This is a genomic window from Neobacillus sp. B4I6 (genome assembly GCF_050434045.1).
Taxonomy (GTDB): Bacteria; Bacillota; Bacilli; order Bacillales; family Cytobacillaceae; genus Neobacillus.
The window spans coordinates 4522672-4984044 of record NZ_JBNPWB010000002.1 but is presented as its reverse complement, the minus strand read 5'-3'; the positions used below and the strand labels follow the sequence as shown (position 1 = coordinate 4984044).

Here is a 461373-nt window from a genome sequence, read left to right as displayed (position 1 = left end):
AACTTAAAGGGACAAAATTGATTGAGGAAAAAGAAGTGGCGCTAGAAGATGGCAAGAGGGTTGTCCTCACCTATGATGGCAAAAAATCGTTCACGCTTGTCCAGGAAAAGGTAACAGCAAAAACAGCGTCTGCGAATCCAACCTATATTGAAGGTGATATTGTCGACTTAGGTATGACGATCGGAGCAGTTTCGGAACACTCCCTCTCTTGGTCGCATAATGGTGTGGATTACATGATTGCATCGAAAAACCTAACGAAGGAAGAAATGATTGAAGTTGCAGCATCTGTCCAAGGTGAAGCAGTAAAATAAATATTGATACTAGCAGGCTCTTTACAGGGCCTGTTTTTATTTGTAAATGAAAGTAAACAGCAGTATGATAATTTTTGTGATAAAATGGAATGATATTTAATTAAAGCTATTAGGAAGTGGAAACATGGAAGAGCAAGGTTTTTTTTATAGAGATACATGGGCGGAAATAGATTTAGATTGTATTCTTGCCAATGTAGCCTCCGTCAAAAATCATTTGCCTCAAGACGTGAATATGATCGCAGTTGTCAAAGCAAATGCATATGGCCACGGGGATATTCAAGTGGCAGAAACAGCCCTTGAAGCAGGTGCAGCCTATTTAGCAGTTGCTTTTATGGATGAAGCGATAGCCTTAAGAAAGAAAGGAATTACTGCTCCTATTCTTGTCTTGGGTGCTGCACGTCCTGAAGATGTTCAAGTGGCAGCGAAATTTAATATTACCCTTACCGTTTTCCAGAAGGAATGGCTGCAAGATGCCATAAAACATCTTAAGACAGAAGATCGAATTTCTTTTCATATCAAAGTAGATACAGGGATGGGGAGGATTGGTGTTCGCAGCTTACTAGAGTTAACTGCAATCGAACAAATCATCTCCGAAAATGACCAATTTATATTGGAAGGGATTTATACACACTTTGCTACGGCTGATGAACTGGATGAAACCTATTTTCGTCAGCAATTAGCGTTATTTGACAGTATGGCCAATGGGCTAAAAGAACAACCGAAGTATATCCACTCAAGCAATAGTGCTGCTGCACTAAGATATCCTAGCGCTTATTTTAATGCCGTTCGGATTGGCATTGCAATGTATGGCCTGACACCTTCACTTGAAATGGAAAGTGAAATTCCTTTTCCGCTCCGGGAAGCATTTTCACTCAGGTCACGACTTGTCCATGTAAAGAAGTTGCAAAAGGGCGAAAAAGTGAGCTATGGGGCAACGTATGAAACCGGTGAAGAAGAGTGGATTGGGACCATTCCGATTGGTTATGCAGACGGCTGGATTCGCAAACTGCAAGGCCAAGAGGTGCTTGTTAAGGGAACGAGGTTGCCGATTGTCGGTCGAATCTGTATGGATCAATGTATGATTCGTCTCCCATATCATGTTCCAATTGGGACCACCGTAACATTAATCGGCGGGGACGAGGATCAGTTTATTTCCGTTAATGAAATCGCCCAAAAGCTTGACACAATTAATTATGAAGTTCCATGTATCATTGCAAATCGAGTTCCGCGCCTTTATAAAAAGGGTGGGAAAATTGTCGATTTAAAAAATTACCTTCTTGAAGATTAATGGGCTAAATGAAGATTTCCAGTCATATTTATGATATTGCGGTAATTTGTGCATAAAAGAGTGTTTTATTGGCTTATAATACAGTAGTATTATAAATAGTCTATGCAATAAGTTCGATAAGTGTTATTATTGTATATGGTACAGATAGATAAGTGAAACTCACTGTATGAAACAGACTTTGGGTCGACTCATGTAGTGTGTTGAATTTATGCGTCAGAAGGAATTCTGGTTAGATAAAAATGGTGTGTAGTGATGGTGGAGGTGTATGTTTGTGGCTGAGTCAGGCGCAACTACGGAAATCTTAGTGAAGTTACCGCAACATCTTTTAACGGAATTAGATGGTTTTGTTAAACAAGAAAATGTAAACCGCAGCGAGTTTATCTACCAAGCAACAAAAATGTATTTACGCGAACGAAAAAAGAGACAAATTCGCGAGTCGATGAGACGTGGATACATGGAAATGGCAAAGATAAATCTTAGAATTGCATCAGAAGCATTTTTAGCAGAATATGAGGCAGAACACACAGTTGAACGTCTTGTAAGCGGAGGATAATCCTTTGATAGTCAAACGTGGTGACGTTTATTTCGCGGACCTATCCCCAGTTGTTGGTTCTGAACAAGGCGGCGTCCGACCTGTACTTGTCATCCAAAACGACATCGGGAATCGGTTTAGTCCCACAGTGATTGTTGCAGCGATTACAGCTCAAATTCAAAAAGCCAAGCTTCCTACTCATGTAGAAATTGATGCGAAGCGCTACGGATTTGAACGAGACTCGGTCATTCTGTTAGAGCAAATTCGTACAATTGATAAGCAGCGGTTAACCGATAAAATCACCCATCTCGATGACGAAATGATGGAAAAAGTGGATGAAGCCTTGCAGGTTAGCCTGGGTCTCATCGAATTTTAATTTAAAGCACGCTCTTTTTAGGAAGAGCGTTTTTTCATACATATCCTGACCTCATTTTCTACTTCTGCTTAGGCGAGCTCATATGCTCGCCTATTTTTTTTGAATAAATTGCAGAAGGCACTTTAATGAAACGGTCTAATGATTCTGATACAATAGAATGAAAAGGAATGGAGGATTGTTTTGTGAATGATACAATCGTAAAAGATGATCAATTGTTAAAGAAAATTGCAGCTGAACTGACAATATCTCATAAACAAGTACAAAGTGTTATTTCATTATTAGATGAAGGCAATACAGTTCCTTTTATTGCTCGATATCGGAAAGAAATGACAGGAGCGCTTGATGAAGTACAGATTCGCAATATTTTAGAACGCTGGCAGTATATCCAAAACCTTGAGCATAGAAAAGAAGAGGTTATTCGAATCATTGCTGAACAAGGGAAACTAACAGATGAACTTAACCAGGCGATTACCAAAGCCGAAAAGCTTCAAGAGGTTGAAGACTTATACAGGCCATATAAACAAAAAAGACGGACAAAAGCGACGATTGCAAAAGAAAAAGGCTTGGAACCTTTAGCAGAGTGGCTGCTGACTTTTACAAAAGAAAGTGTGGAAGAAAAAGCAAAACAATTTTTATCAGAAGAAAAAGAAGTCCTTACGGTTGAGGATGCGATTGCAGGCGCGAAAGACATTATTGCGGAATGGGTTTCTGATGATGCTGAAAGCCGTAAATGGATTCGTAAAGAAACGTTTAAATCCGGTGCAGTTGTATCGGTGGTCAAAGAAGCGGAAAAAGACGAGAAAAACGTTTACGAAATGTACTATGAATATGAAGAACCTGTAAATAAAATTGTTCCGCATCGAATTCTCGCTTTAAATCGCGGTGAAAAAGAGGACATTTTAAGAGTTTCGATTAAAATGAATGCCGATTTAATCCTGTCATATTTGTCGAGAAAATGGATCCGTGTCCAGCACTCACCATCAGCACCCATTGTGTTAGAAGCGATGGAAGATAGCTACAAAAGATTAATTCAGCCTTCCATTGAGCGGGAAATCCGCAATGAATTAACGGATAAGGGTGAAGAGCAAGCCATACATATATTCTCTGAAAACCTTCGTAACTTACTTTTACAGCCACCGTTGAAAGGCAAAGTCGTCATCGGTGTCGACCCTGCCTACAGGACAGGCTGTAAATTAGCAGTCGTAGATGAAACAGGTAAGGTGCTGAAGATAGATGTGATCTATCCCCACCCACCGGTTAACAAAGCCAAGGAAGCGCGCGAAAAGTTTATTCACATCCTCCGCGAGTATAAAGTTGAAATGGCGGCCATCGGAAATGGCACAGCCTCAAGGGAAACAGAACAGTTTGTCGCAGATATCTTAAAAGAAATGGATGAAGAGATTTTCTATTTAATTGTCAATGAAGCAGGGGCCAGTGTCTATTCTGCTTCGGAATTAGCCAGAGAAGAGTTTCCGAATCTGCAGGTAGAAGAAAGAAGTGCAGCCTCTATTGCACGCCGGTTGCAGGATCCATTAGCGGAATTGGTCAAAATTGACCCAAAATCGGTTGGTGTCGGTCAATACCAGCATGATGTTTCCCAGAAACGTCTGTCAGAATCGTTGCATTTTGTGGTTGAAACAGCCGTTAACAGGGTCGGTGTAAATGTGAATACTGCTTCTCCATCACTTTTACAGTATGTAGCGGGGCTTAACAAGACTGCTGCAAATAATATTGTCAAAAAGCGTGAAGAGGAAGGGAAATTTACGAGCAGGGTTCAATTAAAGAAAGTACCTCGTCTTGGTGCAAAAACCTATGAGCAGGCGATAGGGTTCTTGCGCGTATTAGATGGCAAGCAGCCGCTTGACCGAACAGGGATTCATCCGGAAAATTACGACGAAGTGAAGAAATTATTAGCGAGTCTAGGATTTACAACTGATGACCTTGGTTCGGATGAGTTAATAACTGCTCTTAATGGGATTGATTTAAAAGCTGTTTCAGAAGAACTTGCTATCGGGGAATTAACCCTAAAGGATATTATTGATGCGTTGGTAAGGCCGGAACGCGATCCGCGCGATGATTTACCACGCCCTCTTTTGAAAAAAGATGTCCTTAAGTTAGAGGATTTACAAGCAGGTATGGAGCTGCAAGGTACGGTTCGGAATGTTGTGGACTTCGGTGCATTTGTTGATATCGGCGTTAAGCAGGACGGGCTTGTGCATATTTCCAAACTAAGCAATAGATTTGTAAAGCATCCATTAGACATTGTGTCAGTAGGGGATGTAGTCACTGTATGGGTGGATTCCGTTGATATGAAAAAAGGCCGGGTTGCATTAACAATGCTGGCGCCTTCGAACTAGTTGGAAGTAACGGGTTCCTGTAATAATATTATCACCATTAAAGAAGACCATTTCGCAAAGCGAGTTGGTCTTCTTTTTTATTTTTGTCCCAATCAATTAACTCTTAGAAATAATTATTAGATGTGAAGGGAAAGGGTCTCATAAATGTTCGTGAGGACAGAAATAGGAAGGGAATGGTGTAAGTTGTCCTCATGAGGTGTTCATGAGGACAAAAAAAGGAAGAGAAGTGCATAAATTGTCCTCATGAACTTAAGAGAAGTGTTTTTTTCTGTAAAAGAACCAGCACTGGTTTAGCATCTTGATCTGATAGCGATCCTTCTCATAGAAAGCTCTTTTCATTTGGTTTTGCAACCAAGTTGGCATAATAAAACCTCCCGAAAAGTACATCATTATTAAAGGTATATACAATATATGCTATAATAGGTTGTCATGTTCGCAAAGAAAGTGAGGGTCCCAAAATGGAACAACAAGAACTTCAATCATTAGTTGAAAAGATATCTGTTGAATCATTTGGGAAGCAGTTTCGACACATAGCGTCTTTCAATCCAAGACTAAGGTCAACAGGCGGCAGATACCTTCTTGGCACACATAATATTGAAATAAATAAAAAATATTACGAGCAGCTAGGTGTAAAAGAATTAGTGGGGATCATTAAGCATGAGCTATGCCATTATCATCTTCACCTTGAAGGGAAGGGGTATCAGCATAGAGACCAAGAGTTTAAGCGATTATTAAAAAAAGTAGGAGCACCGCGATTTTGTGCACAATTACCCGATAGACCAGTAAAACGAACATCCAAAAGAATCCTTCTATATCAATGCTCGAAATGTCAGCTATCATACAGGCGAAAAAGAAGCATTGATACAAGCAGATATGTTTGTGGAAAATGTAGGGGAAAGTTGACGAAAATAAAAGAAATAATTTTAGAATGACGTAAGAATTTGGAAAAAATCTTTATCTAAAAACTATATTGACTTTCTATTATAACGTCATTATAATGTAAAGAGTCGATAAGGTGATTGCCTAATTGATTTAAGGTTTTTAATAGTATTATTCCGCAGTAGCTCAGTGGTAGAGCTATCGGCTGTTAACCGATCGGTCGTAGGTTCGAGTCCTACCTGCGGAGCCATATGGGGAAGTACTCAAGAGGCTGAAGAGGCGCCCCTGCTAAGGGTGTAGGTCGGGTGACCGGCGCGAGGGTTCAAATCCCTCCTTCTCCGCCATATAATTTTTAGGCCCCTTGGTCAAGCGGTTAAGACACCTCCCTTTCACGGAGGTAACACGGGTTCGAGTCCCGTAGGGGTCATCTGGGACGGGGAGTGACATTGATTCATTTCCTGTTTCTTAATCTTTATAAACATCAATATTGGGCTATAGCCAAGCGGTAAGGCATCGCACTTTGACTGCGACATGCGTTGGTTCAAATCCAGCTAGCCCAGCCATTTTTTTATAAATCAATATTAAATGCGGGTGTGGCGGAATTGGCAGACGCACCAGACTTAGGATCTGGCGCCGCAAGGCGTGGGGGTTCGACTCCCTTCACCCGCACCAAATGTTTTACTTGAATTAATTTGGTTAGTATGTTATGATTGTTTTTGTCGCTAATTATCGTGCGGTCGTGGCGGAATGGCAGACGCGCTAGGTTGAGGGCCTAGTGGGGGCAACCCCGTGGAGGTTCAAGTCCTCTCGGCCGCACCAAATAAATTGTTGACAAACGATACTGAGTCTGGTATACTTTAAAAGTTGACTTCAATACATGCGCCCTTAGCTCAGCTGGATAGAGTGTTTGACTACGAATCAAAAGGTCGGGAGTTCGAATCTCTCAGGGCGCATTTTTACGGGAAGTAGCTCAGCTTGGTAGAGCACTTGGTTTGGGACCAAGGGGTCGCAGGTTCGAATCCTGTCTTCCCGACCAGTTGAATATATTTTATGCGGGTGTAGTTTAGTGGTAAAACCTCAGCCTTCCAAGCTGATGATGAGAGTTCGATTCTCTTCACCCGCTCCAAATTACCTTTAATAATTGTTCTTTGAAAACTAAACAAACAAAATCGTGCAAACAAACAAAATTTTAGTTTCAATTAAGAAACTAAGCCAACGTAACAAAATGAGCTAATCAACTTTCTTGGAGAGTTTGATCCTGGCTCAGGACGAACGCTGGCGGCGTGCCTAATACATGCAAGTCGAGCGAACCAATAGGAGCTTGCTCCTGTTGGTTAGCGGCGGACGGGTGAGTAACACGTGGGCAACCTGCCTGTAAGACTGGGATAACACCGGGAAACCGGTGCTAATACCGGATAATCCTTTTCCTCTCATGAGGAAAAGCTGAAAGTCGGTTTCGGCTGACACTTACAGATGGGCCCGCGGCGCATTAGCTAGTTGGTGAGGTAACGGCTCACCAAGGCGACGATGCGTAGCCGACCTGAGAGGGTGATCGGCCACACTGGGACTGAGACACGGCCCAGACTCCTACGGGAGGCAGCAGTAGGGAATCTTCCACAATGGACGAAAGTCTGATGGAGCAACGCCGCGTGAGCGATGAAGGCCTTCGGGTCGTAAAGCTCTGTTGTTAGGGAAGAACAAGTACCGGAGTAACTGCCGGTACCTTGACGGTACCTAACCAGAAAGCCACGGCTAACTACGTGCCAGCAGCCGCGGTAATACGTAGGTGGCAAGCGTTGTCCGGAATTATTGGGCGTAAAGCGCGCGCAGGCGGTCCTTTAAGTCTGATGTGAAAGCCCACGGCTCAACCGTGGAGGGTCATTGGAAACTGGGGGACTTGAGTGCAGAAGAGGAAAGCGGAATTCCACGTGTAGCGGTGAAATGCGTAGAGATGTGGAGGAACACCAGTGGCGAAGGCGGCTTTCTGGTCTGTAACTGACGCTGAGGCGCGAAAGCGTGGGGAGCAAACAGGATTAGATACCCTGGTAGTCCACGCCGTAAACGATGAGTGCTAAGTGTTAGGGGGTTTCCGCCCCTTAGTGCTGCAGCTAACGCATTAAGCACTCCGCCTGGGGAGTACGGCCGCAAGGCTGAAACTCAAAGGAATTGACGGGGGCCCGCACAAGCGGTGGAGCATGTGGTTTAATTCGAAGCAACGCGAAGAACCTTACCAGGTCTTGACATCCTCTGACACTCCTAGAGATAGGAATTTCCCCTTCGGGGGACAGAGTGACAGGTGGTGCATGGTTGTCGTCAGCTCGTGTCGTGAGATGTTGGGTTAAGTCCCGCAACGAGCGCAACCCTTGATCTTAGTTGCCAGCATTCAGTTGGGCACTCTAAGGTGACTGCCGGTGACAAACCGGAGGAAGGTGGGGATGACGTCAAATCATCATGCCCCTTATGACCTGGGCTACACACGTGCTACAATGGATGGTACAAAGGGCTGCAAGACCGCGAGGTTTAGCCAATCCCATAAAACCATTCTCAGTTCGGATTGCAGGCTGCAACTCGCCTGCATGAAGCCGGAATCGCTAGTAATCGCGGATCAGCATGCCGCGGTGAATACGTTCCCGGGCCTTGTACACACCGCCCGTCACACCACGAGAGTTTGTAACACCCGAAGTCGGTGGGGTAACCGCAAGGAGCCAGCCGCCTAAGGTGGGACAGATGATTGGGGTGAAGTCGTAACAAGGTAGCCGTATCGGAAGGTGCGGCTGGATCACCTCCTTTCTAAGGATAAAGCTGGACCTGTGAGCCAGACAAAACAGTTTGTGACACGATCTTTGTTTGTTTAGTTTTGAGAGTACAATTCTCTCGAAGCTTTTTTTAATCGTTCTTTGAAAACTAGATAATCGTAATGAAGAAGTCAATGTAAGAACCGAGTCAATGCCAATTTCTTATTTAATAAGAAGAAACAAACCTTTTAGGTTAAGTTAGAAAGGGCGCACGGTGAATGCCTTGGCACTAGGAGCCGATGAAGGACGGGACTAACACCGATATGCTTCGGGGAGCTGTAAGTAAGCTTTGATCCGGAGATTTCCGAATGGGGGAACCCACTGTTCGTAATGGAACAGTATCTTTACCTGAATACATAGGGTATGGAAGGCATACCCGGGGAACTGAAACATCTAAGTACCCGGAGGAAGAGAAAGCAAACGCGATTCCCTGAGTAGCGGCGAGCGAAACGGGACATAGCCCAAACCAAGAGGCTTGCCTCTTGGGGTTGTAGGACACTCAACATGGAGTTACAAAGGAACGGGGTAGATGAAGCGATCTGGAAAGATCCGTCATAGAAGGTAAAAACCCTGTAGTCGAAACTTCGTTCCCTCCTGAGTGGATCCTGAGTACGGCCGGACACGAGAAATCCGGTCGGAAGCAGGGAGGACCATCTCCCAAGGCTAAATACTCCCTAGTGACCGATAGTGAACCAGTACCGTGAGGGAAAGGTGAAAAGCACCCCGGAAGGGGAGTGAAATAGTTCCTGAAACCGTGTGCCTACAAGTAGTTAGAGCCCGTTAATGGGTGATAGCGTGCCTTTTGTAGAATGAACCGGCGAGTTACGATCCCATGCAAGGTTAAGTTGAAGAGACGGAGCCGCAGCGAAAGCGAGTCTGAATAGGGCGTATGAGTATGTGGTCGTAGACCCGAAACCAGGTGATCTACCCATGTCCAGGGTGAAGTCCAGGTAACACTGGATGGAGGCCCGAACCCACGCACGTTGAAAAGTGCGGGGATGAGGTGTGGGTAGCGGAGAAATTCCAATCGAACTTGGAGATAGCTGGTTCTCTCCGAAATAGCTTTAGGGCTAGCCTCACGTAGTAAGAGTCTTGGAGGTAGAGCACTGTTTGGACTAGGGGCCCTCATCGGGTTACCGAATTCAGACAAACTCCGAATGCCAAAGACTTATCCGTGGGAGTCAGACTGCGAGTGATAAGATCCGTAGTCAAAAGGGAAACAGCCCAGACCACCAGCTAAGGTCCCAAAGTATACGTTAAGTGGAAAAGGATGTGGAGTTGTTTAGACAACCAGGATGTTGGCTTAGAAGCAGCCACCATTTAAAGAGTGCGTAATAGCTCACTGGTCGAATGACTCTGCGCCGAAAATGTACCGGGGCTAAACGTATCACCGAAGCTGTGGATTGACATCTCTGATGTCAGTGGTAGGAGAGCGTTCTAAGGGCGTTGAAGCTAGACCGTAAGGACTGGTGGAGCGCTTAGAAGTGAGAATGCCGGTATGAGTAGCGAAAGATGAGTGAGAATCTCATCCACCGAATGCCTAAGGTTTCCTGAGGAAGGCTCGTCCGCTCAGGGTTAGTCGGGACCTAAGCCGAGGCCGAAAGGCGTAGGCGATGGACAACAGGTTGATATTCCTGTACCACCTCTTTATCGTTTGAGCAATGGGGGGACGCAGGAGGATAGGGTAAGCGCGCTGTTGGATATGCGCGTCTAAGCAGTTAGGCTGAGAAGTAGGCAAATCCGCTTCTCGCGAAGGCTGAGCTGTGATAGCGAGGGAAATTTAGTACCGAAGTTCCTGATTCCACACTGCCAAGAAAAGCCTCTAGCGAGATAAAAGGTGCCCGTACCGCAAACCGACACAGGTAGGCGAGGAGAGAATCCTAAGGTGAGCGAGAGAACTCTCGTTAAGGAACTCGGCAAAATGACCCCGTAACTTCGGGAGAAGGGGTGCTTTTTGAGGTGAATAGCCTCGAAGAGCCGCAGTGAATAGGCCCAGGCGACTGTTTAGCAAAAACACAGGTCTCTGCGAAGCCGCAAGGCGAAGTATAGGGGCTGACGCCTGCCCGGTGCTGGAAGGTTAAGAGGAGGGGTTAGCGCAAGCGAAGCTCTGAATCGAAGCCCCAGTAAACGGCGGCCGTAACTATAACGGTCCTAAGGTAGCGAAATTCCTTGTCGGGTAAGTTCCGACCCGCACGAAAGGCGTAACGATCTGGGCACTGTCTCAACGAGAGACTCGGTGAAATTATAGTACCTGTGAAGATGCAGGTTACCCGCGACAGGACGGAAAGACCCCGTGGAGCTTTACTGTAGCCTGATATTGAATTTTGGTACAGCTTGTACAGGATAGGTAGGAGCCTGAGAAGCCGGAGCGCTAGCTTCGGTGGAGGCGTCGGTGGGATACTACCCTGGCTGTATTGAAATTCTAACCCGCACCCCTGATCGGGGTGGGAGACAGTGTCAGGTGGGCAGTTTGACTGGGGCGGTCGCCTCCTAAAGAGTAACGGAGGCGCCCAAAGGTTCCCTCAGAATGGTTGGAAATCATTCGCAGAGTGTAAAGGCACAAGGGAGCTTGACTGCGAGACCTACAAGTCGAGCAGGGACGAAAGTCGGGCTTAGTGATCCGGTGGTTCCGCATGGAAGGGCCATCGCTCAACGGATAAAAGCTACCCCGGGGATAACAGGCTTATCTCCCCCAAGAGTCCACATCGACGGGGAGGTTTGGCACCTCGATGTCGGCTCATCGCATCCTGGGGCTGTAGTCGGTCCCAAGGGTTGGGCTGTTCGCCCATTAAAGCGGTACGCGAGCTGGGTTCAGAACGTCGTGAGACAGTTCGGTCCCTATCCGTCGTGGGCGCAGGAAATTTGAGAGGAGCTGTCCTTAGTACGAGAGGACCGGGATGGACGCACCGCTGGTGTACCAGTTGTTCTGCCAAGGGCATCGCTGGGTAGCTATGTGCGGACGGGATAAGTGCTGAAAGCATCTAAGCATGAAGCCCCCCTCAAGATGAGATTTCCCATAGCGCAAGCTAGTAAGAACCCTGAAAGATGATCAGGTTGATAGGTCAGAGGTGGAAGCGTGGTAACATGTGGAGCTGACTGATACTAATCGTTCGAGGACTTAACCAATTTTTAAGGCACACTCAGTTTTACAAACTTCTTCTGCATTATCTAGTTTTGAGGGAATGATACCTCAACAAAATAGTCTGGCAGCAATGGCGAGAAGGTCACACCCGTTCCCATACCGAACACGGAAGTTAAGCTTCTCAGCGCCGATGGTAGTTGGGACACGCGTCCCTGTGAGAGTAGGACGTTGCCAGGCTATAATTACTTTAAAAACCATACATAATTACTGTTTCTGGTGATATAATATTATGGTGTAGTAATTTAAAACATATTTTTATTTCTATTGTCGCGGGGTGGAGCAGTCTGGTAGCTCGTCGGGCTCATAACCCGAAGGTCGCAGGTTCAAATCCTGTCCCCGCAATTTGGTCCGGTAGTTCAGTTGGTTAGAATGCCTGCCTGTCACGCAGGAGGTCGCGGGTTCGAGTCCCGTCCGGACCGCCATTTATATTGCAAAAATTAGTACGAAACAAGGTTTCGTCTTTTTTTATGCCGTTTAATAAGGGCAAGCTTTTTTGCTCAATTGTTAAAAATCATGTAAACTACATATGTAATAGGCATCCTTAGGAGAGATCCTAAGGTTTTTTTGCACATAATTAAGGTAAAATGAAGATGTGACGCTAAGTTAAAATAAAAAGGTGATTGAATGAATCAATTCGAACTAATAACAACGGATTCTGAGGAGACTTCCCAATTTGCAGCAAAGTTAGCTGGGTTATTACAACCTGGAGATGTCATTGCTCTTGAAGGTGATTTAGGTGCTGGAAAGACTACATTCACTAAGGGCTTGGCTAAAGGGTTGGAGATTAAAAGAACAGTTAACAGTCCGACATTTACTATTATTAAAGAATATAAGGGAAAACTCCCGTTATATCACATGGATGTATACCGGGTTGCGGATGCCTTCGAAGACCTCGGTTTTGATGAGTATTTTGAAGGTGATGGAGTGACGGTAGTGGAATGGGCTCATTTAATTGAAGAGCAGCTCCCACAGGAAAGACTGACTATTTTCTTATATCGTGAAGAAGGGGATACTAGAAGAATGGTTTTAGTACCTCAGGGGAAACGATATGAGCAATTATGTAAGGAGACTTTTTCATGACCATATTAGCGATTGATACTTCTAACTATGCCTTAGGAGTGGCGCTTTTAGAAGATAATCAAGTACTTGGTGAATATATAACCAATTTAAAAAAGAACCACTCTGTTCGAATTATGCCTGCTATTCAGACACTAATGAAGGATTGCGAAAAGGTTCCGGCGGATTTAACTAAGATTGTCGTCGCCAAAGGACCGGGCTCGTATACAGGAGTTAGAATAGGTGTAACCATTGCTAAAACACTAGCTTGGACTTTGAATATCCCGCTTGTAGGTATTTCCAGCTTGGAAATTTTAGCATCTGGGGTCGGCCGCTACTTCGATGGTTATGTGTCACCTCTATTTGATGCAAGAAGGGGACAGGTCTATACTGGCTTGTATCAATATCAAAATGACGAACTACAAACGATTGAAGAGGATCGTTTGGTCATGTTAGTAAACCGTGCAGAGGATCTAAAAAATTCAGGAAAAGCGATACTATTTGTCGGAAATGATTTACCACTCCATCAAACAGCAATTGAAGCAGCATTAGGATCACAGGCTGTTTTCGCAGCTAGTACGGAACAAAATCCACGTCCATCTGAACTTGCCCTTCTTGGTAAGGATAAACCAGGGGAGGACATTCATTCTTTTGTTCCAAATTATATCCGTTTAGCTGAAGCTGAAGCGAAATGGTTAGAAGCGAAAGGAAAAATTTTAAATGGATAGGAATAGAGAGTTATGGTAGATTCTTTTGTTTTTCGCAATATGAGGGAAGAGGACATTGACCAAATTTTAGAAGTAGAACATGCATCATTTACAACCCCCTGGAGTCGTGAAGCATTTTATAATGAATTGCATAATAATCGATTTGCAGTTTATATCGTCCTAGAGGAAAGTAACAAAATCCTCGGGTACTGTGGGGCTTGGATCGTGATCGATGAGGCGCATGTAACGAATGTGGCCATTCTGCCTGAATATAGGGGCAGGAAACTTGGTGAGGCAATCATGCAAAAAATGATGACAGTAGCTAGAGAGATGGGAGCAAAGAGTATGACCCTTGAAGTGCGTGTTACCAATCATGTAGCACAATCTCTTTATCGAAAGCTTGGTTTTCAAAATGGCGGGATCCGCAAAAATTATTATTCAGATAATCAGGAAGATGGTTTAGTGATGTGGGTAAATTTATGAAAAAAGACCAATGGATTTTGGGTATTGAAACAAGCTGTGATGAGACGGCTGTCGCCATTATTAAAAATGGAAGAGAAATTGCAGCAAATGTAGTCGCATCGCAAATTGAAAGTCATAAACGCTTCGGTGGTGTGGTTCCAGAAATAGCCTCCCGCCACCATGTAGAGCAAATGACTATTGTCATTGAGGAAGCATTGAAGCAGGCAAATGTTACTTTTGCTGAGATTGATGCCATTGCTGTCACAGAAGGACCAGGATTAGTCGGTGCTCTTTTAATTGGGGTAAATGCCGCGAAAGCATTGGCATTTGCTCAAAACAAACCACTAGTTCCAGTCCACCATATTGCTGGACATATTTATGCGAACAGGCTTGTCACTGAGTTAAAATTCCCGCTCCTTGCTCTGGTCGTTTCAGGCGGGCATACAGAGCTTGTTTATATGAAGGAACATGGACATTTTGAAGTCATCGGCGAAACAAGGGATGACGCTGCTGGTGAAGCCTACGACAAGGTTGCGCGAACGTTAAACATGCCGTACCCTGGCGGTCCACATATTGACCGTTTGGCGCAGGCTGGAAATCCGACAATTAATTTACCTCGGGCATGGTTAGAAGAAGGTTCCTATGATTTTAGCTTTAGCGGTTTAAAATCTGCTGTTATTAATACGGTTCATAATGCCGAGCAACGCGGTGAGATAATTGCCCCTGAAGACCTTGCTGCAAGCTTTCAAGCCAGCGTGATTGAAGTGTTAGTAAAGAAAACAGAAAAGGCCGTCGCTGAATATGGGGTAGGACAAGTATTGGTGGCTGGAGGAGTTGCCGCCAATAAAGGCCTTAGAAATGCTTTGGAAAAGACCTTTTCAGAGAAACCTGGAATTGAATTAGTGATTCCGCCATTATCCCTATGTACTGATAATGCAGCGATGATTGCTGCTGCTGGAAGCGTGATGTTCGAAAAAGGAATTAGAGCAGACCTTTCCCTAAATGCCAACCCGGGACTGGATATCGAAATATACAATTAATAACTCTTCTGGATAAGAAGAGTTTTTTTGTTGATAAGATTTTATAAAAATGCAGATCAAAAACTGGTGAATGTGGATAAGTGGGGTGTTTTCTGTGTATAATGTGGATAAGTCAGGTCTTTGTTGTGGATAATGTGGAAAAGTAAAAATAACATTGAAACTGTCCTGTTTGTAATGTGAATAAGAATGTGGAAAAGTGTATAACTTAATGAATTATTGCCTTCATATCAAAATTTGTCGATAAATGTCATAATAAACAAAAAACCAGGCCAATGCCTGGTTTTTGCATAATTATTCAGCCAGCTCTGCCCATTCTTCCATTAAGTGCTCGAGTTCAGACTTTGCCTTTTCATTTTTTATGTTGATTTCCAACACTTTTTCATGATTTTGAAAAATGTCTGGTTCGCATAATTGCTGCTCGAATTCTTGAATTTGCTCTTCTAGCTCTTCAATTCTTTGTTCCATTTCTTCTAATTTCCTTTTGCGCTGACGCTCTTGTTTTTTACTTTCCTTATCCTGTTGATAAGAGTTTTTCTCAAAAGCATCTGTTTGTGCTGCTTTTTTAGCAGTTGCGGCTAGCGCTAGTGCTGCAAGTTCTTCCTGTTCTAGTTTCTTCTCTAAATAATAATCATAATCCCCGAGGAATTCTGTACTTCCATGACGACTAAGTTCTAAGACCTTTGTGGCAATCCGGTTAATAAAATACCTGTCGTGTGAGACAAACAATATCGTGCCCGGGTAATCGATTAATGCATTCTCTAGAACTTCCTTACTATCTAAGTCAAGGTGGTTGGTAGGCTCGTCCAAAATTAAGACATTTGCTTTCTCCAACATCAGTTTAGCTAAAGCTAGACGGGCTTTTTCACCCCCGCTTAAGGTGGAAACTATTTTTAAGACATCATCACCAGAAAATAAGAAATTACCGAGCACCGTACGTATTTCTTTTTCATTTTTTAGTGGATAGTCATCCCAGAGTTCATTTAAGACCCGCTTATTGGAGGTCAATTCAGCTTGCTCCTGGTCGTAATAACCAATCTGAAGGTTTGTCCCATAGAGTATGGTTCCCTCCAGAGCAGGCAACTTTTTGATAATTGTCTTTAAAAGTGTTGATTTGCCGATACCATTCGGTCCAACCAATGCGGTACTTTCACCTTTATAGGCCCGAAATGAAATGGACTCTGAAACCTTATCACCTTCGTACCCAACAGCGAGTGAATCCACTGTTAAAACGTCATTGCCGCTTTGTTTTTCAATTTCAAACGAGAAGGAAGCAGACTTTTCATCGCCTAATGGACGATCCATCATCTCCATCTTTTCTAGCTTTTTACGACGGCTTTGGGCACGTTTAGTCGTCGAAGCGCGCGCTAAATTCCGGTTGATAAAGTCTTGGAGATCAGCGACCTCTTGCTGTTGTTTTTCGAAAAGCTTTAAATCACGCTCATAATTTGCGGCCTTTTGATCAAGGTAAGAACTATAGTTGCCTGTAAACCTTTGGATTTGCTTACGGGATACTTCATAAACTTGAGTAACAACTTTATCTAAAAAATAGCGGTCATGGGAAACGATCAAAATCGCCCCATGATAACTTTGTAAATATTGCTCCAGCCAGGAAAGCGTATCAATATCAAGGTGGTTTGTGGGCTCATCCAATATTAAGATATCAGGCTTGGTTAACAAAAGTTTACCAAGGGCAAGACGGGTTTTCTGCCCGCCGCTTAAACTAGATATCATCAAGGATTTGTCATGGAAATTTAACCCATGAAGGACAGAGCGCATCTCTGCCTCATATTGATACCCTCCCTGTTCTTTAAATTTCACCTGAAGATGATCGTACTCTTTTAGGATTCTTTCGTACCTTCCACCGTCTTCAAAAACAAGAGGATCAGCCATTTGTTCTTCAAGAGTGCGGAGTTGTTTTTCCATTAATCGCAGCGGTTCAAAAACCGTCAGCATTTCATCCCATATGGATAATGATGATTCTAACCCCGTATTTTGAGCTAAATAGCCAATTGTCACTTCTTTCGGCTTGATAATTTCTCCGCCATCATGCGACAAGTGTCCGGCAATAATCTTCAATAATGTCGATTTTCCCGCCCCATTGCGTCCAACAAGAGCAACACGGTCCCGAGTTTGTAATTCGAGCTTAATATTCGATAAAATAAGGTCAGCACCATAATATTTTTGTAATTGATTAACCTGTAGCAAAATCATTCTCATTCACCTCTATTACATAGGATTAGTGTACCTTATTCCCGGTATGTCGGCAATAAACTGCTCGCCATATTAGCGGAGTAAGGGTCCTAAATCGTCAAGAAATGTAATATTTAGTTCAAAGTTTCACACACATATAAGGTAAAATAGTGTATGATTTGATGGGAGGATTTTTTATATGGCAGAATTTACGCATTTTAATGAAGAAGGCAGAGCAAAAATGGTCGACGTCAGTGATAAGCCGGAAACGGCACGTACGGCGCTTGCTCATTCCAGCATTACCGTTAGTAAAGAAATTTATGATAAAATAACTAATAATGAGATGAAGAAGGGCGATGTCTTAGCAGTGGCCCAGGTAGCAGCTGTCATGGCAGCAAAGAAGACATGGGATTTGATTCCAATGTGCCATCCGATTCCATTATCAGGTGTTAATATTTCTTTCTCTTGGGAACAGGATAAGGATGAGAACTATCAATTATATATTGCTGCAGCCGTTAAAACGAAGGGGAGCACAGGCGTAGAAATGGAAGCGTTAACAGCGGCATCCGCATGTGCCTTAACAGTTTATGATATGTGTAAAGCCGTTGATAAAGGTATGGTAATTGGACCGACGTATCTTGTCGAAAAAACGGGCGGTAAAAACGGTGATTTTAAAAGAGATGAAAGAGTTAAATAAATTTTTAACTAAACCATTCATGGGGTGTGGGAGATTATGAGTAATGAAACAACGAAAATACCACAGGCGACAGCAAAACGGCTGCCCCTCTATTATCGATTTCTAAAAAACCTGCATAGTTCCGGCAAGCAAAGGGTCTCTTCAGCGGAATTGAGTGAAGCAGTAAAGGTAGACTCAGCAACGATTCGCCGCGACTTTTCCTATTTCGGTGCGTTAGGGAAAAAGGGCTATGGGTATAATGTTAATTACTTAATATCCTTCTTTCGTAAGACCTTAGATCAGGATGAATTAACTAAGGTTGCCTTAATAGGAGTCGGAAATCTTGGCACTGCCTTTTTAAACTATAACTTTTTAAAAAATAATAACACAAAAATAGAATGCGCCTTCGATGTGGATCCCGACAAAATGGGAACCATGATTCGCGAGGTACCCGTTCATCCTATGGATGATTTAGAGAAGGTTTTATCAGAAACTAATATTTCAGTGGCGATATTAACGGTTCCGGCTCCTGCCGCACAAATGATAACCGATCGACTGGTCAAAGCGAATGTAAAAGGAATCTTAAATTTCACTCCAGCAAGGTTAAATGTTCCACCATTAATAAGGGTCCATCATATTGACTTGGCAGTGGAGCTTCAATCGCTAGTCTACTTTTTAAAGCATTATCCAACGGTGGAAATAGATGAAGAATAATTAGTTAAAAAGGCTTTCCACAAAATTTGTGGAAGGCCTTTTGTATGATTAAATCCCTGCTTTTTTTAATTACATAATCTATAAAAATACTTTCTTATGCACTAAGATGTAGGTAGATGAAATGCAAGCGGTTACTAACCGGGAAGTGGGGGAAATTCAATGTCAATTTTACGAGATGAAGCATTAAAAATGCACAAGGAACACCAAGGCAAGGTTGGGATTTATTCTAAGGTGGCAGTACATAATGCAAAAGATTTAAGCCTAGCGTATTCACCAGGTGTGGCAGAGCCATGTTTGGACATTTATGCAGACGAAAATAAAGTTTATGATTATACCTCGAAGGGCAATCTTGTCGCAGTTGTATCCAATGGGACAGCAGTCCTGGGGCTTGGAAATATTGGACCAAAAGCTGCGATGCCTGTGATGGAAGGAAAGGCCGTGTTATTCAAATCGTTCGCAGATGTTGACGCCTTTCCCATCTGCTTGGCCACCACTGACACAGACCAGATCGTAGAAACCGTCAAGCTGCTAGAACCAACATTTGGCGGAGTGAACTTGGAGGATATTGCTGCGCCGCAATGCTTTGAAATTGAAGACCGCCTCCGCAAAGCCTGCGAGATTCCTGTTTTTCATGATGACCAGCATGGAACTGCGATTGTAACAGCCGCTGGTCTAATCAACGCGTTAAAATTAGCGGATAAAAAAATTGAAGATATACGTGTTGCAGTAAACGGAGCAGGTTCAGCTGGAGTAGCGATTGTTAAGCTCCTGCTGCATATGGGCGTGAAGGATGTTATTTTATGTGATACAAAAGGAATTATTTATGAAGGCCGTCCGTTCGGAATGAATCGATTCAAAGATGAAATGGCGCAAATGACAAATCGCGAGCAAAAACAAGGAACGTTAGCGGATGCGCTTATTGACGCCGATGTGTTTGTGGGGGTATCAGCAGCCGGGGCCGTTACAAAGGAAATGGTTAGCACTATGCACCGTGACCCGATTATCTTTGCCATGGCCAACCCGGTACCGGAAATTATGCCCGATGCGGCCAAAGAAGCAGGGGCTCTTGTAGTGGGTACAGGACGTTCTGATTTTCCGAACCAGGTTAATAATGTGCTTGCTTTCCCAGGCATTTTCCGCGGCGCCTTAGATGTCCGTGCCAAGGAAATCAACGAGGAAATGAAGCTTGCTGCGGTCTATGCAATTGCTGGTTTAATTTCAGAGGTTGAGCTCCATGCCGATTATGTCATTCCAGATCCATTTGACCCTCGGGTCGCAGCACAGGTAGCAACCGCGGTTGCGTATACTGCAATGGAAACAGGGGTAGCCCAAAGAATTATCAATGTTGAGGAAATTAAGCAGCGCCTATCAGCATTAGAAGAAGCAAAACAACCAGTGCATGTTTAGGTCGAGTAAAATTTAGCTTTTAAGGGAGGACTATCTCAATCTAGTTGAGGTAGTCTTTCAAATTTTGGGAATTAGGGCATAATTCCGATATACCTTTTAAATTTTTAGTACAATAATGAATGATAGTTTTTTTCTTTTTTAAATCAGCCTATATGACCCCGTCCTTAGGTAAGTAATAAAACATTTCCTAGAAGGACATCTAGGGTTTTGCAATCGGAGGGGATGAAGTTGGCGATTGTGCTGACGATGTTTGTGCTTGGGATTTTATTAGGATTTGTCGGGGCGGGCGGCTCTGGCTTTATTATTGCCATCTTAACAGTTATTTTTGGAGTACCAATACATATGGCGTTAGGGACATCACTAGCAGCGATGGTGTTTACTAGCATGTCAGGTGCCTACAGTCATTTTCGTCAAGGAAATATCTCAATTAAAACCGGTTTAATCGTCGGCGGATTTGGGGCAGCTGCCTCCTATTTAGGTTCAAAGCTAGCCAGTTTGATTCCGATCCATTCTTTGCATTGGTTGACAGCGGGGATGTTATTTTTGTCGGCTGTGATCTTGGTTGTCCGCTTATTTATTGTCCAAAAAATAAAGGTAAACAACAAAAAAGTGAACCCTGGCAACCTGCTTCTCATTAAGAAAGCGGCAGTTGTCGGGTTGGTTACCGGATTGTTGTCTGGTACATTTGGGATAGGTGCTGCGCCGTTCATTCAAATCGGATTGCTGGTCATCATGGGACTTTCGCTTAAACAATCAGTGGGTACAACAATGCTCGTTATTTTGCCGATCGCTTTAGCAGGAGGAATCGGCTACTATTTCGAAGGATACCTGAATTTAACCCTGTTAGTTGAAGTGGTAGGAGGAACGATGATTGGCTCCTATGTCGGGGCTAAGTTTACAGCCCTTGCTCCGCAGCCCGTATTAAAAAGTGCGATGGTCCTGACCCCTATTATCGCAGGAGCCATTTTGCTCATAAGTTAAGGCATCTTCGCAAGGATGGTTAACTGAGACGATGAACTCTCAGACCAGCCTAAGTTAAAGAAAGCTTCTAAGACTGCAAAGTATTTTCTTAAGAATGCTTTGCAGCTTTTTGTGTTTACTAGCCTGAATGGTTAGTATGTCATCAGGTGGAAATCAGAATGGTGCCTGTCGCCTTCTCAAAGATGGAGGGAAATATGAGAAAGGGAAGATGGAGTTTACAGACGGTAATTATTGTCTTTGTGTGTATGGTGGTTACTTTTTCACTATTGATAACGGATTTACTTATCAGTTCGAGAATTGCTAAGGAGACGGAAAAAGGTCAGGCTGAGAAGGCGAGAAATGTGGCTCGAATGGTTGCTCATAGTCCGCTTGTGATTGATGCGATGAGCGGAGAACGGGATGTAAAGGAAATCCAAACGTTTGCGAATGAAATGAGAAAAGTGACAAACGTTTACTTTATTGTTGTGATGGATATGAACGGGATCCGTAAATCCCATCCTGATAGCAAAGAAGTTGGTAAACCATTCAAGGGTGGAGATGAAGGGCCGGTACTAAAAGGGAAAGAGCATGAATCTATTTCAAAAGGAGCTCTTGGACCTTCTTTACGTTCTTTTACGCCGATTAAGGATGCAAATGGAAAACAGATCGGGGCAGTAGCCGTTGGGATTTCTCTTGATAATGTGGAAACGGCCGTCAATAAGAGCAGAATAGGGATCTATATTGGGACGATGATTGGTATCTTAATCGGTGTTCTCGGGGCTGTTATTTTAGCTAGATATATAAAAAAGATCTTACTTGGGCTTGAGCCGTTTGCGATTGCTAAATTATTAGAGGAACGAAGTGCGATGCTTCAATCGGTGCGTGAGGGAATTGTGGCAGTGGATCAACACTCAAACATAACACTTGTCAATCGAGCAGCCTTAAAGCTGTTTGATAAAGCAGGCCTGCAAGATAACCCAATGGGGACAAATATAGAAGAATATATGTCATCTACTCGCTTAAGTGATTTATTAAAAACAGGTAAACCTGAATTGGATGAAGAACAGAATATAAATGGGATGACCATTTTAACCAACCGAGTCCCCGTTATCGTTGAGAATAAGGTAGTTGGCGCGATTGCTACTTTTCGCGACAAAACAGAAATACAGGTACTCGCTGAAGAACTGACAGGAGTAAGAACTTACGCCGATGCACTTCGGGCCCAGGCACACGAGTTTATGAATAAACTTCATGTGATTTTGGGGATGGTCCATACAGGTTATTATGAAAAAGTTGTCGAATACATCAATGAAACGGTTGATCATCGTAATAACGAAATTGGCTTGGTTACCAAAAAGATAAAGGATCCTGTTTTAGCTGGCTTTTTAATTGGAAAGTTGAGTTATGCAAGGGAATCAGGGACTGAGTTATCTGTTTCCTGTGAACAACCGCTGCCACAGCCCGCTGTTTCTGATGTGACACACGAATTGATTACAATTGTTGGTAATTTAATTGATAATGCCATTGTGGCTGTGACCGGTTGTCCAGTCAAAAAAATAACAGTAGAATTTGATTATGGTGATGATATTTTAACTATCGAAGTAAAAGATACAGGAACAGGGATGAATGAAGAAATACAAAACCAAATTTTCAACAAAGGATTTTCCACAAACGGTGAAAATAGAGGTCTAGGGCTGTACCTTGTGTCGCAGGCGGTTAAAAAGTTGGAAGGGGATTTAATTCTTTCATCAAAGCCTGGAAAAGGGACCGTCTTTGCCGTGTATATACCATATAATGGGGAGGGGGACCAGAATGATCCGGGTAATGATTGTTGAAGATGATCCAATGGTGGCTGAATTTAATAAACGCTATCTTGAGCAAGTTACTGGTTTTACATTGATGGCAATGGCCGCATCCGTGGATGAGGCCATTAAGAAAATTGAAAAACTAGAAATTGATCTTATCTTATTGGATATATTTATGCCAGGGAAACTAGGATTAGAGCTGTTAACCTACCTCCGTGAACATGAAAAAGAAACCGATGTGATTGTTATTTCAGCAGCATCAGATATGGAGCGGATTAAAAAGGCTTTAAGATACGGAGCCGTTGATTATTTAATTAAGCCTTTTGAATTTGAACGCTTTAGTAGAGCGTTAGTTGCATATAAAGAACAAACAAAGTTTATTCAAACTCAACAAGTGATTAACCAAGACGTATTGGACAACCAAATACTGCACCGAGAGGAAAAGCCTGTTATCGAAGAATTACCAAAGGGATTAACAAAAGATACCCTGAAACAAATTTGGGAAGCGATTCAGGAGCTAAAAAATGCCCCGTTTTCAACAGAGGACGTCGTGAAGGTCGTCGGAATTTCTCGGGTTTCCGTCCGTAAGTATTTAAATTTTTTAAAGGAAATTGGAATCCTAGATGTTAAGGTAATCTACGGTACAGTGGGAAGACCCGTTTACCAGCATGAATTTAATCGATTGAAAGAACATCTTATCAAAAACTTTTTGTAAGCAGCCTAGAACTGCTTACTTTTTTTATTTACAAAAACCTTATTAAATTTACATAAACTATGAAAGCGGTTTAATTCAGAATATGATAGAAACATCAATAGATTGGGGGATGAACACTTATGGAACCAGCAAAAAAGTTGCAACCGCTTACGGTTGTTCCAGGGGAAAAAGAAGAAAAGAAAGGGCTTTTAGGTAAATTTGGCAGTGTAAAGGTAGGCGTAATTCCACTCCCACTTTATATCGTTATCGCAGCTGTTGTCTACTTTTCAGCCGTCTATAAATTGCTTCCAGCTGATATGATTGGCGGCTTTGCCATTATTATTGTCATGGGTATTTTACTTGGGGAACTTGGCATGAAGATTCCGCTTTTAAAGGATATCGGCGGCCCTGCCATTTTAGCACTCTTGATTCCGTCTATTTTAGTCTTTTTTAATGTAATTAATACAACTGGAATGAATGCGGTTACCCAGTTGATGAAAACATCCAATTTCCTTTACCTTTATATTTCTATTTTAGTAGTAGGAAGTATTCTTGGGATGAATCGTAGAGTCTTAATTCAAGGCTTCACACGCATGTTTATACCGCTTATTGTCGGGACAATTGCCTCTATTGCAGCAGGCGTTCTAGTAGGTTTGCTTTTTGGATATGACATGAAACACACATTGTTCTTTATTGTTGTTCCAATTATCGGTGGTGGGATCGGAGAAGGAATTTTGCCTCTTTCATTAGGCTACGCAGAGGTTCTCGGAAAATCTTCAGAAACATTTGTAGGGCAATTAATTCCAGCAGCAGTGATTGGAAATATTGTCGCGATCATTTGTGCAGGTATTTTATCACGTTTAGGTGAGAAAAAGAAGCATCTTACTGGTAATGGAGTATTAGTGAAGACAAAAGGCGGCGATGGAATCACAGAAGCCGCAACAATTGATAAGCCGGTTGATTTTCCACTTATGGGTGCAGGACTGTTAATTGCGTGTAGTTTCTTTATCTTAGGTGGATTGGGGAATAAATTCCTAGGCATTCCTGGACCAGTGTTAATGATTATTGCAGCGGCCGTTGTGAAAAGTATAAAAGTAATGCCCGCTAAAATGGAACAAGGTGCTTATCACTTATATAAATTTGTATCATCAAGTTTAACATGGCCATTAATGGTTGGCTTAGGTATGCTATATATTCCGCTTAAGGATGTTGTCAAAATCGTAACCCCAGGATATGTGGTTGTTTGTACCGCTGTCGTAGTGGCAATGGTTACTACAGGTTACTTTGTAGGTAAGTTGATGAAGATGTACCCAGTCGACTCAGCGATTGTTACAGGCTGTCATAGTGGTTTAGGAGGAACGGGTGATGTTGCAATTCTTTCTGCTTCTAATCGGATGTCATTGATGCCATTTGCCCAAGTTTCGACAAGAATTGGGGGCGCTTCAACCGTTATTTTGGCTATTCTTTTGCTGAAATTATTAAGCTAATATTCCTAAATGGGGCTGTGCCTGTTTGTCACGGCCCGACTTTTTTGATTGTATAGATTGGATTCTTGTCACCATGATTAACTATTATTTGTAGATAGAACCAAAAGGAGAAGGTTGGAATGAATGAAAGCAAGATAAAAGAGCAGGCAGTGCTGCTCCATAAAAAGCTGGCAGGTAAGATTAGCATCGTCAGTAAAGTAGAAATGAACAATGCTGATGATTTAAGTTTAGCCTATACGCCAGGTGTAGCCGAGCCATGTAAGATCATTGCAAAAAATAGTGAGGCTTCCTTCGAGCATACAGGGCGGGGTAATTTAGTAGCCGTTGTAACAGATGGAACAGCTGTCTTAGGGTTAGGAGACATTGGTCCTGAGGCTGCTATGCCAGTTATGGAGGGGAAGGCCGTTTTATTTAAACAATTTGCAGGAATCGATGCGTATCCGCTTTGCCTGGGTACAAAAGATGTCGATGAGATTGTCAATATTATTAAAGCATTAGAGCCAACATTCGGCGGTATCAATTTGGAGGATATTTCCGCCCCAAGATGCTTTGAAATTGAAGAACGCTTAAAAAAGGAACTAAACATTCCCGTCTTTCATGATGACCAGCATGGGACAGCGATTGTTGTATTAGCTGCCCTTTTAAATGCGCTGAGAATTGTGAAGAAAAGTATCTATAAGGTTAAGGTTGTTCTAAATGGTGCTGGTTCTGCGGGGATAGCGATTGCCAAGCTTTTATTAAAAGCGGGCTTTAAGAATATTACGTTAGTAAGCCTGGAGGGAATTCTTTGTCCAGGTGAAGAGTGGATGAACGACCGTCAAGCAGAAATAGCAGACAGAACAAACCTAGGCAGGGTACATGGAACCCTTCAAGACGCGATTAAAAACACCGACATTTTTATTGGCGTCTCAGGTCCAAAGGCTTTAACGGGAGATATGGTCAGGACCATGAATAAAGATTCAATTGTTTTTGCTATGGCAAATCCAGTGCCTGAAATTTATCCGGAAGAAGCGCTTGCGGCAGGTGCAGCAGTAGTCGGAACAGGCCGTTCTGATTATCCTAATCAAGTAAACAATGTGCTCGCCTTTCCAGGAATCTTTCGTGGTGCTCTCGATGTAAGGGCAACCGACATCAATGAGGAAATGAAACTTGCAGCAGCTTACGCCATTTCAAGTCTTGTATCGGATAAAGAGCTTCGTGCGGAGTATATCATTCCTAACGCCTTGGATTCTCGTGTGGGGGATCGAGTGGCAGCAGCTGTTTCGGCTGCGGCGATCGAATCGGGAGTAGCGCGAAAAAGCTCCAACTTAAAAAAACTAGTAGAAATCATCTAAGCAAAGCTTATCGAACGGTGGAAAAAGAAGAAAATAGGTTCAAGAAGGTCTTTCACGATATAACGTGAGGGGCCTTTTTTTGTAAAATAATAATTAGGACATCCTAATATTTACATTTGCACTTTACAAACGTAACAGTGTTATGTTACATTGTTTTTAGAAAGGGGTTTTTATGATGAGTGAGGAGTTAATCTCAAAGAAAGACCTGTTAGAATTAGCCGGAATATCCTATGGACAGCTATATAGATGGAAACGAAAGGATCTCATTCCGGAAGAATGGTTTGTGCGTAAATCAACGTTTACGGGTCAAGAAACTTTTTTTCCAAAGGAAAAGGTCTTAGAAAGAATTGAAAAAATACAAACGATGAAAGAAAACTTATCCTTGGATGAACTAGCTGACATGTTTTCACCCAATGTAACGAATTTAAATTATACCAAAGATGAATTAGTGAAACGTAACATTGTTTCGACGACGGTTGTCGATTTTTACCTAGAACAAGAAAAGGGCGTTCTTCAATTTAATTTTACACGTATGCTCGAAGTGTTTGTTTTAGAAAAACTGCTTCAGTCGGGTGAAATTAACCTGGAAGAAGGGAAGATGGTCTTGCAGGTGTTAAAGGATCATGCAGGGGTAATCAAGCAGAAGAGTTGTGAATTGGTGATTACCAGAAAACTTGGCATGTCATCATGTCTGTTACTAATTAATGCAGAAGAATTTCATTTTGAACGCGGAACAAAAGTGGTTGCCGCTTTGTCGCTGATGACGTGCATGGAAGAAATTAAAGCGAAATTATTATAAAGGAGAATGATGATGGATACGAAAAGCAGGGGAGACTTGGTTATTAATGGCTTCGGTGCATCCAATGGGGGACAGTTCCGCGTTGTCACATTAAATGGCCGAGGGACGGTTAACAATGATTTAGAATGCCTGGAACTGGATTGTAATGGTTCCGGGATTCTCAATGGAAACGTCATTTCTGAAAAAGCAAAAGTAAACGGACATGCGAAGGTCAGAGGGAGTATCGGCAGTAAGAACCTAACGATTGATGGATCAGCAAGGATCGACAAAAACCTATCTGCTGAAAAATTAAAGGTCTTTGGTAAAGCAACCGTTGGCGGCAGGGTTAAATGTGAGGAAATAAAAATTCAAGGAACATTTACGGTTGGTGAGGATTGTGAGGCGGAAATTTTTAAAGCAGAATCGCAGTTTACGATTGGCGGACTTCTAAATGCAGACCAGGTTGACATAAAGATGTTTGGAGAGTGTAAAGCAAAAGAAATCGGCGGGCAAACGATTACGGTAAAGGCGAATGGATCCTTAGTCGGTAATTTGCTTAAGGCCTTTTTTAAACCACAGCTTGAAACGGAATTAATTGAAGGGGACAAAATTCAACTTGAAAATACGATTGCCAAAATCGTCCGTGGGAACCAGGTGTGGATTGGTCCAAATTGTCAAATTGGTCTAGTGGAATACACTGAGGAATTTTCGATGGATAAAAAGGCAATTGTTACTGAGAACAGAAAGGTTTAAGGGGGATAAGAAAATGACAAGAAGCGAAAATCTGATTATCAATGGCTCGGGCAGCTATCCTGGCGGCCGTTACGATAAAATCAGTATTCGAGGGGAAGGAACGATTGTCAATGCTGTGGAAAGTTCGACTTTCCATGTCTATGGTACGAGTGAAGCCGTCGAAAATGTTAAAACAGGCTCGGTAAAAGTATTTGGTGAAGCAGAGATCAAAGGGAATATGGATGCAGAGGAAACACTGATCATGGGAACGATGATGGTCGGTGGCAATGCTCTTTTAAAAAAGATAAAAATTTTCGGATTGCTGGAAGTCGGCGAGAGACTGACAGGGGATGAAGCAAACATTAAAGGGAGTATCTCAGTGAATGGCGATGTGGAGTATGAGACGTTCGACTCTAGCGGCGGCTTTGAGATCAAAGGATTACTGAGCGCAGACACCATTAAGGTCGGTTTTGCGTTTTGGGCAAAGCACAGCTGAGGAAATCGGCGGCGGAAAAATAACCGTCAAAAAAAGAAGTAACTCATTCCTCCCCTTTGGAAAAGAGGCAGGGTCCCTAAGTGCGAAAGTCATTGAAGGGGATGATATCTACCTTGAAAATACCAAGGCTGATATTGTTCGGGGCAACAAGGTGAAAATTGGACCTGGCTGCCAAATAGGAGTGGTGGAGTATCGAAATGATTTCTCGCATGATCCGAGGGCGGCAATAAAAACGACGATTAAGATATAAAGGAGAAATGTGATGGTGACAAATGAAAGCAAATTAGGATTGGTTGTTGCGGGGTTATTGCTGGGGATTTTAATGGCCTCAATGGATAATACGATTGTTGTAACCGCAATGGGTACGATTGTCGGTGATCTCGGTGGTCTGGAGAGCTTTGTCTGGGTCGTATCTGCCTACATGGTAGCTGAGATGGCAGGGATGCCGATTTTCGGTAAGTTGTCGGATATGTACGGTCGAAAAAGATTCTTTATTTTCGGATTGATTTTGTTTATGGTGGGTTCCGCTTTGTGTGGTACTGCTGAAACGATCACCCAGTTAAGCATTTATCGTGCGATTCAGGGGATTGGCGGTGGGGCGCTTGTCCCAATCGCCTTTACGATAATGTTTGACCTGTTTCCCCCTGAAAAGCGCGGGAAAATGGGGGGCTTGTTCGGAGCCGTTTTTGGATTGTCGAGTATTTTTGGTCCATTGCTTGGTGCGTATATAACGGACTATATTAGCTGGCATTGGATTTTCTACATCAATATGCCACTAGGGATCTTATCACTCGTTTTTATTACTATCGCATATAAGGAATCTCCAATTCACAAAAAGCAGATAATTGATTGGTCGGGGGCCGTGACATTGGTCGGAGCCGTCGTTTGTCTAATGTTTGCGCTTGAACTTGGTGGGCAAAAATATGACTGGAATTCAACCGTGATCATCAGCCTGTTTGCAGGATTTGCGATTCTATTTTTGATCTTTTTATTTGTGGAGACAAAAGCAAAGGATCCGATTATTTCCTTTTCCATGTTTAGAAACCGCTTGTTTGCAGGCAGTACACTCGTTGGCTTATTTTACGGTGCTGCATTTATGGCAGCTACGGTTTACATTCCGATTTTTGTGCAAGGGGTTTATGGCGGGACTGCTACCAATTCAGGGTTAATATTATTGCCAATGATGCTCGGCTCGGTGGTTACCGCACAAGCGGGCGGTTTTTTGACAACGAAGATGAGCTATCGAAATATTATGTTTATCTCCGGAGTTATTTTGATTGGCGGCTTATTGTTATTGAGTACGATTACACCAGAAACAAGCAGAGCGGTGTTGACGCTTTACATGATTATAATTGGTTTAGGTGTCGGCTTCTCTTTTTCTGTGTTAAGCATGGCAGCGATTCATCCGTTTGGAATTGAGCAAAGGGGCTCAGCAACATCCACTAGTAACTTTATTCGTTCCTTAGGAATGACGATCGGGATTACCGTTTTTGGTACGATCCAACGAAGTGATCTCAAAGAAGGGTTGGAAAATGCTTTTGCTGGAATGGGACCGATTCCTAAGGGACAGAGTTTCGGAGATTCGCGGGCCTTATTATCGGAGGAAGCAAGAAAATTAATTCCACCACAAATTCTCGATAAAATAACAGATGCACTCTCAAATTCCATCGTCCACACATTTACATGGGCACTCGTACCCGCAGGTCTAGCCTTCCTATTCATTTTTATCCTAGGAAAAGAGCGTATGGTAATTCACAAAATAGAAGCTTCAAAATGAAAAGGTGTCAGGCGCCATGTGAATTTTTCACATGGTGCCTGACACCTTGTTTTATTTCTTTTTCATTTTATCTTTGTATTTAATGTGAAAGATAATCATTTTTAGGCCTGAGCCATAGTCAAAGGTTGCTAATAGGACGAGAAGGTAACTGAAAAACCCCCAGCCATTTTTTTGAACATTATCAATGGCAAAGTAAGTAAACAACCCGCCAAGCAAAAAGTAAATTAATCCGGAAAACAAAGGTGAACGTTTCATAGAAATCCTCCGATAAAGTTTTGAACCGCCTCGGCTTCTCGCTGGAGCCTCTCAATGTCGTCTTTGTACACCGATTGAACCAAGACCACCAAGGTGTTCATTGTGACATGGGCAAATATTGGGACGAAAATGGATTTTGTTTTTACATAAAGAAAGGCGAACGTAAAGCCCATGGCCGAGTATAACAGAATGTGCTGAAACTCCATATGGGCCGCGGCAAAAATGACTGAACTGATAAGAGCAGAGATAAAAAAGTTAAATCGTTGATGAAGAGCTCCGAAAATAATTTTTCGAAAAACGATTTCTTCTAGGATTGGCCCAATGATGCTCGTGACTATAATCGCTAAGGGAAAAGCCTCAATTATCGTTAGAATATCCTTTGTGTTTTCAGAACCCATATTGATGCCAAATAGGTTCTCGATGATTGCGGCGGCGTACTGGGCTGCTAAAGCAAGGAAGATTCCTGAAATGGCCCATACCACCGAATGACCGAAAGAACCGCCATTTTTGCTGAAGCCTCGGTTGTTCATTTCTTTCCTTAATATAAAAATAATGAGTAATAAGGCAATCGTAAAACTAGCTAGAAGCCAGGAAGGAACAGCAAGACTTTGATTGATCCCAAAGTATTTAAAGCCAAACAAAAATAGGGGTATCCCGATTAGGCTAGAAAACTGCATCGCGATGTAAACAATAATGATTATCCAATATTCCCGTTTCAAATAATCTAGTCTCCTTTAGATTCCATTTTATATTTTTGACGAATAGTCAATTTATAATCATTCATTTTACAGGGAGTCAAATCGCTCGGGCCTTTATATACTATTCTTCATTCTACTCTTAAAACTGGCTTTGTTTCAATTTAGAAAGACTTTTTAAAAAAATGGGTATAGAAAATGACGTTTTTCGCATACTTTATAAGGTTGTCAATCGGATAATTTTTTTTTAGAAAAAATTTATGCTTCACACTTGCAAAAGAATTAGAGATTCATTATTATAATAATTGTGTTAGCACTCATTCATAGAGAGTGCTAATAAGTCAGAATTACATATATTTTTGAGGAGGTTGTTTGATTTGTTAAGACCATTAGGTGATCGTATTATCATTGAGCTTGTTGAATCAGAAGAAAAAACTGCAAGCGGGATCGTATTACCGGATTCAGCGAAAGAAAAGCCTCAAGAAGGAAAAGTTGTTGCCGTTGGTACTGGCCGCGTACTTGAAAGCGGAGAGCGTGTAGCACTTGAAGTTTCTGTAGGTGATCGTATTATCTTCTCAAAATACGGCGGTACAGAAGTGAAATACCAAGGAACAGAATATTTAATCTTACGCGAATCTGATATTCTTGCTGTTGTTGGCGCATAAGATTCTTACTTAAAAATACAAAGAACTGAAAAATATGAGGAGGTTTTTAAACAATGGCTAAAGAGATTATGTTTAGTGAAGATGCACGCCGCGCAATGCTTCGTGGTGTTGATGCTCTAGCAAATGCAGTAAAAGTTACTCTTGGACCTAAAGGACGCAACGTGGTTCTTGAGAAAAAATTCGGTTCACCACTAATCACGAATGATGGTGTAACTATCGCCAAAGAAATCGAATTAGAAGATGCATTCGAAAACATGGGTGCAAAACTTGTTGCTGAAGTAGCAAGCAAAACTAACGATGTTGCTGGTGACGGTACAACTACTGCAACAGTTCTAGCACAAGCGATGATTCGCGAAGGCTTAAAGAACGTAACTGCTGGTGCTAACCCAATGGGTATCCGTAAAGGGATCGAAAAAGCAGTTATTGCAGCTGTTGAAGAATTAAAAGCAATTTCTAAACCAATCGAAAACAAAGCTTCGATCGCACAAGTTGCTTCCATCTCTGCTGCTGACGAAGAAGTTGGTCAATTAATTGCAGAAGCAATGGAGCGCGTTGGCAACGACGGCGTAATCACTATTGAAGAATCTAAAGGCTTCACAACTGAATTGGATGTAGTAGAAGGTATGCAATTTGACCGTGGTTATACTTCTGCATACATGGTAACCAATACAGATAAAATGGAAGCTGTTTTAGAAAATCCATATATCTTAATTACTGACAAGAAAATTGCTAGCATTCAAGAAATTCTTCCTGTTCTTGAGCAAGTAGTTCAACAAGGCAAGCCACTATTATTAGTTGCTGAAGATGTTGAAGGTGAAGCACTTTCTACTCTAGTAGTTAACAAGCTACGCGGAACATTCAATGCAGTTGCTGTTAAAGCTCCAGGCTTTGGTGACCGTCGTAAAGCAATGCTAGAAGATATCGCTGCTCTAACTGGTGGGGAAGTAATCACTGAGGAGCTTGGCCGTGAACTTAAGACAACTACAATCAGCTCTCTAGGACGTGCTGCTAAAGTTGTTGTGACAAAAGAAAATACAACAATCGTTGAAGGTGCAGGAGATTCTGCTGAAATCGCAGCTCGTGTAAACCAAATCCGTGTTCAATTAGAAGAAACTACTTCTGAATTTGACCGTGAAAAATTACAAGAGCGCTTAGCTAAATTAGCTGGCGGTGTAGCAGTAATCAAAGTTGGTGCTGCGACTGAAACTGAATTAAAAGAGCGTAAGCTTCGAATCGAAGACGCTTTGAACTCAACTCGTGCTGCAGTTGAAGAAGGTATCGTATCCGGCGGTGGTGTAGCCCTTCTTAACGTATACAGCAAAGTTGCTGAAATCCAAGCTGAAGGCGATGTAGCAACTGGTATCAACATCGTATTACGTGCGATGGAAGAGCCTGTACGCACAATTGCTCACAATGCTGGTCTTGAAGGATCTGTTATCGTTGACCGCTTAAAGCGTGAAGAAATCGGTACTGGTTTTAACGCTGCGAACGGCGAATGGGTAAACATGATTCAAGCTGGTATCGTTGACCCAACTAAAGTTACTCGTTCTGCATTACAAAATGCAGCATCTGTAGCGGCTATGTTCTTAACAACTGAGGCTGTAGTTGCTGACAAACCAGAACCAGCTGGTGCAGGTATGGGTATGCCTGACATGGGCGGCATGGGTGGAATGGGCGGCATGATGTAATCAACGCCCAAACCCCTTGATACATGAGGGTTTTATGTAAGAGGGGAGCGGAATGCTAACATCTTGCTAACATTTCTCTCCTAAAATTAGAGGTTTCTCATGAGTTGCGCAAACTTGTGGGAAGCCTCTTTTTTCATTTCTTTCGTTACGTGCAAATAGACGTTTTTTGTTGTCTCGTCGTCACAGTGACCTAAACGGTCCATAATCTCTTCTAAGCCTACCTTTGCTTCTGCTAACAATGATGTATGTGTATGGCGCAAAGAGTGGGGAGTGAGATCTGGATTTAAGCCGGCCAGCTTCAGCAGCCGCGCCATTCTATTTTCCACGGTCTTGATGAAAATAGGGTAGCCTGGTTGTTTCTCTTTCTTGGCGAAAATGAATCCTTCATTAAGATAGGTTTCTCCATAGTACTCCTGCACTTTCTTTTGCACTAGCATATGCTTGTTAAGAGCAGCAATGACATCTTCATCTACCACGATGGCTCGTTTAGATTTCCTCGTCTTAGGCGGCACTAATTGATACTCCAGCGTGTTATTTGTCGGGTTGTAATACGTTTTCGTGATACTGATGGTTTGCTCATCAAAGTCGATATCTTTCCACTTTAGAGCCACCAGTTCACCTGCACGCATCCCTGTGTAGGAAAGGGTAAGAAAGATTAGATAATCTAAATCTAAACCTTTAGCAGCAGCTGTTTGCAACAGTAAAGCTAGCTCTTCCTTTTCCATATATTTCGGAATCTCTTGTTCCTCTAATTCCTCAACGGTTTTTCTGTCTTTCTTCAGGTAAGCAAATTCCGTTGGATCATTTTTAATCAATCTCATCTCAATGGCTTTTTTGAAAATCATCCTACCAGTGCGATGTACACCGTCCAACGTATTGTCAGCGTACCCTTTCTCTTTTAAGTCATTTAAAGCATCTTGATATTTCTTGGCTGTGATGTCTTTTAGCTTTAAAAGGGAGAAGTACGGTAGTAGCTTGTTGATTTCGTGCTGCCTGATACGAATAGTACCTGGCTTTACGCTGTTCTTCTCACTGTACATAAGAAGCCATTCGCTGGCAAAATCTTTAAATACGACATTCATTTCTTGTACATACGTGCCTTGATTAATTTCGTATATAAGTTCGGCAGCGGCTGCTTCAGCTTCTTGCTTAGTACGAAATCCTCCCTTCGTCTTTTGTTTTCTTCTGCCAGTAGAGGGATCTCTGCCAATGTCGATTATGAAGCTCCAAGTAGATCCGCAAGTGCAACGCTTCTTGTTGCAGGTGCAGCCTCTTCGGTAAAAATGTCCTTTCATGTTCCTAGACCTCTTTTCTTGGTGAAATATCTTTGCAATGGTTATCTATTATTTCCACTGCTTGCTGAGCGAATACGTTTGGTCTATTTACTAGCTTCTTCTACATTTAAACTGCGCGGCTCGACCCTTTTTTCTGCTTTTGGTCTGCGATCCACATTTCCAAGTCCGATTTCTCTACACGTTTTGAAGTGCCGATTTCAAAGTTGGGGATACCACCATACGCTACATCCAGTTTAAATAGTTCATAGACCGTTTTTCTTGAGATGCCAAGGAATTGTGCAATGTGTGTTGCCGTTAGTGTATCGGGTAAAGAATCCCAAGTTGTAAATTGTTTTGTTGTATTCAAAGTAAACCCCTCCAAGTAGTTGTTTGTATATATTTCGGTACTTTGTCTATACTAGTAATGTTTTTCTGTACTTTGTCCGGATTGGTATACGCAGTTTCGCCCGCATATATCGTGACAAGCACCAATGGCCGTAACCAATCGAAACTCCACCGAACCGTTACTTACAAGGAGCCGTTCCCACTCCTTCTCCAGCAATCCAGTCCAAACAGCAGAAAGACCTTGATTAATGATTGCTAGTGCTGATTTTCTTTGTCGCATTGGCTCAGCTCACCTGACCTCTTATTTAGCGTGACTTAAGGGCATTTCCCACGGTTATTCTGTTCGTAGTTCTTCCATGTCGAACACTACTAAACGACAGCTTTTTGGCAGAGGGTGGCATCTCTGACCCTTTGGGCTTTCTCTTTTATTGTGACTTTAATACAACCTTTTCAAAAAAAGTATGCAACAATTTATTGTTATGAATTTACTTTAGAGGAAGTTTTAATCTAGAATGGTTGAATGGTTGAAGGGCCTTAATATGGAACTTGTAAATAAATCCATAAAATGGTTATGATGAAATAACATAAAGTGCAGTGGCTTATATAAACTACCAAGTAAAAAACCCTTCAAACTGGTTGGTATGAAGGGTTTCTTTATTGTTTGAGGTAATTAGCTATGATTGCTCTGAAAGATAAATCAGATTCGTTCAGAGTTGTTAAAAAAATAATACAAACTTCTATTCAGAAATATGCATAAATATTAGATGTTATTTTGGGACCCTTATTAAAGTAACGGGCAGGTTAGTTCTATTAGTAAACGGATTAATAACCTAATTTGTGGGATAATATGAAAAAATTGTTTCATAAAGGTGGCTTTATATGGACAACTATACAAATGATAATACTGCCAGACGCTATAAAGCTCATGTTAGCATTCTTGGAACTACTCAACTTCATTTACGGAATCCTTACATAATTGCTTGGTGGTCAGCGGCATTCCCAGGATTCGGACATTTGCTTTTATCAAAATATATTAGAGGATATGCATTATTTATTTGGGAAGTTATTGTAAACATAAATGCACATGTCAATCTTGCAATGATTTATTCATTTCAAGGAAATATAGACATGGCTAAAGGAGTATTAAACACAAGGTGGCTTCTTATGTATATCCCTGTTTACCTTTTTGGTATTTGGGATAGTTATCGAACAACGGTAGATTTGAATAAGGTTTATCTTCTAGCAGAACGCGAGGAACACCGTTTTAATTCATTTTCTTTAGGTGCATTAGAAATTAACTATCTAGATAAAAGAAACCCTGTTCTTTCCATCGTGTGGTCACTGTTAACCCCAGGTCTAGGACAACTATATATACATAGGATTTTGACAGCTATATTTGTTATCTTTTGGTTAGTCATCTTTTTTTATTTTTCGCATATCCAAGAGGCAGTTGTACTCTTGTTTTTAGGCAAAGTCCAAGAAGCTACCGCTGTAATAAAACCAGAATGGCTCTTATTTATCCCTTCACACTATGGATTTGCAATTTATGACTCTTATATAAATACAGTTGAAAATAATAAACTTTTTGAAAAGGAACTAAGGAATCATCTTAAAGAAAATTACCAAGCAACAGGTTTTCAGATACTAAAAGGACAAAAAGTGAAGTGATGACTATGCAGCTATTTTCAACATTTGAAAGTACCAGCTATTTAGAAATGGCAATTTCAACATTAGAGAAAAAAGGGATTATAAAAGAAAATATATTTGCTGTTCCCTTAGACAATCGAACAGAAGAACGTAAGATTTTGGATTCTCTTCATCGCTCAGACGGGACATCATTTGTTGATATAGGGATGGCACTTGCAACCGCCTTTTCTGTTATTGGAGCAAGTATTGGTTTTAAATTATCTTGGGGTCCAATATATTGGGGTCTAATAAGTGCATTTATCGGATTTGTTCTTGGTTTTGCAATTAGACTTTTTATTGAATTGGTACTAAAGAAGAAAAAAAGAATTTTACGAGGTAAACATTCTGAGGTTATCCTCATTATTGATTGTGAAGAATCACAAGCTGAGTTAATCGAAAATATTCTTTGGAATCATTTTGCTTTAGGAGTAGCAAAAGTCAAGCAGATATAAGGGGACAAATAAATCTTATAAAAAGGGACTTTTCAGAATACCCTCCTTTATAGATTGGTGAGTTGAGAAAGAGAGTGGCTACAAGTCGATCTTTTTGGGGGAAAATTCTAATTCTTTTCACAACTTGCTCGTTTTTTGTCGATAAATAGGTTCATAATTAAAGGCAAGAGGAGGTGAGCGAATGAGCCGTTTGGTTTTAATGGAAGTAGCTATGAAAGAGGAATTGCCCGAACTTTACGACATTTATTTTGGTGGAAGAGTCCTTCTTCATTATGAGGAAGAGGAGGTTCCTTTCATTGTTGTAAGAACCACAAATGGAATGGGGCAAGAAGCAGCAATTGAATTATTACGTGGTTGTGAGCAATTTAAAGCATATCACAAACATTTATTTGGAATTGAAGTTAAATCCTTTGTTACAGACGATAAACAATTTAAAAAGGTAAAGAACTGGTGGAATTATTTTCACCCTAATGGAATTTACAGATAATATTTTAAAAATACAGAAAAAAAGGTTTATTATAAATTACATACTTAGAAAAACCATTTAGGTGATACATAATGAAATGTAATGTGGTCGAATTTTGTCTGTTATACGAGTACGACTTGTAAAACCAAAATAAAGCAAAAGACAAGTAAGACCGTCAAACAAGGCGGTCTTTTTTGTATAATATATGTTGAATTAACGGGCAAAATAGTTTTGTGTATAAATATAAGAAAAAGGGAGGGATAAATTTATGTATGAGGCAAAAGGTTTTCAAAGTACAGACTTCGCAGAACTTATTCGGGTAGTTAATGATTTTCTTGGCTCATTAGAGGAAGGAAAGATGATAGATGTTAAATACAATACTGTTCCTCTTGCTGTAAGCATACACACAGAATATGGAGTGAATCCTGATACAAAATATACGGCAATGATTATCATAAAGAAATAGTGAGCTCATGCATTTTTCTGTATCTTGACATTTCTTACAAAAAATGTTATGATTAAAAAGAATTATTTTTGTTCGGTGTAAAGGATAGTCTAAGTTTAACTTTTCGTCTTGATGATCACTGAGTGCAAGGATAGTAACACATTGTGTGCAAAGCACACAGCAGGAGGAACTACAAATGGAACAAGGTAAAGTAAAATGGTTTAATGCAGAAAAAGGATTCGGATTTATCGAGCGTGAAGGCGGAGAAGACGTATTCGTTCATTTCTCAGCGATCCAAGGCGAAGGTTTCAAATCTTTAGACGAAGGTCAAACAGTTACTTTTGACGTTGAGCAAGGTCAACGTGGAGCTCAAGCAGCTAACGTTCGTAAAGCTGCTTAATTTTACAAAACAGGGAAGGCAGGCTCTTTTATGGGGGTCTGCTTTCTTTTTTCTGTGAAACAAAGAACCCCCACTTGTAAAGGATTAGGGGACATGAAAACAGTAAATAAAATGGAGAACCAAGTGTAGCATATAATTAAGGATTATCCTAATTTAATGAGAGTGGCTTATAAAATGACTCTTATTTTTATGAGATACTTGAAGGATATATTCTGCTTCAACTCTAATGGACTATCAAGGCGTATTGTATATTTTTGTTAAAATAAAGATTGTGATGAATTGCACTTATAGTAACGGGTAGCGATTGCTGAACAAAGGCAGTCGCTTTTTGTGTTATTTGCGCAGGAAGGTCCCTTTATTGGTAATCCGACACGATTCCTATTGTTTTTGCTTTTTCTGATTTATAAAGAAAAAGTAGTTGACACTGAAAAAAATTTATGATATTATTAAAAATTTGATAAAAAGTAATATATATGTTAAGGTTAAAAAGGTTACAATATATGGAGGTGGATTATTTGTTTCAAATTGGCGATAACATTGTTTATCCAATGCACGGAGCAGGTATAATTAAAGCCATAGAAGAAAAGGAAATCTCAGGGAAAAAACAACAGTATTATGTCATAAAAATGTTAATCAGTAATATGCAAGTCATGATTCCTACGGTTAAAATATTGAGTTCAAGTATACGCCCAGTTACTGACATAATTGCATTAAAACGCATCATACACATTTTTCTTCATGAAGAATCAGATAGATTACTGCCGTGGAAACAAAGGTATAAAGTGAACATGGACAAAATAAAAACGGGTAAAATACAAGAATGTACTGAAGTTGTACGTGATTTAATGCGTATGAAGAAAGAAAAAGCACTTAATACAAGCGAAAAAAAAATGTTAGATAACGCACATGAATTTTTGATCAGTGAACTGGGATTAATTAAAGGGATTACTGAAAATCAAATAAAAAGTTTCTGTTAAGGTTAATTTAAGATAATGTATTACCTCTCCCGAAAATATCCTGAACTTTTTGGGAATATGTTTATTATTAAAAGTAAATCTTTTTAAAGACATTCAACTTCTCCAACTCACCTTTAGAGCATTAACCTCTTTTGTTATTTCTTCAATCTAATCCATTTTTATTATTTAAATTTCATTTACGAACGTTTGAAGTTTCATCAAATGACTCAATAAAATAGTCACTTGATTTTTGCAATCCTGATTCACACTGGCACGGACAAGGAGCCGTAAGGATGAAAGAGAGGTAGGGCTTTCATTGTTTTAGGTATACAATATATTATTTAAGTCATTATTTCTAGAAGAAAAAACAATTAATCTCACCTCTATCTTTAAGAAATTTTACATCTACTGAGACAGTGAATAGTAATTGTTTATCTTCTTTACGTAAAAGAGAAAAACGAATAGGTAACACCATATGGTCAACTACCAAAATGGTTTCCAGACCAGGAAACCATTTTTTATTTTATTTACATATGGTGATGGTTTTAAATCCTTTGATGAAGGGCAACGCGTACAATTTGATATTCTAAAAGGACAACGTGGCTCTCAAGCAGAAAAAAGAAATTAGGCATAGAAGAGTATTATTTAACTATATAGTGCTTATGCAGAAGGTTCGAAACTACAATTGTGAATTAATGTACTTAAAGTAAACCAGCTAATAGTTTGTCAACATTTTTCAATAAAAACTTAAAATATTTCATGATATACTGAAAATGTGCATGCCAAATAACCTTCCTTAACTCAACTTTTGGAAGGTTTTGTATTGTTTAGTTTTATTTATTATTTAAGCTATATCTTGGAAAGTTGAGTTGCTTTTTAATATTGCATAGATCCATTGTAAAAGCTTATTTGCACAGGCTATTACAGCTACTTTATAAGGCTTTCCTTCTTCACGTTTCTTATCATAGAACTCTCGTAACCTCTTGTTACGTGGGATTATATCTTTGGTTGTTTTCTTTTTTCGACAATCACGAATGGCACATTTAACGGCTAAATATAAGGCACGCCTAAGCCTGCTAGACCCTCTTTTTGTAATTCTGTTCACTGTTCCTTTGAACCTTCCCGATTCAAAGATACTAGGGTCAATTCCGGCAAATGCCACAAGTTTTTTAGGGTGATTAAACCGATCAATCTCGCCAATTTCAGAAATTATCGTTGCCGCGATTTTTTCTCCGATACCAGGGATAGATTGGATAATCTTATATTCTATAAGTTCTTTTGCTAAAGCATCTATCTCAACTTCAAACACAGATAGGTGCTTTTTGTATTCTAAGAGCATATTGATATACATTTTAAGGGTTAAAATATGGCTTTGATATAAGGTTTTCTGAAAAGGATTCCGTGATGCTGCAGCTTTCAGTTCCTTTGCCTTAGTATTCGCCCACCCACGAGAACGACTACTACAGTATTCCTTTATTCTAGCTGCTATTGTTTCTTCGCTAGTTTCTAAGACATCGTCAGATGTAGGAAATTCTAATAAAGTTTGTAAAGAAACAACTGAATATAAGTCCCCAAAAACACCTCTATACTCAGGAAAAACCTGATCAAGAACTGCTTGAAACTGTAGCTTAGCTTGTACAAATATTCCTGTTAAGTTTTCGTATTGCCTTGTAAGATTACGAAGGTTTAAGAGTTGAATTCCACGTTTTTTATATGGCTCTAAATCCTCTTTATAGTACAATTCACAGAGATGATAAGCATCTATTTTATCTGTTTTTACTTTCCTTAAACTCGAGCTCTTTGCACGATAGGAGATAAGAGGATTGATTATTATTAATAAATAATCTCTGTCCTCAAAATACTGAACAATGGGAGAATGATAATGCCCTGTAGCTTCCAGAACAATTGGAGGTTTAACTCCTGTTAAGTTCTCAATTTCTCTAAGAAATTGATGTAAAGTATCTAATCCCTCAAGATTATGTGAAACTTTAAAACTACTTTTGAAAGGTTTTTTCTTATCCAAGAAAGCTTGAACCTGACTTTCACCTTTTGCTATATCCAGACCAACGACTGGATTCATTTTAAAACTCCTCCTCTAATAATTAAACTCACCGGTACCCCTAATTCCTTCTTGCAGTATCATAGCTTCGCTTGTTATACGAGATCAAAGTCCCAACCAGCCTCAAACATGTTTCTACAAGTAGGGGGCGAACTGTTTACTTTACGGGATCTAATTCCCACGGGTGCTTACGTTCTACCCCGGCTACCGTTATAATAAAACCAAATAAAAATTGGTCAACCAGAAATATCTGGCTGACCTTATAATACGAATGGGTGCTTTAGTGCAAAATGCATCAATCATAAATAAGGAGATTATATACAATATTTTATACATTAATTAAGCCCACCAACATCTCATGTGTTGCCACATACACTCTGCGCATGTGGATTGTGTAACTGCGGTTAAAAAGCGACGCAAACAGAATTTGCGCCGCTTCTGTTATAAGAGACATCAAGTTAATTGCAAATCATTGATTGCTCACAACATGCTAACATTTTGCTAACGAAGTTCAATAAAACGAAGTAAATTAGGGTTAAAGATATTACACTTGATGCCTGCAGAATGCTGATTCGACGGGTCTTTCTTCTACCGTCGTTAAATATGTTACAGCATAAAAACATATGGGCGGCATGATGTAATCTCCCACCAGAAATCCCGAAATAACAACGTTTAGAGGCTTCTTCCCAAAGTTTGGGAGAAGCCTCTTTTACTTGAGCCTATTGGAAAGAGGGCCTTATAAGCCCTTTAGATATTCATCATAAATAAAGACGATTTTTTCCTCCTTAATTAAGGCCTTCCGAGCACCTCAATGTTTGTCGCTTTCCGCATGAATCAAATTTTTGATCAGTTTGATCAATGTTGTCTTGTTCTTAATTAAAAATCAAATCCCGTACCATTTTAAGGGATGATACGGGATGCTTTTAGGGTTTCAACACACATATTTTAGTAATCAGCATTATTAAGGATAAATCGAATGGTCCATTGGCCCTTTTGATTCAATATCCCATGAGTTTTAAATGTCATATGCGGATTTTCAGGTCTGTATTGATGTAGTTGTGCTTCTATCGTTCCTTTATATAAGTTGTTACCTACTTTTTTAAACGTATCGGAATTTTCACGAACTAACGTGTGTTCAACCCAAATATGAGGACTTGCCATAAGGCTTTTGGCATACGGATCTACTTGAATATTCGAATTGGAATGTATTGTATAATTCAGCCTAATGGTATGACCATGGTTTACGATGGAATAGCCATTGAGTGTTAGCTTGATTCCGTTATCTTCAGCTGAGCCTAAGCCCTGATTTAGGGATTCGGCACTGGTCAAAGCAGGGGAGGCAAAGCCAATGAGCAAGCAAAGGAAGAAGGCGATAGCCCTGAATCGCACGGTATATTTCGTTAGGTTCCTCATTTTACCACCATCCTTATTTTTCGTTTATAGGTTGCTCCACTTTGAAACAATCTGAGTCCGAAAGAAGTGATCGGACTCGAACTGCTTCAAGAAAACACATCATTTCTTTTTGGACAGCCATTCTGCTAGTGCTTCAGCTTCTGCACCTTTAGCGAGGCCCGCCGGCATGCGGTCGCCGCCGTTTAAGATTTGGTTCAATATTTGTTCTTTGGTCATCGATTTACCGATGTGTTGAAGATTTGGAGCAGTTGCGCCCTGAAGATTATCTCCGTGACAAGAAATACAACTTTTTTTGTAAACCTTTTCCGGGTCGATAACAACGTCGGCTTGCCCTTGTAATTTAGCATTTTTATTAGGGGCAGCGATCTTTTCCTTACCACCGAGTCCATAAACCACTACCCTCGTTCCACCAGTAATCACCCCAATATATTGTTTGCCGTCAACCATATAAATGGAAGGGGCCATTTTAATTTGTTTTCCTCCACTTTTCATGCCCCATAATACTTTTCCTTTTTTAATATCGAGAGCATTCACCGTTCCGTCCAATTCCCCGTAGAAAGCAAGGCCGGAAGCAGTACTTGTTAATCCTCCATACATCGGGTCGTCAGTTTTGATTTGATAAACCTTTTTACCTGTATTCACGTCAATAGCTGTAATGTTACCAGTAGGATCAATATCTTCTGGTAAAGGAAGTATCTTCGTACCAGGGAAGGTATTGTTATCTTTTGCAATCTCTTTTCGATCTTTTGCTGCTAACATTAAATTCGGGTTATTAATACCTGGAATCAGCACATAGTTGGTATCGGGATCATACGTCTCTGGGGCATAGCTTTCTCCACCTGGCGTACCTGGCCATTGAAGTTTCACTTTACTCTGATCGCTTGGTGGTGTTGAATGTTGAATTTTGACAAATGGTACACCATCATAAATGGTTTTTCCGGTTTTGGCATCCCATGCATACCATTTCCCATTCTTTCCGCCTTCCACCACAATCTTCTGTTTTTTCCCGCTGACCTTGGTATTGAGAACCATCGGTGTCGCGGCAGCGTCATAATCCCATACATCGTGATCAACCTCGGAGGAGGCCCACTTAAATTTCCCCGTTTTACTGTCCAAAGCAACGATGGAATCCGTATATGGATTTTTCCCTTTTCGATCTGCATCGTAAAAGTCAGGGGCTGGATTCCCTACTGCAAAATACATTATATCGGTATCTGGGTCGAACGACATTGGTGTCCATACGGAGCCTCCGCCCGTGTATTTCCCCTTCGCCCAGCCTGTTCCTCTTTCAGGAACGGTCCAAAATGGTTCTTTCCAGAGCGGTTCGAGACTATCAGCCTTAAATGCCCAAACGAAGCCTCGAGTGCCATTATCACCGCCGCTGCTTCCAACGTAAATGTTGCCGTCATAATACATGGGAGCCGAAGATTCATAGTATCGGTTTTCTAATTTAATGGAGGGAACATGATCCCAGAAGTTGACCATTTTTTCCAGTTTTCCGGTTTTCGCATCAAGTTTGGCCAGCCGATTGTCAATCATCAAGACATATACCTTTCCATTGGCCACCGCGACACCTCTGCTTGCCACGTTGGACTGCCATGGCAAACTTTCAAGATGGTCAAGTACTTCCTTAGGAGGTGTCCATGCCCAAATTTTCTTTCCGCTTGCGGCATCGATTGCAAACACATGGTTTTTTGCACTCGTCACATACATGACCCCGTTTTGAACGACAGGGAAATCCTCTTGTAAATTAGGAATATCCTGATTCCATTCCAGGATATCCTGCTGCCAGACAATCCCTAATTTTTTTACATTATCTTTTGTAATCTCTTTATAGGGCACATGTCGGGTATGTTGGAGGTCATAACCCCAATTTGGGAATCCTGTCTCCTTTACCTGATTTGCCTGGTTGGATTTCTTGGTTTCTTCCTTGTTATTTGCATTGTTCTGCTTATTATTCGTTTGACAGCCAACAAGGACCATACAGGCCAAAAAAAACGAACCTGTTGCCTTTAAGTAACGCCTCACGAAAATTCCTCCTCACATTATGAAATCTTAATATGTATTGAATCACTGATCATGAAATGTACCAGTTTGTTCCCTCCTTTAGAGGATCTAATTTTGATAAGAACAATGATATGGTGCCCTACAAAATCCCTAAATTATACAAAGGGTGAAAAATCTACTTCTTTATTTTGTTGGAATGGGGTTTTCTTGTTTCACGGCGATGGCAACCCGCCTCACCATGAAGGTCAGTTCTCTGATGTTAAACAAACGGGTGCTAGAGTTTAAGAAGGTATGCTGTTCCAACTCGGATTTTTCTTACTGTTTTACGGGGGACAATTAGGGGCACTTTGGGGACAAATTTGAGCTAACTGTTTCCAATAACAAAAATTCAATCATAATAAGACTTATTGAAATCCTTGTTATAACAATACTTTCTTAATTAAACTGTTATAATCATAAAGTATATCCATCATTGACAGGGGTGAGGTCACTGGTTTTAATTGGCTTAAAGCCCATTTCAATTGAGAAGGGCTTTATTATCACTTTTGAAATTGTCCTCCGATGTTTTATATTGCATTTAAAACAATTATGTCGAACTTTTTATAAACGTTGATTTAATGCCTTTTTTTAAACACTATTTCATGAATGGGCGGCATGATGTAATTTAACCACTATCTTTTGAGAAATGGTTAAAGTTATTTTTCCTCCATTCTGTGAAGCAGTCATGTAAATAATTTATATCAATATCCACTTCCTATAAAAAATTAGGGAGTGTTTTTTTTTGTTGTATAGGAAATTATAAAATAATTCATTGTTGATAACATTGAAATAGTTCTCTGAATCCAGCTTCAGCGCCCAGTGAACTTCGCTCTCCGTGTTCCTTTATCTCAGTTGGAGCGCTCCAGTCCATACGTCGCTATACGGGCCTTGCGCCTTTTGTTTTGTCGAGCGGATTTCGACATTCTTTTCTCCATTTCCCGGGGAAAAATCCTTTTGTTAAAAGGGTTTTTCCCGCAACTAATCAAACGTTTGGTTAGTTTTTTGGAGTAGTGTAAATTCAACAATCTCTTTAACAGATTTGGGAGTAAAAGGTTGAAGGGGAGCGCTATTCAGCCTATTTAATTAAACGTTTGATTAGTTTGCAATTGGTCGAAGGGTGTATATTTAAAGGGAAATAAAGTGAATGGAAGGCTTCGCTGCCCAGTTATCGACAAAGATTTTATACAATTACAGAGAAAAACGTTGATTTACCAGGGCTGATACCAGTTTTAATCAAACGTTTGGTTAGTTCCATATTTTGAGGGAACTGGTGCCTTATTGGATTCTTTAGCCATCCGACAGATAAACATTGAAAAGGTTAGTAAGACTACGTATTCTTTATTCTTAATCAAAAATGGCTTATTTGAGATAGACATTGATGAGAATGGAATTATTAAAATTGTTCTAATGAATCCAACCCGTTTTTTTATAATTTATATTTACTATGAAATGCGTATAATGAGATTATGGAAGGGTGTACATAAATTTAAATAAATAAGAAGTGAGAGAATTGTTATCATTCTATTCATGTAATTTCTGTATAAGCAATTAATCTATTAAAGGTGAAATGATTATGATAGCTATGAAGTCTTGGACAATATGGATGAAAATTGGAGTAATTTTATTCGGAGTATTCTTACTATCGTGGTTGGGTCCTGACGAAATTGGGCTTACTGATTTGCTTATTTCATTAAGAAAAGATGAAGAAACAGGAAATACGTTAATGCTTGCCGTTTTTTTGTTAGTGTCTTTAAATACAGTTTTAGCTTTGTTTCATTATATTGGTGCACTGCTGTTGGGAGACGAAATCGGTGATCGTTTAAACCGTCCATGGTTAAAAATTATCATTCCTCTTATTGTTATTCCTCTCGACTATATCGTGATAAATGTTTTTTATTCTTTAACATACTCATTTAGCTCATATGCGTTGTTATTGTTGTTAGCAATCTTATTAATGCAAGCCTTTGGAAAGGATAGGCTAAAGCCAATTATTAAAACAATTATTTGTTCTCAATTAATCTTTGGGATTGAATGGCTGAATGAGATTCCTTCTTTATCTAAATATGGATTTGGCCAAGGATCGATTTCAAAGGAAATAAAAGATATAGCAGTTCAAATTGGCTTTGAGCAATCTTTAACATTGTACAGTTCGACTTTGTGTTTAATTTTTGTTATTAATGCTGTCATTTTAGCTGTGTATTTTTCATTAGCTGAACAAAAGTGGAGGATAAAACAAGAGCTTCATTATGCGCAGTTAGAAGCAATGCAGTCAAGATCAGGACGAGAAGCACTATATCTAGTCCATGATTTAAAAACACCTCTCACAGCAATTGAGGGGCTAAATTCTTTAATAAGTTTGAAAGTGGACGATTCTAAAATTAAAGAATATTGTCAAAAGATTTCATCATCGATTCATTCCGTTAGCGACATGATTTCTGAGATTTTATATGATGATAAAAAACATTGGTGCCGTATAAAAGATTTAGTTGGATACGTCAAAGCAAGCAGACTGAGCGGGACAAATCTTGATCTGAAAGTAGACTTTCAAACAGATCCTGAAATTAAAATTTTAATTAATAAAATCCGAATGACAAGGGCATTAGTGAATTTAATTGACAATGCTTACGATGCAGTGAATGGAATAGAGGATGGAAAGATTTTGCTTAAGATAAAAACCAATGAAAATGAACTTTGGTTGGGCGTATCAGATAATGGGAAAGGGATTACACCTAAAGAGCAGGAGAATATATGGAAAGCTGGGTTTAGTACAAAATCGCATCCAGGGATGGGGTTAGCTTTCGTACGACAAGTTGCTAAAGGACATGGTGCTTCTTTAGAAATTGACAGCAAGCTTAGACACGGGACAATAATTTGGATTAAACTAGCTGAGAGGAGTGTGTCAAGATGAACATTTTAGTCATTGATGACGACTCATCAATTCAATATATGTTAAGGGAAATTTGTGAATTTGCCGGCTGGAATGTAGATACGGCTAACAACGGAAAAGAAGGGTTAAATGTGTTTGCAGAAAAAGGAGCAGATGTTGTTTTAGTTGATTATCATATGCCGGAAATGGACGGAATAAAAACAGTAGGTGAGCTTCGTAACCGTAATGCGGATGTTCCGATTCTTGTATTAACAGTCGATGAACGGCAGGAAATTGCTGATCGCTTTCTTAAAGCAGGCGCAACAGATTTTGCATTAAAGCCTGTAAAAGCGCCTGATATGATTTCAAGAATTCAACTGCATGCACGCCTTGCAAAATTAACTCAATCAGCTTCGCAGCAAATATCCATTGAAGAAAAGGATGTATTTGTAACAAAGGGAATTAGTAAGAGAACACTTTGTCACATTAGTGATTTTTTACATTCTAATCGTGAACCTTTTTCTGTTGATACAATTTCTAAAGAAGTTGGTTTAGCTTATCCGACCGTGTATCGCTATATTATGCATTTACTTGATGAAGGAAAAGTAGAAATTATTGTGAGTTATCAAAAAATAGGAAGACCGAAAAATTTATATCAATGGATTGTTGACTAAAAAGCTGCCTTAATACTAGACTAACCTAATAAAATGAGACACGATAAAACACCTTCGAAATGGTACACTGAAATTAAGTACTAAAATCGGAGGTGTTTTTGCATGGGCAAAAACGTATATTCTAGTGAAACAAAATGGGCAGTGGTGAGGGATAAGATGTCAGGGGAGTTAACTAATCAAGAGATTATGGAGAAGTACGGAATTAAAAATGTTTCTCAGATAAAGACATGGATGAAATGGTACCGAGAGAATGAGATACATCGTTTTGATCAGCCGATTGGCAAACAATATTCGTACGGGCTTGGACCAGATAATGTGAGTGAAGAGGAAAAGAAAGATCGGCAATTTACTCACTTGAAACAGGAGAATGAAATCTTAAAAAAGTATTTGGAGATGGTAAAGGAGTTGAAAAACAAGTAGTCCTGCAGATAGTTGAAAAGTTCCGTAAGAAGTACACGGTTACGGCGATTTTATCTGCCCTATCCTTGCCGCGAGCTACCTACTATCGGTGGGCAAAAGCGGGAAAGGACGTATTAACTAAAGAGGAAGAAATCATCATTACTATATGCCAGGAAACAAAATATCGATACGGGCACCGTAAAATAAAGGCTATGTTATATCGTGACTATAAGATTAAATTGAATCGTAATACTGTTCAACGTATTATGCAAAAACATTATTTGCAATGTCGTGTAAAGCCGAAACGAAAGTAGAAATCGCAGGGAGAATCCGTTGTTATTGCACCCAATATTTTAGAACGAGATTTCACAGCCAGTGCTCCAAATCAAAAGTGGGTCACCGATATTACTTACCTACAATATGGTCCATCTACGTTGTATTTGTCGACTATTGTGGACTTGTATAACAATCAAATTGTGGCATATAAGATATATGATCATCAACAGACTCCACTTGTGTTGGATACACTTAAAGCAGCATTAAGTGCACGTAGAAACCCATCCGGAGTCATCCTTCATTCTGATCAAGGAAGTGTATATACATCATATGCCTTTCAAAAGTTTGTGAAAGAGAGTAACCTGATTAGTAGTATGTCAAGACGTGGAAATTGTTGGGATAATGCAGTTATTGAGTCGTTTCACTCCAACTTGAAATCAGAGGAGTTCCAATATATTAAGTTCAACTCAATAAGCTTAAAGGACGTACGAAATCATGTAAATGATTACGTTAAACATTATAATGAAGAACGCATTCAAGAAAAATTAGGCTACCGAACCCCCATTGAATTTGGGAGTATGGCAGCCTAATAAGGGTGTTTTATCTCTGTCTCAAATGACTAGGACAGTCTATACTAGGCAGTTTTTTATTATAATGGGGGTCTGTGTAGCAGTCAAACTAAATCACGTAATAAGCATTAGCGGACATTGATTTTAAGTGTTATTACAAATAATAGTGGACATGAAAGGGGTTTCTTCATCAAAGTGATGTCCTTAGTACTTAGAGGATATTACTGATTAAAACTCCTTATTATTTAACTTATAAGTTTGTTCTAAATTCTTTAAAAGACAGACTTTTAGAGTAAAAAGCTGCATTTTTTACTGTTTTCTTGTCCGCTAATACTAGTTTCGTAATATGTCTCCGTTGCTAAACAGACCCCTAATGCAGCAAGACTTTTTTTCTTTTTTTTCTGTATTTTTATATTTTCTGATAATATAAAATTTTTTTACAACACTAAAAATAATTTATAATCTAACTCTTTCATTGAATGTCATTTTTAGCAATAAGAATTATTCATTTCGAGAGATTGATTACACAAAGGGGTGACATTGTTAGTGCTAAACGCATTTTAGAAGTGAATGGACGAAGAAAGAAATTTTTTACCGATGATGGAGAAATTCCATCTGTTGATTCGGTTTGGTTCAAAATACACGTGAAAATATAGTGTAAACACCGAACATTATAAATGGTTTTTATTGTTAAAGTTCACCATAAAGAACTTTAACTATATTTAGGGGGACTTTATTATGCAAGCAATTTTAAAAAATGATGTTCAGCAGCCAAACCAGTCCAGGAAAAAGCATCCTCCAGGACTGTATATGCTGTTCGCGACTGAGGCATGGGAGCGCTTCAGCTATTACGGAATGAGAGCAATTCTTGTTCTTTACTTAACAGCAACTGTTGTAAACGGCGGGCTTGGAGTCGACAAAGCTACGGCTATGGGCATTTACGGATTCTTTACTGGTGCCGTTTATATTACGCCAATGATTGGAGGATACTTATCTGACCGTTTCATAGGCAGAAGATTGGCGATCACGATTGGTGGTATTTTAATGGCGCTTGGGAACTTTTCACTATTCTCAAGTCAGAGTATGACAGCGCTTTACATTGGTCTTGGTTTATTGATTATCGGTAATGGTTTCTTCAAGCCAAACATCTCGACAATTGTTGGGGATCTTTATGAAGACAACGATCCGCGTCGTGATGGAGCTTTTACCATCTTCTATATGGGTATTAACGTTGGGGCTTTCTTCGCACCATTAGTAGTTGGACTTATGAGCTATAAATATGGGTTCTTGACAGCAGCAATTGGTATGATTGTCGGTCAGTTAGTTTTCAACTTATTAGGCAAACGCTATTTAGGTGATATCGGTAAAGAACCTACTGGTAAACCGGAAGTTACAGCTGGTCAAAAATCAGCTGTATCGTTAACGAAAAGAGAACAAAAACGTACAGCTGCAATCGTTATTTTGGCAGTCTTCGTTATTGCGTTCTGGGCTGCTTTCGAGCAGGCAGGAAGTTCATTGACATTGTATGCCAATGACCAAATTGATCGGAATGTATTTGGTTTTGAGGTTCCAACTGCCTGGTTCCAATCATTGAACCCATTATTCATAGTGATTTTAGCGCCAATTATGTCTGCTTTATGGTACAAGCTTGGCAGCTCAAAACGCGGTGACTTAAAAACTCCAACGAAGATGGCTCTTGGTTTAGTTACTGTTGGTTTAGGTTTCTTAGTACTGCTTCCTGCTGTTATGTATACAGGAAACGATACAGCGCTGAAAGCAAACATCCTGTTCATAATTGTAACGTATTTCCTTCATACATTAGCCGAATTAATGATTTCACCAGTTGGTTTATCAATGGTAAGTAAAATTGCTCCAATTAAGCTTGCCTCTCTTCTAATGGGAGTATGGCTGGCAAGTTCCGCGGTAGCTAATATGGTTGCCGGCCAATTAGCTGCATATACGCAGTCTTTAGGTTACCTGGAAATCTTCAGTGTAATTGGTTTTGTAACAATTGTTTTAGGTATTGTATTATTGCTTCTTTCAAAGCCAGTAGCAAAGCTGATGGAGTAATGTGAAAAGGAGCTGACCCAAAAGGCACATAATGTGCCTTTTGGGTCGAGCTTTTTTATTTTTGTATAGGAAATTATAAAGTAATTCATTGTTGATAACGTTGAAATAGGTCTCTGAATCCAGCTCCAGCGCCCAGCGGCTAGTGTACATCGCTCTCCGCCCTACGATAAGTCATCATCTCGAATCGCTATTGCTCTCTGTGTTTCCTTTATCTCAGTTGGAGCGCTCCAGTCCATACGCCTTTTGTTTTGTCGAGCGGATTTCGACATTCTTTTCTCCATTTCCCGGGGAAAAAGCCTTTTGTTAAAAGGGTTTTTCCCGCAACTAATCAAACGTTTGGTTAGTAAGGAATGATCAGGAAACGTGTCGAAGCATGAGAGTTTCCTTAAGGAAATCCAAATATCGACTTGTTTTTTATTTTTTATATAGGAAAAATAGAACTGCGTCGACAAAGATTTTTTATTAAAAGGCTGAAACTCTTTACTTATATGGCTTCGTGGTTAACTAATCAAACGTTTGGTTAGTTTTTTAAAGTAGTGTAAATTCAACAATCTTTTTTCTAGATTTGGGAGTTAAAGGTTGAGAGAGAAGGCTATTCAGCCTAGTTAATTAAACGTTTGATTAGTTTGCAGTTGGTCGAAGGGTGTAAATTTAAAGGGAAATAAGGTGAATGGAAGGCTTAGCTGCCCCAGTTATCGACAATTATTTTATACAATTACAGAGGAAAACATTGATATATTATATGTAGAATATGAGCCTACACAAACTATTAGTGCTCTATATCACAATAGGGAATTGTATTTAACCCCTGCTTACATTAAAGAGAGTTTAGGGGTTATTATCTATTTTTATAGATTAGCTATTATTAGTGCTGCTAAATTATAGTGAATTACCGTTTCTTTTTTTTTGTATTTTTGTAATTTTATCTAAAGTAAGCAAAAATAGTGTTGATATATCAATGTTTTAAATGAATATAAAATAATGAAATTCAGGCTGATTTTATGTAACTGCAAGTAATTAGCCTCACGTAATTTATATCCCGTAATCAGGAGGTTTAACATGTCAAAAAAATTCACTGTCCATTTGGATGATGGTACAGCATATGGACTTATCCTTAAGAAAGTATCTGGCATTGTAAAATAGTTCTAAATAATACATTAAGAAGGTACACTCTGTACCTTCTTTTTTTATGCATTTATCTTAGTAATGTTAAAGCTTTTAATTTTATCCACTCCATTATTTTTGTAATACATATAATAATGAAAACTTTCATTTTCAAGTTGAGAAAAAGCCAATTAGCAGTGGTCCATCATCGCCAAAGTTATTATTCTTGACCTGCATGAAATGACATTGCACCGGTTCTATTTCAAAAATTCCACCAGTTCCGTTGTAAATTCCCCTGAAGCCTCAATGTTGGACAGGTGGGCTCCTTCTAGTTCGACGTAGCGTGCGCCCTGAATCTGTTCAGCAAGGTATTGTCCGTCAGATGGAGGCGTTGCTAAATCCCCGCTGCCGACAATTACCAATGTTGGTACGTTAATTTGTTTGACTGAATCCCGTTGATCCATATCACGGACTGCTGCACAGGCTTCAACATACCCCTCAGGTGAAGTCGACAAAAGAACTTTTCTCACCTGATCCAGCTCTTCAGACCCTTTCTCCAGATATGACTCCCTGAACCAACGAGCCAAAACGCCCTCCGCAATTACTTCCATTCCTCCATTACGAGTAGCTGAAATTCTTGCATCCCAAATTTCACGAGGCCCGATGAAAGCTGCCGTATTGCAAAGCGCAAGTTTTCCAAGACGTTCAGGAACATTAAGTGCCAACCACATACCTGTCATGCCGCCCATCGAAACCCCAGCAAAGTGGGCACGTTCGACCCCTAAACCATCCAACAGGCCGATAACATCCTGTCCAAGTTGCTCAATTGTATAGGGACCTGTTGGCACACTCGATGCACCATGTCCACGAGTGTCATATCGTAACACGCGAAAATGCTGTGTTAGAGTTTCAATCTGGGGATTCCACATCGAAAGATCGGTCCCGAGTGAATTGGAAAGAACCAAAACCGGAAGATCTTCCCCGCCATCGAAACGGTAATGTAAGCGAACACCATTAACTTCTATAAAATTCATGCCAAACACCTCCAAATAATGTCTACTTTTTTATTGATAGATAGTCGCTACCTTCAAACCAAGCCGGAATACCTGCTGTCAGTAACGCTACAAGAGATACATCAGCAATTTCCGCTTCGGTTGCTCCATATTTTTTTGCACCCTGAACATGGAGTTCGATCCCTCTTGGATACATTTCTGCGACATTAATCCCAACAAGAACAAGTTCCTTTAGTTTACGAGAGACAACATTGTCTTTTAGAACTGTTCTTCTTAAATCTGTATATCTTTCTAAAACAGACGGGTTAAATTGATTTAAAACTTTAACCCAGTTAGGCAGCTCCCCACCCACTTCTTTTTCATAATAACTGTTATAGTCTGCCAAGGAGGCGAAAAAGGACTCTTCATCTCCAGGAGGTGCAGCATTGAATTCTTCTTTTCCAACATAAGAGACCGCGTATTCAATCGCTTTAACACCCGTAAACCAGGCAGGTATGCCTCTAGAGATTATACATGTGGCCAAAACATCGGCAACCTCCTCGATGGAGGCACCTGAATCGATAGCACCCTTTGTATGATAGATCATACTCCGTTCATATCTGCGGGCGGCGTTAATCCCGACCAGGATTAATTCTTTCTCCTTTTTAGAAAGAGCTCCGTCTACTAAAATTTCTCCCCTTAATTTTGTGTAATATTCAAGGGCCTTAGGTGCAAAATGATGCATCTTAGCTACCCAATCCGGAACCTGACCGTAAACACGCTCGAAAAATTCTAATCCATTAAAAGTTGTTGTCATGTTAACATCTCCTTAATTTTTTTTATTTTTAGCATGAATGGTTATTCGACTAACACCAATTTCGCGGATTTTAGAGATAATTCCGCAAGTTTTGGAATTAATTTCGTGGAATTCACAATTGAATGCCGCAAAGTTCACAATGGCTCCTACACAGGACCTTTCGAAGGCTTTAAAAAATGCCCTTTATTCCTCGACCGACCGGAATAATGTTGCAATCCCTTGCCCACCAGCAATACATAGGGTGCCTAGTCCCCACTTTGCTTTCCTCTTCCTCATGGCATGGATAAGTGACACACTAATTCGCGCACCGCTGTTTCCAATCGGATGTCCAAGAGCGATGGCTCCTCCGTTGACGTTGATTTTTTCCATTGGTAAGTCTAGCTCTTTAATCACCGCTAATGCCTGTGCTGAAAAGGCCTCATTTAATTCTACTAAATCTAGATCGTCTAGGCTGATATTTGCCATTTCTAGAGCTCTTTTTGTTGCCTCAACAGGACCAATACCCATCCTGTCCGGCTGTACACCAGATACTCCAAGTGCAACGACTTCCACCAAAGGCTGAAGTTGATATTTCTTTACTATTTCACCAGAAACCACCAACAGCATCGAGGCTCCATCATTTAACCCCGAAGAATTTCCTGCTGTAACCGTTCCACCCTTTTTAAATGCAGGTTGAAGAGCTGCCAGCTTTTCTAAACTCGTTTTTCTTGGGTGTTCGTCAACAGAGAAGACAACAGGCTCTCCTCTCTTTTGTAAAATAGAAACAGGTACAATTTCATCCTCGAAACTTCCATTTTCAATTGCATTAAAAGCTTTTATCTGGCTTCCATAGGCAAATGAATCTTGCTCCTCACGTGAAATGGAATAGTCTTCTGCTAGGTTCTCAGCCGTCATCCCCATCACGAGACGTCCGTATTTTTCCTCCGGCTGTGAGCCAGGCTGGCTTTCCTTATTCGGATCCAAGATTTCGCCGTTACCTGATAGTAAGCCGTACCGTCCATTTCGGATATAATAAGGGGCACAACTCATACTTTCTACCCCACCGGCAATATAAGTATGCCCAACTCCAGACCGAATGGCCATAAAAGCGTTATGAATCGCCTGCATCCCGGAGCCGCACTGACGATGTACTGTATACCCTGGCAAGGATTCCGGTAACTCGGCCTTAAGCAAAGCCATTCGGGCGATATTAGACTGATCCTGACTTTGTTTTGCTTGACCAATAATCACTTCGTCAATCACTTCATTAGGAAGAAGATTCTTGAGCTTAAGATCTTCAAATAATGGAAGCAAAAGATCATCAGGCTGCACATCCTTCAATGCACCACCGATTTTTCCAACTGCTGTCCTCTGTGCACTCACAACAAATACTCGATTATCCATGATTCTATCCCCCTATCAATGTCATAGCAGATTCACAAATTTCAAAGGTTGCCTCTGTCTTATCCTTGACTTCATCCAAGCTGACACCCGGCATCAACTCTTTCAAAACTAATCGCCCACCTTCAATGGTAAATACAGCCAACTCAGTGATGATCACATCGACCTTCCGGAGTGATGTAATTGGGTAGGTACATTTTCCAACAATTTTCGGGTCCCCGTTTTTAGCGGTATGATTGGTCGTGACAATGACTTTTCCTGCTCCGCTTAAAAGGTCCATCGCTCCGCCGACACCCATAATGTTTTTTCCAGGAATCGCCCAGTTTGCAATCAAACCTTGCTCATCGACCTGTAGAGCCCCAAGGATGGCGACATTCACATGCCCTCCACGAATCATTGCGAACGACTCCCCACTATTGAAGTACGAGGCACCAATCTCCTCGGAAATCGGGAGTTTCCCCGCATTAACCAAGCTTGGATCAAAGTCTTCGTCACTCGTTAATTCCTTTACCCCGAGCATTCCATTTTCGGTATGGAAAAAGACAGAACTTGAATCTACATATTTAGCAACAAGAGTTGGAATCCCGATCCCGAGGTTCACAATCGAGTTCGGCTGTAATTCGGCTGCAGCACGTTTGGCAATAAGCTCTTGACTCTCCCTGCTCATTTGGAAACCACTCCTTCTTTTCTTAAAATCATTTTGCTTTCGACGATGGCATCGACGAATAGGTGGGGCGTCACTATCTCTTCAGGAGACAATTCTCCAGCTTCGACAATCTCATCTACTTCCGCAATCACGTAATCAGCAGCTGTAACCATTAATGGATTAAAATTTCGTGCTGTTTTGTAATAGACTAGATTCCCAAGCGTATCTGCTTTCGCTGCTTTTACTAATGCAATATTGGCTTTTAGTGGTAGCTCGAGAACATAAAGCTCGCCATTCATCTCCCGTACTTCCTTACCTTTTGCGAGTTCAGTCCCCGCGCTTGTCTTCGTATAATAACCACCAATCCCTGCACCACCTGCACGAATCGATTCAGACATCGTACCTTGTGGCATTAACTGAATCTCCAATTTCCCTTGATTATAGCAATCTCCTACTTCTCGATTGCTAGTAAAATAAGAACCTATCGCTTTTTTAATTTTCCCTTGTCGCAATAAAATCCCAAGACCTTTTCCTGGTTCCCCAAGATTATTGCTAATCACCGTTAACCCATCTACATCATGTCGAGTTAGTTCGTCAATCAAGGTTAAGGGTGCCCCTACAAGGCCGAACCCTCCGACCATAACGGTATCGTTAGATTTAATTTTTTTAATGATTTCTTCTGCTTGCTTGACCTTTATCATCCTAATCACCCCTCAAATTGTTACCAAACAAAAAGCCCAGCCTTTCCAAAAGAAAACGCACGAGCGTTCTTCTTTTGGAAAGGCTGGGCCATCTCATTTTATGAAAACGGGTTGAGCGTTTTCATCATGAAGATTTCAACTTTCCACCATCTAAATCAGCTTTTCCGACTAGATTTTCCATGTTTCTTCTATTATATCATACTATTTCTTTCAATTTTCATGTTCTTTTAGCCCAAGAATCCCCAAAGTAGAACCGCCGCGGAATAAATAATCCCAATCCAGAACATCATGACAACGGTATAGCCCATCACATCTTTTAACTTCAGACCTGATAATGCTAATGCTGGTAAAATCCAGAAAGGCTGTACTAAATCGTTCCATGCATTCCCAAGCATAACCGCCATTGATGTCTGGCTAATCGATGCACCTAATTCTTTCGCGGCGTCAATCATAAATGGCCCTTGAACCACCCAGTGTCCGCCAGCCGATGGTGCAAAGAAGTTAATAAAGAAAGAGCTGATTAATCCCCAGAATGGCAGTGTTTCTGCCGTTGAGAACTGAACAAACCAATGAGCAATTGTATCGACCAATCCAGATCCAGCCATGATTGCCATAATACCAGCATAGAATGGATATTGAAGGATAATGCCGGAGATCGTTTTAATCCCTTCATTCAAACTAGAAACATATTTAGCAGGAGTACCTAAAAGAATAATTCCAAGGAAGAGAATAATGAAGTTGATCATATTCAGATCTAACTTTCCTCCCTTATTAAAGAAGGCAATAACGTAAATAACACCAATCACACCAATAGCAAGAGAAAGTAAACGGCTATTATTTAGTTTGTTTGCAAATGTTCGTTCCTCAAATGCACTTGCCGCCGCCGCTGCTGCTACTTGTTCCTGCGCTTCAACAGCTGGATTAATTTCGATGATATTTTCTTTATTTTTCGGATGAAGCCATGCATTTAAAAGTGGAAGCGTAATGATAACGACTAGACTAGTTAGCAACATTGGTAAGGAAAAAATTGTTTTTGCTAAGGTGACTACTCCCATTGCACCTTCCAGCGGATGACCTGCAGTCGAAATCAAAACAGGAATACTGGCTGAAAACCCTAGACCATACATGGTAAATCCGCTGTAACCAGCCGCGATAATAAGTGGATAATGAACCCCTTTAACCTTTAACGCTAATTTTTTGGCAATGATTCCGCCGATTACTAAACCAAATCCCCAGTTTAAGTAACTGCCGACTCCCCCAACAAGCGTCGCTACAATAATCGCCATTTTAGGAGTGTGAACGTGCGAGACTATTTTGTTTAAAAACCGGTTAATAATCGGGGCTGTTGCTAGTACATAACCCATTGCCAGGATAACGGCCATCTGGGTTGTAAACGTTAACAAATTCCAAAAACCAGAACCCCAGCTAGTTGTTGCGGCAATGAACCCCTGCCCTTGAACTACCATCGCCAGTATCATTGTCAAGATGGTTAAACCAATCGCAAATACAAACGGGTCAGGTAAATACTTTCTCATCAGATTCGTAAAAAAACCTGTAATTTTCTCCACGGTTATGCCCCCCTTAATATTATGTTACTATTTTTTATCCCCTAAGTTAACGCTTACATTACTGGTACTAATTTTAAGCAATTAAATCCTTTTGGAAGCACCTCCACACAATTAAGAATTTTTTAAAACAAAAAAACCTAGCCACCAAAAGGAATCAGAAAACAGAAAGGTTCTCTCATTGTCTCTTGGGAAAGCTAGGTATCCTTAATTCAAGTTGGAATTGGTAGATTCCGTCATTAAGAAGATGCTTTTCTTAATTAATTATTATAAAAAATATAATCCACTTCGCGAATAATGTCAAACTATTTTTTATTTTCTAATTGATTAATTTTTTCAAAATACCTTTTATATGCTGCTTTTAAGGCAACAATGACTGAATTTGTTGATGGAGCAAAATAATGATCTTCAATCCTGTGAATAAGATCTTCAATGCCATTAGATAATTGATACCCGACAATCAGCCGTTTGATAAAATCCTTGGCTAAATCGGTTATAAAAGTAAACTCAACATTCACAATCGAATGGTTACTAGGATCAATCTCCAGAACAATCCCTGCATGTTTATAAACTTCAAACATAGCGCTCCCAGTCGGCGCCTTAGCATATGCAGTAACAAGTACAGTATTCATGTCATGTTGTTTATTCATGTCAGACCACCTAACTTCTAATATTATTTACTAACTTTTTTATCATAGATTCTTGGACCACCTAGGTAGAGATTTTTTACGACTATTCTCCTATATAATCCTTCACATATTATGATAAGAATATCTCATATAACAATTATATTTACAACCTTGTCATTAACATCATAGAAATTGGTTTAACCCAGAAAAATTATATTAGTTGATAAAAATGATCTATGTAACTATGTTATTTGATATGCTGGAAAGGAAGAAAATTACAATGTAAAAATATAAAAAGGTGGTTATAAGTATGTAAAATATTGGCGATATCAATTCCAATTAATTAAGGTTTTAATTGGTGTATAGCCTATTTCAATTGAGAAGGGCTTTATACATTATTACATCTAAATTTGTCCTCTGGTGTCCTCCTATTTGTCCTCCGATGTTTGATATCACATTTAAAAATAAGTACATTTTCCGACCAAAAGTGAAGTAGTCATGTAAATAATTTATATAATAGCAAAAACCACTTCCTATAATAAATAGGGAGTGGTTTTTGTTGTCAAAATTCACTTACTAGGACTTTTTAGATGACACGCTTTGATGTCAATAATCCAGTAAATTGTGCTCACTTAACCATGAGTGGACACAATCAATAAATTTTTTTGTGGCAGGAGACATATTGGGTTTTGTAGCCATACCTATAAAACGAAAAGATTCATTTTCTAAATTAAGAATACGAACGTTATTGGGGATATGAGATAAAGTCATTTCAGGTCGTATGCTGATACCTAAATTATTTTGTACCATAGCAATGATCGTTTGGTCATCTGATACCTCGAATTTCACATTTGGTTTTATATTGTTTTCTCTAAAAATTTGTTTTATCTCATTGTCCCAACCTTCTTTGGGCATAATCAAAGGTTCTTCTTGTATTTGTTTAAAGGAAATTTTATCTTGGGTATGAAGAGGGTGCTGATCTGATAGAATACAAAGCATCTTATCTTTTTTTAGTGGTAGAAATTCAAGTGATTTTGGTGTAGGTAAAGTAAGAAAACCACAGTCAATTACTCCGTTTGAAATCCATTGTTCTAAGGTAGAATAATCACCTTCAAATAATTTCACGACGATTCCTGAATGATCATCTTCAAATTGTTTTATAATATGGGGCAGCCATTGTGTAGCGACACTCGTAAATGTACCTATTCTCACTACACCCATTTCTAAACCGTTTATTGCTGCCGCCTCTTGCTTCATTCGATCATTTAAGATCAAGATTTCACGAATATATGCTAGCATACGTTCTCCATTACTTGTTAAAGAAATGCCTGATCGTCCTCGGGTGAGTAAAGAAAAGCCAAATTCAGTTTCAAGACTAGTAATGGCATGGCTGATACCGGATTGTGTTAAGTTTAACATTTCTCCCGCTTTTGTCAGACCCCCCGATTCAACTATAGCGTAAAAGACCTCAAATCGACTAATAGTCATCTTCTTCTCCTTTATGTATTAGTTTTTCTCATATACAACATTATAAACGTTCATTTTACTCATGCAAAGACTTTAAAGTATACTGAAAATAACTCAACTCACCCCAATGCAAATGGGATGTTACAGTGTTATACGTGGTGTGTCGAAAATCTAAGTCAGTTAAATTATAAGAAAGCGATACGAAAGAATAAGAAAAGACGTAAATGTTTTTTTAGAATAATTGAAAGCGCTTCAAATTTAAAAAGTTATCCACTATGTAACTTCTGTTTTCTAAATTGAAAGACTGAGTAAGAAAATAAATTAATCTAACAAAGAGTAATAGATTAGTCCATCCATTGTAATTAACAAGACGCTAAAGTTTGTCCAAAACCTAAATGGGAGGAAGTTGGCAATGAACTTTGAAGTTAAATTATCAGTGCACGAAATTTTACAGAATAAACATTTTGCTCATGCAAAAGTTATAGCGGGGAAAGTTGGACTTTTTCGGCTCGTCCGATGGGTTCATGTTCTGGAATTAACCTCTATCTCAAATCTCTTAAATGGAAATGAACTTATTCTTTCTACAGGGGTCGGATGGAATGGGGATAAAGATGCTTTGAGTTCATTAGTTCAACAGTCCATTGATTCCAATGCAGCCGGACTTTGCATTGAATTAGGACCGTATATATCTAAGATACCACAAGAAGTAATAGAATTAGCTGATATCCATGATTTTCCATTAATTGTTTTCTTCAAAGAAGTACGGTTTATTGATATTACACAAGAGATACATAGTCTCTTGATTAAAAAGCATTATCAAATCCTTTCTGATCTAGAAGAATATTCAAATAGGTTAAATCAAGTGCTTCTTTCCTCTAATCCTCAACAAAACATCTTGCAACTTTTACATGATCATTTAAAAATGACAGTATTTTATATTTCAAACCAAGGAAAAGTTCAAGTTATCTCTAAAAAAACACCAGATGAACAAGATAAAATGTTTCAACTTTTAAAAGATAATAAGATACCTTCACATATGAACGCTGCTCACCAATCTGTACAAGCCTTGAATCAGACTTTTGCAGATCTATTCATCATATCGGAATCGGAGGCCATTACGGAATTTGAATCTCTAGTTTTAGACCGTAGTGCCATAGCTTTAGCTCAAAGCCTTTTACGCGAATTATACATCGAAGAACAAAGGAAAGCTAAAGAAGTGGAATGGGTTAGTTGTTGGCTTGAAGGAGAGTATAGTAATGAACAAATTCATAGATACCTCTCCGAGCTTGAACCTAATCTCGAACCAAATGGATGTACTGTTTTGCTCTGTAAAGCCGACAATCTAGAAAAAATAATTTCAGAATTCACTTACTTAAAAGTATACTTTCGCTCTATTTTTGAACAACGAGGTATCTTCCTGTTATCTCATATACAAAAAAGTCAGATAATTTTTATACTTCTCAATAGTTCAAAAACCGATGATTTCAAGCGGAGGGTGCAAGAAGGAATAGATTGTTTGAAAAAATCCGAGTTTATAAAAAAACAGAAATTTTCCCAACTTGAATTTAGTGCCGGAAAATTTGTCAATAATTTAAGTCATGTAAAAAATAGCTATCATACAGCAAAAGAAACATTAAATATCCGAGAAAAAATGCCGAATGAACTAATTAGTTATTTTTATGAGGATTTATATATTTTTCGTCTTGTGTTAGCAGCTAACGAACAAGGAGTTCTTTATGAATTCATCTCCGATTATTTAGGATCTGTATTGTTGCATGATCAACAGAACAATGGAGAGTTATTAAAAACATTAAAAATATATTTGCAATGTAAGGGTGCCAAAAAAGAAACAGCTGAACAACTTCATATTGTTCGACAAACACTTTATCATCGACTTGACAAATTGTATGAATTAATTGGAAGGGACTTCATGGATCCATATAAGCGTCAAGCAATTGAAGTGGCGATTTCAGCATATGAATATACCTCTGCGTCTAAGACACCATATGAATATGCTTCTATACCTAAATCATCATAATCTACTGGAAACCCTCAATCTGGGTTTCTTTTTTCATATATGACAACTTGTAAATAGTTTCGTACCGCATCAATCATAATGTAGAAAAAAATTACGGAATATTTTACACATTGTCTAATGATAGGGGTTTTTATAATAAATATAATGAACTCAAAGGATTGTTATTCTTTCAAAAATAGGAGGTTTTACAATGGAGTTAGCACAAACTGTCCAAACATTAAAGAACTATATCGGTGGACAATGGGTAGAATCTACAAGTAAACAAATTGAAGAGGTACCGAACCCGGCAACAGGAGAAGTAATAGCTCGTGTACCGATTTCCACTCGGGAAGATTTAGATAACGCTGTTGCGATTGCTAAAGAAGCATTCAAAACATGGAGAAAGGTTGCAGTGCCCAGACGTGCTCGTATTCTATTCCGCTATCAACAACTATTAGTTGAAAACTGGAAGGAATTAGCAACGATCGTTACCCTAGAAAACGGAAAAAGTTATGAAGAAGCTTACGGTGAAGTCTTACGCGGGATTGAATGTGTTGAATTTGCTGCCGGTGTACCCACTTTAATGATGGGACAGCAGCTTCCGGATATTGCAACTGGTGTTGAATCGGGTATGTATCGTTACCCTATCGGAGTAATCGGGGGAATCACGCCGTTTAACTTTCCTATGATGGTTCCATGCTGGATGTTCCCACTCGCAATTGCATGTGGAAATACTTTTGTATTAAAACCATCTGAAAGAACACCGTTGTTGGCTAATCGTTTAGCTGAACTGTTTAAAGAAGCGGGTCTTCCAGATGGCGTATTAAATATTGTGCATGGTGCACATGACGTTGTTAATGGCATTCTTGATAATGACGATGTGAAGGCTGTATCCTTCGTTGGTTCTCAACCTGTGGCTGAGTATATATACAAAACAGCAGCTGCTAATGGCAAACGTGTACAAGCTCTTGCAGGAGCAAAAAATCACTCAATTGTAATGCCGGATGCTGATTTAGACAATGCGGTGAACAATATTATTGGTGCGGCATTTGGATCTGCGGGTGAACGCTGTATGGCAGCTTCCGTTGTCGTTGCAGTTGGAGAAGTTGCAGATGAATTAATAAGCCGACTTAAAAAAGCATCTGATGAAATTAAAATAGGAAACGGTATGGATGAAGGTGTATTCCTTGGACCAGTCATTCGTGAGTCACATAAAAAACGCACCATTAGTTATATTGAAATCGGTGAAAACGAGGGCGCTTCCCTCATTCGAGATGGAAGAAATGATGCAGAGAATGAGCAAGGATACTTTGTTGGACCGACAATCTTTGACCATGTGCGTCCTGAAATGAAAATATGGCAAGATGAAATTTTTGCCCCTGTGTTATCGATTGTTCGAGTGGAAGACTTAGAGGAAGCAATTGAACTTACAAATAAATCTGAGTTTGCAAATGGTGCATGCCTTTATACTGACAGTGCAAAAGCCATTCGTGAATTCCGTGATGAAATTGATGCGGGTATGCTTGGTGTTAATCTTGGAGTTCCTGCTCCTATGGCATTTTTCCCATTCTCCGGCTATAAGAAATCCTTCTATGGTGATCTTCATGCAAATGGAAAAGATGGAGTAGAATTCTATACTCGCAAGAAAATGCTTACGGCTCGTTATTAGAAAAGTGATGTAAAACCAAAAAAGGATAGAATGGGGTCGATAATTGTGCAAGCGACAGAAAAAACACAAAGTTTGCAAAAAACAGATGAAAAGTACCTATGGCACGCGATGAGAGGAGCAGATCCTAATCCATCCAATTTAATTATCACCAAAGCAGAAGGTGCATGGGTGACGGATATCGATGGTAATCGTTATTTAGACGGTATGTCCGGTCTTTGGTGCGTGAATGTTGGGTATGGCCGTAAAGAGCTTGCGAAAGCGGCTTATGAACAGCTTGAGGAAATGCCATATTTTCCTTTAACACAAAGTCATGTTCCTGCCATTAAATTAGCAGAAAAATTGAATGAATGGCTTGGTGACAATTACGTTATTTTCTTTTCGAATAGTGGATCGGAAGCGAACGAAACAGCGTTTAAAATTGCTCGTCAGTATCATCAACAAAAAGGGGATCATGGACGCTATAAGTTTATTTCACGCTATCGTGCTTACCACGGTAATTCAATGGGGGCTCTTGCAGCAACAGGTCAAGCACAACGGAAGTACAAATATGAACCATTAGGGCAAGGATTTCTACATGTAGCACCGCCTGACACGTACCGAAATCCAGATGATGTTCACACACTTGCAAGCGCTGATAAAATTGATCGTGTCATGACATGGGAGTTAAGTCAAACAATAGCTGGTGTGATTATGGAACCGATTATTACTGGAGGCGGAATTCTAATGCCTCCTGATGGATATATGGCAAAAGTAAAAGAAATTTGTGAAAAGCACGGTGCGTTGCTTATTTGTGATGAAGTGATATGCGGATTTGGCCGGACAGGGAAACCGTTCGGATTTATGAACTATGACGTCAAGCCAGATATCATTACAATGGCAAAAGGTATTACAAGTGCATATCTTCCGTTGTCTGCAACGGCAGTCAGAAGAGAGATTTACGAGGCTTATACAGGCAGTGAAGATTATGATCGCTTCCGCCATGTGAATACGTTTGGAGGAAATCCTGCTGCTTGCGCCCTAGCTTTGAAGAACCTAGAAATTATGGAAAATGAAAACCTCATTGAACGATCGAGAGAATTAGGTGAACGACTGTTACGTGAACTAGAGGAAATAAAGGAGCATCCAAACGTAGGGGATGTTCGCGGAAAAGGTCTTCTTTTAGGTATTGAATTAGTGGAAGATAAGCAAACAAAAGAGCCAGCTAGGATTGAAAAGATGAATAAAGTCATCAGTGTTTGTAAACAAAAAGGACTAATTATTGGTAAAAATGGGGACACCGTTGCGGGATATAATAATATTTTGCAACTTTCTCCTCCATTAAGCATTACAGAAGATGACTTTACTTTTATTGTTAGGACGTTAAAAGAAAGCATTTTTCAATTGTAGTTAATTACGTGAAACATATGCATCAAAACGATGGGGGCTGCCCCATCGTTTTTCATTTCTTAACATAATATTAATGTAAAATTAATAGATATCAATATTTAACACTGTGTCTAGTGTTCACTTTTTGAATATACATTATATTTAGATAAATGAAGTAACCACTTATCTACTGCATTTCGATTCGAAAGAAGAAACACCGATACATATCGTGATCGGATGGAATATAGGTGTTTTTTAGAGTCAGTCTTTTCATGCAGTATGAGCAGTTACAAATAGTGATATTTTTCTAACCTAACAACTAGATCGGAAAGTGCTTACAAAAGGGACAGGTGAAATTGAAATTTCATAATAGAATTGGAGGGGTGGTAAGGTTCTAGTTTTTAGATTTATTACAAATGATATTTTTTAAAGTAAAAATTAAATCACATATCTTTATTAAGACACAATGTTATAATCCTTTTTTAATATCGAATAATTTCTGAATATTACGTTCTTGGTTTTGAATATGAATACCCGTTAAAAGTTTATCATTGAACAGGGGGATTTCGATGAGTGAGATTATTAATTGGTTAAATGGTTATGTTTGGAGTTCAGTATTAGTTTATTTGATCCTAGGATTAGGGCTGATTTATACAATTCTCACACGTTTTGTACAAGTAAGGTTTTTTAAAGAGATGATAAAGCTAGTTTTTGAGGGCGGAGATTCAAAGGCTGGAGTAAAATCTTTTCAATCATTAGCTATGTCATTGGGAAGTAGAATTGGTGTCGGTAATGTAGCAGGGGTAGCTACAGCGATTTCATTAGGAGGACCAGGTGCAGTTTTCTGGATGTGGCTTGCAGCATTTTTCGGGAGTGCTATTTCGTTCGTCGAAATAACTCTTACTCAAGTATATAAAAGAAAAATTGATGGTGAGTACAGAGGGGGTACTCCTTATTATATTGAAAAAGGATTAAACCTAAGGTGGTTTGCCATTGTATCGGCAGTCATTACATTGGTTGTCATGAGTATTCTATGGCCAGGAGTACAAGCCAATACAGTTGCATTAGCGGTGCAAGACGCTTTTGGAATATCACCAACAATAACCGGAATCATCGTGGTGATTCTACTAGGAGCTATTATTTTTGGCGGTGTTAAGAGAATTGCAAAATTTGCTGAGATCATCGTTCCATTTATGGCACTTGGTTACGTCATCGTTTGCTTGATTACTCTTACTTTAAATTATGAAAACATCCCAAGTGTTATGTCCTTAATTTTTACTAGTGCTTTTAATTTAAATGCGACTTTTGGCGGATTAATGGGTTCAGCGATTGCTTGGGGAGTTCAAAGAGGAATTTATGCAACTGGAGCTGGTTTAGGTAGTGAAACGTTTGAATCTGGTGCCGCAGAGGTATCGCATCCAGCAAAACAAGGTTTAGTTCAATCACTTTCTGTTTACATTGATACCTTTTTGATCTGTACTTCAACGGCATTTATGATTCTAATTACAGGAATGTATGATGTGAAACCACAAGGGATGGAGCCTATTACGAATAAGCTTGGAGACGTAGCACCATCTCTTTATACACAGCTCGCGGTTGATTCTGTTTTTCCTAAATTTGGTGCACCTTTTCTTGCCCTTGCTCTGTTATTCTTCTGTTTTACAACACTTGTGTCTTATTATTATAAGGCAGAGACAAACCTTGCCTTTCTTAGACATAATTTAAGAATAAAATCAACTTGGACCAATCATGTATTGAAAGTTTTCTTACTGGCCACTGTCATATATGGTAGTGTTAAAACAGCTGATACAATGTGGGCGATCGGGGATTTAGGTACGGGGGCCATGGCTTGGGTAAACCTTACAGTTATTTTTCTCCTTACAAAGCCGGCATTAAAAGTATTAAAGGACTATGAGACTCAGAAAAAGGCAGGGAAAAATCCTGTATTTGATCCTGTAAAGCTAGGGATTAAAGGAGCAGACTTTTGGGAAAATGAATATCAGGAAATCAAACAAGATATACCAAAAGAAAGTAAGACTATATCAATGTAGAAGTAGTTCATAGAAAATGACATATTAAAATGAAGTTAATTTTGAACAGACGTTTCTTTGAAGCGAATCTGTTCTTTTTTTTGTGCATTATACTTCAAGATTCCAAATGAGAGGACAGTGTGACTATAAAAGACCGATTTCGTTCAAGCAGTGTCTAATAAATTAATAGATATATTTTACACACTGTCCAATGAAGAACATCAAGACCTGATGTATCTTTAAATCAGTTGATATTTACACAATTCTAAATTTTACAATTTGTATAATCCGATGAAGAGGTGATCGTAATGATTTTGGAAAAAGCAGATATTGAATCCGTATTAATTAGCAATAATACTACTCAAAAAATGTATATAAATGGTGAGTGGGTATTAAGTGAATCCAATCAAACAAGAGAAATTATTAATCCTGCCAATGGAGAGGTAATTGGAACCGTAACTGAGGGATCAGTAGAGGATGCTAAAAAGGCAATTGAAGCTGCACGAAAGGCATTTTATGTTAATGGGTGGATGAATAGCAAAGCCAGACAACGTGCGGAACTTCTTCTTCAAGTATCTAATAAATTAGAAGAAAGAAAAGAAGAATTTGCTTATTTGGATACATTGAACAATGGAAAAACATTAAGAGAATCTTTGGGTGACGTTGAAGATGCTGTAAACCAATTACGTTATTATGCAGGTTTAGCAACAAAACCACATGGTCAGACCTATGATGTTCCGGATGACATCCAGGCAATGGTTGTCCGTGAACCAATCGGTGTTGTGGGGTTGATTGTTCCCTGGAACTATCCGTTAGTAATGGCCAACCAAAAAATTGCTGCTGCCCTTGCTGCAGGTTGTACCGTGGTTGTGAAACCAGCACAACAAACACCACTTTCTGTCATTCGTTTGTTTGAAATCATTGATGAAGTAGGCTTTCCGCCTGGTGTTGTTAACCTAGTGTTGGGGGCTGGAAGTAAGGTTGGGGCAGAATTAGTATCGAATCCTGATGTCGATAAAATCTCCTTTACCGGTGGTACGGATACAGGAATTAAGTTAATGAAATCAGCAGCGGATACAGTGAAAAAGATTAGCTTAGAACTAGGCGGTAAATCTCCTAATATCGTCTTTGCGGATGCAGAATTCGAAACAGCCGTTGATTATGCCTTATATGCCATTTTTGCTAATCAAGGGCAAGTGTGTTCCGCAGGATCACGTTTATTGCTAGAGGAAAGTCTATATGAAAAGTTTGTGCCTGAATTAGTGAAACGTGCCAAGATGATCAAAGTTGGTCCAGGTTGGGAAGAGGGTATTGAAATGGGACCACTAGTTTCAGAGGATCATATGAATACTGTGCTTGACTATATTGAGATTGGTAAAAATGAAGGTGCTACCTTGGTATGCGGTGGCAATCGCTTGGTCGAGGGAGATTTAGGAAAGGGTTATTTTGTTGAGCCGACTATCTTTGGAGGTACAACCCCTAATATGAGAATTGTTCAGGAAGAGATTTTTGGCCCGGTTTTAGTGATCCAAACCTTTAAAACAGAAGAGGAAGCCATTGAGTTAGCGAATGGTACAGTTTTTGGTTTGGCTGGTGCTGTGTTCACGAATGACGGTGCGAAAGCACAACGTGTGATTCGCCAATTACGTGCAGGGATTACATGGATCAATACGTATCATCCAACGTTTAATGAAGCGCCTTGGGGCGGGTACAAGCAAAGTGGAATCGGCAGAGATTTGGGAACGTATGGTTTTGAAGAGTATTTAGAAACGAAGCAAATCAACATCAATCTTAAAGTGGAACCATCCGGTTTTTTTAAAGGCAATTAATAGTGAGAATCCATATTTTCTTAGAGGGGATTACAAATGAGAAGTTTTGATGTAATTGTCATTGGAGCTGGTGTGATCGGATCTAGCGTAGCATATCATTTGGTAAAAAAGGGACTTGAGGTTGCATTAATTGAAAAAGGCGGTGTTGCATCCGGTACTTCCAGCAGATGTGACGCAGTTGCCTTAATTTGTGATAAAAAGCCTGGGATTGATACGGAAATAGGCTATGCAAGTATTCAGCTTTTTAAACAATTGGCGAAGGAATTTTCAGTGGATTTTGATTTTTCTTCAAGAGGAAGTTTATATGTTTGTGAAACAGAAAAAGAGCTTGAAATTGCCAGGGATTATGTCTCTCAACAAGCTAAAGATGGTTATGATATGCGCATGGTTGATAGGAATGAATTGCAGGAAATTGAACCCTATTTAGCCGATGATTTAGCCGGAGGGATATGGACAGAAGTAGATTCCTCCATGAACCCGTATAAATTATGTTATGCGTTTGTTGAAGAAGGAAAAAAGCTAGGTTTGAAAGTTTATGACTATCATGCTGTTCAGAATGTTGCCTTGGATGACCAAGGAAGAGTTGAAAGCGTAGTAACGGATCGAGGCACCTTTAAAACAAAAAGGATCGTTAATTGTGCCGGTGTATGGTCACCTAAAATAGCAGAAATGGTTGGAGTTCACATACCGATTAAACCAAGAAAAGGCATGGTCTTAATCTCTGAGAAAACACCACTTAAAGTGGCTAGTCAAAAGGTTCATGAATTCGGATATATGTTATCTAAATTTGAAGATATTCATTTTAAAAGAAATGTTAGTGAATTAGTTGAAAGACATAATGTAGCTTTTACGATTGAGCCTACGGATGCAAATAACTATTTAGTAGGAGGTCATCGGGCCTTCAGAGGGTTTGACATTCGTTCAGAAATCGAAGTGATGCGTGCAATAGCAGAGAGAGCGATCCGCTTTTTACCTATTTTAAAGGAACTTAACTGCATAAGAGCCTATGCAGGAGTAAGGCCTTGGGTGGAAGACCACCTTCCGATTGTATCGGAAGTTGAAGAAGTGCCAGGGTTCTATATGGCCAGTGGACATGAAGGAGATGGAATTAGTATGTCTCCTATCACTGGAAGAATGGTAGCCCAACTTATTACAGGTGAGCCGACAGATTTTAATATTGATAAACTGAATTATTCTAGATACAAGAAAAAACAAGCTGTTAATATCTAAACTAATGCATGTAAATAAAAATTAAAATAATAGTTTATTAATAGGAGGAATGTATGATGAGTATTGCGCCAAAAGGAATTTTTGTACCATTAATAACTCCATTCAATGATGATGAAACCATTGATTTTCAGTCTTATAAGAAAGTAATCGACTTTCAAATTGGAAATGGAGTCCATGGTCTTCTGGTTGGAGGCACAACAGGAGAATACCATGTTATGTCAATAGAGGAACGTAAAAGTTTAATCAAGGCTGGCTGTGAATATGCCGCAGGAAGAGTACCTGTTATGGCAGGTGTTGGATGCTCTACTGCTAAGGAGACAATCGAACTTGCCAATTATGCGGCAGAATGTGGCGCTAAATGGGGACTGGTTCTGCCTCCTTATTATCATAAAACAAGTGAAGAAGGAATTTATGAATTTTTCAAGGAAGTAGCTGCAAAATCAAATGTAGGAATCGTCATTTACAATTATCCGGGAGCAACCAGCGTGTGCCTTTCTCCTGAAATGATTTATGAGTTGAGCCAGGAGGAAAACATTGTAAGTGTCAAGGAATCCGCAGATTTTGGTCATCTATGTCAGGTTTTAACTTTAACAAGGGATGTCGATAACTTTACTGTATTTACCGGTGAAGAACACTTTATCCTTCCTACTTTCTCCATTGGAGGACAGGGTGCTTTTGGAATCCTCGTCAATTTGCTTCCTAAGGAACTTGTCGAGCTTTACGAACTGGCCGTTGAGAAGAAAGATTTACAAGCTGCACGTGATTTGAATGCGAAATTATCAGGTATTTATGGCCTAATGGAGGCGGAAGGCAACCCATATCCAGGCCCGGTTAAAGCAGGCATGGACTTGATCGGAATGAAAGGCGGCAAAGTAAGAAAGCCTTTAACACAGCCGACTGATGAAATAAAAACAAAGATTCAAGAAGAACTAGTTAAGCTAGGATATGAAATTGAATCGTTAGATAAATCTTTGGTGTAGGTCCAAAGAAAAGAGATAACAAGGTTTAGAGAATACAAATGTATTCTCTAAACCTATATGGAGGGGTCATCATTGAACACAAAAGCATTAATCGATGAACGGGAATATGGTTATTTAGGTAAAGAAAAAGAGAGCAGTATTATCACTATGAAAAAAGGCCAGTATGTAGCAGGATATTCTGTTGGAATCCTTTATTTAGATGAATGCTGGTACCCTGTTTTACCCGGAAATGTTGCAAATCTATCTACATATGACTTTCCGGTAAGGCTAAAAGTTGTGCCAAATTGCAATCAGGAAAGAATCCATGTCGGTGATCCCACGTTACTGGATGATATTATCAAAGCGGCAAAAGAATTTGAGGCAGAAGGAGCACGTGCTATCTGCGCAGCATGCGGGTTCTTTGGCAATTTTCAAGATAAAGTGGCGGCGGCAGTTGATATTCCGGTTTATCTTTCAAGTGTCGTTCAAGTACCTTGGATCAAAACAGGCTTAAAACCTAGTCATAAAATTGGAATGTTGACAGCGGATGCGCATGGAATTACCCCAAACTTATTTAAAAGCTGCGGGATAAGTGATCCAAGTAGTGTAGTAGTAAGAGATTTAGGCAGATTGCCTGAATTCTCAGCCATCATCGAGAGCAGAGGATCTTTCGATAACGAAAAGGTGAGAAAAGAAGTAGTAGAGGCAGCTGTCAATATGGTAAACGAAAATCCCGATATTGGTGCGATTCTACTAGAATGCAGTGATTTACCTCCGTATGCAGCTGATATTCAAAGAGCCGTTAAACTTCCGGTATTTGATTTCATTACCATGATCAAATGGGCGCATTTTGCTACTAGTCAAAAACCATATTATGGTTTTATCTAAAAAAATTAGAAAACAGTTAATCGTAGCATGTAACACTCAAGCAACGCAGTATATAAATAATAAGCTCTGATGTGCTACTTTGTACGTATGAGACATCAAACGTTCTCTTCTGCGTAAAAATAGTTGGCTGCACATCTATTTTACACAGGATGAATGTTGATGTCTCTTTATTTATGTAACCGTTACCTTATATCGAATAAAGAAGATATCTATAGCTAAAGGAATGATAGTTCCTTGCACAATACCCGGACGAAATTAAATGGAGGAGAAATTCCATGAGTGAAAATCAAACCGTAATTTGCAGGTGTGAAGAAGTAACGTTGAAAGAAATTAAAGAAACGGTTGAGCGTTTTCAATGTTCCTCACGTGAGGTAAAGTTGAGGACTCGCGCAGGGATGGGCCCTTGCGGCGGACGTACTTGCCGATGTATGATCGATCGATTAGTAGAACAGCTGGGTGGACCTTCCATTTCTAACGAAGTATCACTTAGCTATCGTCCTCCTGTCCGGCCCGTTACATTTGGGGTATTAGGAGGAGAGTCAAAATGAGTTCAATGAGAGTGGACCATCATTCGGTTCTAGGAAACCTTGAAAAACAAAGGGATGTTACGATTTACTTTGACGGACAGCAATATGCTGCTTATGAAGGTGATACCATTGCATCCGCCCTGCTTGCATCCGGAGTACGCACTCTAAGGCATCATGAGGACAAAGGGACTCCACGCGGGATTTATTGTAACATTGGTCATTGCTTTGAGTGCCGGGTAACAGTAAACGGCAAAAATACAGTTCGTGCCTGTTTAACTCCAGTAGAAAACAATATGCGGATTGAATCAGGCATCTCACTCTCTACAACGTCTTTAAAAGGAGGTCAATTATGATTGATCTTGTCATTGTAGGTGCGGGCCCAGCCGGGTTAGGTGCAGCCATATCTGCTGCCGAAAATGGATTGAAAGTGTGTATATTGGATGAGTTCGTTAGGCCGGGAGGCCGTTTATTGGGGCAACTGCACGAGGAACCCGATGGCAAGTGGGTCAACGGTATTGCCGAGGCACAAAAACTCCATGAACGTGCCATTCAGCTTGGGGTGCATATCCAATGCGGATTATCTGTATATGATTTAATGGAATTGGACAATGGATGGTGTGTATTTACTACTGAAAAAGCAATCGAGACTAAATGTCTTTTGCTTGCAACAGGAGCTTCGGAAACGCCTATTCCTATTCCGGGCTGGACGCTTCCAGGCGTCATGTCGATTGGTGCAGCCCAGGTGATGGGAAATGTGCATCGCGTGAAGCCGGGAGAGAAAGGGATCATTATCGGTGTTAACGTACTCTCGGTAGCAATAGCGAGGGAATTGCAATTATGCGGCGTTCACATTGAGAGTTTATTGCTTCCTCAGCCGAGTCTTTTATCAGGCGATGCCGCCAATCCGGAAAAAATGATGGAATCGCTGTTGCGCCTATCCCACTTGGCCCCTTCGCCTTTAATACGATTCGGCGGAAAATGGGTAAGCCCAAAACTTGGCACTCGACTGTATCCGAAAAATGGATTTAAAATGTGGGATATTCCGATTCAACTGCGTAAAACAGCTCTTGAAATACTTGGGGAGAATCAAGTGGAAGGTGTGCGCGTTGCTGATATTACTGCAACCGGGGAGGTTGTGCCTGGAACAGAAAAAGTAGTATCCGCAGATTTTGTCTGTATTGCAGGCGGACTCCAACCAATGTCCGAACTTGCGGCTGTTGCCGGGTGTGCTTTCTGCTATGTTCCTGAACTGGGAGGACATGTTCCGCTGCACAATGAATCAATGCAGACGAATCTCGAAGGTTTATATGTGGCAGGCAATATCACAGGAGTTGAAAGCGCCAAAGTTGCCAGGGCTCAAGGAGCCGTAGCCGGACTTGCGGTTGCACGTGAACTTAAAGCTCTTGTGGATCGTGCTGATGAAAAAATCGAAGCAGCGATTGCGGAAGTTAAGGAAACACGCCGCAAAGCACTTATCCAATTCCAGCCGGGCATTGAAGCGGCGCGAAGAAAACTATATAGTGATTTTTATGAAAATAGTGAAAAAGTAATCTCTATTTAATTGGAAGACAGAAGTAGGAGCGAGGTAAAAGATGAGAATATTGGTAGTGGGAGCGAACGGTACTATTGGAACAGCTGTTGTTAATGAATTGAAGGGTGATGCAGAAGTTATCAAAGCAAGTCGAAGTAATTCCGATATTAAAGTAGATATTACATCAACTGACAGCATTAAGCGAATGTTTAAGGAAATTGGTGAAATTGACGCTCTTGTAAGTACAACAGGGGCTGCCCATTTCGGGCCATTTGAGGAACTTACCCCAGAACTAAATAGCATTGCCGTAAATAGTAAACTTCTTGGTCAAATAAACTTGGTTCTTCTTGGACTGCCTTACATTCGCGATAACGGAAGTATCACATTAACGACTGGAATTTTAATGGACGATCCAATTGTCGGGGGAGCCTCTTCTGCAATGGCGAATGGTGGTGTTCGTGCCTTTGTTAAATCGGCTGCAATTGAATTGCCAAGAGGCATTCGGATTAATAGTGTGAGTCCAAATGTACTTGAAGAGTCAATGGATCATTACGGGCCTTTTTTTCAAGGTTTTGAATCAGTACCAGCCAAAAGGGTAGCGCTTGCCTTTAGAAAAAGCATTCTGGGTGCTCAGACAGGCCAAAGCTATTATGTTTACTAAGAGTTAATAGTTTCATAGAAAGAGCCTTTTATAATTGCCAAAATCAAAACTTGAAGAAACATCTAAGGAACTAGGAAAGGACTTTTCTATTTTTGAAGTAGATGTTTCTTCTAAAGCCAGTGTCAAAAAACAATAACAAAGATTTTAAGAAGACAGAGGGTCAATTGATTGTTTTCAGGACCAGAAGTATATACCCAGTTCGCAATGGGAACCCTGGTTTCTCAAAAATTCGGCCAATATTATATGACTGCTTCTTTATTCTTGTTCAGTTTTACAACTTTAATTACGTATTTCTACAAAATGGATACAAATATCGCGTTTGTTAAAGAAACACTCAATATTAAGAATTCAAGTAATTTTGTAAATCATTTATTTCGTTTTGGACTTCTCGGGATGGTTATTTTTGGAGCAGTTAACTCAGCTGCATTAATTTGGGGAATTACTGATTTAGGTGTTGGACTTCTTGGATGGGTGAACGTTATCACTGTCATCTTCCTATCAAAAACAGCCGTAAAAGCGCTTAAAGACTATGATGAGCAGAGGAATCAAGGACTCAATCCTGTTTTCCGACCAAGTAAAGTCGGTATTAAAAACGCAGATTTCTGGGAAGAACTAGAAGCCAAAGAAATAACCATAAAAACGGAGAGAACAAAGAGAACAGAGAGAGTGGAATCTCTGTAAACTGCACCCTTTCAAGTAAACAGCGGAAATAATAAAAATGTATCTAAGCGGATTTAGCCCTGTATTCCACGGGCTAAATTCAAACAGCGGATCTTTCCTGATCTTAAGGAAGTATCCGTTTTTTATTGCGAAGGGGGAATTTTGTGAAATCTTCATTTAATATGCCATACATAGCGCTGGCAATAGGAGTAACGGCTGTTTCGACTTCTGCCGTTTTAGTTAAATTAACGACAGCGCCTTCAGCTGTGGTTGCATTTTATCGATTATTTTTTTCTTCGCTGCTTATTTTGCCGTTTTTCTTATTTAGGAACTTACCTGAATTAAAGACCTTTTCAAAAAAGGAATGGCTTTTTTCGGGTATTGCTGGCGTGTTTTTAGCGGTCCATTTTATTTTATGGTTTGAATCTCTTAATTTTACTTCTGTTGCAAGTTCGGTTGTGCTTGTTACTCTGCAGCCTCTATTTTCGTTTGTCGGCACGTATTTTTTCTTTAAAGAGAAAATATCGTTTACTGCTATTATAAGTGCAGTGATTGCTATAATTGGAAGCGTCATTATTAGTTGGGGAGATTTTTATGTCAGCGGTAAGGCTTTATTTGGAGATTTCCTGGCATTGGCAGCTTGTGCGATGGTGACTGCCTACTTGCTGTTTGGTCAAGAGGTGAGAAAAACGCATTCTGTAATCGCTTATACATTTATTGTATACAGCTTTAGTGCGATTACATTGTTTATTTACTGCATTTCTTTGCAATATCCATTAATGAACTTTCCTGCTCAAGACTGGGTATATTTTTTGCTGTTAGCCATCGTTCCTACTATATTTGGTCATTCTTTGTTTAATTGGTCATTAAAATGGATTAGCACGAATATCATTTCGGTTTCGATATTATTTGAACCCGTCGGGGCTATTATATTAGCTTATTTTTTACTCGGAGAAACCGTCATCATTTCTCATGTAATCGGCGGCATTATCATTGTTTTTGGGATAATCATGTTTGCATTTGAAAAACAATTAAAAAGGGTAGTAAAAACGAAAATGGATAGCATTTCATCATAAAAAGTAAGCATCCATACTGTCGTATCAGATTTAGTATGTATTTTACAGTGTGTCTAATGAAGTGTAAGTAACCAATGATTATACTTGAAATACAATACTAACAGTAATCAAATTAATGTTAGTTTAATAGGTTAGAGAAATATTTTTTTCTGGAAAACTACTTACATAGGAGGAAAATTAAAATGATTATTGGATTACCAAAAGAGGTAAAAAATAATGAAAATCGTGTAGCTCTTACACCAGCTGGATTAATATCTTTTGTAAATGCTGGTCATAAGGTATTAGTTGAGAAAGATGCTGGGGTTGGAAGTGGTTTTACCAACGAAGATTACGCCAATGCCGGTGCAGAGATTATTGAAAATGCTGCAGATGTATGGTCCCAAGCTGAAATGATTATGAAAGTGAAAGAACCTCTTCCAAGCGAGTATAGCTACTTCCGTGAAGGGTTAATTTTATTCACTTACTTACACTTGGCTGCTGAACCGGCTTTAGCTCAAGCTCTTAAGGACAAAGGAGTTATCGCTATCGCTTATGAAACAGTTGCAGTAAATCGTACTCTTCCTCTCCTTACTCCGATGAGTGAGGTAGCAGGCCGTATGTCCGCACAAATTGGTTCTCAATTCTTACAAAAATCTAATGGCGGTAAAGGTATCCTTCTTGCGGGTGTTCCTGGTGTAAGTCGCGGTAAAGTGACCATCATTGGTGGTGGTGTTGTAGGCACAAATGCAGCCAAAATGGCTATTGGTTTAGGGGCGGACGTGACCATCATTGACTTAAGTGCAGATCGATTACGTCAATTAGATGATATCTTTGGCAACCAAATTAAAACATTAATGTCCAATCCATTCAACATAGCAGAAGCTGTAGCAGAAGCTGATCTCTTAATTGGAGCCGTATTAATTCCTGGTGCAAAAGCTCCTAAGCTGGTAACGGAAGAAATGGTAAAAGCAATGAAACCTGGTTCTGTTATCGTAGATGTAGCGATTGACCAAGGTGGTATTGTAGAGACAGTTGACCATATTACAACACATGACAACCCAACCTATGAAAAACACGGTGTTGTTCATTACGCAGTGGCAAACATGCCTGGGGCAGTCCCAAGAACATCCACCATTGCTTTAACCAATGTCACGGTTCCTTACGCATTACAGATTGCCAACAAAGGTGTATTCCAAGCAATTTTAGACAACGAATCCTTAAAACTTGGATTAAACGTAGCAAATGGTGAAATCACATACGAAGCTGTCGCGAAAGATCTTTCCTATAATTTTGTCTCACCGGAAAAGGTTTTTGAAAAGGAACTAACGATTGTGTAAGAAAGGTCACATATATCATCATTTTCTAAAGTTAAGACTACTTCCTAAAAACTAGGAGGTAGTCTTTTTATTAGGAGGCTCTGGATATGTCTATAATTAGCGTTTCTAGTACGTTCCAGCTGCTTGAAACCACCCTTCACCCTTCACGTAACTATTAAATAATTCCAATTCATCTTCCACATCTTGTGAAATATCCGGATGATTAAAAAGGGAATTGCCGTAACCACTAAAATAAGCCAATGGTAGCAGAGAAATTTTTATATTTAGATATCATATTGACTTTTAAATTCAAAAATCTCATCAACAGCTTGGTGATATCCACCCGATTTTTGAAAGGATTCCCTTATATTTGAAACAGCCTTATGAAAAGATGGGGTGTTTAACACATGATCTGCGGCTTCACGTAGTTGATTTGCAGTCAAACCATCCATTTGTAATTTAATACCGGCACCGATATTGGCAACTTGTCCGGCAATGATCGGTTGATCCGCGCTTTGTGGGATGACAATGAGCGGAACCCCGTAATAGAGACCTTCATGGGTACTATTCATTCCACCATGTGTAATAAATAATTTAGTGTATTTTAACACTTCTGTTTGTGGAACATATTCTTTTACAATGAAGTTTTGGGGAATCTCTCCTAAATCGATTAGTGGGGTTTGTTTCCCGATCGACATGACAACCGTATGATTGCTATTTCCAAATGCTTCAAAACAAAGCTTATAAAAATCAATGGCTTGGTTAAAGACAGTACCCAGTGAAATATAAATTGGTCTTTTTCCCTTGATTGCTGTAAGGTCAAAGTTTTCTTGAATTAATCGTGTAGAGATGGATGGACCTATAAATTTGTAAGTTTGGTCGAATGCTTCTCCAAAAGGTTGAAACTCCCTAGTTGTGTAAACGATTGTAAGTGGGGCAGGATTACAAAAGACTTCGTAAGGAGAATGGATCTCGACATCATATTTCTCCTTCACCATTGCCGTCAGGCTTTGATACTCATCGTTTATTTCTTTACCCACTTCTGGAGGAATGTTTTTAGAAAGCTGTTCCAACATTTGATCGAATGATTCCTTTGTCTGCGCAAAGGAAGTACAAGAATTGATTGCCGGAAGCTTAAGGATTTGGGCAAGTAAACGTCCACAACCAAACATGGAATCATGGATGATGTAATCAAAATGTTCTCCTTCAATCTGTTCAAGCACGCTAGGTATGACAATATCTGCCGTAAGTAAAAGACCGTTAATTCTTTCAAGTAAATAATTTCTTCCACCCGAGATAAAGGCTGTTATAAATTTTTGACCGTCCAATGTTCGTACAATTGCTCCCGTTTTCTCAATTCGCTCTCGAAAAGCTTCTATCGTAAAGTACACTACCTCTTCGCCGCGCGAAATAAGCTCATGCACAACTCCAATAGTTGGATTGATATGTCCTTCTGATCCGGCATTAATAAATAAAACACGTGCCATTTCTACCACTCCTTAGGTAATTTTAAATTGTGTAAGAGTAAGGGTCACTGTCCCATACACTTGCCTACTCAAATAATGGAATTAAATTTATCATAGTACAATACTTAAAAATCTCAAACTTCTAATCACCCCTAGAACCATTCCTTCTTCATACAGATAGGTAAGGGTTTGAAGTTATTGCTCCCTTTTCCCCTGAAGATGTTCGCCAAGCTTATTCGGAATTGAGACTTTTTAAAAGGTTTTAAAGGAAAGTAAAGGGAAAATGTTGAATTATTATAGTTAAAGCCTATCTTGGAGGGACGGAGCAATGTTCCAGACCTTCACATTAGAGGAGCAGGAGAAACTATGAAAAAAATACATAAAAAAATATGGATCCCAGTAGTACTCGCGGGGGTATTAATTGGGGGTTATTTATATCTTGATAAGGAAAATGTCACTGTTAGGGTAGGAACAGCACCTAGTGGCGAAAAAGTGGTCCAAGTAAATGAACAAAATAATAAGGTTGATCGTGAATTTCCGTTTAGCATGAGTGAAAACTCTGTTCAGCAAGCCATACATAATATGTCACATCAAAAGGTATTAGCGAAAAAAAAATGGGGTGCGTTGCCATTAACGCCTGAACGGGTTAAAAGATTATTACAAGTGGTGGAAGCAAATAAGAAAAAATATGGAAATGCTGATTTATATTTAAGTATATTAAGATCTTGGGATAAAGGCAATTTTGATCATGTGGTTATTAACCACAATGCCATTTGGTCGCTGCAGGGTGGCACGGTTGGAAAGGCTAATGGCATAGCCTCACCTGAAGAGGAAATGGAATTTATACAGGAGAATTTCGATGTTGAGTAGAAAGACGCGTTCAATTGGAGCGCTTTTAATTTGGTGTTTTCGTGGTAGCATCAAAAAAGGGCTGATCTGTTTTTTTTTTTGTTTCGTATCGCTGGGCGATATATCTTGCAAATGAACCAATAAACCTTCATATTTAATAGAAAAGGAGGTCCGATATGCGACGTGATATACAATCGAATGAACGAGCTTTCTCATCCAAGGAAGTGGCAGAAGAAGTTGGGATTGCAACACCAACTGTTCGAAAGTATGGCCAAATCTTAGAACGGAATGGATATGAGTTTTTAAAAGATGGCGATCGGCGTATCTTTGTTCAATCTGATATCGGAGCGCTTATAGCGCTACGCGATACGGATAAGCCCCTAGACGATACAGCTAAAGACCTTGCGTATCAACAAAAGGAAAGATTAGTAGATTTCAATGAAACGGAAATAGCGGTACCCGATACATATGAAAATTTACCCCAAGACCCTAATCAATTAAAAGAGATTTTAAAGGTTTTGGTCAATGAACTTGCCGCCACGCGTGAAATGAATGTCCAACTGACAAACGATATGTCGCAGCTTAAACTAACGGTTTCCCGACTCCAGCAAGATCACCATGTTATAAGTTCCAGTATTGCTAATTCAGCGCAAAAAACTCATGCGAAAATTGAAAAATTAACGGAACAACAAAATAACCATTACGAAACTTTGCTGCAGCAAGAAATACAAAAAAGTGAATTTTTACAAAAAGAAATACAAAATATGCGGGACGAACTGGAAAAAGAATGGCGTTCACAAAATGATTTTAATAAGCGTTTAGAAGAAGCGATACAAAAACCTAAAGAAAAATGGGAGAGGCTTTTCTCCATATTCCGAAAATAAGGTGCCTGTATAGGCTTTTTTTTTGCTTACTTGTATCGTATCGCCCGGCGATATAACGAAATATGAGTTTTTAATAGAGGCTGTTGGTGTATCGTTCTTCAATCCGACATTAATGCGCTTATATCGGTACGCGATACGGACATTCCTCCAAATTTCAACAAATTCCCGGGAAATATCTACAAATTCTGAGTATATAGCGACAAAATGCCACTATTTCTTCTATTAAAAAACCACTTCCTAATAAAATTTAGGTAGTGGTTTTGCTGTTAAAATAAATGCCAAGCCTTAAGCCTTGAACGAACACGGCTAAATATGTAAATTACTTTCAATTACATCATTAAATTGTTCTACTTCTATTCGAATACTGATGGTTGGTTCCCACGAATCAATAAGGTTAATAGCGATTTGATTTGATTGCAGTGCTTTTTCATTATCGCCTTTCTGAGAAAACATTTGTGCCATCCCATAATGATAATAAATTAGCTCAATCTGATTCGCCTTATTTTTGTGATAGAGAATATTATCAAACGCTGCTTCTGCCTTTTCAAATTCGTCGCAATTTACATAAGCTAAACCTAAATTAAAATATGCTTCAATCGTTTTTTCACCGCCATACATTGTGCTGATTTGATTAGCAGCTTCGTATAAATTGATTGCCTCTTTATAATTTTTTCGCAACAAGCTTAGGTCCCCGCGAACTAATAAAACTCTATGTTGGATAATAGGGGTCGCGGATATATGTATGACTTCTCTTAAAATTGCTTCTGCCTTTTCAGGATCGCTTGATTTTAAGAACAGTCTGGATTTTAAGGCAAGTCCCCAAACCTTCAAATCAAAAACATCCGCGTTATTAGAATCTAAATGCTCTAGTATCTGAAGCCCGGCTTCAATTTGTTGAAGGGCTTCATCCAATTCATTGACTTCTATTAATGCCCAGCCTACTGTATCAATTCGAAGAAAAGCTTCATGCGTTTTTTTATCCAATTGGTTGGCGTAATCAGCGGCTTTCAGTCCGTACTCGATTCGGAGCGGCAAGTTAATCCGGCTTAAAAAGTGACTTATGCGTGTTACCAGATCAATTAGCAGCTCCTTATCTGGAACTTGGCTTGCCCACTTTATAACTTTAAGTATGTTCGGCCATTCTTTCTTGATTTTATCCAAATCCCGACCAAGCAGGTAACTCCAATAAACAGAATTTAGCTGCTCCCGTTTTAAATGGGTTTCTAAGTACTGAATATAATATCGGCTCCATCGACTGCGTGCTTCCTTTTCAAAGTCTTGATTCTCTAACAAGTGCTGCTCGCCATAAGCCACTACAGTTTGATGCCCAAGAAAATATAATTTCCCTTCTATCCGCTCTGGTTGGATCAGGGCAAAGGTCCGCATCTTTTCAACAGCATAATGATAATTTCGAACATCTAATCCAGCGGCTGCAGCCCAGCTCTCTTCATCAGGAGGTTTGCTGAAAAAACATAGCACCTGCCATAGACGCCGGGTACCTTCATCACAGCGTTTCCATGTGCGCCCAAAGAGGAAATCAAACATTTCCAACAATGTGTAGCCGGCTTTCCCTAATTCCTGAATAAGTTGTTGAGCAGGAATGTCATCGTCTGAAATATAGGCTATGCTGAGTGCAATAGCTTTAGGGTTACCAGCAGTCGCTAAAAACAACTGGTGCTGGATTTCAGGAGATATATTCAATAACTGTTCTATCTTTTCTCGCTTATCTGGAGAGTTACAAGTTTGTAATTGACGGCGTACTTCATAAGTAAAAAAATCAAAAGCTTCAGTTTTTTCAAGACCCTTCAGCTGAATGGTAACCATTTCCCGAAAGGCTTCCCGATATTTTTGATACAAATTCTCACGAGAGGTTAGGATTACTTTAACACCTTGTGGGAGATTGGTAATGAAATCGTGAATATCACTTTCGGCAGTATCAATACTGTCTACAATCAGCAATACCGGTTCTTGCCGAGAATAATTCGCCAATGCATTACGGACAACAAAACGTTTTTCATTAATTGATTTATCTATTTGTTCTACGCGTCCTAGTTGATAGGCAATTGTATTTAGGAAATCACTAAAGGTTAACCCTTTCCAATCAGCGCTTACCCAGATTATGGATCTAAATGTTGGCCAATTTTCGCCGACATTAACAGAATCACCATGGAGATTTCCCCCAACACAGGCATATGCTACTTCAAGCGCGATGGTCGTTTTTCCCATGCCAGCCCAACCAGTAATTGTACATACTGGTGAAGGAGAGAGCACCCACTGACGAATAGCTTCTAAGTCAAAGCTCCTACCGATGAATCCTCCTGACCAGCGAGTTGGCAAGTTATGCGTCATTGGCTGTTCTTTAGGTGTAATAGTATTGCTTATTTGCGTATCAGGAAACAATCGATTAATTACATTTTCAATGTCTTCATCAAGCGGTGCACCGAATGCCCCGTTATTTAATAAGATTTTAGCTTTTTTTAGACATGAAACGACCCAGATAGGTAATGCAGGTTTAATTACAGGTATGGAAGTAGTCTCAAGTAGTTTTGTAAACCACTGTATATTCATGTCACTCTTTTCAATGATGACCCAGATAATTCCAAAGAGTTTTCCGTCGTCAATTCGGCCGGGAATATATTTTAGGCCCATTTGCCCTATCCAGCTTTTAATGGTATTAGAAGAGACCCCCAGCTGGTAAGCGACTTTTTCTAAATAGGATTGTCCTGATGAATTAATTTCATTTTTACCCCTTCTGATTTTGAAGTCAGGATGGAGTTTTAAAGACTTAACACCAGACGATAACAGTTCCGCAAAATCTTTCTGGTCCTCGAGTTCAGCCATAATGCCTTGCACACCTCCTTTAATGTTATTTTACCAATCCATCTCTTTTTGTATATGAAAAATTAGAAAGTACAGCGCCGCTGTACTTTTATACAGTGTAAAAAGCTACTAGATCATTGGGTTAGCAAGTAAAATCAAAATATAACAGAGGGAAATAAAATGTATGCACTTACATAAAAGAAAGGAATTTTAAAATGAAAAACACATTACCTACACACATGAAAGCTGCAATTATGCACAGTACAAGAGAAATTACAATTGAATCATTGCCTGTCCCGCAAATTAGTCACGATGAAGTTTTAATTAAAGTAATGGCCGTTGGAATTTGTGGGTCGGACTTACATTATTATACTCACGGAAGAATTGGTAAATACATCGTTGAGAAGCCGATCATCCTTGGCCATGAATGCTCGGGTGAGATTGCTGCTATTGGAACGGCTGTTGATAGATTTAAAGTCGGTGATCGCGTTGCGGTTGAACCAGGTGTAACCTGCGGGTACTGCGAAGCGTGTAAAGAGGGTCGTTATAACCTTTGTCCAGATGTAGAATTTTTGGCAACGCCACCAGTTGACGGTGCATTTGTACAATATATAAAAATGCGGCAAGACTTTGTCTTCGCAATTCCGGATACTCTTTCCTTTGAAGATGCTGCCCTAATCGAACCCTTTTCTGTTGGTATTCATGCAGCGATGAGAACGAAACTTCAACCTGGATCAACCATTGCAATTATGGGAATGGGCCCGGTGGGGTTAATGGCTGTTGGTGCAGCCAAAGCATTTGGGGCAGGCACAATAATAGTGACCGATTTGGAGCCGTTACGGCTCGAGGCAGCAAAAAAAATGGGGGCAACTCATGTTATCAATATTCGGGAACAGGATCCACTGGAGGAAATCAAAAACATTACAAATGGCAGAGGGGTTGACGTTGCTTGGGAAACAGCCGGGAATCCAGCAGCGCTGCAATCCGCACTAGCTACCGTTCGTCGAGGTGGGAAACTTGCCATTGTAGGATTGCCTTCCCAGAATGAAATCCCGCTAAATGTACCATTTATCGCGGACAATGAGATTGATATTTATGGCATCTTTCGTTATGCAAACACGTATCCAAAAGGGATCAACTTCCTTGCTTCTGGCATAGTTGACACCAAGCATCTTGTGACGGACCGATATTCGTTAGCTGACACACGTGAAGCGATGGAACGAGCCCTTAATTTTAAAAATGAATGTTTAAAAATTATAGTCTATCCGAATGACTAAAACTGAACGAATGGAGAGGTATAATCTATGATAGAAACAGGACAATTAGCAGGATTGAAGGCCAAAGGCAAAAACAGTTCCCACTCTAGTAATACTAGTACTGGTTTATCCTGGTTAGAACGATTTGGATACGGACTTGGTGATATGTCGTATAATATTGTTTTCCAATTTGTTAACGCGTATCTCCTTTTCTATTATACGGATGTCGGTGGGATTCACCCTGCGGTTATTGCAACTCTATTCCTTGTCGTACGAATTTTAGATGCTATTTTTGACCCAATCATGGGGATGATTTTAGATAAGACCAACACACGGTGGGGGAAAGCAAGACCATATTTATTATGGGTCTCCCTTCCGTTCGCGTTATTCACTTTCATGTGTTTTACTAACCCTCACTTTGGCCCGACTGGAAACATTATCTATGCGTATGTTACCTATATTTTGCTAGGAATGTCCTTTAGTATGCAAACGATTCCAGTTAACAGCTTAACAGCGCGGATAACTAATGACGTGCAAGAACGAACCGTATTAACAACTACTCGGATGATATTGGTTTATATAGGGATCCTACTATCCATTTCATTTGCAACACCACTTGCAACAGCATTTGGAGGGGAGAATCAAGAACTTGGATTTCAGATGACTGCTCTAGTCTATGCGATGGTAAGTATCGTTTTGAACCTCTTTAGCTTTTTTACAGTACGGGAGCGAATTGTCCCCAAAAAGAGCGAGAAACATGGAATTAAAATGACGTTATCTGTTTTATTTAAGAACAAGCCTTTGTTAATTCTAGCCTCATCATTTTTGGCGTTTGCTATTGGATTTAATATTAAACTTAGTACCATGGTGTACTACTTTACGTACAATATCCATCAAAAGGAATTAGTGTTTTGGGGAACCGTTTTATTTTTTGGGGCAGCGTTAATCAGTAACTTATTTATCCCCGTATTTTCAAAAAAATGGGGTAGAAAGAACGTGATGATTATCTCAGCTGCTATATCTCTTATTTCGTACATCGGGCTGCACTTTACTCCATATTCTTCTGTTACGTTAATTTTATTTTGGTTATTTGCTTCGGGCTTTTTTACCACTCCTTTAAATACGCTAGCTTGGGGTATGATTGCCGATTGTGTAGATTATGCTGAATGGAAAACTGGGGTTCGGGCTGATGGTGTGGTTATTTCCAGCATGAGTTTTACTAATAAATTAGGAGTTGCCCTCGCAGGGTCGTTCTCTGCCATTTATTTAGGGATAGCAGGCTATGTACCTAATGGAGAACAGACAGTAACATCACTAAATGCTATTAAAAATATGAATGCATTGATTCCAGGACTTTTTATTTTACTTGCTGTATTAATCATATGCTTCTATCCGTTAACAGAGAAAAAATATAAAAATATGATGTCAGATTTGGAGCAAAGATCAAAACAACCAGTTTAATTATTCTTTATATAAAAATTTAAATTTAGTAAATGAGTGTGATAGATGTGCAAAATAATATAACTAGAATTCTTTCAGTTGTCTGTATTGGAGAATTATTAATTGATTTCTTTTGTACGGATATTGACATGGATTTAATAAAGGGACGTCAATTTTTAAAAAGTGCTGGTGGTGCACCGGCCAATGTCGCAGCTGCCATTGCAAAATTAGGCGGGGACGCAGCGTTTAGCGGAAAAGTAGGGAAGGATCCATTTGGGGATTTCTTGAAACAAACATTAGACGCTGCAAACGTAGATACCTCTATGCTTGTCATGGATGAGAAAGTACCAACCACTTTAGCCTTTGTTTCATTAAAGAAAAGTGGAGAGCGGGACTTTGTATTCCATAGGGGAGCCGATGCTTTTTTGACCTTAGACGATATTGATCAAGATAAAATAAAGAATGCAAAGATTCTCCATTTTGGTTCGGCGACAGCTATGTTATCTGAGCCATTTTGCAGCACCTACCTAAATCTTATTTCCAATGCTAAAGATGAGGGACAATTTATTTCGTTTGACCCTAACTATCGAGGCGATTTATGGAAGGGAAGAGTCGATGAGTTTGTCAAAATTGCCAAAAAAGCAATTGCTTTAAGTGATTTTGTTAAGGTAAGTGATGAGGAATTGGAGATTATCACAGAGACTAAAGATCATGAAGAAGGTGTTAGTCTCCTTCATGAAATGGGAGCGGAAATAATAGCAGTTACGCTTGGTAAAAGAGGAACATTGCTGTCTAATGGAAAGAAAAATGAGATTGTTAACAGCATTCAGGTTACATCCATTGATTCTACAGGTGCAGGTGACGCTTTTGTCGGAGCAGCCTTATACAGATTTGCTGACTCTGAACAAATCAAAACTATTAGTAATGATTTTGATAAGCTCCATGACATCGTGTCTTTTGCAAATAAGGTTGGAGCGCTTGTTTGTACAAAAATAGGAGCTATTGAAGCATTGCCAAGTGGTTATGAGATAGAAATTGCTAAAGTTTGAATGCAAATTTATAAAAATGACAAATATTTTACTCTTTGAAAGAGGCTTCTCGTAATGGTAATTATGAGAAGCCTCTTTTTTCATTTCTTCGTATCAACATACCTACTTACCACATCGTCTTGTCAAGTAAAGTTTGTGTATTTGGAACTGTGCAAGGAACCCATTCTAACTCGGAAAAACAGGTAAATAGTGCTACGATTTTTAACATTTCCTTATAAATAGTGAAAAAACCAACCCTTTGTCTTACTAAGAAAGAATCATATTCCCCTTATCCTCCGGCTGAAAATTCCCAGTTTCAATGTAAATTGGAAGGAAAGTACTAGACGAAATCCCACTCATTTCCAGAGGCGTTTGAATGTTCCAAGATCCTATGTTAAATAAATAGATAGGAATTTACTTCCAACGTAGTGTTATTGTCTGGAATTCGTGATTAATTAATTCCACGGCAAACTATAGGCAGAGGAGATGGAGAACAAGTGGCTGGACAAATTCGTATGACCCCAGCGGAGTTAAAAGCTAAAGCGACTCGCTATGGGCAAAGTTCACAACAAATTGAGCAAATTTTAAGGGACTTAACTAATTTACAAAATGAACTTCGTGGTGAATGGGAAGGCCGTGCCTTCCAAAGATTTGACGATCAGTTTAACCAGTTGAAGCCAAAAGTACAAAATTTTGCTCAATTAATGCAGGAAATTAATACACAATTGAACAAGACGGCAGATGCAGTTGCTCAACAAGATGAGCAATTATCGCAGAATTTTGGGCTTAATTAATTCATTTGCCTGACAAATGAAAGATGAGCATTAGATAAGTGGAATGTCATTCGGGGCTATGTTCCCAAAAAACCAAAAGCCACGCGACAATTGTTGTGTGGCTTTTATTCTTTGTTTGCAGCTAGCAGGCAACTTCAAAAAGTCTCCCAACATATTAAAGTGTTTTTATATATAAATAGAAATCATGTCTTTATTACATACTAAAAATTTCAGGGGTTGAGTGGATGAAAAGGGTTGAGCGGGGTGTCTTGTTATTTCTAGTTCTGATCCTTGCGCTATCTTCAGGCATCTCTTATCTGGCATTGAATCAAGTTTCAAATAGCAAAGCCAACACAGATGAGCAGAAAATGACCGTAGCATTGGTTAATGAAGATCAAGGTGCAAGTTTTAATAATAAGAACTATGAATTCGGTGCTGAATTTATCAAGAATATTGAGAAAGATGATACACATGACTGGTATGTTGTCAGCCGTGGTGTGGCTGAAAGCGGCCTTGCGCGGAATGTCTACAACATGATGATTGTCATTCCGAATGATTTTACAGAAAAGGCATTATCAATTGATTCGAAATCACCAGAACAGGTGGTATTGAACTACAAAATTAATGCTTCAGATAACAGCAATATAAAAGCAAAAGCCGAGAAAACGGCGAGCGCTATCTTAGGAGACTTTAATCGCCAAATTATTGATGTCTATTTTGCTAGTGTCATTGGCAATTTACATGATGCTCAGGACAATATCGGAACATTGGTAAACAAGGAGCAAGTATATACGAACTACTATAATCAATCGATCCATCGTCCCATATCCGGTTACACCGCTCAGTTTGGAGCTGTTGAGAGTAACACAAAGATATCGAGAGAGAGCTTTACCGGCTTACAGGACCTATTAAAGGGGTTTGAAACTAGCCTGGTTGAGGATGTAACCGCAAGCCATACCTACCAATCCAGCTTAGTGGATTTTACAAAACTGAAAGCGGCAAATGGTCTATTAACAAAGGGTTTCTCTGGCCAGCTTAACATGTTAGATCGTGAAATGAATCATGGCGATGTCATGCAGCAATTAGATTATTTAACGTCAGCTAATAAGGCTATCAATGACCAGTTCCACCAGAATGGTAATCAGTCGGCGACTATTTTAACCGAATCAGCCGCCCTTCAAGCGTACCTGAAGGACACGAAGGATAAAATGGAACAAATGAATGCAGAGCTGTCGGGCAAATTGGCATCAGATATGGAGCAATTAATTGGCGATAAGCTTAAGAACGAAATAAAACATAATTCAGGTAAAGAGCAAAATGTTTCCTTAAGTCATATGTTTGCTGCTCCAGATAAAAATGCACGGGATACATTACAAAAGCAAATTGATCTGCTGCCAACACTTGATAGTAATGATTTAGATGGCCTAGGCTTAAGTGATCAAACCATCACACAGCTAAAAAATGTCATAGCTGTCACCAATAAATACAATCAAGAGTTTGGTTATACCCCTAATCGTGATGCAAATGGGATTCCTTTGTCTGAAAAAGTAGAACAAGTCAAAAGTGATTTGATGACAAAGGGGGTAACTCTGACAGATACCGTAAACCTGCAGAAAAATAAAAAGAATGGGCAGGAATTTACTCTATCGATTCCAAAAGAATTTGAGATTGAGAGAGTTTTATTATCATTACCAAATAGTCAAGAAATGGATTATACTGAGTCATTTCTTCCGTACCAAAAAATTAAACTGCCTTCAACAGATGAAGGACAATTCACTGTGAAAGTTGATGTGAGTCTTAAAAACATGGATGCAATCCTTGATGTTTTCCAGCCGATTACATGGAGTTGGGAACTTGATCAGAAGGATATTACCGATGTAGATCATCCAGAACTGCCAGGAACGGAAGAGGGAACTTCAGCTGAAATTAAAAAGAAAACAGAGCAATCCGTATCGTCCTATGAAAGTAATCAGCCCATAACAGTTGAAGAAATGGGCAAAAGTCCGAATGATACGACGAACGAAAAGACGGTAGAAAATCAAGAGTTGATTCAACCAAGTGACAATGACAACAAAAGCATTATTGAGAGATTGGAAATTTTAAATAACCATATTACCCGCCAAGTGATGTCACCTCTTACTGGGGATTCAACAAGTGTTCTGATCAATGCTTCCAGCGATACCGTCAGTGATTTCCATAAGTTATTGACTCTGTATAATTTATACTTTGGCATTGGCATAGAACAATTTAATCGTCAGGACCTAGTAAATGATTTGAATCAAACCAATCTGACGGATATGGCAGATGGGGATTCACTATATTATTTATTTAATAAGCAAGACATTGTCGATGTGTTAGCATCTTATATTGCTGAACAAATAACAGAGGAAATACGGGAACAGACAGAAGATGTAAAAGGCAAAATAGAAGAATATATGCTGCTGGTTGACAACGCCAATCAAAATGCGGCACAAATGTCGGAAAGGATAAAGGAAACAACGGCACAAGCAGAAACTTTAAATACGAACCTTTCTGAGACATTAAAAGATTTGGGAGCATGGCGCGAAGCAAGTCTTAATTTACAAACTGAACAAGCAAAAGTATTGCTGAATGGGGACGAAGAACAACAGGCAGTTCTATCGATAGGAAATGAATTTAACTCGCTGCTTGCTGCAAGTCAATCCCTAGCGGACCAGTCGAAATCTAATTTAACTTCCTCTGATTCGGTTTATCAAACCTTCGATGCAATTGATCGTCAAGCGAAGGAAATTCAAGCCAGTGGAACGACTTTAGTACAACAAGCAGGGAACCTTTCGAGTAATTTAACAACTAAATTGGCAGAGGACCAAAACTTTGCTGACAATTTCGCCGGGGTGCTGGCCAATAGCCGCATAGGTGAGCGGCCAAATGAAGATTTGTTAAGCTTTCTTTCAAATCCGGTCCAAACCAAGAATGCTGGGGTTATCGCTGCAGGTGATACCTTTACACCTTACTTTGTTGTCTTGATCTGTTTTATTGTCGCCTTATTTACGGCCTATGTTCTCTCTAATCATGAGCGAAAACGTCTGCAAGAAGACACATTTGCGGGAGAACAAACAATTGTTGGCAAGAATATACCGCTCACAATTATGACTGTGAGTATTGGTCTGGTTGAGGGGATCGTGATCGGACTGCTGTCAGCCTATTTACTGCAAATGAGTGAAGGGAAATTCCTGCAATGGATCGGTTTAATTACGTTGATTATGGTCACATTGCTGATGGTGTCAGCTTATTTATTACGGCAGTTGAAAATGGCAGGTATGTTTATCCTTTTGGTGATTTTGAGCCTCTATTTATTCCTAACCGAGGCACTTGGACGTCACTTTGATCAATTTTCTACCGCTGCTACATTAAGAGACTACTCACCTTTGCAATACATTGAGACGTTATTAATGAAGTTTGGAAGTGGAGCAGCTGATACAAAGTGGCTTATTTTTGGCTTAGCAGCCCTGACGGTTGTCAGCCTTGCCGGCCATTTGTTTGTCTTTAATCGTTCGGCTAAAAGCGAGGAGGGTAATCATGAAGGAATTAATGAAGCTCTGTAGTGTTATCACTGTTTTTACAGGATTCCTTTTTATGTTTTCACTCCAGCCTTTGGCGGATGAAACCCTTGATCATAGCGGGAAAATTCGATTGCAAACGGACCGGATTGGCCAAGATGCAGTTGAAAGAGAGAACTTAGAAACTCAAGACTATCAAGAAACGGAATTGGAAAAATTGGCGCCGAACCTGTTTAAGGAACAAACGCAGGCTGCCCTCAAAACGAAACAAATAGAAATGGAACAATCCACGTCAGATTTACAACAAGGGCTTTTTGTTTCGCCGAGTAAGCCCGATATTACCCTGAAACAAACCGAAAAGGTACTGTTTTCGAGTAATTATACAGTTCAATATACTGCAGCTCCCTCCGAGAACGAGCCTGAGGATCAACAAGGTGGTATTTTAAATACAAAAACAATCATGACGTTCTTAGGGATGGTCGTGATTGGCTGCGGCGGGATCTTTACTATGATGAGAAAAACGCTTGGGTAAAGGAGGGGCCACCATGCCTAGTCAAACACATGTTAACGTGACCGTTGATTTTAGCAGATGGGGCAAAGGGCAGTATGACGTAAGAATTCCTGCGCACCAACCGATTAATCAACTGCTGGTAAATTTGGCAGAAACCTTAAATCTTGATCTTACAATGGCACCTCTGTTTGCAGTAAAGCTTTCCAATAAAAATCTCTTATTAGCAGATGACGATCGGCTTATCGATTACCCGGTAACCAATGGAGACCTTTTACTAGTTTTATAAGTATATAGAAACAGGCACTAATCTTTCTGAAAATGGCGCCTGTTTCGCAGGAAGGAGTCAGAACTCATGAATGAAATAAGCATCCAATGGGAGTCAATCACATACAAGTTTCTCATTCTTAACAATAGCTGGCAGCTGAACTTGCCGAAATCACAAACACGAGTAAAAGATGTTCGCCAATTGGCTTTAATCAATAACGACTCAGACTTATTCGTACCCGCAATGGTTGAAGCAGGAGACGATATGTTTACCTTCTCTTTTGAAGTCGACCCAAGGGCTAACACATGGGAAGATGTACAAAAGCTAAACCGGAAAGATAAACTACGCCTGTTGTACAATCTAGCTCGATTCAAAAAAATCTTAACCACGCGCATGACCTTCTTCTTACATCCCAACAATCTGATTTTTGATGATAATCTTTTACCATCTATCGTGTTTCGCGGTATCCGGGAGTTGATTCCCCCACATGAGCTGAATGAAGGAAAATTATTACTCCAATATAAATGTTTAATCGTCGCCTTATTTTCAAAAAAGTATACCTTTGACGAGCTCTATTCTGGTTCATTGAAAAATGCTAAGGATACTCCATTTGAACGTCAAGTGGAGGAACTAGATGATTTTGATGCTTTAATCAAGTTTTTGGAAGAACAGTACATAAAGGAAAAAATAGAGCTGGAAAAAACCATGGTACATGTACCTTCAAAGCGATTTCGCCTGTTTAAACAATTAACTTTTACTATGATTGCTCTTGCCGTTATATTGGCCGTGCCGCTCGTCTATCTGAGTTTTGTAAAAACACCTTTTCAGGAAGATCTCCTCAAAGCAGATCGTCATTTTTTATCCTTAGATTATGGGAACGTCATTAATGATTTAGAACACCAAACACCAGAAAAATTACCAGATACTAGTAAGTATGTTCTTGCTTATTCTTTCATTAAAACTGAGAAGCTTTCGGAAGATCAGAAAGAGGTCATCTTGAAAAATATTAGTATAAAAAGTGATCCTGATTATTTGTTGTATTGGATTTACAATGGCCGGGGCGATTTTGCTAGAACAATCGACCTTGCCAAGTATATTGATGATCCTCAATTAATCATGTATGGACTAATCAAACAGATCGAACAGGCAAAAAATGACCCTGATTTAACTGGGACAGAGCGTGAAAAGAAGGTTCAAAAATATCAAGAACAATATAATACATATGCTGAAAAATATGGTCTGGACTCCATCCTAAACCAGCAGAACTGAGGGAGAGAAAGATGGCACAACGATTATTACTGCTGAGCTATAAAGATCATTTGCACAAATGCCATTTAACGATAAATGAACCAAAAACAATAACAGTTGGAAATGATCGTTCCAACACGATTACCTTTCTCGATTTAAATCCAGGATTGTCTATTATGTGGGATGGAGCTGAATGCTTAATCGGTAATCAGCAGCTGCAGGTTAACGAATGCCTTACATTAAACACTCATGACGAGGCGATCCAGGTTTATATCAAGGAAGAAGCGGAGCGGTGTGTATACGATACAACAGAAAACTATAGTATTACTTTTGGTGCTAATGATTACGATGATGTAAAAATCGAGAACGCTGCCCTCGATTTTGTACTGATTCGCGAGCATTTGGGCGATCCTTTTAAACTTGAAATCTTCGAAGGTCAAATTTACCACAATTATGTTCGGACAACAGGTGTGGTGCTGCTAGAACCAGGAGACCAGCTTTTTTTTGACGGGATGATGATGAAGATTGGTCAGGAGGACCTTGAAATTCTAGGAGTCGACTCCATCATAACAACGAAATTAGTTCGTTTATTTGACGTTCACCATGATTTCGGCAGTCATTACCCTGATTATCATCGTTCACCAAGGATTATATACCGTGAGCCAGAGGAAAAACGAAAAATTGCTAAACCCTCTAATAAACCTGGAAAACCGAGTGAACAGCTGGCACGGGTGATTGTTCCGCCGCTTGTGATGATTGCAGCGATGATCATGGTCTCATTGTTTCTGTCGAATGGGTTTTATATCATCATTATGCTTGCTATGACAGTAACGACGGTCATTTTTTCAATCACATCCTATCTAAAAAGTCTGAAGCAATACCGCTTAAGTTTTAAAGAGCGGGATATAAGCTACCGCGAGTACTTGAAACAGAAAACACAGCAATTATACCAAGCTAGTGAAGAACAGCGGTATGCCCTCTATTATCACTTTCCAGATGTGGAGCAATTGCGTGTGATGGCGATGAAGGTTGATCCCCGAATTTATGAAAAAACCAGCTTGCATCATGACTTCCTTATGTATCGTGTTGGATTAGGGAGGGTTGATTCGAGCTTTGAGGTCGAATTCAATATCGAGGAGTTTACCCTTGATAAGGATGAACTGGTGGATGCAGCCCGCAATCTTAGGGCTCAGTACCTCACATTAGAAGATGTACCGGCAGCGACATCATTAATGAATGGACCTGTGGGGTACATTGGACAGCGTCCGCTTGTGCTGGAACAGTTACAAATGCTGGTGATGCAGGCTGCTTTATTTCACAGTTACCATGATGTTCAGTTTGTCACGATCTTTCCTGAAGCGGAAAAAGGTAAATGGGAATGGATGCGCTGGCTCCCGCATGCTAGTTTACGAGAACTAAACGTAAGGGGATTTGTTTATCACGAACGTTCTCGTGATCAGGTCCTTAACTCCCTTTATCAGATATTAAAAGAACGCAAGCTTGCTATCAATGAGAAAAGTAATAAAAGTGAAAAAATTCATTTCACTCCTCATTTTGTTGTGTTAATAACCGATGAAAAAATGATATTGGATCATTCCGTGATGGAATACTTTAATGAAGACCCGAGTGAATTAGGTGTTTCTCTTGTATTCGTACAGGATGTCATGCAGTCTCTTCCGGAACAAGTGAAAACGGTTATTGATATTCGTGATGCCACAACCGGAATGATGATCCTTGAGAAAGGTGAATTAGTCAATCGACGATTTACACCCGATCGTTTTTCGGAAGGCTTTCATAAAGAAGATTTTTCACGGGCATTGGCATCGCTTAATCACCTGCAAAATTTAAAAAATTCGATTCCAGAAAGCGTGACCTTTCTCGAAATGTATGGTGTAGAGAAAGTGGAGGAGCTCGGTATTGATGGGCGATGGACACAAAATGAAACCTATAAAAGCCTGGCTGTTCCTCTGGGAATGCGTGGGAAAGAAGATCTTGTCCATTTGAACCTCCATGAAAAAGCACATGGACCACATGGTTTAGTGGCTGGGACGACTGGCTCTGGAAAATCAGAAATTATTCAGTCATATATTCTCTCACTTGCGGTAAACTTTCATCCGCATGAAGCTTCTTTTCTGCTCATTGATTATAAAGGCGGAGGGATGGCAAATTTATTTAAAAATCTCCCGCATTTATTAGGAACGATTACAAATTTGGACGGTACGCAATCGATGCGGGCTCTTGCATCGATTAAAGCAGAATTACAAAGGCGCCAGCGGTTATTTAGCGAACATGATGTCAACCACATCAATCAATATCAAAAACTGTATAAATCAGGTGAGGCTAGAGAGCCGATGCCTCATTTATTTTTAATATCAGATGAATTCGCCGAGCTCAAATCTGAGCAGCCCGAATTTATGAAGGAACTTGTTTCGACAGCCCGTATTGGACGTTCCCTTGGGATTCATTTGATTCTGGCTACACAAAAACCGAGTGGTGTGGTGGATGACCAAATATGGTCCAACTCTAAATTCAAGCTGGCACTCAAAGTTCAAAACGCCAGCGATTCGACAGAGATCTTGAAAACGCCGGATGCGGCGAATATCACACTTCCTGGTCGTGCCTATTTACAGGTCGGCAACAATGAAATTTATGAACTATTTCAAAGTGCCTGGAGCGGGGCTGATTATATTCCTGATAAAAACGAACAAGACTTACTGGACACAACGATTTACGCCATTAATGAACTTGGCCAATATGACATCCTCTCGCATGATTTAAGTGGACTATCAAATAAGAAAGACATTAAAAAAGTTCCAACAGAACTGGATGCGGTTGTTGATTATATTCAAGCCTATGCAACGGAAAAAAGGATTGCTGAACTTCAAAGACCATGGCTGCCGCCATTAGAGGAGCGGATTTTCCTTCCAGATTTAAAGGAAGTGAACTACACAAAAGCTTGGGATCAAAAGAAGAGATCGTTAGAAGTGACATTCGGTTTTCTAGATCTGCCTGAAAGGCAAGCACAAAAACCACTGACCTTGGACCTTTCTAAAGATGGCCATCTTGCTGTGTTTGCGAGTCCTGGGTATGGGAAGTCTACCTTTTTACAAAGTGTGGCCATGGATATCGCTCGACAGCACAGTCCCGAGAGAGTCCATTTCTATTTGATCGACCTCGGGACAAATGGTTTGCTGCCATTGCGGGAATTACCGCATACAGCCGATACGATTATGGTAGATGAGGAAATCAAACTAGGAAAGCTTTTCCGCCGCCTGCACAATGAGTTAAAAGAGCGAAAACAAAAATTAAGCAGGTATGGTGTGGCAAATATTCAAATGTATGAACAGGCGAGTGGGGAAGAAGTCCCCGTCATTGTATTAGTCATCGATACATTTGATTCCATCGTCGATGCTGCCTATCGGGACGATTTTGAGAGAATAGCGGCACAGATTGCACGGGAAGGTGTCAGTACAGGAATCCATATGGTGATCAGTGCGGGGCGGCAAAGTGCCATGCGGGCACCAGTTCTGGCAAATATTAAGCATCAAATTTCGTTGTTTATGATTGATAGTATGGAGCCGCGGAATATTGTCGGAAGAACAGAGTTAACGATTGAAGAAGTTCCAGGACGCGGTTTACTTAAATTAGAGCAGCCAACCTTGTTTCAAACGGCTCTTCCTGTCAAAGGAGAAGATACGCTAGCGATTATTAAACAGATTCAAGAAGAGAGTCAAGCAATGCGGAACGCTTGGAAGGGCAAGCTGCCATTGCCGATCCCAATGGTTCCGGAAATCCTTGACTTCACAGCTTTTATTGAGAAACCGGAAACCAAAGCCATTTTAACCAAAGGCGGCATACCGTTTGCGGTAGATTTTGAAAATGTCGAACCTGTCGAATTAAGTGTCGTTAAAGATCATACCACCTTACTTTTAAGTGATCGAATCGATGCAGTGGAACAAGCCTATCTAACTCTAATCGCAAGTATCTCTGTTAATCATCACATCGATGTGGGGCTAATCGACAATGCTGCGTCAAGATTTAGAATGTATAAGGAAAATGTCAATCTTTATGCAGACCATGCCGGTTCAATGGAGGAGTTTATCGAGCGGCTTCAGCAATTATTTGAAACAAGGGAAGATGCCTTCCGTCAAGTTCAAATGGCCACCAATGGCCGTGCAACTAGGAATGATTTTCTGAAGGAGATCCGCCCAATGGTTGTCTTCATAACCGATGTGTCATTCGTGATCGAATCGATGTCCTTTACAGAACAATCGATTCTAGTAAAACTAATGGACACGGGAGCTCGCGCAGGCATTCATTTTGTTGTCGGAGCTGTCCATGGCGCATTAGAAAGGCAATACGATGATATCGCGACCATGGTGAAGAAACAAAAGACCGGCATCTTGATTGGCAGAATTACGGAGCAGAACATTCTTGAGGTCCTAACTAGACCATATAAAGAGCCAAATTTACTTCCATATGAAGCCTATTACATTAAACAGGGCAAAGCAGAAAAGATCAAAATTGCTGCTCCTAGTGTAAAAAGAGAGGAAGTGACTGTCCATGTTTGATTGGTTTAAAAGCGATTCGGAGAGAAAAAGAGATGATTATTACGAGCTGTATGAAAAACTCAAGAGTGCCATTTCGGAACACGATCATAAGGTATCAGAAGCAAATGCAGCCTACAGTTCATATCTAGATGCTATTCCGAATCTATCAAATTCAAAAATACCTTCAAATGATTTTGAAACGAGCAGGGAAGAACTAACGGAAAAGTTAAAGCAGTGTTTTCAGGCAGATCAGGAAAAGCGGAGTTCACTGGCTGCCGCGAAAAATAAGGCATATGAACGATATGTCCATTATAAAAATTTGGCCATTAAAGAGGCGGAAGTGGAAAGAGTAAGAAGAGAAAAGGAATTGAACGAGCTACAGGAGAGATTGGAGCGATTGATCAGTGGGGAGCGTTAGAATTGACGGGGATAAAGTAAATGAAGCGAAGGCCGCAGCGAAGGCATTAGAGCAATCGATTGAACAAACCTATGAATCTTGTGAACAACTAATTTCTTACCTTCATTCAGCGGAATGGAGCGGGAAATCTAGAGATTCCTTTTTAAGTTATCTGGAAATCATTCAGAAATATCATCATGATCTGAAGTCCGCTGTCGCAAAACAAACAAAAGCCTTAAATAACCTGGATGGTTACGTAGATGATTTCCTTCAAGACGGCTCAGTGAGGGAAGTGAAGAATTTATGATCGAACAATCAACAGATATGTTTTCAGCGGCTGAATTATACCTATTAGCGGCAGCTTTTGGCGGAACTGTTCTTTTTGGCTTACCTGAGAAAGAAGTTTACCAATTACAAGGCGAAGAGGTTTTCAAAGAGGCACATGACCGATTGATTGAGAAGAAAATCATCACACCGGAGGGAAAGATAACAAAATCTGGGGCCCTGATCATCCAAACCATTGAATTTTATCATCAAAGTAAGAAATACGTTCGTATCAATAATCTTCTCTTTGCCTTCCATGAACGTGAAAGTGATGAGGTCTTTGTTCTGGCGGAGTTGGAAAGACAGGGGTCTTATCAGTTACGTATCACCTCTAAAGTATCACTTCTAAAAATGTTAAGTGAACATTTTCCGGTGATTGTAAGAGAACCGGTTGAAACGGAAAAAGCGTTCTTAAAAAAAGAATTATCTAATCAAGAAAGACGCGAGACCGAGAGTTTTGAGCCGGAAGAGATGTTTATGAATCTAGAATTCTTCCATCTTAAGGAGGAACATAAAGATCAATATAATTGGCACTATTATCAGCAGTGGCTGATTTTTACGAAAAATGAAAAGTTAATCATGGTCGATACTGTAAATAAAAAATATTACCATGCTAGTCAATATTGGTTTTTGAAGGTCCTATTTGACGAAATGGATTTCCCTTATAAGGAGGCGAAGTCATATGCTTAAAGCTGATGGGGGCGGTTCCAGAATGCTGATTAATATAAATTCTGATGAGATGACAACCATTTTCACCCTTTTACAGGGGATTATTACGGAGCTAGAGACCAATGCCACTCCGAGTATTGAAAAATTGGCGAACATCGATTATTACATAGAAGGAAAAGCAAAAAAAGCAATGGATGTATATGCAGAAGCGAATCAGAAGGTAATGGATTTATACGATAATTACTCCCGTGCCGCTGCGTTGGTGATTGATATCCTAAATACGATGATGCAGGCAGACGAAGCAATCGCGGAACAAATCATCGCAAAACTGGGGGTATGATGTGATGGATGTAAAATATATCCCATCAGACTGGGAAAAGATGAAAGACGGCATTGGCGATTTAATCGGTCTGGGCCGCTGGGGCAAAGGGATGATTGATACTCTGAAAGATCTAAGTGATAATTTAGAGGATGCTGAGTCTGATATCGCGAATTATGATAGTGATGGGGTTATATCCTTTCATCACACCAGTCAAAAAAGCAGGTACCAAGGATTATTTGAAGACTTCGAGATTTTACACAACTTTACTGGAAAGGTCGGAGAAATTGTTGACCGCACAATTGATCAGCCATTCTATGAAGATATGGATGCGTTTGTTGAGGCAATGCGTGATTTAACGATTTCCAACTATACGACAACGAATCGAGTCGGAGCGACAGAGACTCAATATGTCTATGCAGGTTACGGTCCTGCTCAATCTTTTGAAGTTCCTAAAACGGAAGTAAGCTTGGATGACTTGTTTAGTGGTGATAATTACTATGCAAGTCAAATGAAGCTTGAATACGATGCTTGGAAAGAACTTAATCCAGACCGGGATTTCACGCAAGAAGAATATCAACAAGCCGTTTTAAATACACGTGCCTTTGAGTATGAATCCATTCGGAACCAGCAAGAAAACAAAGAATTTTGGGTGCAAATTGGAGCGTTAGTTGTCATTGTAGGGACGACACTCATCTGTCCTCCAGCAGGTATGGCCTTAGGGGCAGCCTATGGTGCAATGGAATTGAGTTCAGCTGTTTCCGGCAAGGACTGGGTGTCAGACCGGGAGCTAGGGACTTCGGAAAGGTGGTTCCGCGGACTTTTGGCCCCATTGGATATTGTACCCGGTGTCAGCGGGTTAACGAAATTCTCAAGCACGGTCCGTCTCGCTCATCTAGGGGAGAATATCGGAACGATCGGATTACGGACAGGAGTTAAAGGGAGTATCCATCAAGGAATGACTCATATCGACAACATGGTAAAAACCGCTGGTCAGCAATCGGTCACACGTTTGAAGAGTGCCTCATCGGCAATAATAGATACAACAAGTGTGATGAAAAACAAGTTGGTAAAAGATACTGTGGAAGCAGGAAGATTGGTAGACTCTGCTATTACACAGGCGAAAAACATTACCCCCTCGCGGAGAATGGGCTTGGCTATTGATAATGCTGGCGATGTTGGTAAGGTGCGCATACCTGTTGAGAATACCCATGCGGTGGAGAATAAGCTGAAAGAAGTGCTTAGTCGGATTAATGGGGTTAATCTTGGGAGTGGTAATTCGACGGGTACGGTTGATGTTGTTAAGGGATCTAGATTACAAGAGAAATTTTCGGTTTTAATGAGCCTAGAGGATGCCAAACGATATGATCAATACTGGAGTAAAATGGAAATTGGAATGAATAGCGAGGCTAGGGTTGCTACTGGTAAATTAAGCTCAGATAGTTTTGTTAATAAGATACTTCCTAATAAACTAAAAGAACATAATATAAGTTTTGATGAATTTACAGAATTAAAATTAAAACCTGACTACCTGCTAAATGATAATGAAAGGAAGATTATGCAAGATATTCGTGATTCTGTCTCGCGTCCGGGTAAAAATACAACCTTAATTAAGAACTTACCTGAAAAAGATATTCAGAAATATCTGGATGGAGATTATACCTCTATCAAAGGATTTGTTGCAAAGGCTGTTGATAGTTCACATATTCATGAATATTCTCATGTACGAGAGTCAATGAGATTAGATTATTCCTATTATGATGATTATGCAGAAGTGGTGGTTAAACCGTATCCTGAGGATGGGTATAGATATGGCTATATTGAATTTAAAGCAAAGAACCCAGATATGCTCTCCCCAGAAAATTTAGAGATCCCATATGGTCATACGATGAATAAACCATATAGTGGATGGGAATATAATGAGTGGCCATGGACAGGAAATGGCTTTACATCGTCCAGAAATGATGAAGTTATTCCTGAGTGGACATTAAATAAGTTTATTGATTTAAGAGAAGGAGCGAAATTACACAAAGTAGTGGATGGCAAAGATGAAGTTATTGCCATCTTTGACGGAAAAATGTTTAAACTGCTTCAGTAAAAAAAGAGGTGAATGTAATGGTAAAGTCAGGAATATATGGTAAGTACAGAGGAACTGAGTATGAAATAACTGTGGATATGGACAATAATATTAAGATTATAACTGAAGAAAAAGGAAAAATTGATAGTACATTTGAAGATCTTTATAATAGCGGTGTATATACAAAGATAGTAAATCCTAGCGAATTAATCGAATGTGTAAGTATCGTTCTTTATGGAATGATCCAAGGAGAGAAAGTCCAAATTTTAAAGGAAAAAGAAAATGAATACCAAGTGGCCACAGGCTCTTTACTTATAGGAAATGATTTAAATCTACCAAGAGTAGATCGTGATACTTGGCTTGGATGGGTGCCTAAAAGTAAGGTAAAACTCATGGAAGAAATAACAGCTATTAATCCAGAAGATTTATAAATTTTGTGGTGAGGGATTTATTATTAAAAATAAAAAATATAAAGCTTTTATTAGTAGGTTTGCAGGAACGATAAGAAAAATCGAATTATTTTCAAACCGAAAAGAAATAGATTTTAAGCCCGCAATGTCGGCACACATGAAAGATTAAATAAATAACTCTTTTATGAATTAGCGAGAGAAGTTCTAATTAAAACATAGGATGAATTGTTACTAAGCTGTTTTGATTTTTATTTAAATTATATAAATCCTGGAGAGAAAGTCCAAGTTTTACAAGAAAAAGAAAATGAATACCAAGTGGTTACGGGCTCTTTACTTATTGGAAATGAATTGAATTTACCAAGAGTCGATCGTGAGGTTAGAGGGAACAAGATAATGGATAAATTAATGGCAGGAACGCTGGAGGTTGGTGGTATCACTATTACTAGCGTGACTACTTTGAATAGTTTTAGAAATGAAAATTTGAACATTAAGATTAAAGAAGGTAATTCCAATAATTTTGTGCATTTTTTATCTCCACAATCTATATATTCAGAATCATTTCTTATCCAATTAGTATTTATTGATGAAAAAATAAGTAAGGTTATCCTTAGAGCTTATTCGGAAATTGAAGAAGACGGTTTGACTATCGCTAAAAGACATAGAAAATGGTTAATTACATTATTGGGTGAACAATTGGGAATTAAAAATCAAATAGAATTTGATTGGGGTGTAATTAACCCATGGGTGGACATGCGGAGTAGTCAAGCAGAGATTCATTTAACATATTTCTAAACCAGCATTCAAGAATTCAAAGTCTACTCTTTTTATAGGAGTAGGCTTTTTTTATTCGTTCTTCCCTAAACCTTCCCCAATCTACCTTTCTCTAATATTTACCTAGTTTTGTATATTGTGTATCTATTTATAAAGGAATATTTTAGGAGTATATAGAATACTTAGATGAATGCCCAAATAGATAGTAACCATCCTAGGAGGAGTCACCTTGTCTCTTGAACAAATAAATCCTGTGATTGAAAAAATACTCGTAAACATTGAAAAGGTTATGATTGGAAAAAGAGACGTTGCTGAACTTAGTCTGGTTGCCCTGTTAGCTGGCGGCCATGTGCTGTTAGAAGACGTACCAGGTGTCGGGAAAACGATGATGGTTCGTGCCCTGGCAAAGTCTGTGAATGCCAACTTCCGCAGAATTCAATTCACACCCGATCTACTGCCATCCGATGTAACCGGAGTCTCCATATATAATCCAAAAGAAATGGAATTTCAATTTCGTCCCGGTCCGTTAATGGGGAACATCATTCTTGCCGATGAAATTAACCGGACATCCCCGAAGACACAGTCGGCACTCTTAGAAGGGATGGAGGAAGCGAGTGTAACCATTGATGGAATAACTCATCAACTGAACAAGCCATTTTTCGTTATGGCAACGCAAAACCCAATCGAATATGAAGGGACTTACCCGCTCCCTGAGGCACAACTTGACCGTTTTTTATTAAAAATGAGAATGGGTTACCCGGACTTACAAGAGGAAATGGAAGTGTTGAACCGAGCACAAAGGGTCCCGCCGATTGAGGATTTAACGCCAGTGATTGACCTTGAGGGCCTCCGCGATTTACAAAAAGAAATTAAAGATGTCTTCGTCGATGATACGATTAAGCGTTACATTGTCGACATTGTCAATCGCACTAGGGGACATGGCAGCGTCTACCTTGGGGCAAGCCCAAGGGGTTCAATTGCTTTAATGAAAGCAGCGCAGGCCTATGCGTATATGTTTGGACGTGATTATGTCCTGCCTGATGACATTCAATATTTGGCCCGTTTTGTCTTATCCCATCGGATCATTTTAAAATCAGAGGCAAAGTTTGAAGGGATTACTGCTGAAGAAATAGTCAACCAGGTGGTTGCAAGAGTTCCTGTACCGGTCCAAAGGTTAGTGAAATAGAATGAAAAAGCTCTGGATTCCAATCAAAAAAGTGTGGAAGTTTATCCTGTTACTTTTTTTGATTCTATTAACCTTTTCTTACGCGATGTTCCAAGGGGGTTTTGTCAGCTGGTTTTTATTTTATAGCTTTTTACCCTTTGCGATCTATTGTGTGGCCATAGCCTTCTACTCCTTAAATGAACTTGAAGTCACAAGAACATTGCAAAAATTAGATTACAACGCGGGGGAACCTTTAAGGGTGGCAGTTACAGTAAAAAGGTCAAAATCCTTTCCGTTATTTTATTTACTTGTCGAGGACAACTTAGATGATTCCTTGAAATTTGCCAATCAGCAAAAGAAACCAAAGGCACTTCTTTTACCGGGATTGAAAAAGGAATTTTCTTATGAATATATCATTGAAGAGCTGCCGCGCGGTGAACATTTTTTTCAGTCCTTTACCGTAAGAATCGGTGACCCGCTAGGCTTATTCGAAAAAGAAAAAAGGTTAGCTGCAGAGGGGAAAATTATTGTCTATCCAGCATATTCAGAGCTATTATATCGACCAGTCGAAAAGCAGTATGATCAAGGGCTGACTGCATCAAGGGAACGTGTGCAGCGTGATACCTCAATGGCTACGGGAGTAAGGGACTACCAGCCTGGTGACCGATTTTCGTGGATTAACTGGAAAGCCTCTGCGAAACGAAACGTACTAATGACGAAGGAATTTGAGCAGCGGCAATCACACGACGTGTTCGTTGTCATGGATTGTGTACCGGATAAGCACTTTGAGCCGGTTGTATCGTTTACCGCCTCCTTGCTGCGGGCCATTTTGAAAAAAGGAGCCCAGACAGGCCTATTAACGATTAGCAGCGAGCGGGCATCGTTCCCGATCCGAGGCGGAGAACAGCATCTCCAGCAACTCTTTTATCATTTAGCAAAAATAGAAGCGAAATGTATCTCACCTTTTGAAAAGGTGTTAGATACAGATGGTCTGTTTATCCAACAAACGGTTTCATTTATGCTTGTCACTGCACAGATAACCAAACCCTTGATTGAAAAAGCAAGTTTTCTTGGACAACGAAAAGGAGGAACCATTACGCTTTTTCTAATAAAGGGGGAGAAAGAATCCCCAACAGAAAACGAAAGATCACTCATTGCAATGGCCAATGCACGAGGGGTGCGGATTGTTATGGTTCATGAAGGTCAACACAAGGCAGCCTTTTCGGAGGTGAACTTTTTTGATTAAAAGGGATTATCCGTCGTTTCTGTTATATACGTTTGGTTTTCTATTATTATGGGAGTGGCTTCGTCCAGTTGAACAATTAACGGAAACGGAACATATTGAAACATTTATTATTTTCCTGATTATTTCGTTTGCCCTCTCTTTTTTACATCTAAAATGGATTTGGCAATACCTGATTAAAATGATATTTATCTTATATTCTATCAACCGCATCCACTATGATGAAGGGTTCTTTCAGTTTGGCTGGGTTAAGTTCTTATTAACGGATGTGATCGATAATATTGGCTTGATCGCTGCAAGGGACTGGAACGACTTATCCAATGTGTTCCGGACACTATTATTCTTTGTGCTGCTTTGGCTAATGGTCTATTTAATTCATTATTGGCTCTTAAACCGGAAGCGAATATTTATCTTTTATTTTATGACATTGATTTATATTACCGTGTTGGATACGTTTACCCCTTATAGCGCAAAAGCGGCGATTGTCAGAACAGTGGTGGCTGGTTTTGCGGTGATGGGGATGCTGACGTTTAACCGGATTATCCAGAGGGAGAATGTAAACACCGAGCCAGCTTTCTATCGAAAGTGGATGGTGCCGCTAGCAGGAATGATTGCATTTAGTGTTTTTCTTGGAATAGCAGCACCAAAAGCTGAACCGATATGGCCCGATCCTGTTCCCTATTTAACAGCTAATAACGATAAAGTTCCAGAACGCAATCTTAGTGGTGTGCATCGAATTGGCTACGGAACGAATGATTCGGCTTTAGGCGGTCCATTTATAGGGGACAACAACCCGGTTTTTAACTATGAAGCGAACGGAAAAAATTATTGGAAGATGGAAACGAAGGATGTGTACACAGGAAAAGGCTGGCTAACATCTGGGACAACGCCCATTTCCTTCCGTCAGGAAGACTTGGTCCCTGTTTATTCATTGCCAAAAACAGTGGAGACCATTAAGGAAACTGCCCGTGTATTAACCCATGTAGGTTATAATTATAACTATCTTATGTATCCTGCCGGTATTAATAAAGTGTTAAAAATTCTGCCGCTTGATGCAGCTGGAAATGACTTTGAGGTCGATACAACAAATGAGAGAATCAGCTTTTACAATCATAACAAAGCTCCTGTTGTACCTCGCGACTTTACAGTTGAATTTGAAACACCCAAATATAAAGCAAAGGATTTAGTGCAAACAACTAGTTTTGATCCGACGAGCATCAACCCTGAATTTTATGAAAAGTATACCCGACTGCCTGAGGAACTGCCACCAAGAGTTAAAGAGTTAGCAGAAGAAATTACTGCCTCAAAATCGAATTGGTTCGATAAAGCGAAGGCAGTGGAAAGTTATTTTGGAAAAGCGGAATACACCTACGACCAAAAAAATGTTGCGGTGCCTGACACCAACGATGATTATGTCGATCAGTTTTTATTTGATACAAAAAGGGGTTATTGCGATAATTTCTCCTCATCCATGGCAGTTATGCTTCGAACACTGGGGATTCCCACTCGCTGGGTCAAAGGGTTTACGGGCGGAGATTTTCTCCAATATAGTGATGAGGCTTCAGGGGTACAGGTTTATGAAGTAACAAATAATAATACCCACTCCTGGGTGGAGGTCTTTTTTCCGAATCAAGGCTGGGTCCCATTTGAGCCGACAAAGGGCTTTTCAAATGAGATCATCATCAATTATGAATCAAAAGCGACATCATCATCTAATCCGCAAACCAGCACACCAACTGTGAAAATGCCTCAGCAGGAAAATCTTGATGATACGAAGGCGTCAAAGGATTCGAATCAATTCTCTGATATCAAAAGAATATGGACTGATTCTAAATTGTTTTTGAAAAATAATTGGAAGCGGATGGTCCTTATATTCATACTCTTAGCAGGAGTATCTACGATTCTTTATCGGATCCGTGGGAAGTGGGTTCCGTACTTGCTGTTAGCGGTTTATCGGTTCAAGAAAAAGGACGAAAGTTTCGGGACTGCCTACCTGGCTTTATTAGAACAGTTCGATCGCTACGGTTTAAAGCGGAAGGAGAACCAAACACTGAGGAACTATGCCCGTTATATTGATTCGTTCTTTTCGACGAGAGAGATGTCCCGATTGACAGCTATTTATGAAAATTATGTGTATCATCAAAACCTGCCAAAGGGAACTTGGGAAGAATCGCATGAATTGTGGGAAAATTTAATCAAAAAAACAATTGCTTGACCAGAAAAACGACCTATTGTTACAATATGTACTATTCAATGTCTAGCGTAAGTTATTAGCGGAATTCGCTAAATGGGTGTGCGCTTTTCAAAATATGTACGTTTCCTTCATATATCCTCGAAAATAAGGTTCGAGAGTCTCTACCGGGTCACCGTATAATGACCTGACTATGAAGGCAGGATTTTTCTGTGAGCACTTTGCAAGAAAACTAGAATTCTGCCTTCCTGATATTTAAATGGAGGGAGAATTCTAGTTTTTTTTATATCATTTGTTGTTATGGTTAATAATAACTATATCTTTAGAAAATTGGGGTGAATGCTTTGCCAGGAAAGCATGAAATGATTATTGTATTAGATTTTGGGAGTCAATATAACCAGCTAATTACTCGCAGGATCCGCGAGTTCGGGGTATACAGTGAACTGCATCCGCACACGATTACAGCAGAAGAAATTCGCCAATTAAACCCAACAGGGATTATTTTTTCCGGCGGACCAAACAGTGTGTACGATGAAAATTCCTTCCGATGTGATGAAGAAATATTTGAAATGGGTCTGCCAATCCTCGGAATTTGTTACGGGATGCAATTAATGACTGTCCATTTCAATGGGAAGGTGGAAAAAGCAAACCAGCGTGAATACGGGAAAGCAACCATAACGGTGCAGCATGAATCAGCGCTATTTAGCGGCCTGCCTAAAGAGCAAACCGTGTGGATGAGCCATGGCGACCTTGTGGTAGAAGCCCCTGCAGGTTTCACTGTTGACGGAACAAACCCGCACTGCCCGATTTCAGCAATGAGTGATGAAGAACGAAAGCTTTACGCTGTTCAGTTTCATCCGGAAGTACGTCATTCTGTTTATGGGAATGAATTGCTTAGGAATTTTGTTTTCAACGTTTGTAAAAGCACTGGCGATTGGTCAATGGGGAATTACATTGAAATCGAGATGGCGAAGATTCGCGAACAGGTTGGCGATAAAAAGGTGCTTTGTGCCTTAAGCGGCGGGGTTGACTCTTCAGTTGTTGCCGTGTTAATTCATAAAGCTATTGGTGACCAACTAACTTGTATTTTTGTGGACCATGGTCTTCTCCGTAAAAATGAAGCAGAAAGTGTGATGAAGACTTTCTCTGAAGGCTTCCATATGAATGTAATCAAGGTCGATGCTAAAGAACGTTTCCTATCGAAGTTGGAAGGCGTTTCTGACCCAGAGAAGAAACGGAAAATCATCGGCAATGAGTTTATCTATGTATTTGATGATGAAGCAACAAAGCTTAAGGGCATCGAGTTTTTAGCCCAAGGAACGCTTTATACCGATATCATTGAAAGTGGTACAGCTACGGCACAGACGATTAAATCACATCACAATGTAGGCGGCCTTCCAGAAGATATGCAGTTTACTTTAATTGAACCATTAAGCACCTTGTTTAAAGATGAAGTCCGTGCGCTTGGAACAGAGCTTGGCATTCCGGATGATATCGTCTGGAGACAGCCTTTCCCTGGCCCAGGTCTAGGGATTCGTGTCTTAGGAGCTATTTCAGAGGATAAACTTGAAATCGTTCGGGACTCGGATTGGATCCTTCGTGAGGAAATTAAAAAAGCTGGGCTTGACCGAGAAATATGGCAGTATTTCACCGTACTTCCAGACATTCGCAGTGTCGGAGTAATGGGTGATGCTAGAACTTACGATTATACCATCGGTATTCGAGCGGTTACTTCGATTGACGGGATGACATCCGATTGGGCAAGGATTCCGTGGGATGTCCTTGAAGTAATTTCAACGCGTATTGTTAACGAAGTAGCGCATGTGAACCGGGTAGTGTACGACATTACCAGCAAACCGCCAGCAACGATTGAGTGGGAATAAGAAAAGCGATAGCGTAAGAACCAGGACTATAGTCCCGGTTCTTATTTCTTTAGGAGTGAAATATTCACGAACGATTTCAATTTTAATTTTAAAATCGTTCGTATTTTTTGTTTACAAGATATTTTTTTCCTGCTAAAATAAAAAACGAGTTAAGAGAATATAATAATTGCATCGTATAATCTTGGGGATATGGCCCAAAAGTTTCTACCGAGCCACCGTAAATGGCTTGACTACGAGGCAGTGTCATTAATAAAGAGGCTAGCTTCCTTTCCTCTATTTTTGCACATGCCTAAAGTCACGCTCCGGTAGAATATGCCGGAGCTTTTTTTTGCATAATAAAGAAAAGATTCATAGGGGGAAAATAAATGCAGAAGTATTTTGAGTTTGAGAAACACGGTACAAATTATCGCCGCGAGTTTATTGGTGGACTGACCACCTTCTTAGCGATGGCTTATATACTAGTTGTTAACCCGTTAACATTATCATTAGCATCAATAAAGGATTATCCTGATGCCTTACGAATGGATTATGGTGCCGTATTTGTGGCAACAGCCCTCGCATCAGCGATAGGATCGATTGTCATGGGACTTCTTGGAAAGTATCCACTAGCACTAGCCCCGGGAATGGGCTTGAATGCGTTCTTTGCTTATACAGTTGTATTAGGAAGCGGGATTCCTTGGCAGCATGCCCTTGGCGCAGTCCTTATCTCAGGTGTGTTTTTCTTCTTATTAACGCTCACTGGCCTGCGAGAAAAAATTATTAACGCCATTCCAGTTGATTTAAAACACGCCGTTGGTGCTGGGATTGGCTTATTCATTACCTTTATCGGATTACAAAATGCTGGTATTGTGGTCAATAATGATGCAACACTTGTTGGTTTAGGCGATTTGACAGCAGGACCTACTTTGCTTGCTATTTTTGGGATCGTTGTTACAGTAATTATGATGACAAGAGGTATTAATGGTGCCGTATTTTATGGAATGGTCATCACAGTAATCGTCGGAATGATCTTTAACTTAATTGATATGCCGCATAAAGTAGTCGATTCAGTTCCAAGTTTAGCGCCGACCTTTGGTGCAGCCTTCTCTTCGTTTGGAGATAGTTCTTTTTATACAACTGCAATGCTTGGAATTATTCTAACTTTCTTGTTTGTTGATTTCTTTGACAATGCTGGTACACTTGTCGCAGTAGCGAACCAAGCGGGAATCATGAAAGACAATAAACTGCCTCGAGCTGGACGCGCGTTAATTTCGGATTCGATTGCAACAACTGTCGGTGCAGTACTTGGTACATCCACAACAACGTCTTATATTGAGTCATCTGCAGGGGTTGCCTCTGGAGCGAGAACTGGGTTTGCAGCTTTAGTAACAGCCGGATTCTTTATCTTATCGTTATTCTTCTTTCCGTTATTATCGGTTGTTACAGCACCTGTAACGGCACCTGCGTTAATTATTGTAGGGGTATTAATGGTATCTTCATTAGGGAAAATTGATTGGCAGCGTTTTGAGATTGCTGTTCCAGCATTCTTAACGATGATTGCGATGCCACTGACTTACAGTATTGCCACTGGTATTGCTGTTGGGTTTATCTTCTACCCAATTACAATGATCGTAAAGGGCAGAACAAAAGAAATACACCCGGTCATGTACTTCTTCTTTGTAATCTTTGTACTATATTTCATTTTCTTAAAATAAGTCAAAAGGAACTGTGGGCTGCCACAGTTCTTTTTTATTGGGTTGAGAGGGATGAAATTTGAATAAATTACTAGTCGTAAGTTCATGTAGCAGTCGAACTTTGTCGTTGACTTCCTGTTTTCTCTCTTTTATCCTGTAAATAATAGGTTAAAAGGTAGAAATGGGGAATTGGGTATGGCAGAACTGCTGATTGAAAAGGTTTTAAATAATAATGTTTTAATTGCTGAACACCCTTCCTATGGTGAAGTTGTTTTGATTGGGAAAGGACTTGGCTTTAATCGCAAGCGCGGGGACTATATCGAAACAGATTCAGTGGAAAAACTTTTTGTCTTAAAAAATGAAAAGGAACAAGAAAATTATATTAAATTGCTTCCTTTTATTGATAACGAATACTTAGAGGTAATCATAGCCTCCATTGAATTAATCAAGCAACGAACAAATTCGATGCTAAATGAACATATCCATGTGGCGTTAACGGACCATCTTATGTTTGCTTTAACGAGGATCTCGCAAGGGATGGAATTGAAAAATCCATTTTTAGTGGAGACGAAAGCGCTTTATCGTCGTGAGTATGAAGTGGCAAAAGATGTCGTGGAGCTTATTAAGGATAAGACAGGAATTAGCCTTCCAATTGGTGAAATAGGATTTATCGCCCTGCATATTCATAGTGCGCTAACAAATAAAAATCTTTCGGATGTAAATCAACATTCACAACTAGTCAGCAGATTGGTTGATATGGTAGAAGAACAGCTTGAAATAGAGATAGATAAAGAAGGAATCGATTATATGAGACTTGTTCGTCACCTTCGCTTTGCGATTGATAGAGTAGTTAAGGGTGAAAAAGTCGATGAACCAGAAAAAATCGCTTCCCTATTGAAAGATGAATATCCAGTATGTTATAATCTCTCATGGAAGCTCATTAAAGTGATGCAACAATCATTAAAATTGAAAGTCTTTGATGCAGAAGCAGTATATTTAACAATGCATTTGCAGCGACTTCAAAAAAAATTTAAATAGCACTTATTTTTTTACGTGTTACTGATTCGATCAGGCATGAGTAAAAAGTTTAATTGAAATGAAGTTAATGGGGTAATCTATACCCATAGTTTCATTCAATTGGATTTTTTTACTCATGCCTTTTTTATTGTATTTTTTGTAGATAATGTAACCGCTTTATGAGCTGAACAAAAAATTAGGAGGTATTTTTTATGTTTAAAAATGCTTTTGGTGTTTTACAGAAAGTCGGTAAAGCACTTATGCTACCAGTAGCGATTTTGCCTGCTGCCGGGATATTATTAGCAGTTGGTAATGCACTTCAAAACCCGACATTAATTGACCTCGCCCCATTCTTAGATAATAGTGGGATTGCGATGGTTGCGAAAATTATGGAACAGGCAGGTAGTGTTATATTTGGTAACCTGTCGTTATTATTTGCCGTTGGGGTAGCGATTGGACTAGCTGGAGGAGAAGGTGTAGCTGGACTTGCTGCGATTGTAGGTTTCCTGATTATGAATGCAACCATGGGAACTGCTTTAGGAATAGATGCAGATGCGCTTGCGAAGCATCCTCAAAGTTACGCGTCAGTTTTAGGGATTCCAACACTGCAAACCGGAGTTTTTGGAGGTATCATCGTAGGTCTGATTGCCGCGTATATGTATAATAGATTCTTCGAAATAGAATTGCCATCCTATCTAGGATTCTTTGCTGGTAAGCGATTCGTTCCAATTGCAACAGCTGCAAGTACTGTTCTTTTAGGATTGCTAATGATTGTTATTTGGCCTCCAATTCAAACAGGCTTGAATCTTTTCTCCACTAACATGGTTGATGCAAACAGAACTGTTGCTGCCTTTATTTTTGGGGTCATTGAACGTTCATTAATTCCATTTGGATTGCATCATATTTTCTATGCGCCATTCTGGTATGAATTTGGCAGCTATACAAATGCTGCTGGCGATCTTGTACGTGGTGACCAACGTATTTTCATGGAACAAATTAAAGATAATGTACAACATTTAACTGCAGGTACATTTACAACGGGTAAATATCCGTTTATGATGTTTGGACTTCCTGCAGCAGCACTAGCCATTTACCATGAGGCTCGACCAGAAAAGAAAGCGATTGTAGGGGGATTGATGGCTTCTGCAGCGTTAACTTCTTTCCTAACAGGTATTACAGAACCAATTGAATTCTCATTCTTGTTTGTTGCTCCAGTATTATTTGGAATCCACGCAATTTTTGCGGGATTATCCTTTATGACAATGCATTTGTTAAATGTAAAAATCGGGATGACATTCTCAGGTGGATTAATTGACTATATTCTTTTTGGTTTAATCAACCCACAAACAAATGCGTGGATTGTTATACCTGTAGGTCTTGTCTTTGCATTGATTTATTACTTCGGTTTCCGATTTGCGATCCGCAAATGGAATTTAAAAACACCAGGTCGTGAATTAGAAGAAGAAGATGAGAGCCAAGCACCGGCAGGCAAAGCAGGCGCAGGTGATTTAGCAGCTAATATTTTAGATGCGATGGGTGGTAAGGAAAATATTGCTCATTTAGATGCTTGTATTACACGTCTTCGTGTATCGGTTAATGATAGTAAAAACGTTGATAAAGCCCAACTGAAGAAACTTGGTGCGGCAGGTGTCCTTGAAGTAGGTAATAACATTCAAGCGATTTTTGGACCGCGTTCTGAAACAATCAAAGGACAAATGAAAGATATCATGTCAGGTAAGCGACCTCGTACGACTTCTGTTGCTACACCAGAAAAAGGTGCAGAAAAACAGAACGAGGCCACTAATTCAGATGCACTTCAAAAAGCACGTGAAAATGAAGTATTTGCAGCACCGCTAAAAGGGGAAATCAAGCCGATTACTGAAGTGCCGGATCAGGTGTTTGCTGGGAAAATGATGGGCGATGGATTTGCAATTGTACCGGCAGAAGGAATGATTGTTTCACCTGTCAATGGAAAAATCGTAAACCTATTCCCAACAAAACATGCAATCGGTATTTTATCTGATACTGGTCGTGAAATACTAATTCATGTGGGTATTGATACTGTTAATTTAAAAGGCCAAGGATTTGAGACATTAGTGTCAGAAAATGACATTGTCGAACAAGGACAGCCTTTATTGAAAGTAGATTTAAACTACATTAAAGAACACGCAACATCCACAATCACACCGATTGTCTTCACGAACTTAGCTGAAGGTGAAAAAATTGTTATTAATAAGCAAGGTCAAGTGGAGTTGAAGCAAGAAGGTATCATTAAGATTACTAAGTAAATTGAGAGCCGGTCCAAATGTTTGGATCGGCTTTTATACTTATTAATAGAAGAAAGTTGATATAGGTAAATTCATTTGAAATTTTTATTGACGTTGTCTTATCTAGGTGGTATTATATTAAAGCAGTCGTTATTGACGAGTTAACAACTTGTTGGTGTTGAAAAACATTCGATAAATTGGTTGACAACGAATTGCTGAAATGTTATAGTTATAAAGTTGCTTCAAACGAAGTAACGAGATTGTTCTTTGAAAACTAAACAAACAAAATCGTGCAAACAAACAAAAATTTTTAGTTTCAATTAAGAAACTAAGCCAACGTAACAAAATGAGCTAATCAACTTTCTTGGAGAGTTTGATCCTGGCTCAGGACGAACGCTGGCGGCGTGCCTAATACATGCAAGTCGAGCGAATCAATAGGAGCTTGCTCCTGTTGGTTAGCGGCGGACGGGTGAGTAACACGTGGGCAACCTGCCTGTAAGACTGGGATAACACCGGGAAACCGGTGCTAATACCGGATAATCCTTTTCCTCTCATGAGGAAAAGCTGAAAGTCGGTTTCGGCTGACACTTACAGATGGGCCCGCGGCGCATTAGCTAGTTGGTGAGGTAACGGCTCACCAAGGCGACGATGCGTAGCCGACCTGAGAGGGTGATCGGCCACACTGGGACTGAGACACGGCCCAGACTCCTACGGGAGGCAGCAGTAGGGAATCTTCCACAATGGACGAAAGTCTGATGGAGCAACGCCGCGTGAGCGATGAAGGCCTTCGGGTCGTAAAGCTCTGTTGTTAGGGAAGAACAAGTACCGGAGTAACTGCCGGTACCTTGACGGTACCTAACCAGAAAGCCACGGCTAACTACGTGCCAGCAGCCGCGGTAATACGTAGGTGGCAAGCGTTGTCCGGAATTATTGGGCGTAAAGCGCGCGCAGGCGGTCCTTTAAGTCTGATGTGAAAGCCCACGGCTCAACCGTGGAGGGTCATTGGAAACTGGGGGACTTGAGTGCAGAAGAGGAAAGCGGAATTCCACGTGTAGCGGTGAAATGCGTAGAGATGTGGAGGAACACCAGTGGCGAAGGCGGCTTTCTGGTCTGTAACTGACGCTGAGGCGCGAAAGCGTGGGGAGCAAACAGGATTAGATACCCTGGTAGTCCACGCCGTAAACGATGAGTGCTAAGTGTTAGGGGGTTTCCGCCCCTTAGTGCTGCAGCTAACGCATTAAGCACTCCGCCTGGGGAGTACGGCCGCAAGGCTGAAACTCAAAGGAATTGACGGGGGCCCGCACAAGCGGTGGAGCATGTGGTTTAATTCGAAGCAACGCGAAGAACCTTACCAGGTCTTGACATCCTCTGACACTCCTAGAGATAGGAATTTCCCCTTCGGGGGACAGAGTGACAGGTGGTGCATGGTTGTCGTCAGCTCGTGTCGTGAGATGTTGGGTTAAGTCCCGCAACGAGCGCAACCCTTGATCTTAGTTGCCAGCATTCAGTTGGGCACTCTAAGGTGACTGCCGGTGACAAACCGGAGGAAGGTGGGGATGACGTCAAATCATCATGCCCCTTATGACCTGGGCTACACACGTGCTACAATGGATGGTACAAAGGGCTGCAAGACCGCGAGGTTTAGCCAATCCCATAAAACCATTCTCAGTTCGGATTGCAGGCTGCAACTCGCCTGCATGAAGCCGGAATCGCTAGTAATCGCGGATCAGCATGCCGCGGTGAATACGTTCCCGGGCCTTGTACACACCGCCCGTCACACCACGAGAGTTTGTAACACCCGAAGTCGGTGGGGTAACCGTAAGGAGCCAGCCGCCTAAGGTGGGACAGATGATTGGGGTGAAGTCGTAACAAGGTAGCCGTATCGGAAGGTGCGGCTGGATCACCTCCTTTCTAAGGATAAAGCTGGACATATGAGCCAGACAAAACAGTTTGTGACACGATATTTGTTTGTTTAGTTTTGAGAGTACAATTCTCTCAAAACTTTTTTTTAATCGTTCTTTGAAAACTAGATAATCGTAATGAAGAAGTCAATGTAAGAACTGAGTCAATGCCAATTTCTTATTTAATAAGAAGAAACAAACCTTTTAGGTTAAGTTAGAAAGGGCGCACGGTGAATGCCTTGGCACTAGGAGCCGATGAAGGACGGGACTAACACCGATATGCTTCGGGGAGCTGTAAGTAAGCTTTGATCCGGAGATTTCCGAATGGGGGAACCCACTGTTCGTAATGGAACAGTATCTTTACCTGAATACATAGGGTATTGAAGGCATACCCGGGGAACTGAAACATCTAAGTACCCGGAGGAAGAGAAAGCAAATGCGATTCCCTGAGTAGCGGCGAGCGAAACGGGACATAGCCCAAACCAAGAGGCTTGCCTCTTGGGGTTGTAGGACACTCAACATGGAGTTACAAAGGAACGGGGTAGATGAAGCGACCTGGAAAGGTCCGTCATAGAAGGTAAAAACCCTGTAGTCGAAACTTCGTTCCCTCCTGAGTGGATCCTGAGTACGGCCGGACACGAGAAATCCGGTCGGAAGCAGGGAGGACCATCTCCCAAGGCTAAATACTCCCTAGTGACCGATAGTGAACCAGTACCGTGAGGGAAAGGTGAAAAGCACCCCGGAAGGGGAGTGAAATAGTTCCTGAAACCGTGTGCCTACAAGTAGTTAGAGCCCGTTAATGGGTGATAGCGTGCCTTTTGTAGAATGAACCGGCGAGTTACGATCCCATGCAAGGTTAAGTTGAAGAGACGGAGCCGCAGCGAAAGCGAGTCTGAATAGGGCGTATGAGTATGTGGTCGTAGACCCGAAACCAGGTGATCTACCCATGTCCAGGGTGAAGTCCAGGTAACACTGGATGGAGGCCCGAACCCACGCACGTTGAAAAGTGCGGGGATGAGGTGTGGGTAGCGGAGAAATTCCAATCGAACTTGGAGATAGCTGGTTCTCTCCGAAATAGCTTTAGGGCTAGCCTCACGTAGTAAGAGTCTTGGAGGTAGAGCACTGTTTGGACTAGGGGCCCTCATCGGGTTACCGAATTCAGACAAACTCCGAATGCCAAAGACTTATCCGTGGGAGTCAGACTGCGAGTGATAAGATCCGTAGTCAAAAGGGAAACAGCCCAGACCACCAGCTAAGGTCCCAAAGTATACGTTAAGTGGAAAAGGATGTGGAGTTGTTTAGACAACCAGGATGTTGGCTTAGAAGCAGCCACCATTTAAAGAGTGCGTAATAGCTCACTGGTCGAATGACTCTGCGCCGAAAATGTACCGGGGCTAAACGTATCACCGAAGCTGTGGATTGACATCTTAGATGTCAGTGGTAGGAGAGCGTTCTAAGGGCGTTGAAGCTAGACCGTAAGGACTGGTGGAGCGCTTAGAAGTGAGAATGCCGGTATGAGTAGCGAAAGATGAGTGAGAATCTCATCCACCGAATGCCTAAGGTTTCCTGAGGAAGGCTCGTCCGCTCAGGGTTAGTCGGGACCTAAGCCGAGGCCGAAAGGCGTAGGCGATGGACAACAGGTTGATATTCCTGTACCACCTCTTTATCGTTTGAGCAATGGGGGGACGCAGGAGGATAGGGTAAGCGCGCTGTTGGATATGCGCGTCTAAGCAGTTAGGCTGAGAAGTAGGAAAATCCGCTTCTCGCAAAGGCTGAGCTGTGATAGCGAGGGAAATTTAGTACCGAAGTTCCTGATTCCACACTGCCAAGAAAAGCCTCTAGCGAGATAAAAGGTGCCCGTACCGCAAACCGACACAGGTAGGCGAGGAGAGAATCCTAAGGTGAGCGAGAGAACTCTCGTTAAGGAACTCGGCAAAATGACCCCGTAACTTCGGGAGAAGGGGTGCTTTTTGAGGTGAATAGCCTCGAAGAGCCGCAGTGAATAGGCCCAGGCGACTGTTTAGCAAAAACACAGGTCTCTGCGAAGCCGCAAGGCGAAGTATAGGGGCTGACGCCTGCCCGGTGCTGGAAGGTTAAGAGGAGGGGTTAGCTGCTAAGCGAAGCTCTGAATCGAAGCCCCAGTAAACGGCGGCCGTAACTATAACGGTCCTAAGGTAGCGAAATTCCTTGTCGGGTAAGTTCCGACCCGCACGAAAGGCGTAACGATCTGGGCACTGTCTCAACGAGAGACTCGGTGAAATTATAGTACCTGTGAAGATGCAGGTTACCCGCGACAGGACGGAAAGACCCCGTGGAGCTTTACTGTAGCCTGATATTGAATTTTGGTACAGCTTGTACAGGATAGGTAGGAGCCTGAGAAGCCGGAGCGCTAGCTTCGGTGGAGGCGTCGGTGGGATACTACCCTGGCTGTATTGAAATTCTAACCCGCACCCCTGATCGGGGTGGGAGACAGTGTCAGGTGGGCAGTTTGACTGGGGCGGTCGCCTCCTAAAGAGTAACGGAGGCGCCCAAAGGTTCCCTCAGAATGGTTGGAAATCATTCGCAGAGTGTAAAGGCACAAGGGAGCTTGACTGCGAGACCTACAAGTCGAGCAGGGACGAAAGTCGGGCTTAGTGATCCGGTGGTTCCGCATGGAAGGGCCATCGCTCAACGGATAAAAGCTACCCCGGGGATAACAGGCTTATCTCCCCCAAGAGTCCACATCGACGGGGAGGTTTGGCACCTCGATGTCGGCTCATCGCATCCTGGGGCTGTAGTCGGTCCCAAGGGTTGGGCTGTTCGCCCATTAAAGCGGTACGCGAGCTGGGTTCAGAACGTCGTGAGACAGTTCGGTCCCTATCCGTCGTGGGCGCAGGAAATTTGAGAGGAGCTGTCCTTAGTACGAGAGGACCGGGATGGACGCACCGCTGGTGTACCAGTTGTTCTGCCAAGGGCATCGCTGGGTAGCTATGTGCGGACGGGATAAGTGCTGAAAGCATCTAAGCATGAAGCCCCCCTCAAGATGAGATTTCCCATAGCGCAAGCTAGTAAGAACCCTGAAAGATGATCAGGTTGATAGGTCAGAGGTGGAAGCGTGGTAACATGTGGAGCTGACTGATACTAATCGTTCGAGGACTTAACCAATTTTTTAAGGCATACTCGTTTTTACAAACTTCTTCTGCATTATCTAGTTTTGAGGGAATGATTCCTCTAAAAAAATAGTCTGGCAGTAATGGCGAGAAGGTCACACCCGTTCCCATACCGAACACGGAAGTTAAGCTTCTCAGCGCCGATGGTAGTTGGGACACGCGTCCCTGTGAGAGTAGGACGTTGCCAGGCAAATCAAGGGACAACCAGTAATGGTTGTCTTTTTTGTTATGTGGAGAAAATAATTTGTTTTTAGGTGATTAGGAATTTATGGTGCTGTAAATCAGGCAGTAAGGATAGGTGTCCGCTCTTAAGGCTCACAGCGCCCGCACACGAAGAAAAAAGGACTAAACGGTCACTCTGAGGGTTTCAAAGGACAAAATCTCACAAGTGAGCAGGTAAAAAGTCTTTCGTAAAATTATTTTTCCATCAATTGTTATTATCATCAAACATTGCAAACACTAAGTATGATTGGAAGACAAGTGGGTGATATGATGGAATTCCTGCATCACTATAAACTGATAAGTATTCTAATAGCTGCTGTTATTGCAAGGGTCATTGTTTTTATCATAAATAAAACAGTTCATAATTTCTTTCTAAAAACCCATTTCATTGAGGAACGAAAAGAGCAAACGATTGAAAGCATGATCCGCTCTTTAACAAAATACACAGTTACGATTAGTTTTATCTTTTTTGCGATATCCCAATATGTAAGTAATTTTGGAAGAATTCTTGCTGGAGCAGGGGTTGTCGGGGTAATCGTTGGGTTTGGGGCGCAAAGCTTAATCAAAGATATTCTCTCAGGTATTTTCTTGATTTATGAAAAGCAGCTGCATAAAGGCGATTTTATCACAATCAATAATACCTTTAATGGAACGGTTGTGGATATAGGATTAAGGTTCTTAAAGATTAGAGAATGGAGTGGAAAGGTTTTAACGATAAGCAATGGAGAAGTAAAACAGATTCACAACTTTAATATCGATCAAATGAGGGTGATTGAAAGAGTAGTGGTAAGCTATCGGGAAAATCCTGAAAGGGTGTTTGAAATTCTTGAGATTGCGTGTGAAAAAATAAATGAAGTACACAAACCATGTTTAAAGTTAGACCATTCCAATTGTGCGATAGAGCCGTTCAAAGTATATGGAATGACTACGATAAATTCGGGTTATCGAGGGATAGAATACACAGTAACGGGTCTTGTGGATGATGCCTATTACTGGGATGCGGCAAAAGGAGCAAGAAGGATTATTGCTCAAACCCTGTTTGATTACGAAATAAAGTTGGCAGAAGACACTATGTTATTAAGAGAGGTAGAAAATGCCTTACTTAGAGAGAGACATTAAAGGTGGAAAGAGAGGTAATTAGTGTCAATGGGTAAAAAGAAAATGCAATTTGAGGTACATGAAAACGAAAGTATTGAGGAATGCTTGAATAGAATGAAAAAGTTGGGATATACGCCTGTACGCCGAACGGAGAAGCCAATTTTTCATGAAATAAAAAAAGGCAGCGAAACTATTTATGAACCTGTAGCACGCCAAATCATCTTTGAAGGCATATTAACAGAGTAAAACACGAACATTATAGTTCGATTTGAAAATAACGTTCGATTTATGTGTTGACACCTTCCTGAGTTGATTGTACTATATAGGAGTGAATTAAACAATTTATCTTTACCCTCGTATATCCATGGGGATATGGCCCATAAGTTTCTACCCAATAACCGTAAATTATTGGACTATGAGGGAAAGTCAATATGTTCGGTAGATTAAGGGCTGGCCCCTTTCTATTGTTATGCCCGAACAAATGGCTTTCTCTTTCTTGAGAAGCTATTTGTTCGGGCTTTTTATTTAGGTAAAAAAGGAGGATTAGCGATGTCCATTCTTGTTGGAGTTATCATGGGGAGTAAATCGGATTGGGAATCAATGAAATATACTTGTGAGGTTCTCGACCAGTTAGAAATTGCTTATGAAAAAAAAGTGGTATCAGCCCATCGGACACCTGATTTGATGTTTACATATGCAAAGGAAGCCAGAGATAGAGGTTTAAAGGTGATTATTGCCGGAGCCGGAGGTGCGGCCCACCTTCCCGGAATGGTAGCTTCACAAACCATCTTGCCGGTCATCGGTGTTCCCGTACAAACACAGGCATTAAAGGGATTGGATTCTTTGCTGTCTATCGTCCAAATGCCGGGTGGTGTACCTGTAGCAACAGTAGCGATTGGCAAAGCGGGTGCAGTGAATGCCGGTTTACTAGCTGCACAAATTTTAGCAACGGGAGACGCTGAATTAGCTGGAAAATTAGAAGCAAGAAGAGAAGCAACTAAACAAGAGGTACTGGAAAGTAGTGATCAACTTGTCTAACAAAACGATTTTACCAGGAGCAACGATAGGAATTATCGGCGGCGGCCAACTTGGTCGTATGATGGCTCTAGCGGCAAAGGCTCAAGGCTTTCGAATTGCGGTATTAGAACCGACGGCAGATTCTCCGTGCGGACAAGTCGCAGATATTGAAGTCATTGGGGCTTATGATGATCGCAAAGCCATCGGTAAATTAGCAGAAGTTAGTGATGTCATCACATATGAATTTGAAAACATTGATGCAGATACATTAGACTGGTTATGTGATCAAGCTTATGTGCCGCAAGGCCCGCGGCTGTTAACGGTCACGCAGGACAGGATTAAGGAGAAAGCAGCCATCCAACAAGCTGGGGTAGATGTTGCACCATATGAAGTAGTTAACAGCATAGAGGATTTATTTTTAAAAATTAACACCATCGGTTACCCGGCTGTCCTGAAAACAGCAAGAGGCGGTTATGACGGGAAGGGACAACTGGTGATTAGGGAACCTCAGGATTTATCGAAAGGGGAACCCCTTCTAAAACATGGTGCCTGTGTAGTAGAAAAATGGATTCCCTTTGAAAAAGAGATATCTGTGATTGTGACACGAAAGCTTGATGGTGAAACGACATTTTTTCCAGTCGCTGAAAACATTCATGAAGAAAATATTTTAGATACGACGATTGTTCCTGCACGAATTTCACAAGTTTTACAAAGAGAAGCTATTCAACTGGCAAAGAAGCTGGCCGATTCGTTACAATTAGTCGGGACGCTTGCTGTCGAAATGTTTTTGACTAGTGATGGAACCATTTATATTAATGAATTGGCGCCACGACCGCATAATTCTGGCCATTTCACAATTGAAGCTTGTGAAACGTCACAGTTCGAGCAGCATATCCGTGCGATCTGTAATTGGCCGCTAGGGAGAACGGGGCTATTAAAACCGGCTGTTATGGTTAACCTATTAGGAGAGCATCTTGAAAACCTATTTGAGGAAATTCCGACTTTGAATGACTGGAAGATTCATTTATATGGAAAAAAAGAACCAAAAATCAAACGGAAAATGGGCCATGTGACGATTTTGCGAGAGAATGTCGAAGCGGCTCTTGCGGAAATTAATGAAAGCAGCATCTGGAAAAAAACAAAAGAAAAGATCGGGGGATAAAACATGATTGATCGTTATACTAGACCGGAAATGGGAGCTATTTGGACAGAGGAAAACCGCTTTAATGCTTGGCTTGAGGTGGAAATCCTTGCATGTGAAGCATGGGCCGAACTTGGGGATATTCCAAAGGAAGATGTTAAGAAACTTCGTGAAAATGCCTCTTTTAATATTGACCGCATTAAGGAGATCGAAGAGGAAACACGGCACGATGTGGTTGCCTTTACCCGAGCTGTCTCTGAAACATTAGGGGAAGAGCGGAAATGGGTCCATTACGGCCTAACTTCAACAGATGTGGTTGATACGGCCCTTTCTTATTTATTAAAGCAGGCCAATGCGATTTTACAAAAAGACTTAGAAAACTTTGTTGAGATATTAAAAAATAAAGCCAAGGAACATAAATTAACGGTAATGATGGGACGGACGCACGGAGTTCATGCGGAGCCGACCACATTTGGTTTAAAGCTTGCCCTTTGGTATGAAGAAATGAAACGGAACTTGGAGCGCTTTAGACAAGCGGCCGAGGGTATCGAGTTCGGAAAGATTTCAGGTGCGGTGGGGACATACGCGAATATTAATCCGTTTGTAGAACAGTATGTTTGTGAAAAATTAGGGTTGCAACGGGCGCCGATTTCGACGCAAACCTTGCAGCGCGACCGCCATGCCCACTACATGTCGACACTTGCTTTGATTGCAACTTCTATTGAGAAATTCGCTGTTGAGGTTCGCGGACTGCAAAAGAGTGAAACTCGTGAGGTAGAAGAGTTTTTTGCAAAGGGACAAAAGGGATCTTCAGCAATGCCGCATAAACGAAATCCAATTGGTTCGGAAAATATGACCGGTTTGGCCCGCGTGATTCGTGGCTATATGATGACGGCTTACGAAAATGTACCGCTTTGGCATGAACGTGATATCTCTCACTCATCTGCGGAACGGATCATTTTGCCAGATGCCACGATTGCTTTGAATTATATGTTGAACCGCTTTGGAAACATTGTGAAGAACCTAACCGTTTATCCGGAAAATATGAAGCGCAACATGGATCGTACCCTCGGGTTGATTTATTCCCAACGTGTGTTGCTTGCGCTGATTGATAAGGGGTTATCTCGCGAAGAAGCCTATGACACAGTACAGCCAAAGGCGATGGAAGCATGGGAGAAACAAGTTCCTTTCCGCAGCTTAATTGAAGCAGAGGATAAAATTACTTCGCTGCTATCCAGTGCTGAAATTGCCGATTGTTTTGATTATAGCTATCATCTGCAACATGTAGATACAATTTTTGACCGCTTAGGGTTGAATGAGTAAAAGGACATGTGACTAAAACATAAAAAAGGCGAGAGCAGGGGCACTCATGCCCCTCGCCTAGTATGAAGATTCCCAATATTGCAATATAGGAGGCGTTTCTACAATGAAAAAACCTTTATACGAAGGAAAAGCGAAACGAATTTATGCAACAGACGACGAACAGATTGTTTTGGTTGAGTATAAGGATTCAGCAACTGCTTATAACGGACAAAAGAAGGCTGACATCACAGGAAAAGGCCGTTTAAATAACGAGATTACTAGTTTGTTATTTTTAAAACTTAAAGAACAGGGAATTGAATCCCACTTTATCGAGCGTATATCTGAAATAGAACAATTGGTGAAAAAAGTAACCATCATTCCGCTTGAAGTAGTTGTCCGAAATATTGCGGCAGGAAGCCTTGCAAATAGATTGGGAATCGAAGAGGGCCGCGAGTTATCGACGCCGATTGTTGAGTTTTACCTGAAAAACGATGAACTTGGAGATCCGCTTGTAACATTAGATCACATCCTTGAACTGCAAGTTGCAACTGAAGAGGATGCAGCAATTTTACGAGAAAAAGCACTCCAAATTAATACAGTTTTATCAAGCTTCTTCAATGAACTTGGCATACGTCTCATCGATTTTAAACTAGAGTTTGGAAAAGACAAGGACGGTCAAATATTACTTGCCGATGAAATTTCCCCCGACACCTGCAGGCTATGGGATAAAGAAACCAATGAAAAGCTCGATAAGGATGTATTCCGCCGTGATTTAGGAAGTTTAACAGATGCTTACGAAAATATTTTAGCGAGATTGGGAGGACGTCAGCATGTATAAAGTAAAGGTATTTGTCACGTTAAGAGAAAGTGTATTAGACCCACAGGGGAAAGCAGTAACCAACTCGTTACATTCTCTAAACTATAAGGAAGTAGCCGATGTCCGAATCGGAAAATATATGGAGTTAACGATTGAAAAATCAGATCGGGATATTAATGAAGTGATCAATGAAATCTGTACCAATCTTTTAGCTAATCCGGTCATTGAAGATTACCGTTACGAAGTAGAGGAGTGTGTTACTCTGTGAAATTTGCAGTCATCGTCTTCCCAGGATCAAATTGTGACGTTGATATGTTCCATGCCATTCAAGATGAACTTGGAGAGCAAGTTGAATATGTTTGGCATGATTCTGAAAGCTTAGAAGAATTTGATGGAATTTTGCTTCCAGGCGGCTTTTCTTATGGTGACTATTTGCGCACTGGAGCTATTGCTAGATTTAGTAATGTTATGAAAGAAGTCATCAAAGCGGCAGAAGCAGGAAAGCCGGTTCTTGGAGTATGTAACGGATTTCAAATTCTGCTCGAAGCAGGGTTACTTCCAGGGGCTATGAGACGAAACGAAAGCCTCTCATTTATTTGTAAGCCTGTTGAGTTAAAAGTAGAAAACAATCAGACGATGTTTACGTCTGAATACAGCAAAGGGGAATCAATTGTTGTCCCTGTTGCGCACGGTGAAGGAAATTTCTATTGTGACGAGGAAACACTTGCGAAGCTGAAAGAAAATAATCAAATTGTTTTTACCTATAATCAGAATCCGAACGGTAGTCTTGCTGATATCGCTGGAATTACTAATGAAAAAGGAAACGTTCTTGGGATGATGCCACACCCGGAAAGAGCAGTAGATGAACTATTAGGCGGCGCCGATGGACTGAAAATGTTCCAATCGATTGTAAAAGCTTGGAGGGAAGCACATGTTGTCAACGCTTGAACCAAATCCTAACCAGATCAAAGCAGAAAAAATATATCAGCAAATGGGTTTGTCCGACGAAGAATTTGCAATGGTTGAAAACATTCTTGGACGTACACCGAATTATACCGAAACAGGTTTATTTTCCGTCATGTGGTCGGAACATTGCAGCTACAAAAATTCGAAGCCGATTCTTAGAAAGTTCCCGATTACAGGGGAACGAGTTTTACAAGGACCTGGTGAAGGTGCGGGTATCGTCGATATCGGGGATGAACAGGCTGTTGTTTTTAAAATAGAAAGTCATAATCACCCATCAGCTATTGAACCATATCAAGGAGCAGCAACCGGCGTAGGCGGTATTATCCGTGATGTTTTCTCGATGGGAGCAAGACCAATCGCTATGTTAAACTCGCTTCGCTTTGGTGAACTGGACTCCGCCCGGGTACGCTATTTATTTAAAGAGGTCGTTGCAGGGATTGCCGGCTATGGCAACTGTATTGGAATTCCAACAGTTGGCGGCGAAATCCAATTCGATCCTTGCTATGAAGGAAATCCGTTAGTCAATGCCATGTGTGTTGGACTAATTGACCATAAGGACATTAAAAAAGGGCAAGCACATGGTGAAGGCAATACTGTTATGTATGTTGGGGCTAAAACTGGCCGAGACGGAATTCATGGTGCAACCTTTGCTTCCGAGGAATTAACGGAACAATCCAATGAGGATCGTCCTGCAGTTCAAGTAGGCGACCCATTTATGGAAAAATTACTGCTTGAAGCTTGCTTAGAATTAATTCATTTTGATGCACTTGTTGGCATTCAGGACATGGGTGCAGCGGGACTTGTCAGCTCATCTGCGGAAATGGCCAGTAAAGCAGGCATGGGAATTGAAATGAATTTAGACTTGGTTCCACAGCGGGAAACAGGGATGTCTGCTTACGAAATGATGTTATCTGAATCCCAAGAACGGATGCTCATCGTTGTGAAAAAAGGTAGAGAACAAGAAATCGTCGAGCTTTTTGAAAAATACGGACTTGAGGCAGTTGGTATCGGGACAGTAACTAGCGATAAACAGCTTCGTCTCATTCATAACGGGGAAATCGTTGCGGACGTTCCGGCTGATGCGTTAGCGGAAGATGCACCGGTTTACCAAAAACCGTCAAAAGAACCAAGCTATTTTAAAGAGTTCCAAGCGATGGAGAACGAAATTCCACAGGTAGATGATGTGAAAGAAACGCTTTTACAAATTTTACGTCAGCCAACTGTTGCAAGTAAGGAATGGGTGTATGAGCAGTACGATTACATGGTGCGTACCAATACAGTCGTTTCCCCAGGATCAGATGCTGCCGTTGTTAGAATTCGTGGAACAAGGAAAGCATTAGCGATGACAACGGATTGTAATTCCCGCTATGTCTATTTAGATCCAGAAATGGGTGGGAAGATCGCCGTGGCAGAAGCAGCCCGCAATATTGTTTGTTCTGGTGCGGAACCATTAGCGATTACAGACAACCTAAATTTCGGAAACCCGGAAAAACCAGAAGTGTTCTGGCAGATTGAAAAAGCTGCTGATGGCATGAGCGAAGCCTGCCGTGTTCTTGAGACACCGGTAATTGGTGGAAACGTCTCTTTATATAACGAAACAAGTGGAACAGCGATCTATCCAACACCAGTCGTCGGGATGGTTGGTTTAGTAACCGATATTGATCATATTACGACACAGCACTTTAAAAATAGCGGCAACCTTATTTATTTAGTCGGGGAGACAAAGGATGAATTCGGCGGCAGTGAACTGCAAAAGCTTCTGAACGGAAAGGTGTTCGGTAAAGCCCCTGAATTAAATATAACGATTGAAAAAGAAAGACAGAATCAGGTCCTAGCTGCGATTCGTGCAGGATTGGTTCAATCAGCTCATGACCTATCAGAAGGCGGTTTAGCCGTTGGGTTAGCTGAATGTCTTTTTGCGAATGAAAAGCTTGGAGCGGAAGTAGAAATAGCGGGGAACCTAGTTTCTGCCTTATTCAGTGAAACACAATCTCGTTTCCTTTTGTCGGTAAAAGAAGAAGATAAGCTTGAATTTGAAAGCTTAGTAGACGCAGTACAAATCGGTTTAGTGAATGATACAGCTAAATTGCAAATCACAATGGGTGAGTCAACTGTACTTGAAGCTTCAATTGGAGAATTAAAAGATGCCTGGAAAGGGGCGATCCCATGTTACCTGAAATCAAGGGATTAAATGAAGAGTGTGGAATTTTTGGGGTTTGGGGACATGTAGACGCAGCACAACTTACCTATTACGGACTTCACAGCCTGCAGCATCGCGGCCAGGAAGGAACAGGCATTGTTGTATCTGATGGAAGTAAGTTAAAAGGCGTAAAGGGTGAAGGGCTCGTGTCCGAAATCTTTACGGCAAGTGCCATGAAGGAATTGGCAGGTACTGCAGCGATTGGACACGTTCGGTATGCAACAGCAGGCGGCGGCGGGTACGAAAATGTTCAGCCGCTCTTGTTTCATTCACAAATGGGAAGTCTTGCCCTTGCACATAATGGCAACCTAGTTAATGTGAACTCATTAAAACATCAGCTTGAGGCTCAAGGGAGCATTTTTCAAACAAGCTCTGATACCGAGGTATTAGCTCACTTAATGAAGAGAAGCGGCTATACTGATTCAAGGGACCGTGCCAAAAACGCACTCTCGATGTTAAAAGGGGCGTATGCCTACCTTATCATGACAGAAAACGAATTAATGGTGGCTCTTGATCCGCACGGCTTAAGACCTCTTTCGCTTGGATGCCTTGGTGATGCCTATATTGTTGCATCAGAAACCTGTGCTTTTGATGTAGTAGGTGCGGAATATATTCGCGATATTCGCCCCGGGGAACTATTAATTATCAATGATGAGGGGATAACTTCTGAACAATTCGCTGTAAGTACAACGAAAGCTATTTGTACGATGGAATATATTTATTTTTCAAGACCGGACAGTAATATTCAAGGAATCAACGTTCATACCGCCCGTAAAAACCTCGGGAAAAGAATGGCAATAGAAGCCCCGTTTGAGGCGGATGTCGTCACAGGTGTACCGGATTCTAGTATTTCAGCTGCGATTGGGTATGCGGAAGCAACGGGAATTCCCTATGAAATGGGATTAGTCAAAAACCGCTATGTCGGAAGGACGTTCATCCAGCCTTCTCAATCGTTACGAGAGCAAGGGGTAAAAATGAAGCTTTCCCCTGTACGTGGCGTAGTAGAAGGAAAGAGAGTCGTGATGGTGGACGATTCGATTGTTCGAGGAACAACAAGCAGGCGGATTGTCACGATGCTAAAAGACGCAGGAGCAACAGAGGTTCACGTGGTCATTACCTCTCCTCCGATTAAAAATCCGTGCTTCTATGGAATTGATACCTCGACAAAAGAAGAATTGATTGCTTCTGATAAATCGATCGAAGAAATGAGAGAACTGATTGGTGCGGACACGCTAACGTTTATTAGCGTGGAGGGAATGATCGAAGCGATTGGTAGAAAAGATGGGGACGGCATAAGCGGTTATTGCCTTGGCTGTTTTACCGGAAATTACCCAACCGAAATTTACCCTGACACACTCCAATATTATTACCAAAAGTAGAAAGGGGCGAACAGCGTGGCAAATGCGTATAAGCAAGCAGGAGTTAATATTGAAGCAGGCTATGAAGCAGTAGAGAGAATGAAAAAGCATGTTCAAAAAACAGCCCGGGCTGGCGTCCTTGGCGGTTTGGGTGGATTTGGCGGCATGTTTGATTTATCAGCACTCCAATTAAAAGAACCAGTTTTGGTGTCAGGCACCGATGGGGTGGGCACGAAATTGATGATTGCCTTTTGGATGGATAAGCATGATACGATTGGAATCGATGCAGTCGCGATGTGTGTTAATGATATTGTTGTACAGGGTGCAGAGCCCTTGTTCTTTTTAGATTACATTGCGTGTGGTAAAGCAGAGCCTGAAAAAATTGAGGCAATTGTCAAAGGAATTGCCGACGGTTGTGAGCAGGCTGGCTGTGCGCTAGTTGGCGGTGAAACAGCTGAAATGCCAGGATTGTATAGTGAAACGGAGTATGATTTAGCCGGATTTACGGTTGGTGCCTGTGAAAAATCGCAGCTCATCACGGGCGAAACGATTCAAGCGGGTGATGTGCTGATTGGCTTAGCATCGAGCGGTATTCACAGCAATGGTTATTCACTTGTAAGAAAAGTATTTAATGACTGGTCGTTACTTGATTTTGTTGATGAACTCGGGTGTACATTAGGTGAAGAGTTGCTCAAGCCTACAAAAATTTATGTGAAACCGATTTTGTCCGCGTTGAAAAAGTTCCAATTAAAAGGGATGGCTCATATAACAGGCGGCGGATTTATTGAAAATATTCCGCGCATGCTGCCAGCGGGTCTAGGTGCAGAGTTGTATGAAAAAAGCTGGGATATCCCACCTGTTTTTAAACTACTATCTTCTCATGGACAAATTGATTACCAAGAGATGTATAATATTTTTAACATGGGGATCGGCATGGTGATTGCTGTGGATCCGGAAAATGCAGCTGACCTGTTAGAACATTTTAACCAATCTGGAGAGACCGCTTATGAAATTGGTGTGGTAACTGGGAATGAAGGAATTAACATCAAGGCTCAAGGTGGCCGCCTATGAAAAAGATAGCTGTGTTTGCATCGGGGAGCGGAAGTAATTTCCAAGCCATTATTGATGTAGTTCAAGCAGGCCATCTTGATGCAAATATTTCTCTTTTAGTTTGCGACAAACCGGGTGCCTTTGCGATTGAAAGAGCAAGAGCAGCAAAGATCCCGAGTTTTGTTTTTACCGCAAAGGACTATACTAGTAAGGAACATTATGAGGAAGAAATTTTAGCTCAATTAAAGACCTCAGGTGTAGAATTCATTGTCCTTGCCGGATACATGCGCTTGATTGGTTCGAAATTGTTAGCTGAGTATAAAGGAAGGATCATCAATATCCATCCTTCACTGCTTCCAGCTTTCCCTGGAAAAGATGCGATTGGGCAGGCACTGGCTGCTCAAGTGAAGTGGAGCGGTGTCACCATCCATTTCGTTGATGAGGGAATGGATACGGGCCCAATCATTATTCAGGAGCGGGTTCGACTCGACGAAAATGAGACAAGAGAAAGCCTGCAGCAGAAAATCCAGAAAAGCGAACATAAGCTTTATCCATCCGTACTGCAAATGCTATTGACACAAGGAGATGTAATCAATGACACAAAAGCGCGCGCTAATTAGTGTTTCTGACAAAAATGGAATAACTGAATTTGCAAGGGATTTAGTCAGCCTAGGATATGAACTTATTTCCACAGGAGGCACGAAAAAGGCTCTTCAAGAGCAGGGTATACCTGTTCTTAGCGTTAGTGATGTAACTAATTTTCCGGAAATTTTAGAAGGTCGTGTGAAAACATTAAATCCATTGATCCATGGCGGCTTGCTTGCAAAGCAGGATGATGTAAAGCATCAACAACAGCTAGACGAGCATGGAATACAAGCAATTCAACTGGTTTGCGTCAATCTTTATCCTTTCCAGCAAACAATCGAAAAGCCAGATGTTACAGTTGCCGATGCGATTGAAAATATTGATATCGGCGGTCCAACGATGCTTCGTGCTTCTGCCAAAAACCATCAATATGTCACTGTTGTGGTCGACCCAACTGACTACGAGACTGTAATTGCTGAATTAAAAGCAGATGGTGAAACGAAGTTTGAAACAAGAAGAAAGCTTGCAGCAAAGGTGTTCCGCCACACGGCAGCCTATGATGCCTTAATTGCGGAGTATATGACCCAGTTGGCTGAAGAAAAAAACCCAGAGACATTAACCGTAACATATGAATTAAAACAGTCTCTTCGTTATGGGGAAAATCCACACCAACAAGCAGCTTTTTATAAAAAGCCACTTGGTTCGACATTCTCGATTGCGAATGCCGTCCAGCTTCATGGAAAAGAGCTATCTTATAACAATATCAACGATGCGGATGCAGCCTTGCAGATTGTTAAAGAGTTTGCAGAACCAGCGGCTGTAGCAGTAAAGCATATGAACCCATGCGGTGTCGGAACAGGTGAAACAGGGTATGATGCGTTCACAAAAGCATTTGCGGCCGATCCTGTGTCCATTTTTGGCGGAATCATTGCTTTTAACCGTGAAGTAGATGCCCAAACAGCAAGCAAACTTCATGAAATTTTCTTAGAGATTATCATTGCGCCTTCCTTCTCAGAGGAAGCATTAGCGATTTTAACTGGGAAAAAGAATCTTCGCCTGTTAACCATTCCGTTTAATGATGTTAAAAAACCAGAGTTAAAAATGACAACGATTGAAGGCGGATTGTTAGTTCAGGAGCAAGACCGTTATACATTAGAAGATGCGAACGTCACGGTTGCCACGAAAAGACAACCGACAGATGCAGAATGGGAAGCATTAAAGCTGGGCTGGAAAGTTGTCAAGCATGTGAAATCAAATGCGATTGTGGTTACTAATGAGGATATGACCATTGGTATTGGTGCTGGACAGATGAACCGAGTAGGTGCAGCTGAAATTGCGTTGAAGCAAGCTGGTACAAAGGCTGAGGGAGCGGCTCTTGCATCAGACGCCTTTTTCCCAATGGACGATACCGTTGAAGCAGCGGCGAAAGCTGGAATTACGGCAATTATTCAGCCAGGTGGATCCATCCGTGATGAGGATTCGATTAAAAAGGCTGATGAATATGGAATTGCAATGGTGTTTACAGGAGTTAGACATTTTAAACATTAAACCGATGGAGGGCATTCGATGAACGTACTGATTATCGGCCGTGGTGGTAGAGAACATGCAATTTGCCGAAAAGTAAGTGAAAGCGCAGGATTAGAAAAAGTATTTGTTGCTCCTGGTAATCCCGGAATGGCAGATGTAGCGGAACTTGTCTCGATTGCAGAGTCGGAACATGAACAGCTCCTTCAGTTCGCCAAGGACAATGGAGTGGGCTTAACGATTATTGGACCTGAGGTACCCTTGCTAGAGGGACTTGCTGACAAATTTGAAGCTGCTGGTTTGGCCGTATTCGGTCCGCGCCAAGCAGCAGCCGAGATCGAAGGAAGCAAGTCATTCGCAAAGGAATTAATGAAGAAATATCAAATTCCTACGGCTGATTATGCTGTTTTCACTAAATATGAGGATGCCCGTAACTACATTGAGGAAAAAGGTGCGCCGATTGTCATTAAAGCGGACGGATTAGCAGCAGGAAAAGGTGTCACCGTAGCGCTCACGAAAGAAGAGGCCCTTGCTAGCGTGGAAGAAATGCTTGTTGATGCAAAATTCGGTGCAGCGTCATCCCGTGTAGTCATTGAAGAGTTTTTAGCGGGTGAGGAATTTTCGTTAATGGCATTGGTGAATGGTGAGGTCGTCGTACCATTAGAAATCGCTCAAGATCATAAACGCGCCTATGATGGTGACCTTGGTCCAAATACAGGCGGAATGGGTGCTTATTCACCTGTTCCTCAAATCGGTGCGGAGACCGTTCAAACGGCTGTTGATACTGTCCTTATTCCGGCGGCAAAAGCAATGGTACAGGAAGGCAGAAGTTTTTGCGGCGTGTTATATGCGGGTTTGATAAAAACACCTGATGGTCCAAAGGTGATTGAATTTAATGCCCGTTTTGGTGATCCAGAGACACAAGTAGTGCTGCCTAGATTGAAATCGGATTTAGTTCAAGTCGTGTTGGAGCTTTTAAATGGAGGATGTCCTACTCTTGAATGGGATGAACAGGCTATGATCGGTGCTGTAGTGGCTGCGAAAGGGTACCCTGAGGCATATGAAAAGGGTGCAGTGTTAACAGGGTTAGCAGAGTTAAATGATCAAGAGGTTTTCACTTTTCATGCAGGAACAGTGAAAAATGATGCAGGTGAGTTTGTTACTGCTGGAGGCAGGGTGCTTCTTGTAGGAGCCAAAGCCGAAAGTATAGTAGAAGCGCAAGAAAAAGTGTATCGTGAACTGAAAAAGTTAACATGTGATGGTGTATTTTATCGAAAAGATATCGGCGCAAAAGCGATCCAACCCGTTACGCGCTAACGGGCTCGCCTCTTTCCAGTTCGACGGATAAACACATAAAGAAGTGCGACAATGCTGCCGATAATGGCAATTAGAACAAACGACATATCCGTTAGATACTCCCAAAACATGAACAATCAACTCCAATCAAGGGCTGACCTCTTTAGGGTCAGCTCTTTTTTAGCAAAATAAAGGTGAAATTTGATTCTTTTTATAAAAATTTGGGCTATTTCTACGAAAAATTGAATTTTATCCACCAAAATATAAATTATTTATACGAAATATTAAATTTATCCACCAAAACTTGAATTATTTTTACGAAAAATTGAAAATATTTACAAATACTAACAGGAGTCTCCAAATTCAGATTTAAGTTGGATTATATGGTACCAATTGATCTCCATCCCCATTAAGTCCTTCCATTCCATCCATTGAATCCATCGCCCGATCGTGATCCTCGATCATGCACTGACATTTTTCAAATAAAGCAGTAAGCGGACAATAGCGGACAATTCCCTCTGCTACCTTCATTGCACCACACAATGCGACAAACAAATAAGAATCTCTCCAAGGATGTTTGACCAGTTTAGAGGTAGTCCAGGAAAGAATCGTTAAGCCAATCGTAATCCGAATTAATGCATTTAAGATACTAATATTTGGTTTAACATTCATTTTGTTCACTCCTTCACAAATTGTTTACAAATATTATCAATTCTTTAATGCGTTAAACAGTAAAATATGATAATATTGTATCTAAAGAATTTTTTGTAAGGGCTTTCTTTACTGTTAAATCAACTTATTATTGTATAGATAGTTTTTTTAAAAAAGGGGAGGGAAGACGTATGCTAGAGCAACGCTACCGCTGGAAAAATAAACACTTACGCATGCATGTATCCGTTTTGGATGGAAAAACGTCTCCAACCATTTTATTGAAAAACGCCTTGTATTTAAATCAGACGTTTCAAAAGTGGTTAAGAGCAAATATTTGGATTTGTGAAGATCGGATTGTTTATGTGGGTGAGAACTTGCCAACACATCTTGATAACTGTGAAACCATTGATTGCACCAATGAGATTCTTGTTCCGGGATACATTGAACCACATGCCCATCCGTTTCAATTATATAATCCCCAAACACTGGCTGCGTATGCATCCCAGTTCGGGACAACGACATTAATTAATGACAATATGGCCCTTGTTTTACATTTGGAAAAAGGGGAAGCGTTTACATTATTAAAGGATCTTCGTTCTATTCCAACAACGATGTTTTGGTGGAGCCGTTTTGATTCACAAACAGAAATTCTGCATGAAGAAGAAATTTTTTCACATAGTAATGTTAAATCATGGCTTGAGCACGATGCAGTTCTTCAGGGCGGGGAATTGACAGGATGGCCCAAACTGCTTGATGGCGATGATATGATGCTCCATTGGATTCAAGAAGCAAAACGGATGCGCAAGCAAATTGAAGGCCACTTTCCAGGAGCTTCGGAAAAAACATTGGCAAAAATGATGCTGCTTGGTGCGGACTCTGACCATGAAGCGATGACAGGTGAAGAAGTATATAACCGATTAATGCAAGGTTATATGGTATCTTTAAGGTATTCATCGATTCGACCTGATCTTCCGAACATATTGGATGATATGAAGCGACTAGGCATAGAGGCATATGATAGATTAATATTTAATACTGACGGCTCATCCTCAACCTTTTACGAGCAAGGAGTCACTGATGCAATGATTCGCATTGCCATTGAAAAAGGTGTTCCCGCTATTGATGCCTATAATATGGCAACAGTAAACATTGCCCGCTATTATAATATTGATCATCTCCATGGTAATATTGCCACTGGCCGGGTAGCCAATATAAACTTCTTATCCAGTATTGAAAATCCAACACCTGTTTCCGTTTTAGCGAAAGGAAAATGGGTCAAACGGGATGGACAGCGAGTGGCCGATGCCTACCCGCCAATTACTTGGAACGAATATGGACTAAAGCCGATGGAGTTGGATTGGGATTTGTCAGTAGATGATATGCAGTTTTCCATGCCGTTTGGGATCAAGATGGAAAATGCCGTCATCACCAAGCCATATTCCATTTCGATTGATGCTTCAGGAGATGAACTGCCATCACATCATGATGAATGCTTTTTTACATTGATTGACCGCAATGGGAAATGGCGAATTAATACGTTATTAAAGGGATTTGCGACTACATTATCAGCGTTGGCCAGTTCGTATTCAAATACCGGAGATATTATTTTAATAGGAAAAAATAAACAAGATATGCTCCACGCTTTTACTAGAATGAAAGAATTAGGCGGCGGCATTGTGATGGTTGAGGACAATCAGGTCGTGTGCGAGATACCATTAACTTTAGGTGGAATCATGTCAAACCTTCCAATCGAAGAATTAATCAGTCATGAAAAAAGACTGCTTACCGAGTTAAAAGAACGAGGCTATTCATTTTCAGATCCTATATACAGTCTTGCCTTCTTTTCTGCAACACATTTGCCTTACATTCGGATTACCCCACAGGGAATGTACGATGTAATGAATAAAACAGTACTCTTTCCGTCAATAATGCGTTAAACTGTAAGTGAGTAAAGTTTTAAAGCGTGAAAGTGTTTTTCTTTATTGAAAGTAAATAGGGGTGTGTTCATGAAAATGAAAAAATGGGTTGTTTTCGTGATGGCTTTCCTGTTACTACTTTCTGGGTGTAGTGATAAGGAAAAGGTTACGGAAACAGTAAAGAAGGAAAAACCTGTAACTCAAACAGAGAATAAACCAGAAGAGAAACAAGTTGACCCGTATTCTTATCCATTAACAGGGATTGGCTCTGAAACCAGCACAGATGGAAGAGCGGTAGCTGTAATGATTAATAATCACCCAAAAGCAAGACCCCAATCGGGCCTGAACAAGGCAGATATCGTCTATGAAATTCTAGCAGAGGGTGATATCACTCGCTTCCTGGCAGTATTTCAAAGTGAAAAGCCGGCAAATATTGGTCCGGTAAGGAGTGCAAGGGACTATTATATATACTTGGCAAAAGGACTTAATGCTCTTTATATTGCCCATGGCTATAGCCCGGAAGCAAAGAAACTCCTAAATGGTAACTATATTGATAATTTAAATGGGATGGTCTATGATGGTACACTATTTAAACGCTCTAAAACCCGAAAAGCACCCCATAACTCCTATATTACGTATGAAAACATTTTAAAAGGTGCTAAGCAGAAGAAATACTCAATGGAAAAAAGTCCAGCACCATTTAAATTTTTCACAAAAGAAGAAAGTAAAAATATTACGGGTAAGGATGCTAAATCTGTAAAGATTACTTATTCTAAGAGTGGAATTTCCAATTCAGTCTTTAAATTTGACGATACGATCGGTAAATATATTCGTTTTTCAGGCAACGAGCAAACCATTGATTTAGATACAAAAGAGCCTGTTTTGTTGGATAATATTTTTATTATCGAAGCTGAGCATCAGTTTATCGATTCCTATGGGCGCCGAGATATCGATTTTAAGTCTGGCGGAAAAGCCTATTTGCTTCAAAAGGGTAAGGTCAACCAAGTGGAGTGGATGAATAAGAACGGTGAAATTGTTCCAGTCAAAAATGGTGAAGAGGTTCCACTCGTCCAAGGAAAAACATGGGTCAATGTTGTACCAACCAAACCTGGTCTTCAGAATATTGCCACGTTTGATGTAAACTAAATAGACATTTTAAAGGGGTAAACAATATGCAAATTAATAAATTACGGGGTAAGGAGCTTGATCAATTGTTTCAAGCCGTTCTTTCCTTAAATGATCTTGAAGAGTGCTATCGCTTTTTTGACGATTTATGCACAATTAATGAAATTCAATCATTAGCACAGCGTCTTGATGTAGCAAGAATGCTACGCGAAGGGAATACGTATCACAAAATTGAAACGGAAACCGGAGCGAGCACAGCCACCATTTCACGGGTGAAACGCTGCTTGAACTATGGAAACGATACGTATGAAATGGTCCTTGAACGAGTTAAGGGCGAAAAGACTGCAACTGAACAAGAATAAACAAACCGGAGAAATTGCTCTTCGGTTTTTCTTTTTCACCTTTAAAATTGGTTATGATTTCTATATTTAGATTTAGTGTTTTCTTTTTTTATCGAATCGGCTAGTGCTATAATGGTGAAATGGAATTAATGATATGGGAGGATCTTTTTGATGTATGATTTTCGCGAGTGGCGGCATGTGTTTAAACTCGACCCAAATAAAGAAATAGCGGAAGACCGTTTAGAAAAAATCTGTGAATCAGGAACCGATGCCATTATCGTAGGTGGGTCAGATGGGATTACATTAGAAAAAGTCCTCGATTTGATGGCAAGAATTCGTAGGTTTTCGGTCCCATGTGTCCTTGAAGTATCAACGATTGAGACGGTTACACCAGGATTCGACCTTTATTTTATTCCAACCATTTTAAATAGCAGCGATACCAAATGGATTACGGGACTTCACCACCAAGCGGTTAAGGAATTTGGTGAAATCATGGATTGGGAAGAAATTATCATGGAAGGCTATTGCATTTTAAACGAGGACTGCAAAGCTGCGAAACTGACAAATGCGAAAACAAACATAACCAATGAAGAGGTAATTGCTTACGCGGTAATGGCTGAAAAAATGTTTCAGCTGCCGATTTTTTATGTAGAATATAGCGGTAAATATGGTGATGTTGAACTGGTTGCGAACGTAAAAAAGTCGCTTGAAAATACAATCCTTTTTTATGGCGGAGGAATAACAACCATTGAACATGCCGCAGAAATGGCCAAGCATGCAGATGTCATTGTGGTCGGAAACGCCATTTATGAAAATTTTGACCTTGCCTTGGAAACAGTAAAGATTGACCGATCATTGCTAAAGTAGAAAAATAGAGTTAAGATAAAAATAAGAACAAATGTTTGTAATGGTGGTGGATATTAAATGCAATATTTAACTGATAAGCTATTAAACGGACTGAATCCAGAGCAGCAAAGTGCCGTTAAGGCAACCGATGGACCGCTGTTACTAATGGCTGGTGCCGGAAGTGGTAAGACAAGAGTTCTGACACATCGAATTGGCTATTTGATTGTAGAAAAAAGAGTAAATCCTTATAATATTTTAGCGATTACGTTTACAAATAAAGCCGCACGAGAGATGAGAGACCGGATCGGAAAAATGATGGGCGGGGCTGCCGAAGAAATTTGGATTTCCACCTTTCACTCGATGTGTGTAAGGATTTTACGCAGAGATATTGACCGAATCGGCTTTAATCGTAATTTTACGATTCTTGATTCAACTGATCAGCTATCCGTGGTCAAAGGAATTCTTAAGGAAAAAAATATTGATCCGAAGAAATTTGATCCACGTGCTATATTAGGAGCCATCAGCTCAGCGAAAAATGAGTTAATCGAACCTGACGAATATAAGAAAACAGGTGGAGGCTATTTTGAAGACGTCGTAGGTAATGTCTACGAAGAATACCAGAAGCGATTACGAAAGAATCAAGCACTGGACTTTGATGATCTCATTATGCTGACGATTCAATTATTTAGACGGGTTCCTGATGTCCTCGAATATTATCAGCGCAAATTTCAATATATTCATGTCGATGAGTATCAGGATACGAACAAAGCACAGTATCTGTTAGTAAAGTTACTTGCAAGTCGTTTCAAGAATTTATGCGTGGTAGGGGATTCTGACCAATCCATTTATCGATGGCGCGGAGCGGATATCGCAAATATCCTTTCGTTTGAAAAAGACTATCCGAACGCAACCGTTATTTTACTAGAGCAAAACTACCGTTCAACAAAAAGGATTCTTCTAGCTGCCAATAAGGTCATCCAAAACAATCTAAACCGTAAAGCGAAGAACCTATGGACCGAAAACCCTGAAGGCAACAAACTTGTTTATTACCGTGCGGATAGTGAGCAGGGGGAAGCACAATTCGTTGCTGGAAAAATTAAAGAATTAACCCGTAATTATCAGAACAAATTAACCGACATTGCCATCCTTTATCGCACGAACGCTCAGTCCCGTGTAATGGAGGAAGTACTTCTAAAATCGAATATCGAATACTCAATCGTCGGCGGAACAAAGTTCTATGACAGGAAAGAAATTAAGGATATGTTAGCTTATTTACGCCTAATTTCCAATCCTGATGATGATATTAGCTTACGCCGTGTCATCAATGTTCCAAAGCGAGGGATTGGTTCAAGCTCCGTTGATAAAATTGCTGATTTTGCCGATATGCATGATTTATCCCTTTTCCAAGCACTTGAGTCCGTAGAATTATTAGGATTAAGTCCGAAAATCACCAAAGCGGCAAGAGAATTTCGCGATTTAATCGGTAATTATACCAATATGCAAGAGTTTCTGTCTGTTACAGAACTAGTTGAAGAAGTACTGGAAAAATCCGGGTACCGTGAAATGCTCAAAGCGGAAAAATCGCTGGAAGCCCAAAGCCGCCTCGAAAACCTTGAGGAATTATTATCTGTGACGAAAAGCTTTGAAGATTCAAGTGAAGATAGGAGTCTTGTTGCCTTTTTAACTGATTTGGCCCTGGTAGCTGATATTGATTCGCTTGATGACGATGGTGAAAAGGCAGATTCAATTACGCTCATGACCTTGCACTCAGCTAAAGGGCTGGAATTCCCGGTTGTCTTCTTGATTGGTATGGAAGAAGGTGTATTCCCTCATAGCCGATCTTTGATGGAAGAAGTAGAAATGGAAGAAGAGCGCCGTCTAGCCTATGTAGGAATTACTAGAGCGGAGCAAACACTGTTCCTGTCAAACGCCCAAATGAGAACATTGTTTGGGAGAACCAATATGAATCCACCTTCCCGCTTTATAAAAGAAATCCCTGAAGACCTGATCGAAGGAGTCGAACCAGCGGAGAAAAAAGTGAATTCACCATTTGGATCGACTGGAAAATCATTTGGCTCAGGACGCAGCACATCGTTCGGAACGCCGAAAACGTCATTTGGTACACCGGCTGCAGCCAGAAAACCAGTCATGCGCCCAGTTTCAGCTCCTTCTGGGGATGAGGCTGGCTGGAAGGTTGGCGATAAAGCCCAACATGGTAAATGGGGGATCGGAACCGTTGTAAGTGTAAAAGGCCAAGGGGAAGGAATGGAGTTAGATATTGCTTTTCCAAGTCCGGTTGGAATCAAACGCCTGTTAGCCAAATTTGCTCCGATTAATAAAGCGTAAATGATAGATTAACGAAAATTTTCATGAGTGGCTGGCCAGTTACCCATGAAAGTTTTCGGATGAAAGGACTGAATATATGGACCTTCAAAGTGCAGAAAAGAGAATCACTGAAATAAGCAGCCTGCTAAATCACTATGGCTATGAATACTATGTTTTAGACAAACCATCTGTAGCAGATGCTGAATATGACAAATTAATGCATGAACTGTTGGAACTTGAGGAGAAATTTCCGCAATTAAAAACAGCAGATTCGCCGTCACTGAGGGTTGGCGGCACCGTGCTCGATCTGTTTGAAAAGGTAGTGCATCGTACACCGATGCTTAGTCTTGGCAATGCTTTTAACGAGCAAGATTTAAGGGATTTTGACCGTCGCATCCGTCAAGCTGTCGGGGACGATATTTCTTATGTATGTGAGTTGAAAATTGACGGCCTGGCTGTATCGTTACGATATGAGGATGGTCTATTTGCACAAGGCGCTACCCGTGGAGATGGGACCATTGGTGAAGATATTACCGCTAATATAAAAACCATCAAATCCGTCCCGCTCCGTCTCCGCGAAAATGTTTCCTTGGAGGTTCGCGGCGAAGCTTATATGCCCAAACGCTCGTTTGAGGACTTGAATCAAACAAGGAAAGAACGCGGCGAGGAGCTATTTGCCAACCCTAGAAATGCAGCAGCAGGATCGCTAAGACAGCTTGATCCGAAAATTGCTGCTTCTAGAAGGCTGGATGTCTTTTTATATGGAATTGGAAATATCAGTGAAAGCAGTGAGATAGAGTCACATAGTGAAGGCCTTGATTACTTGGATCGACTCGGCTTTAAAACAAATCATGAGCGGAACAAGTGTGCATCGGTTGACGAAGTGATCGAATATGTCAATAGCTGGGTCGAAAAGCGCCCGCACCTTCCCTATGAGATTGATGGAATTGTCATTAAAGTAGATTCCTATGCCCACCAAGCAGCACTCGGAACGACAGCAAAAAGTCCGCGCTGGGCCATTGCTTACAAGTTCCCTGCAGAAGAAGTGGTCACAACTCTTTTAGATATTGAGTTAAGTGTTGGTAGAACAGGTGTGATTACCCCCACGGCCATTCTTGAGCCAGTCAAAGTAGCAGGAACAACTGTACAGCGTGCATCCTTGCATAATGAGGATTTAATCCGGGAAAAGGATATCAAGCTTGGTGACAAAGTCGTTATCAAAAAGGCAGGGGATATTATTCCAGAGGTGGTCAATGTTTTGGCTGACCAGCGGACAGGGGAAGAAGTGGAATTCCACATGCCGACTCATTGTCCCGAGTGTGAAAGTGAGCTCGTGCGTTTTGAAGGTGAAGTGGCTTTACGCTGTATTAACCCTAAATGTCCTGCACAGCTTCGGGAAGGCTTAATTCATTTTGTTTCAAGGGTCGCGATGAACATCGAGGGTCTTGGGGAAAAGGTGATCAGCCAGCTTTTTGCTGAAAAATTAATTGCCGATGTTGCCGATATTTATAAGCTTACTCGTGAACAGCTTCTAGCACTTGAAAGAATGGGTGAGAAATCAGCTACTAATCTTATTAAAGCCATTGAGATATCGAAAGATAATTCACTTGAAAAGCTTTTATTTGGACTAGGGATCCGTCATGTTGGTGCCAAAGCAGCAAAGACGTTAGCCCAACAATTTGGTACGATGGACAAACTCGCAGCGGCCACCAAGGAAGATTTAATCGCTGTTAATGAAATTGGTGATAAAATGGCGGATTCTATCGTCGCCTATTTTGAAAAAGAAGAGGCTGTGGAGTTAATCAACGAATTAGTTATTGCTGGTGTTAATATGGAATATAAGGGTTCCAGACCAGTTTCTGCAGAAAATTCCGATTCCATTTTTACAGGAAAGACCGTTGTTCTTACAGGGAAGTTGGAACATTTATCCAGGAATGAAGCAAAGGATAAAATCGAAGCGCTGGGCGGGAATGTGGCTGGAAGTGTCAGCAAAAAAACACACCTTGTCATTGCAGGTGTTGAGGCGGGTTCAAAACTAACCAAGGCACAAGAACTAGGAATTGAAGTGTGGGACGAGGAGAAACTCCTAGTTGAATTAAATAAATAAGAGGTGTATCGACGTGAGAAAGTTCTCATTGCTCGCTCTCTCCCTTGTCTTTTTGCTGAGTGCCTGTGCACCAAACTTTGAGAAGCAAAATGAGGTTGTGCAAACGAAGGAGAAAGTGAAAGGGAAGGCAATTATTCCAAAGTATAATATTTCGGACAGCTATTACCGGACAATTTTGCCATTTGAACCAGGGGAAGCACGCGGATTGGTTGTCAATAATATCAATACAAGATATGACTTAAACGAATTTGAAATGGGCTTAATGAGAATTGCCCAAAATTCTTTTGAAACGGAAAAATATTTATTTCGTGAAGGACAGGAAATCAAAGAAGAGACAATAAGACTCTGGTTAAACCGTAAATACACGAAAGAGCAGTTCAAGGAAAAGAAAAAAGTAGATCCAACACTAAAAGATGCTGATAATATTGGGCTAAATCCTGTGGATACTGGAAGCAAGGGTGAACCGAGTTCGCCAATCTATTTAGCTCATATTTTAGAACACGACTACTTAATAAAAAATGAAAAGGGGAATGTAATACTCGGAGGTGTTACGATTGGCCTTGCCTTAAATTCAGTTTACTACTATAAACAGACATCAGACGGCGATACCCTTGAGGAAAAAGTCCCGCATTCAGAAGTGATCAGTGAAGGGAAGAAAATAGCTGCAGAAGTGATAAAGCGTATGAGGAGCATAAAGTCTTTAAAGGACGTTCCAATTACGATTGCCTTGTTTGAGCAAGCAAGCAAGTCTTCCGTCGTTCCTGGTAACTTCATTACCTATTCCACTGTCGACAATGGCAGTACGACTTTAAATGGCTGGGAAAATGTAAATGAAAAGTACTTTCTTTTCCCTTCCGCAGATGCACAGGAAGAACATCGTGATGATGTCACTGCGTTTTTAAATTTTAAGCAGGATGTGGAGGAGTATTTTCCTAACTATAATGGTGTGATTGGCAGAGCCTTTTACATTGGAGACCAACTGCAGGATTTAAATATTAACATTCCAATTCAATTCTATGGAAAAACAGAAGGAATAGGTTTTACGCAGTATGTAACCGGCCTTGTCATGGAACATTTTCCTAAGTATTTGTCTGTCTCGGTAAGTGTTACATCTGTGGATGGTCCTGAAGCACTGATTGTCCGAAAGGCTAATGAAGAGGAACCTTTTGTCCATATTTATCAATAAGATCTGGCTTAATGCTGGGTCTTTTTTTGTGGGACCCGACAATTATTGCGGCCTTTAAATGAAACATGTTAGAATGAACAGTGGAGTGTAAACGTTTTTAATACATAGGAGGTTTTAACAAATGGTACAACCTTACAAGCACGAACCATTTACAGATTTTACGATTGAAGAGAACCGTCAGGCCTATCTAAAGGCGTTAAAAACAGTTGAAGATTACTTAGGTCAGGATTACGACTTAGTTATTGATGGAGAAAGAATTGCAACAGAAGATAAAATTGTTTCTTATAATCCTTCCAATAAGGAAGAAGTAATTGGCCGCGTTTCAAAAGCTAGCCAAGACCTAGCTGAAAAAGCAATGCAAGCAGCAGTCGAAGCATTTAAAACTTGGAAAAAGGTCAAACCTGAAGTCCGCGCGGATGTTTTATTTAAAGCTGCAGCCATTATTCGCCGCCGCAAGCATGAGTTTTCTGCTCTAATGACGAAAGAAGCAGGTAAGCCATGGAGAGAAGCGGATGCAGATACCGCTGAAGGAATTGATTTCCTTGAATACTATGCACGCCAAATGCTAGCACTTAAAGATGGTGTACCCGTTCAAAGCCGTCCAAATGAATTTAATCGTTATTCCTATATTCCCCTTGGTGTTGGTGTTATTATCTCGCCATGGAATTTCCCATTTGCGATCATGGCAGGAACTACAGTAGCAGCTATTGTTTCTGGTAACCCGGTTCTATTAAAACCCGCTTCAACTACTCCTGTGATTGCAGCGAAGTTTGTTGAAGTCATGGAAGAAGCAGGTCTGCCTAAAGGTGTACTTAACTTCGTACCAGGAAGCGGTGCTGAAGTGGGCGACTATTTAGTGGACCATAAAGATACTCGCTTTATCAGCTTTACTGGTTCCCGTGATGTTGGACTTCGAATTTTCGAGCGTTCTTCGAAAGTGAACCCAGGACAAGTATGGATGAAACGTTTGATTGCTGAAATGGGCGGTAAAGATACCATTGTGGTTGATAGTGAAGCAGATCTAGAGCTTGCTGCTCAATCAATTGTTGCAGGTGCGTTTGGCTTCTCAGGTCAAAAATGTTCTGCGTGTTCACGTGCGGTAATCGTAGAAAGTGTTTACGATCAAGTATTGAATCGTGTCGTTGAATTAACTAATGAGTTAACGGTTGGAGATCCAACTGAACAAGCTACGTTCATGGGTCCTGTTAACGACAATAATGCGTTCAAAAAAATCATGGAATACATTGAAATCGGCAAGCAAGAAGGCAAGTTAATGGCTGGCGGCGAAGGAGATAATTCTAAAGGTTATTTCATTAAACCAACGGTTATTGGGGATCTTGCTCCTAAAGCACGTATTATGCAGGAAGAAATTTTCGGCCCTGTTGTTGGTTTCACAAAGGCAAAGAACTTCGATGAGGCGCTTGAAATTGCGAACAACACAGAATACGGCTTAACTGGTGCAGTTATTACTACAAACCGTGCCCACATGGAACAAGCTCGTGAAGACTTCCATGTTGGAAACCTGTACTTTAACCGTTCATGTACTGGAGCCATCGTTGGTTATCAGCCATTTGGCGGCTTCAATATGTCCGGAACCGACTCCAAAGCAGGCGGTCCTGACTACTTGCTGCTTCATATGCAGGCAAAAACAACTTCAGAAATGTATTAATATAAAAGAAAAATCTCTTTCCACACTTGGAAAGAGGTTTTTTTGTAAAGAATAATAATGTAAGTCACTTTATTCGGGGGCGTAGACTAAAAAAGTTTTTTCAGGTTGAATTTTCCTCCTTACATAGAAAACTTACTTTCGATAAAATACATTACCTAATTCAACCAATGCAAGGATTTTATGTAATTTAAAAAGTTACCTATATTAAAAATAATGATAATATAGAGAAAAGGCAGTAAGGAACTAAAAGTGTGGGGGATTGTAAAATTGATTCCATTATATCTATTTCACGTCACATCAGTCCAACATAGTGAAAATTTACTTTTGACATTTTTAATCTGTAATATTTTTGTTGTCACAGCAGGACTTACGTTTATGTATAAATTATTTCGACAGAAAAATGTTCGAGGGGCTGGAATTACGTTTGCGATTGCGTTAGCTGTGAATTATATTCTTATTGCCATCTTTGGGGATATATTTGATTTACTTGGATAAGCGCTAGAGAGGAGATGATATCGTTGAAATATTATCGTTTATGGGTACTTGCCTTTCTATTAAAATTTATTGGTTCTGCATGGGATGCTTCTTATCATTTTAAATATTTATTTGAGGAATACTCCATTCCCCATATTGTTAATACCATCGGTTTTGCTTTAGGCGCATATTTGTTAATTCAAGAGTGGCGACGTTTACATTATCTGGACCGATTTTCTAGAAACCTGATTACAATAGGCTACGTTATATTCCTAATTGGGATCCCACTAGATTTCACCTATCATATTGCGTATGGAATTGATTTAACCACATGGAGTCCAACCCATTTTATTTATTATATTGGTACAGCAATTATGATTTTTGGGGTCTGGCGCGGTTACCTTCAATATACGAGAGATATTCAACCGTCATGGTGGTCAATTCATACTTGGTTTGCCATGTATCTCCTTGAATGCTTGATGTTTCCGAATATGCAACAGGAAAATGGGTCCATTTCATATGATCAATACATTCATGGAAAATCGATTGCCTCAAAGGAAATCCTTGATCTAATCTCAGATCCTGCCTCACAGATTTTTGGCGGCATTCCGGAATGGGTCTATCCTATCTATTCAATCCTAATGGTCGCTCTCCTAACAATTCTAATCATCCGATATTGCCGCAGTTATTCCATACCTGTGATGGCGACGGCACTTTATATCCTGTTAAGGTTTGTAGGCAAAGCTATTTTTGCTGCAGTTGGTTATCCAACCTCTTATGTACCGATAACGCTTTTATTCATTCCTTTATGCTATTTATTGTTTAGAAATAACTCACGGTTAGCTGGTCTGGCAGGCAGCCTAGCTTATTTTCTTGCCTTGTTTGCAATCCATAAAACAGGTATTCTCATCACTCCACCCTTGGTATTATGGGAACTTGCCCCTGTTGTAGTAATTGGTGTGCTTGTTCCGATGATTCATTCAATGGTAAAACTCTTTCAAATAAGGAAAACTGAAAAAAAGGTAGTTTAGAGTTAGATAGCATGCATTTTTTGTGTGCTATTTTTTGTTGCCCAAATATACTATGACAATTTTGTGAAAATGTTCACATATATTGTTTGGATAGTGACGTACTTCACAAATTTTATCGACGCTAGCATTTACAATTTTATTATAAAGAAAACCTTACTTATCTTAATAATAACGATTTAACATATAAGGAGTGATTGATAAATGAAAAAACTAGTAATGATCGGAAATGGTATGGCAGGCGTCAGAACGGTAGAGGAAATCCTCAAAGTATCCACTGAACCATTTGAAATTACTATTTTTGGACAAGAACCATATCCAAACTACAATCGGATTAAACTATCAAATATACTTCAAGGGGATGCAAACTTTGAAGATATTATCATTAACCCGCTAGATTGGTATAAAGAAAATAGTATTCAATTATTTACAGGTGAATCAATTGTAAACATTGATGTGGACGGAAAATGTGTGGTTAGTAATTTAGGCAGGGAAGTCGAATATGATGAATTAATTATTGCCACAGGATCAAACTCTTTCATCCTCCCAATTCCAGGTGCAGACAAAATCGGTGTGACTGGATTTCGTGATATCAATGATTGTGAAATGATGATCAAGTCAGCTCAGCAGTTTAAGAAAGCTGTGGTCATCGGCGGCGGACTTCTAGGTCTTGAGGCAGCAAGAGGACTGTTAAACCTGGGAATGAAGGTTGATGTTGTTCACTTAATGCCGCATCTAATGGAGCGACAGCTGGATTCGGTTGCTTCATCCTTACTGAAGGCAGAACTAGAAAGCCAGGGCATGAACTTCTTAATGGAAAAAGAAACCGTTGAAATCCTTGGCAACGAACGAGTAGCAGGCCTTCGCTTTAAAGATGGATCACAAGTGGATGCTGACTTGGTTGTCATGGCAATCGGGATTAAGTCTAACACCGAAGTGGCAAGAAACAGCGGAATCTATGTCAATCGCGGGATAGTGGTCAATGACTTTATGGAAACAAGTATCCCGCATGTTTACGCAGTGGGGGAATGTGCGGAACATCGAGAGATTGTCTATGGCTTGGTGGCCCCATTATATGAACAAGGGAAGGTACTTGCTAATCGGATTTGTGGCAATTTAGGCGAACCATATGAAGGCTCTGTGACCGGAACACAATTAAAGGTAGCCGGCGTGGACCTTTTCTCTGCTGGAGAAATATTTGAAGATGGTTCGACAAAATCGATCATGGTCTACAATGAATATGATGGTGTCTATAAAAAGATCTTAACAAGAAAGAACACGATTGTTGGTGTCGTGCTATATGGAGACACCAAGGATAGCACCAAATTATACCGTATGCTGACTAAAAAAGAGGATATCAGCGGAATGACCAGTATATCGGTGCTGCAATCTGATTGCAGTGCAGAAGGCGGCAATGATGATGTAGCATCAATGCCGAATGATGAATTAGTTTGTGGCTGTAATGGAGTCACTAAAGGCGCCATTGTGGAAGCAATCAAAACTCAAGGGTTAACCACACTGGATCAAGTGAGCCATTGTACGAACGCGGGCCGTTCTTGCGGACGCTGTAAACCGATGGTAAGCAATATTCTTGCCTATACACTGGGTGATCAATTTGATGAAGCGGCAGCACAAAAGACAAGCCTGTGCGGTTGTACAACCCTTAGCCGTGATGAAGTTGTGGCCGAAATTAAAGAAAAAGGCTTAACAAGTGTAAAAGAAGTTATGAATGTCCTTGAGTGGAATAATGAGGAAGGCTGTACCAAATGCCGTCCAGCCATTAACTACTATATAGGTATGATTCATATGGATGAATACAAAGACGATCGTGATTCCCGACTCGTCAATGAAAAAATGCATGCCAATATCCAAAAGGACGGAACCTACTCGGTTGTACCAAGAATGTACGGCGGGGTAACAACAGCCGCTGATTTGAAAAAAATCGCCGAGGTCGCTGAAAAGTATGAGGTACCACTCGTAAAATTAACAGGTGGACAGCGGATTGGTTTATTCGGAGTGAAAAAAGAAGACCTGCCAAGTATGTGGGAAGAGCTCGATATGCCATCTGGTTATGCTTATGGAAAAACGCTTCGTACCGTAAAAACTTGTGTCGGCGCTCAGTTCTGCCGTTATGGAACACAAGGTTCAATGGCACTTGGAATCGAACTTGAAAAGAAATTTGAACGCCTCGATACTCCTCATAAAGTAAAAATGGGTGTATCGGCCTGCCCGCGGAACTGTTCCGAAGCAGGAATCAAAGACATTGGCTTTGTCGGAATTGATGGCGGCTGGGAGATTTATGTCGCTGGTAACGGCGGTGTCGACCTCCGTGCAGGGGATCTCCTATGTACAGTGAAAACGCAAGCGGAAGTAATGGAAATCACGGGTGCTTATCTTCAATATTATCGCGAAACAGCCAATTACCTAGAGCGTACTTCAAAATGGGTAGAACATGTTGGCTTGGACCATGTGAGAGAAGTACTTGCCAATGAGGAAACACGGAAAGCCTTAAACGAGCGCATGGATAAAACATTAAATAAATATATCGAACCTTGGAATGAAGCGATTCAAAGTGAAGAAATCCAAGATAAATATTATGCAAAACACACTATTAAGGCTGGGGAGTGATTCAATATGCTTCAAACAATAACAAGAATTCCAGTGGCAAACTATTCTAATTTAAGAGTTCGATCTGGGTATACGATTAAAATCGATAATACAGAAATTGCCCTATTTAAATTAACAAGCGGAGAGATTTATGCGATTGAAAACCGCAGTCCCCATCCAAAAGGAGGCGTCCTTTCAGAAGGCCTTGTCAGTGGAGAGTATGTATATTGCCCCGTTTATGATTGGAAAATATCCTTAAAAGATGGTAAAGTACAGTCACCGGATGTAGGTCAAGTACGGACATTTAAGGTTGAATTAGAGGAAGATATCGTTTTTATTGTCAGATAAGAGCGAAATGGGAAGGATGGCTGCAGAATGATAATTGGGAAAGTATTTTTAGTAGGAGCAGGACCCGGAGATGTTCGTTTAATCACCGTAAAAGGACTGGAGGCTATAAAGCAAGCCGAAGTGATTTTATATGACCGGCTTGCCAATCCCAAACTTTTAGAGTTTGCTCCAGCGGATTGTGAACTGATTTATTGCGGAAAATTACCGAACCGCCATATTTTACGCCAAGGGAATATCAACGAGCTTTTGGTTGAGAAGGCTCTTGAAGGCAAGCGGGTTGTCCGTTTAAAAGGCGGAGACCCAGGCGTGTTTGGCAGAGTTGGCGAAGAAGCGGCATCCCTGGCCGAATATCAAATTCCATTTGAAATCGTTCCTGGCATTTCATCGGGGATTGCAGCCCCCCTTTATGCAGGAATTCCTGTTACCCACCGAGAGTATGCAGAGTCATTTGCAGTCGTTACTGCCCATGACAAATCGCAAGAGGGCAAACCAGTACTTGATTGGGAAGGACTGGCTCGTGGTGTTGATACTATTGCCTTTTACATGGGAGTCGGCAATTTACCGTTTATTTGCGAAAATCTCCTTAACTATGGCAAACCAGCGTCGACCCCGGTTATTTTGATTCAATGGGGTACATTTGGCCGCCAAAAAACATTGCAAGGGACACTTGCTGATATTTCCGAGAAGGTCTTGGAGGCAAAGTTTAGCAACCCATCGATTATTTTAGTAGGGAGTGTCATTTCTCTGCGTGAAAAAATCAGCTGGTTCGAGAAAATGCCGCTGTATGGACGGCAAATTCTGCTTGCCCGGACGAGTGAGGGTCAAAGTGAATTAGCAAAGGAATTAATGGATCAAGGCGCCGATGTGATTGAATTTCCAAAGTGGAAAAAGACGGCACTGCCTGTTGATCTGACAAAAGTAACTTCCTATGAAAAAATATTTTTTACCTCACCTGAAAGTGTAGATGAATTTTTCACAGCGGTGATGGAAAGTGGAATGGATATTCGAAAAATCCGTGCCGATTTCTTTGGCGCTTCAATTAAATCAATCAAAGCATTAAATAATCGTGGATTTATAGCTACACATGCTGATGAATTGCATAAGACCGGAGCCTTGCTCATTGTTGGGGAAGATAGCATCTTGAAAAAAGAGTATGATCAGGCAGACATCATGGTGACTAGCAGAAAAGAAATAGATCACCAGTTCATGCCTCTTTTTAAAAGAATGTTAGATGAGGCTGACGTGAATACCATGGTATTCCCAAGTAGTGCGTCCGTTGAACCGTTTGTACAAGCGTTATGTGAATGTGACTTGAATGCGGTTGAACTGTTGCAAGGGTTGCATGTGGTCAGCATGGGAAAACAAACAGCAGCTGCAGTTGGAAAAGCCGGCTTTACGTCGCATGGAATGCCTGCCAGCGCAACGAAAGCAGCCTTGGTTGAATATTTAGCGGTCCGTCCTGTCGAGGAAGTGTAGAGGATGAATTCAGGCTATCCTGTAAACCTAAGGTTAGATGGTAAAACAGTTGTCATTGTTGGGGGCGGGAAAGTTGCCGAACGAAAGGTGACGGGACTGCTTGGTACGGGTGCAGAAATCGTAATCGTCAGCCCGGATGTTACGGATGAAATCCAAAGGCTTCATCGTGAGGGGAAAATTGTGTGGAAGCAAAAGTCTTTTTTTGCGAGCGACATAAAGGATGCATTCATGATTTTTGCTGCGACGAATATTCGAGAAATAAATCAGTTGATTAGAATTTCAGCAGCACCCGATCAGCTTGTAACGATTGCAGACGATCCAGAACGCTCCAATTTCCACGTCCCAGCCCATGTTCAACGTGGCCTGTTGAGCATTGCCGTTTCAACAGGAGGTGCGAGTCCAACCCTCGCAAGCAAAATTCGGGAGCAGCTCGAGGAGCAGTTTGATGATTCTTACGAGGGCTACCTCGACTTTCTATCTTCAAAACGAAAATGGATTCTGAAGGAAGTGGAAAATGCTTCTTTGAAGAGGAAACTATTAAAAACCATTGTAAGTTCGGAGTTCTTAACTAGTGATAATCGGGAAGATGATTTTATTAGATTATATGAAACGCTTCTTAACGAAACGGGCCAATAATGACTGCAAAAAAGGATGTCGATGACGTCCTTTTTTTTATGGACTTTTCCTTTTGAAAAATCAGAGGACAGGGAGTTTTTACCTATTTTTATAAAATTTTCTGAAAAGTAGTTCCATTTTTAAAATCAGTGTTATATAATACAAAACGTAGATAGTTACTGTATTATAACAAAGAGGTGATGTAGTTCATGTCGACGCAAACGACAGGTATTGAAGTGGTTGGGGCAATAAAAGCCCAGTACGATGAGATTTTAACACCAGAGGCATTAAATTTTATTGAAGAGCTAGAACGAAAATTTGGCGAAAGAAGAATTGAACTGTTACAGTACAGGCAAAAACGGCAAGCCGAAATTAATGATGGGAAATTGCCAGACTTCCTTCCTGAGACAAAACATATTCGGAATGATGACTGGACCATTGCTCCGCTGCCGGATGACCTGCAAGATCGCAGGGTAGAAATTACAGGCCCGACCGATCGAAAAATGGTCATCAACGCTTTAAACTCTGGTGCAAAGGTTTTTATGGCTGATTGTGAAGACGCCACTTCACCGACATGGGAAAACATCATCGAAGGACAAATCAACTTAAGAGATGCAGTAAATCGGACGATTTCCTTTGAAAATCCTAACGGTAAAAAATATGAACTACATGAAAAAACAGCTGTTCTGTTTGTTAGACCACGCGGCCTGCATTTAGAAGAAAAACATATTTTACTAGATGGCAAGTCTATTTCAGGAAGTTTCTTCGACTTTGGGATGTACTTTTTCCATAATGTGAAACAGTTACTTGAGAGAGGAACAGGTCCATATTTTTACCTGCCGAAGCTGGAAAGTCACCTGGAGGCAAGGCTTTGGAATGATGTATTTGTATTTGCGCAAGAGAAGCTTGGGATTCCGAATGGAACCATTAAAGCGACTGTCTTACTAGAAACCATCATGGGCGCATTTGAAATGAATGAGATTTTATTTGAGCTAAAGGAACACTCTGCAGGATTGAATTGTGGAAGATGGGATTATATCTTCAGTTACTTGAAAAAGCTGCGTAACCACAAGGATGTCATTTTACCGGACCGATCTCAGGTAACGATGACAGTACCATTCATGCGTTCGTATTCGTTACTAACGATTCAAACCTGTCACCGCCGCAAGGCACCGGCAATCGGAGGGATGGCAGCCCAAATTCCAATTCGTAATAATCCGGCTGCAAATGAGGAGGCTTTTGCAAAAGTTCGTGCCGATAAAGAGCGTGAAGCCCGTGATGGTCATGATGGAACATGGGTGGCACACCCAGGTCTTGTTCCGGTAGCCCTGGAAGTTTTCAACCGTGAAATGCCGATTGCAAACCAAATTCATACACTTAAGCAACAGAAAATCAGTGTGACTGCCCAAGATTTGCTTGAATCACCAGGTGGAACGATTACAGAAGAGGGCGTTCGTTTGAACATAAATGTTGGGATTCAATATGTGGCTTCCTGGCTAAGAGGCAATGGAGCAGCCCCTATTCACAACTTGATGGAGGACGCTGCAACTGCAGAAATTTCACGCGCCCAGCTGTGGCAGTGGATTCGCCACCCTAAAGGGATGCTGAACGACGGACGGAAAATCACTGTGGAAATGTATGAGCAATATAAGGTGGAGGAATTAGAAAAAATTAAGCAGGAAATTGGGGCGCAGGCATTTGCAGGCGGTCGATTCGATGAAGCCGTTGAACTGTTTGACCGTTTGATCTTAAATGATGATTTTGCTGAATTTTTAACCCTGCCGGGATATGAGCTTATCTAGATTTTTTAAATAAAAAAATACTTAATAGATTAATAGGAGGAATATAAAAATGACAAATTCAAGAGTAGCACAATTACAAGAAAGCTGGGAAATGGATAGCCGTTGGAAAGGGATTACAAGACCATACACTGCCGAGGATGTTATCAAGCTACGCGGATCCATTGATATTGAGCATACGTTGGCTCGAAAAGGGTCCGAAAAGCTTTGGAAGCTATTAAATGAGGAAGACTATGTAAATGCCCTTGGTGCATTAACAGGAAATCAAGCAGTCCAGCAAGTTAAAGCAGGGTTAAAAGCGATCTACTTAAGCGGCTGGCAGGTAGCAGCTGATGCGAATCTGTCCGGACATATGTACCCTGACCAAAGCTTATACCCAGCAAATAGTGTACCAAGTGTTGTCAAAAGGATTAATCAAGCGCTTCAACGTGCAGACCAGATTACCCATTCAGAGGGCGACAACTCAATTGATTGGTTTGCTCCAATTATCGCTGATGCCGAAGCCGGTTTTGGCGGCCAATTAAACTGTTTCGAACTAATGAAAGGCATGATTGAAGCCGGTGCTTCAGGTGTCCACTTTGAAGATCAGCTTTCTTCCGAGAAAAAGTGTGGCCATTTAGGGGGTAAAGTATTGCTGCCAACCCAAACGGCGGTTCGCAACTTGATTGCCGCTCGTTTAGCTGCTGACGTTATGGGTGTTCCTACGTTACTAGTTGCTCGTACCGATGCAAACGCGGCTGATTTAATTACAAGTGATATCGATATGAATGATGCACCTTTTATTACTGGTGAACGTACTGGAGAAGGATTCTATCGTGTTAAGGCGGGGATTGACCAGGCGATTGCTCGCGGTCTAGCATATGCACCATATGCAGATCTTGTTTGGTGTGAAACCTCTGAACCGAATCTCGAGGAAGCAAGACAATTTGCAGAAGCGATCCATGAGCAATTCCCAGGCAAGTTGCTCGCATACAACTGTTCGCCATCTTTCAACTGGAAAAAGAAATTGGATCAAGAAACAATTGCGAAATTCCAAGTCGAACTTGGAAAAATGGGCTACAAGTTCCAATTCGTTACTCTTGCTGGCTTCCACGCCCTAAACCATGGCATGTTCGAACTTGCTCGCGGCTATAAAGAGCGCGGCATGGCAGCTTACTCCGAATTGCAGCAAGCGGAATTCGACAGCGAGCAATACGGCTACACAGCCACACGTCACCAGCGTGAGGTTGGTACAGGTTACTTTGACCAAGTATCTATGGTCATTACTGGTGGAACATCATCAACAACCGCATTAAAAGGTTCGACTGAGGCAGAACAATTTACAGGAAAAAACTAGGTATCAGCAGGGCGCGAATCCTTCTCTCCTATTGGAGGGAGGGATTTTTTGATGGTGGGTATATAAATAAATTAGTGGTTTACTGGCGGATAGGAGGGGATTACTGTCCTATGGGATGGGTTTACTGGCGGATAGGAGGGGATTACTGTCCTATGGGATGGGTTTACTGGCGGATAAGGTGAGTTTACTGTCGTATGGAATGAGTTTACCCTCAGATAAGGCAAGATTACTCTCGAATAACTAATTCCTTCAGCCCACAAACTTACTTCTCCAGCACTTTTTGGAACGGAACGTTTTTTAGGGTATTATCATAGATAATAATAGCCTTTATATGGAGTTGATTGAGTTGAAAAAGACAACCGTTGACGAGGTCTTACAGCAAGGTATCTATGGACCACTTGAAACAAAACCAGATGAGCGGCGGAAATTCTTAGGAACTTTGAGAGAGCGGATTGTGTTGGCTCTTACGAAAAGCCAAGTAGGAGAATCAACAGTATATCCCCAAGTGGAGCAGCATATGAAGAAAAAGCCCCAGTCCCATCTTTTCTTAAATGGAAACATGAATTACGAGGCCCTTTCCAAATATGTAAAGCTGGCCACAAAATATAAGATTGAACATACTATTGTGACCAATAAAGAGCATGACTCGGAAATCGGCTTGGTGTTAGCTATGGATCATGCAATTGATAAGGAAGATATCTATATAACCAAGAAGGTACCTGCCCAGCTGCAGGAAGTTAAAAAGAGCAAGGGCTTTTTTTCAAAAATCTTTAAAAAATAAGCAGATGTGATTTCAGAGAACATACGCCTTTAACACCGGAAATCATCAAGCCAGAGGTCAAACTGTCCATATGAGAGGTTCATAAGGACAAAAATCATCAAGCCAGAGTCCAAACTGTCCTTATGAGAAGATCATAAGGACAAATACCTCATGCAAAACCTTGAACTGTCATTATGACACTCTAAACTCCTATGATTTTCACCCAACTGCCACTTCCACTATAGCTTGCAGTTCGATTTCAACATTTCCCTGAATGGCGCGACTGATCATGCAAGAAGTCTCCGCTTTTTTTGCGAGTCTCTTAGCCATCGCCACTTCTTTTTCGATTGCACCTGGTTTCAAGACTATATGTGGTCGATGAATAATCTTTTTGTATGTAAAAACCCCATTGGTGACATCCACAATTCCTTCAGACTCCATCATTAGAGTCTCCTTCTGCAAATGGCTACGTTCCATCATCGCTGCAAGTGTGATAATATAGCAGGTCGCGGCAGCCCCAAGCAGCATCTCATCTGGATTAGTGCCGACTCCCGGCCCATCCATTCCTGGTGGGATGGAGACCTTTGTTATTAAATTCCCTGTCTCAATCTCTCCAACATCATTCCGTAATCCCGGCCAGTTCGCCTTTAAATGAAAAATATGTTCAGCCATTCTAAATTCCTCCAATTTGAGTTTTGCTCCCACGTAATTTTGAAAATATGGTATGGTTATTTAGATATGTAAAAATGGAGCAGTGATAATGAAAATTATTTTTAAAATTACCCTTTTCCTAATTCTTTGTTTATATTTAGCGATTCTTTCAAAATTAATTTTGTTTAAATATATCCCGTTAACCGAGATTATTAATCATTTTAACTTTACCTATGATGAATACCACTGGCGGTCGAATAATTTCGTCCCCTTTAAAACCATTAAATTTTATCTGTTTTTAGCAGATATCAATCTAAGTATTCGAATTGAGAACTTAGCAGGGAATGTCATCGGTTTTATGCCGTTCGGATTTATCTTACCATTGCTGGCAAAAAAGTTTCAAAAAATCAGCGCTGTCACCTTTTCTACCTTTAGCTTAAGTCTAACGTTCGAACTGTTGCAGCTCGTATTTGAATTTGGCAGCTTTGATGTGGACGACTTAATTTTAAATACGGCTGGTGGAATTCTTGGTTATCTGCCTATTAAGTTCGTTTTTCTGATCACCCATTTGAAAAAGAAAAACATAAAAACAACGCAATTTTAGGGGGCAGTTTCAAAGTAAACAAAAACCACCGATGAATCTTCAAAAAGATCCACTGGTGGTTTTTTCAGTGCCGTTTACAGGAACGGTATCTGCTAACAATTGGATATTATTCGTTACCTTTGTGCTATAGGTAAAATCACCATAACAGTATGGATAGCGGAAATTATCTTTATTGCCGCCACATGTATAAATGGTTGGCTTTTCTTTTACCCGCTGCAATGAGAATTCCTTCGCCAATGCTTCACTATGTTTTCCGCCGTGCTGTGCAACAAAGTCAATGTAACCAATTCCCATGTTGTAGGACTGGATAATAGTCTGAAAATCGACCTTTTTCTGATTCCCATAAGTAAGAACGCGCTGAAAATGTTTAACCCCAACCTGAATACTTTTTTTCGGATCTGTAATTGTATTTCTTGCCAAACCAGCCGATTCCGACGATTGCATAGGATCCCCGCCTTTGCCGCGGCTTTCCTGCTGCATTAAGGCTACTAGTACTGTCGTATGAGTTTCGAGATTATATTTCGCTAATTCATCATGTATTAAGGGACGATATTTTATTACATCAGCAAATGGATCAGATTTTTCAAGTTGAAGGGAACCTGGTTGTTGAAAATAATTTTGAAACATGGCCAATCCACAAAAAAGCATAAACAGCATCAAAAAGAGTTTAAATTTCTTCCGTCTTCGTTTTTTCATTCAGAAGCCCTCCCATCCATGACCATTATAAGGGAAGATGCCAAGAATGTCTGTGATGAACTTATCTGAAAAATATTTGCATTATTAAGAGAAAAATAGAATTAAATTTTTAAAAGTTTGAACAAAAATTGATTTGCTTGCCAATACTGATAGTTGAATCATTGCGGTAATGCGGAAAAGTTTGGTATCATCATTAGTATTGATATGACAAGACAAATGGGATTGGGGGTTATGATATGTCACGAATTTCAAATGAGCAGGTTAAGCATGTAGCCAACTTGGCACGCTTGGCGATAACAGAGGAAGAAACAGAAAAGTTTACAAAGCAGCTGGATGCGATTATTACCTTTGCTGAGCAGTTAAATGAATTGGACACGGAAAATGTGGAACCTACATACCATGTGCTGGATATGAAAAATGTTTTACGTGAAGATAAATCCAAACAAGGATTGGCGCTTGAAGAGGTACTAAGAAATGCGCCGGAACATCAGGATGGGCAGATTAAAGTACCATCGATTATGGGGAAGGAGGATTAATTTTGAGTTTATTTGATTATAAAGTTGCAGACCTACATGAGCTGCTACATAAAAAGGAACTAAATGTATCTGATCTTGTTGAAGAATCATACAAGAGAATCGGACAAGTCGAGGACAAAGTTCAGGCATTTTTAACATTGGATGAAGAGCGTGCCCGTCAATCAGCGAAAGCATTAGATGAGAAACTTAACACGGATGCGGCAAAAGGTTTGCTATTCGGGATGCCGATTGGCTTAAAAGATAACATGGTTACAAAAGGACTGCGGACAACCTGTGCGAGTAAAATTCTCGAAAACTTTGATCCAATTTATGATGCCACCGTCGTTCAGAAACTGCAGCAGGCAGAAACGGTAACGATTGGGAAGTTAAATATGGATGAATTTGCAATGGGGTCTTCAAACGAAAATTCCCATTATCAAACGACACGGAATCCATGGAATCTTGAGACGGTTCCAGGTGGTTCATCAGGCGGTTCAGCAGCATCTGTTGCAGCAGGTGAAGTCCTATTTTCCCTAGGTTCTGATACGGGTGGTTCAATCCGTCAGCCTGCTTCTTTTTGTGGTGTCGTCGGATTAAAGCCAACCTATGGTCGTGTTTCCCGCTTTGGCCTTGTAGCCTTTGCGTCATCACTTGATCAAATTGGACCGATTACAAGAACAGTTGAGGATAATGCCTACCTGCTTCAAGCGATATCCGGCCTGGATCCAATGGATTCAACCTCAGCAAATGTGGACGTACCCGACTTTGCTAGTGCCTTAACTGGTGACGTAAAGGGTCTTAGAATCGCAGTACCAAAAGAGTATCTTGGTGAAGGTGTCAGCGAATCCGTCCGACAATCTGTCTTAAATGCATTAAAGGTGCTCGAGGGTCTTGGCGCCGTTTGGGAAGAAGTTTCCCTGCCGCACTCGGAGTATGCACTTGCCGCTTACTATTTGCTTTCGTCATCAGAAGCCTCAGCGAACCTCGCCCGTTTCGACGGAGTCCGTTACGGCTATCGTACAAAGGATGCGGAAACGTTAATTGATTTATACAAAAAAACACGAGCAGAAGGTTTCGGTGATGAAGTAAAGCGACGGATCATGCTTGGAACGTTTGCATTAAGCTCAGGTTACTATGATGCTTATTACAAAAAGGCACAGCAGGTTCGGACATTAATCAAGCAAGACTATGAGAATGTTTTTGCCAAGTATGATGTGATTATCGGCCCGACTACACCAACGCCGGCTTTTAAAATTGGTGAAAAAATCGAGGATCCGTTAACGATGTATGCTAATGATATTTTAACGATTCCTTTGAACCTTGCAGGCTTACCAGGAATTTCAGTTCCGTGTGGCTTTGATGGCGGGCTGCCGCTAGGCTTACAAATCATCGGCAAGTATTTTGATGAAGCAACAATTTATCGGACAGCACATGCATTTGAACAGGCAACAGACTATCATAAACAGAAACCTGGATTATAGGGGGTGAAGACCGTGGAATTTGAAACAGTGATTGGACTTGAGGTCCATGTTGAGTTAAAAACAGATTCAAAAATTTTCTCGGCGAGCCCCAATCATTTTGGAGCTGAACCGAATACAAATACAAGTGTGATTGACCTGGGCTACCCAGGAGTTTTACCTGTCCTTAATAAAAAGGCGGTAGAATTTGGGATAAAAGCAGCCATGGCCATTAATTGCGAGGTTGCTACCCATACAAAGTTTGACCGCAAAAACTACTTTTACCCGGATAATCCCAAGGCCTATCAGATTTCCCAGTTTGACAAGCCAATTGGGGAACATGGCTGGATTGATATCGAGGTAAATGGCTATACGAAGCGGATTGGGATTACGAGAATTCATTTGGAAGAAGATGCAGGAAAGCTGAACCATGGCAAAGGGTATTCTTTATGCGATTATAATCGTCAGGGCACTCCGCTTGTTGAAATCGTTTCTGAACCGGATATTCGCACTCCTGATGAGGCATATGCCTATCTTGAAAAATTAAAATCAATTATCCAATATACAGGCGTTTCCGATTGTAAAATGGAAGAGGGCTCACTTCGTTGTGACGCAAATATTTCGATTCGTCCCGTTGGACAAGAAGAATTCGGAACGAAAACAGAATTGAAAAACCTGAACTCATTCAATTTTGTCCGCAAAGGGCTTGAATACGAAGAGAAGCGTCAACGCGAAGTGGTGTCTGCTGGTGGAACGATTGATCAAGAAACACGCCGCTTTGATGAAGCCACTGGGGCAACCTTGCTGATGAGGGTCAAAGAAGGCTCCGATGATTATCGTTACTTCCCAGAGCCGGATTTAATGGACTTGTACATTGATGAGGACTGGAAAGCAAGAGTTCGTGCCGAAATCCCTGAACTGCCAGACCAGCGTCAAAAGCGTTATGTAGAAGAGCTTGGCTTACCCGTTTACGACGCGAAGGTGTTAACTGTAACCAAAGAAATGGCTGATTTCTTCGAGGAGACAGTTAATGGCGGTGCGGATGCGAAGCTTGCCTCGAACTGGATCATGGGGGATGTTTCCGCCTACTTGAATGCTGAGCAAAAAGAGCTTCATCAAGTAGCCTTAACACCGGAAGGTCTAGCAAGCATGATTAAGCTAATCGAAAACGGAACAATTTCTTCGAAAATCGCGAAAACCGTTTTTAAAGAGTTAATTGAAAATGGCGGCGATGCCGAGAAAATTGTGAAGGACAAGGGGCTTGTCCAGATTTCCGATGAGGGAACACTTCTTAAAATTATTTCTGAGGTGTTAGATGCGAATCCACAATCGATTGAAGATTTTAAGAATGGGAAAAATAAAGCGGTGGGCTTCTTAGTTGGGCAGTTAATGAAAGCAACTAAGGGTCAGGCCAATCCGCAGATGGTCAATCAGTTATTACAGCAAGAATTACAAAAACGTTAAACGAAGCTGGCAGAGTCTATTCTGCCAGTTTTTTTATAGTTTGTGTGTTTCGACATTCTTTTCGCCATTTCCCGGGAAAAAGTCCTTTTCTTAAAAGGGTTTATCCCGCAACTAATCAAACGTTTGGTTAGTAAGGAATGATCAGGTATCGTGTCGAAGCATAAGAGTTTCCCTAAGATAACCCTAATATCGACTCGTTTCTTATTTTATTAGAGATAAATTATCGCTCGTGTCGACAAAGGATTTTCACAATAAGTGGCTGAAACCCTTTATTTATATGGCTTCCTATCTAACTAATCAAACGTTTGGTTAGTTTTTTTGAAGTGTGTAAATTCAACAACCTTTTTTCCGGATTTAGGAGTAAAAGGTTGAAAGGGAGGGCTATGCAACCTATTTAATTAAACGTTTGATTAGTTTACTGTTGGTCGAAGGGTGTAAATTTATAGGGAAATAAGGTGAATGGAAGGCTTAGCTGTCCCAGTTATCGACAACCTACTTATATGATTCCCGAGAGAAACTTTGATTTACTGGGGCTGATACCCGTTTTAATCAAACGTTTGGTTAGTTCTATATTTGTGGGAAAATAGTCGAGGTATGGAAATGAAAACAGGCTAGTATCCTTTTTTGAAAAATAGGTAAATTCAAAATACAAAGAGAGTATCTAAAGCTTTCTTAGATACCCCCTTTGTATTTAAAAGTCTATCATCGCACCGCGCTCATCAAAAATGGCTGAGGGATTCCAAGCGACTTCCCAAAGGTTATTTTCGGGATCGGCAAAATAGGCTGTCCGTCCGCCCCAGAAGGCATCACTTGGTTCTCTCAGTATTTTTGCCCCTGCACTGCGAATGCTTTCAATCGTTGTGTCAACTTGTTCTGGCTGATCCACGTTAATAGCAAAGGTCACACCATGAAAGCCCCCAGGAGATTGTGTAAATTCAATGCCGGCATCCTTTGCTAACTCAGCAATCGGAAATAACGAAAGCGGGACCCCAGCCGTTTTAAAGACAGCGTATTGATCTGAGCTTAATTCTGTCTCCTCCCATCCCAGAGCTTGATAAAATTTCCTAAGGACCGGTAAATCGTAGGCACCGATCGTAAGCAAACTAACTCTTTGTGGAACCATGATTAAATCCCTCCATATAAATTATTATGTATTACTGTTCTCCAAAAAATTTCTATTCTCCTCCCTAACTTACGGATAATAGATTTTCGTAGTTTAATTCGGCAAATAAATGGTAAGATTTAAACAAAGTGATGTTATAAATAAAGCGAGGTGCACGGATGACCATTTATATTGCGCTGTTACGAGGAATTAATGTTGGCAAGCATCACCGGATCAAAATGGCAGATTTAAAAAGTCTATTAGAAACAATGGGCCTAACCAAGGTGAAAACATATATTCAAAGTGGAAATGTTTTATTCGAAGCAAAAGACGAGGCTGAACTACTTAGCCAACGATTAGAGGATGAAATAAATAAGTCATTTGGTTTTCCAGTCCCTGTTATTTTAAGAACAGCTGAGGAATACGAACAGATTATCCGTGATTGCCCCTATTCTATCGATTCTCTTAAGGAAGGCGAGAGTATCCAACTAGCCTTTTTGGCGGAGGAACCCTCCCAAGCGAAAACAGAAATTTTACGCAGCTTCGAAAGCGAGCCGGACGAATGTTTTATAAAAGGGAAAGAAGTCTACCTTTTTTTACGGCAGAGCATCCTAGATTCAAAACTAGCATCACAGCTCACGAAACTAGGTGTTCCAGCGACAGTACGTAACTGGAAGACTGTCATCAAACTATCGACCATGGTAGAAGATTTGATAAATAAATAACGCTCGGATCGATTGGATCCGAGCGTTTGTCAATTTATTCATTTTTTAATAGGCGAACGCTCTCATTAAATTCCTTTTCAATCGCATCATTTTTCTTATAAGTGATCAAGCTGACAACCACCGCTACAATTAGATTGAAGACAAAGCCTGGAACTATTTCATAAAGCGTGTCACCAAGTCCAACATTTTTCCAAACGATAACGGTAACAGCACCGACGATCATTCCGAAAAGGGCTCCCCAATTCGTAATTCTTTTCCAGAATAAACTTAGCAGGATAACAGGACCGAAAGAAGCGCCGAAGCCCGCCCATGCATAGGCAACAAGGTCTAAAATGGTGCTATTTTGCTTGAAAGCAAGTGCAGCAGCAACAACGGACACAAGAAGAACCGCCATTCTTCCTAAGAAGACAAGTTGTTTATCTTTAGCGTTCTTGTTCATCACCATTTTGTATAAATCTTCAACAAGCGCACTAGAAGTTACGATTAATTGGGAAGAAATCGTACTCATAATCGCAGCAAGAATGGCAGCCAAAGCAAATCCAGCGAATAGTGGGTGGAATAAAATCTGGCTTAATTCAATAAATACCGCTTCCGGATTCTTTAATACATGATCAGGATTATTATGGAAGAATGCAATCCCAATAAATCCTGTGAAAATTGTACCGATAAGTGAGATAATCATCCAGCCCATCCCAATTCGACGAGCGCTTTTTGTTTCTTTGATCGTTTTGATTGCCATAAATCTTACAATAATATGCGGCTGTCCAAAGTAACCTAAGCCCCATGCCATTGCCGAGACTATTCCTAAAAAGGTTGTTCCTTTTAATAAGTCCATTTTAGTAGGATCAATCGCTCGAATCGTTTCAAACGTTTCAGCGGGACCGCCCGTGTGAAAGATGCCAATTGCGGGAACAAGTGCTAGGGCAATCAGCATCATTAATCCTTGAATAAAGTCTGTATAACTTACAGCCAAGAATCCACCAAATAGGGTGTAGGCAACCGTAACGCCGCCAACAATCAAAAGCCCAGTATGGTAACTCGTGCCAAACGAGCTCTCAAAAAAGACAGCCCCAGAAACCATTCCGGAAGAAACATAGAAAGTAAAGAATATAAGAATAACAATACCTGAAACAATACGGAGTAGTTTGGTGTTGTCTCTAAAACGGTTTTCAAGGTAGCTAGGAATCGTGATGGAATCGTTAGCAACTTGAGTATAAGAACGCAAGCGAGGTGCAACTAGCAACCAGTTAAGATAGGCTCCAATCGTTAAACCGACCGCGATCCACGCATCTGCCAAACCGGTTACATAAATTCCCCCAGGTAAGCCCATTAAGAGCCAGCCGCTCATATCAGCAGCCCCTGCACTTAAAGCGGTTACAGCAGGTCCTAAAGATCTTCCCCCAAGCATGTAATCCGTAAGATTGCTAGTCTTTCGATAAGAATACCAACCGATAAAGAGCATAGCGGCAATATAGATTCCAATCGAGAGTAGTTGTAGTGATTCGTTAGACATATATTTCCTCCCCTGTTTTGTTATCGTAGAAAATACTTTTAATAATATTTCCTATATAAAAAATATTCTATCAACTTTAAAACTCTATTACTAGTGTAAAAATATGTTTTTATAAAGTAGGGAAAAATACTTGTAGTATAACATTGGCGAATCTGCTTAAGCAGTTCGATTGTAACGTGTACTTGAAACGACTATTATAGAAGCAAATGGAAAGGGTGCTGTGTAAATGGATTTAAATCAATGGTTTCAAAAAGGATTAACTGTCGATGGGTACATAAACGCGATGACCACCAATAAAGATGAAATGCTTACAATCTATAATCAATTTACCTTAACGGACGAAGACAGAAATAAACTTGAGGCATTAAGACCGCAAAAATTACGAGCGATTGTCCTCTCAGAGGATTGGTGTGGGGATGCGATGCTGAATAACCCAATTTTGCTGCGAATAGCTGAGGCCGCCGGGATGGAAGTCCGTTTCGTGCTCCGCGATTCAAATCTGAAGTTAATGGACCAATATTTAACCAATGGCACGTCGAGAGCTATTCCAATTTTTATTTTTATCAATGAAGATGGCAGTGAAGTAGGCGTATGGGGACCAAGAGCACCCGAAATACAGGCATTTGTAATGGAAAAGCGTGCTGCCTTGCCAGATAAAGACGCTGAGGATTTCCAAGAGAAACAAATGGCAATGTTTAAGACCTTTAAAGAAACCTATCAAACAGATGCGGATATTTGGCAAACCGTTGCCAATAGTATCCTATCGACACTGTTAAAATAACAAAGAGGATCCCCTTGGCAAGGGGATCCTTTTCTCGTCCATATTAAATACTGCTGTTCTTTGGAGGGATGCGGTCGTTCTGCAAACTTTTATCACTGATTTTTGGCTCAATTCCAAGAATGAAATTACGGATGTTCGACCGGTGCAAATAAATTAAGAAAAAGGTAAATAAAAAAGAGATAAGTTCTAACTCAAAATTAGGAGAAACAAAGGCATATACGAGCATACTTAGACCAACGGTGATGGAGCCGAAGAATACATACTTTGTTAAAAAAATAACCAAAAAGAAGGTAATATAGGCAATCACTAATAAAGGAAAATTGGCAATCAACAGTGCTCCGGCAGTTGTAGCAATCGCCTTTCCCCCTCTAAAGCCTGCAAAAATTGGAAAGCAATGTCCAACAACAGCAGCGAATCCAAAGTAAAGGGGTTCCGCCTCAAGATTGAAGTAAATTGGCATGTAGGATGCCAAAGCGCCCTTCGCAAGATCAATAAGCAGGACGAAAATAGCTGACTTTTTACCAAGAACCCTCAATGTGTTGGTTGCACCAGGATTTTTGCTGCCATGATCCCGGATGTCTACACCAAAGACCAACCTGCCTACAATTAAGGCAGTGGGAACGCTTCCAATTAAGTAGGAAGCTAGAAGCAACAGCCAGAACATAAGCATCATTCCCTCATATATTATTTAAATAAATTCTCACATTATTTATAGATTCTATCACACTTCAGTGGTATTATTTTGTTGAATTCTCACTATTAGTAAGAAAAGGGAGCGCTCAACATGAGACAAATTGATTTTGGTCAAGTTGCTAATAGCTATGCATGCGCAAGAGAAGATATTCCCGTAACCTTAATGGATAGCCTCCATCTCCGCAATATTTTTTTTGAAGGAAAAAAAGTCGCTGATATCGGCTCGGGAACTGGTGTGTTAACAAGAAAAGTGGCCTTACGAAAAGCGGATGTTATTGGCATTGAGCCATCAAAGGAAATGCTAGAACAGGCAAAGGCTTTCAATCTTACGAAGAACTTTACCATTCCGTATCAACTGGGCAGTGCAGAAGATACAGGTCTAAAAGATTCACAGTTTGATATTGTCACAGTAATAAGGGCATGGCATTGGTTTGATCGTCCTAAGGCAATCCAAGAAATGAAAAGGATATTAAAAGCAAAAGGGACGTTAATTGTTATTGATTCTGGTTTTCTATCAGGCACGCCTGCCGTTGAAAAAACCTTTGCAGTGCTAGCAAAATACGTTGAAGGCGGCTTATTGCCAGCAGGTTCGAAAGCAGAGTCCCAGATGCGGATGAACGGATTTCCCGTCGAGTGGTTTGCTGAATGGCAGACAAATGGTTTCGAACTAAGAGATTTTTATAAGTTAAATTACAGGGTCAACTATACAAAGCAGGAATGGATCGAGCGAATGGAGTCGATTTCATGGCTGGCAGGAATAGATGTAACAGTTCGAAAAGCGGCATTGGAGGAGTTAGCCAGTTCAATCCCTGATCAAGAATCCTTTGTCATTCCACATGAATGTAATGTTTGTATTTTAAGAATTGGTGAGTAGACCTTCTACTATTTACGTTATAATAACTTAAAAGATAAACTCATCACATGATGAATCAACATCGCCTTATGAAAAGGATGATCAATTTGAGTCAGAAGCTAAAAATTCAACAGCCAAAAATTCCATCAAGTCTAACACCATTAGACTTTAACGATAGAGAAGATTCTTACATTAACATGGCAATTATCAGCGACTGCTCGATATCGCAAGAGGAAATTGAAAAGCTAAGTTTTGAAGAGGTTGTTTTTAGAAATGTAACCTTTCTCGATGGATCGTTTCGCTATATTCAATTAACTGATGTTTTATTTGATCGGTGCGATCTATCCAATGTGGATTTTACCGATGGAATTATCCACCGTGTCGAGTTTCACGATTCAAAACTTTTAGGGTTAAATCTTGCAGATGCTACACTTCGTAATGTCTTGTTTGAGAGCTGTAATCTGAATATGGGCTCGTTTGGATATGCTGATTTGAAGGAAATGAGATTTGAAAATTGTTCCCTTCGCAATGCTGATTACTATGATGCCAAGTTTAAAAAAATTGAATTTAAAAATTGTGATCTTGATGATGCGAATTTTACGGGAACCACTCTTAAAGGAGTGGACCTCAGCACCTGTAAATTTAACCGCTTAAATCTCTCGCTTGATAGTGTTGCAGGGTGCACGGTTTCTGCAGACCAGGCGCTAGGATTTGCGAGGCTATTAGGATTGGAAATTAAAGAATAATCTACGATATATCTGCTAAAACCGTGCGGCCGCCTTCGCACGGTTTTTTCTTGTGGAATTTTTCTGCCATGAAAATTAGCATGGTATGATAAAAAAGATTCGAAAAAATATTTTTTAAATTAGTGTAGGGTTTTTTCAATAACCTGTCGTCTATTAAAGTGAGTAACAACAAAGAAAGGGGGAGAGAACAATTACCGATACAGCCTTAATAGAAAATGTGTTGGAAGGCAATGATCACGCCTTTCGCCTTTTGGTTGAGAAGTACCGCAATGATGTGTTCCGGACCATCTTTGCTGTTCTTCGCGACCAAAAGGAAGCAGAAGACGCAGCACAGGAAGTATTTATGAAAATCTATACTTCTCTCCCCCAATACCAAAATCAAGGTTTCAAAACGTGGATGACGCGAATAGCTGTTAATCATGCGATAGATATCAAAAGAAAACAAGTGAGACGAAGAGAGGAAGTGGCGGAGGAACTCGAGCTGCAGTTAGTAGGGACACCGAAGGATAGTGTTGAAAAAGAGATAATGGAAATTGACCGAAGAAGGCTCGTCAGGAAGAAGCTTGATGAACTGCCCGAAAATTACCGTGATGTGATTTATGGATTTTACATAGCGGAAAAAAGCTATCAGCAAATGGCAGAAGAACAAAATGTACAGGTGAAAACGATTGAAACAAAGCTGTACCGGGCTCGCCATTGGATGAAAAAGAATTGGAAGGAGGACGATTTTTCATGAAGCATTACACTTATGATGAGTGGTTGCAATACGTTAATGACGAAATCAATGAGAATTCAAGGCAGGAATTAGAAGACCATTTATACTCGTGCGACCAATGTCTCAACCATTACTTAATGGCGATGGAAGCAAATGAATCATCGCTTCCAATTCTATCCGACATGAGCGAGTTTACCGATTCGGTCATGGCAGAGGTTTCGAAACAAAAAATCGTGGTGCCTGACACCGTTAGAAACCTTAACACTATGTTAATGGTTCCTTCGGTGCCTGACACCAAAAATGACACCAAAAATGATGCCAAAACCAAAATGAAGAAAAAACCTTTTTATCAGCAAGCGGCATTCCATTATCTTCTGGCTGCAGCGGCGACGATTCTGTTGACCTTCACGGGTGCTTTTCAGTCGCTCGCTACGTATGCGAATTCGTTAGAAAGCCCGCAACCACAGGTTCAGAAAAAGAAGCATTCGGTCACAGAGGGTGTTATTAATAAAACTTTTGCATGGATGGATTCACTAGAAAAAAAGGAGGCAGTTAAGAAATGAAAAATCCGACAAAAGCATTGACCTTATCCTTATTTCCAGGCCTTGGTCATATATATTTCGGCAACATGTTTCGCGGAGTACTTTATCTACTGACCGTAATGGGGTTGGCGTTCGTCACTGTTATTGGGTTAGTAACGAATAATGAGGAAGTTGGCATTGTTACTTTTATGTTAGGACTATTCATTTACCTAATCAGTTTTATCGACATGGGTGTGCAGGTTTCTAAACATAAAAAAGCGCAGAAGACAGCGAACCCAGATGAACCGCAGCCACAGGCTTCCCAAGATTCAGAACGCTTCTATACTATCGTTTTGTCATTTATTCCGGGCCTTGGGCACTTCCAAATTGGATTGATGAACAGGGGTTTAACACTTTTGGCAACGTTTTTGGGGCTTGGGGTCATGGTTACATTTGTAACTGCACTTTCCAACCGCGGCGAATTTATGGTCTTTATGGCAGCCCTGCCGATTATCTGGGTCTACGGATTCTTTGATGCGGTTCAACAGGTAAATAAAAAGCAGCGCGGTGAGGAGCTTGTCGACAGAACGATTTTTGAAGACTTTGAAATGCGCCGCGAGGACGGGAAAAAGAGTAAGTCGATTGCTACCTTTCTTTCAATCTTCCCAGGGGCAGGCCACCTCTACTTAGGCTTACAGCGCCGGGGAATCCAGTTAATGGCAGCATTTCTTTTTTCTATCTATATTTTAGATATCTTACGGCTTGGTATCTTCTTGTTCCTGATCCCAATCATTTGGTTTTACAGCTTTTTTGATGCGATGCAAAAGGTTTCAAAGTATGGGGAAGAAACGGTGGAGGATGTTCCGATTATTGCTTATTTCCTAAATCATCAGAAATGGGTCGGCATTGGACTTGTTATGATGGGACTCTACTATCTAATGATGAACGTCCTGCTTCCAGCTTTTTCACCGATGTTAAGCAGGCTAATTGATATCGATGTGATGTATTGGGTTCAAGGTTATTTTCAAACGGGACTTGTTTGTCTGCTGTTGATTGGCGGGGGAATTAAACTTCTATCTGGAAGTAAACAAAAGCAGGGGGCTGAGAAGCATGAGTAAGTGGGGAAAAACAATTGCAGGGGCAGCAATAATCGGATTCGGGATTGGGTTCCTTTTTAGAAAAAGAAAGGGAGGAGAAGAAGCATGAGAACTTGGCGTGTTGGGACGTTTTCGATGGGGGCCTCACTCGTTTTCCTTGGCCTCTTCCTCTTTTTTTCAAAGTTTTTGGGGTTAGACCTTGTACAAGTTATGACGGCTTGGTGGCCGCTTCTATTGGTTGTTATTGGAATTGAAATTCTCCTTTATTTGTTTTTGTCACGACAGGAAAAGCCGGTCTTAAAATATGATTTTCTTAGTATTTTCTTTGTAGGATTAATTGGAACTGCGGGAATTGCGTTTGCAATTTTAAGCACAACGGGGATTATGGGGAAGGTGGAAGAAGTGATGGCGAGGGAAGAGCGCTCGCTTGAACTGCCTGCTTTTTCCTACCAAATGGATGACAGCATCAAACGGGTGGTGGTCAGGACGGTGGGCCATCAGATGACGGTGGAGTCAACGGAGGAAAAGGAGGTATCATTGTTCGGTACATACCGGGTGCAAACAGCCAAAAAGGAGAAGTTACTCCAAAGTGCGGATGATGTGATTTCAGCAAACCAAAAGGGTGATACGCTCTATTTAAACATGAAGTCACTGCCAAACGAAATGAGTCCGTTTAATGCAGCAGCTGGGGAAGTAGCGGCGACACTTTTGGTTCCGAATCATGTGAAGCTTGAGGTGATTGGCAGTGATAATGCGTTAACCTTAAAGCCGCGCTCGCTTGTGAACGACTGGAGTATTGAAAGTGTCGCATCGGTCGTTGTCGATGTGGCCGCGGCTAGCAATTTGAAGGTTGCAGCAGTAGGTGCCCAAGAGGTAAGAGGGAAAGATGGCGACTGGAAGGTGTCAACGGAAAAGGATTTAAATGGCATCGACAATGGCAGGAAAAATGCAGTTTTTCAATCTGGTGAAGGAAAATACCATATCAATATTGCCAATGCCTATGATGTTAGTCTTACTACGAATAAATAAATATATAAACAAGTGATTAGGCATACATGGCTAAATCCACTTGTCTAGTTTTTTGCAAAAAAATAAAAAAACGTTATGATAGGAGTTGGATGTTTGAAGAAAAAATAGTTTATCGGCTTGATTATAAGTTTGTAAGCTAGGATAATAATTGGTAGAATATTGAATTGAGCAGATAACAAATGCCGATTGTTGATTTCAAAAATAGGATGATGAAAACGATGAAAAGAGCAAGACTGATTTACAATCCTACCTCAGGACGTGAAATTCTAAAGCGGAATCTTCCAGAAATTCTTCAAAAGCTTGAGATTGCTGGGTATGAAGCTTCATGCCACGCAACCACTGGTGCAGGCGATGCGACCGAAGCAGCACGCTTAGCTGTAGAGCGTCAGTATGATATCGTCATTGCAGCGGGTGGAGATGGTACGATTCATGAAGTGGTCAACGGACTTGCGGAACAAGATTACCGTCCTAAATTAGGGATCATTCCAGCAGGAACCACGAATGACTTTGCCCGAGCCCTCCACATCCCCAGAGATATTGGACCAGCTGTAGACATTATCACGAAGGGTGAATTGATTCCCGTCGATATTGGACGTATCAATGATCGATATTTTATTAATATTGCGGGCGGCGGAAGAATAACCGAGCTTACATATGAAGTTCCAAGCAAATTGAAAACGATGCTCGGCCAACTAGCCTACTACTTAAAAGGGATGGAAATGCTGCCTTCTATTAAACCTTCAGAAGTTTCGATTGAGTATGATGGGAAACTGTTTGAGGGTGAAGCGATGCTCTTTCTTGTCGGGCTGACAAACTCGATTGGCGGCTTTGAAAAGCTGGCACCGGATTCTTCTATTAACGATGGACTCTTTTCATTATTAATATTGAAAAAGACGAATCTTGCTGAATTTATCCGGATTGCGACGTTGGCTCTTCGCGGTGAGCATGTAAATGATCCAAATGTCATCTACACTCAGGCCAACCGGATTAAAGTCCAGGCAGTAGATAAAGTCCAGTTGAATTTGGATGGGGAGTTTGGCGGCTTGCTTCCAGCCGAATTTGAAAACTTGTACCGTCATTTAGAGGTGTTTGTTCCTCTTGACGATATTCGCCCGAATGATCGCCCGACAGATTGGGAATCGGGGAAAAGATATAGCTAAGTGAAAAGTTCGTTCCAATCGGAGCGGGCTTTTTTTACAGGTGAAAAAGGGAATTGTGTAATAGTCCTAGAATAATGTCTGTAATGAAATGAGAAGGGGTGTTGTGAATTGAAGGCGTTAATAAATATCGATTATACCTATGATTTTGTGGCGGTTGATGGGGCGTTAACATGCGGTGAGCCAGGACAAAAAATCGAAGGAAGGATGGTTGAACTGACAAAAGAGTTTGTTACGAATGGTGATTATGTTGTATTTGCCATTGATGTCCATGATCAGGGTGACCAATACCATCCAGAAACGAAATTGTTTCCGCCGCATAACCTTCGCGGGACGTCAGGAAGAGACTTGTTTGGTGCGCTGAAGGAAGTGTTTGAAATGAATGAACAACGTGAGAATGTTACCTTTATGGATAAAACAAGATACTCTGCTTTCGCGGGAACAGACCTTGAAACCAAATTACGAGAGCGCGGAATTACAGAAGTTCATTTGGTCGGTGTCTGCACCGATATTTGTGTTCTTCATACAGCAGTAGATGCTTACAATAAAGGATTTAAGATTGTGGTATATAAGGATGCCGTGGCTTCTTTTAATCAGGCGGGTCATGAATGGGCCCTCGGACATTTTGAACAATCTCTTGGAGCAATAGTTAAATAGACTTTCGAGGGTAATATTGGTTATAATGAGGAAAAGCTGAAATAGTATTTCGGAGGTCTGATTATGAAACACTTTTATCACGATGATAGTTTAACTCTGCATACCGATCTATATCAGATCAATATGGTAGAAACGTATTGGAGAGATGGGATACATAATAAAAGCGCGGTCTTCGAACTATTTTTCCGCAAGCTTCCGTTCGGGAACGGCTATGCAGTATTCGCTGGATTGGAGAAGGTAATCCAGTTTATTCAAGGCTTCCGCTTTAGTGAGGAAGACCTCGAGTATTTGCAAAATGAAGTAGGTTACAAGGAAGATTTTATCCAATATCTTAGAGAAATTCGTTTCACCGGAACAATCTGTGCGATGAAAGAAGGCGAGCTTGTTTTTGGCAATGAACCGATCTTACGTGTGGAGGCTCCGCTTTGTGAAGCCCAATTGATTGAAACGGCGCTGCTTAACATTGTGAACTATCAAACATTAATTGCTACGAAGGCATCCCGCATTAAGCAAGTCGTGGGTGATGAAGTGGCGATGGAATTTGGGACAAGACGGGCCCAGGAAATGGATGCAGCGATTTGGGGAACAAGAGCAGCCTATCTCGCCGGTTTTGAATCAACTAGCAATGTAAGAGCGGGTAAGCTGTTTGGTATTCCAGTATCTGGAACACATGCCCATTCGATGGTCCAAGCTTATAAGGATGAATATACGGCTTTCATCAAATATGCCGAAACACACAAAGATTGTGTCTTTTTGGTTGATACATATGATACACTCCGCCTCGGTGTTCCTAATGCGATCAAAGTAGCGAAAGAGTTAGGCGATAAGATTAATTTTATCGGAATTCGTCTTGATAGCGGCGACCTTGCTTACCTTTCAAAGGAAGCGCGCAAAATGCTCGATGAGGCAGGATTCACCAATGCAAAGATAGTTGCCTCAAGTGATTTAGATGAATATACAATAATGAGCTTGAAATCACAAGGCGCCAAAATCGACAGCTGGGGAGTTGGCACAAAGCTGATTACAGCTTACGACCAAGCTGCACTGGGTGCGGTTTATAAAATTGTGTCTATTGAGGACGAAACCGGAAAAATGGAAGATACGATCAAGATCTCATCCAATCCGGAAAAGGTTACAACCCCAGGATTGAAGAGGGTTTATCGAATCATCAATAATACAAACCACCATGCTGAAGGTGATTATATTGCGTTAGCGGACGAAAAGCTGCCTGAAAAACGGCTGCGGATGTTCCATCCAACCCACACGTATTTGAATAAGGTGGTTACCAACTTTACAGCAAAAGAATTACATGAAGAAATCTTTTCTAAAGGCGAGCTTGTTTATGAAATGCCTTGCTTGGAAGAATCCCGTGATTATTTGAAGCAAAACCTTGATGCACTTTGGGGCGAGTATCAGCGGATTACGAATCCAGAAGGTTATCCAGTTGACTTGAGTCAAAAATGCTGGGATAACAAGATGAGGAATATTGAAGAGGTTAAGGACAAGGTAGAGGCAATGAAAAGGTAACGATCATGCGTTCTTTTGATAAAAAAGGGCAGACTTAAGGGGTTTTATTTCCCTTTTGAGTCTGCCCTTCGTTTATTTTTGTTTAAAGAAATCGACAAAGGCATGGAAAATTTCGATACCCTGGTAGGTAAGCATACTTGCGGCTGATACTGAAAAGAAGCCAATGATTACAAAGCGGATCCACATATTAATTTCCTCCCTTATTATGGTGTTAGCTTATTATTCGGGAGGGTGGATCACATAGTTTGATTGATGAAAGATGGGAATGAGAAAAATAAAGCTTTTGTGAAAACTTATAAACAAATAAATGAGTGGAGTTAGTGCTGCTGAAAGGATGGTCGTAAGGATAAAGTGAGTTTGTATCACAACGGGCAGCTTTTTTTCATCACCCCATTGATCTTTCACTTTGCCATCATCTACGTTGATGATTGCTTTGATATCAGGATGAGAGTGTGAAAGTGAATATGAAAAGTGGCTAAAGGTGAAAGTAAGGAAGGCAAGGAGTAACGGAATGGAAAGGTTTTTTAGCATCTTCATCAATATCCTCTCCTTCCTTATAATGAGATTGTTTTAATCATATACACTTTTATTATATTTGGAAACAAAAATATTCTGACAATTTTCGTAGTCTTATTGAAAAAAAGGCTTTTGTCCGTTAACAGGTTTCGCAATCAGTCATGCTTTGTGTTACAATCTTAGCAGTCAAAACGAGCAAAGGAAGAAACGTATGAGCAGAATAGTACCAGTTAATAAAAATGATTACATAGATGTAGTTTTTGAAGATTTAACCCATGACGGAGCGGGTGTGGCCAAGGTTGATGGGTACCCGTTATTTGTCCCGAACGGACTGCCGGGCGAAAAGGCAAAAGTGAAGGTGATTAAGACAGGCAAAGGGTACGGCTTTGGGCGATTGGTCGAGCTTTATGAAAAAAGTCCGTTCCGAGTCGATATTGAGAGCGGTGATATCCAAAAATATGGTGGCTGCCAGCTCGAGCACATCAGCTATGAAGGTCAGCTGAAATATAAAGAAAACCAGGTCCGTCAGGTGCTCACACGGATCGGTAAACTGGAGGATGTTGTTGTTCATCCGATTCTGGGGATGGATCACCCCTTGCATTACCGCAACAAAGCCCAGGTGCCTGTTGGAGAGAAGGACGGCAAATTGATTGCTGGCTTTTTTAAACCTCGGAGCCATGAAATTGTTGATACGAATGAGAGTGTCATTCAATTGCCTGAAATTAATGACGCGGTCCAGACGGTAAAGGAAATATGCAGCGAGCTAGGGATTCGTGCGTATCACGAGGAATCTCATAAAGGTGTACTCAGACACATTATGGCTCGTTATGGTCAGCAGACGGGAGAGCTCATGGTAGTACTTATCACGAGGACGGCGGATCTTCCTCAGCAAAATATGCTGGTAGAGCAAATTGTTGCGAGGCTGCCAAAGGTAAAGTCAATCGTCCATAATGTCAATTCCAAGCGCACAAACGTCATCATGGGGGAAAAAACGAGCGTTTTGTGGGGGAATGAAGTCATCTATGACTATATTGGGGATGTGAAATTTGCCATTTCCGCACTGTCCTTTTACCAAGTAAACCCTGTTCAAACAAAAGTGTTATATGATAAGGCGCTTGAATATGCGGGCCTTGTTGGCGAAGAAAGTGTGATTGATGCTTACTGCGGAATCGGAACGATTTCTCTATTTTTAGCACAAAAAGCACGGAAGGTATTCGGCGTAGAAGTTGTACCAGAGGCAATAGAGGATGCTAAGCGGAATGCAACGTTAAATGAGATGACGAATACAGAGTTTGCTGCAGGGGAAGCGGAGGTTGTTATACCGAAGTGGTATAAGGAAGGTAATGTCGCTGATGTCTTGGTTGTTGACCCGCCGCGCAAAGGCTGTGACGAGGCCTTGCTGCAGACCATTATTGAGATGAAACCGAAAAAGGTCGTTTATGTATCCTGTAATCCTGCTACCCTAGCGAGGGATTTACGGATATTGGAAGACGGAGGATACAAAACGGTCGAAGTGCAGCCGGTTGATATGTTTCCGATGACGACGCACGTGGAGTGTGTGTCGCAACTCATTTTAAAAGAAGGCAACTAACCCATTTGGGTGTTGCCTTTTTACGTTTCTTGTAACGGATTAACAAAACTGTATTGAATATGAACAATGCCATCGTGATTACAAGTGGTTTTCTCAACCAGAGAATGGAGTAATTGTGTTTGATAAGAAGTTATTAAGCATGATATAAGTATAAAAGAAGTGGAACATTTGGCTTTATATTTTTTGACCGAGAGTTTGAAGTTGTATCCATAGTGAGAGGATTTGAGTTTGAAATGATAGATAATTTTTGGCGTGATTTACCACGACCATTTTTTGTACTTGCACCAATGGAAGATGTGACAGATGTTGTTTTTCGTCACGTAGTAAGTGAAGCCGGTCGACCGGATGTATTTTTCACAGAGTTTACAAACTCGGATAGCTATTGTCATCCAGAGGGCATGAAAAGTGTGCGTGGCCGTTTGATTTTTACAGAAGATGAACAGCCAATGGTGGCACATATTTGGGGGGATAATCCCGAATATTTCCGTCAAATGAGTATTGGCATGGCAGATCTAGGATTTAAAGGCATCGATATTAATATGGGCTGCCCTGTACCGAATGTGGCATCGAGAGGGAAGGGTAGTGGCCTTATTCTGCGTCCAGACGTTGCGGCAGAACTTATTCAAGCAGCAAAAGCGGGCGGACTGCCTGTCAGCGTGAAAACACGACTTGGCAATAAGGATGTAAATGAGTGGGAGGAGTGGCTAACTCATATTTTAAAACAGGATATTGCGAACCTTTCTATTCATTTACGTACAAGAAAGGAAATGAGCCAAGTAGATGCGCATTGGGAGCTAATTCCGGAAATCAAAAAATTACGTGACCGTATCGCACCAAATACGCTACTAACAATCAATGGAGACATTCCTGACCGTCAAACTGGGCTGCTGCTTGCTGAACAATATGGTATCGATGGCGTTATGATCGGGCGAGGTATTTTTAAAAATCCTTTTGCTTTTGAAAAAGAGCCAAAAGAGCATAGCAGTAAAGAATACCTTGATCTTTTAAGACTGCAGCTTGATCTTCAAGATCAATATGCGGAAGTACTGCCACGTTCAATCACAGGGCTTCATCGCTTTTTCAAAATTTATGTCAAAGGATTCCGTGGAGCTGGTGAATTAAGAAATCAATTGATGAACACAAAATCAACAGATGAAGTGCGTGCATTGCTTGATAACTTTGGAAAAGAATGTTGATGGGACGCGGACAGTGAAATGATGTAACTCTCAAAAAGTTAGAGAAAAAATGAATCACATCAACTCATGTGTACTTATTTTATTCAGTTTCAAGTTCCGTTACAGCCGGCAACTTTTGTTTTGATAAAGTCTGTTTTCTGAAAGAAAAAGGTCTTAAAAATGTAATAAACCCACCAGCACCCTTGTGTTGCCACATATACTCAATACATGTGGAGTGTGTGGCGCAACTCATATTAAAAGAAGGCAACTAGCCCTTTGGGTGTTGCCTTTTAAAGGTACTTTAATGATTTACTATTATGTTCACATAATTGTAGAAAAGCTTTTGAAAAGACTAAATTTATATGAATTCTAATGTGATATTATTTTATCTGAAGGAGGTATCAAAATGGATAGGTAAACCATGTAGGCATATTATCATTATAAGTTTCCTAAGACTAATTATTTCTGGTAAGTAAATTTATATCTGAAGGAGGATAATTAATGGGTCACGATATATCAGGATACAATAAAGCAGGAAAAGAAATTGCTTATGCTCGTTTTAGCATGGGGAATTTTAATGCTACCATACTGTATAATTTACTTGATGCAAATAATTACTATGCAGGAGTTAGTGGATCAGGCGACAGTTCTATCTTCTCGATACAACAAATTGAAAAGGCTATGAATGTCTACATGCAATTTTACAAAAATGGTAATTCTCTGTCAGAAAGTGATTTCTTAACTTGGGATCAAAAACAAATCCTGAATTTTATACAGAATTGTTTAGCAACAGCAAAAATAGAAGGGAGTGTAAGAGTGTATTTTGGCTAATGTTTTAGAACTATTTGCTAAATTCTTCAATTTTGCTGCGTATCCATATAACTCTATAGTAGCAATTACCTTCATATGTAACAATTTGCAATCCATCTCCAGATAATCTTATGAATTTCTTTTATCCCCTAAAAAACACATTTATTATCTTATCGACAAAACCAATCCATGTATCCTATTTAATATTACTAATCTTCCTCTGTCGTTGGTCGTCTAATTAAAAAGATAAGAGAGATTCGTTTTAAAGTAGTATTTGAATGTCCTGGCTGTCCATGTGAGCAAGTTACTTTATAGGAATAAGCATATGGACTAGAAAAAAATCGTAAAGATCATTGCCATGATTCGGTGGGACTTTTTTCGAAATCCTGATGCTTTCTTGTGGCGTAAGTACCCAGCAAACAAAGTGACCAAAAGAAAGATAAAGGATGTATAACCCAGCAACATCTTGATATGACCAAAACCAATGACAGGTCCTATTTTAAAAAGATTAATCCAAGAGTGCCCGATAATAAGAAGGGTGGACGTTATGTATCAGTCGTAGATCGTGCAATAAATGGCAAGAATATCAAACAGGAACTAATAAGTAAAATTATTTCATTTTTATAAAAATTGAATATATTCCAACAATTATCCTATAATAAAGAGGAAATATATTAGGCTTTGGCTCAAATTGAAAAGTTGGCTTCATCCTTAGTTTTGCTATCATAAGATGAAGCATCATAACTTCAAGATATACATAAGTGCTAACTTGCTAGAAGCGAATATAATTACTTTTTTAATTAGGAGGCAATCATGGGAAGATTAGTTCATTTCGAAATTCATGTCAATGACATGGAACGGGCAAAGAAGTTTTATGGAGAGGTATTCGGATGGTCATTTCAAGATTGGAGTGAGTATGCAGGAATGCCTTACTTTGGAGCAGTGACTGGCGAAGAGAATGAACCTGGGATCAATGGTGCTTTGATGCAGCGGCAAAGTGCTCCACCGGAAGCAAACCAAGCTTTGAATGCATTTGCTTGTACAATGGGAGTGGAAAATTACGATGTAACGGAAGCTATAATTATTGAGAATGGCGGCAAGGTCGCAATGGCCAAATATGCCCTGCCTGGAATGGCGTGGCAAGGATACTATATTGATACCGAAGGTAATATATTCGGAATTCATCAACCCGATGCGAATGCAAAATAGAACCCATGATATGTGATATCAGAGATTGCTAAGGTGAGCGAGAGAACTCTCATCATGCTGACTACTTTTCAGAAAATTATGTACTTCAAATTATTAATATGCTATAGTTAGTGAAAATTACATATCGTGTAAGAATTGGTGCCAAGCTAAGGCTTGGCTTAATAGGGAAGAACGGTGTAATTCCGTCGCTGTCCCGCAACTGTAAATCGGAGTGAATCACAAATACCACTGTCAAATGATGGGAAGGTGTGAGGAGCCATGATGATAAGCCAGGAGACCTGCCAATTTCCAGTACACACCAAATACCTACGTGGAAATAGGTGGTGACATTCATTTGTACGACAAACGAGTTATGAGTAGCTATGTTTATTCTTGTTTTTTAGCAAAACTTAAACTTGATTGTAGAGCCATTTCCATTTTGTGGAGATGGCTTTTTTGTATTTGGGAATTTGTAATCTAAAAAAGGAGGAATGAAAAATGAATTTAGTAAGTACTGCTATTGGATACCCGTACATTGGTGATAATCGGGAGTGGAAACGTTGTGTAGAATCTTTTTGGAAGGGTGCGTTATCAGAGGAGCAATTTATTTTAGAGATGAAAACGACTCGCTTGAATAATTTGAAGCGCCAGCAATCATTAGGCTTAGAGTTACTAACAGTTGGGGATTTTACCATTTATGACCGTATGCTTGACCATGCGGCAATGTTTGGATTGATTCCAAATCGTTATAAGTGGACAGGTGATGAAGTAGATCTTACCACGTATTACGAAATGGCCCGTGGGGCAAGCCATGTTGTGGCTTGTGAGATGACAAAGTGGTTTAATACCAACTATCACTACATCGTGCCCGAGTATGAAGGCAAGTCATTACAATTAACCAAGAACTACATTTTAGATTATTTTGTAGAAGCCAAAGAGGAATTAGGTCTTATTACAAAGCCTACAATGATCGGTCCTTTTACTTTTGTTAGCTTAGCCAAAGGATACGATGCCAAATCGAAAGCATTGTTTATTTTGAAACTTTTACCGCTATATGCACAAGTATTCCAGCAGCTTGTAGATGCTGGGGCACAGTGGATTCAAGTGGAAGAACCAGCACTAACCCTTTCACTAACAGCAGATGATGTAAAACTAGTGCAAGAAATTTACAAACAGTTAGCAGAAGAAGTACCGGCTGCACAAATCATGTTACAAACCTATTTTGAAGGACTATCAGCGTATGAAGAGCTGTCTCAATTACCTGTTGAAGGGATTGGTCTTGATTTCATACATGGTGCCGAAGAGAATATGGCTTCACTTCGAAAACACGGGTTCCCACAGGATAAAGTATTAGGAATTGGTATAGTAAATGGACGGGATATTTGGCGGGCAAATTTGGCTGAAAAAGCATTCAATATAAAAGCTGTTTTATTATTAAGCGGTGTAAAAGAAGCTTGGATTCAGTCTTCATGTAGTTTACAGCATGTACCTGTGACGACGAAGGCAGAAACAAAGCTGGATGCCATACTGACAAATGCTTTGTCATTTGCCGATGAGAAAATAATTGAGTTATCACATATCGCATCTTACGTACGTGACGAGGCTTGGACAGGAAATAAGAGCGTGTCACAAAGTATGATAGCAACTGAAGCATTAGCCCAGCATAAGGCAAGGAAAAATGCACGTGTGAAAGAGCTAGTATTACAAGTAACACAAGAGCATTTTGCACGTTCAATGACGTTTAAAGAACGCCAGCCTTTGCAGAAAAAGGCATTAGATTTACCAGATTATCCAACCACAACGATTGGCAGCTTCCCTCAGTCAGATCAAGTAAAACGGACACGTACAGCATGGCGTAAAAAGGAAATTACAGACGCTGAGTATGCATCGTTTCTAAAAAGTGAAACAGCCCGTTGGATTCAAATTCAAGAAGAAATAGGACTGGATGTTTTAGTTCATGGTGAATTTGAGCGGACGGATATGGTTGAGTACTTTGGAGAAAAGCTAGAAGGTTTTGCCTTTACAGAAAAAGCATGGGTTGTATCCTATGGTTCACGTTGTGTCAAACCACCAATTATTTATGGTGACGTCGAGTGGACAGCCCCAATGACCGTGAAGGAAGTAGAAGCGGCACAGCAATTAACGTCTAAGTATGTGAAAGGGATGTTAACAGGTCCTATCACAATCTTAAATTGGTCTTTTGTCCGCGATGATATTTCACGTGAACAAGTAGCCAACCAACTAGCCTTAGCACTAAGAGAAGAGATTGCATCGTTAGAAGATGCAGGCATTGCCATAATTCAAGTGGATGAACCGGCATTACGTGAAGGATTGCCATTACGCAAAGAAAAATGGGCTGATTATTTAGCATGGGGGGTAAATGCATTTAAGTTAGCAACTTCTAGTGTGAAGAATGAAACACAAATCCATACACATATGTGCTATTGCGAGTTTAATGACTTTATTGAGCCGATTCGTGCCCTTGACGCAGATGTGATTTCAATCGAAACGTCTAGAAGTCATGGGGAGTTGATTCAATCTCTTAAAAAAAATCCATATGAACTTGGTATTGGTTTAGGAGTGTATGATATTCATAGTCCACGTGTACCAAGTCTAGAAGAAATCAATGCGATTTTAAACGATAGTTTAGAAATTATTTCAAAAGAACAGTTCTGGGTGAATCCAGATTGTGGTTTAAAAACACGTCATGAAGAAGAAACCATTGCATCGCTAAAAAATATGGTGTCAGCCGCTCGGAAGCTACGCCAACAGCAACAACAAACTGTTTAAATCTAATCTTAACAATAAAATTAAGTGCCTTTTCCATTTTTGGAAAGGCTCTTTGGTTTGTTTAATTAACTGAACATCACCACCTAGGTATATGTGCATAAAATGATTAGTGCACGAAAATGGAGGTGTGATGTTCAAATATGATGTATTTCAATCATTACTATAGAAATAACCCTTACAATACTTATGTGCCCATATCGGAGTTAAGCAGGGTAGGAGCAAAGGTTAGTTGGGATGAAAAACAAAAGGTTTTTAGAGTCACAAGTGATTATCATCTATTAAAGGTTGAAAACCAACAATTAAGGCAAAGGATAACAGAATTAACGGCGCTGGTAACGAATCGTAGCTTAAGGGCTAATGACCAAAACTGGGAAATGCACTTAGCTGACCAGGGAAATACCAATTATTCAACTGCTACAATGCCAGTAGATTTGACGTTATTGACGTTAAAGAAAGATCCATTTAATAATGCTTCCTCCCTGTTTAGCGTGAATCAGAATCAGCTGTACTCGGTTGAACGAATTTCGAAAAAAATTCTTTCTGCTACCGACTTGGACACTTATAAAGAGAAATGGGATTTTTCAACAGAAAACCAGGATGCCTTTCTTGATTTGATAGCAAGAGACGGAGTGGTTTACGCATCAACTATGAATAAACTTTATGCGATTCAGGATAACGGAAACGCTCCACTGACACTCTGGACCGTTGATACCTTTGCGAACAGGCTTTTAATAGACCAAAATACATTGTTTTATTACACCAGAACCACCGAGGGTCTGGATGCGATTGGTACAGTAGATATAAAAACGGGTCAAAAGAAATGGAGTTATCCCCTTAAATTCCAAGAGCAAATCGAAGGAGTTTTTGCTGCTGGCGGAAATAGACTGTATGCCAATATACGGAATCCAGTGCAAATGACATCCAAAATGTATGCATTCGATTCCTCTTCCGGCACTGTTCTCTGGACATTTGAACTTGATTCAAGCTTGCCTATTTACGGAGCTCCTGTCTATAAAGAAGAGAAGCTTTACTTCGAAACGAAAAAAACAACTAGAACCATTTGGGCATTGGATGCTGCAAGCGGAAGAACATTATGGAAGTTTAGTCCAACGGGTATGTTTACACAGCCTCTGTCTGTAACGAATGATTCTTTAATTGTCCTGGATGAGATCAATATTATGGCGATTGATAAAAATACTGGAGTACAAAAATGGAAGACCATGTACGCAGAGCAGTTCGTTGCCGGGGGACTACAGACCATTAGAGGGTCAAGCGGTATGGTTGTAGCCTCAGACAGAATTATTTTGGGAAATTACAACAAGATAAAATTCTTTAATTCAGCAAATGGGCAGCTCATTTATTCAACTCTTCAGCTTACACCTACTACAGGCGCATCTGGTCTACGGCCAATCTGCGTCATTAAAGATACTATTTTTGTAACGGAGACTAATCAATTTCTCTATACGTACGCTGTTCCAAAAATAAGCCAGCTAGATACAGAAAAGCCAACGGCAACGATCGATTTACCAGCAGTCAGCCAGCTTTCTGTTCAGGATGGGAAGAATCAAATTAAAATTCCAGTTACAATAAGTGAAACGGCAGAAATGGATGTAACCATTGTTGATGAAAGCGGCCAGGTAGTTCAGACCATCGGTTGGGGACGCCACTTGAAGGGTACATCCAATTTTTATTGGGATGGAAAAAACAGCCGGGGCTTTAACGTGATCCGTGGGAATTACTATCCAATTGTAAAACTCACAGATCTTGCTGGAAATAAGAATGAGTATGCAGCACGTGACAAATTGATTCAGATTATAGAAGGATTCGGTCTAACTTTAAAAAATGCCAACTTGCGCTCGACTGCAACCACACAAAGTACGATACTAAGAACAATCCCTGCTGGTTCAGAAGTGGTCATAACAGGAGAAACGGGTGATTGGTATCAGATTGAGTACAGGATTGTTAGCTCCGTGCTGAAAGGATATGTCTCCAAGCCATTAATCAAAGTTCCATCTAATCAGGAGATTCAAACAATTGAAAGTGCTAAGACAAGGACAAACGTCAATGTTAGAACCAATCCTGGAACTCAGTATGATACAAAGATCGTGCTCCCGATGAATACAGATATAAAAATTTATTCCGCAATCGGAGACTGGTATTCAATAGAATACAAGAAAGACAGCATGACTTTGGATTCTGGGTATGTAGCAAAATTTACTATTACCCTTCCAACTGTATCAACTTATGTATACACCGTTATTGCTGGCGATTCTCTCTGGAAGATTGCCCAGAAGAATGGTGTAACGATTGACTCCATCGTCAAAGCCAACAACCTCGATCCCAATCAACCTCTTTATATTGGCCAAAAACTGACTATAGTTAAATAATACTTGTGAAAAAAGAGGGCAAACGTGCTCTCCTTTTCGTTCGATGAAATTTTATTTACGCTTCTTTTTATCCAAATTTTAGTCTGCTGGTTATGAAAAAGCAAATTGCCTAAAAGATATAATAAATTTGCCCAGTCTAAAGACTGGGCATAATTTAATATCAATGTTTTAATCTTCCTCAAACCATAATGGTGTCTTATCATCAGGGTCTCCATTGTAATTTATCTTAATTTCCTCGCCTGCCTTAATGTCGGTATAGGCAAAAAATTTGATTGTCCCTTTTTTAAATTTTCTTTTAAAAATGGCATTAGGTGTGCTGGAATGATTGAATAGTGACCCGACTCCTAATGCTAATGCACAGTCATCATAATTTGTTCCCCACCAGAAGACATAGTCTATTAACTTGGTTTTTTTCAAATACTTATACTCATCTTTAGGAAATACAATGACGGGTGACACCTCTAGAAGTTCATCCTTCATAATATCACGAGTCGCGAAAATCCCTCTCCCGTATTGAGATTGCCTTACCTCCAACATAGTTCTGTTTACCTCCATTTTAAACACATCTCAGTTGCAGTTTTTTTATTAAGGTATGAAAAAGGGCGGTGTTTGGTTTGGGTCAATTAGGGAGGTGCAAGTTCATAGAGGAAAAAAACCAAGTTAATGTGAAGAGACTAACTTGCCATCAGTGAACTTATTTTTGTAAGGGGTTTACCAAGATGTTAGTTTTGCAATTGTCCAAAAAAATTATCATAATAATTATTTAATTGACTAATGGTTAATTTTCCTAACAGGAATACAATATAAGTGATATCGGACAATTTAATCAAAAAATAAGCTATTAATCTATTAGTAAGGAGCCTAAATCATGTCTTTGAACGTAACTGAGATTGAAAAGCCCTTATACATAAAAGTACACCCTGATAATAATGTAGCGATTATTGTCAACACTGGGGGATTGCCTGAGGGGGCAATTTTTTCAGATGGACTAAAACTGAATGAGCGAGTACCTCAAGGTCATAAAGTAACACTTACGGATTTAAAGTGTGGGGATGCGATTATTCGTTATGGCCACATCATCGGTTATGTTAAAAATCCTGTGAAAAAGGGAAGCTGGGTCAATGAAACCATGGTTGATTTGCCAAGTGCACCCGAGCTGGACGAACTACTTGCACCTGATCAAGGGATAGAACGATTGTGGCAAAGCTGAAAATATTAAAGGCTGACAGGAAGCATGCTGTCAGCCTCTTTAGATTAGCAAAATAGTTGAATATCTTGTTAACGGTTATAATGATAGTGGAGTTGATTAGGATGAATGCGAAGGAGATATCCACACGGATCGATGTTCTTGATTATTTACGGGGATATGCCCTAATGGGGATTATCCTGGTTAACATCATTCCATTATTGTCGGTTAAGTTACCAATTCCCAGCACCTCTGATGCATCGTACTTGAGGTTTTTATACTTATTTGTGGAAGGTCGCTTTTATACGATCTTTACCTTTTTGTTTGGTGTGGGGTTTTATATATTTATCTCCAGGGCAAATGCGAAGGGGAAAAATGGCTATGTTTTGTTTTTACGGCGAATCCTCGTGTTGTTTATCTTTGGATTAGTTCATGTGCAATTTCATCCAGGGGAAGCATTAACGGTTTATGCTATTTGCGGTCTGATTATTTTACCTTTTTATAAAGCGAACAAGGTTGTAAATCTTGTTTTTGGAATGGTCATGTTGCTCGTCCTAAGTTTGTATGCTCAGAAAATGTTTATGGTGGTTCCTTTGATGTTGTTAGGAATCGCCGCCGGGCAGTACCGGCTATTTGAACGAATATCAGATCAATGGAAAGTGACAGCTGTTTTCACAGGGGGGATGTTTGTTTTAAGTGTGGCAGGTCTTATTTATCAATATCAGCATGCTCCGTTTGCATTTGGATCAGGTGGTGAGTCCATAGAAACGCAGCAATTCTTACGGATTGGAATCACGATTGGTCCAATTGTCTCTGCTTTTTATATCGGGCTGATGATTTTGCTTCTGAATTTTCCTGTTGTCCGGCAGGTTCTGTCACCTTTAAAGAGCTATGGACGGATGGGGCTGACAAATTATCTTTCACAAACAATCTTAATCCTAGTTGCGGGGAAGGTGCTGGATTTATTTGATCATATCACTTATTTACAATCACTTTATTTTTGTTTAGCTATTTATGTCATTCAACTTACGTTCAGTGCGATTTGGCTGCGCCACTTCAGCTTCGGCCCATTGGAATGGGTGTGGCGCACGTTGACCTACTTCGAATTCCCGCCAATGCGAAAAACTAGAGTATAGAGAGCAAACGCCCACCTCTTGATGGGGAATGCTAAAGAAATGTCAGTCCTCCAATGTTTAAAACTGGAGGACTGACTCGATTTTTGTTACAGCTTATGTCTGGAGAAAATGTTATTTTTCAATATCCACATCGTGTTCCTTTGCTAATTTATCCAATTTAGTTTGATAATTACGAATATGTTTTCGCGCGTCAGCCAACATATCATTGGCTTTTTGGATCAAATTGGCATCCTGTTCTTCTAATGCCTGTTTAATTATTGCAAAGGCTTTAAACTGTATATCCGCTCCTTCAATATATATTTCGTGGATTTCTCTTACCTCATCTGTTTCAATCTTTACAGAATCTAGAGCTTTAATAAATTCGTTGTAATTTGGAATAACATCATTATTTAAGACATCGTACATTGTTTGATCATCCTGATAGTTTGTACCCGAGACCCCTTCATAGGCTGAAACGGCAGCCCTCTCTAATTTCCCCGCTTCCTTCATTTCTTTATTTACATAATTAAGTAAATCATCTTGCACAGGATCATTGGAGCATCCAGACAATAAAATCAAAATGGGTAGGAATATAGCCAATATCCATTTTTTCACTACATTCACCTCCTAATGCCCAATTTATGAGGGTTAGGAAGTCCATTATGAGTGTGGAAAATAATATTTTATTAATCATCACGTGGCTTTATATAGTCTTGTTTAGGAAATTCGGCTCTTCAGTAAATGTTTTATTTTGGTAATCTCACTGAAAGAGTTTCTCAATTAGACGTTGACTTCAAAATTCAGAATGTTATAATCAAATTTATAGATTATTGACAATGATTTTCATTATCAATAATAGAACGCTAGAATAATAGAAATGATGGGGTTTGTTATTGACCGTGCGACAGCAGTTGGCGGAGAAATTGGTGCAAAGGAAATTATTGAAAATGAGTTAGTTAAAAAAACTGCTGCCTTTAAGAATGATAAGATTATCTACCTAGATGCAGACACATGGTACCTAAGCGGTGGAGGCTTAAAGTCTGTCAAAGCAATGGCCAAAGAAATAGAGGCAGCATTATAAAACAAGAAACAACCCCACAAACGCTTGGACTTAAGCTCCGAGCGTTTGTTATTATGAACTAAAGCAGCTCAAATTGTCCGTGTAGGACGGACAATCGGGCTAAGTGTCTTTCGGTGGTGCCTGACACCATTTTGTAAAATACTTCTTTTCTTTATCGAAAAACTCTGTAAAATGGAGATTAAGAGTATAATTGATGTGTTTGGAGAGATCTCTATGTCGAAGAGTTTCCCGATTTTTACGAAAGAGGATGAATCTGTGGTTTATAATCCGGATGATTTAATTGACTTATTTCTTGACTGTACCGCAGACGCGATTTGTATGGTCGATATGGAGAATCGGTTTATTCGAGTGAACCATGTGTATACGAAGATATTTGGCTATACAGAGGATGATGTCATCGGAAAAAGAGTTGAAGAATTTTCTAATCCTGACATTGTGCATGATATTATTGAATCAGTCAAAAGTGGTGAAGCATATCCTGATATGGTTACCCAAAGATACCATAAAGACGGAAGCATACTTGATATTGCTGTTTCCTATTCTCCCTTTCGAAATTCATGTGGGGAAATTATTGCTGTTATTGCAATCTTTCGCGATATAACAGAGCATATTAATATTGAAAGAGAATTAAAAAAGACACGTGAACTGTACAAGCTTATAACTGAAAATACATCGGATATGATTAAGGTCTATTCGAGAGATAAAAAGATTGTCTATGCATCTCCTTCTCATGAAAACGGAATTGGATATACTCCTGACCAGTTAATAGGTAAAACCGTATACGATCTTATCATGCCAGAGGAAATAGACCATTTTGACAGAGTTTATCAAAGGTTAATAGAAACAAAGGAACCTCAACTGCTACAAACAAAGTTGCAAACAGGTAATAAGGAAGTAATATACTCGGAGACCACTATTTCTCCAATTTTTAATGAACAAGGAGAAATTGATTCCTATGTGACGGTGGGAAGGGATATTACAGACCGGGTAAAAAATGATGATGCCCTCCGAAATTTAGACCGGCTTTCGATTATTGGCCAATTGGCTGCTGGAGTTGCTCATGAAATACGAAACCCGTTGACTTCGTTGAAAGGGTTTTCAAAGCTTTTGAAAGATACTAGGAACCAAGAAAAACAAAGTGATTATTTATCAATCATCATGAACGAATTAGATCGTATTGATATGATTGTGAATGAATTTATGTCGTTGGCGAAACCTCAAGCCATTCAATTTGATCAAGAAAATCTAAATTCAATCTTAGAAAGCACGGTTAATATACTTCATCCACAAGCTTTATTACATAATGTGCAAATAATCAGCCATTATCAAAAGGATAATATTGATTTGCTTTGTAATCACAATCAGTTGAAACAGGTTTTTGTTAATTTTTTAAAAAATGCAATTGAATCGATGCCGTTTGGTGGAAATGTGAATATTCATGTGCAAAGGATAGAAGGCAAACGAGTGCAGATTAGCTTTTCGGATGAAGGGATGGGCATTGACGGCGAACTTATGCGCTATTTGGGAACTCCCTTCTACACAACCAAGGATAAAGGAATCGGACTTGGCCTAACCGTCAGCAACAAAATCATCCAGGAACATAATGGTACTATGAAAATCGACAGTCAACCTGGGAAAGGCACCACTGTAAAAGTTGAACTGGAATGCTTTTAATAAGGATGTAAAAAAAGGGTGTCAGGCATCATTAAGGGACAATTGTCCCACGTGGTGCCTGACACCCTTATTTGGTGTAACGATTTGCATAGCTAGAAGCAACAAAGGCATTTGGTTTGATTTTCGGTTCAACCCCCATTGATTCGATTCTCGTTACCATTTCTTTTACAAACTCACTCGTCTTGTTTCGTTTACCAGCACCGATATCAATGTGTCCTTCCATTGTGAAGGTTGCTCCTTTATATATATAGGGGAGGACAAGATTGATCAACTCATTTTTCCTTTCTTCGTTGAACATCGATACAATTTCCTCAGTTAACGACAATTCAAGGGAAATCCGTTCATGTAAGTGAGTCATTTTTCTTGGAATAATGACTTTCCTTATGCACGCCCATACTCCTTTTCCTTTATTTTGAATCACAATTCCTGTGATAAAAACAGTTGTGGATCTATGGACTTGAGAATCTGTGCCAACCATTAGTCGGTAGTTCCCACTTGGGTCTAACTTCATGAATGTTACAATCCGTTCAAAGACTTGTTCGAACGACAGCCCATTCTCCTGAAGATTTTGAAACAAATCGTGATAAGCCCCGTTTTTTTTCATCTTGAAGCACCACATCTTTCCTTTCCAACTAAAAAAATTTAGTCTCGACTCTTACTCCTATCTTATGGAAAGTGATTTATTGTCGTGCAGCCATTGAAAGTATTTGATCTTTATTGAAATGTATGTAGATAGGTGAGCAAAAATGCATGGGTGTGACACCTTAGGGTGTCAGGCACCGTCCGTGGACAAACGCTTCATTTGTCCGTACTAGGAGGACAGCGCGAAGGCTGCTCGGTATTGATTCGGTTTTGAATTATGCCCAATTAACAACGGAAAATGATCTGCTAACCTAATATAGAAATTAATAGCGTTGGAACAACCTTTTTTCTAAAAACAATTATTTGCCTAACAATATTTGTGCCAGTCCATCATTAGATAAAGAAACGGGATTTTATCTAGATAGGGATGGATGGAAATGGCAAAGAGAAACCGAGGGAAAACAATCAGCTACCTGCCTTCAAATGGCCGGGGAACCTGCCCGCTGTGTGAAAGGACAAGAATCAAGCTACTATATCCGCATACAACAGAAACAAACCAAACCATCAAAGTTTGCAAAAATTGCCGGGATAAATAAACAATGGTGTCAGGCACCGCTCGTGGACATTTGTCCTTTTGCAGTGCCTGACACCTTTTTCTTTTTTTGGTGATATCGGGCAAAGGGGGTCATACACTCATTTTTTAAAAGGATATTAACACTAATTGTCGAATAAACTTAACTGTAGTGCAATTAGCCTAAAGTGGTTGTGAGCGTGTAGTCCCAAATAAATAGATGTTAAAGGGGTGGGATAGATGGTGAAACGGATTGTAAAACAGCATGAATTAAATTTTTTGAAGCGGGAGCTAAGGTTCTTAGAAGATTCAGAGATTCTGCCTGCAGGAAAGGCCAATGAAATAGATGAGATTTACGAGGTACAGAGACTTTCTTTCACAAAAACACTTTTGTATGTGGGTTCTATTTTGATTGGCGCGGGGGTACTCAGTTTTATCGCGAGTAATTGGGATGAGATTGGAAAAACAGCGAAGCTCCTATTAATCATCGCGTTGTTCGTTTCCAGTAATCTGGCAGGATTTAAAATGGAAAGGAACTATCCAAAGACATCTAAAAGCCTTTATTATGTAGGTGTTCTTGTGTTCGGGGCGGGGATTTTTCTTGTGGAGCAAATGTTTCATCTCGGAACAAATTCACAAAATGCTTTTTTATGGTGGTCGCTTGGCATTTTGCCATTAGCATGGGTATTACGGGATAAATGGATCCTACTAGCATCTTCCCTTTTTGTCCTCAAATACATGCTGGATGGACAATATCTCGAAGGGGTAAATATCCCGTATTGGACACTGCTTTGGATTGCCGCCATTTATTTACTTAATGAAAAAATAGGTTTCTCAAAAGTGACGGGCTTTATCGCTGGCATATTGTCGCTAGCATTTATCGGGACGGTCATTAGCTTTTTTGTCAACCGCTATGACTATACTGATTTTCCTTACGTGTATGGATTAATCTATTTGGTCATAGGCGTAGCTCTAGTCCTCTCAAGAGGGAAAATTAGAGACATTTACGTTGTCTTGGGATACATCGTTCATGGTGCCGCAGCGCTATTGTTATCTTTTGAAGATACCTGGCCAATGGATTGGATGTATATTCCTTTTTCGGTCATCTATGTGCTCTATGTATTGTACTTAATTAAAAAAGGAAGTTTGCTCAGTATCATTATTTTATGCGTGATGATCTTCCGTTTTTACTTGGATTTATCCTTTGAATTCTTGCCAAAATCGTTCGTATTTATTATTGGAGGATTCCTGCTCCTAGGTTTCGGTTTTTATTTTGAAAAACAAAGGAAAAAAGGGGTGAGTGTGCATGAATAAGCGAGCAAAGCAGTTAGTTTTGGCTTGTTCGGTGCCGGTGCTTATTCTGTTAGGCATGTGCTTCGCGCCCCTCTATACCATGTTAACGGGGGAGGAAATGATTCTCCAAACGAAACCGGTGGACCCATCCGACCCTTTTAGAGGCGATTATGTGACCCTTCAATATGAAGCTGAAGAGGTCCCAATATCATTGTTGGAAAAAGCAGTGGTCACAAGATTGCAGAACAAGGGGGGACAGTTCGACGTATACGTCCTGATGGCGAAAAAGAACGGAGTCCACACCCCCATTAAAGTCAGCCTTGAAAAACCCGATAACGGATTATTCCTAAAAGGAACAATAAACTATATTGATAAAGACAACCAGGGACAAGAAATTGCCATCATTGAGTACAATCTGGATAAATACTTCATAGAGGACAACACCGGGGCAGAATGGGAAAAAGCCTCTGCTAAAGGAGAAATACTAGCCAAACTAAAAGTAGACAACGGCTATGCCGTCCTGACCGATATCACAACCAAGTAAAAGTTGGTGTTAGAAAATTAGTGTTAAAAAGTTGGTGTCAGGCACCACATGTGGACGAAACTGTCTTTTGTCCATGTGGAGAGGACATTGGTCATTCTTGGTGCCTGACACCTTCTTGCATTCCTAATGTTAACTCAAATTAAAATTAGGTTGACAATACAGTGGTTAACCATATATTTTAATATTATAACAATAAATATTGGGGTGGGAGAATGAAGACAAAATTAAGAGCGTTGGATATAACACTAGTGGGGATGTTTGTGGCGTTGATGGCGATTGGGGCAAACATAACCTCCTTTGTACCTTTTATGGTGGTGGGAGGAGTTCCAATTACACTCCAAACCTTCTTTGCTATCTTGGCAGGGGCTATATTAGGGAGCAGGTTAGGATCGATAGCGATGACGGTTTATATGCTAGTTGGCTTTGTGGGCGTTCCTGTTTTTGCTAAATTTGGGGCAGGCCCATCCACAATTTTTAGTCCAACCTTTGGCTTTATTCTATCGTATATTTTTACAGCGTTTATCATTGGAAAAATCGTTGAGAAAAAGAAAACTGTCGCAGCCTTTATCATCGCCTCCTTAATCGGAATGGTTGTAAACTACTTCTTTGGTACAAATTGGATGTACTTTGCTTATAAGCTTTGGGCAGCAGCACCAGAAGGATTCACCTATAAAATGGCCTGGTTATGGATGGTTGTTCCACTTCCAAAAGACATTATTTTAGCCGTCCTTGCCGGAATCATGGCCCACCGACTAGAAAAAACCGTCCTATCAAAAGGGCAATTTAAACATTTAAAACGTGTTTCCTAAGGCTATCAAGTTATAAACAAACTAAGGGTGTCAGGCACCGCTCATGGACATTTGTCTTTTAGCGGTGCCTGACACCTTTTTTTGTGACACCTTTTTTCGAAGAAATTGCTTGATACGAAACTTTTAGATTATTCGGATGTTATACATATAATTTAAAAGGGCATTTTGATATAATTCAGGAATAATAGATTTATATATTGATAGAAGTTATTACAGAATGGGTGATTACAATCATCAGGTCACGATTGAGAAGCTTAAATACCCTGCGTAATCAGATTCTAGCTGTTTTTTTGTTTGTTATGATGATTGTTCTTGCGATTGTTTCCATTATGGTATACAACCAGGTTGGAACTTTAATGAAGGACAATGCAGAGGAACAAATTCAGCAAACAGCAGTTGAAGCAAATGGAAGAATGGAAACATTATATAGACAAGTGGACACACTGTCGAACCAATTGGCGACGAATGGTACCGTCCAGCAGCTACTGTTAGGGATCGTTGACGGGGATATCATGGATTTTGCCAAGCAGCAATCGTTAATCAAAGTCATCAATAATTTCTACGCCTACTCGGATGGGATTTCCAACTTTGAACTATTTACATCTAAGGGGAAAAGAATTTATCCCTTTGATAATAAGCACTTATCTAACCGCATTCAACCGAGATGGATAGAGGTAGCGGATAAAGAAAAAGGACGATTAGTATGGGTTGGAAAAGACCCGGCCAATACCAATTATTCTTATGCCATTAGAAGAGTGAGTTTAATAGACCGTTGGTTTTCAAACGGGGGATATTTGGTTGTTCGGATCACTAACAGCTATTTTCAAGTAAAAGAGAACATAGAGGAACATGGAGAAGAGGGGTATATGATGCTCCTTGATCGAGACTTAGCTCCAATTACTGATAATTATGGAATTGATATTCAGAATATGCTTCTAGAAGGACAAAAAGCCGTTACCATTAATAAAAAAGAGTTCATGATAGTAAAGGAATCATCTAAACTGACGGGCTGGACATTGGTTATCCTAAAGCCGACGAGTTTCCTTTCAGAACGTGTTTCAGCGGTACGTTCCCTTATTTTACTATCAGGTGTAATCGGATATATCATTTTCTTTGTCTCTTCTATTTTTTTGGCGACGATGATCACGAGGCCAATTAAGCGACTAACCAATACAATGAAGAAAGCTAAAATGGATGAATTAAAGATAAATCCTGGAAGTTCCGCATCGTTGGAAATTATTGAACTTAATAATACGTACAACCAAATGGTCGAAAACACGAATCACCTAATACAAGAGGTGTATGAAAAGGAACTGTTGCGGAGTAGGACTGAATTGAAAGCGCTTCAATCCCAAATCGATCCCCATTTTCTTTACAATACATTAAATGCCCTTTACTGGTCATTAGAAGAAAAGGGAGAAGAGGATTTGGCTGGGACAGTCATTGCGATGTCAGAGCTTTTCCGCTATACAATTGGAAACAAAAATAGTGGCGAATGGGTAACCATTCACGATGAACTTGAACATATTGAACGCTATTTACAGCTGATGAAAATGAGGCTGGGTGACCGATTGATATGGTCAATATCGGTGCGGCCAGAATACATAGATATAAAAATACCAAAGCTTATCATTCAGCCTTTAGTTGAAAATGCAATAATCCATGGAATTGAGAAAAAGAGAAAGCAAGGTGCCATCTTTATTCATGTTGAAAAAGTGGACGACTCCTCAAATATCACGATAACCGTAAAAGACAATGGCTCAGGAATGGAGGCGGAAATGCTTTCACAAATTAATCACGCGATAGAAATGGATGGTGAGTCCTCCATTAAAGGAATGGGGATGGCTCTTACCAATGTGAATAAAAGAATTCGACTTTATTATGTTCAATACAATTTGAAGCATCTATACCTAGATAGTGAACAAGGCGAGGGAACAAAGGTTACATTTGAAATTCCAGAGCTGAGGAGGTAAATAACAGATGTCTACCAAGACTATTTTAATCGTCGATGATGAGCAAACAACAAGACAAGGCTTGAAAAAAACACTGGAAATATGGTCCGGGGGAAAATATGAAATAATAAGTGCCACTGATGGACCTGAGGCATATGAGCTATTTGGCAAACATAAAATTCATCTTCTAATCACAGATGTTTGCATGCCTGAGATGGATGGTTTGAAACTGTTGAAAAACATTAAGGATAGAGGATATAAGCCCGTGGTGATGATTATTTCTGGGCATCCTGATTTTGAATATGCTCAGGAAGCAATTCGTCTGGGAGTAATTAATTATCTCCTGAAGCCGTTAAGTAAACAAAAGCTAATTGAAGCAGTTGAGCAGGCATTGGAAACAGAAGCTAATATAGAAAGGGCAGACCATCTAGAAAAAGTTGCCGATCAAAAGCTACTGAATGTGGATGCCCGGAAAGACCTCTCGAATTCGCTAATAAAAGATGCAATGACATACATAAATAAAAATTTAAATAGGCAGGTCAGCTTAAAGGAAGTGGCTGATACTGTCCATTTAAATGCCAGTTATTTCAGTGTTTTGTTTAAAGAACAAACCCGTTTGACATTTAGTGAATACTTGACGAGAAAAAGGCTGCAAATGGCCAAAAACCTGTTATTGACCACGGATGCACATGTCGAAGATATAGCCCAGCAGGCAGGCTATCAGACAGCTAAGTATTTCATTAAAATCTTTAAGGATTTTGAGGGAATTACACCAAGCAAATACAGAAAAGTGGCTGTCCTTGACGAAGCACCTATCCAAAAATAGTGGAATTTCCCCCAATCGCGGTTACCTTACCGTGATTTTTTATTAGTGCTAAAATTCAGTATGTAAGCGAAAACAATTTACTGGGGGTTTTGAAATGTTTAAGAAAGCGTATACATCGTTACTAGTACTTGCACTTCTTCTTACAGCTGGTCTTGCTGGCTGCAGTGGTTCTGACAAGGCTAGCAATGAGGGCAGTTCCAAGAAAACGATTAAATTCATGCACCTTTGGCCTGCCGGAAGCTCCAAACAACAAAACTTGATCGTGTCAGATATTATCAAGCAATACGAGGCAAATCATAAGGATGTAAAAATTGAGGTTGAAGTACTTGAAAATGAACAATACAAGAACAAAATGAAAGTTCTTTCCTCATCTAACGAGCTTCCAGATGTAGGTTTTACATGGGCAGCTGGATATATGACTCCTTTCGTTAAAGGAAAGCTTTTTTCACCACTTGATGATGTATTATCTGGCGGTTTGAAAGATTCTTTCGTTAGTGGAACAACAGAAGCATATGCGTTAGACGGCAAAACTTATGGTCTTCCACTAGAATTAAACATCGCTCCTATTTATTACAATAAAGAAATCTTCAAAAAATTTAATCTCGAAGTACCTCAAACTTACAGTGAATTCACAAATGTTGTGAAAACAATTGCTAGTAAAGGTGTAGCACCAATTGCACTTGGAAATAAAGATCGTTGGACTGGATCTCTATGGTATATGTACCTTGCAGACCGTTTAGGTGGTTCTGAGGTTTTAAACAAAGCAATCGATCGTACTGGTTCATTTGAAGATCCTGCCTTAGTAGCAGCTGCAGATGAAATTCAAAAACTTGTAAAAGAAAATGCATTCAATAAAGGATTTAATGGTTTGTCTAATGATGAAGGGAAATCAGAATTCTTAAATGGAAAAGCTGCTATGTACCTGATGGGGACATGGGAACTTCCGAACTTCACGACAAATGAAGAAATTCCACAAGCATTCCGTGACAATGTTGGATTCTTTAAATTCCCAACAGTTGAAGGCGGTAAAGGGAACATCGACAGCTGGGTTGGCGGTCCTGGGGTCGGCTTGTTTGTATCTGAAAACTCAAAGGTTAAGCCTGAAGCAAAAGAATTTGTTAAATTCTTTGTTGAAAAATGGGGAGAGCAATCTGTTGAAAAAGCAGGTGTAATTCCAGCTACTAAAGTTGATACTGCCAAAGTTAAATTACCACAACTTTATATTGATGTATTAAACGAATTGAATAAAGCTAGTAATCTAACATTATTCGCAGATGTTCAAATGAGTGCATCTGTTGCTGAAACACATTTGAATCTAATTCAATCACTGTTCGGTAACGAAGTGAATCCAAAAGATTTTGCTAAACAACACGAAGATGCGTTAAAGGCTGACGAAGGCAAATAATCGCAACTTAGAAATAAGGGGCATATATCTTTACTTTTGGTATGTGCCCCTTCATTTTTATCCTGTTTGCAAAGGAGTTGAACCGTAATGAATAGAGTTATGTCCAATAAAAAGATAGTTGCTCTGTATATCGCACCAGCGCTTTTTCTTATCCTTGCCTTGATTTATGTACCAATTGTCCAAACCGGATATTTCGGCTTAATGAAATGGAATGGAATCGGAGAGATGGAATTCATTGGCTTAAAAAATTATGCCCATCTGATACAGGATTCCTTGTTTTGGAAGAGTGCCTACCACTCCTTAATACTGGCAGTTTTTTCAACACTTAGCTTGATTGGTTATTTATTCATCTCGATGATATTGGCAGGCAAAATAAAAGGAGCAGATTTGCTTAGAAAAATCTATCTGATTCCCATGCTGCTTGCATCTGTTGCCATTGCGCAACTCTGGTTGAAAATTTACCACCCTACAAATGGAATTCTAAATAGTGTTCTGGTTTCACTTGGAGTTGAAAATCCACCCGCATGGCTAGCGGAACCAGGTATCGCGCTATACGCAATTATCGTCCCGATTATCTGGCAATATGCAGGCTTTTATATTTTGATCTATTATGCAGCATTGAAAAACATCCCGGATTCCCTGGAAGAAGCAGCGAGAATTGATGGCGCTACGCCACTTCAAATTGCATTAAAAATAAAAATTCCATTAATCATGAATGTAATCAAGGTAACGATTGTTCTTGCAGTTGTCGGATCATTGAAATATTTCGACTTGATTTATGTCATGACTGATGGAGGTCCAAACAATTCCAGTGAGGTTATGGCCTCATATATGTACCATAAAGCATTTAAGGGCTTTGACTTTGGGTACGGAAGTGCTATTGGTTTCTTCTTATTAATCATCTGTTTAGTTGTAACGTATATCATAAGGAAACTTACCACACAGAATGACGATATTTATTAAAAGAGGGGGGATTTAGGTGAATACGGTGAAAACGACTGGATCTCCGGTAATCATAAATAAGGAAAAATCGAATCTAGCGAAGATCCCATTCCTTAATCGCGCAGCCTATGGAATTATGTACCTATTCCTTATTATCGTAGCAATTTTTCAAATCTTTCCGATCATCTGGTTATTTCTTTTCTCATTGAAAAATAACCAAGAAGTTTTTAATATGTCTCCCTTTTCCTTGCCAGCACAGCCAAAGTGGGAGAATTACCAAAAGGTTTGGACAGAGGGGAACATTAGCCAATACTTTTTCAACAGTATCACCTATACGGTAGTAGCGGTTGTATTGACTGTTATTTTAGCAAGTATGGTAACATTCGCCCTTACGAGAATGAACTGGAAGGGCAGTAAATTGGTGTTGGGCTTATTCATGGTTGGACTAATGATTCCGGTCCATTCCACACTGATTCCTTTATTCAATACTTTTACAAAAATAAACCTGATTGATAATCCGCTTTCCGTCATCTTCACCTATACTGCCTTTAATCTGCCGATCACAATTATGATATTGCTTGGATTTTATGAGGCACTGCCAAGAGAGGTAGAAGAGGCTGCTGTTATGGACGGAGCTTCGATTAATCATATATTTTTCCGGATTACCCTGCCAATGACTGCACCAGTTATTGCAACGGCGGCAATTATTAACATGATTTACAACTGGAATGAATTTGTTTTCGTCAACACATTTATTAGTTCAGACAGCTTTAAAACGCTGACAGTTGGAATTCAGAACTTTATCGGTCAATATACAACGGACTGGGGTGCAATTGGTGCAACACTTGTTATTAGTATCCTGCCAATTCTGATTGCATTCTTAATCTTGAGCAACCGAATTGTCGAAGGAATTGCTTCGGGTTCAGTTAAAGGGTGATTTATTAAAATCTAGCAACCTATGAAAATAGGATAGAAGGTATTGAGGGAAACTTGGGATTAGAGGTGAAAAACCGTGCAATATGGAAAAACGATGGGGAAACTGTTCACTTTTTGTGAGTGGATCATGAGGCTTGCATACGTGAATCTATTATGGTTTTTCTTTTCCCTGGCAGGATTGGTTCTCCTAGGAATCATGCCGGCAACGGTGGCTCTTTTTACGATCGTCCGAAAATGGCAGTTGAAAGAAACCGACCTCCCCATTTGGAAAACGTTTCTTTCCGTGTACAGACAAGAATTCAAAAAATCAAATGGATTGGGTATATGTATCGGATTGAGTGGGGCATTTATCATTTTTGACTTTCTTTACTTGAGAACAGTAGGAGGAGCGCTCCAATTTACCTTGTTCATCCCATTACTGATGATCACAGGATTTTATGTACTAACCCTTGTTTATATTTTTCCAGTCTATGTCCATTTTGAATTAAAAACTTTGGATTATATAAAAAATGCCTTTTTCTTAAGCGTACTTAATTTCCACATGACCATATTGATGCTGGCAGCTTCAGCAGCAATCATTTTCTTAAATTTGTACCAAACAAGCTTCATCCCATTTTTTAGTGCTGCAACGATTGCTTGGATACTGATGTTTGGAGGGAATTATAGCTTTAACCGGGTGGGGGCTAGACACTAGATTTGCAGCAGCTCTTCCAACCTAAAGAAAAATGGCGCATTCCTCATGTCATTAAGAAACAGGTGCAAAAATGAGCATGAATATTAGTTGATGAAAAGGAGTGTTAAAAATGGCTACAATTCAAAATCCAATTTTAACGGGTTTCAATCCAGATCCGTGTATTTGCCGGGTTGAAGAAGATTATTATATTGCGGTATCGACATTTGAATGGTTTCCAGGGGTAGGGATTCACCATTCCAAGGATCTAAAAAACTGGCGTTTAGCAGCGAGGCCTCTAAACCGGCTAAGCCAGTTGAATATGATGGGGAATCCGGATTCGGGAGGAATATGGGCACCGGCACTAACCTACCGTGATGGTCAGTTCTGGCTGATTTATACGGATGTAAAGGTGGTTGAAGGTCAATGGAAGGATTGCCATAATTACCTTGCTACCTGTGAAACGATTGATGGCGAGTGGTCAGACCCAATTTATTTGAATAGCTCAGGCTTTGATCCCTCATTATTCCATGATGAAGATGGTAAAAAATATTTGGTCAACATGAATTGGGATCATCGTATGGGTCATCACAATTTTTTCGGGATTTCACTTCAGGAATACAGTCCGATAGAACAAAAGCTAGTTGGTAAGGCTGAGATTATTTTTAAAGGAACAGATATTAAACTAACGGAGGCGCCGCATTTATATAAAATTGGCGACTATTATTATCTATTAACAGCTGAAGGAGGCACGAAATTTGATCACCAAGCAACCATTGCGCGCTCTAAACAACTGAGGGGTCCATACGAAGTGCATCCGGAGAACCCGCTGATCACGTCGTTCCATGCCCCGAGGATTCCTCTTCAAAAAGCAGGTCATGCTTCGATTGTACATACCCATACAGGTGAGTGGTTCCTTGTTCATTTAACTGGGAGACCATTGTCCAGAGAAGGACAGCCTTTGTTAGATCCTCGGGGCTACTGTCCACTTGGAAGGGAAACTGCGATCCAAAGACTAGAGTGGAAAAATGATTGGCCATACGTTGTCGGAGGAAACCAGCCATCTGTTGAGATAGAAGGGCCAAGGGTGGACGAAGTGAAGTGGGACAGGGACTTCCCTGAGAAAGACGAATTTGATACAGAAATGTTGAACCCTCATTTTCAGAGCTTACGGATCCCATTAGGGGAGAAAATCGTTTCATTAAAAGATAACCCTGGCCACTTGCGCCTGTACGGGAAAGAATCGTTAACTTCTAAATTCACACAAGCATTTGTGGCAAGACGTTGGCAGCATTTTACCTTTAGCGCGGAGACAAAGGTTGCCTTTACCCCGAATACTTTCCAGCAATCTGCTGGCCTGGTGAATTACTATAATACTCAGAACTGGACATCATGCCAGGTCACCTGGAACGAGGACAAAGGGAGAATCCTTGAACTCATGACCTGTGACAATTTTACCTTTGACCAACCGCTTCAAGGTCAAGAAATTGTCATTCCAGAGGATGTTGAATATGTGTATCTTCGTGTGGATGTGAAGACGGATGTATACCAATACTCCTTCTCCTTTGATGGTGAGAACTGGTCAGTGATTCCAGTAACATTCCACTCCTACAAGTTGTCGGACGATTATATTCAAGGCGGCGGCTTCTTCACCGGCGCATTTGTAGGCATGCAATGCCAAGACACATCAGGCCAAAACCTGCATGCAGATTTTGACTACTTTAGTTACAAAAACAACAATTAATACTATTTTACATTTAAGTTTGCTGTTGATATCAAAAAAGGTGTCAGGCACCGCTCGTGGACATTTGTCCACGAATGGTGCCTGACACCCAGTGCGTTCACACTGGTGAAGAGCTATTTTGATTTTTACAGTTGGCAAAAAACTAATCAAACGATTGATTAAATCGTGTTCAGGCCATGATACATCTGGCTTTTTAAGAAAGGTGAAAAAACTAATCAAACGTTTGATTAAAACCTAGTAGAAGTAATAAACTTAATAACACACCAGCTTAGTTGGTCTTCTATAATGAAAAAGAATTAATCAACGTTAATGACCTTCAAAAGGACATATCCTGCTGTATCATAAGCTATATTGATGAAAAGGCGTCATCCAAAATAGGATGACGCCTTTCGAAATTTTAACCATTATTTTTTAAGGGATTTTACAACTTCGTCAATTGTTTTTTCACTAGCGATTAAACCATTGATTGTCCAGTTACTTGGATCGTTCATTTCGTAAACATGTCCATTTTTTACCGCATCGAGACCATTCCAGATGGAACTCTTCGCTAATAAGTCTAGGCCAGGTTCTCCTTTTTTGCTGACAAGGAAGATATGATCTGCTTTGATTTCTGGCAATTTCTCAAGAGCATCAAAATCCAAACATTCTTGTTCCTCAACATAAACTGTGTCCCTCAATCCTCTATTCATATCCATATGAAAATATAATTCTATTCAAAATACTATCAGAAAACAGTGTCAGGCACCACTCGTGGACAAATGTCCACAAGTGGTGCCTGACACCGTCCTTTTTAGTTCGAATCCCCCAATAATCTATTTCAGACTCCTGCTATAAAGACGGAACCTATTTGAATCGAAGTTTGGTGGAAATTTGCTTTCCGTACACGATGACTCTCTCGATTAGGAAGTTTTTTCGTTCTTCCGTTATGTTGAAATTGACATAACCAATACTAATAGCGCCAATTAGTTCATTTATTTGGTTAAAAATAGGGGCAGCTACTGATGATGTGCCTTTCGTTCTATCCCCATGACTCTCCCCATAGCCCTCTTTCACTATTTGATTTAATACAGTTAAAAAAGTATCTCTATCTTCTTCAGTTACTAGTTCATTTACGATTTTTTGCCTTTCAATTGAGGGCATATGGGCTAACATGACTTTATTTGCTGCTCCAATGTTAAGTGGAATACGTAATCCTAGTTGATCATATATACGGATCGGATTTTGCTGGCAGTCAATTCTCTCAACGATTAATGATTCTAGCCCCATTGGTTTACTGAAATAAATACTCTCTTCTACCTCAAGCATTAATTTTTCCATCTCGGGGCGAATTAACCCTACAAAATCAAAGGTATCATACATCTGTAAGCCGTATTCTAACCAGGTGTTCCCCATTGAATAATGTTTTAAATTTGGATCCTGTTGTATCAGTCCATGCTGCTTCATTGATTGTAAAAGACGATGCATCGTACTTACAGGTAAGTCACACTCCTTAGATAAATCAGTAATTGAAAACCATTTCTTTGTTTCATTTCCAACAAGGACTTTGATCACCTGCATGGCTCGATCGATCGTTTGCATATCTTCATCTCCTATTTAAATTAGGTATCAGTAAAAATATTAATAACTATTAATCAGTAAATTCAAAATATATTGACATGAAATTATTACTACTATAATATCATATTATAAGTTTTCCTGTCAGGGGAAATGAATTCCACTATACGGAAAAGTGAAGGGGGAAATGCTTTGGCATCATCTATGTATAAAAAACTTAACACCGTTATTGTTAAACACCCAAATGAAGCCTTTATTAATCAAGAACATTTAAAAAAGGAATGGGAAAAATTCAACTATATTCATGAACCTGATTTTTCAAAAGCACAGCATGAATTTGAACAGTTTCTTTCTATTATTAAACAGCATGTGGACCATATTGAATTTTTACCCGCGTCAGAACGTGTAGGATTAGATTCTCTCTATGTCCATGATCCCGTTAAATTTACGAAAAAGGGTGCAATTATTTTAAAATCAGGTAAAAAATTACGACAGCCGGAAGCCGAGGTGTATAAACAATTTTTAATAGAAAAGGACATTCCTATATTAGGTGAACTTACTGGTGAAGCAGTAGCTGACGGGGGAGATCTTGTTTGGCTGGATGATCGCACACTGTTAATTGGCCGTGGCTATCGAACGAATGATGAAGCGATCCGCCAAATCAAGGAAATTACTAAAGGTTTAGTGGACGAATGTATCGTTGTTCAGCTTCCTCATGACCAAGGTGAGGACGAATGTCTACATCTTATGTCTCTTATTAGTATCGTAGATGATAACCTGGCTGTTGTTTATTCGAGATTAATGCCAGTCTTCTTAAGACAAATGCTAATCAAGCGTGGCTTTGAACTAATTGAAGTTCCCGACGAAGAATATCATCGACTAGGCTGTAATGTCCTTGCCTTAGCACCGCGAATTTGTATGATAGTTTCTGGAAGCCCTTACACTAAGCGAAAATTAATGGAAGCGGGGGCAACCGTCTATGAATATGAAGGAAATGAAATCTCTTATTTAGGTACAGGTGGTCCGACCTGTCTCACTTGTCCTGTTATCCGTACATAATTGAAGGAGGAAAATATATGTTTAAAACTACAATTGTCAAAACACCTGGAGAAAGCTTCATCCATGGCTTAACGACTTCTGATCTAGGGAGTCCTATTTTAGAAAAGGCGCTCGAGCAGCATAAAGCTTATATTGATGCACTAAAAACCTGTGGGGTAGAAGTAACCGTCCTGCCTAATCATGAGGATTTCCCAGACTCTACCTTTGTAGAAGACACGGCAGTGCTGACACCTGAGTTTGCGGTTATTTCAAACCCAGGGGCTCCTTCACGTAACGGGGAAATTTTTGAGATGGAGCCGATAATAAAATCCCATTATGAAAACATCTATTATATCAAGTCACCAGGAACCCTTGACGGCGGCGATATTTTACAAATTGATAATCATTTTTATTTAGGACTTTCTGAAAGGACAAATTTGGAAGGAGCTGAACAATTAAAGCAAATTCTTGAATTGGAACATTACCAGGCGACTATTGTTCAACTAGAAAAGTTTTTCCACCTTAAAACAGGTATTTCTTATCTTGGAAATCGTACAATTGTTGTCGCAGGTGAATTTATTGATCATCCAGATTTTAATTCCTATACAAAAATTATCGTTCCACCGGAAGAGGAATATGCAGCGAATTGTATTCGTGTGAATGACTATGTCATCATTCCAGCAGGTTTTCCTCAAACGAAGCAAAAAATGAACGAGGCTGGTTTTCGGACGATTGAGCTCGACATGTCTGAATTTCGTAAATTAGATGGCGGCTTAAGTTGTTTATCACTACGTTTTTAAGGAACATTGGAGACTGCTAATAGAAAAGGGGTGTGTGGGAGATGGTTGAACAAGAGGGTCAGCAGAATCAATTAAATCGATCAATGAAACGTCGTCATTTGTTTATGCTTTCGTTAGGTGGAGTCATAGGAACAGGGTTGTTTTTAAATGCTGGCTATACCATTAATCAGGCCGGAGCTGGTGGTGCATTATTAGGTTATTTATTTGGCGGGATCATTTTATACTTGGTCATGGTGTGCCTAGGGGAACTGGCTGTCCACATGCCTGTAACAGGCTCATTTCAAACATATGCAAGTAAATTTATTAGTCCTTCCGCTGGATTTTCGTTAGGCTGGATGTATTTCGTTGGTTCAGCCACAACGGCTGGGGTTGAATTTACCGCGGCAGGAATCCTAATGAAACGGTGGTTTCCTGATGTTTCAGTCTGGATATGGTGTGCTGTTTTCATCGCCCTGTTATTTGTCCTCAATGCTCTTACAACCAGAGGATTCGCAGAGGCAGAATATTGGTTTGCAGGTATTAAAGTGGTTGCTGTTATTTTCTTTATTATTATTGGTTTCGCTGCTATTTTTGGAATCATTCCATTGGCCGACCGTCCCGCACCATTTTTAGAAAACTTAGCACCATCAGGATTGTTCCCTGCAGGTTTTGTCATCCTTTTTGTTACGATGATGAATGTTATCTTTTCCTATCAAGGATCTGAATTGATTGGAATTGCTGCTGGGGAAAGCGAGGAGCCGGAAAAGAATATTCCCCGAGCCATTCGAAACGTCCTTTTTAGAATTATCGTCTTTTATCTAGCTTCTATTGTTATATTATCCGCCATTTTCCCATCTAAGGAACTGGGATTATTGGAAAGCCCATTCGTAACCCTTATGGATATGGCAGGTATTCCTTTCGCACCAGATATTATGAACTTTGTTATACTGACAGCAATATTATCGGTTGGAAACTCATGTATTTACGCGTCGACCCGTTTACTATGGGCGATGGCGCAAGATGGAATGGCTCCAAAACGGTTTGGAAAGCTATCAAAACGCAAGGTTCCATTTGCTGCTCTAGTATTTACGATGGTTTTTTCTCTATTATCCTTGCTAACTAGCTTCATTGCAGCCGACACAGTGTTTGTATTGTTAATGTCGATTGCCGGCATTTCTGTTACGATTTCGTGGATCGGCATTGCCCTTTCACAGTTGTTGTTTCGGAGGAAATACCTGCAAGATGGCGGAAAATTAGAGGAGTTACAATATAAAGTCCCATTTTATCCATTAATACCAATCATTTGTATCGTATTCTGCGTTTCAATCTTAATATTCTTGGCCTTTGATCCGACCCAATTAGTCGGTTTACTAGTGGGTTTAGGATTTTTAGCCGTATGCTATATTTCCTATTATTTTAAGAATAAAAAGGACAAATTGAGTGCAAATAATGATGTGGACTATCGATAGGTTGTCACGCTAGGGTGTCAGGCACCACTCGTGGACAGTTGGCTGTATTTGTCCATCTTAGGTGGACAGTTGTGATTCACCATTTTGTAATTAATTAAAGGAGTAATCGGGTAATGAATCAGCTAAATTGGGGGACACCAGAGGCACTTCGTGAGCTTTTGTGCGAAGTGGTGAGCTGGAGAAGCATGACATTAACAGAGGGTGAACGTAATTTCCCTTCAAAGGTAGAAGCAAAATTACGAGGGTTGGGCTATTTTCAGGAAAATCCTACTCATTTGCTTCTTCACGATGCCGATCAGGGCAGGCGGTTTTTAACTGCTTTATATAAACATCCAAATGCAAAAGAAACCATCGTTCTCATTAGTCATTTTGATACAGTGAATACGGAGGAATATGGAGATCTAGAGGATTTTGCTTATCAGCCAGAAGAGCTAACCAACTTGCTCCATGAAAGATTGGATGGGTTACCGGAAGATGTGGTGCAGGATCTGAAATCTGGAGAATATTTATTCGGCAGAGGCACGATGGATATGAAAATGGGACTTGTGATGCATATGGGATTAATCGAAAAAGCAACTGTCGAACAATGGCCGATTAATCTTCTCTTGTTAACCGTGCCAGATGAGGAAGTAAATTCGGCGGGTATGTGTGCAGCTGTACCGAAATTATTAGAACTAAAGGAAAAGCATGATCTCACCTATAAGCTTTTCTTGAACGGAGAACCCGTATTTTCACAAGAACCAGGTGACGAAAATTATTATGTGTATTCAGGTTCCATCGGTAAAATTATGCCATCGGCACTTTTTTACGGGAAAGAGACACATGTTGGTGAACCTCTCAGTGGAATCACAGCACCATATATTGCATCGTTTTTGACGCAGAAGATGGAATGGAATTTGAGCCTCCAAGAAACGGTGAGGGGTGAAACAACCCCTCTTCCGGTCACACTTCAACAAAAAGATTTAAAACTTGAATACTCCGCTCAAACACCATACCGCGCAGCAGCCTTGTATAATGTGTTTTTAATGGAGCGGAATGCGGAAGAAATTATGGATATCTTTGAAAAAGTGGCTGTTAACGCGGCTAGTACCTGCAACCGGGCCTATATGGAAGTCTGCAAAGAGCAGTATGTAGACCCAGTGGGTGAAGTGAGTGTCTTACGTTATGAGGCTTTACTTACGCATGCGATTAATAAATTTGGAACGGATTTTGTCGAAGCAATCAAAGCAGCCGTTCATGCAAATTCAGAATGGGATGACCGTGAAAAATCCCTACGAATTGCAGATACTCTAATGATTCAGTGCCAGGAACTTGCACCGGCGATTGTTTTGCTATTTGCTCCACCTTATTATCCTGCGGTAAATTCATCAAATGATGAACTCATTACACAATGTGTAGAATATGTGAAAGAGCAAGGTCTCGCAAAATTTAATTTGCCTGTTCAGCAAGTTCACTATTTTAATGGAATTAGCGACTTAAGCTATGTTAATTATCAGGACGATGGGGAAGGATGGACCGTCTTCAAATCAAATACCCCGGTATGGGGCAGCGGTTACATCATCCCATTCGATGCGATGAAAGAACTCCAAGCTCCTGTCTTAAATGTTGGCCCACTCGGAAAAGACGCCCACAAACGAACGGAGCGTCTTCATATGAAAAGTGCATTTGAAGAAGTTCCGATTCTTGTCGAGGGTATGATAAAAATGATGATTAATAACTAGGAAAGAAACTGATTCGCATCGTCGAATCAGTTTTTTTTATCTGGTGGGTCTACTCTTATTCAAATGTTCAATTTTTATTAAGAAAATATAAAAAAAAATAGGTCTTTTTAAGGAGGAGATGATCTGACAACCTAATGGAAAATGTAGATTTTTTTGTTTAAAAGTGATTTACTCTCATACAAATTGCCTATATATTAGCACTTCCGATTTATTCGCCTTTACAATTGTTTACATTCGCTTAATAAACCCCCGCTATAATGAAAATCGTAAAATAACATATTCAAGTTTATTTGAGGGGGAAATCGAATTGTTAAAAAAAAAACTTATAAAAAAGGTTCTTCCAGTTGCTGTCCTTTCAAGCATTGCTTTTAGCAGTCTTGTTGGAACAGGAACCGCAAACGCTAAATCCGAAAAAGCAGATAAAAACAATGCAGATATAAAAAATGTCATTTTTCTAATCGGGGATGGAATGGGTGTTTCATATACGTCGGCCTACCGTTATTTAAAAGACGACCCGTCTACTAAAAGAGTAGAGCCAACTGAGTTTGATAAATTTCTAGTTGGACAACAGACTACATATCCAGAGGATGCGAAGCAAAATGTAACGGATTCAGCATCTGCAGCAACGGCCATGGCTGCGGGGGTCAAAACCTATAATGCCGCCATCGCAGTTGACAATGACAAATCTGAAGTGAAAACAGTCCTTGAAGCAGCGAAAGAGAAGGGGAAATCAACCGGACTTGTTGCTACGTCAGAAATCACACATGCCACACCTGCATCGTTTGGTTCTCATGATGTAAACCGTAATAACATGAATGCCATTGCGGATGATTATTATAATGAGATGGTTAACGGAAAACACAAAATTGATGTTCTTTTGGGAGGCGGCTCGGAGTTATTTATCCGTCAAGACCGTAACCTTACAGATGAATTCAAAAAAGACGGATACAGTTATGTTTCAAACCTTCAAGAATTGAAAAAAGACAAAAATGACCAGGTTCTTGGATTATTTGCGAAACGGGGTATGCCAAAAATGATCGACCGGACGGCAGAGATGCCTTCCCTAGCAGATATGACGACTTCTGCCATTGAGCGCTTATATCAAAATAAAAAAGGTTTCTTTCTGATGGTGGAAGGAAGCCAAATTGACTGGGCAGGTCATGATAATGATATTGTAGGCGCAATGAGTGAAATGGAAGATTTCGAAAAAGCGTTCAAAGCAGCCATTGAGTTTGCCAAAAAGGATGGACATACCTTAGTAGTGGCAACAGCTGACCATTCAACTGGCGGTTACTCGATCGGTGCCCGCGGAGAGTACAACTGGTTTAGTGCACCAATCAATGCAACAAAACGCACCCCTGATTTTATGGCAGAGCAAATTGCTAATGGGGCAGATGTGAAAGAAACTTTGTCTAAATATATTAATCTCACTTTAACAGATAAAGAGATTCAGTCTGTGAAAGATGCTGCGGCTACGAAGAAAGTAGTGGATATCGATAATGCGATCGAACAAATTATTGATACCCGTTCATTCACTGGGTGGACGACGGGCGGACATACAGGCGAAGATGTAAATGTATATGCATTCGGACCTGCCAGCGAGCGCTTTGCCGGTCAAATAGATAATACAGACAATGCCAAAATTATCTTTGATATTCTTGAAAAAGGCAGCCGAAAAACAGTCATCGAAGACAAGTAAGTTTCAAAAATTAAGCAGATTAGAAAATATGATATCCCGTTGCCTTTATAGCAATGGGATATCTTTCTAAAAAGGAGTTTTACTTGAGTGGGAGGAATCGATGTGAAACAGGCAATGATAACTATTTTATTTGTTTTACTACTTACGGGCTGTTCATTTGTTTCAATCCAACAAAATAGTGAAAGGTCTGATTCAAAAACGGAGGAAACTTCCACAGAAACGAAAGTGATTTCCGAAGACGATCATGACGCTTATTACAATAGCCCTCAGGTTACGGATGATTCAACCTTACAAAAACCCGGCCAGTCTGTTACGGATGAAAAAGGAGAGGCTACATTAAAAGCAATCAAACAAATAAATAAGGTTTATCATTTTGGGGATATCGAGTACACGATCAAAGAAATGAAACTACTTCACTACCGACCTGATTATAGTTTAATTGACTATTTCCATCCGTTAACGGAAGCCGAGGAATTTGACTTTATTAAATTAAGTGTGGATATAAAAAATCAATCCAAAGAAAAACGGAATTTTGCTCCAATCGCCCTTTTTGAAACGAATACAGGTGTGAAGATGGACTGGAAACAGGATATGTATCTTGAACATTTAAATGGAGAAATCGAAGGAAATCAAATAAAACGGGGGAGTATAGGCTTTATAGTTGATCAAGCTGGCAGCAAAAAAACGGAATGGATTAGTATTCTAACCAGTGACGTGTTTAATGATAAACACGAAAGGCTGGAGGAAGCACAAAAAATCCAACTTAATTTTTAATGGAGAATAAAAAGGTGTCAGTGACATCAGGGCCCTACCCATGATTGGGATAGGGCCCTATTTGTATTCTGCGGTTGTGCAACTAATTGGAACAATTTTATGAAAAGGTAATTCAGTATGATTATAGTATAATAAAAATACTGAAATTTCTAATTGTGCAGGTCATATTCTGGAGGGATCGTGTTGACAGTCGGGGAACTATGCCGAACACTTATTGTAGACGATGAAATGTTAATCAGACAAGGGATTAAGCACTATATCAATTGGGAGCAAGAGGGGTTCATGATTGTTGGAGAGGCTTCGAACGGTCAAGAAGCACTGGAATTAATTGAGGCCACCGCCCCACATATCATTATTACAGATATCGTAATGCCAATCATGGATGGAGAGGAATTAACAAGAATTGTGAAGGAAAGATATCCTCACATTGAAATCATTATTTTAAGCAGTTTTGGAGAATTTGATTATGTTCGCTCCACCTTCCAAAGTGGTATCGTTGATTATATCTTAAAGCCGAAGCTCAATGCAGACGGTCTCTTAAAGGCGCTGAAAAATGCCGCAAGCAGAATTCCTTCCTTTCAGAAAGTGGATCAAAGATTAACAGGCAATCTCCCAATTGGGCAGATTATCAATAAACTGATTTCAGGATATGAAGTGAATTATGATTCGGAGTTAGTATCCAAAGCTTTGCCTTACAGCCATTATTGTTTAATTGGAGCTGATTTAAGGAATCACCAGTCTAGAAATAGTGCAGAATTTCAAACAAGTATCAAGGCGAAAATCGAAGAGGCATTGCAACATATCATAAATCAAGTTGTTTACGAGCCCTTAAGCGTTGAAGAGAATATCATTGGATACTTAATTAATATAAACAAGCAGAATGATAAAGAGTTTATTAAATTGGCCAGCCAAATTGCAGAGTCTATACCAGGAATGAGTATTGCTTTGACGGATGAGTTTTCAGACCTTTCTAAGCTAGGAACCAACTACAAAGAAAGTCTCGTAAAATTGTTAGATTATCGCTTTTATTTTCCAAATCAACCGTTTTTAATGAAAGAGAATCTTCCAAAAGTGCCGCCCAAACCCGAAAATTTTAATTTGGATTGGTTTACAGAAGAATTAAAGAGAAAACATTTTGATTCCGCTTTCAAATATCTACAAGACCATGTAAAGGTAATGTCTTCTTGTTATACGATGGATGTCTTTGAATATAAAGCTTTTTTTGGCAACATTATTTTTAACATTACCATTCTCCTAAGTAATATGAAATTTGACGTAACAGAATTGGAAGAAGCCAAGTATTCATATTTTAGGTCGATTGATGAAGCACCTTCGGCGAAGGCCACGGTTGAACTAATGAATCGCTTTATTGAAGAAGCGGAAAAATGCATATTTTTGGTCCAGAGTGAGCCCGAAGATATAAATATGAAAAAACTGATGGAATATATTAGAGAACATTATGCCGAACCGCTTACCCTTACTGGGGTCGCAAAGCACTTTCATTTTAATCCATCTTATCTTTCAAGCTATTTTTCAACGCATAATAAGGAAGGATTCATCGAATATCTAAATAGAATGCGGATCGAAGAAGCGACGAAACTGCTCATGGAGGGAATGGAATCTATCTCAGAAATTAGTGGAATGGTTGGTTATTCAGACCACAGTTATTTCTGTAAAGTTTTTAAGAAAATAAAGGGATTGTCTCCAAGCCAATACAAAAGAAAGCAAAAACTAAGATAAGAGATGGTGAATTATGAGATTTATTCCCGAACGTTTTAAACATAACGGATTGTTTATCGTTATGTTTTTCATTACGGTTATGATGATTATCACAGTTTCGATCACTATTACATGGACAACGATTCGGATGTCGGAGCAATTTTTTATTAAAAAGTTTAGCATTACGAACTCCAAAGTAATGAGTCAGGTAAAGGGAAGTTTCGAATCCTTTAACTATTCGGTCGTCCTAGCATCTAACAATCTCCTTCAAAGCAACACGGTTAAAAAAATTCTTATGAAGGAGCAATATAGCAATAAAGAGAAACTTAATGCCTATTTTAATGCGGGCCAACAGTTAAAGCGAATTGAAACTAATTTAGATGCATATGAAGAAAGCGTTCTAGTCATGGGGAAAAATGGATTCAGTTTTGCAACGGATCGGACGTACTGGCCAATAACGGATGAGGAATTAAGGGCTAGCAGACTTACTAGTAATACGTTTAAGGAACCAAAGAAACTGGTGTACCAATTGGACAAGCGAAATGATGGAACGAATCGCCAGTTCATTGTGGCATCAAAGGTACTAATGGAACGGATCAACGGTACTGTTTATGGATCGATGTTCTTTGCGTTTGATGAAAGTCAATTTAGACAGTTCTTCACAAGCTATACAGGACCTGGTAATAATGTGTTTGTCGTAGACAAGCAGGGAGTTATTGTTTCTAGCAACCAAACAAACCTCATAGGGCAATCACCAAAAGGCCTGCTTAGCTATGTGGGAAAAATTGAAAAGAGTTCAGACCATTATATCATTGATAATTTTATGGGAAAGGATCAGATTATCTCGATGGAATACCTTCCATCGTTTGACATGTACCTATTTAATATAATTGATAAGCAAAAAGCAGTTGGAGACCTAATTGATAAGAAAGATATCGTGCTCATCTCAATGGGTATCGTCTTTGTGGCGTTAATCATTGTCTTACTAGCGACGAGGAGATTGACAAATTCGTTATCGAGTCTTGTTAAGCAGATAGAAGATGCGTCAAAACATGAATTCCACCAATATGTTACTGCAACCGGCACATATGAAACCATGAAAATCGGCAATGCCTTTAATTCCATGCTCGATGAGCTTCACTTGTATGTTGAACAGCTTGTTGAATCACAAAAGCAAAAGCGCAATGCGGAATTGGCTGCGCTGCAGCAGCAAATTAATCCTCATTTTTTATACAACACGTTAACTTCAATAAAATTCATGGTGCAGCAAGGTGGAAAAGAAGAAACCGAAGCAACAATTAATGCTTTAATATCCTTGCTTCAGAATACAATTGGCAATGTCAGCGAGACGAATACCATTGTCCAGGAAGTGGATAATTTAAAAAATTACGTCCTTATTAATCAAAAGCGGTACGGTAACCGGATTAATGTTAACTATTTTATCGCGCCAGATTGTTTGGAATATCACGTACCAAAGCTTATCCTGCAGCCTTTTATGGAAAATTCATTCTTTCATGGCTTCAATCGTAAGACTGGTGGCTATATTAATGTACTTGTCTGGAAAGAGGAGAATACGTTGATTTGTGAAGTCGTGGATAACGGAGATGGAATGGAAGTCTCTTCAGAGAATAAACTCCCGACTACAAAGCGTAAACAACAGATGTTTTCTGGGATTGGTGTGCGGAATGTCCATGAGCGTATCCAACTGATTTACGGGGACCGGTATGGGGTGACAATTTCTAGCGAGTTGGGTGAAGGGACAAAGGTCCGGATGACACTTCCAGTTTCAACTAAGTGAAAATAGTCATAAAATCTAAAAATAATCCAAATAAATCAATTGGAAGCGTGTTCATGTTATAAAAATATTACCAACCATTAAAAATATCGTCCTAACGGTTACTTCCTAACAGGTGATAACATTGTATTTGTAAGTTAGATAACGCTTACAAAAATAGAATGTTGGGGGAATATCAATGAAAAAAGTACTAGCACTCTTTTTAGTTAGTATATTGATGCTAACTGCCTGTTCTTCGGGATCAAATAAAGAGACTTCCGACAGCGGCAAAGATACAAATGAAGTAACAGTATGGGCATGGGACCCGAATTTTAACATTAAAGCAATGAATTTAGCAAAAGAAGCTTATAAATCTGAAAACGCAGATGTAAACATTAAAGTTATTGAACATGCTCAAGATGACATTATTCAAAAGCTTAATACGAGCTTAAGTTCTGGAACTACAAAAGGACTTCCGAATATTGTTTTAATTGAAGATTATCGGGCGCAAAGCTTCCTTAAAGCGTATCCAGATATGTTCCATGAGTTAACTGGCTCTTTTAAAGCGGATGATTTCGCTCAGTATAAAATTGCCCCTACGAGCTTGGACGGCAAAAACTACGGCCTTCCATTCGATACTGGTGTTACAGGACTATACGTTAGAACGGATTACATGGAAAAAGCGGGCTACACGGTTGATGATTTAAAAGATATCGACTGGAACAAGTACATTGAAATTGGTAAAAAGGTAAAAGAAGCAACGGGGAAACAAATACTTACACAGGATCCAAAAGACCTTGGTCTTATTCGAATGATGGTTCAGTCAAGCGGTTCATGGTATTTAAAGAACGACGGGGTTACACCTGACATAGCAGGCAACGCTTCTTTAAAGGAAGCATTCCAAACATATAAAGAGCTTTTAGATGCGGATTTAGTGAAACCTGTCTCTGATTGGGGCCAATTTGTAGCAGGATTTAACAGTGGCGAAGTTGCTACGGTTCCTACGGGTAACTGGATTACTCCATCCATCAAAGCGGAAAGCTCACAAGCAGGTAAGTGGGCAGTTGTTCCAATGCCAAAACAAGCTGGAATTTCAGGCTCCGTGAACGCCTCTAACCTAGGCGGAAGCTCTTGGTACGTGCTTAACATTCCTGGCAAAGAAAAGGCTGCTGACTTCTTAGCAAAAACTTTTGGTTCTAATGCTGATTTTTATCAGACTTTGAATAAGGAAATGGGAGCGATCGGTACTTACAAGCCAGCTGCTGAAGGCGAAGCGTATAAGGCTGCGGACGATTTCTTCGGAGGTCAAAAGGTCGTTAGTGACTTTGCTGCCTGGACAGAGAAAATTCCTCAAGTAAACTATGGTATGCATACGTATGCAATTGAGGATATTTTAGCTGTTGGAATGCAGGACTACCTTAAGGGTAAAGATCTAGATAAAGTATTAGAAGATGCTCAAAAGCAAGCTGAAGAACAAATTAAATAACACAACAAATTAGCAAGTAACACATCTTTGTAAAGAGATTATGCCTTTGGAATTCGCCGGCTTCAACCCTTCAGTAATTGGAGCTATCTGATGTGTCAGGCGATTTTCTGAGGCTCTTTTCTTTTTTTCTTGAAATTACAACGTAAGGAGTTGACTAAAATTGATAACTGCGAAAGAAAACCACACTCAAACTCTTCCAAAAGCAAATTCAGGTCGGAAGCTTCGGTTAAAAAATAATGTTATTGGCTGGTCCTTTGTGATTATCGCTGCCGTAATGATCTTTTTGTTTTACTTCTACCCAATGGTTCAGGCTCTTATTTTGTCATTTCAATCAGGGGTAGGTGCGAATTTAACATTTACAGGTATCGATAATTATACGCGTTTATTTAAGGATCCAACGTTCCTTACAACGGTAAAAAATACGGTGATCTATCTGATCATCCAAGTACCAGTTATGATTCTACTTGCTTTATTTCTTTCCGTTTTACTAAATAATAAAACGTTGAAGTTCAAGGGCTTTTTTCGAACAGCCATCTTCTTACCATGCGTAACCTCACTTGTTGCCTATTCCGTCATTTTCAAATATTTGTTTGGTCAAGATGGGATTATCAATATCATGTTAATGAAAGTTTCACTAATTTCTGAGCCCATCCAATGGCTCACCGATCCGTTTTGGGCCAAAATTGCCATTATTGTGGCTATCACTTGGCGTTGGACAGGTTATAACATGATCTTCTATTTATCCGCTCTTCAAAACGTCGATGAATCTATCTATGAAGCAGCTAGGATAGATGGGGCTTCGCCAGTTCAACAATTTTTCAAGATTACGATCCCAATGTTGAAGCCGATTATCCTATTTACATCTATCACTTCAACAATTGGAACGCTTCAGCTATTTGACGAGGTCATGAATATTACCAAGGGTGGACCGGGAAATGCGACCATGACAATTTCTCAGTACATTTACAATTTATCATTTAAGTATACCCCTGACTTTGGATATGCGGCTACTGTCTCTTATGCCATTGTCATTATGATCGTCATCTTCTCAATCATTCAGTTCAAAGTGGCAGGTGATAAAAATGAATAACCTTAAACGCTCATTCAGCTATACAGTTCTTATCATCGCTTCCATTGTTTCTATGTTTCCGTTTCTATGGATGATTGTGAGCTCGACAAACAAGTCTGTAGATGTGACGCAAGGAAGGATGCTGCCAGGCAGTCATTTTATAGAAAACCTTCACAATCTACTAGATACAGTTGAGCTTGTACCTGCATTAATGAATTCGGCGAAAATTTCGATTTTAACAACCATCCTTGCCATGCTTATCGCCTCCTTGGCAGGATATGGATTTGAAATTTACAAAAGTAAGTCGAAGGACTTTGTGTTTAATATTTTACTAGTTTCTATGATGATTCCTTTTGCGGCTTTAATGGTACCGCTCTTTAGAATGTTTGCTGCCATTTCACAATCCTTACCGATCATTGGTATTGATACAATGGCAGCGGTCATATTACCGACGGTTACAACCGCCTATCTGATCTTTTTCTTTAGACAAAGCACCAAGATGTTTCCGAAGGAAATTCTTGAAGCGGGAAGAATTGATGGTCTCTCTGAATTGGGATGTTTCTTTCGAATCTATGTACCAACAATGAAAACGACTTACGCGGCAGCTGCCATCATTACTTTCATGGCTAGCTGGAACAGTTATTTATGGCCGCTGGTTGTGTTGCAGTCACCCGAGAACCAAACCATTCCGCTGTTAATCTCAAACCTTGGTTCAAGCTACTCACCCGACTTTGGAATGATTATGACAGCGATTGTGATTGCCACCCTGCCGGCAGCACTTATCTTCTTCATTATGCAAAAGCATTTCGTTGCAGGGATGATGGGTTCAGTTAAATAATAAATTTTGGAAAATGTAGATAGGAAGAGTGATAGTGATGACAACCATTCCAAAAATAGATTGGCTTACCGACTTAAATGTGTTTGCCGTTAATCGACTTCCAGCACATTCAGACCACCGATATTATGAAACACTGGAGCAGGCAAAAATTGCAGGCCCAATGGCAATGCGCCATGAATTAAACGGTAACTGGAAATTTAACTATAGCGTTAATCCAGACAATCGTCCGGAGAATTTTCACCGGCTGGATTTTAACTGCATGGGCTGGGGGGACATCACCGTCCCAGGACACATCCAGCTTCAGGGCTACGGAAAACCACAATATGTGAATACGATGTACCCATGGGACGGACTTAACGAGATTCGTCCGCCAGAAATTCCACTCGACCATAATCCGGTAGGAAGCTATGTGAAGATGTTTACCGTTCCTCCTCAAATGGAAAACAAGCCACTGTATATATCATTTCAAGGTGTGGAGTCGGCCTTTTATGTGTGGTTAAACGGGGAGTTCGTCGGCTATAGTGAGGACTCGTTTACGCCTGCAGAATTTGAGCTTACCCCATTTCTTACAGAGGGTGAGAATAAGCTTGCCGTCGCGGTTTACCAACGGAGCACGGGCAGCTGGCTCGAGGACCAGGATTTCTGGCGTTTTTCTGGTATTTTCCGTGATGTTTACCTCTACACAGTACCGGAAATTCATGTTTATGACGCCGGTATTCGCGCAGAGCTGGATCCGACTTTTACGAAAGGGACGCTTAAAGCAGACCTAAAGCTTTTATCTGATGTGGTTTCTCCAATAAAAATAGTTGCTGAATTGTACGATACCGAGGGGCACTTAGTAGCAGCACAAAACGGTGATTTCACTGACGGAAATTGGACAGTTTTAATGATGATCAATAATCCAAAGCTATGGAGCGCGGAAAATCCTTATTTATATCAGTTTTATATTCAGGTATATAACGAGTTAGGTCATTTGGTAGAGGTTATTCCGCAGAAAGTTGGCTTCAGAAGATTTGAAATGGCCGATAAAATCATGCGCCTTAATGGTGAACGAATTGTATTCAAGGGTGTCAATCGCCATGAATTTAATTGCCGTACCGGCCGCGCAATTACAAAGGAAGACATGCTTTGGGATATTAAAACATTGAAACAGAACAACATTAACGCTGTCCGGACGTCCCATTATCCGAATCAGAGTTATTGGTACGAGTTGTGCGACGAATACGGTGTCTATGTCATCGATGAAATGAACCTTGAAACGCACGGTTCATGGCAAAAGATGGGGGCAGTCGAGCCGTCATGGAACATCCCCGGGAATAAGCCGGAATGGGAGAACATCGTCATGGATAGAGCGGTATCCATGTTTGAACGGGACAAAAATCACCCGTCGATCCTCATTTGGTCATGTGGCAATGAATCCTATGCGGGTGAAGTGATTCTGAATGTTTCTAAGTATTTTAAGCGTGTTGATTCAAGTCGCCTGGTTCATTATGAAGGTGTTTTCCATGCCCGTGATTACAATGATACGAGTGATATGGAAAGCCGGATGTATGCTAAGCCAGCTGACATTGAGAACTATTTGAACGATAACCCGTCAAAGCCATACATTAGCTGTGAGTATATGCACGCCATGGGGAATTCCCTTGGCGGTATGAATAAATATACAGATTTAGAGCGGAAGTATCCGATGTATCAAGGTGGATTTATTTGGGATTATATTGATCAGTCAATTATTAAAAAAGACCGTTATGGCAAGGAATTTTTGGCCTACGGCGGTGATTTTGACGATCGCCCAACGGATTATGGCTTCTGTACGAATGGGATTGTGTATGCCAATCGAGAGTTGTCACCGAAGATGCAGGAAGTAAAGTATTTATATCAAAATATCAAACTGAGTCCGGATCGTACGGGGGTAACCATTCAGAATGAAAGTCTTTTCGTAGATACGTCCGATTTTTATTTGGAGTTCACTCTCTACCTTGAAGGTAAAGAGTTGTATCGGAATCAGCTCGATGTGGTGGTGGCACCACAGAGTGAAGGGCGCATTGAATTTAAAATGCCTGTGGAAATCACCAGTGTTTCTGGCGAATATTGTATACAAACTTCTTTTAAGCTGAAGGAAAGTAATCTCTGGGCGGACGCTGGCTACGAGATCGCGTTCGGACAATATGTGTTCAGGACGGAGGCGTTTGTCGAGCAGACGGCAGCTCACGGGGAATTACGGGTTGTCGCTGGCGATGTCAATGTTGGTGTCCACGGCCCTGACTTCACCATCTTGTTCTCGAAACAGGCGGGCAGCTTGGTTTCACTTAACTACGCTGGGAAAGAAATGATTGCTCTTCCGCCGGCACCGTTATTCTGGCGGGCGACGACGGATAATGACCGCGGCTATTCTCAAGGCTATCATTCGGGTCTTTGGTATGCAGCCAGTCTTGCGCGCAAATGCATTGGGATGGATGTCGAACAAGCTAATGGTCAGGTGAGCATTGCTTTTACTTATAAATTATCGATTAGTGAAAAAGTAGTGGTGAAAGTAAATTATACCGTTCTTGCCAATGGCAGTGTTCGTGTGAAGTCGGTCTATCAGGGGGCGGAAAATCTCCCGCAGCTGCCGATTTTTGCAGTATCCTTCAAGGTGCCTGCCGATTATGACCAACTGGAATGGTATGCGATGGGTCCTGAAGAAAATTACTCAGACCGAGCGCAAGGAGCAAGACTTGGAATATTTAAAAATCAAGTAATTGAGAATTTATCCGGATATGTCATGCCGCAAGAATCGGGCAACCGGACGGGAGTGCGCCGAGTTAGTCTGACCAACAAGGAAGGACAGGGAATAAAAATTTCAGCTGCGACTAAACCATTAGAGTGCAATTTTTCTCCCTATACGGCTTTTGAACTCGAGAATGCCCAGCATCAATATGAGCTTCCAAATATCTATTACACGGTTGTGACGGTTGCAGGCAAGCAGATGGGCGTCGGCGGAGACGACAGCTGGGGTGCACCGGTGCATGATGAACACCTCATTCCTGCCAATCAAGACATGGAATTCGAGTTTATCATTGATCGAATCTAAGCTTGAAAATTAGCATTTACAAGAAAAGAGCCTGAAATAGACAGGCTCTTTCCTTTACATGACAAACTTAAGGAGCGGAAAGTTATGCTTATTCATGTTAATCAAGAGGACAGACAGTTTCATTTAACAAATGGCCAAGTTAGTTATATTTTTCACGTGATGAAAAATGGACAATTAGGCCATCTTTATTATGGAAAGGCATTACACCACAGAGAAGATTTTTCTCACTTGCAGACGTATGATGTGCCAACAGGGGCTACTACACACGTGTATGCAGATGATCCTGCTTTTGGTTTGGAAACGCTCCGTCAAGAATACCCTGCCTACGGAAATTCTGATTTCCGCGAACCGGCAATCAGTGTGAGTAACACGACGGCTAATCATGCTCCTAATTTCAAATACGATTCGTATCAACTTGTAGACGGAAAGCCTCGTCTTGAAGGTCTGCCGGCAACCTATACAGAGGACAATCAGGACGCTAGTACACTTCAAATTATCTTAAAGAATGAATTCCTCCAAGCAGAATTGACGTTAAATTATACAATATTCCTTGATATGCCTGTCATAACGAGAAGTGCTTCCTTGAAAAATGAAAGTCAAGAGGAATTGGTTATTGATCGATTAATGGGAGCATCACTCGACCTTCCGGATAAAGATTTTTTATTTACCCACTTAGCGGGTGCATGGTCACGGGAGCGGCATGTAAAAGAGAGAATACTGGAAACAGGCATTCAGTCTATTTCCAGTCTGCGTGGTGCCAGCTCTCACCACCATAATCCGTTCTTGGCACTAAAGCGTCCTGAGGCGACGGAACATACAGGTGAGGTATATGGCTTTAATTTTATATATAGCAGTAACTTTTTGATGCAAATAGAAGTGGATCATTACGACACAGCAAGACTTATGGTTGGGATTCATCCGTTTGGCTTCAAGTGGAATCTAAAGCCGAACGTGTCCTTCCAAACCCCGGAAGTAGTAATGGTGTATTCCGATCAAGGTTTAAATGGGATGAGTCAGGCCTTTCATAGTCTTTATCGCAAGCACCTGGTTCAAGCGCAATGGAAGAAGGCCGTCCGTCCGATTTTGATTAATAACTGGGAAGCAACCTATTTTGATTTTACTGAGGAAAAACTCGTTAATATTGCGAAATCAGCAAGTGAATTAGGAATCGAACTGCTGGTCCTTGATGATGGTTGGTTTGGAAAACGGAATGATGATACCTCCTCTCTTGGAGATTGGCATGTGGACTTAGATAAACTTCCCGGTGGCTTAGAAAGCTTAGCCCAGAAAATATCTGCTACTGGTATGAAATTTGGGCTGTGGTTTGAGCCGGAGATGATCAGTCCGAACAGTGATTTATTTAGCGAGCATCCTGATTGGGCCGTTGGTGTTCCAGGTCAACATTATACATTGGGTCGCAATCAGCTCGTTCTTGACTTTTCAAGACCAGATATTGTTGATTATCTTTATGAAAAAATGTCCGATATTATTAAAAAAACAAACCTTGCTTATATTAAATGGGATATGAATCGGAACATTACCGAAGCATTCTCACAAAAACTAGCCGTTCATCAGCAAGGCGAGTTTTTCCATCGCTATATTTTAGGGGTCTATGATCTCTATGAACGGTTAACACGTGAATTCCCGCATGTGTTGTTTGAATCTTGTGCAGGAGGCGGGGGAAGATTCGACCCAGGGATGATGTATTATGCACCGCAAGCATGGACAAGTGATGATACGGATGCGATTGAGAGGCTAAAAATCCAATACGGTACCTCCTTCGCCTATCCAGTTTACAGCATGGGATCTCATGTGTCGGCTGTTCCGAATCACCAAACATTGCGGACGACACCGTTAGCAACAAGGGCAAATACTGCTTACTTTGGAACCTTTGGCTATGAATTAGATCCAGTGAAATTAACCGAAGAAGAGCGGGCAGAAATTAAAGAGCAGGTTGCTTTTTATAAAAAGCATCGAGGATTAATTCGCGATGGTCAATTTTATCGCTTGTTGAGTCCTTTTTCGAATAATGAAACGGCTTGGATGGTCGTGAGCAAGGACCAATCGGAAGCCTTGATTGGCTGGTATAAGGTTTTGGCTACGCCGAATCCTAAAAAGCAGCAAACGCTTCGTCTCAGTGGACTAGCTGAATCGAAGATGTATAAAGTGGCTGGAAGCGAACGAACGTATTATGGCGATGAGCTCATGAACGTGGGACTGCCGCTTCCAACGGAGTTTAACGGTGTCAATGGAAGGAGTTCCGAGCGTGGCGGCGACTTCCAGTCCCAGGTTTTTTATTTGCAAAAGACCGGAGGAAGGTAGTGGAATAAAAAACAGCTCTGTGAAAGCGCATGAAATTTTTCATGCGCTTTTCTTGTATTTTTAAGTAAACTTTTAGTAAAAATAGTTGAATATTTTTACTAACCGTTATAAAATTAAGTTGAAATTAAAAATTACTTACAAGAAACAGAATTTCTGGAGGAATTAAAATGAACGTTACCGCACTCAATAAAGTATTTTTAGATATGTTTCATATTTTACCTAGAAAAGCCTTTTTTGCTCCTGGAAGGATTAATTTAATTGGCGAGCATACCGATTATAATGGCGGTCATGTGTTTCCATGTGCGATTACCTACGGTACTTACGCTGTAGCAAGGAAACGGGAAGACCAAGTGATTCGTCTATACTCAACGAACTTCCCTGAAAAAGGAATCATCGAATTTAACTTAAACGAACTAGAATATGAGAAAGAACACAATTGGGCCAACTATCCGAAAGGAATGATTCGGTACATGATCGAGGCGGGATATGAAATTCCAACGGGATTTGATTGTACCATTGAAGGCAATATCCCGAATGGTGCAGGACTATCTTCGTCGGCTTCCATTGAACTGTTAACCGGAGTGCTAGTAAACGGCCTGTTTGAATTAGAAATTCCTAGGCTTGATCTCATCAAGCTTGGTAAAAAGGTAGAGAATGAATTTATTGGTGTGAACAGCGGCATTATGGACCAGTTTGCGATTGGCATGGGGAAGAAAGATGCTGGAATTTTACTAGATTGCCAGACTCTTAGCTATGAATACGCACCCATTCACCTTGATGATTACAAAATTTTAATCATGAATACGAACAAGCGCAGGGAATTAGCTGATTCGAAATACAATGAGCGAAGAGGAGAATGTGAAGAGGCGCTAGCGCAACTTCAACAAAAACTTCCGATTGAGGCTCTAGGTCAATTATCTGAAGCGGAGTTTGATGAAAATCAATACCTAATTACCAATGAAACGGTCCGCAAACGAGCAAAGCACGCTGTCAATGAAAACGTGCGAACAATTAAGGCTCTAGAAGAGCTGAAGGCAGGAAATTTAGAGGCATTTGGACAATTGATTAACCAATCACACGTATCCTTACGAGATGATTATGAAGTGACTGGAGTGGAACTTGACAGTTTAGTAGAGGCTGCATGGAAACAACCGGGAGTTCTAGGGGCGCGGATGACTGGTGCAGGGTTCGGCGGCTGTGCTATTGCAATCGTACAAAATGACGAGGTTGAAAACTTTATTGCAAATGTTGGGGCAGCCTATCTCGAGAAAATTGGCTACAAGGCAGAATTTTATGCAGCGAGCATTGGTGACGGGGCAAAAGAAATTCAAATGGAGGCGGCGAGCTAAATGAGTATCCTTGTATTAGGTGGAGCGGGCTATGTCGGTTCACACGCTGTTTTTCAGTTGATTGATCAGGGGTTTCCGGTGGTTGTGATTGATAATTTGCAAACAGGCCATAGCGATGCAGTTCATCCAAAGGCAAGCTTTTATGAAGGGGATATCCGCAGTCGTGAGTTTATGCGCTCTGTTTTTGAAAAAGAAGACATTGAAGCAATCTTGCATTTTGCCGCCAATTCCCTTGTCGGGGAATCCATGGTTGAACCGTTAAAATACTTTGATAACAACGTTTATGGGACACAAGTTGTCCTTGAAATGATGAAGGAATTTAGCGTCAAGCACATCGTTTTTTCTTCGACAGCAGCTGTTTATGGAGAGCAGAAAGTTGTACCGATTACAGAGGATGCGGCAACCATTCCAACGAATACCTATGGAGAAACCAAGCTGGCAATGGAAAAAATGATGGCTTGGTGCGAAAAAGCGTTTGATCTTCACTATGTTTCCCTTCGCTATTTTAACGTAGCTTCGGCAAGAAGCGACGGACAAATTGGCGAGGACCATAACCCAGAAACGCATCTCATCCCTGTTGTATTAGAAGCAGCATTAGGCAAAAGGCCTGCCGTTACGATATTTGGGGAAGATTATGATACAGCAGATGGTACTTGTGTTCGTGATTATATTCATGTAGAAGACTTAATTGATGCCCATATATTAGCCCTCCGTTATCTACAAAATGGCGGGGAGAGTAATCATTTCAATCTTGGCTCAAGTCAAGGATTCTCGGTAAAAGAAATTGTTGAGACAGCTAAAGAGGTTACAGGAATTGATATCCCGGTAAGAATCGGTGAACGAAGAGCTGGAGACCCAAGTACATTAATTGCTTCTTCGGAAAAAGCAAAAAAGATATTGGGATGGAATCCAACGAGAACATCGATTCATCAAATGATTAGCAATGCCTGGAACTGGCATCAGCACCACCCGAATGGATATCAGAAATAGAGGTGAACATGATGATTTATCAACTAATACAACAATTAATCAATCAAGCAATAGCCGCCCAATTAATTGAGCGGGAAGATGAAGTCTATGCGCGCAATCAAATATTGTCACTTCTCCATCTAACGGAGTTTAAGGAAGTGGACGCAGCAGGGGAAAGTAACTTTGATATCCCTGATTTACTCGATTTAATTGTAGATTATGCCTGCAATCAAGGGATTATTGAAGAATTATTTGATGAAAAAGAGATTTTTTCAAGTAAAATTATGAACAGTTTCATCGCCCGGCCATCAGCGGTTAATCAGCTTTTTTATGGAAAATATAAACAGGATCCAAAAGCAGCAACACAGTATTTTTATGAGTTAAGTAAAAATAGCAACTATATTCAAATGAAGCGAATTCGAAATAACATTGAATATAAGACCACTACAGAATATGGTGAACTTGATATTACCATTAATCTATCAAAACCCGAAAAGGATCCTAAAAGTATTGAACTCGAGCGGTCGGTGAAGCAAATGGACTATCCGAAATGCTTGCTTTGTGTGGAGAATGAGGGATATGCGGGAAGAATCGGGCACCCTGCCCGCTCCAATCACCGCATGATTCGTGTAAATCTATTAGAAAACACATGGTACTTGCAGTATTCACCATATGTCTATTACAACGAGCATTGTATCGTGTTAGCAGAAAAACATACCGATATGGTTATTAGTCCAACGACATTCTTACGGCTGTTAAGCTTTGTTGAGCAATTTCCACATTATTTTGTCGGCTCTAATGCGGACCTGCCGATTGTAGGTGGCTCGATTTTATCCCATGATCATTATCAAGGCGGGAATTATCAATTTGCGATGGCGAAGGCAGGGGATGACTGGGCATTTAAAATGGCTGGATATCCGGATGTAGAGTGTGCGGTTGTTAAATGGCCTATGTCCGTTATTCGCCTGCGTTCCGATCAAATTAGTACGCTCGTTGAAGCCGGATCACATATTTTAGACAAATGGAAAAAGTACAGTGATGAAGGTTTAGGAATTGAGGCGAGGACTGGCGAAACCCCGCACAATACAATTACACCCATTGCACGTAAAAATGGGGATGTATTTGAACTGGATTTGGTTCTGCGTAACAACCGGACGAGTGATGAGCATCCGCTTGGCATTTTCCATCCTCACGCCGATGTACATCATATTAAGAAGGAAAATATTGGCCTAATTGAAGTGATGGGGCTGGCGGTTTTACCAGCACGGTTAAAGGATGAACTAGGAGAAGTGGAAAATTACATCCTAGGTCAATCATCGGCAGTAGCAGACTATCATTTAGACTGGGCGGAAGCGTTAAAAGCACGCTATCAAGCTATTGCTAATGAAGCGAATGTGGATGGTCTGGTAAGAGAAGAAGTAGGAAAGAAGTTTTTAAGGTGCTTGGAAGATGCAGGAGTGTTTAAGCGAAATGAAGTGGGTGCAGCTGGGTTCCAGCGTTTTATCAGTACGTTATAAAAAACATAATCGGCCCAGAACTTTGTTGATAGCTCTAGTTTTTAAAAAGAAATGAATTAGAATACCTTCTGAAAAATATGGAGTGATAACGCGATGAAAATATTAGATAGAATATTTGGCAGTTACGAGGGTGAGTCCGTTACTGAGTATACCTTAGTGAATGATTACGGCATGATGGTCTCTTGCCTTAATTATGGTTGTGTGATTACTAAAATCATCGTCCCTGACCGTCATGGAAACTTTGAAAATGTAGTGCTTGGATTTGAAAACTTCGAAGATTACACAGAATGGTCCCCGTATTTTGGCGCAGTTGTGGGACGAGTAGCCGGAAGAATTAATGGTGCCAGCTTTGAGTTGGACGGAAAAGAAGAATACCATCTTGCAGACAATGATTATCCCAATCATATACACGGGGGCAAGAAGGGTTTTAACTCTGTGATTTGGAAAACCGAAATAATAGAGGAAGAAAATGCAGTCGGTTTGAAGTTTTTTTATCATAGTCCAGACGGTGACGAAGGCTATCCTGGTAATCTAGACACCACTGTTACCTATATTCTAAACAATAAAAATGAACTCGATATTACTTTTGAAGGAAAAACGGATCAAAAAACAGTTGTTAACTTAACGAATCACTCGTATTTTAACTTGAGTGGAAATGTAAAAAGAGACTGTTCTGAACATATTCTCCAATTAGAAAGTGATCAGTTTTTAGAACTGGGCGAAGGTTTTATCCCTACTGGTAAAATGATTGATACGAAAAATACCCCATTTGATTTTAAGCATGGCAGAAGGTTACGCTCTGGGATGGTTTCGTCTCATCCACAAAATGTCCTTGTTGGTAATGGGTACGACCACCCACTTGTTTTTACCAAAAAGGATGAAAATACAATCATGCTTAGTGATGAGGAAAGCGGCCGTTCGCTGCTTGTTTCGACCGACCAGCCATGCGTCGTCCTTTATACAGGGAATCAATTAGAAGGACCTTATTCCATAGCAGGTGTCAGGTCAAGGAACTATTTGGGTGTCTGTCTGGAAACGCAAGGATTTCCAGATGCTATCCATCATCCGGAGTTCCCCTCTGTCATTTTAAACCCGGAGGAAGTATACTATTCCAAAACAGTGTATCGTTTTTTTGCTAATACATTAGGAGATTGATTAATGGCTACCATCAAAGATATTGCACAAATGGCAGGGGTATCGATCGCCACTGTATCCCGTGTTTTGAATTATGATACGACACTTTCTGTCAGCGATGAAACCAAAAAAAGAATTTTCGAAGTGGCAGAGGAATTATCGTATAAAAAGAAACCAGCCCGCAAGCAGGGGGCGGGGAAAATTGCTCTCCTGCAATGGTATACCGAAAAAGAAGAACTGGAAGATTTGTATTACATGTCGATCCGACTTGGGGTTGAAAACCAATGCCGACAGCAAGGGATTCAAGTGGCCAAATATTTTCAAGACAACTATGAGGATTTGAAGGAAGACGATATTCAAGGGCTGATTGCGATTGGGAAATTTAGCAAGAAGCAAGTGAATGAGCTGCTTAAGATAACCAAAAATATTGTCTTTGTGGACACCTCACCAGACGAAGATCGGTTTGATTCGATCGTCATTGACTTTGAAAGGGCAACAATAAAGGTACTTGATCATTTTATGAAGAAGGGTCATGAGAAAATCGGCTATATCGGCGGAAGAGAAGTTTTTAAAGATAAAACTTCCATCATAGAAGACCCAAGGGAATCGGCGTTCAAGCGCTATTTAACAGGTAAAGGGATGCCCTATGAAGCTTTTATGTATGTAGGAACCTTCTCAGCCGATGAAGGTCATGTCATGATGAAAAAGGCGATTGATGAACATGGGGACAACCTGCCAACCGCCTTTTTTGCAGGTAATGATTCGATTGCAGTTGGGGCATTAAGGGCACTGCTGGAGGAAGGGATTTCTGTTCCAGAACGGGTTAACATCATCGGTGTGAATGACATCAGTATCTCGAAATATGTCTATCCAGCGTTAAGCACGGTTAAGGTGTATACCGAAATCATGGGAGAAACCGCCGTTGACACCCTTTTGGAGAGAATCGCAGGCAGAAAAACAGCCAAAAAAATATTCATCGCCACAGAACTAATCATTCGTAACAGTAGCTTTTAACCTAAGAAAAAATTAAAACATGCCAATTTGTCCACCTGAGGTGGACAAATTGGCATGTTGTCTTTTTGTGGTGCCTGACACCATTTATTTATTTAACGACTGGGCAGCCATCCATTCCATGATTGTTGTTGTTTTGCCATTAATAGATGCTGCAGGTTCATTGTTGTATACATAAATCCATGACCAGTGTCCAGCGTATTGATAAGGTGTACCATCTGCATTGTTATATAAGCCTGAAGTATCATGTACGTCATCAAATAACGATAATTGTACATTCTTTGCTCCAGCTTGGATTAATCGGTCATAGGTTGGTACTGTGTTGATTGCAGGAGGCAATGTCGTATCATTTTTAGCTGCAACAAACCAGATTGGCGTTTCTTTAATTTTTTGGATGTCAGCATCGGTTATCAATGTATCATTTAACCCTTCACATACCGGATAAGCGGCTGCAAAGTATCCTGGATAATCACGAACCATTAGCATTGTCATATATCCACCATTTGAAGCTCCGCCAATGTAGATTCTATTTGGATCAATATCAGGATTTTTTGAAACATAATCTTTAATTAGTGCCATAAGAGCTTCTTCATAGATAGAAGTTCCATCTGCTCCACCCGTTATAGAACCATGCATCCATCTAGTAGGTGCCTGAGGTGCTAAAACATAAGCTCCACCAAAGTAAGATTGAATTATATCAGTAGAAAGACTTACAGCTTTATTTGCAGAAAGTGGGATGGTTGCATCTGTTCCCCCTTCACCGCCGCCGTGGAGCCAGATAATTAGTGGATTCTTTCCTTTGTCTTTTGCTGGTGCATAATCTGCGTAAGTTAATGTAGTATTATCAAACGTTGCTTTCCCGGTAGTGAAGTCATCGACAAGTTCTCTTTTTTCCCCTGCAAATGTGTCAACCACTAACCCTGAGATGGTTCCAGCGCTAGTCACAATGTCTTTTTGTTGAGTGATCGTATATTTGCTATCAATCCAATCATTAAATCGGGTTCCAGCAAAATCATAGTTGAGCGGGGAACCTAAAGATACAGTTGGTCCAATCTTCATTTCTAATACCACGTATTTTCCTGTTGCAACTGCAGGGTTTCCGTCTTTATCCGAAACATATGCTTTTGTAACGGTGCGGTCACCTTCCTCTAGAAATGGTGTCTTTAACCTGCTGTCACTTCTAACAACATGAACATTGAACGTATTTGTTGTTACGGAGTCTTTTGGAATCGGTCTGCCTACATCGACGATTACTTTTGTAATGGCCGCTCCCCAATCTTCAATCTCTGTAACCGTACGGTAAGAGGTTTGCTGCGTCTTAACTTCCTTGGCAAGTGCCCCTAAGCTGAAAGGAAATGCCATCATAATGGCCATCAGTAAGAACATTATTCTTTTTATCATTTATTTTGCCTCCTCATTTTCCCTTTTAAGTCTATCTATCTTTCTATTGATTGTACTTTGATAGCCTATCTAATTGAACTTCAGGACCATTGTTATTAACCGTTTCAACAACTAATTCTTTATCTACTTTAAAGGTTAAGGTGCCTCTAAAATCCTTTGAAGACGAACCTACATGGAATTGATAGGAACCCTTTTCTAAAATCCAAGAAGAAGTATCTGTCTAAGATGGCCGCTTTAACTGCTGCCTTACCAACCGCATTTAAACTTGGCATGGACAAGTCATTTCCGCCGTTTAACATGGCTATTCCATTTAGTTTAGATCCACCCCAGTCTGTCATGACCATTCCGTTAAAGCCCCAGTCACTTCTTAAAACATCATTTAACAGCCAAGAGTTATGAGCAGAGAAAGGTCCATTAATAGAATTATAGGAACTCATCACTGTCCATGGGTGCGCTTCTTTAACAACCCGCTTGAATCTGGCTAAATAAATTTCTCTTAAGGCACGTTCAGAAATGATTTCATTTACGGACTGTCTGTTTGTTTCCTGATTATTTGCTGCATAGTGCTTCATACTTACACCAACACCCTGATCTTGCACGCCTAAGTAGCAACAGCCGCAGCACTAACATGTAATGGTGGCTGTTCTTCTGCTAGTACTCCTGAATTACCAGAAGACAATAGCATTAGACTAAACATGGATGAACCTTAGAACTTTGTAATAACCCTTCACACCTAACAACCCCTTCTTTCGAATGAAAACCCTTACAATCAAGAGGTTAACATGTAAAGTGTAATTCGATAAGTTACAAGAGGTAGCATTAAATTGTGATTTACTAGATTAATTTGTTGTAGACTGAAAATTCAATAAATTATTAAATGTTCAAGAGGAATTATACATATTTCTTAGACATTATTCTAAATGACTTAAGAGAAGGGTATAAAACTGTAAAGGGAATCCCTTTTTAAACTCTTTCTATCTCTTAATCTCTTTCAACTAAAACAAAATAATGAAGATATTCGCAAGATAATCCAGAAGAATGCTAATAGTCTGAAACTTCACTTAAGTTAAACTAACTATGAAAGCGTTTTAATTTACAAGTGTAAAAAGTTCAGACTAATTTGATGGGGGAATTAGAATTATGTTAAAAAGACTAAAGAAGAAGAAAAAGTCCAAATTACTGGCCATTACTCTTACATCTTCATTACTTCTCTCAGGACTCACCTTTGACATTGCATCCGCTCAGAGTCAAGATCCATCAACCGTACAACAAAAACAAACTTCTATCGTCCAGACAACAGCACCTTACTTAACAGATGCGGCTTCCATCGACAGTGTGATTCAAGCTATGACCCTCGATGAAAAAGCTAAATTCGTTGTGGGTGTTGGAATGCCTGGGTTTACAAGAGGACCCTTCGAAGTAACCGGAGCAGTAGGCGGCACCTACGGAATTCCTCGGTTAGGGATCCCTGAACTGCGTTTTGCTGACGGCCCGGCAGGACTACGGATTCGTCCAACAAGGCCAGGACAAACTCAAACTTATTATGCAACCGCTTTCCCGATTGCATCGGCGCTGGCCTCCACTTGGGATCCTGCAACTGCAGAAGCAGTAGGTAAAGCTCAGGGAAATGAAGTGAAAGAATATGGTGTCGACCTTTTATTAGCACCGGCACTGAATATCCACCGTAATCCATTAAATGGACGAAACTTCGAATACTATTCAGAGGATCCTTTAATTTCAGGGAAAATAGCTGCGGCGATGGTGAATGGGGTACAATCGAACGGTGTTGGCGCAACAATCAAGCACTTTGTTGCTAATAACCAGGAAACAAACCGGAATAGCATTGATACCGTCGTTTCTGAACGAGCATTAAGGGAAATTTATCTAAAAGGCTTTGAAATTGCTGTTAAGGAATCCCATCCATGGTCCGTTATGAGTTCCTATAACAAACTTAATGGAACATACACTTCCCAAAATGCTGACTTGTTAACAACTGTTTTGCGTAAGGACTGGGGCTACACAGGGTTTGTCATGACAGACTGGTTTGGAGGAGATAATCCGGTAGAACAAATGAAGGCTGGCAATGACATGATTATGCCGGGTGCATCGTACCAATCCGATATAATTAAAGCAGCTGTTGAAGGTGGAAATTTGGACGAAAAAGTGCTTGACCGCAATATTAAGAACATTCTCCAGATCGTCATCCAAACACCTGAGTTTAAAAAGTACCAAAACTCCGACAAGCCTGATTTAGCTGCTCATGCACAAACAGCTCGAAAAGCAGCTGCGGAAGGAATGGTTCTTTTAAAGAACGACAATATGCCGCTGCCAATCAGCAAAGATCAAAAGGTCACGTTATTTGGCAATACACAAATCGAGACGGTTAAAGGTGGAACAGGAAGCGGTGATGTTAATGCAGCTTACACAACCTCGATTGCAGATGGCTTAAAGAGTGCTGGATACGAATTAAATCAATCCGAATTCCAGGAATATAAGACATATATTGATACATTGCGCTCGCAGGAACAATATAAAATTAAACCAAGTCCATGGGGTGAGGATTTTGGTAAGTCAATCCCTGCCATTCCTGAAAAGCCTCTAGCAGATAATGAAATTGCCGCTGCTTCGAAAGAATCGGATATCGGCGTCATTGTTATTGGCCGTAATTCAGGTGAAGGTGCGGACCGTCAAGTGGTAAAAGGGGATTACCTATTAAGTGATGCAGAACAAGACATGATTTCGAAAGTATCAGCAGAATACCACAATCAGGGTAAAAAAGTAGCCGTTATTTTGAATATTGGCGGACCTATCGATGTATCAAGCTGGCGGGATAAGGTTGACTCTATCCTATTAGCATGGCAGCCAGGCCAGGAGGCAGGTTATGCTGTAGCGGATGTTATTTCCGGTAAAGTCAATCCGTCCGGAAAACTGCCAACTACCTTCCCTGTAAAATACAGCGATGTTGCATCGGCAGATAGCTTCCCTGGAACACCTGCTGAGAACCCAACACAGGTGATCTATAACGAAGACATTTATGTCGGCTACCGCTACAATACCACGTTCAATGTGAAGCCTGCTTATGAATTTGGTTATGGATTGTCCTATACAAGCTTCAACTTTAGTCATGTAAATATCAGTGAAGGAAAGAAATTTAAGGACAAGCTTAAGGTATCTGCTATGGTCGAAAATACGGGCAAGCTTTCTGGGAGAGAAGTCGTCCAAGTTTATGTTTCCGCCCCAGATGGAAAGCTTGAGAAACCTGCTGTTGAACTAAAGGCATTTGGTAAAACAAAAGAACTTAGGCCGCATCAACGTGAGCTGCTTCAATTCGATCTAAATGCCAAAGACCTTGCCTCCTTCGATGAAGAGGAAAATGCATGGATTCTTGAAAAAGGCACATATACAGTAAAAGTGGGGGCATCCTCAGAAGACATTAAAGGAACAGCAACGTTTACGGTAGACCACGATATGGTTGTTGAAAAGGTTAACGAGGCATTGACACCTATAGTTGATTTTGAACCGCTTACCAAATAAATCCTAAAAAAGACCTTGGTGAACAGCCCTCATTGAAAGTGAATGAAGGCTGTTTTTTTATTGGTAAAAGTGGTTAAAAATGAGGTTCCGATTGAAATGGAAATCAAAACATTTTCATATTTTGGGAGATTGTCGATTATTGCTATGTTCCGTATAATAAGCTTAACTATGCTTTGGGATTGGGGATGTTATATGAGCAAGTTATCTAACGTTGCCTATACAGTAGGAAGTTTGTTTTTTCTTGTCAGTTGCTCACTTTCAATCTTTTACGGTTATAAGATCGTTACCCACCACTTACCTAAGGAGGAAAGTGCAGTAAAAAAGTATCGCTACCATCTTATTCTTGTTCCGGAAGAGTTAGATAATGAATATTGGAAGCTTGTAGAAAAAGGAGCAAAGAAGGCAGCAGAAAAATATAGCGTTCAGCTGGAATATGCTGGGCCGAAGCAGGCAAATATTGATGATCATGTAAAAACAATTGAAATGTCAGCTGCTTCAAAAGTTGATGGGATCATTACACAGGGATTGAGTGACGAACAGTTTACTCCGCTTATTAATCGGGTCGTAGCGAAGGGAATCCCTGTTATCACGGTCGATACGGACACCTCGAACAGTAAAAGGCTGGCCTATATTGGAACGGATAATTATTATTCCGGCTTTTTAGCAGGGAAAGCTTTGATAGCGGATACAAAGGGTAATGCCAATGTAGCGATTATTACGGGGAGCTTTTATGCGAATCATATGCAGCAGCGGGTTAAGGGATTTCAGGATGCTGTAAAAGCAGAAAAAAGAATCCATATCATTGCTGTGGAAGAGTCAGAGATTAGCAGAGTGAAAGCAGCGGAAAAGGCCAACCAAATTTTGCAGGATCACCCTGAGGTTAACGCGTTCTTTGGGACAAGTGCCTTGGATGGCATCGAAATTGCCCAAGTGGTCGAAAAATATAAAAAACAGAATCAAATTTATATTATTGGCTTTGACACACTACCGGAAACGCTTAAGTTGATAAGAAAGGGAACCATTAAGGCAACCGTTGTCCAGGAACCATTTCAAATGGGTTATGGGGCAGTAAAAATGATGATTGATCTAATTGAGGGGAAAAAGGTTTCGCCTATTGTCCATACGGATACTCGAATTTTGAGAATAAGCGATTTATCCGTGAATAATGGCAGAATGGGGGAGCATGAATGATGTTATTTCGGATTAGATCAAAATTGCTGCTTTATTTTATTGTCCTTGTAGTTTTGTTAACTTCGGTCGGGTTCTTTTTTTATAACAGCAGTGAAAAACTGGTGACGGAATATGATGACAGCTTTGAACGATTTCTTTTGCTAAATGATATTTCGCAAAGATCCAATTTACTTACGGAAAAGCTTCATGGGTATATTTTAGATAAGGATGAATCCTACCTAAAAGACTATCGAAAAGAAAAGCTAAAGCTTATTAAGGACCAAAAGAGGCTGTATAAAGTAATCAATACGAATGAGATTACGCTTACAAATTATAAAAATATGATTGATAGTTTTTTGGATGAAGGGGATGCCACTGTTGGTGCATTTAAGCAGGACGAGATTAATCAATATTCGGGTCATTTTAATGAAGTATTGAAGATAAACTCATTTCTTCAAGAAAGCACTCTTGCACTATTAAACAATAAACTGACGGACTATCAAAAATTTTATGATCAAATGGAGCAGCAAAACCATTATTATAAGCTCATGTCGATTTCCCTTTTTGCAGCAGCTTTTGTTCTAAGCACTTTGTTAGCATTATGGATTTCCGGCGGGATTACGAAGCCAATTAGATTGTTATCACATGCAGCTAAGGAGATTTCCATTGGAAACTTAGCAGGTGAGGATATAAAAATTACCACAAAGGACGAACTTAAGCCATTAACAGAAACCTTTAATCAAATGCGTACGAACCTTAGACAGCTCGTAACGGAAATCAAACAACAAGGGGAGTTGGATAAGTTATTAAAAGAATTGGAGTTAAAGAGTCTCCAAAATCAAATCAATCCTCATTTCCTATTCAATACTTTGAATACGGTTTCAAAAATGGCCTATTTGGAAGAAGCGGAACAGACTACAAGATTAATAGAAGCTGTTGCTGCCATACTCAGGTATAACTTGAGTGATTTCGACAAAGCCTCAACGCTAAGAGAAGAAGTGAGAATTGTTCAAGAGTATTTTTATATCCAACAAACACGTTTTGGGGAACGGATTCAATTTGTGACAGACATCCAGGATGATTGTTTAGATATTGAAATCCCTAGTTTAATCTTACAGCCATTAATTGAGAACGCATTCATGCATGGGGTTGAATCCTACGAAGAAAATGGGATCATCCGTCTTCATATATACAGGCATAATCATCAGATTTACGTCGAAGTCATTGATAACGGTACGGGAATGAACGATACCACCAAGAATAGATTGCTCAAATATGTAGAATGTATCGAACCAGAGGAAAGATACGAAGCTGAAAAATCAAAAGGTCAATCAACGGGTATTGGTGTGAAAAATGTGATCAGAAGGCTGCAGCTCTTTTATCAGAGAAATGACATTGTTGAAATTGAATCAGAAGTAGACCATGGAACCAATTTTAGACTTACGATTCCTGTTGTTGCCAAAGGGGGAAAAGGCCTTGTTGAAAATTCTTATTGTGGATGATGAAGTCTTGGAGCGGACGGCATTAACGAAGATCATTAACCGTTCATCCATGGACGTAATCGTCATTGGAGAAGCCCCCAATGGGAGAAAGGCAATTGAAATGGCCACGGAACATCGGCCTGATATCATTTTTATGGATATAAAAATGCCGGGAATAGATGGCGTTCAAGCTGTCAAAGCGATAAAAAAAATCGACCCTGGTATTCGGTTTATTATGGTTTCCGCCTTTAATACGTTCGAATATGCAAAGGAAGTAATGCAGCAGGGGGTTAAGGAATACATCTTAAAACCCAGCAGAAAACAAGATATTCTTGCGGCTTTAGACCGCGTTTCTGGTGACATCCTGGAGGAGAGTATACAGCGGAAAGAGCAGCAAAATTTGCGCCAAAACCTGGACCGTGCCGTATCGATCGCGCAAAAAGAATGGGTATCATCGGTATTAGTAAATCAAGTCCAGGATATTACCTTTGATGAATGGGGCCAGCTGCTTGGGGTTGAAATTACTTCAGGGTATATCATGCTTTTCTCACTGCGGCCTCGAGGCATGACGGAACTTTCAGCAGTTGAAAAACAAAACTGGTATTTATGGCTTAAGGATACCCTTAATTCTGTCGTGAAGAAACAGGAAATGATGGTTGGGCCGTTAACTGACGCACAGGTACCTGTTTTATTCCTCTGTAAAAAAACGACGGAAAAGGTCCAATTTAAAACTAATGCGCAGGCGGTCATCGATGGTCTGAACAGTCTTTTTGAAAAGAAATACTTGGATGCGGAACTAAGGATTGGGGTCGGTCTTCCTTATAACTATGCACATGAACTAAATAAATCTTATCATGAAGCGCTAATGGCCCTGCAGCACCTTGTAAAAACTCCAAATCGAAAATATTTATTTGCAGTTAAACAAGGGTCTACTGAACTCCCTTCTCAATCAGGGGTGTTAGAGATTGAGAAAAAACTATTAGAAGCTGTCCGGCAGGGAGATGTCAATCAGGTCTTATTTCATCTTTGAATCGTTTGCAACGATGCTGGCAGATGATAAGAAAATAAAAGGGTCACTAGTTAAAAAGTCATTTGATGAATTGTTTATTCTCATTTCCCGAATGCTCCATGATTTAGGTATAAGCTATGAACGAACACCTGCAGTGGAAGAGTCTGAGGATATTATGGCGATTTTTGAAAAAGGAAAGGCCCATTTATTAGCCGTCGTTCATCATGTCCAGGTGTGGCGAAACAATCACGCTAAGGGCATGCTCCATAAGGCAAAGGAATATATCGAAAACCATTATGCTGCTTCGATCACATTGGAATTAGTGGCAGAATATGTAGAGCTTAGTCCCTATTATTTTAGCAAATTATTTAAAGATCGTTTTGGGATGACCTTTATTGATTATGTGACGGAAATAAGAATCAAGCATGCCAAGGCTGAAATGGTTGACCCAGGAAAAAGCCTGAAGGAAATCTGCTATTCGATTGGCTACAAGGATCCAAACTATTTTAGCCGCGTGTTTAAAAAGCATACAGGCTTATCGCCAACAGAATTTCGCAAAGTAACAGTAGGTTAATATTTTTTCTCTAATGAGATCAATCCGTTGTAGTGGATTGATCTCATTTTTTTTAATAAAAAATAAAGCGTTTGCAAAAAAGTCTAGGTAATCACAAATTAATGCTAGACTTTTGACCTATTGAAGCGAATCCCCCCATGCTAACATAAGTGTAAGGGCTTACAACGAGGTTAAGTGGATCGGTTCTGCTGCCTTACCAGAGTCTTTACTAAATAGTAAAAGGAGAATGACAACATGTTTAAAAAGAAAAAAGGTTTAATTCTATCTTTAACAGTTGCATCTAGTATTCTATTAGCAACAGGATGCAGTGATTCAACAAGCGGTACAGATTCTGGAAAAGGCAAGGACAACAGTCTTCCAGCAGTTGGGGCAACTATTTACAAATTTGATGACAACTTCATGTCCTATGTTCGCCGTGCAATGGAGACCTCAGCAAAAGATAAAGTAAAGCTCATGCTAAATGACTCGCAAAACGACCAAGCAAAACAGATTGAACAAGTTGATACCCTAATTGCTAAAGGAGCAAAATCTCTAGCAATTAACCTGGTTGATCCAAAAGCGGCGCAAACAATTGTGGACAAAGCAAAAGCAAAAGATCTTCCGGTTATCTTCTTTAATAAAGAGCCTGATGCAAGTGTATTAAAAGGCTATGATAAAGCTTACTATGTTGGAACAACATCTTCTGAATCAGGTGTACTTCAAGGTGAACTGATTGCAAAAGCTTGGGAAGCTAACAAAGATAAATATGACAAAAACAAAGATGGCAAGCTTCAATATGTATTACTAAAAGGTGAGCCAGGACACCCAGATGCAGAAGCTCGTACAAAATTTGCAGTGGATACTGTAAAAGAAAAAGGGATTCAAGTGGAAGAATTAGCTATGGATACGGCGATGTGGGATGCAATGAAAGCAACTGAAAAAATGGATGCTTGGCTTGCAAAATACAATGACAAAATCGAATTCGTTATTGCCAACAACGATGGTATGGCATTAGGTGCAATTGCATCTCTTGAAAAAGCAGGCTACTTCTCCGGCGACAAGTTCATGCCTGTTGTAGGTGTTGACGCGATTCCAGAAGCACTTGAAATGATTGAAAATGGTAAAATGGTTGGTTCCATCTTAAATGATGCGAAAAACCAAGGTAGCGCCACTATTCAGCTAGCAGCAAATGCAGCAAACGGCAAAGATGTATTAGACGGAACTGAGTGGAAACTAGACGATAATAAAGCAGTTCGTGTTCCTTACATTGAAGTAACAAAAGATAATATCCAAGTTGGTAGAGACGCTTATAAGTAAGAAAAGCAGAAGCCGCCTGTCCAGGGGCGACAGGCATAAGACGAGCCGGCGAGAAGGTTGCTCTTTGACCTTCTTGACGGATTGGCTTATGACCCCGAGCCCCTAGGCGCTGGAGCTAGACAGTAAGAAAAGCAGAAGCGCCTGTCCTGGGGCGCTCAGCCCCTTGGCGCTCCTCGAACAAAGGAAAAGCCGACGCTTTTCTTTCGTTCGGGGTAAGACTCCAAATATTTGGAGCTGGATACCGCAATAAAATTATTACTCTCTTTAAAAGTTTGAGAAGCATCCAATGGAGCTCTCATCCTTTTTTAAATGGTTTCAGAGGAGGTTCGCTCATGTCAGAATCAAGTTCTACTAATTTACTAGAAATGCTTAATATAACCAAAAGGTTCCCAGGGGTACTTGCTTTAGACAATGTTTCCCTAAAAGTAAAGCCTGGATCGGTACATGCCTTAATGGGCGAAAACGGTGCAGGAAAATCGACGTTGATGAAATGCTTATTCGGCATTTATTCGATGGATGAAGGCAAAATTCTCTTTGGTGGGAAAGAAGTTTCCTTTGCCAATTCGAAGCAAGCACTCGAAAACGGAGTTTCCATGGTACACCAAGAACTAAATCAGGTACGTCAACAGAATGTTATGGATAATATTTGGCTTGGCCGTTATCCGAAAAAGGGCATTTTCATCGATGAAAAGAAAATGTACGAAGATACAGCGGCTATTTTTAAAAGTCTTGATATCAGTATTAATCCACGTAGTAAGGTGAGTACGCTTTCTGTTTCCGAAATGCAGATGGTGGAAATTGCAAAAGCTGTTTCCTATCATTCTAAAATTATAGTAATGGACGAACCAACCTCCTCTCTAACAGAGACGGAAGTAAATCATCTGTTCAGAATCATCAAAAGGCTTCAAAGTGAGAACGTTGCGATTATCTATATTTCACACAAAATGGAGGAAATCTTAAAGATTTCAGACGAAGTAACGATCATGCGTGATGGTCAGTATATAGCAACAAAAAGTTCGAAGGACCTAACAACCGATGAAATTATTAAATTGATGGTAGGACGTGACCTTTCACAACGGTTCCCTGAAAAAATAAACAAACCAGGGGAATTAATATTGAAAGTATCTGATTTGACTGCAGAAACACAGCCTTCTTTTTCTAATGTTGGCTTCGAGTTAAGAAAAGGCGAAATCTTAGGTATTGCCGGATTGGTTGGCTCGAAACGGACCGAGGTGGTTGAAGCATTATTTGGAATGAGGGCGCTAACATCAGGAACGATTGAATTAAATGGCAAGGTAGTTAAAAACCATTCACCGCAGCAAGCCATCAAAAATGGCTTTGCCCTTGTGACGGAAGAAAGAAGATCAACCGGTATTTTCCCAGAACTAAGCATTAGCTTTAACTCGATCATTTCTAACATGAAGCAATATAAAACAAAAAGCGGATTCTTATCTGACCGCAAAGTCGCCGATGATACCCAGTGGGTAATTGATTCCATGAAGGTAAAGACACCTTCCCAAAAGACTTCGATTGGAAGTCTATCAGGTGGTAACCAACAGAAGGTAATTATTGGCCGATGGCTGCTAACAAAACCAGATATTTTATTGCTAGATGAGCCAACTAGGGGTATTGATGTCGGGGCAAAGTTTGAAATTTATCAGCTCATTAACCAATTAGCTGCGGAAGGAAAAGGAATTATCATGATTTCTTCCGAAATGCCTGAGCTTTTGGGTGTAACAGACCGAATTTTAGTCATGAGTAATGGAAAAGCAGCTGGAATTGTTGAGACTCACGCAACATCTCAAGAAGAAATTATGCAATTAGCAGCTTTGTATTAGGAGGAATGGATATGAATACTCAAGCTTCAAAAAAATCAAGCGTATCAAAATGGCTTGTTGATAACGTAATTTATGTAGTTTTAATCCTTCTTGTTGTCGGGATTGTCGCTGCTTCTCCGGACTTTTTATCGATGACAAACTTAATTAATATCTTAAGTCAATCATCCTCACGTATTATTATCGCACTTGGGGTAGCAGGTATCTTAATTACTGCAGGTACTGACCTTTCAGCGGGACGGATGGTTGGACTTGCTGCCGTCATATCAGCCTCGATGCTGCAAGCAGGGGATTATGCTTATCGAATGTATCCAAACCTGCCGGAATTACCGTTAATTGTTCCGATTGTCATTGCGATGGTAGCAACGGGTATCATTTCAGCATTAAACGGTGTCATTGTAGCAAAATTTCACGTTCCTCCATTCATTGCTACCTTAGGTATGATGATAGGTGTTTACGGACTAACTTCGATTTATTTTGACCGCCCGCCATATGGTGCGCAGCCAATTGGCGGATTAAGCCAAGCCTTTACAACGTTTGCGCAACGCGGAATAAAAATTGGCCAATATGAATTTCCATACCTCATTATCTATGCCATTGTGGTATCACTTATCATTTGGGTGATTTGGAATAAAACACAGCTAGGAAAAAATATGTATGCCATTGGTGGCAATCCAGAAGCTGCTAAGGTTTCCGGTGTAAACGTGGCAAGAAATCTGATTATCATCTACACGATCGCAGGTCTTCTATACGGCTTAACAGGTACATTAGAAGCTGGACGTGTAGGTAGTGCAACAAACAACACAGGTAACATGTATGAACTAGATGCAATCGCAGCCTGCGTAGTCGGCGGTGTATCACTATCAGGTGGAATTGGAACCGTCCCTGGTGTTATCACAGGGGTACTGATTTTCCAAGTCATCAACTACGGTTTAGCATTCCTTGGCGTAAGCCCATACATTCAATTCATCGTAAAAGGCTTAATCATCATCGTCGCAGTAGCCTTTGACATGCGCAAACACGCAAAGAAAAAATAAGTAGATTAGTATTAAAAATTTGGTGTCAGGCACCGTTCGTGGACAAATGTCCACGAGCGGTGCCTGACACCTTTTTATATTTTGTGATGTTACTAATACATACAAACTATAAAACAATTTGTAAGAAAGATTTGATGTTTTGTCTAATGACAGGCCTTAGCAGTGGTGTATAATTAAATTGTTGTCTGAATATTTACTTAAATTTAATAATAGGCTTACTTTGGACCCCAGAACAGCTTCAAAATCAAAAGTCCGCAAATTACTGTTTTTATCCTCCACGAGATTTTTAACATTGAATTATGCACTTTATCTCAGATAAAAAAGGGGAGTGTTTAATCATGCAACGACAAAAATTATTGATTAATGGAGAAAGACTGAAGACGACATTAGAACAATTTGCAAACTTTGGCCGGACAGAAAACAATGGGGTCACAAGGTTGTCCTTATCCAAGGAAGATATCCGGGTAAGGGATTACTTCCGTTCTTGCTGCGAGGAATTAGGGTTGACAGTCAAGGTTGATGATATGGGCTGCATGTATGCGACACTGACTGGGAAAGAAGAAAAGCCGCCAATTCTTATTGGCTCCCATTTGGATTCGGTGAAAAAAGGCGGCCGTTTCGATGGCGTCTTAGGGGTAGTGGCTGGTTTAGAAGTGGTTCGAACGTTGGTCGAGAATCAAATTAAACCACAGATTCCGATCACAATTGTTAACTTTACGAATGAAGAAGGTGCGCGGTTTGAGCCTTCGATGATGGCATCGGGGGTCCTTTCAGGCAAATTTGAAAAGTCTGCTATGTTAAAAAAGGTAGATTCAGAGGGAACTACTTTTGGGGAGGCTTTAAAGTCGAGCGGGTACGAAGGGGATGTGGAGAATCGATTAAAAGAGGCATCGGCCCTTTTAGAGCTCCACATTGAACAAGGACCGATCCTTGAAAAAGAGGCACTCTCAATCGGTGTCGTAGAATGTGTGGTAGGAATGGCTTGCTATGAGATTGAAGTAACAGGGGAATCTGACCATGCTGGCACAACGCCAATGAAGATGAGAAAAGATGCTTTGTTTGCCACTAATAACTTAATCAATGAAATCCGCAGGCGGTTAGGAGTTTTAGATGAAGATTTAGTCTTCACGATTGGCAGAGTAAACGTGTATCCAAGCATCCATACGGTCATTCCGAACAAGGTCATCTTTACTCTTGAAGCACGTCACAAGGACATGGAAATTGTCCGTACGGTAAAAAACTTCATCGAAGCACTTCCGAATTTAACCTCGTTAAATGAAGGCTGTGAGGTAAAAACAACAAAATTATGGGAGCGGGACACCGTTTGGTTCGAATCTGAAATTTGCCAGCGTTTAGAAGAATCGGCACAGGCGCTCGGGTATTCTAATAGAAGAATGGTCAGCGGTGCCGGCCATGATGCCCAATTCATTGCGAGCTTCGTTCCTACGGCCATGCTATTTGTCCCTAGTATTAACGGCAAAAGCCACTGTGAAGAAGAGTTAACCACTTGGGAAGATTGCGAAAAAGGGATCAATGTTTTATTGGATACGGTTTTAACGATGTTAGCAAAATAGTTTTTAATTAAATAAGCTAGCTTTAAAGGGACCTTTTCGTGATGCGGAAAGGTCCCTTTTTTACATTGGCTTGTTCCTCTTGCCTATACAGCAGTACTGTGGGCTGTATTTATGCTTATTAGCAGTGGGTTTTACGGAGCGGATTCTTGGTTGTTTTATAGTATTTTTCATCTGGCATTCGCACCAATCTACTTTATGGCTATTGCTCCTCGTAATTTTGATTTTCAAAAAACTTCGGACATCGCCTTAGGGACTCTATTTTTGGCACACTTCTTGCATAATAAATGGATGTAACTAACACTAATTTCATTTAATTCTTTCAGGAGGCGCGTTATAGTGAATAAAATTATTTCAATAGAGGAAATTTCCTCCATTCTGACAGATGGAATGACCATTATGGCAGGTGGGTTTATGGGGGTAGGTACACCACAAGAACTGGTAACTGCCCTGCTTGAAGCAGATGTGAAGGATTTAACGCTAATCGCAAATGATACCGCTTTCATTGGAACGGGTGTAGGACCTTTAATTGTAAACAAACGAGTAAGGAAGGTAATTGCATCACATATTGGCACAAATCCTGAAACCGGCAAACAAATGATTGCTGGTGAACTGGAAGTGGAACTAGTTCCCCAGGGAACACTTGCTGAACGTGTTCGTGCCGGAGGGTCTGGCCTTGGCGGAGTGTTGACTCCCACCGGTGTTGGAACTGTAGTCGAAGAAGGCAAAGAAAAGATCACCGTCGATGGCCGTGAATATTTACTCGAAAAACCGCTTCGCGCTGAAGTTGCCATTCTTAAAGCATTTAAAGCAGATAAAGCTGGCAATTTGATTTATCATCGTTCGGCCCGGAATTTTAACCCATTGATGGCCTTAGCAGCAGATCTCGTGATTGTTCAAGTAGAACAAATCGTTGAAGTTGGAGAAATTGACCCGGATGAAGTAATGACACCCGGAATCTTGGTCGATAAAATTTTCGTTCAGGGAGGTAGTCGATAATGATAAATACGCTAGTGAATCCAAAACAAGTGATCGCTGCTCGTGTTGCAAAGGAATTGCAAGATGGAGATGTAGTTAACCTGGGGATTGGACTGCCGACTATGGTCCCAAACTACCTGCCTGAAAATGTTAACGTTATTCTCCAATCTGAAAATGGATATATCGGACTCGGGCCTGTAGACGGAGATATTGATCCGGATTTGGTTAATGCGGGTGGGCAGCCTTCGGGTATTAATCCAGGAGGTGCGTTCTTCGACAGCCTTTTCTCATTCGAATTAATCCGTGGAGGACATGTGGACGTAACGGTCCTTGGAGGATTAGAGGTTGATGCGAAAGGCAACCTTGCTAACTGGATGGTTCCTGGAAAAATGGTGCCTGGTATGGGTGGAGCAATGGATTTAGTTACTGGAGCCAAGAAAGTTATTGTAGCAATGGAACATATGGCCAAAAACGGATCATCCAAAATATTAGAACAATGTCGATTGCCTTTGACTGGAAAGGGCGTAGTGGGCCTGATTGTGACGGAACTAGCGGTCTTTCGTGTAACAGTTGAAGGATTGGTACTGGAGGAACTTCAAGATGGTGTCGAACTTGATACCGTTAAGGAAAAAACAGAAGCTGCGTTTACGATCATTCCAGCTATTTTAAAAGCAAAAAACGGTTAATTAATATGATAGAAAATGAAAAGTAAATCGAGTTTGATAGATTCCGAGGGATTAGGCATTTATCAAATGCTGCTAAAGCCAGTGTTTTAAATAAATCAATTCCGAAAAAACGGAAAATTCCGGATTTACGGAAACTAATCGCACTGAATTTTCCGAATTCACGGAATCATAAACGAGAGTATAAAGGGTGGTTTTTGGTAACATATAGTTATAAACTATTAATTTAGTATAATACTTGTATGATAATAAAGAAAATTTAAATTTTTGAGAAATTAATAACCGATTTTGGCATGGAACTTGCATTTTTTTAATTGACCTTTAGCCTGTAAACGCTTACCAAGGGGATGCTGAAGCTCATACAAAAAGTAAAAAGGGGGATTTAAATGCAATTATTTATTATTCTTTTGTCACTTGGGCTCTTAATGTTTGTTGCCTACCGAGGGTTTTCTGTTATCTTATTTGCACCGATCTGTGCACTTTTAGCTGTTGTACTTGTTGACCCAAGCCATGTTTTACCGTTCTTTTCCGGTGTGTTCATGGAAAAAATGGTCGGATTCATTAAATCATACTTCCCAGTGTTCCTATTAGGAGCCATTTTTGGAAAAGTAGTTGAAATGTCAGGGATTGCAGAATCCATCGCTAAGACGATTGTCCGTCTGCTTGGTGCAAAACGTGCGATGCTAACCATTGTATTATTAGGCGCCATATTAACATATAGCGGTGTAAGCTTATTCGTAGCTGTTTTTGCAATTTACCCATTTGCTGCTCAAATGTTCAGGGAAGCGAATATTCCTAAACGCTTAATTCCAGGAACGATTGCACTTGGTGCGTTCACATTCACTATGGATGCCCTGCCGGGAACACCGCAAATTCAAAACGTTATACCAATTCAATTCTTTAAAACAGATATTTATGCGGCACTAACACTTGGAATTATCGGGGCTATTTTTGTCTTAACTCTAGGGCTGCTTTATCTAGAGATGAGAAGGAGAAAGGCAGCAAAAGCTGGGGAAGGTTATTATGGATTTGAAGCCGAAACTGCGGCTGCATTGGATTTGGCGGAATCAAATCAAAAAGACGTAACCGTTCCAGATTTAACGACTCATCAATCTGTTTTAAAGCAAATTTTAGCGTTTGTACCGCTTGTGCTGGTAGCTGTTTCAAATAAATTGTTCATTACCTACATACCAAAATGGTACCCGAACGGTTTTGATTTTTCTGCTATTGGCTTAAAAGCATATACAGTAGATGTTCCTACTGTTGCAGCTATCTGGGCCATTGAAATGGCCTTAGTCGTGGGGATCGTCACGTCACTTGCCTTCGATTGGAAGCGTGTGACAGTAAACTTTAAAGAAGGACTAAACCTCAGTATTGCCGGAGCATTGCTTGCAACGATGAATACAGGTGCCGAATACGGTTTTGGCGGTATTATTTCCTCACTTCCAGGATTTGCAAAAATAAGTGACGGGATTTCTAGTACCTTTACGAATCCACTTGTTAACGGTGCTGTTACCACAAGTTCACTAGCAGGTATTACTGGCTCTGCCTCTGGTGGTATGGGTATTGCTTTAGGCGCGATGGCTGATAAATACAATCAGGCGATTACAGCAGCGAATATTCCTCCAGAAGTAATGCACCGTGTCGTCGCGATGGCATCCGGTGGTATGGATACACTTCCACACAACGGAGCTGTCATTACCTTGCTTGCAGTTACAGGTTTAACGCACAAACAATCATACCGGGACATTTTCGCTATTACAGTCATTAAAACATTAGCCGTTTTTGTCATCATTGGTATCTACACTTTATTTGGGATTATCTAAAGACATTGCGCGTAAATATAGAAGAATAGTTGTCTAGTTATAAAGGAGGATTCTCGTATGACCAAGTCATTAGAAGGAAAAACAGCATTTATTACAGGATCTGCAAGTGGGATTGGATTAGAAATCGCAAAGGCGTTTGCACAGGAAGGCGCAAAAGTGGTGATCTCCGATTTAAATGTTGGTAAAAGTGAAGAAGTGGCTGCTGAATTAAGGGAGCAAGGATTTGAAGCATTATCGGCGCCATGTGATGTGACCGACGAGGAAGCATTTAAAAATAGTCTTCAGTCAGCTTATAAAGCGTTCGGAAGTATTGATATTTTAGTCAATAATGCAGGAATGCAGTATGTATCACCAATTGAGGAGTTTCCGACTGAGAAATTTGAATTACTAGTCAAAATCATGTTAACCGCCCCATTTATCGGGATTAAAAATGTATTTCCAATCATGAAGAAACAAGGCTTTGGAAGAGTAATCAATATGGCTTCCATTAATGGTGTGATCGGGTTTGCTGGCAAGGCCGCCTACAATAGTGCCAAACACGGCGTCATTGGTTTGACAAAGGTTGCAGCATTGGAAGGTGCAGCAGATGGAATCACCGTAAATGCATTATGTCCAGGTTACGTGGATACACCACTAGTAAGAAACCAATTGGGAGACTTGGCTAAAACAAGAAATGCCAGCTTAGACAGTGTCATTGAAGAAGTACTCTTCCCGCTGGTTCCACAAAGAAGGCTATTATCCGTAACAGAAATTGCTGATTATGCGGTCTTTTTAGCAAGTGATAAAGGAAGAGGTGTTACAGGTCAAGCAGTTATTCTAGATGGCGGCTACACGGCTCAATAATTCCAAATAGAGAATCCTATTCGATTGTTCGAATAGGATTTTCATATTGCATGAAAATGCCTCCATTCACTCAAATCAACGTACTCGTTTGGTATAATTATAATATCTAAGGTGTAGAGCAGAGGTGGGAAAAGAATGTACCAAGGATTTGAGAATATCCCCAATAAATGGCATGAGCAAATGATTCATCTATTAGCAGAACGAATCGTAGTCGTCGATGATAATGGTATTATTCTTTATATAAATGAGGCATATTGTGAGTTTTTAGGAACCACCGTTAAAGATGCTGTCAACCGGCCTGTACAAGAGGTCATTGAAAATTCTCGCATGCACATTGTCGTCAAAACAGGACAAAAAGAACTTGCTGCTCTTCATCCGATTAATGGAAGTGAAATGATTGCAAACCGTTTCCCGATAATTGAGGATGGAAAAATTGTCGGAGCGGTGGGAACTGTCATGTTTCGTACCCCTGAGGAATGGCGGATGTATAAAACAAAAATCCAGGGGCTAGTTGAAGAATTAAAGTATTATAAAACAAAACTGGAAAAAGAGCTGAAAAGTAAGTACCAATTCAATGATTTAATTGGAAAAAGCTCTACTTTTCTAGCAACCAAAAAACTAGCAGAAAGAATATCTGGAAGCAACTCATCCGTTTTATTGATCGGGGATTCAGGAACAGGCAAGGAATTATTCGCTCATGCCATTCATAATAGCAGCATGCGTGCCACCTTGCCCTTTGTTGCAATCAATTGTGCTTCTATACCTGAGCATTTGCTAGAATCGGAACTATTTGGCTATGATGATGGTGCCTTTACTGGAGCAAAAAAGGGCGGAAAGAAGGGGCAGTTCGAAATTGCCAACAATGGTACACTTTTTCTAGATGAAATAGGCGACATGCCACTTTCGATGCAAAGTAAGCTTTTGAGGGTGCTGCAGGAAAAAGAGATTCAGCGAGTCGGAGGTCAAAAGTCTATTACAGTAGATGTGCGAATCATTGCAGCAACCCACCGGGATTTAGAGATGCTGGTGGAAGAAGGAAAGTTTCGTCAGGATTTGTATTATCGATTAAATGTCATCAAAATAGAAATTCCCCCTCTTAGAGAGCGGAAAGAGGATATTCCGCTAATCTCTCAAAGCTTATTGAAAAAGTTAGAAGGGAAATTTTACCGCAAAGGAATTGAGCTATCTACTGTGGTAGAAGAGAGACTAATGGAGCATTCATGGCCGGGAAACATCCGGGAACTTGAGAATGTCTTGGAACGATCCATCAATGTTCTGGATGGGAAAACGATTGAAATGGTCCACCTGCCATTATACTTACGTGACACGGAACCGGAGACTAACTTTGTTAAGGCAGCTAATACCCAGAATCTTGAGACGACGACAAAACAGCTATTACCGATTTTCTCATTAAAAGAAACACTTGCTCATGCCGAGAAGAAAGCCATTTTAAATGCATTAGTGGTGACAAATGGCAATAAGCTGGAGGCTGCTAAACTACTGGAAATTGGGAAAACTAGTTTCTATGAAAAATGTAAATTGTATGCTATTAGATAGTAACAATAATTAATTTGGGACTTCATTTCCAACTCGAAAAGAGTAGGTAGAAGTAAGTCGATCTTGTTAGGGTGTCAGGCACCGGCCGTGGACAAATGTCCACGGCTGGTGCCTGACACCTTTTTTAAGCTATTCTTTATTGGCAGTTCATATTCAATTCATATATTCTTTGTATAATCGAGTTTGTAATTGAGAATGTAGACTTGAAATTAATGTGACCTTTAGAAGGGATGTAAATATATATGACGGAAGTGAAGATAGAGAAGGGCTGGCGCCAATTTATTCGATTGGTTCAGCATACCAATCCATCTAAATTGCTCCTTGGTATCGCCCTTTTATTAAGTGTAGGTACCACAATAGTGGGGCTATTGGTCCCGCTGTTTACAAAAAATCTTATTAATGATTTTTCAATTAGTTCTTTAAGTACGGGTAGGATTCTTCTTCTTGTTACTGCGCTTTTACTACAAGCAGTGGCTAGTGGGATATCCATCTATTTATTAAATCATCTCGGCCAATCAGTTGTGGCCGGGATTCGAGACCGTTTATGGAAAAAGCTGCTCGTCTTACCGGTACCGTTTTATGATGAAAATCAAACCGGCGAAACCGTCAGTAGAATGACCAATGATACAGCCGTGGTCAAAGGATTAATTACCGATCATCTAGCCAATTTCCTATCAGGAATGATTTCCATCATTGGTTCGATTGTTGTTTTGCTGCTATTGGATTGGAAAATGGCTTTGCTCATGTTTATAGCACTGCCGCTTGCAGCAGTTATATTAATGACACTTGGAAGAAAGATGCATCAGGTGTCAAAAGGGATGCAAACCGAAACAGCACGTTTTACCTCAGTTCTCCAGCAAGTTTTATCAGAAATACGATTAGTCAAAGCTTCCAACGCCGAGGCAATCGAGTATAAGAATGGTAAAAACGGGATCACACAATTGTTTCAATATGGGTTGAAAGAGGCGAAGATTCAAGCATTAATCTCACCCCTGATTGGTTTAGTAATCATGGTATTACTAGTCGTCATTCTAGGTTACGGTGGAATGAGGGTATCATCAGGTGCATTAATGGCGGGTGATTTAGTTGCCTTTATTATGTATCTGTTTCAAATCGTCATGCCAATGGGGCAATTAGCCGCCTTCTTTACCCAATTTCAAAAAGCAACCGGTGCCACAGAACGAATTATCACCATCATGGATATGAACGAGGAAGAAGTCCATTCGAATCAGGATGTTCATAATGTGAATCAATCGATCACTGTAGAGGATCTGAACTATTCTTATAAAAATGGGGAAGACGTACTTAAGAATATTAGCTTTTCCGCAGAAGCAGGCAAGGTGACTGCGATTGTCGGTCCAAGCGGAAGCGGAAAAACGACCCTATTTTCTTTATTGGAGCGTTATTATCAACCGCAACAAGGCGCAATTCGTCTGGGGCAAGAACCGATTAATCAATTCTCCCTGTATTCCTGGAGAAGTCAAATTGGCTATGTATCACAGGAAAGCCCGATTGTTGTGGGAACGATTCGTGATAATATTTGTTACGGAATGGATAAAAAAATTGAGCAGGCAGATATCGAAAGAGTGGCAAAAATGGCCTATGCGGACCAATTTATTGCGGAACTGCCAAACGGGTATGATACAGAAGTTGGTGAAAGAGGAATAAAATTATCGGGTGGGCAGCGTCAGAGGATTGCGATTGCTCGTGCCTTTTTAAGGGACCCCAAAATTTTAATGTTAGATGAAGCAACTTCCAGTCTTGATAGCAAATCAGAACGTGTTGTTCAACAAGCATTGCAAAATTTAATGAAGGGAAGAACCACTCTCGTAATTGCGCATCGTCTGTCAACGGTGATCGATTCTGATCAAATTATCTTTTTGGATAAAGGGAAAATTACCGGAAGCGGTACACATGAACAACTTTTAAGAACTCACTCCTTGTATCGTGAATTTGCCGAGCAGCAATTACGGATCAACGAACCTGCTTAATAGAAGGAAAGGAATGAGGATGAATGACAAAAGTTCTAATGGTCGATGATGATGCTAATATTCGCGAACTAATCCAACTTTTTTTAAAAAAAGAAGGATTCGAACTTTATGAGGCATCAGATGGTGTAATGGCATTACAACTGATGGAAAAAGTAAAGATAGATTTAGCGATCATTGATATTATGATGCCAAATATGGATGGCTGGGAATTATGCAAAGAGCTGCGGGAATTTAGTGATATTCCCATCTTAATGCTGACCGCCAAAGGGGAAACAACACAAAAGCTGAAAGGATTCGAGTTGGGAGCGGACGATTATCTAGTTAAACCCTTTGACCCAATGGAGTTAACTGCTCGAGTTAAAGCATTATTAAAACGGTATAATATAACGGCTTCGCAAACGATTACGATTAATGAATTTAAATTGAATCGAAAAACACATGAAATTTCTTTTAAAAATAAGGAATATACGATTCCGTTGAAAGAATTCGAGCTGTTGTTTAAACTAGCCAGCTATCCTGGAAAAACGTTTTCACGAGAGGTGCTCATTGAAGACATTTGGGGCTACGACTATGAAGGAGACGAACGAACGGTCGATGTTCATATTAAAAGGTTAAGAGAGCGGTTTCCAGAAAGAGAATTCCCGTTCCGGATTCAGACGATTTGGGGATTAGGCTACCGCTTTGAGGTAAAATCATGAAGATTAAGCGCTTTTTTCAACATGTATTTGGGGTTGTCTTTTTCTTTGTATTTGTCTCTTTTGGTTTTTCAGCAGGTTATTTCATTGTGTCCGGAACTTATCAATTATTCGATTTTCATACATCCGATTACCTTCGTCATATGGCATCGGTAATTACTGGTTTATTGACGATGAGCTTAGTTGGTTTTCTTATATCTTTATTCACTCGTTCAAGGCGACGCAATCTCTTTCATGAAGTACTGGATGCGTTAAGTAGGATTTCTAAAGGTGATTTTAATGTATACCTCGATTTAAAGGCTGGTAAAAGAAATCAATTCACAAGTCTGATTGACCATATTAATCATATGGCTAAGCAATTAAAGCAGTTGGAAGAGATGCGGCAGGAATTTATTTCAAATGTCTCACATGAAATTCAGTCGCCGCTGACGTCCATCATGGGTTTTGCAAGAGCACTTCAATATGGCCAGCTTTCGATTGATGAAAGAAGTCATTATCTCAGTATTATTGAAACAGAAAGCAAAAGATTATCGAAATTAAGTGATAATCTTCTAAAACTAACCTCACTAGAATCCAAGCATCATCCCTTTGAGCGACATAGCTATCGGTTAGACCAACAATTACGGACAATTATATTGGCGTGTGAACCACATTGGATTGAAAAGGAACTGGAACTGGATGTGTCCCTCGAGAAGGTCATCATCATTGCGGATGAAGATTTGATGAGCCAGGTATGGACCAATCTGATTCACAATAGTATTAAATTTACTGAAAAGCGCGGAAGTATTCGTGTCCATCTTCAGCAGGTCGATGACAAAACGATCGTGAAAATTTCCGATACGGGGATTGGCATCACGAAAAAAGATCAGATCCATATTTTTGAACGATTCTACAAAGCAGATAAGGCAAGGGACCGGTCAAAAGGCGGCAGCGGTTTAGGACTCTCCATCGTAAAAAAAATCATCGAAATGCACGAAGGAACCATCTGTGTTGACAGCGAAGAAGGGAAGGGAACCACCTTCACCATTACACTATAAAAACCATTTTTGTGTTGTTTTGGGTGTCAGGCACCGCTCGTGGACAAATGTCCACGAACGGTGCCTGACACCCTTTTTAAATTTATTGTTCTGAAATACATAGGGAAAATCATATTTATCAAAAAGCAGCGTAAAACCCCTAGCTTTAGATATGGGGATATAAGCTATATTTTTGTTCGTTTTTTTAGGATAATGCAAGTAATTTTACTATACATTCTTTGAAATTCTTTGGTATAATGGGGATATAAACAGAACGTTTGTTCTTGGCGAGGGAGGGGTGAATGAAATGTATCGATCCTATAAAATACAAATTCAGCCGGAACATGAATTGTTCGACTACTGTGAATCACTCTGTTTTAAAGCGAAAAACTTGTACAATATCACCAACTACTATATTAGACAGGTTTACACAGCTTTTTGAAATGCCTCATCCAGAGAAAGCATTCCTTCCCTATACCTTTGTAGAAGCACTGTTTAAAGTGATGAAACAAACCGATTACCTTTCTTTGCCCTCACAGTCCAATCAACAAACAATAAAAAAGGTATATGATGATTGGAAAAGTTTCTTCGAAGCCTCCAAGAAATATAAAATTAATCCTACTAACTTTTCCGGAAAGACAAAGATTCCAAAATACAAACCGAAAAATGGACGCACGACCTGTTATTTAACCAATCAAATTACCAAAATTAAAGGAAATATGCTTTCATTACCAGGAACTCCTCTTACATTAAAACTGGGAAAAATCGCACATATAGATGGTAAACTACAACAAGTGCGAATTGTCCCGTCCTATGGGCGGTATGTAATGGAAGTTGTTTTTAAAAGTGAACAGGAAAAGGAGATCAAACGATCCGAAAAACAATTAAATGAGTGGGTATTTGAGCCGAAACGAGTAATGGGTATTGATTTAGGAGTAAATAACCTTGCAACTATCATCGATAACACGGGGCTAAAGCCTCTGCTTATCAAAGGCAAATGGTTAAAATCGATCAATCAATACTATAACAAATTAAGAGCCAATTACATGAGTATCCTTCGAAATGGAAAAGGACCAAAGGAAGGGAAGTTTCACACGACAAGATTAATTTCATTAGACCGAAAAAGAAACAATCGAGTCATGGATTTTTTACATAAGGCCAGTGCAAAAGTGGTCGAGATTGCTCAAGAAAGAACCATTGATACGATCATCATAGGTAAAAATGAGGGTTGGAAGATGGAGGTTGATATGCAAAAGACTACAAAACAAACCTTCATACAAATCCCATATGCCACTTTCATAGGAATGATTCGATACAAAGCAGAACGACATGGAATTCAAGTCATTGTCCGAGAAGAAAGCTATACCTCCAAGTCTAGTTTCTTGAATCATGACCCAATTCCAACTTACGGGGAAGAGCACCAAACTAATTTTAGCGGGTATAGAAGCAGTCGAGCCTTTTACAAAATCAAAGGTTCTAAGATTTTGATCCATGCCGATGTGAATGGAGCTTTTAATATTGTCCGTAAACATACCAATGATGTCTTCGAAGGACTGGAGAGAAAACAGTTCCTCCAATCCCCACGAAAAATAATCATCAAAAAGAAAAGAAAGGCAAAGCTGAAGACCTCGGTCTGATGTAGTAGCGGGACTTGTGGTAGCCCTCGTAAAGACAATGCGGCTTTAAAGCCTATTCTTTCGAAACCCCTAGCTTCAGCTATGGGGATACTCATAGGAAGATAAGTAAGTAATTTAGGTTATCTAACAATGGAGGAATGAGCGCTCGTGCCAATTGATTGGGATGAAAAGGATAGGATTTTTCATTTGTACAATAGCAAGATTAGTTATTTGATTCAAATTGTCCATGGTAAATATCCCGCTCATTTGTATTGGGGAAAGATGGTTAAGACGCTGCATCCTTCTTCCATTCTGGCGTTTAAAGGCAGGGCTTTTTCGCCGACTACCGAACCTTCTCTTCCGCAATTTTCACTTGATACGCTACCACAGGAATATCCCGCTTTTGGGAACGGGGACTTTCGTTCGCCGGCTTATCAGATCCGTTCTGCTGACGGAACTACGGTAACGGACTTTGTCTTTGATTCTCATGAAATTTTTCAAGGGAAACATACGCTTGAGGGATTGCCGTCTGCTTATGTCGAGGATAATTCTGATGCTGAAACATTAGTGCTAACACTGGTAGATTCCATGCTTGGGATCGGGATGAATCTACATTATACAATTTATCGTGATTTTGATGTGATAACTAGATCGGTCTCCTTTGAGCATCTTGGCAGCCATGATGTGGAAATACATAAATGTATGAGTATGTCAGTCGACATTCATCAATCAGATTGGGATTGGCTGCACCTTTATGGAACATGGGGGCGTGAGCGTCACATTGAAAGGCAGCCACTTAACCACGGGATTCAAACGATTTCATCAGCTCGGGGTTCAAGCAGCCATCGACATAATCCTTTTGTTGCGCTGCTTTCAAAAGACACCAACGAAGAATATGGGGATGTATTTGGCATCAGTTTGGTCTACAGTGGGAATTTTCAAGCTTCCATCGAAGTGGATCCTTATCAAACTTCCAGACTTAGCATCGGCATAAACCCCTTTGATTTTACATGGGTGCTGCAGCCGGGGGAAACGTTTCAAACTCCTGAGGCTTTAATGGTTTATTCCTCGGACGGGCTAGGAGGAATGTCCAGGACTTATCATAAATTTCTGAGGGAAAGGGTTTGTCGAGGGGTATACCGCGACAAAACACGCCCAATTCTCATTAATAACTGGGAAGCCACCTATTTTCATTTTAATGAAAAAAAACTTATCGACCTTGCGGATGCAGCAAAAGAGTTGGGCATCGAACTGTTTGTATTGGATGATGGCTGGTTTGGGCATCGTGACAATGATAAAAGTTCGTTGGGTGATTGGTTTGTTTTTAAGAAAAAACTTCCGAATGGTTTAAACGGATTGGCTGATTATATCCAAAAAAAGGGGATGCAATTTGGGTTATGGGTCGAGCCGGAAATGGTTTCTCCTGACAGTAATTTGTATCAGAAGCATCCCGATTGGTGTATCCATGTGCCGGGACGGAACCGAACACAGTCCAGAAATCAATTAATTCTTGATTTAAGCCGGGAAGACGTATGTAATTTTTTAATCGAAACGCTGACCGAAGTCTTTAGCAGTGCTAAGATCTCCTATGTGAAATGGGATATGAATCGAAATATGACTGAGGTGGGTTCGGCTGCGCTTCCACCTCAACGGCAAAAAGAAACCGCGCACCGTTATATGCTTGGCTTGTACCGAATCCTAGAAAAACTGACCGAACGATTTCCTAAGATTTTATTTGAAAGCTGTTCCGGAGGAGGCGGTCGCTTTGATCCTGGAATGCTCTATTATATGCCGCAAACCTGGACGAGTGATGATACTGATGCTGTTGAACGGCTTAAAATTCAATACGGAACAAGTCTCATTTATCCTGCCATTACAATGGGAGCACATGTATCAGATGTGCCGAATCGCCAGGTTGGTAGAACCACACCGCTTTTAATGAGATGCCATGTGGCGATGGCTGCAAATTTGGGGTTTGAATTAAATATCGACAAGCTGAGTAGTGATGATAAGGAGGTGGTAATGGAGCAAATCAAACGATATCATCAAATCAAGGATATTGTCTGTTTTGGTGACTTATTCAGGCTGTTAAGTCCGTTTGATGGAATGGATTCGGCGTGGATGTATGTTTCACCGAATCAGGAAAGGGCTGCTGTTTTTTACTTTAAAACGTTGGCAACACCAAATCCACCGTTTTTCCGGCTGAAGTTGCGTGGGCTAAAGTCGGATGAGATATATAGAGTAAATAGGGGAGAACAGGAATATGTGGGCGATGAGCTTATGAAAATTGGATTAATGCTGCCATTGATAAAAAGAGATTTTACCTCGATTATTTACCACATTGAAGCATTCGAAAAGTAATCAAATAAAAAATACGAGCATTACCTTATATATCTCAATTAAAATTTACAATTTTGACATGCCATTTACCTGTGTAAAGAAATATTTTTGGTATATGCTTAAGTAGAAAATATAATAGCAGGCTTAGAGACTTGGAGAAAGCCATAAAAACCCTTGGGAATGATTATTACTATTCCTATGCGTTTTTATGGCTTTTTTTTGTGTAAAAATTATTCTTGTTGTAGGAATAATAGCAATCGGTATAAATAAATTTACAGATAGACTAAATCCACTTGTTGTAGGCGTCCTGATTGTGAGTATCGGTTTGAGCCTTGTTTTATAAAGCTGCCTTCCTAGGTGAAACAGAAACGAGTCTTTAGTTTATAATAGGGGCAATAGTAGTTGTTCTTGCAATAACTTCCGTAATTAGAAAGAAACCTCAGGAAAATGGTCCGGGTAGAAAAATCAGTGCATAATTTTAATTAAAGGGAGAGTTCATATATGGAAAATTACATTTTATCCTTAGATCAAGGTACAACAAGTTCACGTGCCATTCTTTTTAATAAAGAAGGAAAGATTGTTCAAGTCGCTCAGCAAGAATTTCAACAATTCTTCCCTCAACCAGGTTGGGTAGAACATAATGCAAATGAAATTTGGGGTTCGATCCTAGCGGTAATGGCTTCCTGTTTGGCAGGGGCTAACGTAATACCAGAACAAGTGGCCGGAATCGGTATTACAAACCAACGGGAAACAGCCGTTGTCTGGGATAAAGAAACAGGCCAACCGATATATCATGCGATTGTTTGGCAATCCCGCCAAACAGCATCGATTTGTGAAGAATTAAAAGCAAAAGGACATGATCAATTATTCAGGGATAAAACAGGCCTTTTAATTGATGCCTATTTCTCTGGAACAAAAGTGAAATGGATTTTAGATAATGTAGAAGGCGCAAGAGAAAAAGCAGACCGTGGAGAACTGCTTTTTGGAACAATTGATACATGGCTTATTTGGAAACTATCTGGAGGAAAAGCACATGTAACAGATTACTCCAATGCATCGAGAACATTGATGTACAATATTCATGACCTTAAATGGGATGAAGAGTTATTAGAAATTCTTTCAGTTCCTGCTTCGATGCTGCCAGAAGTACGCCCATCTTCACAAGTATACGCAGAAACAGTTGATTCCCATTTCTTTGGCTGTCATGTGCCAATTGCCGGAGTGGCAGGTGACCAGCAGGCAGCGTTATTCGGTCAGGCGTGTTATGAAAAAGGGATGGCGAAAAATACTTATGGAACTGGCTGCTTTATGTTGATGAATACTGGCGAACAAGCAGTAAAATCGGAAAACGGCTTGTTAACAACAATTGCATGGGGTATAAACGGAAAAGTGGAATATGCATTAGAAGGAAGTATCTTTGTTGCAGGGTCTGCTATCCAATGGCTTCGTGATGGGCTCCGTATGTTTAGAAGCGCTGAGGAGAGCGAGAAATTTGCCACTAGTGTAGTATCTACAGACGGTGTTTATGTCGTTCCAGCATTCGTGGGATTAGGAACACCTTATTGGGATAGTGATGTCCGTGGTTCGGTCTTTGGCTTAACTCGTGGTACAACGAAAGAGCATTTTGTTCGCGCAACGTTAGAATCCCTAGCTTATCAAACAAAGGATGTCTTAACGTCTATGGAGGCGGATTCAGGTATTTCGCTTAAAGCTTTGCGTGTAGACGGCGGCGCTGTTGCTAATAACTTCTTAATGCAATTCCAAAGCGATGTGTTAGATGTTCCAGTGGAACGTCCCGAAATAAATGAAACGACAGCATTAGGAGCTGCTTATTTAGCAGGATTAGCGATAGGTTATTGGGAAAGCCAAGAAGAAATCGCTGCTCAATGGAATATGGATCAAGCATTTACACCAAATATGGCTGAAGAGGATCGAAACAATTTATATACAGGTTGGAAAAAGGCTGTAAATGCAGCAAGGGCTTTTAAATAATTGTACTCTCTTTTTATCCCCATTGGAGGTAACCATAGTGGAAATATTAAAATTCTCGGGTTCGAATAGGAACACGATCTTAAAGAAAATGGCAGCTGAGGAATTTGATGTACTTGTCATCGGGGGGGGGATTACAGGCGCTGGAATTGCATTAGATGCCGTAACAAGGGGAATGAAAACGGCATTAGTCGAAATGCAAGATTTTGCCGCTGGGACATCAAGCCGGTCAACGAAGCTTGTTCACGGTGGTCTCAGGTATTTAAAACAATTTGAAGTGAAGATGGTCGCGGAAGTAGGGAAGGAACGGGCGATTGTTTATGAAAATGGCCCGCATGTAACTACACCAGAATGGATGCTCCTGCCAATGCATAAAGGTGGAACGTTTGGGAAATTCGGTACATCAATTGGACTACGAGTCTATGACTTTTTAGCAGGCGTAAAAAAAAGTGAGCGAAGAAAAATGCTTTCTCCGGATGATACCATTCAGAAAGAGCCTCTTATTAAAAGAGAGGGATTAAAAGGCGGCGGATATTATGTGGAATATCGGACCGATGATGCTCGGTTAACCATCGAAGTCATAAAAGAAGCGGTCGCGCATGGCGCCAAAGCAGTAAACTATTCAAAAGTGATTGAGTTTCTGTATCAAGAGGGTAAGGTGATCGGTGCAAAAGTTGAGGATCTATTAACTGGTACCGTTCATGATATTTATGCAAAACACATCATTAATGCCACTGGCCCTTGGGTCGATTCGCTCCGAGACAAAGATCAGTCATTATCTGGGAAAAAACTGCGGCTCACTAAAGGGGTCCATTTGGTGATGGATCAGTCGAGATTTCCCCTTAAACAGGCGGTGTATTTTGATACACCTGATGGCCGCATGGTATTTGCCATTCCGAGGGATGGGAAAACGTATGTGGGGACAACAGACACCTATTATGGAAACGATCCGATTCATCCGAAAATGACGGCAGATGACCGAGATTATATTATTAATGCAATTCACTATATGTTTCCAACCGTTGCTATTAAGGGGGAGGATATTGAATCAAGTTGGGCAGGGGTAAGACCACTTATTTATGAAGAAGGCAAGGATCCCTCTGAAATTTCGCGAAAAGATGAAATTTGGGTATCAAATTCTGGCATGGTTACAATCGCAGGCGGGAAACTGACCGGATACCGAAAAATGGCAGAAACAGTGGTAGACTTGATCGCTAAACAGTGCGGCGAAGCACGCCATATTGGATCTTGCCAAACAAAGCATTTACCTATTTCAGGAGGTCATATTGATGGGTCTCGTAACTTTGTTTCATTTATAGAGACCAAGGAAAAAGATGGCGAGTTAAGAGGGTTTACAAAGGACCAATACCGAAAATTAGTCCATCGCTATGGTTCCAATATTGATCGTATTTTTGAAATAGCGAAAACGTATGACCCAAATAACAAATTTGGCTTGCCGCTGGAGGTGTATGTTCAAATCGTTTATTCCCTAGAGGAAGAAATGGCAGTAAAACCAGTGGACTTTTTTATCCGTCGTACAGGAGCTTTATTTTTTGATATTCAATGGGTACATGAGTGGAAAGAAGCAATCATTGGCTTTATGGAAGATGCTCTTGGATGGACATTGGAGGAGAAAGCCGCGTTCAAAGACGAATTAGAAACCGCACTAAAGGATGCTATCCATCCGAAACCGACTGAAATGATATGAGTTTATCCGCCGTGCAGTCCTAATAAGTACACGTAACTTTTTGGAAGGATTGAAAACTAATCAAACGTTTGATTGAATAATTAATGGGCTTGGAATATATAGGGTCGCTATGTCATATTATTTACCATATCAAACGTTTGATTGTTATAAAAGTATAAAGTTACCGAAATTACCGACGACGATGAAGACGAAGACGAATGAATATAATTCCGACTTAATGCATTGGAATATTTGGTTTTCAATTTTTCCGAAAAAAAAAGAGGAGGAATTCCATGAATACTTTTCTTATCATTGTAAATGTCGCGGTGCTGCTATTACTCATGTTTGGTTTATTTACGATGCAAAAAAAGCATGTTTCTTTTTCCAAGCGTGTTTTTAGTGCGTTGGGTTTAGGAATTATATTTGGTTTTATTATTCATCTCATTTATGGTACGACACATGAAGTGACGACAGGTTCGATTGATTGGTTTAATATTGTCGGGAATGGCTATGTAAAGCTATTACAAATGGTCGTTATGCCACTCATTTTTGTTTCGATTGTCGGGGCTTTTACAAAGTTAAAGTTAACGAAGAATATAGGGAAAATCAGTTTTCTAGTGATCGGCATCCTTCTTGCAACGACGGCCGTTTCTGCCGCGGTTGGCATTGGCTCAGCTTTAGGATTTGGTCTTGACGGGGTTCAGCTAACTGAAGGAGATGCAGAAGCAGCCCGTAATGCCCAGTTAGAGGAAAGAGCCGCAGGGATCGAAAATATGACACTCCCACAACAAATCATTGAGTTAATCCCAAGCAACCCGTTTCAGGATTTAACTGGGGTCCGCGCAACATCGACGATTGCGGTGGTTATTTTTGCCGTATTTATCGGTATTGCTTACCTTGGAGTAAAGCGTAAGGACCCAGAGCATGGTGAATTTTTTGCAAAGATCATTGATACCTTCTACTCTGTTGTCATGAGGGTCGTCACACTGATTCTTCGTTTAACGCCATATGGTATCTTAGCTATCATAGCCAGGGTTACAGCAACGAGTGACTATGCGGCGATAGCAAAACTAGGTAAGTTTGTGATTGCCTCGTATGTGGCGCTCATTATTGTGTTTATTGTCCATCTTCTCCTTTTATCATTTGCGAAACTAAGTCCTATAAGTTATGTGAAAAAAGGGCTGCCAACCTTAACCTTTGCTTTCACCTCACGGACGAGTGCAGGAACCTTGCCAATGACCATTAAAACACAAACAAAGGACTTTGGTGTATCTGAAGGTATCGCCAACTTCGCGGGTTCGTTTGGGCTGACAATCGGTCAAAACGGATGTGCAGGCGTTTATCCTGCGATGTTAGCGGTGATGGTTGCTCCAGCGGCAGGTGTGGATCCAACAAGTATATCCTTTATTCTAACGCTCATTCTTGTGGTGGCGATTAGTTCGTTTGGTGTTGCTGGTGTAGGTGGCGGTGCAACCTTCGCAGCCTTAATCGTTTTATCAGTGATGAATCTCCCAATTGCGATTGTTGGTCTGCTTATTTCAGTTGAGCCTCTTATTGACATGGGACGTACAGCGCTAAATGTAAGCGGAGCGATGACATCAGGCATACTCACTAGTAAAGTAACAGGCGAGTTTGAAAACGAGGTTTACGAGCAGCCTAATATCGTCGAAGCATAAAAATCGAGAAGCAAGGTTCAAGGGCTTTTTCGCTAAGCGGAAGAGTCCTTTTTCTGTTGCAAGGGTAAAAAATACGCTGGTCTTCCATATGCTTTGAATTTAAAATACTTGAATTCAAGATAAATTAGAGGTACACTGTAAGTATAGGAAATAGTAATCGGTTTAATGGAATGTAAAATAACCATATTAATAAAAAGATTAATTTTTATAACATTCGTTTTACAAATGAATAAGGAAGGGATGAGGAGAAAATGGATAAATTTCATCAGGCACCAAATATATATGTTGGTGAGGTCAATATTAAAGTAAAAAACCTCGATTATGCGCTTACTTTTTATCAAAATATCATGGGCTTTCAAGTATTGGAGAAATCAGATCGTAAAGCAGTCTTAACAACAGACGGAAAAACCCCATTATTAACGCTAGAGCAGCCGAAAGATGTGGTTGCGAAAACAGGACGTAGTTCAGGCTTGTATCATTTTGCGATCTTGCTTCCATCGCGAGCTGATTTATCTGTCTTTTTACGGCATATGATTCAAACGGGATATCCACTCGGTGCTGCAGATCATTATGTAAGTGAGGCGTTATACCTTAACGATCCTGACGGCAATGGGATTGAAGTGTACCGAGATCGCCCTTCTTCCGAATGGAGATGGAACAACGGTTTAGTAGAAATGGCAACGGAAGAGCTTGATGGCAATGGAATTATCGCGGAGAGTGATGCCGAATGGAGCGGTCTGCCGGCTGGAACAGTTATGGGCCACATTCACCTTCACGTATCTAATTTAAAAAAAGCAGAAGAATTTTACACAAAAGGGCTTGGTTTTGAAATTGTAAGTTACTATCCACAAGCGGCATTCCTTTCCACAGGACGTTATCATCATCATATTGCTATCAACACGTGGCAAGGTGAAGGGGCAGCGACACCACCGAAAAATAGTGTCGGCTTAAATTGGTACTCACTCGTTTTCCCTGATGAGGCAGCCAGAGAGAATGCGATTAAACAGCTAAAGCAATTAGGTGCGCAAATATCGGAAGAAGCTGATTTCTTTGTAACGGAAGATCCTTCAGGAAATCAAATTCGATTAGTAATATAAATGAATGAAGGAGATATGAAGATGACGCCAGATTCCAAAGACGAACGTTCAGGTATGGAAATAGGGATCTATACATTGGGAGATTTAGTTCCGGATGGGGGAACAGGGAAGACAATCAGCGCAAGACAGCGACTTGAGGAAATTATTGAAGCAGCGAAAATGGCTGATGAGGCAGGATTAGATGTAGTTGGCGTGGGTGAGCATCACCGCCTCGACTATGCCGTGTCCGCACCGCCCGTTGTCTTGTCTGCCATTTCACAAATTACAAAGCGAATTAAACTGGCAAGTGCTACTACTGTCTTAAGTACCGTTGATCCTGTTCGGCTATTTGAGGATTTTGCGACACTTGATCTCCTGTCAAACGGACGGGCAGAAATTATTGCAGGGCGCGGGGCATTTATAGAATCTTTCCCGCTGTTCGGGTATGAGTTAGACGATTATGACCAGCTTTTTGAAGAGAACATCAAGCTCTTTCAGCAACTGAATGCACAGGAGCGAGTGACCTGGAATGGTCAATTTCGTTCTCCGTTGCAGGATGCGGAAATTGCTCCACGACCTTTACAGGGAAATATTCCATTGTGGGTAGGTGTTGGAGGAACTCCGTCAAGCGCAGCACGAGCAGGAAGATTAGGGACTAACTTAGCAATAGCGATACTTGGAGGCGAACACATTCGGTTTAAGCCGTTGGTAGATATTTACCGACAGGCCGCCAGCCAAGCAGGCCATGCCCCAGAGTCGATGAAGGTTGCAGTGACAGGTCATGCATTTATTTCGGAAACAACCCAAAAGGCAAAGGATGAGTTCTATCCGTATCATTCTAATTATTGGGGATACTTTAATCGCCAGCGTGGGATGAATACAAGAATGTCTAGAGCGGATTTTGAAGAGATGGCCGGACCAGAAACGGCTTTATTTGTTGGCAGTTCCCAGCAGATCATTGAAAAAATCCTCCAACAATACGAACTATATGGACACCAGCGGTTTATCGCCCAAATGGACATCGGCGGAATGCCCTTTAAACAAGTCGCTGAAAGCATCGAGCGATTAGCAACAGAAGTAGCACCAGTCGTAAGGAGGGAAACCAGCAAATAAGAAGGAAATAAGGTGTCAGGCACCACTCGTGAACATTTGTCCACCTGTGGTGGACTGGTGCTTTGTTGAAAAGGTCGTTTGCTGGGGAAAAAAAGACTCGGGGGATGGAGTTCCCCTGAGTCTTTGTATTATTACTATTTTTCGGATGTATCACCTTTATTATTGCTGGTGTTGTTTCCGTCATTTACTCTTTTAACACCTTTACTGACATATGGTTTGGCGCTTTTTGCTTTTTTGACACCTGCTTGCCAACGAGTCCAGCCCTTCTTGCCGGTTCCTCTGCCTGTTCCGCCTTTCCCTTTCGCACTACTCATTTAACCACTCCATTATTAATGTACGTTCTTCTAACGTCGTTGGTTAGTTTAACACAGTTCATAGTGATTTGCCCTCAAAAATATTAGTTTGTTGTTAATGATTGAAAAACCCTAAGGCAAATTTAATCCCTTCCTTAATTTCTTTTGTTTCATACCCTAATAAGTCCTCATTGGTAACTTCTAACTTGGTTCTTGCTAAGGAATAGCCGCTGTCTAATTCTATATCAAGCAGTACTTCATACCCGTTGGCTGTTTGGGTAATATCAATAATGTCGTATTCGCGGATAGCAGTCCCTGTTTCGTATTCTAAGGGCTCTAATTCTGACATGGAAACACACCTCCAAATTAAATTAGGTCGTAGCTATTATTATTTCCAACCTTGCGATTAAAATCAGGATTAGATTTATTTTCCTTATGCATTTTTAGCACTTAAAAGATACAAAACGCTTCGGGATTCCACTATGTTAAAAGGATTTTCTAGAGACATGGCGAATAATAACTTGTGGTTTATTTTTCCATATGGAGGTTATGGAGTGAATTTGGATACATTATACTTAATAGATCAAAAAGACGGTTTGGGCCTGGAGTTTAGTAAATTAGTTTCGATGATGAACGACATAATTCCAATAAAAAAACCCCCGGTTAAATTATTATTAAGGCTGTGATTGTATATGTGTTTAATCGTTTTTGCCTATAGAGTCCATCCAGTCTACAAGCTCCTTGTAGCGGCAAACCGAGATGAATTTTACGGGCGGTCTACTGCCCTTGCTCATTATTGGGAAGACAGCCCTGACATCCTTGCCGGTAGAGATTTAGAAAAAATGGGCACTTGGATGGGTGTTACCACATCTGGACGTTTTGCGGCCTTGACCAATTATCGCGACCCAAAAGAAGTAACGGAAGGAAAGCGTTCGAGAGGTGAGTTGGTGGCCGATGCCTTGAAACATAAAGGAAATATAAAGGATTATATGCAAAGTCTTGTAAAGAAAAAAGATCTGTATCCTGGCTATAACTTACTAGCAGGGGACGGAACGGAACTATATTATTATTCAAATAAAGGGCAGGAACTTCAGAAGGTGGAGCCTGGAATTTATGGAGTCAGCAACCATTTATTAAATACTGAATGGCCCAAGGTGCAAAAAGGCAAGGAAGGCATGTCCAAAATCATCAACGGGGAACAGGTCGAACTTGTAGAACGGCTTTTGAGTCTCCTCCAAAATGCAGATCAAGCTCCAGACGAACTTCTTCCGCACACGGGCGTTTCTTTAGAATGGGAAAGAATGCTTTCGCCATTGTTTATCAAAAGCGGGAACTACGGGACGAGAAGCTCGACCGTCATGTTGATGTCAGATAAAGAAATTCAATACATGGAACGAGTCTTCACTAAGGATGGCATAAGTGAGCAGCAATATAAGATTGAATTATAGAAAATTTGTAAATCTGGATGAAGGATCAAGGGAAGTTTTCTCTCTTTGATGCTTCATTTTTTATTTTCATAAAAGTGGTCGTAACTACCATCTAAAAACTCCGGAGATGTCTATGGAAATTGGAACAACTCTGGTTTATGATAAGGGAGATTTATGAAAACGATTACGAATAAAAAGGAAAAGACTTGCTGTTATGCACAAAGTGATAAGATACGAAAACCACTAGTCTTGAAGAGGGATAGGATGATCGAAGTTATTAAAAATATTACCTTAAATCTTAAGAATCAATTGTATGGAAGCTTTCGTACCAAGTTGATGCTGTTTTTCATCGTGGTGGCACTAATACCTCTCCTACTATTTGGCTATCTCTCCTATCAAAAGTCATCCACGATTGTGAATAAGCAATTTAATGATTATGAAAACTTTGCTGTATCACAGCTTGAAAAACAATTAGAAAATACGATTAATCAGATGTTTGTCGTCTCAAATGATATTCATCAATATTTATCCGACCCTACCTTAATTGTTATCAAAGAAGAGATTCCAAGAACCTATGAAGGATTCATAGAGAAAAAGAACTTTGAAAGATTCCTTGAAGCCCATAGAACTTTTAATACAAAAGGAATCTACTTAATAACGAGTTCTGGCTATTATTACGGGGGAAACCATCTTAATTCACAAAAACTGTTTCAAATGCCGTTTTGGCAGGAAGCAAGTAAAATCAAACAAGGGGAGCGATGGATTGGATTTTATGAATCTAATCATTATGACAGCAGCAAACCGCCTGAACCAATGATTGGTCTAGTATTGCCGATCCAGAGCCAATATGGCATTTTAAAAGGAAGCAAACTGTTAATTGAGACAAATGCCGAAGAGCTTTTTTCATATATTAAGTACCTTGAACGGGATGTTCACGCCTTTGTAACCATTCATAATGAAAAGAATAAAGTCCTTTACCGAACAAAAACAAAAAGGGAGCGGCTTTCAAGCGATATTGTCAGGGTGAAAAATATTGATGCCTATGGCTGGAAAATTGAAGTCCGAGTCCCTGAAAAACTGTTTTATCAATCCTCTGAGGTTATTTTTAACTATACTATGTTAGGCATTTTCTTTTTAATTATTCTCGCAATCCTACTAGCGATTGTCTTTTCAGCACCGCTTGCAAAACGAATCAGAAAGCTGAAGGAATCAATGGAACTGGTTAGTGTGGGCGAGTTGCAGACTCAGATTCATGTAAAAGAAAACGACGAAATTGGAAAATTAACAATCAGCTTTAATCAGATGGTCCAGCAAATTAAGGAATTAATTGATGAAATCGGTGAGACGGAACGGTTAAAAAGGAAAGCAGAGTTAAGGGCGTTTCATTACCAAATAAATCCCCATTTATTGTTTAATACGTTAAACTCCATTCAGTGGAAAGCAAGACTTAGTCATGCCAAGGAAGTCCAGCAAATGATTTACCATCTAACGGAGGTTCTTCATGAAAATCTCAATTTTTCTGATGAATTGATTCCATTAAAAAAAGAGCTGGCTACGATAAGCCACTATTTGAAGGTGCAGGAAATCCGTTATGGACATATGTTTGATTACAATGAAAAGGTCAGCCCAGAATGCTCCGATTATTTAATTCCCAGGTTGTCTCTACAGCCATTATTTGAAAATATTTTTTTCCATGCTTTTGAAGACGGACAGGGAATTATTGAATTAACTATTGAGGATAAATCAGACTTACTTGAACTTACCTTGAGTGATAATGGTAAAGGAATGAGTGAACAAACGGCCTTAAACTTACTTAATGAACAGTCGCCTAAGGATAAAGTCCGTGGAATAGGCGTGTTTAATGTTGATCAGCGGCTAAAGCTTCATTTTGGAAGTGAATATGGTCTTACAATAGAATCAAAACCGAAGAGTGGAACAACATTTAAAATACGCTGGCCAAAAAGGAGGATGAGCAATGATAAAAGTCATGGTAGTTGATGATGAATATATCGTCCGTAAAGGGTTAATGGCAACGGTGAATTGGAAGAAATACAATATGGAAGTAGTTGCGGATGCCTCCAATGGTCAGAAAGGCTGGGAAGTGTTTCAAGAGCATTCCCCTGAGGTAGTCATTACAGACATTGTCATGCCAGAACAAAATGGCATAGAACTGGCCCGGAAAATTAAACAAGCAGCCCCTAACACAAAAATCCTGCTATTAAGCTGCCACCGGGATTTTGAATATGCCCAAGAAGGCATTAAGTTGGGTGCTTCAGGTTATATCTTAAAAACGGCCTTTCAAGATAATGAATTTGAGGAGTATCTAAAACAATTCTCTGATGAAATAGAAAAATCACAACATAAAGAACAAGACTCTAGTCTAGCTGAAGCCGTAATAAATGAGGTTAATGAAAAATGGCCGGAACCGATTCAAAAAGCCGTTCAACTGATTACGAGAGACTTATCACAATCCCACTCTTCAGTTGATATTGCCTATGAAGTCGGCCTTAGCAGAAGTCATTTTAGTACCCTTTTTAGTAAGTCAGTTGGAGAAAGTTTCTATACATTTACGGAAAAATTAAAGCTCCATGCTGCTAGTGAATTGCTTGAAACCACTTCTCTCACTTTACAGGAAATAGGGGAGAAAGTCGGGGTACATGACGGTAAATATTTTAGTAAATGGTTTAAAAAATGTACCGGACAAACACCATCTGATTATCGTCAAACAAAAAGGAGAATCCATCCGGACAATTTTACCCCCATCCCATAAATTTCAAAGAACATTAAAACATTATTACTAACAAGTTAAGATGAATTTCAGTATGAGACCGCTTTCATTAGAAGTACAATGAAGGCGGTTAATTTTTTTCTAAAGAGGGGGAAATTCAGAATGAAGAAAATCAGCATCTTAGCAATGATTTTACTTTTAGTTAGCGTCCTCTCCTTGGCTGCTTGTTCCAACAGCAGTTCAGGGGAAAAAACTTCTGGCGGAACTGGAGAAGAGAAGGATGGAAAAGACAATATTACACTTCGCTTTGCTACCTGGGACTCCGGAGAGGCTTTGAAAATTCAACAGGATATTGCCAAAAAGTTTGAGGAAAAGAATCCAGGTGTTAAGGTTCAAGTGGAAGCTTACGGTGATGGCTTTGACCAGAAGTTGGCTGCCTCCTTTGGGGCGAAAAATCCACCGGATATGATGTATATGTGGAATTTCCCAGCATATTACGAGTCACTCGAGCCACTTGATCAGTACATCGAAGGCGATACCGAAATGGATATGGATGATTTTTATCAGGGGTTATTTAATTATTCCAGCATGAATGGAAAAATTTACGGCATGCCTGCTGGATTTACAACACGGGTTGTGTATTATAACAAAGATTTATTTGATGCAGTAAATGTTCCTTATCCAAAGGATGGCTGGTCATGGAATGATTTTAAGGAAATTTCCAAAAAATTGTCTGATCCAAGTAAAAAGCAATACGGTTTTGGGATAGTACCAGAGCCAGATACCTATGATCTCCAAGGGTTGGTATGGAGTAATGGTGGCAGTTTCATTAGTAATGATGGGAAAGAAGTCAAGGGCTATATGAACAGTCCTGAAACCATTGAATCGATTCAAATATTAAGTGATCTTCTTAAAAATAAAAGCGCTGTTCTCGTTGGTGGGAAAAATCAGCAAAGTGGTGATGATATTTTCAAGGCAGGAAAAATCGCCATGTGGGAAAGCGGTATTTGGCCTTTAGAAGGCTTTAAAGAAGCTAAGATTAATTTCGGAACGGTGGAAGTTCCGTCATTTGGCGAAAAGCCGGCAAAAGGGGTTATTGCTTCATCAGCGGTTTCGATAGCGAAGGATTCTAAACATAAAGATCTTGCTTATGAATTTGTAAAGTTTTATTCCTCTACAGAAGCCATTAAAATGCGTACAGCCGATTTACCAGTTCGAATCAGTGTGGTAAAGGAAATGAATATGGAGCAGGACCCATTGATCAGTCCGTTCTATAAAATGCTTGAACGATCTGACGATACACCAGCCTTTCTTTTGAACAGCAATTGGAATGAAATCAACCGTAACCTGTCTGCAGCCGTAAATGCGGTTATGCTTGGGCAAGATGCTGAGAAACTACTAAATAAAGCTGTTCACGATTCTGAGAAATACATGAAGAAGTAGACTAAATAAATGGGGTGTTCATGTTGAATTCTTTACCGGCTTCTCCAACACCCTATGTGGAAATAAATAAGAAAAAGAAAATAAAGTGGGACAAGATTGTCCCACTTCTTTTTATCTCCCCATGGGTGTTCGGGTTTCTTGCTTTCACGCTCGGACCGTTATTATATTCTCTATTTATCAGCTTTTATGATTGGCCGGTTGTCGGTGAGGCGACATTTATCGGGCTTGATAACTATAAGACCATGTTTATGGATGATCCGCTGTTTTGGAAATCACTTGGGGTAACGGTGAAATTCGCCGCTTTGTTCGTCCCTTTAAATATCATTGTAGCCCTAGTTTTAGCTATTTTGTTGAATCAAGACGTTAAAGGTCACTCCTTTTTCCGAACCTTTTTCTACCTCCCATCCGTCATTTCCGGCGTTGCTCTTGCGATGATCTGGGCATGGGTATTTAACGGTGAATACGGTATTCTAAATTACTTTCTTTCCTTGGTTGATATCACAGGTCCTAACTGGCTCAATGAGACGGGCTGGGCACTTATTGCGATGGTGATTGCAAGCCTTTGGGGTCAAGGTACGATGATGTTAATCTTCCTGGCAGGTTTAAAAGGTATTTCGGGTGAACTTTATGAAGCTGCATCCATCGATGGAGCTAATAAAATAACTCAGTTTTTCAAAATTACCTTACCGCTCTTGACGCCAACCATTCTATTTAATGTCATCACAACGATTATTGCTGCCTTTCAACAATTGACGTTAGCCCTGCTATTAACCGGCGGAGGGCCGCTCAATTCAACGTATTTTTACGCAATGTATGTTTATGAAAATGCCTTTAAATATTTTAAAATGGGCTATTCTTCCGCAAATGCGTGGTTTATGTTTTTGATTGTTTTAGGTTTAACAATGCTTGTATTTAAATCCTCGTCTGCCTGGGTGTACTACGAAGGAGAAGTGAAGAAGAAATAAAATCGCAGCCAATCTATTGATACGAGGGGTTTTACTATGAAAATGAAAAGCAGGGTTGAAAAAACCTTTATATACGGTCTCTTAATCTTTTTCTCGCTATTATTTTTGGCGCCATTATTTTGGATGGTGACGACATCGTTAAAATCGCCCGAAGAGCTCTATCTGTTCCCGCCAAAGTGGATTCCTTCCAGTCTTCATTTTGAGAATTTTAAAGAAGCATGGATTTCTCAGCCATTTACGCAATTTCTGATGAATTCACTAACGGTAACAATCTTGGCAACTCTTGGCCAAATTGTTTCCTCATCGCTAGTGGCCTATGGGTTTGCAAGATTTACATTTAAAGGAAGAGACTTCTTGTTTATGGTGCTTCTTGCCACGATGATGATTCCGTGGGAAGTGACCATGATTCCTTTATATATGGAATTTAACTTCCTTGGCTGGATTAACACGTTGAAACCGTTGATTGTTCCAGCCTGGTTCGGTGCCCCATTTTATATCTTCTTGATGCGCCAGTTTATCATGGGCATACCAAAAGAACTGGATGAAGCAGCAAGAATAGATGGAGCCAACTCTTTTCAAATTTTTTATAAAATTTATCTTCCGCTCATGAAACCGGTATTAATTCTAGTTGGGGTGTTCAGCATGTTGAATTGCTGGAACGATTACCTAGGACCGCTTGTGTTTTTGAATGATCAGAGCAAATATACACTAACGCTTGGACTTGCGCAGTTCAAAGGAATGTTTGGCGTTGATATGGAAGGAATCATGGCGATAACCTTCCTAATCAGCATACCACCGCTTGTTCTCTTCTTCGCGGCACAGCGCTATATAGTGGAGGATGTTTCTAAGTCAGGGGTAAAGGGATAACAAGTATTTATTTGTTTCGCAAAACAGGAAATAATCAGAAGGGATAAGCCCTTCTGATTAGTTAGTTTATTGAAGGGGAGATTCCTCTGAAATTTTTTGAAAAATGAAAGGTTGAAACACTCTATGATACAGTCATTAAGATTTCTTACTATGCCGTCTGGTGTGAAACGTTTTTTGGCCACTGAATCACTGTACGGGCTGAGCATTGGAATGTTTACCTTGATCTTGAACCTTCATTTAATTGAAATGGGTATTACAGAAAAGCAAATTGGACTCATCACATCGATGGGGATCTTAGTAATGGGAATCTTTGCAATTCCTGTGAGCATCCTGGCTAAAAAAGCAGGTCGGAAAAAGCTGCTTGTTACAGGGATAACAAGTATTGCCTTTGGATGCAGCATTTTTGCTTTTGCAGAAGGCTTTGCATTCTTTTTTTTGGCTCAATTTGTGGTGTCCATTGGCCTAACACTTGTGGAAACGACGGAAATACAGTTGTTGTTCCATTATAGCCGTTCAAAAAGGGAAGAAACCCAGGCCTATAGCTTTTTATTCGCAGTCTTTACTGCATTTACGGGAGCGGGAACACTAATTGGCGGTTTTTTGCCTAATTGGATTGAACTTTCAGAGAAAGGCTACCAAAATACATTAATTACTACCTCAATATTGTTTCTATTATTAGCCTGTGTAAGAGGAGGCCTGCTTCCTGCAGAGCAGCGAAGGAAAAAAGTTACACGGGAGGATTTAAACCAGCGAAGGGAAACAGGTTCTGAACCGAATGCTTTCCTTCAAAGGCAAGGTAAGCATTCGAGTGATTTTCAGCGAAAATTGCTGTTATTTGCTGTCTTCGCACTGATTACTGGCGGTGCAGTATCCTGCCTTCAGCCTTACTTGAATTTATTTATTAAGTTCCGTTTCGATTTCTCGAATGAGGCTGTGTCGATGCTACTGGCTCTAAATGGTCTGGCATTGTTTATAGGTTCTGTTTTTTCTCCGGCACTGATTGACCGCTTCGGGGTGAAAAAGACATTTCTTTATATTTACATGGTGAATATCCTTCTTTGTTTTATTTTATTTTTAAACATCCATCCTTATTTCTTTTCGACACTTTTATTAGTAAGGGGCGGGGTTTTTACCATGCTGACCAATCTGGTTGACAGTTTATCGATGTCATCATTTAAGGATGAGGAACGTGATTTGTATGCGGGGATGAGAGCCGTGTTCCGTAGCATTGGTTCTGCATTAGCTGCATTTCTAGTCGGCACCATCCTAGCTGGAAAAAATTATACACTTCCGTTTATTTTAGCCGGTCTGCTTCTCCTGCTTGGATATGTGTACTTTACTTATATTATCAGACCGAAATTCTTTGAAGCAGATTCAGAATTCCGAGTAAACAACCAGGATGGGATAACAAATGAATGGTGAAAGAGAGTGAAGTTTATGTTTGATATAAAAAAAATCCCCTTTAGCCGTTATGGTTCATTTATGACAATTTCACCAAATCACCAAGAGGAGGGTGATAGCCCCCTCTACCTCCGTAATATCCGAAATGGAGACAATGAGTTTGGCGAGGTGTTCCGAATTGATCTTATACATGAGGGGAACCTCCTGCCATATAAGGCAGTACTAAGTCCGAGCATGCTCCGGCTCGAAAATGAGGTTGGGTTTGCAGAATTTTGTATAACAGAAGCCCGCGTTTTACAGATAAGAAGTCATAGCGTGGGGGTCAGACTGACAGGAATTACCGGAGCTTATGATTATGCTGTTCCTGTGGAAGATGATCGCTGGGAAGTTAATCACTCCCGTCAGGAAATGCGGTATATGCTTACTTCGATAAAAGGATGCCTCGTCGTGGATGCACCTTTCATTGAACAGCGTTGTGAAAAAATTATTGTCGACTTTCTTCCAGAGCATCCTTTCGGGGAGATGGAAGGTGTAATAGAGGAATTTACAACCGTTTACCAGCCCCGTTCCTACTCAGCTTTTACGGAAGGGCACGTTACCGTTTCAAAGGAATATGAGTCTTGGGTGGAGAATGCCCTGGAGATTCCTGAAAAGTATGTCCGAGGGAAAGAAATGGCGGCTTATGTTACCTGGTCATGCGTGGTGGCGCCTGAAGGAATCCTGACCAGGCCCGCGATGTACATGTCGAAGAACTGGATGACAAACATTTGGAGCTGGGATCACTGCTTTAATGCCCTGGCGTTAGCAAAAAATAACCCCGACCTCGCCTGGGATCAGTTTATGATCTTTTTTGATTTGCAGGATGAATCTGGGATGCTGCCAGACTTCGCCAATAACAGGTCTGTGTTGTGGAATTTCACAAAACCGCCTATCCATGGCTGGACACTAAGGTACATGTGGGAACAAAACGATTTTGTTACTGTGGAGAAACTGCTAGAAGTTTATCTGCCACTTGTTAAATGGACGAAGTGGTGGCTGACTTTCCAGGACAGTGACAAAGATGGGATCCCGCAATACAATCACGGAAATGACAGTGGTTGGGATAATAGTACAATTTTCCACAAAGGGACTCCGGTTGAAAGTCCCGACCTATCATCTTTTCTAGTGCTGCAAATGGAAGTTTTGTCGGAATTAGCCTGTAAGCTTGGAAAAAATGAGGAAGCTAGAAAATGGATGGATGAGTCCCAAGCATTGTTAAATAGAATGATTGAACATTTTTGGAACGGACAACGATTTGTAGCAAAACGGTCAGGCACACATGAAATAATCGAATCTGACAGTCTAGTTTTGTATGTTCCTCTGATTCTTGGAAATAGGCTTCCACCGGAAATCTTAAAGAAATTGGTAGAAGATATAAAGACCAAGGGGTTTTTAACAGAATATGGATTGGCAACAGAGCTGCCAAACAGTCCATTTTACAGGGAAGATGGGTATTGGCGCGGCCCAATCTGGGCACCAACAACTATGCTTCTAGTAGATGGTTTGGTCTCATCCGGTGAAAAGAAATTAGCTCTCGAGGTGGCAGAGAAATTCTGTGCAATGGCAACCAAGTCAGGCATGGCGGAAAACTATGATGCTCTAACTGGATCTGGACTTCGTGATCCGGCATTTACATGGACCTCGAGCGTATTCCTTATCCTTGGACAACATCTTAGTCAAGAGGATTCAATAAAGGATTAAAGAGAAGGTAAATCGTCTTCATCTAAAAACATTCCGTTTTGGAATAAACATATTAACGATTGAGAGGTTAAATGATGAAAAAACTAAAAAGATGGGAAGACATCCATACAGATGGTATAAACCGCTTAAGTGCCCGTGCTCACTTTATCAGCTATCCTTCACTTAGTGCGGCTGAAACACATGATGTGGCCAATAGTCGCTACTATCAAAACCTTAACGGAATATGGAGATTTGTTTTCCTCGAAGCTCCCGAATATTGGCCGGATGGCTTTTATGATGACGATTTGGATACGAATGATTGGGACGAAATTGCTGTTCCCGGCAACTGGCAAATGCAAGGCTACGGGAAGATGCATTATTCTGATCTGTGGTACAATTTTCCGATTATTCCGCCCCGCGTCCCAACCGAAAACCCAACGGGCATTTATCGTCGAGAGTTTGAGCTCGATCGCAATTTGGATGAAGAACAATTAATCCTTCGTTTTAATGGTGTCGATTCTGCCTTCGAATTGTATGTAAATGAAGAATTCGCTGGGTTTAGTAAGGGCGCTCGGATTCAATCAGAATTTGATATTACGAGACTATGCAGACAAGGTCCAAACACTATGACTGTCCGTGTGTTCCAGTGGTCAGATGGGACATATCTTGAAGACCAGGATATGTGGTGGCTGAGCGGGATCTTCCGTGATGTTGAACTATATACTCGGCCGGTTTCTGGCGTATATGACTTTACCGTAACGACAGAGTTTGATAGAGAATGGAAGAATGCGACCTTAACTGTTTTGGTTGAGCTGACGGAACAGAGCAACCAAATCATTACCTATGAATTAATTGATCCAGAAGGCAAGCCAGTTTTTATCGAGGAAAGAAAGGCAAACGAGCCTTTAAGCAAGTATATAGTGTCACCTTTAAAATGGAGTGCAGAGCAGCCCTATTTATACAACCTCTATATGACAGTAATGGAAGATGGAAAAATTATTGAGGTGGTGTATCAGCATGTAGGATTCCGCTCGATAGTCATGGCCGGGGATACATTCCTCGTAAATGATGTGGCCATTAAGTTCAAGGGCGTGAATCGTCATGACTACAACCCGAGGACAGGCCGAGTGGTAACGAGAGAGGAAATTGAGCGCGACATCAAGACAATGAAGCAAAACAATATCAACGCAATCCGTACGGCTCATTATCCGAATGCTCCATACCTTTATGATCTTTGTGATCAATACGGGATGTATGTGATTGATGAAACGGATTTAGAATGTCACGGCTTTGAATTGACAGGAAAGTATGATTGGATCAGTAATGATTCAGACTGGGAAACGGCATATGTTTCAAGGCTTGAGCGGATGATTGAGCGTGATAAAAACCATCCTTGTATTATCATGTGGTCGCTAGGGAATGAGTCTGGATTTGGTGATAATTTCCGAGCTATGGCCAAGCGAGCAAAGGAAATGGATCCAACGCGCCTTGTTCATTATGAGGGAGATTTTGAAGCAGAGGTGACCGATGTATACAGCACGATGTATACATGGCTTGAACATAAGGAAAGAAGGACAATGGATCAGGTTATTGAAAAGTCTAAAAAACCCCATATTCTTTGTGAATATGCCCATGCTATGGGGAATGGGCCTGGAAATCTCAAAGAATATCAGGACTTATTTTATCAGTATGATAAACTCCAAGGCGGATTCGTTTGGGAATGGTTTGACCACGGAATTGAAGCTGTTGCAGAGGATGGTACAGTTTACTATCAGTACGGCGGTGATTTTGGTGATGACCCGACGAATGGAAACTTCTGTATCGATGGATTAATCATGCCGGATGGTTCACTTTCCCCAAGTCTATATGAGTATAAAAAAGTGATTGAACCAGTTCAAACAGAATGTATTGATATCGAGAAGGGCCTTTTCCGTCTGATGAATCGATATGATTTCTTATCATTAGCTCATTTGGATTTAACATGTTCGTTATTTGAGGATGATCGATTGGTTGATTCCTTTGATGTAAAGCTTCCAAAACTAGCTGGGCGTGAAATAGCAGAGATTCATTTGCCAGTTGGACAGGACATTGAAAAAGTTAGTGGAGCCCATTACTATTTTGTATTTTCATATAAATTAAATCAGGATACACCTTGGGCACCGAAAGGACATGAATTAGCGAACGCTTCCTTTGTGCTCCCAGGAAAGCCAAAATCACCAAAAGCTCACGGTGATGGCGAGCTCCTCATTAAAAAAGAGGGAGCGCTACTAAACGTTAGTGGCACTGATTTTACCATCACGTTCGATTGCGTCAAAGGAACACTAAAACAAGTTACCCGAAATGGGAAAATCCAGATTGAAAAGGGTCCGCAGTTCAACCTCTGGCGTGCACCAATTGACAATGATATGTACTTGCTTACTGATTATCGAACAAAATACTTCATGCATCTCGGACATGAAATTGTTGAGGATATCCGCTATGAGTTGAAAGACGGAGTATTCGAATGGGATGCAGATGCACTGTACGGTACAACAAACAGTTCTTGGTACTATCAAATAAACTATCAATATAGAATCTATCCGGATGGTGATATTCTTTGCAGCATAAATGGGATTGCATCCGGTATGAAAGAAAATGCACCGGACATGATTCCGCGTCTCGGTGTGAATATGCGCTTGACTAAAGAGTTTATCGATACTCAGTGGCGCGGCCGAGGACCTGGTGAAAGTTATGTGGATTCGAAGCAAGCAAATCACTTAGGTGTTTACCGTCAAACAGTTGATGAGTTGTTCACAAACTACGTGAAACCGCAAGAAAACGGCAACCGTTCTGATTGTGACTGGGTAAGCATAACTGATCGTCAGTCTAATGGCCTCATTTTCATCGCTGATGACAAATTTGACTTCAGTGCTTCACACTATGAAGTTAGTGACCTAGAACTTGCCAAGCATACGGTCGATTTAAAGCCGCGTGACTACATAGTCTTGAATATAGACTACAAACAAAACGGCCTCGGCAGCAATTCCTGCGGGCAGGACCAACTAGAAAAATATCGTTGTAAATTCGAAGACTTTACCCTTTCATTTCGGATTTCTTCCTTCAATACTAAAAATACCACAGCTGTTGTACTTGGAAGAGAACAGAGCTAAAGGTGTCAGGCACCACTCGTGGACAAATGTCCACGAACGGTGCCTGACACTCTTTTATTTAAAAATGAGGCACCCTCTCAAAGGGTGCCTCGCTAATCATGAGAATTCCTTATTAACTAAAGCTTCTGACCAAAGGTTTTTATCGAACTCTGTTTCTTCTCCATAAGAAAGTGTAATCACGGCTGTTTTTGGATAATCCTTTAATAATTCTTTTAACTCGTTGTCTTTATCAATCATAAAATCAACAACAGGGAAAGCCTTTAATAATTGGGCTAATGATTCAGGAGAGGCAGCTGTTTCATGTGTCGGAAAGGTATGACTGGGAATCACATATTTAACTTTTAATAGGTTTTTTACAGCATAGGCCGCTTCTTTTGGTCCCATTGTAAAATGGCCGCTTGAAGAAAGGATCGCAATTTCCGGCTCATATACATCTTGAATTAACTTTATATCTGACATTAATGCCGTATCACCAGAGTGGTAAAGAGTATAATCGTCATTAAAGTCAAAAATATAACCTGCCGATTCACCGGCATATACGGGTGGACCTTGGGTTTCACCATAGGAAGAAGTATGTTTTGCCTGTACCATTGTTACATTTACATCCTCAAAGGAAACAGAACCCCCTAAATTAATGGGAAGGACATTTTTAATTCCTTGCTGCAAAAGGATGAGCGCCAGCTCGTATTGTGCCACAATCATAATATCAGGTTTATGTTCAACCAACTTCGGAAGACCGCTTGTATGATCAAAATGACCGTGGGTTAAAAATACACAATCAATAGATTGGTAGAAATCAGCAGTATTTAATTGCGGAGGAAAGCCAGGATTTAAATCAAAGAATGGATCAATAAGATACTTTTTCCCAATCTTACTTTTTAGAACGTACATGGCATGGCCAAGCCGTAATATTTTCAGAGCAAACACCCCCATAACCTTCAGAATGAGACTCTCTTATACCATATTATTTTTTCAACTGAATAATAAGAACCATTATCGGATTATTCATACATCGATAAAATTTATGTATAATGTTTTGTGAACCACAAAACATGATTTGAATAGAAATTTATTGGTGATACGCAAAAGAAAGCGCTGCCAAAAACACTATTAATCAAAAAAATCAGAAATATTTAAATAAATCGAATAATATACTAGACGAATCGAAAAAATTGTTTTAAAATAATATTTATCAATTAGTTAAGACAGTAAACAAAAGTATTTTGAATCATAAAAGGCTATCAATCTACGCTTTGTTATGTCAGAAAAATCAGAAAAAGAAAGAGGTCATTATAATGAAGAAAAAATGGGCAAAAATGTTTATGGCTTCCACTTTATTAGCTGGAATACTTGCAGGTTGTTCAGGAGCACCAAAAAGTTCAGGCAGTGACAGTAAAACGATTAAAGTTGGAGTTAACTTAGAGTTATCCGGCGGGGTTGCTTCTTACGGGGAGTCACTTGAGAACGGTATCGATATTGCAGTTGATGAGATTAATAAAGCTGGTGGAGTAAAGGGTAAAAAGCTAGAGATTATTAAAGTGGATAACAAGTCCGAAGCAGCAGAAGCTACAAACGGTGCCATTAAATTAACAAGTCAAGACAAAGTTACAGCCATTATTGGAGCGGCAACTAGTGGTGATACGGTGGCACAGGCTCAAATCGCAAATGATACAAAAACAATTCTTTTAACTCCATCGGGAACAAGTCCAAACGTAACCGTGGGTGATAATGGAAAATTGAACGAATTCGTCTTCCGTACTTCATTTATTGATCCATTCCAAGGGATCGTTGCAGCGAATTTCGCTACGAAGGAATTAAATTTAAAAAATGCAGCTATTTTTGCAGATAGCGCTAGTGATTATGCGAAAGGTTTAGCAGCTTCATTCAAAGAGACATATGAAAAGGCTGGCGGTAAAGTGGTAGCCGAAGAGGCATATGTTGCGAAAGATACTGATTTCCGTGCAACCTTAACTCGAATTAAAGCCAAAAATCCAGAATTCATTTTTATTCCTGGATACTATGAAGAAGTTGGTTTAATCGTGAAACAAGCTCGTGAAATGGGTATCACTGTTCCTTTAATGGGTGCAGACGGCTGGGATTCACCGAAGTTAGTGGAATTAGCTGGAGCTGACGCTTTAAATAATACATTTATCACAAACCATTACACATCTGAAGATCCAGATAAAAATATTCAAAAATTCGTAACGACATACAAAGAAAAGTTCAATGGTGAATCACCTAATGCATTTAATGCTCTTGGCTATGATACAGTTTATCTATTAGCTGATGCGATTGAGCGCGCTGGCGGTACGGATACTACAAAGATTAAAGAAGCATTAGAGAAAACAAAAGATTTGTCTAGGATTACAGGTAAGATCACTATCGATAAAGACCACAATCCAATTAAATCTGCAACTGTTTTAGAATATAAAGACGGTAAGCAAGTGTTTAACACTAAAGTTAATCCGTAAAATTGCGAAAAGTGAAATGGAAGGACGGTCCTTCCATTTCACTTTTTTTATTTAAATTAATCATGCATACTTTTGTCCATTTTGTTCTTCGATTACATTATTGGTTCATATAATCCCTCCTAATTGTATCTCTCATATCCACAATAAATAAAAGCATAGGCTCCCAGAGAGGGTACCTAGAATTCCTCCAGCAATCACATCGGAAGGATAGTGAAGACCTAAGTAAATTCTAGATATGCCTACACATAGCCCTAAAGGGATTAGGACATAAGAAAGTAGAGGTATGAATAAGACGTATGGCGTCACAACTGAAAATATTGCCGTAGTATGCCCTGAAGGAAAAGAATGATCTTGTAATGGGTTAGCAGGAAACTTTGTTTTTTCAATCATTAAATAGGGTCTTTTACGAGGAAATAGCAACTTTGCAAAATGTACAGGTATATGACTTGCTGATAAAGCAAGTGCGCTAGCAATGGCAATCAATCTGATCTCCCTTGGCGAGAGGAATAAGAGAAAAAATGTCGCCGCGATAGTTATTCTAGCTCCACCAAGGTGTGTAACCGTGCGAAAAAAAAGATTTAATAGCTTTTTATCAAAATGGCTGTTTACTTTCTGTAGGACTCTACATTCAAAACCATAAAATACATGTAGCATTCTTATCATTGTCTATTCCCCTTTGCATTCGATGCTTATATAATTATTTCAGCACTTCGGATGTCTGTTATTATTATTGGGATTTTCAATGGTTGATAAATTTTTTCGATTATTGTTGCTGCTTCAGGATGATTGGTTCCAATTACGATTAGGTCACCGTGGAAAAAATCTTGGATTGCAGAACCTTCCCGAAGAAACCCGGAATTGGTGACAACGTTTGCGAGTAGGTTAGGGGGCTTGCTTCTATTAATAATTTGTTGGATAAGATCGTTTGTGCCGACTGGGACTTTGCTTATTGTACAAATGGTTACATCATTTTCGATATAGTGAGCAATCGTGTGTGAAACTACATGGATGTATTTTAGATCCCGTGACCCATCATGTTTTTTTGGTGCTCCGACCGCGATAAAAATGACTTCAGCCTCTGAATAGGCTTGATGATGGCTCACTGTAAAATTCAGTTGACCGTTATGGAGATTTTTTTCTAAAAGAGACTCAAGACCAGGCTCAAAAATTGGAGAACGACCATTTTGGAGCATGTCAATTTTCTCTTTCTTAATGTCTATACATGTCACCATATGCCCTAATTCTGCTAAGCAAGCACTTGTGACTAGCCCTGCATATCCTGCTCCAGCAACGGTAATCTTCATCCAATCCCTCCAATTGATATTATTTACTTTATTGTATAAGGGAATAGAGAATTTTTTCTTAAGCTGGTGTTAAAAGAATGTAAAGAAATTGTAAGATTCAGCATCTTCATCATGAATAGAGTGCCTGACACCTGAGAATATTAAAAATCCCTTCAGTTAGATAAATTCAGAATAGTGTGCTACAATTTGGTTGGTAGTAGGTACTAATATCAGATATTAAAATAACTATTTTTCCAGATTTTATAAGTGGTCCTATTTTTGGAATTTGGAAATAGCGCTTGTCAGGAAACCTAAATAAATTTTTACAACAACGGGGGATTATGATGTTAACGAATGATTTGGACTTTAGGTTAGAGCCTAAACTTATTGATTTATATGAAGAACATAAAAAACGGTCTGAAAAAATAGATTGGGGTTACCATGATTTCTTACCATGGGATAAGGCTATGGATTTTCGACGTGTTCCCTGGGATGAAAGTCAGGTCACACTGCCGCCGTCCATTATTACTGCGGTTGAAACGGCTCTTTTAACCGAAGTAAACCTGCCATGGTTTACCTCTCATCTCGATCAAACGTTTAAGGGTTCTTTAACGGTTATTAAAGATTTTGTCCATACTTGGACTGCGGAAGAAGATCAGCATTCAAACCTGATTGAAACGTATTTATTAATTACACGCAATGTAGATCCCAAGCGACTCCACCAATTACACAAACAAACGGTTGAGAATGGCTGGAATCCTGATTACCATACGCCTTTTGAAACCATGGTTTATACCTCTTTACAAGAACTGGCAACCATGGTTTTTTATAATAATGTTGCCAAAGTAGCTGGTTCGCATGATAAGGATTTAGCTAGTCTGCTTCGCCGACTTGCAAAGGATGAAACGTTGCATTATGCCTTTTACAGGGACGTGATTAAATTCCATCTGCAACTAGAACCCAATTACTGTTATCATTTAGGACATGTTATTAAGAATTTTCAAATGCCTGGAACAGTAATGCCTGATTTTGAAGATCGCATGGCCATTATAGCAAAAGAAGCAAACTACGGCCCTTTGGAATATTTTGATCAAGTTTTAGATGTGATTGTTGATTATTGGGAGTTGGAAAAATTAAGACCGATTGCACCAGAAGCAGAAAAAGCTAGACTGGACATTCTAAATTATCACGCCCGGTTGAAAAGAGTAAGAGATCGTTTTTATAAAAATAAATAAGTTGCTTCCGAATAAAAAGGGGAATATTGCCGGTTTAATCGAAACTTAAACACTTGACAATAAAAATAAGATTTATTATTCTTGAGCAATAGTAATTTAATAAAAATTTCGTATAACTCCAATGATATGGTTTGGGGGTCTCTACCAGGAACCTATAAATTCCTGATTACGAAGAAGGTACATGGATGTGTATTTTCTTCGTAATCAGGAATTTTTTTTTTTCACTTTTTTACCAAACAAAAATTAGGAGGGAAAGATCCAACATGAATTTCGCAACCTTACCCAAAATTGAACTTCACTGCCATTTAGATGGGAGTCTAAGACCTGAAACAATCATTGATATCGCAAAGAGAGAGAGTATCAGTTTACCCTCTATGAAAATAGACGAGATAAAAGGAGAGCTTATTGCTCCATTAGACTGCAAATCCTTAGATGAATATTTAGAGAAATTTTCTATTCCAAACTTAGTTATGCAGTCAGCGGAAAATCTTAGAAGGATTTCCTTTGAACTTTTTGAGGATGCGGACCGGGAAAATGTGAAATACATGGAAGTAAGATTTGCGCCACTCCTTCATACAGCAGGGGGATTAGACGTTGAAGAAATCATTCAAAGCGTCTTAGCTGGAATGAAGGATGCTGAAAAGCAATTTGATATAAAGGGCAACTTGATTCTTTCCTGTATGAGAACGATGTCTGCGGACCGTGCCTTTGAGGTCGTTGAGAAGGGGAAGAAATTCCTTGGAGAAGGTGTAGTGGCCATCGATTTATGCGCATCGGAAGAGGAAGGGTTTTGTGGGAAATTCGTAGAACCGATCGCCTTAGCTAGAGAATATGGTTATAGAGTTACGATCCATGCGGGTGAAACAGGCATAGGGAAGAATGTATTAGAGGCGGTTGAACTTTTAGGTGCAGAGAGAATTGGACACGGCGTATTCATAAAGGATTGTGCTGAAGCATACAACATTGTGAAGGAAAAACATGTCGTCCTTGAAATGTGCCCAACAAGTAATGTGCAAACAAAAGCAGTGAACCAGTTTAGTGAACATCCAATCTATCAGTTTCATAAGGATGGTATCAAGGTAACAGTTAATACGGACAACCGGACCGTCTCAGATACTACAATGGCGAATGAATGTAACATCGTATTTAAAGAATTCAATATAAGTGAAAATGACTATAAGCAAATTTACCTTAATAGTGTCGAAGCAAGCTTTGCCGATTCCGAAACAAAGGATATGCTAAAAAAATTTATGCCCTGAGAAAAAAGTAGAATGAAAGGTGTCAGGCACCATGTGAATTTTTCACATGGTGCCTGACACCTTTTCTATTTTTTGAGAAATTTTAAATAACGGGACAGGCTTTCACCAAGTTTTCACTTTTCTCTATTAGACTTCAGGTATCAAGTAGAAAGGAGGAAAGAGAGATGAATACGAAAGTGAGAAAAGGTATTTTCTGGGGTGTGGGAATCGCCGTCATGATTTTGGTGGTCAATGTTCTCCACTATTTATTTGGAGGCCATAGTCATGGTAGTTATGCGGATGGACCGCACGGATATGGCCCTGGACCTAGAGGGGCCATGGGACAACAAGGTGGCTTTGGTTCTCACCAGCTTATGAACGGACCGCACCACGGCGGAGGGGTTCCTTGGCTCGGCCTTCTAATTGGACTAGCTGTTGTGGTTCTCTTAGTGAGATGGTTTAGAAAGAATGAAAAGGCCTCATCGATGAAACAATTTATTAACACACCAGTGGGTTCACATATACCGGTAATAAATCAAAATGCAAGTATTTTAGATACATGGGAAAAAAATTTAACCAATAAAAAGGAGAATGTGTAAAATGGGTATTTTTAAAAGAGTGAAGACGATAACGATGGCAGAAATCAATGGGTTACTAGATGGAATCGAGGATCCAATTGCGATGTTAAATGAATATTCACGAGAAATGGAGCAAGAAATTCTAAAAGGCCAGAAAGCCTTGTCTCGTCAAATTTTTGTGGAGAATAAACAAGCTGCTCTCATTTTGGAAACCGAAGGATTAGTAGCAAAGCGTACCCGTCAAGCAAAACTAGCAATTGAACAGAGTGAGGATGGAATCGCGAAGTTAGCGGTGCAAGAGAAACTAGTCCATGAAAAGCAGTTAGACCTTTACAAGCAACAATATGAAGCGGTTAAAGCCCAAACTCAAATTCTTATCGAAAAATTAAATGAGCTGAAAGAGACGTATAACCAAATGCAGCATAAGAAAATCCTTTTAGCATCCCGCGCGAATGTGGCGCAGTCGATGAAGCAGATTCAAAATGCAACAGTGTCCTTCCAAACGGACAACATTACAAGAGGTGTGGCCCGTGCGGAGGAACGGATTTTAATGATGGAAGCAGAGGTACAAGCTGGTCAGCAGTTTTCCGCACCGTTAGCCCAGTATGATGCAGCGTACAGCAACTTTGTAAACGAGGAAGAATTGAATAAGGAACTTGAAAAGCTAAAAAATGAAAAAGTACTGCAATTAGAAGAAATCGTAAAATAGGACGAGAAAGGAGCACCCATGATTTATGGTGCTTCTTTTTTTATATCATTATCTTTTCTTAAGCAAACTTTAAGATTGCGATGCTAGATTTGTGTTACTAGAGATGAATAGATTCATCTATAAATCTATCTCAAAAGGGGTTCATACCATGAATATATTATTAGCAGAAGATGATATACGTCTCGGAGAGCTGATCGTTTATATGCTTAAAAAGAAGGGCGGATACCAGGTTGAGTGGGTAGTAGACGGAGAAGATGCCTACTATTACGCCACCTCTGCCCACTACGATGTAGTAATCATGGACTGGATGATGCCAAATGGGACGGGTGTAGAAATTTGCAGCCGATTGCGTAAACAGGGTTATTCGGGTGCAATTCTGATGTTAACCGCCAAAGATACCGTTGGTGACCGAATCGAGGGATTAGATTCTGGTGCGGATGATTACCTTGTCAAACCATTCGAAATTGACGAACTTTTAGCTCGGCTGCGTGCACTTTCCCGCAGGAATTATGCACCAATTTTGGAGGACGAGATCCAAATTCATGGATTGGTTCTGAATCGGAAGAGCCATATTGTACGTTTAGATCGAGAGGAAATTCAACTAAGTCCTCGTGAATTTCAGTTATTAGATTTAATGGTGAAAAATAGAGGACAGGTCCTGCCGCGTGAGGTAATTCTTGAGCGAATCTGGGGCTTTGATTCAGAGGTAGCCCCTAAAACCATAGATGCGACAGTCAAATTAATCCGAAAGAAACTCCAATCTTTCGGAAAACAAAATTTGCTTCAAAGCATCAGAGGGGTAGGGTATAAGTTTGGTAACTAATTTTAGCTCATTCATACAGACATTCACAAACCTAGGTGAAAAAGATATTTTTAAGAGCACACAAGGCCGATTAACACGCATGTATGGTGGACTGCTCATGCTCTTTCTAATCCTTTTTATTGCGATCGTTTATATCGTCCTACACGTTGTTATCCTAAACAACCAGGAACGAGAACTTCAATCATTAGTGAATCAGGAAGCAAATTTTATTGAGAGTTATTTATTAAAAAATGAACAGAATGATCTACAAGGAATGGATGACCAAGAATTGGTGCTTGCTGGAGTCAATCAGTTCTTTTATTATGTGGTTAATTCTAAAGGAGAAATCATCATGGGGAATGAATCGGATCCCCGCTTGCGCTCTGATTTACTGCAGCTAATAAATGGAAGATTTCAAAACGAAAGAGAAATTCAAAAGGAAACACTGCATGATGAAGGAAATTCAAACGGAAGGGGAATGAAGGGGGGCTTTCATCCGCGTGAGGCGCCTAAAGATATTCGTCTAATAATTACAAGTCGAGCCATTTACGACAAAGGTCAATTCATTGGGCAGTTGTATGTGGGAAAAGACATTACATTTACGTATCAGTTATTCCACTCTCTATTGCTGATTCTGATAGCAATAGGCAGCTTGTTTTTGGGTATCGCCATCTATATGAGTGTGGTTATGTCAAAAAAAGCGATGATTCCGATTAGCGGTGCATTTACAAGGCAGCGCGAATTCGTGGCAGATGCCTCACATGAATTACGAACACCATTAAGTGTCTTGCTCTCATCGATCGATGCGGTGGAAATGACAATCGAACCTCAACAGATAGCCATGGTGGAGAAAATACTTTCGAATATGAGGCAAGAAGTGAGGCGGATGACACATTTGGTGAGCGATCTATTAACCTTAGCCCGTTCCGACTCAAATACAATCCAACTTAGTCTAGAGACCTTTGACTTCCGTCCTCAGGCAGAAACTGCAATTGAGTCCGTCCGTCCTCTGGCAGTTTCCAAGCAAATCACATTCCAATTGAATACACTGGGTTCGCTGATTACAGTCGGTGATCCGCAAAGACTATCACAGCTATTATATATACTTTTAGACAATGCGATAAAATACACCCCGCAGGGCGGTGAAGTTAAGCTCTCACTATCAATAGTAGGACAACAGCTTTGTATCTCTGTTCAGGACACAGGAATCGGAATTAGGCCAGAGGATTATCAGCGTATTTTCGAACGTTTTTACAGGTCCGATAAATCTCGTTCCCGGCAAATGGGAGGGCATGGTTTGGGACTTTCCATCGCCAAGTGGATCGTTGACACACATAAAGGGACCATTAAAGTTACGAGTGAACTCGGCAAAGGGAGTACATTTATGATTTATATTCCACTTGTTTTTAAAGCATAAATTTATGGCGAACGGTGCCTGACACTGTCCGCCATAAGAAATTTGAATGACTTCTAACTTTCTAAAAATCTACCAATTCGAACAGGTGCTATCTTTTGTTTTCATACTCTACAGCTGCCTCTTTTTCTAAAAGACCCACCTGAATAAGACCATTGAGAATCCCGTGATTAGAAGACCTCGTCGTGATTAAATCGGCTGCAGCCTTTGCTTCAGGAACCCCATTACCCATAGCAATTCCCGTTCCAATCATCGTTAACATCTCCAGGTCATTCAAACCATCTCCAAACGCAAAACAGTTCTCATTATTGATATCTAAGTACTCTTGCAGTTTCCGAATACCGACCGCTTTTGAGGCACCTTTTGGAAGGAAATCATAAGCATAATCATGCCATTTGACGAAGTGGAAATCAGGGAAACTGTTGATATATAGATCTTCGTCCCCGCTATTACAGTAAAGATGTCCTTGATAGATAGGCCTATTTATATAAAATACTTCGTCTACTTTAGGATAGGACATCATCAATGAGTCAAAACTGGATTCAATAAATGGATGATTTCCTTCGCTGACCGTAAACTCATCATGGCTGCAGTAAGCAAGAGCATGCCCCGTACTCGCAGTCATAGTGGTAATGGACTGAAGCAGTTCAGTTTTGATAGGATTCGCATAAATTTCTTGCCCTTCAAACACGACGTATTGTCCATTCATGGAAATAAAAGAATCGATCTTTAATTCTTTTTGAATCCAATAAAACATTTTCGGTACACGACCAGTGGCAATAACTGTGTGGACTCCTTTTTCCTGAAGTAAACGAACGGCCTTCTTTGTAGAATCCGGAATCACTTTATCCTCGTCAAGCAGCGTACCGTCAATATCAAAAAACACAATAGGCTTTGTCATTTTCTACCCCTCCGTTAAACACAACACGGTCGTTACGCTCAGAGGATTCCGATCACGCCGGCATCGTGTTGTGAGTTCCTGCAAAAACAGAATATTTTATGAAACGCGTTTCAGGTCAAGTGGTTTGTAAAAAAAATTCTGTTTTAGCAGTTCCTTTAATGTAAGAATTCGAAGGGAGAGGACAAGTGATGCTTGAGATTATACCGTTTTTCGCTCAATTAATTTCACGGGAATTTCATTTTGTGCAATCGCTTCATTTTTGATGATTCCTTGTAAAAATAGTTTCCGGCCCATATCCTCAAGGGGGATTTCAAGTGTGGTGATATTCATCATTTTAGCAATGGGCTGATTATTGAAACCAATTAGTGCGAGGTCGTCTGGTATCCTAACATCTAAATTTTGCGCACAGGTTACAATCCCTGCTGCGACCTCATCGCTCGTCACTAGCAATGCTGTCGGAGGATTAGACATTTGTTTAATCCGATTTATTACCTTTTCTCCATCCTCAAAGTGAAGGCAATCCTCAAAAATATAGGCAGGGTTAAAAGGCAAATGATAGTTCTTGATAAAATGCTTATACGCTAATTCCCTGTTTCTACTATTCGTACCTGATTTACGTCCAATGCAGTAACCAATTTTGTGATGACCTTTTTGGTGCAAGTAATCTAAAGCAAACATGAAACTTTTATAATGATCCACAAATATCGAAGATACTTTTTCTCCTCTAGTATCTTCACACAAAACAATGGGTCCAAAAGGTAAATACGCTTCGATTGTCGACCACGCACACTTTCTAGAACAAATAATTAGCGCATCAATCTGCTTTTGTTTGAGCATTTGCAGGGCTTCTAATTCCCTGCTCTCTACGTAGTTGGTCTGAAATAAAACCAACTTGTAGTTGTTTTGTAACGCTTCATTCGCTATCCCTTTAATTAATAGTGCAAAGTAAGGGTGATCGATAAAAGGAACAACCACACCTACAAGAAAGGTTTTCCCCATACTTAAATGGACGGCATTCATATTTTGCTGGTAATTACTCTGTCTGATCGCTTCTAATACGGCATCCCTTTTTTCATTACTTACATAAGGATGATTATTTAACACTCGAGAAACAGTTGTGACAGATACCCCTGCCATCTTCGCCACATCTTTAATGTTTGTCATACTGTACCTTCCTTAGCGGTGCCTGACACCATTGCAATCCCGCGTTTTTCAATTAATCTTTGCATAATTGTATAATATAACCAGGATGTTTTGTAGTATCAGTGGACGACAACAAGTGCATTGATGGAATCAATATAATAACGAAAGGTACCTGACACCTGATTAGCTAAATGCTAATCGACTAAGTAACAGGGAAGTGGTATTTTCGTGATCTAAATAATTAATTAGATTTTTAGTAGAATAGTAGTTGACTTTGGAAGGATACGATAGTAATATAGTAAATCTGATGAGGGCATTGCGAGAGAGGATATGATATCCCTTGAAAAAATAATCCTTCACCAGTTGACAACAATGATATTGATTGATATGATAGTAACCTCACTGATTCAAATAATATAATTTAAAAATAATGTTTGACTTTATTGAGGCGAGATGATACAATGTTATTCTGTCACAAAATAGTTCTTTGAAAACTAAACAAAGCAGAAACGTCAACAAATTTTTTATTAGTGAATCTTTCGTCAGAAAGTGAAACTAAGCCAACGTAACAAAATGAGCGAATCAACTTTCTTGGAGAGTTTGATCCTGGCTCAGGACGAACGCTGGCGGCGTGCCTAATACATGCAAGTCGAGCGAATCAATAGGAGCTTGCTCCTGTTGATTAGCGGCGGACGGGTGAGTAACACGTGGGCAACCTGCCTGTAAGACTGGGATAACACCGGGAAACCGGTGCTAATACCGGATAATCCTTTTCCTCTCATGAGGAAAAGCTGAAAGTCGGTTTCGGCTGACACTTACAGATGGGCCCGCGGCGCATTAGCTAGTTGGTGAGGTAACGGCTCACCAAGGCGACGATGCGTAGCCGACCTGAGAGGGTGATCGGCCACACTGGGACTGAGACACGGCCCAGACTCCTACGGGAGGCAGCAGTAGGGAATCTTCCACAATGGACGAAAGTCTGATGGAGCAACGCCGCGTGAGCGATGAAGGCCTTCGGGTCGTAAAGCTCTGTTGTTAGGGAAGAACAAGTACCGGAGTAACTGCCGGTACCTTGACGGTACCTAACCAGAAAGCCACGGCTAACTACGTGCCAGCAGCCGCGGTAATACGTAGGTGGCAAGCGTTGTCCGGAATTATTGGGCGTAAAGCGCGCGCAGGCGGTCCTTTAAGTCTGATGTGAAAGCCCACGGCTCAACCGTGGAGGGTCATTGGAAACTGGGGGACTTGAGTGCAGAAGAGGAAAGCGGAATTCCACGTGTAGCGGTGAAATGCGTAGAGATGTGGAGGAACACCAGTGGCGAAGGCGGCTTTCTGGTCTGTAACTGACGCTGAGGCGCGAAAGCGTGGGGAGCAAACAGGATTAGATACCCTGGTAGTCCACGCCGTAAACGATGAGTGCTAAGTGTTAGGGGGTTTCCGCCCCTTAGTGCTGCAGCTAACGCATTAAGCACTCCGCCTGGGGAGTACGGCCGCAAGGCTGAAACTCAAAGGAATTGACGGGGGCCCGCACAAGCGGTGGAGCATGTGGTTTAATTCGAAGCAACGCGAAGAACCTTACCAGGTCTTGACATCCTCTGACACTCCTAGAGATAGGAATTTCCCCTTCGGGGGACAGAGTGACAGGTGGTGCATGGTTGTCGTCAGCTCGTGTCGTGAGATGTTGGGTTAAGTCCCGCAACGAGCGCAACCCTTGATCTTAGTTGCCAGCATTCAGTTGGGCACTCTAAGGTGACTGCCGGTGACAAACCGGAGGAAGGTGGGGATGACGTCAAATCATCATGCCCCTTATGACCTGGGCTACACACGTGCTACAATGGATGGTACAAAGGGCTGCAAGACCGCGAGGTTTAGCCAATCCCATAAAACCATTCTCAGTTCGGATTGCAGGCTGCAACTCGCCTGCATGAAGCCGGAATCGCTAGTAATCGCGGATCAGCATGCCGCGGTGAATACGTTCCCGGGCCTTGTACACACCGCCCGTCACACCACGAGAGTTTGTAACACCCGAAGTCGGTGGGGTAACCGTAAGGAGCCAGCCGCCTAAGGTGGGACAGATGATTGGGGTGAAGTCGTAACAAGGTAGCCGTATCGGAAGGTGCGGCTGGATCACCTCCTTTCTAAGGATAATATGAGGTACTAGATACTTCATTAAAATGACGTTTCTGTTTTTGTTTAGTTTTGAGAGAATTATCTCTCGAAACTTGTTCCTTGAAAACTAGATAGCAATTGACAAGACATCATATAAACAAGTAAGTTCTTTTACTAATTAACTTCGGTTAAGTTAGAAAGGGCGCACGGTGAATGCCTTGGCACTAGGAGCCGATGAAGGACGGGACTAACACCGATATGCTTCGGGGAGCTGTAAGTAAGCTTTGATCCGGAGATTTCCGAATGGGGGAACCCACTGTTCGTAATGGAACAGTATCTTTACCTGAATACATAGGGTATTGAAGGCATACCCGGGGAACTGAAACATCTAAGTACCCGGAGGAAGAGAAAGCAAACGCGATTCCCTGAGTAGCGGCGAGCGAAACGGGACATAGCCCAAACCAAGAGGCTTGCCTCTTGGGGTTGTAGGACACTCAACATGGAGTTACAAAGGAACGGGGTAGATGAAGCGATCTGGAAAGGTCCGTCATAGAAGGTAAAAACCCTGTAGTCGAAACTTCGTTCCCTCCTGAGTGGATCCTGAGTACGGCCGGACACGAGAAATCCGGTCGGAAGCAGGGAGGACCATCTCCCAAGGCTAAATACTCCCTAGTGACCGATAGTGAACCAGTACCGTGAGGGAAAGGTGAAAAGCACCCCGGAAGGGGAGTGAAATAGTTCCTGAAACCGTGTGCCTACAAGTAGTTAGAGCCCGTTAATGGGTGATAGCGTGCCTTTTGTAGAATGAACCGGCGAGTTACGATCCCATGCAAGGTTAAGTTGAAAAGACGGAGCCGCAGCGAAAGCGAGTCTGAATAGGGCGTATGAGTATGTGGTCGTAGACCCGAAACCAGGTGATCTACCCATGTCCAGGGTGAAGTCCAGGTAACACTGGATGGAGGCCCGAACCCACGCACGTTGAAAAGTGCGGGGATGAGGTGTGGGTAGCGGAGAAATTCCAATCGAACTTGGAGATAGCTGGTTCTCTCCGAAATAGCTTTAGGGCTAGCCTCACGTAGTAAGAGTCTTGGAGGTAGAGCACTGTTTGGACTAGGGGCCCTCATCGGGTTACCGAATTCAGACAAACTCCGAATGCCAAAGACTTATCCGTGGGAGTCAGACTGCGAGTGATAAGATCCGTAGTCAAAAGGGAAACAGCCCAGACCACCAGCTAAGGTCCCAAAGTATACGTTAAGTGGAAAAGGATGTGGAGTTGTTTAGACAACCAGGATGTTGGCTTAGAAGCAGCCACCATTTAAAGAGTGCGTAATAGCTCACTGGTCGAATGACTCTGCGCCGAAAATGTACCGGGGCTAAACGTATCACCGAAGCTGTGGATTGACATCTTAGATGTCAGTGGTAGGAGAGCGTTCTAAGGGCGTTGAAGCTAGACCGTAAGGACTGGTGGAGCGCTTAGAAGTGAGAATGCCGGTATGAGTAGCGAAAGATGAGTGAGAATCTCATCCACCGAATGCCTAAGGTTTCCTGAGGAAGGCTCGTCCGCTCAGGGTTAGTCGGGACCTAAGCCGAGGCCGAAAGGCGTAGGCGATGGACAACAGGTTGATATTCCTGTACCACCTCTTTATCGTTTGAGCAATGGGGGGACGCAGGAGGATAGGGTAAGCGCGCTGTTGGATATGCGCGTCTAAGCAGTTAGGCTGAGAAGTAGGCAAATCCGCTTCTCGCGAAGGCTGAGCTGTGATAGCGAGGGAAATTTAGTACCGAAGTTCCTGATTCCACACTGCCAAGAAAAGCCTCTAGCGAGATAAAAGGTGCCCGTACCGCAAACCGACACAGGTAGGCGAGGAGAGAATCCTAAGGTGAGCGAGAGAACTCTCGTTAAGGAACTCGGCAAAATGACCCCGTAACTTCGGGAGAAGGGGTGCTTTTTGAGGTGAATAGCCTCGAAGAGCCGCAGTGAATAGGCCCAGGCGACTGTTTAGCAAAAACACAGGTCTCTGCGAAGCCGCAAGGCGAAGTATAGGGGCTGACGCCTGCCCGGTGCTGGAAGGTTAAGAGGAGGGGTTAGCTCACGCGAAGCTCTGAATCGAAGCCCCAGTAAACGGCGGCCGTAACTATAACGGTCCTAAGGTAGCGAAATTCCTTGTCGGGTAAGTTCCGACCCGCACGAAAGGCGTAACGATCTGGGCACTGTCTCAACGAGAGACTCGGTGAAATTATAGTACCTGTGAAGATGCAGGTTACCCGCGACAGGACGGAAAGACCCCGTGGAGCTTTACTGTAGCCTGATATTGAATTTTGGTACAGCTTGTACAGGATAGGTAGGAGCCTGAGAAGCCGGAGCGCTAGCTTCGGTGGAGGCGTCGGTGGGATACTACCCTGGCTGTATTGAAATTCTAACCCGCACCCCTGATCGGGGTGGGAGACAGTGTCAGGTGGGCAGTTTGACTGGGGCGGTCGCCTCCTAAAGAGTAACGGAGGCGCCCAAAGGTTCCCTCAGAATGGTTGGAAATCATTCGCAGAGTGTAAAGGCACAAGGGAGCTTGACTGCGAGACCTACAAGTCGAGCAGGGACGAAAGTCGGGCTTAGTGATCCGGTGGTTCCGCATGGAAGGGCCATCGCTCAACGGATAAAAGCTACCCCGGGGATAACAGGCTTATCTCCCCCAAGAGTCCACATCGACGGGGAGGTTTGGCACCTCGATGTCGGCTCATCGCATCCTGGGGCTGTAGTCGGTCCCAAGGGTTGGGCTGTTCGCCCATTAAAGCGGTACGCGAGCTGGGTTCAGAACGTCGTGAGACAGTTCGGTCCCTATCCGTCGTGGGCGCAGGAAATTTGAGAGGAGCTGTCCTTAGTACGAGAGGACCGGGATGGACGCACCGCTGGTGTACCAGTTGTTCTGCCAAGGGCATCGCTGGGTAGCTATGTGCGGACGGGATAAGTGCTGAAAGCATCTAAGCATGAAGCCCCCCTCAAGATGAGATTTCCCATAGCGCAAGCTAGTAAGAACCCTGAAAGATGATCAGGTTGATAGGTCAGAGGTGGAAGCGTGGTAACATGTGGAGCTGACTGATACTAATCGTTCGAGGACTTAACCAAAATTTTATATGATGATTGTCAGTTATCTAGTTTTGAGGGAATGAAACCCTCATATAGTCTGGCAGTAATGGCGAGAAGGTCACACCCGTTCCCATACCGAACACGGAAGTTAAGCTTCTCAGCGCCGATGGTAGTTGGGACACGCGTCCCTGTGAGAGTAGGACGCTGCCGGGCTAGCCCTAATTGGGGCTATTATTTTTGCTTAATATTAATAGATGGCCCCTTGGTCAAGCGGTTAAGACACCTCCCTTTCACGGAGGTAACACGGGTTCGAGTCCCGTAGGGGTCACCAAAGTTTTTTACGAGTTTGCGTAAAGTAACTTCCAATATAGTGGAGGATTAGCTCAGCTGGGAGAGCATCTGCCTTACAAGCAGAGGGTCGGCGGTTCGAGCCCGTCATCCTCCACCATTATAATATTTGTTTTTTGGCGGTGTAGCTCAGCTGGCTAGAGCGTTCGGTTCATACCCGAAAGGTCGGGGGTTCGACTCCCTTCGCCGCTACCAAATGTTTCTGCTTATTTTTATCTGGAGGAATACCCAAGTTTGGCTGAAGGGATCGGTCTTGAAAACCGACAGGCGGGTCATACCGCGCGGGGGTTCAAATCCCTCTTCCTCCTCCATAGTATTACTTTATTTCTATTGTCGCGGGGTGGAGCAACAAGCATTGCTTCATGAATAATCTGCGAGTTGTATCAATCGAGCTGCTGCTTGCATATGCTTACTGAGATTGATACAGTCCATGGAACATTGAGCATGGACAAAACTATATAATTTCTATTGTCGCGGGGTGGAGCAGTCCGGTAGCTCGTCGGGCTCATAACCCGAAGGTCGCAGGTTCAAATCCTGTCCCCGCAATATGGTCCGGTAGTTCAGTTGGTTAGAATGCCTGCCTGTCACGCAGGAGGTCGCGGGTTCGAGTCCCGTCCGGACCGCCATTTTTTTCTAGTAGGGTACCTGCTATTAATTTATAGATTTTGGCGATTGTGGCGAAGTGGTTAACGCACCTGATTGTGGTTCAGGCATTCGTGGGTTCGATTCCCATCAGTCGCCCCATTTATTTTTAATATTGGGCTATAGCCAAGCGGTAAGGCATCGCACTTTGACTGCGACATGCGTTGGTTCAAATCCAGCTAGCCCAGCCATTTTGCTTATTTTTTTTCAACGCGGGTGTAGTTTAGTGGTAAAACCTCAGCCTTCCAAGCTGATGATGAGAGTTCGATTCTCTTCACCCGCTCCAATTCAATTTGGGCCTATAGCTCAGCTGGTTAGAGCGCACGCCTGATAAGCGTGAGGTCGATGGTTCGAGTCCATTTAGGCCCATCATTTATACATACAACCAAAAAGACTTGAATGCTGTTTAAAGCTTTCAAGTCTTTTTTTATGGCATTTTTCTGAGAAATTGTTGTTTTTTATCGTTATCTTAAATCCCTTTTTCTTATGATCAAATCACCTTTTTTAGTGATCGGTCAACTAAGCGGTATAAAAGACAAAGGGTCTCGCCACGGGCACAAGAGATTTGTCTTTTGTAAGCTCTATGGAGGACAAAACTCGAGGAGGAGCAAGAGATTTGTCTTTCGTAAGCACTATGAAGGACAAAACTCGTTGGAGAAGCAAGAGATTTGTCTTTCGTAAGCCTTATGAAGGACAAAACTCGTTGGGGGAGCAAGAGATTTGTCTTTCGTAAGCTCCATGAAGTACAAAACCCGTTGGAGGAGCAAGAGATTTGTCTTTCGTAAGCACTATGAAGGACAAAACTCGTTGGAGGAGCAAGAGATTTGTCTTTCGTAAGCTCCATGAAGTACAAAACTCGTTGGGGGAGCAAGAGATTTGTCTTTCGTAAGCTCCATGAAGGACAAAACTCACGGCAGGAACAAGAAATTTGTCTTTCATAAGCCATAAACAATATAGTTTATGAAAACAGAATTTTATTTATATACCTACAAAACTATTTACAAAATATATGTTTACCAATTTTTTTAATTTGTGGTCGACTCCATATCCAACCACTTGTCGCGGTATCAGGATTAAAATAGTATATCGCCTCACCACTAGGATCCCAGCCATTAATGGCATCTAAAACGGCTTTCTTGGCAGTGGCATTTGGGGTTAAATTGATCTGTCCATCCGTCACTGCAGTAAAGGCCCCCGGTTGATAGATGACACCCGCAACCGTATTTGGAAATGATGAATGGCTGACTCGGTTCAAAATAACTGCTGCAACAGCAACTTGACCCATGTATTCCTCTCCGCGTGATTCCCCGTATACTGCGTTTGACATCAATTGAATATCATTTTGAGAATAACCGTTAGGTACATTAGCGGAATTGTTATTATTACCTGATGATCCTGGCTCATACTTAGTCGCTTTAACAATAGCTGCTTTTGTTTTTGCCCCGACAACACCATCAACAGGCAGACCGAATTGATCTTGAAAATTGCGTACGGCCCAGTAAGTATTCCAGCCAAATACACCGTCTACCTCACTCGTATAAAAACCGTTATATTTGAGCCGTGACTGCAACTCAATCACGTCATCGCCAGTGGAACCTCTTTGCAATACTTGGTTGGAGAAAGCTAGAACGTCCTTACTTTGTTCGCTAGTGGTTACTAACACAACAAATACAAACATAATAATTAGTGCTATCCTTGAAGAAAACTCTTTCCTTCATACATGACCTCCTAACGACATTAATTCCTATTTGGATATATTTTTCACTTTTATTTTTCTTATCTTCTATAAAAAAGTCATCCTTTATTTTGATGGAAGGAATGATATTAGTACCAACGGCTGGTAATAGGTAGAAATGAAGTTGTTATATTTTAGTATAGGCATTATATAATTTTTTTTAGAAAGGGGCTGGGGGTCATGGATTATGGTATATATCGACGGGAAATTAAAAAAACTCCCCCCTAAAAAAATTTCTTTTATATCCTGATCTGCCCCAAAAATCCAGCAATTGTATCTTAGATAGGGATTCTGTCCCATAAATTCGATGACTGACTTCATTTTCTCCTTGATGATACTTTTTCTTAAGAGGAGGGTGGAAACATGCCCATAGTAGAGTGGGAGAGCAGCGTTTTGTTCTAATTTACTAATGGCAGCATGAATCGTTTTTCCCTTCGCTTCCCCAATAAAGATGGGTGAGGGCTGTTGCAAGGAAGAACCACCCTCAAGTTTAGCGATATTTGAAAAATTCAACGCTTGAGTATAGACAATAAAATGCCCTTCTGAAAAATCCAACCCCAGACCAGACCACTAAAAGGGTCCTGCTCTGGAAAGCGAGAAATAGCAAAAAGCCAACGGTTCGGTGTCCGTTGACTCAAAGTATAAGGTAAACAAATAATTTTTACTTAGTCGTTCTTTTCTAGAACTTTTGCAACAGAGCTCTTAATAATCATTTCTGTGGGGACAATTTTTTGATTATGTTTACTTGTAATTCCTTTAATTTTTGCAAATAGGAGTGTGGTACCAGCGTCTCCTAATTCTTTAACCGGAATTTCTATACTAGTCAATGAGGGCGACAAAAATGCTGAAATGCTTGAATTACTGTACCCAACTATGGATATTTCGTCTGGAATAGAAATACCATGATCTGACGACGATTTATAAAGACTCAATACCTTTAAATCGTCTGTCGCAAAAACAGCAGAAGGTCGGTTAGGAGAAAGAAGCAGGCTCGTAGCTGATTCGTATGCAGTATTTACTGTGTAGCCACTATTAATGATCCATTCTTCTTTTAATGGTATGCTAAAATCTTTTAAACAGTCTTTATATCCTTCTAATCGATCGATTGAGACATGATAGTCAAGTGGTGAGTGTAGACAAGCAATATCTCTATGTCCTTGCTCAATTAAAAATTTAGTTAAATTATAACTATCTTGGTAGTTATTCGTGTCCACAGAATAAATATTGGTATATTCCCCGTCTACTTTTCCGATCACAACAATTGGAATGTTAAAAACATCTAATTGTTTGAAAAAGTCCTCATTTGCTGGAGAACTTAACATAATAATTCCTTTTATCATTTTTTCCTTTATTTTAGAGATGCATTTTTCAAGTTCATCTTTACTGTTTCTCGATGTCTGTATAATTACGTCAAAATTTTCTTCCTCTGCATTTGAAGAAATTCTGTGTATAATCTCAGAGAAAAAAGGATTGTTAGTGGTTGTTTTGGCAGAACGTGAAACAACCATTATGGCATCAAAACCTGAAGAAAGAGCACGGGCCAATTTGCTAGGCTGGTAATTTAATTCTTCAATTGCTTTTAATACACGTTCCCGAGCTTCCTCAGAAATATTACTTTGGTTATTAAGGACACGAGATACTGTAGACTTCGAAACATTTGCAACACGAGCTATATCATAAATTGTGTGAACCAATATCTCACCCCCTCTGTAAATATTGTGAATGTCTAAGTTAAAATAGATAGTAAAAAATTTATCTGGAATAGTTATTTTAATGGCTGCGTGCCAGAAATAATCAAGCAGCTATCATAGCTTATAATGAATACGTTTGCATTTGTGGGAGCAATATAGGATTCATTATATTGATGATTGACAAATGTAGCAATAGAAAGTTATTGGTGATTACAATATTAATAGTATCGTACAAGAGACACCCTCAGATATTGAAAAAACAGAAGTATTAGTGTTGACAGAAAACGTTTTCTATATTATATTAACGTCGTGGGAGCGGTACCATGAAATTATTTTTAAAAAAAATATATCTCTTTAAAATAGTGCGGTACCATAGGAATATCAATCAAATAAAAATATATTTTTTTACCTTTTATGGGAGCGGTACCATGGGAATATTATTCAATGAAATAATATTTTTTTATCCTTGATGGGAGCGGTACCACAAAGGAGGAAACCATGAAGAAAATCAAAGAAAGACTTTCATTTATCTATGAAAATCAAGATATTGAACCAATATGGGAAAGCATAAAGGAACGTATTGCAAAAACAAAATCAAAATCACTTAAGCTAAGAAAACAAAATTGGGATGAAAAAGATCTAGTATTAATTACTTATGGCGATCAATTCTATGAAGATAATAACCCCACTTTAGATACTTTCAAGAAAATGTTCGACCAATATCTAGCAGACAAATTTGAAATTGTTCATGTGTTACCTTTTTATCCTTATTCATCAGACGATGGCTTTTCTGTCATTGATTATAAAAAAGTAAATCCAATCCTCGGTAATTGGGAACAAGTTGAGAATTTATCCAAATCAGCAAGAATTATGTTTGATGATGTTTGCAATCATATTTCGGCAAAAAGTGACTGGTTCCAAGAATACTTAAATGGTCACCCTGAATATGAGAATTTTTTCGTTGAAATGGATCCAACCGTTGACCTAAGCGCAGTTACCAGACCTAGGGCCCTACCTTTATTAACAAAATTTAAATTGGAAAACGGCGAGGAAAAACATATATGGACAACATTCAGTGAGGACCAAATCGATTTGAATTTTAGTAATCCACAAGTTCTATTAAAAATGATCGACGTTTTGCTATTTTATTTAGAGCAAGGGGCAGAATATATTCGTTTAGATGCAATTGGATTTATGTGGAAAGAGGTTGGGACAACTTGTATCCATCATGAAAAGACACATGAGATTGTTAAACTGTTCCGGGATGTTGTAGATGAAGCAGCTAAAGGAACGGTTATCATAACAGAAACCAATGTACCCCATAAAGATAACGTGGCCTATTTTGGAAATGGCGATGATGAGGCTCATATGGTCTATCAGTTTCCACTGCCGCCATTAGTGCTGAATGCCCTGCACAATGGAAATGGAGTGGCACTCACTAAATGGGCGAGCGAGCTGCCGCAAACGGAGAAGGAAACAACATTTTTTAACTTCCTAGCTTCCCATGATGGAATTGGATTGAATCCGATTCGCGGCATTATTCCAGAAGAAGAAATTTTAGCGATGGTAGAGGATTTAAAGAAAGAAGGGGCCTTGGTCAACTACAAGAAAAACCCTGATGGAAGTGAAAGCCCATACGAAATTAACGTCACTTACATGGATGCATTAAATAAGCAATCGGGTGATGATGAGATCAGAGTAAAAAGATTTTTAGTCGCTCATTCTATTCTATTAACTCTTCCTGGTGTACCAGCTGTTTATATTCAAAGCGTCCTAGGATCTAGAAATGACTATGACGGTGTTTCAAAAACAGGAATGAACCGCTCTATTAATCGACAAAAATACAACTTAACAGAGATTGAGAAAGAATTAGCCAATACAGATTCTTTACGATACAAAGTTTTTTCTGAGTTAACAAAAATTCTTCAATCTCGTAAAAACGAAACCCTTTTCCATCCAAATGCAGCAATGGAAGTCATCGATTTTGGAGAGAAAGTGTTTGCTTTTAAAAGGGTAAATCAACATGATGATAGCCTTTTAGTAGTAAACAATCTAACAAATGAAACGGTTAAGTGTGAAATAACCGGTAGATTTATAAATATTGTTAATGGCGATAAAGTGGAATTTCATGAAGATTTAATGTTAAACCCATATGAATTCATGTGGTTAAGACCAATTGACTAGGGGGAATTAGTTTGTTTAAAAAGGGCTTAAGTCTAGCAATCATTTTGTTAGTAGCTTTTGCATTAACTGCATGTGGCAGTAATCAGAATGCGGATGGAAAAACTACAATCGAATTTATGCACTCCTCTGTTGAACAAGAGCGTTTGGCTGTAATTAACGAATTGGTTGCAACATTCGAAAAGGAAAATCCAGATATAAAAATTAAACAAATTCCTGTAGAAGAAGATTCTTATAATACTAAAATTATTACATTAGCAAGTGCAGGTAAACTTCCAACTGTACTCGAAGTAGGACAGGATTATGCAAAAGTAATGGATAAAGAGGTACTGATTGATAAAGATGCCGTTAAAGAGATTATTACTCAAGTTGGTAAAGAGAATTACTATGATGGTGCCTTGAAGTTAATGAGTACGGAAAATGGAAAAAGCTATACAGGTGTTCCAATCAGCGGCTGGGTTCAAGGCATCTGGTACAACAAAGAAATGCTTGCAGCTAAAGGATTTGAGGAACCAAAAAATTGGGATGATGTAATCACAATTGCTAAAGCATTTACGGATAAAGAAAATAAAAAATATGGTATTGCCATGCCGACAGTAGAAGGTGGATTCTCTGAACAAGCCTTTTCACAATTTGCACTTTCAAATAATGCGAATGTGTTAGACAACAAAGGTAAGTTAAATATGAATACACCAGAAATGAAAGAGGCATTAACTTATTATAAAAAATTGTCTCAGTACACGATGCCTGGATCTAATGATACCACGGAAGTAAAAGATGCTTTCATGAACGGTACGGCGCCAATGGCGATTTATTCAACTTATATTCTTCCTCCTGTATTTGAAGAAGGAAATGCCCAAAATATTGGATTTTCTATTCCAAGTGAAAAGACAAAGGCTGTTTTCGGAACTGTTTCTGCTTTAACTATTGCTTCTTTTTTAGAAAAAGACCAAAAAGAAGCTGCTAGTAAATTTGTTGCGTTCATGTCAAAACCTGAAAACATGACAAAATGGGTTCTAATGTCGCCAGGGGGCGCTCAACCAGTAAGCAAACTCGTAACTGAAAATGAAAACTATCAGGCAAATGAAGTTGTAAAAGCCTTTGGTGATCTATCATCTGAAATTGCTGCATCTTTTAATGACATTCAAGTATTTGGTTTAGTAGATAGTAAAAATTTCTTGAAAATGGGTGATGTAACTAGTTCAGGAGCTATTCCTAAATTAGTTAACAATATCACGGTTGGCAAAAAAGAAATCAATAGTGAAATGAAAAAAGCTGAAAAAACACTCGAAGATGTTTTAAAGAAAGAATAAATTAGTTCTCCAAAGGGAGGGTAACATGAAAACGAATATAAGAAAAAAAACGGATATTAAATTGGCATTAGCTTTACTTTTTCCAAGTATCTTCTTGCTTCTATTGCTAGTTGCATATCCAATGGTGGCAAATATTCAAATCAGTTTCTTTGATCAACCCATTAATCCGAGATTAAGCGCCACTTTTGTAGGATTAAAAAACTATATAGATATCCTTACAGATGCTGAGTTTTTTAAATCATTAGGGATTACTCTTTTGTATATGCTGCTTACAGTGGGAGGCAGCACGGCAGTTGGATTAGGGATTGCAATTTTCTTTAATCGTCCCTTTAAATTTCGTAAAACTGCTCGATCTTTAATCATTTTGTCCTATGTAACACCATCGATTTCATTAGTTTTTGCGTGGAAATATATGTTTAATAACGGCTATGGTGTTGTTAATTATTTGGGAGATGACGTTTTACACCTGTTTGATCAGGCACCTCTCTGGTTTGACAACCCGATTAGCAGCTTTTTCTTAGTATCGCTTTTTGCGATTTGGAGATACTTCCCGTACGCTTTCATTTCGTTTTTGGCTATCCTTCAAACCATTGATTCTACTTTGTATGAAGCGGCTGAAATTGATGGAGCCAGTGCTTGGGGGAAATTCAAAATTGTAACGTTACCTGCAATCATGCCAGTCTTGTTAACTGTAATAACACTACGTTCAATCTGGATGTTCTATATGTTCACAGATGTATACCTTTTAACAAACAAAGTAGATATTCTCGGAATTTACTTGTATAAAACAGCTTTTGCGTTTAACGATTTAGGCAAAGCAGCATCAATTTCCGTGATATTGTTCATTATTCTCTTTATTGTCATTATGATTGCAAGAAAGCGGGTGAATTTAAATGGCAATGGCTAGCAGTAAAAAGAACAAAGTAGCAAAAACGGCAGGGTTTTACACGGCCCTTATAGCAATTTTAACTTTGTGTCTGTTTCCATTTTTCATTATGTTGATGACATCCTTTAAAAGTTCGAAGGAAGCTGTTTCCACAAATCCGACATTCCTTCCAAAAGAATGGACATTACAGCATTATCTCGATATCTTCAATCCGGATATCTTCCCATATCTTTCCTATTTTAATAATAGTTTAGTCGTGTCTCTAACTGCATCGATACTTTCGGTTGCCATTGGTATCTTTGGAGCATATGCTCTTTCAAAACTAAACTTTAAAGGCAGAGTTACGATTAATGCCAGCTTTTACACAGTTTATATGTTTTCAGGTATTTTGCTTGTCGTGCCTTTATTTAAAATCATTTCAGGATTAGGTTTATATGATACAAAAACTTCTCTAATCATTACGATGATTGTGCAAACATTACCAACTGCTATCTTCATGTTAAAAAGTTACTTTGATACCATTCCAGTTGACTTAGAAGAAGCCGCGATGATTGACGGATTAAACCGTGTTCAGATTATTTTTCATATCATTATCCCATTATCTCTTTCCGGTATCATTTCGGTATTTGTATATGCCTTTATGATTGGATGGAATGACTATTTGTTTGCATCCATTTTCTTATCCAATTCAGCCAATTTCACTTTACCCATTGGATTAAATGCACTGTTCAGTACACCAGATTATGTTTGGGGACGAATGATGGCAGCATCGCTCGTAACAGCATTACCAGTTGTTATTATGTATGCCATTTCTGAGCGCTTTATTAAGGGAGATGCAACAGCAGGCGGGGTCAAAGGTTAATAAACTTGAAAAGACGAGAGGAAGTAATGTAATCATGAAAAAGCTAGTAGCTGTAGAACCAAGAAAAGCAGAATTAGTAGAATATGAAGATCGCCATGTACAACCAAATGAAGTGAAAATTGATGTTGATTTTGCTGCACCTAAACACGGTACTGAAGTAATCGACTTCCGTGGTCAAACCCCTTTTATGGGTGAGAATTTTAATGAAGAATGGCGCATGTTCATGCCTCGAGAAGAGGGTTCAGCACCTGGAATCGTGTTTGGTGAATTTCAGCTTGGTAACATGATAGTTGGTAAGATTGTTGAAATTGGCAGTGATGTAACAGAGTATCAAATTGGCGAAACGGTATGTACGTATGGACCGATTATGGAGACTGTTATTGTCAATGCTGTAAATAATCATAGATTACGCAAAATGCCTGAGGGAGCAAAATGGCAAAATGCCGTTTGCTATGACCCTGCACAATTTGCTTTGAGCGGTGTGCGTGATGCCCAGGTTCGTGCCGGTGATGTTGTTGTGATTGTAGGATTAGGAGCAATCGGTCAAATCGCCATTCAACTAGCGAAGAAAGCGGGAGCGAGTATTGTTGTGGGGGTTGACCCTATTGAACATCGCTGTGAAATAGCTCTTCGCAATGGTGCGGATGTTTGTTTCGACCCTACATCTTGTGATGTAGGATATGAAGTGAAAAAGCTAACAAATAAAATGGGGGCTGACTCCATTATTGAAACAAGTGGAAATTCTGCAGCGCTTCAGGATGCATTAAAAGGAATTGCCTATGGCGGAATCATTTCTTATGTCGCTTTTGGAAAACCATTCCCTGCAGGATTAAACTTTGGCCGTGAAGCTCATTTTAACAATGCCAAAATTGTCTTCTCACGTGCTGCTAGTGAACCTAATCCTGATTATCCTCGCTGGAATCGTAAGCGAATTGAAGATACATGCTGGGAATTGTTAATGAACGGTTATCTTAATTGTGAAGATATTATTCAACCAATCGTTACTTTTGAAAACAGTGCAGAAGCATACATGGAATATGTGGACCAACACCCTGAGCTAAGTATTAAGATGGGAATCGAATATAAAAAATAATCGTTTATTTAAATGCGTTCGTCTCAGTTACAATCTGACTGAAATCCATACACAAAGATAATGATAGGGATTTCAGTCATACACTAGTAGGAGGAGATACTGTGAAGATCGGTACACAAAACCAAGCGTTTTTTCCTGAAGGTATTAAAGAAAAGTTTAGATATTTAAAAGAAGTAGGCTTTGAAGGATTTGAAATAGACGGCAAATTTTTAGTCGATCATTTAGATGAAGTAAAAGAAGCGATTGCGGAAACAGGAATTCCGGTTACGACAGCATGTGGTGGGTATACAGGCTGGATAGGGGACTTTATTGAAGAGCGACGCTTGAACGGCTTAGCAGAAATTAAACAAATTCTAGAAGCGCTCAAGGAAGTCGGAGGAAAAGGCATCGTAGTTCCCGCTGCATGGGGCATGTTTACCTTCCGCTTACCGCCAATGGTTTCACCACGAAGCCAGGCAGGTGATAGAAAAGCTGTAAGTGATTCCCTGATTTACCTGGATAAAGTAGCAGAAGAAACGGGCACAACTATATTCTTAGAGCCATTAAATCGCTATCAAGATCATATGATAAACACCCTTGCAGATGCAAGAAGTTATATAGAAGAAAATGAGTTGAAAAACGTTAAAATCATTGCTGATTTTTATCATATGAATATTGAAGAAGATGATATTTCTGAAGCCTTGCACCAGAATCGTGATTTAGTTGGTCATATTCATCTGGCGGATAATCACCGTTATCAACCTGGAAGCGGCTCGCTTGATTTCAAAAAGCACTTTAATCAGTTAAAGGAAGACGGCTATAACGGATTCTTAACAATTGAATGCCGTGTCAGAGGCAATGACCCGGAAGCAGAATATATTAATGCTTTACGTCACCTTCAAGAATCATTAATTTGAGAGGGGTTAAATCGTGATCAAAAAGAAAGTTGCAATCATCGGCGGAGGACAAGTATCGGAAAAGGTGCATATTCCTAACTATCAAGCACGCGAAGAACTAGAAATAGTCGCGGTTGTTAGTCCAAACTCTGACCGGGCAAGGAGTTTTGCTGAACGGAATGGTATTCCTCGTGTTTACACAGATGCTGCTGAAATGTTTGTAATGGAAAAACCGGATATTGTTAGTGTCTGCACGCCAAATAAGTATCATTATGAAAATGTGATGCGAGCCTTGGAATTTGGGTGCGATGTTATGTGTGAAAAACCTCCTGCAATTTCTGCCGCTGAAGCAAACGATATGCAGATTGCTGCTCAAAAAAACGACTGCATACTAGCTTATAATTTTCACCATCGATTTGCTGATGATGTGAAAATTTTACGTGAAAGTGTTGAAAATGGTGTGCTTGGTGACATCTATGTTACGAAGGCAAAAGCTCTAAGACGCTGTGGAATCCCTGGCTGGGGGACTTTTACAGATAAAGAAATTCAAGGCGGAGGACCTCTTATCGATTTAGGAGCACATATGTTGGACGCCGCTTTATATGTACTTGGTTTTCCGAAAATAGAGAAGGTTACGGCGAAAATGTATCAAAAGATTGGAACAAAGAAAACCCAAGGCACACTGGGAGAATGGGATCCGCAGAAATTTAAGGTGGAAGATTCCCTTTTTGGATTTATAGAATTAGAAGGAGGCCGACTTTTACAACTAGAAACCTCCTTTGCCTTAAATATCAAAGAGACATCTGTCATGAATGTTGAGTTTTGCGGAGATCAAGCAGGAGCAACCTTGTTTCCTGCCCAAATCTATACGGATGAGAGCGGAGAGTTGGTCTCGTTATTATCAAGAGAAGAGGCAGACACGGACCGCCATCATAAAAGTATGTCTGCTTTTATAGATAAGTGTTTAGGAAAAGATGTCATGGTTGCAGACGGTAAACAAGGATACATTATCCAACAACTAATAGAAGCTCTATATCAATCTGCTGAAAAGGGTGAAAGTGTATCCTTATGATAAATGAACAAATAATCTACGAAAATAAATTTGATTTACATTCCATCAATAAATTTGCTAGTTTAATGACATTAGGAAATGGCTACCTAGGCTTGCGTGCTACGTATGATGAAGATTATTTTGAACAAACACGTGGTATGTATGTTGCTGGTATTTATAATAAAGCAGCTGAAAACGAACCATCAGATTTAGTGAATTTGCCTGATTTGGCAGGTATAAGAATCGAGATTGATAACGAGATTTTCTCTCTTTTAAATGGGGAGATTCTTTCCTATAAACGCTTCTTAAATCTTGCAACAGGGGAATTAAAACGTGAGTTATTGTGGAAAAACAGAGGTGGGGCACGATTTCGATTTGTTTTCCAACGTTTTGTCGCGAAAAACAACCTGCACGTATTCGCATCAAAAATGACCGTTACGAGCTTAGATCAAACTGCTAGTATCAAAATTGTAACTGGAATTAATGCTCAGCAGACCAATTTTGGGAAACAGCATTTAATTGAAGAAAAAGTTCGTGTGTTTGATGAAGAAGTAATGCAGGGAGTTTATAAAACGACGGAATCGGGACATATGATTGCGCTGGCAACACGTTGTAAATGCTCGGCTGAGAGCGAAGTTTCATTTGCAGCGAAGAATCGCCAGCTCCATACGACCATTAAGCATGGCCTAAATGTTAACATTCCATTTATCTTTGAAAAACTTGGTACTGTTTTCACCTCACTTGATCAAGGTGTGGATGGGCAAGACCCCGAGGCAGCGAGTATCAAAGAATTAAATGAAATTTCACCGATAGGATACGATGCGTTACTGGAAATGTCAGCGCTTAAATGGCAGGAGTTTTGGCAGGAAAAACGGATTCACATATCATCTACTGATAAATTTGATCAAACAGCAATGGATTTTTCCCTTTATCATCTCGAGATTATGACACCAGCCCATGATGAACGTTTTAGTATCGGCGCAAAGGGTCTGACTGGAGAAGGCTACAAAGGGCATGTTTTTTGGGATACGGAGATATTTATTAACCCGTTTCATCAATATACAGAACCGGATACGGCAAAGAAACTACTAATCTATCGATATTTACATTTGCAGCAGGCAAAAGAAAAGGCTGCACGAAATGGATATAAGGGAGCATTGTTCCCATGGGAAAGTGCGTTTACTGGGGAAGAAGAAACACCTGAATTTGCCGCTATTAATATCAGAACAGGAAAACGGCAAAAAGTCGCATCTGCATTAGCCGAGCATCACATTGTCGCAGATATAGCTTATGCTGTTGTTCAATATTATCAAACGACCCTTGATGAAGAATTTATGAAAAAAGAAGGGCTAGCGCTACTTAAAGAAACGGCACGGTTTTGGATCAGCCGAGCAGTACTGGAGAATGGACAGGTTTCCATTAAGGATGTCATCGGGCCTGATGAGTATACGGAACACATTGACAATAATGCTTATACAAACTATATGGCATATTACAATGTGGAGCAAGCCCTTTATTTTACGGAAAAATATGGTGAAGTTGATGAGCAGCTGAAGGAGCAGGGACGAGCATTTTTAAAGCATTTGTATTTACCAAAACCCAATGAGCAGCTAATCATTCCACAGGATGATACGTTTTTGAGTAAGCCGGAGATTGACCTAACCCACTATAAAGAAAATCAGGGCAGCCAAGGGATATTATTGGATTACTCACGGGCAGAAGTCAATGAAATGCAAATATTAAAACAGGCAGATGTTGTCATGTTAATGTACTTGTTTCCCGAACTATTTGAATCCGAAGTTGTTTCGAAAAACTTAAGTTATTACGAAGAGCACACCATTCATGATTCATCGTTAAGTAAAGCCATTCATGCCATTGTCGCTGCAAGATGTCATGAAAGTGATGCTGCCTACCGCTTTTTCCAGGAGGCATGCTTAATTGATTTGGGTCCCAATCCACACTCTTCAGACGAAGGACTTCATGCTGCATCACTTGGGGCGATCTGGCTGACAGCTATGTTTGGATTTGCTAATATTTCATTAACAAATAATCGATTGAAACTTGATCCTAGGTTACCAGCAAGTTGGTCTGAAATAAAATTCAAGTTAACTATACAGGGTTGCCCGTTAGAAATCTTTATGACACATGAGAAAGTAGTAGTTTCAAAGTATTTAGGACCGAATCTTTTACTAGAAATTAACGGAACTGAATACCTTTTGACTGATCGAATTGAAGTGAATTCATAAATCAAGGAGAAAACAATGAAAATTGTTATTGCACCAGATTCATTTAAAGAAAGTCTAGCTGCAGATCAAGTAGCAAAAGCCATCCAAGCTGGGTTCATGAAATTTTTCCCTGAAGCAGAGTATCATTTACTGCCAATTGCAGATGGCGGTGAAGGAACCGTTCAAGCTTTATCATCCGCAACCGGCGGGAAAATGGAAACCATCACGGTAACGGGACCTTTACATGAACCAGTTAAGGCAAAAATCGCTTTTTCCAACGATGGGAAAAAAGCCTTTATTGAAATGGCAGAAGCGTGCGGGTTGCATCTTGTTCCATTAAATCGACGAAATCCATTACAAACAACTTCTTATGGTGTGGGAGAACTAATTTTGCATGCCATTAACCGGGGCGCTGTCGAACTCATTATTGGAGTTGGGGGAAGTGGGACAAATGATGGCGGAATGGGGATGGCTTCAGCGCTAGGTTACCAATTTTTCGATAAGAATAGAGAAATAGTATACGGTAATGGTCAAGATTTGTTTCAAACATGTTCAATGTCTGATATAAATCGGGATAAACGATTAGATGATGTTAAAATAACAATTGCGGCAGACGTGGATAATCCACTGACAGGTCAAAATGGTGCGACTTATGTGTATGGACCTCAAAAAGGTCTGCCTGAAACCATGTTATTTGAAGTAGATCAAGCAATGGGTGAATTTTATCATATGGCTTGCGGTCATTTAGGTAAGGACGTCACCAACCTTCCAGGAAGTGGTGCAGGCGGCGGCATGGGTGCGGGCCTAATACTATTTGCTAATGCCACTATTAAAAAAGGCATTGATCTGATGCTCGAGCAATTAAGGGTTAAGGAAATTTGTCAGGATGCTGACATCGTGATCGTTGGGGAAGGGAAAATAGACGGGCAAACCCTGTATGGCAAAGCACCTATGGGCGTTGCATCATGTGCTCCGCCACAGGCCAAGGTTATTGCGATATGCGGAAGTGTGGGAATTGGCAGTGAAGCACTTTATGAATATGGGTTTGATGCCATTTTTCCAACGATTCCTGGATTACTTCCAATTGAACAAATTATGGATGGAGCCTACACGAATATTGAGACAACATCTCGTAACATTGCTGCGCTTCTTCAAAAAGGAGGGAATAGAGTATGGTAAATCAAGTGATTGAGGCAGTCGTATTTGATCTTGATGGGGTGATAACGGACACCGCTCATTTTCATTATTTAGCGTGGAAACAACTTGCTGAGGAGCTAGATATTACAATAGATGAGGTTTTTAATGAGCGGTTAAAGGGTGTTAGCCGTATGGATTCCCTAGAATTAATATTAAAAGAAGGAAACCGTCAAAACGAGTTCACTTTATCCGAAAAGGAAGAAATGGCGTATAAGAAAAACCTTCATTATTGTGACTTATTAAAACAATTAACACCAAACGATGTTTTGCCTGGAATCTTAGAATTAATATCCAATATAAAAGCAGAAGGAATTCCAGTTGGATTAGCGTCAGTTTCGAAAAATGCTGGGACAGTTTTAAAAGCATTAGACTTAGAAGGAGCTTTTGATTATATTGCCGATGCCGCGAAAATTAAAAAGTCTAAACCAGATCCAGAAATTTTCCTAACAGCATGTAAGGGATTAGGGGCAAGCCCAAAGCTGTCGATTGGAATCGAAGATGCTCAAGCGGGTATTGAGGCAATTAATTCAAGCGAAATGTTTTCAGTTGGAGTTGGAAACACGCTTCGTGATGCCGATTACCTAGTAGGATCAACTAATCATCTCCAGTGGAAAAGTATTAAAGAGGCATATGAAATTTGCCTAAAAGGTTCTAAATAAATACATTAAGAAACCAACATGTAACACCGATGGATGATTCAATAAAAACCAATCAAACGTTTGATTAAATGGGATTTAAGCATGGATCTATAAGGGTTTCTCCATGCCCTATTGATTGAGTGAAAAACTAATCAAACGTTTGATTAAAATAGCTTGATGTCTTGGTATAATTAGGAGTGAAAAAAATGAAAACTGCTAAATTATAAATGGGGCTTCATAAGGGGGGAGTTAGTAGTTTGTTGGCGATCGGCGACTATGAAAGAGCGCTCCATTGACCGATCAGGAGTGCATGTCAATCACAAAATTCAACATACTTTTTCAATGACAGGCAGTGTATAATATCATTTTTCTTTTAAGTACCATTCTACATCAACACCATCTACCTTTAAACTATACACATTCCCTGAGCTTGTTAAGATATCAATCTCATAAAGTTCGATATTATATTTATTAATTCCCTTTATTACTTTTAATAAATTTTCTAATTTACTATCTTGAATGGATACCTCTAAGATAATTTTACCATATACTACGGACAAACTTTTTTCCCCCTAAGACAAAATATCTATATTCACATTTTTAATCATAAACAAATTGTTAGGTTTTTCCAATATGTATTTTTTCCTAATAGTAACCATTATATGGAATATGATAGTACAAATGTATTAATTATTTTATATTTATTTTCAAATTATATCCCTATCCAGCAGGATAGAGATTAGATAAACCATCAAGTTATATTTATGTTATATAAATCAAAGATCGTAGTTGCATTTATAAATTCTTTCAGCAAAGAGAAGTTAAATATTTCATGACCATTCATTACAACCTTTCTAACTCCAAACTGATTACCGATAATTGATAATTCCAGATTATCTAATTTTTTTCGCTCGAGGTACAAAACAACAGCAAAAGCAATCATGCCTGACTTTTCAATGTTTTTAGCCGTTAAATACTTATATCCAAAAAAATCAGCAATGGTAGATATTCTCCTATAAATTAAATGTTTATCTGCTCTTTTAAAATTTTGTACCCTTGTAGTGGCCGTTCTTAGAACATAATTATTTTTTACTAATGGTAATTCAGGGTTATTCCCCATTGAGGTACCATTCTTATTTTGATAATGAGTTTGATTAAGCGCTTCCATAACAAAAGTTAAACATTTTTCTGAAACCTTGACACTTCTTTTTCCATATTTATCATCATTTAACTTCAATATTTGATTGGCCTGATCAACATCTGATTGGGTTAAGTTTAATAGCTCGGATAGTCCATGCCCATTTACGCCTTCAAATAGAAGCTGAAGGATCACTTTATCTTGGGCATTGACCATTTTTTTTTGCATGTCTTGTATTTCATACTTCGAGAATAGAATTTTTTTCTTAGATAAGTAGGTTTTTAACTCATCATTTTTTATTGAAAGAATGGGATTAATGTTACTTTGAGTTTTTCCAGATTTAATGGCCCAATTTATATAGTCCTCAAAAACATGAAGGGTTAATTTAATGGAATTAAATGTAGAATGATCAGCATTGATTAATGCATCTTTAATTTCATTAGTGTTAAACTCAAATAAATCTTTCCCAACTACATCCTCCGTGTCATAACTTCTACAGAGTGCATATTTATAAACAGTTCTTCTATTTTCAGGAATACACATTAAATACTCTATTTTTATGTTTTCGTTATAAAGCTTTTTCAAATTAACCACCTTCCTGATATTTTGATAAATCTATATCATTAAAGAATTTATATATTTGTTTTTTTATACTCTTTGGAATTTTTTGCGATTGATTTAAAATATCGGATTCTATCCATATTTTATTTTGTCTTGAAAAATCAATACATTTAATAATCTCAAATAATTTGTTCAACTGAATACATTCAGCCTTCATTCTTCTTGCTAAAGTTATATATCCATAAAACATGGAATTCGTATTGATTAAACTATTTTTCCTAACAACCGCGACTTCACCTAGAAATTCATTTGGGAAAGCGAAAAATAATTCATTGATAAATTCGATTAAATAATTAGCAATGTTTATTGCAGTACGTTTATCTTCAACTTTAAAAACTTCATCAATTGCATCAGAAAGTGTTTTAAATGTAACTAAAAAATTAGAATAAGGCGTAATACTATCTGAAGCTGCCACTTTATTTTTTAATTCACTATTGTATTGCACTTGTTTAGCAATAAAATCTGCCTGCCTGGATTCACCCAATTTTTTTAACTGTCCTTTCCCAACGGGGTTAGTTGTATTTAATTGTCTAAAGTACTGTTGAGCCATAGATTTTCCCAAGTGTAAAATATTTAATTTGAACATAGCTTCTAAAGAAGGATCTTTTCTTATCGCTCTGACAATGGCATTTATGCGGTGAAATCCATCTAGTACATCTAATAATGTTCCATTTGTAACGGTTAATGTCATCGAATCTTCTGCATATTGTAATTCTTCTCCAGATTCATCATCTGTACTGCCTAACCGTGCGTTTAACGTAATAATGGTGCTAATCATTTCACCTTTATTTAATAGCTCCTCCATTTCGATTATGCTTTTCTCAATAATTTTAGGAGTTTCGATAATTTCGTTCGAGTCCTTACCTATCGATTGTCTCATTTCACGTTGAGTTTCTGGATTATACTGTAGTAATCCATTTTCAAAAAGGCGCTTTATCTCACTTGCTTTGATATAAAGAATAAAGTCATCTTCCGTTCCCTTTAGTACATTTCTAAAGGTATAGGGGAACACTATACTATTCGTGTGATACCCAACAAAATTTGTCCTAATTTCTTTTATTTCTCTAGGTGAAAAGTATATTGATGGTTTTATTTTTGGATTTTCGGTAGCTGAATAAATTTGTTCAAGAAAAAGGTAGACCGATTCGATATCTACCTCCCATAATATATCAGGGTTATTAAAATAACTTTGTACTTGACCCGGTAAAATTTTATATACTTTCAAACCCTTTTTTATTTTGTTAATTAATTTTTTGTCTTCTTTAATATTAGTCACGACTTCAATTAAATTTCCTCTAAGCTCGTTTTTTTTCATTAGTATTCAATCCTTTAAGAGTTGTATATTTGAATTTTCAGATATACAGATTTTATTTAATTAAATTAACGTTGCATAGGGGTTAATAAAGTAATCATTCAATAAATTAGGATAACTAAATTTTTTTCAATATTTATAGCTTTGGTATACAAAACTTATTTTATTATTAATCATATTGAAATTAAATAAATTAAATAACTAAAAATAAAAAAAACAGCCATTTGTGACTGCTAGAATAAAGTGAACAGTTTACGCCAAATAAATATGAACACTTATTTACTAGAATACCTATTGCCTTTATCATAGATTTTTAGGTTCTAAGATAAAGGCAGGAGGATTTGGAAGGTGGATAAGTTTGAAATGTACATACAGATTAGAGGACTGGTTAATCAGCGCTACAGCGTTTCAGCTATCGCGAGAAAGTTAGAGCTATCAAGAAATACAGTATATAAGTACCTTAAGAAGTCACCAGATGAAATGGCAGAATGGACGGCATCAACTATGATCAGAACGAAGAAATTAGATATACATAAAGAATTGATCTTGAAATGGCTAAGGGAATACCCGGACATTTCCGCAGCACAGGTAAATGATTGGCTGAAAGATAAATTCCCCACCTTCAAAGTTGGTGAAAGTACCGTACGGAATTATGTGAAGGAACTTCGAGAGGAGTTTTCTATCCCTAAAGAGGCTCAGAAACGAAACTATGAGGCAATACCTGATCCTCCAATGGGTGAACAAATACAGGCTGACTTTGGATTTGTCACCGTAAGAAATAAAGTTGGAAAGCCGGTCAAACTCATGTTTATCGTATTTGTGCTTGCTCACTCGAGATACAAATATGTTTGGTTTCAAAATCGTCCCTTTACTACCAAGGATGTAGTTGAAGCCCATAAAAAAGCGTTTGTTGCTTTTGGTGGAGTCTCTAAGGAAATTCTATATGATCAGGATCGTTTGTTGGTGGTCTCCGAAAATGAAGGCGATCTCCTACTGACTGAGGAATTTCAGCAGTTTGTCAACGAAGTAAAGTTTAAGGTGGTTTTATGCCGGAAGGCAGATCCTGAAAGCAAAGGAAGGGTCGAGAACGCCGTGGGGTTCATCAAGAAAAACTTTGTACTACATAGAGTTTTTAACAATATTGATTCCTGGAATGAGCAGTGCCAGCACTGGCTGGGCAGAACAGGAAACGGTAAAATCCACAATGGGACAAAAAGAAGACCCGCCGATGTGTTTCTCCTGGAAAAGCAACACATGAGGCAGGTCAGCCTATTAAATCATAATAGTAATAATAGTATAACAAGAAGTGTACGGAAGGACAACACGGTATTATTCCTTTCGAACCGTTATACGGTGCCTCTCGGCACCTATCAGAAACACCCAGAAGTTCAGATAATGAGAAATAAAGAAAATAAACTAATCATTTATGTCAAAGAGACAGGAGAAGTATTGGCAAGTCATTCAATCAGCCCCGATAAAGGTCAACTGATTCGTAATACATCCCATCAGCGTGACCGCTCTAGAGGACTTAATGAATTAATGGAGGCTGTGGGTAGCCACTTTACAAACGGTGAGATGGCCCAGATGTATTTTCAGGAGTTACGAAAAAGATATCCAAGATATCTCCGTGATCAGTTGAGTATCATAAAAAAGTGTATTGATGTAAGTTCTGTCGAAGTACTTGATGATTCACTTGCGTTATGTATGGAAAGACAACTTTTTAGCGCTAACGATTTTCAGGATGTGGTCCAGTTATTGAAACGCCAGCGCCAAGTTAACTTGAACAGTCTAAACGCTATCGCTGAAACTAAACCAACATCTGCCGATATAGAGGAATTGCCGTTACTTAACGAAGAAGCTAAGCAGCGTCCATTTGATCAATATGTCGCAATCATGGAGGGAGTTAAATGAGACAGATCCAGAAACTTCAGGATGCCCTCGTATCTCTCCGACTCTCGGAAGCTTCAAAAGAGCTTCCCGCTATTCTGGCCAAAGCTGAGAAAGATCAAGTTAGCTACCTTTCTTTCTTAAATAATCTGGTAGAGTACGAACGAAACAAAAGAGATGAAAAGAACATGGAAAAAAGGCTTAAACTTGCCTCTTTTCCATGTATAGCCCCTTTGGATGATTTTAATTTAGAGGAACAGGAATCGATGAGCCAAAAGGAATTTAATCAATTAAAGGAATTGGCATGGGTGGAGCAGCTCTTTAACCTAATCCTATTGGGGCCTCCAGGAGTCGGTAAGACCCACTTGGCAGTTGGACTAGGACTTGAAGCTATACAAAAGGGCTATAAGGTTTCATTTATATCAATGGGAGAATTGGTCCACACGTTAAAAACTCTGGACATCACGAGGAAATCACAAACTAGGATAAAAAGAATTAAGGACTCTCATCTAGTCATCATTGACGACTTAATGTACGCAGCTATGGACCCAAGAGAAGCCAACCTTTTCTTTCAGCTAGTCAATGATTTATATAACCATTCATCAATCATCCTTACGTCCAACCGATCTCCGAAGGAGTGGACAGAATTGCTTGGGGATGTGGGTGTAGCTACAGCCATATTAGACCGTCTGATTCATCGTGCAGAGATTGTGAGCTTCAATGAAGATAGCCACAGAATGAGAAACAGACAAAGGATCTTTAATGAAGAAAGTGTTCAAAAATAATCAGCAAAATTGTTCATTTCTACTTGACGCTCACACCATTTTGCTGCTTAAATATTTCTGGTATTTAACTTATGTATGTTTGAGGCGTCTAAACCAACAAATCTTTTGGCAATCCTTCATAATAATCAGCTCCTATTCTTGTGCAGCTCTACACTTGGTTTTGATATGGATAGTAACATTATGACCAAGTGCAATCTACGTTAAGCGATGGGAGTCGTTTCGTTCATTATGACTCAAGGGTGCTTTACTTAAATTAAGGAGTAAAGCCTTTTTTATTTTATTAACTTGAATGGTTTGATTATCCCCAATTAAGGTAATTTCACTAAACGGCTGTTCTTCTCCCACTTTAACATTGGCTTCAATTACAGTTCCACTACCAACAACTGCTTGGTTAATCACCGCATTTTCACCAATAATAGTATTGGGCAAAATAACAGAATTTTTAATAACAGCTCCTTTACCCACGGTTACTCCACAAAAAAGAACCGAATTTTCTACACTTCCAAACACCTTACAGCCTTCACTTACTAAAGATTTGTGTGTGCTAGCCTTTCCGTCCAAATACAATGGCGGCTGAGAAGTTTCATGAGTATAAATAGTCCAGTTTTCATTTTGTAAAATTGGATTGCTTTTAAATGAAAGTAAATCCATATTCGCTTCCCAAAGGCTACGAATGGTTCCGACATCCTTCCAATAACCTTTGAAGCGATAAGCATATAGTTTGCAATTATCATTTATCAACGAAGGTATAATATCCTTCCCAAAATCCTTAGTTGAAAATGGTTTTTTTTCTTCTTGTTCTAAATATTTTTTTAACAGTTTCCAATTAAAAATGTAAATGCCCATAGAGGCAAGGTTTGATTTAGGCAGTTCTGGCTTTTCTTCAAAATTTAATATTTTCTTAGAGTCGGGATCGATATTCATAATTCCAAATCGATTGGCTTCCCTCCACGGTACGTTTATGACTGAAATGGTGGCATCCGCCGACGTTTCTATATGCTGCTTTAGCATTTTACTGTAATCCATCTTATAAATGTGATCACCTGAAATAATTAGAACATACGCTGGATTGTAACTTTCAATAAATCGAAGGTTTTGATAAATAGCATGGGCGGTGCCTTCATACCATCGTTCACCCAACTCACATTGAAAAGATGGAAGAATAGTAACCCCTCCATTTTTTCGGTTTAGATTCCAGTGCTTGCCATCGCCAATGTAATTTTGAAGAGTGTGAGGTTGATACTGTGTCAAAACACCAACAGTATCAATGCCAGAATTACTACAATTGCTTAATGGAAAATCAATAATTCGATATTTTCCACCAAATGGAACAGCTGGCTTTGCTATATAATTGGTCAATTCTTTTAATCGAGTCCCTCTACCCCCAGCTAATAGCATCGCTATACATTGTTTTTTAGTCATATTTGCCTCCATAGTAAAGGATTATCCTTTATTAATGTTATAAACGATCATCTTCTCATGGCTTGTAGAAGAGGGCAATTTCTTTTTTTGATATAAATTTATACTTTAATTAATTATATATTTTATTTTTATTCTCATAATATCAATCTTTGCAATGTAATATATTTACTGTGTTTTCTACCCTTATTATCTTTTCATTCCTTTATTAATTCAGTCCATGGTAGTGGTATGGAATGGTGAATATTGTAATCTAAGAAAATTTCCACTTCATCATCTTGAAAGGGTATCGCTTTATATATATTAATTAATTTATTTTTTAATTCCTCTGCTAATTGTATAAATACGTCTATTGAGTCGTAATCCACTACTGGTTTCAAAAAGGGATAGTAATTCCCCATTGATTATTTAATTTTTCAATTCTAAAAGACTTAAAGTGAAACCAGTGAATTTGATCTGCACATTTTTCAATATAATCAGGTTCACCAAGATATTGTATGAAGTAATCGTATATTTCTAGAACAGGTTTTTTATAAAGATTTTTAAAATCAATCCTTAAAAAAGCTGTTGTCTGCTTAGTCATCTTTACACACCTTTCAATAAAGAGTAAGAATAATCCAACTTGCCACAAAATAATATATGATAAGTACTTCAAAAAGTTAGCTTTATATTCCATAATTGATTATTTTATTTCTTGCAAAAACCGTGGAACCATGTACAATCTTTTTTCATAACAATAGGAGGAATGAAAAAGCAAAGTATGAAAGAAGGTGAAGAAATGAATGTAATCGTCACTGGGGGCGCAGGATTTATTGGTTCGAATCTAGTTGATAGGCTAATAAATGAAGGTTTTGATACGTATGTTATCGATAATTTATCGACCGGAAAACGACAATTCCTTAATCCAAGGGCTAAGTTTTATCAGTCAGACATTTTAGACGCACAGAAAATGATAGGAGTTTTTGAAGAAGTGAAACCAAAGGCTGTGTTTCATCTAGCGGCACAAATAGACGTACAAACATCCATACACAATCCAGGTCTTGATGCCCAAATGAATATTTTAGGGACCATTAACATTATTGAATTATGCCAAACGTATAATAGTAAACTCATTTATTCATCTTCTGCAGCCGTTTACGGTACACCACTAAATTTGCCAGTTTGTGAACAACATCCGATTCATCCTCTATCCAATTATGGTATATCCAAGTATACACCAGAACTTTATATCCGTTGTTATGCACAACTTTATAACGTAAAATATACAATTTTAAGGTATGCAAATGTCTATGGTCCTCGGCAAATGCCAAAGGGCGAAGGTGGTGTTATCTCCATTTTTATTAATAAAATGATGAATAATGAAATTCCTGTTGTATTTGGAGATGGAGAACATACAAGAGATTTTATTTATGTGGAGGATGTCGTTGCAGCGAATCTAGCCTCACTAAAAACAGAAAAAAATGGAACATATAACATTGGCACAAACAAACGATTATCCATCAATGAACTTATTGAAAAATTAAACACTATCTTAAATAAAAAAGTTGTCCCTGAATATAAACAGGAACGATTAGGAGACATCAATCACAGTTGTCTTGATAATCAATTAGCAAAAATGGAACTAAAGTGGCAGCCAATATATTCAATTATCGATGGTTTAACAAAAACATGCCAATTTAATGAAAAAATTCAATAGCTTGTATTTTTTAATAAAAACTAAGGCTGACTCGAAAGGTGGTATATAAACCACTTTTTTAGAGTCAGCCTTTTATTTCTCCATATTTATTTTCAAACCTCATGTACATATGTAAAATATTTAAGATGAAATATTGCTGGACGAATTGATTTTTATAAATTTCATATATATACCCGTTTTTTTCACTTATTCCCTTTGTTACAAATATAATGGATTAAATATAAAATATTTATCATTTGTTTTATAGTTATCTACCCTAAAAAAGGGGACGTAAAGGAGCTATCAAATTGATTACCGTTAGCCTTTGCATGATTGTAAAAAATGAAGAAGAAACCATTGCAAGATGTTTAGAAGCAGTGAAAAATCTCGTCGATGAAATTATCATCGTTGACACGGGTTCTACCGATAAAACCAAAGAAATTGTTTCACAATTTACCGACCATATAATTGACTTCACCTGGATTGATGATTTTGCCGCAGCACGCAATTTCGCTTTTAGTCATGCAACAATGGACTACATTTTTTGGTTAGATGCGGATGATGTTGTAATGGAGCAGGATCGCGAAAAATTCTTGACGTTAAAGAAAACGCTAGATCCGTCCATTGATTCAGTCACGATGCATTATAATCTCGCGATTGATGAAAAAGAAAATGTCATTTCAAGCTTGCGACGTAATCGCCTCGTAAAAAGGCAAAACGACTTCCAATGGCACGGGGCCGTACATGAGTACCTAGAGGTTTGGGGCAACATCTTTCACAGCGATGTTGCTGTAACCCATTGTAGCATTCATCATGACTCAGATCGAAATCTCCGAATCTATGAAAACCGACTTTCCCTAGGTGAAAATTTTTCACCAAGAGATTTGTATTACTTTGCAAACGAATTGCTCGACCATCAAAGGATAGAGCCTGCAATCGATTACTATAAGCAATTTTTAGCAACAAAAAACGGTTGGGTAGAAGATTATATTTCTGCATGTGGAAAGCTTGCAGATTGTTATAATACATTAGGTGACCACGAAAGCGAACTTCACTTTACTCTAAAATCTTTTGAATATGACTCACCTAGAGCCGAGTTTTGCTGCCGGTTAGGCTACAGATTCCTCCAGAACAATCAACTCCATCATGCTGTCTTTTGGTATAAACTTGCCACACAACTCGAAAAGCCCACTGAGAATCTTGGGATGATTAAACATGCTTGCTGGACATGGCTTCCGCATTTACAGTTGTGCGTTTGTTATTCACAATTAGGCAACTATGTTTTAGCCAATGCCCATAACGAGATTGCCCGAAAACATCTACCTGATCACCCTAGTATTTTGCACAACAAAAGTTTTCTAGAACCTATTTTACAAAAACAACAGTTAGCAGAGCAGGCTGATTTTTAGTTAAGTATGGTAATAAAAAAGGTATGCAAGTAGAGGACACTGTAAAAAGGGTAGAAGGTTATAATGTTTAATAAGACAGCCTCAAAATTATGTTAATCATAACTTTGGGGCTGTATTCGTTTTAAAGTGCCCTCTTAGTGGATGCCCTTTTAATATAATTTATTTTTAATAATGGTTGCATGTCCAATCTCCACTATATTCTTTTTCATAAACTACAGTGATGTAAGAAAAGGAGTTGATCAAGAGATATGGATAAGCAAAAAAAATGTTCAAAATGCGGACATAGAAGTTGCCAATGCAAAGAGAAGAAATGTAAAGATTGTGGTCAAAAGAGTTGCATATGTAAAAACAAAAAATGTTCAAAATGTGGGCACAGTAATTGCCAATGCAAAGAGAAGATATGTAAAGATTGTGGACAAAAGAGTTGCATATGTAAAAACAAAAAATGCTCAAAATGTGAGCACAGTAATTGCCAATGCAAAAACCAAAAATGTCCAGATTGTGGGCATAGTAATTGCCAATGCAAAGTGCAGCAAAATGTAAAAGTAAAAGTATATGTACCTGCTGGGGCAGCCGGACCAGCCGGACCAGCCGGAGCTACGGGACCTGCTGGGGCAGCCGGACCAGCCGGACCAGCCGGAGCTACGGGACCTGCTGGGGCAGCCGGAGCTACTGGGGCTACAGGAACAGCTGGGGCAGCCGGAGCCACTGGAGCTACTGGGGCAACGGGACCTGCTGGGGCAGCCGGAGCTACTGGGGCAACCGGAGCTACAGGAGCAACTGGAGCAACTGGACCAGCTGGCGGAGCTACTGGGGCAACCGGAGCTACAGGAGCAACTGGAGCAACTGGGGCAACGGGACCTGCTGGGGCAGCCGGAGCTACTGGGGCAACCGGAGCTACAGGAGCAACAGGAGAAACTGGACCAGCTGGCGGAGCTACTGGGGCAACCGGAGCTACAGGAGCAACAGGAGAAACTGGGGCAACGGGAGCAACAGGTGCAACAGGAGCAACTGGACCAGCTGGAGCAACGGGAGCAACGGGAGCAACTGGAGCAACGGGAGCAACTGGACCAGCTGGAGTAGCTGGAGCAACAGGCGCAACAGGAGAAACTGGACCAGCTGGAGCAACGGGAGCAACTGGACCAGCTGGAGTAGCTGGAGCAACAGGCGCAACAGGAGAAACTGGACCAGCTGGAGCAACTGGAGCAACGGGAGCAACGGGAGCAACGGGAGCAACGGGAGTAACAGGCGCAACAGGAGAAACTGGACCAGCTGGAGCAACAGGCGCAACTGGACCAGCTGGAGCAGCGGGAGCAACGGGAGCAACGGGAGCAACTGGAGCAACGGGAGCAACTGGACCAGCTGGAGTAGCTGGAGCAACAGGCGCAACAGGAGAAACTGGACCAGCTGGAGCAACGGGAGCAACTGGACCAGCTGGAGTAGCTGGAGCAACAGGCGCAACAGGAGAAACTGGACCAGCTGGAGCAACGGGAGCAACGGGAGCAACGGGAGCAACGGGAGCAACGGGAGCAACGGGAGCAACGGGAGCAACGGGAGCAACGGGAGTAACAGGCGCAACAGGAGAAACTGGACCAGCTGGAGCAACAGGCGCAACTGGACCAGCTGGAGCAACAGGCGCAACTGGAGCAACAGGCGCAACGGGAACAACAGGAGCAACTGGACCAGCTGGAGTAGCAGGAGCAACGGGAGCAACAGGAGAAACTGGACCAGCTGGAGTAGCTGGAGCAACAGGAGCAACAGGAGCAACGGGAGAAACTGGACCAGCAGGAGCAACAGGAGCAACAGGAGCAACTGGACCAGCTGGAGTAGCAGGAGCAACGGGAGCAACAGGAGCAACTGGACCAGCTGGAGTAGCAGGAGCAACAGGTGCAACAGGAGCAACGGGAGAAACTGGACCAGCAGGAGCAACGGGAGCTACAGGAGCAACAGGAGCAACAGGAGCAACTGGACCAGCTGGAGCAACGGGAGCAACAGGCGCAACTGGACCAGCTGGAGTAACTGGAGCAACGGGAGCAACAGGAGCAACGGGAGAAACTGGACCAGCAGGAGCAACGGGAGCTACAGGAGCTACAGGCGCAACAGGAGCAGCAGGTGGATTATCCCTATACGGGTATATTTACAACCTCGGTGCTCAAGTTGTACCTATAGAGGCGGATGTCATTTTTGATTCAAATGGAATAATTACACCTGGAATTACGCATGCCCCCGGAACATCTCAGATTTTAGTTACGAGTCCGGGAGACTACGAGGTTACTTTCTCCGTGTCGGGTGTAGAACCCAACCAATTCGCACTATTTTTAAATGGGGCGCCGGTTGCGGGAACTGTCTACGGTTCAGGTGCTGGTACTCAGCAAAACAACGGTCAGGCTATAATCGCTATAGCAGCCGGCGATGTTATTACCCTTCGAAATCATTCTTCTACTGCAGCAGTTACCCTTCAGACACTTGCAGGAGGCACACAAACAAACGTAAACGCTTCTATTGTCATTAAAAAATTAAATTAGTTTCGAATGGATATGAAACTCTCACAAACTCAAAGTGAAGTTGTAAAGCAGTTTCCGAGCTTTCGATCAAACCGGCCGGATGAAAGGGAAGGAAATATTCGGCAGAAATTACCTTGGTCTCACAGGGCTCTAACGGAGAATTCAACTATCTACAGATCCAAACAACTGGGGGGCCATATGACTAAGGAACTTTTATAATTAATAACGTAATAATTATTAAATCTCCTGTATAGGGAGATTTTTTTTATCTTCGGAATATGTAGTTGTAGCATAGGAATCTTCATCCGAATAGATAATGTACATGTTTTCCGGAGTATTTAAAGGTGACTGAATTGAAAACATATCTCATAAGAAATTGTGTCTGGGGTGATCTTTAATTTAGGCTTTTTATCGGCCCATTCTTATTTTCCTATTAAGATGATACTGAGTGTTATTAAAAAAATAAAATATTGAATAAAATTTAAAAAATTTATGGAACTCGTCCATTCCAAGTGAATTCCCCATCATATAATATCTTAACTCTGATTAAAGGAGGTGAAAAAATTGGGTAATAATAAAAAATGTAAAGATTGCGGGCATAAAAATTGTCAATGCGATCAAAAAAAATGTAAAGATTGTGGGCACGAGAAATGTCAGTGCAAATCTAAACAAAAATCAAAGGTAGAGCAAAAAGTCGAAGTCAAGGTATATGCACCTGGTGGACATATAGGAACGGGACCTGCCGGAGCAACAGGAGCAACGGGACCTGCCGGAGCCGCCGGAGCAACAGGAGCAACGGGACCTGCCGGTGCCGCTGGAGCAACAGGAGCAACGGGACCTGCTGGAGCAGACGGAGCAACAGGAGCAACAGGACCTGCTGGAGCAACAGGAGCAACGGGACCTGCTGGAGTAAACGGAGCAACAGGAGCAACGGGACCTGCTGGAGCAGACGGAGCAACAGGAGCAACGGGACCTGCTGGAGCAGACGGAGCAACAGGAGCAACGGGACCTGCTGGAGCAGACGGAGCAACAGGAGCAACGGGACCTACTGGAGCAGACGGAGCAACAGGAGCAACAGGACCTGCTGGAGTAACAGGAGCAACGGGACCTGCTGGAGCAGACGGAGCAACAGGAGCAACAGGACCTGCCGGAGCAACAGGAGCAACAGGACCTGCCGGAGCAACAGGAGCAACAGGACCTGCCGGAGCAGACGGAGCAACAGGAGCAACAGGAGCAACAGGACCTGCCGGAGCAACAGGAGCAACGGGACCTGCTGGAGCAACAGGGGCTACTGGAGCGACTGGAACTCCTGGAGCTGGTGCTATAATTCCATTTGCATCAGGTACTCCAGTTGAACTGACTAGTGTTTTAGGTGGAGCACTTAATACTGGAGCTCTCATTGGGTTTGGAAGTTCTTTTGAAGGTGTTTCTTTAGGTGGAGGAACAATTACTCTAAGTCCTGGTATCGGGGGCGTTCTTGACTTCGCATTTGTGGCTCCTCGTGCCGGTACTGTATCATCAATATCTGCATTCTTTAGTACGACAGTGGCAGCAATTATAGGTACACCTGTTACTGTTAGAGCAGAATTATATACGGCACCTGCAGCTAGCAATACCTTTTCCCCATCAGGCGCTTTTGTACTTTTATCCCCAGCTTTAGGACCAATAATTAACCTTTTAGATGTTTCTACTGGTACTGCTGCAACGGCACTCCCGGTTGCTACAGGGGATAAATTATTAATGGTTTTCTCTATAGATACTGCAGTTTCTGTTCTCACTACTGTTGTAGGTTTTGCAAGCGCAGGTATTGTAATCGATTAATTTCATTTTGTTAAAAATCTTCGAATATTGTTACAAAACTAAATTCTATAATAGGAGGAACCATTAGGTTGGCTGCAGCACCTCGCTTAAAGTGCAGCTCATAATGGAGCAACTATTTCAGATCAAAGATTATTATGAATTAGAGGGATTACAAGAAGCAGGATCCAGTTAAGGGATTCCTGCTTTTTTCTGTCGGGTATTAGATGAAGTTAATATTTGCAAGCACTTTAAATTCAATGAGACATTAGCCCCAAAAACATCATTCTTTTTTCATAACATTAGGAGGAATGAAAAAGCAAAGCATGAAAGAGAAAGAAGTGGAAGCAATGAAAGTATTAGTTACTGTGGGTTGTGGATTTATAGGTTCGAATCTGGTTGATAAGTTAAATGGAAAAATTCAATATCTTGTATTTTTTAATAAAAACTGAGGCTGACTTGAAAAAGGTGGTCTATAAACCACTTTTTTTGAGTCAGCCTTCATTTTCTCCTTATTTATTTTCCAACTGTAAACCTCATGTCTCAAATGTGGTCTTAAGGGTAGGGTTAAAGTTAATAACTTCTAAAATAATAGGAGTTCCTGCAGCTATCTCCGAACCATCTGGAATGGAAATGAGAAGGTTTCCAATACCTTCTTCGCCAGCCGGATAGCGAAATTATCGTCCATCTGTATAACACCATTGATATAAACGTTAAAATAGCTATTATTTAGATTTAATGATGGTATTGTATCAACGTTACGACCAGTGTCATCTAAGCTTGCCGTTACATCTGAAACTAAAATTGCAACATCTCCCACTGTTACACGTTTTTTTTATGAAGTACTTGAACCTGTGTCGGAAATAACCTCATAATTTTTAGACCCATAATTTTTCCTTTTAATTTTCAATACAACTTATGTAAAATATATAAAATGAGATATTGTTGGAAGAGTTGATTTTATAAATATGATACATGCACCCATTTTTTTACACTTATTCCCCTTTGTTCAAATATAATGAATTATTAATATTTAAAATTTATATATAACATTCGTTTTCTTGTGAATGGAGGAAAGTGACTTGAGAAAACGTAAATCTACAATACAATATCCCCCTCCTTTTCTAAACTTTCCAGTGATAGAAAGACAAGAATATTATGTTAGTCGTAAACAGGTAGATACTATTGAATTTTATGCCCTATCGGATGGTTTCAAAAGGGTTTACACAGAAAAAGATGCCTTAATGGGTTACGGAAAACAAAAGATCTTGGATCCAAGAAACGTATCATTTCTCAATCTGTTTATTAATGGAGTTTTACAGCCCAAAACATGTTATCTAATTGAAGAAGGAAAAATTACTTTCCTTACGGATGATATTCCAGCAAAAGGAGCGCCTATTGTGTTACAAATGTTTAAATTTTAATAAAAAAAAACTAAGACTAAAAAAGGGACATTAAACAATATCTACTCGTATTTTTTCCAGCACAGAATGGGGAAAATTTATAAATCACTAAGAATTAATCTTCTGTAGTCATTATAAAAGCAGACTCCCTAATCGGATCCTGCTTTTGGGTCATTCCTCGCGTTCCTTCGTTAATAAATTTACTTAGTCTTTTTCCTTTTAGAGATTGCACTTTGATATACATTCAATACTTTCTCAACGGCCTCTTCCGGAATCCAATGTTTCATTCCCCATTTCTGGGCATTGGATCCTATAATTTTTCTGTACTTTTCGTTACTGAGTAATAAATTCAAATTTTTACATAAGACCTCTGAATCTCCAGCAGGAGTTACTATACCTGTTACCCCATGCTCCACCATTTCAGGCAATCCACCTGTATCACTAACTATTATAGCTCTTTCGGCAATTTGTGCTTCTATGACAGCCAGAGGCTGGTTTTCGATTAGACTGGGAAGAACAAAAATATCAGAAAGACTTAATAAAAAAGGTACATCATCCCTCTTTCCATGAAAAATAATGTTCTCTTCTAACCCCAAAGTACGGCTTTGAATTTGTAACTCTGCCTGTTTATCACCTTCTCCAACAATCCAGCACACCCAGTCAGTACGAATTTCTTTCAGCTTGGAAAGAGCAGATATTAGGAACTGAACCCCTTTAAGTTCTACAAGTCTTCCAGTATAAATGATTACTTTTTTGTCACTAGGTTTTTGAAAGGAATTTTCCTCTTTCATTTGTTTAATAAAGGACTCTGTATCGTATCCATAGTTAGATAGCTTAAGCTGTTCATCTGGTACATTAAACTCATTTGTTAAAATATTTTTTAACCAATTATTCGCAACGATTGTATACTCTGGGGATGTAGCCCCAATATGTTCAAGTTCATCAAAATATACCCTTGCCAAGTAAGAAGTTGGAGAGTTATGAATAGTAGTTAGTTGCTGCCTAATCTCATGCGCTACACATCCATGAAGTGTAGCTACTAATGCTGTATGTGCGGGGCGGATTCTATTAATACTTGCTGTAGAAATAACATCTTGTGTATGGATTATATCGTATTTTTCTAAACCCAAGTAGCTAACGGCTTTCGTGTAAAAATTTTGTTGAGTTTCAGTATACTGCACCAAGGGATTTATATGGAAACTAATAAAGCTTTCAGCGTTGTCGCTAAGCAGGGAAAACCACTCACTTTTTTCTACCCTTCGTTCTTTATTTACCATGTGTACATAGGAATTATCATGACCGTAACCCAGTAAATCCACTTCATGTCCTAAAGACTCCATTTTTTCTTTCAGCTGAACCATATAGGTCCAAACTCCACCTAGGTGTGGAACAGCCCAGTACGTTGCAAGCAAAACTTTCATTACCACATCTCCCTTAAAAATAACTATCTAATATTGTATTTTGGAAGAATAAATTGGTATAGGGTACTTGTCCTTTTGAACAACAATAATTTATTTATCTCCCTGGATTTTTTGAGAGGAATATTGATTATGGATATCGATGTAAATTAATTAATTTATATGTCTATAGCAAATATAAAATAAATGAATAATCTATAAAGTAATTATCAAAAGGGGCATAGTGTAAGAACTAATTATATGTAGGGGGTGGATGATGAAAATCATGACCATTTTAGGGACAAGGCCTGAAATTATACGCTTAAGTCTCATTATAAAAAAATTGGATAAGTATGCTGAAAAGCATATTTTAGTACACACAGGACAAAATTATACATCTTCATTAAGTGATATATTCTTTCAGCAATTAGGGATTAGAGACCCCGATTATATTTTGTCTGATGAACAGATGTCCCTTGGGCAGCAATTATCAACCATGTATAAAAATTTAGAGACAATTTTCATAAAAGAAAAGCCTGATAAAGTATTAGTATTAGGTGATACAAACAGTGGGTTAAGTTCCATCCTAGCTGAAAGAATGGGAATTCCTGTTTTTCATATGGAGGCCGGAAACCGTTGTTTCGATCTTGAAGTACCAGAAGAAAAAAACCGTCGTATTATTGATACAATATCGAGTTTTAATTTCCCATATACTCCTCAAAGCAAAGAGAATTTAATCAATGAAGGAATCCCTAGAAATCGGGTTATTGTATCTGGAAATCCCATTAATGAGGTTTTAGAGCATTTCAAGGACGAAATAGAGCAAAGTAAAATCCTTGAGAAATTAAATTTAAAAGAAGGGAGTTATTTTTTAGTTACCATCCATCGAGCTGAAAATGTGGATCATGAAGATCGTTTACTCGAGATTATTAAAGGAATCAATCTTGTAGCAGAAACCTATAAAAAAAGAGTGATATGCAGTTTACACCCCCGTACTAAATCTCGCATACAAAGCAGCTCAGCTATAAAAGTTCATCCTTTAGTGGAATTCCACGAGCCATTTAGTTTCTTTGACTTTATAAAACTTGAAAAAAATGCTTTTTGCGTATTAACTGACAGTGGTACTGTTCAGGAGGAATGCTGTTTGTTTCATGTTCCAACGGTTACAATTCGGAAATCCACTGAAAGACCTGAAACGATTGAGTGTGGAAGCAATATCCTCTCGGGTATTAATGCGAATCAAATTGTAGCTTGTGTTCATATTATGGTAAATCTGCCTAACACATGGTCCTTTCCAGAGGGTTATGCTTATAAAAACGTGGCAGATAAAATTATTAAACTATTACTAGGAGGAATAAAAGTTGTTTAATAACCAAATAGTACTGGTGACAGGCGGTACTGGTTCATGGGGCCATGAATTAGTCAGGCAGCTATTAACATACAATCCGAAAGAAATTCGAATTTTTTCAAGGAATGAATCCAATCAATACAAGATGAAGCAAGAATTTGACAATAATCCAAAATTGAATTTTATCATTGGCGATATTAAAGATAAGGATGCATTATTTGAGGCATGTCAGAATGTTAAATATGTGTTCCACCTTGCGGCTTTAAAGCATGTTCCAGTATGTGAGGATCAGCCCGCTGAAGCAATGAAAACGAATGTTACTGGAACACAAAATGTAATCGATGCAGCTATAGAATGCAAAGTCCAGAAAGTTATTTATATTTCTACTGATAAAGCCTCAGACCCTGCCAATTTCTATGGACTTTCAAAGGCTATGGGAGAGAAGCTTATTATTCATTCAAACTTGCGAAATACCAATACAAGATTCGTATGTATACGTGGAGGTAATGTATTAGGAACAAGTGGTAGTGTGATACATGTGTTTAAAAAGCAAATTAATGAGAAGCAAAAGATTGGTATTACAGATGTAAAAATGACTCGTTTTTTCTTAACAATTCACGAGGCTATAAAACTTGTATTTAAGGCAACCTTTAAAAGCGTTGGCGGAGAAATCTTCGTCATGAAGATGCCTGCATGCAAAATTCTCGATCTTGCCCATGTCTTAATAGATGCTTCAAATAAGAAAAATGTTCAGATTGAAACATTAGGTATACGTCCTGGGGAAAAAATCCATGAACAACTTCTTTCAGAGTATGAAAGCAAAATGACTTACATTTATGATGAGGGGTATTATGTTATTTTACCGGCCATTCATATAGAAGGTTTAAAGGAGCATTATGCTGGATATAAACGTGTTAATTTAGAGAGTTATAATTCCAGCACAGGATTATTAAGTAAAGACAAAATTAAAGAAATGCTACTTAATGGCGGGTTTATTTAAATGAAGATACTCATACTTGGTGGACAAGGTATGGCCGGACATATAATGACTGAATATTTTATGGACAAACCACAATATGAGGTAAACTATACTTCAAGGGATGCCGATGATAAAAAAAGTATTTATTTGGATGTCACTGATTTTAAAAGAGTTGAAGAAACCATTGAAAGGTTAAAACCTGATATCATCATCAATTGTGTTGGTATTTTAAATGATCATGCAGCCAATAACCCTCTTCTTGCCTTCCAGGTAAATAGTTTGCTTCCTCATCAATTAGCAAAATTTATTGAGCGCCGCCATGGGAAATTAATTCATATCAGTACAGACTGTGTGTTTTCGGGATTTAAAGGAGAATATACAGAGGATGATTTTCCGGATGGTACTTCGGTCTACGCCCAATCTAAACAATTGGGTGAAGTTATCAGTGATAAGCACTTGACAATCCGCACTTCCATAATTGGTCCAGAAAAAAAAGAGGATGGAATTGGATTGTTTTTATGGTTCATGAAACAAACAGGAAAAATAAAAGGGTATAAAAACGTTTTATGGAATGGAGTAACAACTCTTGAACTAGCTAAGGCAACAGAAGAATTAATCAAGCACCAGATTACAGGTTTATATCAGTTGGGTTCAGAACAAAAAATTTCAAAGTATTCATTATTAAAATTGATTCAGGATGTTTTTGGGAAAAATGATGTTGAAATCATCCCTGATCAAGCCATCGTGCTTGATCGGACGATTAAAAACACTAGAACCGATTTTAAATATGTAATTCCAGATTATAAACAGATGTTAATAGCATTAAAGAATTGGATGGAACACAAAAATAAATGATTCCCGTCAATATTAAAAAACCGGTTTAGCAGGGTGAATTACATCATCCGTACTAAACCGGTTCATTTGTTTTAAAGGATTAACTACATCATTTACTATTTCCTATACCCAGTCCTAAAAAAGGAATTGAGAAACTTATTTACTTTACTTTTTAAGGACTATGCCTAAACTAGTTAACATTTCGGCAAAATGCCTGCTATATAATTCTGGACTAAATTCTTGTTTTACATGTGTAAGTGCTGTCGCACGGATATATTCCCGCAAATATTGATTTGTCATAAGTTCATTAGCCTCTCGAACTGCTTCTTCAATATTCCCAATGGTGTAATACTTGCCAGTTTGGTTATGAATAATGGAGCTTCTGACTCCATCAGAATCTGTGGTTAATATCGGACATTTGCAGCTCATTGCTTCGAGAATCGCGTACGGAGCACCTTCTACTTTAGAGGTCGAACAAAGAAAGCCGCCTGAATCACCAATAATCGAAAAGTAGTCAGCCATTTTTTTATGGGGGATATTTGAATGGATTGTAAGATTGTTTCCAAGATTCAACCCTTGAATTAATTGGTGAAAATCCTCTCTTTCTTTTGCAGTTGATAACGTAGGGTCTTCGAACATGTACAATTGTAAATTAGGATGATAGTGGTTAATAAGTTGATGGCCGATGTGTAGAAATTCTCTCCAATTTTTATTATCTTCAATCCTCCCAGTCCAAGCAATGATGGGTTGATTGCTGACAGGATGGGATTGGTAGCTAAATTGACTTGTATCAAAACAGTTATTAAAGGCGAACTTTGGAAAGGATGGATAAAACTCATTAAATATTTCCACGATATGTGGGGTTTTTGGATTTAACACTCCATTACCATAGCCAGTAACATAAGGTATTGCATTCTGAAGCTCCGACCTTGCAACATGTTTGGGGCCATAACCTTGAATTTCTAAAATTATTTTACCCGTGTACCCTAAGTCCCTAAATCTTTTTATCGCCCGATAATCTGAAATAATAATAATAGCTGTATAGTTTCCTTCATCTATTATTTTTTTTATTTCGTTGTCATCATCTGTAATAAAGGTTGGTGCATCATGATTATTAATTAACTCCCTCTGTTTCCGATAATACAAAAAGTGGCAATTGATGTTTATCATCTTAAGTGCAGAGCATCTTTGACGATTCAATGTTTCTACTCCACCACTAGGAACATAAAAAACAAAAAGTATATTCATATTTTTCCTCCTGATCTTCGAGCATATGGTATGTATATGTTTCAAGTAAGACAAGGTTTTAGACACCTACACATAAATAAAATATATTTTTATCCTTTTCAAACAAATGTCCATGCATTTTTAGCTTCTGCTCATATCATGTTAGAGTATTAAAACTTTTTGAAAGGGGGTGATTTTATCACTAGATTGATAGACGCTAGAACGTCACAAAACGCAAGCTATGCTAATTCCATTTCGGTTCCTATTATACTTGGACAACAAGAACTTTTTGGACGAGTTGTACTTTTAACAAACGGTGCAACCGGGCTGCTTCGTACTCAATTAAATGGAACAGTTACTGTTCAACTACCTCTTCTTCCAGTTGCAACCACTGTTACCGTTACTATTGTAAGAGGATTGGCCCCGACTGATTTAGTCATTTATTCTGCTAGTGAAGCTCTTGAGTTGTCTGTAATAGGACCTCAAGTTATTTCTTTTACGGCTTCTGATTTTAGAGTGCCTATTCCGTTAGATAATCGACTAGCGTATACAGCTTTTGTCAGCGCTAATGTAGTGGGAACTGTACGTGTAGGCCCAGAAAGTTTTAATGCTGCCGTTTATTCGGACCAGCCATTAGGATAATTACGGGTTTTTAGGACATTGAAGCAAAAGCGTAGTAACAAAAATAAATTATATAACTCTGTTCACTATCTAATAGTCTAAAATATTTTAACTTACTTTTCATTAGGGGCATGGTTGATCGAATGGTTGAGCACGCCCCTTTTAGCAGGCAAAATGTGTGTAGCTTTGGTTATGTTTACTTAGTTTTGAGTTTATTACATGTATTTAGGAGGGTAGAAATGGAACCTAAAGTTTCGATTATTATCCCTTTTTATAACTGCTCCTACGTTGATCAGGCCATACAAAGTGCGCTCAATCAAACGTACCCGAATATCGAAATTATTGTTGTTGATGATGGTTCGACGAAATACACGGAAAAACTTCAACCATTTCAAGGGGAATTTTATTATCTTAAGAAGGAAAATGGAGGTACTGCTACAGCCCTAAATCTAGGTATAAGTGTTGCATCTGGGGAATATATCGCATGGTTAAGTTCAGATGATTACTTTCTTCCAGATAAGATTTCTCATCAAATAGCTTTTATTCAACAACACAATGCAAAAGCATGCTTTACAAATTATGATTACGTTGACAAAAATAATAATATTCTAATCTCGTGGACATGCCCGCGCTTTTCAAATGTAAGGGAGGTCTATGAGGCCTTCCTCAGATTGAACCCTGTAAATGGCTGTAGTGTGGTCATAAAGAAAGATATATTTGATCACATTGGCTATTTCAATCCCGACATGCGTTATACACATGATTATGATATGTGGTTTCGGATGTTTTTAAACGGATATCCAATCCACTATTTAGATGAAGTTCTTCTTAAATTCAGATCACATGAAGAGGCTGGAACAAAAAAATATCAACCACAAATAAAAGAAGAAATATCTATCCTTAACAACAAATATCGTCCCCTCCTCAGAGAGTACATCAATGATAATTTATAAGATAAAGCACCATTCTTTGTGTAAATGAGTTACTTTCTATAAAGCGAATAAATACGTAAAAAAGACGAATAGAAAAAGGTGAGAGGTTTGGAAAAATTCTATATTGTTGGAGCCGAACAAAAGAACAAGGTCCTAAAAGACTGGGAACAATACAAAAAAGGGTTAATCTTAAAGGTTTGTCCAGTAAACAACATGGCTGAAAAATGTTTAGAATATATATCTCCCTCAGAAGTTTGCACGGAAGAAAACCCTTCTATCTTATTTTCAGCTGGAACGATTCATAACAATCTCTTATATGTGGGGACGCAAACAGAAATTTTGGTATACTCCCTTCCTGATTTTAAACAAGTCCATTACCTCTCGCTATCTTGCTTTAATGATATTCATCATGTCTGTCCGACTGCAGAAGGGAATTTATTGGTTGTCATTACCGGCTTAGATACGGTTCTTGAAGTATCTTTTACAGGAGAAATTTTAAACGAGTGGAATGTATTAGGAGGAAATACCTGGGAGCGATTCTCTCGTAACATTGATTATCGTAAAGTAGCATCTACAAAACCTCATCAATCACACCCAAATTATGTATTTAAAATGAATGATGATATTTGGGTCACCCGCTGTTTACAAAAGGATGCGATATGCTTAACTAACTCCAGTAAGCGCATCGATATTGGACGGGCGCTGGTACATGATGGCGTTGTCTTCGAGGATTCCCTTTACTTTACCCAGGTTGATGGACATGTCGTTAAAGTTGACCTTCAAAATCATGAAGCCAAACAAACGTATAACTTAAACAATATGACAAATACAAATAATCCACTAGGCTGGTGCAGAGGAATTAAAGTGTTGAATTCTGATAAAGTGGTTGTCGGCTTTACAAGAATACGGCCGGTGAGAAAAACTGCACCTGACGGGAAAGTCTTTTGGGAAGGTGAGTACGGAGTTCTTCCGACCAGAATTGCTTGTTATGATTTAAAAAATGAAAAATTACTATGGGAACAGCAACTTGAGGATTATGATATGAATGCTATTTACTCCATTCACGGCGTCAATGAATGATCAATAATAAAATATACAAACTTATTTTACTGAAAGGGTGGCTAAAATGACAGAACAGCAGCAACCAGCGAATTTATCCGTAAATGATTTTGACCTTTGGAAACATTTAAAGGAAAGTTCGGCATTGGAGCTTACTATTCCTGATCCACAACTAGCAGAAACGATCAAAAAGTTTTATCCCCCAAATGAGGGGTTAATAAAATGAAAGTCTTACTGGCTTCTTACTATCCACTTCCTGCACTTGGCGGGATTTGGAGGTTTGTATCGCAATTAAAAAATCGGCTTGAACAGTTAGGACATACCGTAGATGTACTCAGTCACAACCCTGAAGCCACCAAGTATCGCATCATTGGACGTCAGCCAGAAGTAGAAATCTCCCAGCTTTCTCCTTATATTAATGAAAAATTAACGGAAACTTTCCCTACATTACACTCCAACTATTGGATTTACCATACTGAGTTATATCGTTACAGCCTGGAATTATCATCCTTGTATTACGGACTTGACCAATACGACATTATCCATGCACAGGATGTCATCGCGGCACGTGCCATTAGCAGGGTAAAACCAAGGCATATTCCTTTAGTTACCAGTGCACACGGCAACCTCTCAGGGGCAATATTCTACCATTTAAAAACGGGGAACCGCTATTTAACCGATAATCAAATTAAAGACAGGTTTGAGTATGAGTATCATAAAGCTTTAGAATATTCGGGTTACCATTGTAGTGATTATATCCATACTCAATCAAACTGGATGCGTGAAAAAATTATAAATGAATTTTCCGTTTCAGCTGACAAGCTGTTTACTTTTCCATACGGAATGGATATTGAAGGCTATTTTAAACGTTCAGAAGGTGAAACGTCCATTAGCCGTCCACCTAATAAAAAGGTAATCCTTTTTACAGGCCGCCTGGTTTACCTTAAAGGACTACAGCATCTTATTGAGTCGCTTTCTATTTTAAAACTTCACAGAAGTGATTGGGAGTGCTGGATTCTTGGTGAAGGATTGTTACAGAATGAGTTACAGGCACAATGTATTAACATGGGCCTTGAGGGCGATGTCAAGTTTTTAGGAGTATCGGATAATGTCCCGCATTTTCTTAGACAAGCAGATATTTTTGTTCTTCCAGGCCTGCAGGATACTCAGCCGCATTCAGTTATGGAAGCACAGCTTAGCGGTGTTCCGGTAATTGTCAGCGATGCAGCAGGACTGCCTGAAATGGTTATAAACGGTGAAAATGGATTAGTGGCTTCAGCAGGAAACAGCCATCAACTTTACTTGCACATTAATTATCTTCTCGACAATCCCGACATCAGGACACAGTTTGCAAACTCCGCGAAGGAATGGGCAAAGGACAGATGGTCAATCGATAAAATGGTGAACAATTTCGTTGCTTTGTATAAGCACGCGATTTCATCAAGTAACTAATGGTATCCCATAAATTATACAGAGACATTTCTTACAATGGAGTGTTAGTTATTTAACAGGTCCCTTCCAACAGAGAAAGTTTCGATGACAATATTGTTGAAAGAAGGCTGCAGATGAAAATCTTACTCGTGTCTTATTATCCGCTTCCTTATCCAGGGGGGATTTGGACATTTGTATCACGTCTAAAAGATCGTTTAGAGCGTTTAGGGCATACAGTTGATATACTTAGCCATACTCCTGACACGACCAAATACCGCATAATAGGCCAGCAACCAGAAATCTCAATCTCACAATTATCTTCCTATATTAATGAACACCTCACTATAACATTTCCTACATTACATTCAAACTACTGGATTTTTCACACTGAGGTTTACAGGTACAGCTTGGAATTATCTTCGTTGTATTATGGACTTGACCAATATGACATCATTCATGCACAGGATGTAATTGCTGCACGAGCGATTAGTAGAGTTAAGCCCAAAAATACTCCTTTAGTAACCAGTGCCCATGGCTTTCTATCAAGGGAAGTTTTCTATGTTCTAAAGACCTTGTATCCCCATAAAACAGAGGATCAGCTTCTAGACTCGTTTGAGTACCATTACCATAAAACGCTGGAATTTCTAGGGTACCAGTCAAGTGACTTTATCCATACTCAATCAAACTGGATGCGTAATAATGCAATTAACGAATTTTCAGTTTCCCCTGATAAACTGTTTACATTTCCATATGGTATGGATGTGGAAGGATTTTTACAGCCATCTTCAACAAAGGTACCTGCACAAGATAAGAAAGTTATTCTTTTTATGGGACGACTTGTTTATTTAAAAGGTATACACCACCTTATTGATGCCCTTGCGTTGTTAAAGGCGGATAGAAATGATTGGGAGTGCTGGATACTTGGTGAAGGAGATTTAAACGGTGAACTGCAATGCCAATGTCAAAGATTGGGTCTAGAAAATGTAGTCAAGTTCTTAGGCCTAACAGATGACATATCGCATTTTCTTAACAAATCTGATATTTTTGTACTCCCTGGCTTGCAGGATACTCAGCCGCATTCTGTCATGGAAGCACAACTTAGTGGAGTTCCGGTAATCGTCAGCAATGCAGCAGGGCTGCCTGAAATGGTTATAAACGGGGAAAATGGATTAGTGGCAGCGGCAGGAAACAGCCATCAACTATACTTGCACATTAATTATCTTCTCGACAATCCCGACATTAGGACACAGTTTGCAAACCGCGCGAAGGAATGGGCAAAAGATCGATGGTCAATCGATAAAATGGTGAAAAATTTCCTTGCTTTGTATACGCTCGCTATTTCATCAAATGACCATAAATAAACTATGATTGGAGGGCTATACATGAGCCAAATTGCTCCACATGGGGGAACATTGGTACAGTTATTCAATCCAACTTTTGATCATGATTCTATTAAACAAGAAATTGAAATGGATAATATGGCTTTAAGTGATCTAGAACTAATCGGAAGTGGAGCCTACAGTCCGCTAACTGGTTTTTTAAATGAAAAAGATTATAACTCAGTTGTAAACGATATGCGCCTGGCTGATGGTACCGTTTGGAGCATCCCCATTACCCTGCCTGTAAGCAATGAGAAAGCAGAGAAGCTAATTGTAGGTGAATGGGTAAAATTGGTGAAAGATCAGGCTGTATATGGCGCGTTAAAACTGGAACAATTATTTATTCCTGACAAGAAGAAAGAAGCTCAGCAAGTTTATAGGACGAGCGACCCTGCTCATCCAGGTGTTAAAAAACTATTTGAACGACCTACTGTTTATGCGGCTGGTCAAATCCGGCTTGTGAGGAAAACTGAAAAGGGAAAATTCGCTTCTTATCATCTAGATCCTGCAGAAACAAGAAATAAGTTCAAGGAACATGGATGGAATACCATAGTTGGATTTCAAACAAGAAATCCCGTTCACAGAGCACATGAATACATTCAAAAATCAGCGCTCGAAACGGTCGATGGACTTTTTTTAAATCCTCTTGTTGGTGAAACGAAGGCAGATGACATTCCTGCCGATATTCGAATGGAAAGTTATGAAGTTTTATTAGAAAAATATTACCCTCAAAACAGGGTATTTCTGTCAGTGTTTCCAGCTGCAATGCGATACGCTGGTCCTCGTGAAGCGATTTTTCATGCGCTAGTACGCAAGAATTTCGGTTGTACCCATTTTATTGTTGGCCGTGACCATGCAGGGGTGGGAAGATATTACGGAACATATGAAGCCCAAAAAATTTTTAGTAACTTTGAAAATGAAGAGCTCGGTATCACCCCTCTCTTCTTCGAGCATAGCTTTTACTGCAAAAAATGTGAAGGTATGGCTTCTACCAAGACATGTCCACATCCCTCAGAAGATCACGACATACTGTCAGGGACTGCGGTAAGAGAGTTGTTAAGAAATGGTGAATTTCCACCAAGCACATTTAGCCGAAGAGAGGTTATCGAGGTATTGATAAGAGGTTTACAAAAAGGGATTTGACACTTTGAGAGGAGGATGAAATTGAAAAAACTCATAATTTTCGCTTTTATCGGCTTCATAGCGCAGCTTATAGATGGATCTTTAGGAATGGCTTATGGGGTTACTTCAACTTCATTGTTGTTAGCCTTTGGAGTAACCCCAGTAGTTGCATCTTCATCTGTACACTTGGCAGAAGTAGTAACAACTGCAGCCTCTGGCATTTCCCATATAAAATTTGGTAATGTTGATCGCCGGACGGTATTTAAATTGATAATACCAGGTTCTATTGGTGCATTTGCTGGGGCTTGTTTTTTAAGCAACCTGCCAGGGGAAATAATAAAACCATATATCTCTTTGTTTTTATTATTTCTTGGAGGTTATGTCCTTTTCCGCTTTATGTTTAAGTTCAATTATACTGGCGAGGATAGATCAATTTCCCTTTCCCATACACAATCGATTTCCTTAGGGTTGGTTGCCGGGTTTGCAGATGCCACTGGCGGTGGCGGTTGGGGACCAATCACAACTCCAATTCTGTTATCTAGAAATGGGATTTCAGCTAGGAAAGTTATTGGTACTGTGGATACAAGTGAGTTTGCCGTTTCTGTTTCAGCCACTTTAGGCTTTCTCATTTCAATAGGTTGGGATGAAGTTGACTGGTTTTGGGTAGTAACGCTTATGTTAGGAGGAGTCATTGCAGCACCCATTGCTGCATGGCTAGTAAGAAAATTACCTTCGTATTTATTAGGAGTCATTGTCGGAGGGTTTATTATACTGACCAATGTTCATGCTTTAGTTAATGCATTTTCAATAATGAAAGTTTGGATGATTATTATTTACTCTTTAATATTAATTTGTTGGACATCAGCCATTATCTATACAGTGCGAAATAACAAAAGAACTTCATAAATAACTGATCATGGTAAAGTCTAACGCAGAAGACCAGTAGGAAAATACTTTAATAGTCTAATATTTTTGAAAAAAATAAGGCTAACTCAAAAGGTGTTTATAACGCTTTTTTTAGTAGCCTTTATTTCCTATTCATTTATTTATTTATTTAATGTCATCTTGTGAAAAGTTATGTCTCAAAAGTGGTCTTAAGGGAGGGGTTAAAGTTTATAACTTCTAAAATGATAGGAGTTCCTGCAGCAATCTCCGAACCATCTGGAATTGAAATGAGAAGGTTCCCAATACCTTCTTCGCCAGCTGTATAAGCGAAATTATCGTCCATTTGCAAAACACCATTGATATAAACATTAAAATAGCTATTATTTAGATTTAAGGACGGTAATGAATCAACATTATGACCAGAGTCATCTAAAAAACCAGCAGCATCGATTCTCAAAGTGGTTATTTGTGACAAAGGCTCAAGCACTTCATAAAAAAAACGTGTAACTGTGGGGGATATAGCAATTTTAGTATCAGATGTAACGGCAAGCTTAATAATTTTTAGGCCCATTATATTTCCTCCTTATAATATTTCAATACAACATATGTAAAATATATAAAATGAGATATAGATAGACGAGTTGAATTTTATTAAGTTAATACATATGCCCATTTTGCACTTATTCCCTTTGAAATAAAAATAATGGATTATTAAAAAGGGACATCGTTTTTATGAGTCGTTTAAATAAAAAATATATAATATAAAACTAAACTAAGTTAACGGCCTATACCATATTGAGTATCTTCCCATATTGTTATGATATATCAATAGATATAGGAGAGATGTAAATGAAAATACTGCTTGCAACCTATTGGCCTATTCCACATGTAGGAGGAGTATGGAGTTATATGGTTCAACTTAGGAAAAAGCTTGAATCATTGGGTCATGAGGTTGATATGCTTGGTTATGATGAGGATAATATTTCTGTTTACATTGTAAATGAAAACCGAAAAGTAGATAGCGATAAGCTTCTCCCATTATTAAATGCAAAACTAAACGAAAAAACCTACCCCGCAATTTATGCAAATGATTTAGTAAAATATACTGAATTTCACCGATACGTCTATGAGTTAAGCGCTGCCTATTTAGGGCTGGAAAAATATGATGTGATTCATACACATGACGTAATCTCAACTGCCTCCATAGATAGGGTTAGGCCTGAAAAATCCGCTCTGGTTGCTACTCTTCATGGTTCTGTAGCTCATGAAATAAGGTATCAATTGAATACAATTCATAAATCAAATACATCGTATATGGCTAGAGTATATTATGATGAGCTAGAGCGGCTAGGAGCTACATCTGCAGAAGTCACCATTGTTGCAAATGAGTGGCTAAAAAATATATTAACAAATGAATTCCAGGTTCCAAATGAACAAATTAAAGTACTGCATTATGGTTTTGATACTGAGAATTTTATTAAACGGTCGAAGCAAAAATCATCCATAATACGTCCGAAGGACAAAAAAGTAATTATTTATTCGGGCAGGTTGGTAGAACTAAAAGGGGTCGATCATTTAATATCTGCTTTAGGTGAATTAAAAAAAATACGTAAAGACTGGGTATGCTGGATTGTTGGTAACGGCGATAAACAAGCTGAATTAAAAGTACAAAGTAAAAACCTTGGTTTGGAAGATGACATTTTGTTTTTTGGAAAAAGAGATGATATTCCATCCTTGTTAGCAAAATCAGATATCTTTGTTCTGCCTAGTCTCCTAGAAAATCAGCCTTTATCTGTAATAGAAGCCCAAATTGCTGGTAAAGCCATAATTGTTAATGATGTAGGTGGATTGCCAGAAATTGTTGAGGATGGAGTTACAGGGTTGATTACTCCTGCAGGAGATATTAAAATCCTTTGCAAAAAAATGAATTTGTTGCTTGGAGATGAAAAATATCGAAATAGACTTGGGGCCAACGCCAAAAAATGGGGTATGACTCATTGGTCTTTAGATAAAGGAGTTAAACATTTAATCGAAATTTATAAGAGTGCGATTTCCAAACGTGGGAAGGACGAGAGTAATGGAGCATCTGAACCTATTAATTAATCAATATCTACTCGTTTGTTTCTCCAATTGTAAGATTTGGTTGAAAAAAATCTGGTCAAAGTCTCAAAAAACTTGGTCAAGAACCCAAAAAACGGTGCAATTTAGTCAGCCTTTCGATGATAACTCCAAAATATTTTTAATAAATTCGGATGAATATAATTCTTTGTTTTCTATCCCAGTCTCAAGTCCAAATGTTTTTGTTTCCAGCCTAGAATGGGAAAAAATTATCGATTCGGTTCCCCAAGAATTAGTTTTCCCTAATCCAGACACATTGAATGCCTTTAAAAAATTTAAAGGCGATGTTTATCATTCCCTTTTTCACACAATGGTACCTTCTCCTAAAGTATTTGTAGATCCTCAAATATGGGAATCTATTGTAAATACTACTCCTGATAACTATATACTGCCAAATCCTTTTATTGAGAGAACCTATAAATCCATGGAAGCCGATTCCTATTCTTCGATGTTTTCAACACCTATAAAATCACCTGAAATATTCGTGGATTCAGAGGTTTGGAAAACCATTAAACATTCTGTGCCTGAAAAATATTTACTTCCCAACCCATTTGCGGAGATGACGTTCAAACCAATGAACAGTGATTTGTATCATTTATTATTTTCCACAAATACTCCTACACCAAATATATTTGTGGATTCTAAAGTTTGGGAACCAATTAAGGGAGTCTTGACTGAAGATTTTAAGTTACCTAATCCAAAGACCCTACAAATCTTTGAGCCCATGAAAGCCGACCAATATAATTCTTTGTTTGAATCAAAAGTATTCAATCCAGAAGTCGTAGTTGATCATCAGGTCCTTCAGCAAATTAAAGATACCGTACCTGATGATTATCGACTTCCTAACCCATTAATTATGGAGATAACAAGTAGAAAATTTATTAGAAAACATATTAATCAAAACACGAAAAAATTTAATCCTTAAAAAGGTCCGTTATCACTATAAAGTGATAACGGTCTTATATTTTTTATATTAAATTTATTGAATACAGCGTATTAGCCCTATCATTTATTTTATTTTTGCATTTAATAACACAGGTAAATATTTAATATTTTATTAATGTAAGGAGCTGATTACTTTTTATGAGATTAGAAGATTTAAAAGGAACTTACGATGCGATATATAGTTTGGGGGATTTGTGCCTTGCAGCCCTTCAACTAAGACAAAACAATTTAAGACCTTTCGCGGGACCATTGGACTGGATGTCATCCCCTTCATTGTCTAGCGTTAGTAGTCTATTGAAAAATCGATTCATTGGTTATATGGACCTGCCAAATTTAATACCTTCAGGCTATGCTACTGGTGTAGACAGCTCCGAACCCCATTTTGTTGTAACTGATATGGCCTATCAGATCGTTTCAAGTCATGATTTTAAAGCAAACAAAAACACATTTACAAATTTAGCCACTTACCCTGAGGTAAGAGCCAAATTTGACCGAAGAATTCAGAGATTCTTAGATATACTTTCCAACGGAAAACGTATCCTGTTTATTAGAACAGAAGGAACCTTTGAAGAATTGCTGGAACTTGAGTCAGTGTTATCGAAATTGGTGAAAAATGAATTCCATATTCTTCTTGTAAACCATACGAATACCAAAGACCTTATTGAAAAAGACTGGCCTGTGAAAAATGTATGTGCCATAGAGCTTCCTAATGAAGAAAAATGGCATGGCAATGACCATTACTGGGAAGCCATTTTTAAAGGTATTAATATTAAAGCTTAATTAATAGGAGGATTTATAGATGTTTAAAGACGCAGTCATTTTAGTAACTGGGGGGACAGGTTCCTGGGGGAAGGAGCTTACACTCCAATTATTAACCTATAATCCAAAAGAAATAATCATTTTTTCCCGTAACGAAGATAGTCAAGTTAAGATGAGAAGAGAAATTGAAGACTCAAGGTTAAGTTTTCGGATAGGGGATATACGGGATAGGGATGCTTTATTCCAGGCTTGTAAAGGTGTCGATTATGTTTTCCACCTTGCGGCCTTGAAGCATGTTCCAGTTTGTGAAGAATTCCCTAAGGAAGCACTTAAAACAAACGTTACTGGCACTCAAAATGTGATTGATGCAGCTATATTTAATGAAGTAAAAAAGGTGATTAATGTATCAACTGACAAAGCGGCAGATCCAGCAAATTTCTATGGTTTTACAAAAGCAATAAGTGAAAAATTAATTATACATGCAAATCTATTTAGTACAAAAACGAAGTTTGTTTGTGTAAGAGGTGGTAACGTTCTCGGAACAAACGGAAGTGTTCTCCATTTATTTATCGATCAAATAAAAATTAAAAATGAAATTACCATTACGGATAAACGGATGACACGATTCTTTTTAACTAAAGAAGATGCAATCAAGCTTTTATTAAAGGCCGCTACTGATGGTAAGGGCGGGGAGATCTTTGTCATAAATATGCCAGCATGCAGAATAATTGATTTAGCCGAAGTTTTAATTGAGCATTTTGGAAAAGAAGTCAATATTATTGAAACTGGTTCAAGACCAGGAGAGAAACTGCATGAAGTACTTGTATCAGACCATGAAATAGAGGATACAGTTGTTTATAGCCAAGAATATTTGGTTGTTCTTCCTGAGGTAAACATTTCAGAAGTAAGGGAACTGTACTCAAACTGTCAACCAATAAATATGTCATCTTATAGTTCGAATGATGATTTAATGAACCATGAGGAAATAAAAAAATTGTTGATTAAATCAAAATTTTTACAGTAATTTTATCATATGGAGGCAGAATGATGAATCAGAGGCCAAAGTTGCTAATTACTGGGGCAAGTGGTTTTACCGGAGAACATGCATGTAAACATTTTTCCGGATTAGGATATGACATAACAGCTGTTACTAGAAACCGACCTTTTGATGGATGTAAAGGGATAAAAACAGAATACTGTGAACTAACAAATAAGAATGATGTGAATCATTTAATAAAAAAAGTAAAACCTGATTTCTTATTACATTTAGCAGGACTCAACCATGTTGGTGATTCTTGGAATGACCCGATTACAACATTAGAAACCAACTTGTTATCATCACTATATATCATTGATGTTACCCGGCAACTAAATCCAACTTGTAAAATTGTCATAGTCGGTTCTTCTCTCCAAACTAGCCCCAACGAAATATCAAATCTCACACATCCCTATAGCCTTAGTAAGACACTTCAGGTACTAATTTCACAAGCTTGGGTACAATTGTACAAAATGAACATCGTAATTGCAAAACCATCTAATATAATAGGACCAGGTAGTTCTAATGGTGTTAATTCCATATTTGCCAATAAAATTGCTCAAATGGAAAAGAACATGTTAGACAAAGTGTTGGTAGTAAACAATTTAAATTCTAAACGTGATTTCATAGATGTTCGCGATGTTATAAGCGCTTATGAAGTGCTCTTTAATAAAGGGATTGCAGGGGAAGTTTATGAAATATGCTCAGGAAAAAGCCATTCAATTAGGGAATTGATTCAAATATATAAAAACTTAACAGATATAGACTTTGAGGTTAGAGCGCTAACCGATGGTGTTGATGATCTGGTTGTTGAAGAAAAACCTTTAAAACTAATCCAATTAGGCTGGAATCCAATATTTTCTATTAATTCTTCCTTAATTGATACTCTTAATTATTTTCGACAAAAAATTTAAAAAAAGGAAAAACTAATCAAACGTATGATTAAATCAGGTTGAAGCCGTGGTATTAAATAGAGTATTCATATTCTGTTTTATAAATCCCTGCATGAAATTTTTCATGCAGGGATTTATAAAACTCTAAAGGACAATTATGGTCCCATAATCGTCCATAATAAAGCATTTATTATTTAATTGCCTTGCTAACCTTTAACTTCTTTCCTTTAATCGTTGCATTCTCCATCGCCTGTAAGACGAGTGAGCCTTTTCCATTAAGAATATCAACATAGGTCATTTGATCCTGAATAGTGATAATGCCAATATCATCGGCAGTAACTCCTGGAATTTTTGCGATTGTTCCAACGAAATCAACCGCGCGCATCTTCTTCTTTTTTCCACCGTTGAAATGGAGTTTCGTGATGCCTTGGTTAATCCGAGCCGTTTTATTATTTCTCACGACACGTCTGCCGCTGATTTTTTCCTCGAAAGCCTCTTTTGCTCTAGCCACTTCAGCCGGTTTTGGAGCCTCCATTTTAGGGATCTCAAAGCCAATATATCTTTCAATCGCTCGGACAAATTTTCCTTCATACGGTGTGGCGAGAGTAATCGCTTTTCCTTCATTACCCGCACGGCCCGTTCTTCCTGTTCGGTGGACATAGCTTTCTTTTTCCATAGGGACGTCATAATTGATGACCAGGGTTACATTATCAATATCAATTCCTCGTGCGGCAACATCCGTTGCGATGAGGTAGCGAAAATTCCCCATTTTGAAGCCATCCATAACCGCAAATCGATCTTGCTGTTCCAATCCACCATGGAGTCGTTCACAAGAATAATTGGAGCTTTCCAATTCCGAATATACGGTATCCACATGTTCTTTTGTTCGGCAAAAAATAAGACAGCTGTCTGGATTTTCAACGACAGTCACATCTTTTAGAAGCGATAGCTTGTCTTCTTCTTTTCCTTCAATTAACAGATGTTCGATCGTTTCTGTTGTGATCCCGGTAGAAGCAATTTCGACATTCACAGGATTTTTCATATATTTATGGCAGAGGTTTTCAACATCCTTTGGTAAGGTAGCCGAGAATACCATCGTGACTCTGTCTGATGGAAGCTCTTTTATGATGGCTTCCACTTCGTCGATAAAACCCATATTCAGCATCTCATCCGCTTCATCAATAATAAGATACTTTATTTCGTCTAGAACGAGGGTTTCTCTGTCAATATGGTCCATAACACGTCCCGGAGTACCTACCACGACATGCGTTTTTTGCTGCAATTCTTCTTTTTGCTTCGAAAAAGGTTCTTTTCCATAAACGGCCATCGCCTTAATCCGCTTAAATCGGCCGATGTTCGTTACATCGTCGCGAACTTGAACAGCAAGCTCTCTAGTTGGGGTAAGAATTAAGGCCTGTGGCTTTCTTTCTTCCCATTCCATCATGTCACAAATAGGTATCGCAAAGGAGGCGGTCTTGCCGCTGCCAGTTTGCGACTTTACGACCAGGTCCTGATTATTCAAAGCTAATGGAATGACTTCCGTTTGAACGTCAGTAGGAGTGTCGTATTTTAAAATGGCAAGTGCTCTTGTGATTTCTTCACTTAAATTATAATCCGTAAAACTTTTTTCGCTCATATATTAACCTCGTTTATTTGTATTATCCGGCTTATCTATAGGATTTCTCGCAAAGAAATATCGTATGCATAATCTGAATATGCTCCATTATACTTGATATACTGTAAAAAACGAACAGTGACTAGCACTGTTCGCTCTAATTTAAATTGGGAAGCGAATTTTTCTGGCCAATGAAAAGGAAAAATTTATTTTATCAAAAAAAGTGTCATGACCCAGAAGTGCTGCTGCGTCTGGTGTCAGGCACTTTTTTGATGAGAAATTTTTCGAAATGTGACATTTGTCATACCCTGTACATGACACCTGCTACTAACATGGACAAATTCCTTCGTTTATACTTTGGTTATTAACGAAACGAAGGAAGGGAATTCAAATAAAATGACCTTACAAAATACGAAAACTCTAAAAAAACAAGTTGCTCCCTTTGAACAATCAACGACAAAAGAAAGTGTATGGCAAATTATTAACACGGTTCTACCATTTATTGGCTTGTGGTACCTTGCCTATTTAAGTCTATCCGTTTCCTATTGGTTAGCATTAGTTCCAATTGTGGTAGCGGCAGGATTTTTAACGAGAATTTTCATCATCTTTCATGATTGTACCCATCATTCCTTCTTCAAAAGCCGCCGGGCCAACCGAATCGTTGGAACTGCGATGGGTGTGTTAACGGTTTTCCCGTTTGATCAATGGGGACATGAGCATTCTGTCCATCATGCGACAAGTGGTAACTTGGATAAACGCGGAACAGGTGATATTTGGACACTTACAGTAGATGAATATTTAGCTGCACCACTTAGACTGCGTCTAGCCTACCGTTTTTACCGTAATCCATTGGTCATGCTTGGATTAGGTCCGATTTATGTGTTCCTTCTTAAAAATCGATTTAACCGTAAAGGTGCAAAACAGAAGGAACGTAACAACACTTATTTAACGAATGTTCTAATCGTTGCTTTGATTGCCTTGCTTTGTTGGGCAATCGGATGGCAGGCGTTTCTACTAGTACAAGGTTCAATTTTTATGATTTCCGGAGCTGCTGGTATTTGGTTGTTTTACGTACAGCACACTTTTGAAGATTCTTATTTTGAAGAGGACAAAGAGTGGGAATATGTAAAAGCGGCAGTAGAGGGTAGTTCTTTCTATAAGCTTCCAAAAGTTTTGCAATGGCTCACTGGGAATATTGGTTTCCACCATGTTCATCATTTAAGCCCACGGGTGCCTAACTATAAATTGGAGAAAGCACATAATAATACGCCTCCGTTACAAAACGTACCAACCATTTCTCTTGCTACAAGCTTAAAGTCAATACGTTTCCGTTTGTGGGATGAGGAAAGAAAGAACTTTGTGAGCTTTAGAGAAGTCAAAGCTTTAGCTAAAAAGAGGTTTTCCGTACAAGTTAAACCTGAAATCTAACTAGATCAATAAAGGCTTGCTCCCCTTAATTTAAGGGGAGTTGTTACTTACATAACAGCTGACAGATAAGGAGGGAACTTATATGATTCGAATTGTTATTGCTGAGGATCAGGAAATGCTGCTAGGGGCAATTGGTTCTCTCCTCAATTTGGAAGAGGATATGGAAGTAGTCGGGCAGGCGAGCAATGGGGAAGAGGCCCTTGCACTAGTGTACCGAATGCACCCAGATGTTTGTATCATGGATATAGAGATGCCCGAAATGAGCGGTCTTGAGGCAGCTGAGGCTTTAAGGTCATTTGGTTGTAAGGTTATTATCTTAACAACCTTTGCCAGGAGTGGCTATTTTGGGAGGGCCTTACAAGCAGATGTAAGCGGGTATTTATTGAAGGATAGCCCGAGTGAGGAATTAGCAGGATCGATTCGCAGCATCATCAATGGACAGCGAATATACTGCCCCGAACTAATCGATGAAGACTCAAACCAAAACGAACAGAACATCGAAGAATTCCAACCGCTAGCCGAGAGAAAGACAAAAATTAGCACAGTTAGAAATTACCTGACAACCATCTTAGATAGAATAAAATTACCAACAGGTTAATAAAAAATGAGGTGTCAGGCACCATGTGAAATCTTCACATGGTGCCTGACACCATTTTTTTGTTTTAAATTTCAATAATAATAGGAAGGATCATTGGCTTTCTCTTTGTTTGGGTGAATACATATTGTCCGACTGATTTTTTTATGTTCTGTTTGATTACATTCCATTGCCGGATATTCTCGCTTTGCAGGTCATTAATGGTTTTCTTAGCAAGGCGGTTAATCTCTTTTAGAAGTTCATCCGAATTTCTTGCGTACACGAAACCACGTGTAATGGTGTCAGGTCCGGATATAATCCTTCGGTCACCTTTACTAATGGTTATCACAATTACGAGCATGCCATCCTCAGAAAGCTGTTTACGGTCTCGTAATACAATGTCCCCGACATCGCCAACGCCCATCCCGTCCACATAGGTATCTCCGGCTGGAATCGACCGAGTCTGACGGGCCACCTGGTTTTCAACATCGACGACATCACCATTTTTGATAATGAAGGTATTTCCCTTCTCTACTCCAACGGACTCAGCTAACAAACGGTGGTGGTGCAGCATTCGATATTCACCGTGAATCGGAATGAAATAGGTCGGCTTCATTAAGGTAAGCATCAGTTTTAAATCTTCCTGATAGCCATGACCAGAAACATGCATACCGGTTGAACTTCCGGATCCATATATAACTTTGGCTCCCAGTTGAAATAAATTGTCTATGATCCGAGAAACGTCCTTTTCATTTCCTGGTATTGGAGATGCGGCTAAGATAACCGTGTCTCCGGGATAAACGGAGACATCACGAAAGTTTCCGCTCGCTAGACGAGAAAGGGCAGCCATTGGCTCTCCTTGACTCCCCGTACAAAGGATAACCACCTTTTCAGGAGAAAGTCGATCGACTTCACGTGGTTCGATGATCATCCCATCGGGAATAGTTAAATAACCACGTTCAATCGCAACAGAGACCACATTTACCATACTCCTGCCAAGAAGAGCGATCTTTCGATTGGCCTTTATCGCCGCGGCAACCACCTGTTGAACCCGATTAACATTCGATGCAAAAGTGGAGATAAAGATTTTCCCGTCAGCTTTCATGAAGGCTTCATCCAAATTGCCACCAATCATTTGCTCGGACGGTGTTAGCCCCTTACGCTCAGCGTTCGTACTTTCAGATATTAAAACTAACACACCTTGCTGACCGATATTGGCCATTTTATGAATATCTGAATGTTGATTATTCACAGGCGTTAAGTCAAACTTGAAATCCCCGGTATGAACGACATTACCCTCAGGTGTATGAAAGACAATACCGAGACAATCAGGAACACTATGACTTACTCTGAAAAAAGATACAGTGGTTTCTCCAAACTCAAGTTTTGAATTAGAGTCAATTGTCATGAGTTTGGTGTTTCCATGGAGACGATGCTCGTCAATTTTTAATTCAATTAAACCAAGTGTAAAATGGGTAGCGTAGATAGGGATATTTAATTTTCTTAAGATATAAGGAATACCGCCAATATGATCTTCGTGCCCATGGGTCACAATTAGAGCACGGATTTTCTCCTGATTTTCTTCTAAGTAAGTAATATCGGGGATAATCAAATCAATTCCTAATAAACTTTCATCTGGAAACTTACCGCCGCAGTCAATGATAAAAATATCATCTGCGTACTGAACCACATACATATTTTTACCGATTTCATTTATGCCGCCTAAGGCGAAAATAGATAATTTATTATCATTAGTTCGCAAGTTAATATCCTCCTTATTCCAAGTAAATAAGAATAGTATGCCCCTTTGGATTTACTTTATCGAATAAGGGAGGTAAAACTTTTGTCGTTCACAAAAAAAACTGCTAAATACCCGGTTTTTTACGGAGTTTGGCAGCTATTTTTATCGGTATTCAGATTAATACTTTAACATTGCTTGCTGGTAGAACACCTTGTAGTGTTCTTTGCTCTTCGGTGGTTAACGGGAGCAATGGCAGGCGAAGACCTCCAACGTTCACTCCATTCATATTCAATGCGGCTTTTACCGGTGCTGGGTTTGGTGCCGCAAATAATGCTTTCATAATCGGGAGAAGACGGCGATGGGCACTAGCTGCATCTTGGACATTCCCATTTTTAAAATGATTAATCATTTCTTGTATTTCATTACCAATGACATGGGAAGCAACGGAAACCACTCCAGCTCCACCAATGGATAAAACCGGCAATGCTAAGCCATCATCACCACTATAAAGGGTAAAATCACTTGGTGCTTGGCTAATAATTTCAGCCATAGCATCTAAGTTACCGCTTGCTTCTTTTAAGGCGACAATATTCTGAATCTGTGAAAGTCGAACAATGGTCTCTACCGACAGGTTGACCACACTTCGGCCGGGGATATTATAAAGCATAATCGGTAATGGTGTAGATTCAGCAATCGTTTTGAAGTGCTGATACATGCCTTCTTGGGATGGTTTGTTGTAATAAGGAGCAACAAGCATAATCCCATCGACTCCTGTTTCTTCAGCCAGCTTTGTTAAGCTGATGGAAGCTCTCGTGTTATTTGAGCCAGTTCCAGCGATAACCGGAACTCTTCCATTGACAGCGTCGACAACCAATTTAAATAATGCCACTTTTTCTTCCGTTGTTAATGTAGGAGATTCTCCGGTTGTACCAGCAACTACGATTCCATCGGTACCATTTTCGATTAAATAATCTACAAGTATTCTTGTTGCGTTAAAATCTACTTCACCATTTTGATCAAATGGCGTAACCATTGCGGTTAAAACTTGGCCAAAATTCATCATTTCTCACCCTTTAATTAAAATTTTTATAAAATTTAGAGGTGGGTAAAGGCCATTCATAATTTAACGCAAAAAAGCAACAACGAGGGTTCGCTGTTGCAGTAGAAACATAAGAAAAATAAGTTCCCGTGCGTAAGATAGCCCTCCATATAGTTTCCTATATGACAGTTCTGTATTTTTTCAATAGCAGAACCAGCTTCAAGACCAATGAGATTCATTGAAGCTTCGGCAAATTCCCCTTTTCACAATCATCATTGGACCTCATTATCCTCATATTGTGTACTAATGGTCTTTGCGCCTCTATCCTCACTTCAAAAAACATGAAGTAAGAAAATATTTAATTGATAGTAAATATATCAGAATATTCCTTTTGGTTCAAGGGCAATTGGAACTTTATTTGAAATTCACACTATATTTCTGCCGTTTCTAAACTCAGTTTATCCTTTTCAACTTCTAAGGCAGATACAATATAAGCAAACCCGTTCATAACAAAGTAAATAACATTAGATTGGACCCGTTCCTTTTCTCCCAAATAAGTATTTATGATAATACTGAAGGAAAAAAAGACAACAAATGATAATGCAATTTTATTAAAAATTATCATATCTACCGACCCCTTTAATTAGGATTCTTATGTTTATCATATTGGCTATAAACCGGTTTTATGCGTGCCTTCGATCGGCCGGTTACCTGAAATCAATTAGGGTCGGGGGTTGGTCCAGTCATAATCGTCCTTCCTGAACGTTCTTTCTTGCCGTGCAGAAAATAGTAAAGAATTGAGGTTGCCAGAGCGACAATACCTAAGATTACATACAGGCTGCTAAAGCCGGTTAATGGAATAATGAATCCAAGGATATATGGACCGAATCCAAGTCCTGCATCAAGAAAGATAAAGAAGGTCGATGTCGCCAAACCCATCCGATGCGGAGGAGTTACTTTAACGGCCACTGCCTGGGTGCTTGACTGCATGTTACCGAAACCAAGGCCAATTAGAACACCTGCTACCAATAAAGTGATGCTAATACTTGCTGAACTTAATATAAATAAGCCGGCTGCTAAGAGGACAAAGCCCGGATACATTATATAGTTTGCACCCTTCAGGTCCATTAAGCGGCCTGTGATCGGGCGTGATAACAATACTGCGATGGAATAGACTAGGAAAAAGAAACTAGCCGTACTAACTAGGTCGATTTCGATTGCATAGAAGTTAATAAAAGAAAGAACGCTGGAATAACAAAAAGCTACTACCAGTGTAATGACAGCGATGGGCAGTGCCTTTGGCTCAATATAGTTGGAAAGCTTAAATCCTTTTACTTCAGATGTTTTCACCGATACAGTTAATGCAGGCACATCAACAAAGAATGCAGTGATCAAACTAATTACCCCTAAAGCAAGGGAGAAGATAAAAATCATTTGGAAATCTGTATGTTGGGTCATATAGAGTCCGATGAATGGCCCGATAGCGGTAGCGAGTGTTGCACTCATGCTGAAGTAGCCAATCCCTTCCGCTTTTCGAGTAGCCGGGATAATCTGGGCCACAATCGTACCTGTAGCAGTCCCGACCATTCCCCCTGCAATCCCGTGGAGTAAGCGGGTAATAAGCAGGAAGGTAATCCCGAAGTTCACAAAATACAAAAGAAGCGTCAAAATAAATAAAATGACACCAATGAATAACGTTTTCTTTCGGCCAATTGACTCAATAAACCGGCCAATCAACAACCGGCCAATTAAAGACCCGACAATAAATATTCCTGTTACAAGCCCTGCTTGACTTGTAGTAGCACCAAATTCATCGACGGCATAAACACCGATGATTACGATTAATAAATAAAAGACTAAAGTTACGAAAAAATTGACCGCAGAAACAATAGTGAAATCCTTTGTCCACAGTTTAGCTCTAGGTTGAGTCACTTTTTAAAACCCCTTATTTAATAATATTTTTACGAATTTCCCTCATAATGCGGATGGCCTCGAGCTGTTCATGCTCTGAGATGCCTTTTAAAATGTCCGTTTCATACTGATCAATCGTCACACGGACTTCCGTATATACTTTTCTCCCAAGCTCTGTCAGCTGTGTTCTTTTTTCACGTTTATCATTGCTCGGAACCTGCTCGACATAGCCCAATTCTTCCAAGCGGTTCATGGTCCGGGTGACAGTGGGCTTCTCTACATATAAATAATGAGAGAGTTCCACTAGCGTTGCCGGGCCATTATTGAATAAGTAGTAAAAAATCGACCATTGCGCTCTGTGGAGATTATGCTCGGCGAGATGGATATTAAGTTTATTCTCAAACGGACGGTACAACATCAGGAATTGGTGAAAAAACTTTTGAGAAGTATTTATTTGAAACACCCCTTGTTAAATGGTTAGTTAGAGTAATGATTACCTTGGGTAACTATTATAGTATAACAGAAATGATAATAAAATGTCTAATGTCAGAGGTGGGATGATACTAATTAAACGTTTGATTGGAACGAGATGAGGCCTTGGTGTATATAGATTTTTAAGGTAAAGTATTTTTCTTGATAAACTAATCAAACGATTGATTAAAAGGGCCTGGGTCCTTGGTGTATAAGGTTTTTATGAGGTGGGTAATTTTTTATGAAAAAAAACTAATCAAACGTTTGATTAAAAAGAGCAGAAAATTTACCTGAAAAAATTAATCAAACGTTTGATTAAATGTGGATGAAGCCTTGGTATAGCTCAATTTTTTCCTATTAGTTATTTCGATACAAATACAAACCAAATCCTAAGGTATCTCTGCCCCATGTCAAATAGGTCCGGCGCCATGTACGAATTCGCTGCAGCATCGCTTCACAATCGGGATCATCTGGATTTTCAAGACAATAATTCTCGACCGACATCGAATAAAGCCATTCGTAATCATCCCAGTCATCATCATTAGCAACATAAGACCAAAGTGGGATTAAACCTAATTCTTCACCAGCCTTCACAGTATCTGCATGGCTTTTACATTCCGACTCGTCTGCACCGCCAAGCGCCTCTAAATACTCAGGACTGGGAGTCTGCTTCCAATAGCCTTCACCTATTAAAATATGGCCATTTTTCTTTACAAGACGTTTTAGTGTTTTAAGTGTGGGATCCATTCCGCCCAAGGCGTGGGTAGATCCGATACAAATCCCAAAATCATACCCGTCTGGCTCACATCTCTCGACCGCCGTGCTGGCATCTTCCACGATAAACTCAATTCTGCCATCAGGAATTCTATTACTAGCAATCCGCTTTGCTTCCTCAATGGACCCGTTATACAATTCTATTGCAGTGGCGGTTACCTGGTAGTTTTCCACCAACCGAATTAACAATTCGCATTTCCCAGCCCCAATATCAATCACCTTATCTGATGCTTTAGGCGATACAATTCTGAGCATCTTCATGATCTTTGCTTCGCTAATTGGATTACTAAATGCATGGTTACGATGAGCAATTGCTGAAAATTTGTTTCTATCCATAGATAATGTCTCCTTTTCTACTACAAGTGGATGTGGATTATACCTAACGCTATTCTATTTCATTTATTATCTTTATCCCTTGAATGTCAACATATTAATGTAATCTTCATGTTATAGAAGACATCGAACCCTTTGAAGTTTATTTTCAACTATAATAAACCAAGCATTCGATTAGGAGGTAATTGTGCCCTTGTGTGCGGGAAATTAGAAATAACGGTAACGATTATTTGCATTACCTTTCACGATCTTATTTAATATAAGCGAGTCATAAAAATTTAAATAAGATGAGGTAATTCATTTGAAAGCACTTATGTTCAAAACATTTGGCGGCCCAGAAGTCCTCGAATATGGTGATATAGAGGAACCTGTGATTGGTTCGGACGAAATACTGCTAAGCATGAAAGCAATTGGTCTGAATTTTGCTGATATATATAGAAGAAAAGGAAACTATCATCTAGCCGGAGAGCCACCCTATATCTTAGGGTATGAAGGGGCTGGAATCGTAGCAAAGACGGGATCAGATGTCCAAGGTATCAGCATTGGCGACCGGATGGCATTTGCCGATGTACCATATGCAAATGCCGAGCTAGTAGCCGTTCCCGTTGAAAAAGCTATACCAGTGCCTGACACCATTTCATTTGCAGAAGCGGCGTCCGTATTGCTTCAAGGATTAACGGCTCATTATTTAACGAAGGATAGCTATGCGGTGAAAAAGAATGATACCGTGCTGGTACATGCTGCAGCAGGTGGTGTGGGGCAGCTTCTTGTTCAAATTGTAAAATTACTTGGAGGCACGGCAATTGGCTTAACTTCTTCCATTGAAAAAAGAGCTGCAGCAGTAGAAGCGGGTGCGGATCAAGTCTTTTTATACAAGGATGACTGGAAGGAACAAGTACTCGAGGAGACGAATGGCAAAGGCGTAGACGTGGTCTACGAATCAGTAGGTTCTACTCTTCAAGATAGCTTTGAGGTTACTCGCACCGGTGGAACGGTCGTATTTTACGGAATGGCAGGGGGCGACCCAGCATTGGTTGACCCAAGGATACTTATGGATACATCAAAAACTCTGACAGGCGGAGACTTATGGAATGTGCTGACGTCCCGAGAAGAACGAATAGCTCGTTCAAATGAGCTGTTTCGGTGGATGGAGGAAGGAAAATTAATAGTTTCCGAACCAACAGTCTTCCCGTTGCACGATGGCCAAGAAGCACACCGTTATCTAGAAAGCCGTAAGAGCATGGGGAAAATTTTATTAATTCCTTAAAGAAAAAAAGAGGGTCAGGTATCAGTATTATGCTACTAACCATTGGAAAAGGCGAATATAAAATAAAAAAACTATAAAGGCGGTGTGTTTCTCAGATGAATCACACTGCTTTTTGTGCGTTATATAGGAAGATTATGTTAAAATTTTAAGTTTTAAGATTCCTTTTCGGTATTTCAAAGATGTAAGAATCTAAGCCTTTCATGATTGAGGGATATCCTGCTTTATTGTTTTTTCTTTTTTCCAATCAACAGTATTGTATGACTTGTGTGTGTCACATTTGGGCCTCCACTCATATACTAAGTTTGAAAAAGATTAGTTGTATGACATAGGTGCACTTTCAAAATATTGTTAAAAGGGGTAGAAAAAATGACTCACAAATGGATATTAGCGATTGATGCCGGCGCATACGAGGTGAAAGGAAGAACAAGGGACGATGTGTTTAAGTTTAGGTCAACAATTGGACCTTACCGCCATCTTCATTTGGTGAATGCAGATAGCAGCCAAATGGAAGCCGGCGACTACATCGTCGAGTACGGGGACGAGAAGCTGTTTGTGGGGAATATCGCCTGGCGGGAATGTCATGCAATAAGAGAGCCGAGAGATATTTCGAAGGCGCACGAAGAAACAAAGATCAGGGTACTGGTGGCAGTTCATCAGTATGGTAAAACGGAAGGGAACTGTGTAGTGATTGGGCAGCCGATCCGTGGAATGGTGAATAGAGACAGGGAAAGTATGGAGAAGATGCTGAAAGGGGAACACACGATCACGGTGAACAATGTTAGGAAGACGTTTTACATCGAGGAAGTAAAAGTCGCTCCTGAAGGGTCTGGGGCATACTTCAGCATGGAAGACAGGCCGGAGGACATTGCGAACATCATCGACGCTGGAAGTGGTACCTTCAACTATTTAAGAGTGGAAGATGGCTACTTTATTGACAGGAAAAGTGGGACCCTTGCTTTCGGTGCTGAAACAGACATGGAAATGACAGAAAAACAAATGGCAGTAGCCATCCTGGCGGAACTTCGGGGCAAGTGGAACTTATACGAACCGACCTATCTTTGCGGAGGAATTGCTGAATATCTTTTGCCACATATTAAAGAGCATTTTAGTAATATCAAGCTAATCAGACCGGTCCTCTACCGGACAAACGGACACAAAGCATACAGTCCGCAATATGCCAATGCTTTCGGATTTTATTCTATGGGGAAAGCGGTCTTTGTTGATGAATGAACTGAATCGAAAGATCAAGTCCGTCCCTTTCAACCTCGATGACCCTTATGAAAGAGAGCTTCTAGAACATTGTAACCAGTACATTCACTTTGCGACATATATCAAACGCCTGATCCAACGAGATATGGAACAGGGTGTCGGAGTCATTCGTAAAGAATATGAAAAGGTAGAAATGAAACTAGAAAAATCTATCGACAAGTTGAAGTTGAAAAGCTTCGGTCTCTAACTCCTATATGGGGTCTTTTTTTTGGATTCTATACTTAGGGGTTCCGTACCTTTTACCTTTTCTACATTTTCCTCAAAGTAATTTGAATCCATTTTATGGTGTCAGGCACCAGAGTGAATTACTATTTTTTAAGGTGTCAGGCACCACAATGGATTATCAATTAAAGAAAAAAAGTTTTTCTTGCAAAAACGCTTTCATTGGGATTATAATATGAATAAATCGATTTACTAAACCGATTTACTAAAACGATTTATCAGAATTACTTTTTAAAAAGGGGTCTTCGTTATGGAAAATGTAATTGTCCCGTTAAATGCTTATGATAGATTTGAAGTGTTGAAGAAGGGGCAAACTTCATTCATTAGGCACATTGCCGAGTCCGGTGCTTTTGGAATTGAAATTCGCCGTGAATTATTGTCGGACCAAGATCTACCTCTAGATAGCATTAGAAAAGAAATAGAACAATATCAACTTTTTACCGTGTACTCGGCTCCGATTGAATTATGGAAAAAAGATTACGGTTTAAATGAAAAGGAATTAAACGAGATCTTTCACGAAGGAATAGCACTTGGAGCTAAATGGATAAAAGTATCACTAGGGCATTTTCATAAAGGTCAATCAAATGTCATCGAGCTGAATACCTTTTTGAACCAGCACCAAGGAATTCAATTGCTAGTTGAAAATGACCAGACGCTTCATGGTGGGAATATCAACCAATTATCGTCCTTTTTTGAAAGCGCCTCCGAGCAGGACACACCAGTAAAAATGACATTTGACGCAGGGAACTGGTACTATTCCGGTCAGGATGTGGACGATGCATTAAGCAAGCTTTCACCATATGTCCATTATCTGCATTTGAAACAGGTAGAAGATGTTCATGGCGAGTTCATCACTGTGCCTCTTCAAAAAGATGGGAGTCACAGCTGGGAGAAGGTTATGAATAGTTTACCATCTGAAATCGCAAAGGCGCTTGAGTTTCCTATCGAACCAAAGGAGAAAACAAAAGAGTTTATTCAGATGATAACAGAAAGTGAGGCTTTATCATGCAACAGTTAGATGTGATTACATTTGGAGAAGCGATGGCAATGTTTATGGCTAATCATCCGGGTTCCTTACACGAAGTTGGCCAATTTACCCGTGAGCTTGCCGGTGCAGAAACCAATGTGGCAATTGGGCTTGCCAGGCTTGGTCTCCGCTCTGGTTGGGCAAGCAAAGTCGGAAATGATGCGTTTGGAAGATTTATAATCGAAAGGCTCAAAAATGAAAACGTTGACATTGACCATGTGTTGATCGACAAAAATTATCCGACTGGATTTCAATTGAAGTCAATGGTATTAGAAGGCGACCCAGAGGTTCAATATTTTCGCAAGGGTTCGGCAGCGAGCCATCTAAATAGTAAGGATTTAAATGAAGATTATTTTCAAAATGCAAGGCACTTGCATATGACAGGAATTCCATTAGCCCTCTCGGAAAGCGCCAGAGCCTTTGCAAGACTTACTCTATCGTTTATGAAAAAGAATGGCAAAAAGGTTTCCTTTGACCCGAATTTAAGGCCAACTCTTTGGGCATCACAAGAAGAAATGGTGAAGGAAATTAATGAAGCCGCGTTCCTAGCTGATTACGTGTTACCGGGAATCGCTGAGGGTGAAATCTTAACCGGCTTTAAGGAACCTCGTGAAATCGCTTCCTTTTACTTGGAAAAAGGTGTCGAGCTTGTTGTCATAAAGCTTGGTGCAGAGGGAGCATTTTATAAAACAGCAACTGAAGAAGGAACCGTTCGTGGTTTTCATGTCGAAACGGTTGTTGATACCGTTGGTGCGGGAGATGGCTTTGCGGTTGGGGTGATCAGTGGATTACTCGAAGGTCTCCACGTTCATGATGCGGTTTCAAGGGGAAATGCAATTGGTTCGTTAGCAGTTCAATCACCCGGTGATAACGATGGCTATCCAACCAAAGAAGAGTTAGCAAAATATATAGAAAAAAACTTACAGGGAGTGAAATAACATGAAACAAACGATTGCAAAACAACGATGGTTACGTCTGATTCCAATTGCTTTTATCACTTACAGTCTTGCTTACCTTGACCGTGCTAACTATGGATTCGGTGCAGCTTCAGGATTGGCTGAGGACCTTCACATTACAGCGGGTACTTCTTCCTTACTTGGGTCGCTATTCTTCTTAGGTTATTTCTTTTTCCAAGTGCCTGGAGCTGCTTTTGCCGAGAAAAAGAGTGCAAAAGTCCTTATTTTCTGGTCATTAATTGCTTGGGGGTTATTAGCTTCTTTCACAGGGATGATCACCAATATTAAATTATTATTTGTGATACGCTTTGCCCTCGGGGTAGTGGAAAGTGCGGTAATGCCGTCCATGCTTGTACTTTTAAGTAACTGGTTTACGAAAGCAGAGCGTTCTCGTGCGAATACGTTCTTAATCTTAGGAAATCCAGCAACCGTATTATGGATGTCAATTGTTTCTGGTTATTTAGTTAACTCTGTGGGCTGGAGATGGATGTTTATTGCCGAAGGTCTTCCTGCCGTTATTTGGGCATTTATTTGGTGGAAAGTTGTAAATGACAAACCAAGAGATGCAAAATGGTTAACAGAACAAGAAAAGAATGATTTTGAACAACAATTAGCAAAAGAACAAGAAGGTATTAAGCCGGTTAAAAATTACGGTGAAGCTTTTAAATCGAAACCAGTTATTCTGTTAAGCGCTCAATATTTCCTTTGGAGCATTGGTGTATATGGGTTTGTCATGTGGCTTCCTTCTATTATTAAAGCAGCACCAAATATGGATATTGTAAAAACAGGCTGGTTGTCATCTGTACCTTATATTTTAGCCATTATTCTTATGTTAGTAGCTTCTTATTTCTCTGATAAAACATTGAACCGAAACGCCTTTGTTTGGCCATTCCTATTAATTGGTGCAGTCGCATTTTATGCCTCTTATGCTATTGGAACGGACCATTTCTGGATTTCATTTGTCTTATTAGTTATTGCCGGTGGTGCCATGTATGCTCCATATGGTCCATTCTTTGCGATCATTCCTGAAATCCTCCCTCGTAACGTGGCTGGCGGCGCGATGGCCCTTATTAACAGCATGGGTGCATTAGGATCGTTTGTTGGCTCTTATATCGTAGGGTATTTGAATGATTCGACTGGTGGATTCGGTGCTTCTTACATCTTCATGGCAGGATCTTTATTCCTTTCCGCTATTTTAACCATTTTGGCGGTAAAAGCGGCAAAAAAGGAAAGAAACAAACCATCTGATGTAAATATGAGTGCATAAAAAACTGTCAACAGCTTTGGGATTTTTCCAAGGCTGTTACCAATTGTATATAACATAAAAGAGATAAAAGGAGTTTTTAAAATGGGAGTAGAAGAAATTAAAAAACGGGCGGTTGTTGCGGTCATTCGTGGGGCTAATATGGAAACCATCATTCCTATGGCTCATGCCCTAAAAGAAGGCGGAGTTACTGCTCTGGAAATTACAATGGAAACCCCAAAAGCATTAGCGATTATTGAAAAAGCTGCCGATGTGTTTGGTGATGAGGTTTTTGTAGGGGCCGGAACGGTTTTGGACGCTGAGACTGCCCGTGCAGCCATTTTGTCAGGAGCAAAGTTTGTTTTTTCACCAACTGTTCGCAAGGAAACGATCGAGATGACGAAAAGGTATGGAGTCATTAGTGTCCCTGGTGCATTTACCGCAACCGAAATTCTAACTGCCTATGAGTATGGTGCCGATGTGATTAAGGTATTCCCAGCAGGAAGTGTGGGACCTGGTTATTTTAAAAATCTAGCGGGTCCACTGCCGCATATTCCGTTAATGCCGACTGGCGGTATTGACATGGAAAATGCCAAGGATTATATCCGTGCTGGAGCGGTTGCTGTTGGTGTCGGAAGCTCGTTGGTTAATCCGAAAAAAGCATTAACGGATGATTATTTAAGTTTGATAACCGAGAATGCAAGGAAGTTAATGGAAGAAGTCCAGTTAGCTCGGTAAGCATAAGGGGAGGATGACCATAGTGGCGAGTACTTGGTTATAAAACAAGTGCATTGTCATTTAGGGGGTCATCCTCCTTTGTTTACATGTGGGCGACTTTGAATCGATCATTGCTGGAAAATTAGTAGATTTGCCGCTAAAATGAAGTCAGTGAACCAAGAGGAAAGAGGAAGATAGGCATGGAAAAAGTAACAATGGCCGACGTAGCAAAAGCGGCAGGCGTGTCAAAAAGTACCGTTTCTCAATACTTAAATAAACGGTTTGAATATATGGGGGGAAAAACCAAGCTTAAAATTGAAGCGGCGATTGAAGAACTTGGCTACCAGCCCAATTTTATCGCAAGAAGTCTAAAGCAAAAGCGGACCTCTATGGTTGGAATCATTGTTGCAAATATTACGCATTTTTTTTCAACTGAAATCAGCCGTGCCATTGAGGATTTTTGTCATCAACATGATTTGCATGCCATCGTCTGTAACGCAGATGATGATCCCGAAAAAGAGAAGAAATATATTGAAATGTTGAGAGCAAAGCAGGTAGATGGTCTGATCATTTTTCCTACTGGACAAAATAATGATTTATATAAAACCATGGTGCGTCAAGGCTATCCTGTAGTATTTGTAGATAGAAGAGTCGAGAATCTTGATGTGTTTTCAGTAATTACGGATAATACTCATTCCACTTCCATGGCCGTGCAAAGTTTCATTGAGAGGGGCCATCAAAATATTGCCTTTGCGGTACAGTCACTTACAGTTAGTACCCGAATAGATAGACTGGAGGGCTATAAAAGGGCATTAACGGATGCCGGTTTAAAGGTTAATTCAGATTTCATTATAGAAGCTAGTATTACGGAGATGAAAAGCAAATTAGAAAAGCTTTTTTCATTAGAGGTTAAACCAACAGCAATCTTTGCAGCAAATGATCGTGTTTTTCTCGCGGTTACAGAATTTATTAAGGAAAAGGGAATAAAGCTAGGGAAAGAGCTTGAGTTGATAGTATTTGATAATATTCCATTTGCTCATTTACTAGAGGACCCCATTTCCTTCATTAGTCAGCCGGCATCAGAAATGGGACACAAGGCTGCAGAGCTGTTATTTGAACAGATTAATAAAGAAAACACTTCTCCAGGAGTGTTTGTTTTTCCAAGCAAGTTGGTGTAGAAACGATTCATTAGTGCCTGACACCAAAACTGGTTCGGGCACACATTGTTCATTGAAAAACGCTTACAAATGAAGTATAATCAATTCATAAACCGATTTAGTAAACCGATTTATCTAACCCCATGTAAAGGAGTTTGATTATGAAAATACAACTTGCTTTGGATCGGATGGAAATAGCTGAAGCCATCGAGTTAACAAGGAAAGTAGAGGATTCCATTGATTGGATTGAGGTGGGTACTTCTCTAATCAAAGAATTCGGTGTGGCTAGCATAAAAGAGATGAAACAAGCATTTCCAAATAAACAAATAGTAGCTGATATAAAAACGATTGATAATGCCCGTTATGAATTTGAACTGTGTTTTGATGCTGGGGCTGATATTGCTACCGTCATGGGAGTTTCTCCCCTTGTAACAATTGATACCTGCATGGAAGTAGCCCATCGTTATCAAAAAAAGGTCATGATTGATCTGTTAAATACGTCTGATCAACAAAAAAGAGACTTAAGGAAATATAAGGACGCCATATTTTGCGAGCACGTAAGTAAGGACCAACAAGAGGAATTAGGCAGTCAAAATCATGGAACAAAGCCAAGTGATTTTTCAGGATTTCAGGTAGCGGCAGCTGGTGGGATTACCTTAGATTCGATCGAAGACCTCGTAGGGTCTTTAAACCCAGCCGTTGTGATTATTGGCTCTGCTATTACGAAAGCGGATAATCCGTCAGCGGCAGCGGCACAATTTAAACAACTTATTTTACAAACGGAGGGAAATAGAACATGTTAGTCATTCCTACTATATTAAAAGAAGTGGAAACGGTCCTTAGTCAAGTCGAAGAGGAGCAGCTTCAAGAGTTAGCGGTTCAATTGCAAAAAGCCAAGCGGATTTTTGTCATTGGAGAAGGACGGTCCGGGTTAATGGCAAAATCATTTGCGATGCGCTTAATGCATTTGGGAGCAACGGTCTTTGTTGTAGGGGAAACGATCACTCCGTCCATTGATGAAGGTGACCTTTTAGTCGCGATTTCGGGTTCAGGGACAACGAAAAATGTGGTTTGGACGGCTGAAAAAACGCATTCACTTGGTTGTTCGGTAATAGCTGTAACTACAAATCCAGAGTCTCCATTAGCTATGGCGGCAACGCAGATTCTTCATGTACCCGCAGCGACAAAATATCGCCGCGAGAATGAGTTGAAAACGATCCAACCGCTTGGATCTTTATTCGATCAATGCGCTCATATTCTATTTGATACCTTATGCCTGCTTTTCAGCCAGCTGAACGAAGTGGATCACACCCTAGCTTTCGGCCGACATAGCAATTTAGAATAGGAAAAGTGAATGGTGCCTGACACCAATTCGAGGATTACCGAATTGGTGTCAGGCACTCTTTTTTTTGAAAGTGTTTTAAAACCAATTATAACCGCCTAGACTAGAAACCCACGTATGTATTAGAATAACAGGGATGAATGGAGGAAATGAACATATGTCTAATTTGCCAAATTGCCCAAAATGTCATTCCGAATACACGTACGAGGATGGAAGCCTTTTTGTTTGCCCGGAATGTGCTCATGAATGGAATGTAGAATCAGATACAGAAAATGAAGACCAAAATATTGTTAAAGATTCAAATGGAAATGTTTTAACCGATGGGGACTCTATTACAGTCATCAAAGACCTAAAAGTAAAAGGAAGTTCATCTGTTTTAAAAGCAGGTACAAAGGTTAAAAACATCCGTTTAGTGGATGGCGACCACAATATTGATTGTAAAATTGATGGTTTTGGCGCGATGAGTTTAAAATCTGAATTTGTTAAGAAGTTATTATAGTGTCTAAGAATGAAACGGGCTAGGTATAAAGCCTAGCTCCTAGAAATTCCCCATTTCCACATGATAGTTTTTCTCGGTAAGAACTTTATGCAGCTGTTCAATATGATCGTGATTCTTTGTCTCGACTGAAATCTCAATTTGGGCATAGCCAGGATAAATATCTTTGCCAATCCGATGGAGATTAACAGATTGAACGTTGGCGTCTAAATCGGTTATTGAACTCAATACTCGTTGAAGTTCACCAGGTTTATCTTTTAAAGTAATCGTAAAATTAGCATACCTTCCAGATTCAACTAAACCGCGTTCGATAATTCTTGAAATAAAATTCATATCTACATTTCCGCCGCTTAATACAGCAACCACTTTTTTCTCCTTAATATTCAATTTTTCATAAAGTAAGGAAGCAAGTGAGACGGCGCCCGACCCCTCAACTAAAAGCTTATTCCTCTCCAAAACCATTAGCATGGTCCTGGCAATTTCCATTTCATCGACACAAAAAACATCATCCACGTATTTTTGAACGATTTCAAAGGGCTTCAGCCCTGGTTTTTTAACCGCGATCCCATCAGCCATTGTGGGTGTGGAGTCAACCATTACAGGTTTATTTTCAAACAAGGACTGCTTCATACTTGGGCAGGCAAGTGCTTGAACACCATAAACAGATATATGAGGATTTTTTTCCTTTACTGCCATAGCGACTCCAGCAATGAGTCCACCGCCGCCAATTGGGCAAATAACCGCTTCCACATCTGGAAGCTGGTCGAGGATTTCTAACCCGACCGTACCTTGTCCTGTCATGATAGCCTCATCGTCAAAAGCATGAATAAAGGTCGCATCGAGTTGCTCTTTCAGTTTTAATGCATAGGAGAGAGCATCATCGAATGTGGCACCCTCTAAAATTACTTCAGCGCCATATTGTTTTGTGGCTAGAATTTTACTAAGTGGAGCGCCTTTAGGCATCACAATTTTGCATGGTACGCCAAGCATTTGACTTGAATATGCTACTCCTTGAGCATGGTTTCCAGCAGAAGCAGCGATTACTCCCTTTGTTAGTTCTTCCTTTGATAGTGAATTAAGCTTATTGTAAGAGCCCCTTACTTTAAAGGAGCCTGTTTTTTGAAGGTTCTCAAGCTTTAAATAGACTTCATTATGAGCGAGCTGACTAAATGTTTTGGAATAATCAAGGGGTGTCATATGGACAATTCCCTTCATTTTATCCCGTGCAATGATGATATCATCGATGTTCAAGTTTTTCATCCTCCGTCCACAAGGTTCTTCTTTTTAGGATGTACTGGAGAAAATAAACTATGTCCAATTTTCACAAAAATGCCAAAAAGCTATGGTTCAGTCGGTTACAGAAAAGGATTTATCGTGTTAATGGATTTGCGGCCTCTAGAATCAAATGCAATATGTCCCAAAAGATAATATAATAGGACTTAAGACAGAATGCATAAGGCAGGGACTTTAAATGAAGGAACAACCGCAAGCAGATCCTCCAAATTCGCAAATAAATCGAAATGGACTTACACCTGAATCCATTGAAGCTGGCCATAAGCTAAGGGAAAAATTACTCTCCGGAATTCAACATGCTGATCGAGATTTGGTAGCCGAATATCAAGGAGACGCGTCTCTGCAATTTAGAGATGATCAATTAAAGATTCTTAACAGAGTCCCAAATGATAAAGTCCGATCTTATAAAAATATTCTATTATCACACAATACCCTTTATAGCTATGCAGCTGAAAAGGGCGGATTAAGTCCCTGGCAAAGTCACTTTATATCAGAAAAATATGCAATTATGATCGAGCATGCCGAAACCTTTTCTGAACTAGGAAAAATACATTTAAATATGGTAACAGAGTATTCCGACCCTGCCATCCGAAAATCGAAAAGTGACAACTTAACCATTGTAGAGAAAGCAGAGAACTATATAGAGATGAACTTTTCGGAGGACATTTCCATGGAGGATATGGCAGAGAAATTACATGTTCATCCTTCACATTTAATGCGTACCTTTAAGAAAGAAAAAGGAATCACTATCAGTAATTATCGAAATCTGAGAAGAATAAGAGAAGCAAAAGAGCTGATCCTATTTTCAAATCTTTCGATGACTGAAATTGCATATATGGTGGGGTTCAGCAACCCTCAGTATTTTTCTAAATTTTTCAAAGAGATAGAAGGAGTAACTCCTGTAGAGTTTAAAAAGAAGAGGAAGAAACCTCAATAAATGAAGAGACGTATGTGATCTTTTTAGTGGTGCATGAGAAATCATGCGCCTATTTATTTAGCCCGTCTTATTCTAGCTGCATTATTTTATTCCCTCATTTGTTTAAAATTTCATGCAATTATACTATAAAAACATGCAATTATAGTGCAAATGTGTAATTGCGATTCGATGTATACTAATCACGTACTAGATAAAGCGTTTACAAAAAAAGAAAAAATTCAGGGGAGGGTTACACATGAAAAAGTTCGGAGTAAGAGATCAAGTTGGATATGCGCTTGGGGATGTTGGAGGAAGTTTCGTTAACTTATATATTGGTTCTTTCTTTATTGTCTTTTGTACCTATGTATTAGGTGTAAGCCCTTACTTTATGGGGACAATGTTTTTAGTCGGAAAAATATTCGATGCCCTTGTCACTGGAATTATGGGGACAATTACTGACCGTTTTAGAATAGGAAAAAGCGGAGATAAGTTCTTGCCTTGGATCAGCTTTTCTAAATGGTTACTAGCGGCATCAAGTTTAATAGCCTTTGCTAACATATCAAGTTGGGAATCTACCGCTACTCACATTTGGGTAGTAGCTGCTTACCTATTCTTCTGTGTTGCTTATACTGCTGATGCCATTCCATATGGTTCATTAGCATCTGTTATTACAAATGATCCTGTTGAACGTACAAAATTATCTCGTGCCCGTTCGATCGGTGGCATGATTGTAGGAGTTGGTTTCTTATCCTTTGTTCCAATGTTCATCTATGATAAAGCTGGAAATATCGTTCCAGAAGCATTCTTCCATATCGCTATTGTATTCAGTATTTTATCATTATTTTCTTATACAGGGCTTGTAAAATTAACAACTGAACGTATCCGTGACGAAAAGTCTGCTGGAGCTAAGCCTGATTACGATTTCAAGGATGCATTTAAAGTAGCATTTTCCAACAGACCATTAATCGGTATGATGGTTGCAACTCTCGGTTCTACCTTAATTATTTCTGGTGTTGCTACGTTAGCTGCTTATGTATTTGCTGAGTATTATAACATGCCTAGTGCTTTTGCTATCAACTCTTTCATTAGCATGGGAATTATACTTGCGTTATTCGTTGTCATTCCAAAACTCGTAGCAAAATTCAATAAACGCAACTTGATTCTTGCTTCTTCAGCATTCAGTTTAGTTGCATCCGCTTTAATGACTTTTGTTACGTTTGAAAATGTATATGTATTTGCAGCATTATACAATATCGCAACAATCGGTTCATCCGTGTTCGTTATGCTTGTTTGGGCATTGGTTACAGACTGTATCGATTATACAGAGTACAAAACTGGAAAGAAAATCGAAGGAACCCTTTACTCCCTCTATTCTTTCGCTCGTAAAGTAGGAATGGGATTAGGAGCAGCAGTGGGAAGTTACTCTTTAGGTTGGGTTGGATTTGTATCTGGTGCAAAATCACAGTCACAAGAAGTTGCAGAAGGTATATTAAAAATGTACACAGGTATGCCAGTTGTGGCATTTATTCTCATACTAATCGGTGTAGGTTTAATCTTTAACCTAAATGCAAAGAGCACAAATGAAATGTATGCAGTATTAAAAGAAAGAAGAGCGTCGTAATAAGGAGAGCTCTTTATAGTGAATCGTTATTAAATAGAATAATAGGAGAGGTTCATATGCGTACTAGATTCCTATCAAAAATGACAAATGGGGAAGTTGAAGAATATTTAGATCGAAATGATATTATTTTTGTTCCAGTTGGAGTAACGGAAACTCATGGAGCTTTACCGCTCGATTCTGAAACTGTTTTGGCGGAAGCAATTGCTTTAAAAATGGCTGAGGCATCAGATGGACTTGTTTTGCATAACTTACCTTATTTTTTCCCAGGCGGAACAATCGTTGGTCGGGGAACGATTCAAATGAGCATAAAAGACGGCATGGCTTATTTAGATAAGATTGCAAAGTCATTACTATATCAAGGCTTTAGACGACAAATTTATATCACCAGTCATGGTCCAGCATATTTGACAGTAAGCGGCATGGTTCGCGATTTCTTTGACGAAACCAAAGTGCCTGCTTTGTATATGGATGTATTAAAAGCAGCAGAGGCAACTAATTTCAATCTGATGAATGCATTTCATGATATGACCATCGGTGCTTATAAAGTTTTAGGCAGAATAGAAGATGTTCCATTGAATGTACCTGAATCTCATTCTGTTACGTATGATGTTCAACATATGTTAGCAGGGATGGGTAAAAATCCTGGTAATACATTGGGAAAATACGCTTATCAATCCGGCGCAGTGGGTTCTTACTTTGATGAACCATCTGATCATATGGCTACACCGCTATTAAAAACACCCGAAGAAAGAGAAGCACATGCAGAGGCGGGTGTTCAAGCAATTATTAAACTTGTAAAGGCATTGGATATGCCGACAATCGTTGAAACACTTCATCAAGTGGATGTTTATACGAAGGATATGATTCTTCCTAGATACGGGGGACATCTGTCTGGCGGAAAAGCGTAAAAAACAATAAATAAATATTCCCAATTGTAATACCAATACCGAAAAGCACTAGAATATATGATATCGACTTTGCTAAGGTTTTTATATTAAGATAAAGAGGCGGCAGGGATATAGTTCCTGCTGCCTTTGTTATCAACTTGATGTTCCGTTAATGAGAACGCAAACTACTTTCTTCCATCCAATAAGCTTCCCGTATATTGATCTGCTTACGAATTTTCCGTGTGACATCGATAGTGATTTCACCCTCTTCGTACAAGTTCTGTATTTCATCACGTTCTGCTTGAAAGGCTTTCACTCGTAATTCTCTTTGTAATTGTGTGTAGTGAGTAGAATCTGCGCCTTTTTTGGCTAGTTTTAATTTCATGATTAATTCGCTATATTCTCCGATAATGACTAAATAAATATTGGAATTTTCAGAAGTCATTTGATTCTTCAAATACTGAATAGCTGCTTTCGCCATGTTTACTTTTAATCGGATGATCTTTTTTATTTGTGCTTGGCGATGTTTAAGCCGTTCTTTGTTATTTGGCAGAAAAAGATGAACAACCTGATACAAACTTCTTTTAACCAAGGTCCAAATAAATAATCTACGGTAGTGGATTCGGTTTGTAACCGCGAGCCTCATCCGATGGATATGTTCTTCAGACATATAAGTCATTTCACGGTCAATTTGTCCCTCTTGTTTCAATTTTTCGATGTAGTTGGCTTCGGCATCAAGGGCCTTCATCCGAATTTCATTTTCTACTAATTTCAGTCGCTCGGAGTTTTCATCACTTACATTAGTAAGGCGATTCCGAATTTGAGTGTATGCTGAAATAACGGAGACAGCTGCTCCACGATTTTCATCATTCATCAATTCCCGAATCGAACGAATCGCGGAGTCAATTGTCCGGAGCATAGCAACCTGTTCCATTTCCTCCTTAAGTTTATCCGTATTTCCTTTATCCGGCTTGGCGAGAACCGGCAAGAAAGTGCTCGCTGCTACTAGTGTTACAAGTATTACCCCAGCAGCAATAAAGATGAATAACGAGCGCTGAGGAAAAGGACTTCCATCCGCCAGTACATAGGGAATCGTAAATGCACCGGCTAGTGTAACAGCCCCTCGTACACCTGAAATCGTAATGATGCCAATCGCTCTCATCGAAGGCATTTGGATTTGCTTTTTCAGCCAGCCCCAATGCCAGGCAGCCCCAATCCACAAGAAGCGAAGGACGAAAAGTGAAGCAGAAATGATGAAAATATACTTACTCACTTCCCAATTATTAAACAATGGGTCTTGAAAAATTTCACTAATGACACTTGGTATTTGTAAGCCCAGCAGCACAAATACCAATCCGTTCAGAATATAGATAAGTACGGTCCAGGTACTTTGAGAAACCACTTGCAATTGCATTGCAGGGGATTGGTCACGATCGCGATAGATGGTATGAACAATGCCCGCGGCTACGACAGATAAAATGCCAGAGAGATGGAAATGCTCAACCAGGTAAAAAATCACAAAAGGGGTGAGGAGTTGGATGAGCATGTGAATCGTAACATCCTCCATCCCCAGCCGTCGAATAAAAATTTTCAATTGGATAATAAGGACGGCAAGAATGGCACCACCTACTAAACCTCCAATGGAAATAACTAAAAAGCTCCAGCTTGCCTCAGCCAAAGAAAAAACACCAGTCACAGTGGCGGCTACAGCAAATTTAAACGCTACTAAACCGGAGGCATCATTCATGAGTCCTTCTCCTTCAAGGACATGCATAATTGTTTGCGGTATCTTTACCCTGCTTGAAATGGCACTCACGGCAACGACATCAGTAGGAGAAAGAATGGCTGCTAATGCAAAAGCGGCAGGCAATGGAATCGACGGAATAAGCCAATAGATTAAGTATCCTATTGCGAATACGGTGACAAACACAAGCCCGAGAGCTAGCAATAGGATTGGTTTTCGTAATTTCCATAATGCGTGCCGTGAAACATTTTTTCCATCATGAAAAAGCAGGGGAGCGATAAATAAAACGAAGAACAATTCCGGCTCCATAGGGATATGAATTCCTATTGGAAGTGCCGCAAGCAAAACCCCTAGTGCAATTTGAACCAGCGGCACTGGTATGTATGGCATAAAATGATGGATGAAACTAGACAAGCCGATAACAGCGAGTAATAAAAGTGTAAGTAGAAAAAATTCCATTTCATGTCTCCTCTCCTAAGTATTTTGTGTAACAAAGATATTTTTCAACACTTTAAAGAGAGTAATTTCACTTTTTCAAAAAAAATAAGCGAACAGTGAATGGCACTGTCCGCCTTATTTTTAAACTTCCACCTGGGCAACTTTCACTGTCCAGTTAAATGGATCTTCTTTTTTTCCAAGTTGGATTCCGGTCATTTCATCATAGAGGCTCTGAGAAAGTTCGCCGATTTGACCGTCATTTATTGTAATCGCTTGGTCATTCCAAGTTAATTCGCCAACAGGGGAAATAACAGCAGCTGTTCCTGCACCAAAAACTTCTTCAAGCTCGCCGCGCGCATGTGCTGCAAAAACCTCTTCAATTGAAATTTTCTCTTCGCGTACAGGAATATTCCAATATTTTAGTAATTCAATAACCGAATCACGGGTGACACCTGGTAAAATGCTTCCGTTTAATCTTGGTGTTACCACTTCACCATTGATCTTGAAGAAGATATTCATGCTGCCAACTTCTTCGACATATTTCTTCTCTTTTGCATCAAGCCAGAGGATTTGAGCAAAACCATTTTCATCAGCTTTTTCCTGTGCTTTCAGACTAGCCGCATAATTTCCAGCAGTCTTCACATGGCCCACTCCGCCAATAACAGCCCGAACATACTGTTCTTCCACATAAATCCTAACAGGACTCAATTGGTCACCATAATATGCTCCCGATGGAGAGAGAATGACTAGCAATTTATATTGTTTCGCAGGACGAACACCAAGATAAGGTTCGGTTGAGAAAATAAACGGACGGATATATAGAGAAGTTCCTTCTCCATCAGGAATCCAATCCTTTTCTGTTAAAATCAATTGTTTAATGGCATTTAATAAGAAATCCTCATCAATTTGGGGAATGCACAGTCTTTCGCATGAATCATTCAATCGCCTCATGTTTTTTTCAGGGCGGAAGAGCTGGATCGTTCCATCTGCTGTCTTATAGGCCTTCATTCCCTCAAATATAGCTTGTCCATAGTGAAAAACCATCGCAGAAGGATCGAGTGTTAATGGCTCGTATGGAGTAATTCTCGGGTCATACCATCCGATTTCATGTTGATAATCCATAACAAACATATAATCGCTAAAATACTTACCAAAACCAAGTGAAGCGAAATCAGGCTTTTCCTTTAAAACTTCTCTTTGAATAAATCCAATTTCTTGTTTCATGATTACACCTCTTGTCGATTCTCTACTTTACCTTGTTGAAAAGTAGGCCATATTCATTAGATATTAAACTTTTGAAACGTAAAATCCAAATGGGGAGCCGAATTGAAATTAACTGTATTATCTAACTATAACACTTTAGTAGTACAAACTTCCATCCTCTAAGATTAAGATGAACAAAATCTTGCGTAATGGAACCTATTTAAAATGGGCACGACTAAAGGGAGAATGATTGTGGTAATATTTAACTAAATGTAAGCAGGAGGAGAATTAGCGATCCCCTACCGAGGCGTGGAATATTTGCTTGGCACGTTGCCTAAAAATTATGTAGAAAAAAATAGATTTTAAAAGTTAAGGTTAAGGAGGTCAAACATGTGGTTGATGTCTTTACAGAAATAATTATCAAACGCCCAGTCGGGCAAGTTTCAAAATATGCAGCCAATCCTGACAACGCCCCTGAATGGTATGTAAATATTCAATCAGCCGAATGGCAAACCGAAAAACCCTTAACATTGGGTTCAAGAGTGGCCTTTAAAGCACAATTCCTTGGGAGAGAACTTGCCTATATCTATGAAATTACAGAGTTTATTCCAGAAAAAAAGCTGGTTATGAAAACAGCGCAGGGACCTTTTCCAATGGAGACGACCTATACTTGGAAAGCGTTAGAGGGAAATCAAACACGAATGACCTTAAGGAACAAAGGAAATCCAACCGGTTTCTCAAAAGTGTTTGAACCGATTATGGCTGCAATGATGAAGCGAGCAAACATGAAAGATTTAAAAAAGATTAAGGAGATCCTTGAATCCTAAAATAGTGAGTTAAAGGGTGGTAAAAAAGAAAAACGCCACAATAGGGCGTCAAAAAAATTCATAATTACTGTTCATTGTTTTCAGTGGTATTAGTAAATGCATTGGGGTCGACCGTGTTTGCTCCGTAATCTGGAACATTGCTCGCATGCTCTTTGTGATACTGTGACCCTGAACCTTGTTGATTAGGATTGGATTTCCCTTTTTGCTGGTTGTTTTGCTGATTTGGCATGATCTTCACCTCCTAAACACAAAGAGTAGTATATGTAGTATGGATGTAATTATTCAATGGAGAAACAACAATTTGAAACTTTCTCCTACTTTTTTCGTATACTTAGAACAAACCCTTAAAGGAGATGTGTAGGAATGTTCCTAGCAGAACTTCAGCCAGAAGAGAGGAAGGCGTTTCTTGAACTTGCTGCTCTGATTGCCAAAATTGATGGAAAAATATCTATATTTGAGAATTCCGTACTTATCAGGTACCAAAAGGAAATGGGACTTGAGGATTATAAAATAAAGGGTCTAGAAATTGGGGAAATCCTTAAAGTATTTAAGAATGAACGCTCAAAAAATATTGTCTTAACCGAACTCCTTCAACTCATCTATTCAGATGGAGTTTTTCATGATCAGGAAAGCGAAACCATCCAATTCATAAAGTCGTACTTCGGCTTCGATTCAAATGAATATGGGAGTTTCAAGGATTGGATTGTTAAGATAAAGGAATTAACGGTGTCTAAGGGGACATTGAAATAAAAAAACGTACTATTCCTCAGACAAATTAAAAATTATTAGTATAGAAAAAGAAGGATGCCGGTAATGTAACCGCATCCTTCTTTTTTTATAAACCTGTATCTTTTTAGAATTTTCCGATTTCCATAAATTAATATTGACGGAGAATACCGATCTGTTATATATTTTAACATATTGATGTTAGGAAATATAACACGAGGAGCTGATTCTTTGAAAAAGATTGAGGCAATCATTCGACCGGAGAGGCTCACAGAGACCATTAAGGGTTTAAAAAAAATAGGAATTACAGGTTTTACTGTTTCTCAGGTGGTTGGAAGAGGGAAACAAAAAGATACGCAAGGTGTGTATCGCGGAAAAAATTATCAAGTGACACTCCATCCAAAAGTAAAAATGGAAATTGTTCTTTCGGACTATTTGGTTGAGTCTACGATCCAGACCATCGTTCATTCTGCCCAGACCGGTGAAGATGGAGATGGCAAAATATATATTTATCCAATTCTGGAAGCTTATAACATTCGAACTGGGGCAATTGACTATGATATCGATGATTTAGCGAATGATAAGGGGTGATCTTATGGAATTAATGTATATAAATACCGTGTGGGTCGTCCTTGCTGCAGCCATGGTTTTGTTTATGGAAGGTGGATTTAGTTTACTGGAAGCTGGATTTGTTCGAACGAAAAATGCGGTTAATGTTACAATGAAAATCTTTGTTGACTTAACGATTGGAGCTTTGGCGTTTTGGATTATCGGATTTGGGGTAATGTTTGGAAAAGATGCCTTTGGGTTCATTGGGACCAGCCTTCTTGGAAGTCCAGAGAAAATTGTACTTTCTCTTGAATTGCCAAGTGTTGCTTTTGTTCTTTTTCAAATGGGGTTTGCTGTGGCATGTGTCTCGATTATTTCGGGTGCAGTAGCAGAACGGATGAATTTTAAAGCCTATGTAGTCACTGCTGCGCTCGTTTGTATGATTATCTATCCTCTTTCTGGTCATTGGATTTGGAACAGCGAAGGATGGTTAGCGAAGTTAGGAATGAAGGATTTTGCGGGTTCAGCCGCTATTCATGCACTTGGTGGGTTTACTGCTTTGGCTATGGCAAAGCTATTGGGACCGAGAAAAGGAAGGTTTAATTCGGATGGCAGCGTTAATGTGTTTGCCCCAAGTAACATTCCTTTAGCATCAGCGGGAGCATTTATATTGTGGTTCGGTTGGTTTGCGTTTAATGCAGGAAGTACATTGGATGCTTCTAGCTCAGCGCTAGCGCCTATTGCTATTAATACAATGTTAGCTGGAGCAAGCGGCGGGTCAGCAGCTCTCTTTTTGACGATGCGAAAGTTCGGGAAAGCCGATCCGAGTATGACGATAAATGGTGTATTAGCTGGTTTGGTAGCCATAACGGCCGGATGTGCATATGTTTCTGAATGGAGCGCTATCTTGATTGGAGCTTTAAGTGGCTTGTTGGTTATTTATGCTACTCTGTTAGTCGATTATTTAAAGGTGGATGATCCTGTGGGGGCCGTGGCAGTTCACGGTTTCGGCGGTGTGTTTGGAACGATTGCTGTTGGATTGCTTGATCAGTCACAAGGCTTTTTAACAACTGGTGATTTCGCCCTTTTAAAGGTGCAACTACTGGGTGCGGTGGTGGTCATTGTCTGGGGGTTAATTGCTGGAACTTTTATTGCGAAGATATGCACAATGACAGTTGGTTTCCGAGCAACAGAACGGGAAGAAGACGAGGGCTTAGATATGTCTTATCACGGTATTCCAGCGTACAATGAATTAGAGCGTTTTACCGATATCCCAACTAGCCTATTTAATTTTGAAGAAACAACGGGGATCACCGTTGCATCTCCTACCATTAGGAAGGAAAAGGAAGTAATGTAGTTAGCTTGGAATCCCTTCACGGAGGGATTCCTTATTTTATGTAAACGTTATTGTTTCGTTGACCTCCGAACCGTTAAGGTAAGATACAGGATTGTTATAAGAGATCGTCCTCCTATATTAAAAGAAGACCACGGTATTTGAATCGGGGTCATTTTTTATAAACTTTTATTTGATTGATGAAGAGGAATTCGTTAAGCTACGAAGCACTTTTTTGTATTGTTTTAAAGAGCTTACCTTGCCTATATAGCTATTCTTTCTTTTGAAATCAGAGGAAATAAACATGATGGCAAGGGATGGGAAGAATTTTTTGGTACGAAAACGAAGGTCCTTCCAATAAACAAAGTAGCCGTTTTTTCTAACAGCAACAAAAGGATAAGCGAACGATGTACTGGCAAGAAAGTCTGACACGGACTCGTCATTTGTACTCTCAGAAACCAATACTGGAAAGTCAATATTTTTGGAAAGAGTATGTTCTATGTCGAGTGTATTATCTGAATAAACTCCAAATAAAAAGTCCTCCCTCGTCTCGATAAAAATATCCCATTTAAATAGGGTGATGCGCGGGATTAGTTTTATACGGTCAGCTCTAATAAAATGTTGCTGTAGGTGCCTTTTGGTTAATAATGCTGACAGAGTTCGAACAGCCAGGTATAAAAATATGAATACATAAATGATTAAGAAGATAATCCCTGCCTGGTAGAAAAAGAGTAATCCAAACCCTAGAAAATGGAGTGTTAAAATGTAAGGGTCCAATAATGGGATAGCGTCAAAGGCAATCCATTTTTGGGAAAAAGGCAGCAGGATTTGCGTTCCGTGGACATTGAATAAATCAAAAAGGACATGAAGAATCACTGCTAAGAACGTCCATAAAAAGAGAGGAAGAAATTCTGAAACGGGGAAGAGTGGGTAAAGTAAGCCTGAAACCAGTAATCCCCATAAAGGAAGAGCTGGCAGGGAATGTGACAGGCCTCTGTGATTCCTGAAATAGCTACCTTTTCCTTTTAATCTGTAAATGATATCAAAATCAGGGGCATTTGAACCTATTACCACCCCTAACATGACCGCCTGTGATAGGGTCTGATTAGATGATACGGCAGGGTCGATTTGAGAAAGAGCACCAATGCCAAACCCTATAACAATATGCGAAAAAGTATCCACTCTATCACTCCTCTACTTTATTCATATATTGGGAAAAAATTGTACAACAAATCAGGCATATTTTTGTATCTTTGGTTCATCGATAACGGCTCGATAATGCCAAAGTAAATTGGAAAAGATTTTATCCCAGCTTTGTGTTAGGGCATAATTTCTCCCTTCTATCCCCAATTGCTTTCTCAGGCTATCATTTTCTAATAACTTCAAGATGGCGTTCGTAAACTCAATTACATTGCCAGTTTCACACAAATAACCTGTTACTCCTGCCTTAATAATATTTTTTACGCCTCCGGAATTGGCGGTAATTGCGGGTGTACCACTTGCAAGTGCTTCAATCACAACATTTCCAAACGTTTCAGTAGGAGAGGGAAAAACGAATAAGTCTGATGCGGAGTAGATTTCCGCTAATTGTTCTCCAGTTAAGTATCCTGTTAATGTCATGTTCGTAGGCGCTTCTATTTGAAGTTCTTCCCTTTGGGGACCGTCTCCGATAACAAACCATTGAACTTCCTCATTGATCTCAGCTGGCAGTGCTTTTGCTACTGCTAGGAGTGTCTTTACATCTTTTTCGGGGGCTAACCTGCCTACATAGGTTAAGAGGTACTTTTTTGAAATCCCCCATTGCTCACGAATAGCTTGTTTTTCGTAATAAGGGTGAAAAAGCTGACAGTCAACTCCACCGGGCCAAACTTCTAAATTAACAAATTCATGACATTTGAGTTGAGTTAACGTTTCATTAGAAGGGACAAATAATTTTTTAAAGGGTTTATGGAACCAATTCATATATTTCCAAAGGATTTTTGAAAAAAATCTAAGATCATAAAATTTCAAATAATGGTCAAAATCAGTATGATAGGAGCCGACAAGTGGAATAGTTAGTTTTTTTGCAAGATAGACACCACAAAGTCCCATGTTAAATGGTGTAGCGACATGGATGATATCCGGGGAGAATTCTTCTAATTCTGATTTAATACGAGAAAGATTGGGAAAAGCCAGGCGACACTCAGGATATAAGAAAAAAGAGAGACTTTTAATGCGGCGAACGTTTGTAGAAACATATTCGTTTGAAAGAGAATCGGGTGCAAAGATTTTGTACGAGATGTTTTTATTATCCAAGTAGTGAATGAAATATTTAAGCGTCCGAGCAACTCCATTGATATCCGGGTCAAAGGTATCAGTGAAAATGGCGATCCTCATAACCTTTCCTTTCTGACCAATATTGAACTACCGTTTTGGGGATACTTTAGATACTTAAACGTCATTCTCATCTACTCCCTCCAAAATATAAGCTCCCCTTTATTGTATTAAATAAAGGAAACCAATCTTCTTAAGATTCTGTTAATAAAATGTAAAGATTTTGTATAGTAAAAAAACTCAGGCGGCAGGGCATGACAATGATATTGTAGAGGCAATGAGTGTGTAATTTGCTCTAAGTCTTAGGTTCTATTTCTCATTATAGTTTACCTTTATAACTTCCACATTCTTACTTTGTAGGAAACTCTAATAACTTAATTGTTTACCAATACCAAAAATATAGGGTGTTAATTAGGCATGTTGTACAATTCAATATGCGCAAAATATGTCGTAAATTAGAGTAGGGAATATCTTGTTCAAGTTAATGGTTTACCCTTTGGGTTTTGATTGACTGAAAACAATAACTTTATCTACAAACTAACAATTCGAATTTAATTTCATGAAGGACGTGCAGAGTACAAATGAAGAGACGCACTTCAGTGGTTAAAATCAGAAGGGCCACAGGAATTTTTCACAATTCCAAATGGAGAGCATGTGTTTGATAAGGATTTTGATAATCCAGTTATCCAAGGTGCATTTAAACAAGTGATTGAATTCCTTCAATATCATTTAACGGCATAAAGGCTTATCGACTTCTTTTCACAAAAAATAGACGGGTCCCGAGGTTTCATAGACAACGGGACCCATCTGATTTAAGAATTGATTGGAAGTTTTTTATTTAAGAGTCTAAATATCTTTAAAGCTAATTGGATTTGCAGCAATTCCTCCGAGTTTTTTAAATCGGTATTTAAGATTTCCTTGATCTTATCGATTCGATAAATAAGCGTATTTCTGTGTAAAAACATCGCTTTTGCTGTTTCACTAATATTAAGGTTATTAATAAAATAGTTCTCTAACGTAATGATATAACTAGTCCCATGCAAATGGTCATGCTCATAGATTTTCCCAAGGCTCTTCATGAAAAATTCTTCTAATTCTATGTCTTTGATATTACTGTCTAAAAAGTGATAGATGGAATGATCTTCATAGTGAGATACTCCCCCTCGGATATTAAATTTCTCCATGAGTCGAATAGATTCATTTGCTTCAGAAAAGCTTTTATGAAGTGAATGAATGGTTTCGTACTGACGGCCAATTCCAATTAAGAAGGTTGTGTTATTTATTTCCTTTTCAAATACATTGTAAATTGTATTTCCGTATCGTTTTACCTCATTTACCGATAGAGAAGGTTTATTGTCATTTTGACCAATCATAATAATTATACGATTGTTTCTATGAAAGCAAGTAACCACAGCATTTGAATAATTCGAAAGACTATAGACTAAGTCCACGCATTTTCTAGATTTGTTCTCTAACTGAACCTTTCTAGCTACCATATCATCATAACTGTCATGTTCCTCTGATTCTAAATTAATGACTATACAGTAGTAACTATAACTTGGATTTAATCCATGCATTTCACTATAGGTGTGGATTGTTTCGACGGATGTTATTTTTCCAGTCAGCAAATCATCAAAGAAATCCTGTTTGATTTTTAATTTTACCTCCTCGATGTCCTTTGCTTTTATACGTTCCAGTGCCATATTAGTTGACGCCTGCTCTAAAATAAGTAAGTCAAACTCCGTTAAATCTTGGACAGTCTGCCATACAACAATATATCCATAAATATTATTTGCAACTGCGACAGGAAGGATGCGGCATTTTATTTCCATTCCTTCTAAGTAATAAATGCGTTGAATACTCTTTTTCATTTCACTTATTTCTTTAGGGACGGAATTAATAAACTCTTTATTGAAAATAGGTCGATTTTTAACCAGAGTAAAGAAGTATGAAAGTGGTGCCTTATTATTTAGGTGTTCTGTAAAGTGAAGCAGCTTCCAATCCTGGTCAACGAAAATAATTGGATTATTAATAGATTCCGATAACATGGAAGAAATCCTTTCAATCCCGCCGCCTTCAAGTGTAATTCGAAAAAATAAATTATGCATGTCTAAGGTCTTTCTATTTAATAAATCATATCGGCCAGATGCTTTCTCATTAATAATAGAAATGACCTTTGATAGGGTATATTCAAAAGGTAACTCAATCAGTGGAAAACCCAATTCATTTGCATGATCAATCATTTTCTGTGGGAGTTTTTCAAAGTATCGTTTCATTTTGACAACTAGTCCTGCACAATTAATAGCTGAAAGTTCGTTAAGTATTCTAATTTGCAAATCCTCGTTACCTTTAAAAATATAACCCGTTGATAATAGGAGTTCATTAGGTGAAAGCCAGTCAAATGCCTCGGGATTTTCGATGATATTGACTATTGAGATTTCATTGTCAATTCCTTTTTCCCCAGCAACAATCTTTAAGCCATCAATCGCTTGTATTTCAAATAAATCCTTAACGGTCAGCAAGATTATCACTCCTTTGTCAAAAAATCTACACATTTAATTGTATAACATGCACAAATGATATCTATTTTTTTTGGTTTGCTTAAACGATGATGCTTTTATGCAATCTATCTAAAATAAACATGTAAGGTCATATTTTGTCAAACTGGCACAAGCCCTTCATATGGGTGATGAGTGTCATAACCGCAACGTTGCCGGAACAACGCTTTTAATCCAAGCGTTAACACCTTTTATTATTCAAACAGATTTTATACTTGAACAAAAACGAGAAGTTTTTGAGTTTGTTGCAAGCAGTGATTATTTCTCTGGTCCCACTTGGATGGCCCTTGCAAAATGTGCTCTTGACGCAGCACGTGGCATTGAAAATAGGACGATTGTGACAACAATGGCACGTAATGGTACTGAATTCGGTATCCGTGTAAGTGGAATTCCAGGAAATACATGGTTTACAGGCCCGGCGCAAAAAGTAATTGGTCCAATGTTTGCCGGGTATAAACCTGAAGATTCTGGATTGGATATTGGGGATAGCGCAATCACAGAAACATATGGAATTGGTGGATTTGCGATGGCTACAGCTCCTGCAATTGTTGCCCTTGTAGGCGGAAGAATAGATGATGCAATTGGCTACTCTAAAAAGATGAAAGAAATTACAACAGCAGAAAATCCAAACGTAACGATTCCATTGCTAAATTTCATGGGTATTCCGACTGGAATCGATGTTCGGAAGGTTGTTCAAACTGGAATCCTGCCAATCATTAATACGGCAATAGCCCATAAGGAAGCAGGAATTGGAATGATTGGAGCAGGAATCACTAATCCTCCAGTTGAAGCTTTTGAAAAGGCACTGCTTACTTTAAGTCAAAACATTCAATAATTAATTCTGGTCCTAATTTGTTTAGGACCAGAACTGATATCTTTAGTATTTTAATAACTTCCTGTTTGAAATACATCTAAAGGAGAGAATGAACTTGGAAAGTAATACCATAGACAGAGAACTTATTCATGCAAGTGAGCAGGGGGATTATGTTGCTGTAGAAAAGCTCTTACATGAAGGAGCCAGCATTGATTATAAGGATGCAGCAGGCCGGACAGCCTTAATGGCGGCTGTACAAAAAAACCAAATTGTCGTAGTGAAATTGTTACTAGAGGCTGGAAGCGACGTCAATACGAGAGATATTACCCAATTAACTCCATTTATAAGTTCTGGTGCGAACGGATTTCATGAAATTTTAAGTATGATGCTTAAGTTTGGTGCAGATCTAAACAGTGTTAATCGATTTGGAGGTACGGCATTGTTACCTTCTAGTGAAAAAGGCTATTTAAAGACTGTACAAGTCTGCTTAGATGCTGGGGTTCCGATAAATCATGTGAACAATTTAGGCTGGTCCGCCCTTCTAGAGTCTGTGATATTAGGTAATGGCGGCAGGCTTTATTCTGATATTATTCAAGAGCTCGTGGAAGCAGGAGCAGATGTGAATCTTCCAGATAGGGACGGAAAGTCAGCGCTGGAGCATGCTCAAGAAATGGGGCACCAAAAGATTGTAAACATCTTGAATAAAGAAGATTTAGAAAAAAATGAATCTATCAAAAAGGCAAAAAAACTTGCTAGAGTTGATAAGTATAAAGAGGCCATCTCAGAAATAGAAAAAGGTCTAGAAGATGATAATCAAAACCTTGATTTGATTTACTACAAAGGCTATTTCTTGCAAGAACTAAAGAGATACGAGGAAGCGCTAGAGGAGTACAACAAAGCATTATCACAAGACCCAATGGATCTAGACTTCTATTTCTATACAGCCAACTGTTTAAGAGCAATGAGGAAACCAGAGGAAGCTCTATCGGAATACGATAAAGCCTGTGAATTAAACCCTGTTGATACTTTTTATCGTTATCATAAATCAAATTACTTAAGAGAACTAGGCAGACACGAAGAAGCAGTTATTGAAATGGATAAATTGCTGGCACTAAAGCCAAATCGCTACGATTTTTCATTTCATAAGGCAAATAGCCTTAGGTCGCTTGGTAAACATCAAGAAGCAATTGAAGCAATAGAGAATGCGATTGCAAATGATCCAGCTAACCCGTTATATCATTTGCATAAGGAGCAATCTCTTGAATTGCTAAGGAAATAAGCAAATTAAACCAAGGGGAAATAGTGATTGTTGCAATTGGAGGAAACTCATTAGTCCGAGAAAATGGTCTTGACTCTGTCAATGACCAATATGAAGCAGTATGCGAAACCGCAGTTAATATTGCAGAAATGAAAGGAGTTAATTGAATTGAAAACCAAATTAAAGGGAAGGTACGTTATTGGTTACGATGGAGAAGACCACGTCTTAATTGAAAACGCGGAAGTTGTTTTTGAAAATGATAAGATAATCTTTGTCGGCAAAAATTACCTTGGCACAGTGAATAAGGTAATCGATATGGGGAACTCCGTCATTAGTCCGGGGTTTATCGATTTAAATGCATTAGGTGATATTGACCACGATATTTTACATTTAGAGGCAAGGACAAACAGACAGAATAACCTGCTTTGGTCTGAACAATATATAAAAAACGGACACCATGAAGTCATGACAGCTAAAGAAGAAAATTTTAAATCCCTTTATGCCTATTCACAACTGATTCTCCATGGGGTTACTACTGCGATGCCAATTACATCGGTACTTTATAAAGAATGGGCAGAAACGTATGAGGAGCTTGCTGCTGCAGCAAACCATGCTGGAAGTTTGGGATTAAGAATCTATCTTGGGCCAAGCTACCAATCTGGAATCAGGGTCGTAAAACCTGATGGTACTATCCATCTGTACTGGGATGATGAAGCAGGAAAAGCAGGATTAAAAGATGCTGTAAGGTTTGTAGAAGAATTTGACGGAGCTTTTGATGGATTAGTTAAGGGGATGCTGGCACCCGAACGAATTGAGTGTCAAACGTCAGAAAGTTTGACACAAACAAAATACTATAGTGATAAATTAGGAGTGCCAATTAAACTTCATGCAGCACAAGGAAACTATGAATATCATACCATTGTTGAAAAGCACGGTGTAACTCCTATTCGCTATTTATATGACCTTGGTTTTTTAGGGTCAAAAACAGGAATTCCGCATGCTCACTTTATTGCTGGATATAGTGAAGCACATTCAGGTAAAGGTGATGATATAGCACTTCTGAAAGAAACAAATACGACGGTCATTCATTGTCCTTTAATCATTGGCAGGCATGCTTCGGCATTAAAATCATTTGCTAAATATAAACGGGCAGGTATTAATTTAGCGCTAGGAACAGATGCCTTTCCTCCAGATATGTTTCAAAACATTCGAACAGGCAGCATGTTTTCCCGATTCATTGAAAAGGAAGTAGAGGGTTCAACATACGCCGATTTCTTCCGGGCGGCCACACTTGGGGCAGCTACATTCCTGGGGAGAAATGACCTCGGCCGTTTAGCTGTTGGAGCGAAAGCAGATATTATTGCAATTGACTTAAGTGGATATCATCTGGGAGTTCTCGACGATCCCATCCGAACTATGATTGTGAGCGGAACAGGAAGAGAACGTGAAACTATCCATTATTAATGGAAGGGTTGTAATGAAGGACCAAAAAATACCTAATTTTGATTTAGAAGAAATGAAAACCAAGGGACAACAATATTTTAACAAAATGAGAAAAGGATATTTAGAAAGAGATTATCAGCAATTGACAGAAAGAGAATTATTTCCTCCGTCCTTCAAAATAGTGGATTCTATCTGAAATTATCAAAAGTAGTAAAGATATTGAAAAATAAAGTAAAAATTTTCGAAATAAAATTGTCTGAATATTTTTTATAATTAGATAAACGGAAGGAAAGATTATAAAAATATTCAGGGGGTGGATTCCATGGTGAAAAAGTGGGGGTTAGGTAGATTTTTTCTGATAATGTTGATCGTGTTTGTCATTACAGGCTGCTCGACAAGTAAAGATGTCAGCACAAAAAGCAATGGTAAAAACACAGAATCTAAGGACGGGGGTACATTAGTGATTGCCCGATTGTCGGACGCTGAAAACTTAGATCAGCATTTTATGTCAACAATCAATGCAGCAAGTGTGACCCATCGCAAAATCTATGAGGGTTTAGTTGGTCGTGATAATAATGCTGAAATCCAACCATTGCTGGCGGAAAAGTGGGAGCAACTAGATGATACGACATGGGAGTTTAAATTACGAGAAGGTGTTAAATTTCACGATGGATCAGCTTTTAATGCTAATGCTGTAAAAGCTACATTTGATCGACTGTTAGATCCAAAGGTGGCATCACCCAGAGCTGTTGTTTTTAAAATGGTAAAAGAAGTAAAGATAATAGATGACTACACCGTTCAGTTTATTTTAACTGAGCCGTTTGCTCCATTACTCTCTATTTTGGCTAGTCATGAAGGCGGGATTATTAGTCCAAAAACTATCGAGAAATACGGGAAAAGCATTATTAAAGAACCAAATGGGACAGGTCCATTTGTTTTTAAATCATGGACACCTGGGCAAGAAATTGTATTAACAAAAAACAATAGTTATTGGGGAGATAAGGCGAAGGTCGATAAAGTCGTCTTTAAGGTTGTACCTGAGGAAACAACCAGAATCTCGATGCTAGAAACAGGTGAAGCTCAAATAGCTGAACCCCTTTCTGTACCAATGATGGATACAGTAAAGGCTTCACAAGCAATCGATGTTTACCGTAGTGAAGGATATGGAACAGAGTATATCGGCTTTAATGTTCAAAAGAAGCCATTTAATGATGAAAGGGTTCGAAAGGCCATCGCCCATGCGGTTGAAATGGATTCCATTATTAAAGGTGTCTATAATAATGTGGGGAAAAAGGCAAATTCCTTATTAGGCTCAAAGGTTTTCGGTTACCATCCTGATATGGAATCGTATAAATATAACTTAAATGAAGCAAAGAGATTACTAGCTGAAGCAGGTTATCCAAATGGTTTTGAGGTTACACTTAAAACGATGGATAGCAAAGAAAGAGTGAACATGGCAGAAGTACTGCAATCACAATTAAAAGGGATCGGTGTCAAAATAAAAATACAGGTGTTGGAGTACGGTACGTTTGTTGACCAAGTAAACAAGGGTGACTCTGAGATGTTTATCCTTAGCTGGAGAAATGCTACCGGTGATGCTGATTATAATCAGTATAACCTTTTCCATACAAGCTCACAGGGAGGAGCGGGAAATACCTTCTTTTACAGTAATAAAGAAGTCGATAGTTTAATAGAAGCTGCACGCAGTGAAAAAGACCAAGAAAAACGAAAAGAATTATATGCACAGTCACAAGAAATAGAAATGAAAGAGGCAGTTTATATCCCTGTTCGAGTTATTGAAAATTTAGCGGCAGTTGGAAAAGATGTAAAAGGTTTTTCTATTAGTCCATCAGGCTATTTAGAAATAAATGATGTGTCAATTAAATAAGACACAGCTTAAAAGAGGGATATCCATTTTGGGTAACCTCTTTATCGTGGTGATTAACAAATGAAAGGATGAATAGAAATGAATAGCAAGTATTGGTTAAAGAATGCACGTATTGAAACAGGGTACAATGAAGAAAATGGAAGAGTTTTAGGAACTATGACTGAGATGTGTCATATGTTAATAGAGGATGGGAAAATTTCAAAAATAATAAAACCTTCTGAGCCTTTTGAAGTTGTGTTACCTCTAATAGATGCAAAAGGAATGCTTTTGCTTCCTTCTTTCATTGAAAAGCATGTTCATCTTGATAAAACCTATATGGGTGATAATTGGCGGGCTTGTATCCAGGCTTCAGGCGTAATTGAACGCTGTGATATTGAAAAGAATATTCTAGCTTCTATCTCATCTAGCACACAAAAACGTGCTGAAGCCTTGCTTGAAGTATTACTATCATACGGATCCACTCATGTCAGAACGCATGTTGATATATATCCTGAGGTGAAATTGCAAAATTTAGAAGGAGTTCAGCACGCTCTAGAATCTTATTCCAATAAAATAAGCTCTGAAATTGTTGCGTTTGCCCAGCATGGCTTGCTCCGTCCAGGAACAGTACAGCTTGTAAGGGAAGCTTTGAGAAATGGGGCAGGGATTGTCGGAGCTGTCGATCCAGCAACGGTCGACAATAATATTGAAGCATCATTGGTACAGTTAATGGATTTAGCAGTTGAAGGTAATGCCGATATTGATTTGCATTTACATGATCCTGGTCACTTAGGTACTTTCACAATGAAACGTCTTGCCTATTTAACGAAGCAAGCAGGCTTGGAAGGGAGAGTAGCAATCAGTCATGCCTTTGGACTTGGAGATGTATCAAGAGAAGAAGCCGTAGAAATGGCAGAGTTATTAAGGGATGCAGGTATTTCGATTGTGACGAGCCTGCCAATTGGTAGAAACATTCCTCCAGTAAGCCTGCTATCAGAATATGGTGTTAATGTGGCCATAGGAAACGATAATATTTTTGATTCGTGGTGGCCGACTGGAAATGGAGACGTTCTTGAAAGGGTTGGCCGACTAATTGAACGGTGTCGTTGGACAGATGAAGTTTCTCTTTCTCAAGCATTAAAATATATTACTGGTGGTTTGACGCCTTTAGATAGAGAAGGCAGAAAGCAATGGCCTAAAGAAGGGGATGCAGCCAATATGATTTTAGTAGAAGCAAGTTGTTCTGCCGAAGTCGTTGCTAGACGTTCAAACCGTAAGGCAGTTTTTTATCAGGGTAACTTGGTTTCAGGTTCCATTAGCTAGATTTAATTTTAAAGGAGGATGAAAACATCATCCCCCTTTTGTTATATTTGCCAAATCCTTATCTGTTCTACTGGCGTGTAACAGGTTGTTCAAATAAATAAATAGTAAATATAGGGCGACTGAAACGATTATCCCAGTAAACCATGAAATATTATAAATCGGCTCAAGGATATCAATAAATCTACCAATCAAGCTAGTACACCCAGCGAATATAGTGGTAAGCAGTGCAGGCCAGTTTACTCCGTATGAGAAACGGCCCTTACAATTTGGAAAATATAATTCTTGTAAATTGATTTCTCTTTTCTTGATAATAAAATAATCCGCAAGCATCACACCAATTACAGGACTTAACATTCCACCAATCATATTTAAAAAAGTAAAAATGCTTGTAGGGCTCTCCATCAGCTTCCAGGGCATAATCAGTAATCCAATAATGGTGCCAATGAAGGCACCAGATTTAAAGTTTAATTTTTTCGGGGCTAGGGAGGCCAGTTGATACCCTGCAGGGATAATGTTACCTACAATGTTTACAGATAATGTCGTTAAACAAATGGTAAGTAGAGAAAGGATAATGGCAAATTTGCTATCAAATCGATTAATCACTTCAAGTACATTCCAGATTGGAACTCCGAAAGCAATTTCAGACCCAACGATGATGGTAATACTTGCAACTGCAAACAATAAATAGGTAATTAGAAGTCCAACAATTTGTCCGCATGACTGGCCTTTATTGGTGCGAGAATACCTTGTAACATCAGAAACGCTTAGTATTTGTGCCACCCATGTTGCTAATATCGCTGAAATACAGCTTAGGATAATCAAAATACTATTTCCTTCTACACCTTTCTCGCTAAAGTTTAAGATTGGGATGATTCCACCTGCTAAATTAATTGCCCAAATGGACATTCCGCCAAAAACGACAAATACCATTGGAGAGAGTAGCTTAGTTAACTTTCCTAAGGCATCAACCCCTGCAAAAATAAAAAAGACATTAATCACCCAAAAGAGGAGAAGGGATATAAGATTGGCTAAATTTAATCCTAAAAAACTCCAATCTGCTCCTAATGTTGGATAGGGCTCCCAAAATTCTGCAATTAAAATAGTTACGGCAAGGCTTCCAGCATATGTTTGCAGACCGAACCACATAATGGCTGCGATTATCCCCCTTAATACCCCTGGAATAATTGCTCCTTTGCGACCAAAACTGGTCCGGAGCAGGATTGAGAAAGGGATTCCATATTTCCCCCCTGCATGGCCATTCAATGCCATCATTCCAGCGAGTATTATCGATGAAGTCATAATGATAAAAAATACCTGCCATATCGATAAACCTAACGCAAAGAAACCCCCAATGGTAACATAGGATGGAACATTATGAACCGAACCCATCCAAATGGAGAAGTAATGGCTAAACTTCCATGTTCTAGCTTCTGGTTTTGTTGGTAATAAATCTGTGTTATCCGACAATGAATCATGGATGACTTGCTTTTCTCCCAATGTTGCTTACCTCCAATCTTCCTTAAAGCTTTATCCTAGTGGATACTGTTTGGAAAATAAAAACCAATAAACAAATCAAACCAGAAATTATGAAGCTGATCCAAATGATCGTTAAGTTATCATTCAGGGGAATAAATATATAGCCCCCCAAGGCACCAATCAATGAGGAAAAGGGGATGATTGCAGGAATCGATTTGTTACTTAGAATAATAAATAACATCGGTACAATGATGGCAGCGTAAATATTCCCAGAGAAAAACAATAATTGTAGCGGAGTAGGTTTAAAAATACTCACGATTATTAGTAAAAATATACAAATACTTCCTGAAAAAATATAAGTGAATTTCCATCTTTCGTGGTCAGATAAAGGACGAAATAATTCAATAATATTTTTTACAACCAAGGTAGTCGTCGCATGTAGCTCTGCACTAATTGCTGACGAAATCGCACTAAAGCAAAATAATACAAATAAAACAATTAGCATGGTTGATTGTATTTTATCAACAAGTTCAAACAGCAACGAATAAATATCTTTATAGCTTCTGCCAAACATAATAATCATAAGCAGGGAGGTTAGAGCTAGTGGGATTGTGGCCCATATTACTCCTGCTAGAGTAAAGGTCATTTGAATTTTTTCCTTTTTGATGATAAATAATCTCTGCCATGTTGCTCGATCAATTAAGACCTGTCCAAAGCCAATCAAAATCGCTGTGAAAATAAACCAAATCGAATCTGTATTTTTATAGAATAAAATATAAGGATGAAAAAGTTTAATCCCTTCATAAACAGGATGGACACCTTCCTGAATATAAAAATAGACAGGAATGACTAAAACAGAGCCGAAGATCAATGAGACATTAACACCTGATAACTGGTGCAGCCGCTGCATTCCACCAACACCGCCTACAAAAAAACAAAAGCCTAAAAACAATAGCATTCCTATAAAAATAGGCATAGGGAACAGGATATGAATGAGGATTCCCGCTCCCATTGCTTGGATAAATAAGGAGTGCAGGCTGGTAATGAGAAGAATTGTAATGACATACCAGTAGCCGCTTGGTGATAATTTTTTTCTCAGTACATCTCCAATCGTTTGCTCATCGGGAAATTTTTCTCTAATGACTTTGGCTAAAAATCCAAACAATATGAGTGCTAAAGCCCCCATTAAAGAATAGCCAATTCCCCCAGTTAATCCGTATTTAATTAGTGTTTCTGGAGAAGAGAGGATCGTATTGCCTGTTATCCACCTCGATAAAAGACTAACAACCCCAAAGCTTACTCCCAATTTAATCGCACCGCTTATATATAATTGATAAGAACTTCTATTCAACGGTATGTCTCCTTTAAGCGATAGTCACTCGGTGATTGTCCAGTCAATTTCCGAAAGATTTGGCTAAAGTAATGCTGGCTATTAAATCCACATCTTTCTGAAATCGTGCTAATGCTTAAATCAGGATTATTAATTAACATTTTTTGAGCTTCCTTTAAACGATAATCATTTAAATATTCAGAGAAGCCCATCCCTACTTCTTCGTGAAACTTTCTGCTTAAATAGGCAGGGTTAATGTGAATCTTTGAAGCTAAATAATTTAATGTTAATTTTTCACTATATTCCTGATGTATAATTTGTAAGGCGTTTACGATTTGTTCCGTATATCGTCCCAATCGCTCATACCTGCTTAATACGTTCAAAAGCTCTTCTTCAATGACAGGCTTCGTAATATAATCAACAACCCCAATTCTTATCGAGATTTGAGCATATTCAAAATTCTGAAAAGCTGTAACCATGATAATATCCATTGAATAATTTCGTGTGAGTTCCATCGCTAATTCCAAACCTGATTTACCTGGGAGCTGGATATCAAGAAATGCAAGAAAGATTTCATGTTGTTTGATGATTTGAATGGCTTGTGAAGCATCTAGAGCCTTAAAAAACTTCCAGTTTGGAAACTTTTTTTGAATTAAATATTCGAGGAGTTCTAATTCAAGTGGTTCATCATCTACTAAAAGAATATTCATTTGGATGCACTCCCTATCCTAGTACAAATGGGAAAACAGCTAAAACACTGGTACCGTCTTCTGAAGGTATTAAGTTTACTGAAGTCTGATCTCCTGGAAAGAGAAGATCAAGCCTTTTTGCAATATTATCTAAACCAAGTCCATCTTTATGAGATTGGACCACCTGTCCTTCTAAGGCATTGTTCCAGACAGTTACATAAACTTCCTTCTCGTTCTTTTCAATGATTATTTTTAAAAAAGCCTCACCAATATGTCTGTCAAATGAATGTTTAAAGGCGTTCTCGACAAGGGTTTGAATTAAAAAAGGGATGATAACAGCCTGTCCCACCGTTGAATCCATTGATATTTCGTAATGAAGTCTGTCACGGAACCTTATTTTTTGTATTTCCAAATAATAATTGATATAGGATAATTCCTCATTAATGGTTATTAAAGGTGTATTCGTCTTATATTTAAATTTTAGCAATTTTGAAAAGGTCTCAATCGAGTGAATCAATTCTGTTTTCCTCTCCAACCTTGCAAGGCTTAAAATGGAATTTAATGTATTAAAGAGGAAATGTGGTTGGATTTCCTGATTTAATTGATTATATAGGGCTGTTTGCAGTTCTTTCTCGAGAGCAATTTCCCTTGTTTGCTTTTCTAAAAGATCAATTCGTTTTTCAAATATAAATAAAAACAGCAAAGTAAATGCACCAAGTAAAGGGGCTAAGACACATAACATAATGTAGATGGAGAAAGCTTCAATATTAAGCATTAAACGAGATTCTCCTTTAGATGTAGAAAAAGGGAGCCTAGAAATACTCCCAATTTTAATATTATAAAGTTTTTTATTTCTAATATAACATTATTGTGAAAGTTGTTCTGCAAAATGGCAGCTGACAAAGTGATTCTCAGCTAATTCTCTTAAGGCAGGTTCTTCTAATTTACACTTCTCCGTTACAAACGGACAGCGCGTATGGAAACGGCATCCGCTTGGAGGATCGATGGGGGAAGGGACATCTCCTTTTAAGGTGACTCGTTCCCTTTTGTGGACCGGATTAGGTACAGGAATTGATGATAACAATGCCTTTGTATATGGATGAAGAGGTGAATCGAATAGATCTTTTTTGTTAGCAATCTCAACGACCTTTCCTAAATACATAACCATTACTCGGTCGGAAATATGCCTAACTACACTTAAATCATGTGAGATAAATAAAAAGGTAAGCTGAAACTGATTTTGAAGCTTTTTTAATAGATTTAGGATTTGAGCTTGGATGGAAACATCCAAAGCAGATACTGCTTCATCACAAATAATTAATTTAGGATCGACGGCAAGTGCACGGGCAATCCCAATTCGCTGACGCTGCCCCCCGCTAAATTCATGGGGATAGCGCTCAAGTGCTTCTTGGGGTAGACCGACATACCCCAATAATTCTATCATTCTTTCCATCCTTTTCGATTTTTCAACGACATTTTGAATGGCCATTGCTTCATTTAAAATATGTTTTACCGTTTGACGGGGGTTAAGTGAGGCAAAAGGATCTTGGAAAATTACTTGCAAGTCTCCTCTTAGCTTTCGCATCTCTTTATTATTGAGCTTTAAAATGTCTTTATCATCATAATATACAGTTCCATCTGTTGGTTCATCGAGACGTAGAATCGCGCGTCCTGTAGTCGATTTACCACAGCCAGATTCCCCAACTATGCTTAATGTCTCTCCTTCGTATAGGTGAAAAGAAATGTCATCAACTGCCTTTACATATGCCTTAGGTTTAAAAATGGAATCTGATTTAACAGGGAAATATTGTTTCAAATGGTCCACTTTTAATAATACTTTTTTCTCTATAGCAGTCACCATTATTTAACAGCCCCCTCTTTTTCCACATGTCTCGTCCATTCGTCAGTGTACATCCAACAACGTACTTTAACACCATCATTTTGTTCAATTAGATCAGGCTTCTGCAAGTGACACAAAGGTTTCTGATGGGGGCACCTTGAAGCAAAACGGCAGCCTGTCGGCAAATTATACGGACTTGGTACACTCCCTTCGATCGTTTGCAATTCTTCTTGGTCCTCATGGATCTTCGGTAAAGAATTTAACAACCCTTGTGTATAGGGGTGCTTTGGATTTGTAAAAATCTTTTCAGTTGGCGCATGTTCAATAATATTGCCGGCATACATAACGGCAACTTTATCACATGTTTCAGAAACAACTCCTAAATCATGTGTAATCATAATAACGCCCATACCTATCTTTTTTTGTAAATCTTTAATTAGCTCTAATATTTGTGCTTGAATGGTTACATCTAAGGCTGTTGTTGGTTCATCGGCAATTAACACTTCTGGAGTACAGGCAAGTGCCATCGCAATCATTACACGCTGGCGCATACCGCCACTTAATTGGAATGGTTCTTGTTTTGCCCTTTTTTCAGGAGAAGGTATTCCCACAAGCTTAAGCATTTCAACGGCCTTAATCCACGCTTCCTTTTTTCTCATACCTTGATGCAATCTTAATGCTTCAGCAATTTGTTCTCCGACAGTAAGTACAGGATTTAATGATGTCATCGGTTCTTGGAAAATCATCGAGATTTCGTTTCCACGGATTTTCCTCATTTCATCCTCTGAGAGTGTGACTAAATCTTTCCCTTTATAAAGAACCTGTCCGCCGGCAATTTTCCCTGGAGGGGAGGGGATTAGTCGTAGTATGGAGAGAGATGTCATACTTTTTCCACAGCCTGATTCTCCGACAATACCTAAAGTCTCTCCCTTTCGAAGGGTAAAATCAATACCGTCAACGGCCTTACTTACACCATGTTTTGTAAAGAAATGTGTTTTTAATCCTTTTACTTCTAAAATTGGATTGTTTTTCTCACTCACCATTATTCACCACCTGTTAATTTAGTTCAATTCGTTTATTAAAGAACCGATAGAATACGTCCACAAATAAGTTCACGATAACAAAGATTAACGAGGCAGCTAAAACTCCCCCTTGAACCACTGGTAAATCCCGCATTCGGATAGCATCAACAATCATTCTGCCAAGTCCGTTAATCGCAAAGATGGATTCAACTAATACAGTTCCGCCAAGCAGAGCACCAAACTGTAACCCAACAACCGTTATTACTGGAATTAAGGCATTCCGTAATGCGTGCTTATAAATAATGACATGTTCGCGCAGTCCTTTTGCTCGTGCTGTACGGATATAATCTTGCCTGATGACTTCAAGCATACTGGAACGAGTCATCCGGGCAACAATTGCTGCACCTCCTGCTCCTAATGTTAGAGCAGGAAGGATGACGTGAAGGATACTATCCCATCCTGCAACCGGAAGAATTTGCAGTTTTACGGAGAAGAAATACATCATCATTAAACCAAACCAAAAGCTCGGTAAGGAAATTCCAAGTAGGGCAACTAGCATAACACTTGTATCTGTAAGTGAATAAGGTTTAACCGCTGAAATAATTCCCGCTGCCATACCTAAAACGATTGTGATAATGATACTAAAAAATGCTAACTCCATTGTGATCGGTAGTCTAACCATTATTTCATCAAGTACTGGCTGGCTATTCTTAAGTGAATTACCAAAGTCTCCTTGAAATACATTCAAAAGGTAGTCAAAATATTGAACCAGTAATGGCCGGTTTAACCCCAATTGCTCGCGAATGGCATTAACTGTTTCTTTTGATGCTCCTTCACCTGCAAGCAAAACAGCAGGATCGCCGGGAACTAGTTGCATGATAAAAAATACGACAAAAGTTACCCCAATTACTACTGGGATCATTTGGATTAAACGGCGTAAAATAAACATCAACATCGTCTGCTAACCTCCTTAAATTTTACTTTTTCATTCTTGGATCAAAAGCATCGCGTAATCCATCACCAAAGATATTAAAACCTAAAACGAGGATAGAAATCGCTAAACCTGGGAAAATCGCAATGTATGGCGCAGAGAATAAGAAATCCCTTCCATTACTTAGCATCGTTCCCCATTCCGGAGAAGGAGGCTGTGCGCCAAGACCAAGAAACGATAAGCCTGCAGCTGATAAAATCGCCGTCGCAAGACGTAATGTCCCTTGGACAATAATTGGAGAAAGAATATTTGGTAAAATATGTTTGAAAATAATTATAAAATCATTTGCGCCAAGCGACCGTATGGCGTCGATATACTCGAGACGTTTCACTTCTAATGTAGAACCACGGACAATTCGTGCAAATAACGGAACGGAAAATGCTCCAACCGCAATCGTAACATTAATAAGACCAGGTCCTAGAGCACTTATGATGGCTAATGCTAGTAAGATTCCAGGAAAGGCGAGCATGACATCCATCAATCGCATAATGAACGAATCAACCCATTTTCCATAATAGCCAGCAACTAGTCCAAAAATGATTCCGAAGAATGAGCCAAAGGCTACAGCAGCAAAACCGACTCCCATCGAAAGTCTTGAGCCATACAGAATACGACTTAATATATCTCTCCCTTTATCATCGGTTCCCATCCAGTGATCACTCGATGGAGGCAGTAATTTATCTCCTAATATAATTTCATATGGATTGTAGGGGGCTAAGAGCGGTGCAAATAATCCGATAAAAATGTAAAAGAGGATAATAATTGCACCGACCATCGCTGCTTTATTAACCATTAAAATAGAAAGGAAGTCTTTTAATTTAGATCGTTTCGGTAGATTAATTGTTTGTGTGATTACAATTGGTTTTTCAGTGTTTACTTCAACTGACATGTAAAACCCTCCTTATTTTAATTTTTTTGAAAGATAAGATGTAATTGATCGTTGCGGTAGACCCCCTTCTAAACTTTCAGACTTTTTATTGGGTTAAGTACAAATTATCAAAATTAGGTGAAAAGTAAATATTTTTTAAATAATATGTCAATATAGTTAAAATTTAAGTAAATATTCTGTAAATATTATTGTCGATTGTCTTTTATAATGCAGATATGTACTAGCGGAGGGATGGTGGATACACGAATGAAGGGTCAGAATTTACAAAATAACAAAATAAGGGAGCATAAAAAAATGGAGAAAAAAGGACGCAGTATGAATAGGGGACTACTATTTGTTCTAATCGGCTTAATGATGATTTTTGCTCAAGCTTGTTCTACAAAATCAACTTCTTCAACTGATACGGCAGGCAAAAAAGAAGCAACCAAACAAGGTGGTACATTGACAGTTGTAAGGCTTTCTGATGCTACAAAACTTGATCCGCATTTTATTACAGATATTCCTTCTGCGAATATCATTTATCAAAAAGTTTATCAGACACTAGTTGCACCGGACAAAGACTTCAAAATTCAACCGCTGTTAGCGAAAGAATGGAAAGTCGTAAATGACACAACATGGGAATTTAAATTACAAGAAGGTGTTAAATTCCATGACGGAGCACAATTCAATGCTGAAGCTGTTAAAAAGACATTTGATCGTTTGTTAGATCCGAAAACGGAATCACCGCAACGCGAGAAATTCTCCATGATTAAGGAAGTAAAAGTTGTTGATGATTATACCGTTCAATTATTACTTGAATATTCTTATGCTCCACTGCTATCTATTTTGGCCAGCCAAGAAGGTAGTATTATTAGTCCGAAAGCGATTACAGAAAATCCAGATGCATTATCACAGCATCCAGTTGGAACAGGTCCATTTGTATTTGAATCATGGAAGACCGGACAAGAAATTTCATTAAAGAGAAATGAAAACTACTGGGGAAAGAAAGCTAATATTGATCGAGTAGTATTCAAAGTCGTTCCCGAAGATGCGACACGCCTGGCTATGATTGAAACTGGTGAAGCGAATATTAATGACCAAGTACCTGTAACCGAGATTGAGCGCATTGAAGCTTCCGACAAAATGGGACTCTATCGTACAGAAGGACTAGCTGTTGAATATCTTGGATTTAACGTAAAGAAAAAACCGTTTGATGATGTAAGGGTTCGAAAGGCAATCAGCCACGCCATTGAAAGAGAAGCAATTATTAAAGGCGTTTATAATAACGTTGGAACCCTTGCCAATGTAGCAATGAGCCCTAAGGTGCTTGGATACAGTGATAAGGTTAAAGCTTACGACTATGATTTGAACGAAGCAAAGAAATTGTTAAAAGAAGCTGGCTATGAAAAGGGATTGGATGTCACTTTATTAACAAGTGACAGAAAAGAACGTATTAACATGGCTGAAGTGATGCAATCGCAATTAAAAGGAATTGGAATTAATGTAAAGATCCAAGTAATGGAATATGGCGCTTATATCGACATGATCGACAAAGGTGAGCACGAGATGGCTATTGGCGGTTGGGGTAATGCAACTGGGGACGGTGATTACAACCAGTATAACTTATTCCATTCAGCATCACAGGGAGCTGCAGGGAACACGTTCTACTATAGTAATCCAGATGTAGACAAAATGATTGAATCCGCACGAAAAGAAACAGATGAGCAAAAACGATTAAAGCTATATGAAAAGGTAATGCAGAAAGAGATTGACGATGCGGTTTATGTTCCTATCCGAAATTATGAACATTTGGCTGCCTATAGTAAAAATGTAAGTGGATTTTGGTTAAATGCTGCTAACTATCTAATGATTGATGATGTGGTAATTAAATAGAGGCTTTATGAAGAAATGAATAGTGTCCAAGGTGGAAAAGTACTTTCGTAAAAAAAAGTACTTTTACTAGTTCTATAACAGGAGGGAACAGGAATGACCACTTTTTGGTTAACGAATGTCTGCTTAGAAAAAGGGTTCATTTATGAAAATGATCGAATTGTCGCAACCGAGACGGAAATTTGCCACTTAAAAATTGAAGGCGGTAAAATTACTGAAATTACAAATGAAATTCCTGATACAAAGGTTAAACAGCACGATGCGCATGGTCAGCTACTACTGCCATCCTTAAGAGATATGCATATTCATATCGACAAAACCTATTATGGTGGACCATGGAAAGCGTGTACGCCCCTTACAAATGGCATTTTCACCAGATTAGAAGAAGAAAAAGAATTGCTGCCAAAGCTCCTGCCGACAGCCCAAGAGCGTGCGGAGAAAATGATTGAATTATATATTAAAAACGGCCATACCCATATTCGCACCCATTGTAATGTGGACCCGGTGATTGGACTAAAAAATCTTGAGGCAACCGTCAATGCCTTGAAAAAATATGAGGATGTTCTTACCTATGAGATTGTTGCCTTTCCGCAGCACGGTTTATTAAAAAGTGACTCAGTTCAGCTCATTCGTGATGCGATGAAGAATGGCGCGACATTAGTTGGAGGTGTCGACCCTGCGACTGTGGATCGGAATATTGAAAAATCTTTAAACACTATTTTTGATATTGCTGTTGAAAACAATAAGGGCGTAGATATTCATTTACATGATCCGAATACATTAGGGGTATTTACATTTGAACGCATGGCTTATTATACGAGGGAATCTGGACTCAAAGGTAGAGCCACGATTAGCCATGGGATTGCATTAGGTGACATGGATGGTAAGGAACTTAAAGAAATCACCGCTATTCTAAAAGAACAAGAGATGGATGTTACCACTACTGTACCTATAAATCGAGCGACAATTCCGATACCAACTCTTGATAAATTAGGGATTCGTGTAGCTGTTGGACACGACAGTATTACAGACCACTGGTCCCCTTTTGGAACCGGAAACACGATTCAAAAGCTTGGGATTCTCGCTGAAAGATTTCGTTTGAGTGATGAATATTCATTATCAACTGCCTTAAAATATGGTACTGGCGGTGTAACACCACTGAATGAAGAAGGTGAGCGTGTCTGGCCTAAAGTTGGCGATGATGCAACGATGATGCTAGTAAAGGCAACTTGTTCAGCAGAAGCAGTCGCAAGAAGAGCGAAGGTAGAAGCATTGTTTTTCAAAGGGAAAAAGGTTGAAAGTAAACTGGAAGACACAGACCTGGTGCGTGTTTAAACTTATAAAGGAGGAGAAAGAATGACTACCTCATATTGGTTGACAAATGTTCGGTTAGAGACAGGCTATGTACAGGATGAAAAAGGAGTTTATGAAACAAAGACAGAGCTTTTCCATTTGAAAATTCAGGGTGGGAAAATAGTTGAAAAGCAAAAGGAGAGTTTCAACATTCCATCTGGTGAGAATACTGTGGATGGAAAAGGTTTTTTGGCGTTACCTACCTTTAAAGAAATGCACAACCATTTGGATAAAACCTATCTTTCACTTGATTGGAAGGCTCCTATACCTGCAAAAAATTTGAAGGACCGATTACGTATGGAGGCAATGGAACTTGAGGAATTGGCGCCAACAACAAAACAGCGTGCTAGTGCCATGATTGACTTATTGCTTTCACATGGATCCACACACATCCGCACCCATGTAAATATTGACCCTTATATTGGTTTGAAAAATTTAGAAGGCGTAAAAGCAGCATTGGAGGATAACAAGGATAAGGTAACCTACGAGATTGTTGCCTTCCCACAGCATGGATTATTAACTGAAAATGTTATTCCACTAATGAAAGAGGCAATGAGAACTGGTGCACAATTAGTTGGTGGGTTAGACCCGGCTGGAATTGACCGCAATATCGAAAAATCACTCTATGAAGTGATGAATCTAGCAACAGAATTTGATGCAGATGTCGATATCCATTTACATGACAAAGGACATGTTGGTTTTTATACGGTAGATAAATTGATAGAAATGGTCGAAGCAGCGAAATGGCACAATCGAGTGGCTGTAAGTCATGCATTCAGTCTAGGAGAGGTGCCGGTTCCACAGCAAGAAGAAATTGCCAATAAAATGAGCAAGTTAGGAATGTCGGTTATGTCTACGATTCCAATTACAAATACTCTGCCTCCAATTGATTTATTAGATAGAATGGGAGTAAGCGTGTATTTAGGGTGTGATGGTTTCTATGACTCTTGGGGACCATATGGAACAGGGGATGTATTAGAAAAGGCAACCCGATATAGTGAACTGTACCGAAAAAGTGACGAACGTGCATTAGCTCAGACACTAAAGTATGCTACTGGGGGACCTACCCCATTAACGAAAGACGGTGAAGTAACCTGGCCACTGGTAGGCGATGAAGCAAATTTTGTTCTTGTAAATGCATCGTGTTCTGCTGAAGCAGTTGCTAGAACACCAGAGCGCGAAGCAGTTATTTTTAAAGGAAAAGTTGTATTTGGACAACTGTAAACATTGTTTTTAAGAACTTAATAGTTTAGGAAGAGAAGTCTTTCACATTTTGATGATCCGTAACTCAAAAAACATCTATAAAATTAACAGTGCAATTCGCAAATGAATTAGCACTGTTTTTTATTTAACATAAATAATATTTCTCCGGCTTTACTCTTCAACAAACCCGTGAAAAGTTGACGACTTTTTCTATACAAATAAACATTTTGGGAATAATAAACCAAAGGAGTTGATAACTTGTATTTTTTGTTTAATGTACTTGGAGTATTAGTAATGCTCGTACTTATTTATTTTTGCTCGCCTAATAAAAGAAACGTTAAGTGGAAATCCATTTTGACGTTATTGGTTGTTGAATTAGCGATCACCTGGTTTATGTTATCGACAAAAATCGGGTCATGGATCATTAATAAAATAGCATCGTTTTTTAACTGGTTAATTGCTTGTGCGAACGAAGGGACTTCATTTGTATTCCCATCCGTGATGGCGAACGAGCATGTGGATTTCTTTTTTAGTGCGTTAATGCCAATTATTTTCATTATTACATTCTTTGATATTTTAACGTACTTCGGAATCTTAACATGGATTATTGATAAAGTGGGCTGGCTCATTTCAAAAGTATCAGGACTGCCAAAGCTAGAGAGTTTCTTTTCAATCCAGATGATGTTTCTTGGAAATACAGAAGCCCTGGCTGTTATTCGTCAACAGCTGACCGTATTAAAGGAACATCGCCTGCTAACGTTTGGAATCATGAGTATGAGCAGCATCAGCGGTTCGATTATTGGGGCTTACTTAACAATGGTTCCGGCGACATATGTATTTGTGGCGATTCCGTTGAACTGCTTGAACGCGCTTTTGATTGCAAACATGCTGAACCCTGTTGAGGTGAGTAAAGAGGAAGATATCGTATATGTTCCTTCGAAGGAGGAGCGAAAAGATTTCTTTTCCACTATCTCAAACAGTATGCTTGTTGGTGTCAAAATGGTCATTGTCATCATGGCAATGGTTATTGGGTATGTTGCCTTAACCGCTGGTATAAATGGGATTTTAGGATTCGTTGTGAAAGGGTTGACCATCCAAAAAATCTTCTCAGTTATCTTTAGCCCATTCGCGTTCTTGCTTGGTTTAGCTGGGGATGATGCGATGTATGTGGCGCAACTAATGGGAATAAAGCTAGCGACCAATGAGTTTGTTGCGATGTTGGACCTCAAAGGTAAAATAAGTGGACTTACTCCACATACAGTGGCTGTTGCCGTCACGTTCTTAACTTCCTTTGCAAACTTTAGTACAGTCGGGATGATTTATGGAACGTTTAATTCGATCCTTAGTGAGGAAAAATCAAGTATCATCGGAAAAAATGTCTGGAAGCTGTTGGTCAGTGGAGTGGGAGTATCTTTATTGAGTGCGATGATAGTTGGATTATTTGTTTGGTAAAAGAGATTCCTAAATAATGCTAGGTACCGATTGGAAGAAATTGGTGAAAGACACTGTTGTAATGTACCGATAACCAAAATGGCCTCAGTCCTAATTTTTTTCTAGGGGACTGGGGCCATTTCTATTACCTTATAAAAGGATTTTCGTCTGGATAAAAAAATTATTCCTCTTCTGTATAAGCTTCTGTGGTCGTATCCATACACTCCCAACACTCACTTCTATTCCGTTCAAACTTGGACAATTCACTCCCACAAGATATGCAAACATCCATAAGAATTGATTCCCCTTTCAAGTGAAGATTTTTAATAATTTTAAAGCTATATATTTATTTATATTCCGACATAGCTTGTTAGAGAACCTTCTACTGTATAGCAAAAATAAAATCATCGTTTCAACCACTTTTAACACATACGTGTATTTGCTAGTGCTAATGGATAGTTTTCCTTAAACGACATACAAACCTCCCACCTTTTTTAGAGAACAAGTCTAATCAGGTTTTTATATTTATTCATATTAATATAGTAGTAAAATTATAGGAGGTGTAAATGATTGAAACGTAGAAAAAAGAGTCTGCTGCCTCTTTGTCTTTTTCCGGGTTATCGATGGTGTGGGCCAGGATGCAGCGGGCCGGGTAGTCCAATTAATGATGTAGATAGCTGCTGCTACCAGCATGATCGCTGTCTGAGCCGAGGGAATTCCCCATGTTATTGTGATAAGCAATTTATGAAATGCCTTGAGTCAAAAATTAATCCTCAAACTCAAAAAGGTAGAAATGCACGCTTAATGTACGGGTTCATGAAACTGAAAACAACCTTCACTTGTCCAAAATAGAGATGTGTGGTTAAACCGTGATTTGCTTAACCGACATCCATTTGCTTCCAAAAAATAAACTTAAATCTAAAGATAGCTCGATATCAATTTGTCCTACCACTCTGAATTAGTTAAACTATAGATTAAGAATCATTTATAGTTACTTAAAAAATGGGTGGGAGACAGCATTATATGAATAAAAGAGTAGTGATTACAGGTATTGGAGCAGTCACTCCTTTGGGGAATGATGCTCATTCAACATGGGAACAGATTAAAAGGGGTATATCAGGTGTTGGTCCAGCCACCATATTTGATGTGGAAAAAGTGGATATCAAAATCGCAGCAGAAGTAAAAGGCTTTGCACCAGAAGAATTTATGGATAAAAAAGAAGCGAGAAGAATGGGGCGTTATAGCCAATTCGCAGTTGCTGCAAGTCAAATGGCTGTCAATGATGCAGGAATCCGAATCGGCGAAAATATTCAACCTGAGCGAGTGGGCGTTTGGATTGGATCAGGAATTGGCGGGCTAGCTGAGTTCGAGGAACAACATCGGAAATTTATTGAAAAAGGTCAAAGAAGAGTCAACCCGTTTATTATTCCCATGTTTATCCCTGATATGGCGGCTGGACAAGTTTCTATTGCACTTGGAGCAAAGGGAATCAATAATTGTTCGGTAACAGCATGTGCGTCAGGCGCTAACTCAATCGGTGATGCATTCCGCGTGATTCAAAAGGGGAGTGTAGATATGATAATTGCTGGTGGAACAGAAGCAACGATTACAGAGATGACCGTTGCCGGATTTTCTAATATGACAGCCCTTTCAAAAAATCCAGATCCAAACACAGCCAGCCGGCCTTTTGATAAGAATCGTGATGGATTTGTCATCGGGGAAGGCGCAGGAATTGTGGTCCTAGAAGAATTAGAGCATGCTTTAGCCCGTGGTGCGAATATATATGGGGAATTGATAGGATATGGAGCTACGGGTGATGCCCATCATATTACTACACCTGCACCAGACGGAGATGGACCAGGGAGAGCAATGAAATTAGCATTAGAGGATGCTGGGATTTCCCCTGAACAAGTCGACTATATCAATGCTCATGGGACCTCGACTTATTATAATGATTTGTATGAAACGTTAGCCATTAAAGAGGTTTTCAAGGAACATGCCTATACTTTATCTGTAAGTTCCACAAAATCGATGACAGGCCACATGTTAGGAGCGACAGGGGCAATTGAAGCCATTTTTTCTGTTTTAGCGATCAAGGAAGGAATCATCCCTCCAACCATCAACTATGAAACACCTGATGAACAACTTGATTTAGATTATGTCCCCAACGTAGCAAAGAAGAAGGATGTTCAAGTGGTTTTATCAAACTCATTAGGATTTGGCGGGCATAATGCCACATTGATTTTTAAAAAGTTTACCGAATAACTAAAACGAAGGTGTCTAAATATTATTTAGATACCTTTTTTGTATGTTGTTTTTCCGCTATTAAAATAAAAAACAAGTCGATAAAAGGACTTTTATCGGTAATAAATCACACTTTGACAGGTTTCCCGATAATTCCTTACTAACCAAACGTTTGATTAGATTCTATATAAACCCTTTTATCAACAGGACTTTTTCCCGGGAAATGGAGAAAAGATTGTCGAAATCGGCACAGACATAAAATGCGGATAAAACTAAAAAGGTTATGTTAAACCAAAGACCTTGTTTAACATAACCTTTTAATGAAATTACTGTACTTCAGCTTTTTTGATTTGTTTGCTTCGTAACTGTCCGCACGCCGCATCAATATCTGTTCCGTGTTCTTGGCGGATTTTACAATTAATCCCGCCCTTTTTCAACGTATCATAAAATGCCAGGACTGATTCCTGTTCACTTCTTTGATATTGACTATGTTCATCGACCGGATTATATGGAATTAAGTTTACATAGACTTGCTGTCCCAGAGGGCGAAGAAGTTCGGCCAGTTGCTCGGCTTCTTGCTTATGATCATTTACATCGCGCAACAGAATATATTCAATGGTAATCCGACGGTTTGTCTTTTCTACGTAATACTCCATCGCCTGCATTAATCTTTCAATCGGAATCGCACGGTTTATTTTCATAATACGCGTACGAAGCTCATTATTTGGCGCATGCAAGGAAACAGCAAGATTTACCTGCAGCCCCATATCCGTGAACTCAATAAGCTTGTCCGCGAGACCGCTGGTTGACACGGTGATCCGTCTAGCCGCAATCGCAAGCCCTTTATCATCTTTAATCACCCTGATAAAGTCTATTAGGTTTATAAAATTATCAAATGGTTCACCAATCCCCATCACGACTACGTGACTGACCGTTTCACCTTGTCCTTTGTTGTCCAAATGCAATTGAACGTTCATAATTTGCTCGACAATTTCCCCACTGGTTAAATCACGGCTCTTCGCTAATAAACCACTCGCACAAAAACTGCAGCCAATGTTACAGCCTACTTGTGTTGTCACACAAACAGAAAGGCCATATTTCTGGCGCATTAAAACCGTTTCAATCAAGTTGCCATCCTGAAGTTTAAACAAGAATTTAATCGTTCCATCAGCTGATTCTTGTTTAATATGCTCCTGTAAGGTTTGGATTTCGAAGTTGTCTGCCAGTAATTGAAGACACGCTTGATTTACTTCTGTCATTTCAGAGAAAGCTGTTACACGCTTTCGATAAAGATATTCCCATACTTTTTGTGCTCTCGACTTCTTCTCACCGTGCTCGGTAAGCCAAGTAGCCAATTGATCTATAGTTAATCCGTATATGGACTGTTTATTCATACATTCCCCTCTTTTCGTAACGATAAAACTTAATAAAGATTACGTTATATTATTAATGAATAGGCAAAGATGGAGCCTTATCAATTACATACTATCACTTCTCGTATAAATAACCCTTTTTTAGCAATCGCTCGATCAATAATCGAAAAACCAGCTTTTAAAAGAATTTCATCGACAGGTTCAACGGTAACGACGACCACTTTGTCAGCAAACCTACGTGCACTTTGGAGCATTTCCAGCTGCTCGTCAGGGGTTATCACCGAACACAAATTATAAGGCAAATCAATGATGGCTACATCATAATGATTGGTGATATCGCGAATATCAGCTAAGTGTATTTCTCCGTTAAGACCAAAGTGTATCATATTTTCTCGTGCTCCAGGAAGAATCAACTGATTGCGGTCACTTCCGACAATATCAATTCCCATCGATCTAGCTTCAACTAGGACGGTTCCAATTCCACAACAAGGATCGATGGCCTTAATTCCGTTTGGATTGGGGATGGCGATATTTACCACTGCTCTAGCCACACGTGTGTTGAGCGCTGTGGAATAACCGTTTGGCTTCTTTTGATGCCGAAACCAAACCGACTCACTTTTTACATACTCACCGAAGACCCAACTTCCGTCTATATTCATGACGCCAAACAATCGATCAGGATGACGAAGATCTGCTTGACCATTGATGTGTAAGCCAAGCTCTCGTTCAATGGCACGTCGGTTTTCGAATCCTTCTTGTTCACTGTTTGCCTGACCACTATTTTTTACATAGGTGACTTTAAACGTTGCTCCGCTTAGTTGTAAAGTTTCTACCTGTATAAAAAGATCCTCAAGGCTTTCCACCTCATATAGCACCGTGATTCTTTCTTTAATAAACGGGCTTCGACTTGGATCGATTTTTACGAAACTTTCCAAGACATTAGATTGAGACACCTCACCGAATAATGAGCGCATTTCCAAAGCACACAAAGAGCGTTCATCCTCAGCATAGGCGTAAGTATATATATAGGTCGTACCTTTTTGGAGAGTTATATCCAAATCTTTATCATACTTTAATTTATTTATTTCATCTTCACCTCAAGTTTATCTAAAAAACATAATCTATTATACCAAGAAAAGACGCATTTTTAAAAATTTCCTTTAATTGGGTGTCGAAATGAGTGTCAGGCACCAATTCGCTAGATTATAATGATTATGAGGCAATTTATGGAGGTTAATGATGGGCTATATTGAAGATTTACGAAAAATAGTCGGGAACCGGCCACTTATTTTAGTAGGTGCAATGGTGTGCGTAATTGATGATCAGGGGAAAATTCTTTTACAAAAAAGACCTGAAGGCATGTGGGGACTTCCAGGCGGGCTATTAGAATTAGGGGAGTCTGTCGAGGAGGCCGGAAGAAGAGAAGTGTTTGAAGAAACCGGCGTTGAAATTGGCCAACTTCAGTTAGTAGAGATATTTTCAGGTAAGCAGTATTTTCGAAAGTTGCCAAATGGCGATGAATTCTATCCAGTCACGATTGCCTATGTATCAAAAGATATAAAAAAGAAAACAATCAAAATTGATGGGAAAGAGTCAATTGATGCTGGATTTTTTCCGTTACACGAGTTACCGGAACAAACCAGTCCGTTAGTCAGGAAGATGATTCAACAATATCCTAATATGCTCAAATAGACCTTTCATAAGAAGGTCTATTTGTAGGTATGGTTTAATCATAGTATTCGTCTCCATGGACATCATATAGACAGAATAATTACATTTTCTCATTCGCAGCAAAAGCTGGTAATTTTTTTAGATTTGATATCCACTCGTTGTAGTGGCCTTCACATAGCCCTCTAAGAAAGTGGTAATTTGAACAATTTTTAACTCCACATAATTTTATTACTTTTGGCATATGTGGGTAGCCTAATTTATTGTAAATGTAGTTATGATGTTCACAGTATCCATTTGCAAAATAAGGTTTGGAACAGTCTACAGCCAGACAATGGTCAATTGAGCAAGCTTCTACCCTAATAGTGTCTATTTTTCCGGACCTTCTCATTCTTACATAATGCTTATTACATAACTGTCGTGCTTTTATTTGTTCACCGCATCCCTCTACCGTACATATACCCTTTGTTGAATACCGCTTATTTTCAAGGATTTCCATCTTACTCACCTCCCGTACATGCTGTCGAATTTTTATAGACATTTTTTCCTATCAAATGGCTGCTTATATTTTTGTCGAAATTTCTTTAATTTTTATATTATTGAAATAATAATACAATTTCTTAGGTTTGTATATATACTTTATAATATTCAAAGTATTAAGATTTGTAAGCGATTTTTTAGACAAACATAAGGTGCCGGAGTATATAGCTGTGGTTTCCAAAGTCCAAGTTTTTTTGCGGTTATTTTTGCATTGTTTTATAATAAAAGGAACTTAATAAGCTTTCTAAACTACAAAGACTTGTTTTAATATTGTTTGCAACTGGAGGATTAAATAGCATGACAACAGAAGGGACATTTAATGGTGTCGATGGAACAGAACTATTTTTTCAAGTGATCGAACCATTAACGGCTCCAAAAGCGGCAGTTATTTTAGTTCACGGACATGGCGACCATAGCGGCGGGCTCCAGAATCTAAGTGGAAGCTTGGTTGAAAAAGAATATATTGTTTATGCCTTTGATTTGCGCGGTCATGGAAAGAGCACTGGTAAAAGGGGATTTATCCGGTCTTGGGATGAATTTAGAGGGGATTTACACGAGTTTCGAAAGCTCGTTTCTCTAGATCAGCCCGAATTACCATTGTATATTGTCGGACATAGCATTGGCGGCCTGATTACCCTCGACTATTGCTTAGACCATAGCGCAGGTATCTCAGGCATTATTGCGATTTCTCCTGCCATCTCTTACGAAGTGACACCGATAGAGCAGTTAGGCATTAGCTTAATGGGGAAGCTTAAAGCAGACTATAGTATCAATAAATCTCGAAATTTTCGATTGCTGAGGAAAAATTCAGCCGTGCGTGCTAAATATTATTCCGACCGTTTACGTCACAATATCGTTACACCAGGTTTGGGACATAGCTTAATCCAAGCGACTTCACGCGTCGTAAATAAAGCAACGTCGATTAGTCTTCCGTTTTTATTGCAATACGGACTTGACGATAGAATTACACCACCAGCAAAGCTGAGCCAATTTTTTCAACAAGTTGCTTCAAAGGATAAACAGCTATATGAGTACTCTTTAGTCAAGCATCGCCCCTTTGATGGAGTGGGAAGAGAGAAGTTTTTAGGAGATTTGGTTGGCTGGTTAGACAAACAGATGGATAAAAAACAAAAGGTGCTATATAAAGAGATCATTTAAAGTCCATTTCCCGCTATTTTATGTGGAGGTGGACTTTATTTGAGTTTTTTATTTGGCGGAAGGAAAAAACTCCTGCCGCTTTGATCCAATACATTAATACTGTAATCTCCTTTCAATATCCGTTCGTACCCCCAAGCGCAATGCAGTAGTTATCGGAATAATCTAGAAATAGTCTTTCATTTGGACATAAGAAAAATTTTCCGAATTTTATTAACGGAATAATTTAACAATTATATGATTTAATTGTTAACCTTTTAATTATTTTGGTTTACAATAGAGGGACATAGGTTGGAACTATGGATAGTTAGTATTTATCGGGTAGATACGGTAAATGAAATAAAATGGAGGGATAAAGATGAGTAAATGGATGGAACTTGCAGATCTTGTGTTAGATGGGGAGGAAATAACAAATCAGGAGGCCCTTTCAATTATAGATTGTCCTGATGATGACGTACTTTTACTAATGCATGCTGCTTTTCAAATTAGAAAGCGCTATTATGGGAAAAAAGTAAAGCTTAATATGATCATGAATGCAAAATCTGGACTCTGTCCCGAAAATTGTGGCTATTGCTCGCAATCTTCGATTTCGACAGCACCGATTAATTCTTACAGAATGGTAGATAAGGATACTATAATTGAAGGTGCAAAACGTGCACATGATTTAAATATAGGGACGTATTGTATTGTTGCTAGTGGTAGAGGGCCATCTAATAAAGATGTAGATCACGTGGTGGACGCAGTTAAAGAAATAAAGACAACATATGGATTGAAAGTTTGTGCCTGTCTAGGGCTGTTAAAACCTGAACAAGCAAAACGATTAAAAGAAGCCGGGGTAGATCGTTACAATCATAATATCAATACATCTGCGAGCAATCATGAAAACATCACAACTTCACATACATACGATGATCGAATCACTACGGTGGAAACGGTAAAGGAATACGGAATGTCCCCATGTTCGGGTGTTATTGTAGGGATGAAGGAGACAAAGCAGGATGTAGTCGATATGGCTAACAGCTTAAAAGCTCTTGATGCGGATTCAATTCCCATTAATTTCTTACATGCGATTGATGGTACTCCATTAGAAGGAGTAAAAGAATTGAACCCACTTTATTGTTTAAAGGTTTTGGCGTTATTTCGTTTTATCAATCCAACAAAGGAAATTCGAATATCAGGTGGACGAGAAGTCAACCTCCGTTCACTCCAAGCATTGGGTTTATATGCAGCCAATTCCATCTTTGTCGGTGATTACTTAACCACTGCTGGACAAGATGAAACGGAAGATCACAAAATGTTACTTGATTTAGGATTTGAAGTAGAATCCGTAGAAGAAATGAAAGCTAGCCTTAGCTAGAGGGTTTATTACCAAATCAAAGCAAGAGACACCCTGACAATTAGGTGTCTCTTTTTTAAAACATAAATCCTTTATAACCATCCGCCAATTTCTAATATCGTCAGACCAATCTCAACAACAATTAGAGTTACTATGATCCATTCCACGAATAGTCCCCGGATCGAATGGCTAATTGTCGAAAAACCATCCATGATGTTATATAAAATGTCCGTTTTGCTTTTCAAAATTTTATAGCGATCATTTAACTCAAAAAACTCGACCATCTTGTCGTAAAATTCGCTGGCCGTGCTGCTCGTCCATGTAATATCAGGCTTATCCAAAATCATGATATAAGCAAGCGTATTATACTCGTGACGCACGATTTTCGCGGTTGTCCGTGCCAATTCCTTGTTGCCGATTCGCAGTCTGCCTTTCTCCAGCCTATCGATCATGGTTTCGAGTTTGTCATGGATTTTCCCAAGTTGTTCCTCTGTTTTCTCAAGCGCCACCGATTTTGCAATGACAGTAGAAATCAATTCAGGGTAAAAATCCTCAAATTCTGGTACAACCACATATTCATCGGTTAATTCAAGGTTCTCCGTTTCAGTAATATGAAGGCAGTAGTCGTCTGTATATCTGTCGGCCTGTTCGATTTCAAAGTCTGGTTCAAAGGAATGGATGTAGTGAAGTAGGACTGTTATCTCATCCACGTGTGAGTGATTAATGAAGACAATGCTGCCAAAAGAAAAGACTAATACCATTTGCGAATCATCTACATTTTGGTGGAGGATCGATTCTAGAATATCGCCTCTTAGGATTAGTGGCTGTTCCCAGGTGAATTTTTTGGGAATACCGCAATGGATGGCGATTTTGTTCAAATCAATTTCATGGGTAATGGCAAATGCTTTAAAGGTAATCTCTTTCACTTTTATCACCTTTCCAGTGATTTGTCCTTTTCTTGATTTTATTCTTGTCCTATAAAAAACATGCTTGAACAGTTCTAGAGTTATAAAAAACGGATTTAAAAAGTGAACAACTTAATTAGCAGTTTCAAATTTAGTGAAAATTTTCTAGATATAATGAAATAATATTCCATCTTAGGTTCGGCCAAAGCGCATATTAACCCCTATAATTGGAAAAATATACATAGTTAAATAAAGGGGGCCTGATGATGGTTCGGTTCCGCAAACGAATTAAGTTAAACGAATTGAAAAAGATGACCTCACTGCCTTCTGAAGATGAAAAAATCGAACCGTTCAGTTCGGATCTTTCAAAAAACGAGCAAATTTTAAAAGAAATGTTTCAAAAATGCTCTGATTTTGTTATTCGCCCTATTCATATAACTGGAAAACCTAAAATACTTCTAATTTATTTAGATGGGTTAACTGACACAATAACACTGGAAAATATTCTGTTAAAGCCTATATTGTCTGATGGTTTTCCCAACGAATTAGGTGAAATGCGTACAATTGTACAAATAATGGAGGAGCAACTTTTTTCTGCCACTCCAGTTAAAACTGTTTCACATATTAACGACCTGGTCAACGGAATCTTGAAGGCGAATGTCGGAATGTTAATAGATGGAGAGTCAGAGGCTTTACTTGCCAGTTTAACAGGATTTGAAAAGCGCAATGTTGAAGAACCAACGACAGAAATTGCTATTAGAGGTCCGAGAGAAGGGTTTACCGAATCAATACGGACAAATACCACCCTTCTACGCAGGAGAATCCGCAGCACAAGACTGAAATTCGAGCCCCTCTCGATTGGCGAGCTTTCTCAAACTGATGTTGTAATTGCTTATATTGAGGGAATTGCTCGTGAATCCCTCTTGGAAGAGGTCCGCAAAAGGCTATACCGCATTAAAATTGACGCAATACTAGAATCAGAATATATCGAGGAATTTATTGAGGACATGCCTTATTCCCCGTTCCCGCAAATCCAAAATACCGAAAGGCCCGACATTGTCATTGCCAACCTGCTGGAAGGAAAGGTGGCGATAATCGTCGATAACACTCCCTTTGCCCTCCTTGTGCCAATGACATTTTGGGATGGAATGCAGGCGGTTGAAGATTACTATGAACGGCCTATCTATACCAGCTTCATTCGACTTGTTCGTTATGTTTTGTTTAATATAGCTCTCTTTTTACCATCTATCTATGTCGCCCTTACAACCTATCATCCAAAACTTATTCCGACTAAACTTCTTATTAGTATTGCGGCTGCCCGGGAAGGTGTCCCGTTTCCAACAATCATCGAAGCGTTGCTCATGGAATTTGTGTTTGAAGGTCTAAGGGAGGCAGGAATCCGACTGCCGAAAGCGGTCGGTTCAGCCGTCAGTATCGTCGGAGCACTTGTCGTCGGCCAGGCTGCTGTACAAGCTGGCATCGTTTCTGCTCCGACGGTCATTGTGGTGGCCACAACTGGAATTGCATCGTTTTCGATTCCACGTTACAATCTTGGAACTGCACTCCGGCTCATAAGATTCACCATGCTAATATTAGCTGGGATGTTTGGTTTTTACGGTATTACCCTAGGTTTTATTACACTGACGATCCATCTTGTCAATCTGCGTTCTTTTGGTGTTCCGTATTTTACTCCGGTGGCCCCGCAGATTCCCTCTGATTTAAAGGATGTAATAGTCAGGTCACCCAGATGGGCTTTACAGACTGGTCCAATTTTTACATTTGGCAGGGATAAACAGCGGGTCCCCCCCGGCCAGAAGCCAGATCCCCAAAAAGGAGGAAGAGACGATTGAAGAAGATCATTCTTCGTTTAGGATTATGTTTTTCCTTCCTTTTTATCTCTGGTTGCTGGGATCGCAAGGAATTAAATGAACAGGCCATTTGGCTTGCTTCAGGTTGGGATGTTGCCGAAAATGATGATGTAGAAGTCAGCGGACAAATTGTCATTCCCTCCAACATTCAAACCCAAGGCGGTGGAGGAGGAACAATGCAAAAGGGCTTTTTTACAATATCCGCGAGAGGAAAAAATCTAAGCGACGCCTTGCAAAACATACAGACAAAACTTCCAAGAGAGGCGTTTTCTGGACAGAGGCGCGTTATTATATTCGGAGAACAATTTGCCAGAAGAGGACTGAAAAGAGACCTGGATAACACACAACGGCGAGCCGATGTTAGTTTGCGGACGGATGTCTTTGTGATCAAAGGGTCGACGGCGAAGAAAGCCCTTTCTGTAGCCAATCCATTAGAAAATCCACCGGCTATTGCCACATTAAGTGAACATGAACTAAGTGGAGGCAGAGGGAACACGGCTTATTTAAGTCTCCTCATGGCCGCTACCAGTGACGGTTTACGCCCTTCTATTCCTGTTCTTGAATTTAGCAGTTCTCAAGAAGGAGTAAAAAAAGGGAAAGCAGATTCAGCTAATCCCCCGCTACTTCGGGTGGCTGGTGTTGCTATATTTGATAAAAACCTTAAAATGCAAGGAATTTTGAATATGGAAGAAAACAGACATATGCTTTGGGTGATGGGGATCCTAAAAAATTTTACAATTGGTTTTAAAAAAAAGGATATCAATGCCAGCCTCACCTTAAACAAACTCAGCAGTAAAATCGAACCACATATAAGTAAAAATCAGCAGATTACATTCACTGTCACCTTAAAAGGTGAAGGATCCCTGAAGGAAAATAATTCAGGTTTGGACGTTCAGTACCCAAATAATCTTAAACGGCTAGAAAAGAAATTTGAAAAAATTTCTCAAAAACAAGTTCAACAAACGGTTACAAAAGTCCAAAAGAAATACGGCCTTGATATCTTTGGATTGGGTGAAGTGATCCACCGAAAGAAACCAAACCAGTGGAAATCCCTGAAGTATGATTGGGACAAGAAAATTTCAGAAGCGGGCATTATAGTCAAGACAGATATAAAGATCAAGGAGCTCGGAATGGATGGACCCTCATTATTGTTCAAAGAAAGTGAGATAAAAAAATGAAACTTTCAGGGCTACAAATTTTTTGGTTGATGTTCACTTTCGAAACGGGAAATATGATCCTGCTTACTCTATCCCCAACCTTTCAAGAGGCGAAACAGGATACTTGGATTTCCTATGGCCTTGCCGGCATTTTGGGGATGCTGATTGTTTATGTTTCATCAAAGGCAGCCCTGCTGTATCCCGGCAAAACACTTATTGAATACAGTAAACTTATTTTTGGGAAGTGGCTCGGAATGTTCATTGTGATTGTCTATCTTATTCAATGGTATTCCGTAATTGGCGATATTTTAAGAGAATTTGCGGAATTCACGATTACCATCCTTCTTCCCACCACACCATTGTGGGTATTGGTTTTAACAATGTTGTTGTTACTGATTTATATAACTTACAGCGGTGGAATTGAAGGAATTGGACGATGCAGCGAAGTGTTTGGTCCCATCATCTTCTTATCTGTGTTTATTTTGTTGATTTTATCCGTGTCAATTTTCAATTACAAGAATTTTCTCCCTGTTTTTTCAGATACCGGCTTAGTGCCGATCCTTAAAGGGACTCTCCCTCCTCTTTCCTTTTTGGGGGAGTCTGTCATGATGTTGATGCTGCTCTCATTTATGGATCACCCCAACAAGGGTCCAAAAAGAGCGGTTTTGGGAATTGCCGCAGCCTCCTGTTTAGTTAGTACCGTCGCTATTTGGGTTTTGCTGATTTTGGGCCCCGAAATCGCATCGAAGCTGCGACACCCTGCTTTTGATGCAGTGAGCTATGTTACCGTCATGAATTTTATTCAAAACTTAGAAATCCTTGCGGTTCTAGTCTGGATTCTTAGTATCTTTATCAAGTTATCGCTTTACTTCTTTTTAGCCAATTATGGCACAGCACAATTGTTCCATATAAAAAACTGGCGGAAATTGATCTGGGTTACTTCGGCATTCTTTTTCGTTTTAGCCGTTATTTTTCCAAACCCTACGTATACCTTCATCTATGATAAAACCTATTGGCTCTATTTTGCCCTGCCTGTCAATATGGTGGGAATCCCACTTTTACTATGGTTTGTTGGAAGCTTACGCAAAAAAATTCAGGTAAATCATTAACACACAAGGGAAAGTCATTGCTGGTTTTTTGCTTATGAATCTTACAAGGAGATACACAGGGGGATAATAAATAGATGTCTCTTACAATTTAGAAACTGTCAATTATTTAGAGGAATCTAGTAAGGGAAGTTTGGCTCTCCTGTTATAAGTCCTTCGTTTCACAGATATAAAGTCAGTAATCGTCGGTATATCTGTATTCTAGTTCCAATGGGAATCATATATATTTTATAATAGATAGAAAAAATGGGGAGGCAACAGCATATGAAACGATTAGCAGTCTTTTGCGGTTCGAGTTTTGGTGCTTCTGAGGCTTATAGAGAAGGAGCCATTCTATTAGGAAAAGAGTTAGCAAAACGAAATATTACCTTAGTATACGGCGGTTCGAGTAACGGCTTGATGGGTGCAGTTGCAGATACTGTATTAAAAGAAGGCGGTCATGCGATTGGTGTGATCCCTAAAGTATTGGAGGAACGTGAAATATCTCATAAAGGCTTAACGGAGTTAATTACCGTTGAAACCATGCACGAGAGAAAGGCAAAAATGGCTGATTTGTCTGATGGATATGTGGTCTTGCCTGGTGGAACCGGTACACTTGAAGAGTTTTTTGAAATGTTCACGTGGGGTCAGATTGGTTTGCACCAAAAGCCTTGTGGTCTTCTAAATATTAATCATTATTATGACCCATTGATCAGCTTGTTTGACCATATGATCGAACAAAGATTCCTCCAAGAGAAATTCCGTTCGATGGCAATTATCGCAGAACAACCAGATGTATTATTAGATAAATTTTTAGACTATATACCTCCGACGATAAAAACCTACTGAGAAAAGGCGAACAGTGACAGGTACTGTTCGCCTTGTATTGGTTTAGAAATCGTTAAAATCTCTCATTGTTGTAGTACTTAATGCGTCCCAGAAACATCTAAGGTAGTGTTGGAGACGGACTTTTTCTTAAATGTGGAAGTGTTGATTTTTTCTTGTAATTTTTCATAATAGAGGTCCGGGTCGATAGGTAATTCTACTATTTCGTTTAGCCAAGAAGATAGGTAAATGGCATTTGAAATTTCCAACGCCTTTATGCCTTCTGTACCCGGTGCCAATAATGATGACCCTGTAACAATCGAATCAATCCAATTTTGAACAATCATGGAGTGATTTGCATTTTCAGACTTTACAGGAATTACGACTTTCTGCCATTCAGGCTTACCGAAACCGCCTGTATACGAAGCATTAAATTCACGTTCAGATTGTGTTAATCGGTAAAAAGTAAGTTCTTCATTTTCAACAATGATTTTCCCTCGATCCCCAACAACCTCAAAGCGATCCGATCCCGGAGCTTCTCCTGTTGAAGCGATAAACACACCTGTCGCTCCATTTTCATATTCCAAAAATGCGGTTACATCATCTTCCACTTCAATATCATGATACTTTCCTATACTGCACATGGCACGAATGCTCTTTGGCAGAAATCCTGTTGTCCACTGGCAAATATCTAAATGGTGTAGTGCCTGGTTTAATAGAACACCGCCTCCTTCACCCTGCCATGTGGCTCTCCATTTACTTGAATCGTAATAGCTTTGTGAACGGTAAATATCCGTAACAATCCAGTTGATCCGTTTTATTGCGCCAAGTTCACCTGATTGAATAAGGTCTCGTAATTTTTGAAAAAGCGGGTTGGCCCTTTGGTTATACATGATGCCAAATACTTTTCCACTAGACTTCGCTGCCTCATTCATTTCCAGTACATCTTTTGTATAGACGCCTGCCGGTTTTTCAATGAGGACATGTATTCCTTTCGCAAAGGCCTTTTTGGCGAGTTCCGGATGACTGTAATGTGGTGTGGCAATAAGGACGGCATCAATTCCCGACTCATTAAAAAAGGTCTCTACGTCCCGGAAAATTTGCACATTACCTTGCGTATTATTTTTCACCCATTCGGTTCGACTTGCATTACTACTGCAAATCGCCGTTAAAGTTGCTCCTTTGATTTGTCCTTGATCCAGCATATGAACATGTGAACTACCCATATTTCCTATTCCAATCACGCCAACTTTAACTAAGCCCATCTCTATCCCTCATCTACTATTAGATTCTTTTTTTAATATGAAAATCCGAGGATTTATTTGAAAATGTTCTTTATATAGTATTGATGATAAAATAATTAACCGCATCGTGGTACAGTTGTATCGTTATTATAACTTTAGTATAATGAATGGTAGAAACAGATGTCAATGAATATCTTTATCCATTTATTTGCTGTATTATCAAAAAGCCATTGAATCGAAAAAGTAATCTTTCGATCAGGAAATAGAGGAAAAACTATACAAAGACGGATCGATGAAAATATATGAGGAAACGGAAACAACCGCAGAGGAATTAGTTGAACAAGGGGTGACACAAACATTGTCGTTTGGGCCTGCTTTAGTACAAAACTCTACGGAGATTACTGATATCGGACATGTAAGCATTGATACCAATTTTGGAAACCGCTCAATGATGAATTTAAAGAAAAACTGATCCAAGAAACCAAAAAATAACAGTGGGTAATGGCTTACAAGATGGTATTTGGATGGGGCCATGTGCAAGTAAAGCCCAGTTTAACACTGTACAAAAATACATTGGAATTGGCAGAGAAGAAGGGGCAACCCTAATCTTGGGCGGTGAAGTTTTACAAGGAGAAGAATATAAGAACGGATTTTTTATTACTCCAGCTATCTTTGAAAATGTAACACCACAAATGGCTATTGCCCAGGAGGAAATCTTTGGCCCAGTCATCGCGTTAATCAAAGCTGATTCATTAGAAGAAGCGATTGAATTTGCAAATGATACAAAATATGGCCTAAGTGCCTCTATCTTTACATCCAACATCAATTCATTATTGAGCTTCGTCGATGATATTGAAGCAGGTCTCGTAAGAATCAATACAGAAAGTGCTGGTGTAGAACTCCAAGCTCCATTCGGTGGAATGAAAGCATCAAGTACAGGTTCCCGCGAACAGGGAGAAGCAGCCAAAGAATTCTTTACCGCCATTAAGACGGTGTTTGTAAAAGGGAATGCTTAAGGGATCTGTGTGCTCAGGAATGTGAAGCTCGGTTCGCTTTTTAGAAGGGTTCACGACTAGGTTTGTATGTTAAAGAAAATCAGTATACCTGACATGTTATGTTATAAAATTAGATGATCATAATGAACAATAAGAAACCTCGATCTAATCGAGGTTTTTTAGATTTATATACCATAATGAGTTCGTTTAATAATCGAAGAACGTATTTTTCCTTTGCTGCGAATAATAGAATGTTTGATTGCTATTCAGGTAGATAGGAGCAGCAATAATCAACAATAGAATGAACCTTTAATAAAAAGCTTTCATTTGCAGGCACATAAAATACACCTTGATTTTGAATTAGCTCCCAATCCTGACCCTTTAATTTATATTCCAGTTTTCCCGCTTGAATTTCCATCTCTTCTTTTTGAGATGTAGAGAATTCATATTCGCCTGGAAGCATAACACCTAAAGTTATTTGGGTTCCGTCCTGAAATTGGATCGTCCTGCTTGTAACCTTTCCGTCAAAATATATATTTGCCTTTTTGGTGATTGTTGCATTTGTAAAGTGTGACATTGAATTCATCCTCTCGTTTTACTGCTATCATTTAAACAAAGTTTCTAAAAAAATTAAGCGTTATTTCTAAACTCCATCATACGAAATAAATCTTGGTAATCAGGCCAACTCAATTTTCGTTTCAAATATTCACGAAAGGAATAGCAGCTTTTTTCGTGAGGTTTATTATAAAGATAAGAAATAAACATTTGTAAACGAACTTGTATCATAAAATAATAGCGATTATTTGTTTCTAACACAGGAATTTCAATGACTTTTATCTTCTGTCCAAAAACATTTTTGAACTCTAGGCTCTTACATAACAAAATATCATCTTCTTTTTACGAGTTTCTTTCGATTATAACCTATTATCCACTTAATATCTAAATATTAAGTGTTCAAAAATAATTCAGACTCTTTAATAAAAACCAGACTCATCTTTCAGAATCTGGTTTTTTCAATAGATATTCAGGAAGGAGAAGCTACAACTTCGTAATTGCTTCTCTTCATAGATAGTAGTCTTTTAAGCTAGTCGCATCTTAAAATCTTGATAGCCAAATTCACGCACGACACGACAATCTCCATCTTTATCTTGAATAGCGATGGCTGGTAATGGCATGCCGTTAAAAGTGGTGTTTTTGACCATCGTATAAATCGCCATATCACCGAAAACTAAGCGGTCGCCGCTCTTTAATGGCTGATCAAAAGAATAATCTCCGATGACATCGCCTGTCAGGCAGGTTTGCCCGCCAAGTCGATACGTAAATGGCTTTTCTCCAGCTTCCCCTGATCCAAAAAGAGGGGGACGATAAGGCATTTCCAATACATCAGGCATATGGCAGGTGGCAGACGTGTCAAGAATCGCAATCTCCAATCCGTTTTGATGGAGATCAAGAACAGACGTTATCAAGTAACCTGCATTTAAAGCAATCGCTTCTCCCGGCTCAAGATAGACTTCTAAACCATAGTTATCTTGCATTCTCTTAATACAAGCTTCTAGGCGCGGGATATCATAATCTTCTCTTGTAATATGATGACCGCCGCCAAAGTTGATCCATTCCATTTGCGGGAGCCATTCACCAAACTTTTCTTCCACTGCATGAAGAGTGGTTTCTAAGTCATCAGAGTTTTGCTGACAAAGAGTGTGAAAATGCAGCCCTGAAACGCCATCAAGCAAATCGGGACGAAAATGCTTTTTTGTAACACCAAACCTAGAACCTGGTGAACATGGGTCATAGATGGCATGTCCAATTTGTGTAGAGCATTCAGGATTGATGCGCAATCCTACTTTACAACCAGCTTGAAGGGCTTTATCTTTAAATTTTTCCAACTGTGAGAAGGAATTAAAGATAATATGGTCGGAAATGGAGACAATTTCATCGATTTCATCTTCACGATAGGCAGGGGCAAAGACATGATTCTCTTTGCCCATTTCTTCGTAACCTAGACGAGCCTCGTACAAGCCGCTTGCTGTTGTACCGCTTAAATACTTTCCAATGAGAGGATACATGGTTGTCATAGAAAATGCTTTTTGCGCCAAAACAATCTTTGCTCCTGTCCGTTCCATGACTCCGTTCAGGATTTTTAGATTTTTTTCGACAAGACTTTCATCGACTACATAACAGGGTGTTGGTAATTCCTCAAACCGCATCTTATCGAACAAGCTCCGGCTCTTTTACCTTAATAGGCTCAGAATCTACTAGTTCTGGATATAAGTCTTCTTGCCATGGAAGTCCCCACTTGTTCAATGCATCCATAAATGGATCTGGATCAAATTCTTCAATATTGAATACGCCTGGTTTATTCCATTTACCAGTCATCAGCATCATCGCACCGATCATTGCAGGAACACCTGTTGTATAAGAAATTGCTTGAGAACCGACTTCTTTATAGCATTCTTGGTGGTCACAAACATTGTAAACGTAATAAGATTTCTCTTTTCCGTCCTTTTTACCTCTAAAGATACAGCCGATGTTTGTTTTTCCAACTGTACGAGGTCCAAGTGAAGCTGGATCTGGTAGCATAGCCTTCAAGAATTGAAGTGGAATGATTTGTTTTCCTTCGTATTCAATGGGCTCAATGGAAGTCATGCCTACATTCTCAAGACATTTTAGGTGAGTAATGTAGCTTTGGCCAAATGTCATGAAGAAACGGATCCGCTTAATGCCTGGGATGTTTACAGCAAGAGATTCAAGTTCTTCATGATAAAGCAAGTACATATCTTTCTCGCCAACTTCAGGGAAGTTATAGACGCGTTTGATTTCCATTGGCTCAGTTTCGATCCACTCACCGTTTTCCCAATATCTTCCGTTAGCAGAAACCTCGCGGATATTGATTTCAGGATTGAAATTAGTCGCGAAAGGATAGCCATGATCCCCGCCATTACAGTCAAGGATGTCGATGTACTCGATTTCATCAAAGTGATGTTTAAGCGCATGGGCAGAGAATACGCCTGTTACACCAGGGTCAAAGCCGCTTCCTAAAAGAGCCGTAATACCAGCCTTTTCAAAACGTTCGCGATAGTCCCATTGCCATTTGTATTCAAATTTCGCCGTATCTTCTGGCTCATAGTTTGCTGTATCCATATAGTTTGTTTTTGTAGCCAGACAAGCATCCATGATCGTTAAATCCTGATACGGTAATGCTAAGTTCATCACGATATCTGGTTTTACTTCTTCAATTAAAGCAATCAACTCATCAACATTGTTTGCATCAACCTGTGCAGTTGTAATTTTCGTTTTGCCGCCATCTAGTTTGGCTTTTAAGTCATCACATTTTGATTTTGTCCGACTTGCGATACAAATCTCTTCAAATACCTCACTGTTTTGAACACATTTATGGATGGCTACTGATGCCACTCCACCACAACCAATAATAAGCGCTTTTCCCATTTTCCTATCTCCTAACTTAATAGACTTTTGACCGTGCAAAGAGGAGTTCTATAACAATATTTCAATGGTTTGAACGATAATAATTATTGTCATAACCCCTAAAAAAACTGTCGAAACGCAACAAAAAAAGCAAGTGCAAAGCGCATAATCGCGCACAACACTTGCTTTCGATATAATCATCAATATTAAAAAAGCATAAGTATACCGTAATGAAAATCATATGTATACTTTTACCATAAAGGTCCGAGGACATTTGTAAGGAAGCTCTATAATATTCAAAATATATCATAATAGGATCAGAGTCTATATAGCAAATAATCACTTTTACTACTCTTATTGACCGTTTCACAAGTTGTATGCATATGCACTGGTTGTAAAGTAACCAACTTATAAAATTTGAGCTTTTAACTCAATCAATAAGGCAACTAAAGTTGCCATTCGGCATTTGACCCGGCTGTCCGTATGGCCTTAACTTCTTTGAGGAAGTGGTCAAAAGTTATCTGCTTGGAAAGATCCAGACATATTGAATAATCGCTTTCCAAATTACGCACTTTTTATATTAGCAGTATATAAAAATAATGGCAATAGGAAAAAAGAAAAAAATATGACAAATTTCGACTATCTCTTGAAAACCATTGAAAATGCCGATCGCATTTTAGTGATAAACAAAGGTGAAATCATTGAGTTGGATGGTTTATAAAAATTTATTAAAGAAATAAGATAAAGTCCCGAATAAACCCACCGTTGGATCCGAGAAAAGATTGGTTAAAAGGATATACAAAAAATAATATGTAGATACTGTAAAAATTTTTTTACAGTATCTACATTCTTATCATTCATTAATTATAAAGTTTATAGTGCTGAAAGTTAAAGAATAATAGGATTTACCAGCAAAAATCAGACAAAATTAAAAAAGAAAGATTAGTTGGCACAAAATTTGCATAATAAAAAATCATAAGAAAAATGTCTCTTTTTGGCCGATGATACTAGGGAGCGCTTACAAGAAGATGATAAAAGGAGGGATTTTATTTTTAGTTAAAATAGATTTAGGGCAGTACAGCTAACAATATTAACAAAGGGGATGGTATGTTGTGAACAACAAGGGGAAGATTTTTTATGGTTGGTGGATTGTAGTAACAACTTTTTTGATTATGATGTTCATTTATGCTCCGATTGCTAACTTAGTTTCACTATTTACTCTGCCTGTTACCAATGAACTCGGATTCGAACGGTCCCAGTTTATGACGTATTATACGATTATGGCTTTAGCTGCAATGGTTGTAGGCCCTATAGCAGGTAAACTAATGAAAAAGATGGACATTAGGATATATTTAACATTATTTATCTTAATAGGAGCTAGTGCATTTGTTGGCTTTTCATTTTCAACAAAACTAATTCATTTTTATTTATTTGCAGTACTTATGGGTGCATCCCTATCAGGTGGAGCTATGATTCCAACATCCGTTCTTATCACAAATTGGTTTAATAATAAACGTGGATTATGTTTGGGTTTAGCGTTATCAGGGACTGGTTTCGGCGGTGTCATCCTGAGTCCTTTAGTTAACTGGCTCATTACAACCTACGGATGGAGATCAGCCTATCTTGTTCTAGGGATTTTAATAGGTGTGGTATTAATCCCATTTGCAGTATTTGTAATAAGATTAAATCCAACTGATAAAGGTTTAATGCCATTAGGTGAGGCAAAAACTTTACATCCTACGAAAAAGAATGTATTAACAGGTACAACTCAAGGACAAGCACTTAAGTCAGTGTCATTTTGGACTCTTTGTTTCGCCGTCTTAGTAGGTGGCATTGTGGTTAATAGTATGCTGGTCAATCTTGCCCCCTATTTAGCAGATATAGGTGCCACAGCTAAAACAGCGGTATTGCTATTATCAATAGGTTCGGCAATGGTGATCATCGGAAAGCTACTAGTCGGGCGCTTATTTGACAAGTTAGGATTATTCTCCACCTTACTTATTATTTCTACAGGAAGTTTGGTAAGTTTTATATTCCTGATGAGAGGGAACATTCTATTACCTGCCATTCTTTATACCGTTTTTTCAGGTATAGGTGCAACGGCTGTAACTGTTTCACCTGCTTATCTTACTGGAGCACTTTTTGGTGAGCTAGAATTTGGTGCAAAATATGGGGTAGTATCAATATTTATCTCATTAGGTGCAGCGATCACTCCTATCGTATCAGGTGCGATATTTAATATGAACCATTCCTATGAATTATTACTAGATGTTTTAATGGTGCTTTCTGTTGTTCAATTCGGATTGTTCTTCGTTTCCATTAAATTGAAGCCTAAATTTTCTAAAAATTCATTGGATGAAGATGTAGCATAATTTAAAAAGGGAAAGGGGTATTTTTATGAATAAGACGATAAACATGGCTAACACTTTATCAAGTGCAGTTGAGATCAAGGATGAACTAATCAAACACCGGAGACATCTTCACGAAAATCCTGAACTTGGATTTGACTTACCAAATACAGTCGCATACGTGAAAGAAACATTAAAAGGTATGGGGCTCGAGCCCAAAAAGGTCGGGAAAGCAGGACTAGTTGTAACTATTGGCAAGGGAAATGGAAAAACTCTTTTGTTAAGAGGAGACATGGATGCTTTACCTATAAAGGAAAATACCGATTTGCCGTTTAAATCGACGAATGAATTTATGCATGCTTGTGGTCATGATATCCATACGACATTCATGCTCGGTACAGCAAAGTTATTAAAGGAAAGAGAAAATGAAATCAACGGAACGGTCAAAATCATGTTTCAACCAGCTGAGGAAATTGGCGCTGGAGCGAAGGATATGGTGGCCAATGGGTTAATGGAAAATCCAAAAGTAGATGCAGCACTTGCCCTTCATGTTGACCCAGGTTTGGAAGTGGGGAAATTCGGATATAAACCAGGCATTGCTGCTTCATCATTAGATGGCTTTTTCCTAAAAGTACAAGGAAAAGGAGGACATAGTTCTGAACCTCAAAAAGCCATTGATCCATTGATGATTATCAACGCGATCTACAGCCAATTAAATACGTTAGTGGGGAAAGAAATAGATCCAAGTGAAAGAGCGGTTCTTGTTGTTGGGAAGATGGGTGGCGGTACGGCTGCAAATATTATTCCTGATTCCGCACATCTCGATGCAACCTTACGGACGTTAAATCCTGAAGTTAGGGACCATCTATTTAAGAGAATCCCAGAAATCATTGATGCAACTGTGAAAATGATGCGTGGTACCTATCAGCTTGAAACCCTATCAACACCTTCGTTATATAATAATGCAGAATTATGCGAACAAATGTCACCATATATAAAAGAAGTTATTGGAGAAAATAACCTCGAAGTTAACAATGAACCATTATCCGGTACAGAAGATTTTTCCTATATTAGTAATCTTGTTCCAACGATGTTTATGTGGGCGGGTGCCAACGGATTAGAAGATCGTAATTATCCCCTTCATAATCCGAATGTCGTCTTAGACGAAGGCGTTATACCATGGGGAGTAGCTGTCGCTGTGCATACAGCAATAAATTGGATCAATAATTAAACAACCTATTAAAAAAAGGTAGGAGGAGTAAAATTTTTTTTACTCCATAACAAAAAAATTTTACATTAAAAATGATTGCTGGAATTTCTCTAGTAATATATTAGAACAGCCAGGGATTACCTTTTATTAGAGGAGGCAGTGAAATTGGAAAAGAAAAATCTTGAATTGGCGATTCAACTTCGTCATGAACTCCATGCTCATCCAGAATTATCAAATCATGAAGTTTGGACGAAACAGCATTTGATTAATTTTCTTAAAGCAAACACAAATCTTGAGATCGTTGATAGAGGCCTTTGGTTTTATGCCATCTATCGTTCCAAAGTGGGAAGAAGAAACGTAGCATTCCGCGCGGACTTCGATGCTCTTCCAATAGACGAAGTGATTGATCTGCCGTACGGTTCCCAATATCCTGGAGTTTCTCATAAATGTGGACATGATGGACATGCTGCAACCCTTTGCGGTTTTGCTCTGGAAATTGACCAGAAGGGTTGTGACAATAACGTCTTCTTCCTGTTTCAGCACGCTGAGGAAACAGGTGATGGTGCTGCACAGTGTTCTGTTTTCATAAAGGAAAATAGCATGGATGAGATCTTTGCTTGGCATAGTATGAGTGGTCTTAAATACAATACCGTATATGTCATCGATGGAACAGCGCATTGCGCTTCCAAGGGTATGACCATCTATATGGAAGGTGTTCCTTCTCACGCCAGTGAACCGGAGAAGGGAATAAATCCAGCCTTTGCAATTGCGAAAGTAATTGATGCCATTCCTGGATTCATGGATCCTGCAAACAATAGGGGGTTAGTTCTCTGTACTGTTGTTCAGGTTGACATTGGTGCAAAAGCATTCGGTGTCAATGCCAGCAGGGGTGTTCTTCGAATGACCATTCGTGCACTATACGAGGATGATCTGGACAAACTTCAGAAGAACCTAGAGGGTTTTGCGAAGGCTGAAGCTGAGAAGTATGGATTGAAAGTGAGCTTCGAATATCAGGATGAATTCCCGGAAACTTCTAATCACAAAGAAAGCTCTAACAAGATTCGTCAGGTCTGCAAACAAAATGGGCTTCAGATGTTGGAATTACCTGAAGCATTCCGCGGTTCCGAAGATTTCGGTCACTACACGAAACTCACAAAAGGTGCCTACGCTTATATTGGAAACGGTGAAGATTATCCGAACCTGCACAGTTACGAATTTGACTTCAGGGACAATCTCATTGAAACAGCTGTGGAACTGTTCAAAGGACTAGCTGTATTATAAGATGACATTTGGTGCCTGACCTTCGTTACTGGTGGCGATGAAATGATTACCGTGGTTGGCAGTATCAATATGGACTTGGTAGTTGAAAGTGAAAAAAATCCAACACAGGGAGAAACACTTTTAGGGAAGTCCTTTTCAACCTTTCCAGGTGGTAAAGGAGCGAATCAAGCCGTCGCAGCTGCTAGGTTAGGCAGCTGTGTGAATTTTGTTGGGAATATCGGTAAGGATATTTTTGGGAAAGAACTCCAAGAGAATTTAACTAAAGAGGGCATTAGCATTGAACATATTAATATAGTAAAAGATCAATCCACAGGTGTGGCAAATATCATATTATCTGAAAATGATAATCGTATTATTGTCGTTCCAGGTGCTAATTTTAGTTTATTTCCTTCGGATATCGAAAAGGTAAAAGAATTTTTAGCAAAAAGTGCAATTGTCATCGTTCAGTTAGAAATTCTACCAAAGGTATGTTGAAATATTTAAATAAAAAACGAATTATTGCAGATAATTTATATAAATGGAAGGAGGAGGACAATGGAAACAAACAATAATGATAAAAATCTTACAAACAAGAATCAAGAAGAAAGCTTGGAAATTAGTTCTACAGGTTATGGATATGAGTCTGTTACAACAGAAACAAGAGCGGAACAGACAAAACAACAAGCAAAAGGGACGAGACAATCTTGTGGAGATTTGTAATTTCTCCCATTTGATTATGAATCCTTCTTTTTTTATTCTAAAATGCTTGAACATAGTAAAGAACTGTACGAATGGCTTCAAAAAGGTGCTTATTTCTACGTTTGTGGAGATAAGGAATACATGGCGAAAGACGTCCATGAAACGCTTAGCAGCATAATTGAAAAAGAAGGTGCGATGAGTCGCGATGCAGCAGAAGCGTATCTAAAAGATATGCAGAAGCAAGGGCGTTATCAACGTGATGTGTATTAAAAGGTCTTAAGTAAATAAATCTACAATCCCTTCGTTCTATATAGGACGAAGGTTTTTGAATTATAATATGACATTTGGTGCCTGACCCCCGTTGCGTTAAACGTTAATATACTGGGGGTCAGGCACTTTGCAACAGCAACGTCCCTGTGCTTACATAGTTTGACAAAAGCTGAATTTAGCAATAGTATCACTATTAATTCGAACTTTTTTACAGGGGAGATAAAGATGAAAATTTATGTTGATGCAGATGCTTGTCCGGTAAAAGATATTATTATTTCGGAAGGAAGGAATGCAGAAATTCCTATTATTCTTGTTACGAGCTTTTCTCATTTTTCTAATGCGGAACAACCTTCAGGAGTGGAAATCATTTATGTTGATTCTGGAGCGGATGCTGCCGATTATCGGATTATGAAGTTAGCCGAATCAGGAGATATTATTGTTACGCAAGATTACGGACTTGCATCGCTAGGTTTAGCAAAAGGGTGTATGGTCCTTCACCATAAAGGGTTTAGCTATACGAATGAAAACATTGACGAATTATTGCAAACACGGTATTTAAGTGCTATGGCTCGAAAAAGCGGAAAGCGAACAAAGGGACCCAAGCCTTTTACAGAAGAAGATCGGGAGCAATTTAGGAGGCTTTTTAAACAAGTTATTTTTAATTAGAGTGTTGACTTAGCCAACACTCTTCTATTTATTATTAGACAGAGACGATCTTCATGAAATGACTGGATGAATTTGCACATTTTGTTACTTACAGAAACTCAAATTTAGATACTTCATAGAGGAGCGTATTTTTTTAATGAATCAGGAATTTCTTTATATTATTATTATCATTGCCCTTGGGTATCTATTAAAACGTTTAAATATTTTACAAGAAAAAGATGGAGTAGTCATTTCGAAAATTATTTTTAAAATTACCCTTCCTGCCTTAGTTCTTGTCACATTCGATTCTGTAAAAATAGAAACTTCTTTAATTTTGTTACCAGTTATGGTACTTGTTTATGGAATCATAGCAGCATGTCTAGGCTTCTTAGTTTTTAAAAATGAGGAAAGGGAACTGAAAGGTTCTTTTCTGATGCTTTCTTCCGGATTTAATGTTGGCTTATTTGCATTTCCTTTAGTTTATGCAATATGGGGAATGGATGGATTAACCTATTTTAGTATGTTTGATGTCGGAACATCATTTGTCGTTTTTGGAATTGCCTATATTTTAGGAAGTTATTTTTCAGCAGAAAGACTTAGGCTTAAACCATTAGAAATTCTAAAAAAACTTGCCAAGTCTATTCCGTTAATGACGTATCTTATGGCTAGTCTTTTAAATTTTAGCCACCTCCATTTACCTGATACAATCATTCATGTTGCAAGTACAATCTCTGGTGCCAATATGCCGTTATCATTATTATTATTAGGGCTCTATTTGAATTTTAAATTTGACAAACAATTGATTAAACCAATGTTGAAATATTTAACCTTCCGATATGGTTTAGGTCTACTTTTTGGATTTGGTTTATACTATATCCTTCCGTACAATCAGATGTATCGATTTACAATCTTGATTGGTTTGTTACTACCTGTTGCAGCATCCGCCTTAACATTTGCAGTTGAATTTAAATATAGCACCAGCAGCACCCGTTTAATCGCTACTATATCAAATATTACGATTTTAATTAGTATTTTCATTTTATATATTTTTGTAAACTTTATATTATAAAGCTTTCATTTAAAAGATCTGCTCCATTTGATAGGTAAATTCACTCGAAATTGGAAAGAAAATTGTGAAAAAATACACAACAGATTTCCCAAATCAATGTTAAAATGTATATATTACTTTTGGAGGTTAAGAACCATGCAAAATACTTTGGATAACACTAAAACAGCCCAAAAAGACAAACTGGTTCAAACAACATTTTCACGAACAAATCCGTTTCAAGCAAAAATTCTTAAAAACATTAATATAAATGGGGCAGGCTCTAGTAAAGAAACAAGGCATATTGAGTTATCACTAGAAGGATCAGGCCTTTCTTATGTGCCAGGTGATGCCCTTGGCATTATCCCTTCAAATGATCCAGAACTCGTGGCTTCCCTTTTTGATGAAATGCACTGGGATGAAGAAGCGCTTGTAACGATCAATAAGCAAGGTGAGACACTTCCACTGAAGGAAGCGCTAACCACCTATTTTGAAATTACACTACTATCAAAAAAGGTTTTACAGCAGGCAGCTGCCTTTACAGAAAACGAAAAGTTACAAAAGCTTCTCTTGGTTGAAAATACAGCTCAATTGAAAGAATATTGCTATGGGCGAGATTTGCTTGATATGTTACGTGAATTCGCTCCATGGAAAGCTACTGCTCAGGAAATCGTCTCTATCTTAAGAAAAATGACGCCGCGCCTCTATTCGATTGCAAGCAGCATTGCAGCTAATCCAGATGAAGTTCATTTAACCATCGGTTCTGTGCGCTACAATGCTAATGGCCGCGAGCGTAAAGGGGTTTGCTCTGTATTATGTGCTGAACGTGTAAATGAAGGAGATACGCTTCCAGTCTTTATTCAAGCAAATAAACATTTTTATCTGCCAGAGTCTCATGATATTGATATTATTATGGTCGGACCTGGTACCGGTATTGCACCATTCCGTTCATTTATACAAGAGCGTTCAGTGAATAAAGGAACAGGGCGGTCATGGCTATTTTTTGGAGACCAGCATGCAGCTTCTGATTTCCTTTATCAAGAAGAGTTGGAACAATTTCAGCAAGATGGGGTACTTTCCAAATTAGATACGGCCTTCTCTCGCGACGGAGCTCAAAAAGTCTATGTTCAGCATAAAATGCAAGAACATAGTAAAGAACTGTTCGAATGGCTTCAAAAAGGTGCTTATTTCTATGTGTGTGGAGATAAGGAATATATGGCGAAAGACGTCCATGAAACGCTTATTAGCGTATTTGAAAAAGAAGGTTCAATGAGCCGTGATGAAGCAGAAGCGTATTTAAAAGATATGCAGAAGCAAGGGCGTTATCAACGTGATGTGTATTAAAAGATAAGCTGCAAGAATCTTTAATAACCACCCTTCGTTCCAGTAGGACGAAGGGTTTTTTATCATGAGTTAAATTTGAATTCATAGACTTTATTGGGCAATATTCATTTACTTCTAGCAGACCATGACTTTCTCATTAAAATAATATTTTCTTCTTTATTACGAATTCAGCGGAAAGTAGGTTTATCATCCAACATAACCAAACCGCTGCAGTGTAGGAATTTCCATAGGAAAAATTCATTAGGTCATGTGTAATGGCGACGATTATATAAATCGTCATATTGGCAAATGAAAGAAAGAAACTTCTAATCATCCAATGGATATGTAAAATCATTTTTCCTCCTTTGATATACAGATAACCAAGGATCGTTGTTCCCAGCCATAACGTATTTAATAGGAGAAAACCTAATGTACTTAACCAACCCCCTGTTGCAAAGAATGAAACATAAACTCCTGGAAGGAAATTGAAAAGGATTGCTAGGACATATATACGGCCATTCCAACGGTGAAAGGAACTTGATTTAACTCGAATTGCTTTCATAACACCAAGAGGACCAGTGATAAGAGAAATCAGGGCCAGCGAGATATGAATACGAATCATCAATATCCATAGGGATTCATTTGTTAGAATTTGATCCTTTCTAGAAAGAAACTTTTCAAACGTTGGGTCTACGATAAAATTCTTTGAAAATGTATGAATTACCCACATGATCGAAATGAACACGAGGATTACTTTGATTACCTTTTTCATGCCACTTTTCCTCCGTCATTCTTATGAAAATAAATTTCGATTAATCATGATAAAGGCAGCAAGAACTATTAAGGTAAATGTCATCCACCCATACCATTTTAACTTCAGCATGTTATCTACTAACTTCTTTTCTGAGCTTTCTGTATGAATAATCGATTTCATCTCTTTATTCATCATTCCTATGAGACCACCAATAAGAACAAGCAGTACAAATGCAAGGACTATCCATAAAATGGAAGGTTGAGTGGAATAAGCCATGACCATCCAGCCACCTGTAATCGTTAAAAACACTAAGGCAAAATGTCCCAAAAGAGTGTAGATTAAAATGATCTTAAGTGATGCTTTTAATGGATGGCCTGATTTAGAGGGGAGTTTTTGAAAAACAAAAGGTAAAGCAAGATAACTCCCCAGGAAAAAAGCACTTATTACATGTACAAATACCAACAATGAATACATATTTTATCACCCCATTTCAATTTGTAGTAAATATTTGCCGTTTGTCTACATGAAAAGAATAACCAATGAGAATCTCAAATGAAGATACAAAAAGTCACAAAACCATCACAATCCATCACAAAAATATGTCTACGCTTGCTCCTTGTTTGTAAAATGATAAACTAAAAATGGATTTCGATTGAAAGATTCATGACTAGTAAGAGGCTTCGGAGAAAAGGGGGGATCTACGTGAAGGAAATACATACTATTCTTGTCGTAGATGATGACAAAAGCATTGTCGAACTATTAAGGGACTTCTTAGAGAATGACGGTTTTAATGTGAAAATCGCCTATAACGCAGCTCAGGCACTAGACGTGATGAACCAAGGAATCATTCATGGCATTATCCTTGATATTATGATGCCAGGACAAAATGGATTTGATTTATGTCGAAAGATACGAACAGAAAGCAATATTCCTATCCTTTTTTTTAGCGCCAAAAGTGATGATGTTGACAAGATAAGGGGGCTTGCACTTGGAGGCGACGATTATATCGTTAAAACAGCGTCCCCTGGAGAGATTGTTGCTAGAGTAAAGGCTGTGTTAAGGCGGGCAAGTTCACAACAGGGATTTATTCGAAGGGTATTGAAATATGGAAGACTCACTTTGGATTTGTCCACAAGAGAAGTATTTATAGATGAAAGTATCGTCTCACTCACACCGAAAGAATATGAATTACTACGTTTGTTTGCCGAACATCCAAAATATGTTTTTTCATACGATCAATTACTCGAAAAGTTTTGGGAGGGAGTGGGTGACAAACATACCGTTCGCGTACATCTTAGCCGACTTCGAGAGAAAATCGAGGATGACCCGAACCATCCAGAATTCATCATCAATGTATGGGGCATCGGTTATCGTTTCAAGGGAGATTAACATGAAAAACATTCACATTCGTAAGTTTACTATACTCTGTCTACTTTTCATTACACTATTACCATGGTTGTTTTTTGTAACCGCACACCTTATTGAAACAAAAACGCTCGATTTTGGCATGAGTCATTTACAAAAGGAAAACTTGAAAAAGTCCATTCAATTGATCGAAATGAATTCAGAAAACTGGACGAGCTCTGCTTGGCAAAAACAACTGAATAGACAGTTACAGAGAACGAACATGGATGTATCAATTCAATCTGGAAAAGAACAGGTTATTTATCAACCCCCCTCTAACGTTCATCACTCATTTAGGCGCTCGGAACATTTTTCCATCATTCAGGACGGGCGAGTAATCGGAAAGGTTGACCTATATTATTCGAATTCTAGAGTCATTCCGATGATAGCGGCAGTCATTGGCCTATTGTTGGCTTTTTTTATTGTCGCCTATGGAATGCGAAGATATATTCTTATACCTCTAGAAAAAATGAGCACTTGTGCTCGACAAATAGCGGAGGGAGATTTGGACGTTCAATTACCTTCGTCCAAAATGGCAGAAATTGCTGAGGTAGGTGACGGATTTAAAGTGATGGTGGATGGCCTAAAAGAATCATTTCAGAAACAAGTTGAATTGGAAGGCGAACGGCGATTCGTTATTGCTTCTGTCGCCCATGACTTACGGACACCGTTATTTGCCTTACGAGGTTATTTGGATGGCTTAGAGCGAGGCATCGCCGATTCACCTGAAAAACAAGCAAAATATCTTGCGGTTTGTAAGGAGAAGTCAGCTCAGTTGGACCGGCTTGTGGAGGACCTTTTCACATTTACAAAGACGGAATACTTGGAAATCGACCATAACAAAAACCAAGTGGACCTTGCAAGTGTACTAAAAAATGCTATAGACAGCATCAAGCTGCAAGCCGGGCAGAAGCAGATCTCGATAATCAAGGACGGTTTTGCAGATGATTGCGTTATGGAGGGTGATACACACTTATTAGAGCGTGCGATGAATAACTTATTAGACAATGCTGTAAGGCATACACCCCATCAAGGTAAGATTTTTATTCAATGCTATAAGAATATGGACCGAGTTTGTTTTACCATTCGAGATACAGGTGAGGGATTCTCTTCGGAAGAACTTAAACATGTTTTCAAACCACTATATCGTGGTGAAGTATCGAGAAACTATGACACAGGTGGATTCGGATTAGGTTTGACCACTACACAAAGAATCATAAGGCGGCACGGTGGTGTCATTATCGCGGAAAATTATATAGATGGAGGTGCACAATTGACAGGTTGGATACCCTTGGCTAGTTAACTGCTCTTTTTTTTAATGAGTGAAACTTCCGTCATTGTGATTGTGAACACAACGGGTGAAAGAGATAAGGGTAGGAGCTGTCATTTTGGCAGCTTTTCTTGTTTCACTACCGGGCAGGATAGTTGAACAAGGATACACAAAAATCCTAGCTTTTTAGTCTAGGTTATTTGTGTACCTACAATTTTTGAAAAGAATCATAACAATTTTAAAAATCTATTTCTCCAGTCCTCTGCAAGAGCATCAACCGTCAATATTTTTTCAATTGATGTTTTATCTTGTTGTTGATGAAAAAGAATTTGTGTAGCAAAAGAAACGGATATTTCTTTTGAGTCTTTTTCCACAAGATTTATTTCCGAATCGCACTTCATGGCCCCCTCTTCCAATACTCGAAAAAAGTAACCAGTTAGAGTCGTTTCAACCACTTTCTTTAAAAATTGTTTTTCCTGATTATACTTGGAGATAGTTGCACAAGGTACTCTTCCTTGGGTAACTTGAAGAATAGTATCCCCTATTTTAAATATATCGCCTATATAAACCTGTTCTTCCAACATCCCTGTTGCTGTAATATTTTCCCCGAAAGCAGGTGGAGCCAGTTTTTTTTGAAATATCTTTTCCCAATAAGAGTAATGCTCAAATGGATATAAACATACTGCACGATCAATACCACCATGAAACTTGTGGTTTGCAACATCATCACCGACAAAACAGGATTTTTTCAATTCAACAACTTGTACAAAAGATTTTCCTATTGCCGAAACCTCTTTTTTATTATTCCAATCATATTCTTTCGGTTTTCCAACGGCCAAAGTAATAATTTTTCGATCCAATGCGAATTTACCTCGCTTTCATATAATTTTTATAATCAAACAATGTATCTTTAGTTCAACTTTATAACTAGATTTTAAAATCAAATATCTTGTGTTTTATGGTTAATTGAATTTCTTAATAGGGGAGTTTTCCTTAATTAGTAAACAATTTAAGTTACGTAATAATAAATCCCATGACAAACTGTATTAGCGCAGCCAGTCATCAAGACATCTCCTTGCTCTGTCCAAGTAATTTTCAAATCACCCCGGGCTAAATGTACGGTTACTGACATGTTTTTGCTCGTATAGCTATTTAAGATGGAGGCTACAACTGCTGCGCAGGCACCAGTGCCGCAAGCTTGAGTGATCCCTGATCCTCGTTCCCATACGCGATAATGTAGTTCCATTTCATTTAACACTTGCACAAATCCAACGTTTATACCCATAGGAAACCGATTGTCTTTTTCAACAATGGCACCTAATGTTGTAAGAGGTGCTTTTTCAATATCATCTATATAAAAAATAATATGAGGATTTCCCATTGATACAAGCGTTGCTGTATATGTCTTATTACCAAATCTCATGGATTCTGCTACTACTTCATGTTGATCGATACCAAGCATTGGTATTTCTTTTCTGCGAAATCTTGGCAAAAAGGTGCCTGACACCCGCTGCATGAACATATTAACGCATTGGGGGTCAAGCACCTGTTTTCTTAGTCAATAGTGTTTCTCCATCCACTCATCCATATATGCCTGATTCCAGCGTAGATGACACAGACCGCAATGGCTGGACTCCTCCACTTGCGCTTTTGCTTACTTTAATATTCTCCTTTAATTACAAAAAACGAGCCCCGAATTGTTCCAGCTAGTTTAGATTTCTGCCTAGCAAACTTAAACTTCCCTTCTAACTCCTTTGGTACCTCCATCCCCTCAGAAAGCTTAAAACCAACTGCCCGCTTCGGCTTAGGGCCATCAACCGTATACATGACGTTGACCTCAAGACCATCCTCATAAAAGACGTAGGCCATTTTGATATTTTCCACTTGAAAACGCGACGTTTCTAAAGGTTTGGCCGCAAACTCAATATCACGTTCTTCTTTCAAAATTCGGTTCACATAATCAAGGGTCTCCCGGCTTTCGCTAGCTGGTACAACCGTAAATTCATGCTTGTATTTGTTCATAAAGTAACGGGCTTCATTAGCACGTAAACCAGCCAGCGCTTCTACTATAGGTGAAGACTCTAAACCAACCGTAGACACATTTTTAAAATCAACGATATAGGACATTTCCATCCCTCCTTTTCTCTCTTTATTTCAGAACAACAGGAATCCACATTTCAGTAAACTAAGTCATTCTTCAAGTTGTTTTTTTGACTAGTATTAACAAATACCTCTTTAAAATTCGACGTTGTTGCGTCAAAGCCCTTCATTTCGAGGAATTGAAACCATACCAAATAATTGGAATCATTTCGTAAAGGGATGACGATTCCTCTTTTCTTAAGTATAATTCAACTATAGATAGGCTATTAGGACGGTGAATATAAGGTGAAAAAAATAACAGTCGAAAACTTAGTTCGGAAGTTTTCATTGAAAGTAGTAGCTGGGGAAAATCAACTGCAGAAAATGATTACGCAATCACGTGTGCATCGCCCTGGCTTGGAATTTGTTGGCCATTTTGATTTTTTTCCGATGGAGAGAGTTCAAATTCTAGGAAAAAAGGAAATTACCTATTTACATAAGTTAAGTAAAGAGGAACGTAAAATACGAATCGGGAATATCGTTCACTATCACCCGCCATGTTTTATTGTTACGGCTGGTGAAGAAGGACTTACCTATTTAACTCACCATTGTGTTGAACAGGGTATTCCCTTATTAATTACAAACAAGCCTGAGACCACTTCAGAGTTTATCCCCAGATTGGATGCGTATCTGGTAAAGGAATTAGCCCCAGAAATTGCTGTGCATGGAGTTTGTATGAATGTGTCTGGCATTGGGATCTTACTTCGCGGTGATTCAGGGGTAGGGAAGAGCGAAACAGCTCATACGTTAATTCGTCGAGGACACCGGCTGGTTGCTGATGATATTGTTGTCCTGAAGAAGCTTAGCCCGCAAACCATCCTCGGTACACATGATGAAAAAACCAAGGAATTTTTGGCTCTTCGTAGTATAGGGTTGCTGAATGTGGTTCGCTTATACGGTCGCAAGGCTTTTCAAGATGAATCAAGAATTGTGCTCGATATAAAATTAACGAAATGGCAGAAAGATGATTTGAATAATGAATTGGACCAGGAACTTCAATTTACGGAATATATGGGTGTTAAGATTCCATCTATGGAAATCCAACTCCAGCCAGGGCGTGATGTAGCGGGGTTAATTGAGGCTGCGGCAAATAACTGGTATTTAAGGCAGCAAGGATACAGCGCAGCAGAAGAGTTCATGAGCAGGATTGAGGCCGATATTTCGAATTCTAATATGGAATAACTTTTGAAGAAGAACGCCACGGTGACGGTTCTCATGGTTTTATTGAGGTTAGTGCCGACCGCAAGAACCGTCCAACCGTCGCCATGGTCTCTCCCATGGTCTTTTTTATTTATCAAAAAGCAGCGTAAAACCCCTAGCTTTTAGATATGGGGGTATAAGCTGTATTTTTGTTCGTTTTTTTAGGATAATGCAAGTAATTTTACTATACATTCTTTGAAATTCTTTGGTGTAATGGAATTACAGATAGAACACTCGTTCCCGTAGGAAAGGAGTGTACGAAATGTATCGATCCTATAAAATACAAATTCAGCCGGAACATGAATTGTTCGACTACTGTGACTCACTCTGTTTTAAAGCGAAAAACTTGTACAATATCACCAATTACTATATTAGACAGGTTTACACAGCTTTAAAAAAAGAAACTAGAAATGAAAATCAACTTCAAGTTCTAACAGATATTCAAGTCCATTTACCTCAAATGAATAAAATTCGTCTAAAAAGTTTTGAGAGAGCCAAATCTAAGCCTCAAAAAGTCGATAATAATGGTCATGTTTTTGAGCCAAAACCAAAGCTATTTGAAATGCCCCATCCAGAGAAAGCATTCCTTCCCTATACCTTTGTAGAAGCACTGTTTAAAGTGATGAAACAAACCGATTACCTTTCTATGCCCTCTCAATCCAATCAACAAACCATGAAAAAGGTCTATGATGATTGGAAAAGTTTCTTCGAAGCCTATAAGAAATATAAAACCATGCCTACTAGCTTTTCGCTAGTAATGGAGCATGGAGAGGTCACTTTTAACCAAACGTTTATGTAGTGGGGAAATGGAGGGGAATTAATGGAATGATGTAAGTTCAAGAGAAACTTAATTGATTTTGTGGAAAGTTGGTTTATTTCCTGCGAAATATATAAACAGTTCTCGACAATCTTCACACTTGTTTAGCGGGGAAGATTATTACAGGTCAGCACTTTCAGCAGTTTCAATCAAACGTTTAATTAGTATATCCTATACGGAATTTAGTCGAATTGTTGTCGTTTAGTGGTAATAGTGGTTCGGACGCTGTTTATCGACTTTTATTATCTGATTTTTCAACAATTTATTTATGCGCCTGGAAGGACAGTTGCATATAAGTCAAGGGGTGTAGCGGATCTAATTAAACGTTTGATTGAAAGGGAAACTTGTTGGAACTGGGCGAGGTTTGTCATTTAACGGTTTGTAAGGGAATGGGAGATGGTGTACTTGTTCACGATGAAGAGCGCTATCCATTAAAAAAAGGAACCCATCTTATTATTCCAGTGGGATTAGGGAATTTACGATTGACGGCGATTGTCAATGATTGTTTCCCATCCGTAATAATGGGGCATGAAAAGAATAGTTAGACAAAAGAAATACCCGTAAAGATGACTTAATGGTGGTATTTCTTTTTTTGCTCGCTTATAAAATAAGGTTTCGCTGATAATTCATTCGGTTTCCGGAAGGATATCGGTTTAATGGCCCTTGAATGCTTGCATCAAGCATCAGGACGCTAATAATACAGAGATTAACAAGAACGAAACAAAAGTAGAACGAACATAAATAAAAACCCTAAATAAAAGAAGAAGATTTATCAATATGATATCTTCTTCTTTTATTTTTCAGGAATTTGGGGTTAGACCCCAAAGCCATCAAGCCAAGGTGAAATTTTATCCCCATAACCCCAAAAACACTATTCTTTCTCTAAAAAGTACAAGAATTCTAGATGATTCAAACAAATAAGGTCAATAGATTTGACCTTATTTGTTAAGGCTATGGAGAGTATTAAAATGGATCGGTTGCTTTTAGAATAGACGGAAGTAACCCAGGGAAACGAGCATCTAAGTCACTAACCCGAAGAGAGATAAAACGTTGCCTTCCTTCTATTCTTGTTTCAATCACTCCCGCTTCACGTAACACTTTAAAGTGGTGAGAAAGTGTTGATTTAGCGGTACAAATATCAAAAGCACCACAATTTTGTTCTCTGTTTTCTGCCAAATTCTTGACTATCCCCAACCTAATGGGATCACTTAAAGCGTATAATACAGCCGTCAATTGAATATCTGATTGATTTGGTTGGAATGGTGTTCTCATAATTGCATGATATCAAAAAGGGTGATACTATTCAATTGTTCGAATATTTTCGAACAATAAAAGGGATAAATAAAATATGAACGCATAATCATAAACCGGGTACCCGCCGAACAGGAGGAAACACTATGAAACCAGCAGTACAAGGAAAACTTTTTGAGACTATTCAATTTGGAGCTTGGAACTTAAAGCTCCTAACACCTTTACACCACATCATAATCATTATCTAGGTTCTATATCTCCTGATGGAACGGATTTCTTCTCGATTCTTGAAAGTGCAATCCGTGAAGCAGACCGCAAGTGGAGGGAAGATGAATTCGAACAGTATCACAAAAATAAAAAGAAGAAACGACAAAGAGGAATAGAACGATAGAAAGAGTTTGAATGGATGAAAAAGGATAGTAACCTTTATAAAAAAAAATCGCCAGCAATAAGTAATTTCATTGTGCAAGCACAAGCTAACTTTATAAGGATTGGAGCTTATGAAGATGGTTGTTTATCATTATGAACGTAACTTTAATTTGAAGTCATTAAGAGCTTTGAAAATGTCTTTTTTTTAACTTAATAAATAAAATAATCCTATTACAAGGAGAGAGCCCACTGATTGTGCCAGGATTTTATTTTTTTGACTTCATTTTTCCGTGTTATTAAGGAGTATGAATTAAAAAATTTTTAAGATGATAGAACCTCTTCTAGTCCTTTATTGAGTTGAGTAAGATAAGTAAAGACAGGCACCATAATAGTGATTTTCTTTAAGGAATTGAATTTGAGTAATAGTGTAAAGGAGAATTCAGGCGGAAAGCTTAAGAAAAGTGAATTGAAAAAAACAACAGAATCTTGGCTTTATTTGTCTTTAGAGGTTGGCAAAAAAGCATGAGTCTTTATGGCAATTAAGAATCAGATATCGCTATCCTAAGTTATCCTATATTTACCTTTAAGAAAAATGGTTGCTAAACACTCTCATAGGGGGTTAGAAAATGACTAGAAAAAGGATTGACCATGTAGGAGTTATGGTACGAAACTTAGAAAATTCTATTAAATTTTATAAAGATGTTGTAGGTTTAACATTAAAAGGCACACTTCTCCATACAAATGGAATTATCCGATTAGCATTCCTTGGGTTTAATGAATCAGATGAAACTGAATTGGAGTTAATTCAAGGCTACAATGATCAACTACCTGTGGAAGGTAAGGTCCATCATTTCGCTGTTACGGTGGACAATATTGAGGAAGAATTTAAACGTATTCAAAGCTTAGATGTAGAATTAGTGGATCAAGAAATTACTTCATTACCTAATGGACATCGCTACTTTTTCGTATACGGCTCAGAAGGGGAATGGGTTGAATTTTTTCAACGCTAAGAATTTACAATATCATTAGCAGAAAGAAGAGATTCTTCTTTTCTGCTAACGATATTGTAAAAAACACTCCCATTTAGTTAAGACATTAATCGGTTTCAAAGTTAATCCAGAAAAGATCTTCTATAATATCTACTTGTTTTATAGCCAGCGTTCCCCTAATTTACGGTTCGTGGAATTCAGACCATGATTGAAAGTTACAGCTTGCCGAAGAAAAAATTAACACCCCATATGTTCAGGCATACATTTTGTAAATGGATGTTAAAAGCAACGAATAATGACATTGAAAAAGTTCGAAGATTAGCAGGACATAGTAATATTTCGACTACAGCACGAAATTTAAGAGATTCCTATAGTGATTTGGCGGATGCTGTTGAAGCTATGCCGAAATTTTAATTCTACGAGAGATGACAGTTTTGAAGGCGATGCAAGAAATAGGGGTTAAAAAGTCAACTTTTTATAAGCTATTTAATTAGTACGAAAGAAAATTGAAAAGTATCAATATATATATAGAAGGAACCCATAAAAAAATAGCCCTTGCTCAACGAGAGCAAAGGCTATTTTCAAAGGGGACGCCTTATTATCATTACCAGTTATATTAGATTATATATATCTATTTTAAATATTTATAGCTTAGCGATTATATGCATAGTTAATTTCCTTACAAAATTTATTTAAATGGAGTGGAGGTTTGCTGCTAAAGAGGGAAATGTGACTGCTAAACTAAAGTAGACAGTTTTCGCTAGATAAGAAGAAACACTTATTTACCCAAATATACCAGTAAAACACAGGGCTCCTCCATTGTAAGATGTTTATGAACTTTATTCATACATCAATGGAGGGTACAGAAAAGGTGGATAAGTGGGAAATGTATATGGAAATACAACAGTTAATTAAGAAAGGATTTAGTAAATCCAAAGTGGTAGAAAAGCTGGGGATTTCAAGATCAACAGTGTACCGAAATCTTAAAAGAACTCCTTCGGAAATGTCTGATTGGGTGGAATCCTTACAAACAAGAAGGAAGAAGTTAGACCCTTATAAGGAATTAATTTTATCTTGGTTGACGGAACATCCTGATATGTCAGCTGCACGGGTACAGGATTGGTTGCAGGAAAGATATCACTAGAAATAGGTGAAAGCACTGTCCGTGCCTATGTTCAAGATTTACGTAATGAATATAAGATAGCCAAAGAGACATCACCAAGAGAATATGAAGCTATCCCTGATTCACCTAATTTTGGGGCTTCTGTTTGGCCGGTAAATCCAATTGCACTGCATAGTATGCTCAATGCCAAAATTGAAACCAATGATTCCGTTGTGGCCCCGGGAGCACAAATTCTAAAGAGTTAAAAATGTTCTATGATTGGCAAAGTTATTTTCAATGGCCATGAAACCAAATTCCTTTTGATCAACATTAATGTATTATGAACCAAAATGATCTTTGCAACCATTTTAAAGGTTGCGGTATTCTTTAGTAAGGTATAATATTAAAGAACTAAAGTGAATAGACTACTAGGGGTGCCATTTATTAGGTTGAGAGAAAAACTAATTGTTTTTTAACCCTTTGAACCTGATCTGGAAATACCAGCGTAGGAAAGTAGTGGAAAAAATTAAATTTTTCTCTACCTTTAAAGCCAGGTCCAATAGTGGATGTGGCTTTTTATTTTGGGAAAAAACGGAAGGGTTGGTTTATAGGATACGAAAAGAACAAAATCTTAGTTTCTGAAACTTAGGCCAGCTGAAATGGTGGTAACATTTTATACAACAAAAGGGGAAAAAAGAATGGAAGCAGAAAGAATAAATAATTCATTAGAAGTGGGAGTTGATACAAAATTACCGCCAGCTAAAGGGATTTTGTACGGCTTACAGCATGTGTTTGTTTCAAATGTGTGGCTCGACCCTATTTTTGTTGCGGCAATGATTGGGCTCCCTTTATCGTTATCTGCAAATATTGTGAATGCAATCTTTATCTCTGCAGGGCTGGTAACTCTTGTCCAGGCAACAAAGCTTGTTCGTTTACCGATTGTTCAAGGACCTTCTGCAGCATTCGACTCCATTATGATTTCTGCGGGGAAGGCGAACGGTCTTGCTGCAGCGAGTGGAAGTATTTTTCTTAGTGCTATTATCTTTTTTATCTTGTCTATTACTGGAGTAATTGGAAAATTAAAAGCCTTGTTTACACCGGTCATTTCGGGAACGGTTATTTTTATAGTAGGTATTTCCTTATCAAGCTTTACCTTGTTTGAATTTTTAGGCGGAACACCTGGTATGGCTACTTTTGCAAAACCAACTACGTTACTTATGTCGATTCCAACCGCAGCGATTGTTGTCCTTTTATCCCTTTTTGGCAAAGGAACATTAAAATCATTCTCATTTCTGATTGCCTTAGTGATCGGGGATATCATTGCCTTTTGTCTGGGAAAAACAAACTTTTCAGCTATTGCTGATAAAGATTGGTTTGGGCTGCCACAGTTTCTTCCATATGGTCATTTAGCCTTTCATTGGAGTACCTTTATTCCATTTTTCGTCGCCTATCTGGTGGCGGTTATTGAAGCGATGGGCGTTTATCAGGCTTCAGCCGAAATGCTGAAGATTGATCTTGATTCGAAAAGGATTAGGAATGGATTTGCCGGGGAGGCAGGCGGCTCGTTGCTATCCTCGCTGATTGGGGGATTTCCAACGACTGCTTATGCCCAGAATGTTGGTCTTTTACGATTAACCGGTGTAGGCTCAAGACAGCCTGTCATGATCGCTGGTATCATCTTTTTGTTTTTAGGTTTTGTGCCAAAGGCAGGGGCATTACTTGCGTTAACTCCTGACGCAGTGGTTGGGGGCATCTTTTTACCGGCTGCTGCCAGCTTGATCTTTACCGGTGTCTCTTTAATTGAAAAAATGGAAAAAACAGATACGAATTATATGATCACTGGTCTTTCTATTTTGCTGGCGGTTAGTCTACCAACCTATTTCAAGGATGTTAAAGGAACAGTAGGAACATTTCTTTCCAATAGTATTTTAATTGCTGCGTTCTCATCGATTATCCTTCACGTCGTGCTTATTAATATACCTCGTTTATTCGGAAAGGAGACAAGTAAATGAGAGAGGATTCGGTAAAAATTACGACTGAGATCATCGCGTTTATTGAACGATACAAAGAAGAAGATTCTTCTGAAAAAGATTACAACGACATTGCTTTAAAGCTTTTTAAATTTCAATTTCAATATAATCAACCATATAAAAAATTTTGTCAGGCAAAACGAAAAACACCGTTGACGGTGAAACACTGGAGCCAAATTCCTCCGATCCCCATACAAGGATTCAAGGAATTAACGTTATCTTGTGAGCCGGTAGATGAGGTCAAGGCTGTTTTTATGACAAGCGGGACAACCAATCCAAATGCAAAGGGGAAAAATTATCACCCGACATTTGAAGTCTGGGATCGGTCAATGAAATACCCGTTTAAGCAATTTGTGCTGCCGAATTGTGAAAAAATAACCACCTTTGTCTTGTCACCTGCAGAGGACCTGAACAAAAACTCATCCCTGTCACGCTATTTATCCAATGCTGTTACATTCTTTGGCACAGAAACCAGCCGGTTTTTCTTCCATGAAAATGGCTTAGAAATGAAAGGATTAGCGGAAGCATTAAGGGAATGTGAGAAGCGGAAGGAACCTGTTATGTTACTGGGGGCTACCTTTGCTTATGTTCATTTACTCGATTATTTAAAAGAAGCGAACCTTCAGTTTAAGCTGGCAAGCGGCAGCCGTATTTTTGATACCGGCGGCTTTAAAGGTCAATCGCGTGAAGTGGAGATGGAAAAATTATTTGAAGATTTTGCGGAATTTTTTCAGGTTGGAAGAACCAAGTGCATCAATATGTACGGGATGACGGAGTTATGCTCGCAAATGTATGATCAAACCATTCTTTCATCCTATTTGGGCGGAGAGGTTATTTTTGATAAAGCTGGCCCTGCCTGGGTTAAAACGCTTGTACTTGATACGAATACACTAGAACCGGTCAAAGAAGGAGATGTAGGGGTCATTGCTCACTATGATCTGGCGAACTGGAATTCATCTCTAGCTATTTTAACAGAAGATATTGGATACAAAACAAAAAACGGGTTAGTTTTACTTGGAAGAGTAAAAGGATCGGAAGCAAGAGGATGCTCGATTGCAGTCGACCAGTTAATCCAAGCGAACAAATGAGGGGGAACGGCATCTTGGACATAGAAGAGATTCCTGCTTATTGGCTGCCCAAAGAGGTACAATTAACCTCTTTTCGCGAAGAAACCATTACGACAGCAGACAGATCATTTTTATTAAAATATCCACTTTTAACAAGTGAACAAATTCAAATGATCGGGAGTATCGTGCAAAAGAACCGGGACCACTATTTAGCGAAGCTGGGAACAAATGAAATTATTGAAAAAATTGATCAGGCAGTCTCCAAATGGCTCGTTCCAGAATACCCGCTGCGAAAGTTATCAGAGACGCTTATTCCAATAATCACCGGCTATGATGCGGAAATGGTCCGACTTGAATTAAAAAGGTATATCCGGACGTTCCGGAAGAAGGAATTACTGCGCTTTCTTGATGAAGAGTTTGACCAGCCTGCCATGCTGGATGAGTTTCGTCCTCGAAAATCAGGGGGATTCACGCGGGCATATGGACCAAAGTCGATTTTTCATGTTTTTTCAGGGAATGTTCCAGGTGTCCAAATTTGGAGTTTACTTATGGGGCTTATTCTAAAATCTGCTAATCTTGGCAAGACTTCAACTTCTGAGCCTCTGTTTCCAGTCTTGTTTGTAATATCACTGGCAGAGGTAGATGAAAAACTTGCAGAGACGATTGCGATTTTACCTTGGAAAGGCGGGACGAGCGAGCATGAGGAAGCGGCGATCGATTTTGCAGAATCGGTTATCATCTATGGGTCTAATAAAGCCGTCGATGCGATTCAAAAAATGGTTCCTCCTTCGAAAACGTTTTTAACCTATGGTCATAAAATTAGTTTGGCGGTCATTGGGAAGGAAGCACTAACGCCAGATCATTATTATGAAACAATTTTTAACTTGGCTGAAGATATGTCCATTTATGACCAACAAAGCTGTATGTCTCCACAATCCATTCTCGTTGAAACAGGAGGAGCCATCAGTCCAAGGCAATTTGCGCAAATACTTGCAGCAGAACTTGAACGGTACAATAAAAAAAGACCAAGAGCAAAGCTTTCAGATGAAGAGGCCATGTCCATTCATCGGCTTAGGCACCAGTATGAGATTCAGGCAGTTAGCGATCAGAAAGTTTCTGTCTATGCCAGCCAGCATGACACAGCCTGGACGGTTTTTTACCATAATGAACCCGGCTTTGCTGGATCTGCGTTGAATCGGACCATCCATGTGTTTTCATCTGAAGAATTGGAAGAGGATCTTCAAAAAATGCAGCCATTTGAGCAGTACTTACAATCATGCGGCATCGCAGTTTCACCATTTCGACTTTTTAGGATGGCAGAAATGCTCGGGAATTTGGGTGTCAATCGAATTTGTTCGATTGGTGAAATGAATCGCGCCAAGCCGGGCTGGCACCATGATGGCAGGTTTAACTTACTTGATTTGGTCCGGATGGTGGATATTGAGCGGAATATGGATGAAGACCTTGAACAGTATGATCCGGATGTGGAGTAGAAAGAAGGCTGACTATGAATTTACAAGATAAAATTGTCTTAGTAACAGGTGCGAGCAGGGGGATCGGGGCTGCAATTGCGAAAAAATTTGCTGCTGAGGGTGCTTTTGTGGTCGTAAATTATTTAAAAAATCAATCCCTTGCAGAGGCTGTGGTCACTGAAATTGAATTAATTGGGGGGAAAGGAGCTGCCATCCAGGCAGATGTTCGGAATGCCGACCAAGTAAATGAGATGATGGGACAAATCATTGATGAATTTGGCGGTATTGATGTAGTGGTCAATAATGCCTTAAGCCACTATACGTTTAATCCGAAAACACGGAAAACAGCATGGGAAATGGAATGGGAAGACTATGAGGAACAGCTTCAGGGGAATGTCCACGGCGCCTATAACATTTGCAAGGCGGCGTTGCCATATATGAGAGACCGTTGTTCAGGAAGAATCATTAACATTGTCAGTAATTTAATAGATTTTCCCGTGATTCCCTATCATGACTATTCAACAGCGAAAGCGGCCCTGCTTGGCTTTACCAGGAATCTCGCAAAAGAGTTAGGCGCATTTGGGATTACCGTCAACGCTGTTTCACCGGGCCTTACCTATCCAACCGACTCCAGCTATGAAACGAAGGAGGATGTAAGAAATTCGATCATCCAGTTAACCCCGATGTGCCGTTTGGCTATGCCTGAGGATATTGCCGGTGCTGTATTATTCCTCGCCTCTGATTGGGCATCGTTTATTACTGGGCAATGCATCAATGTTGACGGTGGATTGGTGATGAAATAACATCAGGCAACAATAAAAAACTCCTTCATTTTAGAGGGCACTGCAAAAGTCCAAAAACAAATGAAAAAAGGGTGAGCACCTACCACAAGTAGTGTTTCACCCTTTTATTTTACCTCTACATATTGTACTTCAGTAATTAATTCCTGTTTTTTGCAGTAGCCTCATTTTAAGAAAGGAGTTTTTTACTGTTGTATAGCCAGTTGGCTGCTATTCACCGTATAAAGCAGAATGAAATCAATTATTATAAATTAAGATGTTCAACAATCGGGTGCTTTAACATAATAAGGAATAAAACACAGGGATCAAAAATATGAAAGTTTTTTACCTACTTGTATATTTTGGCTTTTTTACATCATAAAACATACTGCCATAAACATAACCAACATTTTTTACTTGCCAAATACACAGAAAACAGGCAAAACATCGTTATGCCTGTTTTAATAATAAATGCTCTCCTTAATGAAGGAGCATTCTATTAATTTTTTATTCCATTTTCTTGCTGTTCTGTCGTGCTTTGTATTGGAAAGTATTCTCTAATTTGATTAAATAAACTTATTAGATACTCATTGAGTGCAAATCTGTCTTCCTTAACAAATTCACTGAACAGAATTTGACTTTTTTTCAATTTTCTCTCCCCTTTATTAATTGGATCTCTATGGATTTTCTGTAAGTAAATTAATTTGAATGTACTGGCCACTTATGCTATTAGTCTGATTTAATCATATCAGAAAGCGCTTTCATTTTCAAAGATTACCAATATTCAAGTTTCGACAGCAATTTATTTCAATATATACCAAGATTTTAACTTTATAAGATTAAAATTCATATTCGATTAGTGATACACGACTACGGTAAGATTAAATGGAAGAAGCTTCCTTTATACCGTTATGGTTCGAAATGACACAGAAGATGTTCAAGGTTCAAAAGCGCAAATCGAATCCGATAATTGACTAGTATAAGAGGCAGGAGTTTGACGATGTTTAATACTCTTTCAGGGATGGGGTTAATTTAAACATGGGGACAAGAGATTTGATCCAGCTACCAAAAATGGATGCTTTCTTCTTGTGCTAACGGGTCAGGATAGTTTAATAAAAATACTTACATAATAATAGCGGAGGTGTTGGAATGATTACGGTTAAAAATGCTGAAAGCTACCTTAAAGATAAGATTGGTAATGATTCCGATGATATAAAAAAAGCTTGGGAAACATTTAAGGATTTTTGTAAAGAACCAGTTGAGGGAGAAGAAGATAAAGAAATTTTATTTCAATGTGGTGTTTATGATTTTACTGGAGAGGAACTATTTCATTTTGATTTTGTACGTCAGTTTACTGTTTATGAAGAAGACGAGTATTCGAATACGAAACAACTTCATTGTGAATTTTTATTTAAACCAACAGTTGAGTTAAGAAAGTTAGAGGTATCAGAATGGTCAATGGATTATGATGACTTATATGATTTTTTTAATCATATAGAAAGTCTTCAGGAGTTTAAAATACCATTTAATTTAAGTCCAATAAAATCAGAAATATATCAGGAAGAAATTTAAATCTTATTTCACTAACGGCGGGCTTTAGCTTCGCAACAAATGGAAACGAAGTGAAAAACTTTTATTGTAGTGTTCGGTGGGTTCATTCTCTTTTTAATAGGTTTTGTTTCTTTTATATCGCTATTGGTTTATGGTTATAAAGAATTTAAGGCAGATGAGTCTAAAACATCAAAAAAAGTGTTCTGTTTTGTTTTAGGAATACTTGATACCTTTTTCGGTACAGGTGGTGAATTAGCAGGCTTTGCTTTAATCTTATCTCTTGCAGCTATCCTTATTGGTCTTGTGATTATGGGGGTATTTCATTAATACATTAATTTGAAAGTTTGTGAAATATTGTACTTAAAGTAACGGGTGCTTGAGTTTAACAAAGGGTTGCTGCGGCGGCTCTTTTTCTTGTTCCACTAACGTGGCAGAATAGTTTAAGTATTTCTTCACAAAGTTATTTTATCGATTCAAATGTTTTATGGTTTACCTGCTTATTGACATATTAGGTTTTTTGGGGAGCGAATTGTAATCTCACCTTAAATGGGGATGAATAGACCTAATGTGCATGTTGTAATATTAGTGGTATCGAATTGGAATAATAAACATGGTAAAGGGGGTGAAAAGGTTGGAAAAATTAAAAAAGAACTTGGAACGGAAAAACACGACCGTCATCGTCGTGGATGTGCAAAACGATTATTGCCATCCCGATGGAGCAATTGCCAAAAGCGCAAGCGATGTCAGCGCGGTCAAAAAAATAATTCCGAACTTGCGCAGCTTGTTGGATGCGGCAAGAGAGCACTCCGTTCCAATCATTTTTTTGCAGACGAATCATGATAAGTCGACTGATTCCGAGGTTTGGCTTTCCCGCTTTCCGGATGGTGTCAACCCGATTTGCCAGACGGGGAGCTGGGGAGCGGAATTTTACGAAGTTGCGCCGCAGTCGAATGACATCATTGTGAAGAAGCATCGTTACAGCGGCTTCGTTCATACTATGCTGGAGTCCATATTGCAAACTCTTAAAATCGAAACCTTGATTATAACAGGAGTCAGCACGAATCTTTGTGTGGAATCAACCGCCAGAGACGGGTTTATGCTGGATTATCGAATCGTGCTCATGAAAGATGCCTGTGCTGCTTTTTCGCAGGAAGAACACGATATGACCTTAAAAACCGTGGATACCTATTTTGGAATGGTGGCAGATACGGAACAGGTTGTTTCTTTTTGGCGGATGCACGCTCCCCAATCCCCCCAGTTTTTGACCTAAACGGTGGATGGACAAAAAAACGACCATGCTTATTTTGACAAGCCCCAAAAATAAAAACAGTGGTAGCCTAGGATGAGAAAATAAGTTCTAGCCTGTCGCTGTTTTATTGCTAACTTCACCAAAGAGTGGGGATTATTGCCGCATCCCATTTTCCTTTTCAACAACGGGTTAATCCAAGTAGTATAAGAATATTATTAGTAGGCGATACCTACACGCGATTTTATATAATCGCTTGCTTTTATCTGTTTAAAAGTAAATTCCGCTGTATCCGGTACGGATATTTCAGCTCCACCCTCCGGCAAAAAATTTCGGTCTATTCGATATTTGCCTACCCTTTCTCCATCCGGCAAGTACGTAGGACAGACAATCGTCCATTCTAGGGTTGATTGTTTGAGCATATCGTAAACTTTATGATGTTCTTTCGCTGCACGGGTTGACTTCTGCTTTGATTCACTTGATTGATAACGCAGAGAATTTGGTGTGGTTCTACTTTGCAAAATACCCGCAGTTCCTATAGTTATTATTCGTTTTATACCTTCGTTTTCCATTGCTTCGATAATAAGTGGCATACTTTCTGAGAGAGTGGTTGTGCCATCAGTATTTAGTGCACTAATTACTACATCAACCCCATGCATTGCACGTACTATATCTTCTTTCTTTAAAACATTCCCTTGAATAATGGTTAAATTTTCGTTATTTATTTGAATCTTCTCTGGAGTGCGAACTAATACAGTAACATGATGTCTGTCATGAAGGGCATAAGTAACTATTTGACTTCCAACTCGTCCAGTTGCACCTAAAATTAAAATATTCATAAGAATGATGCTCCTTTTGTAAATACTAATATTTTACTATAAAAGATATTTTATTGTCTTGTTTAACTAACGAGTGCGATTGTTCAATAAGAGCGGTCGCTTTTCTTGTTCCGCTAACGAAGCAGTTTAGTTCAATAAGAGGAGATTTATCTAATACAGATTTAACATTACAATTTAAAATTTTGTTTCAAAAAAATGACCACTCCTATTCTAATTCGTAGGAATGGTCCAAGACATATTGTTTAAATTTTTGAGTTGCAGGTGATAAATATCTTCCATCTACCCACGCAATTCCAATTGTCCGCTGGCATTGCTTACTATTGATAGGTATTTGTGATATTTTACTTTGATCTGTTCCCTTTAAATCCGGTAGAATTGATATTCCCAATCCCGCAGCGACAAGCCCTGCAACAGTGTCTGCTTCCTCTCCTTCAAATGTTATCTTAGGAGTAATTCCCGCTTCTTTAAATAATTGATCGAAGGTAATACGAAGTGAGAATCCTTTTTTTAAATGGATAAAAGATTCATCTGCAATTTCTTCTAATGTAATATTTTTGTGATAAGCGTATTTGTGGTCTTTAGGGACTATAACGAAAAGTTCTTCATTCCAAAGCTGTCTCCATACAATTGGTGATTTATTCTCCATAGAAGCAATTAGACAAAGATCAAACTCTCCTGATTGCAACTGGTCAATAAGATTGTGGGAGGGTCCTTGTCCAAGACGAAAATTGATTTTAGGATAGCAGGATCGAAAAGAGGCGAGTATATCAGGTATATGACTTGTACTTAAAGTGTGCAGAAACCCAAGCGATACTTCTCCCTGCTCTGGATCGAGTAAATCTTTAATTTCTTGTTTGCCTTCATAGAATTCATTCATCATATTATCCACACGCTTTAAAAAGATATGACCATATTTATTTAATCTAATTGAACGTCCCTGACGTTCAAATAAAGGCACACCTATTTCATCCTCAAATCGGGCAATCGAACGGCTAAGGGCTGACTGGGAGATTGATAAGGCTTCTGCGGCATGGGTTACGTGTTGCATTCTTGCCAGTGTTTGAAAATATTCAAACTGTTGCCATTCCATTTTATAACACCACTTTCCACTGGTTTATTCATTACATAAATGCATTAAATACATTAACATAATGAATTATACATCATGTATAATCGGTGGTACTATAAAAATCAGAAGCAAAATACATAATTTGAAATAAAGGGATTTTTATTATGCATTATGTTGGAAGTCATATGAATTGGGTGATTGTATTATGAATTACATTCAAAAAGGTACGCCTCTATTTCGCAAAACCAGCTTTGCTTTTTTTGCTGCTGGTTTTAATACATTTGCTATTCTTTACTGTGTTCAACCTTTAATGCCAGAATTTACAAAAGAATTTAACATTAATCCAGCTACTGCAAGTCTGTCTCTTTCCATAACAACAATAGTTCTTGCCATCAGCATGCTGATTTTGGGTTCTTTGTCAGAAGTATGGGGACGAAAGCCTATTATGGTCATTTCCATGCTGGCTGCTTCTGTGTTTTGTATTCTCACAGCATTCAGTCCAAATTTTCATTTTCTGCTAGGTTTACGAACTATTGAAGGAATTTCATTGGCTGGATTGCCCTCAATTGCAATGGCTTATCTTGGTGAAGAAATAGAATCCAAGAGTCTTGGTTCGGCTATGGGGTTATATATATGTGGCAATTCCATTGGTGCTGTTTTTGGCAGAGTTTTCTCTGGTATGTTGAGCGACTACTTTGGTTGGCACATTGCAATAGGGGGAATTGGAATCATAAGTTTAGCTGCTACCTTAATTTTTTGGAATAGTTTGCCACCTTCACAAAATTTCAAAGCTCGTCAGTTAGAACTTGGTAAGTTAGGTAAAACATTAGTTGACCATCTGAAAGATCCAGGTCTAGTTTGCTTATTTGTCATAGGATTTTTGCTTTTAGGGAGTAATGTAGCGTTATTCAATTATATTGGTTATGTATTACTCGGAAAACCCTATTCGCTTAGCCAAACATTTGTAAGTTGGATATTTTTAATCATGATAGTTGGAATGTTTAGCTCTGTCTGGACAGCAAAATTGGTAGATCGTCACGGAAAGCAGAAGGTATTATTCATCAGCTTATTAATTGCATTAATCGGTGTTTGTTTAACTTTGGATTCTAATTTATTGATTAAAATACTTGGACTTGGATTGTTTACCTATGGATTCTTTGGAGGTCATTCGATTGCAAGCAGCTGGGTCGGGCAACGTGCTTTACAAAACAAAGCACAAGCTTCATCATTATATTTATTTCTTTACTATACGGGTTCTAGTGTAGGTGGAACACTCGGAGGGGTGTTTTGGTCTGCATACGGATGGGGAGGAGTAATCAGTTTGAATGTTGGCTTCCTCATTATTTGTTTAATACTTTGGACGTTTGTTTCACAAATTGTACCGATTCCGAAGAAAGTGGCTAAAGTATCGTAATTGATGCTAATCTTTATTAGATTGTGAAGATATGCACTTAAACTATCGGGTGCAAGAGTTAAAGAAACGGAGTTGTCATTGAGGCAGCTTTTTTCTTTTGTACTAAAGGCAGTTTAATTTAAGAGAGATCTATTTAATGGTAAAAAATCTACTTCTCCATTAATAGTTTGAACTTAATAAAATATTAAGGTATATTTATTACAAAATTTTTGGGTAATGGGAGGGAGCAATATGCTGAGATGTGCTTGGTGTATGAAAAAAATTAGTAATAACAAGCCAGTTTTTGGGTTAAGTGTTAAATTCGCAGAAGGTATAGATTACACTGAAAGTGAAGGGACAATAATGCAAATAGGTCTGCGTACTCGAAACACTAGTGTTCCTATGATAGTAACAGCGAGAGAATCAGAAGCGAAGTTACAAGGAACTGATGGTATTTTTGCTTTATGTAGTGAGAAATGCGGAAAGAAAATGAAGGATACCTTAAATAAGGAATTAGCAATTTTTAAAGAATTTAAAGATATTGTTCTTCAATAATATTAAGAAGATTAAACAAAATTAATTTCTGCTTATATATGCGTTTCTAATAATAAGAAAACGCTTTTTTATTTAAGTGTAATTGAAACAAAATGTTACTTTCCAAAGAGGTGTCATTTTCTTATTATACTAACGGCAATTGGGCATTCAGTGATAAAGGTAAAAAGGATAAAAGTTAGATTAGAAGCGAACCTTCTTTCACTAACGGGTGCAAGAGTTTGAGATTAAGGCTGTCAATAAGGCAGCTTTTTCTTCTTGTGCTAACGGGGCAGGTTAGTGGTAGAGGGATTTTAAACACAAACATACTTAGATTCTGTTTTTTGAAAAAAATGAGATCGTCCTGGAAGGACCTTTGTAAGCTCTCAGAATTACTAATATTATTTAGGATTGTCTGGCGGAAAAAGGTAAGACATACCTTTATAACTTTATAGGGATATATGGATATACAAAAAGGTGCGCTCTAACGAGTGCACCTTTTGTTTTATGAATTGTATATTTCTCTGTTTAAATTCACAATATCCTTATGTGAAAATTCAACTTCTTTTTTTTCTGCAAGGAGCTCTGCAAACATTTCCATCACCTTATCCCGTAGTAATGGTGCTTTTTCTTTACTTGCCTTTTTCAACGCTTTCGTTAGTTCATCTTTTGTTAGCTCCGTACAGTAAGCAGGAGTTCCTGGCTGTTGTCTCCAAGAGTCACTTATAGAACCACTATCTACTGCGTCGAATCCAAGCTCGTTTACTACGTTCATGACTACTTGTTTTTGTGATGGGTCATTACCAGCAACTGCCATCACAATTCGTCCACTAGAATCTTCGGATGTTCCTTCATTTTCTAAAGTATAGGCTAATAAGTTGTTGAAAGCTTTAATGATAGGTCTGCCTAATTGATTTGAAACCCAAACACTTTCAACCATCCCGTTCTCGATTTCTTCAATTTGGCCGTCTCTAAAAGGATAATAATTTGAAGTATCTACAATGATTACTTCCTCCCCGACTTGATCGATAATGTTCCGAATGCTTGGCAGTGCTTTTATAGGGAGAGATAGTATAAGAACTTCAATATTTGTAATGGCATCCTCCACACGCACGGGTGTTCCAGCAAGCTCTTTTCCTTCTAAACGTTCAATTCCTCGTGCATCTGCAATCTTCACATTATGCCCGTTCTTAACTAATTTTTTAGAAATAATGGACCCAATTGGTCCTGCACCTATAATTCCAAATCGCATGATTGTTCCTCCTAAAGAATTTGTATATCAAAGAATAATTCCGCTAATGTTACACAATCATATTTTCAGCTGAATCATTCACCTCTTATCAAACCGTAAACAAAGCATCATATGTCTTTATAAACGTATTGAGTATTTTGGTTACATATACTAGAATATAATCATTTCTCATCTTTTTAAAGAAGGCAATAAAAATTGACATAGTACATTTTTTTGTACTTAACAGTAGAAAGCAGGTGAAATGGTGTCTAGATTATGTAAGGATGGATTTGACAAAAAGTGTATAAAGGAACAAAGAGAAGTATATGGTATCGCCTATACCCAAAACATACTTTCAGGCCGTTGGAAATATCTTATTCTTTGGTTTTTAAAGCCCACAGAGCGTCGTTATAGTGAAATCAAAGCTTTTTTAGGTGATATTTCACAAGGTTCTCTTACAAAGCAACTTCGAGAACTAGAAACAGATGGCTTAATTAACCGCATGGTTTATCCAGAGGTACCTCCTCGTGTTGAATATTCATTAACCTCAAAAGGGGAAGAATTCATTCCTATTATCGATTTGATGGAAGCGTTCGGAAAGAAGTTTGGGGAGCAAGCAGATTAAACCAAAACGGTTACATCTATCGTTTCCCCCACAGAAATGAAAAATTAAATGGTGGATAAAGTAAAAGTTGTGGGGACGAGAAATCGTTCCAAAGGCAACTTTTTCTTTTACGATAAAAGTTTGTGAAGAAATGTACTTAAAGTAACGGGTGCTAGAGTTAAAGATGGGGACTGCTGTGGCAATCCCTTTTCTTGTTCCACTAACGTGGCAGGTTAGCATTCCTGTAGATCGTTAAATATCAGGTTTGAAAAAAATAGAGCCCCTCAGTAAGATACGAGTATAGAGACCAATCTAACTCAAAGTCTTAAGGAGGAAGCCCTACTATGAATTTTAAAATGCAAGACAAACAAAATCAACTAATCGAAAGAATTTCCGATACACATCTTATTGTTGGTGTGGATATCGCTCAACAATTACACGTTGCAAGAGCAGTTAACTTCCGTGGAATTGTAGTGGGAGACCCTATTACATTTGAAAATAATGAAGAGGGGTTTGTTAAACTACTAAACTGGATTCATGATTTAAAAAGATTAAAAAACTTAGATGCAGCAATAGTAGGTATGGAGCCTACAGGCCATTACTGGATTAACCTTTCAAAATGGTTATTTAACCAAAAAATTGAGGTAGCAACTGTCAATCCTCACTT

391 protein-coding genes, 21 tRNA genes, 9 rRNA genes, 8 pseudogenes and 7 riboswitches (2 of these 436 cut by a window edge) are annotated in these 461373 nt (G+C 39.6%); of the genes and pseudogenes, 335 read left to right on the top strand and 94 right to left on the bottom strand.

From position 1 onward, the window contains the following. The 5 genes from QF028_RS26745 to QF028_RS26725 form a co-directional block, all read left to right on the top strand. Positions 1-311, top strand: the 3' end of a protein-coding gene (locus QF028_RS26745) for a LolA family protein (RefSeq protein ID WP_429470410.1). Its footprint begins 703 nt before the window's first position; the window shows 311 of its 1014 coding nt (coding positions 704-1014); its start codon lies off the left edge, out of view; the stop codon is at positions 309-311. A 124-nt stretch (positions 312-435) separates the two neighbouring features. Further along, positions 436-1599, top strand: a complete 1164-nt coding sequence (alr, locus tag QF028_RS26740; RefSeq protein WP_429470408.1) for an alanine racemase — start codon at positions 436-438, stop codon at positions 1597-1599. A gap of 271 nt (positions 1600-1870) precedes the next feature. Next, positions 1871-2152 (top strand): CopG family ribbon-helix-helix protein, encoded by a 282-nt coding sequence (locus QF028_RS26735; RefSeq protein WP_066097189.1) that lies wholly within the window; start codon positions 1871-1873, stop codon positions 2150-2152. Positions 2153-2156: 4 nt separating this feature from the next. Further along, a complete protein-coding gene (gene ndoA, locus QF028_RS26730) occupies positions 2157-2507 on the top strand; it encodes a type II toxin-antitoxin system endoribonuclease NdoA (RefSeq protein ID WP_007083556.1) in 351 nt (116 codons plus the stop codon). A gap of 182 nt (positions 2508-2689) precedes the next feature. Beyond that, a complete protein-coding gene (locus QF028_RS26725; protein ID WP_429470405.1) occupies positions 2690-4864 on the top strand; it encodes a Tex family protein in 2175 nt (724 codons plus the stop codon). 249 nt (positions 4865-5113) lie between these two features. Here the strand turns inward: QF028_RS26725 and cmpA are convergent, their stop codons facing one another. After that, entirely contained in the window at positions 5114-5227 is a 114-nt protein-coding gene (gene cmpA / locus QF028_RS26720) for a cortex morphogenetic protein CmpA (protein WP_088085061.1), read from the bottom strand. Positions 5228-5322: 95 nt separating this feature from the next. Between cmpA and QF028_RS26715 the strand changes: the two genes are divergently transcribed. The 19 genes from QF028_RS26715 (at position 5323) to tsaD (ending at position 14945) form a co-directional block, all read left to right on the top strand. Continuing rightward, entirely contained in the window at positions 5323-5796 is a 474-nt protein-coding gene (locus tag QF028_RS26715) for a SprT family protein (RefSeq protein WP_429470403.1), read from the top strand. 122 nt (positions 5797-5918) lie between these two features. Further along, positions 5919-5993 (top strand) — tRNA-Asn (locus QF028_RS26710). Positions 5994-5996: 3 nt separating this feature from the next. Further along, positions 5997-6087 (top strand) — tRNA-Ser (locus tag QF028_RS26705). Positions 6088-6098: 11 nt separating this feature from the next. Further along, a tRNA-Glu gene (locus QF028_RS26700) sits at positions 6099-6170 on the top strand. Between the two features lie 61 nt (positions 6171-6231). Further along, positions 6232-6306, top strand: a tRNA-Gln gene (locus QF028_RS26695). Positions 6307-6330: 24 nt separating this feature from the next. Then, positions 6331-6415 (top strand) — tRNA-Leu (locus QF028_RS26690). Positions 6416-6476: 61 nt separating this feature from the next. Next, positions 6477-6562: transfer RNA gene (locus QF028_RS26685), tRNA-Leu, on the top strand. Positions 6563-6622: 60 nt separating this feature from the next. Further along, positions 6623-6696, top strand: a tRNA-Arg gene (locus tag QF028_RS26680). Between the two features lie 6 nt (positions 6697-6702). After that, positions 6703-6779 (top strand) — tRNA-Pro (locus tag QF028_RS26675). Between the two features lie 16 nt (positions 6780-6795). Then, a tRNA-Gly gene (locus QF028_RS26670) sits at positions 6796-6869 on the top strand. Between the two features lie 114 nt (positions 6870-6983). Further along, positions 6984-8533: ribosomal RNA gene (locus QF028_RS26665) — 16S ribosomal RNA — on the top strand. A gap of 196 nt (positions 8534-8729) precedes the next feature. Continuing rightward, positions 8730-11664, top strand: a 23S ribosomal RNA gene (locus QF028_RS26660). Positions 11665-11740: 76 nt separating this feature from the next. After that, positions 11741-11857 (top strand): 5S ribosomal RNA (rrf, locus tag QF028_RS26655). Together the 16S, 23S and 5S rRNA genes with 11 tRNA genes alongside form the textbook arrangement of a ribosomal RNA operon. Before the next feature lie 91 nt (positions 11858-11948). Next, positions 11949-12022: transfer RNA gene (locus QF028_RS26650), tRNA-Met, on the top strand. A 3-nt stretch (positions 12023-12025) separates the two neighbouring features. Next, positions 12026-12102: transfer RNA gene (locus QF028_RS26645), tRNA-Asp, on the top strand. 202 nt (positions 12103-12304) lie between these two features. Continuing rightward, on the top strand, positions 12305-12760 hold the full coding sequence (tsaE, locus tag QF028_RS26640) for a tRNA (adenosine(37)-N6)-threonylcarbamoyltransferase complex ATPase subunit type 1 TsaE (protein ID WP_088085063.1): 456 nt from the start codon (positions 12305-12307) through the stop codon (positions 12758-12760). Next, the gene (gene tsaB, locus QF028_RS26635) at positions 12757-13464 is read left to right on the top strand and encodes a tRNA (adenosine(37)-N6)-threonylcarbamoyltransferase complex dimerization subunit type 1 TsaB (RefSeq protein ID WP_429470400.1); all 708 of its coding nucleotides are present in this window, start codon (positions 12757-12759) and stop codon (positions 13462-13464) included. The genes tsaE and tsaB overlap by 4 nt, the downstream gene beginning before the upstream one ends. A 12-nt stretch (positions 13465-13476) precedes the next feature. After that, positions 13477-13926: a ribosomal protein S18-alanine N-acetyltransferase gene (rimI, locus tag QF028_RS26630; protein WP_410889596.1), complete on the top strand. Its 450-nt coding sequence runs from the start codon at positions 13477-13479 to the stop codon at positions 13924-13926. Then, positions 13923-14945: a tRNA (adenosine(37)-N6)-threonylcarbamoyltransferase complex transferase subunit TsaD gene (gene tsaD / locus QF028_RS26625; protein ID WP_215005794.1), complete on the top strand. Its 1023-nt coding sequence runs from the start codon at positions 13923-13925 to the stop codon at positions 14943-14945. The genes rimI and tsaD overlap by 4 nt, the downstream gene beginning before the upstream one ends. Before the next feature lie 291 nt (positions 14946-15236). Here tsaD and QF028_RS26620 read toward each other — a convergent pair whose 3' ends face one another. Then, positions 15237-17156, bottom strand: coding sequence for an ABC-F family ATP-binding cassette domain-containing protein (locus QF028_RS26620; RefSeq protein WP_429470397.1), 1920 nt, complete (start codon positions 17154-17156; stop codon positions 15237-15239). A 178-nt stretch (positions 17157-17334) separates the two neighbouring features. Here QF028_RS26620 and moaC point away from each other — a divergent pair, with 178 nt between their 5' ends. The 13 genes from moaC to QF028_RS26555 all read left to right on the top strand — a co-directional run bounded on the left by moaC (position 17335) and on the right by QF028_RS26555 (position 29995). Then, positions 17335-17832, top strand: coding sequence for a cyclic pyranopterin monophosphate synthase MoaC (gene moaC, locus QF028_RS26615; RefSeq protein WP_429470395.1), 498 nt, complete (start codon positions 17335-17337; stop codon positions 17830-17832). Positions 17833-17868: 36 nt separating this feature from the next. Further along, the gene (locus tag QF028_RS26610; RefSeq protein WP_215005800.1) at positions 17869-18525 is read left to right on the top strand and encodes a redox-sensing transcriptional repressor Rex; all 657 of its coding nucleotides are present in this window, start codon (positions 17869-17871) and stop codon (positions 18523-18525) included. Between the two features lie 159 nt (positions 18526-18684). Next, entirely contained in the window at positions 18685-19932 is a 1248-nt protein-coding gene (locus tag QF028_RS26605) for an NAD(P)-dependent malic enzyme (RefSeq protein ID WP_429470393.1), read from the top strand. Between the two features lie 228 nt (positions 19933-20160). After that, positions 20161-20913: a sulfite exporter TauE/SafE family protein gene (locus QF028_RS26600; RefSeq protein ID WP_251033635.1), complete on the top strand. Its 753-nt coding sequence runs from the start codon at positions 20161-20163 to the stop codon at positions 20911-20913. Between the two features lie 194 nt (positions 20914-21107). Further along, positions 21108-22727 (top strand): DcuS/MalK family sensor histidine kinase, encoded by a 1620-nt coding sequence (gene dcuS / locus QF028_RS26595; protein WP_429470391.1) that lies wholly within the window; start codon positions 21108-21110, stop codon positions 22725-22727. Continuing rightward, the gene (locus QF028_RS26590) at positions 22705-23412 is read left to right on the top strand and encodes a response regulator (RefSeq protein ID WP_429470389.1); all 708 of its coding nucleotides are present in this window, start codon (positions 22705-22707) and stop codon (positions 23410-23412) included. The genes dcuS and QF028_RS26590 overlap by 23 nt, the downstream gene beginning before the upstream one ends. Before the next feature lie 119 nt (positions 23413-23531). Beyond that, entirely contained in the window at positions 23532-24878 is a 1347-nt protein-coding gene (locus QF028_RS26585) for a 2-hydroxycarboxylate transporter family protein (protein WP_429470387.1), read from the top strand. A gap of 119 nt (positions 24879-24997) precedes the next feature. Beyond that, entirely contained in the window at positions 24998-26212 is a 1215-nt protein-coding gene (locus QF028_RS26580; RefSeq protein ID WP_429470385.1) for an NAD(P)-dependent malic enzyme, read from the top strand. A gap of 175 nt (positions 26213-26387) precedes the next feature. Beyond that, complete coding sequence (locus QF028_RS26575) at positions 26388-27011, top strand: YhbD family protein (protein ID WP_429470383.1); 624 nt, start codon at positions 26388-26390, stop codon at positions 27009-27011. A 12-nt stretch (positions 27012-27023) separates the two neighbouring features. Continuing rightward, entirely contained in the window at positions 27024-27743 is a 720-nt protein-coding gene (locus tag QF028_RS26570; RefSeq protein WP_429470381.1) for a polymer-forming cytoskeletal protein, read from the top strand. 13 nt (positions 27744-27756) lie between these two features. Continuing rightward, positions 27757-28218, top strand: a complete 462-nt coding sequence (locus tag QF028_RS26565) for a hypothetical protein (RefSeq protein WP_429470379.1) — start codon at positions 27757-27759, stop codon at positions 28216-28218. After that, a complete protein-coding gene (locus QF028_RS26560; protein ID WP_429470377.1) occupies positions 28193-28468 on the top strand; it encodes a hypothetical protein in 276 nt (91 codons plus the stop codon). The genes QF028_RS26565 and QF028_RS26560 overlap by 26 nt, the downstream gene beginning before the upstream one ends. 12 nt (positions 28469-28480) lie before the next feature. Continuing rightward, positions 28481-29995: an MDR family MFS transporter gene (locus tag QF028_RS26555; protein ID WP_429470375.1), complete on the top strand. Its 1515-nt coding sequence runs from the start codon at positions 28481-28483 to the stop codon at positions 29993-29995. A gap of 51 nt (positions 29996-30046) precedes the next feature. Here the strand turns inward: QF028_RS26555 and QF028_RS26550 are convergent, their stop codons facing one another. Beyond that, a complete protein-coding gene (locus QF028_RS26550) occupies positions 30047-30250 on the bottom strand; it encodes a YdiK family protein (protein ID WP_429470373.1) in 204 nt (67 codons plus the stop codon). Then, on the bottom strand, positions 30247-30969 hold the full coding sequence (locus QF028_RS26545; RefSeq protein ID WP_429470371.1) for a CPBP family intramembrane glutamic endopeptidase: 723 nt from the start codon (positions 30967-30969) through the stop codon (positions 30247-30249). Before QF028_RS26545 ends, QF028_RS26550 begins: the two co-directional genes overlap by 4 nt. 353 nt (positions 30970-31322) lie before the next feature. Here QF028_RS26545 and groES point away from each other — a divergent pair, with 353 nt between their 5' ends. Continuing rightward, complete coding sequence (gene groES, locus QF028_RS26540) at positions 31323-31610, top strand: co-chaperone GroES (protein ID WP_026565252.1); 288 nt, start codon at positions 31323-31325, stop codon at positions 31608-31610. Between the two features lie 53 nt (positions 31611-31663). Then, positions 31664-33298, top strand: coding sequence for a chaperonin GroEL (groL, locus tag QF028_RS26535; RefSeq protein ID WP_215005827.1), 1635 nt, complete (start codon positions 31664-31666; stop codon positions 33296-33298). Positions 33299-33384: 86 nt separating this feature from the next. Here groL and QF028_RS26530 read toward each other — a convergent pair whose 3' ends face one another. The 3 genes from QF028_RS26530 to QF028_RS26520 all read right to left on the bottom strand — a co-directional run bounded on the left by QF028_RS26530 (position 33385) and on the right by QF028_RS26520 (position 35197). Continuing rightward, entirely contained in the window at positions 33385-34593 is a 1209-nt protein-coding gene (locus QF028_RS26530) for a tyrosine-type recombinase/integrase (protein WP_429470368.1), read from the bottom strand. Positions 34594-34699: 106 nt separating this feature from the next. Further along, on the bottom strand, positions 34700-34939 hold the full coding sequence (locus QF028_RS26525) for a helix-turn-helix domain-containing protein (RefSeq protein ID WP_429470366.1): 240 nt from the start codon (positions 34937-34939) through the stop codon (positions 34700-34702). Positions 34940-34990: 51 nt separating this feature from the next. Next, positions 34991-35197, bottom strand: a complete 207-nt coding sequence (locus QF028_RS26520; RefSeq protein WP_429470364.1) for a hypothetical protein — start codon at positions 35195-35197, stop codon at positions 34991-34993. A 599-nt stretch (positions 35198-35796) separates the two neighbouring features. Here QF028_RS26520 and QF028_RS26515 point away from each other — a divergent pair. The 7 genes from QF028_RS26515 to QF028_RS26485 all read left to right on the top strand — a co-directional run bounded on the left by QF028_RS26515 (position 35797) and on the right by QF028_RS26485 (position 39950). After that, entirely contained in the window at positions 35797-36585 is a 789-nt protein-coding gene (locus tag QF028_RS26515; RefSeq protein ID WP_429470362.1) for a hypothetical protein, read from the top strand. A gap of 5 nt (positions 36586-36590) precedes the next feature. Next, positions 36591-37055, top strand: a complete 465-nt coding sequence (locus tag QF028_RS26510; protein WP_429470360.1) for a hypothetical protein — start codon at positions 36591-36593, stop codon at positions 37053-37055. 181 nt (positions 37056-37236) lie between these two features. Further along, positions 37237-37542 carry a hypothetical protein gene (locus QF028_RS26505; RefSeq protein ID WP_429470358.1) on the top strand — a complete coding sequence of 102 codons (306 nt, stop codon included), beginning with the start codon at positions 37237-37239 and terminating at the stop codon, positions 37540-37542. 247 nt (positions 37543-37789) lie between these two features. Next, the gene (locus QF028_RS26500; protein WP_429470356.1) at positions 37790-37987 is read left to right on the top strand and encodes a sporulation protein Cse60; all 198 of its coding nucleotides are present in this window, start codon (positions 37790-37792) and stop codon (positions 37985-37987) included. 175 nt (positions 37988-38162) lie between these two features. Further along, positions 38163-38366 (top strand): cold-shock protein, encoded by a 204-nt coding sequence (locus QF028_RS26495; protein WP_429470354.1) that lies wholly within the window; start codon positions 38163-38165, stop codon positions 38364-38366. 500 nt (positions 38367-38866) lie between these two features. After that, the gene (locus QF028_RS26490) at positions 38867-39343 is read left to right on the top strand and encodes a CarD family transcriptional regulator (protein WP_429470353.1); all 477 of its coding nucleotides are present in this window, start codon (positions 38867-38869) and stop codon (positions 39341-39343) included. A 454-nt stretch (positions 39344-39797) separates the two neighbouring features. Continuing rightward, on the top strand, positions 39798-39950 hold the full coding sequence (locus QF028_RS26485) for a cold shock domain-containing protein (protein WP_429470351.1): 153 nt from the start codon (positions 39798-39800) through the stop codon (positions 39948-39950). A 216-nt stretch (positions 39951-40166) separates the two neighbouring features. Here QF028_RS26485 and QF028_RS26480 read toward each other — a convergent pair whose 3' ends face one another. The 3 genes from QF028_RS26480 to QF028_RS26470 form a co-directional block, all read right to left on the bottom strand. Next, positions 40167-41402 carry an IS110 family transposase gene (locus tag QF028_RS26480; protein ID WP_429470349.1) on the bottom strand — a complete coding sequence of 412 codons (1236 nt, stop codon included), beginning with the start codon at positions 41400-41402 and terminating at the stop codon, positions 40167-40169. Between the two features lie 924 nt (positions 41403-42326). After that, positions 42327-42794, bottom strand: a complete 468-nt coding sequence (locus tag QF028_RS26475; protein ID WP_429470347.1) for a hypothetical protein — start codon at positions 42792-42794, stop codon at positions 42327-42329. Between the two features lie 99 nt (positions 42795-42893). Next, positions 42894-44822 (bottom strand): PQQ-binding-like beta-propeller repeat protein, encoded by a 1929-nt coding sequence (locus QF028_RS26470; RefSeq protein ID WP_429470345.1) that lies wholly within the window; start codon positions 44820-44822, stop codon positions 42894-42896. Positions 44823-46407: 1585 nt separating this feature from the next. Between QF028_RS26470 and QF028_RS26465 the strand changes: the two genes are divergently transcribed. From QF028_RS26465 to QF028_RS26450, 4 genes and pseudogenes are all read left to right on the top strand, one after another. Beyond that, a complete protein-coding gene (locus QF028_RS26465; protein WP_429470343.1) occupies positions 46408-47748 on the top strand; it encodes a sensor histidine kinase in 1341 nt (446 codons plus the stop codon). Next, positions 47745-48380 (top strand): response regulator, encoded by a 636-nt coding sequence (locus tag QF028_RS26460; RefSeq protein ID WP_215009898.1) that lies wholly within the window; start codon positions 47745-47747, stop codon positions 48378-48380. Before QF028_RS26465 ends, QF028_RS26460 begins: the two co-directional genes overlap by 4 nt. A 102-nt stretch (positions 48381-48482) precedes the next feature. Then, a pseudogene (locus tag QF028_RS26455) lies at positions 48483-49645 on the top strand (IS3 family transposase). Positions 49646-50362: 717 nt separating this feature from the next. Continuing rightward, entirely contained in the window at positions 50363-51694 is a 1332-nt protein-coding gene (locus QF028_RS26450) for a peptide MFS transporter (RefSeq protein ID WP_429470341.1), read from the top strand. A gap of 1361 nt (positions 51695-53055) precedes the next feature. On the opposite strand, the gene pcaD is transcribed toward QF028_RS26450, so the two are convergent. The 8 genes from pcaD to QF028_RS26410 form a co-directional block, all read right to left on the bottom strand. After that, entirely contained in the window at positions 53056-53832 is a 777-nt protein-coding gene (gene pcaD / locus QF028_RS26445; RefSeq protein ID WP_429470339.1) for a 3-oxoadipate enol-lactonase, read from the bottom strand. Between the two features lie 22 nt (positions 53833-53854). After that, the gene (locus QF028_RS26440; protein ID WP_429470337.1) at positions 53855-54607 is read right to left on the bottom strand and encodes a carboxymuconolactone decarboxylase family protein; all 753 of its coding nucleotides are present in this window, start codon (positions 54605-54607) and stop codon (positions 53855-53857) included. A 183-nt stretch (positions 54608-54790) separates the two neighbouring features. Then, positions 54791-55990, bottom strand: coding sequence for a thiolase family protein (locus tag QF028_RS26435; protein WP_429470335.1), 1200 nt, complete (start codon positions 55988-55990; stop codon positions 54791-54793). Between the two features lie 4 nt (positions 55991-55994). Beyond that, positions 55995-56654: a 3-oxoacid CoA-transferase subunit B gene (locus tag QF028_RS26430; protein ID WP_429470333.1), complete on the bottom strand. Its 660-nt coding sequence runs from the start codon at positions 56652-56654 to the stop codon at positions 55995-55997. Beyond that, positions 56651-57334: a CoA transferase subunit A gene (locus QF028_RS26425; RefSeq protein ID WP_429470331.1), complete on the bottom strand. Its 684-nt coding sequence runs from the start codon at positions 57332-57334 to the stop codon at positions 56651-56653. Before QF028_RS26425 ends, QF028_RS26430 begins: the two co-directional genes overlap by 4 nt. A gap of 227 nt (positions 57335-57561) precedes the next feature. Continuing rightward, positions 57562-58902, bottom strand: coding sequence for a short-chain fatty acid transporter (locus tag QF028_RS26420; RefSeq protein ID WP_215018522.1), 1341 nt, complete (start codon positions 58900-58902; stop codon positions 57562-57564). Between the two features lie 302 nt (positions 58903-59204). After that, entirely contained in the window at positions 59205-59549 is a 345-nt protein-coding gene (locus QF028_RS26415; RefSeq protein WP_429470329.1) for a DUF3870 domain-containing protein, read from the bottom strand. Positions 59550-60134: 585 nt separating this feature from the next. After that, a complete protein-coding gene (locus QF028_RS26410) occupies positions 60135-61016 on the bottom strand; it encodes a LysR family transcriptional regulator (RefSeq protein WP_429470327.1) in 882 nt (293 codons plus the stop codon). Between the two features lie 391 nt (positions 61017-61407). On the opposite strand from QF028_RS26410, the gene QF028_RS26405 reads away from it, so the two are divergent. The 15 genes from QF028_RS26405 to ald all read left to right on the top strand — a co-directional run bounded on the left by QF028_RS26405 (position 61408) and on the right by ald (position 78753). Continuing rightward, positions 61408-63033, top strand: a complete 1626-nt coding sequence (locus QF028_RS26405) for a PucR family transcriptional regulator (protein WP_429470325.1) — start codon at positions 61408-61410, stop codon at positions 63031-63033. Between the two features lie 190 nt (positions 63034-63223). Beyond that, positions 63224-64681, top strand: a complete 1458-nt coding sequence (locus QF028_RS26400) for a CoA-acylating methylmalonate-semialdehyde dehydrogenase (RefSeq protein ID WP_429470323.1) — start codon at positions 63224-63226, stop codon at positions 64679-64681. A 45-nt stretch (positions 64682-64726) separates the two neighbouring features. Next, entirely contained in the window at positions 64727-66067 is a 1341-nt protein-coding gene (locus QF028_RS26395; protein ID WP_429470321.1) for an aspartate aminotransferase family protein, read from the top strand. Between the two features lie 548 nt (positions 66068-66615). Beyond that, complete coding sequence (locus QF028_RS26390) at positions 66616-68097, top strand: alanine/glycine:cation symporter family protein (protein WP_429470319.1); 1482 nt, start codon at positions 66616-66618, stop codon at positions 68095-68097. Between the two features lie 287 nt (positions 68098-68384). Beyond that, on the top strand, positions 68385-69905 hold the full coding sequence (locus tag QF028_RS26385) for an aldehyde dehydrogenase family protein (protein WP_429470317.1): 1521 nt from the start codon (positions 68385-68387) through the stop codon (positions 69903-69905). Positions 69906-69941: 36 nt separating this feature from the next. Beyond that, entirely contained in the window at positions 69942-71135 is a 1194-nt protein-coding gene (locus QF028_RS26380; protein WP_429470316.1) for an NAD(P)/FAD-dependent oxidoreductase, read from the top strand. Between the two features lie 53 nt (positions 71136-71188). Then, complete coding sequence (dapA, locus tag QF028_RS26375; RefSeq protein ID WP_429470314.1) at positions 71189-72115, top strand: 4-hydroxy-tetrahydrodipicolinate synthase; 927 nt, start codon at positions 71189-71191, stop codon at positions 72113-72115. A 72-nt stretch (positions 72116-72187) separates the two neighbouring features. After that, positions 72188-72982 (top strand): aspartate/glutamate racemase family protein, encoded by a 795-nt coding sequence (locus QF028_RS26370; protein WP_429470312.1) that lies wholly within the window; start codon positions 72188-72190, stop codon positions 72980-72982. 275 nt (positions 72983-73257) lie between these two features. After that, positions 73258-73530: a (2Fe-2S)-binding protein gene (locus QF028_RS26365; protein WP_429470310.1), complete on the top strand. Its 273-nt coding sequence runs from the start codon at positions 73258-73260 to the stop codon at positions 73528-73530. Then, positions 73527-73862 (top strand): (2Fe-2S)-binding protein, encoded by a 336-nt coding sequence (locus QF028_RS26360; protein ID WP_429470308.1) that lies wholly within the window; start codon positions 73527-73529, stop codon positions 73860-73862. The genes QF028_RS26365 and QF028_RS26360 overlap by 4 nt, the downstream gene beginning before the upstream one ends. Beyond that, entirely contained in the window at positions 73859-75070 is a 1212-nt protein-coding gene (locus tag QF028_RS26355) for an NAD(P)/FAD-dependent oxidoreductase (RefSeq protein WP_429470306.1), read from the top strand. The genes QF028_RS26360 and QF028_RS26355 overlap by 4 nt, the downstream gene beginning before the upstream one ends. Before the next feature lie 31 nt (positions 75071-75101). Further along, positions 75102-75701, top strand: a complete 600-nt coding sequence (locus tag QF028_RS26350) for a short chain dehydrogenase (RefSeq protein ID WP_429470304.1) — start codon at positions 75102-75104, stop codon at positions 75699-75701. 168 nt (positions 75702-75869) lie between these two features. Continuing rightward, the gene (locus QF028_RS26345; RefSeq protein ID WP_429470302.1) at positions 75870-76382 is read left to right on the top strand and encodes an alanine:cation symporter family protein; all 513 of its coding nucleotides are present in this window, start codon (positions 75870-75872) and stop codon (positions 76380-76382) included. Between the two features lie 161 nt (positions 76383-76543). Next, complete coding sequence (locus tag QF028_RS26340; RefSeq protein ID WP_429472561.1) at positions 76544-77437, top strand: DMT family transporter; 894 nt, start codon at positions 76544-76546, stop codon at positions 77435-77437. A gap of 182 nt (positions 77438-77619) precedes the next feature. Continuing rightward, positions 77620-78753, top strand: a complete 1134-nt coding sequence (gene ald, locus QF028_RS26335; RefSeq protein ID WP_429470300.1) for an alanine dehydrogenase — start codon at positions 77620-77622, stop codon at positions 78751-78753. 263 nt (positions 78754-79016) lie between these two features. Here ald and QF028_RS26330 read toward each other — a convergent pair whose 3' ends face one another. Next, entirely contained in the window at positions 79017-80219 is a 1203-nt protein-coding gene (locus tag QF028_RS26330; RefSeq protein ID WP_429470298.1) for a macrolide family glycosyltransferase, read from the bottom strand. 345 nt (positions 80220-80564) lie between these two features. Between QF028_RS26330 and QF028_RS26325 the strand changes: the two genes are divergently transcribed. Continuing rightward, positions 80565-81068 (top strand): DUF6241 domain-containing protein, encoded by a 504-nt coding sequence (locus tag QF028_RS26325; RefSeq protein WP_429470296.1) that lies wholly within the window; start codon positions 80565-80567, stop codon positions 81066-81068. Between the two features lie 155 nt (positions 81069-81223). Beyond that, the gene (locus QF028_RS26320; RefSeq protein WP_088085114.1) at positions 81224-81931 is read left to right on the top strand and encodes a hypothetical protein; all 708 of its coding nucleotides are present in this window, start codon (positions 81224-81226) and stop codon (positions 81929-81931) included. 306 nt (positions 81932-82237) lie between these two features. On the opposite strand, the gene QF028_RS26315 is transcribed toward QF028_RS26320, so the two are convergent. Then, positions 82238-84772 (bottom strand): NB-ARC domain-containing protein, encoded by a 2535-nt coding sequence (locus tag QF028_RS26315; protein WP_429470294.1) that lies wholly within the window; start codon positions 84770-84772, stop codon positions 82238-82240. A gap of 194 nt (positions 84773-84966) precedes the next feature. On the opposite strand from QF028_RS26315, the gene QF028_RS26310 reads away from it, so the two are divergent. The 40 genes from QF028_RS26310 to purD all read left to right on the top strand — a co-directional run bounded on the left by QF028_RS26310 (position 84967) and on the right by purD (position 135414). Continuing rightward, on the top strand, positions 84967-86028 hold the full coding sequence (locus QF028_RS26310) for an NAD(P)-dependent alcohol dehydrogenase (RefSeq protein ID WP_429470292.1): 1062 nt from the start codon (positions 84967-84969) through the stop codon (positions 86026-86028). 27 nt (positions 86029-86055) lie between these two features. Continuing rightward, entirely contained in the window at positions 86056-87468 is a 1413-nt protein-coding gene (locus QF028_RS26305) for an MFS transporter (protein ID WP_429470290.1), read from the top strand. A 68-nt stretch (positions 87469-87536) separates the two neighbouring features. Beyond that, the gene (locus QF028_RS26300; protein WP_429472559.1) at positions 87537-88496 is read left to right on the top strand and encodes a carbohydrate kinase family protein; all 960 of its coding nucleotides are present in this window, start codon (positions 87537-87539) and stop codon (positions 88494-88496) included. 476 nt (positions 88497-88972) lie between these two features. Next, positions 88973-89269, top strand: coding sequence for a WXG100 family type VII secretion target (locus QF028_RS26295; RefSeq protein WP_026565218.1), 297 nt, complete (start codon positions 88973-88975; stop codon positions 89267-89269). Positions 89270-89493: 224 nt separating this feature from the next. Continuing rightward, positions 89494-92832, top strand: coding sequence for a type VII secretion protein EsaA (gene esaA / locus QF028_RS26290; RefSeq protein ID WP_429470287.1), 3339 nt, complete (start codon positions 89494-89496; stop codon positions 92830-92832). Continuing rightward, a complete protein-coding gene (gene essA / locus QF028_RS26285) occupies positions 92807-93319 on the top strand; it encodes a type VII secretion protein EssA (protein ID WP_429470285.1) in 513 nt (170 codons plus the stop codon). Before esaA ends, essA begins: the two co-directional genes overlap by 26 nt. Positions 93320-93332: 13 nt before the next feature. Next, positions 93333-93584, top strand: coding sequence for an EsaB/YukD family protein (locus QF028_RS26280; protein ID WP_088085120.1), 252 nt, complete (start codon positions 93333-93335; stop codon positions 93582-93584). A 66-nt stretch (positions 93585-93650) separates the two neighbouring features. Further along, positions 93651-94832 carry a type VII secretion protein EssB gene (essB, locus tag QF028_RS26275; RefSeq protein ID WP_429470283.1) on the top strand — a complete coding sequence of 394 codons (1182 nt, stop codon included), beginning with the start codon at positions 93651-93653 and terminating at the stop codon, positions 94830-94832. Positions 94833-94843: 11 nt separating this feature from the next. Then, positions 94844-99382 carry a type VII secretion protein EssC gene (essC, locus tag QF028_RS26270; protein WP_429470281.1) on the top strand — a complete coding sequence of 1513 codons (4539 nt, stop codon included), beginning with the start codon at positions 94844-94846 and terminating at the stop codon, positions 99380-99382. Further along, positions 99375-99779, top strand: coding sequence for a chorismate synthase (locus QF028_RS26265; protein WP_429470279.1), 405 nt, complete (start codon positions 99375-99377; stop codon positions 99777-99779). Before essC ends, QF028_RS26265 begins: the two co-directional genes overlap by 8 nt. After that, positions 99766-100065, top strand: a complete 300-nt coding sequence (locus QF028_RS26260) for a WXG100 family type VII secretion target (RefSeq protein ID WP_429470277.1) — start codon at positions 99766-99768, stop codon at positions 100063-100065. The genes QF028_RS26265 and QF028_RS26260 overlap by 14 nt, the downstream gene beginning before the upstream one ends. Then, a complete protein-coding gene (locus QF028_RS26255; protein WP_429470275.1) occupies positions 100062-100772 on the top strand; it encodes a DUF5081 family protein in 711 nt (236 codons plus the stop codon). Before QF028_RS26260 ends, QF028_RS26255 begins: the two co-directional genes overlap by 4 nt. Next, entirely contained in the window at positions 100765-101091 is a 327-nt protein-coding gene (locus QF028_RS26250) for a hypothetical protein (protein WP_429470273.1), read from the top strand. Before QF028_RS26255 ends, QF028_RS26250 begins: the two co-directional genes overlap by 8 nt. Position 101092: 1 nt before the next feature. Next, positions 101093-103168 (top strand): hypothetical protein, encoded by a 2076-nt coding sequence (locus tag QF028_RS26245; RefSeq protein ID WP_429470271.1) that lies wholly within the window; start codon positions 101093-101095, stop codon positions 103166-103168. Positions 103169-103185: 17 nt separating this feature from the next. Continuing rightward, a complete protein-coding gene (locus QF028_RS26240; protein ID WP_429470269.1) occupies positions 103186-103578 on the top strand; it encodes a hypothetical protein in 393 nt (130 codons plus the stop codon). A gap of 204 nt (positions 103579-103782) precedes the next feature. Continuing rightward, a complete protein-coding gene (locus QF028_RS26235) occupies positions 103783-104349 on the top strand; it encodes a hypothetical protein (protein ID WP_429470267.1) in 567 nt (188 codons plus the stop codon). Between the two features lie 208 nt (positions 104350-104557). Then, positions 104558-105514: an AAA family ATPase gene (locus tag QF028_RS26230; protein ID WP_429470265.1), complete on the top strand. Its 957-nt coding sequence runs from the start codon at positions 104558-104560 to the stop codon at positions 105512-105514. A gap of 1 nt (position 105515) precedes the next feature. Further along, the gene (locus tag QF028_RS26225) at positions 105516-106739 is read left to right on the top strand and encodes a DUF58 domain-containing protein (protein ID WP_429470263.1); all 1224 of its coding nucleotides are present in this window, start codon (positions 105516-105518) and stop codon (positions 106737-106739) included. After that, positions 106732-108951 carry a DUF4129 domain-containing transglutaminase family protein gene (locus tag QF028_RS26220; protein ID WP_429470261.1) on the top strand — a complete coding sequence of 740 codons (2220 nt, stop codon included), beginning with the start codon at positions 106732-106734 and terminating at the stop codon, positions 108949-108951. Before QF028_RS26225 ends, QF028_RS26220 begins: the two co-directional genes overlap by 8 nt. Positions 108952-109038: 87 nt before the next feature. Continuing rightward, positions 109039-109141: riboswitch (purine riboswitch) on the top strand. Between the two features lie 148 nt (positions 109142-109289). Beyond that, on the top strand, positions 109290-110810 hold the full coding sequence (guaA, locus tag QF028_RS26215) for a glutamine-hydrolyzing GMP synthase (protein ID WP_429472557.1): 1521 nt from the start codon (positions 109290-109292) through the stop codon (positions 110808-110810). Between the two features lie 151 nt (positions 110811-110961). Next, positions 110962-111063, top strand: a riboswitch (purine riboswitch). A 112-nt stretch (positions 111064-111175) separates the two neighbouring features. Next, positions 111176-112504: an NCS2 family permease gene (locus QF028_RS26210; protein WP_088085133.1), complete on the top strand. Its 1329-nt coding sequence runs from the start codon at positions 111176-111178 to the stop codon at positions 112502-112504. Between the two features lie 174 nt (positions 112505-112678). Continuing rightward, positions 112679-113521, top strand: coding sequence for a glucose PTS transporter transcription antiterminator GlcT (gene glcT / locus QF028_RS26205; RefSeq protein ID WP_429470259.1), 843 nt, complete (start codon positions 112679-112681; stop codon positions 113519-113521). Positions 113522-113712: 191 nt separating this feature from the next. Continuing rightward, positions 113713-115788, top strand: coding sequence for a glucose-specific PTS transporter subunit IIBC (gene ptsG / locus QF028_RS26200; RefSeq protein ID WP_429470257.1), 2076 nt, complete (start codon positions 113713-113715; stop codon positions 115786-115788). Between the two features lie 340 nt (positions 115789-116128). Further along, a 16S ribosomal RNA gene (locus QF028_RS26195) occupies positions 116129-117678 on the top strand. Positions 117679-117875: 197 nt separating this feature from the next. After that, a 23S ribosomal RNA gene (locus tag QF028_RS26190) occupies positions 117876-120812 on the top strand. A gap of 78 nt (positions 120813-120890) precedes the next feature. Continuing rightward, a 5S ribosomal RNA gene (rrf, locus tag QF028_RS26185) occupies positions 120891-121007 on the top strand. Positions 121008-121306: 299 nt separating this feature from the next. Next, the gene (locus QF028_RS26180; RefSeq protein ID WP_429470255.1) at positions 121307-122158 is read left to right on the top strand and encodes a mechanosensitive ion channel family protein; all 852 of its coding nucleotides are present in this window, start codon (positions 121307-121309) and stop codon (positions 122156-122158) included. A 21-nt stretch (positions 122159-122179) separates the two neighbouring features. Further along, entirely contained in the window at positions 122180-122383 is a 204-nt protein-coding gene (locus tag QF028_RS26175) for an NETI motif-containing protein (protein WP_410884895.1), read from the top strand. Positions 122384-122471: 88 nt separating this feature from the next. Further along, positions 122472-122573: riboswitch (purine riboswitch) on the top strand. Between the two features lie 113 nt (positions 122574-122686). After that, the gene (gene purE / locus QF028_RS26170; RefSeq protein ID WP_088085138.1) at positions 122687-123175 is read left to right on the top strand and encodes a 5-(carboxyamino)imidazole ribonucleotide mutase; all 489 of its coding nucleotides are present in this window, start codon (positions 122687-122689) and stop codon (positions 123173-123175) included. Continuing rightward, positions 123168-124316: a 5-(carboxyamino)imidazole ribonucleotide synthase gene (purK, locus tag QF028_RS26165; protein WP_429472555.1), complete on the top strand. Its 1149-nt coding sequence runs from the start codon at positions 123168-123170 to the stop codon at positions 124314-124316. The genes purE and purK overlap by 8 nt, the downstream gene beginning before the upstream one ends. A 3-nt stretch (positions 124317-124319) precedes the next feature. Next, the gene (gene purB / locus QF028_RS26160; RefSeq protein ID WP_088085139.1) at positions 124320-125618 is read left to right on the top strand and encodes an adenylosuccinate lyase; all 1299 of its coding nucleotides are present in this window, start codon (positions 124320-124322) and stop codon (positions 125616-125618) included. A 103-nt stretch (positions 125619-125721) separates the two neighbouring features. Then, complete coding sequence (gene purC / locus QF028_RS26155) at positions 125722-126435, top strand: phosphoribosylaminoimidazolesuccinocarboxamide synthase (protein WP_098934681.1); 714 nt, start codon at positions 125722-125724, stop codon at positions 126433-126435. Continuing rightward, positions 126428-126682, top strand: a complete 255-nt coding sequence (gene purS / locus QF028_RS26150; RefSeq protein WP_026564723.1) for a phosphoribosylformylglycinamidine synthase subunit PurS — start codon at positions 126428-126430, stop codon at positions 126680-126682. Before purC ends, purS begins: the two co-directional genes overlap by 8 nt. Continuing rightward, complete coding sequence (gene purQ / locus QF028_RS26145) at positions 126679-127362, top strand: phosphoribosylformylglycinamidine synthase subunit PurQ (RefSeq protein ID WP_429470251.1); 684 nt, start codon at positions 126679-126681, stop codon at positions 127360-127362. Before purS ends, purQ begins: the two co-directional genes overlap by 4 nt. Next, positions 127346-129571 carry a phosphoribosylformylglycinamidine synthase subunit PurL gene (gene purL / locus QF028_RS26140; RefSeq protein WP_429470249.1) on the top strand — a complete coding sequence of 742 codons (2226 nt, stop codon included), beginning with the start codon at positions 127346-127348 and terminating at the stop codon, positions 129569-129571. Before purQ ends, purL begins: the two co-directional genes overlap by 17 nt. Further along, positions 129547-130959: an amidophosphoribosyltransferase gene (gene purF, locus QF028_RS26135; protein WP_429470247.1), complete on the top strand. Its 1413-nt coding sequence runs from the start codon at positions 129547-129549 to the stop codon at positions 130957-130959. Before purL ends, purF begins: the two co-directional genes overlap by 25 nt. A gap of 15 nt (positions 130960-130974) precedes the next feature. Then, positions 130975-132009, top strand: a complete 1035-nt coding sequence (purM, locus tag QF028_RS26130; RefSeq protein ID WP_098934677.1) for a phosphoribosylformylglycinamidine cyclo-ligase — start codon at positions 130975-130977, stop codon at positions 132007-132009. Then, positions 132006-132608 (top strand): phosphoribosylglycinamide formyltransferase, encoded by a 603-nt coding sequence (purN, locus tag QF028_RS26125; protein WP_429470245.1) that lies wholly within the window; start codon positions 132006-132008, stop codon positions 132606-132608. The genes purM and purN overlap by 4 nt, the downstream gene beginning before the upstream one ends. Next, entirely contained in the window at positions 132583-134121 is a 1539-nt protein-coding gene (purH, locus tag QF028_RS26120) for a bifunctional phosphoribosylaminoimidazolecarboxamide formyltransferase/IMP cyclohydrolase (RefSeq protein WP_214998039.1), read from the top strand. Before purN ends, purH begins: the two co-directional genes overlap by 26 nt. Before the next feature lie 18 nt (positions 134122-134139). Next, the gene (gene purD, locus QF028_RS26115; protein WP_429470243.1) at positions 134140-135414 is read left to right on the top strand and encodes a phosphoribosylamine--glycine ligase; all 1275 of its coding nucleotides are present in this window, start codon (positions 134140-134142) and stop codon (positions 135412-135414) included. Here purD and QF028_RS26110 read toward each other — a convergent pair. Both QF028_RS26110 and QF028_RS26105 read right to left on the bottom strand, forming a co-directional pair. Continuing rightward, complete coding sequence (locus QF028_RS26110) at positions 135411-135524, bottom strand: EYxxD motif small membrane protein (protein ID WP_348982634.1); 114 nt, start codon at positions 135522-135524, stop codon at positions 135411-135413. The two genes, purD and QF028_RS26110, sit on opposite strands and share 4 nt — an antisense overlap. Before the next feature lie 238 nt (positions 135525-135762). Then, the gene (locus QF028_RS26105) at positions 135763-136065 is read right to left on the bottom strand and encodes a YgaP family membrane protein (RefSeq protein ID WP_098934674.1); all 303 of its coding nucleotides are present in this window, start codon (positions 136063-136065) and stop codon (positions 135763-135765) included. 170 nt (positions 136066-136235) lie between these two features. On the opposite strand from QF028_RS26105, the gene QF028_RS26100 reads away from it, so the two are divergent. The 17 genes from QF028_RS26100 (at position 136236) to QF028_RS26020 (ending at position 158023) form a co-directional block, all read left to right on the top strand. Further along, positions 136236-137981 carry an adenine deaminase C-terminal domain-containing protein gene (locus QF028_RS26100; protein ID WP_429470240.1) on the top strand — a complete coding sequence of 582 codons (1746 nt, stop codon included), beginning with the start codon at positions 136236-136238 and terminating at the stop codon, positions 137979-137981. Positions 137982-138056: 75 nt separating this feature from the next. Then, a complete protein-coding gene (locus QF028_RS26095; RefSeq protein WP_429472553.1) occupies positions 138057-139106 on the top strand; it encodes a DUF3048 domain-containing protein in 1050 nt (349 codons plus the stop codon). 26 nt (positions 139107-139132) lie between these two features. Continuing rightward, positions 139133-139447: a YerC/YecD family TrpR-related protein gene (locus QF028_RS26090; RefSeq protein ID WP_214998043.1), complete on the top strand. Its 315-nt coding sequence runs from the start codon at positions 139133-139135 to the stop codon at positions 139445-139447. A gap of 150 nt (positions 139448-139597) precedes the next feature. After that, positions 139598-140293 carry a heptaprenylglyceryl phosphate synthase gene (locus tag QF028_RS26085; RefSeq protein WP_410884878.1) on the top strand — a complete coding sequence of 232 codons (696 nt, stop codon included), beginning with the start codon at positions 139598-139600 and terminating at the stop codon, positions 140291-140293. A gap of 57 nt (positions 140294-140350) precedes the next feature. After that, a complete protein-coding gene (gene pcrA, locus QF028_RS26080; RefSeq protein WP_429470238.1) occupies positions 140351-142618 on the top strand; it encodes a DNA helicase PcrA in 2268 nt (755 codons plus the stop codon). A gap of 76 nt (positions 142619-142694) precedes the next feature. After that, positions 142695-144704: an NAD-dependent DNA ligase LigA gene (ligA, locus tag QF028_RS26075; protein ID WP_429470236.1), complete on the top strand. Its 2010-nt coding sequence runs from the start codon at positions 142695-142697 to the stop codon at positions 144702-144704. Positions 144705-144717: 13 nt separating this feature from the next. Beyond that, positions 144718-145890 (top strand): CamS family sex pheromone protein, encoded by a 1173-nt coding sequence (locus QF028_RS26070; RefSeq protein ID WP_429470234.1) that lies wholly within the window; start codon positions 144718-144720, stop codon positions 145888-145890. Positions 145891-146011: 121 nt separating this feature from the next. Then, complete coding sequence (gene pruA, locus QF028_RS26065) at positions 146012-147559, top strand: L-glutamate gamma-semialdehyde dehydrogenase (protein WP_429470232.1); 1548 nt, start codon at positions 146012-146014, stop codon at positions 147557-147559. 267 nt (positions 147560-147826) lie between these two features. Next, positions 147827-148054, top strand: a complete 228-nt coding sequence (locus QF028_RS26060) for a hypothetical protein (RefSeq protein ID WP_429470230.1) — start codon at positions 147827-147829, stop codon at positions 148052-148054. Positions 148055-148077: 23 nt separating this feature from the next. After that, entirely contained in the window at positions 148078-149064 is a 987-nt protein-coding gene (locus QF028_RS26055; protein ID WP_429470228.1) for a hypothetical protein, read from the top strand. Between the two features lie 201 nt (positions 149065-149265). Then, positions 149266-151689 carry a nitrite reductase large subunit NirB gene (gene nirB / locus QF028_RS26050; protein WP_429470226.1) on the top strand — a complete coding sequence of 808 codons (2424 nt, stop codon included), beginning with the start codon at positions 149266-149268 and terminating at the stop codon, positions 151687-151689. Positions 151690-151695: 6 nt separating this feature from the next. After that, entirely contained in the window at positions 151696-152016 is a 321-nt protein-coding gene (gene nirD / locus QF028_RS26045) for a nitrite reductase small subunit NirD (RefSeq protein ID WP_429470224.1), read from the top strand. Between the two features lie 27 nt (positions 152017-152043). Beyond that, on the top strand, positions 152044-153492 hold the full coding sequence (gene cobA, locus QF028_RS26040; protein ID WP_429470222.1) for a uroporphyrinogen-III C-methyltransferase: 1449 nt from the start codon (positions 152044-152046) through the stop codon (positions 153490-153492). A gap of 3 nt (positions 153493-153495) precedes the next feature. Further along, positions 153496-154128 carry an NAD(P)-binding protein gene (locus QF028_RS26035; RefSeq protein WP_429470220.1) on the top strand — a complete coding sequence of 211 codons (633 nt, stop codon included), beginning with the start codon at positions 153496-153498 and terminating at the stop codon, positions 154126-154128. A gap of 188 nt (positions 154129-154316) precedes the next feature. Next, the gene (gene aceB, locus QF028_RS26030; RefSeq protein ID WP_429470218.1) at positions 154317-155909 is read left to right on the top strand and encodes a malate synthase A; all 1593 of its coding nucleotides are present in this window, start codon (positions 154317-154319) and stop codon (positions 155907-155909) included. Positions 155910-155958: 49 nt separating this feature from the next. Beyond that, positions 155959-157242 (top strand): isocitrate lyase, encoded by a 1284-nt coding sequence (gene aceA / locus QF028_RS26025; protein ID WP_410884859.1) that lies wholly within the window; start codon positions 155959-155961, stop codon positions 157240-157242. A 346-nt stretch (positions 157243-157588) separates the two neighbouring features. Further along, the gene (locus QF028_RS26020) at positions 157589-158023 is read left to right on the top strand and encodes a YueI family protein (protein ID WP_429470216.1); all 435 of its coding nucleotides are present in this window, start codon (positions 157589-157591) and stop codon (positions 158021-158023) included. Positions 158024-158221: 198 nt separating this feature from the next. Here QF028_RS26020 and QF028_RS26015 read toward each other — a convergent pair whose 3' ends face one another. Beyond that, a complete protein-coding gene (locus tag QF028_RS26015; protein ID WP_429470214.1) occupies positions 158222-158674 on the bottom strand; it encodes an OsmC family protein in 453 nt (150 codons plus the stop codon). A gap of 88 nt (positions 158675-158762) precedes the next feature. Between QF028_RS26015 and QF028_RS26010 the strand changes: the two genes are divergently transcribed. Next, a complete protein-coding gene (locus tag QF028_RS26010; RefSeq protein WP_410884853.1) occupies positions 158763-159257 on the top strand; it encodes a VanZ family protein in 495 nt (164 codons plus the stop codon). Positions 159258-159296: 39 nt separating this feature from the next. Here QF028_RS26010 and QF028_RS26005 read toward each other — a convergent pair whose 3' ends face one another. After that, positions 159297-159953, bottom strand: a complete 657-nt coding sequence (locus QF028_RS26005) for a lysozyme family protein (protein WP_429470212.1) — start codon at positions 159951-159953, stop codon at positions 159297-159299. Positions 159954-160189: 236 nt separating this feature from the next. Here QF028_RS26005 and gatC point away from each other — a divergent pair, with 236 nt between their 5' ends. From gatC to gatB, 3 genes are read left to right on the top strand one after another with little or no spacing between them, the layout of a single operon-like run. Continuing rightward, positions 160190-160489, top strand: a complete 300-nt coding sequence (gene gatC, locus QF028_RS26000) for an Asp-tRNA(Asn)/Glu-tRNA(Gln) amidotransferase subunit GatC (protein ID WP_429470210.1) — start codon at positions 160190-160192, stop codon at positions 160487-160489. A 2-nt stretch (positions 160490-160491) separates the two neighbouring features. Next, positions 160492-161949, top strand: coding sequence for an Asp-tRNA(Asn)/Glu-tRNA(Gln) amidotransferase subunit GatA (gene gatA / locus QF028_RS25995; protein WP_429470208.1), 1458 nt, complete (start codon positions 160492-160494; stop codon positions 161947-161949). A gap of 12 nt (positions 161950-161961) precedes the next feature. Continuing rightward, a complete protein-coding gene (gatB, locus tag QF028_RS25990) occupies positions 161962-163389 on the top strand; it encodes an Asp-tRNA(Asn)/Glu-tRNA(Gln) amidotransferase subunit GatB (RefSeq protein ID WP_088085177.1) in 1428 nt (475 codons plus the stop codon). 691 nt (positions 163390-164080) lie between these two features. Here the strand turns inward: gatB and QF028_RS25985 are convergent. Next, complete coding sequence (locus tag QF028_RS25985; protein WP_429470206.1) at positions 164081-164512, bottom strand: VOC family protein; 432 nt, start codon at positions 164510-164512, stop codon at positions 164081-164083. A gap of 158 nt (positions 164513-164670) precedes the next feature. Between QF028_RS25985 and QF028_RS25980 the strand changes: the two genes are divergently transcribed. After that, the gene (locus QF028_RS25980) at positions 164671-165216 is read left to right on the top strand and encodes a DUF1697 domain-containing protein (RefSeq protein WP_429470204.1); all 546 of its coding nucleotides are present in this window, start codon (positions 164671-164673) and stop codon (positions 165214-165216) included. A gap of 34 nt (positions 165217-165250) precedes the next feature. On the opposite strand, the gene putP is transcribed toward QF028_RS25980, so the two are convergent. Then, complete coding sequence (gene putP / locus QF028_RS25975; protein ID WP_429470202.1) at positions 165251-166729, bottom strand: sodium/proline symporter PutP; 1479 nt, start codon at positions 166727-166729, stop codon at positions 165251-165253. Positions 166730-166955: 226 nt separating this feature from the next. Here putP and QF028_RS25970 point away from each other — a divergent pair, with 226 nt between their 5' ends. Further along, the gene (locus QF028_RS25970) at positions 166956-167510 is read left to right on the top strand and encodes a thioredoxin family protein (RefSeq protein ID WP_429470200.1); all 555 of its coding nucleotides are present in this window, start codon (positions 166956-166958) and stop codon (positions 167508-167510) included. 43 nt (positions 167511-167553) lie between these two features. Here QF028_RS25970 and plsY read toward each other — a convergent pair whose 3' ends face one another. Then, positions 167554-168174: a glycerol-3-phosphate 1-O-acyltransferase PlsY gene (gene plsY, locus QF028_RS25965; protein WP_429470198.1), complete on the bottom strand. Its 621-nt coding sequence runs from the start codon at positions 168172-168174 to the stop codon at positions 167554-167556. A 120-nt stretch (positions 168175-168294) separates the two neighbouring features. On the opposite strand from plsY, the gene QF028_RS25960 reads away from it, so the two are divergent. The 9 genes from QF028_RS25960 to QF028_RS25920 all read left to right on the top strand — a co-directional run bounded on the left by QF028_RS25960 (position 168295) and on the right by QF028_RS25920 (position 176505). Continuing rightward, on the top strand, positions 168295-169077 hold the full coding sequence (locus QF028_RS25960; protein ID WP_429470196.1) for a class I SAM-dependent methyltransferase: 783 nt from the start codon (positions 168295-168297) through the stop codon (positions 169075-169077). An 86-nt stretch (positions 169078-169163) separates the two neighbouring features. Then, positions 169164-169802 carry a pentapeptide repeat-containing protein gene (locus QF028_RS25955; protein ID WP_429470194.1) on the top strand — a complete coding sequence of 213 codons (639 nt, stop codon included), beginning with the start codon at positions 169164-169166 and terminating at the stop codon, positions 169800-169802. A 220-nt stretch (positions 169803-170022) separates the two neighbouring features. Continuing rightward, on the top strand, positions 170023-170538 hold the full coding sequence (locus QF028_RS25950; protein ID WP_251033448.1) for a sigma-70 family RNA polymerase sigma factor: 516 nt from the start codon (positions 170023-170025) through the stop codon (positions 170536-170538). Beyond that, positions 170535-171080, top strand: coding sequence for an anti-sigma factor family protein (locus tag QF028_RS25945; protein WP_429470191.1), 546 nt, complete (start codon positions 170535-170537; stop codon positions 171078-171080). Before QF028_RS25950 ends, QF028_RS25945 begins: the two co-directional genes overlap by 4 nt. Then, positions 171077-172156 (top strand): hypothetical protein, encoded by a 1080-nt coding sequence (locus QF028_RS25940; protein WP_429470190.1) that lies wholly within the window; start codon positions 171077-171079, stop codon positions 172154-172156. The genes QF028_RS25945 and QF028_RS25940 overlap by 4 nt, the downstream gene beginning before the upstream one ends. Before the next feature lie 84 nt (positions 172157-172240). Next, positions 172241-173164 carry a hypothetical protein gene (locus tag QF028_RS25935; protein ID WP_429470188.1) on the top strand — a complete coding sequence of 308 codons (924 nt, stop codon included), beginning with the start codon at positions 172241-172243 and terminating at the stop codon, positions 173162-173164. Between the two features lie 218 nt (positions 173165-173382). Further along, positions 173383-174324 carry a diacylglycerol kinase gene (locus tag QF028_RS25930; protein WP_214714262.1) on the top strand — a complete coding sequence of 314 codons (942 nt, stop codon included), beginning with the start codon at positions 173383-173385 and terminating at the stop codon, positions 174322-174324. Positions 174325-174432: 108 nt separating this feature from the next. After that, the gene (locus QF028_RS25925; RefSeq protein WP_429470186.1) at positions 174433-174978 is read left to right on the top strand and encodes a cysteine hydrolase family protein; all 546 of its coding nucleotides are present in this window, start codon (positions 174433-174435) and stop codon (positions 174976-174978) included. A gap of 63 nt (positions 174979-175041) precedes the next feature. Beyond that, the gene (locus tag QF028_RS25920; protein ID WP_429470184.1) at positions 175042-176505 is read left to right on the top strand and encodes a nicotinate phosphoribosyltransferase; all 1464 of its coding nucleotides are present in this window, start codon (positions 175042-175044) and stop codon (positions 176503-176505) included. 219 nt (positions 176506-176724) lie between these two features. Here the strand turns inward: QF028_RS25920 and QF028_RS25915 are convergent, their stop codons facing one another. After that, positions 176725-177042: a hypothetical protein gene (locus tag QF028_RS25915; RefSeq protein ID WP_429470182.1), complete on the bottom strand. Its 318-nt coding sequence runs from the start codon at positions 177040-177042 to the stop codon at positions 176725-176727. A 190-nt stretch (positions 177043-177232) separates the two neighbouring features. Here QF028_RS25915 and rlmD point away from each other — a divergent pair, with 190 nt between their 5' ends. The 6 genes from rlmD to QF028_RS25885 all read left to right on the top strand — a co-directional run bounded on the left by rlmD (position 177233) and on the right by QF028_RS25885 (position 186962). Then, a complete protein-coding gene (rlmD, locus tag QF028_RS25910; RefSeq protein WP_429470180.1) occupies positions 177233-178612 on the top strand; it encodes a 23S rRNA (uracil(1939)-C(5))-methyltransferase RlmD in 1380 nt (459 codons plus the stop codon). Positions 178613-178845: 233 nt separating this feature from the next. Then, a complete protein-coding gene (locus tag QF028_RS25905) occupies positions 178846-179808 on the top strand; it encodes a tRNA dihydrouridine synthase (protein ID WP_429470178.1) in 963 nt (320 codons plus the stop codon). A gap of 480 nt (positions 179809-180288) precedes the next feature. Continuing rightward, entirely contained in the window at positions 180289-180618 is a 330-nt protein-coding gene (locus QF028_RS25900) for a hypothetical protein (protein ID WP_429470176.1), read from the top strand. A 792-nt stretch (positions 180619-181410) separates the two neighbouring features. After that, entirely contained in the window at positions 181411-181806 is a 396-nt protein-coding gene (locus QF028_RS25895) for a VOC family protein (RefSeq protein ID WP_168241684.1), read from the top strand. 119 nt (positions 181807-181925) lie between these two features. Beyond that, a riboswitch (cobalamin riboswitch) is annotated at positions 181926-182106 on the top strand. A 177-nt stretch (positions 182107-182283) separates the two neighbouring features. Beyond that, positions 182284-184575, top strand: a complete 2292-nt coding sequence (metE, locus tag QF028_RS25890) for a 5-methyltetrahydropteroyltriglutamate--homocysteine S-methyltransferase (RefSeq protein ID WP_429470174.1) — start codon at positions 182284-182286, stop codon at positions 184573-184575. Between the two features lie 140 nt (positions 184576-184715). Beyond that, complete coding sequence (locus QF028_RS25885; protein WP_429470172.1) at positions 184716-186962, top strand: PQQ-binding-like beta-propeller repeat protein; 2247 nt, start codon at positions 184716-184718, stop codon at positions 186960-186962. A gap of 168 nt (positions 186963-187130) precedes the next feature. Here the strand turns inward: QF028_RS25885 and QF028_RS25880 are convergent, their stop codons facing one another. Continuing rightward, complete coding sequence (locus QF028_RS25880; protein ID WP_429470170.1) at positions 187131-187499, bottom strand: SET domain-containing protein; 369 nt, start codon at positions 187497-187499, stop codon at positions 187131-187133. A 331-nt stretch (positions 187500-187830) separates the two neighbouring features. Between QF028_RS25880 and QF028_RS25875 the strand changes: the two genes are divergently transcribed. Together QF028_RS25875 and QF028_RS25870 are read left to right on the top strand one after the other, a co-directional pair. Further along, on the top strand, positions 187831-188172 hold the full coding sequence (locus QF028_RS25875; RefSeq protein ID WP_429470168.1) for a UxaA family hydrolase: 342 nt from the start codon (positions 187831-187833) through the stop codon (positions 188170-188172). Positions 188173-188273: 101 nt separating this feature from the next. Next, on the top strand, positions 188274-189284 hold the full coding sequence (locus tag QF028_RS25870; protein ID WP_429470166.1) for a DUF418 domain-containing protein: 1011 nt from the start codon (positions 188274-188276) through the stop codon (positions 189282-189284). Between the two features lie 111 nt (positions 189285-189395). On the opposite strand, the gene QF028_RS25865 is transcribed toward QF028_RS25870, so the two are convergent. Continuing rightward, positions 189396-189878, bottom strand: a complete 483-nt coding sequence (locus QF028_RS25865; RefSeq protein ID WP_429470164.1) for a hypothetical protein — start codon at positions 189876-189878, stop codon at positions 189396-189398. A 271-nt stretch (positions 189879-190149) separates the two neighbouring features. On the opposite strand from QF028_RS25865, the pseudogene QF028_RS25860 reads away from it, so the two are divergent. Together QF028_RS25860 and QF028_RS25855 are read left to right on the top strand one after the other, a co-directional pair. Then, positions 190150-190344 (top strand): annotated as a pseudogene (locus tag QF028_RS25860) (ABC transporter); the annotation flags it as partial. A 213-nt stretch (positions 190345-190557) separates the two neighbouring features. Next, complete coding sequence (locus QF028_RS25855; RefSeq protein WP_429470162.1) at positions 190558-192018, top strand: PAS domain-containing sensor histidine kinase; 1461 nt, start codon at positions 190558-190560, stop codon at positions 192016-192018. 67 nt (positions 192019-192085) lie between these two features. On the opposite strand, the gene QF028_RS25850 is transcribed toward QF028_RS25855, so the two are convergent. Next, positions 192086-192622, bottom strand: coding sequence for a ribonuclease H-like YkuK family protein (locus tag QF028_RS25850; protein WP_214998088.1), 537 nt, complete (start codon positions 192620-192622; stop codon positions 192086-192088). Positions 192623-193037: 415 nt separating this feature from the next. Between QF028_RS25850 and QF028_RS25845 the strand changes: the two genes are divergently transcribed. From QF028_RS25845 to QF028_RS25795, 11 genes are all read left to right on the top strand, one after another. Then, on the top strand, positions 193038-193196 hold the full coding sequence (locus tag QF028_RS25845; RefSeq protein ID WP_180247603.1) for a hypothetical protein: 159 nt from the start codon (positions 193038-193040) through the stop codon (positions 193194-193196). Positions 193197-193411: 215 nt separating this feature from the next. Continuing rightward, entirely contained in the window at positions 193412-194485 is a 1074-nt protein-coding gene (locus QF028_RS25840) for a DUF2157 domain-containing protein (RefSeq protein WP_429470159.1), read from the top strand. Beyond that, the gene (locus tag QF028_RS25835) at positions 194478-195008 is read left to right on the top strand and encodes a GDYXXLXY domain-containing protein (RefSeq protein WP_429470157.1); all 531 of its coding nucleotides are present in this window, start codon (positions 194478-194480) and stop codon (positions 195006-195008) included. Before QF028_RS25840 ends, QF028_RS25835 begins: the two co-directional genes overlap by 8 nt. Positions 195009-195220: 212 nt before the next feature. Further along, complete coding sequence (locus tag QF028_RS25830) at positions 195221-195817, top strand: biotin transporter BioY (protein ID WP_429470155.1); 597 nt, start codon at positions 195221-195223, stop codon at positions 195815-195817. 197 nt (positions 195818-196014) lie between these two features. Further along, a complete protein-coding gene (locus QF028_RS25825; RefSeq protein ID WP_429470153.1) occupies positions 196015-197790 on the top strand; it encodes a sensor histidine kinase in 1776 nt (591 codons plus the stop codon). Positions 197791-197797: 7 nt separating this feature from the next. Further along, positions 197798-198595 (top strand): response regulator transcription factor, encoded by a 798-nt coding sequence (locus tag QF028_RS25820; RefSeq protein ID WP_429470151.1) that lies wholly within the window; start codon positions 197798-197800, stop codon positions 198593-198595. 94 nt (positions 198596-198689) lie between these two features. After that, a complete protein-coding gene (locus tag QF028_RS25815; RefSeq protein WP_429470149.1) occupies positions 198690-200000 on the top strand; it encodes an extracellular solute-binding protein in 1311 nt (436 codons plus the stop codon). An 87-nt stretch (positions 200001-200087) separates the two neighbouring features. Further along, positions 200088-200963, top strand: a complete 876-nt coding sequence (locus QF028_RS25810) for a carbohydrate ABC transporter permease (protein ID WP_214714224.1) — start codon at positions 200088-200090, stop codon at positions 200961-200963. A gap of 82 nt (positions 200964-201045) precedes the next feature. Further along, a complete protein-coding gene (locus QF028_RS25805) occupies positions 201046-201879 on the top strand; it encodes a carbohydrate ABC transporter permease (protein ID WP_429472551.1) in 834 nt (277 codons plus the stop codon). Between the two features lie 75 nt (positions 201880-201954). Next, positions 201955-202572, top strand: coding sequence for a YesL family protein (locus QF028_RS25800; protein WP_429470146.1), 618 nt, complete (start codon positions 201955-201957; stop codon positions 202570-202572). Positions 202573-202681: 109 nt separating this feature from the next. Continuing rightward, positions 202682-204292: a glycoside hydrolase family 43 protein gene (locus tag QF028_RS25795; RefSeq protein WP_429470144.1), complete on the top strand. Its 1611-nt coding sequence runs from the start codon at positions 202682-202684 to the stop codon at positions 204290-204292. Positions 204293-204696: 404 nt separating this feature from the next. Here the strand turns inward: QF028_RS25795 and QF028_RS25790 are convergent, their stop codons facing one another. Both QF028_RS25790 and QF028_RS25785 read right to left on the bottom strand, forming a co-directional pair. Further along, positions 204697-204933 carry a hypothetical protein gene (locus QF028_RS25790; protein WP_429470143.1) on the bottom strand — a complete coding sequence of 79 codons (237 nt, stop codon included), beginning with the start codon at positions 204931-204933 and terminating at the stop codon, positions 204697-204699. Positions 204934-205135: 202 nt separating this feature from the next. Continuing rightward, a complete protein-coding gene (locus QF028_RS25785) occupies positions 205136-205870 on the bottom strand; it encodes an IclR family transcriptional regulator (RefSeq protein WP_429470141.1) in 735 nt (244 codons plus the stop codon). A gap of 180 nt (positions 205871-206050) precedes the next feature. On the opposite strand from QF028_RS25785, the gene QF028_RS25780 reads away from it, so the two are divergent. The 18 genes from QF028_RS25780 to QF028_RS25695 all read left to right on the top strand — a co-directional run bounded on the left by QF028_RS25780 (position 206051) and on the right by QF028_RS25695 (position 231590). Then, positions 206051-206905, top strand: a complete 855-nt coding sequence (locus QF028_RS25780; RefSeq protein ID WP_429472549.1) for a dimethylarginine dimethylaminohydrolase family protein — start codon at positions 206051-206053, stop codon at positions 206903-206905. Positions 206906-206922: 17 nt separating this feature from the next. Continuing rightward, a complete protein-coding gene (locus QF028_RS25775; protein ID WP_168241708.1) occupies positions 206923-207684 on the top strand; it encodes a dimethylarginine dimethylaminohydrolase family protein in 762 nt (253 codons plus the stop codon). Between the two features lie 41 nt (positions 207685-207725). Next, positions 207726-209132 (top strand): amino acid permease, encoded by a 1407-nt coding sequence (locus tag QF028_RS25770; protein ID WP_429470138.1) that lies wholly within the window; start codon positions 207726-207728, stop codon positions 209130-209132. Positions 209133-209245: 113 nt separating this feature from the next. After that, complete coding sequence (locus QF028_RS25765; protein ID WP_429470136.1) at positions 209246-210853, top strand: M20/M25/M40 family metallo-hydrolase; 1608 nt, start codon at positions 209246-209248, stop codon at positions 210851-210853. A gap of 307 nt (positions 210854-211160) precedes the next feature. Further along, positions 211161-212552: an alkaline phosphatase gene (locus QF028_RS25760; protein ID WP_429470134.1), complete on the top strand. Its 1392-nt coding sequence runs from the start codon at positions 211161-211163 to the stop codon at positions 212550-212552. A 102-nt stretch (positions 212553-212654) separates the two neighbouring features. Continuing rightward, complete coding sequence (locus QF028_RS25755; RefSeq protein WP_429470132.1) at positions 212655-213326, top strand: hypothetical protein; 672 nt, start codon at positions 212655-212657, stop codon at positions 213324-213326. 180 nt (positions 213327-213506) lie between these two features. Then, entirely contained in the window at positions 213507-215066 is a 1560-nt protein-coding gene (locus QF028_RS25750) for a response regulator transcription factor (protein WP_429470130.1), read from the top strand. A gap of 13 nt (positions 215067-215079) precedes the next feature. Next, positions 215080-216843 (top strand): sensor histidine kinase, encoded by a 1764-nt coding sequence (locus QF028_RS25745; RefSeq protein ID WP_429470128.1) that lies wholly within the window; start codon positions 215080-215082, stop codon positions 216841-216843. Positions 216844-217018: 175 nt separating this feature from the next. After that, positions 217019-218305 (top strand): ABC transporter substrate-binding protein, encoded by a 1287-nt coding sequence (locus tag QF028_RS25740; RefSeq protein WP_429470126.1) that lies wholly within the window; start codon positions 217019-217021, stop codon positions 218303-218305. 241 nt (positions 218306-218546) lie between these two features. Then, entirely contained in the window at positions 218547-219395 is an 849-nt protein-coding gene (locus QF028_RS25735) for a carbohydrate ABC transporter permease (protein WP_374102967.1), read from the top strand. Next, positions 219388-220212, top strand: coding sequence for a carbohydrate ABC transporter permease (locus QF028_RS25730; protein ID WP_429470124.1), 825 nt, complete (start codon positions 219388-219390; stop codon positions 220210-220212). The genes QF028_RS25735 and QF028_RS25730 overlap by 8 nt, the downstream gene beginning before the upstream one ends. 37 nt (positions 220213-220249) lie before the next feature. Then, on the top strand, positions 220250-223285 hold the full coding sequence (locus QF028_RS25725; protein ID WP_429472547.1) for a glycoside hydrolase family 2 TIM barrel-domain containing protein: 3036 nt from the start codon (positions 220250-220252) through the stop codon (positions 223283-223285). A gap of 84 nt (positions 223286-223369) precedes the next feature. Next, positions 223370-225607 (top strand): alpha-galactosidase, encoded by a 2238-nt coding sequence (locus tag QF028_RS25720; protein ID WP_429470122.1) that lies wholly within the window; start codon positions 223370-223372, stop codon positions 225605-225607. A 167-nt stretch (positions 225608-225774) separates the two neighbouring features. Then, positions 225775-226956: a galactokinase gene (locus QF028_RS25715; protein ID WP_429470120.1), complete on the top strand. Its 1182-nt coding sequence runs from the start codon at positions 225775-225777 to the stop codon at positions 226954-226956. Continuing rightward, positions 226957-227946 carry a UDP-glucose 4-epimerase GalE gene (gene galE / locus QF028_RS25710; protein ID WP_429470118.1) on the top strand — a complete coding sequence of 330 codons (990 nt, stop codon included), beginning with the start codon at positions 226957-226959 and terminating at the stop codon, positions 227944-227946. 11 nt (positions 227947-227957) lie between these two features. Continuing rightward, positions 227958-229442: a UDP-glucose--hexose-1-phosphate uridylyltransferase gene (gene galT, locus QF028_RS25705; RefSeq protein ID WP_429472545.1), complete on the top strand. Its 1485-nt coding sequence runs from the start codon at positions 227958-227960 to the stop codon at positions 229440-229442. Between the two features lie 93 nt (positions 229443-229535). Further along, entirely contained in the window at positions 229536-230597 is a 1062-nt protein-coding gene (locus QF028_RS25700) for an aldose epimerase family protein (protein WP_429470116.1), read from the top strand. A gap of 3 nt (positions 230598-230600) precedes the next feature. Continuing rightward, complete coding sequence (locus tag QF028_RS25695; protein ID WP_429470114.1) at positions 230601-231590, top strand: LacI family DNA-binding transcriptional regulator; 990 nt, start codon at positions 230601-230603, stop codon at positions 231588-231590. A gap of 84 nt (positions 231591-231674) precedes the next feature. On the opposite strand, the gene QF028_RS25690 is transcribed toward QF028_RS25695, so the two are convergent. Next, positions 231675-232988 (bottom strand): prolyl oligopeptidase family serine peptidase, encoded by a 1314-nt coding sequence (locus QF028_RS25690; RefSeq protein WP_429470112.1) that lies wholly within the window; start codon positions 232986-232988, stop codon positions 231675-231677. Positions 232989-233134: 146 nt separating this feature from the next. After that, on the bottom strand, positions 233135-233587 hold the full coding sequence (locus QF028_RS25685) for a glycoside hydrolase family 3 N-terminal domain-containing protein (protein WP_429470110.1): 453 nt from the start codon (positions 233585-233587) through the stop codon (positions 233135-233137). A gap of 541 nt (positions 233588-234128) precedes the next feature. Here QF028_RS25685 and QF028_RS25680 point away from each other — a divergent pair. The 24 genes and pseudogenes from QF028_RS25680 (at position 234129) to QF028_RS25565 (ending at position 267581) form a co-directional block, all read left to right on the top strand. Beyond that, the gene (locus QF028_RS25680) at positions 234129-236522 is read left to right on the top strand and encodes a beta-glucosidase (protein ID WP_429470108.1); all 2394 of its coding nucleotides are present in this window, start codon (positions 234129-234131) and stop codon (positions 236520-236522) included. A 192-nt stretch (positions 236523-236714) separates the two neighbouring features. Continuing rightward, positions 236715-237713 (top strand): sugar-binding protein, encoded by a 999-nt coding sequence (locus QF028_RS25675; RefSeq protein WP_429470106.1) that lies wholly within the window; start codon positions 236715-236717, stop codon positions 237711-237713. Then, on the top strand, positions 237710-239194 hold the full coding sequence (locus QF028_RS25670) for a sensor histidine kinase (RefSeq protein WP_429470104.1): 1485 nt from the start codon (positions 237710-237712) through the stop codon (positions 239192-239194). Before QF028_RS25675 ends, QF028_RS25670 begins: the two co-directional genes overlap by 4 nt. After that, a pseudogene (locus QF028_RS25665) lies at positions 239115-240756 on the top strand (response regulator). The gene QF028_RS25670 and the pseudogene QF028_RS25665 overlap by 80 nt, the downstream one beginning before the upstream one ends. Before the next feature lie 234 nt (positions 240757-240990). After that, positions 240991-242052 (top strand): galactose/glucose ABC transporter substrate-binding protein MglB, encoded by a 1062-nt coding sequence (gene mglB / locus QF028_RS25660; protein ID WP_168241724.1) that lies wholly within the window; start codon positions 240991-240993, stop codon positions 242050-242052. 332 nt (positions 242053-242384) lie between these two features. Then, positions 242385-243890: a galactose/methyl galactoside ABC transporter ATP-binding protein MglA gene (gene mglA / locus QF028_RS25655; RefSeq protein ID WP_215011493.1), complete on the top strand. Its 1506-nt coding sequence runs from the start codon at positions 242385-242387 to the stop codon at positions 243888-243890. 11 nt (positions 243891-243901) lie between these two features. Continuing rightward, entirely contained in the window at positions 243902-244924 is a 1023-nt protein-coding gene (gene mglC / locus QF028_RS25650) for a galactose/methyl galactoside ABC transporter permease MglC (protein ID WP_168241726.1), read from the top strand. Positions 244925-245262: 338 nt separating this feature from the next. Then, positions 245263-246498 (top strand): Zn-dependent hydrolase, encoded by a 1236-nt coding sequence (locus QF028_RS25645; RefSeq protein ID WP_429470101.1) that lies wholly within the window; start codon positions 245263-245265, stop codon positions 246496-246498. Between the two features lie 333 nt (positions 246499-246831). Continuing rightward, positions 246832-247494: an acetate CoA-transferase subunit alpha gene (gene atoD, locus QF028_RS25640; protein ID WP_429472543.1), complete on the top strand. Its 663-nt coding sequence runs from the start codon at positions 246832-246834 to the stop codon at positions 247492-247494. Then, positions 247494-248159 (top strand): 3-oxoacid CoA-transferase subunit B, encoded by a 666-nt coding sequence (locus QF028_RS25635; protein ID WP_429470099.1) that lies wholly within the window; start codon positions 247494-247496, stop codon positions 248157-248159. Before atoD ends, QF028_RS25635 begins: the two co-directional genes overlap by 1 nt. Positions 248160-248542: 383 nt before the next feature. Then, positions 248543-249982 (top strand): GntP family permease, encoded by a 1440-nt coding sequence (locus QF028_RS25630; protein WP_429470097.1) that lies wholly within the window; start codon positions 248543-248545, stop codon positions 249980-249982. Positions 249983-250039: 57 nt separating this feature from the next. Next, a complete protein-coding gene (locus QF028_RS25625) occupies positions 250040-250825 on the top strand; it encodes a 3-hydroxybutyrate dehydrogenase (RefSeq protein ID WP_429470095.1) in 786 nt (261 codons plus the stop codon). Between the two features lie 135 nt (positions 250826-250960). Continuing rightward, positions 250961-252382, top strand: a complete 1422-nt coding sequence (locus QF028_RS25620) for a sigma-54 interaction domain-containing protein (protein WP_429470093.1) — start codon at positions 250961-250963, stop codon at positions 252380-252382. A gap of 242 nt (positions 252383-252624) precedes the next feature. Continuing rightward, the gene (locus QF028_RS25615) at positions 252625-254373 is read left to right on the top strand and encodes an ABC transporter ATP-binding protein (RefSeq protein ID WP_429470091.1); all 1749 of its coding nucleotides are present in this window, start codon (positions 252625-252627) and stop codon (positions 254371-254373) included. A gap of 23 nt (positions 254374-254396) precedes the next feature. After that, a complete protein-coding gene (locus QF028_RS25610; protein WP_429470089.1) occupies positions 254397-255071 on the top strand; it encodes a response regulator transcription factor in 675 nt (224 codons plus the stop codon). Beyond that, on the top strand, positions 255068-256105 hold the full coding sequence (locus QF028_RS25605; protein ID WP_429470087.1) for a sensor histidine kinase: 1038 nt from the start codon (positions 255068-255070) through the stop codon (positions 256103-256105). The genes QF028_RS25610 and QF028_RS25605 overlap by 4 nt, the downstream gene beginning before the upstream one ends. A gap of 281 nt (positions 256106-256386) precedes the next feature. Further along, positions 256387-257721 (top strand): RNA-guided endonuclease InsQ/TnpB family protein, encoded by a 1335-nt coding sequence (locus tag QF028_RS25600; RefSeq protein ID WP_429470085.1) that lies wholly within the window; start codon positions 256387-256389, stop codon positions 257719-257721. A gap of 147 nt (positions 257722-257868) precedes the next feature. Then, the gene (locus QF028_RS25595; protein ID WP_429470083.1) at positions 257869-260061 is read left to right on the top strand and encodes an alpha-galactosidase; all 2193 of its coding nucleotides are present in this window, start codon (positions 257869-257871) and stop codon (positions 260059-260061) included. 211 nt (positions 260062-260272) lie between these two features. Beyond that, positions 260273-260374: pseudogene (locus tag QF028_RS25590) on the top strand (aquaporin); the annotation flags it as partial. A 167-nt stretch (positions 260375-260541) separates the two neighbouring features. Then, entirely contained in the window at positions 260542-262032 is a 1491-nt protein-coding gene (gene glpK / locus QF028_RS25585) for a glycerol kinase GlpK (RefSeq protein ID WP_429470081.1), read from the top strand. A gap of 88 nt (positions 262033-262120) precedes the next feature. Next, a complete protein-coding gene (locus tag QF028_RS25580) occupies positions 262121-263737 on the top strand; it encodes a glycerol-3-phosphate dehydrogenase/oxidase (protein WP_429472541.1) in 1617 nt (538 codons plus the stop codon). A gap of 272 nt (positions 263738-264009) precedes the next feature. Further along, on the top strand, positions 264010-265392 hold the full coding sequence (locus QF028_RS25575) for an L-cystine transporter (protein WP_429470079.1): 1383 nt from the start codon (positions 264010-264012) through the stop codon (positions 265390-265392). A gap of 251 nt (positions 265393-265643) precedes the next feature. Continuing rightward, entirely contained in the window at positions 265644-266489 is an 846-nt protein-coding gene (locus tag QF028_RS25570; protein WP_429470077.1) for a VOC family protein, read from the top strand. Between the two features lie 21 nt (positions 266490-266510). Further along, entirely contained in the window at positions 266511-267581 is a 1071-nt protein-coding gene (locus QF028_RS25565; RefSeq protein WP_429470075.1) for an LLM class flavin-dependent oxidoreductase, read from the top strand. Between the two features lie 134 nt (positions 267582-267715). Here the strand turns inward: QF028_RS25565 and QF028_RS25560 are convergent, their stop codons facing one another. Then, positions 267716-267895 (bottom strand): DUF3934 family protein, encoded by a 180-nt coding sequence (locus QF028_RS25560; protein ID WP_429470073.1) that lies wholly within the window; start codon positions 267893-267895, stop codon positions 267716-267718. 94 nt (positions 267896-267989) lie between these two features. Beyond that, entirely contained in the window at positions 267990-268223 is a 234-nt protein-coding gene (locus QF028_RS25555; protein ID WP_429470071.1) for a hypothetical protein, read from the bottom strand. 343 nt (positions 268224-268566) lie between these two features. On the opposite strand from QF028_RS25555, the gene QF028_RS25550 reads away from it, so the two are divergent. The 9 genes from QF028_RS25550 to ebgA all read left to right on the top strand — a co-directional run bounded on the left by QF028_RS25550 (position 268567) and on the right by ebgA (position 281573). Beyond that, positions 268567-269322: an NRDE family protein gene (locus QF028_RS25550; protein WP_429470069.1), complete on the top strand. Its 756-nt coding sequence runs from the start codon at positions 268567-268569 to the stop codon at positions 269320-269322. Positions 269323-269475: 153 nt separating this feature from the next. Then, positions 269476-271299 carry a sensor histidine kinase gene (locus QF028_RS25545; protein WP_429470067.1) on the top strand — a complete coding sequence of 608 codons (1824 nt, stop codon included), beginning with the start codon at positions 269476-269478 and terminating at the stop codon, positions 271297-271299. Next, complete coding sequence (locus tag QF028_RS25540) at positions 271277-272071, top strand: response regulator transcription factor (RefSeq protein WP_429470065.1); 795 nt, start codon at positions 271277-271279, stop codon at positions 272069-272071. Before QF028_RS25545 ends, QF028_RS25540 begins: the two co-directional genes overlap by 23 nt. A 120-nt stretch (positions 272072-272191) precedes the next feature. Continuing rightward, entirely contained in the window at positions 272192-273472 is a 1281-nt protein-coding gene (locus QF028_RS25535) for an ABC transporter substrate-binding protein (protein WP_429470063.1), read from the top strand. A 20-nt stretch (positions 273473-273492) separates the two neighbouring features. After that, positions 273493-274437, top strand: coding sequence for a carbohydrate ABC transporter permease (locus QF028_RS25530; RefSeq protein ID WP_429470061.1), 945 nt, complete (start codon positions 273493-273495; stop codon positions 274435-274437). Positions 274438-274473: 36 nt separating this feature from the next. Next, complete coding sequence (locus QF028_RS25525) at positions 274474-275304, top strand: carbohydrate ABC transporter permease (RefSeq protein ID WP_088085250.1); 831 nt, start codon at positions 274474-274476, stop codon at positions 275302-275304. Between the two features lie 123 nt (positions 275305-275427). Continuing rightward, a complete protein-coding gene (locus tag QF028_RS25520) occupies positions 275428-276726 on the top strand; it encodes an MFS transporter (protein WP_429470059.1) in 1299 nt (432 codons plus the stop codon). Positions 276727-276741: 15 nt separating this feature from the next. After that, positions 276742-278445 carry an amylo-alpha-1,6-glucosidase gene (locus QF028_RS25515; protein ID WP_429470057.1) on the top strand — a complete coding sequence of 568 codons (1704 nt, stop codon included), beginning with the start codon at positions 276742-276744 and terminating at the stop codon, positions 278443-278445. Between the two features lie 71 nt (positions 278446-278516). After that, positions 278517-281573 carry a beta-galactosidase subunit alpha gene (gene ebgA / locus QF028_RS25510; protein WP_429470055.1) on the top strand — a complete coding sequence of 1019 codons (3057 nt, stop codon included), beginning with the start codon at positions 278517-278519 and terminating at the stop codon, positions 281571-281573. Positions 281574-281669: 96 nt separating this feature from the next. Here ebgA and QF028_RS25505 read toward each other — a convergent pair whose 3' ends face one another. Then, positions 281670-282500 carry a metal-dependent hydrolase gene (locus QF028_RS25505; RefSeq protein WP_429470053.1) on the bottom strand — a complete coding sequence of 277 codons (831 nt, stop codon included), beginning with the start codon at positions 282498-282500 and terminating at the stop codon, positions 281670-281672. Between the two features lie 368 nt (positions 282501-282868). Between QF028_RS25505 and QF028_RS25500 the strand changes: the two genes are divergently transcribed. Further along, positions 282869-284044 carry an ABC transporter substrate-binding protein gene (locus QF028_RS25500; protein ID WP_179195696.1) on the top strand — a complete coding sequence of 392 codons (1176 nt, stop codon included), beginning with the start codon at positions 282869-282871 and terminating at the stop codon, positions 284042-284044. 132 nt (positions 284045-284176) lie between these two features. Here QF028_RS25500 and QF028_RS25495 read toward each other — a convergent pair whose 3' ends face one another. Together QF028_RS25495 and QF028_RS25490 are read right to left on the bottom strand one after the other, a co-directional pair. Then, complete coding sequence (locus QF028_RS25495; protein ID WP_429470051.1) at positions 284177-284707, bottom strand: phosphatase PAP2 family protein; 531 nt, start codon at positions 284705-284707, stop codon at positions 284177-284179. A 26-nt stretch (positions 284708-284733) separates the two neighbouring features. Next, positions 284734-285348 (bottom strand): hypothetical protein, encoded by a 615-nt coding sequence (locus QF028_RS25490; protein WP_214997677.1) that lies wholly within the window; start codon positions 285346-285348, stop codon positions 284734-284736. A gap of 323 nt (positions 285349-285671) precedes the next feature. On the opposite strand from QF028_RS25490, the gene QF028_RS25485 reads away from it, so the two are divergent. From QF028_RS25485 to QF028_RS25460, 6 genes are all read left to right on the top strand, one after another. Continuing rightward, positions 285672-286562 (top strand): acyl-ACP desaturase, encoded by an 891-nt coding sequence (locus QF028_RS25485; RefSeq protein ID WP_168245907.1) that lies wholly within the window; start codon positions 285672-285674, stop codon positions 286560-286562. 88 nt (positions 286563-286650) lie between these two features. Beyond that, positions 286651-286751: riboswitch (purine riboswitch) on the top strand. A gap of 74 nt (positions 286752-286825) precedes the next feature. Beyond that, entirely contained in the window at positions 286826-287821 is a 996-nt protein-coding gene (gene add, locus QF028_RS25480; RefSeq protein WP_429470049.1) for an adenosine deaminase, read from the top strand. Positions 287822-287985: 164 nt separating this feature from the next. Further along, positions 287986-288399 carry a hypothetical protein gene (locus tag QF028_RS25475; protein WP_429470047.1) on the top strand — a complete coding sequence of 138 codons (414 nt, stop codon included), beginning with the start codon at positions 287986-287988 and terminating at the stop codon, positions 288397-288399. A 1-nt stretch (position 288400) separates the two neighbouring features. After that, positions 288401-289087 (top strand): PspA/IM30 family protein, encoded by a 687-nt coding sequence (locus QF028_RS25470; RefSeq protein ID WP_429470045.1) that lies wholly within the window; start codon positions 288401-288403, stop codon positions 289085-289087. A gap of 148 nt (positions 289088-289235) precedes the next feature. Beyond that, positions 289236-289910 (top strand): response regulator transcription factor, encoded by a 675-nt coding sequence (locus QF028_RS25465; RefSeq protein ID WP_429470043.1) that lies wholly within the window; start codon positions 289236-289238, stop codon positions 289908-289910. Between the two features lie 97 nt (positions 289911-290007). Continuing rightward, positions 290008-291306: a sensor histidine kinase gene (locus QF028_RS25460; RefSeq protein WP_429470041.1), complete on the top strand. Its 1299-nt coding sequence runs from the start codon at positions 290008-290010 to the stop codon at positions 291304-291306. Between the two features lie 88 nt (positions 291307-291394). On the opposite strand, the gene QF028_RS25455 is transcribed toward QF028_RS25460, so the two are convergent. Both QF028_RS25455 and QF028_RS25450 read right to left on the bottom strand, forming a co-directional pair. Then, positions 291395-292204 (bottom strand): Cof-type HAD-IIB family hydrolase, encoded by an 810-nt coding sequence (locus tag QF028_RS25455; RefSeq protein WP_429470039.1) that lies wholly within the window; start codon positions 292202-292204, stop codon positions 291395-291397. Between the two features lie 198 nt (positions 292205-292402). Continuing rightward, complete coding sequence (locus tag QF028_RS25450) at positions 292403-293368, bottom strand: LacI family DNA-binding transcriptional regulator (protein ID WP_429470037.1); 966 nt, start codon at positions 293366-293368, stop codon at positions 292403-292405. Between the two features lie 567 nt (positions 293369-293935). Between QF028_RS25450 and QF028_RS25445 the strand changes: the two genes are divergently transcribed. The 13 genes from QF028_RS25445 to QF028_RS25385 all read left to right on the top strand — a co-directional run bounded on the left by QF028_RS25445 (position 293936) and on the right by QF028_RS25385 (position 299897). Further along, positions 293936-295485, top strand: a 16S ribosomal RNA gene (locus QF028_RS25445). Positions 295486-295642: 157 nt separating this feature from the next. Continuing rightward, positions 295643-298577: ribosomal RNA gene (locus tag QF028_RS25440) — 23S ribosomal RNA — on the top strand. Positions 298578-298634: 57 nt separating this feature from the next. Further along, positions 298635-298751, top strand: a 5S ribosomal RNA gene (gene rrf / locus QF028_RS25435). Positions 298752-298794: 43 nt separating this feature from the next. Continuing rightward, positions 298795-298869: transfer RNA gene (locus QF028_RS25430), tRNA-Glu, on the top strand. 41 nt (positions 298870-298910) lie between these two features. Beyond that, positions 298911-298986: transfer RNA gene (locus tag QF028_RS25425), tRNA-Val, on the top strand. An 18-nt stretch (positions 298987-299004) separates the two neighbouring features. Beyond that, positions 299005-299081, top strand: a tRNA-Met gene (locus tag QF028_RS25420). Positions 299082-299104: 23 nt separating this feature from the next. Continuing rightward, positions 299105-299197: transfer RNA gene (locus tag QF028_RS25415), tRNA-Ser, on the top strand. A 161-nt stretch (positions 299198-299358) separates the two neighbouring features. Continuing rightward, positions 299359-299432: transfer RNA gene (locus QF028_RS25410), tRNA-Met, on the top strand. A gap of 3 nt (positions 299433-299435) precedes the next feature. Next, positions 299436-299512: transfer RNA gene (locus tag QF028_RS25405), tRNA-Asp, on the top strand. A 42-nt stretch (positions 299513-299554) separates the two neighbouring features. Further along, positions 299555-299630, top strand: a tRNA-His gene (locus QF028_RS25400). A 14-nt stretch (positions 299631-299644) separates the two neighbouring features. Beyond that, positions 299645-299719 (top strand) — tRNA-Gln (locus QF028_RS25395). Positions 299720-299740: 21 nt separating this feature from the next. Then, positions 299741-299814, top strand: a tRNA-Gly gene (locus tag QF028_RS25390). Between the two features lie 9 nt (positions 299815-299823). Then, positions 299824-299897, top strand: a tRNA-Ile gene (locus QF028_RS25385). A gap of 625 nt (positions 299898-300522) precedes the next feature. On the opposite strand, the gene sleB is transcribed toward QF028_RS25385, so the two are convergent. Both sleB and QF028_RS25375 read right to left on the bottom strand, forming a co-directional pair. Beyond that, positions 300523-301206: a spore cortex-lytic enzyme gene (gene sleB / locus QF028_RS25380; RefSeq protein WP_429470035.1), complete on the bottom strand. Its 684-nt coding sequence runs from the start codon at positions 301204-301206 to the stop codon at positions 300523-300525. A 722-nt stretch (positions 301207-301928) separates the two neighbouring features. Then, positions 301929-302957 carry a LacI family DNA-binding transcriptional regulator gene (locus QF028_RS25375; RefSeq protein WP_429470033.1) on the bottom strand — a complete coding sequence of 343 codons (1029 nt, stop codon included), beginning with the start codon at positions 302955-302957 and terminating at the stop codon, positions 301929-301931. 495 nt (positions 302958-303452) lie between these two features. On the opposite strand from QF028_RS25375, the gene QF028_RS25370 reads away from it, so the two are divergent. The 10 genes from QF028_RS25370 to pgmB all read left to right on the top strand — a co-directional run bounded on the left by QF028_RS25370 (position 303453) and on the right by pgmB (position 315296). Then, positions 303453-305138, top strand: a complete 1686-nt coding sequence (locus QF028_RS25370; protein WP_429470031.1) for an alpha-amylase family glycosyl hydrolase — start codon at positions 303453-303455, stop codon at positions 305136-305138. 11 nt (positions 305139-305149) lie between these two features. Beyond that, positions 305150-306448, top strand: a complete 1299-nt coding sequence (locus tag QF028_RS25365; RefSeq protein ID WP_429470029.1) for an ABC transporter substrate-binding protein — start codon at positions 305150-305152, stop codon at positions 306446-306448. Between the two features lie 25 nt (positions 306449-306473). Beyond that, the gene (locus QF028_RS25360) at positions 306474-307355 is read left to right on the top strand and encodes a carbohydrate ABC transporter permease (protein WP_098935138.1); all 882 of its coding nucleotides are present in this window, start codon (positions 306474-306476) and stop codon (positions 307353-307355) included. Next, the gene (locus QF028_RS25355) at positions 307348-308196 is read left to right on the top strand and encodes a carbohydrate ABC transporter permease (protein ID WP_429472539.1); all 849 of its coding nucleotides are present in this window, start codon (positions 307348-307350) and stop codon (positions 308194-308196) included. Before QF028_RS25360 ends, QF028_RS25355 begins: the two co-directional genes overlap by 8 nt. 34 nt (positions 308197-308230) lie before the next feature. Continuing rightward, complete coding sequence (locus QF028_RS25350) at positions 308231-309289, top strand: zinc-dependent alcohol dehydrogenase (protein WP_429470027.1); 1059 nt, start codon at positions 308231-308233, stop codon at positions 309287-309289. Positions 309290-309390: 101 nt separating this feature from the next. Then, on the top strand, positions 309391-310185 hold the full coding sequence (locus QF028_RS25345) for a sugar phosphate isomerase/epimerase family protein (protein WP_429470025.1): 795 nt from the start codon (positions 309391-309393) through the stop codon (positions 310183-310185). A 16-nt stretch (positions 310186-310201) separates the two neighbouring features. Further along, positions 310202-311236 (top strand): Gfo/Idh/MocA family protein, encoded by a 1035-nt coding sequence (locus QF028_RS25340; protein WP_429472537.1) that lies wholly within the window; start codon positions 310202-310204, stop codon positions 311234-311236. Further along, the gene (locus tag QF028_RS25335; RefSeq protein WP_429470023.1) at positions 311233-313461 is read left to right on the top strand and encodes a glycoside hydrolase family 65 protein; all 2229 of its coding nucleotides are present in this window, start codon (positions 311233-311235) and stop codon (positions 313459-313461) included. The genes QF028_RS25340 and QF028_RS25335 overlap by 4 nt, the downstream gene beginning before the upstream one ends. A 15-nt stretch (positions 313462-313476) precedes the next feature. Further along, positions 313477-314619: a glycerate kinase gene (locus QF028_RS25330; RefSeq protein ID WP_429470021.1), complete on the top strand. Its 1143-nt coding sequence runs from the start codon at positions 313477-313479 to the stop codon at positions 314617-314619. Further along, positions 314613-315296, top strand: coding sequence for a beta-phosphoglucomutase (gene pgmB / locus QF028_RS25325; RefSeq protein WP_429470019.1), 684 nt, complete (start codon positions 314613-314615; stop codon positions 315294-315296). The genes QF028_RS25330 and pgmB overlap by 7 nt, the downstream gene beginning before the upstream one ends. Positions 315297-315637: 341 nt before the next feature. Here the strand turns inward: pgmB and QF028_RS25320 are convergent, their stop codons facing one another. The 3 genes from QF028_RS25320 to QF028_RS25310 all read right to left on the bottom strand — a co-directional run bounded on the left by QF028_RS25320 (position 315638) and on the right by QF028_RS25310 (position 318349). After that, entirely contained in the window at positions 315638-315835 is a 198-nt protein-coding gene (locus QF028_RS25320; protein WP_429470017.1) for a hypothetical protein, read from the bottom strand. A 191-nt stretch (positions 315836-316026) separates the two neighbouring features. Further along, on the bottom strand, positions 316027-316998 hold the full coding sequence (locus QF028_RS25315) for a hypothetical protein (RefSeq protein WP_429470015.1): 972 nt from the start codon (positions 316996-316998) through the stop codon (positions 316027-316029). 1 nt (position 316999) lies between these two features. Beyond that, positions 317000-318349, bottom strand: a complete 1350-nt coding sequence (locus QF028_RS25310; RefSeq protein WP_429470014.1) for a DNA sulfur modification protein DndB — start codon at positions 318347-318349, stop codon at positions 317000-317002. Positions 318350-318694: 345 nt separating this feature from the next. On the opposite strand from QF028_RS25310, the gene istA reads away from it, so the two are divergent. Beyond that, a complete protein-coding gene (gene istA / locus QF028_RS25305; protein ID WP_429465749.1) occupies positions 318695-320257 on the top strand; it encodes an IS21 family transposase in 1563 nt (520 codons plus the stop codon). Further along, positions 320254-321018, top strand: a complete 765-nt coding sequence (gene istB / locus QF028_RS25300) for an IS21-like element helper ATPase IstB (protein ID WP_429465747.1) — start codon at positions 320254-320256, stop codon at positions 321016-321018. Before istA ends, istB begins: the two co-directional genes overlap by 4 nt. A 195-nt stretch (positions 321019-321213) precedes the next feature. On the opposite strand, the gene QF028_RS25295 is transcribed toward istB, so the two are convergent. Further along, positions 321214-322440: a glucose-1-phosphate adenylyltransferase gene (locus QF028_RS25295; protein WP_429470012.1), complete on the bottom strand. Its 1227-nt coding sequence runs from the start codon at positions 322438-322440 to the stop codon at positions 321214-321216. A 373-nt stretch (positions 322441-322813) separates the two neighbouring features. Beyond that, complete coding sequence (locus QF028_RS25290) at positions 322814-323020, bottom strand: hypothetical protein (RefSeq protein ID WP_429470010.1); 207 nt, start codon at positions 323018-323020, stop codon at positions 322814-322816. A 162-nt stretch (positions 323021-323182) separates the two neighbouring features. Here QF028_RS25290 and QF028_RS25285 point away from each other — a divergent pair, with 162 nt between their 5' ends. The 6 genes from QF028_RS25285 (at position 323183) to QF028_RS25260 (ending at position 330274) form a co-directional block, all read left to right on the top strand. Further along, positions 323183-324133, top strand: a complete 951-nt coding sequence (locus QF028_RS25285; protein ID WP_429470008.1) for an NAD-dependent epimerase/dehydratase family protein — start codon at positions 323183-323185, stop codon at positions 324131-324133. A 287-nt stretch (positions 324134-324420) separates the two neighbouring features. Beyond that, entirely contained in the window at positions 324421-325521 is a 1101-nt protein-coding gene (locus tag QF028_RS25280) for a glycosyltransferase (protein WP_429470006.1), read from the top strand. Between the two features lie 171 nt (positions 325522-325692). Then, positions 325693-326064 carry a hypothetical protein gene (locus QF028_RS25275; RefSeq protein ID WP_429470004.1) on the top strand — a complete coding sequence of 124 codons (372 nt, stop codon included), beginning with the start codon at positions 325693-325695 and terminating at the stop codon, positions 326062-326064. Next, positions 326049-328046, top strand: a complete 1998-nt coding sequence (locus QF028_RS25270; protein ID WP_429470002.1) for a collagen-like protein — start codon at positions 326049-326051, stop codon at positions 328044-328046. Before QF028_RS25275 ends, QF028_RS25270 begins: the two co-directional genes overlap by 16 nt. A gap of 543 nt (positions 328047-328589) precedes the next feature. Continuing rightward, entirely contained in the window at positions 328590-329846 is a 1257-nt protein-coding gene (locus tag QF028_RS25265; protein WP_429470000.1) for an exosporium glycoprotein BclB-related protein, read from the top strand. A 287-nt stretch (positions 329847-330133) separates the two neighbouring features. Then, on the top strand, positions 330134-330274 hold the full coding sequence (locus QF028_RS25260; protein ID WP_429469998.1) for a hypothetical protein: 141 nt from the start codon (positions 330134-330136) through the stop codon (positions 330272-330274). Between the two features lie 155 nt (positions 330275-330429). On the opposite strand, the gene QF028_RS25255 is transcribed toward QF028_RS25260, so the two are convergent. After that, positions 330430-330642, bottom strand: coding sequence for a DUF4183 domain-containing protein (locus tag QF028_RS25255; protein WP_429469996.1), 213 nt, complete (start codon positions 330640-330642; stop codon positions 330430-330432). Positions 330643-330904: 262 nt separating this feature from the next. Here QF028_RS25255 and QF028_RS25250 point away from each other — a divergent pair, with 262 nt between their 5' ends. Continuing rightward, positions 330905-331246: a DUF4183 domain-containing protein gene (locus QF028_RS25250; protein ID WP_429469994.1), complete on the top strand. Its 342-nt coding sequence runs from the start codon at positions 330905-330907 to the stop codon at positions 331244-331246. A 179-nt stretch (positions 331247-331425) separates the two neighbouring features. On the opposite strand, the gene QF028_RS25245 is transcribed toward QF028_RS25250, so the two are convergent. Further along, a complete protein-coding gene (locus tag QF028_RS25245) occupies positions 331426-332646 on the bottom strand; it encodes a glycosyltransferase family 4 protein (protein WP_429469992.1) in 1221 nt (406 codons plus the stop codon). Positions 332647-332899: 253 nt separating this feature from the next. Between QF028_RS25245 and wecB the strand changes: the two genes are divergently transcribed. From wecB to QF028_RS25230, 3 genes are read left to right on the top strand one after another with little or no spacing between them, the layout of a single operon-like run. Continuing rightward, positions 332900-333991 carry a non-hydrolyzing UDP-N-acetylglucosamine 2-epimerase gene (gene wecB / locus QF028_RS25240; RefSeq protein ID WP_429472535.1) on the top strand — a complete coding sequence of 364 codons (1092 nt, stop codon included), beginning with the start codon at positions 332900-332902 and terminating at the stop codon, positions 333989-333991. Beyond that, on the top strand, positions 333984-334970 hold the full coding sequence (locus QF028_RS25235; protein ID WP_429469990.1) for an SDR family NAD(P)-dependent oxidoreductase: 987 nt from the start codon (positions 333984-333986) through the stop codon (positions 334968-334970). Before wecB ends, QF028_RS25235 begins: the two co-directional genes overlap by 8 nt. Continuing rightward, complete coding sequence (locus QF028_RS25230) at positions 334971-335804, top strand: dTDP-4-dehydrorhamnose reductase family protein (RefSeq protein WP_429469988.1); 834 nt, start codon at positions 334971-334973, stop codon at positions 335802-335804. A gap of 144 nt (positions 335805-335948) precedes the next feature. Here QF028_RS25230 and QF028_RS25225 read toward each other — a convergent pair whose 3' ends face one another. Further along, a complete protein-coding gene (locus QF028_RS25225; protein WP_429469986.1) occupies positions 335949-337031 on the bottom strand; it encodes a glycosyltransferase family 4 protein in 1083 nt (360 codons plus the stop codon). A gap of 177 nt (positions 337032-337208) precedes the next feature. On the opposite strand from QF028_RS25225, the gene QF028_RS25220 reads away from it, so the two are divergent. The 8 genes from QF028_RS25220 (at position 337209) to QF028_RS25185 (ending at position 344460) form a co-directional block, all read left to right on the top strand. Then, a complete protein-coding gene (locus QF028_RS25220) occupies positions 337209-337652 on the top strand; it encodes a hypothetical protein (protein WP_429472533.1) in 444 nt (147 codons plus the stop codon). A 218-nt stretch (positions 337653-337870) separates the two neighbouring features. Continuing rightward, complete coding sequence (locus tag QF028_RS25215; RefSeq protein WP_429469984.1) at positions 337871-338584, top strand: glycosyltransferase; 714 nt, start codon at positions 337871-337873, stop codon at positions 338582-338584. Positions 338585-338671: 87 nt separating this feature from the next. Then, positions 338672-339643, top strand: coding sequence for a hypothetical protein (locus tag QF028_RS25210; RefSeq protein WP_429469982.1), 972 nt, complete (start codon positions 338672-338674; stop codon positions 339641-339643). Between the two features lie 46 nt (positions 339644-339689). Continuing rightward, positions 339690-339848: a hypothetical protein gene (locus QF028_RS25205; RefSeq protein ID WP_429469980.1), complete on the top strand. Its 159-nt coding sequence runs from the start codon at positions 339690-339692 to the stop codon at positions 339846-339848. Then, a complete protein-coding gene (locus QF028_RS25200) occupies positions 339845-341074 on the top strand; it encodes a glycosyltransferase family 4 protein (protein ID WP_429469978.1) in 1230 nt (409 codons plus the stop codon). Before QF028_RS25205 ends, QF028_RS25200 begins: the two co-directional genes overlap by 4 nt. Before the next feature lie 113 nt (positions 341075-341187). Continuing rightward, entirely contained in the window at positions 341188-342414 is a 1227-nt protein-coding gene (locus QF028_RS25195) for a glycosyltransferase family 4 protein (protein WP_429469976.1), read from the top strand. Positions 342415-342435: 21 nt separating this feature from the next. Continuing rightward, positions 342436-343575 carry a sulfate adenylyltransferase gene (sat, locus tag QF028_RS25190; protein WP_429469974.1) on the top strand — a complete coding sequence of 380 codons (1140 nt, stop codon included), beginning with the start codon at positions 342436-342438 and terminating at the stop codon, positions 343573-343575. Between the two features lie 21 nt (positions 343576-343596). After that, complete coding sequence (locus tag QF028_RS25185; protein ID WP_429469972.1) at positions 343597-344460, top strand: sulfite exporter TauE/SafE family protein; 864 nt, start codon at positions 343597-343599, stop codon at positions 344458-344460. A 169-nt stretch (positions 344461-344629) separates the two neighbouring features. On the opposite strand, the gene QF028_RS25180 is transcribed toward QF028_RS25185, so the two are convergent. Beyond that, positions 344630-345010 carry a DUF4183 domain-containing protein gene (locus QF028_RS25180; RefSeq protein WP_214997847.1) on the bottom strand — a complete coding sequence of 127 codons (381 nt, stop codon included), beginning with the start codon at positions 345008-345010 and terminating at the stop codon, positions 344630-344632. Positions 345011-345288: 278 nt separating this feature from the next. On the opposite strand from QF028_RS25180, the gene QF028_RS25175 reads away from it, so the two are divergent. From QF028_RS25175 to QF028_RS25155, 5 genes are all read left to right on the top strand, one after another. Continuing rightward, positions 345289-346542 carry a glycosyltransferase family 4 protein gene (locus tag QF028_RS25175; RefSeq protein ID WP_429469969.1) on the top strand — a complete coding sequence of 418 codons (1254 nt, stop codon included), beginning with the start codon at positions 345289-345291 and terminating at the stop codon, positions 346540-346542. Between the two features lie 40 nt (positions 346543-346582). Then, complete coding sequence (locus QF028_RS25170; RefSeq protein ID WP_429469967.1) at positions 346583-347482, top strand: hypothetical protein; 900 nt, start codon at positions 346583-346585, stop codon at positions 347480-347482. 158 nt (positions 347483-347640) lie between these two features. Continuing rightward, positions 347641-348282 (top strand): DUF1796 family putative cysteine peptidase, encoded by a 642-nt coding sequence (locus QF028_RS25165; protein ID WP_214997844.1) that lies wholly within the window; start codon positions 347641-347643, stop codon positions 348280-348282. 19 nt (positions 348283-348301) lie between these two features. Then, complete coding sequence (locus tag QF028_RS25160; protein WP_429469965.1) at positions 348302-349285, top strand: polysaccharide biosynthesis protein; 984 nt, start codon at positions 348302-348304, stop codon at positions 349283-349285. Between the two features lie 20 nt (positions 349286-349305). Continuing rightward, on the top strand, positions 349306-350211 hold the full coding sequence (locus QF028_RS25155) for an NAD-dependent epimerase/dehydratase family protein (RefSeq protein ID WP_429469963.1): 906 nt from the start codon (positions 349306-349308) through the stop codon (positions 350209-350211). A gap of 169 nt (positions 350212-350380) precedes the next feature. Here the strand turns inward: QF028_RS25155 and QF028_RS25150 are convergent, their stop codons facing one another. Beyond that, positions 350381-351826, bottom strand: coding sequence for a DEAD/DEAH box helicase (locus tag QF028_RS25150; RefSeq protein WP_429469961.1), 1446 nt, complete (start codon positions 351824-351826; stop codon positions 350381-350383). A 375-nt stretch (positions 351827-352201) separates the two neighbouring features. Here QF028_RS25150 and QF028_RS25145 point away from each other — a divergent pair, with 375 nt between their 5' ends. Then, positions 352202-353233 (top strand): fatty acid desaturase, encoded by a 1032-nt coding sequence (locus QF028_RS25145; RefSeq protein WP_429469959.1) that lies wholly within the window; start codon positions 352202-352204, stop codon positions 353231-353233. 82 nt (positions 353234-353315) lie between these two features. Further along, positions 353316-353831: a response regulator gene (locus tag QF028_RS25140; protein WP_429469957.1), complete on the top strand. Its 516-nt coding sequence runs from the start codon at positions 353316-353318 to the stop codon at positions 353829-353831. Between the two features lie 64 nt (positions 353832-353895). On the opposite strand, the gene QF028_RS25135 is transcribed toward QF028_RS25140, so the two are convergent. From QF028_RS25135 to QF028_RS25110, 6 genes are all read right to left on the bottom strand, one after another. Next, positions 353896-355503, bottom strand: a complete 1608-nt coding sequence (locus QF028_RS25135; protein WP_374103820.1) for a ribonuclease J — start codon at positions 355501-355503, stop codon at positions 353896-353898. A 217-nt stretch (positions 355504-355720) separates the two neighbouring features. Beyond that, a complete protein-coding gene (gene dapA / locus QF028_RS25130; RefSeq protein ID WP_429472531.1) occupies positions 355721-356608 on the bottom strand; it encodes a 4-hydroxy-tetrahydrodipicolinate synthase in 888 nt (295 codons plus the stop codon). A gap of 130 nt (positions 356609-356738) precedes the next feature. After that, a riboswitch (Lysine riboswitch) is annotated at positions 356739-356919 on the bottom strand. A 98-nt stretch (positions 356920-357017) separates the two neighbouring features. Further along, complete coding sequence (locus tag QF028_RS25125) at positions 357018-357212, bottom strand: hypothetical protein (RefSeq protein ID WP_088085274.1); 195 nt, start codon at positions 357210-357212, stop codon at positions 357018-357020. Between the two features lie 92 nt (positions 357213-357304). Next, positions 357305-358519, bottom strand: coding sequence for an MFS transporter (locus QF028_RS25120; protein ID WP_429469955.1), 1215 nt, complete (start codon positions 358517-358519; stop codon positions 357305-357307). A gap of 13 nt (positions 358520-358532) precedes the next feature. Then, complete coding sequence (locus QF028_RS25115) at positions 358533-358952, bottom strand: MarR family winged helix-turn-helix transcriptional regulator (protein WP_429472529.1); 420 nt, start codon at positions 358950-358952, stop codon at positions 358533-358535. Positions 358953-359326: 374 nt separating this feature from the next. Further along, entirely contained in the window at positions 359327-360079 is a 753-nt protein-coding gene (locus QF028_RS25110) for an SAM-dependent methyltransferase (RefSeq protein ID WP_429469953.1), read from the bottom strand. A gap of 298 nt (positions 360080-360377) precedes the next feature. On the opposite strand from QF028_RS25110, the gene QF028_RS25105 reads away from it, so the two are divergent. The 11 genes from QF028_RS25105 to QF028_RS25055 all read left to right on the top strand — a co-directional run bounded on the left by QF028_RS25105 (position 360378) and on the right by QF028_RS25055 (position 369775). Continuing rightward, positions 360378-361343 carry a quinone oxidoreductase family protein gene (locus tag QF028_RS25105; protein WP_429469951.1) on the top strand — a complete coding sequence of 322 codons (966 nt, stop codon included), beginning with the start codon at positions 360378-360380 and terminating at the stop codon, positions 361341-361343. Between the two features lie 366 nt (positions 361344-361709). Further along, positions 361710-362573, top strand: coding sequence for a ParM/StbA family protein (locus tag QF028_RS25100; RefSeq protein ID WP_214997833.1), 864 nt, complete (start codon positions 361710-361712; stop codon positions 362571-362573). Then, positions 362566-362799 carry a hypothetical protein gene (locus QF028_RS25095; protein ID WP_214997832.1) on the top strand — a complete coding sequence of 78 codons (234 nt, stop codon included), beginning with the start codon at positions 362566-362568 and terminating at the stop codon, positions 362797-362799. Before QF028_RS25100 ends, QF028_RS25095 begins: the two co-directional genes overlap by 8 nt. Before the next feature lie 285 nt (positions 362800-363084). Then, complete coding sequence (locus tag QF028_RS25090) at positions 363085-363852, top strand: sugar phosphate isomerase/epimerase family protein (RefSeq protein ID WP_429469948.1); 768 nt, start codon at positions 363085-363087, stop codon at positions 363850-363852. Next, positions 363840-364799: a sugar kinase gene (locus QF028_RS25085; RefSeq protein ID WP_429469946.1), complete on the top strand. Its 960-nt coding sequence runs from the start codon at positions 363840-363842 to the stop codon at positions 364797-364799. Before QF028_RS25090 ends, QF028_RS25085 begins: the two co-directional genes overlap by 13 nt. Position 364800: 1 nt before the next feature. Then, positions 364801-366084 (top strand): MFS transporter, encoded by a 1284-nt coding sequence (locus QF028_RS25080; protein WP_215017634.1) that lies wholly within the window; start codon positions 364801-364803, stop codon positions 366082-366084. Between the two features lie 81 nt (positions 366085-366165). After that, positions 366166-366798 (top strand): bifunctional 4-hydroxy-2-oxoglutarate aldolase/2-dehydro-3-deoxy-phosphogluconate aldolase, encoded by a 633-nt coding sequence (locus tag QF028_RS25075; RefSeq protein WP_429469943.1) that lies wholly within the window; start codon positions 366166-366168, stop codon positions 366796-366798. A 179-nt stretch (positions 366799-366977) separates the two neighbouring features. Then, a complete protein-coding gene (locus tag QF028_RS25070) occupies positions 366978-367955 on the top strand; it encodes a LacI family DNA-binding transcriptional regulator (protein ID WP_429469941.1) in 978 nt (325 codons plus the stop codon). 140 nt (positions 367956-368095) lie between these two features. Then, on the top strand, positions 368096-368737 hold the full coding sequence (gene hxlA / locus QF028_RS25065; protein WP_429469939.1) for a 3-hexulose-6-phosphate synthase: 642 nt from the start codon (positions 368096-368098) through the stop codon (positions 368735-368737). After that, complete coding sequence (gene hxlB, locus QF028_RS25060; RefSeq protein WP_214997825.1) at positions 368731-369279, top strand: 6-phospho-3-hexuloisomerase; 549 nt, start codon at positions 368731-368733, stop codon at positions 369277-369279. Before hxlA ends, hxlB begins: the two co-directional genes overlap by 7 nt. A 154-nt stretch (positions 369280-369433) precedes the next feature. Beyond that, the gene (locus tag QF028_RS25055; protein WP_429469936.1) at positions 369434-369775 is read left to right on the top strand and encodes a zinc ribbon domain-containing protein YjdM; all 342 of its coding nucleotides are present in this window, start codon (positions 369434-369436) and stop codon (positions 369773-369775) included. 39 nt (positions 369776-369814) lie between these two features. On the opposite strand, the gene ilvA is transcribed toward QF028_RS25055, so the two are convergent. Continuing rightward, entirely contained in the window at positions 369815-370987 is a 1173-nt protein-coding gene (gene ilvA, locus QF028_RS25050; protein ID WP_429472527.1) for a threonine ammonia-lyase, read from the bottom strand. A gap of 256 nt (positions 370988-371243) precedes the next feature. Here ilvA and QF028_RS25045 point away from each other — a divergent pair, with 256 nt between their 5' ends. The 3 genes from QF028_RS25045 to QF028_RS25035 all read left to right on the top strand — a co-directional run bounded on the left by QF028_RS25045 (position 371244) and on the right by QF028_RS25035 (position 374510). Beyond that, positions 371244-372002, top strand: coding sequence for a helix-turn-helix transcriptional regulator (locus tag QF028_RS25045; protein WP_429469934.1), 759 nt, complete (start codon positions 371244-371246; stop codon positions 372000-372002). Positions 372003-372237: 235 nt separating this feature from the next. Continuing rightward, positions 372238-373602: an MFS transporter gene (locus tag QF028_RS25040; RefSeq protein ID WP_429469932.1), complete on the top strand. Its 1365-nt coding sequence runs from the start codon at positions 372238-372240 to the stop codon at positions 373600-373602. Between the two features lie 56 nt (positions 373603-373658). Further along, positions 373659-374510, top strand: a complete 852-nt coding sequence (locus QF028_RS25035) for a creatininase family protein (RefSeq protein ID WP_429469930.1) — start codon at positions 373659-373661, stop codon at positions 374508-374510. A gap of 148 nt (positions 374511-374658) precedes the next feature. On the opposite strand, the gene QF028_RS25030 is transcribed toward QF028_RS25035, so the two are convergent. Both QF028_RS25030 and QF028_RS25025 read right to left on the bottom strand, forming a co-directional pair. Then, positions 374659-376692 carry a Na+/H+ antiporter gene (locus tag QF028_RS25030; RefSeq protein ID WP_429469928.1) on the bottom strand — a complete coding sequence of 678 codons (2034 nt, stop codon included), beginning with the start codon at positions 376690-376692 and terminating at the stop codon, positions 374659-374661. Positions 376693-376812: 120 nt separating this feature from the next. After that, positions 376813-377895, bottom strand: a complete 1083-nt coding sequence (locus QF028_RS25025) for a branched-chain amino acid aminotransferase (RefSeq protein ID WP_429469926.1) — start codon at positions 377893-377895, stop codon at positions 376813-376815. Positions 377896-378266: 371 nt separating this feature from the next. On the opposite strand from QF028_RS25025, the gene QF028_RS25020 reads away from it, so the two are divergent. Beyond that, positions 378267-378701, top strand: coding sequence for an SRPBCC family protein (locus tag QF028_RS25020; RefSeq protein ID WP_429469924.1), 435 nt, complete (start codon positions 378267-378269; stop codon positions 378699-378701). A 64-nt stretch (positions 378702-378765) separates the two neighbouring features. Here the strand turns inward: QF028_RS25020 and QF028_RS25015 are convergent, their stop codons facing one another. Beyond that, a complete protein-coding gene (locus QF028_RS25015) occupies positions 378766-378930 on the bottom strand; it encodes a hypothetical protein (protein WP_168241813.1) in 165 nt (54 codons plus the stop codon). 134 nt (positions 378931-379064) lie between these two features. On the opposite strand from QF028_RS25015, the gene QF028_RS25010 reads away from it, so the two are divergent. From QF028_RS25010 to QF028_RS25000, 3 genes are all read left to right on the top strand, one after another. Then, positions 379065-379451 (top strand): hypothetical protein, encoded by a 387-nt coding sequence (locus QF028_RS25010; RefSeq protein ID WP_429469922.1) that lies wholly within the window; start codon positions 379065-379067, stop codon positions 379449-379451. A gap of 207 nt (positions 379452-379658) precedes the next feature. Further along, positions 379659-380018: a P-II family nitrogen regulator gene (locus QF028_RS25005; RefSeq protein ID WP_215018667.1), complete on the top strand. Its 360-nt coding sequence runs from the start codon at positions 379659-379661 to the stop codon at positions 380016-380018. 4 nt (positions 380019-380022) lie between these two features. Further along, positions 380023-381333 (top strand): ammonium transporter, encoded by a 1311-nt coding sequence (locus QF028_RS25000; RefSeq protein WP_429469919.1) that lies wholly within the window; start codon positions 380023-380025, stop codon positions 381331-381333. A gap of 165 nt (positions 381334-381498) precedes the next feature. Here QF028_RS25000 and QF028_RS24995 read toward each other — a convergent pair whose 3' ends face one another. The 3 genes from QF028_RS24995 to QF028_RS24985 form a co-directional block, all read right to left on the bottom strand. Continuing rightward, positions 381499-382491: a metal-dependent hydrolase gene (locus QF028_RS24995; RefSeq protein WP_429469917.1), complete on the bottom strand. Its 993-nt coding sequence runs from the start codon at positions 382489-382491 to the stop codon at positions 381499-381501. 51 nt (positions 382492-382542) lie between these two features. Further along, positions 382543-383685, bottom strand: a complete 1143-nt coding sequence (locus QF028_RS24990) for a glycosyltransferase family 4 protein (RefSeq protein WP_429469915.1) — start codon at positions 383683-383685, stop codon at positions 382543-382545. Between the two features lie 749 nt (positions 383686-384434). Further along, entirely contained in the window at positions 384435-386144 is a 1710-nt protein-coding gene (locus tag QF028_RS24985; protein ID WP_429469913.1) for a PucR family transcriptional regulator, read from the bottom strand. Between the two features lie 142 nt (positions 386145-386286). Here QF028_RS24985 and QF028_RS24980 point away from each other — a divergent pair. From QF028_RS24980 to QF028_RS24955, 6 genes and pseudogenes are all read left to right on the top strand, one after another. Next, positions 386287-387015: pseudogene (locus QF028_RS24980) on the top strand (DUF1116 domain-containing protein); the annotation flags it as partial. A gap of 94 nt (positions 387016-387109) precedes the next feature. Continuing rightward, positions 387110-388273 (top strand): ankyrin repeat domain-containing protein, encoded by a 1164-nt coding sequence (locus tag QF028_RS24975; RefSeq protein WP_429469911.1) that lies wholly within the window; start codon positions 387110-387112, stop codon positions 388271-388273. 147 nt (positions 388274-388420) lie between these two features. Further along, on the top strand, positions 388421-389716 hold the full coding sequence (locus QF028_RS24970) for a chlorohydrolase family protein (RefSeq protein ID WP_429469909.1): 1296 nt from the start codon (positions 388421-388423) through the stop codon (positions 389714-389716). Between the two features lie 13 nt (positions 389717-389729). Beyond that, positions 389730-389891, top strand: coding sequence for a hypothetical protein (locus QF028_RS24965; RefSeq protein WP_429469907.1), 162 nt, complete (start codon positions 389730-389732; stop codon positions 389889-389891). A gap of 126 nt (positions 389892-390017) precedes the next feature. After that, positions 390018-391583: a glutathione ABC transporter substrate-binding protein gene (locus tag QF028_RS24960; protein WP_429469905.1), complete on the top strand. Its 1566-nt coding sequence runs from the start codon at positions 390018-390020 to the stop codon at positions 391581-391583. Between the two features lie 78 nt (positions 391584-391661). Then, positions 391662-392885 carry an amidohydrolase gene (locus tag QF028_RS24955; RefSeq protein ID WP_429469903.1) on the top strand — a complete coding sequence of 408 codons (1224 nt, stop codon included), beginning with the start codon at positions 391662-391664 and terminating at the stop codon, positions 392883-392885. Between the two features lie 27 nt (positions 392886-392912). Here the strand turns inward: QF028_RS24955 and ncs1 are convergent, their stop codons facing one another. From ncs1 to QF028_RS24915, 8 genes are all read right to left on the bottom strand, one after another. Then, the gene (ncs1, locus tag QF028_RS24950; protein ID WP_429469901.1) at positions 392913-394382 is read right to left on the bottom strand and encodes an NCS1 family nucleobase:cation symporter; all 1470 of its coding nucleotides are present in this window, start codon (positions 394380-394382) and stop codon (positions 392913-392915) included. A 22-nt stretch (positions 394383-394404) separates the two neighbouring features. Next, positions 394405-395712 (bottom strand): hypothetical protein, encoded by a 1308-nt coding sequence (locus QF028_RS24945; protein ID WP_429469899.1) that lies wholly within the window; start codon positions 395710-395712, stop codon positions 394405-394407. Then, entirely contained in the window at positions 395709-396401 is a 693-nt protein-coding gene (locus QF028_RS24940; protein WP_429469897.1) for a response regulator transcription factor, read from the bottom strand. The genes QF028_RS24945 and QF028_RS24940 overlap by 4 nt, the downstream gene beginning before the upstream one ends. 13 nt (positions 396402-396414) lie before the next feature. Beyond that, positions 396415-397155 (bottom strand): sensor histidine kinase, encoded by a 741-nt coding sequence (locus tag QF028_RS24935; RefSeq protein WP_214997807.1) that lies wholly within the window; start codon positions 397153-397155, stop codon positions 396415-396417. 90 nt (positions 397156-397245) lie between these two features. After that, positions 397246-398241, bottom strand: a complete 996-nt coding sequence (locus tag QF028_RS24930) for an ABC transporter ATP-binding protein (protein ID WP_429469895.1) — start codon at positions 398239-398241, stop codon at positions 397246-397248. Beyond that, a complete protein-coding gene (locus QF028_RS24925) occupies positions 398241-399263 on the bottom strand; it encodes an ABC transporter ATP-binding protein (protein ID WP_410887828.1) in 1023 nt (340 codons plus the stop codon). Before QF028_RS24925 ends, QF028_RS24930 begins: the two co-directional genes overlap by 1 nt. A gap of 13 nt (positions 399264-399276) precedes the next feature. Further along, positions 399277-400197, bottom strand: a complete 921-nt coding sequence (gene nikB / locus QF028_RS24920) for a nickel ABC transporter permease (RefSeq protein WP_410887830.1) — start codon at positions 400195-400197, stop codon at positions 399277-399279. Positions 400198-400219: 22 nt separating this feature from the next. Further along, positions 400220-401122 (bottom strand): ABC transporter permease, encoded by a 903-nt coding sequence (locus QF028_RS24915; RefSeq protein ID WP_429469892.1) that lies wholly within the window; start codon positions 401120-401122, stop codon positions 400220-400222. Positions 401123-401416: 294 nt separating this feature from the next. Between QF028_RS24915 and QF028_RS24910 the strand changes: the two genes are divergently transcribed. The 5 genes from QF028_RS24910 (at position 401417) to fabF (ending at position 409243) form a co-directional block, all read left to right on the top strand. After that, on the top strand, positions 401417-402994 hold the full coding sequence (locus QF028_RS24910; protein ID WP_429469890.1) for a glutathione ABC transporter substrate-binding protein: 1578 nt from the start codon (positions 401417-401419) through the stop codon (positions 402992-402994). Between the two features lie 93 nt (positions 402995-403087). After that, the gene (locus QF028_RS24905) at positions 403088-404326 is read left to right on the top strand and encodes an amidohydrolase family protein (protein WP_429469888.1); all 1239 of its coding nucleotides are present in this window, start codon (positions 403088-403090) and stop codon (positions 404324-404326) included. A 21-nt stretch (positions 404327-404347) separates the two neighbouring features. Continuing rightward, entirely contained in the window at positions 404348-405568 is a 1221-nt protein-coding gene (locus QF028_RS24900; protein ID WP_429469886.1) for an amidohydrolase, read from the top strand. Positions 405569-405805: 237 nt separating this feature from the next. Next, positions 405806-406999, top strand: coding sequence for a nucleoside transporter C-terminal domain-containing protein (locus QF028_RS24895; RefSeq protein ID WP_429469884.1), 1194 nt, complete (start codon positions 405806-405808; stop codon positions 406997-406999). 1002 nt (positions 407000-408001) lie between these two features. After that, positions 408002-409243 carry a beta-ketoacyl-ACP synthase II gene (fabF, locus tag QF028_RS24890; RefSeq protein WP_410887842.1) on the top strand — a complete coding sequence of 414 codons (1242 nt, stop codon included), beginning with the start codon at positions 408002-408004 and terminating at the stop codon, positions 409241-409243. Between the two features lie 305 nt (positions 409244-409548). Here fabF and rlmN read toward each other — a convergent pair whose 3' ends face one another. Both rlmN and QF028_RS24880 read right to left on the bottom strand, forming a co-directional pair. Next, entirely contained in the window at positions 409549-410616 is a 1068-nt protein-coding gene (rlmN, locus tag QF028_RS24885; RefSeq protein WP_429469882.1) for a 23S rRNA (adenine(2503)-C(2))-methyltransferase RlmN, read from the bottom strand. A gap of 80 nt (positions 410617-410696) precedes the next feature. Beyond that, positions 410697-411575 carry a TRM11 family SAM-dependent methyltransferase gene (locus tag QF028_RS24880; protein WP_429472525.1) on the bottom strand — a complete coding sequence of 293 codons (879 nt, stop codon included), beginning with the start codon at positions 411573-411575 and terminating at the stop codon, positions 410697-410699. Between the two features lie 259 nt (positions 411576-411834). Here QF028_RS24880 and QF028_RS24875 point away from each other — a divergent pair, with 259 nt between their 5' ends. Next, complete coding sequence (locus QF028_RS24875) at positions 411835-412287, top strand: NUDIX domain-containing protein (protein WP_429472523.1); 453 nt, start codon at positions 411835-411837, stop codon at positions 412285-412287. A gap of 79 nt (positions 412288-412366) precedes the next feature. Here QF028_RS24875 and QF028_RS24870 read toward each other — a convergent pair whose 3' ends face one another. Beyond that, on the bottom strand, positions 412367-412762 hold the full coding sequence (locus QF028_RS24870) for a hypothetical protein (protein WP_429469880.1): 396 nt from the start codon (positions 412760-412762) through the stop codon (positions 412367-412369). 338 nt (positions 412763-413100) lie between these two features. Between QF028_RS24870 and QF028_RS24865 the strand changes: the two genes are divergently transcribed. Then, positions 413101-413961, top strand: coding sequence for a lysophospholipase (locus QF028_RS24865; protein WP_429469878.1), 861 nt, complete (start codon positions 413101-413103; stop codon positions 413959-413961). A 355-nt stretch (positions 413962-414316) separates the two neighbouring features. Continuing rightward, on the top strand, positions 414317-415315 hold the full coding sequence (gene bioB / locus QF028_RS24860) for a biotin synthase BioB (RefSeq protein ID WP_429469876.1): 999 nt from the start codon (positions 414317-414319) through the stop codon (positions 415313-415315). 71 nt (positions 415316-415386) lie between these two features. On the opposite strand, the gene QF028_RS24855 is transcribed toward bioB, so the two are convergent. Then, on the bottom strand, positions 415387-416220 hold the full coding sequence (locus tag QF028_RS24855) for an RMD1 family protein (RefSeq protein ID WP_429469874.1): 834 nt from the start codon (positions 416218-416220) through the stop codon (positions 415387-415389). Positions 416221-416462: 242 nt separating this feature from the next. On the opposite strand from QF028_RS24855, the gene QF028_RS24850 reads away from it, so the two are divergent. The 4 genes from QF028_RS24850 (at position 416463) to QF028_RS24835 (ending at position 421158) form a co-directional block, all read left to right on the top strand. Next, complete coding sequence (locus QF028_RS24850) at positions 416463-418049, top strand: spore germination protein (protein ID WP_429469872.1); 1587 nt, start codon at positions 416463-416465, stop codon at positions 418047-418049. After that, positions 418046-419245: a Ger(x)C family spore germination protein gene (locus QF028_RS24845; RefSeq protein ID WP_429469870.1), complete on the top strand. Its 1200-nt coding sequence runs from the start codon at positions 418046-418048 to the stop codon at positions 419243-419245. Before QF028_RS24850 ends, QF028_RS24845 begins: the two co-directional genes overlap by 4 nt. Continuing rightward, positions 419242-420333, top strand: a complete 1092-nt coding sequence (locus QF028_RS24840) for a GerAB/ArcD/ProY family transporter (protein ID WP_429469868.1) — start codon at positions 419242-419244, stop codon at positions 420331-420333. The genes QF028_RS24845 and QF028_RS24840 overlap by 4 nt, the downstream gene beginning before the upstream one ends. Before the next feature lie 261 nt (positions 420334-420594). Next, positions 420595-421158, top strand: coding sequence for a TIGR00730 family Rossman fold protein (locus QF028_RS24835; protein ID WP_410887858.1), 564 nt, complete (start codon positions 420595-420597; stop codon positions 421156-421158). Positions 421159-421235: 77 nt separating this feature from the next. On the opposite strand, the gene QF028_RS24830 is transcribed toward QF028_RS24835, so the two are convergent. Next, a complete protein-coding gene (locus QF028_RS24830) occupies positions 421236-422399 on the bottom strand; it encodes a Gfo/Idh/MocA family protein (RefSeq protein ID WP_429469866.1) in 1164 nt (387 codons plus the stop codon). 271 nt (positions 422400-422670) lie between these two features. Here QF028_RS24830 and QF028_RS24825 point away from each other — a divergent pair, with 271 nt between their 5' ends. Together QF028_RS24825 and QF028_RS24820 are read left to right on the top strand one after the other, a co-directional pair. After that, complete coding sequence (locus tag QF028_RS24825; protein WP_429469864.1) at positions 422671-422850, top strand: hypothetical protein; 180 nt, start codon at positions 422671-422673, stop codon at positions 422848-422850. Then, positions 422829-423394 (top strand): annotated as a pseudogene (locus QF028_RS24820) (aldehyde dehydrogenase family protein); the annotation flags it as partial. The gene QF028_RS24825 and the pseudogene QF028_RS24820, both read left to right, overlap by 22 nt. A gap of 241 nt (positions 423395-423635) precedes the next feature. Here the strand turns inward: QF028_RS24820 and QF028_RS24815 are convergent. The 4 genes from QF028_RS24815 to QF028_RS24800 form a co-directional block, all read right to left on the bottom strand. Then, complete coding sequence (locus QF028_RS24815) at positions 423636-423950, bottom strand: pyrimidine/purine nucleoside phosphorylase (RefSeq protein ID WP_429469862.1); 315 nt, start codon at positions 423948-423950, stop codon at positions 423636-423638. Between the two features lie 53 nt (positions 423951-424003). After that, positions 424004-424255, bottom strand: a complete 252-nt coding sequence (locus tag QF028_RS24810; RefSeq protein ID WP_429469860.1) for a DUF2535 family protein — start codon at positions 424253-424255, stop codon at positions 424004-424006. Between the two features lie 197 nt (positions 424256-424452). Beyond that, positions 424453-425580 carry a carboxynorspermidine decarboxylase gene (gene nspC, locus QF028_RS24805; protein WP_429472521.1) on the bottom strand — a complete coding sequence of 376 codons (1128 nt, stop codon included), beginning with the start codon at positions 425578-425580 and terminating at the stop codon, positions 424453-424455. A 1-nt stretch (position 425581) separates the two neighbouring features. Next, on the bottom strand, positions 425582-426820 hold the full coding sequence (locus QF028_RS24800) for a saccharopine dehydrogenase family protein (protein WP_214713660.1): 1239 nt from the start codon (positions 426818-426820) through the stop codon (positions 425582-425584). A 1091-nt stretch (positions 426821-427911) separates the two neighbouring features. On the opposite strand from QF028_RS24800, the gene QF028_RS24795 reads away from it, so the two are divergent. From QF028_RS24795 to QF028_RS24755, 9 genes are all read left to right on the top strand, one after another. Next, positions 427912-429171, top strand: a complete 1260-nt coding sequence (locus tag QF028_RS24795) for an MFS transporter (RefSeq protein ID WP_429469858.1) — start codon at positions 427912-427914, stop codon at positions 429169-429171. A gap of 25 nt (positions 429172-429196) precedes the next feature. Beyond that, positions 429197-430378: a M20 metallopeptidase family protein gene (locus QF028_RS24790; protein WP_429469856.1), complete on the top strand. Its 1182-nt coding sequence runs from the start codon at positions 429197-429199 to the stop codon at positions 430376-430378. Positions 430379-430516: 138 nt separating this feature from the next. Beyond that, positions 430517-431638, top strand: coding sequence for a M20 metallopeptidase family protein (locus tag QF028_RS24785; RefSeq protein WP_429469854.1), 1122 nt, complete (start codon positions 430517-430519; stop codon positions 431636-431638). Between the two features lie 42 nt (positions 431639-431680). Continuing rightward, entirely contained in the window at positions 431681-432112 is a 432-nt protein-coding gene (locus tag QF028_RS24780; RefSeq protein WP_429469852.1) for a PfkB family carbohydrate kinase, read from the top strand. A 60-nt stretch (positions 432113-432172) separates the two neighbouring features. Beyond that, the gene (locus QF028_RS24775) at positions 432173-432337 is read left to right on the top strand and encodes a hypothetical protein (RefSeq protein WP_215010008.1); all 165 of its coding nucleotides are present in this window, start codon (positions 432173-432175) and stop codon (positions 432335-432337) included. 120 nt (positions 432338-432457) lie between these two features. After that, entirely contained in the window at positions 432458-432586 is a 129-nt protein-coding gene (locus QF028_RS24770; protein ID WP_308162443.1) for a hypothetical protein, read from the top strand. A gap of 225 nt (positions 432587-432811) precedes the next feature. Continuing rightward, on the top strand, positions 432812-433252 hold the full coding sequence (locus tag QF028_RS24765) for a YaiI/YqxD family protein (protein ID WP_429469849.1): 441 nt from the start codon (positions 432812-432814) through the stop codon (positions 433250-433252). A 136-nt stretch (positions 433253-433388) separates the two neighbouring features. Further along, positions 433389-434300 carry an AEC family transporter gene (locus tag QF028_RS24760; protein ID WP_429469847.1) on the top strand — a complete coding sequence of 304 codons (912 nt, stop codon included), beginning with the start codon at positions 433389-433391 and terminating at the stop codon, positions 434298-434300. Positions 434301-434435: 135 nt separating this feature from the next. Continuing rightward, positions 434436-435620, top strand: a complete 1185-nt coding sequence (locus QF028_RS24755; protein ID WP_429469846.1) for a sulfite reductase subunit alpha — start codon at positions 434436-434438, stop codon at positions 435618-435620. Between the two features lie 136 nt (positions 435621-435756). On the opposite strand, the gene QF028_RS24750 is transcribed toward QF028_RS24755, so the two are convergent. Further along, positions 435757-436371 carry a DUF2306 domain-containing protein gene (locus QF028_RS24750; RefSeq protein ID WP_429469844.1) on the bottom strand — a complete coding sequence of 205 codons (615 nt, stop codon included), beginning with the start codon at positions 436369-436371 and terminating at the stop codon, positions 435757-435759. Between the two features lie 21 nt (positions 436372-436392). Further along, a complete protein-coding gene (locus QF028_RS24745; protein WP_429469842.1) occupies positions 436393-436827 on the bottom strand; it encodes a DUF2269 family protein in 435 nt (144 codons plus the stop codon). Between the two features lie 228 nt (positions 436828-437055). Here QF028_RS24745 and QF028_RS24740 point away from each other — a divergent pair, with 228 nt between their 5' ends. Beyond that, positions 437056-437742, top strand: coding sequence for a response regulator transcription factor (locus QF028_RS24740; protein ID WP_429469840.1), 687 nt, complete (start codon positions 437056-437058; stop codon positions 437740-437742). Between the two features lies 1 nt (position 437743). Further along, positions 437744-439060, top strand: a complete 1317-nt coding sequence (locus QF028_RS24735) for a sensor histidine kinase (protein ID WP_429469838.1) — start codon at positions 437744-437746, stop codon at positions 439058-439060. A gap of 194 nt (positions 439061-439254) precedes the next feature. Here the strand turns inward: QF028_RS24735 and QF028_RS24730 are convergent, their stop codons facing one another. The 3 genes and pseudogenes from QF028_RS24730 to QF028_RS24720 form a co-directional block, all read right to left on the bottom strand. Then, a complete protein-coding gene (locus QF028_RS24730) occupies positions 439255-439887 on the bottom strand; it encodes an MOSC domain-containing protein (RefSeq protein ID WP_429469836.1) in 633 nt (210 codons plus the stop codon). 149 nt (positions 439888-440036) lie between these two features. Then, positions 440037-440516 (bottom strand): annotated as a pseudogene (gene dapF, locus QF028_RS24725) (diaminopimelate epimerase); the annotation flags it as partial. Positions 440517-440686: 170 nt separating this feature from the next. Further along, a complete protein-coding gene (locus QF028_RS24720) occupies positions 440687-441154 on the bottom strand; it encodes a phage tail protein (RefSeq protein ID WP_429469834.1) in 468 nt (155 codons plus the stop codon). 258 nt (positions 441155-441412) lie between these two features. Here QF028_RS24720 and hprK point away from each other — a divergent pair, with 258 nt between their 5' ends. From hprK to QF028_RS24705, 3 genes are all read left to right on the top strand, one after another. Continuing rightward, on the top strand, positions 441413-442348 hold the full coding sequence (hprK, locus tag QF028_RS24715; protein ID WP_429469832.1) for an HPr(Ser) kinase/phosphatase: 936 nt from the start codon (positions 441413-441415) through the stop codon (positions 442346-442348). A gap of 280 nt (positions 442349-442628) precedes the next feature. Beyond that, on the top strand, positions 442629-443165 hold the full coding sequence (locus QF028_RS24710; RefSeq protein WP_429469830.1) for a hypothetical protein: 537 nt from the start codon (positions 442629-442631) through the stop codon (positions 443163-443165). A gap of 365 nt (positions 443166-443530) precedes the next feature. Further along, complete coding sequence (locus QF028_RS24705; protein WP_429469828.1) at positions 443531-443728, top strand: hypothetical protein; 198 nt, start codon at positions 443531-443533, stop codon at positions 443726-443728. Between the two features lie 418 nt (positions 443729-444146). Here the strand turns inward: QF028_RS24705 and QF028_RS24700 are convergent, their stop codons facing one another. Next, entirely contained in the window at positions 444147-444455 is a 309-nt protein-coding gene (locus tag QF028_RS24700) for an ArsR/SmtB family transcription factor (protein WP_429469826.1), read from the bottom strand. 175 nt (positions 444456-444630) lie between these two features. Here QF028_RS24700 and QF028_RS24695 point away from each other — a divergent pair, with 175 nt between their 5' ends. From QF028_RS24695 to QF028_RS24655, 9 genes and pseudogenes are all read left to right on the top strand, one after another. Next, positions 444631-444825: a hypothetical protein gene (locus QF028_RS24695; RefSeq protein ID WP_429469824.1), complete on the top strand. Its 195-nt coding sequence runs from the start codon at positions 444631-444633 to the stop codon at positions 444823-444825. A gap of 604 nt (positions 444826-445429) precedes the next feature. Beyond that, entirely contained in the window at positions 445430-445813 is a 384-nt protein-coding gene (locus tag QF028_RS24690; protein ID WP_429469822.1) for a VOC family protein, read from the top strand. 130 nt (positions 445814-445943) lie between these two features. Next, a pseudogene (locus QF028_RS24685) lies at positions 445944-446206 on the top strand (tyrosine-type recombinase/integrase); the annotation flags it as partial. A gap of 457 nt (positions 446207-446663) precedes the next feature. Then, the gene (locus tag QF028_RS24680) at positions 446664-446936 is read left to right on the top strand and encodes a helix-turn-helix domain-containing protein (protein ID WP_429469820.1); all 273 of its coding nucleotides are present in this window, start codon (positions 446664-446666) and stop codon (positions 446934-446936) included. Then, the gene (locus QF028_RS24675) at positions 446912-447160 is read left to right on the top strand and encodes a hypothetical protein (protein ID WP_429469818.1); all 249 of its coding nucleotides are present in this window, start codon (positions 446912-446914) and stop codon (positions 447158-447160) included. The genes QF028_RS24680 and QF028_RS24675 overlap by 25 nt, the downstream gene beginning before the upstream one ends. Positions 447161-447314: 154 nt before the next feature. Next, positions 447315-447423, top strand: a riboswitch (TPP riboswitch). Positions 447424-447592: 169 nt separating this feature from the next. Continuing rightward, positions 447593-448906 (top strand): solute carrier family 23 protein, encoded by a 1314-nt coding sequence (locus QF028_RS24670; protein WP_429469817.1) that lies wholly within the window; start codon positions 447593-447595, stop codon positions 448904-448906. Next, positions 448903-450012, top strand: a complete 1110-nt coding sequence (locus QF028_RS24665; protein WP_429469815.1) for a CoF synthetase — start codon at positions 448903-448905, stop codon at positions 450010-450012. Before QF028_RS24670 ends, QF028_RS24665 begins: the two co-directional genes overlap by 4 nt. A gap of 14 nt (positions 450013-450026) precedes the next feature. After that, positions 450027-451484, top strand: a complete 1458-nt coding sequence (locus tag QF028_RS24660; RefSeq protein ID WP_429469813.1) for an acyl-CoA reductase — start codon at positions 450027-450029, stop codon at positions 451482-451484. 14 nt (positions 451485-451498) lie between these two features. Then, positions 451499-452266, top strand: a complete 768-nt coding sequence (locus QF028_RS24655) for a 3-oxoacyl-ACP reductase (RefSeq protein ID WP_429469811.1) — start codon at positions 451499-451501, stop codon at positions 452264-452266. Positions 452267-452741: 475 nt separating this feature from the next. Here the strand turns inward: QF028_RS24655 and QF028_RS24650 are convergent, their stop codons facing one another. Continuing rightward, positions 452742-452891 (bottom strand): hypothetical protein, encoded by a 150-nt coding sequence (locus tag QF028_RS24650; RefSeq protein ID WP_429469809.1) that lies wholly within the window; start codon positions 452889-452891, stop codon positions 452742-452744. Between the two features lie 500 nt (positions 452892-453391). Here QF028_RS24650 and QF028_RS24645 point away from each other — a divergent pair, with 500 nt between their 5' ends. Next, positions 453392-453814, top strand: a complete 423-nt coding sequence (locus tag QF028_RS24645; RefSeq protein ID WP_429469807.1) for a hypothetical protein — start codon at positions 453392-453394, stop codon at positions 453812-453814. Between the two features lie 610 nt (positions 453815-454424). Next, on the top strand, positions 454425-455063 hold the full coding sequence (locus QF028_RS24640) for a cysteine hydrolase family protein (RefSeq protein WP_429469805.1): 639 nt from the start codon (positions 454425-454427) through the stop codon (positions 455061-455063). Positions 455064-455257: 194 nt separating this feature from the next. Here QF028_RS24640 and QF028_RS24635 read toward each other — a convergent pair whose 3' ends face one another. After that, on the bottom strand, positions 455258-455878 hold the full coding sequence (locus QF028_RS24635) for an NAD(P)-dependent oxidoreductase (protein WP_429469803.1): 621 nt from the start codon (positions 455876-455878) through the stop codon (positions 455258-455260). A 205-nt stretch (positions 455879-456083) separates the two neighbouring features. Then, the gene (locus QF028_RS24630; protein WP_429469801.1) at positions 456084-456968 is read right to left on the bottom strand and encodes a LysR family transcriptional regulator; all 885 of its coding nucleotides are present in this window, start codon (positions 456966-456968) and stop codon (positions 456084-456086) included. A 184-nt stretch (positions 456969-457152) separates the two neighbouring features. Between QF028_RS24630 and QF028_RS24625 the strand changes: the two genes are divergently transcribed. Then, complete coding sequence (locus tag QF028_RS24625; RefSeq protein ID WP_429469799.1) at positions 457153-458361, top strand: MFS transporter; 1209 nt, start codon at positions 457153-457155, stop codon at positions 458359-458361. A 231-nt stretch (positions 458362-458592) separates the two neighbouring features. Next, the gene (locus QF028_RS24620; protein WP_429469797.1) at positions 458593-458895 is read left to right on the top strand and encodes a hypothetical protein; all 303 of its coding nucleotides are present in this window, start codon (positions 458593-458595) and stop codon (positions 458893-458895) included. Positions 458896-459376: 481 nt separating this feature from the next. On the opposite strand, the gene QF028_RS24615 is transcribed toward QF028_RS24620, so the two are convergent. Then, positions 459377-460123, bottom strand: a complete 747-nt coding sequence (locus tag QF028_RS24615; protein WP_429469795.1) for an NADPH-dependent F420 reductase — start codon at positions 460121-460123, stop codon at positions 459377-459379. Positions 460124-460367: 244 nt separating this feature from the next. Here QF028_RS24615 and QF028_RS24610 point away from each other — a divergent pair, with 244 nt between their 5' ends. Next, positions 460368-460727, top strand: coding sequence for a winged helix-turn-helix transcriptional regulator (locus tag QF028_RS24610; RefSeq protein ID WP_176541386.1), 360 nt, complete (start codon positions 460368-460370; stop codon positions 460725-460727). A 323-nt stretch (positions 460728-461050) separates the two neighbouring features. After that, positions 461051-461373, top strand: the start of a protein-coding gene (locus QF028_RS24605) for an IS110 family transposase (protein ID WP_429465521.1). 952 nt of this gene lie beyond the right edge of the window; the window shows 323 of its 1275 coding nt (coding positions 1-323); the start codon lies at positions 461051-461053; its stop codon lies off the right edge, out of view.

Bases quoted from the DNA above. Each gene is read 5' to 3' on its own strand.
- QF028_RS25940 (WP_429470190.1), top strand. From the start codon at position 171,077: ATGAAAAATCCGACAAAAGCATTGACCTTATCCTTATTTCCAGGCCTT.
- QF028_RS24965 (WP_429469907.1), top strand. From the start codon at position 389,730: ATGAAGGACCAAAAAATACCTAATTTTGATTTAGAAGAAATGAAAACC.
- QF028_RS24750 (WP_429469844.1), bottom strand. From the start codon at position 436,371: ATGAAAAAGGTAATCAAAGTAATCCTCGTGTTCATTTCGATCATGTGG.
- QF028_RS24700 (WP_429469826.1), bottom strand. From the start codon at position 444,455: ATGAGAACACCATTCCAACCAAATCAATCAGATATTCAATTGACGGCT.
- QF028_RS26435 (WP_429470335.1), bottom strand. From the start codon at position 55,990: ATGGATAATCGAGTATTTGTTGTGAGTGCACAGAGGACAGCAGTTGGA.
- QF028_RS24960 (WP_429469905.1), top strand. From the start codon at position 390,018: ATGGTGAAAAAGTGGGGGTTAGGTAGATTTTTTCTGATAATGTTGATC.
- QF028_RS24940 (WP_429469897.1), bottom strand. From the start codon at position 396,401: ATGAATATTCTTTTAGTAGATGATGAACCACTTGAATTAGAACTCCTC.
- QF028_RS25900 (WP_429470176.1), top strand. From the start codon at position 180,289: ATGGGTCACGATATATCAGGATACAATAAAGCAGGAAAAGAAATTGCT.
- QF028_RS25855 (WP_429470162.1), top strand. From the start codon at position 190,558: ATGTCGAAGAGTTTCCCGATTTTTACGAAAGAGGATGAATCTGTGGTT.
- QF028_RS25195 (WP_429469976.1), top strand. From the start codon at position 341,188: ATGAAAATCTTACTCGTGTCTTATTATCCGCTTCCTTATCCAGGGGGG.
- QF028_RS25610 (WP_429470089.1), top strand. From the start codon at position 254,397: ATGACAAAAGTTCTAATGGTCGATGATGATGCTAATATTCGCGAACTA.
- QF028_RS25770 (WP_429470138.1), top strand. From the start codon at position 207,726: ATGGTTGAACAAGAGGGTCAGCAGAATCAATTAAATCGATCAATGAAA.
- QF028_RS26430 (WP_429470333.1), bottom strand. From the start codon at position 56,654: ATGAGCAGGGAGAGTCAAGAGCTTATTGCCAAACGTGCTGCAGCCGAA.
- QF028_RS24760 (WP_429469847.1), top strand. From the start codon at position 433,389: ATGAATCAGGAATTTCTTTATATTATTATTATCATTGCCCTTGGGTAT.
- QF028_RS26575 (WP_429470383.1), top strand. From the start codon at position 26,388: ATGAGTGAGGAGTTAATCTCAAAGAAAGACCTGTTAGAATTAGCCGGA.
- QF028_RS25870 (WP_429470166.1), top strand. From the start codon at position 188,274: ATGAATGCGAAGGAGATATCCACACGGATCGATGTTCTTGATTATTTA.
- bioB (WP_429469876.1), top strand. From the start codon at position 414,317: ATGAGTAAATGGATGGAACTTGCAGATCTTGTGTTAGATGGGGAGGAA.
- QF028_RS25455 (WP_429470039.1), bottom strand. From the start codon at position 292,204: ATGACAAAGCCTATTGTGTTTTTTGATATTGACGGTACGCTGCTTGAC.
- nirB (WP_429470226.1), top strand. From the start codon at position 149,266: ATGAAAAAACTAGTAATGATCGGAAATGGTATGGCAGGCGTCAGAACG.
- QF028_RS25875 (WP_429470168.1), top strand. From the start codon at position 187,831: ATGTCTTTGAACGTAACTGAGATTGAAAAGCCCTTATACATAAAAGTA.
- QF028_RS25015 (WP_168241813.1), bottom strand. From the start codon at position 378,930: ATGCCAAATCAGCAAAACAACCAGCAAAAAGGGAAATCCAATCCTAAT.
- QF028_RS25245 (WP_429469992.1), bottom strand. From the start codon at position 332,646: ATGAAAGTTTTGCTTGCAACGTACTGGGCTGTTCCACACCTAGGTGGA.
- QF028_RS25885 (WP_429470172.1), top strand. From the start codon at position 184,716: ATGATGTATTTCAATCATTACTATAGAAATAACCCTTACAATACTTAT.
- QF028_RS25070 (WP_429469941.1), top strand. From the start codon at position 366,978: ATGGAAAAAGTAACAATGGCCGACGTAGCAAAAGCGGCAGGCGTGTCA.
- QF028_RS25985 (WP_429470206.1), bottom strand. From the start codon at position 164,512: ATGGTTCCACAAAGAGTTAGTTTGCTTACGATCGGTGCCTACGATTTA.
- ebgA (WP_429470055.1), top strand. From the start codon at position 278,517: ATGATGAAAAAACTAAAAAGATGGGAAGACATCCATACAGATGGTATA.
- QF028_RS25830 (WP_429470155.1), top strand. From the start codon at position 195,221: ATGAAGACAAAATTAAGAGCGTTGGATATAACACTAGTGGGGATGTTT.
- QF028_RS25080 (WP_215017634.1), top strand. From the start codon at position 364,801: ATGAAACAAACGATTGCAAAACAACGATGGTTACGTCTGATTCCAATT.
- QF028_RS26385 (WP_429470317.1), top strand. From the start codon at position 68,385: ATGATTTTGGAAAAAGCAGATATTGAATCCGTATTAATTAGCAATAAT.
- QF028_RS26565 (WP_429470379.1), top strand. From the start codon at position 27,757: ATGACAAGAAGCGAAAATCTGATTATCAATGGCTCGGGCAGCTATCCT.
- QF028_RS26550 (WP_429470373.1), bottom strand. From the start codon at position 30,250: ATGAAACGTTCACCTTTGTTTTCCGGATTAATTTACTTTTTGCTTGGC.
- QF028_RS25785 (WP_429470141.1), bottom strand. From the start codon at position 205,870: ATGCAAACGATCGATCGAGCCATGCAGGTGATCAAAGTCCTTGTTGGA.
- pgmB (WP_429470019.1), top strand. From the start codon at position 314,613: ATGGTAAATCAAGTGATTGAGGCAGTCGTATTTGATCTTGATGGGGTG.
- QF028_RS25880 (WP_429470170.1), bottom strand. From the start codon at position 187,499: ATGTTGGAGGTAAGGCAATCTCAATACGGGAGAGGGATTTTCGCGACT.
- QF028_RS25550 (WP_429470069.1), top strand. From the start codon at position 268,567: ATGTGTTTAATCGTTTTTGCCTATAGAGTCCATCCAGTCTACAAGCTC.
- QF028_RS26365 (WP_429470310.1), top strand. From the start codon at position 73,258: ATGAGTGAAAATCAAACCGTAATTTGCAGGTGTGAAGAAGTAACGTTG.
- QF028_RS25500 (WP_179195696.1), top strand. From the start codon at position 282,869: ATGAAGAAAAAATGGGCAAAAATGTTTATGGCTTCCACTTTATTAGCT.
- QF028_RS24690 (WP_429469822.1), top strand. From the start codon at position 445,430: ATGACTAGAAAAAGGATTGACCATGTAGGAGTTATGGTACGAAACTTA.
- QF028_RS25600 (WP_429470085.1), top strand. From the start codon at position 256,387: ATGAAATGTATCGATCCTATAAAATACAAATTCAGCCGGAACATGAAT.
- QF028_RS25290 (WP_429470010.1), bottom strand. From the start codon at position 323,020: ATGACTAAGCAGACAACAGCTTTTTTAAGGATTGATTTTAAAAATCTT.
- QF028_RS25125 (WP_088085274.1), bottom strand. From the start codon at position 357,212: ATGATAATTTTTAATAAAATTGCATTATCATTTGTTGTCTTTTTTTCC.
- QF028_RS24625 (WP_429469799.1), top strand. From the start codon at position 457,153: ATGAATTACATTCAAAAAGGTACGCCTCTATTTCGCAAAACCAGCTTT.
- QF028_RS24790 (WP_429469856.1), top strand. From the start codon at position 429,197: ATGAATAAGACGATAAACATGGCTAACACTTTATCAAGTGCAGTTGAG.
- QF028_RS25000 (WP_429469919.1), top strand. From the start codon at position 380,023: ATGGAATTAATGTATATAAATACCGTGTGGGTCGTCCTTGCTGCAGCC.
- QF028_RS26465 (WP_429470343.1), top strand. From the start codon at position 46,408: ATGATTATGATAGCTATGAAGTCTTGGACAATATGGATGAAAATTGGA.
- QF028_RS25490 (WP_214997677.1), bottom strand. From the start codon at position 285,348: ATGAAGATTACCGTTGCTGGAGCAGGATATGCAGGGCTAGTCACAAGT.
- nirD (WP_429470224.1), top strand. From the start codon at position 151,696: ATGCTTCAAACAATAACAAGAATTCCAGTGGCAAACTATTCTAATTTA.
- QF028_RS25215 (WP_429469984.1), top strand. From the start codon at position 337,871: ATGGAACCTAAAGTTTCGATTATTATCCCTTTTTATAACTGCTCCTAC.
- QF028_RS26480 (WP_429470349.1), bottom strand. From the start codon at position 41,402: ATGAATCCAGTCGTTGGTCTGGATATAGCAAAAGGTGAAAGTCAGGTT.
- hxlA (WP_429469939.1), top strand. From the start codon at position 368,096: ATGAAAATACAACTTGCTTTGGATCGGATGGAAATAGCTGAAGCCATC.
- rimI (WP_410889596.1), top strand. From the start codon at position 13,477: ATGGTAGATTCTTTTGTTTTTCGCAATATGAGGGAAGAGGACATTGAC.
- QF028_RS24840 (WP_429469868.1), top strand. From the start codon at position 419,242: ATGAAACTTTCAGGGCTACAAATTTTTTGGTTGATGTTCACTTTCGAA.
- QF028_RS26110 (WP_348982634.1), bottom strand. From the start codon at position 135,524: ATGTTTTGGGAGTATCTAACGGATATGTCGTTTGTTCTAATTGCCATT.
- QF028_RS25335 (WP_429470023.1), top strand. From the start codon at position 311,233: ATGATAAATGAACAAATAATCTACGAAAATAAATTTGATTTACATTCC.
- QF028_RS26265 (WP_429470279.1), top strand. From the start codon at position 99,375: ATGTTTGATTGGTTTAAAAGCGATTCGGAGAGAAAAAGAGATGATTAT.
- sat (WP_429469974.1), top strand. From the start codon at position 342,436: ATGAGCCAAATTGCTCCACATGGGGGAACATTGGTACAGTTATTCAAT.
- QF028_RS25615 (WP_429470091.1), top strand. From the start codon at position 252,625: ATGACGGAAGTGAAGATAGAGAAGGGCTGGCGCCAATTTATTCGATTG.
- QF028_RS25225 (WP_429469986.1), bottom strand. From the start codon at position 337,031: ATGAATATACTTTTTGTTTTTTATGTTCCTAGTGGTGGAGTAGAAACA.
- QF028_RS25035 (WP_429469930.1), top strand. From the start codon at position 373,659: ATGCGTACTAGATTCCTATCAAAAATGACAAATGGGGAAGTTGAAGAA.
- QF028_RS26380 (WP_429470316.1), top strand. From the start codon at position 69,942: ATGAGAAGTTTTGATGTAATTGTCATTGGAGCTGGTGTGATCGGATCT.
- QF028_RS25295 (WP_429470012.1), bottom strand. From the start codon at position 322,440: ATGACTAAAAAACAATGTATAGCGATGCTATTAGCTGGGGGTAGAGGG.
- QF028_RS24930 (WP_429469895.1), bottom strand. From the start codon at position 398,241: ATGGTGACTGCTATAGAGAAAAAAGTATTATTAAAAGTGGACCATTTG.
- tsaE (WP_088085063.1), top strand. From the start codon at position 12,305: ATGAATCAATTCGAACTAATAACAACGGATTCTGAGGAGACTTCCCAA.
- QF028_RS26010 (WP_410884853.1), top strand. From the start codon at position 158,763: ATGAAAATTATTTTTAAAATTACCCTTTTCCTAATTCTTTGTTTATAT.
- QF028_RS24935 (WP_214997807.1), bottom strand. From the start codon at position 397,155: ATGCTTAATATTGAAGCTTTCTCCATCTACATTATGTTATGTGTCTTA.
- QF028_RS26360 (WP_429470308.1), top strand. From the start codon at position 73,527: ATGAGTTCAATGAGAGTGGACCATCATTCGGTTCTAGGAAACCTTGAA.
- QF028_RS25545 (WP_429470067.1), top strand. From the start codon at position 269,476: ATGAAAACGATTACGAATAAAAAGGAAAAGACTTGCTGTTATGCACAA.
- mglB (WP_168241724.1), top strand. From the start codon at position 240,991: ATGTTTAAAAAGAAAAAAGGTTTAATTCTATCTTTAACAGTTGCATCT.
- QF028_RS26410 (WP_429470327.1), bottom strand. From the start codon at position 61,016: ATGACTATTAGTCGATTTGAGGTCTTTTACGCTATAGTTGAATCGGGG.
- purC (WP_098934681.1), top strand. From the start codon at position 125,722: ATGAAAAAACCTTTATACGAAGGAAAAGCGAAACGAATTTATGCAACA.
- mglC (WP_168241726.1), top strand. From the start codon at position 243,902: ATGAATACTCAAGCTTCAAAAAAATCAAGCGTATCAAAATGGCTTGTT.
- QF028_RS25680 (WP_429470108.1), top strand. From the start codon at position 234,129: ATGTTAAAAAGACTAAAGAAGAAGAAAAAGTCCAAATTACTGGCCATT.
- QF028_RS25370 (WP_429470031.1), top strand. From the start codon at position 303,453: ATGAAGAAAATCAAAGAAAGACTTTCATTTATCTATGAAAATCAAGAT.
- QF028_RS26255 (WP_429470275.1), top strand. From the start codon at position 100,062: ATGATCGAACAATCAACAGATATGTTTTCAGCGGCTGAATTATACCTA.
- rlmD (WP_429470180.1), top strand. From the start codon at position 177,233: ATGAGCAGAATAGTACCAGTTAATAAAAATGATTACATAGATGTAGTT.
- QF028_RS25810 (WP_214714224.1), top strand. From the start codon at position 200,088: ATGAATAGAGTTATGTCCAATAAAAAGATAGTTGCTCTGTATATCGCA.
- QF028_RS25310 (WP_429470014.1), bottom strand. From the start codon at position 318,349: ATGAAAAAAAACGAGCTTAGAGGAAATTTAATTGAAGTCGTGACTAAT.
- QF028_RS25820 (WP_429470151.1), top strand. From the start codon at position 197,798: ATGTCTACCAAGACTATTTTAATCGTCGATGATGAGCAAACAACAAGA.
- QF028_RS26500 (WP_429470356.1), top strand. From the start codon at position 37,790: ATGTATGAGGCAAAAGGTTTTCAAAGTACAGACTTCGCAGAACTTATT.
- QF028_RS25765 (WP_429470136.1), top strand. From the start codon at position 209,246: ATGAATCAGCTAAATTGGGGGACACCAGAGGCACTTCGTGAGCTTTTG.
- QF028_RS26320 (WP_088085114.1), top strand. From the start codon at position 81,224: ATGCGACGTGATATACAATCGAATGAACGAGCTTTCTCATCCAAGGAA.
- QF028_RS26505 (WP_429470358.1), top strand. From the start codon at position 37,237: ATGAGCCGTTTGGTTTTAATGGAAGTAGCTATGAAAGAGGAATTGCCC.
- QF028_RS25645 (WP_429470101.1), top strand. From the start codon at position 245,263: ATGCAACGACAAAAATTATTGATTAATGGAGAAAGACTGAAGACGACA.
- QF028_RS26510 (WP_429470360.1), top strand. From the start codon at position 36,591: ATGCAGCTATTTTCAACATTTGAAAGTACCAGCTATTTAGAAATGGCA.
- QF028_RS25140 (WP_429469957.1), top strand. From the start codon at position 353,316: ATGATTCGAATTGTTATTGCTGAGGATCAGGAAATGCTGCTAGGGGCA.
- QF028_RS26515 (WP_429470362.1), top strand. From the start codon at position 35,797: ATGGACAACTATACAAATGATAATACTGCCAGACGCTATAAAGCTCAT.
- QF028_RS25150 (WP_429469961.1), bottom strand. From the start codon at position 351,826: ATGAGCGAAAAAAGTTTTACGGATTATAATTTAAGTGAAGAAATCACA.
- QF028_RS26180 (WP_429470255.1), top strand. From the start codon at position 121,307: ATGATGGAATTCCTGCATCACTATAAACTGATAAGTATTCTAATAGCT.
- QF028_RS25930 (WP_214714262.1), top strand. From the start codon at position 173,383: ATGAAAAGAGCAAGACTGATTTACAATCCTACCTCAGGACGTGAAATT.
- purD (WP_429470243.1), top strand. From the start codon at position 134,140: ATGAACGTACTGATTATCGGCCGTGGTGGTAGAGAACATGCAATTTGC.
- mglA (WP_215011493.1), top strand. From the start codon at position 242,385: ATGTCAGAATCAAGTTCTACTAATTTACTAGAAATGCTTAATATAACC.
- QF028_RS25075 (WP_429469943.1), top strand. From the start codon at position 366,166: ATGGGAGTAGAAGAAATTAAAAAACGGGCGGTTGTTGCGGTCATTCGT.
- QF028_RS26585 (WP_429470387.1), top strand. From the start codon at position 23,532: ATGGAACCAGCAAAAAAGTTGCAACCGCTTACGGTTGTTCCAGGGGAA.
- QF028_RS25605 (WP_429470087.1), top strand. From the start codon at position 255,068: ATGAAGATTAAGCGCTTTTTTCAACATGTATTTGGGGTTGTCTTTTTC.
- QF028_RS26225 (WP_429470263.1), top strand. From the start codon at position 105,516: ATGAAAAAGCTCTGGATTCCAATCAAAAAAGTGTGGAAGTTTATCCTG.
- QF028_RS25275 (WP_429470004.1), top strand. From the start codon at position 325,693: ATGGTTGCATGTCCAATCTCCACTATATTCTTTTTCATAAACTACAGT.
- QF028_RS25010 (WP_429469922.1), top strand. From the start codon at position 379,065: ATGTTCCTAGCAGAACTTCAGCCAGAAGAGAGGAAGGCGTTTCTTGAA.
- QF028_RS24745 (WP_429469842.1), bottom strand. From the start codon at position 436,827: ATGTATTCATTGTTGGTATTTGTACATGTAATAAGTGCTTTTTTCCTG.
- QF028_RS25025 (WP_429469926.1), bottom strand. From the start codon at position 377,895: ATGAAACAAGAAATTGGATTTATTCAAAGAGAAGTTTTAAAGGAAAAG.
- QF028_RS25180 (WP_214997847.1), bottom strand. From the start codon at position 345,010: ATGGGCCTAAAAATTATTAAGCTTGCCGTTACATCTGATACTAAAATT.
- QF028_RS25560 (WP_429470073.1), bottom strand. From the start codon at position 267,895: ATGAGTAGTGCGAAAGGGAAAGGCGGAACAGGCAGAGGAACCGGCAAG.
- QF028_RS25465 (WP_429470043.1), top strand. From the start codon at position 289,236: ATGAATATATTATTAGCAGAAGATGATATACGTCTCGGAGAGCTGATC.
- aceA (WP_410884859.1), top strand. From the start codon at position 155,959: ATGACAAATTCAAGAGTAGCACAATTACAAGAAAGCTGGGAAATGGAT.
- QF028_RS25450 (WP_429470037.1), bottom strand. From the start codon at position 293,368: ATGACAAACATTAAAGATGTGGCGAAGATGGCAGGGGTATCTGTCACA.
- purL (WP_429470249.1), top strand. From the start codon at position 127,346: ATGTTGTCAACGCTTGAACCAAATCCTAACCAGATCAAAGCAGAAAAA.
- QF028_RS24755 (WP_429469846.1), top strand. From the start codon at position 434,436: ATGCAAAATACTTTGGATAACACTAAAACAGCCCAAAAAGACAAACTG.
- QF028_RS24865 (WP_429469878.1), top strand. From the start codon at position 413,101: ATGACAACAGAAGGGACATTTAATGGTGTCGATGGAACAGAACTATTT.
- QF028_RS25045 (WP_429469934.1), top strand. From the start codon at position 371,244: ATGAAGGAACAACCGCAAGCAGATCCTCCAAATTCGCAAATAAATCGA.
- ald (WP_429470300.1), top strand. From the start codon at position 77,620: ATGATTATTGGATTACCAAAAGAGGTAAAAAATAATGAAAATCGTGTA.
- purH (WP_214998039.1), top strand. From the start codon at position 132,583: ATGACACAAAAGCGCGCGCTAATTAGTGTTTCTGACAAAAATGGAATA.
- QF028_RS25960 (WP_429470196.1), top strand. From the start codon at position 168,295: ATGAGACAAATTGATTTTGGTCAAGTTGCTAATAGCTATGCATGCGCA.
- QF028_RS25795 (WP_429470144.1), top strand. From the start codon at position 202,682: ATGGCTACAATTCAAAATCCAATTTTAACGGGTTTCAATCCAGATCCG.
- QF028_RS24630 (WP_429469801.1), bottom strand. From the start codon at position 456,968: ATGGAATGGCAACAGTTTGAATATTTTCAAACACTGGCAAGAATGCAA.
- QF028_RS25110 (WP_429469953.1), bottom strand. From the start codon at position 360,079: ATGGATAGAAACAAATTTTCAGCAATTGCTCATCGTAACCATGCATTT.
- glpK (WP_429470081.1), top strand. From the start codon at position 260,542: ATGGAAAATTACATTTTATCCTTAGATCAAGGTACAACAAGTTCACGT.
- QF028_RS25055 (WP_429469936.1), top strand. From the start codon at position 369,434: ATGTCTAATTTGCCAAATTGCCCAAAATGTCATTCCGAATACACGTAC.
- QF028_RS24620 (WP_429469797.1), top strand. From the start codon at position 458,593: ATGCTGAGATGTGCTTGGTGTATGAAAAAAATTAGTAATAACAAGCCA.
- hxlB (WP_214997825.1), top strand. From the start codon at position 368,731: ATGTTAGTCATTCCTACTATATTAAAAGAAGTGGAAACGGTCCTTAGT.
- purE (WP_088085138.1), top strand. From the start codon at position 122,687: ATGTCCATTCTTGTTGGAGTTATCATGGGGAGTAAATCGGATTGGGAA.
- ilvA (WP_429472527.1), bottom strand. From the start codon at position 370,987: ATGAAGGGAATTGTCCATATGACACCCCTTGATTATTCCAAAACATTT.
- QF028_RS26005 (WP_429470212.1), bottom strand. From the start codon at position 159,953: ATGAAAAAACGAAGACGGAAGAAATTTAAACTCTTTTTGATGCTGTTT.
- QF028_RS25160 (WP_429469965.1), top strand. From the start codon at position 348,302: ATGTTTAAAGACGCAGTCATTTTAGTAACTGGGGGGACAGGTTCCTGG.
- QF028_RS26620 (WP_429470397.1), bottom strand. From the start codon at position 17,156: ATGATTTTGCTACAGGTTAATCAATTACAAAAATATTATGGTGCTGAC.
- pruA (WP_429470232.1), top strand. From the start codon at position 146,012: ATGGTACAACCTTACAAGCACGAACCATTTACAGATTTTACGATTGAA.
- QF028_RS24850 (WP_429469872.1), top strand. From the start codon at position 416,463: ATGATGGTTCGGTTCCGCAAACGAATTAAGTTAAACGAATTGAAAAAG.
- QF028_RS24735 (WP_429469838.1), top strand. From the start codon at position 437,744: ATGAAAAACATTCACATTCGTAAGTTTACTATACTCTGTCTACTTTTC.
- QF028_RS24955 (WP_429469903.1), top strand. From the start codon at position 391,662: ATGAATAGCAAGTATTGGTTAAAGAATGCACGTATTGAAACAGGGTAC.
- QF028_RS26325 (WP_429470296.1), top strand. From the start codon at position 80,565: ATGAAAAAAATACATAAAAAAATATGGATCCCAGTAGTACTCGCGGGG.
- galE (WP_429470118.1), top strand. From the start codon at position 226,957: ATGAGTATCCTTGTATTAGGTGGAGCGGGCTATGTCGGTTCACACGCT.
- QF028_RS24905 (WP_429469888.1), top strand. From the start codon at position 403,088: ATGACCACTTTTTGGTTAACGAATGTCTGCTTAGAAAAAGGGTTCATT.
- QF028_RS25745 (WP_429470128.1), top strand. From the start codon at position 215,080: ATGAGATTTATTCCCGAACGTTTTAAACATAACGGATTGTTTATCGTT.
- QF028_RS25720 (WP_429470122.1), top strand. From the start codon at position 223,370: ATGCTTATTCATGTTAATCAAGAGGACAGACAGTTTCATTTAACAAAT.
- QF028_RS25630 (WP_429470097.1), top strand. From the start codon at position 248,543: ATGCAATTATTTATTATTCTTTTGTCACTTGGGCTCTTAATGTTTGTT.
- QF028_RS26400 (WP_429470323.1), top strand. From the start codon at position 63,224: ATGGAGTTAGCACAAACTGTCCAAACATTAAAGAACTATATCGGTGGA.
- ligA (WP_429470236.1), top strand. From the start codon at position 142,695: ATGGACCTTCAAAGTGCAGAAAAGAGAATCACTGAAATAAGCAGCCTG.
- dapA (WP_429472531.1), bottom strand. From the start codon at position 356,608: ATGAATTTTGGCCAAGTTTTAACCGCAATGGTTACGCCATTTGATCAA.
- essC (WP_429470281.1), top strand. From the start codon at position 94,844: ATGGCACAACGATTATTACTGCTGAGCTATAAAGATCATTTGCACAAA.
- QF028_RS25155 (WP_429469963.1), top strand. From the start codon at position 349,306: ATGATGAATCAGAGGCCAAAGTTGCTAATTACTGGGGCAAGTGGTTTT.
- QF028_RS26035 (WP_429470220.1), top strand. From the start codon at position 153,496: ATGAATTCAGGCTATCCTGTAAACCTAAGGTTAGATGGTAAAACAGTT.
- QF028_RS25970 (WP_429470200.1), top strand. From the start codon at position 166,956: ATGGATTTAAATCAATGGTTTCAAAAAGGATTAACTGTCGATGGGTAC.
- QF028_RS26490 (WP_429470353.1), top strand. From the start codon at position 38,867: ATGGAGGTGGATTATTTGTTTCAAATTGGCGATAACATTGTTTATCCA.
- putP (WP_429470202.1), bottom strand. From the start codon at position 166,729: ATGTCTAACGAATCACTACAACTACTCTCGATTGGAATCTATATTGCC.
- QF028_RS25620 (WP_429470093.1), top strand. From the start codon at position 250,961: ATGTACCAAGGATTTGAGAATATCCCCAATAAATGGCATGAGCAAATG.
- fabF (WP_410887842.1), top strand. From the start codon at position 408,002: ATGAATAAAAGAGTAGTGATTACAGGTATTGGAGCAGTCACTCCTTTG.
- QF028_RS26015 (WP_429470214.1), bottom strand. From the start codon at position 158,674: ATGGCTGAACATATTTTTCATTTAAAGGCGAACTGGCCGGGATTACGG.
- QF028_RS26240 (WP_429470269.1), top strand. From the start codon at position 103,186: ATGGTAAAGTCAGGAATATATGGTAAGTACAGAGGAACTGAGTATGAA.
- istB (WP_429465747.1), top strand. From the start codon at position 320,254: ATGAGACAGATCCAGAAACTTCAGGATGCCCTCGTATCTCTCCGACTC.
- galT (WP_429472545.1), top strand. From the start codon at position 227,958: ATGATTTATCAACTAATACAACAATTAATCAATCAAGCAATAGCCGCC.
- cmpA (WP_088085061.1), bottom strand. From the start codon at position 5,227: ATGCCAACTTGGTTGCAAAACCAAATGAAAAGAGCTTTCTATGAGAAG.
- QF028_RS25175 (WP_429469969.1), top strand. From the start codon at position 345,289: ATGAAAATACTGCTTGCAACCTATTGGCCTATTCCACATGTAGGAGGA.
- rlmN (WP_429469882.1), bottom strand. From the start codon at position 410,616: ATGAATAAACAGTCCATATACGGATTAACTATAGATCAATTGGCTACT.
- QF028_RS26590 (WP_429470389.1), top strand. From the start codon at position 22,705: ATGATCCGGGTAATGATTGTTGAAGATGATCCAATGGTGGCTGAATTT.
- QF028_RS24765 (WP_429469849.1), top strand. From the start codon at position 432,812: ATGAAAATTTATGTTGATGCAGATGCTTGTCCGGTAAAAGATATTATT.
- QF028_RS25525 (WP_088085250.1), top strand. From the start codon at position 274,474: ATGAAAATGAAAAGCAGGGTTGAAAAAACCTTTATATACGGTCTCTTA.
- QF028_RS26250 (WP_429470273.1), top strand. From the start codon at position 100,765: ATGCTTAAAGCTGATGGGGGCGGTTCCAGAATGCTGATTAATATAAAT.
- QF028_RS25520 (WP_429470059.1), top strand. From the start codon at position 275,428: ATGATACAGTCATTAAGATTTCTTACTATGCCGTCTGGTGTGAAACGT.
- QF028_RS26085 (WP_410884878.1), top strand. From the start codon at position 139,598: ATGTATGATTTTCGCGAGTGGCGGCATGTGTTTAAACTCGACCCAAAT.
- QF028_RS25920 (WP_429470184.1), top strand. From the start codon at position 175,042: ATGAAACACTTTTATCACGATGATAGTTTAACTCTGCATACCGATCTA.
- QF028_RS25980 (WP_429470204.1), top strand. From the start codon at position 164,671: ATGACCATTTATATTGCGCTGTTACGAGGAATTAATGTTGGCAAGCAT.
- QF028_RS25085 (WP_429469946.1), top strand. From the start codon at position 363,840: ATGCAACAGTTAGATGTGATTACATTTGGAGAAGCGATGGCAATGTTT.
- aceB (WP_429470218.1), top strand. From the start codon at position 154,317: ATGTCGACGCAAACGACAGGTATTGAAGTGGTTGGGGCAATAAAAGCC.
- nikB (WP_410887830.1), bottom strand. From the start codon at position 400,197: ATGTTGATGTTTATTTTACGCCGTTTAATCCAAATGATCCCAGTAGTA.
- QF028_RS25845 (WP_180247603.1), top strand. From the start codon at position 193,038: ATGGCAAAGAGAAACCGAGGGAAAACAATCAGCTACCTGCCTTCAAAT.
- purB (WP_088085139.1), top strand. From the start codon at position 124,320: ATGATTGATCGTTATACTAGACCGGAAATGGGAGCTATTTGGACAGAG.
- QF028_RS25625 (WP_429470095.1), top strand. From the start codon at position 250,040: ATGACCAAGTCATTAGAAGGAAAAACAGCATTTATTACAGGATCTGCA.
- QF028_RS25200 (WP_429469978.1), top strand. From the start codon at position 339,845: ATGAAAGTCTTACTGGCTTCTTACTATCCACTTCCTGCACTTGGCGGG.
- QF028_RS25575 (WP_429470079.1), top strand. From the start codon at position 264,010: ATGAATACTTTTCTTATCATTGTAAATGTCGCGGTGCTGCTATTACTC.
- QF028_RS25555 (WP_429470071.1), bottom strand. From the start codon at position 268,223: ATGTCAGAATTAGAGCCCTTAGAATACGAAACAGGGACTGCTATCCGC.
- QF028_RS25165 (WP_214997844.1), top strand. From the start codon at position 347,641: ATGAGATTAGAAGATTTAAAAGGAACTTACGATGCGATATATAGTTTG.
- QF028_RS26460 (WP_215009898.1), top strand. From the start codon at position 47,745: ATGAACATTTTAGTCATTGATGACGACTCATCAATTCAATATATGTTA.
- QF028_RS25840 (WP_429470159.1), top strand. From the start codon at position 193,412: ATGGTGAAACGGATTGTAAAACAGCATGAATTAAATTTTTTGAAGCGG.
- QF028_RS24875 (WP_429472523.1), top strand. From the start codon at position 411,835: ATGGGCTATATTGAAGATTTACGAAAAATAGTCGGGAACCGGCCACTT.
- purF (WP_429470247.1), top strand. From the start codon at position 129,547: ATGTTACCTGAAATCAAGGGATTAAATGAAGAGTGTGGAATTTTTGGG.
- dcuS (WP_429470391.1), top strand. From the start codon at position 21,108: ATGAGAAAGGGAAGATGGAGTTTACAGACGGTAATTATTGTCTTTGTG.
- QF028_RS24990 (WP_429469915.1), bottom strand. From the start codon at position 383,685: ATGAGGATCGCCATTTTCACTGATACCTTTGACCCGGATATCAATGGA.
- QF028_RS26100 (WP_429470240.1), top strand. From the start codon at position 136,236: ATGCTAGAGCAACGCTACCGCTGGAAAAATAAACACTTACGCATGCAT.
- QF028_RS26090 (WP_214998043.1), top strand. From the start codon at position 139,133: ATGCAAATTAATAAATTACGGGGTAAGGAGCTTGATCAATTGTTTCAA.
- QF028_RS25815 (WP_429470149.1), top strand. From the start codon at position 198,690: ATGTTTAAGAAAGCGTATACATCGTTACTAGTACTTGCACTTCTTCTT.
- QF028_RS25945 (WP_429470191.1), top strand. From the start codon at position 170,535: ATGAAGCATTACACTTATGATGAGTGGTTGCAATACGTTAATGACGAA.
- QF028_RS26330 (WP_429470298.1), bottom strand. From the start codon at position 80,219: ATGGCACGTGTTTTATTTATTAATGCCGGATCAGAAGGACATATCAAT.
- QF028_RS25725 (WP_429472547.1), top strand. From the start codon at position 220,250: ATGACAACCATTCCAAAAATAGATTGGCTTACCGACTTAAATGTGTTT.
- QF028_RS26105 (WP_098934674.1), bottom strand. From the start codon at position 136,065: ATGAATGTTAAACCAAATATTAGTATCTTAAATGCATTAATTCGGATT.
- QF028_RS25460 (WP_429470041.1), top strand. From the start codon at position 290,008: ATGCTCTTTCTAATCCTTTTTATTGCGATCGTTTATATCGTCCTACAC.
- tsaB (WP_429470400.1), top strand. From the start codon at position 12,757: ATGACCATATTAGCGATTGATACTTCTAACTATGCCTTAGGAGTGGCG.
- QF028_RS26555 (WP_429470375.1), top strand. From the start codon at position 28,481: ATGGTGACAAATGAAAGCAAATTAGGATTGGTTGTTGCGGGGTTATTG.
- QF028_RS25570 (WP_429470077.1), top strand. From the start codon at position 265,644: ATGGATAAATTTCATCAGGCACCAAATATATATGTTGGTGAGGTCAAT.
- QF028_RS25040 (WP_429469932.1), top strand. From the start codon at position 372,238: ATGAAAAAGTTCGGAGTAAGAGATCAAGTTGGATATGCGCTTGGGGAT.
- QF028_RS26475 (WP_429470347.1), bottom strand. From the start codon at position 42,794: ATGAGGAACCTAACGAAATATACCGTGCGATTCAGGGCTATCGCCTTC.
- QF028_RS24825 (WP_429469864.1), top strand. From the start codon at position 422,671: ATGAAAATATATGAGGAAACGGAAACAACCGCAGAGGAATTAGTTGAA.
- QF028_RS26450 (WP_429470341.1), top strand. From the start codon at position 50,363: ATGCAAGCAATTTTAAAAAATGATGTTCAGCAGCCAAACCAGTCCAGG.
- gatC (WP_429470210.1), top strand. From the start codon at position 160,190: ATGTCACGAATTTCAAATGAGCAGGTTAAGCATGTAGCCAACTTGGCA.
- QF028_RS26520 (WP_429470364.1), bottom strand. From the start codon at position 35,197: ATGCGACAAAGAAAATCAGCACTAGCAATCATTAATCAAGGTCTTTCT.
- QF028_RS25675 (WP_429470106.1), top strand. From the start codon at position 236,715: ATGAGCAAGTTATCTAACGTTGCCTATACAGTAGGAAGTTTGTTTTTT.
- QF028_RS25580 (WP_429472541.1), top strand. From the start codon at position 262,121: ATGGCAGCTGAGGAATTTGATGTACTTGTCATCGGGGGGGGGATTACA.
- wecB (WP_429472535.1), top strand. From the start codon at position 332,900: ATGAAAATCATGACCATTTTAGGGACAAGGCCTGAAATTATACGCTTA.
- QF028_RS25285 (WP_429470008.1), top strand. From the start codon at position 323,183: ATGAAAAAGCAAAGTATGAAAGAAGGTGAAGAAATGAATGTAATCGTC.
- QF028_RS25495 (WP_429470051.1), bottom strand. From the start codon at position 284,707: ATGATAAGAATGCTACATGTATTTTATGGTTTTGAATGTAGAGTCCTA.
- QF028_RS25835 (WP_429470157.1), top strand. From the start codon at position 194,478: ATGAATAAGCGAGCAAAGCAGTTAGTTTTGGCTTGTTCGGTGCCGGTG.
- QF028_RS26440 (WP_429470337.1), bottom strand. From the start codon at position 54,607: ATGACAACAACTTTTAATGGATTAGAATTTTTCGAGCGTGTTTACGGT.
- QF028_RS25565 (WP_429470075.1), top strand. From the start codon at position 266,511: ATGACGCCAGATTCCAAAGACGAACGTTCAGGTATGGAAATAGGGATC.
- QF028_RS26425 (WP_429470331.1), bottom strand. From the start codon at position 57,334: ATGATAAAGGTCAAGCAAGCAGAAGAAATCATTAAAAAAATTAAATCT.
- QF028_RS24835 (WP_410887858.1), top strand. From the start codon at position 420,595: ATGAAACGATTAGCAGTCTTTTGCGGTTCGAGTTTTGGTGCTTCTGAG.
- QF028_RS25730 (WP_429470124.1), top strand. From the start codon at position 219,388: ATGAATAACCTTAAACGCTCATTCAGCTATACAGTTCTTATCATCGCT.
- QF028_RS25355 (WP_429472539.1), top strand. From the start codon at position 307,348: ATGGCTAGCAGTAAAAAGAACAAAGTAGCAAAAACGGCAGGGTTTTAC.
- QF028_RS24830 (WP_429469866.1), bottom strand. From the start codon at position 422,399: ATGGGCTTAGTTAAAGTTGGCGTGATTGGAATAGGAAATATGGGTAGT.
- QF028_RS24870 (WP_429469880.1), bottom strand. From the start codon at position 412,762: ATGGAAATCCTTGAAAATAAGCGGTATTCAACAAAGGGTATATGTACG.
- QF028_RS25475 (WP_429470047.1), top strand. From the start codon at position 287,986: ATGAATACGAAAGTGAGAAAAGGTATTTTCTGGGGTGTGGGAATCGCC.
- QF028_RS24770 (WP_308162443.1), top strand. From the start codon at position 432,458: ATGGCGAAAGACGTCCATGAAACGCTTAGCAGCATAATTGAAAAAGAA.
- essB (WP_429470283.1), top strand. From the start codon at position 93,651: ATGAATGAAATAAGCATCCAATGGGAGTCAATCACATACAAGTTTCTC.
- QF028_RS26340 (WP_429472561.1), top strand. From the start codon at position 76,544: ATGCCATACATAGCGCTGGCAATAGGAGTAACGGCTGTTTCGACTTCT.
- QF028_RS25330 (WP_429470021.1), top strand. From the start codon at position 313,477: ATGAAAATTGTTATTGCACCAGATTCATTTAAAGAAAGTCTAGCTGCA.
- plsY (WP_429470198.1), bottom strand. From the start codon at position 168,174: ATGTTCTGGCTGTTGCTTCTAGCTTCCTACTTAATTGGAAGCGTTCCC.
- QF028_RS26390 (WP_429470319.1), top strand. From the start codon at position 66,616: ATGAGTGAGATTATTAATTGGTTAAATGGTTATGTTTGGAGTTCAGTA.
- QF028_RS24670 (WP_429469817.1), top strand. From the start codon at position 447,593: ATGGAAGCAGAAAGAATAAATAATTCATTAGAAGTGGGAGTTGATACA.
- QF028_RS25700 (WP_429470116.1), top strand. From the start codon at position 229,536: ATGAAAATATTAGATAGAATATTTGGCAGTTACGAGGGTGAGTCCGTT.
- metE (WP_429470174.1), top strand. From the start codon at position 182,284: ATGAATTTAGTAAGTACTGCTATTGGATACCCGTACATTGGTGATAAT.
- guaA (WP_429472557.1), top strand. From the start codon at position 109,290: ATGATTATTGTATTAGATTTTGGGAGTCAATATAACCAGCTAATTACT.
- QF028_RS26610 (WP_215005800.1), top strand. From the start codon at position 17,869: ATGAGTAATGAAACAACGAAAATACCACAGGCGACAGCAAAACGGCTG.
- QF028_RS25905 (WP_429470178.1), top strand. From the start codon at position 178,846: ATGATAGATAATTTTTGGCGTGATTTACCACGACCATTTTTTGTACTT.
- cobA (WP_429470222.1), top strand. From the start codon at position 152,044: ATGATAATTGGGAAAGTATTTTTAGTAGGAGCAGGACCCGGAGATGTT.
- QF028_RS26305 (WP_429470290.1), top strand. From the start codon at position 86,056: ATGATAGAAACAGGACAATTAGCAGGATTGAAGGCCAAAGGCAAAAAC.
- QF028_RS25715 (WP_429470120.1), top strand. From the start codon at position 225,775: ATGAACGTTACCGCACTCAATAAAGTATTTTTAGATATGTTTCATATT.
- QF028_RS25135 (WP_374103820.1), bottom strand. From the start codon at position 355,503: ATGTATGTGGTTCAGTACGCAGATGATATTTTTATCATTGACTGCGGC.
- QF028_RS26605 (WP_429470393.1), top strand. From the start codon at position 18,685: ATGTCAATTTTACGAGATGAAGCATTAAAAATGCACAAGGAACACCAA.
- QF028_RS25030 (WP_429469928.1), bottom strand. From the start codon at position 376,692: ATGGAATTTTTTCTACTTACACTTTTATTACTCGCTGTTATCGGCTTG.
- QF028_RS24925 (WP_410887828.1), bottom strand. From the start codon at position 399,263: ATGGTGAGTGAGAAAAACAATCCAATTTTAGAAGTAAAAGGATTAAAA.
- QF028_RS25260 (WP_429469998.1), top strand. From the start codon at position 330,134: ATGAAAAAGCAAAGCATGAAAGAGAAAGAAGTGGAAGCAATGAAAGTA.
- QF028_RS25695 (WP_429470114.1), top strand. From the start codon at position 230,601: ATGGCTACCATCAAAGATATTGCACAAATGGCAGGGGTATCGATCGCC.
- QF028_RS25915 (WP_429470182.1), bottom strand. From the start codon at position 177,042: ATGAAGATGCTAAAAAACCTTTCCATTCCGTTACTCCTTGCCTTCCTT.
- QF028_RS26095 (WP_429472553.1), top strand. From the start codon at position 138,057: ATGAAAAAATGGGTTGTTTTCGTGATGGCTTTCCTGTTACTACTTTCT.
- QF028_RS25205 (WP_429469980.1), top strand. From the start codon at position 339,690: ATGACAGAACAGCAGCAACCAGCGAATTTATCCGTAAATGATTTTGAC.
- QF028_RS25100 (WP_214997833.1), top strand. From the start codon at position 361,710: ATGACTCACAAATGGATATTAGCGATTGATGCCGGCGCATACGAGGTG.
- QF028_RS25530 (WP_429470061.1), top strand. From the start codon at position 273,493: ATGTTGAATTCTTTACCGGCTTCTCCAACACCCTATGTGGAAATAAAT.
- QF028_RS25780 (WP_429472549.1), top strand. From the start codon at position 206,051: ATGTATAAAAAACTTAACACCGTTATTGTTAAACACCCAAATGAAGCC.
- QF028_RS26310 (WP_429470292.1), top strand. From the start codon at position 84,967: ATGAAAAACACATTACCTACACACATGAAAGCTGCAATTATGCACAGT.
- esaA (WP_429470287.1), top strand. From the start codon at position 89,494: ATGAAAAGGGTTGAGCGGGGTGTCTTGTTATTTCTAGTTCTGATCCTT.
- purN (WP_429470245.1), top strand. From the start codon at position 132,006: ATGAAAAAGATAGCTGTGTTTGCATCGGGGAGCGGAAGTAATTTCCAA.
- QF028_RS25775 (WP_168241708.1), top strand. From the start codon at position 206,923: ATGTTTAAAACTACAATTGTCAAAACACCTGGAGAAAGCTTCATCCAT.
- QF028_RS25350 (WP_429470027.1), top strand. From the start codon at position 308,231: ATGAAAAAGCTAGTAGCTGTAGAACCAAGAAAAGCAGAATTAGTAGAA.
- QF028_RS24665 (WP_429469815.1), top strand. From the start codon at position 448,903: ATGAGAGAGGATTCGGTAAAAATTACGACTGAGATCATCGCGTTTATT.
- QF028_RS25690 (WP_429470112.1), bottom strand. From the start codon at position 232,988: ATGATAAAAAGAATAATGTTCTTACTGATGGCCATTATGATGGCATTT.
- tsaD (WP_215005794.1), top strand. From the start codon at position 13,923: ATGAAAAAAGACCAATGGATTTTGGGTATTGAAACAAGCTGTGATGAG.
- QF028_RS24710 (WP_429469830.1), top strand. From the start codon at position 442,629: ATGTATCGATCCTATAAAATACAAATTCAGCCGGAACATGAATTGTTC.
- QF028_RS26485 (WP_429470351.1), top strand. From the start codon at position 39,798: ATGGTCAACTACCAAAATGGTTTCCAGACCAGGAAACCATTTTTTATT.
- pcrA (WP_429470238.1), top strand. From the start codon at position 140,351: ATGCAATATTTAACTGATAAGCTATTAAACGGACTGAATCCAGAGCAG.
- QF028_RS24615 (WP_429469795.1), bottom strand. From the start codon at position 460,123: ATGCGATTTGGAATTATAGGTGCAGGACCAATTGGGTCCATTATTTCT.
- QF028_RS24645 (WP_429469807.1), top strand. From the start codon at position 453,392: ATGATTACGGTTAAAAATGCTGAAAGCTACCTTAAAGATAAGATTGGT.
- groL (WP_215005827.1), top strand. From the start codon at position 31,664: ATGGCTAAAGAGATTATGTTTAGTGAAGATGCACGCCGCGCAATGCTT.
- QF028_RS26415 (WP_429470329.1), bottom strand. From the start codon at position 59,549: ATGAATAAACAACATGACATGAATACTGTACTTGTTACTGCATATGCT.
- QF028_RS26495 (WP_429470354.1), top strand. From the start codon at position 38,163: ATGGAACAAGGTAAAGTAAAATGGTTTAATGCAGAAAAAGGATTCGGA.
- QF028_RS25670 (WP_429470104.1), top strand. From the start codon at position 237,710: ATGATGTTATTTCGGATTAGATCAAAATTGCTGCTTTATTTTATTGTC.
- QF028_RS24800 (WP_214713660.1), bottom strand. From the start codon at position 426,820: ATGGGAAAAGCGCTTATTATTGGTTGTGGTGGAGTGGCATCAGTAGCC.
- ptsG (WP_429470257.1), top strand. From the start codon at position 113,713: ATGTTTAAAAATGCTTTTGGTGTTTTACAGAAAGTCGGTAAAGCACTT.
- pcaD (WP_429470339.1), bottom strand. From the start codon at position 53,832: ATGAATTTTATAGAAGTTAATGGTGTTCGCTTACATTACCGTTTCGAT.
- alr (WP_429470408.1), top strand. From the start codon at position 436: ATGGAAGAGCAAGGTTTTTTTTATAGAGATACATGGGCGGAAATAGAT.
- QF028_RS26280 (WP_088085120.1), top strand. From the start codon at position 93,333: ATGCCTAGTCAAACACATGTTAACGTGACCGTTGATTTTAGCAGATGG.
- moaC (WP_429470395.1), top strand. From the start codon at position 17,335: ATGGCAGAATTTACGCATTTTAATGAAGAAGGCAGAGCAAAAATGGTC.
- QF028_RS25635 (WP_429470099.1), top strand. From the start codon at position 247,494: ATGATAAATACGCTAGTGAATCCAAAACAAGTGATCGCTGCTCGTGTT.
- purS (WP_026564723.1), top strand. From the start codon at position 126,428: ATGTATAAAGTAAAGGTATTTGTCACGTTAAGAGAAAGTGTATTAGAC.
- QF028_RS24910 (WP_429469890.1), top strand. From the start codon at position 401,417: ATGGAGAAAAAAGGACGCAGTATGAATAGGGGACTACTATTTGTTCTA.
- QF028_RS25360 (WP_098935138.1), top strand. From the start codon at position 306,474: ATGAAAACGAATATAAGAAAAAAAACGGATATTAAATTGGCATTAGCT.
- QF028_RS25515 (WP_429470057.1), top strand. From the start codon at position 276,742: ATGTTTGATATAAAAAAAATCCCCTTTAGCCGTTATGGTTCATTTATG.
- QF028_RS26405 (WP_429470325.1), top strand. From the start codon at position 61,408: ATGAACTTTGAAGTTAAATTATCAGTGCACGAAATTTTACAGAATAAA.
- QF028_RS24655 (WP_429469811.1), top strand. From the start codon at position 451,499: ATGAATTTACAAGATAAAATTGTCTTAGTAACAGGTGCGAGCAGGGGG.
- QF028_RS25090 (WP_429469948.1), top strand. From the start codon at position 363,085: ATGGAAAATGTAATTGTCCCGTTAAATGCTTATGATAGATTTGAAGTG.
- QF028_RS26580 (WP_429470385.1), top strand. From the start codon at position 24,998: ATGAATGAAAGCAAGATAAAAGAGCAGGCAGTGCTGCTCCATAAAAAG.
- QF028_RS24915 (WP_429469892.1), bottom strand. From the start codon at position 401,122: ATGTCAGTTGAAGTAAACACTGAAAAACCAATTGTAATCACACAAACA.
- QF028_RS26315 (WP_429470294.1), bottom strand. From the start codon at position 84,772: ATGGCTGAACTCGAGGACCAGAAAGATTTTGCGGAACTGTTATCGTCT.
- QF028_RS25095 (WP_214997832.1), top strand. From the start codon at position 362,566: ATGAATGAACTGAATCGAAAGATCAAGTCCGTCCCTTTCAACCTCGAT.
- QF028_RS25470 (WP_429470045.1), top strand. From the start codon at position 288,401: ATGGGTATTTTTAAAAGAGTGAAGACGATAACGATGGCAGAAATCAAT.
- QF028_RS26355 (WP_429470306.1), top strand. From the start codon at position 73,859: ATGATTGATCTTGTCATTGTAGGTGCGGGCCCAGCCGGGTTAGGTGCA.
- QF028_RS24900 (WP_429469886.1), top strand. From the start codon at position 404,348: ATGACTACCTCATATTGGTTGACAAATGTTCGGTTAGAGACAGGCTAT.
- sleB (WP_429470035.1), bottom strand. From the start codon at position 301,206: ATGTTTGTATTTGTTGTGTTAGTAACCACTAGCGAACAAAGTAAGGAC.
- add (WP_429470049.1), top strand. From the start codon at position 286,826: ATGAATTTCGCAACCTTACCCAAAATTGAACTTCACTGCCATTTAGAT.
- QF028_RS25935 (WP_429470188.1), top strand. From the start codon at position 172,241: ATGAGAACTTGGCGTGTTGGGACGTTTTCGATGGGGGCCTCACTCGTT.
- QF028_RS25485 (WP_168245907.1), top strand. From the start codon at position 285,672: ATGTTAACGAATGATTTGGACTTTAGGTTAGAGCCTAAACTTATTGAT.
- QF028_RS25850 (WP_214998088.1), bottom strand. From the start codon at position 192,622: ATGAAAAAAAACGGGGCTTATCACGATTTGTTTCAAAATCTTCAGGAG.
- QF028_RS24780 (WP_429469852.1), top strand. From the start codon at position 431,681: ATGATTACCGTGGTTGGCAGTATCAATATGGACTTGGTAGTTGAAAGT.
- QF028_RS25535 (WP_429470063.1), top strand. From the start codon at position 272,192: ATGAAGAAAATCAGCATCTTAGCAATGATTTTACTTTTAGTTAGCGTC.
- QF028_RS26210 (WP_088085133.1), top strand. From the start codon at position 111,176: ATGCAGAAGTATTTTGAGTTTGAGAAACACGGTACAAATTATCGCCGC.
- QF028_RS25230 (WP_429469988.1), top strand. From the start codon at position 334,971: ATGAAGATACTCATACTTGGTGGACAAGGTATGGCCGGACATATAATG.
- QF028_RS24720 (WP_429469834.1), bottom strand. From the start codon at position 441,154: ATGTCCTATATCGTTGATTTTAAAAATGTGTCTACGGTTGGTTTAGAG.
- QF028_RS24775 (WP_215010008.1), top strand. From the start codon at position 432,173: ATGGAAACAAACAATAATGATAAAAATCTTACAAACAAGAATCAAGAA.
- QF028_RS24635 (WP_429469803.1), bottom strand. From the start codon at position 455,878: ATGAATATTTTAATTTTAGGTGCAACTGGACGAGTTGGAAGTCAAATA.
- QF028_RS26715 (WP_429470403.1), top strand. From the start codon at position 5,323: ATGGAACAACAAGAACTTCAATCATTAGTTGAAAAGATATCTGTTGAA.
- essA (WP_429470285.1), top strand. From the start codon at position 92,807: ATGAAGGAATTAATGAAGCTCTGTAGTGTTATCACTGTTTTTACAGGA.
- QF028_RS24815 (WP_429469862.1), bottom strand. From the start codon at position 423,950: ATGTCACACTTTACAAATGCAACAATCACCAAAAAGGCAAATATATAT.
- QF028_RS25740 (WP_429470126.1), top strand. From the start codon at position 217,019: ATGAAAAAAGTACTAGCACTCTTTTTAGTTAGTATATTGATGCTAACT.
- glcT (WP_429470259.1), top strand. From the start codon at position 112,679: ATGGCAGAACTGCTGATTGAAAAGGTTTTAAATAATAATGTTTTAATT.
- QF028_RS26530 (WP_429470368.1), bottom strand. From the start codon at position 34,593: ATGAAAGGACATTTTTACCGAAGAGGCTGCACCTGCAACAAGAAGCGT.
- QF028_RS26570 (WP_429470381.1), top strand. From the start codon at position 27,024: ATGGATACGAAAAGCAGGGGAGACTTGGTTATTAATGGCTTCGGTGCA.
- nspC (WP_429472521.1), bottom strand. From the start codon at position 425,580: ATGCGGTTTGAGGAATTACCAACACCCTGTTATGTAGTCGATGAAAGT.
- QF028_RS25540 (WP_429470065.1), top strand. From the start codon at position 271,277: ATGATAAAAGTCATGGTAGTTGATGATGAATATATCGTCCGTAAAGGG.
- dapA (WP_429470314.1), top strand. From the start codon at position 71,189: ATGATGAGTATTGCGCCAAAAGGAATTTTTGTACCATTAATAACTCCA.
- QF028_RS25145 (WP_429469959.1), top strand. From the start codon at position 352,202: ATGACCTTACAAAATACGAAAACTCTAAAAAAACAAGTTGCTCCCTTT.
- QF028_RS26350 (WP_429470304.1), top strand. From the start codon at position 75,102: ATGAGAATATTGGTAGTGGGAGCGAACGGTACTATTGGAACAGCTGTT.
- QF028_RS25895 (WP_168241684.1), top strand. From the start codon at position 181,411: ATGGGAAGATTAGTTCATTTCGAAATTCATGTCAATGACATGGAACGG.